This is a genomic window from Rhodococcus sp. DK176 (assembly GCF_038447315.2).
Classification (GTDB): Bacteria; Actinomycetota; Actinomycetes; order Mycobacteriales; family Mycobacteriaceae; genus Rhodococcus_F; species Rhodococcus_F jostii_A.
This window is the reverse complement of record NZ_CP118321.2, coordinates 7,325,962-7,786,173: the sequence shown is the minus strand read 5'-3', so window position 1 is coordinate 7,786,173 and position 460,212 is coordinate 7,325,962. Positions and strand designations below refer to the sequence as shown.

Below are 460,212 nucleotides of genomic sequence, written 5' to 3'. Positions count from 1 at the left end.
CGATGCCGTCCGCGACCATTCCCGCACCCCGTTCCGGGAGGACGTCTGGGAGCGACTGTCGGAGGGCCTGCGTTTCGTCAAGGGCAGCTTCGACGACCCGGCGGCCTTCCAGGAACTGGCCCACACTCTCGGGACACTGGAACGCGAACGCGGGACCGGCGGCAATCACGGGTTCTATCTCGCGATTCCGCCGGACGCGTTCCCGGTCGTCCTGAAGCAGCTGTCCGAGGCCGGTCTCGCGCAGTCGAACGACGACCAGTGGCGTCGGGTAGTCATCGAGAAGCCGTTCGGTCACGACCTCGAGAGTGCACGTGAGCTCAACGCGGTCGTGAACGAGGTCTTCCCTGAGGACACGGTCTTCCGGATCGACCACTACCTCGGCAAGGAAACCGTCCAGAACATCCTGGCGTTGCGCTTCGCGAACCAGTTGTTCGATCCGATCTGGAACGCCCACTACGTGGATCACGTCCAGATCACCATGGCCGAGGACATCGGTCTCGGTGGACGCGCCGGGTACTACGACGGCATCGGGGCGGCGCGCGACGTCATCCAGAATCACCTGCTGCAACTCCTCGCGTTCACCGCGATGGAGGAGCCGATCAGCTTCGAACCGTCCGAGTTGCAGGCGGAGAAGATCAAGGTGCTCTCCGCCACCAGGCTCGCCCAGCCGCTCGACGAGACCACCGCGCGCGGCCAGTACGCGGGCGGCTGGCAGGGCGGTACCCGGGTGGTCGGACTGCTGGAGGAGGAAGGGTTCTCGAAGGACTCCACCACGGAAACGTTCGCGGCCATCACCCTCGAGGTCGACACCCGCCGCTGGGCGGGGGTGCCGTTCTACCTCCGCACCGGGAAGCGGCTCGGCCGTCGGGTCACCGAGATCGCCGTGATCTTCAAGCGCGCACCGCATCTGCCGTTCGATCAGACCATGACCGAGGAACTGGGGCAGAACGCCCTCGTCATCCGGGTGCAGCCGGACGAGGGTGTGACCATGCGGTTCGGGTCCAAGGTCCCGGGGTCGAGCATGGAAGTCCGCGACGTCAACATGGACTTCAGCTACGGTCAGGCGTTCACGGAGTCGTCGCCCGAGGCGTACGAGCGCCTCATCCTCGACGTGCTCCTCGGTGAGCCCTCGCTGTTCCCCGTGAACGCCGAGGTGGAACTGTCCTGGGAAATCCTCGACCCCGTGCTCGAGCACTGGGCCGCGGACGGCAGGCCGGAACCGTACGAGGCCGGCACGTGGGGCCCGCCGTCGGCAGACGAAATGATGCACCGCACCGGTCGCGAATGGAGAAGGCCGTAGATGATCACCGACATTCCCGCGACCACCACCGGACAGGTCAACAAGAAACTGGTGGAGCTGCGCAAGACGGGCGGCGCGGTGACCCTGGGACGAGTACTCACGCTGGTGGTGTGCACCCGCGACAGTGAGTACTCGGAGGACATCATCGACGCCGCCAACGAGGCGAGCCGGGAGCATCCGTGCCGCGTCATCGTCGTCGCCTGGGGGTCCCGTGACGCGGAACCCCGCCTGGATGCGCAGATCCGCGTCGGCGGCGACGCCGGCGCGTCGGAGGTCGTCGTGCTGCGCCTCTTCGGCGAACTCGCCGACCACGAGAGCAGCGTGGTGGTGCCGTTCCTCCTCCCAGACACTCCCGTTGTCGTGTGGTGGCCGGAGACCGCCCCGGAGGTTCCCGCCGAGGATCCGGTGGGCAAGCTCGCGATCCGGCGGATCACCGACGCGACCGATCGCGCGGATCCGGCTGCGGAGATCAAGAGCCGCCTGACGTCGTACTCGTCCGGTGACTCGGACCTGGCCTGGAGCCGCATCACCTACTGGCGTGCGCTCCTGACCTCGGCCGTCGACCAGCCGCCACACTCGCCGATCACGTCGGCGGTGGTGTCCGGACTGGTGGACGAGCCCGCCGTCGACATGATCGCGGGGTGGTTGGCGAGCCGCGTCGACGTCCCGGTCACCCGGCGGGTCGGCCCGTTGTTCGTGGAGATCAACTTCGCCGACGGTGGTGCGTTGACCATCAGCCGCCCCCAGACGGGTACCACGGCGACGCTGTCCCGCACCGGCAAGCCCGATGCGCGGGTCGCGCTCCGCAGGCGGGAAACGAGCGAGTGCCTGGCCGAAGAACTACGCAGACTCGACCCCGACGAGGTCTACGAGACCGCACTCGCCGGGCTGACGAAGGTGACGTATGAGTGACATCCACGTAGAGGTCCACCCCGACACCGACACGCTGGTGACGAAGGCCGCGGCGCGGTTCGTCGACACCGTCGTCGCCGCCCAGAAGGACCGCGGCACGGCGTCGGTGGTCCTCACCGGCGGCGGCACCGGGATCGGCCTGCTCGAGAAGGTCCGGGAGAACCCGGGCGACATCGACTGGCGTGCGATCGACATCTTCTGGGGTGACGAGCGGTTCCTGCCGGCCGGCGACCCGGAACGCAACGACGTGCAGGCGCGGGCCGCGCTGCTCGACCACGTCGACGTCGATCCCGACCGGGTGCACACCATGCCCGTCGCGGACGGCATCTACGAGAACGATCCGGAGGCGGCCGCCGTCGCGTACGCGCAGGTACTCGGGGCGCACGCCGGAGGCAAGCAGGTCCCGGTGTTCGATGTCCACCTGCTCGGCATGGGCGGTGAGGGACACGTCAATTCGCTGTTCCCCGACACCGACGCGGTACGCGAGGAGCACCGGTTCGTGGTCGCGGTGACGGACTCCCCCAAGCCGCCGCCGGTGCGGGTCACGCTGACCCTGCCCGCCGTCCGGCACGCCGACGAGGTGTGGCTGGTCGTGTCGGGTGACGCGAAGGCCGAGGCCGTGGCCGCCGCCATCGCGGGCTCTCCCCCCGTCGAGATCCCGGCGTCCGGGGCCCGCGGGCTGTCGGCGACCCGGTGGCTGCTCGACACGTCGGCCGCGTCCCGGCTGCCGAACTGACGCTCTCATCCGACGGGGTCCTCGTCGTCGTCCGCCGGTAGCCCGGCGGGCGACCGAGGGTCCCGCTCGACCGGTGACCGGGTGACCCGGCATTCGGTGACGATCCGACCGGCACGACGAGGGCTTGCCGTGCTCGTCCCCCGCCGTCCGATTCCCCCGCGCCAATGGTCCGGGTTGCCCGTGCAGCGCCTCATCCGTCGCCCCAATTCGTCTCGGAAACGTTCGTGCTCTTTCCCGTTTTGACGCAGCGAAGGACGGTTCGGTTCCCCCGCCCCGCAAGAAAGTTCACGCACTTCTCGCGGAACGCGGGAACCGGTCCGGCTATCCGCTGTTGCGCAGCGCGGTCGCCAGCCCGTTCATCGTGAGCTGGATGCCACGGCGCGTCTGATCACTGTCGTCCCCGGCCCGGTAGCGGCGCAGCAGTTCCACCTGCAGGTGGTTGAGGGGCTCGAGGTACGGGAACCGATTGTGCACCGACCTCTCCAGACCGGGGTTGTCGGCGAACAGGGTGTCGTTCCCGGTGATCGCCTTGTACATCCGGATGGTCCGCTCGTGCTCCTCGGCGATCTTGCCGAACACCCGTCGGCGGAGTTCCTCGTCGGGAACCAGTTCCGCGTAGCGGGCGGCGAGACCCATGTCGGACTTCGACATCACCATCGCCAGGTTCGACAGCACCGTCCGGAAGAACGGCCACTTCTCGTACAGGCGGGACAGCGTGGCCACCCTCTGGGGGTCGCCCTGCGTCCATTCCTCGAACGCCGCACCCGTGCCGTACCACCCGGGCAGCATGACCCGGGACTGACTCCACGACAGCACCCACGGGATCGCCCGGAGGTCGGAGATGGACGTGGTCTGCTTCCGTGAGGCCGGGCGGCTGCCGATGTTGAGGGCCCCGATCTCCGCGACCGGAGTCGACATCTCGAAGTACTCCACGAATCCGGGTGTCTCGTGCACCAATTCGCCGTAGGCGCGGCGGGCCAGCGCGGCGAGCTCGTCGAGAATGCGGTATGCCGGTTCGGCGTCGTCGCCGAGTCCCTCGACGTCGAGCAGGGTGGCTTCGAGGGTCGCGGCGAGCAGCGTTTCCAGGTTGCGCTGCGCGAGGCGGGGTTCCGCGTACTTGGCGGCGATCACCTCGCCCTGTTCGGTGATCCGCAGCGACCCGGCCACCGCGCCGGGCGGTTGCGCGAGGATCGCCTCGTAGCTGGGTCCGCCGCCGCGACCCACGGTGCCGCCGCGACCGTGGAAGAGCCGCAACCGGATTCCCGTCTTGCGGGCGGCGTCCACCAGATCCAGCTCGGCGCGGTACAGCGCCCAGTTGGCCGCCAGGTAGCCGCCGTCCTTGTTGGAATCGGAGTACCCGAGCATCACTTCCTGCGAGTCGCCGCGCGACGTCACCAGGGCCCGGTAGATCGGCACCTCGAGGGTGGCCTCGAGGGTGGCGGCCCCCTGCTGCAGGTCCTCGATCGTCTCGAACAGCGGCACGATGCCCACCGGGCAGGACGGCGCCTCCCCCGATCCGGGGTCGAGCAGACCCACCTCCTTCAGCAGCACAGCGGCCTCGAGCATGTCGCTGACGGAGGTGCACATGCTGATGATGTAGTTGGGCACGGCGCCCGCACCGAGTGTCCGGACCGCCTCGGCGCCGGCCTGGAGGATGGCGAGCTCCTTCGCGGTCAGCTCGCTGAACTCCGCGTTCGCGGTGGTCAGTGGGCGCCGGGTGGACAGCTCCGCCGACAGCAACTCCACCCGCTCGTCCTCGGACAGCGACGGGTAGTCGGGGTGCACGCCCGCCCACGCCAGCAGCTCGGCGACGACGGTCTCGTGCACGTCCGAGTTCTGCCGCATGTCCAGTCCGGAGAGGTGGAAACCGAACACCTCCACCGAGTCCCGCAGGTTCGCCAGCCCGTCGTCGGCGATGGTGCCGTCACCTCCGCGCCGCAGGGAGTCGTCGACGACGTCGAGTTCGTCGAGCATCTGCCGCGGGGTGTCGTAGGGTGCGAGCCCGAGGTCGAGCCCGTGATCGGGTGCCTCACCCAGAATGCGGTGCGCGGTGGCCGTGAGACGCCCCCGGATACCCCGTATCGCGCGCCGGTACGGCTCGTCGGCGCGGAACGGGGAATCGTCCTGCGAGGCCGCGGCCAGGAGGTCGAGTGCGGGCGTGACGGTGACGAGGCGGGCCGACATGGACAGTTCGCGCTCGAGCGTCTCGAGTTCCCCGAGGTGATGCTCGAGGGCGGTGGCCGCGGCACGGGTGGTGGCCTGCCGGACCACCTCGTCGGTGACGTACGGGTTGCCGTCGCGGTCGCCGCCGATCCACGAGCCGGGGCGCAGAATCGGTTCCCGGCCCAGATCCGCGTCCGGCCACCGCGATCGCAGGGCGCCGCGCAGTTCGGCGTTGATCTTCGGGACGACCTCGAACAGTGCCGCGTCGTAGTACCGCAGCCCGACCTCGATCTCGTCCTGGATCCGCAACCGCGACAACCGGATCAGCGCGGTCTGCCACAGGGTGAGGATCTGCCGCCGCAGCCGGACGTCGACGTCGGCCGTCTCGCTCTCGGTCAGGGCGGTCCGCTCGCGGTAGCGCATCAGTTCGGTGATGCGGGACTGGGTTTCGAACACCGTCCGGCGGCGGGTCTCGGTGGGGTGGGCGGTGATGACCGGCGACACGAGCGCCCCGCGCAACGCGTCCGCGACGACGGCGCTGTCGAGGTGCGCAGCGTCGAGTTTGGCGAACGTGGCGGTCAGGGTGCTGTCGGGGGCGGGTTCACCGGCGGCGACGTGGACGGCACGCCGGCGTTCACGGTGGATGTCCTCGGCGAGATTGGCCAGCAGGGCGAAGTGGCTGAAGGCCCGGATGACGGGAATGGTGTCGCTCGTGGACACCTGGGTGAACATGTCCGCCAGATCTGCGCGGTCGATCTCGGAACGACGAACCCGGAACGATTCGACCCTGGCCTTCTCGACGAGGTCGAAGACGCTGTCCCCGGCCTGTTCCCGCACTATCTGACCGAGGATGCCGCCCAGGAGCCGAATGTCTTCGCGGAGTGGTTCAGTGGCCTCACGTGGGGTTTCGATCATTCATCCAGTATCGACCGGTGACGGCCCGTCCGCATGATGAAGCCGATCAGCCGAACTTGATCTCCAGGCCGATTCCGATGATCGCGATCAGCCAGATCAGGCCGGTGAAGACGGTAAGCCGGTCGAGGTTCTTCTCGACCACGGTGGAACCGGACAGACTCGACTGGACGCCGCCACCGAACAGGCTGGACAGACCGCCGCCCTTACCGCGGTGCAGCAGCACCAGCAGAATCAGCAGCAAGCTGGTGACCACCAGCAGGATATCCAGGAACAGTTCCATGTCTGTCTACGTCCACCCATCCAGTAGGAACAACAACGACCTCGTACACCCTACAGGCGCTGCCCGCCCGTGCGCCTTTCCGGTAGCTGTAGGTACCGGAAAGGCGCACGGGCGCCGAAGGCGCCTTACGGCAGAGGTCCGCCCGCAGCGATCGCCGACAGCGTCGCGAACTCGTCGGCCTTCAGTGAGGCGCCGCCCACGAGGGCGCCGTCCACATCCGTCTGACCGACGATCTCGCCGACGTTCTTGGCGTTGACGCTGCCGCCGTAGAGAACGCGGACACCGGACGCGACGTCCTGCGAGGCCAGCTCACCGAGCGTGGCGCGGATCGCGGCGCAGACTTCCTGCGCGTTCGCGGCACTGGCCACGCGACCGGTTCCGATGGCCCACACCGGCTCGTACGCGATGACGACCTTCGCGATGTCCTCGGCGGACAGTCCGGCGAGCGAGCCCCGCAACTGCTCGACGTTGTAGGACACGTGCTCGCCGGCCTCGCGGACGTCGAGGCCCTCACCGATGCAGACGATCGGGGTGATCCCGTTCTTCAGCGCGGCCTTGGTCTTGGCCAGCACGGTGTCGTTGTCCTCGCAGTGCAGGGTTCGGCGCTCCGAGTGCCCGACGACGACGAACGTGCAGCCCAGCTTGGCCAGCATGGAGCCGCTGATCTCGCCGGTGTACGCACCCGAATCGTGGGCCGAAACGTCCTGCGCACCGTAGGTGAGCAGGAGCTTGTCGCCCTCGACGAGGGTCTGCACGCTGCGGATGTCGGTGAACGGCGGGATCACCGTCACGTCGACCTTGTCGAAGTACTTCGCCGGGAGCGAGAAGGCGATCTTCTGAACCAGCGCGATGGCCTCGAGATGGTTCAGATTCATCTTCCAGTTGCCGGCGATCAGCGGCTTCCGTGCCATGCCTCAGCCCTCCAGAACTGCGATGCCGGGGAGTTCCTTGCCCTCGAGGTACTCGAGGGAGGCGCCGCCGCCGGTGGAGATGTGCGAGAACCCGTCCTCGGGCAGACCGAGCTGGCGGACCGCCGCGGCGGAGTCACCGCCACCGACGACGCTGTACGCGCCCTTCCCGGTGGCCTCGATGATCGCCTCGGCGACACCCTTGGTGCCCGCGGCGAACTTCTCGAACTCGAACACGCCCATCGGGCCGTTCCAGAAGACGGTCTTCGCGCTGGTCAGGATCGCCGCGAACCGGCGAACCGACTGCGGTCCGATGTCGAGGCCCATCCAGCCGTCCGGGATCTCGAGCACCGACACGATCTTCGACTCGGCGTCCGCCGAGAACGAGTCGGCGATGACCACGTCCTGCGGGATGTGGATCACGTCGGCGTACTGCTCGAGCAGCGCCTTGCACGTGTCGATCATCGACTCCTCGCACAGCGAGTTGCCGACCGACACGCCCTGCGCCGCCAGGAACGTGTAGTACATGCCGCCACCGATGACGAGGGTGTCGACCTTGGGGGCCAGCGCCTCGATCACCGCGAGCTTGTCGGACACCTTGGACCCACCCAGCACGACCGCGTACGGCCGCTCGGGCTCCTCGGTGAGCTTGCCGAGCACCTTGATCTCGGCTTCGACGAGCTTGCCCGCGTAATGCGGGAGCAGCTTGGCCACCTCGTACACCGACGCCTGCGCGCGGTGGACGACACCGAATCCGTCGGACACGAACGCGCCGTCGTCGCCGACGAGTTCGACCAGAGCCTTGGCGAGCTTCGTCCGCTCGGCCTCGTCCTTGCTGGTCTCCCGCGGATCGAAGCGGATGTTCTCCAGCAGGAGAACGTCGCCGTCCGTGAGCCCCTCGGCACGTGCGAGAGCGTCCTGCCCGACGACGTCGCCGGCGAGCTGGACGTTGCGTCCCAGCACCTCGGCGAGCTTCACCGCCACCGGTGCGAGGGAATACTGCGGGTCGGGCTCGCCCTCGGGGCGACCCAGATGGGCGGTGACGATGACCTTGGCGCCCGCCTCCGCCAACGCCTTCAGCGTCGGCGCGGAAGCGATGATGCGCCCCGGATCGGTGATCCGGTCACCGTCGAGCGGAACGTTGAGGTCGGAGCGCACCAGCACGGCGCGCCCCTCGACCCCAGCGTTCAGCAGATCGTCGAGAGTCTGAACTGCCACTGTTACCGGACCTTCGCTCAGAGAGACTTGGCGACGAGACCGATGAGGTCGGCCAGACGGTTGGAGTAACCCCACTCGTTGTCGTACCAGGACACGATCTTGGCCTGATCGTCGATGACCTTGGTGAGGCCGGAGTCGAAGATCGAGCTGTGCGGGTCGGTGACGATGTCCGACGACACGATCGGGGCGTCCGTGTACTTCAGGATGCCCTTGAGGGGCCCCTCGGCGGCAGCCTTCATCGCGGCGTTGATGTCCTCGACGCTGGCCGACTTCTTCAGGTTCGCGGTGAGGTCGGTGACCGAGCCCGTGGGGATCGGGACACGCAGCGCGTAGCCGTCCAGCTTGCCGAGTAGCTGCGGGAGGACCAGGCCGATGGCCTTGGCGGCACCGGTGCCGGTGGGGACCACGTTCAGGGCGGCGGCGCGGGCGCGACGCAGGTCGCTGTGCGGGCCGTCCTGCAGGTTCTGGTCCTGGGTGTAGGCGTGGACCGTGGTCATGAGGCCCTTGACGATGCCGAACTCGTCGTCGAGCACCTTGGCGATGGGACCGAGGCAGTTGGTGGTGCACGAGGCGTTGGAGATGATGTTCTGGCTGCCGTCGTACTTGTCGTCGTTGACGCCCATCACGATGGTGATGTCCTCGCCCTTGGCCGGGGCGGAGATGATGACCTTCTTGGCGCCGGCCTCGAGGTGGCCCTTCGCCTTGGCTGCGTCGGTGAAGATGCCGGTGGACTCGACGACGACGTCGACGCCCAGGTCACCCCAGGGAAGCGCTGCGGGGCCTTCCTTGATGGCGAGTGCCTTGATCTTCTGGTTTCCGACGACGATGGTGTCTTCACCCTCGAGCGAGACGTCGTGCGGGAGACGACCCAGGATCGAGTCGTACTTCAGGAGATGCGCCAGCGTAGCGTTGTCCGTGAGGTCGTTGACCGCCACAATCTCGATGTCGGTGGTTCCGAGCGCCTTCTGCGCATCCACCGCCCTGAAGAAGTTACGTCCGATACGGCCGAAACCGTTTACGCCTACCCGGACAGTCACAATCTGCTCCTTTGCGCATGATTCTGGTTGTGCAGCTCTGCTCCCGCGCCGCTACGACACCACCGACGGGTGGTCGGCGCGAGGTTTCATCGGTCGATGTGGCTCTTACCCTAGTGCGCGGGCCACGCTCGCGCGCAGTCACCTCCGGGCGCCCTTTCCGTGCCGCCCCGACCCGAACGAACGGGACGCTCGTCCGATCTGGCGCAACGAGCGTCCCGTTCGTCCGGGACCGGGGGTGGCGGGAGGCGACCGCCGACGACGGTCAGGCGTCGTCGAGAAGGTCTGCGGTGACGGCCGACTCGGTGTCGGGGATGCCGGTTTCCTTGGCCTTGCGGTCCGCCATGGACAGCAACCGCCGGATGCGGCCGGCCACGGCGTCCTTCGTCATCGGCGGGTCGGCGAGCTGGCCGAGTTCCTCGAGGGACGCCTGCCGGTGCTCCACCCGGAGGTGACCGGCCGCCGCCAGATGGTCGGGCACCTCGTCGCCCAGGATGTCGAGGGCCCGTTCGACGCGGGCCGCGGCCGCGACGGCCGCTCGCGCCGACCGGCGCAGGTTGGCGTCGTCGAAGTTGGCGAGCCGGTTGGCCGTGGCACGGACCTCCCGGCGCATGCGGCGTTCCTCCCACACGAGGCGGGTGTCCTGGGCGCCCATCCGGGTGAGTAGCGCGCCGATGGCCTCGCCGTCGCGGATCACCACCCGGTCGGTGCCGCGGACCTCACGCGCCTTCGCGGAGATGCCCAGCCTGCGCGCCGCCCCGACGAGCGCGAGCGCCGCCTCCGGGCCGGGGCAGCTGACCTCGAGCGCCGACGACCGGCCCGGCTCGGTCAGCGAACCGTGCGCCAGGAACGCGCCGCGCCACGCGGCTTCCGCGTCGGCGACGCTGCCACCGACCACCTGCGCGGGAAGCCCGCGCACGGGGCGTCCCCGCAGGTCCAGGAGACCGGTCTGGCGGGCGAGGGCCTCGCCCTCCTTCGCGACCCGCACGATGTACCGGGACGACTTGCGTAGCCCGCCGGCGCTGAGGACGTGGACGTCGGCGCTGTAGGTGAACAGGTCGAAGATCTCGCGGCGCAACCGGCGGGCCGTGGACCCCAGATCCACTTCCGCCTCGACCACGACCCGGCCGCCGACGATGTGCAATCCCCCGGCGAACCGCAGCAGCGACGAGACTTCGGCCTTCCGGCAACTCACATGAGTGACGACGAGACGACTGAGTTCGTCTTTGACCTCTGCTGTCATTGCCACGAAGCGCTCTCCCTTTCCTCTGGTGTCTCGGCCACTTCGCTCCCCCGAGACCCCGCATCGGGGTCGCTCCAGAGCTGTTCGAGAACGGACGCAAGTTTTCCTGCATGGTGCGTGTGGGTGCCGTGCTCCGACACGTCGGCGTACACGACGCGTGCCTGGAACTGTCCGGCGGCGCGGGCGAGGTGCTCGCGCTCGCGCCCCGGTGGAACCGAACCCGAATCGACCACGACGAAGTCGACGGCGAGTTCGGGTGCGTGTTGGGACAGTACGTGCAGATGACGCTCGGTGGAGAATCCTGCGGTCTCGCCCGGCTCCGGAGCCAGGTTGAGCACCAGCACCTTCCGCGCGGCGGTGGCGATCAGCGTGTCGAGGAGTTCCGGCACGAGGACGTGTGGGATGACGCTGGAGAACCACGACCCCGGGCCGAGGACGACCATGTCGGCGACCTCGATCGCCCGGACCGCGTCCGGGCAGGCGGGCGGATTCGCCGGCAGCAGTCGCACGCGGCGCACCTTGCCGGGGGTGGTCGCGACCGCGACCTGCCCGCGAATGCAGCGGCTGACCCGCGGGTCCGCCTCGAGGCCCTGCACGTCGGCCTCGATGTCCAGGGCGATCGGCGACATCGGCAAAACGCGCCCGTTGATCCGCAGCAACCGGGCGAGTTCGTCGAGCGCGGCGACGGGGTCGCCGAGCACTTCGGTGAGGCCGGCCAGGATGAGATTGCCCACCGAGTGGCCGGCGAGGGCGCCGATCCCGCCGAAGCGGTGCTGGATGGTGTCCGTCCAGTCCTGCACCTCGGGGTCGTCCGCGGCGAGTGCGGCGAGTGCCATCCGCAGATCCCCCGGCGGGATGACACCCAGTTCGGCGCGCAGCCGCCCCGAGGATCCGCCGTCGTCAGCGACGGTGACGACAGCCGTGACGTCACGGCTGAGCCGGCGCGCGGCGCTCAGGGTGGCGAACAGTCCGTGGCCCCCGCCGAGCGCGACGATCGCAGGCGGCTGGTTCACCGGCCTCATTCGCGCCCCAGATCACGATGGACGACGCGCACGTTCAGCCCGGAGTCCTTTCCGAGTCGGCTCGCCAAGGCCTCCGACATCGCGACACTCCGATGTTTCCCCCCGGTGCACCCCACCGCGATGGTCATGTAGCGCTTCCCCTCCCGACGATATCCCGCGATCGTCAGATCCAGCAGGTGGTGATACGTGGCCAGATAGTCCTCGGCACCGTCCTGCGACAACACGTAGTCCCGCACGTCCTCGCTCTGCCCGGTGTGCGGACGCAACTCGGGAATCCAGTGCGGGTTGGGCAGGAAGCGGACGTCGCAGACGAGATCGGCGTCCATCGGAAGACCGTACTTGAAACCGAACGACTGGACTGTTACCTGCATCGTCCGGTTCTCGGCGTCGCCGAACGCGTCCTCGATCTTCTGCCGCAACTGGTGCGCGGCCAGGGACGACGTGTCGATCACCAGATCCGCGGCGGCCTTCACCTTCGCGAGCTGATCGCGCTCGGCGGCGATGCCCTCCGACAGGGTGCCCTCGGCGCCTCCCCCCGACAGCGGGTGACTGCGGCGCACCTGTTCGAAACGTCGCACCAGGACCTCGTCCGACGCGTCGAGGTACAGCACCCGCGTGTGCACGGGTTTGCTCTCCAGTTCGGTGAGGACCCAGCCGAGATCGCCGGTGAACAACCGGCTGCGCACGTCGATGACGACGGCGAGCCGCTCGAGCCGCGAATCGGATTCCAGGCTCAGATCCACCATCCGGGAAATCAGTTCCGGGGGAAGGTTGTCCGCGACATACCAGCCGAGGTCCTCGAGGACCTTCGCCGCAGTCTGCAGACCCGCCCCGGAGAGCCCGGTGACGAGAAGGAAGTCCATCGGCCGAACCGTGGGTGGACGGTCACTCTGCGCGTGCTGCTCGTTCACTCGACACCTGTCCGTTGCGAAGCGCTCTGTGCTGCCGGGCCGTGCTGTTCTACCGGTTCGCGGGGAATGTCCGCGCCGTTCCGTTCTGCCGTGCCCGGCCCGTTCCGATCTGGTTCATCATCCCCCACTCCCACGACGTCCGCAGACGGTTCCTCCGCCCCGAGAGCGGTGAGTACCGCTTTCGCCGTGGCCGTTCCGATGCCCGGCACCGCGGTGATCTCCTCGACGGACGCCTGCTTGAGGCGGGCGACGGAACCGAAATGCGTCACCAGGGCCTTGCGCCGGGTCTCGCCGAGCCCGCGGACCGAGTCGAGTGCGGACGCCGTCATCCGACGGGACCGCTTGCTGCGGTGGAACGTGATCGCGAAGCGGTGTGCCTCGTCGCGCACCCGCTGCAACAGGTACAGCGACTCGCTCGTGCGCGGGAGGATGACCGGGTCCTCCTCCCCCGGCACCCACACCTCCTCGAGCCGTTTCGCCAGCCCGATCACGGCGACGTCGGTGATGCCCAGTTCGTCGAGGACCGCCGAGGCCGCGGCCACCTGCGGGGCTCCGCCGTCCACGACGAACAGGTTCGGTGGGTACGCGAACCGCCGCGGCCTGCCGGTCTGCGGATCGATCGCCGCCTCCGGGGCCAGGTCGCCGCCGTCCCCGCCCGACACCTGGTCGGCGTCCGCCCCGGCCGCTTCGGCACGTAGCACCCCGACGTCGCGGTTGTGCCGGAGGAACCGTCGCCGGGTGACCTCGGCAATGCTGGCGACGTCGTCGGAGCGACCGTCGCCCGCCGCCTCCTTGATCGCGTAGTGGCGGTAGTCGGACTTGCGGGGCAGGCCGTCCTCGAAGACGACGAGGGAGGCCACCACGTCGGTGCCCTGCACGTGGCTGATGTCGACACATTCGATGCGCAGAGGCGCCGAATCCAGGTCGAGGGCCTCCTGGATGCCCTGCAGTGCCGCCGACCGGGACGTGAAGTCGCCGGCGCGGCGCAGCTTGTGCTGTTGCAGCGCCTCCGTGGCGTTGCGCTGCACGGTCTCGGCGAGGGCCTTCTTGTCGCCGCGCTGGGGCACGCGGAGGCGGACCGCGGAGCCGCGGAGACCGCTGAGCCACTCCTGCACCTGTTCGGCGTCGGGCGGCAGCACGGGCACCAGGACCTCCCGCGGCACGCCGCTGGTGCCGGCCTCCTGGTCGGTCGCGCCCGACAGCGCCGCCTGCTCCCCGTAGAACTGGGTGAGGAACTGCTCGACGAGCAGCGGCAGGTCCGATCCCGCCTCGGAATCGACGCTGGCCCAGTCGATGACGTCACCGGCCTTCTCGACGACCCAGCCGCGCTGGCCGCGCACGCGGCCGCCCCGGACGTGGAAGACCTGGACCGCGGCCTCGAGTTCGTCGGTCGCGAAGGCGGCGACGTCGGCGTCGGTACCGTCGCCGAGCACGACGGCCTGCTTCTCGAGCGCCCGCCGCAACGCGCCCACGTCGTCTCGCAGCCGCGCCGCGGTCTCGAAGTCGAGTTCTTCGGACGCCTCCTGCATCCGGGCCTCCAGCTGCCGGACCAGCCGGTCGGTGCGTCCCGACAGGAAGTCGCAGAAGTCTTCGACGATCTTGCGGTGCTCGGCCGCGGACACCCGTCCGACGCACGGCGCGGAGCATTTGTCGATGTAGCCGAGCAGGCAGGGACGGCCGATCTGGTTGTGACGCTTGAACACCCCGGCCGAGCAGGTGCGGGCGGGAAAGACCCGCAGCAGTAGGTCGAGGGTTTCACGGATGGCCCACGCGTGCGAGTAGGGACCGAAGTAGCGGACACCCTTGCGTCTGGGCCCGCGGTAGACGAACAGCCGGGGGTACTCCTCGTTCAGGGTGACCGCGAGAACCGGGTACGTCTTGTCGTCGCGGTAGCGGACGTTGAACCGGGGATCGAATTCCTTGATCCAGTTGTACTCGAGCTGGAGAGCCTCGACCTCGGTGCTCACCACGGTCCACTCGACGCTGCCGGCCGTGGTCACCATCTGGCGGGTGCGCGGGTGCAGCGTCGAGACGTCGGCGAAATAGGAATTCAGCCGTGAACGAAGACTCTTCGCCTTCCCGACATAGATGACCCGGCCGTGCGGATCGCGGAACTTGTACACACCCGGGTCGACCGGAATCGTTCCGGTCGCGGGGCGATATGTCGAAGGATCGGGCACCCCTCCACGTTAGTCGGCGCCACCGACCAACCCCGCATCCGCGACGTCGCGGAGGGCCGACCCCCGGTTCAGGACGGTGCGTACTCCGACGCGAGTGCGCGGAAGCGGTCGACGGCGTCCACGGCGTATTCGCGATCGTTCGACTGGATGGCCATCACAGCCAGGTATTCGTCGTCGGGCAGCTCGATCCGGGCCCACGCCGCGCCGTCCGGGAACGACAACCCCTCGTACAGGTCCCAGTCGACGATGCGCTCCCCGAGGACGTTGCGGACGGCGATGCCGCGGGGCCCGACCCGCAACCGGGGCCGGGTCAGCAGCAGGACGGCTGCCGCGAGGAGGCAGCCGATTCCCGCGAACGCCAGCTGGTCGGCGAGCCGGAAGTACACGCCCGTGGAATCGCCGCGCAGCAGGATTGCGAACGTCACATGTACGACGACGAGAAGAATCGCGACACCGATGGCGTATCGACGCGACTTGCGTGGCGTCGCGACGAGTGTCCACTCGGATTCGGGAGTGGTCATGGATGGATCCGGATCATACGAAGGACTCCTCGGCGCGGCGCAGTCGCGCCAACGTGACTGCGGTGTCCAGCGCGGCCGCGCACGCCTGACCGCCCTTGTCCTCGACGGAGCCGGGCAGGCCACTGCGGTCGACGGCCTGCTGCTCGGTGTCCGTGGTGAGCACACCGTTCCCGACCGGGGTGCTCTCGTCCAGCGAGACCCGGGTCAGACCGGCCGTGACGGCGTCGCAGACGTATTCGAAGTGCGGCGTCCCGCCGCGGATCACGACACCGAGCGCGACGACGGCGTCGTGGGTGCGGGCCAGGGCCTGCGCCACCACCGGCAGTTCGATGGCACCGGCGACCCGGACCAGGGTGACGTTCTTCACGTTCGCCTCGGCCGCCACCCGCTGCGCGCCGGCGATCAGCGCCTCGGAGATCTCGGCGTGCCAGCTGCCGGCGACGATGGCGAGCCGGAGGTCGCCCGCCTCACCGAGTTGCAGCTCCGGCAGTCCCTCACCACTCACAGCATTTCTCCCGCTTCGAAGTCGTCGAGCCCGATCAGGTCGTGGCCCATGCGGTCGCGCTTCGTACGCAGGTACGTCAGATTCTCGGCGTTCGCCCGCAACGGCATCGACACCCGCTCGGTGATCTGCAGGCCGTAGCCGTCGAGACCGACCCGCTTGGCCGGGTTGTTGGTGAGCAGACGCATCGAGGAGATGCCCAGATCCACGAGGATCTGCGCGCCGATGCCGTAGTCGCGGGCGTCGGCGGGCAGCCCCAGCTCGAGGTTGGCGTCGACGGTGTCCGAACCCGCGTCCTGCAACTGGTAGGCCTGCAGCTTGTGCATGAGGCCGATGCCCCGGCCCTCGTGCCCGCGCATGTACAGGACCACACCGCGGCCCTCCTGCGCGACCATGTCCAGCGCGGCGTCGAGCTGGGGACCGCAGTCGCACCGCAGCGAACCGAACACGTCGCCGGTGAGGCATTCGGAGTGCACGCGCACGAGCACGTCGCTGCCGTCGCCGTCCGGGCCGGGCAGGTCGCCGCGGACCAGCGCCACGTGCTCGACGTCGTCGTAGATGCTGCGGTAGCCGACGGCCGTGAACTCGCCGTGCCGGGTGGGGATGCGCGCCGACGCGACCCGCTCCACGTGCTTCTCGTGCTTGCGGCGCCACGCGATCAGGTCGGCGATCGAGATCAGGGCAAGGTTGTGGTCGTCGGCAAAGACCCGCAGCTCGTCGGTCTGGGCCATGTGGCCCTCGTCCTTCTGGCTGACGATCTCGCAGATCACACCCGCAGGCCGGAGGTCGGCCATCCGGGCGAGGTCGACGGCGGCCTCGGTGTGGCCGGGACGGCGCAGCACGCCGCCCTCCTTGGCGCGCAGCGGCACGACGTGGCCGGGCCGGGTGAAGTCCTGGGCGCCGCTGGACGGGTCGGCCAGCAACCGCATGGTGGCGGCGCGGTCGGACGCGGAGATGCCGGTTCCGATGCCCTCCCGGGCGTCGACGGTCACGGTGTACGCCGTGCCGTGCTTGTCCTGGTTGGTGGCGTACATCGGCGGCAGGCCGAGGCGGTCGCAGTCGGCGCCGTCGAGCGGCACACAGAGATAGCCGGACGTGTATCGAACCATGAAGGCAACCAACTCGGGGGTGGCCTTCTCCGCGGCGAAGATGAGGTCTCCCTCGTTCTCGCGGTCCTCGTCGTCGACGACGACGACTGCCTTGCCTGCGGCGATGTCCGCAACGGCGCGCTCGATACTGTCGAACCTGGTCACGTGCTCGGTCTCCAAAGTCTTGACTTAGGCATCTTCGAATACAACGGATGCATCCGTGGGATGCTCCTCAACAGTACGACTCAGCGGCCGGCCGCTTGCAGCCGCTCCACATACTTCGCGATCACGTCGACCTCGAGGTTGACGGGCGTCCCGACGGACGCCGCTCCGAGCGTGGTCAGCTGCAGCGTGGTGGGGATGAGCGAGATCTCGAAGTACTCCTCGCCGCGTTCCCCGCCGAGCGCCGAGACCGTCAGCGACACACCGTCGACCGTGATCGAGCCCTTCTCCACGACGTACCGGGAGATGGCGTCGGGCAGCGCGATGCGCACGACCTCCCAGTTCTCGGACGGGCTGCGGCTGATGATGTGCCCGGTGCCGTCCACGTGGCCCTGGACGAGGTGGCCGCCGAGGCGGCTGTTCAGGGCGGCGGCACGCTCGAGGTTGACGCGGCTGCCCACGTCGATCTTCTGCAGGCTCGACCGGTTCAGCGTCTCCTGCATGACGTCGGCCGTGAAGGAGCCGTCGGCCAGCACCTCGACGACGGTCAGGCACACACCGTTCACCGCGATCGAATCCCCGTGTGACGCGTCGGAAGTCACGACCGGACCACGGACGGTGAACCGTGCGGCGTCGGCCAGTTCCTCCTTGGCGACGACCTCACCCAATTCTTCGACGATCCCGGTGAACACTGTGGCTTCTCCTACGTTCGGTGACTGTCAGGGTTTTCGGACACTGCTGGAACCAGACTCAACAACAGATCGGAGCCGATTGTTTCGACCGACTCGTGACGGAACCGCAGCGCGCCGTCGATCGTGTGCACTCCTGCCTCCGCGACCGCGGACGTGCCGGCGCCGAGGATCAGCGGGGCGAGGTACGCCTGGATGCGGTCGACCCGGCCCGCGGCGAGGAATGCGCCCGCCAGCCGGGGCCCGCCCTCGAGCAGCACATCGGTGTACTCGGCGAGTGCGGCGAGGACCTCGTCCACATCGTGCGTGCGCAGCAGCAGGGTGGGCGCGGAGTCGTCGAGGACCCGGGCGTCCGCCGGGATGTCGCCGAGTCCGACGACGACGCGCACCGGCTGGTGGGCCGCGAGCGATCCGTCGGGCATCCGGGCGGTCAGCCGCGGGTCGTCGGCGAGCACCGTCCCGGTGCCGACCACGATCGCGTCCAGTTTCGCCCGGTCGGCGTGGACGCGTTCCCGGGCCTCGGGACCGGTGATCCACTGGCTGGTGCCGTCGTCGGCGGCGCTGCGCCCGTCCAGGGTGGCCGCGTACTTCCAGGTCACGTGCGGCCGTCCGGTGCGCTGCCGGTGCAGCCAGGCCCGGAGCGGCCCGCGTTCGACGTCCTGGGCCCGCAGCCCGGACGTCACCTCGACACCCGCCGAGACGAGGGTTTCCGCGCCGCCCGCGGCCTCGGGGTTCGGATCACCCACCGCATAGTGCACCGCAACCACACCGGCATCGAGCAGCGCCTGCGAGCACGGCCCGGTCCGGCCGTGGTGGTTGCACGGTTCCAGCGTGACGACGGCGGTGCCGCCGCGTGCGGCGTCCCCCGCCCCCCGCAGTGCGACGACCTCCGCGTGGGGACCGCCGGGAGGCTGCGTCATCCCGACACCGGCGATGCGTCCCGCGGCGTCGAGGACCACCGCGCCGACCGCCGGATTGGGGCTGGTGAATCCGCGCGCCGACTCCGCGGCGCCGATGGCGATCTGCATCGCGGCGTCGAGGTCCGCCGCCGAATTCTCGTGCCGCACGTGGGAGTTCACGATGTGCCGAAGCGCCGTTACCGCGACAGGCTCAGGTGCGGTGACGCCTTGGCGGCGCTGGCGCGCAGGGCGCGCACGGCCTCCGCGGGATCGCTCGTCCCGTAGACGGCGGACCCGGCGACGAAGCAGTCGACGCCCGCCTCGGCAGCGGCCTCGACGGTGTCGGCGTTGATGCCACCGTCGATCTCGACGACCAGTCTCAGCTCACCCGAGTCGACGAGTCGGCGGACCGCCTTCGCCTTCGACAGCACCTCGGGGATGAACGACTGACCACCGAAGCCGGGCTCGACGCTCATGACGAGGAGCGTGTCGAAGTCCTTCAGGATCTCGAGGTACGGCTCGATCGGCGTGCCGGGCTTGACGCTGAGACCGGCCTTGGCGCCGGCGGCGCGGATGTCACGGGCCACGGACCGGGGGTCGTCGGTCGCCTCCGCATGGAAGGTGACGTTGTGCGCGCCCGCCTCCGCGTAGGGCGGCGCCCAGCGGCCGGGGTCGTCGATCATGAGATGGCAGTCGAGCGGGATGTCCGTCGCCGCGAGCAGGCTCTGCACGACGGGAAGGCCGAGCGTCAGGTTGGGCACGAAATGTGCGTCCATCACGTCGACGTGCAGCCAGTCGGCACCGGCGACGGCGTCCGCCTCCTCGGCGAGACGCGCGAAATCGGCAGACAGAATGGACGGTGCGATCATCGGGGTTGCCACGGGCCGCAGTTTAGTCGTACGCGTGCCGGGGCCGGGTCCCGCGGTCCATACTGGGCTCATGCCGACCTGGACGGACGTCGTGGCGATCGGTGTCGCCCTGCCGGACGTGCAGGAGAGCACGTCGTACCGCACCCCGGCTCTGAAGGTGGCGGGCAAGCTGCTCGCCCGGTTGCGGGCCGAGTCGGACGGGGGCCTGGTGGTGATGTGCGACCTCGACGAGAAGGCGGCCCTGCTGGCCCAGGGCGCACCGTTCTACACCACTCCGCACTACGGCGGTCACGGTTCGATCCTCGTCGACCTCGAGAACGTCGACGTTCCGCAGCTGACCGAGTTGCTGCAGGATGCCTGGCGGATCAAGGCACCGGCGAAGCTGCGCAAGCAGTTCGACCAGACCTGACGCGAACGGCGAGGGCCCGGACGGCGCCCGCACACCGGCCCGGACCCTCATCGGATCGGCGTCAGACGCCGAGCTTGAGGCCCGCCCCCGCATCGACCCGGAGTTGCTGACCGGTGACGAACCGGGACTCGTCGGACGACAGGAACACCACCGCGTGCGAGATGTCCTCGGGCTCGACCCACGGGGTGGGCATGGCCTGCATGAACGGGAACGTGACCTTCGCGTCCTCGGCGGTCGGGTTCTCCAGGTCGGGGCGGAACGTGCGGAACATCGGCGGACTCTGCAGCATGTCCGTGTTGCAGTTCGTGGGATGGATCGCGTTGACGCGGATGGACTTCGGGCCCAGGGTGAGCGCGAGCGAGTTGGTGTACGTCCACAGCATCTTCTTGGCGAGACCGTAGCCGTCGCCGCCCGGCCCCTGCAGGGCCTGCTGGCCGTTCAGACCGGTCTGCGGGACCAGCCCGGCCACCGATCCCGTCGCGATGATCGACGCGCCGGCGTCCAGGTGCGGAAGGGCGGAGTGAATCGTGTTGATCACTCCGACGAAGTCGACGTCGAACGCATCGACGAATCCCTCGACGGGCACGTCGTTCCCGAGAGGCGCGATCCCGGCATTGGCGACCACGACGTCCAGCCGGCCCAGCGTCGCGACGGCGGCGTCGAGTTCACGTTGCAGGGCCGCGCGGTCGCGCACGTCCACCTTGGCGGTCACGACCCGGCGCCCCGCCTTCTCGACGAGCCGTCCCGTCTCCGCGAGATCGGCCTCGGTCGCCAGCGGGTATTCGTTGGATGCGATGTCCTCGCAGAGGTCGAAGGCGATGATGTCGGCGCCCTCGTCGGCGAGATGCACTGCATGACTACGCCCCTGACCCCGCGCCGCTCCCGTGATCAGAACGACCTTCCCCGCTACCCGATTCATCTGAAGTCCTCCACTCGCTTCGTGACGTACGTCTCTGTCGCGAGAAGAATTAGAACACGTTTCACGTAAAAGTGGAACAGGTTCTACCAAGAGTCGGGCAGATGTCCAGGTAGCGGGGACGCCCCCCGCCCTACGGCTTGCGCAACGCAGCCATGAACATCGCGTCGGTGCCGTGCCGGTGCGGCCAGAGCTGGACTCCCGGACCGTCTCCCAGACCCGGCACACCGGGAACGAGCTCACGCGTGTCGAGTGCCGTGAGCCCGTAGCGGCGCACCGCGTCCGCGACCACGGCCACCGTCTCGGACAGGTGCGGCGAACACGTCGCGTAGAGGATCACGCCGCCCGGACGAACCAACTCGACGGCCGACGCCAGGAGTTCGCGCTGCAGTTTCGCGAGACCAGCCACGTCCGACGGCTGCCGGCGCCACCGCGCCTCCGGACGTCGGCGCAACGCACCCAGTCCGGTGCACGGCGCGTCGACCAGGATGCGGTCGTACCCGCCCGCCAGCCCGGGATCCCGCCCGTCGGCGACGTGCACGTCGACCGGGAGTTCCTTCGTCGTCTTGCGGATCAGGTCCGCGCGGTGTTCCACCGGCTCCACGGCGTCGAGGCGTCCGCCCTCGATTCCGGCGAGGGCGCCGAGCAGGGCCGCCTTGCCGCCCGGGCCCGCGCACAGGTCGAGCCAGCGGCCCGCGTCCGGACCGTCCAGCGGTGCCAGCGACAGCGCCCGGGCGACGAGCTGACTGCCCTCGTCCTGCACTCCTGCGAGCCCCTCACGGACGGCGTCGAGCAGCCCCGGGTCGCCGCCGTCCAGATAGACCGCGTACGGCGAGTAGCGCCCCACCTCGCCGCCGGTGGCGAGCGCGAGTTCCTCCGACGAGATCTCCCCCGGGCGGGCGACGAGATGCACCACCGGCCGGGCGTCGTCGGCGATGAGGACGTCCTCGAGTTCGCCGGCGTCGGCACCGAGCGCGTCGGCGAACACCTGCGCGATCCACGTGGGATGCGCGTGCTCGAACGCCAGCCGCCCCACCGGGTCGGCCGGGGCGAGGCGCTCCACCCATTCCGCTTCGGACCGCTCCGACACCCGGCGCAGCACGGCGTTGACGAAGCCGGCCTTCCCCGGGCCGGCCTCCGCGCGCACGAGATCGACGGAGGTGGCGACGGCGGCGTGCGGGGCGACGCGGGTGCGCAGCAGCTGGTAGGCGCCCAGCTGGAGGACGTCGAGGAGCGGTCCGTCGATCTCGGCGATCGGCCTGCCTGCGCAGTCGGCGATCACGGCGTCGAGGAGCCCGCGGGCGCGGGCGGCGCCGTAGGCCAATTCCGTGGCGAGGGCCGCGTCACGTCCGTCCAGGCGCCGCTCACGCAGCAGCCCGGGCAGCACGAGATTGGCGTAGGCGTCGCGTTCCCGGACGGCGCGCAGCACGTCCCTCGCGGCGAGCCGCGGCTGGTCGAGACCGGACTGCGACGCGTCGGGCCGGCGGGCCTGGCGGGGACGGTTGTTGCGGGCCCCGGAGCCGGACTGGCCGCGACGTGCAGGCCTTCTGGATTCGCTCACTGTGCCCGTACCTCCGCGTCGAGTCGTGCGCCTCGCGCCCAGTCCAGGGCGGCCATCTGTTTCTTGCCCTGCGGTTGGATGCGGTCGAGCCGCACCGCCACCGTGGACGTGCCGATCAGGAATCCGGCCTTGGTCACCGAGATCTCCCCCGCCTCCAGTCGCTCCTCCGTCGGAGTGACCGGCCCGACCTTGACGCGCAGATCGCCGATCATGGTCCAGGCGCCGGGCGCGGGGGTCACCGAGCGGACGTGCCGGTCCACCACGGCAGCTGTTCTGTCCCACCGGATCCGGGCCGCCTCGACGCTCACCTTGGGCGCGTGCGACACCCCGTCGGCCGACTGCGGGACCGCGGTGATCGCGCCGTCCTCGATCCCGTCGAGAACCGACTCCAGGAGGACCGCACCGCTGTCGGCCAGGCGCCCCAGCAGATCCCCGGCGGTATCGGAATCGCGGATCCTCTCGGTGACCACCCCGTAGACCGGCCCGGTGTCCATCCCCGCCTCGAGCCGGAACGCACTCGCGCCGGTCATGTCGTCGCCCGCACCGATCGCGGCCTGCACGGGGGCTGCCCCGCGCCACGCCGGCAACAGCGAGAAGTGCAGGTTCACCCAGCCGTGGGCCGGGATGTCGAGGACCTTCTGCGGCAGCAGCGCCCCGTAGGCGACGACGGGCGCGCAGTCGGGTGCGAGGTCGGCGAGACGCGCCAGGAAGTCCGGCTCCGAAGGCCGCTCGGGAGTCAGCACCTCGATGCCGTGGGAGTCGGCGAGTGCACCGATAGGTGAACGGACCACCTTGCGTCCGCGGCCTGCGACCGCGTCCGGGCGGGTGATGACCGCCACGACGTCGTGGCGCGGCGAACGGATCAGGCGTTCGAGCGAGGGAACAGCGGGCTCGGGGGTTCCGGCGAAGACTATGCGCACGTCGGCGACCCACACGACGGACGGTGGACCGCTGCGCGGGCCGAAACGATACTCACGAAGAAAGCTCCCCTTTGATCGACGATGTGCCGACCAGTCTAGGGAGTCGGCCCCGGGCCATAACACTCGGCGAACAGTCGGCGAATCGATTCCGCAGAACCGCACACAGCGACGGCGGACGGGTATTGACTGTTCCGAGGCCGGTGCCTCCCGTCGCCGCCCTGCAGGGCGTGAGCGATTCCGACGCCGAACACCTCGCGGCCGCGTTCGACATCGAGACCGTGAAGGACCTCGGCACCGACAAGTACTTCCTGTGGGCGCAGGCCGTCGCGAAACTGGCGGAGTAGCACACACACGAGGAAGCGGGGAGCCGTACAGCGCACGGCTCCCCGCCTCATTCGTGGGTCTATCTGTTGCTGTCGAGAATCACCTGCGGAATACCCGCACCGACCGGGACGAACTCGCAACGAGCCAGCGGAGTCGCGTCCGGGTCGAGCGCCGCCCGGACGAGGTCGAGCGCGAACGGATCGTAGGGCGCCTGGAAATGTCCGGTGCCGTCCTGGGGGCATCGATCCTGGATCAGGATGTTGTCGGCCCCGGCGCCGTGGAGCGCCATGTTCGTGTACGGCTGGATCATCTCGTCGTACCGAGACCCGATCGTCGTGTACGCGACACCGGGCACGGTGTCACCGCCCGCGTTGAGGGCGTTCATGAACGGCGAGCCCTGCATCTGCTGGCTGACGGCCACCGATGTCACCGTGCGGGCGAAGTCCGGTCCGCCGGGAAGCGCCTGGACGATCGGAACGAGGCCGTACATCACTCCCCCGTAGCTGGGCGACGCCAGTCCGACCCAGTGGTCGACGAACGGGGCGCCGCCGAGCTTGTTGACGTAGTACCGCGTGACGTTCGCACCTTGCGAGTATCCGACCGTGTCGACCTTGTCGGCGCCGGTCGCGTCGCGGACCCGGTCGACGAATCGGCCGAACTGCTCCGCGCTCGCGACGATGTCCTCGGTGCCGTACGTATCGGCACCCGGCGCTCCGCCGTAGTTGAGTGCGAACACGCAGTAGCCGTCCGCGGCGAGCATCGGCGACAGGGCGGCCCAGTCCGCGTAGGCGCTGGCGTCGGTGCCGTGTGCGAGCACCACCGGCTCGGGGTGGTCCGGGGAAGGTGTGCAGGAAAAGTCGTTCGATCCCGCGGGCGCGGTGCCCGGGTGCTCGTGCGCATATGCGGCGGCGGCACTACGTCCGGTCTGGGGAAGCCCGGCCGTGGCGGGCACGACGGGTTGGGGCGGTGAGGCGTCGTCCGCATGGGCGGTGGACACTGCGCCGGACATCAGCAGGACGACACCCGCGACGACCGCACCGGCACCCCGAAATCTCATGATCTCTCCCGACTTCGCCGTGACATCTCCGTGAACTTTCCCAGAATGTGCACACGCTGTCGCGTCGAGACGGCGGGCCCGCGGTGAGTCGCGACGCCCTACGAGTCGGTGTCATCCTTGCCGGCTTCGCTCTGATCGTCTTCCGCGAGAAGGCGATACATCGCGCGACGCGCCTCGGTGAGAATCTCGCCGGCACGCCGGACCTGTTCGTCGTCACCGACGGCGGCGACCTGCCCCGCGGCACCCATCAGCAGCCCGATCAGACCCCGCAGGTCCTCGGCTGGCCTGCCGACACTCTCCCGCACGTCGTCCCACGGGGTGCCGAGTTCGGTCTTGTTCGCTTCGACGAAGGCCTCGCCCTCGTCCGTCAGGCGTGCGGTCTTGCGGCCCGCCACCTTTTCGATCAGCACCAGACCCTCGTCCTCGAGCTGTGACAGCGCGGGGTAGATCGAGCCCGGGCTTGGCTTCCACACCCCGTCGCTGCGTTCGACGATCTGCTGAATCAGCTCGTAGCCGTGCATCGGCTCCTCGGTGAGCAACAGCAGGATCGCGGAGCGGACATCGCCGCGCCGCCCCCTGCCACCCCGTCCGCGTCCGCGGCCGAAGTGCATTCCCGGGCCGAACCCGGGATCGCCCTCGGGCCCGAAGCGGCCTCGCCGGTGTCCGTGACGGTGGGGCCCCTCGGGCCGCCCCGTCCGTTCGCGCGCGAATCGGTCCCGTCGGGGACCCCTGTGTTCGAAATGGAAGTTTTCCATCATCAGCCTCCTTCTGTATCGCTGATGCATCAACGATATATCGTCAATTGACACTCGGCAAGGTCCTTTTCTGTGACGGTGGTCAAGTCGCCTCCGGACTCGCGGGCGCTGCGCCTGCCGAGTCCGGAGGCGTTCGCGCTCAGTCGGCAGCGGCGCCGAACCACTCGCGGAGCCGGCCGACCAGATCCTGCTGGTCGTCACCGACCCACGCCACATGCCCGTCCGGTCGCAGCAACGCTGCGGGCACGTCCAGTTCCTCGCTGACGTCGACGACGTGGTCGACCCGGCCCGCCCAGCCCGTCACCGACAGCCGGCCGGTCTGGTCGAGCAGTAGTCCGCGGCCGTCGTGCATCAGCTCGTAGAGACGTCCCCGCTTCAGCCCCACGTCCCGTAGGCGCCGGCCGAGCAGTTCGTGCCCCTCGCCGAAGTCGTAGCGGACCCCGATCGCGATGATCTTCTCGGTCAGGTACCGGTTCACGTTCTCGAAATCCATCAGTTCCGACACCAGCCGGCGCACCGCCTGGGGCCCCGGCTCGAGGGACATCAGCTCCATCTGGGCGCGGGTGTTGGTCAGCACGTCGGCGGCTACCGGGTGCCGTTCGGTGTGGTAGCTGTCCAGCAGCCCCTCCGGGGCCCAGCCACCGACCTCGGCTGCCAGTTTCCAGCCGAGGTTGAACGCATCCTGGATACCGAGGTTGAGCCCCTGACCGCCGACCGGCGGGTGGATGTGCGCCGCGTCGCCGGCCAGCAGCACCCGGCCGACCCGGTAGCGCTCGGCCTGCCGGGTGGCGTCGCCGAAGCGGGACAGCCACCGCGGCGAGTGCACGCCGAAGTCGGTGCCCGCGGTTGCCCGCAGCTGTTGCTTCAACTCGTCCAGGGTCGGCGCGACCGTGCGGTCCTCGGCCACCCCTGCGGCGGGCACGCCGATGCGGTACACCCCGTCCTGGAGCGGCATGGCGCCGAACCGGAGCTGGGTCTTGCGGACCTCGGCCACCACGGCGTCCAGCGTCTCCTGCGGCGCGGTCAGCTCCACCTCGCCCAGCAGTGTGTCGACTCTGCTGGGCTCGCCGGGGAAATCGACGCCGAGCAGCTTCCGCACCGTGCTGCGGCCGCCGTCGCAGCCGACGAGGTAGCGCGAGCGCAGCTGGGTGCCGTCGGCCAGCAGGGCGGTCACCCCGTGTTCGTCCTGAGTCAGGCCGACCAGTTCGCAGCCGCGCCGGATCTCGACGCCGACTTCGGTGGCGTGCTCGGTCAACAGTCGCTCGGTGGTGGTCTGCGGGATGCCGAGAACGTACGGATGTGCGGTGTCCAGCCGCTCGGGAGCCGGCTTTCTGATGCCGGCGAAGAAGCCACCGACCGGGTACTGCGTACCGATCGCGAGGAACCGCTCCAGCAGACCGCGCTGGTCCATCATCTCGATGCTGCGCGCGTGCAGACCCAGCGAACGGACAACCCTGGTCGGCTCTGTGTCCTTCTCCACCACGAGCACCTGAACGCCGTGCAACCGCAACTCGCAGGCCAGCATCAACCCGGTCGGTCCGCTGCCCGCAACGATCACGTCGATCATGAAAACCCCCACACGTATGCCGCGAATACCGATTTCCGCTGGTCCTGGCTTCGGTGGGAGATTCTGCGGCACGACCCGGGTCTTGCCGCAAGGCCCCCGGTGCGTTATATGTTGAGAGTGGCAGGGAGTGGATAATTTCCTTGCCATTCCTTCTGGTCACCCCGGGGCCGAACTAGCCGATGCGAATGGGGTCGATCTGGACGCGGGCAGGCTGCGAGTCCTTGCGCGCACTGCGCACCGACTGCGCCTCTCCCAGCGCTTTGGCCAGAGGCTTCCCCTCGCCCCGCGGCACCCGGATCAGCATGCGCTCCACGTCCGCGGGCTCGGGCGCGTCGCCGGAGAACGGCAGCCGCTCCCCCGCAGGCAACTCGACCGGGCCGAGCAATTCCGCATTCGCCGGCAGGTCGGCGAGGTCCAGGAGATCGGCGATCGCCTTCGCACTGCCGTCGATCGCCGCGAGGTGGATGGCGGGCGGAAATCCGACTTCGGCCCGCTCCTCGTACTGCGCACGGGCATGACCGACCGGATCCCAGCGAACCAGCGCCTGCACGGTCGGAATCCCCGAATCGGCGACCACGACCACCTGACCGCCCTCGGCGAACGGCCGCACGAGCGACGACGCCGTCATCCACCGGCGCAGCGTCTCCTCCGCGGCGCGCAGGTCGGGACGGCCCAGCAGCGCCCAGCCGTCGAGCAGCAACGCCGCGCCGTAGCCGCCCGGCATCACCGGTTCGGCCCCGACCGTCGACACCACGAGGGTGGGACCCTGCTTCACCTCGTCCACGACGTCCGTGCCCCCCGACATCCGGACGGCAACCCCGGGAAACGCGCGACCCAGTTCCTCGGCGGTCCGTCCGGCACCGACCACGACGGCCCGCAGCGCCTTCGCTCCGCACGCGTGGCAGCGGTGTGCGGCGTCGGCGACGCCACACCATCGGCACGCGGGCGTCCCCGCCCCGTCCGGGCCGGCCGCGGACGGCAGCGCGAGAGGTCCGTTGCATCGTCGGCATCGCGCGGGCGCCCGGCATTTGCCGCACGCGAGGCTGGGCACGTAGCCGCGCCGGGGCACCTGGACCAGCACTCCCCGGCCGGCGCCGAGCGCCTCCCGGGCAGCCGCGAACGCGATCGCGGGCAACCGGGCCGCGCGCGCACCGGGATCGCGGGCCAGGGCGTGGTCACTGTCCGCGAGTGCGGTGATCTTCGGGGCGGCCGCCCGCACCGAGTCCCGGGAGGCCACGAGGTCGTGCGCCCACCCTGAGTCGACCAGGGCCTGCGCCTCCGCGGTGCGCGCGTGACCGGCCAGCACCACCGCGCAACCACTGGCGTACGCGCGGAGCAGCGCCACCTCTCGGGCGTGCGGATAGGGTGCGCGCGGCTCGGAATGGTTGTCGTCCCCGTCGTCCCAGACCACGATCAGCCCGGTGCGCGGCGTCGGCGCGAACACCGAACTCCGGGTCCCGACGACGACCTTGGCCGTCCCGCGCAGCGCCGCCAGCCAACGCCGGTACCGCAGGGCCGGACCGAGACCGGCGGCAAGTCCGACGACCGCGTCCTTGCCCAGGAGCTTTTCCACCGCCGCGACCACACGGTCGAGATCACGCTGATCGGGAACGACGACGACGGTGCTCGCCCCGGTGGCGGCGACGAGCCCCGACAGTTCCGCGAGACGCGCAGGCCAGTCCTCGCCGGGGAGCGCCTGCCAGACCGCGCGCGGGGCACGCTCCCCCGACAGTGCGGTCAGGAATGCGCCGCCGTGCACGTACCGGTCCCACGCCTCGGTCTCGATCGCGCTGTCCGGCACCTCGGGGGGTTCGGACGCCGCCTCGGACTCCGCCCGCGCGTGCCTCGGCGGGATCGCGAGCCGCAGGACGTCCGCGCGGGTTCCGGCGTATCGGCCGGCGACGAGGTCGACCACCCGGGTGATCTCCTCGGTCAGGACCCGCTCGGGCGAGATCACCCGTTCGAGCCAGCCGAAACGGCCCTGATGGTCGCTCGTCGCGTTCCGGGAGACGACGAACCCGTCGACCAGACGCCCGGCGAACCGGATGCGCACCCGGACCCCGGGCCGCGCCTGCTCGTCGAGGTCCTGCGGAACGAGGTAGTCGAATTCGCGGTCGAGGTGGGCAAGCGGAAGCAGCGGCAGCACCCGGGCAACCGGATCGACTTCTGCCGCAACCTTTTCCGCGCTCACGCGACGGCTCCTACCGGAGCGGCGCCCGGCGCGCCGTGACTACCGATCAGAGGCCTGCGGCTGCCCGCAGCTTCTCCGCCCGGTCGATGCTCTCCCACGGGAGGTCGATGTCGGTGCGACCGAAGTGGCCGTAGGCCGCGGTCTGCGCGTAGATCGGACGCAGCAGGTCGAGGTCGCGGATGATGGCGCCGGGCCGCAGGTCGAACGTTTCGGTGATGGCCTGCTGGATCCGCGCCGGATCCGTCTTCTCGGTACCGAACGTCTCGACGAACAGACCCACCGGCGCCGCCTTGCCGATCGCGTACGCCACCTGGACCTCGATCCGATCGGCGAGGCCTGCCGCGACCGCGTTCTTGGCCACCCAGCGCATGGCGTAGGCCGCCGACCGGTCGACCTTCGAGGGGTCCTTGCCGGAGAACGCGCCGCCGCCGTGGCGGGCCATTCCGCCGTAGGTGTCGACGATGATCTTGCGACCCGTCAGGCCGGCGTCACCCATCGGGCCGCCGAGCACGAACTTGCCGGTGGGGTTGACGAGCAGACGGATGTCCGAGACGTCGAGTTCGGGCATGTCGATCTCGGCGAGAACCGATCCGAGAACCTTCTCCCGCAGATCCGGGGTGAGCAGGTTGTCGAGGTCGATGTCGGCGGCGTGCTGCGTCGAGATGACCACGGTGTCGAGGCGAACCGCCTTGTCACCGTCGTATTCGATGGTGACCTGGGTCTTGCCGTCCGGGCGCAGGTACGGCAGGACACCGGACTTGCGGACCTCGGTGAGACGCCGCGACAGGCGGTGCGCCAGTGCGATCGGCAGCGGCATCAGTTCCGGGGTGTCGGTGGTGGCGAACCCGAACATCAGTCCCTGGTCGCCGGCGCCCTGACGGTCGATCTCGTCGTCGCTCAGTTCGCCGGTGCGGACCTCGTGCGAGTGGTCGACGCCCTGGGCGATCTCCGGGGACTGTGCACCGATCGCGACATTGACTCCGCAGGAGTTGCCGTCGAAGCCCTTGGCCGAGGAGTCGTACCCGATCTCGAGCACGGTGTCGCGCACGATCTTGGGGATGTCGGCGTATGCGGTGGTCGTGACCTCACCGGCGACGTGGACCTGTCCGGTGGTCACGAGGGTCTCGACGGCGACGCGGGCGCGCGGGTCGTCGGTGAGGAGCGCGTCGAGGATGGAGTCGCTGATCGCATCACAAATCTTGTCCGGGTGCCCCTCGGTCACAGACTCACTGGTGAATAGCCGACTACCGGACTGGCTCACAGAATTCCCTCTCGACAGTTGTCCTGAACAGCACGTGAAAACAGCTTAGCTGCGTAATACCGCGAACGACCCTAGCGCCACCCCGGCGGGAGTGACACCTTTCGAATCACCGAAACTCGGCCGGATTTTCCGTCAGAGTGTCCGGAACAGCTGGTCGACGGCGTCGAGTACCCGGCTGGCCATCAACGCCTTCGATCCGTGCTCGAGCGCGGACTCGGAACCGTCGGCTCCGAGCAGCCACCCGTCGTTGTGGTCGACCTCGAACGCCTTGCCCTCGCCGACCGCGTTGACGACGAGGAGGTCGCAGCCCTTTCGCGCGAGCTTGGCCCGCGCGTACGTGAGGACGTCGCCGTCGGCGTCGCCCGTCTCGGCCGCGAATCCGACGATCACGGTCTTCGACGGGATCTCGCCGTCCCTCCTCGACTGGACCAGGCCGGCGAGGATGTCCTCGTTCTTGGTGAGTGCAATCGAGTCGGGTTCGCCCGCACCCTTCTTGATCTTGCTCGCCACCGTCGTCGACGGCCGGAAGTCGGCCACCGCCGCGGCCATGATCACGGCGTCGAACCCGGGCGCGTGCTTGGCGACCGCGACCCGCATGTCTTCGGCCGTGCGGACGTGCACCACGTCGACAGCGGCCGGGTCGGCGAGTCCGGCGGTATAGCCGGAGACGAGGGTGACCTCGGCCCCGCGCTGCACGGCGAGCCGGGCGATGGCATAGCCCTGCTTGCCCGAACTGCGGTTACCGAGGAATCGCACCGGGTCGAGTGGTTCGCGGGTGCCGCCCGCGGACACGAGGACCCGCCGGCCCTCGAGATCACGAGGCAGCGCGTCGGGACGCTCGACCAGCAGCGACGCCAACCCGACGATCTCGTCGGGTTCGGGCAGCCGGCCTGCGCCGGTGTCCTTGCCGGTGAGGCGGCCGGACGCCGGTTCGATCACGGTCACGCCGCGAGCGCGCAGGGTGGCGACGTTGGCGACGGTGGCCGGGTGCTCCCACATCTCCGTGTGCATCGCGGGAGCGAACACCACGGGACATCGTGCGGTGAGCAGCGTCGCGGTCAGGAGGTCGTCCGCGCGTCCCGCCACGGCCCGCGCCATGAGGTCGGCGGTGGCGGGCGCGATGACGACGAGATCCGCTTCCTGCCCGAGACGAACATGCGGAACCTGTGGAACGTCGGTGAACACACCCGTGTGCACGGGGTTGCCCGACAGCGCCTCGAACGTCGCCTTGCCGACGAACTCGAGCGCGGACTCCGTCGGGATGACCCGCACGTGGTGACCGGCCTCCGTGAAGGCCCGGATAACGGCACAGCTCTTGTACGCGGCGATGCCGCCGCCGACACCGACGACGATCCGCTTGCGGGCTGCCCCCGAGAGAACCGGTTCCGGTGAATCCGTCGCGTGCCCGGAGCCCGGGCCCGCTGCCTGTTCAGGCACGGCAGATCCTCCGCTCACTCGCCTTCGGTGTGCTCGAGAAGATCGGAGTGGATCTCACGCAGCGCGATCGACAGCGGCTTCTCCTGCAGGCCCGGCTCGACGAGGGGGCCGACGTACTCGAGGATGCCGTCACCGAGCTGGTTGTAGTAATCGTTGATCTGACGCGCACGCTTGGCCGCGTAGATCACCAGCGCGTACTTCGACGACGTGCGGGCGAGAAGCTCGTCGATCGGAGGATTGGTGATGCCGAGCGGGGTGTCGTAAGCCGGCAGGGCGCCGTGGCTGGGAGTTGCGGACGCTGCTGCGGGGGTGCTGCTCACTCGGTATCTCCTGAAATAGTTCTGGCTAGTTGATGTGAGATCTAGTGGGTCGACTCGGACTGTTCCGGTCGTCCAACCAACAAGGATACCAACTCGTCGCACGATCGGCTGACATCCTCGTTCACGATGACCTCGTCGAACTCGTCCTGCGCCTCCAGCTCGACTCTCGCGGTCGCGAGACGCCGCTCCACGACCTCGGCGGATTCGGTGCCCCGGCCGGTCAATCTCTCGACCAGCACATCCCAGCTCGGAGGTGCCATGAAGACGAGCAGAGCCTCCGGCATCGCGGCGCGGACGGCCCGCGCACCGGCGAGATCGACCTCGACCAGCACCGGTTTGCCCTGCTCGATGGCCCGGCGGACGGGTGCGGCCGGGGTTCCCGACAGCTGGAGTCCGCCGTGGATCTCGGCCCATTCGAGCAGCTCACCGGATTCGATCATCCGCTGGAACTCGTCGCGAGAGGTGAACCGGTAGTCCTTGCCGTCCACCTCGCCCGGGCGTGGGTCGCGCGTCGTCGCGGACACGCTGAAGACGAGCTCCGGCATCCGTTCACGCAGGAGTCGCACCACGCTGGACTTACCGACGGCCGAGGGGCCGGCCAGTACTACCAGCCGACCCCTCCGCACTGCGGTCTTGCTCTCTGACACTTGTGCGTCAGCTACCACTGTCGTGCTCAGGCCTCGAAGTCGAACCTGGCGAGCAGGGCCTTCCGCTGCCGATCGCCGAGGCCACGGAGGCGACGGGTCGGAGCGATCTCCAGCTCGGTCATGATCTCCTGCGCCTTGACCTTGCCCACCTTGGGCAGCGCCTCGAGCAGTGCCGACACCTTCATCTTGCCCAGGATCTCGTCGTCCTCGGCGTCCTTGAGAACCTGCTTGAGGTCGGTGCCACCACGCTTCAGGCGCTCCTTGAGCTCAGCCCTGGCCTTGCGGGCAGCAGCTGCCTTCTCCAAAGCAGCAGCGCGCTGCTCATCAGTCAACTGGGGAAGGGCCACGGTTCCTCCGTCTCGTCGTTGGCAAATAGTCCAAACCACTGGATAACCAGCAGCGATAGCGACCGTACTCACGCCCGGCGCCGATTGCGAACCCACCCCCCGAGGTCAGAGCCGGATTCGGGTGGGCTATGAGAGCGCGGACTCGATCTCGTCGCGGACCTTCACTGCCGCCTCACGCAGTGCCGTCACCGACGGTCCGGCACCGAGAACACCACGAGAACTGTTCGGCAACAACAGTTTTCGAGAATCGGGAAAAATGTCGGCGAGGTCACCGGGAGTCGCGCCCTGGGCGCCGAGACCGGGCGCGAGAATCGGTCCGGAAAAATTCGACAAATCCAGGCCGTGTCCGCGTGTCGCGCCCACCACCAGACCCACCAGACCGGGTTGCGCGTCGTTGTACCGGACCGCCGCGTCCACCACGGACTGGGCCACGGACGCTCCCCCGGCGGTCTGCGCCGCCTGCAGGTCGCCGCCCTCGGGATTGGACGTCCGGGCCAGTACGAAGAGCCCGCGGCCCTGCTCCGCCGCCAGCGACAGCGCCGGGTCGAGCGCACCGAATCCCAGATACGGCGACACCGTCACCGCATCGGAGGACAGGGCCGACTCCGCACCCAGCCAGGACTGCGCGTACGCCGCCATAGTCGACCCGATGTCCCCGCGCTTGGCATCGGCGACGACGAGCGTCCCTGCCTCTCTGAGGACCGAAATGGTCCGTTCGAGCACCGCGTACCCGGCGGAGCCGTACGCTTCGAAGAACGCCACCTGAGGCTTCACGACGGCCACCTCACCGACGAAGGCCTCCACGCAGATCTCCGCGAACGTCTCCAGCCCCTCGGCGGAGACGGGCAGCCCCCACGCCTCGAGCAGGCCCGGATGCGGATCGATCCCGACGCACAACCGCCCCCGGTGCTCGACCGCCGATGTCAGCCGATGCACCCAGGAGTGGTGGTGATGGTGTCCGCTCACGACGAGGCGGACCCGGTCGCGGGAGCCACGACCACTGCGGGCGACCGCAGCCGTGCGTGCAGGGCCTGGAGCGACTGGACCCCGATGTCGCCGCGGATCGCGGCCTCGATGCCCTGCACCGCGGCGGACGCGCCCTGCACGGTGGTGACGCACGGGATGTTCATGGCGACGGCCGCGCTGCGGATCTCGTAGCCGTCGACGCGCGGTCCGGAGTTGCCGTACGGCGTGTTGATCACCATGTCCACCTCGCCGTCGCGGATCATCTCGACGATGGTGCGCTCACCCGCCTCCAGCTTCTCGCCGGAGTGCTTGTGCACCTCCTGGCAGGTGATCCCGTTCCGGCGGAGCACCGCCGCGGTGCCCTCGGTGGCCAGGATCCGGAACCCCAGGTCGGCGAGTCGCTTGACCGGGAAGATCAGCGACCGCTTGTCCTTGTTGGCGACGGAGACGAACACCGAGCCCGAGGTGGGCAGCGAGCCGTACGCGGCCGTCTGGCTCTTCGCGAACGCGGTGCCGAAGTCGGCGTCGATGCCCATGACCTCGCCGGTCGACTTCATCTCCGGGCTCAGCAGGGTGTCGACGCCGGTGCCGTCGGCACGCCGGAACCGGTTGAACGGCAGCACGGCCTCCTTGACGGCGACGGGTGCGTCCGCCGGGGTCGAGCCGCCGTCGCCGGTGGCCGGGAGCACGCCGCTCGCACGCAGATCGGCGATGGACTCGCCGAGCATGACACGGGCGCACGCCTTGGCGAGCTGCACCGCCGTCGCCTTCGACACGAACGGCACGGTGCGGCTGGCGCGGGGGTTCGCCTCCAGGACGTACAGGATGTCGTCCTTCAGGGCGTACTGGACGTTGAGCAGGCCCTTGACGCCGATGCCCTTGGCGAGCGCCTCCGTCGAGCGGCGGACGTTCTCGAGGTCGGCGCGGCCGAGGGTGATCGGCGGCAGCGCGCAGGCCGAGTCGCCCGAGTGGATGCCGGCCTCCTCGATGTGCTCCATCACACCGCCGAGGTACACCTCGGAGCCGTCGCAGAGCGCGTCGACGTCGATCTCGATGGCGTCTTCCAGGAACCGGTCGACCAGGACGGGCCGGTCGTCGGAGATCTCGGTGGCGCGGGAGATGTAGCTCTCCAGCGACGCCTCGTCGTAGACGATCTCCATGCCACGGCCACCGAGGACGTACGACGGCCGCACCAGCACCGGGTACCCGATGCCGGCCGCGATCTCGCGGGCCCCGGCGAACGTGGTGGCGGTGCCGAACTTGGGAGCGGGCAGACCGGCCTCGACCAGCACCTTGCCGAACTCGCCGCGATCCTCCGCGAGGTCGATCGCCTCCGGGCTGGTGCCGACGATCGGCACGCCCGCGGCCTTCAGCCGCTTCGCCAGACCCAGCGGGGTCTGACCGCCGAGCTGCACGATCACGCCGGCGACGGTGCCCGACAGCGACTCGGCCCGGTACACCTCGAGCACGTCCTCGAACGTGAGCGGCTCGAAGTACAGGCGGTCGGCGGTGTCGTAGTCGGTGGAGACGGTCTCCGGGTTGCAGTTGACCATCACCGTCTCGTAGCCGGCCTCCGACAGCGTCAGTGCGGCGTGGACGCAGGAGTAGTCGAACTCGATGCCCTGACCGATGCGGTTCGGTCCGGAACCGAGGATCAGGACCTTCGGACGCTCGGTCTGCGGGGTCACCTCGGACTCGGCCGCCGGGTCGAGTTCGTACGTCGAGTAGTGGTACGGCGTCTTCGCCTCGAACTCGGCGGCGCAGGTGTCGACCGTCTTGTAGACGGGGTGGACGTTCCACTGCTCACGCAGCGCCCGGACGGCGTCCTCGCCGCCGATCTCGGGGCGCAGGGCCGCGATCTGCCGATCCGACAGGCCGTGGTGCTTGGCGCGGCGCAGTACCCGCTCGGTCACCTCGGGCGCCTCGCGCAGCGCGTCGCCGAGCTCGTGGATCTGCAGGATCTGGTCGAGGAACCACGGGTCGATCTTCGTGGCGTCGAACAGCTGCTCGACGGTGGCGCCGAGAGCGAACGCCTTCTCGAGGCCGTACACGCGTCCGTCGCGGGGGATGCTCAGTTCCGTCAGGAGACTGTCCAGGTCGGCGGCCTCCACGTCGGGTCCGGTCCAGTACCCGGCCCGTTTGGTCTCCAGCGAGCGCAGCACCTTCCCGAACGCCTCGGTGAAGTTGCGGCCGATCGACATGGCCTCGCCGACCGACTTCATCGTGGTGGTGAGCGTGTCGTCGGCGCCGGGGAACTTCTCGAACGCGAACCTGGGCGCCTTCACGACGACGTAGTCGAGGGTCGGCTCGAAGCACGCCGGGGTTTCCTTGGTGATGTCGTTGACGATCTCGTCCAGGGTGTAGCCGATGGCGAGCTTCGCGGCGATCTTCGCGATCGGGAAGCCGGTCGCCTTGGACGCGAGCGCACTGGACCGCGACACGCGCGGGTTCATCTCGATGACGACGAGGCGCCCGTCGGTGGGATCCATCGCGAACTGGATGTTGCAGCCGCCGGTGTCGACGCCGACCTCGCGGAGGATGTCGATCGAGAGGTCGCGCATCGCCTGGTACTCGCGGTCCGTGAGCGTCATGGCGGGGGCGACGGTGATCGAGTCACCGGTGTGCACCCCGACCGGGTCGACGTTCTCGATCGAGCACACGATCACGACGTTGTCGCGGCCGTCGCGCATCAGCTCGAGCTCGTATTCCTTCCACCCGAGGATCGATTCCTCGATCAGCACGTTGGCGGTGGGTGACGCCGCCAGGCCGCCGCCGGCGATCCGCGTCAGGTCCTCGTCGTCGTAGGCCATGCCGGAGCCGAGCCCGCCCATCGTGAACGACGGCCGCACGACGACGGGGAAGCCCAGTTCGGCGACCGTGTCGCGGACCTCGTCCATCGTGTAGCAGACGCGGGAGCGTGCGGACTCGCCGCCGACCTTGGCGACGATGTCCTTGAACTTCTGCCGGTCCTCGCCGCGCTGGATGGCGTCGAAGTCGGCGCCGATCAGCTCGACGTCGTACTTCTCGAGGATGCCCTGCTCGTGCAGCGCCACCGCGGTGTTGAGGGCCGTCTGGCCGCCGAGCGTCGCGAGGACGGCATCGATCGGATGACCCTTCTCCGCCTCGAGGGCGATGACCTTCTCGACGAATTCGGCGGTGATCGGCTCCACATACGTGGCGTCCGCGAACTCGGGGTCGGTCATGATCGTGGCCGGATTGGAGTTGACGAGGCTGACCCGCAGGCCCTCCTCGCGCAGCACCCGGCAGGCCTGGGTTCCGGAGTAGTCGAACTCACAGGCCTGGCCGATGACGATCGGCCCGGAGCCGATCACCAGGATGTGGGAGAGATCTGTACGGCGTGGCATTAGTTCTTGACTCCCTCGAGCAGGCTGGTGAAGCGGTCGAACAGGTACGCGGCGTCGTGCGGGCCCGCCGCGGCCTCGGGGTGGTACTGCACCGAGAACGCGGATCCGTCGAGCAGGCGGACCCCCTCGACGGCACCGTCGTTGGCGCAGGTGTGGCTGATCACGGCCTTGCCGAACGGGGTATCGAACTCCTGCCCGGCCTCGCCCTCGAGCGCGAACCCGTGGTTCTGCGCGGTGATCGCGATGCGTCCCGTCTCGTGTTCGACGACCGGGATGTTGATGCCCCGGTGACCGAACTTCATCTTGTAGGTGCCGAGACCGAGAGCACGCCCGAGGATCTGGTTGCCGAAGCAGATGCCGAACAAGGGCAGGCCCTGCCCGATGACTTCCTTGGTGAGGTGCACGGCGCCGTCGGCGGTCGCCGGGTCGCCGGGACCGTTGGAGAGGAAGACGCCGTCGGCCTTCAGGTCGAGGATCTGCTCGAGCGTCGCGTTGGACGGGAGCACGTGCACCCGGATGCCGCGCTCGGCGAACATGCGGGGGGTGTTGGTCTTGATACCGAGGTCGATTGCCGCGACGGTGAAGCGCGCGTCTCCCCCGGTCGGTTCGACGACGTACCCGCTGGTGGTGCTGACCTCGCCGGCGAGATCCGCGCCGAGCATCGACGGCTGGCTCTTCACGCGGTCGAGCAGCACGTCGGTGTCGGCCAGTGCGTCACCGGAGAACACCCCGGCACGCATCGAGCCGCGGGTACGCAGGTGGCGGACCAGTGCGCGGGTGTCGATGCCGGCGATCCCGACGACGCCCTGCTTCACGAGCTCGTCCTGCAGGGAGCCGGTGGCGCGCCAGCTGGAGGTGCGGCGGGCGGGGTCGCGGACGACGTACCCGGCGACCCAGATCTTCGCCTCGGCGCTGCTGCCGGTGGGGCCGACGGATTCGTCGTCCTCGTCATTCCATCCCGTGTTGCCGATCTGCGGCGCGGTGGCCACGACGATCTGGCGGTGGTAACTGGGGTCGGTGAGGGTCTCCTGGTAGCCGGTCATGCCGGTGCTGAAGACGGCCTCACCGAGTGTCTGGCCGACGGCACCGAACGTGGTGCCCCGGAATGCCCGTCCGTCCTCGAGGACCAGTACTGCAGAGTCGGTGTCGTAGCCGCTCATGCGTTCTCTCCGTTCTGCTCGACCTCACCAGAGCTCGCCGCATTCGCTGAATCTTCACTGTCTGTCTTGCCGTCCGGCGCCGCTGCGCCGACCCAGGCGGGGTACACGGACTTGTCGTCGCTGCGGAAACCGGTGTCGATCTCGGTGCCGGTCGGCAGTTCCCATCGGATCACGAGCACGCCGTCCTTGCTCATGACCTTGCCCGCGAGACCGCGCTCGGTGCGGACGGCGCGGACCGCGTCCTGCGGAATCCAGATCGCCGACGCCCCGTCACGTTCGAGCAGGATCCCGGTCGCGTAGCGGGAGATCTCCCCCGTCGCCCGGAAACCGAGGTCGCCGACCGCGATCCGGTCCTGCCAGCTCGGGGCCAGGGTGCTGCCCACGTACAGTCCGGTGGCCGGGGCGATCGTCTGCTTGCCGAGGTGCGCGGGCACGGCGGGAAGCTGCCCGACCCGGTCGGCCTGACGGCGGGCACGACCGCGCCACCCGATGTACATGAGGAAGATGGCCAGCGCCCAGAACGCGACGAGGCCGACTATCCACAGAATTCTCTCCACCGTCATCCCCTGCCGTTCCGCGCCGGGACGCGGGCGTGGCCGTCGCTCGCGGTGACCCGGCCACGCAGGAACGTCGTGGTCACCCGCGCCGGCAGCGTCATCGACTCGTACGGCGTGTTGTGGGCGACGCTGGCCAGATCGGGGCCGTGGACCGTCCATTCGGCGTCCGGATCGATCAGCACCAGGTTGGCGGGCTCGCCGACCTCGATCGGGCGACCCTGGTCGTCGAGTCCGACGATCTCGGCGGGCCGCTCACTCATCACCCGCGCGACTCCGCGCCAGTCGAGCAGACCCGTGCGGACCATCGTCTGCGAAACGATCGACAGTGCGGTCTCCAGACCCAGCATTCCGGGGCGGGCGGCCGCGAACTCGCAGCACTTGTCCTGCTCGGCGTGCGGCGCATGATCGGTCGCGACGCAGTCGATGATCCCCTCGGCCAGTCCGGCCCGGAGCGCGGCGACGTCGCTCGCCTCCCGCAGCGGCGGATTCACCTTGTTCACGGCGTCGTACGTCTCGAGCCGGGAGTCGTCGAGCAGCAGGTGGTGCGGGGTGACCTCGGCGGTGATCGAAATGCCTTGGCCGCGTGCCCACTTCACCAGTTCGACGGTGCCCGCGGTGGAGGCGTGGCAGATGTGCACCCGCGCCCCGGCGTCGCGGGCGAGCAGCGCGTCGCGGGCGACGATCGACTCCTCGGCGGCGCGCGGCCAGCCCGCGAGCCCGAGCCGGGCGGCGGTGGGGCCCTCGTGTGCGACGGCGCCGACGGTGAGCCGCGGCTCCTCCGCGTGCTGCGCGATGAGCACCCCGAGCGAACTGGAGTACTCGAGCGCCCGGCGCATGATCAGCGGGTCGTAGACGCAGTGGCCGTCGTCCGAGAACATCCGCACCCGGCCTATCCCCGACGCCATCGTGGCCATCTCGGCGAGCTGCTTGCCCTCGAGCCCGACGGTGACGGCGCCGACGGGGTGTACGTCGACGAGCCCGACTTCCTGGCCGCGGCGCCACACGTGGTCGGTGACGACCACCGAATCGGCGACCGGGCTGGTGTTGGCCATCGCGAACACCGCGGTGTATCCACCGAGCGCGGCGGCGGCCGAACCGGAATCGATGGTCTCGGTGTCCTCGCGGCCGGGTTCACGCAGGTGGGTGTGCAGGTCGACGAAACCGGGGAGCAGGATCTGCCCCGCCGCGTCGATCACCTCGACGTCCGGCCCGCTGTCCTTGCCCGCGTCCGCACCGATCGCGGCGATGACGCCGTCCCCGAGCAGCACGTCGGTGGGTTCGCCCTCGCCATACAGCAACACGTTCTTGATGAGCACTGTCTCTCCTGTCACTGCACTGTCACTCATCCCGCAACTTCCTCCGCTCCGACCAGCAGCCGGAACAGCACCGCCATCCGCATGTGCACACCGTTGGTCACCTGCTGCAGCACGGCGGTCCTCGTCGAGTCGGCCACCGCCGACGCGATCTCCATGCCGCGCAGCATCGGGCCGGGGTGCAGCACCACCGCGTGGTCGGGAAGCAGCGCGAGCCGCTTCTCCGACAGGCCGTAATTGATCGAGTACTCCCGTTGGGACGGGAAGAATCCGCCGTTCATCCGTTCCGCCTGCACACGCAGCATGAGGACCGCGTCGAGGCCGGGAAGCTCCGCGTCCAGTGAATGCGCCACCGACACCGGCCAAGCGGACACCCCCACGGGGAGCAACGTGGGTGGCGCGACCAGGACCACCTCGGCACCGAGCATCGACAGCAGCAAGGCGTTCGACCGCGCCACCCGGCTGTGCAGGATGTCGCCGACGATGGCGATGCGCTTGCCCTCGATGTCACCGAGACGCTGACGCAGCGTGAGCGCGTCGAGCAGCGCCTGGGTGGGATGTTCGTGGGTACCGTCGCCGGCGTTGATGACCGCCGGCCCGCCGTCGTCCTGATGCCCGGTCCACTTCGCGATCTGGTGGGCCGCACCCGATGCGGGGTGGCGCACGATCAGGGCGTCGGCGCCGGCGGCGCGCAGCGTCATCGCCGTGTCCCGGAGGGATTCCCCCTTGGACACCGACGAACTCGAGGCGCTGACGTTGATGACGTCCGCGCTCATCCACTTCCCGGCGACCTCGAACGACACCCGGGTCCGGGTCGAGTTCTCGAAGAACACGGTCATGACCGTCCGGCCACGCAGCGTCGGGAGCTTCCGCACCTCACGTCCGAGGAGGGCTTGTTCGAAGCGTTCGGCCTCGTCGAGGAGTTCGACAGCCGATTCCCGTGTCAGGTCCGCGATCGACAACAGGTGCTTCACTTAGCTCTTCCCCCCGGAGATCATGACCGCGTCGCGGCCGTCGTGTTCGCTCAGGAGCACCTTGACGTCCTCGGTGCGGGCGGTGGGCACGTTCTTGCCCACGTAGTCGGCGCGCAGCGGCAGTTCCCGGTGGCCGCGGTCGACGAGGACGGCCAGCTGAACGGCGCGGGGCCGCCCGAGATCGCGGAGGGCGTCAAGAGCCGAGCGGACGGTGCGGCCGGAGAACAGCACGTCGTCGACGAGTACCACCAGGGTGTTGTCGACGCCGCCCTCGGGCACCGACGTGCGTTCGAGGGGACGGTGCGGTTTGGTGCGCAGGTCGTCGCGGTAGAGGGTGATGTCGAGGGAGCCGACCGATGGGCGCACCCCGGAGAATTCCTCGATCTTCCCGGCGAGGCGGGCCGCGAGCGTCGTGCCCCGAGTCGGGATGCCGATCAGGACGACCCGCGGCGCGTCACCGTCGGCGGCGTCCAGCGCGGTCTTCTCGATGATCTGGTGCGCGATTCGCGCAATGGTCCGTCCCACATCGGCTGCGGACAGCAGCTCGCGTGCGGGTTCGACGGACGGGGACGACTCTGGTGTTGAATCCGCCGGTTCCCCGGCGGGGCGAGACCCTTCGGGCACACGCATACAACGACCTCCTTCTCCGCCTCACTGGACGGATCGTTAAAGGATGCCTGACGCGGACAGCTTATCAGCGCGTCGACTGCGCCAGGCCCGGACCCCTGACCTGCGGGCCCGCGCAGTCACGGGCCCGCAGCGGGACACGAACTTACGAACCGGCGTCGTTCGACTCGCCGCCGGCGGTCTCGGTGCGCCGCGACGTGGCGGCCGCAGCCGACCGCACCTGCGGCGCCACCAGCACGACCTGACCGAGGATGCCGTTCACGAACCCCGGCGACTCGTCGGTGGACAGCTGTTTCGCCAGCTCCACCGCCTCGTCCACGGCCACGACCGGAGGCACGTCGGTGGCGTGGAACAGTTCCCACACGGCGATGCGCAGGATGGCGCGGTCGACGGCGGGCAGCCTCTCCAGCGTCCAGTCCTGCAGGTGGGATCTGATCACCTCGTCGAGGCGGTCCAGGTTCTCCGCCACCCCGGTCACCACGGTGACGGTGTACGGAGCAACCGGCGCCACGGAGTCGTCCTTGCCGGACAGCTCCGCGCGTTCGGTGGCGAGATCGACCGGATCGAGATCTCGCGCCTCGGCCTCGAAGAGGAAATCGACGGCGCGCTTGCGGGCCTTGTGCCGTGCGCCGAGTTTCTTATGCGTACCGGACACTCAGGAATTCACACGCCCGAGGTAGTTGCCGTCGCGGGAATCGACCTTCAGCTTGTCACCGGTATTGATGAACAGCGGCACGTTGATCTCGGCACCGGTCTCGAGGGTGGCGGGCTTGGTGCCACCGGTGGAGCGGTCGCCCTGCAGACCGGGATCGGTGTGCTGGACCACCAGTTCGACGGTGACGGGCAGTTCCACGAACAGCGGGACGTCCTCGTGCGTCGCAACCTGCACGGCCATGTTCTCGAGCATGAAGCGTGCACCGTCGCCGACGGTGGCCTCGCTGATCGAGATCTGGTCGTAGGTGTCGCCGTCCATGAAGATGTAGTCGGTGCCGTCGTGGTACAGGTACGTCATGTCGCGGCGGTCGACCGTGGCCGTCTCCACCTTGACGCCGGCGTTGAACGTCTTGTCGACGACCTTGCCCGAGAGCACATTCTTCAACTTGGTGCGCACGAACGCGGGACCCTTGCCGGGCTTCACATGCTGGAACTCGATGATCGTCCACAGCTGGCCCTCGATCTGCAGGACCAGGCCGTTCTTGAAATCACTAGTGGAAGCCACTTGCTTCGCGTCTCCTCGATAAGGTCGAAACCGTCTACACGACAGTCAGGTCTTTGGTGGTGAGTGTGAGCAGCTCCGGTCCCTGCTCACGAACCACGAGCGTGTCCTCGATCCGCACGCCTCCGCGCCCGGAGAAGTACACGCCCGGCTCGACGGTCACCGCCGCACCGTCCAGAAGTGTACCGGTGCCGAGCTTGCCGATTCCCGGAGCTTCGTGGATCTCCAGGCCGACGCCGTGTCCGAGCCCGTGCAGGAACAGTTCCCCGTAGCCCGCGTCCTCGATGACCCGGCGGGCGGCACCGTCCACGGCGGACACCTCGGCGCCCGGGCGCAGCGCGTCCCGCCCGGCCTCCTGCGACCGCGCGACCAGCGCATACACGTCCCGTTGCCAGTCGGCGGCCTGCCCCAGGACGTACGTTCTGGTCATGTCCGAGTGGTATCCGCCGACCTCGGCGCCGAAGTCCAGCTTCACGAAGTCGCCGCCGGCGAGGACTGCCTCGGTGGGGCGGTGATGCGGGATCGCCGAGTTGGCGCCGGCCGCGACGATGGTCTCGAACGAGATGCCGTCGGCGCCGTGCGCGAGCATCAGCGCCTCCAGTTCCCGGCCCACCTCCTTCTCGGTGCGTCCAGGGCGGAGGCCACCACGTTCGATCAGGTCGGCGAGCGCGGAGTCGGCGGCCGTGCACGCCGCCCGCAGCAATCCGACCTCGAAATCGTCCTTCACCATCCGCAGTTCCTCGACGAGACCCGGAACGGGATCGAGCCGCGCGTCCGGCGCGAGCACCGACCAGGCCGCGAACTCGTCCACCGTCACGACGTGGCTCTCGAACGCCAGCGAGGACGGGCTCCGCCGTCCCACCGATTCGATGAGGTGCGCGGCGCTGGCGCGGGCGATCTCGGCGCGCAGATCGGGAACCTGTTCCCCGACTTGCGTGAGGTAGCGGCCGTCGGTGCAGATGACGGTGCGCTCCTCGGCCCCCTCGGCGTCGGCGGCGTGCACGAGCAGGGCTGCGTTGGATCCGGTGAACCCGGTGAGATAGCGGATGTTCACCAGATTCGTCACCAGAAGTGCGTCGAGATCCCGGGCGGCGAGGGCCGCGCGCAGCGCCGCGCGCCGCGAACCATGATCAGCAGGCATGTCGTCAAACGTACCGGCAAATCGCCACCCGGAGGGCGCGGATCGACGGCACCCGTCCGGTGGCGAGAACGGGTTTCAGAGCGCGCCGTGTGGGTTAGACCACACGGGTGAAAACCCGCTCGTTACGCTGTGCCCATGAATGCGTGGGTGGTACGCGGCCTCGGCATGGCCCTGATACATGTTTTCGTTCGTGTGATCCTCGGTGTGTCGATCACACAGTGGCCCCTTCAGGGATCCGCTCTGAGATGGCTCGCACTGCTGGTCGTCGTGTTCGTGGCGCTGATCTGGGCCGGCATCGACGGCATCCGGGACCGTCGCCGGAACCCCGAGCCGGAGGACGGCGCCGACCTGACGATGCTGTGGCTGAAGGCGGCCCTGCTCGGCGGCATCGTGGCGGGTGTGGGGAGCTGGCTGGCCAACCTGATTCCGTCCCTCAACGTCACCCAGAACTCGTTCTTCTTCGAGATCACGTCCGGGGCCGCGTTCACGGTCCTGCTGATCTTCGTGCCTGCCATGCTCGCCGTGTTCCTCGGCCGGTTCTTCGTCAGCCGCGAGTCCAGGAAGACGGAGAAGGACCGCAGCGAGCGTCACCCGGCGGCGCGCGGCGCCGGAACGGCCGCAGGGGCCGCAGCGGGGGGAACCGCAGCAGCAGCCGTCGCCGACGACGAGGGCTATGGACAGAACTATCCCGGCCAGGCCTACGAGCAGACCGCGGACACCGGTTACGCCGGTTCCGACGCCGACACGGCCGTCTTCGAACCGGTGCACAACTACCGTGAGGACACGTCCGACCTCGATCAGCCGCAGGGTGCGGACACCGCGTGGCAGGACCCTGTGGACCTCGGGAAGCGCACCACCGACGACCCTCGCCGCGGCGAGTAACACCTCTCGGCTTCACCACACCGACAGACGACGCGGCGGTGTGAGCGCACTCGCTCACACCGCCGCGTCTCGCTTCGTGCCGCTACGTCACAGCAGGACGGCACCACCGGTGCCCGGCTTCTCCTCCCGCGCCACCGCGGAGTACGCGGCCACGAGCAGAGACGGGTCCGGGCCCTCGAGCCGCCCCGGCTTCGCGAGCCCGTCGAGCACGACGAACCGCAGAACGCCCGCCCGGTTCTTCTTGTCGGTCTGCATCCCCTCGACCAACTGGCCGAACGCGTCCGCGTCGTACGTGGTGGGCAGACCCACCAGTTCCAGGATGGTGCGGTGCCGGTCCGCCGTCACATCGTCCAGGCGCCCCGCCAGACGCCCCAGCTCCGCCGCGAACACGAGCCCGACGGCGACCGCCGCACCGTGGCGCCAGCGGTAACGCTCACGCCGCTCGATCGCGTGCCCGAGGGTGTGCCCGTAGTTCAGGATCTCCCGCAGATCGGACTCGCGCAGATCGGCGGCCACGACCTTGGCCTTGACCTCCACGGACCGCCGGATCAGTTCGGGCAGAACGGTTCCCGTCGGGTCCAGGGCGGCCTCGGGATCCTTCTCGATGAGGTCCAGGATCACCGGGTCGGCGATGAAGCCGGTCTTCACGACCTCCGCCATTCCGGCGACGATCTCGTTGCGGGGCACCGTCTCCAGCGTCGCCAGGTCGATCAGCACCGCCGACGGCTCGTGGAACGAGCCCACCAGGTTCTTGCCGGCCTCGGTGTTGATGCCGGTCTTGCCGCCGACCGCCGCATCCACCATCGCGAGCAACGTCGTGGGCACGTGGATCACGCGCACACCGCGCATCCACGTCGCCGCGACGAACCCGGCGAGGTCGGTGGCCGCGCCACCGCCCAGGCTGACCACGGCGTCGCTGCGGGTCAGCCCGATACGGCCGAGGACCTCCCAGCAGAATCCGGCCACGGCCAGATCCTTGCCGTCCTCCGCGTCCGGAATCTCGATGCGGTGCGCATCGATTCCCTTTTCGGCGAGCGCCGCGCGCACCGCCTCCGCCGTCTCGGCCAGCGGCGGCTGATGGAAGATCGCCACCGTCCTCGTGCCGGTGAGTTCGTCCACCAGCTCGCCGAGCAATCCGCGCCCGATGATGACCGGGTAGGGGTTCGCCGTCTGCACCTGTACGCGTACCGGTTCGGTCACTGTCTGCTGCTCCGCTCCGTCTTGTCCGAGATTCTCGGATGTCTCTGTTCCGCCGGGGCCGCCGATCACTCGGCGAGTTTCGCCACCAGCTGCTGCACCACGCGGGCGGGACTCCGCCCGTCCGTGCGTATCCGGATGGACGCCACCTGCCGGTACAGCGGTCGGCGCTTGCGCATCAACTCGGTGTACTTCTGGCGGGGGTCGCCACCGGCGAGAAGGGGGCGCGCGGTGTTGGTCCCCGTGCGCTTGAGCCCCTCGGCCACGCTGATCTCGAGATAGATCACGGTGTGGCCCTTCAACAATTCCCGGGTCCGCTCGGAGAGGATGGATCCACCGCCGAGCGACACGATCCCCTCGTGGCTCTCGATGGCCTTCCGGACGATCTCTTCCTCGAGGGCACGGAAGGCGGGTTCGCCCTCCTGGACGAAGATCTCGGCGATCGTGCGTCCCGCCTCTTCCTCGACCGCCACGTCGGTGTCGAACAACGGAAGGTCCAGGGCCTGCGCGAGGCGCCGCCCGATCGTGGACTTACCCGCGCCCGGGGGGCCGACGAGCACGGCTTTCGGTGCCATCATCCGTCACCGCCCCGATGCGACGGCAGACCGGGTGGTCATCGCGCGAGCCGGGCTGCGACGCCCGACGCGTAGCGCTCGTAGTTGGCGGTCGTCTCGGCAACCGAGTCGCCCCCGAACTTCTCGAGTGCCGCCTGGGCGACGACCAACGCCACCATCGCCTCGGCCACGACACCGGCCGCGGGCACCGCGCACACGTCGGACCGCTGGTGGATGGCCACGGCTTCCTCACCGGTCGACATGTCGACGGTGGCCAGCGCGCGCGGGACCGTCGAGATCGGCTTCATCGCCGCGCGCACGCGGAGCGCCTCCCCGTTGGTCATGCCGCCCTCGAGGCCGCCCGCGCGGTTGGTCGAACGCAGGATTCCGTCCGGGCCCGGACGCATCTCGTCGTGCGCCTGGCTGCCGCGACGGCGCGCGGTCTCGAAGCCGTCGCCGACCTCGACACCCTTGATGGCCTGAATGCCCATCAGGGCGGACGCGAGACGGGCGTCGAGGCGGTCCGCGCCGCTGATGAACGATCCGAGACCCACAGGGAGACCGTGGATGACGACCTCGACGACCCCGCCGAGGGTGTCGCCGTCACGCTTGGCCGCCTCGATCTCGGCGATCATCGATTCCTCGGCGGCCTTGTCGAAGGCGCGTACCGGGCTGGCGTCGATCGCCGCCAGATCCGACGCGGTGGGTTCGGGGCCGACGTACGGGTCGGACGCGCCGATGGAGATCACGTGGGACAACACCTCCACGCCGAACACCTGGCGGAGGAAACTGCGGGCGAAAGTCGCGGCCGCGACCCGTGCCGCGGTCTCGCGTGCGCTCGCGCGTTCGAGAACCGGGCGGGCGTCGTCGAATCCGTACTTGAGCATGCCCGAGTAGTCGGCGTGACCGGGGCGCGGGCGGGTCAGTGGCGCATTCCGCGCCTGGTCGGCGAGCAGTTCGGCGTCCACCGGGTCCGCGGACATGATGGTTTCCCACTTGGGCCACTCCGTGTTACCCACCTCGACGGCGATCGGTCCGCCGAGTGTCCGCCCGTGGCGCACACCACCGACGATGGTGACCTTGTCGGCCTCGAACTTCATCCGCGCGCCGCGGCCGTAGCCGAGACGGCGTCGCGCGAGTTGGGTCGAGATGTCCTCGGACGTCACTTCGACGCCCGCGACCATCCCCTCGAGCATCGCGACGAGGGCGGGACCATGGGATTCTCCGGCAGTTATCCAGCGCAGCACGCCCAATATCCTTCCATGTCGCCGCGCCCGGCAGTGACGGTGGTCCTCCCAACCGTGTGCCGGGCGCGGACTCGTTCAGGTGACGTGCGCGGCGAACAGCGCAACCAGTGTCGCGGCACACATGGCGGGGCCGTGAGGGAGCGGCGGCGGCGAACCCCGGGGGGCGAGAACGATGCAGCCCACCAGCGCTGTCAGCGCCGGCGCGAGCCCCGCCGCGAGCACCCAGGCTTCTCCCCCGGCGAGCCCGGCGGCTGCGCCCACCCCGAGGGCGAGTTTCACGTCACCCGCACCGACCGCCCCGGGGGCGCCGAGGTACAGGGCGAGATACGCCGACGCCAACAGGAACCCGCCGATCACGGCTGTGGCCGCGGATCCGGTCGCAGCGCCGACGCCGACGATCGCGAGGAAGCCGGGCAGGGTCAGCAGGTTCGGCAGCTTCCGCGCACACAGGTCGGTGGCGGCGAGACTCACACACCACCACCAGAACGCGAGCGCACACGGCAGCACCCCCGGTGTGGATGCGGTGGTACCGGCCCAGACCGTGGCGGGGACGCCGACAGCGCACACCGCCTCACACCAGCCCGCCCGCACCGTGCCCACGAACAGGCCGGCCGTCCGGCGGGCTGCCCATCCCGCACCCGCACCTGCCACCACACTCGCCACGATCAGCCACCACATACCGAGCAGCATGCGTGACCGGATCACCGTGTCGATCACCGTGACCTGGCACGACAATCGACCTGTGGATGGCGGTCCGGCCTGTGGACTACTAGCCCAGAGCGGCCGCCATCGCCTCGCGCGGCGCCGGGCGACCGGTAAACTGCTCGACCTGCCCGAACGCCTGGTGCAGGAGCATCGAGAGTCCGCCGACAACGGTGCCGCCCGCCGCCTCGACGGCCGCTGCCAGCGGGGTCGGCCACGGATCGTAGATCGCGTCGAGCACGAACGGCGCCCGCCCGAGAATGTCCGCGTACTCGGTGATCGCGGCGGAGGGAACGGTGCTGACGAGCGCGGCGGCCGACGCGCACCGAGCACCGAGTTCCGGGCTGTCGAAGCCGAGCAACCGGACGTCGAGTCCCACCGATTCCGCGCACCCCAGTGCACCTGCCGCGCGACCCGCGTCGCGTGCCACCACGGTCACCGATTTCACGCCCATGTCGGCGAGCGCCACGAGCGCGGGTCTGGCCGTTCCCCCGGCGCCGACGACGACCGCCTCGGTGCCCGCGATGGTTCCGACACCACCCGCGATGAGAGCACCGCTGACCCCGTCGACGTCGGTGCAGTCGGCACGCCAGCCACCCTCGATACGGACGAGGGTGTTCGCGGAGCCGATCACCACGGCCCGTTCGGTGCGCTCGGACGCGAATTCGAGTGCGGCGATCTTGCCCGGCATCGTGACGGACAGCCCGACCCATTCCGGGCCGAGCCCGGACACCAGGCCGGGCAGTCGCTCCCCGTCGCACTCGATCCGGTCGTACGTCCACCCGGTGAGACCGAGCGCCCGATACGCCGCGAGGTGCAATTGCGGCGAGCGCGAATGCGCGATCGGGCTGCCCAGCACCGCAGCTTTGCGTGCGGTCACCACTTCATCGTCCACTGTTGAGAATCCCGTTGTTCAGAGCCTGGTCGATATTGGCCAGGTGTTCGTCGTAGCTCTTCGTGAACAGGGTGGTGCCCTTCGAATCGACCGTCACGAAGTAGATCCAGTCGCCCGGTGCCGGTTGTTCGACGGCCTGCAACGCCCCGATGCTGGGCGAGGAGATCGGCGTCGCGGGTAGACCGGGGCTCGCGTACGTGTTCCAGGGTGTCACCTGTGCGCGGTCGGCGTCGGTGGTGGCCAGTTCGGTCGTGTCGAGCGCGTAGTTGACCGTCGAGTCGAACTGCAACGCCTGGTTGACGGCGAGCCGGTTGAGGATGACGCGAGCGACCTTGGAGAAGTCGTCCGGCATCGCCTCCCGTTCCACCAGGGACGCCGCGATCAGCATCTTGTACGGCGTGAGTCCGACCTGGTCGCCCGCGGTGAGGATCCCGGTCTTCTCGTAGCTCGCGGAACTCTCGGTGACCAGCCTCTGGAGAATGGCGGCGGGACCGGCGGTCGGATCGAAATCCCAGCTGCCCGCGGCGATGAGGCCCTCGAGCTGACGATCCCGGTCCGGAACACCGGCGACCGCGTCCTTCGCCCAGTCGGGAACCCCGAGCGCGGACAGGTCGCCTGCACCGGCGGCGTTGAGGTCGTCGTAACCGATGCACTGCTCCTGGCCGGCCTCACCGATACAACTGGCCTCGGAGATCAGGGTGTAGATCCCCTTCTTCTTGGCCCCGGTCTGCACATCGGTGGTGTCGTGGAGTTGCCTGCCCTCGGAGATGATCATCTGCCCGACGCGGGAGGTGGGGTCGATCAGTTCCTGCACGGCGTCATCCGCCGGAATCTGGGTCGGGAGGCTGTAGAAGCCGGGTTGCACCGAGTTCATCGCGTTGCTCTGGACCGCGGCGTTGAAGAAGGCCGATCCGCTGGCGACGACGTCCCGCTCGGCCAGAGTGGAGGCGATCTCCTCCGCGGTGTCGCCGGGATGAACCTGCACGACCACGTCGGGACCACCCGGGCCCGCGTAGTCCGCAGGGGCGTCGGGACCGCCGAAGAACATCCTGCCGCCGACGAACACGATGCCGATCAGCACTGTCAGGACCGTCGCGGCTGCGAGGGCGCCGAACAGCTTGCCTCGGCGTGTGCGTCCTGTGGCCTGTTTGCGCCGGCGGGCCTGCGTCCGGGCGTGGGCGCGAGTCGGCGGGATCTCCTCGGGGATCGCCGAGATTATCTGTGTCTCGGCCTCCGCGAACGCGACATCGGGCTGGTCGGGCGGTGTGTCGTAGCGGTCGTCGGGATGGGTGTGGGAACCGTACTGCTCGTCGACGTACGCGGGCTCTTCGACGTAGGCGGGCTCGTCGTACGCGTGGTCGTCGGCTGCCGGTTCCCGGTAGGCGCGGGCGTCGCCGTACGAACGGGGACCGTATCCGTCCTCGTAGACGGGCTCGGGGACGAACGGTTGCTCGTACACCGGGTCCTCGTACACCGGGTCCTCGTACACCGGGTCCTCGTACACCGGCTGCTCGAACACCGGCTCCGTGTAGTGGGCGGGGGGTTCGTCGACGTCACGGTCGTCGTACACCACCGCGTGGCGCCCCGTGGTGACGACGTCGTCGTCCTCGGGGGGCGGCGCGTAGTCGACCTGGTCGTCGTCCTCGTCGAGGTAGCGGTGCCGTCGGGGTTCGCGCGGGACGTACTGGAATTCGGGTCGCTCACCTGCGGGTCGCCGATGATTGCTCACTGGCCCCCCTCCGGTAGCTGCGCGTCCCCACCTGAATCCCCTGCATTCACCGACCTGCTCCGCTCGTCCAACCATCCCTGCAAGATCGCCACCGCCGCAGCCTGGTCGATCACAGGACGCTGGCCCCTCGCACTGACACCGCTCTCGCGAAGCGCCCGCGCGGCAGTGACGGTCGTCAGACGTTCGTCCGCCATCCGCACCGGTATCGGGTCGACCTTCCTTCGCAATCGCTTCGCGAACACAGTAGCGATCGAGGCGGCCTTCCCCCGTTCACCCCGCAAGGTCTGCGGCAGACCGACGATAACCTCCACGGCCTCGTATTCCTCGACAATGTCGGCAATGCGCCGGATATCCGGCGCGTCGGGTCCCCGTTCCTTGGACCGGGGCACCGTCTCCACGGGGGTGGCGAGGATCCCGTCGGGGTCGCTCGACGCGACCCCGATCCGGACGCTGCCCACATCGATGCCGATGCGCCGACCACGCCCAGGGTCGTCGACTCCCGGTCGATCCGGACCCTGTTCCGCGTGATCCACCGCTACTGGCTCCCCACCTTGTCCGCCACTTGTCCCCGGACTGCGTCGAGGGCAGCCGCAATTCCGCTGGTGTCCGAACCGGAGCCCTGTGCCATGTCGGCCTTTCCGCCTCCGCGGCCGCCGATCTTCGGACCGAATCCCTTCACGAGGTCGCCGGCCGCCAGGCCGAGTTCCTGTGCCGCCTTGTTCACGGCCACCACGAACGGAACCTTGCCGTCGACGTCGCCGAGCAGCGCGACCACGGCGGGCTGGGTGCCGAACCGGCCACGGATGTCGGTGACGAGCCCACGCAGGTCGTTGCCGCCGACACCGGCCGGGGCGGAATCCGCGACCAGCAGCACCGGCCCGACCCTCTGCGCCTTGTCGACGAACGTGCCCGCCGCGGCGAGAACCGCCTGCGCGCGGGTCTGCTCGAGTTCCTTCTCCGCCACCCGGAGTCGCTCCACCAGCGCCTCGACGCGGGCAGGCACTTCTTCCGAGGGCACCTTCAGCGACGACGACAGACCGGCGAGGAGCGCGCGTTCCTTGGCCAGGTAGCGGTACGAATCGAGCCCGACGTATGCCTCGACGCGGCGCACACCGGAACCGACGGACTGCTCACCGAGCAGGGTGACGTTGCCGATCTGCGAGGAGCTGCCCACGTGAGTTCCACCACACAGCTCCATCGAGAACGGTCCGCCGATCTCGACGACCCGCACCTCGTCGCCGTAGTTCTCGCCGAACAGCGCCATCGCGCCCATCGACTTCGCCTTGTCGAGATCGGTGACGAACGTGTTCACCGAGTAGTCGGCGGCCACCGCCTCGTTCGCGACGACCTCGATGTCCTGCTTCTGCGCTTCCGTCAGCGCGCCCTGCCAGGAGAAGTCGAAACGCAGGTAGCCCGGCTTGTTCAGCGAGCCGGCCTGAACCGCGTTGGGGCCGAGCACCTGTCGCAGCGCGGCGTGCACCATGTGGGTGCCGGAATGCCCCTGCGTGGCACCCTTGCGCCACGCGGCGTCGACCTGCGCGAGCACGACGTCACCCTCGGTGAGCTGACCCTCCTGCACGGTCACCTTGTGGACCCACAGCTTCTTGGCGATCTTCTGGACGTCGTTGACCTTCACCCGCAGGCCCGGGCCGGTGAGGGTACCGAGGTCGGCGATCTGGCCACCCGCCTCCGCGTACAGGGGGCTGCGGTCGAGGATGACCTCGACGTCCTGGCCCGCCGTCGCGACGGGGACCCGCTGCCCCTGCGAGATCAGCGCGAGAACATGTGCCTCGGAGACCAATTCGTGGAATCCGGTGAATTCGGTGGGTCCGCGGTCGAGGAGTTCCTTGTAGACGGTCAGGTCGGCGTGCGCGTGCTTACGGGCCTGGGCGTCGTCCTTCGCGCGCTGCCGCTGTTCCGCCATCAGCGTGCGGAAGCCCTCCTCGTCGACGGTCAGGCCGGCCTCGGCCGCCATCTCCAGGGTCAGATCGATCGGGAAGCCGTACGTGTCGTGGAGCGCGAACGCCTGGTCGCCGCCGATCGTCGACTTGCCGGACGCCTTCACCGACTCGGCGGCGCCTTCGAACAGCTTCGAGCCGGACGTGAGGGTTTTGAGGAACGCGGTCTCCTCCCCCACCGCGACCGTCTCGATGCGGCCGAAGTCGGTGTCGAGGACCGGGTAGGACGGCGCCATCGTGTCGCGGACGACGGTGATGAACTCACGCATGCTGGGCTTGTCGGCGCCGAGCAGCTTCGCGGACCGGACGATGCGCCGCAGCAGGCGGCGCAGGACGTAGCCGCGCCCGTCGTTGCCGGGGTTCACGCCGTCGGCGATGAGCATCGCCGCGGTGCGCGCGTGGTCGGCGATGACCCGAAAGCGCACGTCGTCGTCGTGGACGGCGCCGTACTTGCGGCCCGACAGTTCCTCGGCCTTCGCGATGACCGGGCGCACGAGGTCGGTCTCGTACACGTTGTCGACGCCCTGGAGCAGGAACGCGACGCGCTCGACACCCATGCCGGTGTCGATGTTCTGCTTCGGCAGCGGGCCGAGGATCTCGAAGTTGTCCTTGCTGATGCCGAGGCCACGCTCGTTCTGCATGAACACGAGATTCCAGATCTCGATGTAGCGGTCCTCGTCGGCCTCCGGGCCGCCTTCCTTGCCGTACTCGGGGCCGCGGTCGTAGTAGATCTCCGAGCACGGGCCGCAGGGGCCGGGAATGCCCATGGACCAGTAGTTGTCGGCCATGCCGCGGCGCTGGATCCGCGATTCGGGAACGCCGACCTCGTCGCGCCAGATGTCGCGGGCCTCGTCGTCGTCGAGGTAGACCGTCACCCAGATGCGCTCGGGATCGAAGCCGTAACCCCCGTCGTCGACGCTCGAGGTCAGCAGCGCCCACGCATGCTTGATCGCGTCGCGCTTGAAGTAGTCGCCGAACGAGAAGTTGCCGGCCATCTGGAAGAACGTGTTGTGCCGTGTGGTGATGCCCACATTCTCGATGTCGAGGGTGCGCACACACTTCTGGACACTGGTCGCCCTCGGGTACGGCGGCGTCTGCTGGCCGAGGAAGAACGGCACGAACTGCACCATCCCGGCGTTGACGAACAGCAGGTTCGGATCGTCGAGAATCAGCGAGGCGCTGGGTACCTCGGTGTGGCCTGCCTTGACGAAATGGTCGAGGAAGCGCCGGCGAATCTCGTGGGTCTGCACGTCAGTGATCCTTATTGTCTGTCTCGAGGGCAACGATGGGTCGAACAAGCTGAGCGAACCACGCGTCCACCGCGCAGTTCGGCAACATTCAGCTTAACCGGCCACCCTGACGGTTCGTGCCGCGGACGATGGCGCGCAATTTGTCCACACGCCCCGCGATGTCCCGCTCACCGCCGTGAGTGGTGGGCTGGTAGTAGTCGACACCGACCAGCTCGTCCGGCGGATACTGCTGCGCCAGTACCCCGTCGGGATGATCGTGGGGATAGCGGTACCCGACGGCGTTGCCGAGTTTCGCGGCCCCCGCGTAGTGGCCGTCGCGCAGGTGCGGCGGGACGAGCCCGGCGTTTCCGGCCGCGACATCCGCCATCGCGGCACCGAGCGCCGCGATGACGGCCCCCGACTTGGGTGCGGTCGCGAGGTGGATCGTGGCCTGGGCGAGGGCCAGGCGGGCCTCGGGCATCCCGATCAGCTGTACTGCCTGCGCGGCGGCGGTCGCGGTCTGCAATGCGGTGGGGTCGGCCATCCCGATGTCCTCGCTGGCATGGACCACCAGCCGCCGCGCGATGAAGCGGGGGTCCTCGCCCGCCGTGAGCATCCGGGCCAGGTAGTGCAGGGCGGCGTCGACGTCCGAACCGCGGATCGACTTGATGAAGGCGCTGATCACGTCGTAGTGCTGATCGCCGTCGCGGTCGTAGCGGACGGCCGCCTTGTCGACGCTCGCCTCCACGGTCGCGAGGTCCAGCAGCACCGGACGGTCCGCGTCACCGGCCTGGTCGAGCGCAGCGCCCGCCGCCGCCTCGAGCGCGGTGAGCGCCCGGCGGGCGTCGCCGGCCGCGAGGCGCACCAGATGGTCCATCGCGTCACCCGCGATCTCGATTTCCCCGCCGAGACCCCGCTCGTCGGTGCGGGCCCGCTCCAGGAGGTTCTCGATGTCGTCCGCCGTCAGCGACTGCAGTTGCAGGACGAGTGAGCGGGACAGCAGCGGGGACACCACGGAGAACGAGGGATTCTCGGTGGTGGCGGCCACGAGGAGCACGATCCGGTTCTCCACTGCCGCCAGCAGGGCGTCCTGCTGGGTCTTCGAGAAGCGGTGCACCTCGTCGATGAACAGCACCGTCTGCTCGCCCGCGAGCAGGCGGCGGCGGGCCAGTTCGATGACGCCGCGCACTTCCTTCACCCCGGCGGACAACGCGGACAGTGCCTCGAAGCGGCGGCCGGTGGCCCCCGAGATCAGCGACGCCAGCGTCGTCTTGCCGGTGCCGGGCGGACCGTACAGCAGGACGGACGCGGCCCCCGACCCCTCCACGAGGCGCCGCAGCGGCGCACCGGGGCCCAGGAGATGCTGCTGCCCGACCACCTCACCGAGCGTCCGGGGACGCATGCGCACGGCCAGCGGTGCGTGGTGGTCGACCGACACGGGACCGGGAACCGATCGCGGGGCCGATGCCGCCTCGTCGGGCTGCGCCGTCTCGAACAGGCCTGCCGACTCGTCCTCGCCGACATCCGAACCGAAAAGATCGCTCACAAGTTCGACGCTACTGGAACCGCACCGTCGGACCCAGTCCGGCCGGACCGCGGGTCAGCCGACGGACAGTCCCCGGATCTTGTCGGCGATGACGCGGGCGTGGTGGGCGACCACCGTGTTCCCGGCGTGATCGGCCGAGCGGGCCAGCTTGTCCCAGCGCTGGGTCAGCGCCTCGGACCGCGGCACGGACAGGTGGTGTTCGCGGACGGCCGCGATGCGCGTGTGGTTCTCCGGCAGGAACAGGTAGGTGCTGAGCCACACCCAGATCAGTTGCGCCTCGACCATGCGGGCGGCGAGCACGTTGTCGTCGGCGAGCGCAGGCCACATCCCCACGACCTCCGCACGCCAGGCCTCGATCATCGCCTGCGTCCGGTCCTCGGACAGTTCGATGCTGCACAGGCAGCCGGGGAACGAGACCAGCGCGTACGCGATGTCGAGCATGGCGTCGCGGAAACCGCCCCACTCGTAGTCGAGGAACCGCACGCCCTCGTCGTTGACGATGATGTTGTCCGGGCACAGGTCGGACGGGCTGAACGCCCGGAAGCGGCCGCTCTCGAACAGCTTCGCGGCACGCGCCACCTGATCGGTCAGGTCCGGGGAGACGTCGACGCGGAGGATCTCGGACAGCAGGCCGGGCACGGCGGGCACCGCACGCTCCACCTGCTCGGCCACGGTGTCGTCGCAGTGCGCCACCTCGGCGCGGCGCAGCAGGGCGGTGAAGTCTTCCTCGCGGCCCACGGTGGCCGCGTGCATGCGGCCGAGCGCCTGGGCCATCGCCATCAGGGTGTTGGTGACGGTGTCGGAGTCGGAGTGCTCGAGCAGGGCGCTGATCGGGGTGGCGTCCCCGAGGTCGCTGAGCACGAGGAGCCGGGCGTCGAGGTCGGATGCGAGCAGTTCGGCTCCGGGGCGGCTGTCCGTCGCCAGCGCCGTGGCGAACTGGTACGAGACGGCCTCCCGGAGGAAGGCGCTGCGGCTGTCGCCGGTGAGATCGTCGGGATCGACGGCCCGCGCGCCGGACACCCCGGACTCCTCGCGGACCTGCTTGATCACCAACGTCCGCGGAAGGGAGAACGGATTCTCCGCCACGCGCACACGGAGCACGATGGTGCGGCCACTACCGCCGAGATCCACGGGATCCACCAGTGTCACGGGTGCCCCTGTGCGACGGGTGAGCAGCTTCTCGGCTGCGGCAACTACCTCTGAAACGGGGTCTGCCAGTATTGCAGTCATCGCGGACCAACTTACCTGCTAGTGACACGGATCATCGAGTCCTCCACCGGAAGCCCGGATGAATTTCAGCATTTCGGCTGATCCGGCGCGAGCACTTCGATCGGCGCCACGTCAACCGACACCGCAATGGTGCTGTTTCGTGCCTCTGTGTATATGACACCGCGCAGGGGCGGCACGTCCGCGTAGTCCCGGCCCCACGCGACCACGGTGTACCGCTCGTCGACGAGCTGGTCGTTGGTGGGGTCGAAGGCGAGCCACCGGTCCCCCGGCATCCACACGGCCGCCCAGGCGTGGGTGGCGTCGACGCCGATCATCCGTTCCTTGCCGGGCGGCGGTTGCGTCGCCAGATAGCCGGACACGTACCGGGCCGCGAGTCCCCGCGAGCGCAGGCAGGCGATGGCGAGCCGAGCGAAGTCCTGGCACACCCCCGACCGCTTCTCGAGCACCTCCGCGACGCGCGTGGAGACCGACGTCGACCCCGACTTGTACTGGAAGTCGCGGTGGATGCGCGTGGTGAGATCGACCACCGCGTCGGCGAGGGGCCGTTCCGGTGGGAAACTCGGCGCCGCGTACTCGCGGACTGCGTCGCTGATCTCGGGGGGTTCGAGGTCGAGCACGAACTCCTGCGCCATCGCCCCCTCGGTTCCCACGGGGCGGGACAATTCCCACGGCGCGTTCGCGGGTGCGGCGGCGAGTCCGGTCTTGTCGGGTCCGTAGACCTCGATCTCGGATTCGGCCGCCACGACCAGTTCCTCGTGCGGCGTGCTCACCTGGAAGTACAGGTCCCGGTTGCCGTACACGTCGGACCCGGTGGAACGGTCCGCGGGCACCGGCGAGATGTCGACGACGGAACTCACGCATCGCTGTTCCTCGGTGTCGCGGGGCAGGAGATAACCCCGGCCGTACGACGAGGACACCGGCCCCGAGTACGTGTACGTGGTGCGGTGGGTGATCCTGTATCGGCGCAGCACCGGCCGTTCCGCTGCCTCGTCTGTGCGGGGCGACACGTCGGTCATGCGGGAACCCCGCCCTGCGCGGCGCTCCACGTGGTCCCGCTGCCCCACAGCGGCTGGGTGCCGCCCGGCAGCGACAGCTGACCTTTCAACATCACGTCGGACAGTTCGCTCAGCAGTGCGCGCATCGTGGCCGTCAGCTCACCCAGCTCCTTCCGGGACCCGGTCGCGTCGACCGATTCGAGTCGAGCAGGGTCGACGCGCCGCACGGTATTGACCATGTCCTCGACGAGCCGCTCCGCACGCGACGCACCCGAGGCGTCCGGCAGTGCGGTCAGATTCGCACGGAGCGCCTCGAGCTGGAACGCCAGCGACCGCGGGTTCTTCACGTCGAACAGCAGCAACTCGGCCACGGCGGCCGGGCGGATGCTCCGATTGCGGCGGCGATAGACGACGGAACTCTCGGTGGCGACGAGGAGCGATTCGATCACCGCCCGCTCGGTCGCCGGGTCCGTCTTCCGTCGCAGCGTGGACTCCACGAGCGCGGTCAGGGTGGCTGCCCGCTCGATTCGCTTCCCGATGTCCATGACGTGCCAGCCGGTGTCCCGGACCAGCGATTCCGCGGCGACTCCGGACAGAGCGAGCATCCCACCGAGTACTGCGGACTGCGCCTCGAACAGCACGGACCCGTCGTCGGCCGTGTCGGCGGCGACCTGTCCGAGTGCGCGTTCGACGGAACTGAGGACGGCCCAGATGTCGGTGGACAGTTGCCCGCGCACGGCCCGCGCGGCCTGCTCGACGCCACGGACCGCGTGCGCGAGCGACCCGTCCCGGCCGGGGTCGACCGTCAGCGAACGGAACTCCGAGCGCACCCGCAACTGGTCGGCGACCGGATCCGAGCCGGACTCGGCACAGCGACCGGGCTCCTCCGGGCGGTTCCCGGCGTCGGCGACCAACAGGACCGTGTCGAGCAGGATCGGGAGGCTTCCGCCGCCCGCGAGCCACGGTCGCAGGCGGTAGTCGCGGTACTTCTCGCCGACGGCGATCATCAGGCGTGCCGCACCCTCGGCGCGCTCGGCGAACCGGCCCATCCAGAACAGTTCGGTCAGTGCGCGCGGCGACGTCATCAGGTCGGACGTCGTCGCCGCATACCTGGGCAGGGCTTCCCCGTCGCGGTCGGCGGCGTCCCCCGGATCGGTGGACGCGGTGCGCTGGGCCAACCGGATCCAGACGTCCTTCGCGCCGACGTGACGCCGGTCGCCGCGCTCGGCCCCGGGAACGAGAGACGTGCCGAGACCTCCGGCCATGGGGGTGAATCCGACCTGCTGCGCCACGGTGAACAGCCGCACCCCGACCGGTGCGAGGAAGACGTCGCCGGATCCGTCGGCCGCGGGCGCATACGAGGGGTCCGGGACGATCTGCCCGACCCACCGCTCGGGTTCGGCCCGCACCCGGTCCAGCAGGGTGTCCCGGTCAGCGGCACCGAGCTCGGCTGGCACGATCGGCGACCCCCCGTGCACCGCGCGCAGCACCATCGACGAGGCGTTCGCGAGGATGTGCGACAGCTCCGACCGGTCGCCACCCCAGAAACTCGGAACCGACGGCAGGAGTAGGTCCTCGTCGAGGAGACGACGGCACAGGTCCGGGAGCAGCCTGGTGAGGGCCGGGTTCTCGAGGATTCCGCTGCCGAGGGGGTTGACGACGGTCACCGCTCCCCGTCGCAGCACCTCGACGAGCCCGACCACGCCCGACCGGGAGTCGGGGCGCAGGTCGAGGGGGTCGGCGAGGTCGGCGTCCACCCGCCGGACGATCACGTCGACGCGTTCCAGATTGCCGAGCGAGCGCATCCACACGTGGCCGTCGCGGACCACCAGGTCGGCGCTCTCCACCAGCGGGAAGCCGAGGACGGTCGCGAGATACGCCTGATCGAATGCCGCCTCGGACCGGGTGCGGGGGCTGAGGACGACGACCAGGGGGTCTTCGGTGCCCGCGGGGGCGGCGTCGATCGCCGCGAGCCGCATCGACTGGGCGAAGGAGGACAGCGGACGCGGGCCGACGGTCTCGTAGATGCCGGGCATCGCGCGGGCGACGACGCGGCGATCCGCCATCGCGTAACCGGCGCCTGCCGGGGACTGCGTGTGGTCGCGCAGCGCGTGGAACGTGCCGTCGGCCCCGCGGCCGACGTCGAGTCCGTGCAGGAACAGTTGATGGCGGCCCGGCACCGTGATGCCGTGCGCCGCACGGACGTACCCCGGGTGCCCGAACACCGTGCGGGCCGGCACGGCGCCGCTCCGGACGAGCGCCATCGGTCCGTACAGATCGGCGAGTACCGCGTCGAGGAGGCGGGAGCGCTGCACGAAGCCCGCTGCGAGCTGTTCCCATTCCTCGGCCGCGACGATCAGCGGGACCGCGTCGATCTCCCACCGCGGCGGCACGGTCGGGGCGTCCGATCCGTCGAGGGGGTTGTAGGTGATCCCGTGGTTGTCGACGAGAAGCCGGATGCGGGACTGCAGGCGGCGGACGGAGTCCGGCCCGCCGCCGGTGAAGTCCCGGGCCAGCTCCGCCCACGGTTCCCGGACGTCGCCGCCGTCGCCGAAGAGTTCGTCGTAGCCCGCGCCGTCGTGCGGTGACACGATCATCAGGCCCTCCGCCTCTGTGCCACGGACCGCTCTTTCCGCGCCTGCTCGAGTAGCCGGCGGGGATCGCCGCCGCTGCGCAATCGCAGTGCCAGAACGAGAACCCCTGCGATCACGATGCCCACCATGTTGACACCGAGCTGCAGCGCCGCCAGCGCCGCGACGCGCCATTCGCCCACGGTGACCGCGACGGCGGCGAATCCCGCCGCGGGAACGGTGGTGACCGAGATGAACACGCCGACGAGTGCCGCCGACTTCGCGGACACGAGCGCGAGCATGCCTGCCGCGCCGGCGAGGAGCGCGACGATCAGCGAGAGCGGTCCGACCCGGTAGATGAAATCGACCTGGTCGAGGGACTCGATGCTCTCGAACTCCATCCAGCCGACCCGCTCCATCAGCAGCGTCGCGACCAGCGTGGCCGCCATCGCGAACGGGAAACCGACGAGCAGGGCGATCAGCGACCGCCGGGCCAGACCGAGCTTGCGCCGCATCAGCGCGACGGCGAGTGCGGCGAGCGGGCCGAATTCCGGCCCCACCACCATGGCCCCGACGACGGTGATCGGCGAGTCGGTCACCACACCGACCGCGGCCAGCAGGCAGGCGATGGTGAGGAACGCGAGGAAGGTGCCGTTGAGTGTCGACTCCTCGCGCGTCCGGCTGACCAGTTCCTCCCACACGACGCTGTCCGCGGGATCGCCCGGAGCCGCCTTCTCCGCGTCGTGTGCGGACTTCGACAGCACCGTTTCGACGGGCACCACCGTGATCGCGCCGGTGCGATCGATTCCCAGGGCCTCGAGCGCGTCGATGACGTCGTTCGCGGATTCGCGGGCCACGTCGGTCTGGATCGCGTCGCCGGCGGGGTCGATTGCGGCGGCGCGCAGCACCACCACGTGGGTGGCGCCGGGTTCCGCGGCGAGCACACCGAGGACGTCCTCGGTGCGCTCGGCCGGACAGATCACTCGCAGGTGCAACATCGTGTCCCCCGGCTGTTCCGCGTCGTCCGGTCAATCGAGTTCCGCCGGCAGATACCGCCGGCGGACCCGCCTACTTGTCTGCGGGTGCGTCGGGCTTGGCCGACGCGGCGTCGCCCTTCGGCTCCGGCTTGGCGTCCACCCCGGACTCCTTGCGCTGCTGCGCGGTGATCGGAGCCGGAGCATTGGTCAGGGGATCGACGCCGCCGCCCGACTTCGGGAACGCGATGACCTCGCGGATCGAATCGACCCCGGCCAGCAGGGCGGTGATGCGGTCCCAGCCGAACGCGATGCCGCCGTGCGGCGGGGCGCCGAACGCGAACGCGTCGAGCAGGAAGCCGAACTTCTCCTCGGCCTCCTCGTGGGAGATGCCCATCACCTTGAACACTCGCTCCTGAATGTCCTTGCGGTGGATACGGATACTGCCGCCACCGATCTCGTTGCCGTTACAGACGATGTCGTAGGCGTACGCGAGCGCGGACCCCGGGTCGGTGTCGAACGTGTCGATCGACTCCGGCTTGGGCGAGGTGAACGCGTGGTGCACCGCCGTCCAGGCGCTGTAGCCGAGCGCGACGTCGCCGCTCGCGGTGGCGTCCGCGGTCGGCTCGAACAGCGGTGCGTCGACGACCCACACGAACGCCCACGCGTCCGGGTCGATGAGGTTCTGCTTGCGGGCGATCTCGCCACGCGCGGCACCGAGCAGCGCACGCGACGACTTGGTGGTGCCGGCGGCGAAGAAGATGCAGTCGCCCGGCTTCGCCCCGACGTGCGCGGCGAGGCCCTCGCGCTCGGTGTCGGTGAGGTTCTTGGCCACCGGTCCGCCGAGCGTGCCGTCCTCGCCGACGAGCACGTACGCCAGGCCCTTGGCCCCGCGCTGCTTCGCCCATTCCTGCCACGCGTCGAGCTGCTTACGCGGCTGGCTCGCACCGCCGGGCATGACCACCGCGCCGACGTATTCCTGCTGGAAGACCCGGAACGTGGTGTCCTTGAAGAACTCGGCGCACTCGACCAGTTCGACGCCGAAGCGCAGGTCCGGCTTGTCGGAGCCGTAGCGACGCATCGCCTCCGCGTACGTCATGCGCGCGATCGGCGTCTTGATCTCGTGCCCGACCAGCTTCCACAGCGACGACAGCACCTCCTCGGCGAGGAGGATGACGTCGTCCTGGTTGACGAAGCTCATCTCGATGTCGAGCTGAGTGAACTCGGGCTGGCGGTCCGCGCGGAAGTCCTCGTCGCGGTAGCAGCGCGCGATCTGGTAGTAGCGTTCGATGCCACCGACCATGAGCAGCTGCTTGAACAGCTGCGGGCTCTGCGGCAACGCGTAGAAGCTGCCCGGCTGCAGTCGCGCGGGAACCAGGAAGTCGCGGGCGCCCTCCGGCGTCGACCGCGTCAACGTGGGCGTCTCGACCTCGACGAACTCGTGGTGCGCGAGCACGGCTCGGGCCGCGGCGTTGACCTTGGACCGCAACCGGATGGCGTGACCGGGGCCCTCACGGCGCAGGTCCAGGTAGCGGTACTTCAGGCGCGCTTCCTCTCCGGCCTGGTCGTCCAGCTGGAACGGCAGCGGTGCGCTCTCGTTGAGGACCTCGAGGTCGGTGACGTTGACCTCGATGGCCCCGGTGGGGATCTCGAAGTTCTGGTTGCCCTCGGGACGTACCTCGACCACGCCGGTCACCTTGACGCAGTACTCCGCGCGCAGACGGTGAGCCTGCTCGGCGGCGGCGCCCTCCCGGAACACCACCTGGGAGACACCCGACGCGTCACGTAAATCGATGAAGATCACCCCGCCGTGATCACGACGCCTGGCAACCCAACCGGTGAGGGTTACGGTCTGCTGGGCCTGCTCGGCTCGCAATGAACCGGCGAGATGTGTGCGCAGCACGGGATTCCTTTCGAAACATGGGGCAAGCTACTTCGTTGGCTGAGATCCTACGGAGACACCGTGCGTGAGCGGAAACGCATACCCGCTTCACGTGCGAGGCTCGATCGGCACGCACCGGAAAACTGCAGAGAAAGCGACGACACATGACCTTCAACGAGGGCGCCCGAATGGACTCCGGCCGGGTGTCGGTCGGCGGCGGAGGCGGCGGCGGCCTCGGCGGCAAGTTCGCGATGGGCGGCGGCGCCGGCGGCCTGATCGTGCTGGTCCTCGCACTGCTCCTCGGCGGCGATCCCGGATCGCTGCTCGGCGGCCTCAGCGGCACCACCGATTCCGCCAACCAGGATTCCGGCGCCGGCCTCGCCGGCTGCGAGACCGGCGCGGACGCCAACCGCGACGTGAACTGCCGGGTGGTGTTCACCGCAGGCAGTCTCGACTCCGTGTGGGAGCAGGAGCTCGCGAAACAGACCGGCACCGCGTACGTGCCGCCGGAGGTCGTGCTGTTCTCCGGTTCGGTCAACACCGGCTGCGGTAACGCCACCAGCGAGGTCGGACCGTTCTACTGCCCGGCGGACTCGACGGCGTACTTCGACACCAGCTTCTTCCAGCTCCTCGTCGACCGTTTCGGTTCCAGCGGCGGACCGCTGGCGCAGGAGTACGTCGTGGCGCACGAGTTCGGCCACCACGTCCAGAATCAGCTCGGCGACATCGGGCGGGCGCAGGCCGACCCGCGGGGCGCCGACTCGGCCGCGGTGCGAACCGAGTTGCAGGCCGACTGCTACGCGGGCGTGTGGGCCCACTACGCCGACAGCCTCCCCGGCCCCGACGGCGGGCCGCCGTTCCTGAACACCCTCACCGACACCGACATCGACGACGCCCTCTCCGCCGCCTCGTCGGTCGGTGACGACCGGATCCAGCAGTCCGCGGGCGCTCGGGTGAATCCGGAGGGCTGGACGCACGGCTCCTCGGAGCAGCGCCAGAAGTGGTTCGCCACCGGGTACCGGACCGGTCAGGTCCAGGCCTGCGACACCTATTCGGCGCGCGATCTGAACAACCCGCCCGCGCTGCGCTGACCGATCACCGCACCGACAATTATTTTTGTCTTGACAGAATTTGCTGTCGGTGCGACAGTTGACGCATGTTGGACGTAGCAGTGATCGATCAGGCGGCCGCCGCGGAGATCTCCCTGGACCCGGTCCGGGCGCGGTTGCTCGCGGCGCTAGCCGAACCCGGTTCGGCGAGTTCCATCGCCGCGACGGTCGGATTGACGCGGCAGAAGGCCAACTACCACCTGCGGGCACTCGAGGAGCACGGCCTCGTCGAACTCGTCGAGGAACGCAAGAAGGGCAACGTCACCGAGCGGGTCTTCCAGGCCACCGCGGCGTCGTACGTCATCTCCCCCGCCGCGTTCGCCGCCCTCGCACCCGATCCCGACCGGTCACCGGACCAACTGTCGGCCCGTTGGCTGGTGGCACTGGCCGCGCGACTGGTGCGTGAGGTCGGCGAGTTGATCGCCGGCGCCACCGCGGCGCGTCAGCCGCTGGCCACCTACGCGATCGACAGCGAGATCCGGTTCGCGTCCGCAGCCGACCGGTCCGCCTTCGCCGACGAACTCGGCGAGTCCGTGAAGCACCTGGTGGCCCGGTACCACGACGAGAACGCCCCGAACGGACGCAGGCACCGGCTCGTCGTCGCACTGCACCCCAGCCTGAAAATACCTCCTGCACAAGCTAAGTCACCGGACAACCGTCACGAGGAGAGCTAGCCATGTCCCAGAACTTCGAGATTCGCCGCGAGGTCGTCCTGAACGCCGGCCCGGACGAGGTGTTCGCCGCCGTCACCACCGGCACCGGCGGCTGGATGTTCCCCTCCGAACTGGATCCCGGTGTGGGCAGCGAGGGACCGGACGACCCCACCGTCGTCGCGTGGGAGCCGCCGCAGAAGTTCGCCGTGCGGCAGGAAGGTCCGGGCGGCTGGTTCAACGCCCTCGAATACCTCATCGAGGCTCGCGACGGCGGCACCGCGGCGCTGCGCTACGTCCACAGCGGCATCTTCACCGACGACTGGGACGCGCAGTACGACGGCGCCGACAAGCACACCACGTTCTACCTCCACAGCCTCGGCCAGTATGTCCAGTACTTCGCCGGCCGCGCGGCCACCTACATCACGACCGCCGGCCCGGACACGTCCACCGGTCCTGGCGCGATGGCCACCCTCCGCGGCGCGCTAAGTCTGACCGACGCCTCCGCCGCAGGCGACGCCGTGTCCGTGGACGTCCCCGGTTTCGGCACCGTGGACGGTGTCGTCGACTACCTGACGCCGCACTTCATCGGCATCCGGACCGCCGATGCGCTGTACCGGTTCTACGGCCGCAACGCGTTCGGCGGAACGGTCGACGCGGCGCACCACCTGTTCGCTGCGGGCGCCGACCAGGAGAAGTCGCAGGACGCGTGGAAGTCCTGGCTGGCCAACGTGTTCGCCTGAACCCGCCGCACCTGCGCTCAGGACGCCGTGAACTCGCCCGTACCCGGAATGTTCGGGGTGCTCGTGGTGATCTCGATGCCGACCCGGCCCGCCCCCGGATCGAAGTACACGGCTGTCGGCGCGCCCGGACCGTCCCATCCGCTCAACGCCCACTGCTTCGTCCCGGAGGCACCGGTGTCGAGGTTGCGCCAATGCAGGGTTCCGTCGACCATGCAGACCCGGGAGGGGCCCACGAAGTACGTCGTCAACAGCACGTAGTTCGGCCCGTACGGCTCCGGGTAGCCGGATGACGCGTGGGCGTCGATGCGCCCACCGCACACGCTGAAGTCGCCGGGGTTCAGACCGTGTCCGATCGTGTAGGTGGGGGTCAGCGTCGCAGCATCCGCCCCGGCGGCGGCCGGTGCACCGAGTAGTGCGGCCACGGCGAGCGAACCCACCACCGCCGATCGGACAACCAGATCTCCCACAGGCATGGTGCTCCTCGGCCGGTCCGCGTCGGGCGAACCTCTCTCCCCCTTGTCTCCGGGAAGGCGGCGAGCGTTACTCATCCGCTTGGTTAGTGTCGACGCAGAGACATCGGTCGACATCGACGAGGAGATTTCCATGTCGTTCACGGACGAAGAGATCGCCTACCTGCGGTCGCAGCCGATCGCGCGCGTCGCCACCGTAGGCGCTGACGGGCAACCCGACGTCGTTCCACTCGCCTTCGAGTTCGACGGAACGGACTTCTGGGTGGGAGGCTCCGGACCGTCCGTCGCCGGTACCCGCAAGTTCCGGAACATCCGGGCCGGGAACGACAAGGTGTCGCTGGTCGTCGACGACCTGGTGTCGTTCGAACCTTTCGTCGCGCGGTCCATCCGGATCTACGGCACGGCCGATCAGCCGGTGGAACGGGACGGAATGGTCGGCCCCGGCCTCTATGTGCGCATCGCACCGACCATCTCGTGGAGCTGGAACATGGCGGGAGAACCTGCCGGCGCCGAATGGTACGAGCCGAGGCGGACCGTTCACGTCAGAAGAGAGTGAGCGCCGGTCCGGGACGACCGACCCCGACCAGTTCACCGCGATCGGACTCGACGGACTCGGGGTGCCCGGCCTCCCGATGGTTCGCCCCGCCGCCCAGACCGTACCGGTCGACGAGAGGGTCGACGCGCTGCTTCAGCCACGACTTGTATTCGGGCGGAACGTAGGCCGCCCGCCCGTACAACTGCCGGTACTGACGGACGAGCGCCGGATGCTCGGTCGACAGCCAGTTCATGAACCAGCCCTTGGTGCTGCCGCGCAGGTGCATCGGAAAGACGGTCACACCCGAGGCGCCGGCATCGGCGATGGATTCGAGTAGTCCGTCGAGATGACGCACCGAATCGGTCAGGAAGGGAATGACGGGGGCCACCATCACATTGCAGGGCAGGCCGGCGTCGGTGATCGCCCGGATCAGATCGAGGCGCGCCTTCGGGGTGGGCGTTCCCGGCTCGATCGACTTCTGGAGGTCGGGATCGTGGATCGCGAGCGACACGCCGATGCTGACCGGCACCTGCTGGGCGGCGAGCGTCAGCAGCGGGAGGTCGCGCCGCAGCAATGTCCCCTTGGTCAGAATCGAGAACGGGGTGGCGGATTCGGCCAGCGCGCGAATGATGCCGGGCATCAGACGGTACCGGCCCTCCGCTCGCTGATAGGGATCGGTGTTGGTGCCGAGCGCCACGTGCTCCCGCTTCCACGACCGACGCCCCAGCTCCTTGCGCAGCACCGCCGCGACGTTGGTCTTCACGACGATCTGACTGTCGAAATCACGGCCCGCGTCGAGGTCGAGGTACTCGTGGGTGGGCCGCGCGAAGCAGTAGCGACAGGAGTGCGAGCATCCGCGAAATGCATTGACGGTGAACCGGAAAGGCAGTTGTGACTCCTCGGGCATCTTGTTCAGCGCGCTCTTGCAGAGCACCTCGTGGAAGGTGATGCCGTCGAACTCGGGCGTCTGCACACTGCGCACGAGCCCGGCACGCTCCAGCCCCGGCAATGCACCGTCGTCGGCGTCGACCGCTTGCCCATCCCACCTCATGAGTACATGCGAACATTTGTTCTAACCGGTGTCAAGGCTTCGACCCGCGCGGAGACCGGATCGTGGGGAAAGACCGCCCTGGTGAGCGCCGGATCTGGGCTTGCGACAATGTTGCCCATGTCGAACAGAAACAATGTCTCGTCCGGTTCCGAATGGGAAGCCAAGATCGGCTACTCCCGCGCCGTGCGCATCGGCCAGCTCGTGTCCGTGTCGGGCACCACGGCGTCGGGTCCCGACGGCCCCGTCGGCGGAAACGATCTTGGTGAACAGACCCGGGAAGCACTGCGCCGGATCGACGCAGCACTCACGGAGGCCGGAGCGAGCACGACCGATGTGATCCGCACCCGCATGTACCTCACCGACATGAGCCGGTGGGAAGAGGCCGGCATCGCGCACGGCGAGGTCTTCGGCGAAATCCGACCCGCCACCACGATCCTCGAGGTCAGCGCGCTGATTGCCCCCGGCCTGCTCATCGAGATCGAGGCCGACGCCGTCGTCGGCGACTGACCGACGCGGAGAGGTGGCACCTCACCCACCCGTTCACGACGCACGCAACTGCGTGCTGAGCACCGCCTCGACTTCCGACCGGGTCGCCACCGTGGTGGGCGCCCGGTCGGAATCCGAGGTGGGTGGGTCCGCACCCGGTGCGGGCACACCTGAGCGCCACTCACTGCCCGACCGGCGATCTGCCTTCGGTCCTGATCTGCGGGATTCCGCCGATCGGTAGATGCGTCGCGTTTCTACGTTTTCAAAGATGAACCTGAGATACCCGGGCCGACGCTCTTGTCGAGCATCCAGCGGCAGTGTTCCTCGAATTCTGCGTCACCCATGTTGTGAGCCCACACCACAGTCGCTATCGCCTGATGCATCCACTCGAGGTCCAAGGTTTCGACGTCTGAGGCGGTGAGATCACGCCCGAGACCGGCAAGGAAGGCCTCCTCCAAATCGGGCCGGCCCCTGAACTGCTGAGACTGCAACCTCACCAGATCACTCGTCCAATGCCGCCAGTCCGCGCGGCCGAAGTCGATCACCCTCAACTCACTCTCATGCAGCAACCAGTTCCGCGGGTGGTAGTCGCCGTGGGTGAACGACAACCGCACCGGCCTTGCCGCGGTAGCCGCCAACCGCACGCGCAATGCCTCCAGCTGGTCAGCCGACACCAGATCCTCCGCCCGGTCGATGTACCCATGCGTGCGCTCGATCAGATTTGCGTAGTACACGGCAGACACGTCGCCCGGCAACAGCAGACCAGCGAGTGCCTGCCCCGCCTGCAGGTAGGTGGCCGGGTCCCAGTCCGCTGGCGACCCCTCGACCAGTTCTCCGGGGAGGTACTCGGTCACCAGCAGCTTCTCGCCCACGTCGGCATACACCAAGCGCGGCAACCCAACCCCGTGTTCCTCAGGAATACTTGGTGGGCTGCGATCTCCCTGCCGATGTGATGGCTCGACCGTGATGCCTTCACGATGAAGTCGTTGTCAGCTTTCCGCACTCTCAGTACGGTCGTGTCCTGCAATGGCCACGAATGATCCGCGAGAACCTGCCACTGCCCGAACCAACGGTCCAGTAGAGCCGATTGCGCGTCTGTCAGATCTGTATTCCGCCCCGGCACTTCCCCAGACCAGGCCGAGCCGATCGTGTGCGTGTGGTAGGCACTTGCGGAATCACCCACCATGCGACGATGCTGAGCTGTCTGCTTGTTATAGCGCTCTCGAGATCAGTTCCTTCATGACCTCGTTGGATCCGGCGTAGATGCGCTGGATGCGGGCGTCGGCGTACATCTGGGCGATGGGGTATTCGAGGATGTAACCGTATCCTCCGAACAGTTGGAGACAGCGGTCGATCACGGCGCACTGTTGGTCGGTCAACCAGTATTTCGCCATTGCGGCGGTGGTGACATCGAGTTCGCCGCGAAGGTGCTTGTCGATGCAGTCGTCGATGAAGGTGCGCGACACCCTCGCGAGTGCCGCGCATTCGGCAAGTTCGAAGCGGGTGTTCTGGAGTTCGAACAGGGTCTTTCCGAACATTGTCCGCGATTTGGTGTACTCGATCGTGAGTGCTACTGCGCGTTCGATCGCGGCGACGGCAGCGACGCCGCAGATCAACCTTTCCTGTGGTAGCTGCTGCATCAGCTGGACGAATCCGGCACCCTCACGTTCTCCGAGGAGGTTGTCCACCGGGACGCGAAGTCCGTCGAAGAACAGTTCGGTGGTGTCCTGCCCCTTCTGGCCCAGCTTGTCGAAGATCTGTCCGCGCGAGAATCCGGGAGTGTCGTCGTTCACCTCGGCGACAACGAGAGACACTCCCTTCGCCCCGAGCGTGGCATCGGTCTTGGCCGCGATGATCACGAGGTCGCAGTTGCGACCGTTAAAAATGAAGGTCTTGGCGCCGGTGATGACGTAGTCGCCGCCGTCACGCACGGCCTGGGTAGTGATATTTTGCAGATCCGAGCCGGCGCTAGGTTCGGTCATGGCGATGGCACCGACCCATTCACCGCTTGTGAGCTTGGGAAGCCATCGCGATTTCTGCTCGAGGCTTCCGTACGCGTTCAGGTAGTGCGGAACGATTCCCGAGTGCACACCGAGTTGTAACGAGTGGTCACCCGCCATCACCTGTTCGTGAAACAGCACGGCATCGTGGGCGAAAGTTCCTCCCCCTCCGCCGAACTCCGTAGGAATCGACATCCCCGACAAGCCCAGCTTGCCCAGGGTGCCGTAGATCTCCTTGTCCGGAAAGCCCTGTGCGGCGAACAGGCGTTGGTGGGGGGGTGACCTCCTTGGCGAAGAAGTTTCGGGCGAGTTCGGCAACTGCGCCGAGCTCGTCGTCCATCCATGAGGATGTGATGTCGGTGATGGCAGGGTGAGCAGTCACGGGTTCGTCTCCAGAATTTGTTGCGAACGAGTCATGAGGGGTCAGCTGTCTCAGCTCCCCACCGGGACCTCCGACGTCCGGGCGGCGGACTCATACACACCTCGGGCGAGTGGTTCGAGGTAGAGCAGCTCGATCTCGGATGCATACTTCTCGGCAATCGGTTTGCGGCGCAGTTTCATCGTCACGGTCAGTTCGTCACCGCCCGGCTCCCAGAAGGTGGGGAGGATCAGGGAAGCGCTTGATCTGCTCCACGCGAGAGAGGCCGGTGTTGGCCAGCGCGACGGCGGCGGCGATCATCGCGATCATGTCACGGTCTCCTGCCAGGGAAGCGGCGTCGACCCGGATGTCCTTCGTCGCAGCGAAATTGGCTGTGGCCTCGGGGTCGAGTGAGATCAAGGCCGTGTTGTACGGCCGCGCATCTCCGATGGTGGCCACGCCGCCGATGAACGAGGAGGTGGCCTTGATTGCGTTTTCGATGGTGGCGGGGGACATATTCTTCCCCGAGGAGTTGATGATCAGTTCCTTCTTCCGATCGATGACGGTGAGGTATCCGTCCGCGTCGATGGACACCACGTCACCGGTGGCCAGCCATCCGTCGGCGTCGACGGCGTCGGCAGTTTTGGCAGGCTCCCCCCGGTAGCCCTTCATGACGAGGGGGCCACGAACGAAAAGCTCACCGTCGTTCGCGACTCGCATGTCCATGCCGGGCACGATCTTGCCGACCGTTCCCAGTTTGGCGGGATCGGCCGGGGCCGCACTGGCGATGCAGGTCAGTTCCGAGATCCCCCAGATCTCGGAGATCTGCAGCCCGAGCGCTGAGAAGAACGCCAACGTGTCGGCTGGTATCGGTGCCGCCCCCGACACGGCCCATCTGAGCTTGTCGAATCCGAGTTCGGCGCGCATCGGCGCCAGCACCATTGATTCTGCCGTGACGAACTCGTGTTCCAGTTCTTCCGGTACCGGCAGCCCTGCCCGGAGCATCTCGATACGGCGTGCGCCGACATCGAGGCCCCACTGCAGCGCGTGCCGTCGTGCGTCGTCCGGTTCGTTCGCCACCGCCCGTTCGACCGCGATTTTCAGCTTCTCCCAGACACGCGGCACCGCGCCCCAGATGGTCGGCCGAGAGTCGGGAAGTGCGGCAGCAATCCGCTGTACGTCCGCGACGACGGTGACTTGCGTTCCGAACACCATCTGGAAGTACAGCGCCGTCATCCGATCGGCGATGTGTGCCGACGGCATGAAGGAGGTGATGCGGTCTCCGAACTCGATCGGGAGGATCCAGCACACCGCGCCGGCCTCGAACAGCAATGCGGCATGAGTCGACTCCACCCCTTTCGGGTTGCCGGTGGTGCCCGAGGTGTAGATCAGGGTTGCAACATCGTCGGGCCGCACCGATTGCCACGCGGCGTCGAAGTCGAAGTCCGGTGAGCCGAGTGCCTTCATCTGGTTCAAGGTGAGTGTCCCGGCCGGGGCAATTCCTCCCTCGGCGTCGATGACGACGATCTGCTCCACCTGTGCGCCGGATTCCCTGATTCGTTCCACGTATTGGGCCTCGCACACCACGACCTTGGCTTCGGCGTTCCCGAGAACGTAAGCGATAGCAGATGCGGGAAGCGTGTTGTAGATCGAGAACGACGTCGCCCCGACATGTTGAGCTCCGACATCGATGGGGTAGAACTCCACACGATTGGCCATCATCAAGGCGACGGTGTCGCCGCGGCGGACTCCGAGTGCGGCGAATCCGGCTGCCACGTCGCGGACCTGGCTCGAGTACTGCCGCCAGGTCAACGTCTGTGCATCGCCGACGGTTCGCAGTGCGATGGCGTCCGGGTCGATGGCGGCGGTGCGTTGAAATGCTGCGCACAGGGTGTGGGGCGCTTCCTCGATGGTCATGGCGTTCTCCTCGGTTCGGGACCGGCTGTTGTGGAGCCACTCGGGTGTGTGGTGACGGGACGTTCTTCGAGCTCGCGGATCAGTTGGTGACATTCGGCGTCGGCGGCGAGGTAGCCGTCGGCGAGCACGTTCACCAGTCCTCGTCCCAGGGCCCACGGTTGCCATGCCGCCGGAGCGAGGGTGCGTCCGGCGCGGCGGGCGATAGCATCTGCGATCACCGTCGCGGCATCCTCTGGGCTGATGCGGCGGCGCAGCGGACGAGGAAGACGCGCATCGAGCCTTCTGCCGATCTCGTCGTCGTCGAGGGTTGCCCGAGCCAGTTGGGTGTCGACCATCCCGAAGTACGCCACACCCGCGGAGGCGCCGTAGCCGGCGAGTTCGAGACGGAGTGCCCGGCCGAGTTGTTCGACGGCGGCCTTGCTGATCATGTAGGACGCGCCACCGAGACCGGGCGCGAAGGCCGCCGCAGACGACACCACCACGATGTGGCCGCGTCGCGCAATCACTTCGTCGATCGCAGGATGGACGGTGTTGAAGACACCCGTGAGGTTGATGTCGATCACGCGGTCGAAGCCCGCCGGATCGATCTGGCGGAGGGTGGACGGGGGCGGGGTCACTCCGGCGTTCGCGATCACCACATCGATCCGCCCGTACCGCTCGATCACCGCGTGCACGGCTGAATCCATGCCGGGACGGTCGCGGACATCGGCGACCAGGGTGAGGACCCGCCGTCGGCCGAGCGCGAATTCAGCTGCCGTCAGGGACGATTGATTGACATCGAGCAGTGCGACCGTTGCGCCGCGGGCGTGCAGGGCACGCGCCGATGCCAGTCCGATACCGTCACCTCCGCCGGTAATCAGGACCACCTTGCCGGCAACGTTGTACTCGGCGCCTCGACCGGGCAGTGGGAGGCCCAGGTCTCTCAGGGTGCGCGCAATGGTCGACCGGGTTCTGAACGTGGCCATCATCAATGCCTTCCGTGGAGCAGTCGGACGAGAACGCGGACCAGAGCGTCGATGCGTGGTGTGCGCCGAAACGTGGTGAGCGGAAGAATCGACGGGAATCGCTGCCTCGTCATCGCACGAGGGAAGGTGAATTCCCGCAACCCGTCAGCGCCGTGGACCCGGCCACTCCGAGGGGGAGATACTCGACGCCGGCCGCCTGGTTGACGGTGAGGAGGCTGGGGCGGACCGTGCGCCGACCCAGAACCCGGGCGGCGTTCTTCGCCGCCCACGCGAGGTGTTCCAAGGCCATCGCAATTTCGAGCATCGCGTCCGCTTGCGGCTTGCCCATCTCGATGTGGGTGAGTTCCGCGAGTTCCGGTGCCCGGCGGGCGATGATGCCCGCCACGCGTCGAGTCGCCGGGCCCGTGCCTCGAATCCCAGTGCCGCCCAACATCCGCCGACCTCGCGCGGCGTATCGCGTCCTCGACGTCGTCGGCCGACCCGCGCGGGTGGGTGCCGACCACCCGTCCGGTCGCCGGACTGATCACATCGAACGTGTCTGCCGCAGCCGAGGTGCTGATCATCGGGCGGTGCCCTTCGGTTCGTCGAGCGCCGTGGCGGCGAGCGCGTTCGCCCATCCCCGTGTCACCCGACGAAGGAGTGGAAGGGACAGCGCGAGGATGGGGGCGAACCCGGGCGCGGAGTCCACCGCAAAGGTCCAGGTGAGGCGGGTTCCGTCCGGCGTCGGCTCCAGGGAGATGTCCTCGGCGAACCGGCGGAATCCCGGTCTGCTTGCGGACTCGGCGGTGAAAGTCATCCATCTGCCCTCGTCCCAGCGGTAGAAGCGTTCCCTGAGCGCCGCGGCCCCGTGCCCGAGCGTCACGGTCCTGGTGGTACCGACGCCGAAGGGCCGCGACGATGTCCACTCGCTGGCCGTGATCGGCCGCGCCCACGACACCAGTGCGTCGTGCGCGGTCAACACACTCCACACGTGGCCGGTGTCCGTCGAGACGTTCACGACGTGCACAATCCGGAATCGGGCGGTCTGCAGGAAGTCGTCGTCGGTCGCGGCGAGTGGGTACCAGCGCGTCACAGGTCGACCACCAGCGACCCACCGGCCGAGCGGGACAGGCAGATCAGCATCGAATCCTCCTTCTCGTCGTGCGTCAGGATCCTGTCGCGGTGATCGACCTCACCGGCCAGGACACGCACGCGACAGGTGCCGCAAAAGCCCTGCTGACATGAGTAGGCCACGCCGGGGACCTCCCGGCGGATCGCGGCCAGCGCGGTCTCGTCCGGCCCGACGGACACAGTCGTCCCTCGGCGGGCAAGGTGTATCTCGAACTCGCGGCCATCGACCACCGGAAGTGGTGAGAAGCGCTCGGTGTGAAGCGATCCGGTCGGGTCGATCTCGCGCATCACCCGACGTGCGGTCGTCATCAACGGTGTCGGACCGCACATGTAGACGGCGGCACCCGGTGAAGCCGTGGCGACGACTCCGGCGACGTCGGGAGCGCCGAGTTCGTCGTCCGGCCGGATCTCGACCTGGCCACGGGAGTACCGGGCGAGTTCGTCGAGGAACGGCATGGTCGCTCGGGAGCGTCCGAGATACACCAGCCGCCAAGGCAGTTCACGGTCGTGGCATCTCTTCAGCATCGGCAGGATCGGGGTGATTCCGATTCCGCCCGCGACGAACAGATACGAGTCCGCGGCCACCAGTGGGAACGCGTTGCGCGGCCCCCGCACGGTGATCGGGGTCCCGGCCCGCAGGGAGTCGTGTACCTCGATCGAGCCACCCAGACCCGTGTCGATCCGGCGGACCGCGATGCGGTAGGACGACAGGTCGTCGGGGTCGCCGCACAGAGAGTACTGCCGTTGCTTTCCGGACGGGAGGATCAGGTCGAGGTGAGCGCCCGGGATCCAGGACGGAAGATCGCGTCCGTCCGGCGACACCACTTTCAGGCTGACCACATCAGCAGCCTCGGTTCGCACCTCCGCAACGATCAGTCCCCTATCGAACCCCCAGTTGCGCACAGGCTTCGGCCTCGACAGCCACGGAGCAGCACGACTGGCGGCGAACACGTGCCGATACGCGACCGTCGCCCGCGCGGCCAGCCGGAGAACCCTGGAGGGTTCGAAATCGGGTGTATCGGAGTCCGAACCTGCGGACCGGTCCGACCTCGTCATCGTCATAAGTGGCTTCCTCGGTGGGAACGGTTGGCAGCAGGCGATTGTGCGAGGTAGCGCATCGCCACATCCATGTCACCGATCTGCGAGGGATGGAAGCCGGGACGGAGGTACGGCGGGATCTCCGTGATCAGGAATTTGATGTTCGGCACGAGCCCCCGCCTGGTTGCCCGGATCAGCTGCAGGGGCCAGAAGCGACCCTTGTCCGTCGACGGGTCGGTGCGGAAGAGGTAGTTCATCGATGTCAGGAACAGCAGGCTGAGCGTGAGGCTGGCGATCAGCGCCGTTCGTACGCGCCGGGCATAGCTGCCGTCGACGTACATGTAGGCGTCGAAGGCGACGTTGCGGTGCTCGACCTCCTCGGCGCCGTGCCACCGGACCATGTCGAGCATCACCGGATGCATGCCCGCCTTCTCCAGCGCGGGGTCCGTCAGCAGCCACTCCCCCACCACGGCGGTGTAGTGCTCCATGGCGGCGAACAAGCCCAGCCGTTCGCACAGCCACGCCTGTTTCGCGCGGCCGGACAGCCCTCGGTCTCCCAGAATCCGGTCAACGAGCCAGTCCATCTTCTCCGCCATCGGTTCGATGTCCATGCCCAGTTCCGCGAGGTGCTCACGGGCACCCTTGTGCGAAGCGGCATGAGTTGCCTCCTGGCCGACGAACCCGACCACTTCCTCGTGGAGCCGCTCGTCCTCGATCAATGGCAGTGCCTCCGCCAACGTCGCGGACATCGCACGCTCACCTTCGGGAAGAACCAGATGCATGAAGTTGATGACATGCGTGGCCATCGGCTCGCCGGGAACATAGTGCAACGGCACTCCATCCCAGGAGAACTCGACGTCACGGGCGGCGATCGCGTGAGCTTCGTCCGTGTACCGCCGCGCACCGACGGGATCGACCACAGGGTTTCGGCCGATTCGGGGAAACGACATCATCCTGCTGTCCTCACTGTCGACTTTGCCGAGGCTCCGGCCCCGCTGATGATGTAGTGGTGGAGGTCCACCCGCCGGGTCCGCGCGCGGAAGCGGCGGTTGAACCCCGGGTAGAAGGTGAAGTTGCGGCCCTCGCCGCTGAGGTAGTAGCTGTTGCACCCGCCGGTGTTCCACACCGAGGTCTGCAGCCTTTCGTCGACCTCGTCGACGAACGCCTGCTGAATCTCGGGGCGGACGTCGATACTGGCCGCCCCCTGCGCGTTCATTTCCTGCAGGCAACTGAGGATGTACGCAATCTGCGCTTCGATGGTCACCACCTGCGAGGTGTAGACGACCGAATTGGGGCCGAGCAACATGAAGAAGTTGGGGAAACCACTGATGGTGGTGCCGAGATAGGCGCGGGCATTGCCGTTCCACGCCTCGGCCAGGGTACGACCGTCTCGACCTCGCACCACGTCGAACGCGGGATTGTCGGTCAGCCGGAATCCCGTTCCCATCACGATCGTGTCGACCTCGTGCAGAACGCCGTCTTCGGTGACGATCCCATTCGATCGCACTTCCCGGATTCCGTCGGTGATCACGTCCACGTTCGGTTGCGCGAGCGCCGGATAGAAAGAGTTGGAAAACGTCGGTCGTTTGCAACCGAACGCATAGGTGGGCGTAAGTTTTGTCCGCAGTTCGGGGTCGTGGACCTGGCGGCGCAGGTGGGCGCGCCCGAGTGCCGCCAGCCCTTTCAATAGCGCCGGCTTGTACACGAACCCGGGAACCATCGCCTCTTGGACCAGATCGAGACCGGACCGTGCCAGCCTCTGGGCAACAGGTACCCGCGCGAACAGTTTCCGGGGCCATCCGGTCATCGGCTGGTCGGGGTGCGGAAGTATCCACGTCGGGGTCCGCTGGAACACTGTCATCGAACCGACGATCGGCTGGATTCGGGGGATGATCTGGACCGCAGAGGCCCCGGTTCCGATCACTGCGACCCTTTCCCCCGCGAGATCGTGCTCGTGGTCCCAGGCCGCCGAGTGAAAGACAGCGCCCCGGAAGCTCTCCAGTGCCGGGAGGTTCGGTACCGCCGGTTCGCTGAACGGGCCCATCGCCCCGACCAGGATCCGCGCCTCCCAAGTTCCACGACTGGTGGTCACGTGCCACACCTGCGAGTCGTCGTCCCAGGCCGCGTCCTGCACGTCATGACCCATCCGCAGATGCGGGACGATGCCGAAGTTCTCAGCGCAGGAACGGAGATAGTCGTGGATCTCCTGCTGCAGCGGGTAAAGCCTGGTCCAGTTCGGGTTGGGTGCAAAAGAGAATGAATAGAGGATCGAGGGGATGTCGCACTGCGCTCCCGGGTAGGTGTTGACCCGCCACGTCCCGCCGATGTCCTCCGCGCGGTCGAGCACGACGAAGTCGTCGATGCCGGCTTGTTTCAGTCTGATCGCAGTTCCCAGCCCACCGAATCCCGCGCCGACCACGAGTACGTCGACCACTTCGGGTGGGTGATCGACGCTGTCGACCGGAAGTTCCACCGGTATTGCAGACCTGACCATTCGGGCGCCCTCCTCGTTGATGCCGCGCATGCCGGCAACACTAGAACTGACATCATGCGCTGTCAACAGCGGTCGATGTCAACATTTGAAGGAGGATCGCACCGGCGTCCGACCTGCACGTCGCAGTGCGAGGATGAGAACACGACCGGGACCGGGACCGGCCGCGCGACGATGCGGGGGACCTGCCGCCGAGCAGGCCCCCGAGCGGTACGTCTACGAGAGCTTCGCCGGCACGGATGCACTCCCCGTTGCCGTCCTGGATCGTGTCGTTCTCGCCGCACGCGATACGTTGATCACTCCTCGACTCGACAGCGAACTTCGGCGCTCTCGCGTTCCTGTACCAGCATTGGCTCACCGGCAACTCGAAAATTTCCACAAGCCGGGTCATAGACCATGTTTCGCTGGTCATCGAAGCCCAGGCCAACGTCAACAGCCCGCCGGATCGAGCCAGATGACACTCGACATGGCCAACCACCGCGATTCCCGCGCTCGCGCCGGCCCAATTCGCCGTCACCGCCTGCCTCGTGCCGCGAGGGCCGAGAACTCTACGGCGCAACCGGGTAGTGGCTGGTGATCGCGACCCGGTTCCAGGCGTTCATCACGGTCGCCAGCCAGCCGATCGCGGACACCTGCACGTCGGTGAGTGAGCCGTCGTCCCAGGCTCGCCGGTCCGGGACAGCGAGCGCGGTGACCTGTTCGGCGAGAGCGAGCGCCGCCCGCTCCTGGTCGCTGAAGTATTGCGACTCCCACCACGCCGCCACGACCGCAAGCCGATCCGCGCTCTCCCCCTTGGCCAGGGCCGCACGGGTGTGCAAGCGAAGACAGAACGCGCAGCCGTTCAGCTGGGAGACGCGAATCTTCACCAACTCCACCAGCAGCGGGTCCACTCCCGCGGTTTCCAGAGCCGCCTTCACGCCCGCGTCCAGCCTCATCAGGTTCTGGTAAACGGACGGGTGCTGCTCACCGAGATTCACGCTGGTCATCATGTTCCCTTCGAATAGTGTGCCGAATTGACGAATGGTCCTGCGATCCCGTCCCGGTCACGACGACCACGCCGACCCCATGATCCGATCGACCATGCTCGTGCTGCGGAAGCCGGGCACGAAGTGCTCGAGTACGTCGGCATTGACGGTGCCGTAGGTAGTGTCCGGCCGGTAGCTGAGCCCGTCGACGAAGGCCTGCAGAAACTCGTTCTTGAAATCACCCCGCGGATGGACAGCAGTGATCTCCTCCACCTGATCCGGGTCCAGACCTTCCAAACCCAACCCGACCACATCGGTGAGAACACCGAAGTTCGTGGCAGCGACCTCGTCCCCCATCCGGCCGGGAATCCCCGGCGTGGTGTGCAACGCGATCGCCGTCCAGACCACCTCAGCGGCGGCATCGGAGAAACCGCGATCGAGCAGGAACGTGCGAGCGTGATCGGCTCCATCGAGCTCGAACCGCTGCTCCACGCCCGAGAACGGCCTGAGCAGACCCGTGTCATGGAACAGCGCCGACAGATACAGCAGCTCAGGGTCCGGCCGCAGGTCGAGCTCGCGAGCCCGCAGCGTGCTGAAGAGGAACACGCGCCGCGAGTGATGGTAAATCAGCGGGTTCGTCGTCTCCCTGATCAGAACCGTGGCCTCAGCCGCCGCCTGCGTCTCGGGAATCTCCACTCCTGCGATGATCTCGGTCATGAGCCTGCACTTTCAGGTTTCGATGTTGTAGAACAGACGATGTGTCCGTCCCCCAACGGTGCCGCACATCCGGTCTCCGGCGCCGCCTCGGTCCGGCCATGAACCACTCGAATCCGGACAGGCGGTGAGCTTGCACACCAGCCCCCACCCCCACAGGGTCGCGATCCTCGTCTACGACGGGGTGAAGCTGCTGGACGTCGCCGGCCCCGCCGAAGTGTTCGCCGAGGCGAATCGATGCGGCGCCGACTACCAGATCGTGCTGCTGTCACCGACCGGGGCCAATGTGGCATCGTCCGTCGGCATCACGATCTCCGTGGACGGCAACGCAGGATCGGAACCGGCCCCCGACACCTTCCTCGTGGCCGGCGGCGACATCTATCCCCGAACCGCCATCGCCCGCGACCTCGTCGACGCCACGAACACCCTCGCCACCCGAGCTACCCGAGTCGGCTCCATCTGCACCGGGGCATTCATCCTCGCAGCGACCGGCCTCCTGGACGGCAAACGCGCGACCACGCACTGGAAAGTCGCACACGAACTCGCCACCCGACACCCGACGACCCACGTCGAACCCGACTCGATCTACGTTCGCGACGGCACCACCTACACCTCCGCAGGCGTCAGCGCCGGCATCGACCTCGCGCTAGCCCTCGTCGAAGACGACCACGGCCCCGATCTGACACGCGACGTCGCCCGACGCCTCGTGGTCTACCTGCAGCGCGCGGGCGGACAATCGCAATTCTCCGCCCCACTCCAAGGCCCACCGCCGCGCACACCGGCCCTCCGCCGAATCGTGGACCTGGTGACCGCAGACCCCGCCGGAAACCACTCGCTCCCCGAGCTCGCCACACACCTCAACATGAGCCCCCGACACCTCACCCGGCTCTTCCGCACCGAACTGTCCACCACACCAGCCCGATACGTCGAACTGATCCGATTCGACCTGGCAAAGGCCCTCCTCGATCAAGGACGCAACGCCACAGAAGCAGCATCACTCGCCGGATTCCCCAGCTACGAGAGCTTACGAAGAGTCTTCGCACGAGAGCTGTCGATGTCACCGACCGCCTACCGACACCGCTTCGGCACCGCGCACCGCGCCGACGCAGGATAACCGTGGCCACCGTGTGGCGTCGGCGACCGATGAATTCCGCCTCGCCCCGCAGTCTGTATCGATGAGTGTCCGCTTCCGCACCCGCGGGGGGTCGGAGATGAGGCAAACAAGGAGCGTGCATACCGTGCATCAAGACAACGTGAGCGCCACTCTGATTGTCACCGTGCCCGCCACCAGGGTGTTCGCGGTGCTGGCCGACCCGAAGGCCCATTCTGCGATCGACGGCACCGGCTGGGTTCAGGAAGCTACCGACCCGGCGCCGCTGACCGAGGTGGGGCAGATCTTCCGGATGGACATGTATCACCCCAACCATCCGAACGGTGAGTATCAGGTGGCCAACGAGGTCCAGGTCATCGACCCGCCGCGCGCCATCGGCTGGATGACGGGGCAGGAGAAGGACGACGGTCGCCTGGAGTTCGGCGGCTGGATCTGGCGTTACGACCTGGTGCCGCGCGGCCCGACTGAAACCGAGGTCACGCTCACCTACGACTGGTCTGCGGTGCCGCAGTTCATCCGCGAGTACATCCAGTTCCCGCCGTTCGGTCCTGAGCATCTCACCAACTCGCTGCACCACTTGGCCGAGCTTGCCGCATCGACCTCCCAGGCTTCGACAGTAGTCTTACGGTTGGGCGAGCCGCTCGAGGAGCCATGATTCGACGCCGCTCAGCGCAGTCCTGGCCATTGCCGTGGGGTGGCCCGTGAACCCGTGGGGCGCGTCGGGATAGATCCGGAGCTCGACGTCATTGCCGGCGGCGGAGAGCCGGCCTGCCATCGCGAGGTTGTCTTCCAGCAACACGTCTTTGCTTCCGACGACCAGCAACGCCGGGGGAAGGCCGTGGAGGTCGCCGTACAGAGGAGAGATGTCTGGAGCAGTGCGATCTTCCACGTGGCCGACGTAGGCCTGGATGAAGTATTCGTCAGCGATCCGGCGTCCGGCCGGAGTCTGCGCGCTCGAGTCGAAGGTGCCGAATTGGAGTGCGGCGCAGGTGAACCCGTCGACGGATCCCCTGTCCCGCAGCCGGAGCAGAGTTGCCAGCGCGAGTGTCGCTCCCGCCGATCGCCCGCCGATCGCCAGTCGAGATGATCCGAAGCGGGCATCGGCGTGTTCGACGAGCCAGAGCGCCGCCGCTTCGCAGTCACCGGGTGCGGCCGGCCACGGGTGCTCGGGTGCCAGCCGGTAGTCGACGCTGACGACGGCGATGCGGAGAGCGTCAGCGAGCTCACGGTTACGCACGTCGTCGCGCGCCGCGGAGTCCATGTAGAAGCCGCCACCGTGGATATCGAGGTAGACGCCCCGCGCTCGCCCGCCGGCGGGGGTGAAGATCCGCACCGGGACATGCGCTCCCGCGGCTTCGACCATTTCTTCGACCGCCGGTGGATCGGCGGGTGAAGGAGCGGACCGCTTCGCCCGTACTTCCCTCAGCTCCTCGGGAGTGCGGGGGCCGCGGCCGACTGCCCTCGAGGTGTAGAAGCCGCGAGCTTCCTCGACCTGCTCCGCCGGCACGTCGACCAACAAATCGTCCAGCGCGAACCGCACGCGCCCTCCTCACCGTCGGGGGTCTCATCACGACACTGTTTACCGCGCTGCGCTCGGCACGCACCGAACGCGAATTCAGTGCTTCTGAACGGTTTTCAGTGTTCGCGAGCCGACGGAGATTGTATCGGTACAGATTGTTGCAAGAGTTCGGCACGGGTGCCGGGCATGCCGCTGCTACCCCGTTCGGAGGATTTGACTGCCAGAACCTGGTTGATCCCGAGCCGATTCGCCGCAAAAGCCAACGCCGCGCCGGCCATGTACATCCGCCACACCCGGGCCCGCCCGGCGCTGCTGTAGGCCACCGCCTCGTCCCAGTTCGCCTCCAGGTTCCCCACCCAGGCCCGCAGGGTCAGCGCGTAGTGCTCGCGCAGCGACTCGACGTCGCGCACCTCGAAACCGGCCCCTTCGAGCGCCTCGATCATCGTCGCGAGTGGTTCGATTTCTCCGTCGGGGAACACATAGCGATCGATGAAGGACGTCTTGGAGAACGTGGCGGCGGGTTTTCGTGGCCGCCGCGAGATCGCGTGGTTGAGCAACCGCCCCTGCGGGCGTAGCAACGCGAACAGGTCCGCGGCGTAGGTCGCCAGCATCGCGGCGCCGACGTGCTCGGCCATGCCGATGCTCGAGATCGCGTCGTAGGGGCCGTCTGTGACGTCGCGGTAGTCCTGGACTCGGATCTGCACCAACTCCCCCACGCCCGCGTCGACCATCCGTTTGCCGGCGTAGTCCGCCTGCTCCTGGGACAGGGTGACACCGACGACGTGCACTCCGTAGTGACGTGCCGCGTGCAGCGCGAACGTCCCCCACCCGCAGCCGACGTCGAGGACCCGCATCCCCGCGGTCAGACCGAGCTTGCGGGCCACCAGATCGCATTTGGCATATTGGGCTGCGTCCAGATCCTCGCTCGGCTGCGCCCAGTACGCGCACGAGTAGGTCATCGACTCACCGAGCACGAGTCGATAGAAGTCGTTGCCGACGTCGTAGTGGTGGCTGATCGCGGCGGCGTCACGCTCCTTGTCGTGCCGGTGCCCGCGCGCCGGTTTCATCTCCTCGACCGGCGGTTTCGGCGGCAGGCCGATGATCCCCAGACGCAGCGCCGCTGCCGCCAGCGCCTTCTTCGTCTGCCGGTCTATCCGTACACCGGGGCCCCTGCTCGGGTCCGACACCTGCTCCAACACGTCCAGCCCGGCGAGCAGGTCTCCCTCGATGTCGATGTCGCCGGACACGTAGGCCCGCGCGAAACCGAGGTCGTTGGGCGCCCACAGCAACCGCCGCAGACCACGCCGATTGACGATGTGCACCTGCCACGGCGCGTCCGAAGGACCACTGCGACTACCGTCCCAACACCGGATCCCTACCGGGACCTGTGCCCCCACCACCGCGCGAACCAGCGGCGCCACCGTGTCAGCGACCGTCATACACACCTCCGTCGAAGTTTGGGGTCCCACAACCACTGCGCCTGCTCAATTCACCTCACTCGCCGGTCGACCATATCGATGGAACCCCCGTCGCCGCACACCTTCACACCAACTCCCGCTCGGGACAACCTGTCTCTCGAAACCCGCCTCGCCCTCATCGAATGGGCGGCCCGAACGGATCAGACGCCATCGGCTCCGGGCGTTACGATTGCGTCGAAGAGTTCGTCCGAGAGCCAGGGGTGCCCATGTCGGATCTGGATCAGGCGTTCGCCGATGCGCAGGAGAACGTCAAGAAGCTCACCTCACGGCCGGCCAACGATGAGCTGCTGCGGCTGTACGCGCTGTTCAAGCAGGGGTCGAAGGGCGATGTCGAAGGCAAGCGGCCCGGTCGGTTCGACATGGTCACCGCGCCAAGTACGACGCCTGGGCCAAGGTAGCGGGTACGAGCAGCGCCGATGCCAAGCAGGGCTACATCGACCTGGTGGCCCGGCTCACGCAGGGCTGAGTTCGGGCGTTTCGGTCCGGTGGTGCCCGATCGCGCGTGATCCAGCGGTCGTCCCGGCATAGACCTGGCACGATGGCGGTGTGTCTGATTCCAAGCGCGTCCTCGTCCTCGGCTCGGGATTCGCCGGCTTGTGGGCCGCGCTGGGGGCGGCGCGGCGGCTCGACGAACTCGACGCCGCGGACACCGTCGATGTCACGGTGATCAGTGCGCAGCCGTTCCACGACATCCGGGTCCGCAACTACGAGGCAGACCTGAGCGCTTGCCGCATTCCGCTGAGCGATGTGCTCGACCCGGTCGACGTCGGGCACATCGCCGCCGAGGTGAGGGCGATCGACACCGCGGCGCACAGCGTCACCGTCTCGGGTAATGGAGTTCAACCCACGCAGAGGTACGACCGCTTGGTCATGGCGCTGGGCAGTCGGGTGGTGAAGCCCGATATCCCGGGTTTGCGGGAATTCGGCTTCGACGTGGACACCTACGACGGTGCAATCAAGCTCCAGCTCCACCTGGCCACGCTGTCCGACGGCCGAGCGGACGGGGGCGCGGCGACCGCGGTGGTGGTCGGCGCAGGCCTTACGGGCATCGAAACGGCGTCCGAGTTGCCCGGAATGCTGGCGAAGGTATGCGCTGGGCGCAGCGTCGAACCGCGGGTAGTGCTGATCGATCACAACCCCTACGTCGGTTCCGACATGGGGGCATCGGCGCGACCGGTGATCGAAGCGGCCCTGTCCGACAACGGCGTCGAGACGATGACCGGTGTCGGTGTCGCCGCTGTCGACGAGCACGGCGTGACGCTTTCCTCCGGAGAGGTGCTGGCCGCGGGCACCGTCGTCTGGTGCGCGGGCATGCGGGCCAATCCGCTGACCGCACAACTCGGCGAGCGCGACCGGCTCGGGCGCCTGCCGGTCGACGACTATCTGCGAGTGATCGGCTCGCCCGGAGTATTCGCGGCCGGCGACGTCGCCGCGGCACAGGTGGACGACGACCACGTGTCGGTGATGTCGTGCCAGCACGGGCGCCCGATGGGCCGCTACGCGGGCTACAACGTCGTCAGCGATCTACTCGGAGAGCCGATGCTTCCGCTCCGGATCCCCTGGTATGCCACGATTCTCGACCTGGGACCGGCGGGCGCGGTATACACCGAGGGGTGGGATCGCCAGGTAGTGTCGCGCGGCGCCCGGGCCAAGGCCACCAAGGTCACCATCAACACCCAACGCATCTATCCCCCGTTGAACCGAGACCGCGACGCCCTGCTCGCCGCCGCCGCACCGGTGCTGCAGGCACGACCCGATCCCGGGCAATGATTCTTGCAGGAAAGTGACGACTCACCGCCCCAGGCGACATGCAAATCGGCGGTCGAGGTCGTCGACCACGACGTCCTTGTCGATCACGACGACACCGACGCCGCGCCGTTCGCCCGCTAGACCGAGACCGGCCATCGCCCACGTCGCAGCGAGTGCATAGATGCCACGAAAGGCGACCTGCGGTGTCGACCCCTCCGCGGATCAGCCTTCCCGAATCTGTTCAACACGAACGGCATCGGCATTTGCGCTGATCTGGATACACGAACCGTGATCAGGCGCTGCCTGCCGGCGGTCACCGACATTCAATGGTGACAGGAGTCACCCTTCTTGCTATCTTCTGCATGTTCACATACTGCATGAATGTTCACATCGCGAACAACGGAGGTTCCATGTCATCGGATTCCCAGGAGCGCCTCACGGTCCTACTCGTGCACGGCGCATGGCACGGCGCATGGTGCTGGCAGAACGTCAAGGAAGAATTGATCAGAAACGGATTGGAGGTCGAGACTGTCGACCTCCCCAGCGCCAATCCGCAAGGAGGACAACGAGGAGGACTCGATGATGACGCGCGAGTTGTGCGGACTGCTCTCGATTCGATAGAGGGGAACGTCATCGCGGTAGCACATTCCTACGGCGGCCTCCCACTGAGCGAGGGGGCAGCGGGCGCCCCCAATGTTGCGCACCTCATCTATCTGACGGCATTTCAGCTCGATATCGGCGAGTCTCTGTTGAGTGCCATTGGGGGACAACCAACATCATGGTTGCAAATAGGCGACGGTGTCACGATGCCGACAGATACGCGAGACATATTCTTTGCTGATATCGATGAAGCCGCCGCAGATGCCGCGGCAGCCCGACTTTCGCCACAGAGCCTCTCTTCTTTCGAAGAATCACAAACTGCCGCAGCGTGAATATCGACCCCAAGCACTTACATCATTTGCGAGAACGACAATGCGATTCCGGTTCCGGCGCAGGAAGCCATGTCCGCACGGGCAGGACAGACCATACGCGTCGCCTCCAGCCACTCGGCCTTCCTTTCCCGTCCCGTCGATATTGCGCAGATAATTGCAGACCACGCAAACTCGATGTCGGCAGGATTCACGCCTACTGCACCCTGAATTCTCCGTCACAACGATAAGAGGAGTTTCGCAAAGACAGCACGCTGCGTGTCGTATACCTTTACCCGCCTTCATGATTCGGCGATATCACGGTTCGAATGCCGTTCGTCGCGGTCCACGTGTCGCGGTTGCGAGCACGATGTCGAAGCGAACGCGTGACCAGGTCCGGGTGCTCCCGTCGCGACCGTCCGGGGTGGATGTGCCGGCTGGTTGCGCGACAGATTCCTTCACGAATGAGTCATTGACCCGAAGACGCTGTCACTGGAGAGGAAGTGGATTCCCACCTTCCACTCGCCCTCGGTGAGCCGGACCTCGCCGAGAAAGGCGTGCAGGTGCCCAACCGCCGCCCGCATGATCTGCTTCAGGCCGGTCTCCGAAGGAACGGATGAAGGCTTCGAGGAGTCGCCCGTCGCTGACTACGAAGTGGTCGCCGAGAATCCCAAGAGTCGAGTCGAGGTCGGCATCCGCACGACCCGCACCGATTGCGGTAGGTCCGCTTTTCCGGGTGGTCCGTCCGGGCAGTTATCCGTCCACCACGGGCCAACACTGCCGGCACCGATCCCCCGGAACCCGGACCGCGGGAATCAGCTCAGCGGGGACCCGAAGACACGGGCACTCCCCAGGCGCTCCCCTGCTCGCGATCGAGCACGGTGACCGCCTTGTTCTTCAGTCCGAAGATGTAGACCAGCAAGCTGACCCCGATCACTACCGTCACATAGAAGATGAACCAACCGACGTGACCGGCCGACTTTGACGCCTGGAAAAGCACTGGCGCCGTACCGCCGAAGATAGAGTTCGCGAGCGCATATCCCAGTCCCACACCCAAGGCACGGATGTCGGCGGGGAACAGCTCCGCCTTCACGATCGCGTTGATCGAGGTGTACCCGGTGAGGATGACGTAGCCGACGGCGACCAGCGCGAACGCCAGTAGCGGCGAGGTGGTCTGCGGAAGGAAGGTGAGCAGCACATAGGTGTAGAGCACACCACCGACACCGAAGAAGATCAGAAGCGGCTTGCGCCCGACGCGGTCGCTGACGAGGCCGCCGATCGGCTGCAGCAGCAACAGAAAGATCAGCCCCAGTAGGTTGATCCACGTTGCCGTCAGCGCATTGTCGGCCCCGAAGGTGGATTTCACAATCGCCGGCGCATTGACACTGTAGGTGTAGAACGCGACCGTGCCACCCGCGGTAATGAGGAACACCAGCAGCAGCGGACGCCAGTGTTTGGTGAACAACGCCGTCAAGGAACCCGCCGTCCGGTCCTCACCCGCACGGATGGCCTTCAGATGCGACTCGCTGAGCGACTCGTCCATCGAACGCCGAATCCACAACACGACCAGCGCGGCTATGCCGCCGATGAAGAAGCCGATCCGCCATCCCCAATCCTTCAACGCTTCGACATCGAGAACGCTGAGCGCGATCAGGAGCGTGAACTGCGCGAGCACGTGGCCGCCCACGAGGGTCACGTACTGGAAAGACGACAAGAAGCCGCGCCGATTCGCGGTCGCCGCTTCGGACATGTACGTCGCCGAGGTGCCGTACTCCCCACCCGTGGCGAATCCCTGAACAAGCCGAGCGAGGACCAAAACCACCGCCGCCCAATACCCGATGATTTCGCGCGTCGGCATGACCGCGACCACGAAGGAGCACGATGACATGATGGTGATGCTGAGCATCAGGGCGGCCTTGCGGCCACGACGGTCGGCGAACCGGCCGAAGAACCAGGACCCCACCGGTCGCATGACGAAGGTGACCGCGAAGATCGCGTAGATGTAGAGCGTGGAGTTGGCGTCGTTCTCGTCGAAGAACTGCGCCTCGAAGTACGTGGCGAAGACCGTGTAGATATACACGTCGTACCACTCGACGAGGTTTCCTGCCGAGCCCTTCATCGTGTTGAGCACCGCCCGCCGGGTGCTCGTCGGAGCGCGGGTCGGACCGGACGGAGTCGCGTCATCGCTCATCCGTAGACGATAGCGGATCGACCTCCCGCCCCTGGGCGAGTCGCCCAGGGGCGGCGTCAGTTCGGTCCCCGGTTCGCCACCGCACAAACAGGGCACCGGAAGGATCAGCGAGATGACCATCGCCGGGCGACCCATTGGGGGGCGGTCGCGAACAACACCCGGTGCCCACCCTGGCAGGCGGCGATCACGGTCGCCGGCATCGTCGGGAACACATTCAACAGCTCCCAGCTGCGGGTTCGACCACATCGACGATCGAACCGGGGCCGGCGCACTGGTACTTCGGTGGCCCGTCGGCGGCAAGATCCGCCCTTGACGTCGCCACCGGATCGCGGTCCCCGGGACCACCGCTGTGGGAAGGTGGATCGGTCCTGTTCAAACTCGGCTCTCCAGTAGCCCACCCCCGACACCAGTGGTGACCGGCAGCGGGGGCACCGTGTGAGTGTGGAGGTATTCGAACAGCTGCCGGATGCCGAAGGACCAGGCGGGGAGGGTCTCGATTGCGTCGACCTCGTTGACCAGTGCGCCGAGGTGCTTGCTCCGGATCGTGACCACGTCGCCCGGTTTGCGGGTGAATCAACGAGCGCTCATGCCGCACGAGTCGGTTCGAGGTCGATAGTGCGGTTGACGCGGGCGACTCACGAGGCCGAGCCCGGCCACGCCATGGCTACCGGCCGCGCAGTCCGATCGGGTTGCCGTCGGCGTCGGCGAGCACGCAAATCCGCGTTTCGGGTGCGACCTGACGCGGGGCGCTGCGCTCGGTCGCGCCAGCGGCAAGCAGAGTTTCGCGGGTCGCGTCGAGATCCTCGACGTCGGCGAAGGCAACCGGTCCGGCGGTCTCCTCCCCCGGATTCAAGGCCACTTCGAAGCCGTCCACGTTGTACCCGACGTAGTAGGACTCGTCGGTGTGCGGTGCGCCGAGCAGCGCGGTGTAGACCGCCTTGGCGGCGTCCAGGTCGGATACCGGGATCACCAGGCTGCGGATTGTGGGGCTCATGTTCGTCTCCTTCGGGATACGGCGGTCGTCGGCGACCGCTTCTTCGGCAATGCCCACCACGCTATGCGCGAATCGGTGATGCCGCTTCTCGAATCCTGACGAAGAACGACACCCTCGAGGGACGCCATCTCGGCCACATTCGAAGTGTGGCGCCGTCACGGCCGGGGTTTCCGGCAGCGGCTACGCGGACCCCCTCGTTATCGCGACCGAAACAGAGGATGGGTACACCATTGCCGGGCGGGCACCGTAAGTGCCGGCGTGTCAGAGTCAGCTCTTCTGCGTCCAGTATGTCCGGTGCGGCTCCAGGACTGCGTCTGCCACTTCCGGGATTGGGCCGATCATCTCGATCTTCTGGTGATGCCGTACACCAGGCGCAAAACATTGCCCCAGTCGATGGCACCTGCACACATCGAGCAGGGCTCGGCTGTTGTGTAAAGCGTGCAGGTGCTGGAGCAGGGGAACATCGAGGTCACCACGAGTGACTGCACCGGCCACGCGGAAACGGTCTTGATGCGCAGGTCCTCCCAGCAGTACGACAGGGAGTTCCTGGCAGGACACTGCCCTTGTCGTCCACCAGGATGGACCCGAACGGATGGTTGCCGTCGATCACCGCGTGCTTGGAAACCTCGACCGCGTGGAGCTGGTGCTTCATGTGGTCCGTCGTGCAACTCCTTGCTAGAGAGGATGGTTCGGCAGTGGGACGCACTTGCAGGTATGGAAGTCGAGCGCGGTCATTCAATGCAATAGCGCACAGCGAGCCGAGGACGAGCACGGCTAGCAGGGGGCATCCCGGCATTGCAGACCGCGATGCTCGGTATGGTCGTCGGCTACTTGATCAGCGACTACCGTCACGCATCCCCTTCCTCCCGACGAAGGCGAGGCGCAGAATCCGAGACATGGATCCACTGGTGGTGCGGGCCCGACCCACGATCCATTCTCGCAGTTCAGCTATCGCTATCGTGATCTCTCCGACGAGCCTTCTCGCGCGGCCATGTTTGGCCAACACCGACCATGGTGGCGCGTTCACGGGCCGATGAACGCCTTGCCCGCGGCGCCGTCGTCCAGCGCACGGTCCCGGGTACGGGAAGCGGCACCGTGCGTCCGCGCAGCCCTCGAGCTCTTCCGCAGCATCGTGATGAGATGCCCTGTCTGGCAAGAAGACTACTGTAGATGCGTGGACAGCAGAGACCGGTTGATTACGTTGGGGAAGAATCTACGACCTCAGTATGGTCGGCGATCTCGCTGGTTGCGCTCGACGGTGGCTCCCGGCAATTGCGCTCCATCGTTGCCAGGCTCAGCGACGGCACGGCGGTCGCGGGCCCGTGGCCCCACAGCCGGGTGGCCTTGCGGCGGTAGCCCCAGCCGAAGGTGTGGAGAAGTACGAAACGTGGAACGGCCGGGATCACGTGCAGGATCACCTCGCGCCCCTCCGGGTCGAGACCGTCGATGATCCAAGGCCCTTCGGCACCGAGTTCCCGGAAGCCCTTCGGTTTGACGAAGAACTCCTGTTCGATGGTGAGGTACTCGGCGGTGGTCATCGTGGCGGCGACGACCGGCATCATGTCGAGTTCCTCGCGCCGCAGGTGAGGGAGCAGAACCGCCTCGAGCGCGGCCAGCGCGTCGAGCAGCTGTGTCCGTGACGTTTCGTTCGCGCGGTACGCCCGGGCGGCATCCTCGAGGGCGCTGATCGCGGGAGCGATGCGTTTGTGGTCAGCATCCATCTGGTCGAGCAGCGTGCTCGCGGACGGGTTTCGTGCGCGGATGAACGGCCACAGTCCGGTGTCCTCGGCAATGTGATGCAGATGCAGCACATGCATCAGCCAGAGCACGTGCGCGGCGAGCTGTCGGCGACGTTTCCGGTCCGGATAGGGCGGTGCCTCGAGGGCGATGCGGGATCGCTGTGAACGATCCCCATGCTTCGGGTGTCGGCGGGCTCATGCAGGTTGGTCCCCATGGCCCTCTCCTTCCGTGGTTTCTTCGGGGTGAGGAGAAGGTGCTTTCCTGATCGCGCTAAATTAGGTTCAATCAGGTTGCACTCAAAAGTATGGGAGCGGTCATGGTCGAAATCAAGAGGCACTACGACGCCTCCGGCCGACGACAGCAGGCCCGCACACGCCGGCGAGCCGTGGTACTGGCCGCAAAGGAATTGTTCGAGCGAGACGGCTTCCGGGCCACCACCCTCGCGGCCGTCGCCGAGCGGGCAGATGTCTCGGTGAAAGGTCTCTACAAGAGCTTCGGCAGCAAGGCAGCGCTCGCGAAGGCGGTGTTCGATCTCGTGATCGCGGGTGACGACGAACCGGAGCGGGTCGTCGACCGTCCAGAGCAGCAGGCGATGTTCACCGAGCCGGACGTGCGCCGCAAGATCGAGATGTTCATTCACGGACTGGCGCAGCGACAGGAGCGCTCGGCGAAGGTGCAGATTCTCATCCGCGACGGCCGACACGTGGACGACTCGCTCGTCCCGGTCTGGCGACAACTGAGCGACGAAGGACTGACCGGGATGACGATCGTCGGGCGTCACTTCCTGGACACCGGCCAACTTCGGCCGGGCGTCGAACTCGACGAGGTGCGCGACGTGCTGTGGAACTACCTCGCGATCGATACCTACGAACGACTCGTACTCGAGCGGGAATGGACGCCCGACAGGTACGCGAGCTGGCTGACACGAACCGTCATCGCCGCCCTCTGCCCGTAGGTCGGGCGCACCCCACGGGCGTCCATAGAGCGGTGCGTGACGATCTCTCGTCACTCCCCTCACGTGTCACTGCTGATTCGCGCTTCTCACGACGGCAGTGCGTGGTCGTTGTGACTGCAACGACCGGACGAACGAAACGAGCTTGGGCCACTCATCAGACCTCAGCCTCGAGAGCTGGTCTGCTCCCAAGGCGAGTCGTATCCCGGAATGTCAAGTCTCGACCCGACGGGATACGGCTCGCACCATCCACGTTAAACCACGCCCAGACTGACCTCAATAGCCAGCTCGGGGGTGGTTTCTCGACGTTCGGTCTGGGGGATTCGCCGTGTTGGCGGCGGCGCTGGACGATCAACCCGCGGTCCTGACCGATCTGCTTCGCCGCGCTGGCGCCGAAGCCCGATGGGAGCCGATCTACGGTGACTGCGCCCACTCCCGCCGTCCCCGTCCCAGTCGACAGCGGACGGCTAACGGCTAACGGCTAACGGTGAACTCGGCACCCGCGACCAGCAGGCGGGTCCGGCGAGGCGGCTGCGGTCGACCCGAGGACCACAGCCGGAGCTCTACCTACAGAAGCGACGGTCCGATGGCAGGACAGGGACCACAGCGCGGCTCCAGTGCGCCGCGGATACCAGGCGCTCTTGACCGGGCCGCGACCACGCGGGCGTCATCGACTACCGCAGCCCGGCGGCCCAGGACACGATCGCCGACTCTCGCCGCCACACCCGAACCGACGCCGAGGTGGTGGAACGGGTCCGGTTCGGGGAACGCCGCCGACGGTGTGGCCGCCAGCAGCATCGACACGTTTCGAGAGCGGCAGCGCATGTCGATCCGTGGCGTTATCGGCCACGGCTTTCCCGAACAACTGCATGTAACTTGAATTCTCATGAAGAACTCCAAGACATTCACGATCAATCCAATGGATGCCGCAACCTGATCGCCGGGTCGGTGGCGAGGTACGCTGCTGCAAGTTCTGCGATTGCTGCCGTAACCGGCGCGAATGCCGGGCGCAACACAGTTGAGACAAAGTACGAGGGTGACTTTCTTGAGCTCGAGAAAATCACAATAGCCAACTAATCGATTCGAGATTCGATGGAATAGGACATAGGAGTAAAGGAAGGATGACGACTTCCGGAAGCGACGCGATATTCGAGACACTCTTGGAATCGGCCAAGCGCCTCTCATTCGATTCGCGGGACCCGCTGGTTTGCCAACCCGATTCAGACGGCGCCGAACTGCACGGGATGACACCCGAATGGTCGCCTCTCTTCGGCACCGCTACATGGGACTCCATGACAGAGCCCGATCGCGTCCGCCTCACCAGAAGCGAGGTCGCACAGTTCCTGGGCGTCGGAATCTGGCTGGAGGTGGGATTGCAGGTGGCATTGCTGCGGGCCTGCCACAGTGCTGACCCCGCCCGCCCGGACGTCAAGTTCCTGTTCAACGAATGCGCCGACGAGAACCTGCATTCGTTGATGTTCGTCAACGTCATCGACAGCATCGGATCGCACTTCTATAGACGCGACCGCTCACTGGACTTCTTCGGATGGCTTTTCAGGACCATCGCGTGGGAGGAGGTGACGTACGGAATCGTACTGGCGGGAGAAGAGATCTTCGACGTCATGCAACGCGACTGGATGGCGAGCGAAGACGTCGCCGCGCCCATCCGCAGGGCCTGCTATATCCACGTTGTCGAGGAAGCCCGGCACATGGCGTACGCGCGTCAACAAATCCGCACTCGGTTGACCAAGATTTCGCGCGTCCGACGGTTTATCAGCACCCTGATCATCGCGATGGGAACACATCTCATCGCGAAGAGCCTGATCAATCGTCGAATGTACGAGGACCTCGGCATGGATTGGAAGATTGTGGGACCGGAAATCGCCGCAAACGAACACCATCGGATAATGTTCCGCAGGGCCGCAGAACCGTTTATCGAATTCCTGAGTAAAGAAGGGCTGCTGAATTTCGGCGCGCGATGGATCTACCGAAAATCGAATCTTCTCTGAACAAGCAGGAGTCGTTGTGACCCACGTTGTCCTGGGGCATTGCTGTAAGGATGCCTCGTGCGTGCGAGTGTGCCCGCAGAACTGCATTCATCCCGCCCCCGGCGAAGCGGGTTTCGAGTCGGCCGAAACGTTGTTCATCGACCCGCGCTCGTGCATCGATTGCACCGCATGCGTCGAGGCCTGCCCCGCGTCTGCCATCAAACCCGAGTGGACGTTGACCATCACCGAACGGCCCTACGCGGCCCGCAACGCAGAATACTTCGAGCAGACTCCCGCCAAGTCCCGACCCCGTGCGCGGCGGATCCGCTTCGAGCAACCACTGGGCAGGCCCAGCGACAGGCTGAAGATCGCCGTCGTCGGATCCGGGCCGGCGGCGATGTACACCGTTCGCGAACTCCTTCGGCGATCGACCTCGGTACGCATCACCGTCATCGAGCAGCACGGCGAAATCGGGGGCCTGCTGCGCCGAGGCGTCTCCCGGGACCACGTCGGCGTTCGTGACATGATCCGGCTCTTCGACGTGCCCTTCAACGACGATCGCGTCACGATCATCCACAACACAGAAGTCGGTGTGGATGTCTCGGTCGACGACCTCCGGGCCAGATTCGACGCCATCGTGCTAGCGTGTGGCGCCTCACAACCGCGCAGACTCGGACCCCCGACTGCGGATCCCGGCGACGGTGTCTATGAGGCCATCGACATTCTGGTGGCCGAGAACTGTGGAGTATCCGGCTTTCGACCCCGCGGGCCGTTGGGACCGCGATCCCTCATGATCGGGGCGGGGAACGTCGCCTTCGATGTCATCCGATGGATGGCCAAGACACGCGACCGAGGTGCCGCGGCCCAACCGGTGACGGAGGTGGTCGTGTTGTCGCGATCGGCCCCCGAACGCGCGTCCTTCACGCCGTCGGCGTTATACGAGCTTCTGGACCTCGAGAACGCCGAGGTGCTGATCGACCGCTCCGGCCGCCCGCCGGGCGCCGGTGCAGACGCCCCGCTGCAACGTGCCATTTCCGCCCTGCCCACGGCCGATATCTGCGCGGCAGACGGACCGACCGCCACCGAAGCGGGCAGGCTACGCGTGGTGTTGTCTTTCGGACAAGAGGTGACCGATCTCGGGAAGACAGTGGCCGGCGGCGTCGCGGTCACCACGACGACCGGTCGGACGTTCCTCGCGGACTCCGCGATACGCGCCACCGGATTCACGACCAAGCAGATCGACGGCATCCCCGTGGACGAGCGGGGGGTCGTGCCCAACCGCCGAGGACGAGTGATCTCCATCGAGACAGGCGAACCGCTCGACGGACTGTATGTCGTCGGCTGGGCGAAACGAGGCGCCTCCGGCGGCGTCGGCGATAACCGCAGCTGCGCCACGGGAACCGTGACACAACTCGCCGCAGACCTGCACGCGCGGGTGTGACGCCCGCGCCACCACTCCAGTCAGTGTGCGACCGCGTCACCTTTCGGACGCGGTAGATCGCACCCCGTGGTTAGCCGCCGGCCGACCTACAGGACCAACTCCATGAACACCGCCGCTGACTCGAGCCCGGCGCTCCCCGCTTCCGACCCGGCGAACGGCGGCGTCTCCACAAATCCCTCGGACCGATACAACGCATGCGCCGCCGTCATGAAACGAAGCGACTCGAGACGAACCGTGACAAACCCCTCCTTGCGTGCATCATCGAGCAGCCGCCCCACCAGCGCCCGCGCCACACCGCCGCTTCGAACAACGGGACGAACATAGACCCGTTTGAGCTCGGCGGTGACATCATCGACCGGCTTGAGCATGGCGATTCCAACGATCGCATCTTGGCTTCGAACCACCAACAATCGGCCCCGGGGCGCGATGATCGTCGGTAGCTCCGCCATGAACGCACGGTGCATCCGATCTGCGGAATCCGCCCGCACAGGGCGACCGAGCATCCCGGCCAATCGCTCACCGGCCCAACCCCAGTACTCCTGAACCAACGACTCGACATCAACGGCGGCGCCGAGATCCGTTACGTACTCGAGCCGCCACTGCTCCGGTCCCTCGGAACCCGCAGCGCAGGAGGGACGCTCGTCCGGCGATGCACCTGTCATCGCGGTCACCTTTCCCGTCACCGAACCGAAGACGGCTCACACCCCATTCCACCACCACGTTGTTCCGAACCGGCACCGAATGCACGTCGAGGACCGAAAGGCTAAGCGCCCGCACTTTCCAGTTCATGTGAGACCACTCGCAGACCGTCGCAACGATCAACTTGCGGCCAGGGAACGTGTCCAGGAGATTGACCGCAAGACCAGTCGTCATCACACAGTGTCCGCGCTCGCCGATCGCGGAACCCTCGCCGGTTACGGATCGGTGAGAGATCGTTCAAACGAGGCTGGTATGGGCGCACGGAATCCGGCGGCCGTCACTCATGGCGACGACAACGGCCGGCTTGTCACGCCAAGGTGACCGCGGCACCGCGAGAACGAATCCGTCATCGGCGACATCCACAACACATCCACCGAGGGAACTGGCCACTGAAATGCTCCGCGCACCGCTGGCGGCGAAACCACTGACAGTGATCGATGATCAGTGACGCGCCCGCCCTCGTGTCGCCAGTAGATGCCCACGCACAGTCATGGGCGGCCCGGCCGACACACGATCAAGTCGACCTCAACGCTCGACTCCTGCGCCCACTGTCCCCGAACTGATCGCCGCGTTGGGCCGGGTACTTCACGTCTGCACCAACTGCGCGGATGGACTTCGTTCGCGAATTGGGCATTCGATCGACGAGGCGCGCACTGTGTCCGAAAGGCCAATGCCCCGCCCACACAGATCAGAACAGATCAGAACAGCCAGTCCGAGGAGAAGCTGCCAAAGAACTGTCTGCAGGCCCAGCGCAATATGCCGGCCGAAGCCGAGCAGGCCGCGATCGCCGGGTCACTGATCCGCGTCGACCACGACAACTGCGGAGAATTCGTATACGCATCAACCGAAGATCTTCCCGACGTTCGCAGTCCTCCGGCAAGCACACCCGATCCAGGCGGCTCGAACTCTGGCTCGGGCGCCAACCTTCAGCACGCGCCACCGTTCAGGTCCCCAGCGCGGGCGCATCCACCGATGCAGGGTGTGCGTGCTCTACCGGATCCGCCGGTTTGCGCACGAAGGCGCATGCGGCGATCAGCACGAATGAGAGGATCCCGGCGACAACGAAGACCATTCGCACCCCCTCGGCGATGGCGTCCGGTGAGTCGTGGGGGTGACCGGATCGTGAGGCTATGACCGTCATTACAGTGACGAACAGTGCCGTACCGGCGGCGCCGGCCACCTGCTGGAACGTGCCCACCACTGCGGAGCCGTGCGCATACAGGTGAGCGGCCACCGATCCCAATCCCGACGTCATCAGCGGTGTGAAGGTCGCCGCCAGGCCGAGGCACAGCGCCATGTTCGACAACAGCAACCACCACAATGAGGTGGACGTGTTCAACGTCGTCAACATCCACACTCCGATGCTGACGAGGATCGAGCCGGGGATGACCAGCACGAGAGGACCGCGCCGGTCGTAGACGCGGCCCACGATCGGACCCGCCAGACCCATCAGAAGGCCGCCGGGCAGTGTGATGAGACCGGTTTCGAACGGATCGAGGTGAATCACCGACTGCGCGAAGTAGGGAACGATGATGAAGGTGCCCATCATCGTTGCCATGCCGACCAGCATCGCCACGACCGAGATGCTGAACTGGCGGTATCCGAACACGCGCAGGTCCAGCAGGGCGCGGTCCTCGCGTTGCAGCCGGAACTGTCGGGCGAGGAACCCGGACATCGCGGCCGCACCGATGAGGAACGGCACCCACACGGGGATCGTCGGGGATTTCTGGGCCGATTCGCCGATGCTCACCAGGCCGTACACCAGGCCACCGAATCCGAGTACCGCCAGGGGGATCGACAGAATGTCGATGCCGGCCTTCGTCGTCTCGGATACCGAAACAACGAATCGTGCGCCGAGGACCAATGTGGCCAACGCGATGGGGGCAACGAATCCGAAGATCCAACGCCACCCGAAGTGGTCGAGAATGAAACCGGACAGGGTGGGGCCGAGAGCAGGCGCAACCGCGATGACAATGGAGATGTTGCCCATCATCGCACCGCGACGGGCGGGCGGCACCAGCGTCATGATCGTCGTCATCAGCAGCGGCAGCATCAGGGCTGTCCCGGAGGCCTGCACGATGCGGGCGAACAGCAGCACACCGAAGCCTGGTGCGGCGAACGCGATCAGCGTTCCCGCCGTGAACAGCGACATGGCGAGCACGAACAGGGTGCGCGTGGGGATGCGTTGGATGAGATAGCCGGTGAGCGGGATGATCACCGCCATCGTGAGCATGAATGCGGTCGTCAGCCACTGCCCCACGCTGGGATGTACGCCCAATTCGACCTGGAGGACCGGGATGGCGATGCTCATCACCGTCTCGTTGAGGATCACCACGAAGCTGGCCACCAACAGGACACCGATCACCTGGAGGTGTCGGCGTTCGATTCGGTCGTCGGCTCTCGCCTCGTCGTTCACGAGGCCAGTGGGTTCGGTCACGGTGGACCTTTCGGATGGTGGGAGCTGGGGACGTCCCGGCGAACGACGGAACAGAAGCTGGGCAGCCACTGAATCTACCGACCGCCGGTTCTGCCGCCAATTGTTTTTCCGGGCTCCCCCAACCACCGTCGAGACCCGCGCAAGTAACGGACAAAACAGACATCGCCGCGGGTCAAGTGAGAACCGTATGGGTGAAGAATGGAAGCTCTGCGACTACCTGAGTGCCCGACCGCCCTATATGTGGACGATAGTGGTCGCATTGCACGCCAGAGCGAATCGAGGTTCGACCGATGTTCACCGGACTGTCCGCCTTCCCCCTTACGCCCATGAGCGAGACGGAAATCGACGAGTCCGCGTTCTCCGGAATTGTCTCGCGCCTGGCTGACGCGGGGGTCGATTCCATCAGCGCCCTCGGGTCCACCGGCAGTTACGCCTACCTGACCAGAGAAGAGCGCAAGCGAGTCGCACAGCTCGCCGTGGCCGCAGCGGGCACCACACCAGTCATGATCGGTATCGGCTCGCTGCGCACCGCACACGTCCGCGCCCTCGCCGAAGACGCACAAGATGCCGGCGCCGACGCGGTGCTGCTGGCACCGGTGTCCTACCAACAACTGACCGCAGAGGAAGTGTTCGGCCTCTACGAAGCGGTGACGCGTGAACTGTCCGTGCCGCTGTGCATCTACGACAATCCCGGTACCACCCACTTCACGTTCACCGATGAACTGCACGGCCGCATCGCCGAACTTCCGAAGATCGGATCGATCAAGATTCCCGGTGTCCCCGTCGACCCCGCCGAGGCAGCCGGTCGAGTGAAATCCCTCCGATCTCAGATCCCGTCGACGGTCACGATCGGTGTCAGCGGAGACGCCTTCGCCGCGACCGGCCTCAACGCCGGCTGCGACGTTTGGTACAGCGTGCTTGCCGGGGTGCTGCCCAAGCCGTGCCTGGCACTTACCCGCGCATCTCAGAACGACGACCGGAATACTGCCACCGCGCTGTCGAATCGACTCGAACCCATCTGGGAATTGTTCCGCGCCCATGGAAGCCTCCGCGTGGTATCCGCCATCGCCGAACACCTCGGCCTCGTCGAATCACCCAATCTCCCCCAGCCGGTATGCGGTCTTGCCGAGGCCGCACGTTCAAGGGTCGCCACCGCGCTCGAGCAGGTCGACGATCTCCTGTGACCCCCGGCGAGGCATACATCGTCGCAACCGAACCTCGGATCCGACAACGCGGGCACCTGCCGAAAGTGTTGCTGACGACAGCGTCGACCTGTTCCGGTGTCGCAGTTCCATCCCTCGACGATCGCCAATGCCTCCTTGTAGAGCGCGAACTGCAGACGGTTGGCGACGAAGCCGGGGGCATCGGCGACCCGTCATGCCCCCTCGGTCAAGTCCATCCCAACATGTAGCGTACGCTATCTATTCGTGCACTACTTATATGCGAGTACCTACAGCCCTGCCGCTACTGCCGGTCATCGAAACAAGTCAAGCGTGCACAGACCGGACAAGACACCTACTCACAAGTGAGGACATGGTGAATGGGGCAGTCCAACAGCACCTTCTACGACGAGATTTGGCGCTCGAGGGCGGTCGAGCAATATTCTCGAGCGGTTACGGAGTTGCACTGCGGTGTTCAAAGTATTAGAGAACGAGCCCCGGCAGATGGGGGCCTTGGATCGTGCGTTGGCCTCGCTGGACTGGCCCGTTCAGGCTGCACAGCGTGAGTTGCTTGCGCCGGGTGAACGAGTCGCGCGGGTGCATGACTCTGCCGGGTTCTCCTACATTTCTGCAGGAACTGCAGCACTCCGAGTAGGCCAAGAACGAAGCGAACTTTCCGCCGGTGACCTAGTCATTTACCCCCGGGCGCACCGAGCTGAGATCCGCGCCAGGCGCGAGTGCAACGTTATCAACGCATGGTTTCTGCCGTCGGGTGGCTCAGCTCAGACTCTCGGCACTTTCCCCAACACTCTGTTGGTGAGGGAGTTCTCTGTACGTGAACCAAATATGGCGATGCTCATCGAGGGGATGCTCAGCGGACAAGCCAACGCTTCCGATTTCAATCGTGCAGGTGATGCGGTGGTGTGCAGCCTCATTTCCACCACCATCGTCTCGTCCGCAATCCGGCTTTGGGCGGAGCTCGGCTGCGCTCCCGAGCGGTGGCTGCACCAGGTGTCGGACCCGTTCATTGCTCGCGCGCTCGATGCGATCCACGAGAGTCCCGGGGATCCGTGGACCGTGCAGAACCTGGCGCAGGTGGCAACCATGTCTCGATCAGCCTTCGCGGTGCGCTTCACCACTCTGGTAGGTCAAACCCCGGCATCATATTTGACCGACGTTCGGATGGAGACCAGTAAAACGCTTTTGATCCGTGACGGGCTGAGCATCGCAGAAACCGCCCACCGCCTCGGGTACGAATCTGAGGCCGGTTTCCGGCGCGCGTTTCGACGGCACACCGGGTCCGCGCCCGCTGCCTGGCGCGGACAACAGCGGTCCCTCCTACTTCCTGCCGTCTAGGTCCGTCGATGCGTTCGAGCTTCCTGCTGTTGTCGTCCTGGCCATTCGGAATAGGGTTCCACCAACGAGAGAAGCAAGTGCGGCGGCAATCAATGTCATCTGGACTCCGGCGTTATCGGCAACCACGCCACCGAGTCCCGCTCCCAGAGTGATCGCAATCTGGAATCCGGTTACGATCAGCCCGCCTACGGATTCCATCCGATCCTGAGCGAGCCGCCCGATCCAGGTGCTGACCACCAGCAACCATGCCCCAAATCCAACATCCCATGCTGTCGCGCCTACCCCCACGGCCCAGAACTGTCCAGGGAAGAACGCCACTGTAGCGATGCCGAAGCCGATGAGTGCAGGCACCACCAGACGCATCAGGTTCAGGTGCTTGTCCACGAGCAGCCCGACGACGACGTTTCCGGCAAGGCCTCCAATACCGAACGCCGCCAACAACCCCGCGATTCCGCCCGCGCCGATGCCGGGCACCTGCTCGAATGCCAACCGAATATAGGTGAACGCGGCGAAGTGGCCAAGGACGGTGAGCACATGCCCTGTCAGACCCAGCGACAGGCCGGGCACCTTGAGGGTGTCTGCCAACTCACGGAATCCCGTGGTGGTGGCAGGGGCGATTGCCGGCAACACGGTGCGCAGCAAGATAGCGACCAGCACCGACACTACGGCTACACCGACAAATACCGCGCGCCAATCAAACACGGAGCCAAGGTAGACACCCAGCGGCACTCCGCCGACCGTGGCCACGGTGGTGCCACCGTTCACGAGCATGAGGCCACGGCCCAGGCGTTCCGGTGCCACCAGCTGGGAGACGATCGCCAGCGACATTGCCCAGAATCCGCTGATCGCGGCCCCAAGGATCAACCGGGCGACGAGCAACAGCACGAGATTGGGTGAGATGGCGACCAGAATATTGGACACCGCAGCGGTCAGAGCAACCCCAGTCAGAAGCGTTCGCCGGTCCAGCCGGGGAAACATCATGCCAACAACGGGGGCCACCAAAAACCCCATGAACGCCGTCGCGGTAACCGTCTGTCCCGCCTGACCCTCAGTGATGTCAAGTGAGGCTGCCATCTGGGTCAGCAGACTGGGCGGAAGAAATTCAGCGAGCACCAGCGTAAAACTGGTGGCCATGAGGATAAGCACCCCCGCCCACCCAGCGCGCTCGGAGCGGCGCGGGGAGAGGATTTCAGGCGCGATGTTTGTTGTCATCCTTTGATCGTTCCGAGAATGCGTTAGAAAAACGGGACCAATCGTCCACACAACAAAGCCAAACGTCCACACAATTTTCGCGACCACCGCCGCCCTCGCGCCCGCACCCCTCGCCGCCGTTGCGCTGGACTCCGGGCTCCAGGAACGACTCTCAGATGCATGCACGCTTCCAGCGGACGCCTACCTGTCCCCCGAGGTCCTCGATTGGGAGCGTATGCGGCTCATCGAATGTGAGGGGGTCTGAATCCACCGGTTTCCAGCAAGCTCCGGGCGATGTAGTTGGTGAGGTTGCGGAAGCCCAGGACGGAGGTGCTCGAGGCGCCCGTTGATCGCTTCGGCCGAGGTCTGTCAGATGTGCAGTGCAGGGATAACTTCCATCCTGGAAGACCTCCATACCTACTCGCCGACACCCCCGACTGCGACGAGCCGATGAACGTCGCCGATCAGTAACCTAGACGTACTGATTGAGGACGTTGATCGAAGGCGACGGACGGCTCTCAGTGGTGCCGTTGGGGTGCACCCACCGCGACAGATGTGTCGCAGGCGTGGGGCCCACTTGGATGTGCCGAGGTAACGATCACTTCGTTGATCCGACGTTTTTGCGCCGGTTGGCATTGAAGCGCGCCTTCTTCTGACGATTCCCGCACGTGTTCATGTCACACCATTTGCGGGAGCGACTTTGGCTGGTGTCGAAGAAGGCGGCTTGGCAGGTTGGCGATGCGCACAAGGCCAATTTCCCGTCTCGTTCGCCTGCGATGATGCTGATCGCGTCAGCGGCGATCACACTGAGGGCGTCTTCCACGCAGGACGCCGAGCTGAGCCGCCATTGACGATTGCCCTCGGGCGTCAGGATTGCCGCGGCCCGACCCTGAACGCTGCAGTCATTGATGACTTGGACAGCAGATCCGGGGAGAGCGTCCTGGATCGCGGCCGCTGTCGCGGCGGCGTGAATCGACTCCCTCAGTTCCCGAGCGAGTTCGAGCTGAGCGGTGGTGCAGGAGTCCACGGCGAGGCCGTTCACTGCCAGCCAGTCGACGAGTCGGTGCGGCGTGGGAATGCGCTCCACAGCGTCGCCACGACGCTCCGTCAGAGTCGCCGTGAAGCTGGTCGCTAGCACGTTACCGAGGCGAAAGTCAGGGAACTCGGCACGCATGGAACCACCTTAGCAGGTTGCGCACAGACATGAAGACATGTTAGAACCGTCTTAGACGGTTCTCGATAGGTTGTAGCCGGTTCCGCGATGGCCAGGAGGTCTCATGCCCCGTCCAACCAGCGACGTGCAAGCATTTGAAGCCCACGCACCTGACGCTGACCTCGACGATCTTCGCGCGCGATTAGCCGCGGCGCGGCTACCGGAGGCCGAGACGGTCTATCGCGCCGCGCCCGACCCGTGCCGATGGGATCAGGGCGTTCCTCTCGCCGACCTCGTCGATGTCGTGAACTACTGGCGCACCGGGTACGACTGGCGGTCGTTCGAAGAGCGCCTCAACCGTATCGGCCAGTTCCGCACGACAATTGATGATCTGGGAATCCACTTCCTGCACCACCGATCCGCGCGCGCAGATGCCACTCCTCTGATCGTGACGCACGGGTGGCCGGGCAGCATTGCTGAGTTCATCGATGTGGTAGACGAGCTGGCAGATCCGAAAAATGCAGACGCGCCGGCGTTCCACGTCGTGGTTCCATCGCTACCAGGCTTTGGATACAGCGACAAGCCGGCCACCACCGGGTGGGGAACCGAAAAGATCGCGGCCGCATGGGTGGAACTGATGGGAAGGCTCGGCTACAGCAAGTTCGCAGCCCACGGCGGCGACTGGGGAGGGAATATCACCACGGTTCTCGGCGGCAGGTTCCCGGCGCACGTTCTCGGCATCCACACAACATTCGCGGAGGGACCGCCCGGGTTGACAACGGACGGGCTGACGGCGGTCGAGCGCAAGTGGACCGAGGAAACCCACGATTTCTGGCGCCACCGCGCGGCGTACGCGAAGCAGCAGGCGACCCGACCGCAGACCATCGGCTACTCGCTCGTCGACTCACCGGTCGGGCTTCTTGCCTGGATTCTTGACAAGTTCGCCGAGTGGACAGATACCGAAGACAGCCCGTTCGAGACGCTGTCCAGAGACCGCGTTCTTGACGACGTCACCATGTACTGGCTGACGCGGACCGGCGCATCATCGGCCCGCATTTACTACGAAAGCCACAACTCGCTGGACCCCGAACTTCGGGTCGACGTCCCGTCGGCAATCACTATGTATCCCCGCGACATCGAGAAGTGTCCGCGCCCCTGGGCACAGGAGCGGTACCGACAGATCGTCCGATGGAGGTCACCCGAAACCGGGGGACATTTCCCGTCGCTGGAGGTTCCCGAGTATTTCGTCAAGGATCTACAAGAGGGCCTCGCGGCGGTGCTGGCCGCTAATCGGTGAACGCGGCTGGGTGCGGGCATTCGATGACCGCCTGATCCGGCTCGAGGCGTTGCCCGACCTCGACGCCTCCCGCCAACACCCTTAACTGCGAAGAACCGCGTAAGCGGCTAGTGGAGTCAGCTTGGGTCTGCGTGACCAGCGCGACGTCCGGGTCGGGACCCAAGGCATCCTGCTGACCCGCGACGGTGCCGGCACGCTCCACGCCTTCTACAAACGCGTGCCGACACCGGGGGCACGAGCTGTTGACAGTGGACTCGTGCACCAACAAGAGGGTGGAGCACTGCCCCAACCACGCGTGGGTCTGTGAACTCGACGGCGAGCTCCGCTCCACGAACCCGCGTGTCTCGATCTGGCGGATCAGGGGCTTCCGACGCAGCCGTCCGAGAGTGGTGGCCGCGAGATCGATAGAGTGCGAGTCGATCGAGGGCGGCAAAAGGCCGCCTGGCGGCGTCGGAGACGGTCTGGCTCGCGGATCTCCGAGACGCGGACATGGTTCTGCTCGACATCCCCTCGGTCCAGGCCACGTGCGGCACGCGTTCCTGCACGGGGTGCGCCCCGAGTCAGGCGTGGAGCTGGTCCGGATGGCAATCGATAATTCGGACCAGCCCACAGCTGTGCGGACTGATCACCACGCGGCTCGGTCACTGCGCGTCTACGACGCCTCCCCAGCGCTCCGCCCGTCACTTCGATATCGAGGTACAGGTCTGCTGTCAGCACGCGGTGATGCAATATTGCACATCCCCATTGCAGGTTAGGTGATTCCCCGGCCTCCCCTACCCGGGCACACTCGAGATCGTCCCCGCCAGAAGCTTCTGCGCGAAGCGAAGAGATTCCCGGGGTCTATCCCATGGGCTCGTCCGAGTCGACGCCACCTGCCGGCAACGGCTCGGACCGCGCGCGGAACGTCGGTTACCACACCCGCTAGGAGTACAGATGAGCAAGATCGCTTTCCTCGGCCTCGGAAACATGGGCTTGGGTATGGCCACGAATCTGGTGCGCAACGGCCACACGGTCGTCGGATTCGACCCCTCCCCGGCGGCGGTGGAGAAGGCGGAATCACGCGGAATAGGCTCTGCTGCATCTCTTGTGGATGCAGCAGAGAGTGCCGACGTGATCATCACCATGCTGCCCAGCGGTAAGCACGTACTCGACGTCTATGCCGACCTGGTCCCGGCCGCAGCGCAGGGAACCCTCTTTCTCGACTGCTCGACGATCGATGTCGCCGACGCGCGGGCAGCCGCTGAACTGGCCGTCGGCGCCGGGCATCGGGCGGTGGACGCCCCGGTGTCCGGGGGAACCGTGGCCGCCGACGGCGGGACCCTCACGTTCATGGTCGGTGGCCCGGCCGACGCGGTGGACCAGGCGAGCTCGCTCCTGGACGCCATGGGAGCCCGAATCGTCCGATGCGGCGACTCCGGAGCAGGTCAGGCTGCGAAAATCTGCAACAACATGATCCTGGGAATCTCCATGATCGCAGTCAGCGAGGCTTTCGCGCTGGGTGCGAAGCTGGGCCTGACCGACCAGGCACTGTTCGACGTCTCGTCGACCGCGTCCGGTCAGTGCTGGGCGTTGACCACGAACTGCCCGGTTCCCGGACCGGTTCCCACCAGCCCGGCCAACCGCGACTACGCCGGCGGATTCGCGAGCGCGTTGATGCTCAAGGACCTTCGACTCGCGCAGGCCGCCGCGGCGGACAACGGTGTCGAGACGGCGCTCGGACGGCGCGCCACCGAACTCTACGAACAGTTCGTCGCTCATGACGGCCCGGGTCGTGATTTCTCGGCGATCGTGACGGCGATCCGCGCCGGTGCATACGACGCACAGGCACATCAGTCGTAGCCCTCCCACGTAGACCTCGCCCCGTGCCGCGGCACCGGGTGTGAGGCTGCTCGATGTGAAAGGAATTCGTTATGCGCATCATCCTGACAGGGCCGCCGGGAGCCGGTAAAGGCACTCAGGCGCAGTTGCTTTCGTCGGCGCTGCAGCTCCCCCACATCTCGACTGGTGACCTGTTCCGCTCCCATATCGCGCAGGGCACGGAACTCGGGCAGACGGCGAAATCGTTCCTCGACGCCGGCGAACTGGTCCCGGACGAGGTCACCATCGGGATGGTGGCGGAGCGCCTCGCCGGCGCCGACACGGCCACGGGATTCATTCTGGACGGCTTCCCCCGCACCGTGGCTCAGGCGACCGCGCTCGATGAGCTCCTCGGCCGGCAACTGAGCCAGATCGATGCCGTCCTGGATTTCTCGATAGCGGACGATGCAGTCGTCGAACGGATGCTGGCCCGTGGCCGCGCCGACGACACCGAGGACGTCATTCGTCGACGTCTGCGGGTCTATCACGACGAGACCCGACCGCTGCTCGACTACTACTCGCCGTTTCTTCTGTCCGTCGATGCGGAAGGTGAGGTCGACGAGGTCTACGCCCACGCGAACGGCGCGCTGTCCGAGCGCGGAAGCGTCGCTCCGTCCACCTGAACGCTGTTCCCTGCACCCCAGCAGAGCCATCCGTATATCAAGGAGATTCCGACATGACCTCCACACAAACCTCACTCGCTGAGCTCCACATTCCCGAGGCCCGCGACTACCCCATGTTCGTCGACGGGGCCTGGGTGGACGCCAGTTCCGGTCAGTGGAGTGAGGTGACCACCCCGATTCTGCGTGAGCACGTGATCGGCCGTGTCCCTTCCTCGAGCACCGAGGACGTCGATCGCGCGGTGCGAGCGGCGCAGAAGGCCTTCCCTCGGTGGCGGTCTCAGCACTTCACGGCGCGAGGCCGGATCCTGAGCCAGATCGCCGATGCCATCGACGTGCGGGCCGAGGAACTCGCCCGTCTCACCGCCCTCGATACCGGCAACGCGCTGCGCACCCAGGCGCGTCCCGAGGTCGCCACCCTGGCGAACCTGTTCCGGTACTTCGCCGGTGTCGCCGGCGAGATCAAGGGCACGGTTCTGCCCGCCGGTGACGATCAGCTCCAGTACTCACGGCAGGAGCCGCTCGGCGTCATCGGATGCATCCTGCCTTGGAACTCCCCGCTGATGATCGCCGGATTCAAGATCCCTGCCGCCCTCGTCGCGGGAAACACCGTCGTGGTCAAGGCTGCCGAGGCGGCCCCGCTGAGCGTGTTGCTGCTTGCCGAGATCTGCGCCGAGTTCCTGCCCGCCGGTGTCCTCAACGTCATCACCGGATCCGGCAGGGTCGCCGGCGAAGCGCTGGTCCAGCACCCCGACGTCGACAAGATCTCCTTCACCGGCTCGACCGAGGTGGGGCGTCATGTTGCCCGCGAGGCCGGTGGCCGTCTCGCACATGTCTCCCTCGAACTCGGCGGCAAGAATCCCTCGATCGTTTTCCCCGACGTGGACATCGACGAAGACTTCATCAATCAACTGCTGCTGTCGACCCGGGTACACCGGCAGGGACAGAGCTGCACGGCCGGTTCCCGGTTGTTCCTGCACCAGGACATCTACGACGAGGTCCTCGACCGGCTGGTGAACACGTTGGCCGACCTGAAGGTCGGGAACCCGCTGGATGAGTCCACGGACATGGGCGCCATCATCAACGAGACGCAGTTCGCCTCCGTCTGCGGATTCCTCGACGACGGTCTGAGTTCGACCCAGGTTGCCACCGTCCTCGACGGCTCCCCCGCCAAGGTTCCGAACTCCGACGGCTACTACATGGGACCGACTGTATTCTCCGGTGCCGACAACTCCTGGCGCCTGTCCCGGGAGGAAATCTTCGGACCCGCGCTCGTCGCGATCCCGTGGAACGACCACTCCGACGTCATCGCGATGGCCAACGACTCGCACTACGGCCTGGCCGCCTACGTGTGGACACGTAACCTCGATCTGGCACTGTCCACCGCCCACGCCCTCGAAACCGGGTGGGTGCAGGTCAACCAGGGCGGAGGCCAGATGGTCGGCCAGTCCTACGGCGGATACAAGCAGAGTGGCCTCGGCCGCGAAGTGTCGCTCGAGGGCATGATCGCCGGTTTCACCCAGACCAAGCAGGTCAACGTGCGCCTGCGCACACTCTGAGAAGGGAGCACACCATGACTGTCGGACCCTTGGGCGACATCCTCGTGCTCGACCTCTCGCGGGCGCTGGCGGGGCCCATCGCCGCGATGATGCTCGGTGACCTCGGTGCCCGCGTGATCAAGGTCGAAGCCCCGGGCACCGGCGACGACTCCCGCACCTGGGGGCCGCCGTTCGTCGGGCCGGCCGACGACCCGCAGTCGTCGTACTTCATGTCGGCGAACCGGAACAAGGAATCGATCGTCCTCGACCTCAAATCCGAGCACGGCAAGGATGCGCTGCGTCGGCTGATCCGGCGGGCGGACGTGCTCATCGAGAACCTGCGGCCTGGCGCATTCGATCGGCTGGGCTTTCCCGCCGACGTGCTCGAGGAGCTCAACCCGCGGCTGATCACGTTGTCGATCACCGGCTTCGGGCATGACGGGCCGGAGGGATCCCGCGCCGGCTACGACCAGATCGCCCAGGGTGAGGCCGGGCTGATGTCGGTGACCGGAGACCCCGACGGGGAGCCGACGCGGATCGGGATCCCGATCGCCGACGTCCTCGCCGGCGTCCACGGAACCGCCGGGGTGTCGGCCGCACTGGCGTCGAGGGAGAAGACGGGCAAGGGCATGGTGGTGCGGACGTCCCTGTTGGCCGCGGCGATCAGCGCCCACACCTTCCAGGGCACCAAGTGGACGGTCGGTGGACAGGTCGCGCAGCGGTCCGGCAATCACCACCCGCAAATCGCACCGTACGGAAGCTTCCGCTGCGCCGACGGATACGTTCAGATCGCGGTCGGCAGCGAGGCGATCTGGGAAAAGTTCGCCCCGGTGGCCGGTCTGTCGGCTCAGGATCCGCGGTTCGCGGTCAACCGGGACCGGGTCGCGGCGCGGGAGGCGTTGATCGCCGCGATCGAGGCCGATTTCGCCGACCGCACGCGGGTCGATGTCCTCGCCGCGCTCGAGGCCGCGGGTGTTCCGGCGGGGTCGATCCGCACCATCGACGAGGTCTACGAGTGGGAGCAGACCCGCAGCCAGGGGCTGCTGGTGCAGGTCGAGCACCCAGTGGTGGGGCCGGTGCAGTTGCCGGGTCCGTCCTTGCGGATGGAAACGGCCGACGGTGCGTCGCTGGTGCGGTCCGCGCATGCTGCACCGCCGGTGCTCGGACAGCACACCGAACAGATTCTCGACTGGCTCGACTCGGTCGACGCCGCCGATCCGCTCGATGCGATGGTGCCTGCGCAGGCATGAAGTCGGTGCGAGTCCGACTGGCGCACCGGTCAGCGGCGTTGCAGGAGTCTGCGTCCTGCGGCGCCGCCCCGGGTGCGCCCGGCAACTACACGGTGGGGACCAGTTCGTCTCGCCGACTGCGTGCCTCTTCCTGAATCGCCTGCCGGACTGCCTGGACCGCCGGATTGGTGAGGCTTTCGCGGCGCGCGGCCAGGGAGAAGGCGAGCCGGACGTCGACGGCATCGGGCAAGATCCTGCGCAGGTCGGCGTGCTGGTCCGCCATGAACGCCGGCAGCAGTCCGATGCCGCCGCCGGATCGCGTGGCTGCGACATGAGCGAAGATGTTGGTGGACATGAACTTTGCCGCGACACCGGGCAGGTGCCGGTTCAAGTCGAGATCCCCGACCTGCAGCAAGGAGTCGACGAAGAAGACCAGCGGGTGCGCTGTCAGCTCGTCCAGACTGCCGGGTTCGCCGTGCGCGCGAAAGTACTCCTCGCTGCCGTACAACCCGAGCGAGTACTGGCACACACGTTCGGAGACCAGCCGACTGGTGATCGGTGTGCCCACCGCGACCGCGAGGTCGAACCCTGATTGGTAGAGATTCAATTGCCTTGTATCGGTGATCAACTCGACGACAAGGTGCGGGTGACTCATTCGCAGCTTGGCCAGTGCGGGAGCGACGAACAACGATCCGAATCCGTCCGGAGCGGTGATCCGGATGGTCCCCCGGAGTGGATTCTCACTGATACCGAGGACCACGTCAGCGGCTTCCTGAACGGCTTCCTCGATCTGTCGCGCCTTCTCCGCGATCGATCGGCCGACATCGGTCAGCTCCCATCCGTCGGCACTACGCTGCAGCAGACGGACACCCAGGGCCTTCTCGAGCGCACGCACACGCCGCGAGACAGTGGTGTGGTCGACGCCCAGGTCCAGCGCCGCGGATCGGCGGCGACCGGTTCGCGCCACGGCGAGCAAGTACCGAAGGTCATCCGAGCGGATGTTGCGGACGTCGATCACGGTGTGCCTCCCGGCAGGTCGGCCACCGCGGGGTGGTCTCCGCCCGGTGCGGCGGTCGATGCACGTCGGGTCGCGGAGAGGAGCTGGTGCAGATCGTCGTGGAGACGGCGCATTACCTGCGGGTCCACGAGGGCGAGGGCGTCGAGGGCCCGGGTCGCCGAGATAGCCACCTCGCGACCCTTGTCGGTGATCGTGACGAGGGTCGAGCGGCGATCGGCACGATTGATCGTCCGTACGGCCAACCCGGAACCTTCGAGTCCTTCGATCAGCGTTCCGATGGTGGTGGGATGCCTGTCCAGGGCGCGGACGATCCGCACCATGGGCAGCGGGGCGTTCGCGGCGACCATCATGGCCAAGACCTCGTACCGGGCGAAGGACAGCCCGAGTGGACGCAACGTGGAGTTGAGTTGATGGCCGATCAGCTTCTGGGTTTGCAGTACGGCGGCGATCAGCGATGCATACGGCGCCACGGAGTCGGCAGCCGGCGCCGAGTGGGGTGGTTGCGCAGTGGCCACCTGAAGCCTCCTAGTTGTCCGGAATGGGCATCGAATGAACGCCCCGAGTGGGTATTTCGCGAAACCCGTATTCGACACGGGACCGTGACGGCACTTCCCGTGTCGAAGGGTTTCTGATTTCGGAGTGGGTCACACCCACTGGCAATTTACCTGGATGTCCAACTATAGTACTTCCAACTTCCCCGATCTGAAAGGGTCGATTCATATGTTCACCTTGACTGATGACGAGCGGGCGATCAGCGACACTGCCCGCGACTTCGCGGCCGAGCATCTCGCGCCTCACGCCGTGGAATGGGATCAGGCCAAGCATTTCCCCGTGGATGTCCTGCGTAAGGCGGCGTCGTTGGGGATGGGTGGGATCTACATCCGCGAGGATGTGGGGGGATCCGAGCTCACTCGTGTCGACGCGGCCCGGATCTTCGAGCAGCTCGCGAAGGGGTGCCCGTCGATCGCCGCCTACATCTCGATCCACAACATGGTGACGTGGATGATCGACCGGTTCGGCACCGACGAGCAGCGCCGCGCGTGGGTGCCGGGGCTGTGTTCGATGGATCAGCTCGGCAGTTACTGCCTGACCGAGCCGGGTGCCGGTTCGGATGCGGCGGCGCTGAGCACCCGGGCGGTCCGCGACGGCGACGACTACGTCCTCAACGGGGTCAAGCAGTTCATCTCCGGTGCCGGCACCTCGGAGGTGTATGTGGTGATGGCCCGCACCGGGGAGGGCGGGCCCCGCGGGATTTCGGCGTTCATCGTCCCGAAGGGTTCGCCGGGTCTGTCCTTCGGGCCGAACGAGGTGAAGATGGGCTGGAACGCCCAGCCCACCCGTCAGGTGATCTTCGAGGACGTGCGGGTGCCGGCGGGCAACCTGCTCGGTTCCGAGGGCGGCGGGTTCCGGATCGCGATGGCGGGCCTGAACGGGGGCCGGCTCAACATCGCGGCGTGTTCGGTGGGCGGCGCGCAGACCGCGCTGGAGCGGGCCGTCGCCTACCTGGCGGACCGGAAGGCGTTCGGTGCGCCGTTGCTCGACTCGCAGGCCCTGCAGTTCCAGCTCGCCGACATGCGCACCGAACTGGAGGCGGCCCGCACCCTGCTGTGGCGGGCGGCGGCCGCGCTCGAGGACGGCGCTCCCGACGTCGTCGAGCTGTGTGCGATGGCGAAGCGCTTCGCCACCGACACCGGTTTCGAGGTGGCCAACCGGGCGCTGCAGCTGCACGGGGGTTACGGCTATCTTGCGGAGTACGGAATCGAGAAGATCGTCCGCGACCTGCGGGTCCACCAGATCCTCGAGGGCAGCAACGAGATCATGCGGGTGGTCATCGCCCGCAGCGTCATCGGAAACAGAGGAGCGGTATGACCGACGCGGTACCCACGGAACCGGAAGTTCTGATCACCACGAGCGGCGGGCTGGGCCGGATCGTGCTCAATCGGCCCCGGGCGATCAACGCCCTCAATCATGCGATGGTGCGGCAGATCGCGACGGCGTTGGCCGAGTGGTCCGGCGACGACGCGGTGCGGGCGGTGGTGATCACCGGTGCCGGTGAGCGTGGCCTGTGCGCCGGCGGCGACATCGTCTCGATCTACCACGACGCGAAGGACGGGGGCACCGGTTCGCGGGAGTTCTGGCGCGAGGAGTACCTCCTCAACGCGGCCATCGCGAACTACGGCAAGCCGTATGTGGCGATCATGGACGGCATCGTGATGGGCGGCGGCGTCGGGGTGTCGGCGCACGGCAGCGTGCGGATCGTCACCGAGCGGTCGATGATCGGCATGCCCGAGACCGGGATCGGTTTCGTCCCCGATGTCGGGGGCACCTACCTGCTCGCCCGCACCCCGGGTGAGCTGGGCACCCACATCGCCCTGACCACCGCCCGGCTCGGTGCCGGCGACGCGATCGCCTGCGGGTTCGCCGACCACTTCATCCCGTCCGGGAAGATCGAGCGGTTCCTCGACGCACTGTCGACCACGCCGGTTCAGGAGGCGCTCGCACAGTTCACCGAACCGGCTCCCGCCTCGGAACTGCTGGCGCAGCGGGGTTGGATCGACGCCGCGTACTCGGCGAACAGTGTCGCCGACATCGTCGCGCGGCTGCAGGCCAGCGGGGTCCCCGAGGCTCGGAAGGCGGCCGAGCAGGTGCGCGCGAAGTCGCCGACCGCGTGCGCGGTCACCCTGACATCGCTGCGCCGCGCCCGGCGGGCCGGCAGCCTCGAGGAAGTCCTCAACGACGAATTCCGGGTGTCCGTCGCCTGCCTGAGCTCACCCGACCTCGTCGAGGGCATCCGCGCGCAGGTCGTGGACAAGGACCGCAACCCGCAATGGTCGCCCGCCACCATCGAGGAGGTCGACGAAGCGCAGGTCGACGCGTTCTTCGCCCCACTCGGCGACCTCGAACTCGGGCTCACCCCACCCACCACAACCGGAGAAGACCAGTGACCGACTACGACACCATCCTCCTCGACCGCAAAGGTCGGGTCGGAATCATCACCCTCAACCGCCCGAAAGCGCTCAACGCGTTGAACACCCAGCTTCTACGCGAACTCGTCACCGCCGTCGAAGAACTCGACACCGACAGCGACATCGGGGCCATCCTCGTCACCGGCTCCGACCGCGCCTTCGCCGCCGGCGCCGACATCAAAGAAATGCAAACCAAGTCGTACATGGACGTCTACCTGGACGACTTCTTCTCCATCGGCGACCGCATCGCCGCCGCACGCAAACCCATCATCGCCGCAGTCGCGGGATACGCCCTCGGCGGCGGCTGCGAGCTGGCAATGATGTGCGACGTCCTTCTCGCCGCGGACACCGCCAAGTTCGGTCAGCCCGAGATCAAGCTCGGCGTCATCCCCGGCATCGGCGGCTCACAACGCCTCACCCGCGCCGTCGGTAAGGCGAAGGCGATGGAGCTGTGCCTGACCGGCCGCACGATGGACGCCGAGGAGGCCGAACGCGCCGGACTCGTGTCCCGGATCGTCCCCGCCGCCGACCTGTTCGACGAAGCACTGCAGACGGCAACCACTGTCGCCGAGATGTCACTGCCCGTCGCGATGATGGCGAAGGAAGCAGTCAACCGGGCATTCGAAACCACCCTCACCGAAGGGATCCGCTTCGAACGGCGGGTCTTCCACTCCACCTTCGCCACCGAGGACCAGAAGGAAGGCATGGCCGCGTTCGTGGAGAAGCGCACGCCTGCGTTCACACACCGCTAGGCGCCACAGTGGATAATCGCCCCGCACCGGACTCCGGTGCGGGGCGACCCATTCGTCACGAGCTCCGAGTCGGAGGACCACAATTGCCCCGCCTCGTGCCGCCCCTGCCGACAGACCTCGTGCTCGCGATCTCTGCACAGTTGCGAGGGGGTCCGCTTGCCCCTGCGCCGGTTTCGGTTGGCGCTGAGCTGGAGGCGGATCCGGACGAACGGGACGACGCGTGGTGACCACGCAACTGCCGACAGCTACCGTGACTCCCGACGGACAAATCCACAGTTTCAGCAGATGCACCTGAGTGACGACAGACTGGTTCGCCAACCAAGGTGATACCGGTAGCCGTGAAACGGCGCATATCCCAGGCTCCGGCCATCACTATCGGACGTTCTGCGGCGCAGCGGTTTCCGTGTGGGAGGCGGACTCGCGGCGGACGCCGCCGTAGGTTGCGGTTCGGATGCTGAACAGGGTCAGCAACCCGATGAGGCACGATCCGGCGAGAAAGTATGCCGGCGACAAGGCGCTGCCGGTCCGGTCGATCAGCCAGGTGGCGATATATGCGGCCGTTCCGCCGGTCGCGATCGTCGCCAGGTTGAAGCCCAGGGCGACGCCGGTGAGCCTGACGCGAGAGTTGAACAGCGATGGGAACAGTGGTGCGGTGGCGACCTGGATGAGCGGGGTGCCGAGCGCGAAGAGGAAGAATGCCACGCCCGCGACGACGAGCCCGTGGCCGCCCATCAGCGACATGGCCGGGTAAGCAAGGATGCCGGATCCGATCAGTCCGGCTGCCGCGACCGGGACGCTGCCGAATCTGTCGACGAGTAGACCGGCGATCGGCATCAGCAGCGCGATGAGGACGATGATGAGCGCGGTCGTCCAGGTGACCGCGGTCCGATCGAAGCCGCCCTGGCGGACCAGGTGGATGCCGATGTAGGTGAGCACCATGTAGCCCGTGGCATTCTGTGCCACGCCGAGCCCGAATACCTGCAGAACCTGCTTGGGGTGTGTGCGGATGAGTTCGGTGAACGGTGACTTCGCCAGGTCGTCCTTTGCCGCGGCGTTCTCGAACTGTGCGGTGTCCTCGATGCGGGTCCGGGTCCACAGGCAGAACAGCAGCAGCGGGACGCCGAGCAGGAACGGGATTCGCCAGCCCCAGCTGGTCATCTGTGGTTCGGTGGTGAGCGCTGAGACGGTCCCGACCGCAATTGCGGCGAGCGCGAAACCACCGTTGCTGCCGAGTGCGACGAACGAGGCGCCCAGACCCTTGCGTTTTTCCCCGACGGTCTCGTAGACGTAGGTCAATGCTCCGCCGAGTTCTCCGCCGGCGGAGAAACCCTGCACCAGTCGTGCGAGGACGAGCAGGATCGGCGCGACGATGCCCGCTGACGCGTACGTCGGCAGGCATGCCATGAGGAGGCTGCCGACCCCCATCAGCAGCACGGACACCAGCAGAGCGCGCTTGCGTCCGTGCCGGTCCCCGAGGCGGCCGAAGAAGATGCCGCCGATGGGGCGCATGAGGTAGGCCGACGCGAAGACGGCGAGACTGGCGAGCAGTGCGGCGGTGGGGTCGTTGCCGGGGAAGAACAGTGGGCTGACGACCACGGCCAGGTATGCGTAGACGGTGAGGTCGTAGTACTCGACGATGGTGCCGACAGCCGCGGCGAGAACGCCGCGGCGTCTGGTTTGCTCGAGGGTGCGCGATGTGGAATTCGTGTGGGTCGCCACGAACATCTCATTTCTGTGCGAAAGCGTGGACCGAAGGTGCGCCTACCGCAGGTGGGAGTGGGTCACCTCGTGCGAGCGCTTCCACACCATAACCGCGCATCCGCTAAATCTGTACATGTTTCCGAATATTAATGGAAGCAGTCCGCTAGAGCTGCCAGTGCACGGGCTCGGAGATGATGTGCGCAAGGCGCTTACGGTAGTACTTCGCGGTGTCGTGGACGAAGGCCTCCATCGCCTCCCCTGCGGCGGACGCATTTCGGGAGCGCATGGCATTGAGCACCAGTTGCTGCGCTTCGACGGCGGCGGTGCGGGTGATCTCAGGGTGCCGCGAGGGTTCCGCGTCCCGCACCAGGAGCAGCAGCGTTTCCATGAGGATGCGCAGCACCGGGTTTCCGGATGCGGTGTAGATGGTGGTGTGGAACAGCGCGTTCTTCTCGATGAAGTTGGCGTAGTCGTCGGGCCGCGTCCGCATGCTGTCGAGCGCTGCCTGCAATTCGTCCAGCTGGCCGTCCGTAATTCGAGGCGTGGCCTGTTGCGCGACCACCGGTTCCAGGGTCAGCCGGGTGTCGATGACGTCGCTGAGATTTGCACCCTCGAGCTGCAGGAACAGTTTCATGGTGTTGCCCAGTGATTCGAATTGAGGCCGGCACGCGACGGGGCCGCCGCCGACACCGGCCCGAATGGTGACCAGGCCTCGGCTCTCGAGCAGCCGGAGGGCTTCGCGCACAGTCGTGCGCGCCACGCCGTACTCGGCGACCATCTCCTTCTCGGTCGGCAGCCGGTCACCGGCCACGATGCCGCCCCCGAGGATCTCGTCCGCTATCTGGTTCGCGATGCGTTCGGACATTTTCGGGGCTCTGCCCGGTGCGCGATGGGCGTCGTCCGGCGTCAGTGCGTTCCCGGTGCGCTCGTCGACAGTTCGATGTGTAGCCGCCATGCGTACAAACCCTACCCAGCTCCGAGAGAGAATCGACAAACTCTGTACATATTTAGGGTAAGTGGCTAGCGTGACACCCGTCAACACGTGGCACCAGTCAACATCCGAACGTGATGCTCTCCCGGAGGTAAAGATGTGGCCGACGCGCCCACCGACGCCCGACCTTGGCCATTCCTACCGCGAGTCAGGGCACTGGCGTGATCAACCGATCGGGCACTACTTGACGCGCGCCGCCTCGCAGTTCCCCGATGCAGTGGCCGTGATCGACGGCGACACACGGTTGACCTTCGCCGACGTCGACCGCAACGCCACCACGCTCGCTGCTGCGCTGCATTCGGCCGGAATCGGCGCCGACGACGTGGTCTCGTTCCAGCTCGCCAATCGGGCCGAAGCGGTCATCGTCTACCAAGCGATCATGAAGCTAGGCGCCGTCGCCAACCCCATAGTCCCGATCTACCGAGGGCGCGAGCTGCGGTTCATCCTCGGGCAGGCGCGGGCGTCGGCCGTCTTCATTCCCGCGACCTACCGAGGATTCGATTACGCCGCGATGTATGACAAGCTGCTCGACGACTTGCCGCACCTGAAGAAGGTCGTCATCCTCGGCGACCGTGGCGAGCGCGGCACCGACGAGCGGATGACCACCTGGACGGAGCTGCTCGGCAGCGCCCCGGCAGAGGCCGCGAAGGTGGTTGCCGCACTGCCCCAGCCGGATCCAGATCAGGTCTGCCTGCTGTTGTACACCTCCGGGACGACCGCGGATCCGAAGGGCGCACTGCACAGCCACAACACGCTCGTATTCGAGAACCTCTCGATGATCGAGTTGTTCGGACTCAACGAGAACGACGTCATCTTCAACCCGTCGCCGGTCACGCACGTGACCGGGGTGAACTGTGCCTTGACACTGCCGTTCCTGCTCGGAGCGCCCGTCGTGCTGCACGATCAGTGGGATCCAGTCGCCGCGCTCGACAAGATATCCTGCCACGAAGCCAGCTTCATGATCTTCTCCACACCGTTCCTGCAAGGATTGCTCGACGCCGCCGTCGCGGCGGGTCGCCCCACTCCGTCGATCCGGTACATCGTGTGCGGCGGCGCTGACATGCCGGACGAACTGACCCGCCGGGCCACCGATCGGCTCGGCACCGTCGTCCGCATGTACGGCGCCACGGAGGGACCGTCAGTCACAGCCGGCAATCGCTGGGACACAACGCAATTACGCACCCGAACCGACGGTCGAGTCCTGGCGCCCACCGAGGTGATCATCGTCGACCCCGCCGGGCGCCCTGTCGCGCCCGGCGGGGTCGGCGAAGTACTGTGGCGGGGCCCCGACACCTTCCTCGGATACCTCGACTCGTCGCTCAACGCCGCGGCGTTCACCGACGACGGCTTCTTCCGGTCCGGTGACCTCGCGCGGTTCGACGACACCGGCGCAATCCACATCGAGGGCCGAATCAAGGACATCATCAACCGCTCCGGCGAGAAGATCAGCACTCACCAGGTGGAAAACCTGCTCAGTGAGCACCCCGCTGTCAGCGAGGTCGCCGTAGTCGCGGGGCCAGATGCGACGACCGGTGAACGGGGCTGCGCCTTCGTCGTCACCCACGACGCGCAGGACCTCACCCTCGAAGACGTCCACGAGTTCCTGACCGGACGCGAGGTCGCCAAACAGAAGATCCCCGAGAGCATCTTCGTGGTGGACGTACTACCCAAGACCGCGAGCGGCAAGATCCAGAAGTTCGCGCTCCGCGACTGGACCCGTAACCGCACCCACGTCCTGCCGCAGATGGTCGGCGTCAGCCTTCATGCGGCGCATGAGAAGTGAGGACGACATGACCGAGCACATTCGCATCTCCCAACCCGAACCAGGGATCGCCCTGGTCGAACTTGCCCGCGGCAAGGTCAATGCACTCGACCACCGAATGTACGGCGAACTCGCCGAGGCCTTCGACCGGCTGTCGGACGATCCGACAGTCAACGTCGCCGTGCTCACAGGACGCGGTCACGTGTTCTGCGCGGGCAACGACCTCAACGACTTCCGCACCATGGACACGACGAGCGGTGAACTGCAGATGCGCAATGTCCGCCGCGCGATGTTCAACCTCATCGACTGCTCGATCCCCGTCATTGCCGCTGTCAACGGGCCGGCACTCGGCAGCGGATTCGGCCTGACCGCATCGTGCGACCTGGTGGTGGCCTCGGAGAAGGCGACGTTCGGGTTGCCGGAAATGAACGTCGGGGTCCTCGGCGGCGGCCGTTTCACCGCCCGCATGCTGCCGCAGCAGGCAATGCGCCGGCTGTTTTTCACCGCAGAAGCCGTCGACGCACACACCCTCGAGCGGTGGGGCGCGCCGATCGAGGTAGTACCCCACGACGCACTCATGAACACCGCATTCACCCGCGCACGGTCCATTGCCTCGAAGAGCCGCTACGCACTGACCCTGGCGAAGCAATCGTTGAACGGCTGCGAGGGTATGGATCTCAAGCGCGGCTACGAGCTCGAACAGACCTTCACCGTCCGGTTGTCCGAGCATCCGGACTCCAAGACTGCGGTCGAGGCACACATGGCCGCACTGACGAACGGCAAGAACCCATGAGTACGGCAACGAGTGAACTGGCAACACCGGAGGACCTCGACGCGTTCGGCGAGCGGGCCACCGCGTGGCTGTCCCAGCGGCTGGACCGGCATCTGCCGGCCTCCGGAACCGACCTGTCCGGAGGCGATGCGGAGCCGTCCTACGCTATCTTCCACAACCGCACAGAGGCCGAAGAGCGCGAACTGCTCGTCCGAGGCAAGGCCTGGCAATCCGCACGCGTCGACGCCGGGTTCGGCGCCATCACCTGGGGCCCCGAATGGGGCGGACCGGGCCTGACCGCGTCCCACGAACGGATCTACGTCGAGCTCGAACGTCAGTTCCGCACCCCGGAGCGGCACGAAACCATCCTGGTGACCGTGGAGCTGATCGCACCGACCATCCACCTGCTCGGCACCGAGGAACACAAACAACGGTTCGTGCAACCGTTCCTGCGTGCCGACGAACTGTGCTGCCAGCTGTTCTCCGAACCCGGTGCCGGCTCCGACCTGGCCGCGCTCGCGACCCGCGCAGTTCGCACCGACACCGGCTGGAAGATCACCGGTCAGAAGGTGTGGAGTTCGGGCGCACAGTTCTCCGAGTGGGGACTACTCATCGCGCGCACCGACCCTGCCGCACCCAAGCACCACGGAATGACGGCGTTCCTCGTGCCGATGGACGCCCCAGGCGTCGAAACCCGGCCCATCCGCCAGATGTCCGGCGGTTCCACGTTCAACGAGGTGTTCCTCACCGACGTCGAATTGTCTGACTCGCTGCGTCTCGGCGAGGTCGGCGACGGGTGGAATGTCGCATTGACCACCCTCGGTTTCGAACGCAGCTCCAGCGGCGGAATCGTCTCCGCCGGCGGCAGCGCAGCCGACCTGATCCAGCTTGCCAAGCAACTCGGCATCACCGACGACCCGCAGGTGCGTCAGACACTCGCCAAAGTCGTCGTCTACGAACGCGCCACCGCTATGTTCAACGCCCGCTATGCCGAACGTGAACTCGCCGGACATGTTCCCGGAGTCGAGGGCTCGATCGCCAAGCTCGTGTGGACGCAAAATCTCAAGCGCATCGGGGATGCCGCGGCCCGATTCCTCGGACCCCGCATCCTCGCCGACACCGGCACTCCGAACACCTACGCCTGGACCGAGCATCTCCTGGGCGCCCCGGGCTACCGCATCGCCGGCGGCTCCGACGAGATCCAGCGAAACATCATCGGCGAACGCGGCCTCGGGCTGCCCAGAGAACCGCGCTAGGAGCAGACATGGCCCTCGAATTGACCCACGAACAAGAACAACTTCGGGACAGCGTCCGCGCCCTCCTCACGAAGACCGATGCGAAACACGGGCTGTGGGAAGGCCTCACCGGCCTGGGCCTGACGGAGATCCCCTTCCCCGAACGCTTCGGCGGAGCCGGTTACACCCTCACGGACACCTCCGTCGTGATGCACGAACTCGGCCGCACCATCTCCAACGCCGCCTACTTCTCGTCCGTGTGCCTCGCCGGACTCACCCTCTCGGAATGCGCCTCGGACGCGGGCCGCGCCACACATCTACCCGCCATCGCAACAGGCAAATGCACCGCTACCCTGGTCGCCGGATACCCGTACTCGGACACCCCGATTACCGCCACCCCGTCCGGTGACAGCCGGCTGATTCTTCGGGGCACACAAGAATTCGTGGTCAATGGCGACAGCGCACATCTCCTCGTCGTTGTCGCACGCGGAGAGAAGGGCCTCGAGCTAGCCGTCATCGACGGCGCCGCACCCGGCGTCGTGCGTACCCCGCTCGAGTCCCTGGACACCACCCGCCCACTGACCCGGATCGAGTTTGCCGAAGCCCATGCGCAGGGGGTCGGCGACGCGAACCTGGGGGCGACACTGCCCCGCGCGCAGGCGTCAGCCCTCGTGGCGCTGGCCTCCGAACAGGTGGGCGCCGCCGAGGCGTGCCTGGAAATGTCGGTCGAGTACGCCAAGACCCGGGAACAGTTCGGCCGACCGATAGGCTCGTTCCAATCGATCAAGCACCGACTCACCGACATGCTGGTGGCACTCGAACTGGCGCACGCCGCAGTACTGGACGCGGCCAACGCCGACGAAAGGCCAACAGACGAACTAGCCACTGCAGCGAGCATTGCGCACGTGCTGGCGTCCGAGGCCTTCACCTACGCCGCCGAAGAATCCATCCAAATCCACGGCGGCATCGGATTCACCTGGGAACACCCTCTACACAGGTACTTTCGGCGGGCTAAGAGCGACGCACTGTTATTCGGCAGCGCAGAGACGCACCACGAAGTCATAGCAGCTTCGGTGATATAGGTGTTCGGGGAGTTGGTTGCGTGCCACCGCAATCGTCGGCCGGAATGATTGCAGCCGACTTACAGGCAGGCGAGAACGTCGTCTGCACCCTTGCCTGCATTGCAACCTCGAGTTCGGATTGACCGTGAACCGACTCCACGGCCGAAACCCGGGTGCGAGCACGGGGCCGCAAGACCGACCGTCGACGAGAAGTCGCAAGTGGATCGGGGCCACAGCATTGCGCGGCCCCCTCCCCGATGCGTAGACCTCTACCGTGCGGTTCACGTCACTGGTCAGATACCGCGCCCGGTACCTGCCCCGGCGGGCGCAGTCCGCCCCGGCGGTACTCCCGGCCAAGCGACGCACTCGATCGGCACAACTGAGATCAGCGCCCAGTGTATGACGTTTGGCTGACAGGGCGGGGCGGGTCGGATACAGCTGAGAGGGCATCGACAGTGACGTGGGTGGCCCACCCCGCGACGCAGACCCGCCGACACCACACGACCGGTGACCGATGCATGCAGCGAAGGAGCAAACGTTCGTGCTCGAGAGCGAAGTCCACCCCCTCCGCATCCCGTCCCCGCCCGCCGATCCGCAGCCGCTCCGACAAGCGACGCGTCCGGACCGGTCACCGACCGTGGCCACTGGTCGGTGCGGGGGTGGTGTGCGGCGATCCTTGGCCGACGCCGATCCGGATCGAGAATCCGATGGTGAGGACCCGAGCACGTCCTCGCCCCTACCCGACGATCCGATCATCTGGACCGACCCCAGTCCGCTCGCCGACTGGTGGGACCGAGTACTCGGCCGGCCCTCGACCACCTGAGGACCCACGGACCTGCTCGCATGTGTGGAAGTCGTGCGGTCCAACGTCGTCGTGTCGGCGGAAAGTACAGTCATCGCGGGTGCGGTGTGTTCTGCTGAGCCACACAGAAGCCGGGGAGGTGCGGTGTCCGAGCTGGGGTCGGTGGACTGGCGCCGATGAGCCCAACCGAGGCAGCGGAATTGTTCGGCAAACGCCCTGTTCACCGGCTGCACGGGTATCCGTGGTGGCGGCTCGAGAAGCACGTCGATCTCGGATATCACGTGCGGCACACCGCCGTTCCCGGCGACGGCACCATGACCGAACTGCTGTCCCTGGTCTCGCAGATGCACTCGATGCCGCTCGATCCGCAGCACCCGATGTCGGAGACCCGGACCTCCGGGACTCCCCCGCGCCGTGGAGCCCGTCGGTGGCGGCCCCCACTCGGCATTCCTCCCTCGACCCACGCGGGGTGCTGCGGTCTGGCCTGGGCATCACGAGGGAGATGCTGGCAGCCGTCCCCACCCTGGTCCGTGCCGGCTACCACGGCCTGACCGAGGAGCGACTGACATTGCCGTTGCAGTCCCCGCCGACGATCTTCAACGCCCCGACCGGCCGGGCCCGCAAGGTCGCCGCCCGATCCTGGCCCCTGAAACAACTGCGCCGGCTCTCCGCCTGTACCGGTGCCCCGTTGGATGTGGTGGTGTTGACCCTGTGCGCGGGCGCGCTCCGCGCATATCTGCTCGAGCAGTACGCCCTCCCCGAGGTGCCGTTGACCGCGATGCTCCCGTCCCGCTCCTCGGCGAGGGCCCCACCATCAGGCCGGGCGGCAACCGAGGGATCGGGGCAATGGTGGTATCCCTGGCCACCGACGAGGACGACCCCCTCGCCCGCCTGGCGCTGATCGCCGACTCCGTAGCCCATACCAGCGGAATTGTCGCCGCGCTGAGCCGTACCCAATTTCAACTGGTCAGTGCCCTGACGTTGAGTCCGATCATGCTCGACCCGGTCCGCCAGGTCCTCGACGACATCCCGCCACCGTTCAACGTGATGATCTCCTACACCCCGGGGCCGACCCGCCCGCGGTACTGGAACGGCGCCCATCTCGACGCTGTCTACCCCATACCGACCCTTGCGCGCGGCCAGGCCTCGAGCATCACCCTCACCAGCCGATCCGGACAGCTGCACGTCGCGGTCGTCGGTGACCGGACCGCGGTCCCTCATCTGCATCGGATCATCGGCCACCTCGATACCACCCTGACCGACCTCGACACCGCGGCCCGCGCAACCCCTCGGTGACACTGGTGACGGCGCGCCGACACGCATTCGTTTGAGCATCCGGCCACCGCCCATTGCCTCCGGCGGATAGGGAGAGCAGTGTGAAACACAGAGAAATGACCGGCGACGCCGGGTCGGCGCCGCCCTGAGGAGAAGGGTGCCGATCGTGTTCGCACGCTCAACCACAATTCAAGCGCATCCGTCGTACATCGACGCCGGGATCAAGCACGTACGCGACACCGTGATGCCCGCGCTGGCGGACGTCGAGGGCTGCCTGGGAATGTCCTTGCTCATCGATCGCAGCTCGGGCCGGTGCATCGCGACCAGTTCGTGGCGGGACGAGGAATCGCTACGCGCCAGCGAGGGGCCGGTACTGAAGCTGCGTGACGTCGCAGCCGAGGTCTTCCACGGCACCACCGAGGTGTCGCGGTGGGATATCGCTGTCATGCATCGTGACCATCATTCGGATCGCGGGGCCTGTTGCCGCGTCACGTGGGTCAAGACCGAGCCTGCCCACATGGACCGCGCCGTCGACGTGTGGAAGATGGCCGCACTGCCCAAGATGGAGGAACTCGACGGCTTCTGCAGCGCCAGTCTGATGCTCGACCACGCCGCGGGTCGCGGGGTGTCGTCGCTGACATTCGACAGCTCCGAGGCAATGGAACGCAACAGAGAACGCATCGACCGCATCCGGGACGAAGGAGTTCGCGAGGCGAACGCCGAGGTACTCGATACTTGCGAGTTCGAGCTCGCCATCGCGCACCTGCACGTCCCCGAGATGGCGTGAACTGTCGAACTGTCCAGAAGGAATCCCACACTGCAACCAGGAGCTCTCACCCGAAGCTCGTCAGTGCGACAACCGAACTGATGCCGACGGGACCGCTGCCGAGCAGCGGGTGAAGCTGACGGGATCACGGCCACTCAGCACGTCCCCCACCCCGTCGGCACCTTCGTCGCGGTGACCCACATTCGCGTCATCCCGGCGCTCGACCCGACTCAGGGCGCGAACGTCGCTGATCGCGAATGCCTGCGCATCTAGCTCGTCCAACGCAGGGACCATCACCGGTCTCGGGTCGCTCAGCCAGTCGCCGTCAAACGTGTAGTGACCGAACTGATCGGGCTTGGCCGGGTTCCGAACCGTCACATCCAACGTCTCGACCGGCGCCACATCCACACAGCCTGTGGCACCCAGCACCACAGCCAGCACCATCAACAACCCCCATGACGAACGCAACCCTGAGGGTGCCGACTTCACCGCGTGAGAATATCCGACGTCGTCTGTCGGGTCAGTGCAGCGACCTCGCAGTCGATGCTGACCGGCAGAGACTTCATCGCACCTGCCGCCCGGCTCGCCCCACGGAGCTCCGCCACGGAGGCTTGTGGACGAGCCGTCGAATCCCCGTCAGAGTTCTCGCCGTCGATCCCCGCCCCGGCGGACCGGGGCGGGGATCGACGGGCACCTCGTGGGTGCCGGCGAAAACCCGGCGTCCGTCATCGTGCGCGAAGACCCCCGGTCTGCCGGCATCCACCGCGACATCAAAGTCTCCCGCCGCACCCGAAGTGCCACGCACACCACGCTCGGGCTTGCCCTGGGCCGGAACTCCAACCACTCCCGCGCGGGAGTCGTCAAGTCAGGTGCCGCCGGGATACCTCGGACCCCTTGCCGGCACCGCTGGCGCCGGACAACCGACCACCGCACGGCCCCGAAGGCCATGATTCCCACGGGCCATAATCTTCACCGCAGGATGACCCCGGAATCCATCAGGGCAATGTTGCAACTCACGCCACCGACATCGCCGCTTGAGCAACATGGAAGGCTCGCTCGAGCTCAGCCGAGATCCGGCCGCGCGAGGACACCTCGTGACCCGCCCCGATCGCCCACTCACGAATCTCCCTGGACGACTTCTTCGCCGGAGCCTTACTCACGGCCGTCCTCTTGACCGGCACCTTCGCCGCGACCACCTTCTTCACGACCTTTTTCTCCGCAGCCGCCTTTGTCGCGACTGGCTTCTTCACCACTGTCTTCGCCGCGACTGGCGTCGGCACGGCTGTCTTCTTCCCGGCCGTCTTCCTCCCGGCTGTCTTCGTCGCGGCCGTCTTCGTCACCGGAGCCGTGCTCGCCGCCGGCCGCTTCACCGGAGCCGTCGCCGCGGCCGTGTTTTTCACGGCTGTCTTCTTCGTGGCCGTCTTCTTCACCGGCGCCGTTCTTGCTTGAACCTTCTTCGCCTGAGCGTCATGGAAGGCTTGCTCGAGCTCAGCCGGAATCCGGCCGCGCGACGACACTTCGCGGCCCTCCCCGATCGCCCACTCACGAATCTCCCTGGACGACTTCTTCGCCGGAGCCCTACTCACCACTGCCCTCGTCACCGGCACCTTCGCCGCGACCACCTTCTTCACGACCTTTTTCTCCGCAGTCGCCTTCGTCGCGACTGTCTTCTTCGCAGCCGTTTTCTTCGCGACTGTCTTCTTCGCAGCCGTTTTCTTCGCGGCTGTCTTCTTCCCGGCCGTCTTCGTCGCGGCCGTCTTCTTTATGGGCGCCGCTGTTGTCTGAGCCTTCTTCGCCTGAGCGTCATGGAAGGCTTGCTCGAGCTCAGCCGGAATCCGGCCGCGCGAGGACACTTCGCGACCCTCCCCGATCGCCCACTCACGAATCTCCCTGGACGACTTCTTCGCCGGAGCCTTACTCACGGCCGTCCTCTTGACCGGCGCCGTTTTTGCCTTAGCCTTCTTTGCCTGAACCTTCTTCGCCTGAGCGTCATGGAAGGCTCGCTCCACCTCGGCCGAGATCCGGCCGCGCAGGGAGACCTCGCGGCCCTCCCCGATCGCCCACTCACGAATCTCCTTGCTTGTCTTTTTCGCCGAACCTTCAGAACCCCTCGGTGATACCGCCATGTGTCTCCTTCTTCGCCCGGGCAACCGTCGAACGCACACAGTAACGGCAGGCGGCTTCTCACGGTAATCAGGAAGTTCATCCGAACTGACATTTCACCGTCTTCAGCCCATCTCTGATCTGGGCAGGCCGACGCGATCCTCCTGAAGTTCCCAACTCACGCCGCACCGAGATTCAGGCAGAACGAGCGCGACTCACCTTGGCAGTCAGTAACCTTGGTGAGCCGCAGCGATGATAGGTAAGGTTGGGATTGCGCAGCGCGGCCTTGGACCGAGACGATCTCGAATGAGGCTTTATGGCCGGCGGTTGCCCATTGGACCGAGTCGCTCTGATCCGGGTCAGCAATGTCGAGCCGTATTTGTCAGGGAGGTTACCGGGCCTGGTTGAGTGCTCGTGTCCCCGCAACTGAACGATGGAGATGCGGCGTACTCCGACGAAACACGCCGGCATCCCTCTATCGACATCAACCCGACACGTAACGTCCGGACACCGATTCGCATCCAAAGGTATACAGAAAACTCCGTTCTCGTGACATCACGCGGGACACCGCGCCGCTCCCACCGACCCAGCATCGAGGAGTACGGACGGAAGGACATCCATGACTGGGAAAGGAAGTGCCGACAACCGTGAACGGGCGGGAACGATCGCGATAGGGCCGGCCATCGCGACTACCGCCCTCCTTACTGCCTGGAGTCTGACCTATTGACTGCTCGGGTCGGCCCCACGGTGAAGACACGGACCCACCACGCCCGGACTCAGCTCGTCAAGCTCCTTGCGCCCGTTTCCTGACCGGCGGCACACCACGAGGGCATCTCGCTGACGGGATCACCGCGTCGTCGAGTTTCGAGTCCGGCACGAGCCGGGGCGTGCGCCACTGCCCCAGCATGGTCAACCACCTGCCCACGGGATAAGTCAGGCAGACGACGAAGTAATTTGACGTACTCCACGACGCCGAAGACCCATACCGCCAGCGCGGCTATCGCCACGCCGAGGTGATCGGGCCACCACACGAGCACTCCGAGGAGCCCGACCACAAGCAGGCCGGAATCGACGAGCAGGAATACACGATAGGCGGCGGCGAGGGCGACCGGCATAGATGCTCGCTCAACCCAACTACGTGCGGACAGCCAATAGCTGCCCGCCTGCACGACGATCACGAGCAGTGGGAACAGCGCGGACACAGGGCCACGGAATCCTGCCTGATCTCCACTCGGGATATCACGAGGCTGACGGAAACGGCGGCGAAGACCGCCGCAGCGGCCACCTCCCCCGTGCCGAGGCTCAAATATCTACACCGCAACGTCTCTCGCCGCTCCTCGACCCCCCTGCCACCCTATCGAGAGCGCTACCAGCGCGGTAAGGCGACGATCGCCCGGGTCGTCGTGATCAACGTTCGGCGTCCGGGTCGGGCGGTCGAGGTACGGCGTTGCATCGGTCTACCTCCTGTGGGGACCCCCTGCACATTCTTTGACTGCGTATTCCTGGCGCGTTGGCCGTGCCGCACGAACGGGATCGGGCATTGCCAACCGATGACCGTCTGCTGAGGATCGCTCTATGCTGGCATGGTGTTCTTTCTATTCGGTTACGGCACCAAGCGGCAACACCTTGGCCCGGGGCAGACCCGAACGTGCCCGCACTGCCACAACACCACACAGTGGGCACGGATGCGGGAATTCAAGCAGTTCGCATTGTTCTTCGTTCCGGTCGCACGCTGGAAGCGCCGGCAGTTGGAGGAATGTGGCATCTGCGGCACCGCCGTCGAAGTCTGACACCTTCATTCCGGCGACGCGGCCGCTGAGGGAGCGTGCGTTAGTGTCGTTGCCCGGCCAAAATTTTCCATTGTGCAGCCCTGCTGTGCAATTGCGTGGGAATATACCCTCGTCCACCTCGACGATGCCCTCATCGGTCAGCTCACGCACTTCCACAACGAGCTCGGCGCTCGCTTTTCCTTTGTCGGACACAGTACAAGCACTCCGTCGGCAACTCCGACTTCTACCCCGAGATCCGGCCACGGGGAGGACACTACGCGACCCTCCCCCATCGCCCGCTCACGAATCTCATTGGACGCCTTCCTCGCCGAACCTTCAGACCCTCTCGGGAAACCGCCATGTTATCTCCTTCGAGGCGGCCGCCAGATCGGTCTGTGTCATCGACCTATGAGCCAGCGGGAGCATCCGTTCGACCGCCCGCAGGATCCGTGGCCGGCGCACACGACGGGCGCGCCGGTCCTCCGACCAGTTGTGCCCCAGTATCCGCAAGTGCGGCGTTGCATTCTTGGTGACGAGCAGAAACCGGTTGCACGTCCGCCCGCGACGGAGGTACTCGACGAGGCTCCCCAGCGACCTCAACAGACCGTGTTGTCGGCCTGTAGCGGTGTCAGGAGCCGTTGATCACCAGGTCCAGCAGCCAGACCAGCCACGGTATGCCACCCTCAATTGGCAACTCCCACATCGTTCCCTCCCCAGTGTGTCGGTGCGGTACGACCGCCATTTTGCCCGAGACGGAGTCGGTGCACCGGCGAACCGACCGACGACGCCACCATTGCCTCCGCGCCCCAAAGGCGTGAGGCCCGTCGACTACAACAACCGGTCCCGGTCGATCGAGATCAGTGAACTGGGATTGAGCATATTCACCACCCTGCCCGCACGCGACCCGACATGCACGAACACCATTCGCGCACGGTACGCTGCTGCAGCAGATGCGGCAGCGGAGTCACAGGTCGCCGGGCCTGCGATCGATAATCACGTGTGGAGACGCATCCGCTGCCGGTATCTCCCACTCGACCTCAGTCCCCGGCCCCAGGTCGCGAATGGCCGCGTGACCGCCGAGCCGCTCGGCGCGACTCCGAATGTTCGTCAGTCCGTGTCCTTGCGCAGCTCCCGCCGCGATTCCGGTGCCGTTGTCGCTCACGGTCATGACGAGGCCGTCGTCGTCGGCGGTGACCCGGACACTGCATACGCTCGCCTGTGCGTGGCGGGCCACGTTGCTCAGGGCCTCTCGCAGGGCCGCCTGCAGTTCCGGTCCGGCCTCGCCGCCGGAATATCGGTCGACCGGTCCTTCCACACAGACATCAGGGGTGAAACCGAGCGCTGCGGCGCTGTTTTCGACGATCTCGCTCACCGCGGCACTCAGGCTGCCCGCGTCCCCGGACCCCGCGGTCGCGGTGGACTGGGTGAGATCGAATATGACGGCACGTAATCCACGCACGATGCTGTCCGTCTCGTCGATCAGCGGGTCGAGTTCGGCCGACAAACGTGGTTGCCGGAAACCCAGGGAGGTCAGCGCGAGGCCCAGACCGAACACACGTTGGAGGGTCACATCGTGGAGATCGGCCGCCATCCGGCTCTGTTCGTCATCACGTGCGCTGGCCCGCTCCGCCGCCATGAGTTGTTCATTCTTGGCCAACAGGCTGGTCCGCATCGTGTCGACCGCGCCGGCGATGATCGCAACCTCCCGGGGCCCGTCGGTGTCGATCTCGCGCCCGTAGTCGCCGCCGGCCACGCGCCGATGTCGGCAAGAAGATGATCGATGGGCTGTGTCAGCAGCCGCCGCGTCAGATACACCGCGATCACGACCATGACCACGGCGAGAACGCACGCGAGAACGGTTGCGATGTTCGCCAGCGCCTGCGCCGAGTGGACTCGTTCGACCTGCTCGGTGACCAGGATGTCGGTGCGGGCACTCAATGCCGCGAGCCGTGCGCGCAGGTCGTCGAACAACTCCTTGCCCGTCGCGGTCGTCGACTGGATCCGATCCGGTTCGCTCGCGTTGTCGCGGCGCGCGGAGATCTCCGGCTCCGCCGCCCGTATCCGCCACATCTCGGCCGCCTCGACGGTACTCTGCAACGCTGCCTGGGCGGCCGTATCCTCGGCGAGCAGCGTGTCCAGGCGAGTGTGCAGTGTGGCCGCGTCACGCCGGCCCGCGTCGTAGGGTTCGAGGAATTGCGGATCACCGGTCAGGGCGTAGCCGCGTTGGCCGGTTTCCTGGTTCAGATACTCCGTGGTCAGCTCGGCCACCGCCCGCTGCGCGGGCAGCAGCTGCTCGGACAGGTCGTCGATGGCTGCCCGGACCGCCAACCTCCCGTATACGGAGAAGGCCGTGGACACCGCGAACAGTGCCACCAGGATGCCGATCGCCAGCCACAGCAGCGTCCGCAACGCCACCCGCGTGGTATTCGCGCTCGAATCCGTCATCGCGTGCCTCTCGCACTCGCAGAATCAGCCGAGCGCGGCGCCGGTATCCGCCGGCGCTCATCGTTTCCACCCCCGAGCTCACCCTAGGCACACAGCCCGTCGGCAGGGCGGGAACCGGCACCCGGGTCCAGCAGCGCTCCCTCGAGTCGATCCGCACCCGGTCACCGCAATCCCGGCATCGATTTCTGGGAACCGGCCAGATACTCCCGATCAACAACACCTAAAGGATCAGTGCTCGCGGCACGACACCCCGTCAGCGCTATGGGCGACCTCACCGACTAGCCGGGGCACGATAGTCCTAGAAGTCGATGCTCACTCCGGAGGGCACGAATAGTGTTCACCGGCCGGCGGCTCGGTGATCAGCTTCCCCAGGGTCGCCGCCGCGTGCTCTGCGTGCAGTGCTCTTCATGGGGATTGGATCGACACGATCGTGTAGGTCTGGTCGATCCGTGCCCGGATGCGGGGTTGGTGTCGCGCCACGGGAGGTGCCGGGCGAGGTCGTCGCCCGGCCTCTCGCGTCGCCAGATTCCTAGACGGTGGAGCGTGCGGTGCCGACGAACTCGCCGATCCACGGAACCACGGCGTCACGCACCTGAATCCGTCGCGCGAGCAATCCGTTCGACAGCAGCAGGTCGGCGGCGCGTTGCTGTTCGTCCAGGAATTCGTCGGTGACCGGGTTGATGCCGAACGGCCGTCCGCGCAGCGCCGCCTCCCACGCGTCGAGACTTGCTGTGCCACCTCGCCGCTCCACGTCGTCGACGAAGTACTGCGCGGCCGCGCGGGGATTCCGCTCGATCCAGTCGTCCGATTCCTGCAGCGCCTCGATGATCGCGCGCAGTTGCTCCGGGTTGTTCTCCGCGAAATCTCGGCGGGTGAACCACAGCGACGGATGACTGAAGAGCCCCTCGGTCTCGACGAGAGTGCGCAACTCGGTATCCGCTTCGATGTCCGTCAGTCCGGGGTAGGCGCCGACCCACGCATCGATGGCACCGCTGACGAGGTCGGCTCCGCCGCCGCGCACATCCGTGTCGACGGGCACGATGTCCGACCATGTCAGTCCCACCCGGTCGAGCGCGAACAGCAGCAGCGTGGTCTGCCAGGACCCATGGGCGATACCGACCCGTTTCCCCCGCAGATCCGCGACGGACTCGATGCCCGACTCCGCCTTCACGACGAGTCGACCGTTCTCCACGCGGGGACCGGAGATGCCGATGTAGACGAGGTCACGGCCGTGGGCCAGGCCGGTGATCGGCGGGGTGAAGCCGGTGCCGATGACGTCGTAGCCGCCGTCGTCGAACAGCCAGTCCGAATGCAGGGTCGGAAGGGCATTGACGGGATCGACGGACGGCTTCGACGGGAGTTCACGAAGGTCGACCCATTCGATGTCCGGGAGCCGGCGTTCGAGTATTCCGGTGTGCCGGAGCACGAAAAGCGAATTATTGTGCGGGAAGTATCCGACGCGCACTGTCATGATCTCTACCTGTTCTGTTTTGGTTGCCTGTGAGAGTGTGGGGACGATGGTGTTAGATGAGGCCGCGGCGGCGTGCCTCGTCGGCGAGACCCGAGCGCCCCCACTGCACCGCGAGATTCGACGGATCGAATTCGACGGACCCGCCGAGCGACTCCGCGATCGCCTGGAACTGGGCGCCTTCCTCGAGTAGTACGACGAACTTCGCGAGGTCGAGCAGTCCGCTCCGGCCGATCACGTTGACCCCGCCGTTCGCTTCGAAGATGGCCACCAGGTCCGGGTCGTGTTGCAGGCGTTCGAGAATGAATTCGCCCGCCGATCGGGACCGGTCGATGTGGGGCGGAATCTCGCGGGAGAGCGTCAGGCGCTGCGAGGCCGCGTACCGGATCGGCAGAGTGCGGTGGGTCTGCGCCCACCCGCCCAGCCACGGGGTGTGAATGTGTACGACGCTGGTGATCTCGGGGTGCTGCCGGAAGACGGCGGCGTAACCGGTGACGAATCCGGCGGAGCCGTTGCCCGAGAGCACCTCCCCGTCGAACGTCGCGACCACTGGTGACACAGTCGGATCGTCTGCCCACGGGCCGGGGTCGTTGAGCGCGACCGCGATCTCGGTGCCGGGGACGCGTTCGACGAAGTTGACCGTGCCGTTGGCCGACACGGTCCCGGTGCTCCGGAAGACGGCGAACGCCTTGTCGGCGTCGCGGCGCGCGGCGTCGACGAAGGTGGCGATCTGCGGGTCCAGTCGGTTCTCGGTGGTAGTCACAGCAGGTCCTGTCCGGAAGTGATGGGTGATGTGCGTTGCAGCAGGGGAAGTACTTCTTCGCCGACGCGGTACGCCTCCTCGAGGTGGGGATTTCCGGCGAGGATGAAGGCGTCGACGCCGAGTGCGCGTAGTTCGTCGAGACGTTCGGCGACCTGCTCGTAACTGCCGACCAGGCCGAATGCGGGGCCACCTCGGATCAGGCTGAAGCCGCACCAGACGTTGGGCTGGACTTCGAGGTCCCGGTAGCCGGTGATGTGTTCGGGTACCCAGCCCTTGATGCGGGCCGCCCCGACGGAATCGCCCTGCGCCGCCCGGTTTGCGGCATCCTTGTCGACGAAGGCCCAGCCCTTCTCGATCTCCGCCCAGGCCGCGTCTTCGGTGTGGCGGGCGACGATGTCGATCCGCACCGCGAACTTGGGGGTGCGCCCGAGTTTCGCGGACTGCTCTCGTACGCCGTCGAATTTTTTCCGCAGGTCTGCGTACGGCTCGAGCCAGGACAGGTAGTAGTCCGAGTGGGTGCCCGCGGCGGCGACGGCTGCCGCGGACGAGCCGGAGAAGTACACCTCGGGGAACGGTTGTCCGGCCAGACCGGGAGCCAGGGCGGCCCCGTCGGTGCGGAAGAACCGGCCGTCGAAGTCGAATGGCTCTCCGTCCCAGACCCCGCGGAGGACGTCGAGGAACTCGGACGTGCGGGCGTAGCGGTCGTCGTGATCGACTTTATCTCCCCACCACAGTTGAGGGGCACCGCCGCCGCCGCTGATGATGTTGTAGACCAGCCGGCCTCCGGTGGCGCGTTGCAGGCTCGCGGACATCCTGGCCGCCTGTACCGGGTGCAGGAACCCGGGCTGGAAGGCGACCATGAAACGGTACGTGGTGGTCTCGGCGGCCAGCGCGGCCGCGGTGGCCCAGGGGTCTTCCGTCATCGGGAAGGACGGCAGCAGACCGCCCAGGAACCCGGCCGACTCGGACGCCTTCGCCACCGCGGCCATGTGGTCGATGTATCCGTAGCCGTCGAGTTCCCCGCCCCGGATCGCCGGAGCGATGTTGCCGGGTCGGTGCCCCCCGGCGTCGCCGCGGTTGTAGCGCCGCGGCGTGCGCAACGACGCGTGATCACCTTCCATCCCGATGCGCCAGTAGAAGTCGATGCTCATCAGTGCGCCTCCTGGGTGGCGAGGGTGCGTCCGGTGGGATCGACCAGATGCAGAAGGTGCTCACCCGTGCGGTGGAGTTCCTCGATGTGCGGGCGTCCGACCAGGACGAAGCCGTCGGCGCCGCGCTCGCGCAGCGACGACAGTTGCCGTGCGACGTCCTCGTAGCTGCCGACGAGTCCGGTGCTGTGCGGGTGGCCGAGGCGGTCGAAGCCCGCCCACCGGGACTCGCCCCGGTCGAGGGCGCGGGGATCGTCGATGTCTGGGCCGGGGTGGACTTCCCGCCACAGGCGCTCGACGCGTGCCCACGCCTCGTCGGTTGTTTCCCGCGCGATGACCGGTACCCGCAGCAGCGTCCGCACCGATCGCCCGTGCTCACGTGCCAGGGCTGCCAGGGCCTTCGCGGGACCCTCGAAGCCGGATTCGGTCAGCGCGAACTGATGCACGTCAGCGTGGCGGGCCGACAACGCGAGGGCGTCCTCACAGTCCCCGGTGAGATGAACGACGGGGAACGGCAGTCCGGACAGGATCCCGCGGAAGCCGCCGTCGATCACGTCGTAGTAGTCGCCTGCGAACTCGTACCCGGTGCCTCCGAACCCACCAGGAAGGATCTCCTCGTCGTTCCACACCCCGCGGGCGACGGTGAGGAATTCGGCGGCGCGGGCGTAGCGGTCGCGGCCGGTGACCCGATCGCCGCGCGAGCGTGCGTCTGCGGGATCGGTCTCCACCGCGAGGCGCCACTCCAGTCGTCCACCCGAGAGCCGTTGCAAAGTGGCCGACATCTTCGACGCGTAGACCGGGGTTCCGAAGGCGGGGTGGAATTCCACGGCGACCCGTGCGTGACGTGTCTGCCGGAGTGCGGCCGCGGCCACGATCCAGGATTCCTCGCCCGACGGGTCGTATCCCGCGACCACACCGTCGACGCCCGACAGTTCCGCGGCGTGGATCACTTGGGCGAGTTCGTCGAAGGGGCCGAATCTGCCGGGACGCAGATCGGTGGCGACGCTGTGCGGGGTCCGCACCCCGAAACCACCGCGGGTGCCGAGTTCGGTGGCGACCCTGCGTCCGTCACCGCGAGTCGGTAGTTCCCAGTAGAAGTCGGTCACTGCGCTGCCGCCGTCTCGGCGTCGAGCTGGGCGCGCGCCTGCCGGAGCGGTTCGTGCGCGACCCACGAGGCGAGGTCGAAATCGTGGGCGAGGAAGCCGTGGGCGTAGAGGAACTGCTTCTGCACACCCAGCAGATCCACCCGCTCATCGGACAGGCTCAGGTGAAGGCCGGTGTGAAAGTTCTCGCCGTATGCGGCGACGACGCCTTCGGGTCCGGACTGGGTTTCGGTCTGGAACACCGCACGGACCTGTTCGACGTTCGCGGCCGCCCAGTCGGCGGCGCGCAGACTCTCGGCGAGAAACCCGATCACGATGTCCGGCCGCTGTTCGAGGAGGTCTTCGTGCACGGTGACCGGTCGCGGGGTTCCGTTGTTGACCCGGTCGCGAAGGGCGTCGGTGGAATCGAGGTCCACGGCCACCGCCAGTCCGTGCTCTCGTGCCACCTCCTGCGCCCGGGCGCCTTTGACGTAGATCGCGTCGATGTCACCGGCCAGCAACGGCTCGACGCCCCAGGTGGTGTTGCGATCGGGGTTGGCGGTGCGTACCTGCGGGGCCGGTGTCGTCGGGACCTCGACGAGGTGCACGTCGGCGAAGGTGAGACCGCCGAGTCGCAGAGCGGAGGTGAGGCCGTGCAGCGCCATGGCGCGCGGGAAGCTGCGTGCACGATCGGCGGCCCAGGCGGGGATCCCGATGCGGAGTCCTCGCAGTCCGGTGGCGTCGCGGACGTCCGATTCGCCGCGCACCAGGATGGCCTGGGCCTCGTCGATCCAGGTGAGACCGATCAGCCGGGTCGGGGATCCTTCCGCCCGCGCGGCCATGGCGGGGACGTTGCCGCCTTCACGGATCAGGCCCGGCAGCTGGTGATCGAAATGCTTTACTGCCAGTTCGGGGCCCGCGTCCTGCAGCACACCGAATTCGACCCCGGCCGTGCCCGCGGTGCGCCCCAGCCACCCGAGGTTGTTCGCGAGGCCGCTCGCGGTGGGCACCGGGCAGCGGGTGTACCAGAGCGTGTCGATGGCACTGCCGGTTGTCACCGTCATGAAATGTCCTGTCTGGTAGAGGATGGGCGACCTACGCCCAGCTGGGCGAGGAAGGTCGCTCGGTAGCGCAGCGCCTCGGGGTCGTTGCGGTCCCGCGGGCGCGGGAGGTCGATGTCGACATCCACCGCGAAGCCGCCGTTGTCGAGGATCAGGACGCGGTCGGCCAGCCGGACGGCTTCGTCCACGTCGTGGGTGACGAGCAGAACGGCGGGGCGGTGCCGGGCGACGAGGTCGCCGACGAGATCTTGCATCTGCAGCCGCGTGAGGGCGTCCAGCGCCGCGAACGGCTCGTCCAGCAGCAGCAGTTCCGGTTCGCGAACGAGGGCGCGGGCGAGCGCGACCCGCTGCGCTTCGCCACCGGAGAGGGTGGCGGGCCACGCACGTTCCTTGTCCGCGAGGTTCACCTCGGCCAGCGCGCGCCGCGCGTTGTCGCGGGTGAGCTGTGCACGCTTCTGCCCCACCGACACATTCGCCAGCACCCGCTTGGACGGGATCAGCCTCGGCTCCTGGTACACGACCGTGCGTTGCCTGGGGACCAGGACGTCGCCGCCGTCCGGCGGTTCGAGTCCCGAGAGCAGTCGCAGCAGGGTCGTCTTTCCGGTGCCGCTCGGGCCGAGCAGGACGACGAACTCGCCGCGAGTGATCTCGAGGTCGATCCCGGACAGTACGGTCTTGTCGCCGAACGACTTCCGCACTCCCGACAGCGACACCGCCAGGGGTGACCCGGTTCGTCGTTCCGCCGCGGTCGTCGCGGTGCGTTCGCGCGGCGCCAACGGTGGCAACGGTGCTTCTGCGGCGGTCATCGGGTCACCGACAGCTGCCGCCACGGCATCGCGAATTTCTCGATCACGCGCACCACCGCGTCGAAGACCAGGCCGAGGATCGCGTACATGACGATGCACAGGACCATGTAGTCGGTGCGGTTGTACTCCTGCGCGAGCGTCACGAGGTAGCCGATCCCTTCCCGGGTACCCACCTGCTCTGCCGCGATCAGGCCGGTGATGCTCAGCGACAGGCAGATACGCAGACCCATCAACACCCCCGGTAGTGCGGTCGGCAGGATTGCGCCGAAGACCAGTCGCCAGCCGGTGAGCCCGAACCCGCGGGCGGCCTCGACCATCTTGCGGTCGACTCCCCGCACTCCGAGGTAGGTGTACGCGTACATCGGGGCGAGGGTGGCAACGGAGATGAGGACAACCTTGAACGTTTCGTCGATACCGAACCAGGCGATGAACAGCGGAACGAGCGCCAGGAAGGGTACGGCGCGGTTGATCTGCATCGTCGAGTCGATCAACTCCTCCCCGAGTGCGGAGAGGCCGGACAACACGCCGAGGACGAGCCCGATCAGGACACCGCACCCCACACCCAGTGCGGCCCGCTGCAGCGAAGCGACGCCGAAGTCGAGCAACTGACCCGACTGATACAGCTCCACGAACGCCTGCCACACCGCAGGCGGCCCGGCGAGGATCTCCGGGCTCAACAGCCCCGACGACGACCCGATCGACCAGGCGCCGACGAGCAGGGCGGGTACGAGGAAGCGCAGGGGGATCGAGATCCACCGCGGCCGCTCACGGGTTCGGCGATAACGGGGCGTCTCCAGCTTCGGAGCCGCAGGCGCGTCGCCGCGCACCGAACTCGACAGGGTCACCACCGAAGTCACTTGCCCTCCGCCGAGGCGGACTCGAGCGCCGCCGGGAGATCGAAGATCACGTCACTGCCCTTCAGCGGCTGTTGAATCACACCGTTCTCGGCGAACAGCGCCGAGATGGATTCCAGGTCGAGGGCATCGGCTGCGGTCGGGTACCGGAAGTTCGTGATCTGGCCACCGAGCGCAATCGCGTCGTCAAGTCGCTGACCCGACAGGGCTCTGGGGCCGGTCTTGTCGAAGACGTTCTCGAATGCGGCCGGATCCTGCTGCTGCTTTTCCGTCAGCTGCTGCGTCACTTCGAGGAACTTCTCGACCACGTCGGGATGCTCCTCGAGGACCTTCGTCCGGCCGGCGATGATGGTGCTGTCCACCGAACCGATGCTCGCTTCGGTGGCGATCTCGACCGCGCCCTTCGCCTTCGCCTCCTGGTACGGGATCAGAAATGACGCCCAGGCGTCGACCTGGCCGGTGGAGAACGCCGAGGCAGCATCCGCCTGCTGCAGCGGCACACGCTCGACGGAGTCCACCGGAATTCCGGCCTGGGTCAAGGCCTTCAGGGTGATGTACTCCCCCTTGCCGGCCGGGTTGACCGCGATCCGCTTGCCGGGCAGATCCGCCACCGACGTGATCCCGGACTCGGGCCTGGCGATGATGCCCGCCTGATCCTTGTTGTAGGGGTCGGACGTGGCGAAGATGCGGACACCGACATCCTTGGAGAGGGCTCCGACCACGGGACTGTAGGCGCCGGTCTGGATGTCGAGTTCACCGGTGTTGAAGAGTTTCAGGTTGGAGCTGAAACCCGGTGTGGTCTTGACCCATTCGATCTTCGCTCCCAGAGGAGCCAACGCCTCGTCGTAGGTTCCGTCACGCTTTCCGACGGCGATCGCACCGGAGTTGCCCGGATCGAAGACCTTCAGCGTGAATTCGGCGCCGGAACTGGCACCTGCCGAGGAATCGGAGGATCCACACGCCACCGCCAACCCGGCGAGCGGGATCAGGGCGAGCGCTGCGGCGGCTCGTGGCAGTCGGCGAATGCGGGACATGTGGGTAGCTCCTTCAACGGATGAATCGTCAGGTGTGACGACCGTTGACGCTATGTTCTCCGCGTCCGAATTCCTCCGGTTTGTTTTCTACAGATCGGAAACCTTGACAACGCCCAGAAAGACACTACATCGCACTTTTCCCGACAATCCCTGTCGGACCGGACCTTCAGTTTCCAGTAGATGGAAAGTAAGGTCTCAAGCATCCAGGCGTGAGAACATCCCCACATCCGGCCGATCGGCCCCCACAGGAAGGATTGCTCGTGACCGACTCACGTGCCACGGGAGTGCAGACGGTGACACGTGCACTGACGATGCTCACCTGCTTCGGCGGAGGTGAGGAGCTGGGCGTATCGGAAATCGCCAAGCGTCAGGACCTGGCCGTGAGCACAACCCACCGCCTACTCCAATCGTTGGTCGATGCCGGCTTCCTCGACAAGGACAAGACGTCCAACCGCTACCGGCTCGGCAGCGCGCTGGCCGCCTACGGTCAGATCTCCTACCGCCAGCACCGCATCTACCTCTCCGAGCCCTACCTCGAGCAACTGGCCGCGACGACAGGTGCGTCCGCCTCACTCGCCATGCGACACGGCCACGACGTCGTCCTGCTCGGATTCAGCCGCTGGAGAGAGACAGACGGACACGTACTGCAAGGAGTGCGGCTACCGCTCCACGCCAGCGCACTCGGCAAGGTCTTCCTCGCGTGGTCCGACACCGACGACGAAGACATCGCATCACTACCCAGAACGGCGACCACCCCACGCGCCATCACCGACGTGGCCGGCATCCGGGAAGAACTCGTCCGCACCCGCGAACGCGGATACGGGTTCAACGACGAGGAATTGACCCCCGACTTCCGCACGATCGGACTGCCGATCCGCGACTCCGACGGAATCGTGCGTTTCGCGCTCGGCCTGCGCGGGCCCACCGAACTCATGATCGACGCGCGCATTCCATTCTTCGTCGACCTCGCCCGCGTCACCGCCGACGAGATCGCCGCAGTCCTGCTCTGAAGCGACCTCGCTCAGAGGTGGTCGCACACCAAGTCATCCCCCCGGCGCCCACGGAGGGCTGCCGAGAATGCAGCGAGGCACGCCGACAGCCCCTCGGATGTACCCGAATTCCTCCCAACACGGTGCACCCTGCATCCCGACCCCTGCGGTCGGAACGCGTCTGCGGTGGCGTCGTCTCCTCTCCCCCGATGGTGAACGCGGCAACGTCCGCGCCCGGCGTGAGCGCGCCGCAAAACAGATCTGCCGAAACTGTCCCGTGCCCACCGCCTGCCGGCGCCTACGGCTCACCGCCACCGAGTCTTATGGCATCTGGGGTGGCATGTCCGAAACCGAACGCGCCCGGCGCACCCACCTCCCGGCCCGACCCCGCGAGCATGTCGTGTCGACGGACCCTCTAACCTGGCGGATCCGAACACCCAGAGCGTGAAGGTAGAACAGCCATGGCCACCGACTACGACGCACCACGAGTCACCGAATCCGACGAGCCGGACACCTCCCTCGAACAGCTGACCGCCAGCCGCAAAGACACCCAGTCCCCCGCCGTCGACGTCGAAGACACCGACACCGCCGAATCGTTCGAACTGCCCGGCGCGGACCTGTCCGGTGAAGAACTCACCGTCCGCGTCATCCCCAAGCAGTCGGACGAATTCACCTGCACCAGTTGCTTCCTGGTCCACCACCGCAGCCGCCTCGCCGACACTACGCAACAACTCTGCCGCGACTGCACCTGAACACCTCGGACCCTCCGAGAAGCGCGGCCGCCCTCGGATTGGTCGGCCATCGCACACCCTCGATACCGACGCCACGATCTGGTTCGCCCTTCAAAAGGGGGCCTCCCTGCGGGCCCGAGGCAGCACGCGGGTGGGGCGGGCGGGGCTCGTATCCGCGACCATCCGATTATGAGTCCACGGCTCTCACCGACTGAGCTACCGCCCATCACCGCATTACCCCGCTCTCGCGGGACCTGGCGATGGTATCTCCAGATCACTGACCGTCCCGCTATGCCCGGGGGACGGTCTTCACGCGCGCCCGAAGAGCTGCCGCACCCCACCGTCCTCGTCGACCGCGTACAACGCCATCCCCAACAGATCCAGAATCCGCTGCGGTGCCCGCACCGCGGCGTCCACCGATCGCGGCTCGTCCCTCACGACCAGCGCAAACGACACCGACTGATCCGCCTCGCTCGGCATCCGCCGCACCAGCTGACCGATGGCGGTATCGACATCCAAATCCGGCGCGACGGTCGCAGCCTTGACCTCGACGTAGAGCAGGTGGCCGTCCTTCTCGGCGACGATGTCGACGACATCCTCATCGGTCCGGACTACCCAGCCCTGAGATGACAACCATTCCGCGAAGTCCCGGACCACGCGAGCCTCATCACCTGCCATACCGGACACGGTAAGCCAGAAAACCGTCAGTTCCGAACAACACCACAGCACAAAACACGTCCGGTGCGGCATGCGACGACCCAGGAATACCCCGGCAGATCGTGCGGTGAGATCGACGTAACCCTCAGGACCTCATTTGGTACGGGGCGACAGTTCTTGGCACCGACACTCACCCAGCAGGTGCCAGCGGAACTCCCATCGGCCCCTCGGTGCACACTGTCGACCAGCGCTCGTGAATGCGAACTCCCGTGCCAGTCGCACCGACCGTCCGCCCGCCTTTATGGCTGTGACACAGGCGCGCTCATCTCCGGTGAGTCTGGCTTCGAAGAGACAGGCAAGGGGGTCACGCTCAAGAGCGGACACCACTCAGTTCAGCCGCCCACAGCCGGCAACTTTGCCGCAGCGTCATGGAAGAATCGCACGATTGCGGCCGAAATCCGACCGCGCAAGGACACTTCACGGCCCTCCCCGATCGCCCACTCTCGAATCTCCTTGGCCGTCTTCTTCGCCGGAGCCGTGCCCGCCGCCGCTCCCTCCACCGGAGCCTCCTTCTCGACAACCTTCTCGACGGGTGTCTTCTTCGCCGGAGCCTTCTTCATGGCCGTCTTCTTCACCGGCGCCGCTTTTGCCTGAGCCTTCGTCGCCTGAGCGTCATGGAAAGCTTGCTCGATCTCGGCCGAAATCCGGCCGCGGGGAGACACTTCGCGACCCTCTCCGATCGCCCACTCTCGAATATCCTTGGTCGTCGTCGCCGGAGACTTGCTCACCGCCGGTACCTTCGTGGCGACAATCTTCTTCGCGGCCGTCTTCGTCGGAGCCGTACCCGCCGCCGCTCCCTCCACCGGAGCCTCCTTCTCGACGACCTTCTTCGCGGCTGTCTTCTTCGCAGCCGTCTTCGTCGGCTCTGTCGTCTTCGCCGGAGACTTCCTCGCGGCCGTTTTCTTCGCGGGAGCCTTCCCCGCGACTACCTTCTTCGCGGCCGCCTTCTTCGCCGGCACCGCTTTTGCCTCAACCTTCGTCGCCTGAGCGTCATGAAAAGCTTGCACGATCTCGGCCGAAATCCGACCGCGGGGAGACACTTCGCGACCCTCCCCGATCGCCCACTCTCGAATATCCTTGGTCGTCGTCTTCGCCGGAGCCGTGCTCACCGCCGGTACCTTCGTGGCGACAATCTTCTCCGCGGCCGTCGACTTCGCCCCTGCCGTCTTCGCCGGCGACTTCCTCGCAGACGCCTTCTTCGCAGCCGTCTTCTTCGGCCCGGTCGTCTTCGCCGGCGACTTCTCCGCGGCCGTCTTCTTCGCGGCCGCCTTCTTCGCGGCCGCCTTCTTCGCGGCCGCCTTCTTCGCGGCCGCCTTCTTCGCCGGAGCCGCTTTTGCCTGAACCTTCGTCACCTGAGCGTCATGGAAAGCTTGCACGATCTCGGCCGAAATCCGGCCGCGGGGAGACACTTCGCGGCCCTCGCCGATCGCCCACTCGCGGATCTCCTTAGTCGTCCCCTTCGCCGAACCTTCGGAAATCCTCGGTGATACCGCCATCGTGCTCTCCTTCTACGTCAGGGCAATCGTCGAACGCACACAGTAACGGCAGGCTCGTCCCGGAAATGAGGAGCTCACCGAACTAACAATTCAACGTCTTTAAGACATTGTCCATGTGGGCAGACCACACACGATCCTCTTCGAGCTCAAAATCACATCGCGCCGAGCTTCATGCAGGACGAGCACGACGCACCCCGACAGGGACTATTCTCCAACGAAATCCCGAAATTGTCTCGGCAGCTGCGGCATCCGAGTGGTTGACATTGACGAATTCGGTGTTCACGGTGCCGAGCAGGGTGGGCGCCTGACGGCCCACCACCTGCTCACCGAATCCTGTGCCGCAATTCCGGCGGTGCAGCGCCTCCCGGACTCGGGTCACAGCGGCTCCGAACCTTTACGTCGCGAAGGCCGCGCGCCGGCCACATCCCCGGCAGCCCGGAGAACACCGTCGTGGCCGTGCCACCGCATTCGGAGTGTGGTCACCCCCAGCCGGCATCATTCTCCTCCGCACCGCACTCACACAGGGTTCACCCGAAACCGACTGCGGCACCGTACACACGAGTGGAGACAACTCGACACACCACCGCGAGGAGCAACAGGCACCGGGACAGCCACCCCCTCGCGACAACAGTGGGGCGCGCGCCGACCGAGAAACCGCGGGGGCTCACTCCGATCAGCTGGCCAAGGGTGCGCTCATGCTCGTCTACGGCGTCTCCTCCGAACGAGCCTTCGGCATCCTCACCTCGCGCTCGCAGCAGATCACACCAAACTCCGCGTCCTCGCCGAACGCTTCGTCAACTCCCTTGCCGCCGAGGTGGCCCTGCCCGCGTCGTCTCGCGCCCGGTTCGACCACCTGCTCCTGACCGCACACGAGCACCCCGTCCCCCGGCCCGGGGCACAGGGCTGAACCGCAAGCGATGTGCGCCGGCCGGGGCTGTGCCCACGCGGCCAGGCCATGGTCGATTGCGTAAACCATTGGTGTAGAACGATTTACGCTCCGATTCGTGACATAGGTGATTACTCCGGGGATCGCGCAGCCTCGAGCACAGAAGTCCCTCGCCAGAGCGAGGGCCGCTCGGGGTGTGTGGTTGGGCGCGCAAGGCTGGAAACCGCTGGATGGGGCTGCCTACAGGGGTGCTTACGCCCCGGAGACCTCCTACACGAACCACTTCCCTCGGCTACTGCCTCGGGCACCCACCGCCGGTTGCGTCGCCACAACCGCGAATCCCGTGACCTGCCCGGAAAGCGCATGTCCACCTCACCTGCGGCTGTTCTGGCGCCGTCGTTCGAGGGGCTGCGTCCGTTCTCGTGCTCCTCCGTCTGATCTGGTACCCATCCCCACGGATCAAGGAGCCACCATGAGCAACGCCGACAAGTTCGAAAACCCGACGATGGATCGGACGGACGCAAACCCACGGACTGCGGCGCCGACGTGTTGCAGCACCGAACGACAAGCCAGCTGCTGCGACCTCAGCGAGAAGTCGACGTGCTGCGGTCCGGCGGCGACGGCCGGCCGCGAGGGATGCGGCTGCCAGTAGCCCTCAGGTGACAAGGGTGCGGTGCGAGCGAAGATGGCTCGCACCGCACCGCAGTCTTGTCAGCGTGACCTCGCCCGGTCGCCCCGCCGCCGTCACCAGAGGTGATTCGCCGGTCTACTCGTCGTCCGATGGCGTGGCTCCGCAGGCGCAGGGTCCGCTGCGGGGCTGGTAGTCGTGGACATGGCCGCTACGGTCCTGGCTGATCTGACAGCAGGTGTGCAATTGAGCCTGGAGGGCGGCGCGGCCGCGTTGGACCCGGGATTTCATCCCGGACACCGAGATTCCCGCCTCGTTGGCGGCGGCGGCGTTGGTTCGGTTGTCGAGGTCGACCATCTTCACCGCCGCGGCCTGCTCGGCGGGCAGCCCGGAGAGCATCGGCACCAGGCAGGAGGCGAGTTCCTTCTCCGCCGTCTCGTCGGCGTCAGGTTCGCCGTCGGGTGGGTTGTCGGGGACGGTGTCGACAGCCAGCTCGCGGCGGTGGGGCGCGGACCGGTAGTAGTCGGTGATCGCGTTGCGGGTGATGGCATACATCCACCCGAGGAGGCGGTCCTGCTCCCGCAGGTTGTCGAGGCTCTTGGCCATCCGCAGGAACACGATCGACAGAATGTCGTCGGCGTCCTCGGGACGCGAGACCCGGCGGGCGATGAACGCTCGCAGGTCGCTCGAGAAGCGGCGCCAGAGCTGGTCGGGATCAGCTGGTGCCTGCTGGGGTGTCGTCGCGGTGGTGGCCGTGTCCTCGTTCATGATCCGTGGTTCCTTTCCGTCTCCAGCATCCCCGTCAGGCGGCGCAGTGGCGACCCCTGGGGACGTCCGCTCCGGTACCGACGACGGTGACCCCGATCGGATGCACCCGCGTTCCCGGCGCAGTCTGCGTCCGAATCCGGTTTGCCTCGTCTGTATGGGTGCCGATGTCGATGACGGGTTCTCCGATTCGACGTACCAGTAGAAGCGCAGTGAGGAGGTGAGAGCAATGCTGACCACACATTTGTTTTCGGGCCTGACCAGCGAAGAGGTCGACCTGATCGTGGCGGAGGAACTGCATCTGCTCGACGCCGCCGCATGAGCGCCGTCGACGCCCGCACCGGGCGCATCCGCTGACCACAGCGCTCACCCAGCCTCTACCCCTCCATCGGGTAGGGGCCAGAACAGTGCCCGGCTCCGGACGGACATCGAACACGCAAAACCCCGCCCCGCCCCTCTCCTTTGTGAGATGGGGCAGGGCGGTTCGTCGTTCAGCGGCCGCGTGCCGACCGAATGAGGCGGGTCAGGATGGGAACGGCGGTCACCAGCGCCCACAACCCGATCGCCGCGGCCAGGGCGGCGGCGGTGTCACCGGCGGTGGCGGTGCCGAGCACGTGGCCGCGCAGGGCATCGGTGGCGTGCGCGACCGGATTCACCGTCGCCATCGCCTGCATCCAGCCGGGCATGGTCTCGATCGGCGCGAACGCACTCGAGACGAACATCAGCGGCATCATCACCATCATCCCGGCGAACTGGACCACGTCCGGCCGGCGGAGCCGATCCCCGATCAGCCCGAACAGGGCGCTCATCGCCCCGGCCAACACCACCAGCACCAGGACCGCGGCGACGGCATCCCCTGCGGTGCCGTGGAACTCGAAACCCAAAGCGACGGCGGCGATCCCGAGCAACGCAGCCCGGGCGAGGGTGAAGACGGCCTCGTTGATGGTGCGAGCCACCCCCGGCAGCGCCGCCCGCATCGGCAGGGCCGCGAAGCGGTCGTGCAGGCCGTTGGTGTGATCGATCGCGGCGGACACTCCGGCGTTGGTGCCGGCCATCACCGTGGAGACGGCGAGCATCGCCGGGGTGAGGAAGACGATGTAGCTGACCCCGGCAGGGAAACCCGGTCCTGCGGCGACGCTGCGGAACACCTGACTGAACAGCACCAGCATCGCCATCGGCATGGTCAGCGAGAACATCAACAGCTGCGGAACGCGGGCACTGGTGCGCAGGTTCCGGACGGTGAGGGCGGCGAGCTGGTCCATGACCGGGGAACGGCCGATCGAGGTGGCGGTGGTGGTCATCGGTGGGCTCCTGTGTGGGCAAGGTGGGTGAAGACGTCGTCGAGGCTCGGGGAGGTCACGTCCAGGTCGGTGACCTCGATGCCGCCGCGGTGCAGGTCCGCGACCAGGGCGGTCGCGGCGGGGGCGTCGCCGACGGTGACCGACACCCGCAGGCGGTCGCCGTCGACCCGCGGATCGGTGTCCGGGACGAAGGGCAGCGCGGCGAGCTGACCGGCGGGGATGGTCGCGGTCAGGACCTTGCCGCCGACAATCCGTTTGAGCTCGGCGGGGGTGCCGCGGGCGGCGACCCGCCCCCGGGCAAGGACCACGATGTGGTCGGCGAGCCGGTCGGCCTCCTCGAGGTACTGGGTGGTGAGCACGACCGTAGTGCCCGCGTCGGTGAGCTCGTCGACGACGTCCCACAATCCGGCGCGGGCGAGGGGATCGAGACCGGTGGTCGGCTCGTCGAGGAACAGCACCGACGGGGAGCCGACGAGGCTGGCGGCCAGATCGACCCGGCGGCGCGAGCCCCCGGAGAGTTCCCCCACCCGCCGGGACGCGTATTCCTGCAACCCGAGCCGGTCGATCAGCGCGTCGGCCCGCGCCCGGGCGGTGCGGCGCAGCCCGGTCAGTCGGCCGATCAGCTCCAGATTCTCCCGGGCGGTGAGAAATTCGTCGAGACCGGCGTATTGGCCGGTCACCCCGATCCGGCGACGCACCTCGGTGGCGTCGGCGACAACGTCGAGGCCCTCGATCTGCACGCGGCCGATGGTCGGGCGCACCAAGGTGGTCAATGTTCGGATCAGGGTGGTCTTGCCGGCACCGTTGTGGCCGAGCACACCGAGCGTGGTCCCGGCGGCAGCCTCCAGATCGACACCGTCGAGAGCCCACGTCTTGTTGTAGGCGACGTGCAGATCCTCGACCACGACGGTCGGCGCGTTCATCGCACACCCCCGCCGTGGCCGCCGGCCGCGTGGCCGGTTCCGGTTCCGGTGGGAGAGAACAGGTGGGTGGTCATCGGAGGATTCCTCTCGAAGAAGGTGTGCTCCCATCCGTTGGTGGGTGGGAGTCCGCTTCCTCAGACGAAGCAACCGAGAGTTGGATGCAGCAGCGCTCGGGACGCGGGTCTGCGGCGCCGATTGTGGCGGTGGTGAGTGAGAGACTGCTCCGCGTGTCGCCGCCGGCGACCTCACCTCCCTGCGTAAGCAGATGAACGCGCTCCGCCCGCCCGGGCACACCCGCATCCACATGACCAGCGTGGGGAAGAAGCTGGCACCGAAGATCCTCTTTGACGTCGCCCGGCTGGAGGCGACCAGCCGGATCTATGTGATGAGCTCGAAGAAGGCCAGCGAACGCCAAGCCCGCGTGGGTGGTGGACAGGCCCTTGCGGTGGCGGGGCCGGTTGCAGCATGGCGTTCCCGGTGCGCTGGGATCCGTTCTTCACCGAAACCATGACCCTCGAACAGGTCTACCGGTACCCGGGCAAGCATTTCGACTTCCACCGCGCCCAGCTCACCCTCGGCTGAGGCATTCAGCCGAGGGCCGCAGCGCAGTTGGCTTCCTGAGGCGGCCTCCGCCGACGACTCGGGCGAGCTTGTGGTGCCCCGGTTCGCGGCAACTAGTCGAGGCAGCAGTCGCACGTAGGCGACCATGCCGATCACCTCGCGTGCGTCCTTCCGAACCGGCCGTCGTCTATTGGTGTGCCAACATTTCGGCACCCGGCATCGAGGACGAGGACACGACATGACCACCATTCCCACCGATACAGACACCGACCGCGCGCTCAAGGCCAAACACCGGGCGTTGTGGGCCTCCGGCGACTACCCGACCGTCGCCGCCGAGCTGATTCCGACCCTCGGCGAGGTGCTCGTGGAGGCAGCCGACATCCGCGCCGGCCAGCGGGTGCTCGACGTGGCCGCCGGCAGCGGCAACGCCGCGATCCCGGCTGCCGCGCGCGGCGCCACCGTCGTCGCGTCGGACCTGACGCCGGAACTGTTCGTCGCCGGGCGGGCGATCGCCGCCCAGCGCGGCGTCGAGCTGGACTGGGTCGAGGCCGACGCGGAGGCGTTGGCGTTCGGCGACGACAGCTTCGACGCCGTCATCTCGGTCGTCGGGGCCATGTTCGCGCCGCACCATCGGCAGACCGCCGACGAGATGCTGCGAGTCTGCCGGCCCGGCGGCACCATCGCGATGATCAACTGGACACCGCAGGGCCTGATCGGCAACCTGTTCAAGACCATGGGCCCCTACGCCCCGCCCCCGCCGCGCGGTGCGACCCCGCCGCCGTTGTGGGGCGACGAGCAACACGTCCGCGACCTGTTCGGCGACCGGGTGACCGCGCTCGACGCGCACCGCCAGTCACTCGTGATCGACCGCTTTGCAGACCCGACCGAGTTCCGTGAGTTCTGGAAACGCAACTATGGCCCGACGATCGCCGTGTACCGTCACAATGCCGCGGACCCGGATCGGGTCGCGAACCTCGAGCGGGATTTCCTGCAGTTCCTCACCGCGTGGAATCGGGCCGATGCGCCCGGTCGGACACTCTACGAGGCCGAGTACCTGCTCGTCACCGCACGCAAGCGGTAGCCCGAGTGCTGCGGCGGTTTCGGCGGGAGGACATCCGGGCATCTGATGATCGGCTCTTTCTGCACACCAGCTAAGGCAGCCCGCGGGATAGGTTGAGCCATATCCGACTACACGGCACTCGACGCCCCGGTCGTCGAGTGCCGTGCCGTATCAACAGGTATCGAGGATCCATGCGCGCCTCCCGCTCCCGCTGCCTGACAACGCTTCTGGTCGTCCTGGCGCTGTGCACCGCCGTCCTGGCCGCGTGTGCACCCGCCTCGACACCGTCCACATCGACCACCAAGCAGCCTTCGGCCGGACCGCCGATCACCGTGGTCCCCGCCGACGGTGCGACTGCGGTCAATCCTCTCGATCCGGTGTCGGTCGGGACCGAGGGCGGCACGCTCGAATCGGTGACGATGACCAACGACGAGGGCAAGGTCATCGACGGCATCGTCACCCCGGACCGGCTCGCCTGGAAACCCGGGGCGCCGCTCGGCTACAACAGGACCTACACCCTCGTGGTCACCGCGGTGGGCGACGAGGGCGCCCGCAGCGAACGCACCAGCACGTTCTCCACCGTGCGGCCCGGCAACCAGACGAAAGCCACTTTCGTCACCTCCGGCGGTAACCTCCTCACCGATGGCGGCACCTTCGGGGTCGGCATCGTCGCCGTCACCCACTTCGATGAGCCGATCACCGACCGGGCCGCCGCTGAACGGGCGCTGAGCGTCGAGACCATCCCTCCGGTCACGGGGTCCTGGTACTGGGCGGACGATCAGAACGTGCACTGGCGTCCCCAGAACTACTACGCCCCCGGTACGAGGGTCACTGTCCACGCGAACGTGTACGGGGTTCCCTCGGCGAGGGCCTGTTCGGCCAGGAGGACGCGAGCGCCTCGTTCACCATCGGCGACGCCCACATCTCCGTCGCCGACGACAACACCAAGGAAGTAGCCGTGTTCGACAACGGGGAGCTCGTCCGCACGATGCCGACGTCGATGGGCCGGGGCGGCACCGAAGTCGTGGGTGGTCAGACCCTCTCGTTCTGGACCCAGCCGGGCATCTACACCGTCATCGACAAGGCCAACCCGGTCATCATGGATTCCTCCACGTACGGGTTGCCGGTCAATTCTCGGCTCGGGTACAAGGAGTCGATCAATTTCGCCACCCGCATCAGCAACGACGGCATTTACCTGCACGAACTCGCCGACACCATCTGGGCGCAGGGCAACACCAACGTCTCGCACGGCTGTCTGAACCTCAGCCCCGACAACGCCCGCTGGTTCTACGACTTCTCCGTCCCCGGCGACATCGTCGAAGTTCGGGGTACCGGCGGCGCACCGCTCGAGCTGTGGCAGAACGGGGACTGGAGCGTGCCGTGGGAGCAATGGCTGGCCGGCAGCGCCCTGGGATGATGCGCCTCCCGGACACGCCGTAGGTGGTTAGAGCAGGGTGGACCAGGACGACGAGAATCGGTACGCGACCAGTCCGGCCACCCCCAGCACCCACGCCGTGATCGGCAGAAGGTGGTTGCCCCTCGCGGTCACCACCGCCGCATCCACCGGGCGGGTGAAGACGCCGTGGTGCAGGTTACGCAGGGTGACGTACCAGAAGATCGGGATCGTCACCGCCCACACCACCATGCAGTACGGGCACAGCGCCCCGATCTCGTAGAGGCTCTGAACGATCAGCCAGTGCACGAATGCCACCGCGGCGGTGACCCCGACCTGCAAGCCCAGCCAAAACCACCGGGCGAATCTGGCACCGGCAAGAAGCCCGGCGCCGGTCGCGGCGACGACGGCGAACCCGGCGATGCCGAGCAATGAGTTGGGGAATCCGAACACCGACGCCTGCGCGGTGCCCATCACCGAGCCGCAGTTCACCACCGTGTTGATGCTGCACGAGGGGATGTAGGTGGCGTCGGCGGCGAGCGCGAACTTCTCGACGGTGAGCGCGAACGCGGCCACCAGACCGAGGAGCCCACCGACCAGCAGCAACCACGGCAGCGACCGGACGAACGGTGCGGCGTCGCCGGCCTCGCCGGCGAACGGTGCAGCCGGATCGGCAGGGTGGACGGAAGACGGCGGCGTCGAGAGCATCGGTCAGATCCTGATAACGGGTGAGGTTCGATCCGCTCCCCCGGTGACGAAGAACATCGGGGCACATGGCCCCGACTGCCTCGCCGTCGGGTGGCGCGACACGGACGCGGTCGAGGGTAGCGCGCGCACCACAGAGGGCGACCAGCCGCAGCATTCAGCAAAACGGACCAGGAGGGCTGGGGTCACGGGGTCGCGGCCACGGTTCCGGCTAGGTCCGCCGGAATCGAGGCCATCAGTCCGGCGCGGGGGCGGCCGGTGTGGCCCTCGGGACAGCGGCCCAGGGTGGAGCCGATGCGGCCGCGATGAACAGCAGCAGCAACGCCTGCACCACCACCACGCCGCGATGATTCGCGCGCCCCCACCAGGGCTGTTAGGTACGGCATGCCTTATAGACTCAGTCGGTGTCTAGCTCGTCCTTCCACGTAGAGCACCCCGGTGTGCGCTTCGCGCGCGCGTTGGGAGGATTCGGTGACGCCCCAGCACTGATCACATCGGCCGATTCGGTCACTTACCGCGACCTGGCGGATCGTGTCGAGCAGGTGGCCTCACAGCTCGGCGGGACCCGGCGTCTGGTCCTGGTCGGCGGCACCAACGAGGCCGATCTGATCGTCACCTACCTGGCTGCCCTGTTCGCCGGGCATCCGGTGCTGCTGGCACCGGGCGACAATCCCGACAGCCTCGACGGCCTGATCGCCGCGTATCGACCCGACGTGGTGGTGCGCAGCGCCAACGGGCACACGGGGGTCGAGGAGCAGCGTGAGGGCTCCGCGCACCTGCTGCACCCCGACCTCGCACTGCTGCTGAGCACCTCCGGATCGACGGGTTCACCGAAGCTCGTCCGTCTCTCGCACCGCAACGTGCAGACCAATACCGAGTCGATCGCGGAATACCTCGACATCCGCGACACCGACCGCGCTGTGACGACGCTGCCCATGCACTACTGCTACGGGTTGTCGGTCATCCACAGCCACCTCGCACGCGGCGCCGCCTTGGTCCTCACGAATCTCTCGGTCACCGACGCCGGCTTCTGGGACCTCGTCCGGACCCACCACGGCACCACGTTTGCGGGCGTGCCCTATACCTTCGATCTCCTCGACCGGATCGGGTTCGACGACATGAATCTGCCCGACCTGCGGTACATCACCCAGGCCGGCGGGCGGCTGGCACCGGACCGCGTCCGAGCCTATGCGGAACTGGGACAACGCCGGGGCTGGGATTTGTTCGTCATGTACGGGCAGACGGAGGCGACCGCCCGGATGGCGTACTTGCCACCGCAACTCGCCGCCACCCACCCGCACACGATCGGACGGCCGATCCCCGGCGGATCCTTCCGGCTCGAACCGGTCTCCGACGCCCCGGACGGCACCGGTGAACTGATCTACGCGGGACCGAACGTGATGCTCGGCTACGCGCACACCCCCGACGACCTGCGTCTCGGTGACGACCTCGGCGGCGAACTGCGGACCGGTGACCTCGCCCGGCAGACTAGCGCCGGGTACGAGGTGGTCGGCCGCCGCAGCCGATTCGTCAAGGTTTTCGGACTGCGGATCGACCTACAGCAAGTCGAGTCGGCACTGTCGCTGCACGGGCTGACGGTGTGCTGCGCGGGCGGTGCGGACGAGTTGATCGTGGCGATCCAGGACGGCGGCGACGTGGACGGGGTCCGGCGCGCGACCGCGCGGGCCTGCGGTCTTCCGCTGGGGGCGGTGCGTGTGTGCCTCGTCGACGAGATTCCGCGGACCTCCACCGGCAAACCCGACCTCCGCGCCGTGGCCGAGTTGGCCCACGGATACGAGCCCCCGCGTGTCGAGAGATCGCGGACAGGCCCCGACACCAACGCCGTACGGGCGCTGTATGCCGACATCCTCCGCTGCCCACACGTCACCGACGACAGCTCGTTCGTGAGCCTGGGCGGAGACTCCCTGTCCTATGTACGGATGTCCCTGCATCTCGAGAAGACGCTCGGCTACCTCCCCGAGAACTGGCATACGACCCCCATCGGGGATTTCGTGCCGGCTCCGCGGCTGCGCCGCCGGTGGCGGACAGTCGAAACCAATGTCCTGCTCCGCGCGGTCGCGATCGTTCTGATTGCAGGCTCGCACATTCACCTGTTCACGGTGCTCGGCGGAGCGCATGTGCTCCTCGGGATCGCCGGCTACAACTTCGCCCGATTCCACCTCGGTACGGCCGAACGGACCGAACGTGTCCGCCACACAATAGGGAGCGTCGCCCGGATCGCCGTTCCCAGCATGGTGTGGATCGGGTCGGTCATCGCCGTGACCGGGGACTACCGCATCACCAGTGCGTTCTTGCTCAACGGAATTCTCGGTCCGGACGGCTGGTCCGTCGAGTGGAGATACTGGTTCGTCGAGGCGATCGTGTACATCGTGCTCGTCGTCGCCGCCCTGCTGTACATCCCGCTCCTCGACCGCATCGAGCGCAGGCACTCGTTCTGGTTCGCGATGGGGTTCGTGGCCCTCGGCCTGCTCACCCGGTACGGACTGGTCGACGTCGACGACGGGCGCAATCGCATCCTGACCGCGTCGGTGGTCTTCTGGCTGTTCGCCCTCGGTTGGGCCGCCGCCAAGGCGACGACCGTGTGGCATCGCCTCTGCGTCACCTCGGTGATCGTGGCTACCATTCCCGGGTTCTTCTTCGGCGAGACTCGGCGGGAAATCATCGTCATCGGCGGGCTCTGCCTGCTGGTGTGGCTCAGATCTGTCCCCTGCCCCACCATGCTGAGCCGTGTCGCAGGGGTGTTGGCGAGCGCATCCCTGTACATCTACCTCACGCACTTCCAGGTGTATCTGCCGCTGCGCGCCGACCATCCCTGGTTGGCGCTGGCTCTGTCGATTTTGGTCGGCATTCTCTACTGGCAGGCGGTGACATTCGTCCTCGTCCTGTGTCGACGGCCCGGTGCCGTGGCTTCGGAAACTGATCGGATCCGGACCGTATCGCCCTTTGGTTCGGTCCCGCGTGTCGCGGTACCAGGCCGAGTGACTGCCAACCGACAGTCGCGTTGATCACAGGCAGGTCCGGACCGCGGGGTGGGGTGATACTCGCGGCGCACCGTCGACGGTGTCCGGGTATCGGTTTCGGGCGTTGATTGGCTGTCCCGGTGTGGGTGATCGCCTCCGATCTTCCCTACCCTCCTGACCCGGACACGCCCACACCACCTGTCACCACGGTCCACCAAAGTCCGGATGGTTAGGTTTGCCAATCCTGCAAGTAGCATCATTTTCCTGGAGACAGCAGGGACAGGTCCCGCTGCGGAAGAGGACGGACGAACGATGAGGAAGCGGATCGGACTGATGTCGGGGCTGGCACTGGCCACCGCCGCGGTGATGACGGTGTCGGGATGTTCGGACTCCGGTTCGGACAGCGGCACCGACTCCGGCGGAGCCAACCAGATCACCGTCTACAACGCCCAGCACGAGTCGCTCACCCAGGAATGGGCCGACGCCTTCACCGCGGAGACCGGCATCGGGGTGGAACTGCGCAACGGCAGCGACACCGAGCTCGGCAACCAACTCGTGGCCGAGGGGGACCAGTCGCCAGCCGATGTGTTCCTCACCGAGAACTCCCCCGCGATGACGCTGGTCGAGAACGCCGGGCTGTTCGCCGACGTGAACCAGGATGTCCTCGACCAGGTTCCGGGCCAGTACCGGCCGTCGAGCGGCAAGTGGACCGGCATCGCGGCCCGTTCCACCGTCTTCGCATACAACAAGGACACGTTGCCCCAGGACCAGCTGCCGAAGTCGCTGCTCGACCTGCAGGACCCCGCATGGAAGGACCGCTGGGCCGCCTCGCCCTCGGGGGCCGACTTCCAGGCCATCGTCAGCGCCCTGCTCGAGCTCAAGGGTGAGGACGCCACCCGGCAGTGGCTGGCCGGGATGAAGGACAACGTCCGCACCTACAAGGGCAACGGCACGGTGATGAAGGCTGTCAACGCCGGGGAGATCCCGGGCGGCGTCATCTACCACTACTACTGGTTCGGCGATCAGGCCAAGACCGGTGAGAACAGCAACAACGTCGCCCTGCACTACTTCAAGAACGAGGACCCCGGTGCGTTCGTCAGCGTCTCCGGTGGCGGCGTCCTGAAATCCAGCACGAACCAGGATGCGGCGCAGCAGTTCCTGAAGTTCGTCACCGGCCCGAAGGGGCAGGAGGTCCTGCAGACCGGGACGTCGTTCGAATACACGGTGGCCAGTGGCGTGCCGGCGAACCCGAAGCTCGTTCCCCTCGCCGAACTCCAGGCCCCGCAGGTCGACCCCGCGAAGCTCAACAGCCCGCAGGTCACCGAACTGATGACGGAAGCCGGTTTGCTCTGAATCTCGCACTGATCGGCCGCGTGCGGTCGGGGGACGCGGACACGACGCGTCGCCCGACCGCCCGGCCGGGCATGCCACTGCCCTTGGCCGTTGCCGCGGTGATCGTGGTCGCCGCATCGTTCATCCCGCTCGGGTACGTGATCGCCGCGAGCGTCGACACGGGCTGGGACACCGCGTCGGCACTGCTGTTCCGGCCCCGGGTCCGCGAATTGCTCACCAACACCGTGATGCTGGTCGTGGTCACGGTGCCGATCTGCGTCGTCGTCGGTGTCACGGCCGCCTGGCTCGTCGAGCGCACCCGGGTGTTCGGGGCGAAGGTGTGGGCGGTGCTTCTCGCGGCGCCCCTGGCCGTGCCGGCGTTCGTGAACAGTTATTCGTGGGTGACGGCGATTCCCTCGCTCGGCGGGCTGCACGGTGGTGTGCTCATCGCGACCCTGTCGTATTTCCCGCTCGTCTACATACCCGCGGCGGCGACGCTGCGCCGGCTGGACCCGGCCGTCGAGGAATCGGCGCGGGCCCTCGGCGTGGGCCCGTGGGCGGTGTTCTTCCGCGTCGTGGTGCCGCAGCTGCGCCTGGCCATCGCGGGTGGGGCGCTGTTGGTTTCGCTGCACCTTCTCGCCGAATACGGGGCCTTCGTGTTCGTCCGGTTCGACACGTTCACGACGGCGATCTTCGAGCAGTACCAGTCCACCTTCAACGGAGCCGCGGCGACCATGCTCGCCGGGGTCCTGGTGCTGCTGTGCCTGACCCTGCTGGTGATCGAATCGGTCGTCCGCGGCAGCGCCCGGTACGCCCGGATCGGGTCGGGTGCCGCCCGCCGCGCCGTCCCCGCCGAACTCGGCTGGCGTTATTCGCCGATCGTGCTGCTGTTTCTCGGGGTGCTGATCGCGGCGTCCGTCGGTGTCCCGGTGGTCAGTGTCCTGCGCTGGCTCGTCATCGGCGGGAGCACGGTCTGGGAGTTCGACGCCCTTGCCTCCGCGCTGGTCCAGACTCTCGGATTCGGCATCGCCGGTGCCGTCGTGACATGTATACTCGCGTTCCCGATCGCCTGGATCTCGATCCGCCATCGCGGACGATTCAGCCGGGTCCTCGAAGGCGGCACATACATCTCGAGTTCGCTGCCCGGCATCGTCGTGGCGCTGGCGTTGGTCACCGTCTCCATCCGCTATCTGCATCCGCTCTACCAGACGGTCACCGTCGTGATCGCGGCCTACGCGCTGCTCTTCCTGCCGCGCGCGCTGATCAATCTGCGGGCCGGGCTCGCGCAGGCGCCCGTCGGGCTGGAGGAGGCGGCGCAGTCGCTGGGTGTCTCGCCGCTGTCGGCCTTCTTCCGGGTGACGCTGCCACTGGCCGCCCCGGCGACGGCGGCGGGCGGGGCGTTGGTGTTCCTGGGGATCGTGAACGAACTGACCGCCACCCTCCTGCTGGCACCGACCGGTACCCGCACCCTGTCCATGCAGTTCTGGTCGCGCAGCAGCGAGATCGACTACGCCGGTGCCGCACCGTACGCGCTGATCATGATCGTGCTGTCGCTGCCGATGACGTACGTGCTCTTCTCCCAGTCGAAAAAGGTAGCGGGACTATGACATACGCACTCGAAGTGGACGGCGTCGACAAGTCGTTCGGCGGGGCGACGATCCTCCGCGGGGTCGCGTTCGCGGTCGAGCCGGGATCGACCACGGCAATCGTCGGACCGTCCGGCTGCGGCAAGACCACCCTGCTCCGCCTGGTCGCGGGTTTCGAGAAGCCGGACGCCGGCACCATCGCACTGGCCGGCCGGGTCGTCGCGGGCAGTGGATGGGCGCCCGCGCACCGGCGGTCGGTGGGGTACGTCGCCCAGGACGGTGCGCTGTTCCCGCACGCCACGGTCGGCGCGAACGTGGGGTTCGGGCTCCCCCGCCGGGCCCGCACCCCGGCGAGGATCGCCGAGCTACTCGAGATGGTCTCGCTCGACCCGTCGTACGCGGCGCGGCGACCCGACCAACTGTCGGGTGGGCAGCAGCAGCGGGTGGCACTTGCGCGGGCGCTGGCCCGGGAACCCGAACTCATGCTGCTCGACGAGCCGTTCTCCGCGCTGGACGCCGGCCTGCGGGCGAACACCCGCAGGATCGTCGCCGACGTCCTCGCGAAGGCCGCGATCACCACCATCCTCGTCACCCACGACCAGCCCGAGGCGTTGTCGTTCGCCGACCGGGTTGCGGTGATGAGTGCGGGCCGGCTCGCCCAGATCGGCACTCCGCGCGAAATCTATTCCACCCCTGTCGACGTCCCCACTGCGGAATTCATCGGCGACGCCGTCGTGCTGTCGGCGCGCGTCGAGGGCAGCAGGGCCCGCTGCGCCCTCGGCGACGTGACCGTGGCATCGAACGGCGTCCACGGGAACGCCCGAGTGATGTTGCGGCCGGAGCAGATCGAGGTGACCACGGATGGTGCCGGTGTATCCGGGACGGTCGTCGACGTCGAATATCTGGGGTCGGAGATGTTGCTCGGTATCCGCCTCGACACCGGGGACGGGGAGGTTCCCGAACGGGTCACCGTGCGCCGCTTCGGCGCCACCGCCCTGACCCCCGGCGACCGTGTCGGCATCCGCGTTCTCGGGAAGGCCGTGGCGTACGACCTGTGAAAGCTTGCCCCGCACGGGTGGCGGTCGACCGCGGTACTAGAGGAGGCGACGTGGGCCGAACATTCAGGTCCGGCAGCGGCCGCGAGAGTGTCGTGTTCTCGATCAGCACTCGTGGGGCGCGAACAGGTTTCCGGTGTAGACGGCGAAGCCGTCGGGGCGCTGGTGATGATCGCTGACACCTACCCCTCGAATGGCCGGCTGATCCTGGCGGCACTGGTGGTGCCATCGTGAATCCCTCTGCGCCGTCGATTCGAAGCCGAATCTGTTCCCCGCGGCAGGTCGCCACGGGCCGAAAGGACAGCCGAAAGCAACCGGGCAGATAGGACCTCGACGTGTGTGCACTGTCACATCAATTGACTTCGGGTGCCCAAACATTTTTACTTAGATCGCCAAGCAGGAAAGGGCAGCCTTAGCTACACCCTGTGAAGGGGCTGTGACAGTTCGGGAGGAGTGGTCGTGACCATGCACGTTCGCCCCTGGGCGGTATCCAATCGCGACACCCACATCACTGACCGGCCGAGGACGGACCCAACAGGCCTGCGAAGCACACACTTCGAGTGGTGGACCGTAGGCGTGCGGTAGCACCGCACACCACTCCCCACAGGGTCACGGCGTCCGGGGCAGCGCGCGCCACCCACCGCACCGAATCGGTGCGGATCTCCGTTCGCGCACTCTTCACCAGGACCGGACTCACCGATGCAGCACACTTCCCCCTCCCCCGCCGACTCGCCGGCCACCGACCCCGGGGCCTCGTCGCCCACCGCACCGACCCTCCGGTCACCGGTGACCCCCCTTCCGACGCGGCAGGCCCGGACTGCCACGATCATCTGGGGTGAGGACCGTGGCCACCCGTCCCCGCGCACTGTCGACCCGGGCCGCCGTCGGATCCTTGCGAGCGAGCCGGATCGACCACTAGCCCTGCATGATTCGTGGTGGGCGATCACAGTTGCCGGCGTCCTCGCATCGGTGACAGTGACCGCGGTGCTCTGGATCTCGGCACACGTCACCGTCGACCCGGTGCTGCATCGAGCGGCGCTGTTCGTGCATCTGGCGTCCCTCGTGCTCGGGTTCGGGGGCGTCCTGATCGCCGACTATCTGGTGCTGGTGTGGGTGTCCGGTAGATCCACACTCGCCGAAGCAATCGCGGGAGCACACCGCCTGCACCTGCCGATCTGGCTGGGCCTGGCCGGACTGGTCGCCAGCGGCGCCCTGCTCGAACCGAATCTCGCCTCAACCCTGACCCGGATCAAACTCGCCTGCGTGGTGATCCTGACCCTCAACGGACTCCAGGCTCTGATCCTGAGCCAGCGTATCGCCCGCGCCGCCACCGGTTCACTCGCACCCACCCTGACCATCTGGGGCGCGGCCACCGCATCGATCTCCCAGATCTGCTGGTGGATAGCGGTGTGGATCGGCTTCTGGAACGCCGAACACTGAGACTCCTCGACGACGTCGAAGGTATCTCTGCGCCTCTCGATTCCCCTCCCCTCCCTTCTCCTCTCCTCCCTTCTCCGGTCACGACGCGATCGCGTGTGGCACCGGCATCTCGAAAGGATCTGTCATGCAACGACGCACACCACGAGGTATCGCCGCGGCCTGCGCGGTGCCGCTCGCCGCACTGCTGCTCGGCGTCACCGGATGTAGCCCCGCCGCCCCGGCGACCGACACCGGGTCGCTGCCCGGCAACCGTTACACCAGTACGACGCTTGTTGCGAGCAACGACTCGTACGGCGCACCCGCCACGTTCCCCGAGATGGTGAACGCCTGGGGTGTCGCAATCCGGCCCCAGGGCGACGGCGGACACTTCTGGGTCGGCGCCGGCGGGACTTCATTCGAGTTCGTCGGCGACGTGAACGCCTCCCCCGACCCGGCGCTGCGTCCACTGCACCAAGACGGTCTCCACGAAGTCACCGTCCCCGGCGCCGACGCGGACACCACCGACGCCGGCGGCGGGAAGATCACCGGCGTGGCGTTCAACCCCGCACCCCTGGCCTCCGACAGTTTCGTCGTCACCGGACAACCCGTCGACGTCGACGGACACCCCGAGATGCTCAGCGGGTCCTCCCGTTTCCTTTTCGCCACCGACTCCGGTCGCATCGCCGGCTGGACCGAGCAGGGCGTGGACGGGCGGATCGTCCGCCACGACGGCCCCGCGCTGCAAATGTTCGACGGCGGCCCGGCGGGGATGAGTTTCTTCGGCCTCGCGCTCGCCCCGAGCCGTGACGACACCTTGTGGGCGGCCGACTTCGGGGCCAACCCGCAGATCCGGCAGTTCGACAAGTCCTGGCGACTGGTTCCGACTCAGGGTTTCGTCAACCCGTTCGCGACCGGTGACCCGATCGATCCCGCCAACCCGGGGTCGGGCAAACAGGCACGGCCGGGTGATCCGGCACCATTCAACCTCGTCACCGCCGGCGACCGCGTCTTCGTCACCTACGCCGTCACCAAGGCCGCGGAGGACTCCGCCGATGGCACCGAGTTCGATGCGGGCGAAGAAGACTCGCTGGACGCCGAGCAAGAGGCCGCAGCCGGCGACCGCCCGGACCGCGGCAAGATCGCCGAGTTCGATGCGGCCGGCAACCTCGTGCGGGTGCTCGACGACGAAGGCCGCCTCAACGCACCGTGGGGCGTGGCCGTCGCCCCCGCGGACTTCGGCGCGCTCAGCGGCAGCATCCTGGTCGGCAACTTCGGCGGCGCCGGACGCATCGCCGCGTTCGACGACACCACCGGCGCATTCATCGACTACGTGCGGGACGAATCCGGTGCGGTTCTCGGCGTGGAAGGGCTGTGGGGACTGCTGTTCGGCAACGGCGAAAGCCTCGGCGACAGCAACTCGCTCTACTTCACCGCTGGCCCCGCCGACGAGAAGGACGGCGTCTTCGGCCGCCTCCGCGCCGCAAACTGACCAGGGGCGACACCATGACACGAGGTCTCGGACTTCGCATCGGGGCCGTCCACGCGGTCGCCGCGGCCGCAGCCGACGAGCATGCCGGGTCGGCGCTCACACGCCGGGCAACACTGATATTCGGACCGGACTCGACCGTGCGCCTGGGTGATCCACCGGACAACACCGCCGTACTCTCCGAGTTCGCGCACCGTATCGGCGATGTGCTCGTCGCGGGCGACGGATACCGCTATACCGGGCAGGATCTGGTCGCCACGGCGGCGCACTGTCTGATCGCCGAGACCGATGCCGCGGACGACACTCCCGTCGTGCTCGCCCACCCGGCGGTGTACTCCGCCCACGGCGTCCGCGAACTGCGGGCCGCGCTCGACCGGGCCGGACTGGCCCGAGTCGGGCTGGTCCCCGAACCCGTCGCCGCGCTCGCCTGGTTCGAAGCCGAACACGGGTCCCACGCCGACGGATTCACGCTCGTCTGCAATCTCGATGACGGCGGCCTGGATCTGACGATCGTGGCGGGCGGCACGGACAGCGGGCCCGATCCCATCATCGGGCGGCCGCTGCGTTCGACGAAATTCGATAGCCGCCGGGGCCAACCGGCCCGCGAAGAATCGACGTCGACGCTCGAACTCGTCGCCGGCGCCTTGGCCGCCGCGGGTCTTCACGCCTCCGATCTGGACCTCGTCCTGCTCACCGGTACCGAGATGCCCCCCGGGCTGAGGGAGCAACTCGAGCACCTGGGCGCACCGGTGATCGGCGCGCCACATCCGGGGAGTGCTGCGGCCCGGGGCGCCGCACTGCTCGCGGCCACCTCACGGCTCCCGCTCGTCCCACCGGGGCACGCGGTTCGACAACGCCGGGGCAGTCACCTGCATATCGCCGCGGCGATAGTGCTCGCCGCGGCCGCACTCACGGTGCCCTGGTACGCCACGAACGCCGGATCCACCCCGCGCACCGACGACACCGTAGCGGCAGGCCAACCCCCGTCCCAGCACGGATTCCGGCTGGTCGAACACGCTGCGCCGGCACGCGTTCCCTCGGCGAGCGCCGCAACCGTCCCCGCAGCACCGGCGACGGTTGCCCTCCAACCAAATCCGGTTGCGCCGATTACCCGCATGGTGGCAATCACCGCCCCGCCCATCCCACCCACCCAGACCACATCGGCCCACCCAGTCATCGACTTCCCCGCCGACCTCGACACCACCATCGAACCCTCGACACGGAAGCCGATGTCCCCCTCCCCGATCCCTGCGTCCGAACCCGAACCGACACCGGCACCGGCACCGACGACGGACCCCGACGAATCGACACCGCCCACCGAACCACCGACCACCGAACCACCGCCGACCACCCCGCCCAACGAGACCGAAACACCACCAGCACCGACAGAACCATCGACGCCGCCGGACCCGGACGCACAGGTTCACACCCACCCCTGACCTCGCCCAGGTCTCGTTCCAAACGGAAGGGCAGGACCCAGCAGCACTCGCCCAAGGCATCGAACTTGCGGGCCCTGTTCGTCAGCCCCGCCGCCCGCTGGCCATCAGACCCCTGCTGCCGCTCGCCACGGCGCAGGCGCAGATCGACGATCACCCGCTACTGGAAGCCGCTGCGGCGGCCGCCGACCACGGCGACGACGAGACTGCCGCCTGGCGGTGGGCGCTCGCGGAGTTTGGCTCAATCCCGATCGCCGGCGCCCGGGCCTTTCCGAAGTGTCGATAATCGACGTTATGTCGACGGCGTGCCGCGGCCCGTACGGAAAAGCTTCTGTCCCACTTCCGTTTCCTTACATAATAAAACTTACCTTTACTCGGCCATGGTGTTGCAGAATCGGGTCGAACGAGGGAATTCGCAAAATTTTGGCAGCATGTTCAACTCGAATGCCCGGGGCCGGAAATTTCCCTTCGCTCCCGCATTGGAAATAATGTTGAGGACTCAGGCAATAACCCTCGGCCATATATGCCGAGCCACACTCGCCGCCAACCGAGCAGGCGTGGACCGCGCCCACCGGATCGCGCTGAAACCGCAGGTAGACAAATCACGCAATGGCCGGCGATGAGCGCCGTCGACCGAGGGCACCGACGCCTCTGCCTGCTCAAACCAATTTCAATCGATTTGCATCCCCGAGATCGAGCACCATTCCCACGAGGGCGCGATAGTCCCCGAATATGCGGGCCCGCGACGTCCGAGGTTGTAACGAGCGCGCGCCGGCCATCGATGAACCGGTCATGTGAAACCAAGAAGGGGACACACATCGAGACCGCGCACTGCGCGGCGCCGGTAATTCGCGATCCCGGTGGGCACAATAGGCCGCTGGTACAGGTTCGATTCCGGCCCAGGTCGAGACCAGAATTTGACAGTCCCACGAAATTGCCTTTAGGTTTTATATGTCAACTCGCAAAGGTTTTGTGCATCCAATCACGAAGGTTTTGTGACCCGACCGAAATCAAGGAGTTGAACGATGAAGACCATGACCATGGCGAAGACCGCCGCAGCAGGACTGTTCTTCGGGGGATCGCTGCTCGTCGCCGGCGCCGCCCCGGCCACCGCCGCCCCGACCACCGTGCAGGACGGACTGGTCAACGTGGACGTCGGCAACATCACCATCGCGAAGGACGTGAACGTCGGCGTCGCGGCCCAAGTCGCCGCCAACGTCTGCGGTGTCACCGTCGGCCCGCTGGACGTCCTCGCCAGCGAGGTGGACAACACGAGCACCCCGTCGACCGTCTGCACCACGCCCCAGGGGCCGGTGACGATCCTCCAGAACTAACCACCGAACTCGACCCGCAGGTGGGCGACCTCCCGACGGTCGCCCACCTCGTCGGTTCACCGCCTCGAGCATGTCCCATCCGGAGGCCGGAGGTGTTCCGGGCCGGGGATGACGAGCAACGTCGGGGCCGACATTCCCGGCGATGACCGGGCACACTCGGGCGGTGCCGGTGTCGGTCAGCGGTGCGAGCGCGTCGGCGGTTCTCCTCGCGGCCGAGAACCCGGTTCTCCCAGCGCTCGGACAGCTTTCCGACCGCCCGTTCGAATTCGTCCTGCGAGCCCACCCGCGACGATGCCGCCCGTTCATCCCCCACCGTCGGAGGCCTCATTGATGACCATCCTCATAGTTCTCACCCTCGTCGTCGCCCTGATCAGCGTCCTCGGCGCCTACCTCACCACCTCCGCGGGCGCCACGGTCGTCGACTACGCACGCCTCCCAGCGACACCGCAACCGACGCCCATCGCCCGCGTGCTCGTGAGCCTGGCCGCCGGACTGGTCCTTGGGCTGCTCGTAGCGGTGGGGTACGGGGTCCTCGACCGGCGGATCAGAGATCCCCGCACGCTGGCGATCGCGTCGGGCACCCGAGTGATGAGCACCGTGCCGGCGTCGACCATCGCGGTCAACTCCCAGACGCTGGCCGAGGACTACCGCGAGCTGTGCGTGCAGGTCCGCGAAACCGGGACGAAGGTGGTAGCCGTCGTCAGCGCCGATCCGCAGGATGGACGGACCACAGTGGCGGCCAACCTGGCGTTGGCGCTGTCCGAGGGTGAGCACACGGTCGTGCTCGTCGACGGTGACTTCCAGGCCCCAGCGCTGGCGGCGAAACTCCGCCTCGCGCCCACCCCGGACCTGACCACAGTGCTCCGTGACCCGGAGACGCTCTGGAGCTCCCTGCAGATATGGGTACTCGGAGTCGAGGTACTCGTCACCGATCCGGCAGCGCCAGAACTGCGCACACTATCGGCGTCCGACGGCCTCGACGATGTCGTGACCCAACTCCGCGACGCCCACGACTACATCGTCATCGACACCCCGCCGGTACTCCGGGGAAGCGCCGCGCTGCGCTTCGCCGCACTGAGCGACGGGGTGCTGCTGGTCGGTCGCAGTCGGCGTGGTCATCGAGACCATGTCGACGCCGCCGTTGCCGTCCGCGGGATAACCGCACGGCTGCTGGGCAGCGTCCTGACGGTGCGCACACACCGGAGCCGTCATGCCGGCCGCGCCTAACCCACCCACCCGGTCCCTCCTGCGCACCACCGTCGACGGTCACACCAATGATGGTCGCCGAGGTCACACCTCGAGGAGCGCAACGGTGACAAGGCACAGCAGCCGCCGGGCCCCCGCATCCTCACAATCGCGGCCGCGGTCGCCGCTGCGGTGGTCATAGCTGGGTGCGGAGTCGGGTCCGGACACTCCGACGACGCCGGTCGCACCTCGGAAACCACCGTGCCGATCCCGTCGGACGCCACCGGACCGGGGGCGGTGCTCCGCGCGGTCGAGATGCCCACCATCGACCGGCGAATCGCCAAACTGGCGGCACTGACCGCGCGGGTAACCTACCTCTCGACGAGCGGCGTCGACGGGTCCATTACCGAGGTCACGGGATCGGTGTTCGCTCCCCAAGGACACGCGCCGGACGGCGGATGGCCGGTGATCGCATTGGCGCACGGCACCACCGGGATCCAGCAGGAATGCGCCCCCTCGAAGGACAGCCAACTGCTGGGGTCGTCCTTGCTGGTCGGGGAGTTTCTCCGCCGAGGTTACGTCGTCGCCGTTCCCGACTACCAGGGATTGGGCGCACCTGGCTACCACCCATATCTCGACCCAACCACCGCGGGCTACAACGTCATCGACGCCGTTCGTGCCGCCCGGCAGATGATTCCCGACACATCCGATCGGTGGTTGGGGTTCGGGTACTCCCAGGGCGGCCAGGCCTCCTGGGCCGCAAACGAACTTGCCCGCGAGTACGGGCGGGGATTGAACCTGGTGGGGACCGTCGCGATGTCGCCCCTGGCGAACCTGCGCGCACTGGCCGACGCCGCGGCCACCGGCACCCTGACCAACGATCAGGTGTTGGTCCTGCAATGGGTGCTCGCCACGCTCGAGAAATCACACCCCGGTCTCGACCTCGACGAATATCGCCGCGGTGTGGTGGCTCAGAACTGGGATGTTCTGCTGTCCTGCTCCGGCCCCACCGCCGAGACACGAGCCCAGATCGCAGGCACCGTCACCGCCGACGACCTCAGACCCGCCACACCCGAAGCACTCGGACGGTTACGCGACCTCCTGGAGGCGATGTCATTGCCGAAAAGCGTTGCGACGGCACCATTGCTGATCGGCTACGGTGGCACGGATTCCTTCATGCGGCCAGAATGGACCGCCCGCGCGATCGCCGGAGCATGCGACCGCGGTGACACCGTCGCTGTGATCTTCGATCCTGCCAAGGGGCACGGCGAAATAGATATGGGCCCCGCCATTCCCTGGATCGAGGCACAGTTCGCCGGACAGCCGGCGCCGAACTCCTGTGAACAGCCGTGAGCCGGGGAGAATTTCTCGACATGTGCGGTCCACCGAGCGGTCGAGCCGGATCCGCCCGTCCTTTTCGTGTCGGTCAGTGAGCCAGGCGGTGACCGGAGGAATCAGTGTGGTGCCCGAACGGGTGCCGCCAATGCCGGCCGCCGGTGTCCGAGCTGTCGGCGTCCGCGGCGCCGTCCTGGGAACAGGGATCGGCGACATCCACCATCACACCAGGCGTGTCGACTTGGTCGAGGGCAAGGGAAGAGCATGACGGGTGGCGAGGTGGAAGCCGGCTCTCAATGCGTTTGCAATCACGTTCGAAGGCCGAATCACCCCGAGTAAGAACTAAACCGATGCGCCAGAGCTAGTGGTGTGTCTCGCAAATAATTCTTGATCGATTCGATAGAATCCGTACATGAGGAACCCGGTACCAGCTTTGGAGATTTCCGATGGGCAGCGCGTTGTACTCGAGTCGTTGGCGCGGTCGCAGTCGGGTGCACATCGGGAGGTGGTGCGGGCCAAGGCGTTGTTGATGGCGGCCGAGGGCATGGCTAACACTGCTATCGCGCAGGCGTTGTCGGTATCGCCGGGATCGGTGGCGAACTGGCGGGTGCGGTTCGCCGAGGACGGCATGGCGCGGTTGGGTGAGGTGCGCAAGGGTCGTGGTCGCAAGCCCTCGATCCCGCAGGAGAAGATCGAGGAGATCGTGGACCTGACGCAGAACTACCGCCCGAAAGGCGAGACTCATTGGAGTTGCCGGACGATGGCAGAGTATGTCGGGGTCTCCAAGGACACCGTCCAGCGCGTGTGGTCTGCTCGCGGACTCAAGCCGCACAGGGTCGAGACGTTCAAACTGTCGAATGATCCGCGATTCGAGGACAAGCTCGTCGACGTCGTCGGTCTGTATCTGAACCCGCCCGAGCGGGCGATCGTGTTGTGCGCGGACGAGAAGTCGTCGGTGCAAGCCCTCGACCGGACCCAGGCCTCGCTCCCGATGATCAAGGGCGCGGCGAGACGATGACCCACGACTACAAGCGTCACGGCACCACCACCTTGTTTGCCGCGCTCGACGTCCTTACCGGCAAGGTGATCGGCCAGTGCCTGCCGCGCCACCGTCACCAGGAGTTCTTGAGATTTCTGCGCACCATCGACCGCGAGGTGCCCAAGGACTTGGAGATCCATCTGATCCTGGACAACTACGCCACCCACAAGCACGAGAAGGTCCGGGCTTGGCTCGATAAGCATCCACGGTTCCACCTGCACTTCACTCCCACCTCCTCCTCGTGGCTTAATCTCGTCGAACGTTGGTTCCGAGAGCTGACTGATAAAGCTCTGCGGCGCGGGGTCTTTCACTCCGTACCGCACCTCATCGCCTCCATTGAGGAATACCTCGATGCCCACAATGAAAGCCCCCGACCGTACGAATGGACCGCGACCGCCGAATCCATCCTCGCCAAGGTTGCGCGCGGCCGCGTCGCACTGGAAAAGATCAGCTAAATCAGAGACACACCACTAGATCCACCGAAAACCTGACCCTCACGACCAGGCGACAGAAGAGGGGCCCTGCACCGGATCGGTGCAGGGCCCCTCTTCTGTGAATCGCGGGGGATTACTGCGGGAGCAGTCCCTTGTTCGCGTCGATGAGCTGCAGGATCTGGGGATCGATCGCGATGCCCTGAGCCTTGACGGCCTCGATCGCGTTGTCGACGACACCGGCGTACTGCGAGGTGCCGTTGGTGCTGGGGACGCCGCCCGTGAGGTCGGGGAGTGCCGGCGCCGCGGGGGCCTCGGGCACGGTTGCGGGGGCGGTGCGCTGGGTGGGTGCGCTGCTCAGGCCGAGGCTCGAGGAGCAGGACGGCCATGCGCCCCAGCCCTGGGAGTCGAGGACCTTCTCGGCGACGACGATCTGCTCTTCACGCGAGGCCTGGTTGGCGGTGGCCGCGTACTGGGTTCCACCGTGTGCGTTCCAGGTGCTCGGGGAGAACTGGAGTCCGCCCTGGAAGCCGTTTCCGGTGTTGATTCCCCAGTTTCCGCCGGACTCGCACTGCGCGAGGCGGTCCCAGTCGGAGTCGGGTGCCGCGTTCGCGGTGCCCGAGAAGGCTGCTCCGGCGACGCCCATGATGGCGCCGGTGACGGCGACCTTGGCGACGGTGCGGCCGGTGTTGGTGGGCTTGCGATGGCGTCCGCTCATAGTGGTCGAGATCCTCTCCACACGCGCCTGCGAGGTCAGCTGTCGGGTTCGGGCTGAGAGGTCGCCCGGCCTCGCCTCTCCTGGCTGGAGAGGGTCTGGCTTCACCCCAAGATCCGAGTGTGCGAAGCACATTCGGGCCGGTGTCCGTCTGAGAACTTGCGTTCCCTGGAGGACTTTGGGTCCCCCGTCCTCGTCCCTGGAATGCTTCGTCGGGACTCCGGTACCCGCGGGACGAGGTTTGGCGCGGCGGGCCGGATGTGGCCGATGTTTCCTCGGCCGGTGACGACGGTAACGGGCCGAGGCCGCAGTGTCACCATTTGATAACGCGGAGTGTCTTCGCCTGTTGCGGGGCCTCATTGGGCGCGCAGGGACTCTTCCCAGCTCGGGGCGACAAGACGTCCCCGTCGCCGAGCCGTTTCCCTTCCGTTATCGGACCGTGATGTGACGGAGCTCACATCACCGGTGCGTCGTCGATGTCCTCGCCCGGGCGCATGAGCGAGAGGGGATCATCTCGAGATTCGCGGCTGCGAGTGGGAGTCGCTGGCCGGAGCGCTGTGTCGCGACGAGGCCCTTGCCTCGATGGTTACCGACCTCGACACCAGAAGGGTGCGCCTCGGCCTTCTCCCCGGGGTCGGGCGGACGATGTCGCGTGGGCCTGTTACTCGTCCGGTGCCGGTGACTCGGTCGCCCCCTCGAGGCGCTGACCGGAGTCGAGGGGCGAATCGATGCATTCCGGGCCCGCTGGGGAGGATGACCGTCCATGAAGCCCGGCCGCGTAAACGCAGTAGTCTCCGTCGTCGATGTTGAGGCCGCCGTTGCCTGGTACACGACGTTTTTCGGCCGACCTGCCGACCGTCACCTGCCCGATCTCGCCGAATGGCAGCTCACCGGTAAGTCGGCCCTGCAACTGGCACTGGACCCGTACGGCGCCGGCAGCTCCATAGTGGCGTTCGAGGTAGACGGCATGGACGGTGTCCCCGCCGACCTCGAACACCGCGACATCATCCCGGGAAACGATCATCGACGGGACAGCGACGATCACCGACCCCGCAGGCAGCCGGATCAGAATAGCGGCGCGTCACCCGTAGTCATAGTCTACGCAGTGGCGCCGAATCCGCTGCAAGAAAATCTGTTTGAGGCACCGACACGGAACACACCGCCGCTCCGACCAGGAGCACCGATGCCGCGACCACCGCCGGGCGAGCACGACTTCCGTCCCACCCTCGGCGAGGAACTGGCACGGATAGATCTGACCGTCCGCGCGAAGCGCCTCGAGGACCTGCCCACCGACCGAGTCGCTGCCGTAGCGGAGCAGATAGCGCATCGCCGAACGTACCGCCCGCCGGTACTTCGATCACGGCACCGTGCGCACACGACACCCGATGGGTCCGATCGCTGTCTGAGACCTCGAACGGTGGGTACGCGGGGCGTGAGAGGACCCCACTTATGTTGATCAGAGTCGACCCCGCACCAGCCGCGCTCCGCGCACTCCACACCGTGCACGAGCGCGGACAGCGCCCGGACAGGCCGCGCGTGCGGCCATGATTGTTCATCTACACCAGCTAGCGTCGCCGATCGTGACAACCTTGCGCGGCCCGGCGCTAGCCCTTCTGCGGTTCAACTACCATCTGGCCCGCATACCGTTGCAGTGGGCGGAATGGGTCGTGCTGTCCCGGCTCGACGAGCAGGCCTCGACACGTCTGGCGTACGAGCAACTCCTCATCGACTGCGACCGGCTGGCGGCACGGCTACTCGACGACGAGGAGGCGGCCCGGCGAGCCGACGACCTGGATCGGCACGCCCTGCTCGTCCGGACCGTGATCGCCGGGACTCTCACCGGACCCAACGCCGAGGGGTCCTGCTCCTCGACGAACAGCGGGAGCGCTTCCAACACCGGCAGCGCGAACGCAAGTTCCCGAACGCGCCGCTATGAACGAGTTGCGCTCATCGGGCTCCACCCGGCCAGGCGATCTCGGCGGATACCTCCTCGAGGCGACGTGTGGCTCTTTCCAACCGGCCCTCGAGTTCGAGGATTTCCACCACCAGCTCGTCCCGCTCGGCGAGCCAGTCGGCAACCGTGCGCTGATAGGATTTCATCTTCATCAGTTCACGATACGCCCAGGTCAACGGCCGATGCCCACCCCAAGTGCCCCGGTCCATCGCTGACCCTTCTTGGTGCGCTGCGTGAGCTCCAAGGCATGGCAGCAACAACGTCAGTACGTGAAGACCGAAGCCGATCGGGGACGACAACGAGCAACCTTGCCACCTCGTGTGGGCATGCCCTCGACCTCTGCGCGGACCACTGTTGGATGCGGGCCCCTGCGTGTGAGAGGTGATGGGCGGGTAAGCGTCGAGTCATGAGCACAATCACCGAAGCAGTCGACGTCGCTGTCCCGATCCGCGTGGCGTATGACCAATGGACCCACTTCGAGTCGTTTCCTCAGTTCATGGAGGGGGTGACGGAGGTTCGGCAGATCGATTCCACCACCACCCATTGGGTGTTGGACATTGCCGGGCAGAGAAGGGAATTCAACGCCACGATCACCGAGCAGCACCCCGACGAGCGGGTGGCGTGGAGGTCCGACGTCGGCCCCGACCACGCCGGGGTGGTCACCTTTCACCGGCTCGACGACACCCACACCCGGGTCACCGCGCAGATGGATATCGATCCGGACGGAATGGTGGAGAGCGTCGCCGACAAGCTTGGTGTCCTGACCCACCGGGTGAAGTCCGACATGGCGAAGTTCAAGGAGTTCATCGAAGCGCGCGGCACCGAAACCGGCGCCTGGCGCGGGAACGTCGACCGCCCCGACGACACACTTCCCGACCAGTCCTGACCGCGCGCACCGCCGTCCAGGATTATCGGTGGATGCCGTGCCGCGAAGATGTGGTGGTGGGAAACGACCATCCGCTGGACGCGCATACTGCGTCCGGTTCGGGGTACCCCACCCGAACGCTGCCCGCGGCTCGACGGCTGTCCGCAGGCGGCGAGACCCTCGACCGCTGACCCCATCGGCCGAGGGCCGTCACCGCGCGTGGACCGAGGACGAACAATCGAACCCACCTCTCTTCGGGCCGCGCGGCCCCGGCGCGAGAGCATCCTCACCCCTGGCTTTTCCCGCCAACCTGCTGCGCTGTGGCACTCCGGCGTCGATCGCAGGGACAGGAACCCGCGACCGTCAGCGGGCTTTGCTGGTGAGGATCTGTACCAGGTCGTCGAGGGCGATCAGGGCGGCGTCGCTGTCCCGGTCGATCAGCCACCGCAGCACCACCCCGTTCATGCAGGTGAGCGCGAGCCGGGCGACCTGCTCGACCGGGGTGATCCAGGTGACGTCGGCCCGGGTCTCGCACACAGGGTGAGGAACGCTACCGTTTCGGCGTCCATGGTGCGGTACTGCCGCTGCGCGATCGCCCCGGTCGCCACGTTTCCGACGCTACGCCGGCGCAGCGCGTGGGCGGTCAGCTCGTAGGTCAGCAGCTGGCCGTCGGGGGTGGCCTGGATGATCGGCCACAGACCGCGGATCCCGGCGCGCAGCAGATCCTCGAGACCCGGGATTCCGGTCAGCCCGCCGGGTTCGGTGTACTTCCCCAATGCCAGCCGCATCCCCTCGTTGACCTGCAGAATCTGGGTCTCACCGAGTTGGGTGAGGAGGGTGTCCTTGTCGTGGAAGTGATAGTGCACGATTCCCGGGGACACCCCGGCGGTTGCGGCGAGGGGGCGCAGGGTCAGGGCGTCGACACCCCTGCTCGGCCGCAATCGTCAACGCTGCCTCCAGAAGTTGGGCGCGGCGCTGATCGGCGGGCAACTTCGTCGCCATCGATCGAGCGTAAGTGCCCCGCGGCCGGGGCCGCGGGCTTTATCCCACGATGATCAACAGCCCGACCGCCGAAACCGCGATCACGGAGGCGGCGATGCAGACCGTCCACGCCCGGTTCGCAACCCGGTGCCAGTCCCGGTCCCGGCGCACCGCGCGGGCGGTGAGCACCGGCGACGCCGAGGAGTCCCCCGCCACCTCGGCGCGATCCGGTTCGCGCACGGTATCGCGGGGGCGCCGCGATACCGCATCGGCGGTCACCGCCGCGGCCAACGACACACCAATCACGGCCAACGTCACCATCAGGACCTCGACCATCCAGAACACAGACATATCGGCAACTCGAACTTCCTTCTCTCGCGGCAAACCCGGCGGTTCTGCCTCCGCGTCGTGTATCGCCGGTAGGGCTGACTGTGTTGCGCGATCGGCATTTTGTTATTTTGAGCAGTCGTCCAATTCTCTTTTGACCACCTGTCCAATTGAAGGTGTACGCGGCGCGATTCTCCGGCAGACGCAGCAATGCCGGAGATATTGCCGGGGTGATATCCGCGGCGCTGCCGTGGATGACAACCGGTGTCGCGTCGTGAAATATTTCAAGGCGCTGCGCCGGTGTTTTCCCTGCGAATTCCCCGGCGACGTGCAGAGGAAAATAGGCGAAAGAGAGGTGCAACGACGGGCCCCGCCGCACCACCCTCTTGGCGCGGGCGGCGGACCAGTTCAATCGGCACGGGTATACCCATGCCGCGCTGCACGACATCACCGGAGTTCCGCACGCCACCAAGGGCGGCTTCTACTTCCATTTCCGATCCAACCGCGACCTCGCCCGACCACGGCTGTACCGATCGCGCGGCACGACAGGCGAGCGCACTCGAAGCGCTCATCAAACTGTCCTACGCGCTCGCCGACCACGGTCGGCGGCGACCCGATGATCTGCGCCGCGTCCCGCCTGGTCCTCGACCTCGGCGCCCACCCTTCTCTCACCTTTTGGCCGGGTGCACAACACGGGCACTCGCCCCAATGAGTGGGGTTCTGGTCAGGCCACGGGCACCGATCCGGTGAAGAAGAACGGCGCCGTACCGCCGAAGCAGAAGACGGTGGCATTGCCATTGGCGAACCCACTGAGCTTTCCGATCCCGGCGGGGAAGGCACCGGTCTTGATAGTGAAGGCCGAGTCGAATCCGAAACAGGTCCAACTCTCCCCCGGCGGGACGGTGACCGTAACCTCCCCCTTGGCACCGGTCGTCAGCGCCGGCACCGCTTTCGCGGTGGGTTGCCTCGTGAGCGTTGCTCGTGGTCCGCAGTCGGGGATTGTTGAATGAGGTGAGTAAGTCATGACGAGGAAGATGGCAGTGCGTGCGGCGTGGCGTCGGCCGTGATCGCCCCGGCGATGGTCTTCGCGGGCGGCGGTACAACGCGCTCTACAGGTGTCTGCGCATTTCCCCGAAATGCACCTACTCAAACCGAAATTACCCCATCGCTGCTCGTTCGGAGGTCCAGGCGAATTGGTCGAGTGTTCAAATAAAGCATTTTGGTCGACTGTTCAAAATAAACTTTCGAGAAATTGCCCAAAAGGTGAAACATTCGGCAGTACCCGCACCGATAGACCCAATAGGCGGGGGACGAAAAGGGAAACGACCACTTTCAACGGAAAGGTGACCCGCGATGGGTTCTGCAGGAATCGACTTCAGTTTGGCTTTCGACGCATTCCTCAAATTCCTGAGCGTCGCGCTCGGGATCGATCTGGGCGTCGGCTGACCACAACGTAGAACACCAAGAGTTTCGGGGCCTCGGATGATCACCGGGGCCCCGAAACATGCCCATGACCGAACCCCCACCCCCGGGGACCGTACGCCACGGGTCGGGTGAACGGCATCCGTGCGGGGTGTCAGGGTTGCGGGACCTCGACACTCGTGGGGAGCTGGTCGCGCATCTTGTCCACTTCCTGCTCGATCCGCTCCACCGCCGAATCGTTGTTCAGGACCGTGACCACGCCGGCGGCAAACGCAATCGAGACGACGATCGCCAACCCGCTCAGTACCAGACCAGCGATCGCCACACCCTTCCCAGTGATCCCCACCCGGCGGGCCGCCCGCAGACCGATCACCCCGAGGATCAACCCGATGATGCCCAGCACCAACCCGACCGGGGACAGGATCACGATCAGCACACACACGAACGCGGCAGTCCCGACGGCCAGTGCGAACGCCGCGGCCGCGCTGGTGCGCGCGGGCTTGGTCACCACCCGCTCCTCGACCCCAACCGGTCGGCCGTCCACGACACGGCGGTCGTCGACCCCGGGCTCGACCCGCCGCGGATCGTCCCCGCGTCCCGGGCTGGTCAATGGTCCACTCATCACTACCTCCACGTCATTCGCCGCAACCTCCGGCGGGTCATTCCTTACGATGTGCCACCACAAGGCATGCCCAGCTCGCTCATGTTCGAACCCGCACACCGCGGACACGCGGCCCTCGAGACCGCCGAACAGGGCAGTACGGGACTCCGACCGGGCGCCCCTCACTGTCGTGGATGTCGCTAGAGGTGGTGACGATCGCGTGCGTGCCACGCTCGGTGACCGCGGTGACAGTCAGGCCGGTGGTGAGCTCGACGCCGGCCACGATGTGCCGGTGATACCGCGCGCTCTGCGACCCGTGGACCACCGGGCCGGATCCAGCCCGGTGTCCAGGCTGCCAAGCAGCTGGCCGACCGCGGGTTCGACCACCACCGCGACGAACGTCGGCGGGGCGACCACGTCCGGGTGGCCGGCGGCGCGGGCGGCATCGACATCGATGTGGATGGCATTGGTCGTGGACACCGACTGCGCGAACTCGCGGACCTTTTCCCTGCCAACGAGATACGGACCCACAGGAGGGAAGACACGACCGGGCAGATCGGGTTCAACGGAATCGGGTGCACTCTACCGGCGTATGCGTCACGGGACGACCGATCGCGACCCCGGCAGGGGATTGGATTTCGGGTCCGTGGGGTACCGACCAGGTCTGGAAATAGTGTTGCGGTGCGAAACACAACAACGCCACAGTATTAAGAATGGGACACCCGACGGAATGGGACACCCGACGGCCTTGTCAGGGTAGGTAAGAATTAACACCATCGGTCGTCACGACGGTGGCATGCGAGAAGCGGGTACCTTGCCCGTTGGGTAGCGGGCGCGGTTGGTCGAGGTAGACCAGCGCCGGAATCGATCTGAACGTTCCTCGGGCGCAGTCCGGTTCGCACATGTTGATGTGTTCGGTACCGATCCCGATGGCGTGATCGGCGCTCCAGAGTCCCCAGGACATGTCCGTGAGCCGATTGTTGGCGTCCCCGCAGGTCAAGATCATGCGGCTGGGTTCGGTGACCAGTGGCCCGGTGCCGCACTGATCCATCAGGGCCGGCGGGACGCCGGGGGTGTCGGTGACGGCGGCCGCCGCCGGTACGGCGACGGCCGTGGCCGAGGCGCTGATTCCCACCGCGAGGATCGCGGCCGCGCGGGCGGCGCGGAGTCGGTGGTTCATTCGGGTGTCTCCTTCGCGTTTCCCACTGGGTGCCGGCTTTTCATCTGCACCGCAGTTGGTCGGCCGTGCACTATCATTCGGCTAGCGGCAGCACGGAATGGGGTGCAACACCAGTCGTGTCTGGGTGTCAGTGCTGCGGGACCTCCGCGTGGTCGGGAGTTTGTCGCGCATCTTGTCCACTTTCTGCTCGATCCGATCGACGGTCACCACCCGTTCCTCGACAGCGACGGGACTGCCATCGACGGCGGGGGCGACCCGGCGCGGGTCGTCCTCGGGTCCGTCACCGGTCAGTGGTCTCTGTTTATCGCTGCCTCCGTGTCCTCGGTCGTCGCAATTGGCTCGGGCAGGCATCGCGCTATTTTCTTGGTGCTCGATGCCTCTACCGAGGCATGCCCAGATCACGCGTGGTCCAACCCGGACGCGCTGCCCCGACCAGTTTTTGTTCTCGGTGGTGTGGGGTGCCGATTTCCCGTGCTGTCCCCGATAACAGGTTGTCGCGGCCGGAGGACTGGACAACCCACCATCCCCCTGCTCGGGTGCCGATTCTCGGGGGCATGTCGGCAAAGCCGCTCACACCGGCCCCGGTTCGGTTGTGAGGCACACTTATTGACACCGTGCGCACGAATCGCCGCTTACCATCGCATGTCATCGGAGTCGTCACCGCGACACAAGCACTCGGTCGCCTCCAGTGTCGACTCGCGCGTATCCCCTTCGACCTGTTCGACGACACCGTGATGCCGGTGCTTTTCGACAACAGGGCACCGGCCCGGCTGGCGTAGAACTGGGTGCTGATCGAGTGCGACAACGCCGCCGCGGTTCTGTTCGACGACGATTCCGCGCCATCCCATGCACACTGTTGCGGCAGCGCAGTGCCGCCGTGCGATACTGCCTCGCCCGCCGGCAACGGCGAAGCCTCCGCGACACGGACGCTGCCGCCCTGGAGCGGCACCGCGCTCTCTTCCGCGCGCGACACCAACAGCACACCAGAGCCACCGACTAGTGACCCTGTCGCGGGCGAGAAATCCGGTCACGGCCGTTTCATCGCCGGGTGACCGGCGGGACGGACACCGAACCAGGTTGGTGGCCTCCCCCGGCAGGTGAGCGGCTCCTGTGGCCACTACTGCGCCGGGGGTGCGGGTGCCTTGTGCATCATCACCGCGGCCACCGCCCGGGCCAGTTCCGGATCGGCCACCCCGCCGGTGCGGGCGATGAGTGTGGTGCGGGTGGTGGCCACCGGATCCTGATGCTGGCCGGTGATCAGGTTTTTGGTCGCAATGATATCGGTGCCGCCCATCTGCCGGAACGACTCCAGACAGATATCGCAGTCCAGCCGGTCCCCGACCCGCACCGGCCGATGCAGAACCAGCTGCTGATCGGTGTGCACCATCTGGCGCAGGTCGTAGCCGACCAGCACCCGCACGAACAGCTCCTCGATCGCAAGCGATCCGAGGATGCTCACGAACGTGACCGGTGCGATCAGCCCGTCGTATCCCAACTCGTGGGCGGCGTCTTCGCGGAAGTGGGCGGGATGCGAATCCTGCACGGCCCGGGCATATTCGCGGATCTTCTCCCGCCCGGCCTCGTAGCCGGTGACCCGGTGATGGCGGCCGATCAGCCCCGCCATCACCGCCGCGACCTCGGTTCCCCCCGTCACGGTCTCTCGCACCTCGGGTCGCGCTCCCCGGACTTCCGCAGCGACACCGAAAAGTTCTGCCTCGTGTTGCGTCGCGCAATACAACCTGGGCGTGTCGCCGAGAGGGGACTCCGCCCGCAACCCCCCACCCGGTCGCCGTAACAGGGACTTCGGCGCGTCCCCCGGCTCGGGGCTACCATGAGCCCTCCCCTTCGAGTGCCTTCGCGGCGATGATCTGGACCAGGTCGTCGAATGCGGTGCGGGCGGCGTCGCTGTCCCGGTCGACGAGCCAGCGCAGCACCGCCCCGTCGAGCACCGCCAGCGCGAAACGCGCCACCTGATCGACCGGGGTGCCCCAGGTGACACCGGCCCGGTGTGCACACAGATTCAGGAACGCGACCGCCTCGGTGTCCATGGTGCGGTACTGGCGGGCCGCGACCAACCCCGCCGAGTCGTTGCCGGCGCCGCGTTGCCGCAGGGCCTGCGCGGTGATCTCGTAGGTCAGCAACTGTTGATCGGGGGTGGCCTCGATGATCGGCCACAGGCCGCGGATTCCGGCGCACAGGAGTTCCCGCAGTCCCGGGACACCGCGCTTTTTCAGGGGTCCGACGAGTTGGCTGAACGCCATCCGCATCGCCTCACTGACCTCGAGGATCAGACTCTGCCCCATCTCGGTGAGCAACTCTTCCTTGTCCTCGAAGTGGTAGTGCACCACCCCGAGCGAGACCCCGGCCGCTTCGGCCACCCCGCGGATGGTCAGTGCGGCGACACCGTGTTGCGCGGTGATCTCCCGCGCCGCGTCGATGAGCTGTCCACGGCGCACATCAGCGGGAAGCCTCGGCATCCACGGATCGTATGCGCTCGCGCCCTACGAGGAGACGAACTGAGCATCGTGCGTCCCCGGTGTCGCGCTGCGGCTCGCCGAGATCGACTTCCTGAGCGACCGCACCCCACACTGCCGAGACACGGGCACGGGCCGCGGACCCGTCGATCGTGGTGAGGGCGAAGGATGCGGGCCGCCGCACAGACACCGCGCACATAGCTCGTACCAGGGGCACAGCCTGGTGGATCGGCTGGCGTCCCGGTTTCCCGTCACCGTTGACTATGCGAGCAATGTGAAGGGACGTGATCGAAATCGCGACGGCATCGGGTCACGCACCCGACGCGGTTTGGGGTCTTCCTGCGCACACCGGGCTGGCAGTTTCGATCCGCCCCCGGGAGACCTCGATCTGCAGTGCGACGCCGAGAACGCGAGCGGTCTCGGCGACGGCGATTGCGCAGGCACGATCTCGCGGTTCCGAAATTGGGGTCCCCGGTTCGGGAATCGGGGAAGGAGAACCCCTCCGCGACACCGATCGGGTTGCCACTGCCCAATACTCCCTCGTCAATGGCAGAGCGGGTTTCCGACCTCTCAGCAAAAAGGGCGAGACGCCCCCACCTCTGGCCAGGAAGCGTCCAGCGTTTCCGAGGCCACGCCTACCTCGCCGTACCACCACTGACCTGCGGTGACCCAGACGACCCCGGATTCATCCGATGGGAAGGCAAATCGAGCCCAGATTCAGTCCCGTCGCGACGGTGACGGTCAGCGCTCCGGACGTGGAGGCTCTGAAATCGTCCGCACCAACCCTTGCTCCGCTAAAAGTTGCCACCACCACATGCGCACCCGTCGTACTGAAGGTGTGCTGGACACTGGCGGTTCCGTTCGTCACCGCCGCAGCGGTGCCGAGCGTGACATTGCCCTCCTTGAAAAGGACCGTCCCACCGGTGAAAGCGGGTGACACCTGTGCGCTCAAGGTGACTGGACACGTTGTCGCAGCCATACCCTGGATCGAGACCGTCGTGGTGGTGTCGATGGTCGCAGCGGCGGCCGGTGGAGCCACCAGGATCATTGCCGCGGCGGTGACTCCCAGGGTCGACATTCCGGCCCTCAGCCGACGCGCAGGCCTCCGTCGACGAGGTGCACCAAGGTTTGCAGACTCCCGACCTGACAGATGGGACGCCACTGATGTAATCATGACCGCACTCCTTCGATTCGCGCTGTGGGGAACGCGAAGCGGACGACCACGCATAAAATGTTTCGCGGCCGCCCGGGCCGCTGAATTTGACGCTACCCGGGGCAGGAGCCACCGACAATGCCGAACCGACCGTTCGGCACAAAGTGGTCAGCCCCGGAACTTCGTTCCCGGCGATCGGGGCATATCACCAACTCGCCCCCCACCTCTGGACCCGCAAGGTCCAGGGTGCAGGTCGCCGCGCCTACGGTCCGGCACCGTGCCGGTCAGCGGAAGATCGTCCACACCGCGGCGGCGGCAAGCGCTACCACGACCACAACCATCACCACGGTGACGAGCAGTTCGTGATCGGCGAGAAGTTGCTGCATGACAAGAAGTCTCCCAGCCCCTCCCGTCAGAACAAGCTCGTGAGCTCGAACACCGACACGGGCACTGACCGCATGGGCGAACCGGCACCGACCGGGCGCCCCAAACAACGACAACGACAGAATACGAAGCCGAACCGGCGCCTCACCATCCCCGTCACCGCCCCGAAAAGGTTAACCACAGCACGCCAGACCCCGATGGCGTGGCGCGCCGCCGGACCGTTTTGGGTGGCAGTCCTAACCCCGAAGCACGAGGAAAAGATCAGTTATAGCGACCGACTTCACCGCCCGCCGGAAAGACACCCAGGCCTCGGTCGTGAACGTCGAAGGCAGAGACATCGCCGAGTCCTTCGACTGCCCGGCGCCGACCTGTCCGGTGAGGAACTTGCCGTCCGTGTCATCCCCAAGCAGATCGACGAATTTCCCTCACCAGTCGCTTCCTGGTCCGCCACCGCCACCGCAGCCGCTTCGCCGACGCCGAGCAACAAATGTGCCGCGACTGGGCCTGAACACGTCGGACCGACCAAGGACTCGGTCGTTGGTCCGCATCGCACACCCTCGATCGCGCCGCCACGATCCCGCTCACGCCAGGGGGATGGTCTTCACACGCGGCCGGAGAGCTGCCGCACCCCGCCGTCCTCATCGACCGCATACAGCGCCATCCCCAACAGATCGAGAATCCGTTGCGGTGCCCGCCCCGCGGCGTCCACCGATCGCGGCTCGTCCTGCACGACCAGCGCAAACGAGACCGACTGATCGGCCTCGCTCGGCATCCGCCGCACCAGCTGCCCGATGGCGGTATCGACGTCCAAATCCGGCGCGGCGCTCGCACCCTTGACCTCGGCGTAGAGCCGGCGGCCGTCCTTCTCGGCGACGATGTCCACGACATCCGTGTCGGCAAGCACCGTCCAGCCCTGAGACGACAACCATCCCGCGAAGTCCCGGGCCACCCGCGCCTCCTCACCTGCCGTACCGCCACGGTAAGGCAGAACGGTCAGTTCAGGCCGGTTTCCGCGCGACACGGACCCCACGGTCGCGCGATACGATGCTCATCTCCCGCGCCCGGTCCGGATCAGACCTGGAATCGCCTTGCTGCTAGCGACATTCGTCCACCGTCAGCTTTTCCGCGCCGGGGTCCGGTGGTTAGCACCGTGTCGGGGCGGGCTCCCCCCGGAACCGTGCCGCGATGAACTCGTACGCATCCGGGAAACCCACCACCGCGGTGGTCATGTGCTCGGAAATGTCGTACGGCACGAACGTCAGCTTCGCACCCGCCGCGCAGTACCGGTGCGCCACCTCCGCCACCGAATCGAACGGAGTGAGCCCATCGAGCGTGCCGTGCCACATGTACACCGGCGCCGTGGGCACCCCCTCGAAATAGCGGAGGCTGTTCTCCCGCAACACCTGACGCGCCGCCGAACTCGCCATCAGACTCGTCGACGCCGCCAACTGCCCGGCGTTGCGGAACGCACCGTGGAACAGCAGGAACCGCCGGCACTCGTTGCTCATCCAGTCCCGCAACCACAGACCGGTCTCATTGAGTTGCGAGGACACCGGCAACCGGTCCGGGTACTCCCGCTCGAGACCGATCGCCGCCGCGAAGGCCAGCCCGAACCCCGGATGCGGGTTGAACCCCAGCCCCTCGGCCATCTGCTCGAGATCCGCCGGCACCCCGCCCTGCACCACCGCCGCCAGCCTCAGCTCCGGCGCATAGGTCGGCGCGAGCGCCGCCGCCCACGCACTCGCCATCCCCCCACCCGAGTAACCCGCCAGCGCCACGGGACTGTTCGCCAGCCCCAATTCGGTCACCCGCTGCACCGCACGGACACTGTCCAGGGTGATCATGCCGCCGAGCTTGGCCGCACCGTACGCACCGGTCGGGCCGAGGTGATCGGGCACCGAGACCGCCCACCCCCGCTGCAGACCCAGCAACATTCCCGGCGATTCCTGCATCTCCAGGTTGAACAACGCCCGCGAGGGCGCGCACTTGGTTCCCAACGAGTTCACGATCGCCTGATACGACACCAACGGCGGATTCGCCACACCCCTAGGTAGGAGCACCGTGGTGACCGCCAGAATCGGGTTGCCGGCCGAGTTCGTCGACCGGAACGCGACCTGCCACCCATCGGAATTGGCGTACATCCAGGTGTCGATCCGCCGCGTCCGCACCACCTCGCCCGGCGCCGTGGCCCCGAGATCGGCGGGCGCGAGGTAGAACGGATCCGGGTCCGGCCACGGGTACAGCGGTTCCGCGCTCGCCGGCACCGGAACCATCATTGCGAGGAAGAGGACACCGAGCACCGCCGCCATCAAGACCCGCACACCGCGCCGCACCACGTCCCGCTCCCTCCGCGCCCCCTCGTCAGGACACGGTGACTGTATCCGCGCGGGCACACCCACCGTTACCCGGCTCGATCCCAGGCAACCTCAGCCACAGTCCCGTGCGGAATCCTCAGAACATTGGTTTTGGGCGAATCACGGGACAGTCTGCCCAGCGTGGCCAAAGAGTCCCTTTCCGTGGAAGTGCCCAGCGATGCCAGGGTCGGGATCGCCCCAGGACTGTGGTTCGTTCAGCGCCATTTCCGCTGTCAGAAGTTCTCGGTGAGGATCATCTCCAGTGCCCAGTGCCCAGTGCCCAGTGCCCCCGTGCCCGCGGTGCAGCGCGGTGTCGCCGCCTGTGCGGATCGAGCACGCACATCATCAGTTGCAGGGTGTACTCGTCGTGGGGCATTCGGCCGTGACCCCTCCGATACGGATCCACCGCGCTCCGAGAAGACTCAGTTCGCCCAGTGCGACCGCTGCGCTCGCCCACGGACTGACGCTCGATATTGCGGTAATCAGGGTGCCCGCCCAGAATCGAAGAGGCAGCAAATTCGCTTCAGCCCGCGGTTCCCGATTTGCCGGTCGAAGATCCGCCGCATCTGTGGGTGCCGCCCAAACGACGTGGGAGGACAACGATGTCCGGTCTCATCCGCAAGAGTCTCGATTCGCCCGAGGAAACCCGCCCCTTCGAGGACGACATGGGCAAGCTCGAACTCGTCAACGTCACGTCCGGCGCTGTGGGGAGGGCGACCTTCCAGCCCGGCTGGCAGTGGTCCAAACACGTCAAACCGATAGCCAAGACAGACAGCTGCCAGGCCGCTCACATGGGTTACGTCATCTCGGGTCGTATGAAGATCGTCATGGACGACGGGCAGGACATGGAGTTCGGCCCCGGCGATCTCATGATCTGCCCGCCCGGACACGACGCCTGGATTCTCGGCGATGAGCCCTGCGTGGTCATCGACTGGACCGGCGTCGCCGACTACGCCAAGCGGTAGACGATAGCGCCGTGTCCGCCCGCTCATCCCACGCGCCCGGGGAAAGCCGGTGGAGTGGACTCTTGCTCAACTCCCGCCCTGCTTGCTATTGCGTTGTGCGACACAACGTTGTGGACGCCCCAGGCCGCTTCGCAGAGTGAGCGGTCAGTCCGCGGGTGGCGACGCCCGTAAGGACGTAGCCGAGGGTCAGCGGGCTTTGGTGGTGAGGATCGCCGCGAGGTCGTCGAGGGCGATCAGGGCGGCGTCGCTGTCCCGGTCGACGAGCCAGCGCAGCACCAACCCGTTCACGCAGGTGAGCGCGAACCGGGCGACCTGATCGACCGGGGTGATCCAGGTGACGCCGGCTCGCCTCGCGCACAGGGTGAGGAACGCGACGGTCTCGGCGTCCATGGTGCGGTACTGCCGCTGGGCGATCGCCCCGGCCGCCAGGTTGCCGGCGCTGCGTCGGCGCAGCGCGTGGGCGGTCAGCTCGTAGGTCAGCAGCTGGTGGTGGGGGGTGGACTCGATGATCGGCCACAGACCACGGATCCCGGCGCGCAGCAGATCCTCGAGGGCCGGGATCCCCGACAGCCCGGCGGGTTCGGTGTACTGCCCGAACGCCAGCCGCATCCCCTCGTTGACCTGCAAGATCTGGGTTTCCCCCAGTTGTGTGAGGAGGGTGTCCTTGTTGTGGAAGTGGTAGTGCACAATCCCCACGGACGTCCCGGCGGCAGCGGCGAGCGGGCGCATGGTCAGCGCGTCGACGCCCCGCTCGGCCGCGATCGTCAACGCCGCCTCCAGAAGTTGGGCGCGGCGCTCATCGGCGGGCAGCTTCATCGCCATTCGCCGAGCGTAAGCGCTCGGCGGTCGGTACCGAGGCCTTTATCCCACGATGATCAGCAGACCGACGGCGGCGACCGCGATCACGGAGGCGAGGACACAGATCGCCCACGCCCGGATCGGGGCCCGGTGCCAGTCCCGGTCACGGCGCACCAGCAGGGCGGTGAGCACCCGAGCCTGCGAGGGTGATGCCGCCGTGTCGGCCCGGTTCGGCACCCCCTCGCGAGAGCGGCGAGACACCACATCCGCGGTTTGGACGGTGAGGCCATCGGGCTGAATGTCCTTCAACGAGCTCTTGATCGCTCTACCGATCGGCGAAAGTGCAGTGGCGGCGATGACAGCTTCAGGCAGGGTTGTTCCTCGAATCGGTGATTGCTGATGTGGAAGAAGGTGGGGCGAAGGTTCAGCCGGCGCAGCCGGAGATCCCACCGTCGAGCGGAATGATGCTGCCGGTCAGATAAGAGCCCGCACGTGAGGCTAGGAACCGGACCGTGCCGATCAGGTCGTCGGTTTGTCCGTAGCGGCCCAGCGGGACGCGCCCGAGGAGCTCTGCCTCGACCTCTGGATCCGCCGCGACGTGTCCGAGCATGTCCGTCAAGATCGGGCCGGGGGCGATCGCGTTGACCGTGATGCCGTCGGCCGCCAGTTGCTTGGCCAAATGGCGGGTGAGCATGTGCAGCCCGGCTTTACTCGCGCTGTAGGAGTAGTTCTCCCAGCTCGGTGTAGTCAAGGCATCCACGCTGCCGATGTTGATGACACGAGCGGGCCGGTCGGGGCGTGCTGCATTGCGCAGAAGCGGAAGCGTTCCGGTGATGAGGTAGAACGGAGCGACAAGGTTGGTGTTGAGCACCTTCGTCCAACCGATGAGGGGAAACTCTTCAAGTGGCGCACCCCAGGTGGCCCCGGCATTGTTCACCAGGACGTCGATGCTTGTCAGGTGCTCGCCGAGCCAGTCGACCAGACCGGTCACCCCTTCGGCCGACGACAGGTCACTGGCGACGGGGGTGCAGCGTCCTGCCGTTCCCGCAGCGTCTGCCTCGGAATGGATGGCTTCGGCCGTCGCGCGGCATTGCTCTTCCTTTCGGCTGGTGATGACGACGTGGGCACCGCCCTGTACCAGGCCACGGGCGATCATGGCGCCGATCCCTCGTGAGCCACCGGTTACGACGGCGGTCCTCCCGGCGACAGAGAAGAGGGTGTCGGGTGCCGGTCGCACTTCGGAGGTGGTTGCACTATTCATATTATCTACGCTAGGACCGCATTGACGTTATCTCTTGGGGGTCAGCGCACTTCGCTTGCGTCGTGCGCAGTAGACACAAGCGGAGCTGAGGGCAAGCCCGGTCGTCGAGCGGGCCCGCGGGTTCTGCTGATTCAGTCGTTTTCGGATGCCGCAGAACGTGTGTCGGACGGGCGCTCACCGAAGGCCCGCCGGTACGCATTACTGAAAGTGCTGAGGTCGCCGAATCCTGAGGAGTATGCCACCTGAGTCACGCTCTGGTGGCTCCAGCCACGGTCCTGAAGACGCAACCGGGCCAACGCCAGACGCTCCTCTCGGATGAGGTCCGACGGCGTTGTGCCAATCCGCTGCAACTGGGCCTGAACATGCCGGAGCGACCAGCCGAGACGCGTCGCGACCACGGCACCTGTGAGGTTCGGGTCGTGCGCATTCTCTCGAACAAAGCGTCGGATCGCGGTGACCAACCCTTCCTGAACATCGACGGAGGGGGCGGCCGTGTCTGCGTTGTAGGCGAGCGCCACGAGATCCACGATTCGGTCGGCGATCGCGTCGAACTGACTACCGGTGAGCTCGTGCCGCTCCCTGCGCAGACTACTGACCACGTCGACAACGATGCGCCCCAGTCCAGATGTCGCATCGAGGACGGTGCCGGCGGGCGGCAATGTCGGCACCCGCGCCTCGATCCGCTCACGTGGAATCACGAATGCAACGGAGGAGAAGCCATCACCATGGCGCAGTACAGTCGCGGTGTCCAGCGACGTGAGAGCCATGACCGCCGGTGTGATCGTGGCTTCACGACGATCCTGCTCGAGGATTACTTCACCCCGGACCGGTAGGAGCAGTTCGTAGGCGCCATGTGGATGTCGACGGATGTCCGCTGCCGTGCGGGAGAGGACCTCCGCTTCGCCCCACCAACGAACTAGCTGGTACGTGTCCGAGTATTGATGCTGAAGGGTTCCCCGGTAGCTGTCCGCAAGGGAGAAGGCCATCGGACAGTGGATCGACGAGACCTGATCGCGCCACCAATCACCGCGCTCACGCTGGTCGTGCTCGTTGCTGCGCAACGTATCGACGGAATACAAGGACGCAACACCTTCTCACACCGGTATGCCGAAACTGTGACTCGTGCCACAGTCGACGCTAGCGCGCGCCGGCGCCCACGCCAACGGCGTGATCATCGCAGAGCCCGCTTGAGGAGTTTTCCTGTCGCGTTCATCGGCAAGGTGTCCCTGAACTCCACCAGGCGCGGGTACTTGTAAGCCGCCAACCGTTCCCGTGACCAGCCGATCAGGTCTTCTTCTCTCAACTCCGATCCAGGCTCGCGGATGACGAAGGCTTTCACTTCCTCCCCGCTTCGCTCATCGGGGATTCCGACGACGGCCACGAGGCTGACCTCTGGATGGCCGATGATCACCTCCTCGAGCTCACGCGGATAGACGTTGAAGCCTCCCCGCACGATCAAGTCCTTGGCGCGATCGACGATGAAGTAGTAGCCGTCCTCGTCTCGCGTTGCGATATCGCCCGTGCGGAACCAGCCGTCGCGGATCACGTCCTTTGTCGCCTCGGGCCGCCCCAGGTATCCCTTCATCACGTTGTATCCACGTACGGCGAGTTCTCCTGGTTCACCGGCGGGGACCTCGTTCCAGTGATCGTCGATGAGCTTCACCTCTACTCCCCAGATCGGTTTGCCGATCGATCCCGACCGGTTCGGTTGGTCGAGGGGGTTGAACGTGACGGTCGGGCTGGTTTCGGAGAGTCCGTAGCCTTCCCGGATCCCGACACCGAAGACATCCCTGAACCGCTCCAGCACATCGACGGGCATGGCAGCTGCGCCGGACAGCGCGACCCGCAGGAGACCGGCGAGGTCAACGTCTATTCCGTCAGCGGCCTTGTTGAGCAGGGCCCAGTACATCGTCGGGACACCGGCGAAGACCGTTACCCGGTGCTGTGTCATCAACGCCAGGGCCTGAGCTGCGTCGAATCGTGGCAGCAGGACCAGGGTGGCACCCATTGCGAAACCGGCGTTCAGCTGTACGGTCTGTGCGAACGAGTGGAAGAGCGGAAGAGTGACCAGGTGTACGTCGTCGGCTCGGGCGTCGAGCAGTTGGTTATGCCCGATGGCGTTGAGGACGATGTTGGCGTGGGAGAGCTCCGCCCCCTTCGGCTTGCCGGTCGTCCCGCTCGTGTACAGGACCACCGCGGTGTCCGTTGCCTCGGTCACCTGCAGGACGTCTTCCGCTGGGTGTTCGGCCAATGCCTCAGCCAAGGTTGTTCCCACGCCCGGCTCATCGAGCAAAGCGGGGCCAACAGTGACCAGATGCTCGCAGGATTCGACGTCCTGGAAGCCGCGCCACGCCTCGTCGTCGAGCCCCGGCACGGTACAGAAGTAGGCCGTCGCGCCCGAGTCACGGAGGTGGTAGGCGACCTCCTCCCGCTTGAGCATCGTGTTGAGCGGCACGACGGCTCCACCGGCCTTGAGGATGCCGAAGTAGACGATCGGAAACTCGACAACATTCGCGATCGTCAGGGCGACACGGTCGCCTGGGCGCAACCCCAGGGAGAGAAGAAAATGGGCAACACTGTTCGCAGCCGCATCGATTTCACCGAAGGTGAGGGTTCGGTCACCTTCGATGACAGCGGTTCTGCTGGGAGTGCGTCGAGCGGTGTCGGCAAGCATGGTGGCCAGGTTGAGCATGATCCTGCTTTCAGATGTGACGGTGTGACGGTGTGAATCTGGATTTCCGACTCAGGACCAATCCCAGTCGTAGTCAGCTCCCACCCGCTTTGCCAACGGCTTGAACATGCGCTCTTCGTAGGTCGCCATCGTGTCGAGGCCGGGAATGGGCGCGAGGTTCAGGATCTCGGCCAGCCGCTCGAAGTCGAGTTCAGGTTTCGGCAAGCCCGCAGCAAGCGCGAATCTCTGTAGTTGGTTGGTGAAGCTCTCATTACACGGCGGCTTCCCGAAGTTCACCGGATGCTTCATCGCCTCATTGAGGGTGACAAACTCCACGCCACGCTCGAGGAATGCCTCGAGGATCGGAGCGAGGGTGTCACGAGAGATCGTGGTGCCGTGTACGAGCCAGATGAGGGGTGCGTCGGCACCGAACAGGGTGTGCGCGGTGTCCGCGTGCTTGTAGAGCATGTCAACCGCGGTCGACACGTGCAGGTCGCGTACCTGCTTCTGCACGTCCCTGTCGCCTAGGGTCATCGCGCGGAAGTACGGCATGATGAACGCGAAATCACTGAACCAACTGGTGATCGGGGCCGTGCGGTAGCCGAGATCTGCGAGGTAATTCTCGACTTCCCCTCGACGTCGTTCGGATCCTGATGACATGTCCATGGGGTACCGGAAGTACTTCGACGGTGCGGCGTCGATCAGATGACCGATATACTTCTCGGCAGTCTCAAAATCGCATCGGAATGCCGCGTCGGGCATCCAGCGCAGTGGAGCATGCTGGTGAGTGTGGTTACCCAGGTGATGGCCCGCTTCGGCCCACGCCTCGAAGGCCTCCATTTGCTCTGGCTCGTTCTCGAGCCGGTATGTGTGAGAGAAACCGTAGGTCCCCTTGAGTCCGTAGTCGTTCAGCGTTTTCGCCACAGAACGCGTGATGTCAGTGGGAGTCGTGTCGCCCGGCATGGGAACGCCGTCCCACAGGACGAAGTCATCGATGGTGACCGCAATCTCGAGAGGTCGGTCGGCGCGTGTGTCATTCATTGCGTTGACTCCGGATCTTTCAGGTGGGCTCTTCGGCACGAAGCCCATTTCCCACCGACCCTATGAAGTGATGGACATCACGTCTTGGCTGTTTGCGCGCACCTGCTTTCATCAGGCGCATCGCATTCGGCATTGAGATGCGCGCTGTGCGCGCTCGTCGAATCCCGTGCGCATAGGGCCAAGTTTCGCCTTGTCATGACTTCTACCGTCGGTGGTGACGAAGGAGCACACCGTGAATTCATCACAACAGATCGTCCTGGCGCAGCGCCCCCACGGGCACGTGAGCGTGGAGGACTTCCGCGTGGAGGACGTCGCCCTGCCCGAACTCGAGGCTGGCGACGTCGCACTCGAGACCCTCTTCATCTCGATCGATCCGGCCATCAGGGGCTGGCTCGACGACCGACCGAGTTATCTTCCCCCAGTTGCACTCGGAGAGCCAGTTCGCGCTTTCGGTCTGGCACGCGTGAGGGCCTCACGCAACAGCAACTTCACCGCCGGCGACATCGTTCGTGGCTTCGTCGGCTGGCAACGGCGCCAGATCGTCAGCTCGCCCGGTACCGACTGGGACCGGATCACATCACGCGAGGACGTTCCCTTGGAGCACTACCTTGGCGTCCTCGGGATGACGGGCCTGACCGCGTGGGCCGGAGTGTGCGACATCCTGCGCCCGGAACCAGGGCACACCGTCTTGATCTCCGGCGCCTCGGGCGCAGTCGGAAGCGTGGCTGTCCAGCTCGCAAAGCAGGCGGGTGCACAGGTTGTCGGCGTCGCAGGAGGCGCCGAGAAGTGCTCGATGGTGGCCCGACTGGGCGCCGACGCCGTCGTCGACCGCAAGGCCCCTGATTGGAAGGACCAACTCGAGGCGGCAACACCGGATGGCATCGACCGCCTCTTCGAAAACTCGGGGGGCCCGATGTTCGAGGCATCGATCACCCGGCTGAACAACCACGCACACATCGCGTTGTGCGGCCTGATCGACGGCTACAACTTGACCGAACGCCCCTCCGGTCCAGACAATTTCGGACAGCTTCTCACCAAGCGTATCCTCACACAAGGATTCGTCGCGCTCGACTACATGGACCGCGCAGCAGAGGTTGAAGTCACGCTCGGCGAACTCATCCGTTCCGGACAGTTGGAGGCCGTGCAATCGGTATTGCCCGGATTCGAGCAGCTGCCGGCCGCCTTCGTGGACTCGTTCTCCGACGGCCACCCAGGCAAGCTCATCATCGATCTGACTGCGTAGCCAGCCTCTAAACTAAAGCCGCCTCAGTTGGAGGTTCGTTCCCGTCACCGCGCGGCCAGGATGCAGCCTCCGACGCATGCAAGGGGTATCCGGCCGACTTTTGCCTGGGAGCTGGTGGAGTCCCAGGGAGCTGTATGCATTAACGGCAGTCGAGTTCGCCAGACCTTGTGTTTGAACGCGCTGCGGAGCGGCGACGGCATCGGAAGTGGCGTTCAGCTATTGCGCGTGTCCAACAAGTTGTGTGTCAACGAGCCAAATCACGACACCCCGGCTAGCGCGGGTCGCAATGTGGTGTTGTGTAGGCAGGCCACCCCGGAGCCAGCGGGACCGAATCGTCGACCAGGACCCGATCCTGTTCCACCGCCGCAACAACCACCGACACGAGTAGCGCCCGCACCCTGCCCAGCGGATGGCGGCCGTACACCGGATCGGGCGCCCGCGCCCCCCGCCGTCTCGATACCGATGCCGTCCTGGACGCGCGTCGCACCAGGACCAACCCACCGGCCGAGCACTCACTGCGCCACAGCACGCCACTCGTCTGTGCGCTCACGCGTTGCCTGCGCCAGTGCCTTCAACGTAGCTTCCCGATCAAAATCCTTGCCGTAGACTGGGGTTCCCGGCTGCTGACGCCAGGAGTCTTCGACTGTGCCCGCATCGACAGGGTCAAATCCGAGTTGATTGATCAGATCGAATACCACCTGCTTCTTCAGTGCGTCATCGCCGGCGACGGGGAGCGCGATCCGGCCGCTCGAGCCTTCCGGTAGGCCCTTCTCGAGAAGGTGCTTCCACCAGATTCCGTTGAATGCCTTGAACACCGGCACCCCGAGGCGTTCTTGCACCCATTCACTTTCTGCCTGACCGCCTTCGATGGCGGCGATCAATCCGTCTCGCTGCTGCGGGTAGTAGTTGTTTGTCTCGATCACCGGAGCACCAGCGGCAGCGCCTGCGAGGATGTCGGAGGGAAGGTCCACGACGTCCTTCTGCGGGATGCTCACGATCACCAGGTCTGCACCCTCGGCGGCTTCGGTGTTCAGTACCGCCTTTGCGCCGGTCTCCGCCTCGAGGTCTGCGAGGGTGTCGGGTGTCCGAGAGTTCGACACGCGCACATCGTGACCGAGCGCAGTCAGCCTGCGTGTAAGCGTGCCACCGATCTGACCAGCTCCGATGATTCCGATGCGCATATCTCTTGTACCCCTTCGTCGAGTGCCGCGATACTTCGCGACTGCTGCATACGTCAACAACGGACCCCGTCGGATAGTTCCGCGTGGGCGCATTCAGCTCGAACTGATTCAAATACTTGACAGTTCGACTAGAGGGCCGACGTCCCACTTCTCGGTCCTGTCGTGGGTGAGTGGATTACCCCGATTGCTGCACGGATCGTGCTGTGCATCGTGGGCTCTTGTAGTCAGGTTCGCTTATCGCGCATTTCACCGCGCGATACCCCGGAGACAGCGCGAAATAGCCACTGTGAACAGTAGAAACGACACGTCCCCGCTCCTGATCGGCGCCCCGACAGACATTGCCGCGGCCACTCGCACCCCGCGCTCCCGAAGCCCATCCATTCCCGAACGAGGCCAGTATCCGGCAGCCGGCGCAGCAGGTCCTCGGCGCGATGCAGGCGCGATCCCAGAGGCGAACGGTGGTCCGCCGGGTTCATCCCCGATCGTGAGAGACGTGCGAGTTCGTTGATGCCGGAGCCGAGACAGCACCTACACCACGCACCGGTCCTGCCCGCCACTCCGAGGCGGCCGACCTCGCTGTCAATGGACACGAAGAAGCCCGGGCGGGACGTTCGACACCCCAGACCCCTATCCCTGGCTCGGCAACCGACAGCTGAGCGCCCGCTCCCCCGGGTGGGGCGAACGCTCGGCAACACAGGTCCAGGCCCTTATGAGCATCGCGCACCGGTAAGTACATCACTCATTACCGGCCGCCGCCGCCTTCCTCACGGGTGCCTTCCCAGCGGCCTTTTTCACAGGCGCCTTCGCAGCGGCCTTCTTCGCGGGCACCTTCGCAGCGGCCTTCTTCGCGGTTCTTGCAGCGGTCTTCTTCGCCGGCGCCTCGGAGGCAGCCTTCTTCACAGGCGCCTTCGCGGCCGCAACCTTCCTCACGGGCGGCACCTCGGACGGCACCCGTTTGGCGATTGCCTTGGCACCTCGCTTGGCGCGGGTCGTCTCCGACCGGGCCGGATTGGCGGCCGCAGCCTTCCTCACGGGAACCTTCCCGGCCGCAGCCTTCTTCGCGGGCACCTCCGCGGCAGCCTTCTTCACTGGCACCTTCGCAGCAGCCTTCTTCGAAGGTGCCTTGGCGGCAGCCTTCTTTGCAGGTGCCTTCGCAGCAGCCTTCTTCGAAGGCGCCTTGGCGGCAGCCTTCTTCGCGGGCGCCTTCACAGAACCCTCCTTGGCGGGCGGCGTCTCGGACCGGGCGGCCGCAGTCTTCCTCAAGGGCGGCGTCTCGGACGGCACCCGTTCGGCGATTGCCTTGGCGCCTCGCTTGGTGGGCCGCGTCTCCGACCGGGTCGGATTGGCGGAAGCGACCTCCTTCGCAGGTGACTCGGCTACAGCCTTCTTCGCGGGCGGCACCTCGGACGGGGTCGGCTCCGACTCAGGCTTGATGGTGATCTGGGGTTCCACCTCGAGTCCGGCTCTGGCTTCCTCCGACGTCTGCGTCCGTTGCCGCCGCTTGCTGCTCGTAAAGGACCAGGCGCCCTCACCCGCGTTCCGAAGAACCGCGACTGCATTTCTGGCGGCACGCGCGGCACCGCTGATAACGTTCATGGCCAACTCCGCTAGCCTTCCGCAGTCATGGCCGCCGACGCACGCGCGGCCTCCTCGGACGTATCCATCACCGCACAGACTAATCGTGAATGTGAGTCAACGAGCGACCGGCAGAGTGTGCGGTGCATATCGGCAAGGAATACGGCTAACACAGAACGCCTCCTTGGCCCAAACTGCATGTACCCGTATATGATTCATTCTCACTCACCCTCCCCGCTTCACACCTGCCGCTCCCGATGCCCGCTCGGTCGAGTGTCTGTCAGACAATGTCGGAATGTCGTCACGCAACCAGACTTCCCGCACAATCTCGTCCCGAATCTCGCGTCGAGGCCGAAATCGGACCCGAGTCCGTGGCCTCGACACCAAGCAGCGCGCCCAGATCCGCAATTCGGTCACCGCCCTGCACCACTGACAATCATCCCCGAAAGTGTCAACGGACGCGAGGAAGTCCGGGCGGGCGGACATGAGATCTCCGGATCTGTGGACATCAAACTTCCGGATGTGTGGTCGTTGAAGACCGGTGGCGGCCCGTGCCGTTGGTCCGCGTCGTTAGTCGAGTGGGTGCACGCCCTTGCCGGCGAGGGCGTCGGCGAGGCGGTGTGAATCGCCCTTGGTCACGATGACGTGGGCGTGGTGCAGGAGCCGATCGACAGTAGCGGTGGCCAGGGTCTTCGGCATGATCGTGTCGAATCCAGACGGGTGAATGTTCGACGTCACGGCGACCGAGCGGCGTTCGTATGCGGCGTCGACGATGCGGTAGAACGCCTCGGCGGCGTCCTGCCCGGCGGGCAGCATGCCGATGTCATCGACCACCACGAGATCGCAGGAGCAGACCTTCGCCACCGTGCGGGCGACCGACCCGTCGGCCTTCGCCTTGTTCACCGTCTGGGTGAGGGTTTCGAGGGTGAACCACAGCACCCGCAGGTCGGCCTCGATCGCGGCGTGCGCGAGCGCTTCGACGAAATGACTCTTCCCCGTCCCGGACGCTCCGGACACGGCCAGGTTCTCCCGGCGGTGCACCCATTCGAGCGTGGTGAGCGCGTTCTGGGTGGCCTCGGGAATCGAGGACTCCTCCGGGCGCCACGACGAGAACGTCTTGCCGGTCGGGAATTTCGCGTTCTTGCGGCGCATCCGGCGGGTGGCGGCGTCCCGGCCGACGACTTCCTCTTGCAGCAGCACCCGCACCACCTCGGCCGGGTCCCAGCGTTGGGCCCGGGCGGTCGCGAGCACGTCGGGGGCGGCCTTGCGCAGATACGGCAGCCGCATGCGGGTGCAGATCTTGGCCAGCTCGTCGGGGAGGGGCGGCGCCGAATTGCTGTTCATGCGCCCACCCGGCCCCACCCGGCGGTGCCGGGCCCAAGTGGTGTGGGTTTCGTCGACCACAACCACAGGTCCGGGCTGTGCGGCGGCGGCAAGGTGGTCGAGGATCGAGGCGAGATCACGGTCGCCGAACCGGCCCGCCGCCGCGGCCACGGCCAATGCCTGATCGACCCGTCCGGCGCCCGGGGACGTGGGTGAATTCGACTGCCCTGGCCATCTTGTGGCGGATCCGGACGACCCCTCCGGCGGCGGCCTCGGTCAGCCAGCGGTGTGCGCCCTCGCCGAGGGCGAGGAAGTCGATCTCGGCCGCGGTGCGCGGGCGGGGTTTGGGCAGGCGCAGCACCGATCCGTCGTCGGGGTGATGCGGGTAATGCGCGGCGACGATTCTTGGGTTCCCTGGGGTGGACAGTCGGTGGCGGGCGATCTCCGCGACACCGCTTCCGGTGCGGGCGACGATCACCAATTCGTCGCCGGTGACCCGGCACCACACCTTCGTCCCTTGGTGCCCGTCCGGGGTCGAGTACCGCACGTTGCCCCAGCTGACGGTCTGGTCGAAGCCGACGAGGCGCTCCTCACCGAGGGCAAGCAGATGCGGATCCTCGGGCAGCACGTGCAGCCTGCCGAGTTCGGTTGCCAACCGCTCGGCCGGGGCGGCCCCGACGGCGCGATGCGGGCGGGCGTTGACCTTCTCGCACCACCGCTCACATGCGTCGACGAGCTCGGCGAAACTCGGGTATTCCTCGAGCAGGTTCGCCTCGGTCGGCACCAGATCGGCCTTCGCGATCTTGACCGTATGCTCGGCGCCGCCCTTCGATTCCGGATCGAACGGTTCACACGTGTGCACGACGCAGCCGTAATGCCTTCCTGCGGAAACGATGTCGGGGTGACGGACGGGGACACCGGCGATCCGGTCCATCGTGACGGTTCGGGGATTGTCGGTCAGCAGATACGTCGGCGCCCCACCGATCCGGCGCAGCGTGGTGTCCAGGCAGGCGATCAACGTCGGGAGCTGCTGGTCCCACGCCGGCACCACCACCGGCAAACCTCGACCACGACAACCACGCGCAGAACAGTTGGGTACGCCGGCCACCGACCCGCGGGCCCTCGCCCCAATCGAACTGCAGCCACATGCCCGGCTCCGGGATCCTCCCCCACTGCGTGGGAGGTGCCCCCAGGCCGATACTTCCGGCGGTGCCCGGCCCGGTAGCTCGCCTTGAGCTCGGCGACCGCGCGGCGGGTGGTGCGGTCGGTGCCGTCGAAGCCCATCGCGGTGAGCTTGTCGTGCACCACGTCCGCCCGGATCCGGCCCTGTGAGGCCTCCACCAGCTCCTCGATCTTCCCGAGGAACGGGTCGATCGAGCGTGCGCGGCGCTCACGCTCGGCCGGGTCGCGGCCGGCGTCGCGGAGCGCGACATACCTGGCCACCGTCTTCTCGTCACACCCGACCAGCTGCGCCGCCGAATGCGCACACTGGGTCAGGTCGTAGGCTTCCAAGATCTCCATCACTTCCCTGGCACACTTGGTCATGGGGTTCCTTCGGTCGGTTGGTTTGCGCGGCAAACCAAGCCAACTCGGGCGAAGGAACCCCGTCCGGGTATTTACGCCAGCGTGTCAATCAGCTGTTTCGTGGCCGACGACCCAGAATTCTCGTCTCCACTGATCCGGAGAAACCGTGTCCGCCCAACCGGAGGCGAACTGACCGCCTACAAGGAGTCTGACGTGTCCGTTGGCAGGACGACAAGTCGTCGTACATACTGCCGGGACGAGGGCGACGGGATGATCCTCACCACCCACAAATAACACCGTGCACGCGGAGGTAGAGCCGACACCGGGCGGGAACCTTTATGGTGAACCGGCCCGACCAGCCGTCCCTCGAACAGTCGCACGGTCGACGCCATCGCGGACACGGCGCGTCGACCGCACCCTGGGTGGCATCAGCCGGATGACTGTGCGCGGCGTACCCGAATGTGCCGGCCTGTGTGCGTCCTGCAGGACGTTCGTTGATCGCCGCGAGTCACCTAGTACCAGCCGGATTCGGAATCCAGGTCAGTACCGCCCAGATCACCGCCGTGTCGAGCGCGATGATCAGCAGTGCCCACGCCGGGTAATGGGGCAGCCACAGGAAGTTGACGACGATCGATAGTGCCGCGATGGTGACCGTCAACGTCCGCGCCCATATTCCACCGCGGAACAGGGCGGCACCGACCAGCGCGATCACCACCCCGAGCACGATGTGGATCCACCCCCACACGGTCAGATCGAATTCGTAGGTGTACTCGGCAATGACGACGAGGGCGTCATCATTGGCGACCGCGGCGATCCCCTGAAGGATATGCAGCACGCCGACGGTGACCAGCAAGACCGCGGCACCGATCACCGTGTCAGCTGCGATCTGCTGATTGACGCTCGATTTATCGGGCACGATGGTTCACCTCTGTGGACTCGGATGCTGTACGCGCGCTCCCAAGTGTGCGCCGCGCGACGGGTACGCCACCGCGACTTGCGCGCATTCCCGGCCAGTCGTTCGACGGACGCTGCCGGAATCGGGCTCGACGGGCATCCGGGCGTAGACGTCGGTTCAGGCGGGCGCGGGCCCGGGGCGCGATCGCGGCCGCCGAACCGAAGCACCGACGGGCAGTCGATACCGAGGACGGTCCATGCCCACGGCGGTCCCGGAATGACGAGCACACTACCCAGGCCGGCGTTTCGGCTGACGGTTGCGCCTCCGAGCGGTTCCCGCGCGAGCTGATCACCCAGCGGAATAGCCAGGAGTCGAAGATCCGGACGAGAAAAATACTCAGGGCTGCCTGGGCGGTCGGGTGTTGTCGTTTTCCGGCGCGTTCTGAGGCGTGGATGGGAAACTGTGCGTGCTGGTACGAGGCATTTCGCATGCCCGGAGGCGCAGATATTTCGCCTGATGTTGTATCGCTGCGGTCTTCAGAAGCGAGGTCAGCGCGGTGACCGACACCGATTTCGACGACGTCGGGCCCATCGACTACCTGGTCGTGGAGTTTCCCGCCGACCACCCGCCCGACGGCTCGGCTCTTCCCCTGCTGCTCGACCTGGTCGAGGCGAACATCATCCGGGTACTCGACCTGGTCTTCGTCCGCAAAGACGCCGACGGATCGCTCGCAGGGATTGCCGTCGAGGATCTGGGCTTCACCGGGACCGTCGACGTGACCCTGTTCGCCGAGGCATCGTCGGGCCTGATCGACCGCGGCGATCTCGAGCAGGCGGGAGCCGTCCTCGAACCGGGCTGTGTCGGCGCGATCCTCGTGTACGAGAACCGCTGGGCCGCACCGTTCGCCTCCGCGCTACGTCGTGAAGGAGCCCAACTCGTCGCGTCGGGACGGATACCCGTCCAAGGCACCTGGCGACGCTCGATTCTCTCGACGGCCCCACCCGATAGCAGGAGGAGCGCACGATGCCCGGACTTCTCCGCGGAATTACCCGCACCGCCGTGATCGCGGGAACCGCGACCACCGTGTCAGGCCGGGTCTCGCGGCGGCAAGGCCAGCGCTGGGCCGCCCAACAGCCGCCGTCGGCTGCGCCACAGCCGCCGTCCACCCCACCGGCATCGCCACCACCGACCGGCGGTACCGACCGTCTCACGGCGTTGAAGCAGCTCGGTGAACTGCGCGATCAGGAGGTGCTCACCGACGACGAGTTCAACGACCAGGAGGCCAGGACCCTGGCCTCCTGACCGGAATCACCAAGTGGACGGAGCACAACAATGGACAGTTTCTGGGAGTTCTTCTGGTTTATCGTCGTCTTCTTCCTGTTCGTGGCCTACCTGAGGGTGCTGTTTGCGATCATCACCGACCTGTTCCGGGACCACCAGATGTCCGGGTGGCTCAAGGCGCTGTGGCTGTTGTTCTTGTTCCTGATCCCGTTCCTGTCGGCGCTGATCTACCTGATCGTGCGCAACCAGGGCATGACCGAGCGGTCCGCGGCGGCCTTCCGTCAGGTCAAACAGGCCCAGGACCCCTACATCCGGGACGTCGCGGGCAAATCCCCGGCCCAGCAGATCACCGACGCCAAGGCGCTGCTCGATTCGGGGGCGATCACACCGCAGGAGTTCGAGACGATCAAAAGCAAAGCACTGACCTAGCACCGAACGCGACCGAGGCACCGCCCTTCCCAGGTCCCGGTGTCGGACACCGACGCGGGTGGCAGCGTCGCGGGCTGGACACCCCGACTCACCGTCACGGCCGCCAGTCGTCTGCGGGACCTCTCCAGCTCTGCACCAATGGGGTCCCGGACGAATGTTTCTGGGAAACAAACAATCCCGCCGCCTGATCCCGACCTCGGCGGGCGGCGAGAGGTGCGAAGACGAAGCATGCGCCGCCATCGTTGGCCGGCTATCGCGCCGCCTGCTGACCGGGGCCTTCGCGTGCACGCACCGATGCCGATCACGGCCGAGAAAGACCTGACCCTCGAACTGTCCGCGGTCACCGCATTCGCGTCCGGGCTGCTGCTGCAACTGGCGATGGATGTCACCGGGATCCGTGCCGACTTCGCCCGCTACGAAACCCGTCCCCTGACCGACCCCCACGACTGGTCGCCGCGGTGGTCTTACCTGTCCGTGCTCGTCCTCGTCGACGACCTCGACGGCCCCGCCGACTCGCTCCACCCCACCGAACCCCGCTCCGACGACTCCGGGCCGTACCGCACCACGCCGTCGTACTGGATCGGCACCTACCCGCGCACCGGGTCGCTGATCCTCACCACCAGCCGGACCGAGATCGGACTCCACCCCACCTCCCTCACCCTCGCACTCGGCCCCAGCCCCTTCCCCACCACCTCCGAATCCGACGCGGGACGGTAACAACCACATCGCCCCCGCACACAACTCAGCATCAACCGAACCAGACCCTCGCAGAAGCGCGGCTCGGCCCCGAACACCAACCAGCGCACGACAACGCCGTGTTCGACACCACATCCCATGCACGTCGACGCTCCAGCGAAGGGTCGGTTCGAGGGATGCCGCATCCGAGACTTCGTCCCCCTCCTGATCGAACGAGCCGCCACGCGCACACTCGATGCCACCAACAGCCGGCACCGGCGCAACCCGAACCGCTGCACACACCTGAACTTCCCACCACCCGCACACCGAGCCGGCGGTGCGCGCCACGATCAGCAGCCGGGGAGGGCGGCGTGTCTTCGCGCGGCACTCACCACGTCTGTCGTAAGCGGCGAGAGGAGATGGCCAGGCCCGGGAGAGGGACCGGTGTCGGCGGCCGCCCACCACACCCGGGCAGTGTGAGCCTAATCCTTCGACAAGACCGGGGAGGCTGACCACGAATGTGGAGGCGCATGCCGGACCACAATCATCATGCAGCAGCAGAGATCTGTCCCATTATTCCTCGCACCTGCTCAGGGCGGCCACTGCGCGGGCAAGCCGAACGAGCGTGACCCACGCTCGCGAAGGTTTCGAGGACGACCGGAACCCGACCACGCAGAGCAGCACCCCGAAGATCGTCACCGGCCTCGTTCCGCCGGAATCCACGTTCTCCGGCGAAGACAGCACGCTGCGGCGGACAATCGTCATACCGAGCGAAATTCGTAGCTGTGGGGAAAGGGGACAGCCGTGTCCGTGTCCGAGTATCCATCGACCAAACAAGGCTTCGCGGGCGGCACCTCGATGGCGGCGGCCGTCATCATGGTCACCGTCGGCATCATCCAGTTCTTTCAGGGCATCGCCGCCGTCGCCGAGAACGAAGTATTCGTGGTCGGGGTGGAATACGTCTACAAGTTCGACCTCACCACCTGGGGTTGGATCCACATCGTCCTCGGCGCCCTCGTCGCGATCGTCGGCCTCGCCCTGTTCACCGGAGCCACATGGGCCCGGGTGTCAGCGATCATCGTTGCCGCGATCTCGATTCTGGCGAACTTCCTGTGGCTGCCGTACTACCCGGTGTGGTCGCTGGTGATCATCGCACTCGACGTCGTCGTCATCTGGGCCGTATCGACCTGGAACCCGGAAAGGGTTGAAAGACGGGAACATTCGCAGTAGTGGCACGACCGGCTCGGCAGCTCACCGCCGGGATCGTGCCGGATACTGCGCCAGCGGTGGTAGCGGTGCCGATCGCCGGATGAACGGCACTGCCGTCAGACCCGCGCTTCCGTCAGACCCGGGCAGCTGTCGAGCCCACCTATCGGCGGAGTGCACGATGATGATGCGTATGCGGATGAAATTTCACGAACAACTCGACGCACTGACCGACCGGTTGGCGTCGATGTGTCACCTGGCCGGGGAGGCCGTGCAGGCGGCGACCGACGCACTTATGCTGGCCGATCTGCCGCTGGCCGAGCGAGTGTTCGACCTCACCGAGCAGATCGAGGCGTTACGCGGTCCGTGCGAGGAGCAGGCGATGGCGCTGCTGGCGCTGCAGGCCCCGGTGGCGCGTGATCTCCGTCAGGTCGTCACCGGTGTGCACCTTGTGACGGATCTGAGCCGGATGGGCGGGCTGGTGCAGCATGTGGCCGAAAGCGTCCGCCGCCGCCATCCCGAGCACGTCGCCTCCGGTGAGGCGGAGGAAGTGCTCGCCGGGATGGGGCGGGTGGCGTCCGAACTGGCCGGCCTCGCCGAACAGGTCCTGCGCACGCACGATCCCGAACTGGCCGCCGAGATCGGCAGACGCGACGACGAGCTCGACAACCTGCACCGACGATTGCTCACCCTGATCCAGGACCCGTCCTGGACCGGCAGCATCCCGGCCGCGGTAGACATCACCCTGCTCGGCCGCTTCTACGAACGCTTCGGCGACCACACTGTCGTGGTCGGGCGCCGGGTGATCTTCCTCGTCACCGGCGAACCGCTGAGCCCGTAGGCCGCAGACCCCGGGGGGGTAGTACTGCTGCTGAACCTCGGCTGAGGTCTGCTCCTCACGACGCCGGGATGCGGTCACCCAGTCACCGGCCACGCGGACACGAGCCGACCACCCGCGCTGAAGCACATCAACGTGCCCGACCTCGCGATGACCTGGCTCATAACCGATCCCGATCACCGAGGGGCTGTTTCGCCACCCGTTCCTGCAAGAGTCGAGGACTCTCAGAACGAGGTGAGCATCATGAAGAACAAGATCGCGGTACACACCGCCATCGCGTCGGCGGTCATCGCGCCCGCGATGGTCTTCGCGGCCGGTACCGCACCGCGGTACCAGCGCTGAGCGCCGGGGCGTCCGGTGAGGTGGTGGTGACGGTACCCGCTGGTGAGAGCTGGACCTGCGTCGGATTCGCCTCGGGCTTCAACGTCAAACCGGTGCCCAGGGACACGGTCTCTCGCTGGTTCTTCCACCGGCCAGGTCCGGTCTACCCGGTGGATCCTTCCGTGCTCGGGTCGGCGGTGAGGTCGTCGGTGTCGGCGAAGACCAGGCGCCCGTCGTCGAGGGCGACGGCCCACCGGTGCACCGGCGCCCAGGCGTGCCCGCGCTCCTCGGTGTCGGTCAGCTCGGCGTAGTCCTCGATGATCCGACCGGTCTGCGCCGGTTCGGACGGCCGGCGCACCAGTACCCGCGTGCCCGCGCCGAATGGACCGGGTTCGGGTCTCGGACTGTGATCCTTTTTCTCGGGCATCGTTCTTCGCCTTCCGCTCGGCTACGCGCCCGGATCATAAGCACCTCGCCGACGAAAACCACCCGCTCGACGCTGCCGGCCCCGGGCTTTCGGGCTCGTCCCGAATAGTTACCGGAGGAGGCCGCGTCCCGAGTATAGCTACAGGAGGCGCAGGCGCCGGCTGATCCCTCTGCAGAGATCTGCCGCTTACCGACCCGGGGTCGCCACAGAATCGATCTGGTTTCGACTGCGGTTCCGTTCGTTTCACTACGGTGGTGGCTTCCACGTAGACACCGCCCAGATCGCCGCGACGTCAAGTGCGATGATCACCATCGACCAGGAGGGGTAGTACGGCAGCCACAGGAAGTTGGCGAGGATCGAGATGGCCGCGAAGACGATCGCCGCCACCCGCGCCCAACGCGCCCCGGCGGCCAAAGCGAGACCGACCACGCAGAGCAGCACCCCGAAGGCGATATGAAACCAGCCCCAGGCGATGAGGTCGAACCGGTAGGTGTACTCCATCCCCACCGAGAACCCTTCGCTCTCGGCGACGCCGGCGATGCCCTGGGCGAACTGGAGGAGACCGACGGTCAGCACCAGAGTGGCCGCCCCGATCGACGTGGCGGTCGCCACGCGCTGTTCGGTCGACGACTCCTCGGTCATGACGTACCCCCTTCCGGCGGGGGCTGCCCGCACGCCGTATCTGCTCATTGTCCGCCTCAGCCCATCGGGTCCGCCGCGGAATGTGGGCTGGACTCTTGGGGACACCATCGCCTGCCGGTCCTTCGGTCGATGACGACGGATGCGCGGCCGGGGGTGCGGGGATCACCGTCGAGTATCTGGGGCCGGTCGGGTCTCCGGATGGGGGTGGTCCGGTGATCGGCGTGCCCGCCACGCGCCCGGAGACCGCCGCGAAGCCGAGCAGGACCACCGCGATCGCCGGCAGCGCCCACGTCATGGCGGCCACGCCTCACACCCGGTCGACGTCACCGCGGCGCGAGGTCGTGTCGACGGCCGCCTGCGCTCGGCGCGTGCTGGTCGCACTGTTCGTGGTCCAGTGCTCGCATGGCAGTTCATCTCGCAGGTGGAGAGGGCTGTGCGGCTCGGTCTGTGTCGGGGTGCCAGGTCGAGACGGCCCAGATCACCACGGCGTTGAGGGCGATGATCGTGATCGCCCACATCGGGTAGTAGGGCAACCAGAGGAAGTTGACGAGGATCGAGACTGCGCAGATCACCATGGCGCCCACTCGCGCCCAGGTGGCACCAGTGAACAGGGCGATTCCGGCGGCGGTGACGAGCGCGCCGAGAACCAGGTGGGTCCATCCCCATGCGGTGAGGTCGAATTGGTAGGTGTAGTCGATTCCGGTGACGATTACCTCGTCCTTGGCGATCGCGGACAGGCCCTGGAGTACTTCGAGGACACCGACAGTGACGAGCAGGACCGCCCCACCCCTCGCGGACCCCTGCGCCACACCGCGTTTGACCAGAGATTCCTCGGACATGACCGTTTCCCTTCCCGGGCAACGCGTGAAGTGTTCCGGAAGGTTCATCGTCCTCCGGTCGGGCCGATGATGGCGGCACTTCGCGGCAGGTGTGGGCCCGCGGAGTGGTCTCCAGGACCCCGATGCCCCGACGAGCCGGTGTCCGTCGTTCCTCGCGGCTCCGACGGTGCACTCCCCCGGCGCCTCAACCGCACGTCGCCGTCACCGACTGTAGAAGCGGCGAACCCCGTCGGGACGCCGTCGGCCCGATATATCCTGTGATGCCAGGCTGCGACAGCCCGACCGGTGGCGGCCGGTGGTGGATCGGCGCCGTGCGGGAGAGGTGTGGTCATGGCAGATGATGCGACGCGGTCGCCATTGGTGCCCCGCGCCCGGGCGCTGACACTGCGCGTCCTTGCCCGCGACCGCATGCGTGCAGATCACTGTGCAGGGGTTGCGGCCCGGGCGTTGGCGCTTGCACCCACGGTCCCGGCCGCGGACCGGGACACGTTGGTGGCCGCCGCGTGGCTGCACGACATCGGCTATGCCGCCGAGCTGCGCGAGACCGGGTTTCACCCGCTCGACGGCGCCCGCTATCTGCAAGCCCATGGTTGGCCGGAGCGGGTGTGCGACCTGGTCGCTCATCACTCCGGCGCCCGGTTCGTCGCCGCGGTCACCGGCCTGGGCGACGAACTGAGCCAGTTCGGCTTCGTCGAGGACGCGGTCTCGGACGCGCTGACCGTCGCCGATCAGACGACCGGTCCGCACGGCGAGGCGTTGAGTCTGGATCAGCGGCTGCGCGAGAAGATCGACCGGCACGGCCCGGACTCGCCCACCGTCCGCGCCCACCCGCAGCGGGACCCGTATCTCCGGGCCGCCGCAGACCGAGTCGAGCAGCGCCTTCCGCCCGACCCCCGAGCCCGTCTGATGCCGAAGCCGGGACGGCGAACTGTAAACGGACCGAGCACTCCCCACGCACGGACCGGATAGCAAGACACCGGTTCCGCGTCTCCCCTTCGATGCAGACCCACCGACCATGCATGCCGGCAACAGCAAACCCTCGATGAACGACACAAACCGGGCGCGCGAGAAGGAGAGAAGAAAGACTCGTTTCCGGAGGTCCGGCCGGGGATCGTGCCCTTCAGATACCTCGCCCCGTGCATGGGACACTCGGGTGCAGCGGAATGGACGGACGGTGGGCCTCCTATGACCGAAGAACCGACCAACGGTGATTCCGAGCGGGCAACGGGCCCTCGGCGGACACTCGCGATCCTGCTGGCAATGGCGATGTTCGTGCTCGTCGTCGACACGTCGCTGATGAACGTGTCGATCTCGTCGGTGGTTCGCGACCTCGACACCACCGTCAGCGGCGTCCAGGCCGCGATCGCACTCGAGGCGCTGGTTTCTGCCGCGTTCATCCTGATCGGCGGCAAGGTCGGCGACCTCATCGGACGCAAACGGGCGTACGTGCTGGGCCTGCTCGGCTACGCAGTCGGTGCGTCCGCGATGGCGCTCGCACAGAGCCTGACCGCGATCATCATCTTCTGGGCGATACTCGGTGGAATCGGCGCGTCACTCCTGTTGCCCGCCATGCAGTCCCTCATCCACGGCAACTTCGAAGGCGCCGCGCAGAAGAAGGTCTACGCCCTGGTCGGGGCGGCGGCCGCGATCGCCGCTGCCGTCGGACCGCTGCTCGGCGGTTTCATCACCACTTACCTCTCGTGGCGCATCGGGTTCGTGCTCGAGGTCGTCATCATCGCGGTCGTGCTGTCCGGCATCAAACTGGTCCAGGATGTGCCGTACACCGGGCCCCGGGTGATCGATCTGGTGGGCGCGGTCCTCTCCGTTCTGGGGATGGGCGGCATCGTGCTGGGAATCCTGGTGTGGCAGGAGGGTGGCGAATCCGTTGCCGCGCTCCTGGTGATCGGTGCGGTCGCACTGGCCGCGCTGGCCTACTGGCTCGTACGGCGCAAACGTCAAGGGAAGCCGGCCTTGCTGGACCCGGATCTGTTCCGCTCCAAAATCTTCCGACTGGGCATCTCGGGGCAGATGCTCCAGCAGATCGCCCTCGGCGGCACGATGATCGCGCTGCCGATCTACCTGCAGATGGTGCTCGAGTACAACGCGATGCAGGCGGGATTGTCCCTCGCACCCCTCTCCCTCAGCATGTTCGCGGTGGCGTTGCTCGCGGGCAAGAAGGCCGGCGACCGGCGCCCGAGCAGCATCATCCGGTGGGGATTCGTGCTGCTGACGATCGGGATCGCGGCGCTGATCCCGATCGTGCCGCGCGCCGAGTTCGGCTGGGGCCTGGTGATCCCGTTGGTGATCGCCGGATCCGGGCTGGGATTGCTGGTATCCCAGCTCAACAACTACACACTCGCCCCGATCGAGGAGGAACGGATCAGCGAGGCCGCCAGCGTCAATTCCGCAGCGGGATCGTTCGGGCTCTCGTTCGGGCTGGCGTTCGCCGGCGCCATCATGCTGGCAACACTGTCCCTCACCTTCACCTCGATGACGGAATCGAGCACCGTGCTCCCGCCGGCAGAGCAGCAACAGGTCGCGCAGGTGCTCGAGGACGACGCCGAAGTCATGAGCAACACCCAACTCGAACAACTACTCGTCGACCAACCCCCGGCGATTCAGGACGAGATCGTCCGCATCAACACCGGCACACGACCCCTCGCCCTTCAGGTCGCCCTGCTCATCCCCATCCTCGCCGGCCTCATCGGGGTGTTCAACTCGTTCCGCATGAGGCGGATCCCGGACCCGACACCACAGAACTCGGGCGAAGCGACAGATGAGATCTGATCCCCATATCCCATCAGTTGTCCTGCAGTACGAACGTAGTTCACGACACTGAGGCGCGAATCATTGCTCACGACGAGGTCGGCTCCAGCGGTGGAGTCCTGAGCGGTGGCTGTGCGGGCCGAGCGGATGAGCAGTTCGAGCGCGAGCAAAGCGCCGAGCCCGGGCGACCCCACCGGCCCTCTGATCGGGTGCCGATCCTCAGCGGGCACGTCGGCGACACCGCTCACAAGGACCTCGGTTCGACCGTGAGACACACTTATTGACTCCGTGCGCACGAAGTGCCGCTTACCATCGCATGTCATGGGAGTCGTCACCGCGGCACAAGCGCTCGGCCGCCTCCAGCACCGACTCGCGCCTATCCCCCTTGACCTGTTCGACGACACCGTGATGCCGGTGCTCTTCGACAAAGGGGCCCCAGCCCGGCTGGCGTACGACTGGGTGCTGATCGAGTGCGACAAACGCCGCCGCGGTTCTGTTCGACGACGATTCCGCAGCCGCCCATGCACATTGCGGCAGCGCAGTGCCGCCGTGCGATACGCCCTCGCTCGCCGGCAACGGCAGATCCTCCGCGATACCGACGCTGCCCTCGAGCGGCACCGCGCTCTTCTCCGCGCGCGGCATCGGCAGCACACCAAAGACACCGATTAGCGTCCCTGTCGCGGTCAAGGAATCGAGTACAAAGCTCCTTTTGTCGGGGAGTACAGGAGGACTTCGGCCTACCGCGCTCGGTTGAACCAGGGTGTTCGGTCGCTGTCCCACGCACCCGGCACCAAGCTTGGTGGGGTAGCCCAGTCATTCACCGGCCTCCGTCCCCCTCCAAGCCCCACGGGGGTCGGTCACCTTTGCTCGGCGAATCCCCTTCCGCACCGCGCTTCCCTCGTCATCACTCCCACCCACGGCACAATCGAAGGCGTGCGCAACCGAGTATTCCAATTTTCGGGCGTCGGAATCGCTCCACCAGCCCCATAGAGTGCTCGGCTGCTACACAATGCCGAGACAGGGTGTGCCGATGCCAGATCGGAAGTGACGACGACCAGGTTCTCGACCACCTCAAACCTCGAGAGAAGGAGAGAGGGTAATGGTGTATTCATACAAGGTCGTCGAGGTCCGCGAGAAGATGATCGGCGGCAAGATGTCCGGCGACAAGCTCGAAAGGCTACTGAACCAGCACGCCCAACAGGGCTGGCGCCTGAAAACCATCACCTCGACCGACGTCAAAGGCCGACTCGGCCCAAGCGGCGTCGAGGGATTGCTTATCACCTTCGAACGCGAGAACTGACGCAGCAACCGGCCGGTCGACGCCAGCGTAGGCGGGTAACTCGGCGGCCTCCGCGCACCCCATCCCGTCGGGAATCGGTAGAGCGGCGAGGACCAGTCCGGCGGGGCGTAGCCACTCCCGGTGGTACGCCGCGCCGTCGCGATCCCGGGTAACCGGCCGAGGCTTCCTGTCCAGGACATGGTTCGCGGCTCAGCGTGCGCGGTGGGGGTCGACGACGGCGGGGGCGGTCGTCGGTGCGGGCGGCTCCGAGTAGTGGTGGCAACGCCGCCGGATCGCCTTCTCCGCTTGGACGACAATCGGGATGATCAGTGACCGCCCGAGGCAGGCGAGCCACTGGCCGCCGGTCGGCGACGTGGTCATGAGGAAATTTTGCAGGAACCCCGACTCGACCGCGAACACCGTCACGATGATTGGGAGCATCATCCACAAACGGTTCGACAACGGGAGGGTCCGCGCTTACGTTCCGCTGCTCGTCGAGAAGGCCGCCCGCCGAGACCTCGACAACCGCCCCGCCCTCGAAAACTCCCCGGCTGCCCTGCACGTCGCCGCCCGCTCCGATACCCCGGTCCTGGCACCACTCAACGGGAAAGGACCTTGTCCCCTAGCCTCGCCGTCGCATGAGCCCGAACACTGACAGGGAGCGGGCCGACGATGACCGGCACGACCCGCGCGCCTCGACCACAGCGCGCGGCCCACACCTGTGCGACCGAGAGTAACCACATGACACGCCTGCACCCCTCCGCGAGCGCACCGCACCATGCGATTCCCACCCACCGGGTGTTGAGCACACCGGAGATCCTGCAACGGATCCAGGCGATGTACACCGACCGCGACGAGAACGGCGGGCCGGCCGGCACCCTCGTGGACCTACTGACGATCCAATCCAATGGCCCGACCCCAGTCCACTTGATCGGTGGTGGCGGCGAGTGATGTTCGGGCCTGTCGAAAGCACCAACGTATGAACAGTCATGTCACCCCCGCGACTTCGACAATGTGTCCCCAGCATGGCACAACCCGTCCGGGAGTGGTGGCCCGCGCAGGCCAGGCCCCCACCGGCTTCATGGTCATGCTCGGGATCACCGCGGACACCCGAATTCGTGACCTTTACGCCGGGCAGCGCGCCCAGATCCGCGATGCGGTCACCGCTTTGAACCGGCGAGGGTCATCTCCGACAGGGGACGGGTCATCTGAGCAGTTCAGGGTGCATTTTTCACTGTGTCAGGACTCGAACGGAACTAGGCGTTCGAGCGTGCAGTGGAACGGGTAAGTCCCTGGGGCGCCGAGAACCGACTCGATCAGAGCTTCGTCGCCGTCAATGCTCACGATCGTGAACACCGAGGTCCCCTCAGCATGAACCTTGACCTTGTCGCCGACATTCAAAAGCGTGTGAGTTCCGGGATTCTCGGTCATACACCGCGATGAACCCGTACGGATTCGGTGCGAAAGCCATCAAATTTGGCTGAATTGGCGAGCGCTTCACTTCAGCCTCTCAAGGTCCCGGCGGAGGCTGCCGATCCTCGCCTGACATCGCGTACCGGTGGCGTTTGGCGATCTCGTTGTCGGCGATCTGTCTGGCGTTGTTCAGCACGTCGTTTGCGGCGCGTGCTGCGACGACGGCGATCCCGTCGGCGTCGCCGATCACGATGTCGGATGCCTGGACGACGGTTCCGCCGATGGCTACGGGTTCACCGAGCCGGCCGGGTCCGTGTTTGTAGGGCCCGGCGGGAGTGGTGCTGCGGGCGAAGACGGGCATGCCCATTTGCTCGAGGGCGGCGACGTCACGGACCGCGCCGTCGATCACGAAGCCGCCCAGCCCGATGGCTCGTGCGCGGGTTCCGATGAGATCGCCGATGAGTGCGCGGGTTTCGTCGCCGCCGCCGTTGACGACGAGGATGTCTCCAGCGGCGGCGAGGTCGAGCGCCTTGTGAATGTAGAGGTTGTCTCCGGCTCGGGTGCAGACGGTGAACGCTCGCCCGGTGACGGTCGCTCCCGACCACATGGGTCGTATTCCGGTCGGGCAGCCGAAGCGGTCCTGGGCGTCACCAATGGTGGCGGTGGGGATACGGGCGAACGCTGCGACGAGCTTGTCGGGTTGCACCACGACACCTCCTTCGGATGGTTTTGCGGGCTCTGGGTCGTACCGAATCTCACTCGTCGACGAGGGGTGCGGTCCGTAGGGGTTTGAACACCCCGGTGGCGGTCGCGACCAGGGTGTCCTCCACGGTGAGGTCGGTTCGCATGAACAGCAGCGACCGGGTCCCGGGTGCGGTGTGGGGGCGGGCGCGCAGGACGTCGCCGACGTGGACGGGAGCGACGAAATGCACGTCGAGGTGCACCGTTGCCGTGGTGGGGGCGCCGCTGTGCGCGCGGGCCGCGATGCCGAGTGCGCGGTCGGCGAACGTCATCACCAGCCCGCCTTGCACGATCCCTCGCCGGTTGCGGTGCTTGTCCTGGCACACGACCGCGACCTCGATATGACCGCCGTCGGTGCGGGTGTAGAAGGGGCCGACCAGGGCGATGAAACCGTTGTCGATCACCTCGGTCCATCCGTCCTCGGTTGACAGCGCCGCGGCACGGTACTTGGCGGTCACTTGATGGCGGTGGCGTTGGCGGGTGAGCCGACGCCTCCGGTGAGGTTGAGGGGTTTGACGGTCAGCAGGCATTCGTAGCGGCGGTCGCGGTCGCAGTCCTCGCCGAGTTCGTCGAGCTTCCACAGCTCACCGATGGGCAGGCCGAGCAGGGCGATGAGTTCCTGGTGCATCATGCCGTGGTCGGTGTCGGATCCGAAGGGTGAATCAGCTACTGCGGGAAGGCGTTCGAGCGCGAAGGTGTCCGAGGCGGCGAGGGCGACCTGATGGTCGGCGAACCAGTCGATTGCGGCCTGCGACTGGGCGAGGCCGGTGCAGATTTTGCTGGTATGGATCTGCGCGCGCTGGTCGGCGGTGGCCTCGTCGAGGAACCACTGTGCCCAACCGGTGCGGATCAGCAGCAGATCACCGGTGCGTAGCTGTACGTCCTGGGCGGCCAAGGTGTCGTCGAGTTCGCTGATGTCGAGGGCTTCGCCGCCGGCATGATCGATGGGTTTCCCGAGGTGGGTGCGGTGGCGGCCGATGTCGATGAGGACTCCTCGGCCCACGATCGGGTGCTGGGACCAGTGGTTGATGCCGAGGGCCGGATTGCCGGCGGCGATAGCGGCGTCGGGGGTGCCGTTGTAGAAGCCGTGCTCGGCGTGGCGGCGGTGCCGCAACCCGTCGAGGTGGCTGGCGGCCTGCGGCCAGAATCCGTCCAGATAGTCGTCGCGGTGGTCGCGGTGCCGGGAGACCACGTGATGTTCGGGGGCGCTGCGCAGCGTCGCCAGGGATGGCACGAACGCGTCGAGGAGGTAGTCGAGGCCGAAGACGGCTCCCCGCTGGACCAGGGTGGCGGCGTCGCGAACGTGGTCGGGGCCGGCGTAGTTGGCCATTCCCCGGTCGGGCGTGGTTTCGAACTGTCCCCAGGTCGAGCGCGTCGGCGCGGTCGGTGTGCCGGTGGTGGGGTTATCGGTCGGCATGGGTGGTGTCCTCGACGGCGCGGGCGGGGTGGCCGGTGTAGGTGGGGAGCAGGGTGCGCGGGATCGGTCCCTTGTTGCGGCCGCCCTGCTGGGTCTGTTCCCAGCCGTGGGCAAGGATGCCGACCGAGCGGGACAGGACGAACAGTCCGCGGCCGAGGGGCGGCGGGAAGCCGAGTTCGGCATACACCACGGCGGTGGCGCCGTCGATGTTCATCGGGACCGGTCGGGTCCGTCCGGCGGCGAGGGACTGCTCGAGGGCGAGGGCGGCGTGCAGGTACTGGCCGGACACGGCGCCGTCGTCGCGGGCCGCGGCGACCAGCGAGAGCAGCGGGTCGCGGCGCGGATCGCGGGGGTGGAACCGGTGCCCGAACCCGGGCACATACCTTTTGGCGGAACGGTAGTCGGCCACGATGCGGTCGGCGACGGGGCGCAGATCGGTGGCGTCGGTGGCCTGCTCGACGATGTCGGCGAGCACGCTCATGCATTGCTCCCCTGCGCCGCCGTGGACGTCGCCGAGCATCCCGACGCCGGTGGCCATCACGTTGTTGAGTCCGACCCCGCAGGTGGCGGCCATGCGGGAGGCCGCGATCGACGGTGCCTGCGGGCCGTGGTCGACGGCAGCGACCAGGGCGGCGTCGAGGAGTCGTTCCTGCCAGGGGGTGGGGCGCTGCCCGCGGATCATCAGCCAGACCATGCCGGCGTAGGAGGTGGTCGGGATCAGGTCCTCGATGGCGTAGCCGCGGTAGCGGATGACGCCGGGTGAGATGTCGCTGATCTCGGTGCGCCACCAGCCGGTGACGTCGTCGATGGTGGTCTCGGTCGCGCCGGGGACCGGGCGGCGTTCGGTGGTGGTCATACCGCGCCTTCCGTGTGCAGTTCGGTGATCTCGTCGGCGGTGAAGCCGAGATCGGTGAGCAGTTCGTCGGTGTGTTCGCTCAGCGTCGGGGGCGCCGACCCCGGGGCGAGGGGGCGGCCGTTGACGTGGAAGCCGGTGCCGAGGACGCTGACCGTGCGGTCGGGCAGGTCGACCTGGTGGACCAGTTCACGCTCGGTGATCTGGTCGAGGTCGAGGGAGTCGGTGACGTCGAGGACCAGTCCCGCGGGCACCCCCGCCTCGTTGAGCAGGGGCTCCCACTCGCGGGCGGACTTGGCGGCGAGGGCGGCCTCGATCTCGACGCGCAGTTCCGGGCGACGGTTCTTGCGGTCGTCGCGCAGCGCGAACCGGGGGTCGTCGATGAGGTCTTCACGGCCGATCAGCTTGCACAGGATCTCGAATTGTTCCTGCTTGTTGGCCGCGATGTTGAGGGCACCCGATCCGGTCTGGAAGGTCGCCGACGGTGCGCCGGTGGGGTTTTCGTTGCCGTTCGCGCTGGGTTGCCGTCCGGCGATGAGGTAGTCCGAGACCACCCAGCCCAGTGCGGTCAGTGAACTGTCGAGCATCGACACATCAAGGTAGACGCCCTCGCCGGTCCGGGCGCGGGACGCGAGAGCGCCGTTGATGGCCATGGCGGCGGTCATCCCGCCGAGGGTGTCGCACACCGGGAATCCGACGCGCAACGGTGCGGTGTCGGGTGTGCCGGTGACCGCGCTCATCCCGGACAGCCCCTGGATGATCTGGTCGTACGCCGGGCGCTCCCGCATCGGCCCGGTCTGCCCGAAACCGGAGATCGCGCAGTACACCAGCCGCGGGTTCATCGCGTGCAACTCGTCCCAGGAGTAGCCGAGCCGGGCGAGTACTCCCGGGCGGAAGTTCTCGACGAGGACGTCGGCGCCGGCGATCAACCGGTCGAACACGTTCCGGCCGGTAGGGCTCTTGAGGTTGACCGTCATCGAGCGCTTACCGGCGTTCTGGGCCACGAACGAGGCGCCGAGCTTCTGGCTCGACAGCGCGGTGTCGGCACCGAGCTGTCGAGCCAGGTCGCCGCTGCCGGGTACTTCGACCTTGACGACGTCGGCACCCATCAGCGAGAGCTGGTAGCTCGCATACGGGCCGGCAAGGACGTTGGTGAGATCCAAGACTCGGATTCCGTCGAGCAGCTTCATCGGAAGATCCTTTCCGTGGGCGAATCCCACCAAGCAAGGGTGTCGTCGCGTGACGTGCCTAACCCTACCACAAAAACCATCTAGCGGTCTATATACACCGCCTGATGGTTTAGATCGCTCGTCGATTCGCCTGTTTCCGTAGAGATCGGTTTCTCCGAACCGTAGAGTGGTGCATCGGAAGAGTTGCTGAGCAGGGAGGACCAGAGGGTGACTGCAGTACCTACGGATTCAGCAGAGAAGCCGGCCGTCGCCGACGCGGGTGTCCGCAGCGTCACCCGGGTGATCGACCTGCTCGAACTGTTCGACGCAGCGCACCCCACCCGCAGCCTCAAAGAACTCGTCGAGGGGACGAAACTGCCGAAAACCACCGTCGTCCGCCTGGTGGCGACGATGTGTGCGCGCAGCGTCCTGACCAGCCGCGCGGACGGGTCCTACAGCCTCGGCCCGGAGATGCTGCGCTGGGTGCGCCTGGCGGGCAGGACCTGGGCGCCGCCGGAAGAGGTCGTCGACATCATGCGCCAGCTCAGCGCCGACACCGGCGAGACGGTGAACCTGTACATCCGGCAGGGCCTGTCCCGTGTGGTGGTCGCCCAGTGCGAGAGCACCGCGACCGTGCGAAGCGTCATCCCGCTCGGAGTGCCGTACCCGCTGTGGGCCGGCGCCGCCGGCAAGATTTTGCTGCTGGCCGCCCCCGAACTGATCGACGACGTGGCCGCGGACTCCCCGCACGGCCCCGAATTCGCCGACCAGTTGCGTGAGAAGGTCGAGGACGGGCGCGAACGCGGATATCAGCTCGTCCACGGCGAGCGTGAGCTCGGCTCGTCCGGGTTGTCCTTCCCGCTTGTCGACTCCCACGGCACGGTCGTGGCCGCGTTGACCCTGGGTGGTCCCACCGGCCGGTTCACCGAGGACCGGACACCCCACTACATCGAATGCACCCGGGCTGCGGCAGAGGAGATTTCGGCCATCGGCCTGCCCGGTCTGGACTGAACCCGTCCGGGCACGGCGCCCGGCCCCCGAGAGTCGCCAACGGCCAGCGCGCGAGCCTCGATGCGTCGCTTCTGCGCATCCGCGCCACGGCAGGTGATGCCGGAACTGCGCTCATCCCCCTTGGCTCCCCATAGAACAAATGCCGGTATCTCGACCGGGGTACGGGCGGTCGAGATACCGGCACTGATCGCGCTCTCCACCCGGAAAATATCGGCCGAGGGAAAGGGCTTCTCCTACCTCACGAGCGGGCGTCGATTCGGCGCGCCAGCTTCGACAGCCCGACGTTCATCAGCAGGTAGATGATCGCGATCAAGACATAGACCGGGATGGCGTACTGTCCGCCGAGGTATTCCACTGCGACCCGGCCGCTGCGCAGCAGTTCGGTGTAGCCGATGACGAAACCGAGGGAGGTTTCCTTCACGATCGTCACGACCTGGCTGATCAGGGCGGGCAGCATGATCCGGATGCCCTGCGGCAGCAGGATGATGCGGAAGATCTGGGTCTTGCGCATGCCGATCGCGGCCGCCGCTTCGGCCTGACCGCGGGGCAACGACGCGATGCCGGCGCGGAAGATCTCGCTCATCACGGCGCTGTTGTAGAGCGAGATGCCGAGGGCCAATGCCCAGAACGTCGGGACGATGATCCCGAATTGGGGTGCGCCGAGGAAGATGAAGAAGATCAGCACCAGCAGCGGCAGACCGCGGAAGATCTCCACCCATACCCGCACAACTCCCCGCAGGAGTCTGCTGTCGGACATCCGCATTGCCGCGAGAATCATGCCGAACACCACCGAGAGCACGATGGAGACGATCGCGCACTGAATCGTGGCGAGCAAACCCTTCAGGACGCTGCGCATCAGGTCCCGGTCGAGCAGCACCGACCACAGATCGGGACTGAGCTGACCGTGGGAGCCGAGCTGGTAGAGCCCCAGGGCCACGATGATCGCGACCACGGCGGCACCGACCCAGGTGGCGTTGCGGACTTTCCGTTGACCTTGCGGTCCGAGTACGTCGTACATGGCGATCGTGGGTTTGGTAGCTGCCGGTTTGGTTGCTGTCGTTGTCATCGCGCCACCGCGACTTTCTTCTCGACGAGGTTGGCGATGGTCCCCGCGGGGATGGTGATCACCAGGTACAGGAGGCTGGTGGCCGCGAGGATCCACAGCACCGCCTGGCTCTCCTCGGCGATCACGCCTTCGGCGCGGGTGAGCAGTTCCGCGACACCGAACGCGCTGGCGATCGCCGAACTCTTGGTCAGTGCGATGAACACGTTGATCAGCGGGGGCACGACACTGCGGAACGCCTGCGGGAGCACGATGTAGCGCAATGAGCCGCCGAAGGTGAGACCGATGGAGCGTCCGGCTTCGAACTGCCCGACCGGGATCGCGTTGATGCCCGAGCGGACGGCCTCGCAGAAGAAGGCGGAGTAGTAGATCGCCAGGGCGGCGACGGCCGCCCAGAAGAACGGGATCTTGATGCCGAGCTGCGGAAACGCGAACAGAGTCATGAAGTAGATGACGGCGGTGGGGACGTTACGGAACGTCTCGACGTACCCGGAGCCGATCGATTGCAGGAGTGGGATCGGGGAGACACGGAACGATGCGAGGATCGTTCCGCCGATCAGCGCCAGGACGGTGGAGACGCCGATCAGCGTGAGCGTGACCGCGAAACCCTCCATCAGGGCGCCGAAATGGTCGACTACGGTGTGCATGGGATGTCCTCGAAGTGAGACGAAAGATCTAGGTGCAGGGCTGCAGTTCCGGCATGACCGGCTGCTGCTTGGTGTAACGGCCGAGACTGTCGGCCCAGGCTTCCTCGGCGGAGCCGTCGCTGTAGTAATCGGTGATCGCGCTGTTGAGGAACTCGCAGAACGCGACATCGCCCTTGGCGATACCCACCCCCCACGACTCGACCGCGAAGGGCTTGTTGATCAGCTCGATGTCCTTCTGATCCTTACTGACGTACCCGGCGCCGATGGGCCCCTGGGTGGCGAGCGCGTCGACCGACCCGTTCTTGAGGGCATCGATGCACTTGGACGAGACGTCGAACTCGATCAGGTTCGTCTGCGGGAAGTTCTTGCGCAGCGACGCCGACACCGCCCCACCGAGGGTCGAGCACACCGTCACCCCGTTCGGAGTCTGGGGATCGGTGATGTTCTTCGGATTGCCCTTCACCGTCACCAGGTCGTTGTTGATGTCCAGGTAGGGGCCGCCGAAGCTGATCACCTGACGTCGCTTGTCGTTGATCGACAGCGTCGCGACGACGACGTCGACCTTGTCCTGCTGCAGTAGTTGCTCGCGGCTCGCGGAGTTGGCCTCGGTCCACTCGATCCGGTCGGCGGGGACACCGAGTTTGCCGGCGATGTACCGGACCAGATCGATCTCGTATCCCTCCTGCTCGCCGCGCAGGTTGCGCGCCGACAGCCCGGGATGATCGAACCGTGTACCCACCCGCAACACCCCCTCACGAGCGATCTTCTCCATCGTCGTGCCGGGTGCGAACTGCGGGGCCTGCGCAACCGCCGGGGTGATGCCCGTGGTCACGGTCGAGCGGGTACCGAACAGGGCGATACCGGCGATGGCGACCACGGCCACCAGCGGCACGATCGCCTTACGGGAAAACCTCATGATAGACAACCTTTTTCGTGTCGACGGTGCGGCGGTCAGTGCAGGACCTTCGACAGGAAGTCCTTGGCGCGCTCGGTCTGGGGATTGGCGAAGAACTCGTGCGGATCCGCCTCTTCGACGATGCGTCCGGCGTCCATGAAGATCACCCGGTTTGCTGCCGACTTCGCGAAGGCCATCTCGTGGGTGACCACGACCATCGTCATACCCGTCTCGGCGAGTTCCTTCATCACCTCGAGGACCTCGTTGACCATCTCCGGGTCCAGGGCGGACGTCGGCTCGTCGAAGAGCAGCACCTTCGGCTTCATCGCCAGGGCGCGCGCGATCGCCGCGCGCTGCTGCTGTCCGCCGGAGAGCTGGGCCGGCATCTTCTCCGCCTGATTACCCACCCCGACCCGGTCGAGGAGCCTGCGGGCGGTGGCCTCGGCCTCCTTCTTCGGAACGCCGAGAACCTTGGTCGGCCCGAGCATGACGTTCTGCAGGATTGTCATGTGCGAGAACAGGTTGAACGACTGGAACACCATTCCGACGTCGGCACGTAGCCGCGCGAGGTGCTTGCCTTCCTGGGGCAGTTCGACGCCGTCGAGCAGGATCCGGCCCGAGCTGATCGGCTCGAGGCGGTTGATGGTGCGACACAGGGTCGACTTTCCCGACCCGGACGGGCCGATCACCACCAGCACCTCGCCGGTCGTGATGTCGAGGTCGACGTCCGTCAGCACGTGGTGGGTGCCGAAGTACTTGTTCACGCCCTCCATGCGAACCAGAACCGGCGCCTCGAAGGACGACGACGAGAGCGACGATTGATCGATGGTCGAGTGCATGGTGCTCCTCCGTAAAAACAGCCCGACAGGCCATGTCTGTGACGGACCCCCACCAGCTGGGGTGGGGAGTGATCCAGGTCATGTTCCGATAACACGAAGCTAGCACATAAACCGTCAGGCGGTCTAGATAAATCATCTAGTGGATCGATCGGCGTTCATTCGTGACCGCCCCGTCGGCCGTCGCCAGCGCTCCGGCGGCCTGGGTGTCCGATGGGTTCTCGGTGCATTCCTGTCGAGAATCGTTCGATGTCTATAGCCCTCCCGATGCTGTCCTTCACGTAGTTCACGCGATGTTTTGGGATCCACGCCGCGTCATGGACGGGTTACCGTCGCTGCCGTCCATGACGACGACGGTGGGAGATTTGATGCAAGTGACGCGGGTGTTGGATCCGGCGAGTGATGCGGCGTCATTCACGCTGCTCGACGAAAACGGTGTCGTGGCGCCGGCCGAACGCTATTTGCGGTACCTGGCCGATGTCGAGCGGTCGCCGAACACGGGCGCACGCCCACGACCTCGAGGACTGGTTCATCTTCCTGAGCGAAGTCGAATGTGATTGGCAGACAGTACGAATAGAAGAACTCGGAGCGTTCATCCGCTGGCTGCGGCGACCCCCGAGTGTCCGGCAGCAGTCGGTATCCGTACTGCCCTCGGTGGGGCATCACTGCAGCGAGGCAACCGTGAACCGCAAGCTGTCCACGATCTCGGTGTTATCAGCACGCCACCCGTCATGGGCTCGACCTTGGTGAGCTGGTGACGTTCGGGGACCGTGGCGCGGCTCGCAGTGGGTGGAGGCCATTCCCGCATCGCATCAGCAAGAGCGCGCCGCATGCGAGGCGGGTTGTGAGGCTTCCAACGACGTCCAAGATTCCTCGGCTTCTGGCGCCGGACGAGGTCCAGACCATTCTTGATGCGTGCGGGCACTTGCGCGATCGCCTGCTGTTCGCTTGGTTGGTCCCCGGGGACACGGTCTCTCGCTGGTTCTTCCACCGGCCAGGTCCGGTCTACCCGGTGGATCCTTCCGTGCTCGGGTCGGCGGTGAGGTCGTCGGTGTCGGCGAAGACCAGACGCCCGTCGTCGAGGGCGACAGCCCACCGGTGCACCGGCGCCCAGGCGTGCCCGCGCTCCTCGGTGTCGGTCAGCTCGGCGTAGTCCTCGATGATCCGACCGGACTGCGCCGGTTCGGACGGCCGGCGCACCAGCACCCGCGCGCCCGCGCCGAATGGACCGGGTTCGGGTCTCGGACTGTGAGCCTTCCTCTCGGGCATCGTTCTTCGCCTTCCGCTCGGCTACGCGCCCGGATCATAAGCACCTCGCCGACGAAAACCACATGCCCGCGTCGGAATCATATTCGCCGACCCTGGGGGAACGTTGACCGGCGACAATCAGCAGGACCGACACTAAGTGGTGAACAGGCGATCATTACGCCGCCGGCGCACACGTCCTGCGCAAAACGGAAAGGGGGTGACGAGTTGTTTTCAGACTGGCCGGGGAACAATCCGGATGTACGGTTTGGGCTCCTCCCAGGTGCCGAAGATCTGCTTGGCCTCGCTGTTCGAGACCGCTCCCGCGATGATGACGTCGTCGCCCTGGCGCCAGTTGACGGGGGTGGCAACCTTGTGGTTGGCCGTCAACTGCAACGAGTCGATCACGCGGAGCACTTCGTCGAAGTTTCGGCCGGTGGTCATGGGATAGACGAGGATGAGCTTGATCTTGCGGTCCGGGCCGATGACGAAGACGTTGCGGACGGTCTGATTGTCGGCGGGCGTTCGGGTTGCCGGATCGCCGGTGGTGGACGCGGGGAGCATCCCGTACAGCTTTGATACAGCGAAGTCCGAATCGCCGATGACCGGATAGTTGGGCGCGACGCCTTGGGTCTGCTCGATGTCGGTGGCCCAGTCGCGATGTTTGTCGACGTGGTCGACTGACAGGCCGATGATTTTCACTGCGCGCCGGTCGAATTCGGGCTTGATCCTCGCGAGATATCCGAGCTCGGTCGTGCAGACGGGGGTGAAGTCTTTCGGGTGGGAGAACAGCACCGCCCACGAGCCGTCCAGCCAATCGTGGAAGCCGATGCGGCCCTCGGTGGTGTCTGCGTGGAAGTCGGGGGCGGTGTCGCCCAACTGTAGTGTCATGGTTGCCTTCGGGTGTCGTCGTGGATCGTGTGGCTGGTGAATGCTGTGGTGGCCGGCGTTATACGGTCGCGACGCGGTCGTAGTCGGCTCCGAGCATGTCGTCGCACAGCGCTCGGCACGCGCCGAGGCGTGCTCGAAACTCCGGTGCGGCGCGCCACGCAGCCCGTGATTGCTCGTCCGCCCATTCGGCGAACGACAGGTAATGGCCGGGTACACGGCGATCTCTGATGAGGGTCGCGGCCAGCATCGACGGATAGTCTTTGCGCGTCCACTGCAGAAACTCGATCCACCTCTCGACGAAGTCCTGCTCGCATCCCGGCCGGACATTCCAAGTACCCGACGCGTAGTGCTCGGCCATCACCGCCTCCTCGACCTCGTCTGAACTGGACGAAATAGACGGTAGTGGCGGGATGTTCCCCGACCGTTCCTCGATTACCGTGGCTGTGTGACGGTGTGCGAAATCGTATTGCTGGGCGGATTCGCCGTCCGCGTGGACGGCCGACCGGTTCCCGATCACCAATGGCGCCACACCAGGGCGGCGGAGCTGGTGAAGATGCTCGCCCTCGCCGACCGCCGCCGGATGAACCGCGAGCAGGTGATCGATCAGCTCTGGCCCGACCTCGACCCGGCCGCTGGGGCGGCCAACTTACGCAAGGCAATACACTTTGCTCGCCGCGCGCTCGGGTCACCGGATGCGATCGACAGCAGAAGCGAGATGATCGCGCTGTTTCCGAACGGCACGGTGATGGTCGACGCCGAGGTGTTCGAGACCGGCGCCCGGCGAGCGCTGGCGGCCCGGGCCGGATACGGCGTCGCCGACTCGTACGCGGGCGACCTGCTGCCCGAGGACCGATATGCATCCTGGGCCGAGGAACCCCGCGACCGCCTCCGGACCCTCCGGCTCGAGCTGCTCAAGTCCGCGGGGCTCTGGCACCGTGTGCTCGCGATCGACCCGGCCGACGAACAGGCCCACCGCGGTCTCATGCAGAGTGCGCTCGAGGCCGGGGATCGGGCAGCAGTGGTGAGGCAGTTCGAGCTCCTGCGCCGCCACCTGCGCGCTGATCTGGGCGTCGGGCCGGACCGTACGTCGATCGGGTTGTATGAGAAGGCCCTCGCGATGGGTGCTGCCACGACCGCGCCGACGGCTCGTGAGCTTACCCAGAGCCTGCTGGCCAGGGCACTCGTCCAGCTCAACTCGGGCGATCATGGCGAGTGCGAGCGGACCGCGCGACGGGCCCGGTCGCTGGCCATCGAGTCCGGATTGGGGCGCGAGATGGGGGAAGCGAGCGCGGTGCTCGGGATCCTGGCCAACATGCGAGGCGGCTGGCCCGAACTCTTCCGCGCCGAGTTCGCCGATTCGGTCAGGCGTGATCCGGAGCTGGCCGGCCACGTTCTCGATGCCCACCTTTGTCTCGCGGAATTCAGCCTGTACAGCGCCGCGGGCCACGAATGGATCGGCGACTACGCCGAGAGCCTTCGTTCGACCGCGCAGACGGCAGATTCGATCCAGGGCCGGGCGATGGCGGAACTGCTGCTCGGTGAGAGCGCACTGTTCTCGGCGCGATTGGGGGAGGCGCGGTCACGGCTGGCGGCGGCAGCGGCGCTGTACGAGCACGGCGGCACGATCGCGGGTCTTGTTCTCTCGAGATTGCGGCTCGCCGAGGCGATGCTCGCGTCAGGCGAGCGGTCCGCTGCCGTCGGCGAGCTGAAGGGCGTCCTTCCCCTGGCCGAGAAGGGATGGCTCGAACCACACCTGGTGGTGCGGACGTACGCGATTCTGGTCGAGGCGGCCGGCGCCGGCCCGTCGGCGGTCCGGCAGGTCGAACGGGCCGACCGCGCCCTCGTCGGAAGAAATGTCTGCCCACCCTGTTCGCTCGGATACCTCGTGGCGGCAGCGAAGACGTTCGCCGACACGGGCCATCGTGATCAGGCCAGGCGGCGACTGACCGACGCTGAGCGCCTAGCCGGAATGTGGCCAGGCGGCGCCTGGCAGGCGGCGGTATGGGAAGCGCGCGGTGCACTGCGCCGGGCCGCGGGCGACCTCGAGCGCGCACATTCCTTCTACTTGGAGGCGGCCGACCGTTTCGACGAGGTCGGCCGACCGCTCGATCGAGACCGCTGCCGCAGCCAGGCAGCATCCGTCACCATCGCGGGACGGCCCCGATGATGCCTTCCGGGGAACGCCTCGGGAACACGCCCCGCGCATAGTGGCGGAATGATATTCAAGCAGTACGTCCTGGGCTGTTTGTCCCAGCTGTCCTACCTGGTTGGTGACCAGACGACGGGCCGGGCGGTCGTGGTGGATCCCCACCGCGACGTGTCGGTCTATCTCGCCGATGCCGAACAGGCGGGTTTACGCATCGAGCGGGTCATCGAGACCCACTTTCACGCCGACTTCCTCTCCGGACACCTCGAGCTCGCTGCACTAGGAGCGACGATCTGCTACGGCGAGGGTGCGCAGGCCGACTTCGACATCGAGGTTCTGGCTGACGGCCAGCGACTCGACCTCGGTGAGGTCCAGCTCGAGATCCGGGCAACGCCCGGTCACACGCCCGAGTCGATTAGCGTCGTGATCCATGCCCACCCGGCCGACGCCGAGCCCTACGGGGTCCTCACAGGGGACGCGCTGTTCATCGGTGACGTCGGCAGACCCGACCTCCTCGGCTCGGTCGATTTGTCGGCGGACATGATGGCCCGGCAGCTGTATCGGTCGATCTCCGAGAAGTTCCTCACCCTTCCCGACCGAACCCGGGTGTTCCCGGCCCACGGGGCCGGGTCGGCGTGCGGCAAGAACCTGTCCACCAGCAATTCCTCGACGATCGGCGAGCAGCGGAGGACGAACTACGCGCTTGCCCCGATGACCGAGGACCAGTTCGTTGCCGTCGTCACGGAAGGCCAACCCGTCACGCCCCCGTACTTTTCCTTCGACGCCCGGCGCAATCGCGAGCTTCGGCCGCTGCTCGACGACCATCAGCTCCCGCCCGCACTGTCGCTGTCCACCGCGTTGTCTCTGCGCGAGCGTGGCGCGGTCGTGCTGGACACCCGTGAACCGGCCGACTTCGCCGCCGGCCACCTACGCGGCTCGGTGAACGTCGGGCTCGGCGGCCGATTCGCGGAGTGGGCAGGCGATGTGTTGCGGCCCGACACAGCCATCGTCCTGGTGTGTGAGCCAGGGCGCGAACTCGAGGCGAAGGTTCGGCTCGGCCGTATCGGTTTCGACAATGTCGCGGGGTATCTCGAGGAGCCGACGCGCGCCCTGGGCCACCCCCAGCTCGTCGAGCGCAGCTCTCGGCTCACGGCCGACGAGCTTGACGTGCGCCGCGCCGAGCTCGGCGACCTGGTCGTCGTCGACGTGCGCAGTCGCGGTGAGCTCGAGCGCGGCGTGATTGACGGATCTGTGCACATTCCCCTGGCTCGATTGCTTGATCGAGTGGGCGAATTCGCTTATGGCACACCAACTGTCGTGTACTGCGCGAGCGGTTACCGGTCGATGATCGCGGCGAGCCTGCTCTCCCTGGTCGGCCTCGCCGACGTGTCCGATCTACTCGGCGGATACGAGGCGTGGGCGGGCGCGACGAGGATCTGAGGGAACAGCAGCGCCGTCACCAACGTCCGTGGTCAGTACAGCTAGTCACGGAACCGGCTGGTCGCAATCCGCCGCCCGCGGTCGTCTGGATCAGGTGGGTGTTGAGCATCGAGTTGGTGGTCGGGGTTCTGGTCTGTGCTGGAGACAAGTGCGTGGGCGATCAGCATGCTCGACAACACCGCTGGTGACGTTTCTCGTCGGACACCCGCTATGAATGGGCAAGGCTTCCTTCTCCCTCGGAGTGCCGGTATGGGCTTCCGCTGGCGAGGTCGAACGATATTCTGGGGACATACCTGCGAGAGGCGTGCGGTAGATGAGTCGGTGTTGCCGGTGACAGAGGCGGATCCATTCGCGACGCAAGGGGACGTGTCCGGTTCGGTCACCGCGGAGCTGGCGGCGGCCGGGTTCGAGGACGCTCGGGAGATCGGCCGCGGCGGGTTCGGCGTCGTCTACCGGTGCCTGCAGATCTCGCTGGCTCGCACCGTGGCGGTCAAGGTTCTCATCGCCGACCTGGACGAGCTGAACCGGACGCGGTTCCTTCGGGAGCAGCGCGCGGCGGGCCAGTTGACCGGCCACCCCAACGTCGTCAATGTGCTGCAGGTGGGCGTCACCGACAACGGCCGGCCTTTCATCGTGACGCCCTATTTGGCCCAGGGCTCCCTCGATGCGCGGATCCACCGCGACGGAACGCTTCCATTGGAGGAGGTGCTGCGGTTCGGGGTCAAGTTGGCCGGGGCACTGGGGACCGCGCACCGCCAAGGGATCCTTCATCGCGATGTCAAGCCCGGCAACATCTTGCTCACCGACTATGGCGAGCCGGCGCTGACGGACTTCGGCATCGCCCACATCGCGGGCGGGTTCGAGACCACGACCGCCGTGGTGACGGGGTCGCCGGCGTTCACCGCCCCCGAGATTCTGGCCGGGGAGTCGGCGAGTGCGGCCGCGGACGTCTACGCACTGGGGGCGACGTTGTTCGCGGCGATCACTGGGCACGCCGCCTTCGAACGTCGCAGCGGCGAGCAGTTGGTGGCCCAGTTCCTCCGGATCAGCTCCGCGCCCGTGCCGGATCCCCGGGAGCACGGCGTCCTCGAGGACGTCAGCGCCATCATCGAACATGCAATGTCCGGCGACCCGGGACGCCGCCCCTCCGCCGCGGAACTGGGCGAACTACTGCAGGCATCTCAGCGTCGTCATGGGTTCCCGGTCGACGAGATGGCATTGACCCCCGATCCGGGCGTAGTACAGGAGAGCACGCGCTCGGCCCCCGCGGATTCTTCCTCGCCGGAACGCGAGCCGGGTGGACGCTGGCCGGCACCAACATCGGATTCGGTCCGGACCGGCGGCCTTCCCCTGGAGTTGACCAGTTTCGTCGGCCGCCGCACGGAGCTGGCCGAGGCGAAGAACTTGTTGTCGACCTCACGGCTGGGCACGTTGACCGGGATCGGCGGAGTCGGCAAGACTCGACTGGCGGTGCGGGTCGCGACCACGGCGCAACGGGATTTCCCCGACGGAGTGTTCCTGGTGGAGTTGGCCGAACTTCGTGACCAGTCGCGATCCGTGGCCGCCCCCGGATTCGTGCTCACCGACGACAACACGGTCACCGTTGCCCGCATCTGCCGGCGACTGGACGGGTTGCCGCTGCCGATCGAGTAGGCGGCAGCACGACTACGCGCGATGTCGCCCGAGCAGATCCTGGCGCGGCTGACGGACCGCTATGCATTGCTCACCCGCGGCAACCGGAGCGCACCGTCGCGGCAACAGACACTACGGATGTGCATCGACTGGAGCTACGACCTGTGCACGCCCATGGAACAAAAGGTGTGGGCACAGCTGTCGGTGTTCGCCGGGGGCTTCGAACTCGATGCCGCAGAAGAAGTCTGCGACGCGGATCCCGCAGCGGACGAACTCCTCGACACGGTGACGTTCCTGGTCGACAAGTCGATCCTGACCCGGGAAGCTGTCGGCGCGACAGTCCGCTTCCGCATGCTCGAGATCTTGCGGGACTACGGCCGGGAAAAGGCGCAGGAGGCCGGCGAGTATCCCGACCTTCGTCGCCGACACCGGGAATACTACGAGCGGTTGGCACTCGAGGCGGAAGCCGACTGGATCAGTTCCCGGCAACTCGAGTGGATCACCGGGCTCGGCAGGGGGCAGCCGAATCTGCGGGAGGCGCTGGAGTTCTGTTCGTCCGACAATCCCCACACCGGGCTTCGGATCACCGCCGCCCTCTTCCCGTTCTGGCTTTCCCGGGGTTTGCTCAGCGAGGGACGGCACTGGTTCGACCGCCTCCTCACCCACCTGACGGGCCCCCTTACTGTCGAGCGGGCAAAAGCGTTCTACGCCGACAGCATCCTGGCCGGACTACAGGGCGACCTTCAGGTGCCGACCGCCCTGGTACGGCAGGGTCGTCTGCTCGCCGACCAGCGGACCGACCCGATTTCGCGCGCACACCTCGACCTGGCCGAGGGATTCCTGGCACTGTTCGGGGGTCAGCTACCCGACGCACGGGCGCATCTCGACGAGGCCGTTCAGGTGTATGCCGCACGCGGCGACCTTCTCTGCCAGGTCGTCGCTCTCCTCGGCCTCGAATTGACGCACGACATGCTCGGCGAGGCTGAGCGGGCCATCGACTGCCACGAGCGGGTCCTGGCGATCACCGAGCCACGGGGGGAAGTGGTGTATCGGTCGTACACCCTTTGGGCACTTGCTGTCGCGGTGTGGCGGCACGGTGATCGCGCGCGAGCGATTCGGTTACTCGAGCAGTCGCTGCAACTCAATCGCGGGGTCAACGGTCGCCTGAACGCCAGCCTCTGCCTACAGGCACTGGCATGGATTGCCGCCGAGGAGCACAACTCCCGGCTCGCGGCCGTGTTGATGGGGGCCGCGGAGGAACTCGCCTGGTCGGTGGGGAGCCCGGTGGTGGTCTTCCCCGGTCTGCTCGAGTACCAACAGGAGTGCGAACGTCAGACTCGGCGGGCCCTGAGTGATCAGGCCTACGCCGCCGCCCACCGGGAGGGCGCTGCGCTCGGTTTCAGCGGAGCCGTCGCCTACGCGCTGGGCGAGCAACTCCCGCCCACGCCGACGTCCGCCGCCGATCCGACCAAACGCGAACGCCAGGTCGCCGAACTGGTCGCCGAGGGGCTGACCAACAAGGAGATCGCCGCCCGCCTGACGATCTCACCCCGCACCGCGCAGGGCCACGTCGAGCACCTTCTGACCAAGCTGGGATTCACCTCACGCGCTCAGATCGCGGCGTGGATCGTGGAATCGCAGAACAAGCCTTCCTGAGATCACGTCGGGTGGTGACGTCATGCGGAAGCCCGCACGGCGGAACCGGGTACGGTGGTGAGGTTGATCCGAGGTCACCTGGCCGGTGCGGAGGACTGGAACAGATCGATCAGATTGCCGACGGGGTCCGCGAGCAGAATCTGGCGACCACCCGGGCCGCTGACCACATCGCTGCGAAAGGCGACACCGGCGTCACGCAGTCGGGTGATCTCGGCGTCGAGGTCGCTGACGATGAGGTGGATACGGTTGCCGCCCGGGCCGGTGATGTCCGACGTGGTGGCGCGAGCACCCGAACTGGCCGGGCCGGACAACAACAATCGCAAGGGGTCACGGATCACGTCGGCGAACGCAGGGGCGAGATTGGTATGCAAGGTGAAGCCGAGGTGGCTGGTATAGAAGTCGTGGCTGCGGACACGTCATCGACGAGGTAACGGACGCCGGCGCATTCGTCCGGTGGGGTCATCGGACACTCCTTTTCACGGTTGGGTGGCGAGGGTGGGAAGCAGGTACAAAATGCGGGTGTCGATCTCGACGGCGGAAATGACGAGGCGGTCCCTCGGTGCTGACATCGTTCCCGACATCATCGGCTGTCCGCCCAACCGGAGCGGGGGTCGAATCCGCCCATTTCCTCTGCCCGAGCGTACGCCCGCAGCGCCTCAGCGGCTTCGTGGCCGAGATCGGACGGGACCGCGACCTCTACGGTGACCAGCAGATCGCCGACCGCGTCGCCGCGGCGGGGCACCCCGCGTCCGCGCAGCCGGAACGTTCTCCCCGACTGGGTTCCCGGCGGGATCTTCAGACTGACCCGACCATCGAAGTTTGGGACGGACAGCACGGTCCCCAAGGCCAATTCGGCGAACGACACGGGAACGGTGACGGTGAGATCATCGCCGCTGCGGGCGAACACCGGATCCGGTTCGACGCGCACGGTGACATACAGGTCCCCCGACGGCGCCCCACCGAGACCAGGTTCGCCCTGCGCCGGTAACCGGATGCGCTGCCCGTCGCTCACCCCGGGCGGAACACGGACGGAGATAGTGCGGGTGCGGTCCCCGATCCCGGCGCCCTGACAATCCGGGCAGGGGGTGTCGACGATCGATCCCGTGCCCCGGCAATCCTCGCAGGGTTCGCTGAACCCGAAGCCGCCCAGATTCCGGTTGCGCACCCCGACGCCGCGGCAGTGTGGGCACGTTCGTTGCCGGGTTCCCGGCCGTGTGCCGGAGCCGTGACAGCTGGTGCACACCATCGGCCCGGTCATCAACAGCGGCAACACCATCCCGGCAACCGCCTCCCGGAACGACAGTCTGGTCTCGGTCTCGACGTCACTGCCTCGCTTCGGCCGGGCCGATGCAGTTCGGGTTCCTGCGCGCCGGAACAGGTCTCCGAGCACATCGCCGACCCCGCCCAGAGGATCGCCTATGGTGAAGGGCGAACCGCTCCCGAACAGGTCCCCGAAGTCGAAGCCGCCCGAGCCGGTGCCAGGAGGAAAACCCGTCCCGGGGAACCCCCCTGATCGGAGCAGCCGGCGCACGCGGTCGTAATCCTTGCGTTTGGCGGGGTCCGAGAGCACCGCGTACGCCTCACTGACCTTCTTGAACCGCTCCTCCACCTCGGTGTTGTGCGGGTTTGCGTCCGGATGCAGCTCCCGAGCCAATGTGCGGTACGCCTTCTTGATCTCCTCGGCCGACGCCGTCGAAGGGACACCCAGGACGGCGTAGAAGTCGCGGTCGAGCCATTCCTGCTGCGACACTTGGCATCCTCCTTCCTTCTCCAGGCCGCGACGAGAGCGCAATGCGTTCCGAGATCGGCGTCGTCAGACTGGTGTGCGGTGTCTCAGGAGCCGTCGACCGGTGCGGTGCCCGTGACGTTCCCCGGCGACGCGGGCCCCTCGACCACGGTCACCGTCGCGGTCCGCAGCACCTTGCGGTCACCGAAGGTGTAGCCGCGTCGCAGCACCCTGCCCACGACGGGATCGCCCCCGGCACCTTCGTGCTGGATCGCTTCGTGCAAGGTGGGATCGAAGCGGTCACCCTCTTCACCGAATGCGGCCACTCCCAGGCCGGTCAGGATCGCATCGAGCCCGGCCGCGATCGCACGCAGGGGTTCGGTTTCGAGGTCGCCGTGCTCGCGGGCTCGATCGAGGTCGTCGAGGATCCCGAGAAACTTCGCCGCCACCGACGCCGTCGCGGCCTCGACTGCCGCGTGTCGGTCGCGTTCGATCCGGCGCCGGTAGTTGGTGTACTCGGCCTGCACCCGCTGCAGATCGGCGGTCAACTCCGCCACTCGATCAGGGTGTTCGCGCGCCGCCCGATCGGCCCGGTCACCGGGGTGCATCTCCGCGTCGGACGTGGTCGGCTGGGGTTCCCGTTGTGGTGTCGGGGTGACGGGCTCGCTCGGAGTGTGCTCGCGTACCCGGCCGGTATCCGGATCGAAGCGGCGTTTGTCGGTGATCGAGATCGGTTCCCGCGGCGGCTTGTCGCCGTCGCGGCGCTCGCTGCTGCTCATCGGTTGTCCTCCCGTCCGGGTTCGTCCACCACCTCAGCGTCGAAGACCTCCTCGGCCCCTCCCGAGGAACCGTTCCCACCGCCGGTGGCGGCCGAGTCCTTCGCCTGCGCGTCGTAGATCGCCTGGCCCAAAGCTTGCGAGTCGGTGGTCAGTTTCTCGATGGCCTCTTTGATGGCCGTGACGTCGCTGCCCTTCAACTTCTCCTGGGCATTCGTGATCGACGACTCGACCTTCTCCTTGACGTCGGCGGGCACCTTGTCCTCGTTGTCCTTGATGAACTTCTCGGTCTGGTACACCAGCGACTCGGCCTGGTTGCGCACCTCCGCTTCCTCCCTGCGTTGGGCGTCCTCGGCAGCGTGAGCCTCGGCGTCCTTGATCATCCGGTCGATCTCTTCCTTCGACAGACCGGAACCCTCCTGAATCTTGATCGTGTTCTCCTTGCCCGTGCCCTTGTCCTTGGCGGTCACGTGCACGATGCCGTTGGCGTCGATGTCGAAGGTGACCTCGATCTGCGGCACCCCCCGCGGTGCCGGCGGAATCCCAGCCAGCTCGAACGAGCCGAGCAGCTTGTTGTGCGAGGCGATTTCGCGCTCACCCTGGAACACCTGGATCTGCACCGAAGGCTGGTTGTCGTCAGCGGTGGTGAACGTCTCGGAACGCTTGGTCGGGATGGTGGTGTTGCGCTCGATGAGCTTGGTCATCACGCCACCCTTGGTCTCGATGCCGAGGGACAGCGGGGTGACGTCGAGGAGCAGCACATCCTTGACCTCGCCCTTGAGAACACCGGCCTGCAGGGCGGCGCCGACGGCGACGACCTCGTCCGGGTTGACACCCTTGTTCGGTTCCTTCCCGCCGGTCAGCTCGCGCACCAGATTCGTCACGGCCGGCATACGGGTGGAGCCACCGACGAGCACGACTTGGTCGATGTCCTTGACGGAGATCTTCGCGTCCTTGATCACCGATTGGAACGGGGCCCGGGTGCGGTCGAGAAGATCGGACGTGATCTTCTCGAACTCGCTGCGGGACAACTGCTCGTCGAGGAACAGCGGGTTCTTGTCCGCGTCGACGGTGATGTAGGGCAGGTTGATCGACGTGCTCTGCGACGAGGACAGTTCGATCTTGGCCTTCTCGGCAGCCTCGCGGAGACGCTGCAGAGCCATCTTGTCCTTGGTCAGATCGATACCGTTCTGAGCCTTGAACTTGTCGGCCAGCCACTTCACGATCCGGTCGTCCCAGTCGTCACCACCGAGGTGGTTGTCACCGGACGTGGCGCGAACCTCGACGACGCCCTCGCCGATTTCGAGCAGCGAGACGTCGAACGTGCCGCCACCGAGGTCGAAGACCAGGATGGTCTGTTCCTTGTCGCCCTTGTCCAGGCCGTAGGCCAGTGCGGCCGCGGTGGGCTCGTTGACGATGCGCAGGACGTTGAGACCGGCGATCTGGCCGGCTTCCTTCGTGGCCTGACGCTGGGCGTCCTCGAAGTACGCGGGGACGGTGATCACGGCGTCCGTGATGTCCTCACCCAGGTACGCCTCGGCGTCGCGCTTCAGCTTCATGAGCGTGCGCGCGCTGATCTCCTGAGCGCTGTACTTCTTGTCGTCGATCGCCACATGCCAGTCGGTGCCGATCTCCCGTTTCACCGATCGCACCGTCCGGTCCACGTTCGTCACCGCCTGGTTCTTGGCGGGCTGGCCGACCAGCACCTCACCGTTCTTCGCGAACGCCACCACCGACGGTGTCGTGCGCGAACCTTCCGAGTTGGCGACCACCACCGGGTCGCCGCCCTCGAGCACGCACACCACCGAGTTCGTGGTCCCCAAATCGATTCCCACCGCGCGAGCCATGACCGCCTCCAGCAGCACACCGGGTGGGCGTGATCCTTCGGTCGATCTGCGTCGTCACACCCACCGAACTTGAGTGTTATCGACTCAATTTTCCCTCCGGTCCAAACCGAGGTCAAGGCGAAGGATTGAGCGTGGAACGCTCAACCTTGCTGTGTTTGCCCGGTGGATTTCGTCTTGATCGGTCGCCGAGGCGCTTGGTAGGAGATAGCCCGCTCACCGTCGAATGGCAAGGAACACAAGCAGTCCGAGTGGTCCGGCGGTAGATCCGCGACCACCCCGAACGCCGGGCCGCGGATTACCCGCAGCCCGGACGACTGCGTTGATTCACCCCACCCTCCCACGCGATTCACTTGGCCGGGACCGGCCACGCCGACGTCTATCGGCGCGCAGCCCGATCGGGTTGCCGTCGGCGTCGGCAAGCACGCAGATCCGCATCTCGGGTGCGACATGACGTGGAGCGTTGCGCTCGGTTGCGCCGGAGGTCGGATACGGGGATCACCAGGCTTCGGATTGTGGGTCTCATGTTCGTCTCCTCGGGGCTATCTGATGATTCGTCATCTCGTATCGACGCAACCGGGTTCCAGATCGGGCCTCCGAGCGGTTCGTCATCTTCTACCAAGGGGCTCCTTCATCGTTTGCGGCAGTCGACGGGTGGCGGATCGTCCACCGGTTCAGCGCATTTGATGGTCTCTCCCCGGAACAGGTCGGGGAACGCGCTATCGGTGTTACCTTGAGCCCTGTGTGTGGCGGTCGGCAATCCTCGCGGCGGCGCACGGCGCTGCTTACCGTGCTAGGGGTGATCGCCGCCGAGCGCATGGCCGTGCAGTTCGGCCACACCAACGCTACGAGCGACGTGCACGAGACGCTCCCAGCTGACATCGGAGCCGACGCGCTCGCGCCGCGCCGCGCCCCGGAGCGCGGCGCCGTCAACTGGCCGGTATCGCTGCCGGCCCGCGCGCGGGCACCGTCACCGACCTCGGCCGTGTCACCATGCCCGTGCGGAACAGCCCCTGTGTGCTCCGGGTGTGACAGGCAGGCACCGGCTGCCGTCCCATCAGATCTGACGCCACTCCCCTATCGTGACCGCCACGGGCTTGTGCGCCACATCCCTTCCCGGACGTGCCGCGTGACCCGATAGTCGTTTCAGCACTGGCAGATTCGTTGCCGGTGCACCGTCGGAATGAGGTGCCGAAGTGCATTCCAAGATTGTTCTCAAGCTCACCGGCGCCACCGTGGCCGCGGGGATAATGCTGGCCGGGGTGATGTTTCCGGTCGCCGCCGGGCTCGGGTACGCATCCAACCGTGCCGCCGACAGCGTCGGTAATTCCTCGGCCGAACTGGCCGACGGGGTGGTGCCGGCGGTGACGACCATGACGGACATCACCGGGAAGCCTATTGCCTGGCTGTACGACCAGCGCCGATTCGAGGTCCCCAGCGACCAGATCTCCAACGAGATGAAACTGGCGATTCTCTCCATCGAGGACAGGCGGTTCGGCGAACATCAAGGGGTGGACTGGCAAGGCACGATGCGGGCCTTCTTCACCAACACCACCAGCGGTCAGATCGAACAGGGTGCCTCGACCATCAATCAGCAGTACGTGAAGAACTACCTGCTGCACGTGGTCGCCAAGACCGACGCCGAACGCCGTGCCGCGATCGAGACCACGCCGGTCCGCAAGATCCGGGAAATCCGGATGGCGATGACCCTCGACCAGGAACTTTCCAAAGAGGAAATTCTCACCCGGTATCTGAACCTGGTGCCGTTCGGCAACGGTTCTTTCGGGGTGCAGGACGCCGCCCGCACATACTTCGGCATCGACGCCAAGGACCTGAATCTGGCGCAGTCGGCGATGCTCGCGGGCATGGTGCAGTCCAGCTCCGCACTGAACCCCTACACCAACCCGGAGGGGGTGTTCGAGCGCCGCAATGTCGTCCTGGACACCCTGGTCGTGAATGTTCCGGACCGGGCCGCCGAGATCCGCGCCTTGAAGGAAACACCGCTCGGGGTGCTCCCGAAACCGAACAATCTGCCCCGGGGATGCATCGCCGCCGGCGACCGCGGGTTCTTCTGCGACTACGCGTTGCAGTACCTCCAGACCGCCGGGTTGTCCCGGGAGCAGCTCGAAAAGGGCGGCTACCTGATCCGCACCACCCTCGATCCGGCCGTGCAGGGATCGGTGAAGTCGGCGGTGTCCACTTACGCCGACCCGAAACTCCCGGACATCGCGAGCGTGATGAACGTCGTACAGCCCGGGCAGGACCAACACAGGGTCTTGGCGATGGCGGGCAGCCGCAACTACGGCCTGGACGCAGCCGCCGCGGAGACGGTGCAGGAGTTGCCCTATTCACTGTCCGGGCACGGCGCCGGATCGGTGTTCAAGGTCTTCACCACGGCAGCGGCCATGGAGAAGGGGCTGCGTCTGAACGCGATCCTCGACGTACCGGGCCGGTTCGATGCCTTCGGGATGGGCGACGGCGGCGCCCCAGGGTGCCCCGGCGGCGCCTACTGCGTGCAGAACGCCGCCCCGTATCCGCGGGCACTGTCGCTCACCGACGCCCTCGCCCAGTCGCCGAACACCGCGTTCGTGAAACTTCTCCAGGCCACCGGGGTCGATGCGACGGTGGACATGGCGGTACGCCTCGGCATGCGGTCCTACACCGAACCGGGCACGTCCGGGTACGGGGACCAAAGCCTGGCCGACATGCAGAAGGACCAGAATCTGGGGTCGTTCACCCTCGGCCCGGTGTGGATCAATCCGCTCGAGCTGTCGAATGTCGCCGCGACCCTGGCCTCACACGGCAAGTGGTGCCCGCCGAGCCCGATCGACTCCATCGTCGACCGGCAGGGCCGACCGGTCCCGCTCACCCAGCAGGCGTGCGAGCAGGTCATCGATCCCGGCCTGGCCGACACCCTGTCCAACGCGCTCAGCAAGGACGACCTGCCCGGTGGCACGGCGTCGGCCGCTGCCGCGGACGCCGGGTGGAAGCTGCCGATGTCCGGCAAGACCGGGACCACCGAATCGCACATGTCGTCGGCGTTCATCGGGTACACGAACAACCTGGCCGGCAGCGTCTACGTGTTCGGGGACTCGCCGACCCCCGGCCAGATCTGTACCAGCCCACTGCGCTCGTGCGGGGACGGCAACCTCTTCGGCGGCACCGAGCCGGCCCGCACCTGGTTCACGGCGATGATGCCGATCGCGAACAACTTCGGCCCCACCACCCTGCCTCCGATCGACCCGCGCTACGCCCGCTGACCGGACGACGAGCGGGGTGAACGCCTTCGACTGGACAGTAACTCTCGGGTTGCTGCGACTGTTCTGCTGACGATTGGTCGCGCCGGAATCGGCAGGCAGGGCGGCCCCGCGAGGCATGGGAAGGTCAACGATGAGCAGCTGGCCCTATTGGTTCGAAATTGCGGTGACATGCGGGATCACCGCCGTAGGCACCATCGTGTGGGGACACTGGGAGGAACACACCCCGAAATGGCGGCGCATCGGCAAGATTTTCGTGTTGTGCGGGCTGTCGGTCCTGGTTTGCGCCACGGCCGGGCGATTCTGGTTCTTCGTACTGCTCGGCGTCCTGGCCGCGATCGTGCTGCTGATCCACGCCTGGTGGCTTCCGCGGAAAGGCATCAACGGATGGACCGGCGAGCCCCGCGAGAAGTACTACGCCCTCCGCGGCTGGAGATGGCCGCCGGAAAGGCAATGAACTCAGTGGTGATGACCGGCGATTCCCGCACTCTGGACGTTCGGAGGAGAATCAAGGCATGAGCACACAGGACGATGCCGCGATCGCCGAGGCACGCAAGACCGGCGTCGACGTCAAGCGCGAGATCCGGCGCTGACGCCACATCAGATCGAGAATCAACGTCGGCCGGAGTCAAACGCACAGTGCAGAGGTGGTGATCGGGCGTGATCCATCAAGAGATCCGGGAGTGGGTCGCCGAGTTGATGCAACTCGACATTGCGACGGCCAGCCCCGGAGAGTTGGCCAAGCTCGACGCCATGACCGCGCTGGCCGAAGGGCAGTATGTGCAGCAGCTGTTGAACCTCCACGAATTCAGGCCGCTGGTGGGCTGAACCGGGCTGAGACGTGGTGCGCACCAGGCCAGCGAACTATGGGCAAAGCAGTCGCAGCCCTCCCCACCCCGCAGCTATCACCACGCGTGGAGTGAAAGGCCAGAGCGGCCGGCGTGCCCTGATGACGCGCGAAACTTCCCTACGCCCCACCTGGGCCCGTCGGCTCACCGGTCGATCGTGCTGACCGCCCACCACCATAACGACGAACAAGGCACACATCATGTCGGCAGACCCGAGTCCTGCTGACGGCGTTGATGAAACCGCTCGCGCTGCTCATCGAGCAAGATCACACCACGACGCTGGACGCGGTGATGTTCACGAGCAATCAGCAGTCGCACCGACGCCGTCCGCTGCTCCAGCTCGGCCGCGCGCCTGGCCGCGCCCTCATCGTTGAGCAGGTACGCCGCGGCACGGTCGCAGTCGATCAGGATCTGCTCGTAGGCGAGCCGTACCGGCTCCTGTTCGTCGAGCCGTGACACCGCCACATCTTCGAACAGTTGCAGCGGAAGCCGCGCCAGTCGGTAGTTCACACGTAGAAGGGCCAAGGACAGGGAGCCGAGTGTCACACGCGGCATCGTAAGCTCGGCGAAAGCACGTGCGGATAGGGTCTAAAGTCCCGTTGTCTCGCAATGTCGGCGACTCACGTCGTTGTTCGATTCCCGATCCGGATCACAGCACCCGGCGCGTTATCGCGAGTCGCACCGAGCGCTTTCGGGGGTTTCCCGCACATGGACGGTTGCCCAGTGGCGCTCCCAACCGGAATGCGGTACAAACGAGCCCTGCAACTCAATTGTGATCCAAATCACTCTTAATCGTTACCGGAGGAGACAGACAAACCACCCAGGCGGCCAAGCCGATCGGACCCGATATCGCCACCGCCTGCGTCTATCCCTTGCGAAAGGAGCATGGAATGCATCCCTCGCTACCCATGAAGCAGCGCATACCCGGCGGTGCAGAACGCCTCTCACAGCCAGTCATCGGTGCCGGTGCCGCACTATCCGTCGCCATGCCCGCCTGGATGGTCACCCACTCACCGTGCGCCACCGCGGCGATCGTCGCCGCGACATTCGCCGGCCTCATCGCGGCAGCGGTGATGCTCCGGCCTTCGCCATGACGCACGCCCACACCAACGTCGACCCCATCCCGTCGGCACCCCAGGAATCGTAAAGGCTCGGTGCACATATGCCCTGGACTGTTGTGGTCATCGCCGTCACGTTGATCGTGGTGGTCGCCTCTCTCGGCGCAGCGCTCGCTGCGGATGCGATGTCGCATCGTCACGGACATGAACCCGAACCGTCACGTGTCGGTGGAGGAGGCGCAGCCCCCGCGCCGACGACACGGATCCGCAATCCCCGCTGGAGCCGGACCGCTGTGCAGGCCTGGACAATCTGCGGTGCCGCCTCGGCACTCGCGATTGCAATCGTCGGATTGCTGACGTCAGCTGGGTGAAGGAATGCCCTCATCGATACCGACTGCCGAAGAGCCCGACTCCGGAGACCAAAGACGTACCTGATCCGGACGGCAACAAGCCTTTTCATCCGGTCTCTATGACGGAGGCGCCGGCCAGGGATGATCGGGGCTGACGATCTTCACGATCTCGGCGAAGAAGTTCCACACGCCCAGCGGGTCGACGTTCGTATTGACCAGCATTACCACCGTCTTCCCTTCAGGCGGAAGGTAATACGCGTAGGTCTGGTAGCCCGCGATATTTCCGTTGTGGCCGATCCAGCCGTTCTGGTTCTCGACTCCAAGCCCGTACAGCGAACCCGCACCTTCCGACGGCGCCGGCTGAAATTGCTCCCGCTCGCGTTGGGTTGCCGGCGAGAGCAACGTTCCGGTCGCCAAGTCGCGCACCCACCCACGCAGGTCGTCGAGCGTGGAAATCATGTTTCCCGCACCGAATCCCCACGACGGGTTCCAGTCGGTCGCGTCCACCGTCTCCCCGTCGGTTTTTTTCGTGTATCCGTGAGCGTGCGGTGACGGAAGGGCCGCATCGGTCGGGACGGAGGTGTGGCCGAGATTCTCGGGTCGCGTGATGAATTCGTCGATGAATGCGTTCAGCGGCTGGCCGGAGACCTTCTCGACCACGAGGCCCAGGAGCGCGGTATTGGTGTTGGAGTAGTCGAACTCGGTGCCCGGTGTGAACAGCGGTGGACGGCTGAAACTGATCTCGAGCAGTTCCTGGGGTGTCCATTGGCGCTGCGGCTGACTCGGGAGCGCCGGGATCACCACCTCCGAGTAGTCGGGAAGCCCACTGCGCATGGCCGCCAACTGGCGGATGGTGATCGTGTCCCCGTTGGGGACGTCGGGTACGTACCTGTCGATCGGATCGTCGAGGCCGACCTTTCCCTGGTCGACCAGTTGCAGCACGGCGGTGGTGGTGAAGGTCTTGGTTACGCTGCCGACGCGCATGAACAGGTCGGGCGCCATGGGTTCCCCGGTGGCCGTGTCGCCCACCCCGAACGCCTCGGCGTAGGGCGCGGCGCCGTCCTGCCAGACACCGACGATGGCCCCGGGAATCGAGGCGTGCTCCATCGCCGCCGGAATCGTGTCGTCGAGCTGTGCGTCGGGCACGGCTGGTGGAACTGCCGACTCACCGCATCCCACCAGTCCGGTCATCGAGATCGCCAAGACCGCGACGATTCGGCGTCCCGCGAATATCTGTGACACCCCGCTCCCCATCCCTGCCTCCACCATCGATCTGATTGAAGCTTGCCTCATAGGCTTCGACTTGGATCGGTTTTCGGCGCCCGATTTGAGGCAAACGCCCCATGCGACGACGTGAGCGGCCGGCCGATGATCAGGGCATGACAAAGCGAGTTCAGGAATCATCGGTCACGACCGGATCGACATTCGAATCACCGACCGTCGGGCGGGTCGATGCGGTCGACGTGAGCCGGCAGGTCGGGGCACGGCAGATCCTCCAGGAGCTGTCACTGTCGGTCGAGCCGGGCGAGTTGGTCGCCATCGCCGGCGGCAGTGGAGCAGGAAAGAGCACATTGCTGGAGATCCTCGCGGGACTGCAACCACCGTCTGCCGGTGAGGTTCGGCACGACGGCGTCGTTCGCGGTGCCCGAGTCAGCGCCGATTCGCGCATCGGCTACGTGCCCCAGGACGACATCATCCACCTCGAGATGCCCCTGCGCCGCACGCTGCGGTACGCGGCGCGGCTCCGGTTGCCCGCGGGCACATCGGCGGCCGAAGCGAACCGGATAGTCGAGGAGACCATGCAGGACCTCGACCTGGCCGATCGAGCCGAGGTGCCGGTCCGTGCGCTGTCCGGCGGCCAGCGCAAGCGGGCCAGTATCGCCGTGGAACTACTGACCCGGCCACACCTCTTCTTTCTCGACGAACCCACCTCCGGGCTCGATCCGTCGACCGCAGCCGACGTGATGCGCCTGCTGCGCCGACTCAGCCGGCGCGGGGTCACAGTCGTCCTCACGACGCATGAGCCGGCCGGCATCGACCGGTGCGACCGGGTGGTGTTCCTGGCTCGCGACGGCCACCTCGCCTTCACCGGCAGCCCGACCGAGGCTCGGCGCTACTTCGGTGTGGAGGACCTCGCGGACGTGTACGACCGGCTGGCTCGTGAGCACACTCCCCAGATCTGGGCGGAGCGATTCGCGGACAGCGGTGGGACCTCGGAATCCCGGACCGGCTCGGCGCTACCGCCCGTCCTGCCCGTCCCCGCCACCCGTTCAGACGTCGAACGCACCGGCATGGTGCGGCAATGGTGGCTACTCACAAAACGCAATGTCGATGTCCTCCTTCGCAACCGGCTGACCCTGGCGGTGCTGCTCGGCTCACCGGTGCTGGTCACGGCGATGATGGCGACGCTGTTCCAGCGCGGCGCGTTCGATCCGCATGGCGCGGCCGACCTCGGCCCCGCCCAGATCGTCTTCTGGATCGCATTCGCAGGCTTCTTCTTCGGCCTCACGTACGGCCTGCTCCAGATCGTCGGGGAGATGGCCGTCTTCCGGCAGGAGCGCCTGGCCGGGCTCAGTGTCGGCGCCTACGTGGCCTCCAAGGTGGCAGCGCTGCTTCCGGTGCTGGCTGGAGTGAGCGCGCTGCTGCTCGGTGTGCTGCGGGCGCTCGGTCGGCTCCCCGCCGTCGGGTGGGACGTGTCGGCCGTCCTGTTCGTGACGATCGTGATCGAGGCGACCTCGGCGCTGGCTCTCGGCTTGCTCGCCTCGGCCGCGGTCTCCAACGCCGCGCAGGCCGCCCTCGCCCTGCCGATGCTCTGCTTCCCTCAGGTTCTGTTCGGTGGAGCCATCGTCCCGGTTGACGAGATGGCCCTCCCGGGACGCCTGATGAGCCTCGGCCTGTCCAACCGCCACGCATTCGAAGCCTTGGGGCGCGACCTGGATCTCGACCGGTACAGCGCCACCCTGCCGGCCATGTCCGCCTACGGCGACACCTTCCGCGGAGGCACCGGCGCCAGTCTCATCGCGCTCGCCTCATTCGCCGTCGCTCTCATGCTGGCCACCGTGTGGGTACTGGACCGGCGGTCCCGGCCCAGCGCATCCCGTCGATGACGGCCCCACACGGCCGGTCCCGCCAGAAGGCGGATGCTTCACTTCCCCACGACCGCATTGACCGGGAAGCCCACCAGACCCCGGTCGATCGCGGCGAGACTGGCCTGCGTGCGGTTGTTCACCCCGAGCTTGGCGTAGACACGTTCGACGTGGTTGCGTGCCGTTTTCTCGGCGATGAACAGGTCAGCGGCGATTTCTCGGTTCGACCGGCCCTGCGCGACGAGTCGCAGGATCTCGACCTCGCGGTCGGTCAGCCCGGCCGGCCAGGGCGTCCGCCGCGACACCCGTTGCCCCGCCGCCGCCAGCACGGCCGCCACCGACTCGGCGTCGAGGCGTCCGGTGCGCGCCTCCTCTTTCAACCGATCGGCAGCGCCGCGAGGATCGAGCGCCAGCCGGTGCGGACGCGGCTCGAGCAGTCGCTGATAGGCATCCGCCGCGGCAAGCAGCCGATCTTTCGCGGTCAATTCCGCGCCCGCGATCCCCCGGGGAAAGCCGGACCCGTCGATCCGTTCCCGGTGCTTCATCGCGACGGACACCACCGACTCCAAGCCGTTGACCCGGCTCAGTATCCGGCCGGTCAGATCCGGATACATTCGCACCCGTTCCCATTCAGTCGTGGTGAGCGGCCCCTTCTTCTCCCAGATCTGGTTGGACACTCCCATTTTGCCGAGGCTGTGCACGAGGCCGGCACGGTAGAGATGCGTGATATCCGACGGCGACATGCCCAGGTGCCGGGCCGCCCCGGCCACCAGATTCGCGACGCCACGCGAATGCCCCAGGGTGAACGGAGACTTGAGATCGACGAAATCAGCCATGGCCCCGAGTAGCTCGTCACTCTCCTCGGCCGTCAGGGTTCGGTCGCGATCCGGAGCCCGAGCCAACGCTGCGACCCAGACGTCCATTTCGAGCAGCCCGTCCACGATCGCCGCCGCGTCACGTTCGAACACCTCCACCACTGCCGGGCTGAACTGACTGCCGCGCCGGGAACGGAGAACCTCCTTCGCGTGCCCCAGCCCACCCGTCCGCAGGTGCACCTCGACGACGTCTGCCACGTGCGAGATGTGGATCTCGATCGGGATACCCTCTCCGCGACAACCGTTGGGCAACCCCCGGCCGTCCCAACGCTCGAAGACGTACGCCAGCGCCTTTCCGACCTGCCCGTCCAAGCCCATCCGATCGGACAGAACCCCGGCGGAACTGCAATGTGAATGGATCAGCGTGGCGACCCGGCCGCGCGCTGCGACCAGAAAGACAGCGGCCCGGATGCCGCGCTCCCAGCCCGGCAGTCCGCGTCCCACGTGACTCGTCATCAGCCGCAGAAACGGCAGGCCGGTCATGTCCACCGCGTAGGTGTCGGCCCGGAAGGCGATGTCGTCACCGAAGAGCGCCGACAGTTCGTGGGAGTCGGCGTGACAGCCGATCCACCCGACCAGATTGGCGTAGTACACGGTCGCTTGCTGCTCGGGGTCGAGTCCCATCCGCTCCGCTATCCGTGTCGCGATCAAGGACGACCGAAGCATGTGTTCCATCGGTTGTCCCAGACCGAGATCGATCGCCAGCGATACCGCGGCCAGCAGTTCGGCTCTGCTCAGACCTTTTCCCGAGCCGGGCAGCGTCCCGTGCGGGTGCATCTTCCCATTGTCCACCTCAACGTGGCCGGGCCTGGAGCAACTCGAAAAGACAGGTACCCACATACGCCGAACGACCCATGCGAAAGCTCGCAGGTCAACCCCGCCCGTGCGAAGCACCCTCGCACCGGCGGGTCAGGGCATTGCCCCAATTCAGGCAGCGTCGACCTCGCACACTGGGTAGGGTCCGATTCCATGGCCGACCAGGGGAAGATTCGGACAGTGGTGTGGGGCACCGGGAATGCGGGGCGGGCCGCGATCCGCGCGATCGATGCACACCCCGGACTCGAGCTGACGGCGGTGATCGTGGCCAACCCGGAGAAGGTCGGACGCGATGCCGGCGACCTCGCCCGCCTGGGCCGCTCGCTGGGGGTGGCGGGAACCGACGACGCCGACGCTGTGCTCGCGACCTCACCGGGCGCTGTCGTCTACGCCGCGTCGGGCGACATTCGCCCGGACGATGCGGCGGCGGACATCACCCGCGCACTCTCCGCCGGGGCCGTCGTCGTGACCCCGTCGATCTATGCGCTCTACGACCAGCGCAACGCGCCGGCCGAGTTGCGCGACCCGATCGAGGCGGCCGCGAAGTCCGGCGGCGGCGCCCTGTTCGTGTCGGGCGTGGATCCGGGATGGGGCAACGACGTCCTGCCGATCCTGATGACGGGCCTGGCCGGCACGATCGATCAGATCCGTTGCCAGGAGATCTTCGACTACACCACGTACGACCAGCACGATTCCGTGCGATACCTCGTCGGCATGGGCCAACCGATGGACTACGAACCGCCGATGGTCGCGGCGACGGTGCCGACGATGGTGTGGGGCGGCCAGATTCGGCTCATCGCCCGGGCCCTCGGTGTGGAGCTCGACGAGATCCGGGAGACGCTGCTGCGCCGGCCGCTGGACGAGACGATCACCACCGATCTCATGGGCGAGTTCGAGTCAGGCACCCAGGGGGCGCTGCGTTTCGAAGTCCAGGGCATCGTGGGCGGCGAGCCCCTGATCGTCATCGAGCACGTCACACGGATCCACCCGTCGTGCGCACCGGACTGGCCCGTGCCGCCGGACGGCGGGGACGGCGCGCACAAGGTGATCATCGAGGGACGGCCGCGCATCGAGGTGAACGTGGAGGCCACCGACGAGGGCGGCAATCGAGCGGCCGGCGGCAACGCCACCGCGGTGGGGCGCCTGGTCAACGCGATCCCCTGGCTGCGGACGGCCGCGCCGGGGCTCTACGACGCCCTGGACGTCCCGCTCACGCCCGGTCGCGGCAAGCTCGGCTGACACCACCCACGTCAGTTAGCCCTTGCGCTAACTATTGCTGCGGTGAATACTTTGCCTTATGGCTCAGTATCCGGAGCAGCTGAACGGCATCTTCCAAGCGCTCGCCGACCCCACCCGGCGGGCCGTGCTGGGCCGCCTGAGCCGGGGCCCGGCGACGGTCAGCGAACTGGCGAAACCATTCGACATGGCCCTGCCCTCCTTCATGAAGCACATCCACTTCCTCGAGGACAGCGGATGGATCCGGACGCACAAGCAGGGGCGCGTACGGACGTGCGCGATCGAGAAGGAACCGTTCACGGCCGTCGAAGCGTGGCTCGCGGAGCAACAGGAACTGTGGGAAAGCCGCACCGACCGACTCGAACAATTCGTCACCGAACACACCGTCACGGCACACGCAAAGGACACACCGCAATGACCGACACCGCGAGACCCGATCTCGACCTCACGATTTCGCGCATCATCCGGGCACCACGTCCGGTCGTGTGGCGCGCCTGGACCGACCCCGCCAGCTTCGAGCAATGGTGGGTCCCCGCGCCGTCCCGGTGCCGGGTCGTCGACATGGAACTACGCCCGGGCGGGGCGTTCACGACCCGGATCAGTGAGGACGGGGGCGAATTCGTGCCACACATCAGTGGCTGTTTCCTCGCCGTCGACGAACTCGAGCGCATCGTGTTCACCAACTCGCTGGTCGGTGGCTGGCGTCCCGCCGAGCAGCCGTTCATGACCGCGATCATCACGTTGAACGACCATCCGACCGGCACGGAGTACGTCGCCCACGTGATGCACAAGAACAACGCCGACCGCAACACCCACGAAGAAATGGGTTTCTACGATGGCTGGGGCACCGTCACGAAGCAGCTCGCCGAACTGGCCGAGCGACAGGCGTAACGGAGGAGACCTTCCATGCGCAAGATCGTCCTGCAGATGATGACGACACTCAACGGTCGCCTCGACGACCCCGCCGCGTGGGTCCACGACCTCGTCGACGACCAGTACCGCGAGATCGATCGAATCTACTCGACCTTCGCCACGGTGCTGGTCGGGCGCACCACCTACGAGGAGATGGCCGCCTACTGGCCCCGCGCGCTGGCCGAACGCGCGGGGACCGAAACCAACCAGATCATGGCCGAACGGATGAACACCTACCGGAAGCTGGTCTTCTCGCGCTCCGGCGACCACCCGCTGACCGAATGGGCCGGCACCGAACAGGTCGTCGTGGCCACCGACGACGAGCTCGTGACCTACCTCGAGGATCTGAAGAGACAGCCGGGCAAGAACATTCACCTGTCCGGCGGATCCTCTTTCGCACGATCGGTCCTCGCGCTGGGGCTGGTGGACGAGTTCTATCTCTTCGTCTACCCGGTGGTGTCACCGGGCGCCTCCTGGTTCTCGGAGATCTCCGACCAACGTGGCCTCGAACTGGTGGGCACCGAGTCGTACGGCAACGGGGTCGTCGAAGTGCATTACGTGCCCCGGGAACGCGCGGACACACCCAGGCCGGACAGCTTCACCGACATGCTCGCGTAACGCGGTCAGCCCACCGTCGCGAACTCCCCTGCCGCGGACCAGCGTTGCCGCTCGGCGGCGAACGCGACGGCCTGCTCGGCCCGGAAGTCGCCGATCGATTCGGCGTTGGCGGTAAGGAACTGCTGGTGCTCGGCGAGCGAGAACGTGCCCTCCGTGATCTCGATGCCGCCGCCGCGACCGGCCGCGACGTCGGATCGCAGGTCCATCAGCTCGTCCGGTTCGACGGGGTACCAGGAGATCCGGTCGAAGAAGCGCAGCAGCCACGGGGTGCCGTCCTCGAACGGTCCCGACCTCTCGGGATGCCGATGGTTCCACACCTGGGTGGTTCGGCCGACGAACTGGTAGCCGCCCGGGCCCTCCATTCCGTAGATGCACAGGTATGCGCCGCCGATACCGACCGCGTTCTCCGGCGTCCACGTGCGGGCCGGGTTGTACTTCGTGGTGACCAGCCGATGCCGCGGGTCGAGTGGTGTCGCGACGGGTGCGCCGAGGTAGACGTCTCCGAGCCCGAGCACCATGTACTCCGCTCCGTAGACCGTGTCGAAGACGTCGTCGACGCTGCCGAGCCCGTTCATGCGGCGGATGAACTCGATGTTCCACGGGCACCACGGTGCGTCGGAACGGACACCGTGCATGTAGCGCTGGATCGCCTCACGCGTCGAGGGGTCGTCCCACGACAGCGGCATCCGCACGGACCGGCTCGGCACCACGAGTTCGTTCGCCGCGGGCAGCGCGTCCTCCGCCTCGCCGAGCAGCCCCATGAGCTTAGGGATCGGCAGCACGTCGGGGTCGACCCGGACCTGCAGCGAGCGGATGCCCGGTGTCAGGTCGAGGAGCCCGGCGGGCTTCTCGACCTCGAGTCGCTGGTGCAACGCGTGGGCGCGGGCCCGCAGTGCCAGGTCGAGGGTCATGTCGCCGTATTCGACCAGGACGTTGTCGTCGCCGGACCGCCGGTACGTCACGGCGGTCTCGCCGTCGCGCCGGGCGATCACGCCGTCGTCGCGGTCGCCGGTGGTGGAGAAGACCGTCGAGTGCGCCGCCCGCCGCGCGGGACCCAGTGCCCGCGTGGACGCGGCCCGGTCGGCCCTGATCGGCACGAAGCGCACGGCATCGCCGGGCGCCAGTTGTCCGAGCTTCCAGCGTTCCGCCGCGACGACGGTGACGGGGCACACGAACCCACCGAGGCTCGGTCCGTCCGGGCCCAGGAGGATCGGGGTGTCCCCCGTGAAGTCCAGGGCGCCGACCGAATACGCGTTGTCGTGAATGTTGGACGGATGCAGTCCGGCCTCGCCGCCGTCCGTGCGGGCCCAGTCGGGCTTGGGGCCGATCAACCGCACCCCGGTGCGGTCCGAGTTGAAGTGCACCTCGTAGTCGGTCCGGTACAGCGTGTCGATGTCGGCGCGGGTGAAGAACTCGGGTGCTCCGTGCGGGCCCTCGGTGACCGCGATCTCCCAGCGACGGCACAGGGCCGGAACGTATTCGGCGGGGACGGCGGCCGCGCGGGCGCCGGTGTGCTCGCCGACCGCGAGAACATCGCCCTGCCGCAGCGTGCGGCCCTGATGTCCGCCGAACTTGCCGAGCGTGAACGTCGAGGCGCTGCCGAGGAAGTCGTCGACGTCGAGCCCGCCCTGGACGAGTACGTAGATGCGGAGGCCGGGTCCTGCCACCTCGCCGATGTCCAGGACTGCGCCTGCCGGAACCCGTACCGGACGCCACTGCGCCTGCAGCACTCCGTCGACGGTGACCGGCGCGGGCGCGCCCGTCACACACACCACCGTGTCCTCGTCGAACTGCAGTGCGGGACCGGACATGGCGCATTCGATTCCGGCGGCGCCCTCGTCGTTGCCGAGCGCGGTGTTGCCGAGCCGGAACGACAGGTCGTCCATCGGCCCCGACGGCGGCACGCCGACGTGCCAGTACCCGGTCCGTCCGGGGAAGTCCTGCACCGTGGTGAGCATGCCGGGCCGGTGAACGGTGATCTTGGCGCTCATGCCTGCGCTCCCGTCGGCCGGGTCACGATCATCCGAACCGGGGTCGGGTCGAAACCGTTGCAGGGGTTGTTGATCTGCGGGCAATTGGACACCAGCACCAGCACGTCGCGCTCCGCGCGGAGCGCCAGGCGACGGCCGGGTGCGGACAGGCCGTCGACGATTCCGAGCGTGCCGTCGGCGTCGACGGGAACGTTCATGAAGAAGTTGATGTTCGACACCAGGTCCCGCTTGCCGATCCCCCACCGGGATCCTTCGGCGAGGAAGTTCTCGACGCAGGCGTGCTGATGCTTGGTGTGGTGGCCGTACCGCAGGGTGTTCGACTCCTGCGAGCAGGCGCCGCCCACCGTGTCGTGCGAGCCCACCTCGTCGGCGACGAGCGTCATCAGGGCGTCGTGATCGTCGGTGCGGAGGACACTTCCCGTGGTCAGGAACAGGTTTCGCTGCGCCGACACCGTCGCGGCGGCCGAGTAGCGTTGCCGGTGATCGTCGGCCGCGTAGATCAGGGTGTCCACGGCCTGGTTGCCGCACAGGTCGACGATGGTCAGGACGTCACCGGCCACGACGACGGCAGACCAGGGTCCGCGGGCGCCGACTTCCTCGTCCAGGATCACCGTTCCCGGTACCAGCGGTGCGGTCTCGATGGTGGTGGTCATGCCTGCTCCCGTCCCTGGCGCTGCGCTGCAGCCCAGACGTCTTCGGTGTTGAGAAAAGCTCGGTGGTACTCCGGGTCGGCGCCGACGGGCTCCGCCACGTCCACACCGGTCCAGGCGAGCATTTCGAGCGAGGTCGTGTCGTACGTCGGCGACGGATCGAGTGGGTGCGCCGTGTTGGCGATCAGGACGATCACCGGGAGGTGGATCACGAGGTCGACCGCGGTGTCCGCGCCGGCGGATCCGATGCTGCTCAGCGACCCGTCCTCCCCCACCCGCACCCCGTGGAAGAACGACAGTGACGGCGGCAGGTCGCGCCGCTCGAGTCCGTGCTTCGCCGCCGCCACGGTGAAGAGTTCACGACCCCCCGGGGATGCCGAATGCAGGCTGCCGTCACCGTATTTCGCGGTGTTCGAGGCGAGTGACGTGGTGCCGCAGAGGGCGTCGTGCCGCCCGGATCCGTCCGACACGAGCGTCGCGAGCACGCGCCCCTGATCGGAGAGCAGCGGATGTCCCGTGCCCAGGTACGCCTGCCACGGCACCTTCACGGTGTCGGCGACGTTGAGCCGCTCCCACGGCGCGTCGGCCCGGTACAGCAGCAGGTGGGCGCAGGCCCGGCCGGCGAGGTCACGCAGTCGCAGTCGTGTGCCGCGGCCCAGCACCTTCGTGGTGTACCGGCCACCGGGAACCGTCTCCGCCCACGTGAGCTGTGCCGGATCGATGTCGGACGGTGGGGTGGGCCAGGACGACGCCGGGACCACCGGCATCGAGTCGGTGACCACTCCTGACTGGGCACGCGCGTGTTCCTTCGCGGCACTGGTGGTCGAGGTGTCCACTGAGGTCATGTCAGGCTCCGATCGTGACGGGGTTGGGGGTCGTGCTGCCGCGCGGGAAGCACGCGAATCCGAGCGCGACCACGGCGGCGACGGTGACGGGGGCGGCCCACCGCAGGAGGGGGTAGTCGCCGCTGGGGTCGAAGATCTCGGCGCGCGGCCAGGACAGATTGACGACCATCAGCGCGCCGTAGCCGACGGCCAGGATGTTGACCGGAAGGCCGAACCGTCCGAGCGAGAACAGCTTCCGTCCGTCCGCGTCGACCTGCGGTCCTCCGTGCGGCCAGCCTTTCAGCCTGCGCAGCAGGAGCGGCACCGTGACCATCAGGTAGGCGAGGTAGATCAGGATGATGCAGACGCTCGAGAGGGTCGCGAAGATGGCGGAGTTCCCGACGTTGACAGCGAGAATCCCGATGCAGACCAGGCCGATCAGGACCGACGGCGCAATGGGTGTTCCGGTGCGGGTGTTCACCGTCGACAGAATCTGCGAGGCGGGCAGCCGTCCGTCGCGGGCCATCGAGAACACCAGCCTGGACGCCGCCGTCTGGATGGCCAGCGTGCAGACGAACACGGCGATCGCGACGTCGACGAGCAGGAGCGTGCCCCAGGGCGAGCTGAGAATCGACGAGAGCACGTACGGCAGGCCCTCGGCGGCGAGCCGGCCGTCGGTCAGGCTCGGTGCGGCCATCAGCGCGCCGATGATCATGAGCCCACCACCGAGCGCCGACACGGACAGCGCGAGGCGGATCGTGCGCGGAGCGACCCGGCGCGGGTTCCGTGTCTCCTCGGCGAGTTCGCCCGCGGAGCCGAATCCGACCATCACGTAGGCCGCCATCAGACCCGACACGATCCACGCCCACCCGTAGCCGGGTGACGCACCGGCCGTGCCCGTGTCGAACACGACCTCCGGCCCGCGCTGGGCGTGGGTGAGGAACATGCCGATCACCGCGATGACCCCGACGATCTCGCAGGTCACACCGATGTTGTTGATCCGGGACATCCAGTTGACGCCGATGCAGTTGATGAACGTGGTCAGCACGAGGAGGACCGAGCCGAGCAGCACCGCGTTGGCGGCGCCACTCGCGGACGTCAGCGTGCTGTCCTCACCGATGATCTGGAATCCGCTCCACACGTTGGGGAGCACGACCTGCAGGGCGATGGCCGCGGCGGACGCCGTCACCATCTGCGCGAGGATCATGAACCATCCGGCGAACCAGCCGACCACCTCGCCGCCCATCCGGCGTGACCACTGGTAGATCGCCCCCGAGATGGGGTACCGGGCGGCCAGTTCGGCGAAGTTGAGCGCCACCATGAACTGTCCGACGAACACCACCGGCCACGTCCAGAAGAAGGCGGGTCCGGCGAATCCGAATCCGAGCCCGAAGAGCTGGAAGATGGTGGTGAGGATGGAGACGAACGAGAAGCCGGCGGCGAACGACGCGAACTTACCCAGAGAACGGTGAAGTTGCTGCTCGTAGCCGAATTCGCCGAGGTCGCCCGTGTCGTCGACGCCGGTTCCGCCGGACGGGCGGGGAGGTGCGGCCGGCGCGGTCAGCACTTGCGCAGTCCTTGTGGGTGTACTCAAGGGCTTACTCCTTCGGCGAGAGCAATATCTGTCGCTCGATAGTTTTCTCGCGGAAGTGGCTCGGTGGGTGACGCCCGCGTATCCAGATCGCGGCCGGCCGTAACAGCATCGTTGCCTACGTTTCGGGAACATGACGAAACCCTCACTGCGGGTGGAGACCGTCGATTCCCGAGCGACCTGACATCATGGAGCGGTGACCACAGGGCCGGGACGACCCCGACTGACCAGTCAGCGCAGACCAGGGCAGACCACTCCCGAGGAGATACTCGACGCCGCCGGAGAGTTGTTCACCACCAAGGGTTTCGCGGCCACCTCGACCCGGCAGATCGCCGAGATGGTCGGTATCCGGCAGGCATCGCTCTACCACCATTTCCCCAACAAGGAGGAGATCCTGGCGGCGCTCCTCGAGGAGACGGTGTCACCCGCGCTCGCCGCCGCGGGGCGGCTCGCCGACGCCGCCGCGCCCGCCACGGTGCGCCTGCACGCGCTGGCCACCTACGACGTCACGCAACTCACCGCCACCAAATGGAATCTCGGTGCGCTGTATCTTCTTCCGGAACTGCTGACCGATCGATTCGAGCCGTTCCGCGCCCAGCGAACCCTGCTGCGCCGGCACTACCGGCAGCTGGCGGACCAGGCCCTCACGGAAATCACCGACGATTCGGGCGACACCTCCCCCGCCCTGACCGACCTGCCGTTCCGAATAGTCGAGAGCGCCATCGCAACCCGCGCCGACATCGAACGTGGACTACTTCCCGGGCCCGAGAACGAGGGTGCCGCCGGACTCCTCGCCGACGCCTGCCTACGCGCCCTCGGATGGACGAAGCCGATGGACGAAATCCGGGCGAAGTCGCGGGCACTGCTCGCCGAGACGGCGGGCGGAACACCCCTTCGCCTCTGACCGGAAAATGCTGAAGGTGAGTGGCAGGCATAGCATCCGGCGTAGCTTGCGGAGCCGGATCAGGTTGTGAAGGTATGGGTTTGGGTTAGGCGCGGGCGTGACGGTGACGCGGTAGCCGAGGGCGGCGAGCTGGGCGAGGTGGCTGCGAAGCTTGCGTTCGGTGTCGATGTAGCGGGTGTGGTAGTCGGCGCCGAGGTCGTGGAACCGGGCGTTTGCGTCGATCAGCAGATGCCAGACCACGACGAGGATGGAGCGGGCGACGGCGACGAGGGCTTTGAGCTTGCCTCGACGTTTGACTATTCGCCGGTAGCGTTCGCCGAGGAAGGTGTTTGTCTTGGCGGCTGCGGTGGCGGCCTCGCCGAGCACTCCCTTGAGGTAGGGGTTGCCCTTGCCGGTTCGGCCGCCGCGCTAGATCGGCCCGGACTGGATGGTGCGCGGGCACAGTTTCGCCCACGACACCAGGTGCGCGGGCGTGGGAATACTGTCATGTCCGGCCCGACCTCGGCGAGAATGATCTGCGCGGCGGCACGCCCGACGCCGGGAATTTCGTCGAGCCGCTCGATCGTGGTGAGCCCTGACTCGTCGCGCGCGGCGTCCTGGTCGTCGGACGGCACCGGGTCACTGCGCTCGTCGATGATGGTGACCAGCAGGTCGTCGATGCGGGTGGTGAGCCTGGCGATCTGTGCGTTGAGGGTGTCGATCTGGTCGAGCAGCATCCGGGCCAGCTCGGCGTGATGATCGTCGAACCGGCCGGTGAGCGCCTCGACCAGGGCGGCGTGCTTGGCTTTCATCGCGCCGCGGGCCAGACCGGCAAGCCGCCGCGGGTCACGTTCGCCCGCGATCCGTGCCTCCAGCATGTCGCGCACCGATAAGGTGTCCATACGAGAAGCCACCGACGGCACCTTTATCAGCGCGTCCTCGAGCAGTTTCTCGAGCCGTTGCCAATAGCGGGTGCGCTCGCGGGTCAGATCGATCCGCAGCCGGGTGTAGTCGCGCAGCTATCGGATCGGTTGCGGCGGGACGAAACTCGGACGCAGTAGACCTTTCTCGGTGAGTTTGGCTAGCCACACGGCGTCGAGCTTGTCCGTTTTCGGGCGCCCCGGCACGTTCTTCACATCGCGGGCGTTGACCAGCTGCACCGTCAACCCTGCCGATTCGAGCAGATAGAACCAGATCCGCCAGTAGTCCGACGTCGATTCAACGGTGATCTTCTCGATGCCCGCCGCCACCAGTTGCTCGCCGAGGTCCGTAATCGCGGCGGTTGTGGCCGGGGCGTCCCACACCGTGCTGGCCCGCCGGCCTGGTCGTCTCGGATCCGGTGTCCGGGTACATACCCTTCCCGAGGCCTTGGCCACGTCGATGGCACACACCCGCTCGACCACCAGTTCGTGCTCTGCATCGGGAATCTGTCGGCTGATCGGCACCTGCGCCGGGCACGGCCGCGCCGTCGGGATCTACGCCGAAAGACTGCTCGACGATCCGTTGCCCTGGATCTTCGATGCGGGCGGTCTACCGGCTGCTCGGGCTGGTCCGCCGCTACGGGCCCGGCCCGGTCGAGTCCGCATGTTCGACGGCGCTGGATCTGGATGTGGTGTCGGTGAGCAAGATCGCCTCGATGCTCGAACGCGCCACCGAGACCACCACGCCGCTGCTGCCGGCCGCCGGGTCGGCGGCACCGTCCCGGTTCACCCGCGACCCCGCCACCGACAGGACCACACCTGCTACCACCGGGACCAGCATCGCCACCACCGGGACCAGCGTCGCCACTACCGGGACCGGTGTTGCCACCGAAAGGACCACCGTCGCCACTGCCGGGACCGGCGTCGCCACCGAGAGGACCGGGCATCTGACGGTGATCTCCGGCGGCAACACCGACACGAAGGAGACACGATGACCACCCCACCCGCCCCCGCGGGGCCGGTCGATCCGATCGGCGCCGACCTGATCGCCCTCCTCAAAACACTCAAACTCGGCGCCCTCAAGGACACCCTGCCCGAGCGACTCGCCCTGGCCCGCCAGCACCAGCTCAGCCACGTCGCGTTCCTGGAACTGCTCCTCGCCGACGAGGTATCCCGGCGGGAATCACGCTCGGCCACTTTACGGTCGGCGAAGGCCGGTCTGGATCAGTCGATGCGAATCGACACCTGGAACGCCCTCGACGACCTCCGCTACGACCGATCCCTGCTGTCGGATCTGGTTTCGCTGCGGTTCGCCGAGGCCGGCCACTCGGTCCTGGTTCTGGGACCGGTTGGGGTGGGCAAGACGCACCTGGCGACCGCCCTCGGGCACGTCGCGATCCGGCGCCGGATGACGGTGCTCTGCGCCCGCGCCGACAAGCTGTTCGCCCGTCTGCGCGCCGCCCGGCTCGGCCACTCGGTCGAGGCGGAGATGCGGCGCATCGCCACCGTCGATCTCCTGGTCCTCGACGATTTTGCGCTTCGGCCCCTGGACGCCACCGAGACCAACGACTTCTACGAGTTGGTCATGGAGCGCCACCGCCGCAAGGCGACGATCGTCAGCTCGAACAGGGAGTCCTCCGAGTGGCTGTCGATGACCACCGATGCCCTGCTCGCGCAGTCGGCGATCGATCGGCTCACCTCCGCGGCACACACCCTCGTCATCGAGGGACCGTCCTACCGGCAACGCACCCGCCCCGGGCGTGGTGCCATTGACAGTTCAGAAGGCGAGGTCGATGCTCGATGACACCTTCGGGTGGTCCCATGCTCGTGGCAACGAGGTGGTCCCATCACCCTGGCAAGCGACACAAGTCCGCCCACAACCGTTCCAGATCGGCCGGCCGTGGCCAGAACGGCCACGCCATACCGTGGCACCATCACGGGCCAGCGTTGTCTGACGCTCGGCCCGGACAGCCACGTCGATCCCCAACGTCAATGCCATCGTCATTGCTCCTGTCGGTCCACATCCCTGTTCACCAGGTGACTCACCATCGCGGCCACGGCCCAGACATTCTCTAAGCAGGAGTCCACGCCTACCGGCCGGCTCCCAGTTCCCGAACAAGGACACCGCTCGACCAGACACCGAGCCCGCAGACGACCACTCAAAAAGCCAGGGATCACCAGGTGTCCCGGTCGGACGTTCGGCCCGCCTGCGGACTCCCCCCGAGGCTAAATGTCGGAGGTCGGCGTTACTGTCGAGGTCTTACGCACCCGGTTGCCACATGTACTGGTGGGAGGGTTGATGGATGACGTAACGGCGGTGCCGGCATCGTTGTCCGGCGTGGTTTCTGGGCGCTCTGGTCGCCACGGAATCAACGACGGGGTCTCCACGACGCCGCGGCAGTTCGCGTTCACCACCCGCGCCCACGTGGCGGTCGACGACGCGACCGGTGAGCGGATCGGCCTCGATGACGTCGACACCCGGGTGGGGTGGCTGCTCGATCTGATTGCAGGTGCTGGCGCCGAGTTGGTGTCGCGGCTGTGGCGGCCGGCGACGTTCGACGTGCTCGCCGCCGGCCGTGACCGCCAGGACCGCAGGCTGCCCGCACAGGGTCATGTCGCCGCGGCGCGGCTCGGCTGGGATCCGACCTATCCGGACGGGGTCTATGTGCCGTCGCGGGTGAGCCGGGTGGTGACCGCGCAGGTGCTGGCCACCCTGCGGACCCTGACCTACCGGGACACCGCGATCGCGGCACTGTCGACCCGATTCGACCCGGCCACCGGTCGTCTGACCGCACCCACCGAGCCGGGCGACTCTGTGCCCTCGGGTTTCGCTCGGGGTGTGCGGCGCCAGCTCGCCGCACGCGCCCGCTCCAGTGGCGGGGCACCGGCCGGCCGGTTGCGGATCACCGACCTGCAGGGACCACCGCAGATCGCGGCCATGGCCCGACTGTCGGCCACCGATCGGCAGCTCGCGCAGCTTGCCGTCACCGTCGCAGAGCATGAGCTGGTGTTGACGGTGAAGCTGCCGACCTGTCCCGCGCCGGTGGGGCGGGCGCAGTGGCGGCGGGTGCGGCTGACCGCGGCCATCCCCGCGCACCTGTGCGGCCGGCCTGTCATCGATTGGCCTCTGCCGATCCTGGTCCTCGACCACCGGGGTCTGTTGTGGCGGTGCGCCGCCACCGAACTCGTCCCGGCAGGCGACCTGGACTCGGCCGCGGTCGCGGTGGGGGTGGATTGGTCCCCGTCCACGCTCGGTGCCGCCGCCATCACCACCGACAGCCCGGAGGGGCTGGTGTCGGATTACCGGGGCTTCACCTACGACGACCGCGGCCTCGGAATCAAACTGGCGCGCCTGCAGGCCGAGGGGCAGCTGCTGCACGCCAAGGCCGCCCGGCTGACCCGGCTGGCCGCCACCGCCCCACCGGAGGTCCGCGCCCAGCTGGAGGCGAAGATCGCCGTCCTCGACGAACACCGCACCGCGGTGGGTGCCAAGCGGGGGAAGATCAACCGGGAACTCGCCTTCCACTTCGCCTGCCAGGTCACCGACTACGCCACCACCGCGGGAGCGCAGGTGATCGCGGTGGAAGATCTCAGCACCCTCGAGACCCGCGGACACGGGCGGGTCAACAACAACCGGGCCGCGCAGTCCGCCCGCCGCCAAGCGGTCGCCGCCCTCGCGCACACCGCCACCGGTGCCGGCATCACGGTGGTCTCGGTGCCCGCCCGAGGATCGTCCGCATGGTGTCCGGGCTGCGACGAACCACTTGCCCGTCCCGGCGGGTACCACACCGCGTGGTGCCCGGGCTGCCGGGTCGGCGGCAACCGCGACCACCTCGCGGGGGTGAACCTGGCCAAACGCGCGCTCCTCGGCAAGAACAACGTCACCCGCCGGCGGGGGCAGCTGCCCGCGGTCCGGGTCGCCGAGCACGCGCCGATACGCAGGTGCCGCGACAAAACCGGTCCGACCCCGAGCAGGCCCCGGCATCGCCGGGTCCGCCGCAGCCTGCCCACCGCACCACGGCGGTTGGGGGTGAATCCGAAACAGCATGTTCCTGCACCACAAGCGTCGGTGTGGGACACGGTCCAACCCACACCACCGCACGGTGATACGGGTAGCCGTGACACACGTCCATCTCAGGCGCCCGCCACACCAGTGGCAGACAGTCCGAGATCTACGTAGACGCTCAGTCGAGCGGCACGGAACGAGCGAACGCGGCACCGGAGATCTCGAGCACCCAGACGTCCGCCGCGTCCACGCCGCGGGGCAACGCGAACCTCATGACTACCTCGGAGTCGTTCGCAGCTACTGCGTTACCGCCGCGCCGATTGTGATGACTCCACCCGGGCAGGCAATGCTGCTCGCGTCCGCGGCCAAGCACCTCAAGGCGGCCATCGGTATCGTGACGCAGACGCGCACCGAACTGAACGAACAGACCCTCACGATGAACGGACTGGCTGCGCCCGGTCCGGTACCGCCGCCCCTGTGCCCGGAGCCGTATCGGGAGCCGCACCGACGTCACCGTTCGCCATCGCGTCCAGCGTGATCGAGGGTGTGGGCAACGATGATCTCCACCTTCACCGACTGCCTCGGCGACGTGGTGTCGGCGAGCACCCAGGCGGCGAGTGTCTCCTCGTCCGACCTGCCTGCCGACGCCCCGTCGGCGAAATCCGCCGTCGTTCCCGCACATGGGGCAGCGGGCGCAGTTCCGGGTGCGGTGGGCATCGCCGGCGGCGCGGGCATCGGCGTGTACGGTGGCGGCGTGGGCGGAAGCGTCTCCGCGGGTGGCGGTTCCGTACCTCGCGGAACGGTCACCGTGCCGGTTGTGCCCCGGTGATACCGGGACCACTCCGAAACAGTGCGCCGCTCCGGCCGCCACCTCGTCACCTGGCGGGCCCATGGGCGGCGCCGGGATGGCCGGCGCCGGGCGTGGGGGCGACGACCAGCTGAGCGGCCGGTCCACACCCAGCTACCTCGTCAACGCCGGCGAGAACAACGCGTGCGTCGGCGACCTCCCGATGGTCGTGCCCGCCGTGATCGGCGGCGAGGATCTCGACGACAGTCCGTTCGGCGACCGGAGCTGATCGCTCAGTCGAGGAGCGCTGCCACCTCGTGATCGGTGAGCGTGGTGGTGGGCACGCGGCCTTCCGAACGCACCAGTTCCACGGCCCGGAACAGGGGGCGTTCGGGAAGGGCCGCGCCGCGCGCTTCCGCGCGTAGTTGCTCGATGAGCACCGACGCGATCGCGGCTGCCGGCACCAGTTCGCTCGTCGTCAGGGCGTCGGCCAGCCTGCGGAGCCCGAGGATCTCGAGTTCACGGCCGCCGTCGGTCGTGTAGAGGGCGAGCGGTATCGCGAGGCTCCCGTCGGGGTCCGTGATCCGGACGCTCACCTCGCTGACGCGAGCCGAACGGACCACCAGTTCCGCTGCGACCGCCCTCGTGACGTCGACGTGCCTGCTGCGCAGCCCACCCGTGGACCGGATTCGCCCGGTCTGCAGTGTGATGCGTCGCCGCAACGTGAGGAGAGCGGACGCGGCGGTCGGGACCGCGATCACGGCCCCGACCGTCACACCGACCCACACGGGCCCGAAGAACCCGACGAGGACGCCGACCACCACACCGATCAGCATGGCGATCGCCGCGACCCGTTTGAGCCGTGGTGCGATCAACTCGATCGGAACGAGGTCGAGTGACACCGGCGCGGTGTCGTCACGCGCCAAGGATGGCTCCGACGCGTGCGACGACGTCCGCCGAGGAGACCGATTCCTGATCGCCGGTGGCGAGATTCTTGATTCCCACCGTCCCGTCGGCGATGTCGCGGTCGCCGAGCACGAGTGCCAGCGCGGCGCCGGATCTGTCGGCGGCCTTCATCGCGCCCTTCACCCCGCGGTTGCCGTACGCGAGGTCGACTCGAATCCCCTGGGCGCGCAACTGCTGAGCGATCACCACCAGCTTCGCCTTCGCCTCCTCGCCCAGGGGTACGCCGAAGACCTCACAGCGGGCGGTCGAGCCTGCGGTCTTGCCCTCGGCAGCGAGCGCGAGGACGGTCCGGTCGACGCCGAGCCCGAAACCGATGCCGGACAACGGCTGACCGCCGAGCTGCGCCATCAGGCCGTCGTACCGTCCGCCGCCGCCGATACCCGACTGCGCACCGAGACCGTCGTGGACGAATTCGAACGTCGTCTTCGTGTAGTAGTCGAGGCCGCGGACCATTCGCGGGTTCACCACGTACGGCACACTCAGCGCGTCGAGGTGTGCGAGGACCTCGTCGAAGTGCGCCTTCGCCGTGTCCGAGAGGTGGTCGAGCATGAGCGGTGCATCCGCCGTCATCTCGCGCACCTCCTTGCGCTTGTCGTCGAGAACCCGCAGCGGGTTGATCTCCGCCCGCCGACGCGTCTCCTCGTCGAGGGGAAGGGCGAACAGGAACTCCTGCAACCGTTCCCGGTACTGCGGCCGGCACGTGTCGTCACCGAGGGACGTGATCTCCAACCGGAACCCGTCGAGGCCGAGGCCCCGGAACCCCGCGTCGGCGATGGCGATGACCTCGGCGTCGAGGGCGGGGTCGTCGACGCCGATGGCCTCCACCCCGACCTGCTGCAGCTGGCGGTAACGACCGGCCTGCGGTCGCTCGTAGCGGAAGAACGGTCCGGCGTAGCTCAGCTTCACCGGCAACTGGCCGCGGTCCAGGCCGTGTTCGATCACGGCCCGCATGACGCCCGCCGTGCCCTCGGGCCGCAGGGTCACCGAACGATCACCGCGGTCGGCGAACGTGTACATCTCCTTGCTGACGACGTCGGTGGACTCGCCGACCCCGCGGGCGAACAGCCCGGTGTCCTCGAAGATGGGAAGTTCGATGTGGCCGTATCCGGCCAGTCGCGCAGCGCGCGTGAGTCCGTCACGGACCGCGACGAACTCGGACGACTGCGGCGGGACGTAATCGGGGACGCCCTTGGGGGCGGAGAAGGTGCTGGCTTTGCTCACTGTCGTTACTTTTCCTTATTTCGATCCCGAGAGTCCAACGAGGAACGGGTTCGACCCACGTTCGGCGCCGACGGTGCTCGACCCGCCGTGCCCGGGGAGAACCGCCGTGTCGTCGGCGAGGATCAGAAGCTTGTCGGCGATGGACTGCAGCAACTGTTCGTGGTTGCCGCCGGGCAGGTCGCTGCGACCGATCGACCCCTGGAACAGGGTGTCACCGGTGAGGGCGATCTCGACCGGACCGTTCTCGGTGGCGACCCGGGTCCGGAAGACCACGGACCCCTGTGTGTGCCCCGGGGTGTGGTCGACGGCGAACGACATCCCGGCCTGCTCGATCACGTCGCCGTCGGCGAGCGCGATCACCTCGCCGGGCTCGACGAACGTCATGCCCTCGATGAACGGCTTCATCGTCGGGCCGATGCCGCGGCCGGGATCCGACAGCATGTACCGGTCCTCGGGATGGATGTACGCGGGGATCCCGAACTTCTCGCAGACGTCGTAGGCGTTCCAGACGTGGTCGAGGTGACCGTGGGTCAGGAGCACCGCGGTCGGCGTGAGATTCGACTGTTCCAGAAACTCGAACAGCGGTTCGGCGGCGTCCTGTCCTGGGTCGACGACGACGCATTCCTGGGCATCGTCCTGCGCGAGGATGTAGCAGTTGGTCTGAAACATCCCGGCCGGGAATCCTGTGACGAGCACCTGTGAGGCTCCTGTTCGAGTGGACATTGCAGTCGCTACAGCCTAAGCCGCCGCCCCGCCAGGATGTTCTCAGGTTCGGATGGCAGACTCTGGAGGTCGTGTGCCGGGGGTAGTTTGCACCGACCAACTGCTATATCGACCGACTGCCAGACAGACCGATACGGGAGGACCACCGCAGTGCCGAGCAACGAGCAGCGCCGGGAAGCAGCCAAACGAAAGCTCGAGCGTCAGCTCGAACGCCGCGCCGACAGAGCACGCAAGCGTAAGCAGCTGACGATCGCCGGTTCGGTGCTCGGTGTCGTGCTCGTGGTGGCGGCGGGCGCCGTCGTCTTCGCCCTCACCAGCGGCGACGACGACGCGACGGAAGCGTCGGCGGCCGAGTCGGTGTCGGCGTCGCCGCAGTCGCCCGGTGTGATGCCGGCGGGCCGGTCCGAACCGCTACCCGAGAAGGTGTCCTGCACGTACACCCCCAGCACTCAGCCGCCGGCGAAGCAGGTGAACCCGCCGCGCACCGACGACATCGACACCACGCTGCAGGAAGTCAGCGTCAGCATGCAGACGACGCAGGGAAACATCGGCCTGATCCTGGACAACGCCGACTCCCCGTGCACCGTCAACAACTTCCTGAGCCTGGCGAGCCAGAACTACTTCGACAACACCCCGTGCCACCGGCTCGTCACGTCCGAGGGGTTGAAGGTCCTGCAGTGCGGTGATCCCACGGGCGCAGGCACCGGCGGCCCCGGTTACGGCTTCGCGAACGAATTCCCCACCGACCAGTACGAGGAGTCGGATCCGTCGCTGCAGGTGCCGGTGACGTACCCGCGCGGCACCATCGCGATGGCCAACAGCGGCCAGCCCGACAGCAACGGCAGCCAGTTCTTCCTCGTCTACGCCGATTCGCAGCTGCCCCCGCAGTACACCGCGTTCGGGAAGGTCGACGAGACGGGCCTGGCGACCATCGAGAAGGTGGCGGCGGCCGGTGACGACGGATCGATGCAGGCGGGCGGCGGCAAGCCCAACCTGCCCATCGACATCACGTCCGTCCGGATGGACTGAGGTCTCGTGTGAGGATGGACCGATGAAACGCACCTCGATCCTCGTCGCAGGCGTGAGCCTCGCGGTCCTCCTCGCCGGCTGTTCGGATTCGTCCGACTCCGGCGGCTCGTCGACCGGCACCTCATCGAAGGCGGCCACCACGAGCGCGGCGGAACAGTCGCTCGATCTGTCCAGGTTCGGCACGCTGCCGCCGGTCCCGGCACCGGCCGCGGCCACCGTGGACTGCGCCTATCCGGCAGGGCAGCCCGCTGCCAAGGACGTCACGCCGCCGCCCACGTCCGGGGTCTCCACCGAGGGCACCGTCCCGGTCGACCTCCAGACGAGCTCCGGACCGATCGGCCTGGTCCTCGACCGTGCCGAGGCCCCGTGCACGGTCAACAGCTTCACGAGCCTCGCCCAGCAGGGCTACTTCGACGACACACCCTGCCACCGGCTGACGACGGAGCTGGGACTGCAGGTCCTGCAGTGCGGTGATCCCAGCGGGAAGGGCACCGGCGGACCGGGCTACGGCTTCACCACCGAGTACCCGGAGACGGCGTTCGCGCCGAACGATCCGGCACTCGCGAATCCGGTGGTCTACCCCCGCGGCACGGTCGCGATGGCGAACAGCGGGACCCCCGGCAGTAACGGCAGCCAGTTCTTCCTCGTCTACGCCGACTCGGTGCTCCCGCCCAACTACACCGTGTTCGGGACGATCTCCGAGGAGGGCCTCGCGACGGTCGAGAAGATCGCGGCGGACGGCGACGACGGATCCATGTCCGCGGGCGGCGGCAAGCCCAACACCCCGGTGCAGATCGAGACCGCGAAGGTCGGCTGACGCCCTCCCCCGGCTACACGAACGGGACGGTCGTTCGAACTGATCGAACGACCGTCCTGTTCGGCGTTGCTACGCGGCGGACGTCACCCGGTACACGTCGTACACGCCCTCGACGTTGCGGACCACGTTCAGCACGTGCCCGAGATGCTTCGGGTCGCCCATCTCGAACGTGAACTTGCTGATCGCCACCCGGTCGCCGGACGTCGTCACGGACGCCGACAGGATGTTGACCTTCTCGTCGGCGAGCGCCTTCGTCACGTCCGACAGCAGCCGGTGCCGATCGAGCGCCTCGATCTGGATGGCCACCAGGAACACCGACGACGGCGACGGCGCCCACTTGACCGCGATGATGCGCTCGGACTGCTCCTGCAGGGAGCCCGCGTTGGTGCAGTCGGTGCGGTGCACGCTGACCGCGCCGCCCCGGGTCACGAAGCCCATGATCTCGTCGCCGGGAACGGGTGTGCAGCACTTGGCCAGCTTGGCGACCGTGCCCTCCGCGCCGGGAACCAGCACACCCGCGTCGCCGGTGCTCCGCGGCCGCATCGGCATCGTGGACGGAGTCGACCGCTCGGCCAGCTCCTCCTCGACGTCGCCGACGCCGCCCAGGTGGGCCACCAGACGCTGGACGACGTGCTGCGCCGACACGTGGCTCTCACCGACAGCCGTGTACAGCATCGACACGTCGGTGTAGTGCAGTTCGTGCGCGATGGACGCCATCGATTCGGCGTTCATCAGGCGCTGCAGCGGCAGCCCGACCCGCCGCACCTCCTTCGCGATGGCGTCCTTGCCCGCCTCGAGCGCCTCCTCACGGCGTTCCTTGGCGAACCATTGCCGGATCTTCGTCTTGGCGCGTGGGGAGACGACGAACGTCTGCCAGTCGCGGCTCGGGCCTGCGTTGACGGCCTTGGAGGTGAAGACCTCCACCACCTCGCCGTTCTCGAGCTTGCGTTCGAGCGCCACCAGCCTGCCGTTGACCCGGGCGCCGATACATCGGTGCCCGACCTCCGTGTGCACGGCGTACGCGAAGTCGACGGGTGTCGACCCGGCGGGCAGCGTCACCACGTCGCCCTTGGGTGTGAAGACGAAGATCTCCTTGACCGCGAGGTCGTAGCGGAGCGACTCGAGGAACTCCCCCGGGTCGGCGGCCTCACGCTGCCAGTCGAGGAGCTGACGCATCCACGCCATGTCGTCGACCTCGGCAACGTCACCGGAGTGCCTGCCCTTGCTCTCCTTGTACCGCCAGTGCGCGGCGATACCGAACTCGGCGGTCCGGTGCATGTCGTGGGTGCGGATCTGCACCTCGAGCGGTTTGCCCTCGGGTCCGACCACCGTGGTGTGCAGCGACTGGTACACGCCGTAACGCGGCTGTGCGATGTAGTCCTTGAACCGGCCCGCCATCGGCTGCCACAGCGAATGGACGACGCCGACGGCCGCGTAGCAGTCGCGGACCTCGTCGCACAGGATCCGCACACCGACCAGGTCGTGGATGTCGTCGAAGTCGCGGCCCTTGACGATCATCTTCTGGTAGATCGACCAGTAGTGCTTGGGCCTGCCCTCGACGACGGCGTTGATGCGCGACGCCGTCAGGGTCGCGTTGATCTCCGCACGCACCTTCGCGAGGTAGGTGTCGCGGGACGGCGCCCGATCGGCGACGAGCCGCACGATTTCGTCGTACTTCTTGGGATGCAGGATCGCGAAGGACAGGTCCTCGAGTTCCCACTTCACGGTCGCCATGCCCAGCCGGTGGGCCAGAGGTGCGATTACCTCGAGGGTTTCGCGGGCCTTGCGGGCCTGCTTCTCGGGCGGCAGGAACCGCATGGTCCGCATGTTGTGGAGCCGGTCGGCGACCTTGATCACCAGCACACGGGGGTCGCGGGCCATCGCGATGATCATCTTGCGGATGGTCTCGCCCTCGGCGGCGTTGCCGAGCACCACCTTGTCGAGTTTGGTGACGCCGTCGACGAGGTGGGCGACCTCTTCGCCGAACTCGTCGGTCAACTGCTCGAGGGAATACCCGGTGTCTTCGACGGTGTCGTGGAGCAGGGCCGCGACCAGCGTGGTCGTGTCCATTCCCAGTTCCGCGAGGATGCTGGCGACGGCGAGCGGATGCGTGATATACGGGTCGCCCGACTTGCGGCGCTGGCTCGCGTGCCGCTCCTCCGCGACGTCGTAGGCGCGCTGCAGCAGCGCCAGGTCCGCCTTGGGATAGAGCTCACGATGCAGGCTGACGAGAGGTTCGAGAACCGGCCGGATGGTCGTGTTCCGTTGACCCGTGATGCGCCGGGCGAGTCGCGCTCGTACCCGGCGCGATGCGGACGCCGGAACGGCGAATCCCTGTGCTCCACGGTTGTTACCGGAAGCCGGGTTCGCTGCAGGTGACTCGGCATCGGATTGCGCAGACGAGGTTGATCCCGTGTTCTGCGACCGATCAAGATTCGAAGTCATGCCGTCACCTCCTACCACTGAAATGGCTCGGGCCGTGCGGCCCTGGTTGGTCTCGGGCATGCGCCCCGGTGGCCGTGACGACCACCAGGCACAACTTTAGTACTCAGACCGTGACGAGGGACGTGAGCGGGTACTTTCCGAGCCGCTCCCGACCGCCCAGCGCGGCGATCTCCAGGACCACGGCGACACCGATCACCCGGGCACCTGCGGATTCCACCAGTCGCGCCGTGGCGTCGAGGGTTCCACCGGTGGCCAGCACGTCGTCGACGACGAGCACGGAGCGCCCGTCCAGACCGATCGAGCCGGCCGGAATCTCCAGCGTGGCCGTACCGTATTCGAGGGTGTACGACTGCGACAGCACCGGCGGCGGCAGTTTGCCCGACTTCCGCACGGCCACCACACCGGAGCCCAGTTCCCGGGCGACGCCGCCGCCGAGGAGGAACCCTCGGGCGTCGACGGCGGCAATCACATCCGCCTCCGGGGCGCAGGCGGCGAGCGCGTCGACGACGACACGGAAACCGTCCGCATCGGAAAAAACCGGCGTCAGGTCGGCGAACCGCACCCCGGGTTGCGGAAAGTCGTCGGCCCATCGGGTGAGCCGGGTGACGGCGTCACGGGCCGAAGAATGGTCGATCACCTGTGCAGAACCCACCTGTCCATGTTCCAGCCGGCGCCCGATCGCGTCGGATTGACTGCTCCCGCCTGCAAACCTGTTGCGAACGCGACGGTCCGCGGCTGATCGAACAGCGGCACCGTGGGCACGTCCGACCACAGGATGTTCTCCGCCTCCGTCGACAGCGACAGCTGGGTGGCGGTCAAGCTGTCGACCGAGAGTTGATCGACGATCTGATCGACACGGCCGTTGCTGTAGTCCCCGAAGTTCGATCGGATTCCGCTGCGGAGGGCGTACATCGCGGTGGTGGCCGCTGCCGTGCCCGCGGCGCCGGGAGCGGAGGCCGTGCCCGCGAGGACCACATCCACCTGCCCGTCGCGCAGCATGGACGGGGTGAACTCGGGCGACGCGACGTCCTGCACGGTGATACCGGCTGGGGCACACGCCGCCGCCACGGCCGCCACGATCTCGGCGCGGCGCGGGTTCGGACCGAGATATCCGACGCGGACCGTCGCCGACGTGTTGCCGGTGTCGGCCAGAGCGTCCGTCGCCGCTGCCGTGTCCGCCGTCTCGTACCGGCCGCCGACGGCACCGGCCACCGTCTGGTGAACGAGACTGTCGGGGGCGGTGACCCGCGTGTCGACCGGGCCCCCGGACGCTCCACCTGCCTCGTCCGACTCCGCGGCGATCCCGAACTTCGACGCCAGCTCCTCCCGGGGCAGGCACGCCGCGAACGCCCGCCGTCCGGCTGCGTTCTCGAACAGGCCCGAGGTGGACAGGACGAACTGCTCGACGCTGCGCGACGGCACCTCCGTCACGTCGAACCCGCCGAGGTCCAGATCGGGCGCCGATCCCGCGGCGACGTCGACGACCTCGACCGAACCGTCACCGATCCGCGCGCTCACGTCGGAAGACTTGGGCCACACCACGATCCGCGAGGTGGCCGGACGGTTCCCCCACCACCGGTCGTTGGCCACCAGCACGAGGCCCTCGTCCTCGGAGAACGATTCGACCTTGTAGGGGCCGGACGCGGGGAACTTGGCGAGGTCGAGGTCGCCAGGTGCCATCGTCCATCCGTTGTTCCAGAAGTCCGCGACGCGCGTCAACGCTTCCGCGTCCGAATTCTGTACGGCGGCCACGACGTCGGGCACGCCGGCGGCGCTGGCGACCACGTGCGCCGGCATCATCGACGTCGCGCCGAACAACGACTTCCAGTCGGTGAAATTCCGTCCCGCCTTGAACGTGACGACGGCATCCTTCGAGCCGGTCTGGCAGTCGATCCGGTCGATGTCCGAGTAGCCGGCCGTACTCGCCGCATCGAACATCGGGAAACGGCCACTGTTCGCCGCCCACGTCAGCACCAGATCGTCGCAGGACATCGGCACGCCGTCGGAGTAGACGGAGTTGGGATTGAGCTTGTACTGGATCGTCAGAGCATCCCCGGGCATCGCGTTGGCGGTACCGATGTCCGTGTCGGCCACCGGTCCGCCTTCCGGTCCCGTGTAGTTGAACCCGGGCAGCACCCGCGCGAACGCCTGACGCGCCCCCGACACCGCACCCGCGACGCTGTTGCCGTTGTACGTGGTGATCGTGTTGTCGATGGCGTACCCGATCGACGGGATCTGCTCGCCCTCCTCGGAACATCCGACGAGCGAGCCGGCGAGGAGCACGGTCGCGAGGAGGCCGGCACCCGACACGGCCGCAGTACGGCCGCGTCGGGTCTGCGCACCGCGCCGGGTGCTGTGCGATGCGGGCATGTCAGTGCCTCTTCTTGTTGCGCTTCCCGGTGGGACGTGAGCCCGGTGTGGGTGCGGTCGCCGCCGACCGGCGGCGCGGGACGGCGGTGTCCGCCGTGGACGCGGCGACCTCGGCGGCCGGGGTGCCGGCCTTCGGCGCACCGCCCTGTGCCAGGGTCGCGCGGCGAGCGAGGACCTTTCGCGTGTGCGCGGCGACCGGACCCCACCGCTCCTTCAACGTGACCAGCAGGGGTGTCGCGAAGAAGATCGACGAGTAGGCGCCGACGATGATGCCCACGAGCTGCACCAGCGCCAGGTCCTTCAGCGTTCCGACACCAAGCATCCAGACCGCGACCACCATCAGCGCGAGCACCGGCAAGACGCTGATCAGGGTGGTGTTGATGGACCGCATCAGCGTCTGGTTGATCGCCAGGTTCGCCTGCTCGGCGTAGGTGCGACGGGTCAGGTGCAGAATCCCGCGTGTGTTCTCCTCGACCTTGTCGAACACCACCACCGAGTCGTAGAGCGAGAAACCGAGAATCGTCAGCAGGCCGATGACGGTCGCCGGGGTCACCTCGAAGCCGACCAGCGAATACACGCCGGCGGTGACGGCGATGTCGAAGAACAGCGCGACGATCGCGGCGATCGCCATGTCCCGCTCGAACCGGACGGCGATGTACACGCTCACGATCACCAGGAACACAAGCAGCGCGATCAGCGCCTTCTGGGTGATCTGCCCGCCCCACGTCTCGCTGACGTCGGCGACGCTGATCACGTTCTTGCTGACGTTGCCGTCGCTGTCCTTCGGCTGGAACTCGTCGTACAACGCGTTTTGCAGCGTCACCACCTGCGCCGCGTCGAGTGCCTCGGAGCGGATCTGCACGGTCGCGCTCGAACCCGAGCCCACCGTCTGCACCGAGACGGGGTCCATGCCGAGCGCCTCGGAGTAGACCTCCTCCACCTGCGCGGTCTCCACCCCGCCGCCGGCGGGGAACTGGATCCGCGAACCACCCTCGAAATCGATACCGAGGGTGAACCCGCGGACGAGGATGCTCAGCAACGAGATCAGCACGATCGTGCCGGTCAGGATGTAGTAGAAGCGGCGACGCCCGACGACCTCGAAGGCGCCGGTTCCGGTGTACAGCCGCGACAGCAGGCTGTGCTGGGGCATCGACGACTGGTTGACGCCCGAATCGGACAGCGAAGACTCGGGGTCTGTCTGCGACGCAGACCGGGACGTGGTCGATTCGCTCATACTCGTGACTCCTTCGCCGACGCTGCGGCAGCCTTGCGTTCCTTGGCGATCTGCTGCACGGCACCCAGTCCGTTGACACCGGGCTTCGACCAGAACGGCGACTTCGAGGCCAGGTGGACCAGCGGCCACGTCACCAGGAACACCACGACGACATCGAGGATGGTGGTCAGGCCGAGGGTGAACGCGAAGCCGCGCACCTGCCCGACCGCGAGGATGTACAGCACCGCGGCGGCGATGAAGCTGACCGCGTTACCGGACAGGATGGTCCGGCGCGCACGGGCCCAGCCGCGCGGTACCGCGGACCGGAAACTGCGTCCCTCCCGCATCTCGTCCTTGATTCTCTCGAAGAACACCACGAACGAGTCGGCGGTCATACCGATACCGATGATCAGACCGGCGATGCCCGCGAGGTCGAGGGTGAAGTTGATGTACCGGCCGAGCAGCACCATGATCGCGTAGACCATCACACCGGACAGCACCAGCGACAACGCGGTGAGCACCCCGAGCATGCGGTAGTAGAGGAGGCAGTAGAGCAGCACCAGGACCAGACCCACCAGTCCGGCGATGAGACCGGCCTCCAGAGAGGCGAGCCCCAGCGTCGCCGACACGGTCTCCGCCTCGGACGCCGCGAACGACAGCGGTAGCGAGCCGTACTTGAGGGTGTTCGCGAGTTCCTTCGCGCTTTCCGCGGAGAACGAGCCGGTGATCGACGTCGAGCTACCTGCGGGTGTCGCGCCCTGGACGACCGGTGCGCTCACCACCTTGGAGTCGAGTGTGAACGCGGCCTGCTTGCCGATGTTCTGCGACGTGAACGTGGCCCAGGTGTTGCTGCCCTCGGACTTGAACGTCAGGCTCACCTCGTGCCGCGACTGCTGGGAGTTGTAGCCGGACGTCGCGTCGGCGATCTCCTGCCCGTCGATGATCGCCGGTTCGAGCAGGTACACGGCCTGGCCGTCGGTGGAGCACGCGACGAGCGGTAGGGCCGGGTCGTCGTTGCCGCGCAGCGGGTCGGGCACGCTGCAGTCGAGCGTCGCCATGGCCTGCTGCTGCACGGCCGGGTCGGTGCTCTGGCGCGTGGCCCGCGCGGCTGCGATCTCGTCGGCCGCCTCGGCAGTCTCGGTGCCGGACGCGTCGGCGGGCGCCGGCTCCGCCGTCGGAGTCGGCTCGGGAGAGGTGGACGGATCCTGAGCCGGGAACGGCCGGTTCTGGGGCGCGGGAGTCTCGGTTCCGGCGGGAGCCTGGGCCGGCGTCCCACCGGCGGCAGGTGCCTGCGTGCCGGCTGGGGCCGCGGCCTGGGACGTCTGGACGGGACGGACGTACAAGCGCGCCGTCTGGCCGAGCGAACGCGCCTGCGCGCTGTCGTCGCCGGGGACGGTGATGACGAGGTTGTCGCCGTCGATGACCACCTCGGAGCCGGACACGCCGAGTCCGTTCACACGGGTCTCGATGATCTCCTGGGCCTGCCGCAGGCTGTCCGGCGTCGGCTTGCTGCCGTCCGGGGTGCGTGCGGTGAGGGTGACTCGGGTCCCACCTTGCAGGTCGATGCCCAGCTTGGGTGTCGCGGACTTGTCGCCGGTGAAGAACACCAGGGCATACAGAACCGCCACGAGCACCGCGAAAACGGTGAGGTAGCGGACGGGATGCACCGATCCTGTGGAAGGTGCCACGATCTCTATGTCTCCTCAGTACGTGCAGTTCGGGTGGGAACGTTCACAGCGCACCGGACCGGCAGACGCAGGGCTGTGCCCCGGTTGCCGCGCCCGGGGCGCCTGCGACGCGACGGCTGCGCGGGTACGCCGCGGAAGCGTCGATCAATCCTTGTTCAGGCGCGGCGGGGTGTCGCCGCCGTTCTCACGATCCTCGCGGACGATGTCGGTGGCGGGGGCCTCGGCGTCGATCGACTCGTGGTCGATGGAACCGCTGCCCTGCAGCGGGGCGTCGACGATCTGCTCGCGGACGACGAGACGCGACCACGTGGTGACCACGCCGGGAGCGATCTCGAGGTCGATCGTCTCGTCGCCGAGTGCGACGACGGTGCCGTGCAGACCGGCAGTCGTGAGGATGCGGTCACCGACCGAGAGCGAGTCCTGCAGAGCGGTCACCTTGGCCGCCTCCTTCTTCTGTCGGCGGATCCCCAGGAACATGGGGACGAGCAGCGCCAGAATCAGGAGCGGGAAGAGAAAATCCATCTGTAAGTCAACCTCGAGGTATGTCGCACGGTCCGAAGCACTGGTCCCGGTTGGACCGATGCAATACACCAGTGTGCCATCACCGGCCCGGACACCGGTTCGCTCGGCACGAGGCGGGCGTTTCTCCGGGGGTCGATCAGGGGTCTTGCGGATCGAACAGGGATGCCTGCGGTTCGTTGACGCGGACCTCGATTCCGCCGGTCACAGCGTCCGGCGGCGGGGTCAGGCCCAGTTGCGTCCACGCGGCGGCCGTGGCGACACGGCCGCGGGGTGTCCGGGCGATCATTCCGGCGCGGACGAGGAAGGGCTCACACACCTCCTCGACGGTGGCGGGTTCCTCACCCACCGCGACGGCCAGGGTGGACACTCCGACCGGGCCGCCGCCGAAGCTGCGCACGAGGGCGCTGAGGACGGACCGGTCGAGGCGGTCGAGTCCCAGCTGGTCGACGTCGTAGACGGCGAGAGCGGCGTGGGCGATCTCGCGGGTGACGACGCCGTCCGCCCGGACCTCGGCGTAGTCGCGGACACGGCGGAGGAGGCGGTTCGCGATGCGGGGCGTGCCTCTGGACCTGTTTGCGATCTCGGCGCCGGCCTCCTCGCCGAGTTGCACGCCGAGAATGCCAGCCGATCGCATGAGGATCTGCTGCAGTTCCGCGGGTTCGTAGAAGTCCATGTGGGCGGTGAACCCGAATCGGTCGCGCAGCGGCCCGGTGAGCGCCCCCGAGCGAGTGGTGGCCCCTACCAGGGTGAACGGTGCGACCTCGAGGGGAATGGACGTGGCGCCGGGGCCCTTGCCGACCACGACGTCGACCCGGAAGTCTTCCATCGCGAGGTAGAGCATCTCTTCGGCCGGCCGGGCGATGCGGTGGATCTCGTCGATGAACAGCACGTCGCCCTCGACGAGATTGCTCAGCATCGCGGCCAGGTCGCCCGCCCGTTCCAGCGCCGGACCCGACGTCAGCCTCAGCGACGAGCCCAGTTCGGCGGCGATGATCATCGCCATGCTGGTCTTTCCCAGGCCGGGCGGGCCCGAGAGGAGGATGTGGTCGGGGGTGCCGCCGCGCATCTTGGCGCCGGTCAGGACGAGCTGCAACTGCTCCCTGACCCGCGGTTGCCCGATGAAGTCGTGGAGGTTCTTCGGGCGCAGGCTGGCCTCGATGTCGCCGTCGCCGGCGACGAGATCGGCCGAGACCGGGGACTCCTCGTCGTAGTCGCCCCCGGGTTCGGGATTCATCTGGTCTTCCCGAGCAGCGAGAGGGCGGAGCGCAGCGCCGTGGAGGTGGTCGACTCGGGCGCCTCTGCGAGGACGGAGTCGGCGGCCTGCTCGGCCTGCTTGGCCGGGAATCCGAGCCCGACGAGGGCTTCGACGATCTGGTCGCGGACCGACCCGCCGCCGCCCGCACCGAGCGGCACCGCCCCGGACGTGGACGCGACCGCGTCCACCTTGTCGCGCAGTTCGACGACCATCCGCTCCGCCCCGCGCTTGCCGATGCCCGGCACCCGCGTGAGTGCCGTGACGTTGCCCTCGGCCAGTGCCGCCCGCAGCGCGTCGGGTTCGAGGACGGCGAGGGTGGCCATCGCCAGGCGGGGGCCGACTCCCGACACCGTCTGGAGCAGCCCGAACAACTCCTTGGACTCCGAGTCGGGGAAGCCGTACAGCGTCATCGAGTCCTCGCGGACGATCATCGCCGTGACCAGCCGGGCCTCGGATCCCCGTTGCAGTCCGCCGAGGGTGGCCGGCGTCGCGTTCACGCGGTAGCCGACTCCGGCGGATTCGATCACCGCATGGTCGAGGGCGATCTCGAGCACCTCGCCGCGGACGGACGCGATCATCGTGTACCTGCCTTCTTCACTTCGGCCAGTCGGGCCTGGTAGCGACGTTTCTGTTCGGCGGCCGCGGCTTCGGCGCGGGCCATGCGTTCGATCATCGGCGCCCGCCAGCAATGGCAGATCGCCAGCGCCAGCGCGTCCGCCGCGTCGGCCGGTTTGGGTGCGGCCGCCAGTTTGAGGATGCGCGTCACCATCGCCGTCACCTGAGCTTTGTCTGCCGAGCCACTCCCCGTGACGGCAGCCTTGACCTCGCTGGGGGTATGGAAACACACGGGGATGCCGCGGCGCGCGGCGGCGAGGGCGACCACGCCACCCGCCTGCGCGGTGCCCATCGCGGTGCGCACGTTGTGCTGGGAGAATACCCGCTCGATCGCCACGACCTCGGGCCTGTGCAGATCGATCCACGATTCGGCCGCTTCGGAGATACGCAGCAGCCTGGAGGACAACTCGAGGTCTGCCGGGGTCCGGACCACGTCGACGGCGATCGGGGTGACGGTGCGGCCGCCGCCGCCGTCCACCACTCCGAATCCGCACCGGGTCAGACCGGGATCCACACCCAGCACACGCACGCAAAGCCACCTCTCCCACGCCGAACAGCTGTTCGATAGCTTAGCCGTGGGGTCGGACGAGTCGGCGCATCAACACGCAGGACGAGCCGGGGCGGACGAGCACCGCTCCCCCGACCCGTGCCGTGCGTCGTGCGATCAGTCGTCGAGCTCCGCCAGCACCTCGTCGGACAGGTCGACGTTGGTGTAGACGTTCTGCACGTCGTCGGACTCCTCGAGCGCGTCGACGAGCTTGAACACCTTGCGGGCTCCGTCGGCGTCGACCGGGACCTCGACGGACGCACGGAAGTCGGCCTCGGCGGAGTCGTAGTCGATTCCCGCCTCCTGCAGTGCGCTGCGGACGGCGACGAGGTCGGTGGGCTCGCTCACGATCTCGAACGTGTCGCCGAGGTCGGTGACCTCCTCGGCACCCGCATCGAGGACCGCCATCAGCACGTCGTCCTCGCTCTGGTCACCCTTCTCCAGGGTGACGACGCCCTTGCGCGTGAACAGGTAGGACACGGAACCCGGGTCGGCCATGTTGCCGCCGTTGCGGGTCATCGCGGTACGCACCTCGCCGGCCGCACGGTTGCGGTTGTCGGTCAGGCACTCGATGAGGACGGCGACACCGTTGGGTCCGTAGCCCTCGTACATGATGGTCTGCCAGTCGGCGCCGCCCGCTTCTTCACCGGCGCCGCGCTTGCGGGCGCGCTCGATGTTGTCGTTGGGGACCGACGTCTTCTTGGCCTTCTGGATGGCGTCGTACAGGGTGGGGTTTCCCGCAGGATCGCCACCGCCGGTACGGGCCGCCACCTCGATGTTCTTGATCAGCTTCGCGAAGGCTTTGCCACGCTTGGCATCGATCACAGCCTTCTTGTGCTTGGTGGTGGCCCATTTGGAGTGGCCGCTCATGCGATTCAAGCCCCTTTCCTGCTGCCTTTGGCACGCCGAATGCGCGGTTTCAGCTTTGACGATGTTACCCGCAGCCCGGCCGCCCCTGTGCGTTCCCGGGGTAACAACTCGCATAAGTCGCCATTATTTGCATAGAATGCAAACATGTTGATGCGGGTCGACCACAGCTCCACCACCCCACTGGGCGAACAGATCGCGGCCAATGTGCGCGGCGCGTTCCTGCGCGGGGAGATCGGCGCGGGCGATCGGCTCCCCTCCGCCCGGGCACTGGCCGAATCCATCGACGTCAACCTCCACACCGTGCTGCGCGCGTACGCCGCGCTGCGCGACGAGGGCCTGATCGACCTCCGCCGGGGCCGGGGCGCGGTCGTCCGCGCCGACACGGACCCGGTTCACACCGGATTGACCGAAGCCGCACGCACTTTCGTGTCCGAGGCACGACGCCTCGGACTCGACACCGAACAGATGCTCGACCTGATCAAGGAGACCACCAGACAATGACGACCTCCCGAACGCGCCGGCTCGCCGCGACCTCGGCTGTCCCCCTTCTCGCGCTGGTGATCGCGAGACTCGCGTGGAGCGGCGAACTGCCGCCGGTGGTGGCCAGCCACTGGTCCGGCACCGAACCCGACCGGTTCAGCGACACGACCACCTACTTCTGGATCGCTCTCGCCGTCTGCGCGGCCGCCGCCGTGATCGCGGGCGTCGTGGCGGCGCGGGTCCGCACCGACGCCGCGCTCTGGCTTCCCGCCACCGTTCTCGTCGGGTGGACGGTGGCCACGGCCTGGATCGTCAGCGTCGCTGCCACGATCGAGGCGGGCTCGCCCGAAGCGGCGACGCTGGGCTGGTGGATCGTCGTTCCCCTCTTGGGAATCGTGTGGGCCATCGCCGCTTTCGCCCTGCTCCCCCGGACGCCGCACTCCCCGGAGAACGGTGCGGCGCCGACGCTGCCCGTCCCCCTGGCGCCCGGCGAGCGCGCATCGTGGACCGGTTATGCCCGCGGGCGGTGGGCGGGCGTGCTCGCTCTCGCCATGACCCTGGCCGCCGTCGTCTCCGCGCTGGTGGGAGCGCTCTGGCTCGCCGTCCTGTTCGTCGTCCTGGCGGTCGCCGGCGGCGGCTTCGCCTCCGTGACCGTGCAGATCGACCGCACAGGACTGACCCTGTCGTCGTGGAACATCCGCTGGCGGAAGATCCCGCTCGACTCCATCGACGAGGCCCGGGTCACCGAGATCCGGCCCACGGAATGGGGCGGCTGGGGCTACCGCTTCACGCCGCGCGGGACCGTGGTCGTGATCCGCGCCGGCGAGGGCATCGTGCTGAACCGCACCGGCGGCCGCCCGTTCGCGGTCACCGTGGACGGCGCCGCGCAGGGTGCGGCGCTCCTCAACACACTCGCCGCGCCCCGTCCCTAGACCCCGCGGACGATGTCGACGAACAGCTCGTGCACCCGCCGGTCGCCGGTCACCTCCGGGTGGAACGACGTGGCCACCACGGCGCCCTGCCGGACGGCCACGATCCGTCCGGCGGCCGCGCCACCCGACTCGGGCACGCGGGCAAGGACCTGGACGTCGTCGCCGACGCGCTCCACCCACGGAGCCCGGATGAACACGGCCCGCATCGGGTCGCCGACGATGCCCTCGAATTCGAGGTCGGACTCGAAGGAGTCGACCTGACGACCGAAGGCGTTGCGGCGCACCGTCATGTCGATCGCACCGAGGTGCTGCGCGTCGGGTCTCGTGTCGAGGATCTCGCTCGCGAGGAGGATCATCCCGGCGCAGGACCCGTAGGCGGGCAACCCGTCGCGCAGGCGCGCCTTCAGCGGTTCGAGCAGTTCGAAGATCTGCAGCAGCTTGCTCATGGTCGTCGACTCGCCGCCCGGGATGACGAGGCCGTCGATCTTCTCGAGCTCCTCCGGGCGGCGGATGCCGACGGCATCCGCACCCGAATCATTCAGTGCGGCAAGGTGTTCACGGACGTCACCCTGCAGGGCGAGTACTCCGACGAGGGGACGGGTCATGCCATGTTTCCTGTCTCGATGTCGCGCTTGTCCTGATCGCGCTGGATACGGGTCAACCCCTCCTGGACGACGGCGGCGACCATGGTGCCGTTCCGGTCGAACATGCGGCCCTGGGTGAGGGCGCGGCCGAAGCCGGCGGAGGGTGAGGTCTGGTCGTAGAGCAGCCACTCGTCGGCGCGGAACGGGCGCATGAACCACATGGCGTGATCGAGCGACGCCGTCTGCGTGACCACTCCGGGGTGCGGGACCTTCGACGCACCGAGGAGCGTCATGTCACTGAGATAGGCGAGGGTGCAGATGTGGAAGACCTGATCGTCCGGCAGCTTGCTGCGGTACCGCATCCACACCCGTTGCTGCGCGGCGATTCCGGGAGTCTTCCCGGTGGAGCCGGCCGGAACGATACGGACGTCCCATTCCTTCCACTCCCGGTAGAGATCGGTGGCGGCGAACTCCTCGAGGGTCTGGGCGTCGACGAGCTCTTCGGGCGCGGGGACGGACGGCATCGTGTCCTGATGCTCGATGCCCTCGTCCTCGGTGTGGAACGACGCCGACATGGTGAAGATCGCCTTGCCGTCCTGGATTCCGGTGACGCGCCTCGTGCAGAAGGATCTGCCGTCCCGGATCCGGTCGACCAGGTAGACGGTGGGTTTCGCCGGATTTCCTGGGCGCAGGAAGTACCCGTGCAGGGAGTGGACTTTGAATGCCTCGTCAACGGTACGGACCGCGGACACCAGCGACTGACCCGCGACCTGCCCGCCGAACGTCCGCTTCAGAACAGACGGATGAACCGCGCCGCGGAAGATGTCCTTCTCCAGCGCTTCGAGTTCGAGAACGTCCTCGATGCTCGCCATGAGCCCTCCTTCTGTGCCTGGTCAAGGTTATCCGCCCGGTTCGGGCTCGAGGCACCATGGGTGCCATGACGATGTTCACACCGACGAGCCCGGACGGTCTCGTCGCCCTCGTCTCCGAACGCTGCCTCGCCGTTCACGGCACCGCCGTCGTCGCGATCGACGCTCCGGACGGCGCGCACCCCCTGCCCCTCGCGGACGCGGTGTGCGCGTCGCTGCGGGAGCGGGGCCGCCCGTGTGACGTCGTGTCGCTCCACGACTACGTCCGGCCCGCCTCCCTGCGGTTCGAGCACGGGCGCGACGACGAACTCAGCTACCGCACCCTCTGGTTCGACTACGACGCCCTGGACCGGGAGGTGGTGCGGTCGGTCCGCACCGACCGCCGGTGGTTGCCGCGCCTGTGGGACGAGGCCGAGGATCGCTCCGCCCGCTGCGCCCGCGTTCCCGCGGCCGACGGTCAGGTGCTTCTCGTCGTCGGCCCGATGCTGCTGGGCCGGGATCTCGACTTCGACGTCACCGTGCAACTTCATCTGGGTGAAGGCGCCCTGATGCGCCGAACCCCGGCCGATCAACGCTGGACCGTGCCCGCACTGCTCCGCCGTGCCGCCGACGTCACGGTCGAACCCGACCTGCTGGTGCGGTACGACCATCCGCCGAGGCCAGCCGTCCGGGCGGGTCGCTGAGGCCTCTCACGTCGTGCGCAGGAACCGGGTCAGCCCTTCCTGCACGACGGCAGCGACCAGGTTGCCCTTCCGGTCGAAGATCCGGCCCTGCGCGAGCGCCCGCCCGAATCCGGCGGACGGTGACGTCTGGTCGTACAGTAGCCACTCGTCGGCCCGGAACGGGCGCAGGAACCACAGTGCGTGATCGAGTGAGGCACCGTTGATCTCGACACCGGGGTGCGGGGTCATGGCGGAACCGATCAGCGTCATGTCGCTCATGTAGGCCAGCGCGCAGACGTGGAAGACGGGGTCGTCGGGCAGCGTCTTGCGGGACCGGAACCACGCCTGCTGCTGAGCGGCCGCACCGCGCCTGCGGTCGACCTCGCCGTGGCCGACCATCCGGATGTCCCAGTCTGACCACTCCTGGGCGAGCCAGGCGATCTCCGGGTCGGCCGAGTCACTGGCGAACGGCAGCGTATCGGGCGGCGGGACCACGGGCATCTCGTCCTGGTGCTCGATGCCCTCGTCCTCGACCTGGAATGACGCCGACATCGTGAAGATCGCCTGACCGTCCTGGACGGCGTTGACCCGCCGGGTGACGAACGACCGACCGTCCCGGATGCGGTCCACCAGGTACACGATCGGCATCGTGGGGTTTCCGGGACGGAGGAAGTAGCCGTGCAGCGAATGCACCATGAATCGGGGGTCGACGGTGCGGACCGCCGCCACCAGCGCCTGACCGGCCACCTGCCCACCGAACGTGCGGGAAAGCATGGTCTCGGTCGCTATGCCTCGGAAGATGTTCTCCTCGAGGCGTTCCACTTCCAGGATCTCTTCGATCGTCGCCATCCACGGCCCCTTCCGATGCTCGTCCGCTGACACTCTCACACGGGTCCCGGGCACCGGCGCACCGCACCGCACGAGGCCCGGGTCGGGGCCTCGTGCGGTGCGAACGGAAGTAGTGCGGCGCCAGGAGCGCCGCGATCGATCACAGATCGATCGCGGGGATCACCAGCCGCGTTCGGCGAGCCGGTGCGGGACGGGGATGTCGTCGACGTTGATCCCGACCATCGCCTCACCCAGCCCACGGGAAACCTTCGCCAGCACATCCGGGTCGTCGAAGAACGTGGTCGCCTTCACGATCGCCGCGGCCCGCTCCGCCGGGTTACCCGACTTGAAGATCCCCGACCCGACGAACACACCCTCCGCACCGAGCTGCATCATCATCGCCGCATCCGCCGGGGTGGCGATGCCACCGGCAGTGAACATCGTGACCGGCAACTTCCCGGCCTTGGCGACCTCGACGACCAGATCGTACGGCGCCTGCAACTCCTTCGCCGCCACATACAGCTCGTCCTCGCTGAGCGAGGTCAACCGGCGGATCTCCCCACCGATCGTCCGCATGTGCGTGGTCGCGTTCGACACGTCACCGGTACCGGCCTCCCCCTTGGACCGGATCATCGCCGCACCCTCGGTGATCCGCCGCAGCGCCTCACCGAGATTGGTGGCACCACACACGAACGGGACGGTGAACTGCCACTTGTCGATGTGATTGGCGTAGTCGGCCGGGGTCAGCACCTCCGACTCGTCGACGTAATCGACCCCGAGGGACTGCAGGATCTGCGCCTCCACGAAGTGCCCGATCCGGGCCTTGGCCATCACCGGGATCGACACCGCGGAGATGATGCCGTCGATCATGTCCGGATCACTCATCCGGGACACCCCACCCTGCGCCCGGATGTCCGCGGGCACCCGCTCGAGCGCCATCACCGCGACCGCACCGGCATCCTCGGCGATCTTCGCCTGATCGGGGGTGACGACGTCCATGATGACCCCGCCCTTCAACATCTCGGCCATGCCACGCTTGACGCGTGCCGTACCGGTGGTGGGGGTGGTGTCGGGGGTGCTCACAGCGAACTCCTGGGTTGTGGCGTGGATTGACTTCGATAACGGCATACGTGAGCGACGACGTTCACGCTGCAGTACCCGATTCTAGGACGAGGGGCCGTCCACTTCCGTAGCCAGTCGGCAATTGCTGGCTTTCTCCGGGCTCCCGGGACGGCTCAGGTGATCGCGCGCACCTCGGGTTCGTCCGCGGCCGAGGCCACCGCGCCTGCCTCGTCGAGGAGATCCGCGAGGTCGTGCGGGTACACGGCTTCCCCTGCTGCCGCCAGTTCACGAACCGTGTCCGCGGTGCACCACCGGTGACCGGTGATGGTGCGGTTCTCGAGTTCGGTGAAGCCCCCGTGGTGCGGCTCGAACCCGCCGGTGCGCAACGCGAAGAACAGTTCCTCGGAGCGGATCAGCTGCCCGTTCCAGGAGAAGATGGCAACCCGCCGCCACATGGGTCCGCGCAGCGATTCGGGCGACGCGGTGTGCCCCGTCTCCTCGGCGATCTCCCGGACCGCGGCGGCCCGCAGGTTCTCCCCCTTCTCGACGGCGCCACCGATCGTGAACCAGTAGTAGACGTCAGGGACGGTGGGGTCGTGACCCCGGAGCAGCAGGACCCGGCCCTCACGGTCGAGCAGCACCACCCGGGCTGATGTCCGGACGGAATCGAGGGACAGACCCTCGGTGAACGCCGCGGCGGACGAGCGTTCGGTGATCTCGAAGTACGTCGGCAGCGGGGCCGTGCCCCCGAGGTGCAGCCATCGGACCGGACGCCGGGTGCGGAGTGCGAGGGTGTCGCGGACGGCGTCGTTGTGGAAACGGCGGGCGATCAGCACCCGCGCCTCCGAATCGGCGAGTTCCGCCACCAACTGGGGACGCAGCGCCTCCGGATCGAGGGACGAGAGTGCACTCGACAACGCATTCTCGGCGATCTCCCGGTCGGCCCGGTCCGACCGTTCGGCCCGGGCCGCCAGCGCGGCCAGCGACCTGCCCTCGGGCGGGTCCATCGCCGCGGCCGCCGCCCGCACGACCACCGCCCGGCGGGCGAGGGCCGCGTCGAGAGCCTGCCAGGACAGGTCGGAGCGAACGTGCAGGCGGTCGAGGCGGTTGGCCGTTCCGTACGCCCACAGGCCGATCGCCAGGACGACGGCCGCGACCAGGGCGAGGACCAGGATCGTGAGGGCGGAGAACGTCACGAGCCGACCTCCCGGACGCCGTCGCGGCCGACGGTGACCGTCTCGTAGACACGCAGGATCTGTTCGGCCACCACCGGCCAGTCGTATTCGGTGACCACCGTCCGGCCGACATCGGTGAGCGCGGCGCTGCGCTCGGGGTCACCGAGCACCGAGTCGATCCCGGCGGCGAGCGCCGCCACATCCCCGACCGGCACCAGCACGCCTGCCTGCCCGTCCCGCAGGACCCGGCGGAACGCGTCCAGTTCGCTCGCCACGACGGCAGCTCCCGCGGCCATCGCCTCCACCAGCACGATGCCGAAGCTCTCACCCCCGAGGTTGGGGGCGCAGTACACGTCGGCGCTCCGCAGTGCCGACGCCTTCTCGGCATCGTCGACCTGGCCCAGCAGACGCAGGTGCCCGAAGACCGGGCCGGCCTCGCGGCGCAGCTTGTCCTCGTCGCCGCGTCCGACCACCAGCACCTCGAGGTCGGGATACTTCTCCACCAGAGCGGGCAGCGCCTTGAGGAGCACCGCCATGCCCTTGCGGGGCTCGTCGTAGCGGCCGAGGAAGAGGATGGTCTTTCCCGGACGCGGGTAGCCGGGCAGCGGCTCGGCGTTCGCGAACGCCTGGACGTCGACCCCGTTGGGGATCTCGACCGCATCGGAGCCCAGTGATTCCACCTGCCAGCGTCGGGCGAGTTCCGACACCGCGATGCGGCCGCTGATCCTTTCCAGGTAGGGCTGGAGAACACCCTGAAACGTGCTCAGCACCAACGACTTCGTGGTCGATGTGTGGAAAGTGGCCACGATGGGCCCCTCGGCCACGCGCATGGCGAGCATGGACAGGCTCGGCGCGTTCGGCTCGTGGATGTGCAGGACGTCGAAGTTGTTGTCCGAGATCCAGCGCCGCACGCGGGCGCTCGCGGCGGGGCCGAAACTCAGCCGGGCCACCGAACCGTTGTAGGGAATGGCGAGGGCGCGCCCCGCGGAGACGACGAAGTCGGGCAGGTCGACGTCGTCGGACGCCGGCGCGAGGACGCTCACCTTGTGCCCGCGCTCGATCAGAACCTCCGCGAGGTCGACGACGTGGGCCTGCACTCCGCCCGGGACGTCGAACGAGTACGGGCAGACCATTCCGATCTTCACGAGTTCTCCATGCGGGAGAGCCTCGACTGGGACAGGTCGGAGAGCCACAGCGGCTGAAGCATGTGCCAGTCCTCGGGATGTGCCGCGATGTTGGCCTCGAACCGATCCGCCAGGGCCTGAGTCGCCGCGGCAACCCCCGCGGTGGTGTCGATCGGCGGGTCGATGCGGAAACCCCACCCGCCGTCCGTGAACCAGCAGTGCACCGGCAGCAGCGGCGCGCCGGTGTCGATCGCCAGCTTCGCGGGGCCGGCGGGCATGCGCGTCGGTTCCCCGAAGAACGTCACCGGGACGCCCTTCTTCGCCAGGTCGCGTTCACCGAGGAGGCACACGATCCCGTTGTCCCGCAGTCGCGCCGACAGTTCCACGAACGGGGGGTTCTCTCCCCCGCTGAGCGGAAAGATCTCGAAACCGAGCCCTTCGCGGTAATCGACGAACCGCCGGTACAGCGACTCCGGCCTCAATCGCTCGGCGACCGTGGACAGCCCGCCCCAGTGCTGGGCGCACCACACACCGGCCATGTCCCAGTTGCCGCTGTGCGGCAGTGCCATGACCGCGCCCCGGCCGGCTTCTTTCGCGGCGTCGAGGTGCTTCTGCCCTTCGATCAGCTCGTCGAGGGCGGCGCCCGTCTTCACGAGGTCCATCGACGGCAGCCGGAAAGCCTCCCGCCAGTAGCGCGCGTAGGACCGCATCGACGCCCGCATCAGGGTGTCCGGCACCTCGTCCGCGGGTACACCGAGCACGCGGGCGAGATTGCGGCGCAACTGTTCCGGGCCGCCGTTCCGGACGGCGAAGTCGGCTCCCCTGTCGAACAGGGCGACCGCGGCCTTCTCGGGCAGCGCACGGACCAGCCGCCAGCCGGTCGCGTACCCCAGGTCGCTGATGCGTTCCGACAGACCGCTCACTGCACGCTCGCCTGTCCGTCTTCCGGCGTCGGGTCCGCAGGCGGGAGGGGCAGCACGTCCCGGGCGCCCGGCGACCGGCGGACGGCCAGTACCCGCTGGAACACGGTGATGACGCTGCCCGCCGACAGCAACCACATCGCGACATGAATGGCCCACGGAACTCCGAGCCCGGTCACGCCGGCACCGACCAGCACGATGACCAGCCGATCGGGTCGTTCGATGAGTCCACCGTCGGCGGACAGCCCACTGGCCTCGGCGCGCGCCTTGGCGTACGAGATCACCTGCGAGGTGACGAGGCACAGCAGAGTCGCGATCAGCAGCGGCTTGCTGTTCTCGTGATAGACCGCCCACCAGGCCAGACCGGCGAAGATCGCACCGTCGGCCACCCGGTCGCAGGTGGCGTCGAGAACGGCACCGTACCGGGTTCCGCCGCCGCGGGCGCGGGCCATGGCACCGTCGAGCATGTCGAACATGACGAACAGCCAGATGAACATCGCTCCCCAGAACAGATGTCCGCTGGGAAACAGCGTGACCGCGCCGGCCACGGTCGCTACGGTGCCGATGACGGTGACGGAATCGGGAGTGAGCCCGGTCTTGACCAGGGCCTTCCCCAATGGTGCCGTCACCTTGGACACGGATGCCCGTCCGAAGAAGCTCAGCACCTCTCCACCCCGTTCTTCACTTCCTGCCAGGAACCCCGCACGCGTGAGCCAGCGACTCCCGCGTCATTCATCTAACGCGTCATTCATTCCAGGCCTTCGCCAGCAGCCCCCGGGTCTCGCGCAGCAACTGCGGCATGACCTTGACCCCGGCGAGGACCGTGATGAAGTTCGCGTCCCCGCCCCAGCGCGGCACGATGTGCTGATGCAGGTGCTCGGCGAGCGAACCACCTGCCGCCGCACCGAGATTGAGACCGACGTTGAAACCGTCCGGCCGCGACACCCGCTTGATCACGCGCAGAGCCTGCTGCGTGAACGACATCAACTCGGCGCTTTCCTCCTCCGTCAGGTCTTCGAGCGCCGCGACCTTGCGGTAGGGAACGACCATCAGGTGCCCCGGGTTGTACGGGTACAGGTTGAGCACCGCATAGACGTGCTCACCCCGGGCGACGATCAACCCGTCCTCGTCGTCCATCTTCGGGATGTCGATGAACGGCTCGTTCGGGGTGTCCCGCGACTTCGGCGCCTCGGCGATGTACGACATGCGGTGCGGCGACCAGATCCGCTGGAGGTGATCGGGTTCGCCGGGGCCGCGGTCGACGAGGCGGCCGGGGCCGCCGAGCATCTCGTCGGCCGTCACGTCGTCACCTCCGGTCATGTGCGTCACCCTTCCTTACCGGGTTGCAGCAGTTCCGCCGTCGGCGAGGCATTCTCGCGGCGACCGATCCACTCGGTGACGATCCGCACGGCGTCGTCCACGGGCACGCCGTTGACCTGGGTGCCGTCCCGGAATCGGAAGCTGACGGCACCCGCCTCGACGTCGCGCGCACCCGCCAGCAACATGAAGGGCACCTTCTGCGCCGTGTTGTTGAAGATCTTCTTCTGCATGCGGTCGTCGCTCGCGTCGACCTCGGCGCGGACACCGGCCGCCTTCAGCCGCTTCACCACGTCGAAGAGGTGATCGGCGAACGTCTCGGCCACCGGGATGCCGACCACCTGGACGGGCGCCAGCCACGCCGGGAACGCACCCGCGTAGTGCTCGGTGAGCACGCCGAAGAACCGTTCGATGGAACCGAACAGGGCCCGGTGGATCATGACCGGACGCTGCTTGGTGCCGTCGTTGGCCGTGTACTCGAGGTCGAAACGCTCCGGCAGGTTGAAGTCGAGCTGAATGGTCGACATCTGCCAGGTGCGGCCCAGGGCGTCCTGCACCTGCACCGAGATCTTCGGTCCGTAGAACGCGGCGCCGCCCGGATCGGGAACCAGGTTCAGCCCCGACGACTCCGCGACCTCGGCGAGAGTCGCCGTCGCTTCCTCCCACACGGCGTCGTCGCCGACGAACTTGTCCGGGTTCTTGGTGGACAGCTCGAGGTAGAAGTCGTCGAGTCCGTAGTCCTTCAGCAGGCCGAGCACGAACTGCAGGGTGGTCGCCAGTTCGTCACGCATCTGCTCACGGGTGCAGTAGATGTGCGCGTCGTCCTGCGTCATGCCGCGCACGCGGGTGAGTCCGTGGACGACACCCGACTTCTCGTACCGGTACACGGAACCGAACTCGAAGAGCCGCAACGGCAGCTCGCGGTACGACCGGCCGCGGGAGCGGAAGATCAGGTTGTGCATCGGGCAGTTCATCGGCTTGAGGTAGTAGTCCTGGCCCAGCTTGCGCACGGTGCCGTCCTCGTTCAGCTCCTCGTCGATGTGCATCGCCGGGAACATGCCGTCGCGGTACCAGTCCAGGTGACCCGACACCTCGTAGAGGTGCCCCTTGGTGATGTGGGGGGTGTTGACGAACTCGTACCCCTCCTCGACGTGCCGCTTGCGGGAGTAGTCCTCCATCTCGGTGCGGATGATTCCGCCCCGCGGATGGAACACGGGCAGTCCGGAGCCGAGTTCGTCGGGGAAGCTGAACAGGTCGAGTTCGGACCCCAGCTTGCGGTGGTCGCGGCGTTCCGCCTCCGCGAGCAGCTCCAGGTGCTGGTCCTGCGCCTCCGCCGACTCCCACGCGGTGCCGTAGATGCGCTGGAGATCGGCGTTGTCCTGATTACCGCGCCAGTACGCCGCCGAGCTGCGGGTGAGCTTGAACGCCGGGATGTGCTTGGTGGTGGGGATGTGCGGGCCGCGGCACAGATCCCCCCACACCTTCTCGCCGGTCCGCGGGTCCAGGTTGTCGTAGATGGTGAGCTCGTTGCCGCCCACCTCCATGATCTCCGGATCGTCGATGCCCGACTTGTCGTCGATGAGTTCGAGCTTGAAGGGCTCCTTCGCCAGCTCGGCGCGCGCGTCCTCGAGCGACTCGACGACGCGGCGGGAGAACCGCTGCGACCCCTTGATGATCTTCTTCATCCGCTTCTCGAGGCTCGCGAGGTCCTCGGGGGTGAACGGGCGATCGACGGCGAAGTCGTAGTAGAAGCCGTCCTTGATCGGCGGGCCGATGCCCAGCTTCGCCTCGGGGAACTCCTGCTGGACGGCCTGCGCGAGCACGTGGGCGGCGGAGTGGCGGATGACGCTGCGGCCGTCGTCGGTGTTCGCCGCGACCGGCTCGACCTCGACGTCGGTGTCGGGCACCCAGGACAGGTCCTTGAGCTGGCCCTCGGCGTCACGGACCACGACGACGACGTCCGGACCCTTGCTCGGGTAGCCCGCCTCCCGAACCGCTGTACCGGCCGTAGTCCCCGCGGGCACCCGGACGAGGGCGGCTGGGGCGGCGGATGCGGGGGTGCTCACGGCGATGTTCTCCTAGGTGAGGTGTGCGGTGCAGACATGGTGAATGTGCCAGCCCATGTTATCGGCCCAGCAGTCACACCCAACCATGCGTCCGGCTAGAGCGGGCTCTCCAGCCACGGGTAGTCGAGGCCGATCCACGTTCCGACGAGACCGAACGTCCCGAGCAACCACAGCGTGGCGAGGACGATGACACACGTCAGCAGCGCGCCCGCCCCCTTGACCACCAGTGACTGCCGCGAGAACCAGTGCATGAACTTGTCGTAGCGCTGCCGCGCGTAGTGCAGCAGCCGGTGGGCCCAAGCGAACTCGGATGCGAGGATCCCGAGCCCCGCGAACACGATCAGCCAGCCGGGGCCCGGATAGGGAATCGCGACGATCCCGGCGGCCAGCACCAGGGCCCCGATGACCCCCACCGCGATGCGGTACGCCAGATTGAGGCTCGGCCGCGCCGCGATGTGCGCCCGCCACCGGTGCCACCGGCTCTCCGCTTCCTGGAACGGGGACAGATCCGAGTCGTCCACGTCCACGTTCTCGGGCGCGGGTCCCGGCCGAGCTTCTCCGCTAGTCACCGCTCCAGCCTACCGAGCGCGACCTGCGGCGGCGCGTCGTCGCACCGCCCGCAGGTCATCCCTTCACACAGACGACCTGCCGCAGGTGGGCCACGACCTCCACGAGGTCGGCCTGCGCTTCGATCACCTGCTCGATGTCCTTGTAGGCGCCGGGGATCTCGTCGATCACGCCCGCGTCCTTACGCGATTCGACTCCGGACGTCTGCCGCACGAGGTCGTCGACGGTGAAGCGCTTCTTCGCCTTCGTGCGGCTCATCGTCCGTCCCGCCCCGTGCGATGCCGAATGGAAGGACAACTCGGAGCCCAGGCCACGCACCACGTAGGAACCGGTGCCCATGGATCCGGGGATGAGTCCGAGATCACCCCGCCCGGCCCGGATCGCGCCCTTGCGGGTGACGAGCATCGGCTCGCCGTCGATGATCTCCTCCGACACATAGTTGTGGTGGCAGGAGATCGGCTCGTCGAATCGCACCGGCCTGCCGGGCAGAGCCTGCCGGAATGCCTGCATCACCAACGTGAGTATGACGGCACGGTTGCGGGCCGCGTATTCCTGCGCCCACGTCAGGTCGTGGCGGTACGCGTCCATCTCCTTGCTGCCTGCGAGGAACACCGCGAGATCGCGATCGACCAGCCGCTGGTTGTGCGGCAACGCCCGCGCCACCGCGATGTGCCGCTCCGCCAGCTCCTTGCCGATGTTGCGTGAACCGGAGTGGAGCATCAGCCAGACCTCGTCGGCGTCCGACAGGCACACCTCGATGAAGTGGTTGCCGCCGCCGAGCGTTCCGATCTGCTTCATCGCCCTGGATTCGCGGGACTGGACGCCGGAATGCAGGTCACCGAATTCCTGCCAGAAGCGGTGCCATCCCTTCTTCACTCCCCCGGCGTCCCTGACGTCCAGTGCGCCGACGTTCACCGAACGCTCGTGCATGGCGAACCCGACCGGCACCGCGTGCTCGATGCGCGAGCGCATCGAGCGCAGGCTGTCGGGCAGATCGTTCGCGGTCACATCCGTCCGGACCGCCGTCATCCCGCACCCGATGTCGACGCCGACCGCTGCCGGGGCGACCGCCTCCCGCATCGCGATGACGGAACCGACCGTCGCACCCTTGCCGACATGGACGTCGGGCATGACCCGCACACCGTGCACCCACGGCAGGTCGGCCATGTTCCGCAGCTGCTGCAACGCTGCCTGCTCGATGGTCCACTCTTCCGCCCACATCAAGGTGGGCGCGGTGGTGCCTTCCAGCCTCACGGGGAACATGGGACTCAGTCCTTCGATAGCGGATCACCCGGGAAATTTCGGCCGGCTGAGTTCATTGTCCGCCGCACCGGAGAGCCGGAACAACCGATTATTCGGGTGCGCACACGAAAAAGAAGAGGGCGTTTCCGATTTCGGAAACGCCCTCTTCTTTTCTGTGGTCCCGGCTGGGATCGAACCAGCGACCTCCCCGGTGTGAACGGGACGCTCTTCCACTGAGCCACGGGACCGAGGCGCGCCAAACACTCGCGCTCGAACGAGTTGGAACATTAACACGACCGAGCGGCCGAACGAAAATCACGTCGCTGGGATTCGTGTCGACCCCCGCCCGCGGCACGTCCGCGACCCGGCGTCGTTCATGCGTAGTTCACCGTCTGATGCCTTGACCTGCAGATTTGTAACTATCGCGGATGGTCGGCTAATGTTCTCAACCGCACCACGGAGAACATTCTCCGCGAGTTACAGGGTGCATGCGGACGTGGCGCAGCTGGTAGCGCACAACCTTGCCAAGGTTGGGGTCGCGGGTTCGAATCCCGTCGTCCGCTCGAGAGGTTGGACTCAACCTTCACGGTGGAGTGGCCGAGTGGTGAGGCAACGGCCTGCAAAGCCGTGCACACGGGTTCGATTCCCGTCTCCACCTCGCGCGATTAGCTCAGCGGGAGAGCGCTTCCCTGACACGGAAGAGGTCACTGGTTCAATCCCAGTATCGCGCACCGAGATAGATGATAGATGCACGACTGTTTTACTTGCTCGACCAGTGACGGCCCCCAGCCCGGGGGCTTTCACGAATGCGGACGTGGCGCAGCTGGTAGCGCACAACCTTGCCAAGGTTGGGGTCGCGGGTTCGAATCCCGTCGTCCGCTCTCTTTTCTCCATCCCGCGCGATTAGCTCAGCGGGAGAGCGCTTCCCTGACACGGAAGAGGTCACTGGTTCAATCCCAGTATCGCGCACCAGTTCACTGTCAACCGAACAGTTCACGACAGTTCAGCCCCGGTCCTCGACCGGGGCTGAACTGTTGTCCGGGTATCAGGCGGGCTGGAGCCGGTTGGCGCCGGAGATCATCGCACGCAGAGTCGATTCCGTGTGGGATTCACCGATTCCCATCGCCCAGAGCCTGATGCCGTCGCGCTCGCAGAGCAGGAATGTCGCGGTGCGGTGCCCGATCTCGTGCTGATGAAAAGACAGGATCTCCATCGCACACCCCGCGTCGTACAGCATCGAGGTCATGGCGGCCACCGGACCGGGCGCGCTCGCACCGGTCTTGCGGATCGATTCGCCGATACCGAGCGTCGCTTCGAAATCCCACATCCCGGGGCCGGTCTTCGTTTCCGACCAACTGCCCAGACGGAACGGTCCGGTGGACGGCGCGTAGGCGGCCTCGAACACGGACCACGCCATTCCGGCGGATTCGGTGCGGAGTTCCCGTGGCAGCGACCTGCCGTGGCGCGCGGCGAACGGGTCGGCGGCCGGTGTCGACGAGGGAAAGGATGAGGCGAAAGAAGTGTTGGTACTCATTCTCGTGGTCTTCCTGAAAGAAGGGAGGACCAACGCGTAGCTCAACGACCCGCAGCGAGGGGTCGGTCCGTATCAGACCCCGCTACGGCGGAGAACTACGAGAATGCGCTGCATGGATGACACTGTAAGCGACAACCGTCCGCAGAGACAACCCCGATTCACGGTGCCGCGCCGACCGCCGGTGACGGGCGGGTGACGAAATCGTTACCGCTGCATCTGGAACGTGAGGAATTCCTCATGTATCGTCGAACTTGCCATCCACCCCCCCGATGGCAATGAGCCCCAGCCATGACCCCCCATCCAAGGCTGGGGCTCAGTCTTGGTCCAGGCACCTCACACACCCCGCTTTCGGACATTTCGCCCGCCCCTTCGGAGAACGCTGCACATCCCCGCAAAGTATTGGACACTCGTCCAATCGATCGGATATCCTCTACCGAAGGCCGACTCCATGACGGATTCACCACGCGCAGACGTGTCCGCGGACCACCGCTCGGCACGGATCGCCGCTGCGGGCGCATTCGGCCTGCAGGGTTTTCTCCTCGCGGCCGTCCTCACCCAACTGCCGCAGTACCAGGACCGATTCGGGTTCGACGCCACGGTCATCGTGGTCGCGGTCGTGACGGTGTCTCTCATCGCCGGGGCGGGAAGCGTCCTCGCCGAGCACCTGGCCCGCCGATTCTCCAGCAGGTCGGCGCTGCAGCTCGGGCTCGCGACCATCGCGGTCGCCGGTGGCGCCCTCGGTTTCAGCCCGAACACCGCGGCGTTCTTCGTCTGCCTGTCCGTGTACGGCGCCGGGCTGGGCATCGTCGACGCCGCCGCCAACATGCAGGCGGTGTCGATCCAGCGCGCGTACGGCCGTTTCATCCTGTCGTCGTTCCACGCGGTGTGGAGCGTCGGCGCGATTGCGGGTGTGCACTCTTCGTCGCCGCCACCTCCGCCCTCGACGTCAGCGTGACCGGCGCGCAACTGGTGGCGGCGCTCGTCGTGGCCGTCGGCCTCGCCGTCTGCGGCCCCCGGCTCCTGGCCCGTCAGGAGCCGGCGGGCACCGCCCCGCCGTCGACCGGCCCTGTGCCCGTGCCGGTTCCGATCCGAGCGCTGCTCGCGCTCGGCACCGCGATGGCGTTGTTCTACGCCATCGATTTCGGTGTCGGCAACTGGTCCGCGCTGTACGTCCGGAACGTTCTGCTCGCGGACGCCGGCACGGCCGCCCTGGCACTGGCCGCATACCAGTGCGCGGCTGTGGTGTCGCGTCTGACCGGCGACTTCTGGGTGGCGAAGTACGGCGAGATCGCCGTCGTCCGTGCGGGTTCGGCGGTCGGTGTCGCCGGATTGACGGTCGTCGTGCTCGCCCCGTCCCCGGCCGTCGCGATCGCCGGATTCCTCGTCGTGGGCCTCGGCGTGCCGGTCGTCGCTCCCCTGTGTTTCAGCGCCGCCGGCCGGCTGGCACCCACCGGCCAGGTGGACGACGTCGTGGCGCGGATCAACCTGTTCAACTACGTGGGCACGCTCGTGGGCGGGGCGATCGTCGGCGGCGTGGCCGCCGCGACCAGCCTGCGGATCGGGTTCGTGGTCCCACTCCTGTTCGCGGTGGGGCTCGTCGTGCTCGCCCCCGCATTCGCCCCGGACCGGGACCGGGACCGGCAATCCGAGTGGACCCCGGATCGCGACTGACGGCAGATGTTCTACTTAGGATATGCCGACTCGGGGATCGTTCGTGACCGCCGTGGCGATCGTCTACGTCGCGGTGCCGGTCTCGTCACGGTCCGCTCGTGGCGGCTCGCACACCCCGGGACGATCGAGTCGATCAAGACCGTTGCGGCGATCACCCGGCTGCGGGACAGTACGGGAATGACACTTCGGGAAGCGAAGGACGCGGTGGATCAGCTGTGACTGTCGAGATAGACCCGGCGGGGATCTGGGATTCCGAGGCGATCGCCGACGTCGCCGCGGCAACGTTCCCTCTCGCGTGCCCACCCGGCGCGACACAGGACGACATTGCTGCCTTCATCGACGACGTGCTGTCGGCCGAACGGTTCTCGGAGTACCTCACCGACCCGAACCGCACCGTCCTGAAGGTCACCCACGGCGGGGCGATCGTCGGCTACGCGATGCTGATCGACGGTGAACCCGCCGACCCGGATGTCGGCAGGGCCGTGACGCTGCGGCCGACCACCGAGATCAGCAAGCTGTACGTGCTCCCCGGCAATCACGGGACCGGTGTCGCGTCCGCGCTGATGGACGCCATCGTCGAACGCGCCGTGGCCGCGGGGTCCGCCGGGCTGTGGCTCGGCGTCAACCAGGAGAATGTGCGCGCCCAGCGCTTCTACGCGAAGCACGGATTCACGCAGGTCGGAACGAAGACCTTCCTCGTCGGCACCCAGCTGCACCACGATTTCGTGATGCAGCGGGCGCTGTGACGAGCTGGGTCAGCTCGCGGCGACCTCGAAGCGCGACAGTGCGAGCAGGCGCGACGTGGCACGCAGGTACTTCTTCCGGTACCCACCGGCCAGCATCTCGGGAGTGAAGATCGCGTCGAGCTTGGCCCCGGCCACGGTGACCGGGATGCTCGCGTCGTACAGGCGGTCGGCGAGGACCACCAGGCGCAGCGCGACCGACTGGTCCTCGGCGGGGTGGACGCCATCCAGGAAGACGGCCGGGATGCCCTCGACCAGCTTGTTGTAGCGGGACGGGTGCAGCGTGCTGAGGTGCTTGCACAGCGCGTCGAAGTCGTCGAGGGTGGCGCCGGGGATGCTGTCGGCGCGCTCGGCGAGCTCCTCCGAGGAGATCGGGTCCGGGGCCGGTGGCAGGTCGCGGTGCCGGTAGTCGGGGCCGTCGACGCGGATCGTCTCGAAGATCGAGCCGAGCTTCTTGATCTCGCGCAGGAAGTCCTGCGCGGCGAATCGTCCTTCACCGAGCTGGCCCGGCAGGGTGTTCGACGTCGCCACGATGGACACGCCGCGCGCCGACAATTCCGACAGCAGGCGGGACACCAGCATGGTGTCGCCCGGGTCGTCGAGTTCGAATTCGTCGATGCAGAGAACGCTGTGGCCGGACAGCTGCTCGACGGCCTTGTTGAAACCGAGGGCACCGACGACGTGCGTCAGCTCCACGAACGTGCCGAACGCCTTGGGCGACGGGACGCTGTGGAAGATCGAGGCCAGAAGGTGGGTCTTGCCGACGCCGAAGCCGCCGTCGAGGTAGAGACCGGCACCGGTGGCCTGCGTCTTCTTCCCGAACAGGCCGCGTCGTCCGCCGCTGCGGATCTTCACGACCTTCTTCGCGAACTCCTCGGCCGTCTGGACCGCGGCGGCCTGGCTGGGTTCTGCTGGGTCGGGGATGTACGACGCGAAGCTCACCTCGTCGAACATGGCCGGGGGCACCATCTGAGCTACCAACTGATCAGCCGGTACCACGGGGCTGCGATCGACAAGACGTGCATGCATACAAGCAGCGTATCCACGTGTTGTGATCACCAACATGCACCGTGTACATATTGCGACATTTTTCACACCGGACAGTCCGCCTGCCCGCCCGGAGTCCAGCGAATCGACCGCGAACGCACTGCGCGACCTGTATGCGTACCCGGCGGAGACCCCGCGACCCTGGGTCCGCGTCAACTTCGTGAGCAGCATCGACGGTGCCGTCTCCGTGGACGGGGTCAGCGGGGCGCTCGGCACACCGGCGGACAGGCTGGTCTTCGAAACACTGCGGGAGTTGGCCGACGTCGTGCTGGTCGGGGCCGGAACCGTCCGGGTGGAGAACTACGGCGGGGCGCGCATTCACGCTGAAGGCAGACGACGTCGGGTGGCGTCGGGGATGCCGGAGGTCCCGCCGATCGCCGTCGTGTCGGCACGCGCCCACCTCGACCCGCAGTCACGCCTGTTCACCGACACGGAGGTGGCCCCGATCGTCGTCACGTGCACGGACGCGGACCCGGGGCGGGTCCGTGCTCTCGCCGACGCGGGTGCGCGGATCGTGACCGCCGGCGACGGGCAGATCACCGGCGACGGGCTGATCGCCGCCCTCGAGCATCTCGGATTGCGCCGTGTGCTCTGCGAGGGCGGCCCGAGCCTGTTCGGCCGGCTGACCGCGGACGACGTCGTCGACGAGGTCTGCCTGACCACGGCGCCCGTACTCGTCGGCGGAACCGCGGGTCGCGTCGCCACCGCGCCGGGTGCCCGGATCATCGCGATGACTCCCGCGCACATCCTCACCGACACCGACGGCACCGTCCTCACCAGATGGGTGCGGCTGCCCCGCCCGTAGGGGAACCTGGCAGGGTGGTCGCCATGCGCAGATCGGTGTTGCTCGCAATGGTTCTCGTGGTGTGCAGCGCGTGCGGAGCCGGACCGTCCAACCGGCCGCACGTGGCGGTCGAACGCGAGGGCGGCGGCAGCGAACCCACCGCGACCGAGACCGAGAACGCCGACGCTCCCCCGCCCGTGTTGCAGACCCCGAAGAACGATCTGGCGTGGACCGACTGCACGCAGAGCACCCTCGGCGCCCTTGGCCCGGGAACGACGCCGCCCACCGGGCTGATCTTCGAGTGCGGCTCGTACGAGTCGGCGGTCGACGAGAGCGGCACCCTGCCCGGCTCCTTCACTATGGGGGCCATGCGGGCACGCCTCGCCGACACCCCCGAGAACGCGGCCCCCCTGGTGCTCACGTCGGGATCGGACCGGTCGTCGACCGCGACGCTCGCCGCGCTGAGCACCGGCGGTCTGACGTCCCTGCTGTCGACGCGACCGGTGGTCGCGGTGGACCGCCGCGGCATCGCCTCCTCACAGGAGATCGAATGCCTCACTCCGGAGCTCCGCAGCAGCCTGGCGAATCTCGGGCAGTTCGACCCGGGGACGGGTGACCAGGTCGACAAGGTCACCGCGCTGGGCCGCGACGCCACCATCGTGTGCACCGACTACCTGCAGCCGCAGGAACTCGCGTTCGACAGCACCCACGCCGCCGACGACATCGAAGAGCTGCGCCGCACCTGGGACGTCGATGCGCTCGGGATCCTCGCCACCGGCAACGGCAGTGCCGTCGCGCTCAGCTACGCCGCCAAGTACCCCGATCGGATCGGCCGACTCGTCCTCGACTCCCCCGCCGTCACCACGGTGGATGCCGCGACCGCCACCGAACAGCAGGTCGCGGGTCAGGAGGCGGCATTCGACGCGTTCGCCCGCCAGTGCACCGCCCTGAACTGCTCCCTCGGCGCCGATCCCCGCGCGGCGACGACCGACGCCGTCACCCGCGCCGCGAACGGCCAGATCCCGCGGGTCTCCGCGAACGCCCTCCTCACCGCGGTGTCCGGGTCGCTCGCCGCGGCGGGCGGCGACCAACAGGGCCGCGTCCGAGCCCTGTCCGATGCGGTGTCCGCCGCCCTCGCCGGAAACACGGCGCCGATCCTCGCGGCGATCGCGCAGGCCGAGGCGGCCTACGAGACCGACGGCCAGTTCATCACCCGCTGCACGGACGGCCAGCAGTGGCCCGCACCCGACCGCGTTCGCGAACTGCAGAAGCTGTGGGGTGAGCGGTTCCCGCTGTTCGGCCCGAACGCCGCCGTCGGACTGCTCGCGTGCACCTCCTGGCCCGCGACCGCGCCGCCCGCCCTGCCCGGCGAGCTGACACTCCCGGTCCTGGTGCTGAGCGGCACCGCCGACCCGGTCGTCGGGAACGCCGGGGTGGGGACGGTGACCGGTGCCGTGTCGAGCGCAGGCGCCGCGACCGCGACCCTGACGTGGCACGGCAGCGGCCACCCCGCCACCCATTCGGACTGCGCGCAGAAGTCGATCGTCACCTACGTCGCGGACGGCGTGCTGCCCCCGGACGGCAGCGCCTGCCCCGCCTAGCCGACGTGTTCGGTCCGACACCCACAGGGGGTGCGTGACCGCACGTCAGAGCTTCTCGGTGTACCGTGCCGTGGTGTTCCTTCGACAACTCGAACCGCGCACCGGGCGGACTGCCAACGAGGTAATCAACTTCGCGCTGTGGCCGATCGCCGTCATGACAGTGCTGCATCGAGTGGTCGTCAAGGCGGTCAACGGGTACATCACCGACGACTTCCGACCGGTCTACAACGCTGCGCTGGCCTTCCTCAACGGCCGCCCCGTCTACACCGCCAACTTCAACTGGGTCGATCCGCATTACCTGTATCCGCCGTCCGGCACCCTGCTGATGGCTCCGATCGCGGTGATCGACCCCGAGAAGTCCCGGTGGTTGTTCATCATCGCCAACGCGATCGCCATCGTGATCGCGTTGTACCTGCTCCTGCGGCTGTTCGGCCTGGGATTGAACTCCATCGCGGCCCCGATCCTGCTGCTCGCCACGTTCTCCTCCGAGACCGTCACCAACACCCTCGTCTTCACCAACATCAACGGTCTGGTCCTGCTCGGCGAGATCGCGTTCCTCGTGTTGCTGATGAAGCGCAAGGACATGTGGTCCGGTGTCGCCATCGGGCTGACGTTCGCGGTCAAACCGATCCTCGCCCCACTCCTGCTGCTGCCTCTGGTGCGCGGACAGTGGAAGGTGTTCGTCACCGCGATCGGCATTCCCCTGATCCTCACCGCCGTGGCGTGGCCGCTGTCCGCGGATCCGATGGACTTCGTGCGCCACACGGTGCCGTACCTGATGGAATCGCGCGACTACTTCAACAGCGCGATCGTCGGCAACGGCAAGTACTACGGCCTCCCCACCGCCCTGATCTGGGCCCTGCGCGGCGTCTTCACCGCCATCGTGCTCAGTTCCCTGTGGCTGCTCTACCGCTACTACCGCCACGACGAGCTGTTCTTCGTCGTCACCACGTCGGGGGTTCTGCTGACGGCGTCGTGGCTGCTCGGCTCGCTCGGCCAGATGTACTACTCGATGATGCTCTTCCCGCTCCTGATGTCCGTGGTGCTGAAGAATTCGGTGATGCGGAACTGGCCGGCGTGGCTGGCCGTGTACGGGTTCATGAGTTACGACAGCTGGCTGTCGAGCCGGTTCATCGAGGCCGGCCGGACCGCCGAGTACATGAAGACCACGCTGGGGTGGAGCCTGATGCTCCTCGTGGTCTTCGGCGTGCTGACCGTCCGCTACGTCACGGCACGGCGCGAGGGGCGACTCGACCGGGGCATCGACCCGGCGTTCCTCCTCGAACCGGACGGGAAGGCTCACGGCACCCCGGCGCGGGAACCGGAACCGGACGTGCAGCCGCAGGTCGAGTCGGCCACCGCCAAGACGTAGGCCGCGTCGCACGCAGGGCGTCACGGCCGGAATCGGCGAAACGTATTAGCGTGGAGCCATGAGTTCGCAGCAGCAGGATCCCACGCAGTCCGCCCCGAAGGTTGCTCTCTCCGACAGCGAGTGGCGCGAGAAACTGACTCCCGAGGAGTACGCCGTGCTGCGCCAGGCCGGTACCGAGCGACCCTTCGTCGGCGAGTACACCGACACGAAGACGGAAGGCGTCTATCACTGCCGGGCCTGTGGCGCCGAGCTGTTCCGCAGCACCGAGAAGTTCGAATCGCACTGCGGGTGGCCGTCGTTCTTCGATCCGGCCGACTCGGACGCCGTCATCCTCCGCGAGGACACGTCGCTGGGCATGCGCCGCGTCGAGGTGGTGTGCGGGACCTGCCACAGCCACCTGGGCCACGTCTTCGAGGGCGAGGGCTACCCCACCCCCACCGATCAGCGGTACTGCATCAATTCGATCTCGCTGACCCTGGAACCGACCGGCGAATGATCGTCGGTGGATCGAACGCCCGGATAGGCGGAAGCTCACCCTCGTAGCGTTCGATCTCGACGAGCACGTGCTGGCCCGTGCAGCCGTGGGCGAGTGACGACGTGCCCACGTCCGGGGTCAGCACGTTGGGGTTCCCGTGCACGCAGAGGGAATCCGGGTCGGTCGCGTCGAGCGGGTCGTACCAGGCCCCCGTCGACAACTGGACCACACCGCGCCGGACGCCCTCGTCCACCACCACACCGGCGAGGCAGGCGCCGCGGTCGTTGAACACGCGGACGACGTCGCCGGCGGTGAGTCCGCGGGCGGCGGCGTCGTCCGGATGGATTCGGAGCGGTTCGCGGCCCCGGATCTTCGATTTCTGGCTGGTGCCGCCGTGGTCGAGTTGGCTGTGCAGGCGGGTCCGCGGCTGGTTGGCGATCAGGTGCAGCGGGAACTGCCGTGCCCGTCGGCCGCCCAGCCATTCCTCGGGCTCGTACCAGCGTGGGTGTCCGGCACAGTCGTCGTAGCCGAATCCGTCGATGTCGGCGGAGAAGATCTCGATCCGCCCGCTCGGGGTGGCGAGGGGGAAGTTCACCGGATCGGCCCGGAAGTCGCCGAACAGGATCAGGTCGTCCTCGGTCCGCATCCGCACGTGGCCCTGCGCCCAGAAGTCGTCGAAACTCGGGGCGGGACCGCCGTCCGCGCGGACGAAGTCACGCCACTGCCCGTACAGGTGCTCGAGCCACTGCTCGGACGAGCGGCCCTCGGTGAACTTCTCCCCGACACCCAGTTTCCGGGCGACGGCGGCGAACGTGTCGTAGTCGTCCTGCGCGTCGGCGTACGGCCCGACGGCGGCGTGCATGGCGACGAGCAGCGGGTCGTTGCGGGTGCAGCTGAGATCGGCCCGCTCGAGCGAAGTGGTAGATGGGACGACGATGTCCGCGTGCCGGGCCATCGGCGTCCAGTAGGGGTCGTGGACGACGATCGTGTCGGGACGGGCCAGCGCCCGGCGCAGACGGGGAATGTCCTGATGGTGGTGGAACGGGTTGCCGCCCGCCCAGTACAGCATCTTGATGTCCGGGTACGTCAGCCGCTGACCGTCGTAGTCGAACGGTGCGCCCGGGTTCAGGAGCATGTCCGAGATCGCGGCCACGGGGATGAAGTCGCGCACGGGGTTCAACCCCTGGGGAAGCGTGGGCAGCGGGTACGGGACGGGGGCGAGCCCGGGTTCGTTCATGGAACCGTAGCCGTGGCCGAAACCGCCGCCGGGTAGGCCGATCTGGCCCAGCATCGCGGCGAGGGTGACCCCCATCCACGGGGCCTGCTCACCGTGCCGCACCCTCTGCAGCGACCAGGTGACGGTCACCATCGTCCTGCCCGCCGCCATCCGCCGGGCGAGGGCGACGAGGTCCGCTGCGGCGATGCCCGAGATCTGCTCGGCCCACGCGGGCGATTTCGGTACGCCGTCGGAGCGCCCGAGGAGGTAGTCCTCGAAGCGGTCGTAGCCGACGCAGTGGCTGCCCAGGAATGCCGTGTCATGCAGGTCTTCCGTCGCGAGGACGAACGCCAGGGCGAGCATGATCGCGACATCGGTGCCGGGCACCGGGGCGTGCCGTTCGGCGGCGCCGTGCACGTCGTCGCGCAGCGGACTGAACGACACGACGGATCCGCCGCGGCGCCGGAGGGCGTCGAGTGCGTCGCGGGTGGGGTGGTCGCTGGTCCCGCCGTGATTGACGCCGGTGTTCTTGAGGGGGACGCCACCGAAGCACACCATGAGATCGGTGTGCTCGGCGATGATCTTCCAGGACGTGGAGCGAGCGAACATCTTCCAGTGCGTGCCCACCACCCGGGGCATGATGACGCCCGTCGCGCCGAGCGAGTAGCTGTGCACCGATCGGGTGTAGCCGCCGAGCGTGTTCAGGAACCGGTGGACCTGACTCTGGGCGTGATGGAACCGTCCCGCGCTGGCCCAGCCGTACGAACCGCCGTAGATCGCGCTGTTGCCGTGCGTGTCGACGACTCTGCGCAGTTCGTTCGCCAGCCGCTGGGTCAGCTCCTCCCAGTCGACCGACACGAACTCGTCGGACCCTCGGGAACTGCTGGGTCCCGGGCCGTTCTCGAGCCACCCGCGGCGCACCACCGGGCCGGTGATCCGTGCCTTGCTGCGGACCGATCCGGCGATGTTGCCCAGCACCGGTGACGGGTTCGCGTCACCGGTGTACGGGTGGGCGGCGACGACGTCGCCGTCGGCGACCTCGGCCTCGAACATGCCCCAGTGCGACATGTGCTGGTAGCGGGGCGCGGTGCGCGCCCCGTCGGCGTCATTCATCGGTGCTGTGTCAGATCACGGCAGAGCGGTGATCAGCTTCTCCACATCCACCCGCGGGCCGGTGAAGAAGGGCACCTCCTCGCGGACGTGCAGGCGGGCCTCGGTGGCACGCAGGTCGCGCATGAGGTCGACGATGCGGTACAGCTCGGGCGCCTCGAACGCGAGAATCCACTCGTAGTCGCCGAGCGCGAACGAGGGCACGGTGTTGGCGCGGACGTCCTTGTACGTGCGGGCCGCCATACCGTGGTCGGCGAGCATCTTGCGCCGCTCCTCGTCGGGCAGCAGGTACCACTCGTAGGAGCGGACGAACGGGTACACGCAGATGTAGTTGCCCGGGTCCTCACCGGCCAGGAACGCCGGAATGTGGCTCTTGTTGAATTCGGCGGGCCGGTGGCACGCCACGTTGCTCCACACGGGCTTGCTCGCGCGGCCCAGTGCGGTGGTGCGGCGGAAGTCGGCGTAGGTGGCCTGGAGGGCTTCGATGCTGGGCGAGTGCGTCCAGATCATGAAGTCGGCGTCGGCTCGCAGGCCGGCCACGTCGTAGAGCCCGCGCACCACGACACCCTTGTCGGCCTGACCTTCGAAGAAGATCCGCGCCTCCTTGATCACAGCTTCCCGGTCGTCCCCGAGTACACCGGGTTCCACCTGGAACACCGAGAACATGAGGTAGCGGATTTCAGAGTTCAATGCGTCGAAGTCGAGGCGTGCCATGGGTCTATCGTGCCACTCGCCCGGCGAGCCGTGCAGCCGCCGTCGTCGCAGCGGCCACACACGCGGGAACACCGACCCCGTGGAGGAGTGCCCCGGACACCTCGAGACCGTCCAGACCTGCGACTTCCTGCTCGATCACCGCCACCCGGTCGAGATGGCCGGGACCGTACTGCGGCAGGCCGCCGTGCCAGCGCTGGACGTGTACCGCGACGGGTTCCGCGGACACCCCGGTGACGGTCGCGAGGTCCCGCCGGGCGGCGGCGATCAGCTCGTCGTCGGGTGCGTCGACGACGGCGGCGTCGCCGAACCGGCCGAACGACGCCCGGACGAGGGTCACCTCCCGCTCGGCGAGGTGGGGCCACTTGCGGCTCGACAGGGTGAACGCTTTCGCGCCGAGCGTGGCGTCGGTGGCGACGAGGATCCCGGAGTTCTGCGGGAGGTCGACCCGGATCGGCAGCGCCAGCGCGACGACCGCCGAGGAGGCCAGTGGGATGTCCGCGGCGGCCGCCGACGCGCGGGGGGCGATGCCGGCGAGCAGGTCGGCGAGTTGCGGGGCGGGCACGGCGAGGACGACCCCGTCGACGCGGCCCACGAGGTCCGCCGACCAGCCGTCGCCGTCCCGGCCGAGTGTCCGGATCCGCTCGTGCACGATCTCCACCGACGCGGCCTCCGTCAGGGCGCGCAGCAGGACGCCGTAGCCGTCGCGCAGCGCCCCGAACACGGGCCCGGGGGTGGGGGCGGGGAGGGCGTCCGCCACGGCCGCGGACAGGCTCGTGGCGCCGCGGTCGAGCGCCGCCGCGAGAGTGGGCAGGGCGGCGCGCACGCCGATGGTGTCCGCGAGACCCGAATAGACCCCTCCGAGAAGCGGATCCACCGACCGCTGGACCACCTGCGCGCCGAACCGGTCGCCGACCAGTGCACCGACGGCGACGTCGGCGCCCGGTGTCCAGTCGAAAGGCACCGTCCGCTCCCCCGCCATGCGCGCGAGCGTCCGGTCGTCGACGAGACCGCGCAGGCTGTTTCCCTCCGCCGGTATCCCCATGAGGGTGTCGGCCGGCAGCGGGTGCAGCGCGTCCTCGGACCAGATGAGCGGCCGCAGTCCCGCCGGATACACCAGCTGGTCGGAGAGGCCGAGTTCGCCGAGCAGGGCCGGGAGTTCCGGCCGCCGCGCGATGAAGGCTTCCGCCCCGACGTCGACGGGTTCCCCCGCCAGGTCCACCGTGCGTAGCTTGCCGCCGAGCCGTTCCGCGCCGTCGGCGAGGATGATCCGGGCATCGGCGCCGAGCCGTTGCCGCAGCCGGTACGCGGCGACGAGCCCGGAGATGCCGCCGCCGACGACGAGAACGTTCGGCGACGACCCCGTCACAGCGAGTGCACCAGCTCGACCAGCGCGGTCAGCGCACCCGGGTCGGTGTCGGGCAGCACGCCGTGCCCGAGGTTGAAGATGTGTCCCGTGGCGCCGGCGGCGAGGGCGGCGTCGGCTTCCGCGGTGATGCGGCGGACCTGCTTCTCGACGGCCGCCGGCCCCGCGAACAGCACCGCGGGGTCGAGGTTGCCCTGGAGCGCCTTGCCCGGGCCGACCCGGCGCGCCGCCACATCCAGGGGGATGCGCCAGTCGACGCCCACCACGTCGGCGCCCGCTTCGCCCATCGCGCCGAGCAGTTCACCGGTTCCGACACCGAAGTGGATACGCGGCACCTTCGCGCTCTCCACCTCGGCGAACACCCGCTCGGAGTGGGGCAGCACGAATTCCCGGTACTCGGCGAGGGACAGCGCGCCGGCCCACGAGTCGAACAGCTGGATCGCGTCGACACCGGCGCGCAGCTGGGTCTGCAGGAAGGTGATGGTGGTGTCGGCGAGGGTGCCGAGCAGCGCGTGCCACGTGCGGGGGTCGGAGTGCATCAGCGCCTTCGTGCGCTCGTGATTGCGACTCGGACCGCCCTCCACCAGGTACGAGGCGAGGGTGAACGGGGCTCCGGCGAAGCCGATCAGCGGCGTCGACCCGAGTTCCGCGGTGAGCAGCTGCACGGCCTGCGCGACGGCGCCGACCTCTTCCGGCACGAGGCGCGGCAGGGCGGCGACGTCGGCGATCGACCGGACCGGGTTCGCGACGACGGGACCGGTGCCGGCGACGATGTCGAGATCGATCCCGGCGGCCTTGAGCGGCACCACGATGTCGGAGAACAGGATCGCGGCGTCGACGCCGTGCCTGCGCACCGGCTGCATGGTGATCTCGCAGACGAGTGCCGGATCGAAGCACGACTCGAGCATGCCGATCCCCGACCGGATCTCGCGGTATTCGGGAAGCGAGCGGCCTGCCTGCCGCATGAACCACACCGGGCGACGGCCGGGGGTACGGCCTTCCGCGGCCGCCAGGAGGGGTGCGTCGGGGAGCACCCGCCTCGCGGCGTACGTCGCCCGTTCGCTCATGCCTGCATTGGTGCTTTCCAACCCGCTCATCGGTCCTCGCGCTCTCTGCCTGCTCGAATTTCGGCAGCTCTCATGCTGCCATGCCGGGACTCCGCCGCCGATCGGCCCTGCTCGGCGCGCCTCCGACGAGATGTGTAGGTCCGGGTCTAACGTCCCGAGCTGTGACGACTTCGGGATCGCCCGCCGAACCGGCCGAGTTCCGCGCCGCGGTCGAAGCGATGAATTCCGCGCAGGTTCGCGCGGACATCGAGGTGGGCCCCATCCGGCCCCCGCAACGGCTCGCGCCGTACAGCTACGCCGTCGGCGCAGAGGTCGTGCACGAGGACACCGGGGTCGTCGCCGAACAGAGCGAGGGTGACGCGTTCGGCAGGTTGATCCTCCTGTTCGACCCCGAGGGTGACGAGGCCTGGAACGGCACGATGCGGCTGGTCGCCTACATTCAGGCCGATCTCGACGCCGCCGTGGCGTCCGACCCCCTGCTTCCCGAAGTGGCGTGGAGCTGGCTCGTCGACGCTCTCGAGTCGCGCCACGAACCGCTCAACGCGCTCGGCGGGACGGTGACGGCGACGACGTCGGTGCGCTACGGCGACATCGCCGGCCCCCCGCATGCGCATCAGCTGGAACTGCGTGCGTCGTGGACGGCGACGTCCGTCGAACTGGCCACGCACGTCGAGGCGTTCTGCGAGGTCCTGGCGTATGCGGCCGGCCTGCCGCCCGCCGGGGTGTCGCAGCTGCGGACGCTGGGCGGCAAGTAGTCAGGCCGATTCCGTGCCCGCCGCGGGCACGTCGGTGGTGGCGCTGCGCGACCATTCCAGGAAGCGCCCGACCGCCTGCGTGACGGAGATGCTGCGGATCGAGGGGAACACGTCGAACGCGTGCTGCGCGCCCTTCAATTCGGCGTAGACGACGGGGTTGTCGGACACCTGCCGGAGCTCGTCGACGAAGATCCGCGCCTCGGCGACGGGGATCAGCGAATCGCTCGTGCCGTGAATCACGAAGAACGGCGGTGCGTCCGCCCGCAGGTGCGCGAGCGGGGACGCGGCCCGGTAGTCGTCGGGGAACGTGGCGTGCTTGCCGAGCACCATCGGCATCAGTCCGGAGTGCACGCGCTGGAGGACCGCCTTGATTCCGGTGTCGCCGGCGATGTCGTAGACACCGTAGTACGGGACACACGCCTGAACGGACGTGTCGACGTCCTCGAACCCCGGCTGCAGGTGACTGTCGTTCGCGGTGAGTCCCACCATGGCGGCGAGGTGGCCACCCGCGGAACCACCTGTGACGGCGATGAAGTCGGGGTTGCCGCCGTACTCCTCGACGTGCTCCCGGAGCCAGGCCAGCGCCTGCTTGATTGCGATCAGGTGTTCGGGCCACTTCGCCTTCGGCGACAGCGGGTAGTTGACGGCCGCGCACACCCACCCCCGCGAGGCCATCTCGAGCATGAGCGGCAGACCCTGTTGATCCTTGTTCCCGATCACCCATCCGCCGCCGTGGATCTGCAGGAGGACCGGGCTCTTCGACGGCAGATCCTGCCGGTGGTAGATGTCGAGGCGGGCCCGGCGCCCGCCCGGCCCGTACGCGAGGTTGCGGACCCGGGTGACCGCTTTGTTCCGCATCCAGAACGGGTTGAGGAGTTGCCGCCACACGGGCCGCCCCGGGTGTTCGATGGCGCTGTCGCGGTCGGTGTAGTTCTCGCCGAGCGTCTCGACGAGCGCGGATTCGGCTTCCGCTCCGGCGCCACGACCGGTGGCGATCACGGCGGCGAGCCCGGCGGCGGATGCGGCGGCCAGCGCGAGGCCGACACGGTCGCTTCGGGTTCGCGTTCCGTGACGCGCGGCGTGCTGGGCGGCGTCGGCGGCGGTCACGGCGAGCAGGTGCGGTGCGAGTTCGGTGGTGAGCCACCCTGAGAAGAACGCGACCACCGACGTGGGCGCACCGGGCAGGGGACGCAGGGCGTTGGCGGCGAGTGCGGCGCCGACGGCCTGCCGGAGAACGAAGCCTCGGGTCATACCTCAACCGTAGAACATGTTCTAATCGATCGGTTGCCCACCCCGGCGGCGGACGCCGGATCGAGAACGAGACGGAGCCGCGTCTCGCGGGCCGGGCCACGGCGTCGACCTCGTTGATTCACGATTCGATGGACCACATTCTAGAACGTGTTCTAGTATCAGGACATGCAGCGACTCAGCGGTCTCGACGCATCCTTCCTCTACCTCGAAACGTCGACGCAACTCCTCCACGTCTGCGGAGTCATCGTTCTCGACGTGTCGACGGTTCCGGGCGGCTACACGTTCGCCCAGCTCAAGGCGGAACTCGGCGCGCGCACCGAGGCGATTCCCTCGTTCCGGCGCAAGCTGCAGGACTCGAAGTTCAACCTCGACCACCCCGTGTGGGTCGAGGACACCGACTTCGACATCGACCGGCACTGCCACCGCGTCGCGCTCCCCGCCCCCGGCGGCCGCGACGAGCTGGCCGAACTGTGTGGCGACATCGCAGGCATTCCCCTCGACCGCGCCCGGCCGCTGTGGGAGATGTGGGTGATCGAGGGCCTCGAGGACGGTTCCGTCGCCGTCATGTCGAAGATGCACCACGCCGGGGTCGACGGCATCACCGGCGCCAACATGATGGCCCAGCTGTGCGGCCTCGAACCGGACGCACCACGCCCCGGCCCCGACGACTCCGCCGAGAGCGCGGGGCAGGCCAGCACGCTCGACATCGCCGTCGGCGGGCTGCTCGCCGTCGCGTCCCGGCCCGCGAAACTGCTGAGGATCGTCCCGCAGAGCCTGACACTGCTGCCCCGCTGGATCGGCCGGGCCCGCCGCGGTGCGGCGATGCCCGCGCCGTTCACCGCGCCGCGCACGTCCCTGAACGGCACGTTGACCAGTCACCGCAATCTCGCGTTCACCCAGCTCGACCTCGAGAAGGTCAAGACGGTCAAGGACGCGTTCGACGTCAAGGTCAACGACGTGGTGCTCGCACTGTGCTCGGGCGCACTGCGCAAATACCTGCAGGACCGCCGGGAGCTGCCCGACAAGTCGCTGGTCGCCATCGTCCCGGTCTCGGTCCACGGAAAGTCGGACCGGCCGGGCACCAACCAGGTGTCCGGCATGTTCACCCAACTCGGCACCCAGATCGAGGATCCGGCCGAACGCCTGCTCGCGATCGGCGAGCACAACTCGACGTCGAAGGAACACAACGAAACCCTCGGCGCGAGCCTGCTGCAGGACTGGTCCCAGTTCGCCGGGCAGGCCGTGTTCGGCACCGCCATGCGCCTCTACTCGACCCTCGGCCTGGCGGAACGGCATCCGGTGGTCCACAACCTGGTGATCTCCAACGTGCCCGGGCCGTCGGTCCCGCTGTATTTCCTGGGTGCCCTGATCAGGGCGATGTATCCGCTGGGCCCGATCTTCCATGGCGCCGGGCTCAACGTGACGGTGATGTCGCTGAACGGTCAGCTCGACGTCGGCCTGATGAGCTGCCCGGAACTCGCACCCCACCTCTGGGACCTCGTCGACGCGTTTCCCGCGGCATTGGACGAGCTCGTCGAGGCAGCGGGGAACCGGTCGTGAACCCGCCGGTGCGCTGCGGGAATCCCGAAGCGACGTAGAGTCAGCTGTCATGTCCGAAGTCACCGACGACGCCTCGTCACCCGGCCCTGCCGAAGAGCCCGGCCGGCAGATCGTTCCCCTGCTCGCACCCCGGGACGGCGTGCCCGACGTCGTGACCACGGCGGAGGGTGTCGCGAAGGCCGCGGCCGCGCTGAGCGAGGGCACCGGCCCGCTGGCGGTCGACGCCGAGCGGGCGTCCGGCTTCCGCTATTCGGCGCGGGCGTATCTCGTGCAGTTGCGCCGGGAGGGTGCGGGGACGGTGCTCCTCGACCCGATCCCCACCGCCGTCGATCTCGCCCCGCTGGCGGAGGTGATCAACCCGCTGGAGTGGATCCTGCACTCCGCGGACCAGGATCTGCCGGGGCTCGCGGAGATCGGCCTGGCGCCGGCGACACTGTTCGACACCGAACTGGCGGGGCGCCTCGCCGGGTTCGAACGGGTCGGTCTCGCCGCGATCGTCGAGCGGACGCTGGGCCTCGAACTGCGGAAGGGCCACGGCGCCGCCGACTGGTCGAAGCGGCCGCTGCCCGATTCCTGGCTGAACTACGCGGCCCTCGACGTCGAGGTTCTCGTCGAGTTGCGGAACGTGATGGCCGCGGAACTCGACGAGCAGGGCAAGAGCGAGTGGGCTGCACAGGAATTCGAGCACATCCGGCTCGCGGGGCCCCCGAAGCCCAAGGCCGACCGCTGGCGGCGGACGTCGCACATCACGTCGCTGAAGACGCAGCGGCAACTCGCCGCCGCCCGTTCGCTGTGGCAGGCCCGCGAGGACCTCGCCCGCAAACGCGACGTCTCCCCCAGCCGGGTCCTGCCGGATGCGGCGATCATCGACGCCGCGACGAAGGACCCGCGGAGCATCGAGGCACTGCGGGCGCTGCCCGTGTTCGGCGGTCCCCGTCAGCGGCGGCACTCCCGGATCTGGCTACAGGCGCTCGAGGATGCCCGGGCACTGCCGGACACGGAACTGCCTCCGAAGACCCCGCCGTTCACGGGACCGCCGCCGGCGAGTCGGTGGGCGCGGCACGACCCCGACGCCGCCGAGCGGCTGACGGCGGCCCGCGCCGCGCTGGCCGCTCTCGGTACGGAGGTGTCGGTGCCGGTGGAGAACCTGGTGACCCCGGAACTCGTCCGCAGGTTGTGCTGGGACTGGTCGGCCCCCGAGGGCGGCGACGTCGAGTCGGCGATCGACCGGGTGCTCGACGCGGGCGGTGCCCGCCCATGGCAGCGGATGCTGACGGTGCCCGTACTGGCGAGCGCGCTGCTCTCCGCCGCCGAGCAGAAGGGTTCCGGCGACGACTGATCGACTGCACGCGCGGGGTGAGCGCGTGAATTCCCGATGAGGTACCCATTAAGTTACCCGTGAGTAACGGTAGGGGTACGCTGGTCTGGAGGCCGGACGCCTGGCCGTGATCCGGAACCAAACTGCTCCATCAGGAGGAATTCGCGTGGCTCCATCCACCACAACTCAACGCAACGTCGTGTTCGTCGACGGCATCCGCACTCCGTTCGGCAAGGCCGGCCCCAAGGGCATCTACGCGGAGACCCGTGCGGACGACCTCGTCGTCAAGACCATCCGCGAGCTGCTTCGCCGCAACCCGCAGCTCGACCCCGCGCGCATCGACGAGGTCGCCATCGCCGCGACCACGCAGACGGGCGATCAGGGTCTCACCATCGGCCGCACCTCCGCGATCCTGGCCGGGCTCCCCGAGACCGTCCCCGGTTTCGCGATCGACCGCATGTGCGCCGGCGCCATGACGTCCGTCACCACCACCGCGTCGGGCATCGGCTTCGGCCAGTACGACGTAGTGATCGCGGGCGGCGTCGAGCACATGGGCCGCCACCCGATGGGCGAGGGCGCAGACCCGAACCCCCGGTTCCTCGCCGACCGCCTCGTCGACCCCAGCGCCCTCGTCATGGGCAACACGGCCGAGAACCTGCACGACCGGTTCCCGACCATCACCAAGGACCGCACCGACGCGTACGCCGTCGCGAGCCAGAACAAGTACGAGGCCGCCCGCAAGGCCGGCTTCATCGCCGACACCCTCGTGCCCGTCGCCACCCGCTCCGCCGCGGGCTGGGGCCTGGCCACCGAGGACGAGCCGCCGCGACCGGGCACCACGCTCGAGGACCTCGCCAAGCTGAAGACGCCGTTCCGTCCCGCGGGCCGCATCACCGCGGGTAACGCGGCCGGTCTGAACGACGGCGCGACCGCGGCCCTCCTCGCCGGTGAGGACACCGCGCTCGAACTCGGACTGCCGATCGGCATGCGCATGGTCGGATTCGCGTTCCAGGGCGTCGACCCCGCCGTCATGGGCATCGGCCCGGTGCCGGCCACCGAGAAACTGCTGGGCCGTACCGGTCTGAAGATCGAGGACATCGGCCTGTTCGAGATCAACGAGGCCTTCGCCGTTCAGGTTCTCGCGTTCCTCGAGCACTACGGCATCGCCGACGACGATCCGCGAGTCAACCAGTGGGGCGGTGCCATCGCGTGCGGCCACCCCCTCGCGTCCTCCGGTGTCCGCCTGATGACCCAGCTGTCCCGCCAGTTCGCCCAGCGCCCCGACGTCCGCTACGGCCTGACCACGATGTGCATCGGTCTGGGCATGGGCGGAACCGTGATCTGGGAGAACCCGAACTTCGATGGAGCCAAGTAGATGACCGACATTGCAACGGCATTCGCCGACGAGGTCGTGACCAACGCGTACACCAAGATCGTCGCCGTACCCGGCATCGAGGGCCCGGTCGCGCTGATCACCCTCGACAACGGTTTCGACCACACCAAGCCGTCGTCGTTCGGCCCGGGCGGCCTGAAGGCCCTCGACGCCGCACTGGACGAGGCGTTCGCCGCCCATCCCGTCGCCATCGCGATCACCGGCAAGCCCTTCATCTTCGCCGCGGGCGCGGACCTCAAGGGTGTTCCGAGCATCACGAACCGTGACCAGGCGCTCGAACTCGGCCGGCTCGGGCACAAGGTGTTCCGCCGGCTGCGCGAATCGTCCGTGCCGACGTTCGCGTTCGTCAACGGCGTCGCACTCGGCGGCGGGCTCGAGGTCGCGTTGCACAGCCACTACCGCACCGCATCCGAGAGCGCGGGCGCACTGGGTCTGCCCGAGACGTTCCTCGGACTGGTTCCGGGCTGGGGCGGAACGCAGTTGCTGCCCAACCTCATCGGCCCCTCGAACGCCGTCACCGTCGTCCTCGAGAACGCGCTGAACCAGAACAAGACGCTCAACCCGAAGAAGGCCCTCGAACTCGGCGTCGTCGACGCGGTGTTCGGTTCGGCCGACTTCCTCGAGCAGTCGTTCGCCTGGGCCGCGCAGGTCCTGGCCGGCGAGATCACCCCGGCGCGACCCGAGATCGACCGGGGCAAGGGCTGGGACGACGCGATCGCCCGCGCGAAGGCGATCGTCGAGGGCAAGACCAAGAACAACGCCCCCGGACCGGTCAAGGCCGTCGAACTCCTCGAGCTGGCCCGGACCACCGATCTCACCGATCCCGCGTCGCTCGACAAAGGCTTCGCCGCCGAGGACGAGGCGCTCGCCGACCTGCTGCTCGCCGACGAGCTCCGCGCAGGCCTGTACGCGTTCGACCTGGTGAACAAGCGCGCCAAGCGTCCCGCAGGCGCACCGGACAAGTCCCTCGCGCGCAAGGTCACCGGCGTCGGCATCGTCGGTGCCGGTCTGATGGCCAGCCAGCTCGCGATGCTGTTCGTCCGCCAGCTCAAGGTGCCGGTCATCCTCACCGACATCGACCAGGAGCGCATCGACAAGGGCGTCGGCTACGTCCACGGCGAGATCGACAAGCTGCAGGGCAAGGGCCGGTTGTCCCCGGACGCGGCGAACCGTCTCAAGGGTCTCGTGTCCGGCTCGCTGGACAAGGCCGCGTTCGCGAAGACCGACTTCGTGATCGAGGCCGTGTTCGAGAACCTCGATCTGAAGAAGAAGATCTTCGCCGAACTCGAGGAGCACATCGCCCCGGAGACGATCCTGGCGACCAACACGTCCTCGCTGTCGATCACCAAGATGGCCGCGGACCTGAAGCACCCCGAGCGGGTGGTCGGCTTCCACTTCTTCAACCCGGTCGCCGTGCTGCCCCTGCTCGAGGTCATCAAGGGCGAGAAGACCGACGACGCCACGCTGGCAACGGCGTTCGCCACTGCCAAGGCGCTCAAGAAGTCGGCGGTCGGTTCCGCCGACCTGCCCGGGTTCGTCTTCAACCGGCTGCTGATCCGCACCCTCGGTGAGGTCATGAACGCGGTCGACGAGGGCACCCCGTTCGAGGTGGCCGACAACGCCATCGCCGAACTCGGCATGCCGATGACCCCGTTCACCCTGCTGGCCCTCGTCGGGCCTGCGGTCGCACTGCACACCGGCGAGACCCTCGCCGAGGCGTACCCCGAACGCTTCCACAACTCCCCCGGACTCGAGGCGCTGGTCGAGGCCAAGAAGTCGGCGGTGTGGAGTTACGGTGCCGACGGCAAGCAGGTCGTCGACCCCGAGGTCGCCGAACTGTGGAAGCAGGGCGACAAGGCGTCCACGTCCGAAGAGGTTCTGGAGCGCACGCGTCGCGCGTTCGCCGAGGAGATCCAGATCATGCTCGACGAGGGTGTCGTCGCCGCGGCCGAGGACATCGACCTCTGCCTGATCCTGGGCGGCGGGTTCGGCTTCTGGAACGGTGGCATCACGCCGTACCTGGACCGCACCGGCACGTCCGAGGCCGTCAACGGCAAGCGGTTCCTGGCACCGGGCGTCGCGAGCGTCTGACCCCACGTGAGTGGCGACGTGTGCCCCGGCACACGTCGCCACTCACCTGTTCAGGGGGCGGCGACGAGCGCCTGTCGGGCGTACGCCCGCACGTCGGCGTCCGTGTCCTCGAGGGCCGTGGTCAGCGCGCCGACGGCGGCGCGGTCGCCGGACCACCGGCCGAGCGCGAGGACGGCGGCCTTGCGCACGTCGAGGTGCGCATCCGTCAGGGCGTCCACCAGCGCGGGCACCGCGACTTCGGGGTCCGCTCCGGCGAGTGCCCGCGCGGCGCCCTGCCGGATCTGCCAGGCAGACTCCCGCAGCGCCGCCGTCGCGAGGGTCACGTCGTCGCCGTCGCAGCCCAGACTCGCGAACGCCGTGAGCGCGGCGGCGCGCACCAGCGGATCGCGGTCGCCGGCCAGCGAGCGCACGGTGTCGACACCGCCGAGCCCGATGGTGGCCAGGCCGTGCGCGACGGTGATCCGCACTTCCCGGTTCTCGTCGTGCGCGCCCGCCGCCACCGACTCCCACCGGTCCAGCGACACCAGCGCCCGCACCGCTTCGATCCGGACGTGGTGATCACCGTCGGACAGCGCCGTCAGGAACTGCTCCGCCGAACCGGCGTGCAGCGCGCGCAGGACGTCGACCACGGCGGCCCGGACCACGGCGTCACCCGACCCCAGGTGGTCGGCCAGCCCGTCGGCGGACGGCAGCACCTCGACGAGTTCGCGCAGGCCGTCGGCGGCGGCGCGGCGCACCGTCACCGCACCGTCGCCGAGGGCATCGACGAGGGCCGCCCCGAATCCGTCGGGGGTTCCTTCCGTCAGCACCGAGAGGGCCGTGACGCGGACCTGCGGGTCGGCGTCGGCCAGATATGGCGCGAGTTCGGCGACACTCGGCGCGTCGAGTCCGAGGACCGCGACGATGGCCGGTGACGACGGCTCCTGCCGGACCGGCGCCGCGATGCGCGAGCGCTCCTCGACCGGGGCGCGCCCCCCGACCAGCGGCGGCTGCGCGACGGGTACGACCGTCCGGTCCACCGGCGGAAGGGAATCGAGCCCGGGCACCGGCACGAAGTACGGCTCGACGGGGCGCTTGAGGAACTCCATGTCGCCGTTCTCGCCGCGCCGCAGATTCAGGTGGTACCCCCATTCGTCGTCCCGCTGCTCCGGGAGATCCGCACGTTCGTGGTAGAGCCCCCAGCGACTTTCGGTCCTGGTGAGGGAGCTGCGGGACGCCATTTCCGCGCAGTCCCGGATGAAGGTGACCTCCGCGCAGCGCATCAGCTCGTGCGGGGTGGTCGCACCCATCCCGGCGATCTCCCCCGCCATCCGGTCGAACGTCTCGACGGCGATCGACAGCTTCGTCGCCGTCTTCGGCGGCGCGACATAGTCGTTGACGAAGCGGCGCAGCTTGTACTCGACCTGCGGCTGCGGCGGCCCGTCCGGGTTGCGTAGCGGCCGGTAGATCAGCTCGTGCGCGGCGGCCAGCTGCTCCGCGGGCAGCGCGGTGGGGGCCTCGACGCCGGGCAGGGTGCCGGTGGCGTGCGCTCCGGCGAGGTCGCCGTACACGAACGCGCCGATCATGTAGTTGTGGGGGACGCACGCGAGGTCGCCTGCCGCGTACAGGCCGGGGACGGTGGTCGCGCCGTGCTCGTCCACCCACACCCCGGACGCGGAATGTCCGCTGCACAAGCCGATCTCGGAGATGTGCATCTCGATGTCGTGGCTGCGGTAGTCGTGGCCGCGGTTCGCGTGGAACGTGCCGCGGGTGGGGCGTTCGGTGGTGTGCAGGATCGATTCGAGCGTGTCGAGGGTTTCCTCCGGGAGGTGGCTGACCTTGAGATAGATGGGACCGCGGGCCGATTCGATCTCACTCTTGACCTCGCTCATCATCTGCCCCGACCAGTAGTCGGAGTCGACGAACCGCTCCCCCTCCGCGTTCACCTGGTAGCCGCCGAACGGGTTCGCGACGTACGCGCACGCCGGACCGTTGTAGTCCTTGATCAGCGGGTTGATCTGGAAGCATTCGATGCCGCTCAGTTCGGCTCCCGCGTGATAGGCCATCGAGTAGCCGTCACCGGCGTTGGTCGGGTTCTCGTACGTGCCGTAGAGGTACCCCGACGCCGGGAGCCCGAGCCGGCCACACGGACCGGTCGCGAGGATCACCGCTTTTGCCCCGACCGCGACGAACTCACCGGTGCGGGTGTTCAGCGCCGCGGCCCCGACGGCCCGGCCGTTCTCCGTCAGGACCCGGACGGGCATCAGGCGGTTCTCGATGCGGATCTTCTCCCGCATCTTCCGCTGCCGCAGCACCCGGTAGAGGGCCTTCTTCACGTCCTTGCCCTCGGGCATCGGCAGCACGTACGAGCCGGAGCGGTGCACCCGGCGGACCGCGTATTCGCCGTACTCGTCCTTCTCGAACTTCACGCCGTACTTCTCGAGGCGCTGCACCATCGCGAAACCGCGGGTCGCCGTCTGGTACACGGTGCGCTGGTTGACGATTCCGTCGTTGGCTCTGGTGATCTCGGCGACGTAGTCCTCGGGTTCGGCCTTGCCGGGGATGACGGCGTTGTTGACGCCGTCCATTCCCATTGCGAGCGCGCCGGAATGGCGCACGTGCGCCTTCTCGAGCAGGAGCACGTTCGCGCCGTTCTCGGCGGCGGTCAGTGCCGCCATCGTGCCGGCGGTGCCGCCACCGATCACGAGCACGTCGCAATCGAGACGGACGGTGTCGGCGAGGTCGGGGATGTCCATCAGGTCTCCGAAGTGTGGTTCAGTGCGGCGAGCACGTCGGCGCGCGCGGCACGGGTGTCGGGGAGGTCGAGGTGGTCGCGGTCCCGGGGGTGCGGGATGTCGACGAGCGCCCGCAGCGGCTCACCGGCCCGGCCGAGCACCGCGATGCGGTCGCCGAGCAGCACCGCCTCGTCCACGTCGTGGGTCACGAACACCACGGTCGTCGGGTGAGTGCTCCACGTGTCGACGAGCAGTCGCTGCATGACGCCGCGGGTCTGGGTGTCGAGGGCGCCGAACGGCTCGTCCATCATCACGGCCCGCGGCGCCCCGGCGAGGCCGCGCGCCAACTGCACTCGCTGGCGCATGCCGCCGGACAGGTTCTTGGGCAGGAAGTCGCAGAACCCGGTCAGCCCCACCTCCGCGATCCAGCGGTCGGCGGTCGCACGCCGCCCCTTGCGGGGTTCGCCGCGGAGTGCGAGGGCCAGTTCGATGTTCGAGCGCACCGTGCGCCACGGGAGGAGCGCGTTGTCCTGGAAGACGACGGCCCGGTCCCGGGACGTCGATTCCACTGCCGCGCCGTCGGCGACGACGCGGCCCGAATCGGGCGGCAGCAGGCCGGCCAGAGCGCGCAGCACGGTGGACTTGCCGCACCCCGAAGGTCCGGTGAGCACGAGGATCTCGCCGGGAACCACGGTCAGCGACAGCGAACGGATGACGGGGTTTCCCGTGTAGGACAGGGTGACGTCGTCGAGGACCAGCGACATGCCGGCGGCCACGGACGCTGCGGCTGTGGCGGTCATGCGCGCTCCCCTCGTGGCAGCCAGCGGGTGACGCGCCTGCCGAGCAGTTCGACTGCGCCGGACGTCGCGAATCCGAGGATGCCGATGGTGATCATGCCGACGAAGACGCCGGGATAGTCGACGATCGTGTACGCCTGCCAGGTGCGGTAGCCGACTCCGAGCCTGCCGGAGATCATCTCGGCGGAGATCACACAGATCCACGCCACCCCGATCCCGACGGACAATCCACCGAAGACGCCCGGCAGGATTCCGGGCAGCACGACTCGGGACAGCACGTCCCAGCGTCCGCCGCCGAGGGTGCGCACGGAGTCCTCCCACAGTGTCGGGAGGGCCCGGACGGCGTGCCGGGTGCTCACCATGATCGGGAAGAACGCGGCGACGAACGTGATGAACACGATGCCGGCCTCGTCGCTGGGGAACAGCAGGATCGCGACGGGCACCACCGCGATGGCGGGGATCGGACGTGCGAGTTCCGTCAGTGGACCGAGGACGTCGGCGAACAGTTCCGATCTGCCGAGGGCGATTCCGGTGGCCACACCCACCACCGTCGCGAGTCCGAATCCGCTGAGGATGCGGATCAGCGACTGCCCGAGGTCGAGGTAGAACAGGTCGCTCTGCAACTGGGTACCGAACGCGGACACGACGTCGGTGACGGTGGGAAGCGTGTCGAACCGCAGCCACACCCGCACGTCGTTGGCGGTCAACACCTGCCATGCGACGATCGCCGCGATCACGGACGTGATCCGCACGAGGCGTGAGCGCCACGGCGAGGTTCGTCGGCGCGTCGATGCCGGATCATGTTCTTCGGCAGCGACTTCGGTATCGACCAGGACCGTCGGCTGGTGCAGTGTGGTCACTGGCGCACCTCCTCGACCGCGCGGTCGTACGTGATCACGCCGCCCGTGGGGTGTGCGCGCAGGTACCGGTCTGCGGCGGCGCCGGTGGTGAAGGGCAGGAAGTTGTCGCCGTCGCGCACCCACACCGATTTGTCGGCGAACCATCGGGTGCCCAGTTCGGCGTCGGGCACGTACGCGGCGCGGACGGTGCGGCCCTCGGCCCGGGCCTGTTTCACCGCCCGGAGCAGGCACGTCGGGTTCGCGGCCGGCTGCGTCTCGGTGGCGCCGTCGAACCAGACCTCCCCGGCCAGCGACGGATCGCCCGGGGCGGTGGCGCACACGGGATCGGTGCCGGTGACCGACGTCGGGTTGGCGGTGGACGCGAGCGTGGCGTCGTAGTCCTGCCCGTCGGCCTCGAACGCGGACCGGAGCGGAGCGTCGTTCACGAAACCGTCGACGTCGAGGTCGGCGAAGTCGCCGATCGACTTCAGGTACGGCACATCGTTCTTCAGCGCACCGATCAGGCCGGGCTTGAGCGTGGTGTCGAACGACGTGCCGCCCGGGCCGTTGTACAGGTACACGACCTCCTGGGGCAGGCCGCTCGCGTCGGCCACGATCCGCGACGCCTCGAGCGGTTGCGTCTGGACGAACCGCGTGGCGTCGAGCTGCGCCCGGAGGAACGCGTCGAGAACCTCGGGGTGTTCGTCCGCGTAGGCCTCGCGGGCCACCACACCATGCAGGGTCGGGGTTCGGAGTTCGGCGCCGTCGAACAGCAGCTTGGCCTTGTCCTGGAAGACGAGAAGCCCGGGCCAGGCGACGAACTGCGACAGCGCCGCCACCTGACCGGATTCCAGGGCGGAGGATCCGACCTGCGGCTGCTGGTTGAGCACCTCGACGCCGGTGCCCGGGTCGATTCCGGCGCGGTCGAGGGCCTGCACGAGGGTGCCATGACCTGCGGAGCCGACGCTCGCGGACACTTTCTTGCCGGCCAGGTCGCCGAGGGCGGTGGCCGGTGAATTCGGCGGCACCACCACCATGTTCAGTGCGCCGTTCGGGTTGTAGCCGGTGACCGAGACGATCTCCGTCTTCGAGCGCGGATTCGCCTGGGTGCGGGAGCCGTTGATCAGCATCGGGTAGTCGCCCATCGATCCGATGTCGATCTTCTCGGCCACCATCTGGGCGGTGATCGGCGCACCGGTGTCGTAGTCCTGCCACTCGACGGAGTACTTCGTCCCGGTCTGCTCCGTCACGTCCTGCAGGCGCTGTTCGAGGTATCCCTGCGCGCGCAGCAGCGTTCCGGCGGTGACGGTGTTGATCGTCTTGGACTGGTACCCGATCACGAGCGTGACCGCGTCCCCGTTGTCGGCCGACGGTTCGAGGGAGCAACTCGTCGCCACGAGTGTCAGTGCCGCGGCGGCGATCGCGAAGGTGGAAGAGCGTCGCTTCATCTGGGTGGTCTTTCGCTCAGCGGAGGAGGTACGGCATGTTCACGGTGACCGCGCCGGTCGGGCAGCGAGCCGCGCAGGGACCGCAGTACCAGCATTCGTCGACGTGCATGAAGGCCTTGCCGTTCTCCGGGTTGATGGCCAGCGAATCGAGTGGGCAGATCTCGACGCACAGGGTGCAGCCCTCGATGCACAGCGACTCGTCGATGGTGACGGGTACGTCTGCTCGTTGATTGACCAAGGTCATGAGGTGAGCTCCCAGTTGGTGATGTCGGGTCGGCGGACGAGGCTGCTGCGCATGGTGATTCGGTCACCGCGCATGCGGATGTATTCGAGGTCGACGGGACGTCCGTCGACGAGCCGGGTGAGGCGTTCGAGCAACAGGAGCGACGCACCCTCGGGCGTCTGGAGGTTCGCGGCGGAATGGGCGTCGGCGTTCACGGATTCGATCGCCAGATCGGCGGAGCCGAGGGGCTGACCGCAGACTTCCTCGATCAGCGCGAACACGTCGTTGGTTTCGAGGTCGTGACCGAGGATTTCGGCTCCGATGTCGGGGACGAGGTAGGTGAGGTCCAGGCTGAGCGGCAGGTCGCCCAGGTACCGCACCCGTTCGATGTAGACAGCGGGTTCGCCCGGCTCCAGCTGCAGGCGGCGGGCGACGGCGGGCGGCGGGCTGATCTCCCGGGCGGCGCGGACGTCGTTGCGGACCTCCCCGTGCCCCTTCAGCGTCTCCTTCAGCCCGAGCAGGGCGTCGAGACCGTGGTCGTACTTGCGCTGCGCCACGTGGGTTCCCACCCGCGGGGCCCGGTCGATGAGCCCCTCCTGCTTGAGCAGTGCCAGTCCGTCGCGTACCGCATTGCGCGACACGCCGAACTCGGCGGCCAGCTCCGATTCCGACGGCAATCCGCGCTCGGCGAAGGAGTCAGCGTGGATCTGCTGACGGAGCAGGTCGGCGAATCTGCGCGCATGGTCTGCGCGGGAACTGCGCGACGCCGTCTGGAGGGGAGTCGGATTCACCACCATGGTTTCCTTCGTCGATAGTGCGTGTGAGCTGGACGAAGACAAACGCTAACGGCAGTCGGCGGGGCCCGGAGTCGCCGCGAACCGCCGCTCGGGGCGCCCCCGCGAATCGGCCGGGTCCGCGCCGGGCCCGAACCGCCTCACCAGCCAAAACCCGGCAACGACCCGGGAATGCGCCAGGCCAGGCCGGGCCGGGAAGTTTCAATCAGGGTGATTCGAAGTGGCGACGTCCACCCGGCGAGCACTCGAGTCTAGGTTAGGCTTACCTTCTATTTTCGTCCCGAAGGAGTCGTTGCCGTGTTCGCACCCACCGCCAGACGTCAGATCGCCGTCGCACTCGCCGTGGCCAGTTCGTCCCTCTTCCTCGCCGCGTGCTCGTCCGGCGACAGCGGAGGAACCACGGAAGCGTCCGGTGAGGGGTTTCCGGTCACCCTCGAGAACACGTTCGGATCGACCCCCCTCGACGCGGCGCCCGAACGTATCGTCACGCTCGGATGGAATGCCCAGGACGTCGTCTACGCGCTCGGCGAGACACCGGTCGGCATGCCGAAGTACACGTACGGCGCCGAGGCGAACGGTGTGATGCCCTGGCTGCAGGACCGATTCGATCCGTCCGAGACCACGTTGCTCGACACGTCCACGTCCACCCCCATCGAGGGCGTCGCCTCGCTGGCGCCGGACGTCGTGCTCGCCCCGTACGAGGGATTCGACCAGGCGACGTACGAGAAGCTGTCGGGAATCGCCCCCACGGTGGCGTACCCGGACAAGGCGTGGCAGACCACGTGGCAGGATCAGACCACGCTGGTCGGACAGGCACTCGGCAAGAGCGCCGAGGCGGAGCAGCTGGTGGCCGGTCTCGACGACACCCTCGCTCGGACCGCCGCCGCGCACCCCGAGTTCGCCGGCAAGACGATCTCGGTGATCAACTTCGACACCCATGCCGCGACGGTCAACGTCTACATGCCCTCCGATCCCCGCGTCCAGGTGCTGACCCAGCTCGGGTTCACCGTGTCTCCCGGCGTGCAGAAGCTGGCCGCTTCCAATGATCCGGACAAGTTCTTCGCCGACATCTCCGTGGAGAACATCTCCGATGTCGACGCCGACGTCGTGGTCGCGTTCGTCCCGGAGAACACCACCGTCGCCGCGAACCCGGCCTACGCGAACCTCGGTGCCATCGGGCGTGGAACCGCGGTCACGCTGTCGGACACGAAGATCATCTCGGGGCTCAGCCAGACCAGCGTTCTCGCGACTCCGTGGGTGCTGGACAAGCTGACACCTCAAGTGAGCGAGGCCGCCACGAAAGCGGGTGCCTGAACTCCCGCCTGACAGGCGGTGTCGGGCGTAGCGTGATTCGAGACACAATTTTCCGCTGTGCCCGCATCAGGAACGCTCGCCGAAAGCAGGTATGCGATGACGCAGATGTCCGAAAGACACACCGCGAAGGTCATCGGCGTCACCGTCGCCGCCGCGGTAGGTGGATTTCTCTTCGGTTTCGACAGCTCGGTCATCAACGGTGCCGTCGACTCCATTCAGGGCCACTTCGAGCTCGGGTCGTTCTTCACGGGCTTCGCCGTGGCGATCGCCCTGCTCGGATGTGCTGTGGGCGCATGGTTTGCGGGTCGTCTCGCGGACCGCTGGGGCCGCAAGAAAGTGATGCTGCTCGGTTCGGTGCTGTTCGTCGTGTCCTCGCTCGGAGCGGGTCTCGCGTTCAGCGTCCCCGACCTGATGCTGTGGCGCGTCCTCGGCGGCCTCGGCATCGGTATCGCGTCGGTCATTGCGCCCACGTACATCTCGGAGATCGCGCCGGCCCGCTACCGCGGCGCATTGGCGTCGCTGCAGCAGTTGGCCATTACTCTCGGCATCTTCGCCGCGCTGCTGTCGGACGCGGTGCTGCAGAACGCCGCGGGCGGCGCCTCCAACGAGTTGTGGCTGAACCTCGAAGCCTGGCGCTGGATGTTCATCGTCGGTGTGGTCCCCGCGGTCGTGTACGGCATTCTCGCCCTGCTCATTCCCGAGTCTCCGCGGTACCTCGTGGGCAAGCACCTCGATCAGGAGGCGGCCGACATCCTCGCGAACATCACCGGCGAACTCGACCCGCACGAGCGCGTCTCCGAGATCCGGCTGACCCTCCGCCACGAATCGACGGCGTCGTTCGACGATATTCGCGGCCCGAAGTTCGGGCTGCAGCCCATCGTCTGGGTCGGCATATTCATGGCCATCTTCCAGCAGTTCGTGGGCATCAACGCGATCTTCTACTACTCCACCACGCTCTGGAAGTCGGTGGGCTTCACCGAGAACGAGTCGTTCACCACGTCGGTGATCACCGCGATCATCAACGTGGGCATGACGTTCGTCGCCATCCTGTTCGTCGACCGGATCGGCAGGCGCATCCTGCTCATGGTCGGCTCGCTCGGCATGTTCGCGAGCCTGCTCATGGCCGCAATCGCCTTCTCCCAGGCGAGTGGCAGCGGCGACGACGTCGTGCTCCCCAGCCCGTGGGGGGCGGTCGCCCTGATCGGCGCCAACCTGTTCGTGATCTTCTTCGCCTCCACCTGGGGCCCGGTCATGTGGGTGATGCTGGGCGAGATGTTCCCCAACAACATGCGCGCCTACGCACTCGGCATCAGCACGGCGGCGAATTGGATCGCGAACTTCACGGTCACGCTGGCATTCCCGCCGCTCACCCGCTCGGTGGGGCTGTGGTTCCTGTACGGACTGTTCGCGTTCTTCGCGTTGCTCTCCTTCTTCTTCGTCCGGTCGAAGGTCCGGGAGACGAAGGGGATGGAGCTCGAGGAGATGCACACCTGACCCAGGCACATACGGATCCGGCCGAATCACACTGTGATTCGGCCGGATTTCTGTGCAACGACTCAGCCCTGCTGCTTCTCCGCGCGCTGCGCATCGAGGTCGGCGACGACGCCGTTCTGCTGCTCGGGGCGCAGGTTCCCGAGGCCGGCGAACCATCCGGTGATCTGCCGGGCGACGTCCTGCGCGGTGAGGCCCAGCTCGGCGTGGATCTGCGCGCGCGACGCGTGGTCGAGGAACTGTTGCGGAACACCGAGATCACGACAGGGGACGTCGACCCCCGCCGCCCGCAACGCGGCGGACACGGTGGAACCGACTCCGCCGTGCAGACCGCTGTCCTCGACGGTGACGACCATCGTGTAGTCCTCGGCGAGCTTCACCAGCGACTCCGGGACCGGCAGGACCCACCGCGGGTCGACGACGGTCGCCGAGATGCCCTGCTGTTCCAGGCGTTCCGCCGCGGCGAGCGCGAGACCGGCGAACGCGCCGACCGACACGATGAGCACGTCGTTCCGCCCGGAGGGGGCGCGAAGGATGTCGACGACGCCGTCGAGGCGGCTCACCGCGGGTACGTCGTCACCGACGGTGCCCTTCGGGAACCGGAGCGCGGTCGGGCCGTCGTCGACGGCCAGTGCCTCGTCCAGTTCCTCCCGCAGGGTGGCGGTATCGCGGGGAGCGGCGACCTTCATTCCGGGGACGATGCCCAGCAGCGACATGTCCCACATGCCGTTGTGGCTGGCACCGTCGTTGCCGGTGATACCCGCGCGGTCGAGAACGAGGGTGACGGGAAGCTTCAGCAGCGCCACGTCCATCAGCAGCTGATCGAACGCGCGGTTGAGGAACGTCGAGTAGACCGCGACCACCGGGTGCAGGCCGCCCAGGGCGAGGCCGGCCGCCGACGTGACGGCGTGCTGCTCGGCGATCCCGACGTCGAACATCCGGTCGGGGTATTTCTCGCCGAACGCGGCGAGACCGGTCGGGCCCGCCATCGCCGCGGTGATCGCCACGATGTCCTGCCGGTGACTCGCCTGATCGATCAGCTCGGCCGAGAACACCGACGTCCAGTCGGCGGACGCCGACCCGGTCCCCCTACCGGTGATCGGGTCGATCACGCCGGTCGAGTGCATCTGATCGGCGACGTGGTTCTCGGCGGGCGCGTAACCCATGCCCTTGCGGGTGACGGCGTGGACGATGACCGGGCCACCGAACGCCTTCGCGCGGCGCAGCGCGGATTCGAGCGCGGCCTCGTCGTGTCCGTCGACCGGTCCGAGGTACTTGATGCCCAGGTCCGTGAACATCACCTGCGGGGCCACGGCGTCCTTGAGGCCCGCCTTCATGCCGTGGAGGACCGAGTAGGCGGTGCGGCCCACCCAGGGAAGTTTCTTCACCATCCGGCGGCCACTGTCGAGGATGCGTTCGTATCCCGGCTGGAGACGGAGGGCGGCGAGGTGATCGGCGAGACCACCGATGGTCGGTGCGTACGAGCGGCCGTTGTCGTTGACGACGATGACCACCGAGCGGTCCTTGCCTGCCGCGATGTTGTTCAGGGCCTCCCAGCACATGCCGCCGGTCAGCGCACCGTCACCCACGACGGCGACGACGTGGCGGTCCTGACCGGTCAGTTCGAAGGCCTTCGCGAGGCCGTCCGCGTACGACAGCGACGCCGACGCGTGCGAGGACTCGACCCAGTCGTGATCGCTCTCCGCCCGGCACGGGTACCCGGACAGGCCGCCCTGCTTGCGGAGCGAGTCGAAATCGTCCTTGCGGCCGGTGAGGATCTTGTGGACGTACGCCTGATGGCCCGTGTCGAAGATGATCGGGTCGGCGGGCGAATCGAAGATGCGGTGCAACGCGAGGGTCAGCTCGACGACGCCCAGGTTGGGGCCGAGATGACCACCGGTCGCCGCGACCTTCTGCACGAGGAACTCGCGAATCTCCGCGGCGAGCTGCTTCATCTCCGCCGAATTCAGCTGACGAAGATCGTCAGGCGTCTGGATACGGGCAAGAACACCCAACGAGATCGCTCCCTCCGTGATGCACGCGGCCTTGCGTGCCTCTGCCGTGGCTTCGTGTCACGTCACAGTGGAACCAGTCTACGGAGCCGCCGGAGTGCGGGACACACGGTAGGGGCCGGTGCGGCCCGGTATCGCGGGCTCGTCCTCGGGCATCCCGGCCACGACCGTGACCGGCTTCACACAATTGTGCCGCCGGACGGGCCCCTCGGAACACCCGACAGCTGTCGTGAACAGCCTCTAGGGTCGACTCATGAGCACCGTCGTGGACGCGCTGATCGGGAAAGTCTTCGCCGCGACCCGGGAGAACCGCAGCGGCGAGCTCGCCGACTACATTCCCGAACTCGCCGCGGTCGCCCCCGACTCGTTCGGAATCTGCATCGCCACCGTGGACGGCTACGTGTACGAGGTGGGCGACACCCGCCTGCCCTTCACGATCCAGTCCATCTCGAAACCGTTCACGTACGCCCTGGCGCTCGCCGATCGCGGGTCCGACGCGGTCGCCGAGAAGATCGACGTCGAACCGTCCGGGGAACCATTCAACGAGATCAGCCTCGACCCGCGGACGGAGCGACCACGCAATCCGATGATCAACGCCGGGGCGATCACCGCCGCGTCGCTGGTGGCCGGGCCGGACGTGGACACAAGGTTCGAACGGATCCGGGCCGAGTACTCCCGGTACGCGGGACGGGACCTGACGTTCAACCGGTCGGTGTACGAGTCCGAGTCACGGACCGGGCACCGCAACCGGGCGATCGGCCACATGCTGCGTTCGTTCGGCATCATCACCGGCGACCCCGACGAGACGGTCGACCTCTACTTCCGCCAGTGCTCCATCGACGTGACGTGCCGGGACCTGAGCCTGATGGCCGCGACGATGGCGAACAACGGCGTCAACCCCGTCACCCGGGACACCGTTCTCGAACCGGCCCTCGTCGAGCGCGTTCTGAGCGTGATGTCGACGTGCGGCATGTACGACGCCGCGGGCAAGTGGGTGTACGAGGTGGGGTTGCCTGCCAAGAGCGGCGTCGGCGGCGGCATCGTCGCGGTCCTGCCCGGCCAGATCGGCATCGCCGTCTACTCGCCGCGCCTCGACGCGCACGGGAACAGCGTGCGCGGGGTGGAGGCGTGCCGGGCCCTGTCGAACGACCTGGAGCTGCATTTCCTGCACGTCACCCGCGCCGCCCGGTCGGCGATCCGTGCCACGTACTCCGTCGTCGACAGTCCGTCGCGGATGCGGCGCACTCCCGCCGAACGGGCCGCCCTCGACGACGTCGGCAAGCGCAGCCGGATCTACGAGCTGCACGGGGATCTGCTCTTCGCCGGCGCGGAGTCCGCGGTGCGCGAGATCGGCGGGGTCGAGAACGAGCTCGAGGTCGTGGTGATCGACGTGCGGCGGGTGGACGACGTCGGCGGCATCGCGCGCCGCATGCTCGAGAGTCTGCGCGACGAACTCACCCGTCGCGGCTGCGCGGTCGCCCTCGTCGATCCGGCGGCCCTGCTCGGCTACACGCATTCGGATCTCACCGGTGCGAGCGGCCGGGTGTTCGCCGACCTCGAAGCCGCCTTGCAGTGGTCCGAGGACACCCTCCTCGATCGGCACTGCGCCGCCCTTCGTCAGCCGGCAACCATCGACGTCGCGCACCATCCGGTGCTGGCCGGGCTGCGACCGGAGCAGTTGCGGCTACTCACCCGCGAACTCGATATCCGCACGTTTGCCCGCGACGAGCAGATCATCCAACGAGGCGACCGGGCGTGCGGGCTGTTCCTGATCCTGTCGGGCCGGGTCAGCATGCGAGTCACCGATTCCGGGGGCGCCGTGTACCGGATCATGACCCTGTCGACGGGCATGACCTTCGGCGAGATGACGATGCTGCTGGACCTACGCTTTCTCAATGACGTGTGCGCCGACTCCGAGGTCACCGTCGCCGTTCTCCCCGCGGATCGGTATGCCGACATGGCCGTCACGGAGCCCGGACTCAAACTCGCTCTCCTCGAACGACTGGCTGCCGGCGCCTATGAGCAACTCGACGTGATGCTGCGGTCGCTGCTTCGGCCCTGATCGAGGATCGCCCACAGGAAATCCGATTGCCCGAACCGGAAAAATCGGACAGGCTGGGGGCTCGGAATCGACGACGCTCGAATCGAAAGCAGGGTGCAATGCTCACAGCGACAAAGCTGGCCATCGAGACGACGGGACTCGTCAAGACGTTCGGATCCACCCACGCGGTCGACGGCCTGGATCTGGCCGTCCCCCTCGGCGGCGTGTACGGCGTCCTCGGACCGAACGGCGCGGGCAAGACCACCGCGATCCGGATGCTGGCCACACTCCTGCCCCTCGACGGTGGAACGGCCACCGTGCTGGGGCACGACGTCGCGAGCGAGCCGGACGCCGTGCGCAGCAAGGTCTCCCTCACCGGACAGTTCGCCTCGCTCGACGAGGATCTGACGGGCAGCGAGAACCTGCTGCTGCTCGGCCGGCTGTACGGGTACTCCCGCGCGGCGGCCCGCACCCGGTCCGAACAGTTGCTGACCGCGTTCGGGCTCGACGAAGCGGGCAATCGGCAGGTGAAGAACTACTCCGGCGGTATGCGGCGCAGGCTCGACATCGCGGCCAGCATCATCGTCACTCCGGAGATGATCTTCCTGGACGAGCCCACGACCGGTCTCGATCCGCGCAGCCGCAATCAGGTGTGGGAGATCGTCCGCGCGCTGGTGGCCGGCGGAACGACGGTGCTGCTGACCACGCAGTACCTCGACGAGGCCGATCAACTCGCCGATCGGGTGGCCGTCATCGACCACGGCAAGGTCATCGCCGAGGGCACCACCGGCGAACTGAAGGCCTCCGTCGGATCCGGGGCCCTGCACGTGCGGGTCACCGACATCGCCACCCGTTCCGCCGCGGCGGCGCTGCTGCGCGACGTGCTCGAGGTGCCGATCGTCGAAGAAGCGGACCCGGCCGCCCTCACCGCCCGTATCGACGACCCGGCCCGGGTCGCGCGGGCGCTGCCCGCACTCGACGACGCCGGAATCGCCGTCAGCACATTCGCATTGGGGCAACCGAGCCTCGACGAAGTCTTCCTCTCCCTCACCGGCCGACCCACCGAGGAGCATGCGTCATGACCTCCACCACCGACCGGACCACCGACACCGCCACTGCGGTCGCCGACGTCCTGAAGATGCCCGGCCCGAGGCCCGCGAGACCCACCGCGTGGTCCACCTCGCTCTCGTTCGGCTGGCGGGCTCTGCTCAAGATCAAGCACGTCCCCGAGCAACTGTTCGACGTGACGATGTTCCCGATCATGTTCACGTTGATGTTCACGTACCTCTTCGGGGGTGCGCTGGCCGGTTCGACCAGCGCCTACGTCCAGTTCCTGCTGCCGGGCATCCTGGTGCAGACGGTCGTCATGATCACCATGTACACCGGCCTGACGCTCAACAAGGACATCGAGAAGGGTGTGTTCGACCGGTTCCGGTCGCTCCCGATCTGGCGTCCGTCTCCCCTCGTGGGCGCGTTGCTCGGTGACGTCGTCCGCTACACGATCGCCTCGATCATCGTCCTGCTCCTGGGGCTCGTCCTGGGGTTCCGCCCGGACGGCGGCCTCGTCGGTGTGGTGGCGTCGATCGGCCTGCTGCTGCTGTTCTCGTTCAGCCTGTCCTGGATCTGGACGATGTTCGCGATGCTCATGCGCACCGAGCAGGCGGTCATGGGGGTGTCGATGTTCATCCTGTTCCCGCTGACATTCGCGAGCAACATCTTCGTCGACCCCGCAACGATGCCGGGCTGGCTGCAGGCGTTCGTCGGCGTCAACCCGATCAGCAAGCTGGTGACGTCCATTCGCGGGCTGATGGCCGGGACGGTGGAGATGGTGGATCTCGCCATCGTGTTCGGGTGGTGCGCCGGGTTCGTGGTGATCTTCGGACCGCTGACGATGCGCCTGTACAACCGTAAATCCTGACGGTGGCGACGACCGATCGCGCCGAGAGATCGGTGACGGTACGGGGATCCGGAATCGTGTCGGCGGTTCCGGATCTCGTGCGCGCCACCGTCACCGTGACCGCGACCCGTCCCGCGGTGGCCGATGCGTTCGAGGCCGTCGCCCGGTCCACTACGGCGGTCACGGACACCCTCCGCGGGTACGGCGTCTCGGGGCCCGACCTCGCGACCACCGGTCTCTCCGTGCACTCCGAGACCACGTGGACCGAGGGCCGGGGCAGCGAGGTGACCGGCTACACCGCCGCGACGACGCTGCAGATCACCGTCCGCGAGGCCGGGGCGTCCGCGTCGTCATCGGCGCAGGTGGTGGCCGCCTGCGTCGGCGCGGGTGGCGACGACATCCGGCTCGGCGGACTCGAATTCGACTTCTCCGACCCTGCTGCGCTGACGGCGACCGCTCGGGACCGTGCCTGGGCCGATGCCCTCGCCAAGGCGGAGCAGTATGCCTCGCTGTCGCGTCGTGCGCTGGGCGAGGTGCTCGACATCTCGGAAGTCGACATCGGTGACGTGTCGCCGCCGGTTGCGAAGGCGTTCGCGGCGGCCGACTCCCCGATCGCCGTCGAACGCGGCGAGAAGCCGACGCGGGTCGACGTCCGGGTGCGGTGGCGTCTCGTCTAGACCCGGGGGCCCCGCTGCTGGACCGACGCGGCGAACGTGTCGTTGAGCTGAGTCAGCGACGTCACCGCCGCGAGCGCCTGTTCCTGGGACCAGCCTTCGAGCATGCCGCGCAGCCGTTCTGCCCGGCGCTCGGTGGTCTCGCGCAGAATGTCCATCCCGTTCGGCGACACCCGAATGCGGGAGGCACGCTTGTCGTGGGGGTCGGCGGCGCGCGACACGTATCCCGCGTCGACCAGTTCGGAAATCTGCCTGCTCAGCGAGGACTGACTGACGCACAGGTCGGCGGCCAGTTCGTTCTGACGGCACTCCCCCCGGGCGGCGAGCACGAAGAGCACGCTCGTCAACGCGGGCGGGATCGGGGTCTCGCCGCTCGCGGAGACGACCGCCCGCAGCGATCGTCCGAGTGCGAACACCGCATCGACGAGCGCTTGCGCTGTATCTGCCTGTACCGACATCCAGTCCCCGTCCCACACACCCACTACTTGCGGGCCGACTATAACGTTTTGTTGCGTTTGGTAAACAACGATGCGCCGGTGTCAGCGCGTCAGCAGCGCAATGCACTCCACGTGGTGGGTGAGAGGGAACGCATCGAACGCGCGCAGCTCGTCGACATGATATCCCTGCGCGAGGTACAGCCCGATGTCGCGGGCGAACGACGCCGGGTCGCACCCCACGTGCACGACCCGTTCGGCGCCCGCCGCGGCGACCGCGTCGATCACGTCACGCCCCGCACCCGCACGCGGCGGATCGAGCACCACGACCCGTGGCGGGGAGGCGAGTCCGGCGATCGCGCGCTCGACCCGCTCGGCGTGGAAACGCACCTGCGGGAGGTCGGAGAGCGCAGCCTTCCCGTCCGACACGGCCTGGCGCGAGGACTCGACGGAGTCCACGTGCCCCGACGGCCCGGCATCACCGGCGAGGGCTGCGGCGAACACACCCACTCCCCCGTACAGGTCCCATGCGGTCTCGCCCGCGGACATCCCGGCCCATTCGGCGACGACTGCCGAATACGTTTCCGCGGCCCCGCGATGCGCCTGCCAGAACCCGGTGGCGGCCAGCGCCCATTCCCGGTCGCACACCCGCTCCACCGGGCGACCCGATCCGACGACCACCCGCTCGGCGCGTGGCGCACCGCTGGCGGCACGGCGAGCCATGGCACCGCGGCGCCCGGGACTCGTGCGGCCGGTCCGCGACACCTTCGGCGGAGCGATCTCGACCACGTGCCGCTCCCCCGCGCTGTCGAGGACGATCTGCACCTCGCTGCCGGGCTTCCAATCGTGCTCGCTCACACCGTCGTAGGCGGCCGACTCGATCTGCGGGCAGGCGAGGTCGGTGACGATCCCGGAACTGCGGTGCCGGTGATAGCCGGGGCGGCCGTCCGGGTCGACGGCGAGCCGCACCCGCGTGCGCCAGCCGGTGCCGTCTCCGGTGCCGGGCAGTTCCTCGACGTCCACGTCCCGCTGCAATCGCGCGAGCCGCGCCAACTGCTCGGACACGACCTGCGCCTTCATGTCCCGCTGCACGTGCAGGCTCGCGTGCGAGAAGTCGCAACACCCCGCGCCGCCCGGACCCGACACCGGGCACACCGGGGTGACCCGCTCCGGGGACGCGTCGAGGATCTCGATCGCGTCGGCCCGGCAGTAGGACCCGCCGCGGTCCTCGGTGACGAGGGCGATCACCCGCTCGCCGGGCAGCCCGTGCCGGACGAAGACGACGCGGCCTTCGTGCCGGGCGACGACGAAACCGCCGTGCCCGGGATTTCCCAGCCGCAGTTCGAGGCGGCGGTCCGACCAGTTCTCACTCAACGCTTGTCGCCCGTCACTTGTCGTCGGGTTCGTAGCCGCGGCGTGAGGCCCCGGCCGTGTATTCGATGGTCAGTGTCTTCGCCTTCTCGGACGAGTTCAGTTGCCACGGAACGCTGGTGACCATCACACCCGGCTGGAACAGCAGGCGGCTCTTGAGCCGCAGCGCACTCTGGTTGTGCAGGATCTGCTCCCACCAGTGCCCCACCACGTACTCGGGGATGAACACGGTGACGACGTCCCGCGGCGAGTCCTTCCGGACGCGCCGCACGTAGTCGAGCACGGGCTTGGTGATCTCGCGGTACGGCGACTCGATCACCTTGAGCGGCACCGCGATGTCGCTCTTCTCCCACCGGCGCACCAGTGCCCGGGTGTCGGGTTCGTCGACGTTGACCGTGATCGCCTCGAGGGTGTCCGGCCGTGTGGCCCGGGCATACGCGAGCGCACGCATGGTCGGCATGTGCAGCTTGGAGACGAGGACGATGGAGTGAGTCCGGCTGGGCAGCACCCCGTCCCATTCCTGTTCCTCGAGTTCCCGGGCGACGCTGTCGTAGTGCTTCCGGATCATCTTCATCACCACGAAGATCGCGACCATCGCCACGATCGCGATCCAGGCGCCTGCCGCGAACTTCGTGATGAGCACGATGATCAGGACGGCGCCGGTCATGGCCAGGCCGATGGAGTTGATCACCCGGGAGCGATGCATCCGCCGGCGCTGAGCCAGGTCGTTCTCGGTCTTCAGGTGCCGGGTCCAGTGCCGGATCATGCCCGTCTGGCTCAGCACGAACGAGACGAACACGCCGACGATGTACAGCTGGATCAGCTTGGTCACCTCGGCGCCGAACAGGACGACGAACGCGATCGCGGCCCCGGACAGGAACAGGATGCCGTTGCTGAACGCCAGTCGGTCGCCGCGGGTGTGCAGCTGACGGGGCAGGTAGCGATCCTGCGCGAGGATCGAGCCGAGCACGGGGAATCCGTTGAAGGCGGTGTTGGCGGCCAGCACGAGGATCAGGGCCGTCACGATGGCGATGAAATAGAAGCCGATAGGGAAACCGCCGAACACCGTCTCCGCGATCTGCGCGATCAGAGTCTTCTGGTGATACCCGGTGGGGGCGCCGATCAGCTGCTCGGCCGGGCTGTGCGCGTACACGATCCCGATCTTCTGGGCCAGGATGATGATGCCCATCAGCAGCACGATGGCAATCGATCCCAGCAGCAGCAGCGTGGTGGCCGCGTTGCGGGACTTGGGCTTCTGGAATGCGGGAACACCATTGCTGATCGCCTCGACACCGGTCAGTGCCGCACAGCCGGAGGAGAAGGCCCGCGCGATCAGGAACGCGAACGCGATCCCGTACAGGTGGGAGTCCTCGGCTTCGAGTTCGAATCCGGACGATTCGGCGCGCAGGTCGTCGCCGAGGACGAAGATCTGGAAGAACCCCCACAGCAGCATCAGTGCCATGCCGGCGATGAACGCGTACGTCGGGATCGCGAACGCGGCACCGGATTCACGGATGCCACGCAAATTGATGGCGGTCAGCAGCACGATGGCCGCGACCGCGAACAGCACCTTGTGCTGGGCCACGAACGGTACCGCCGAACCGATGTTGGACGCGGCCGACGAGATGGAGACAGCGACCGTGAGCACGTAGTCCACCAGCAGGGCGCTGCCCACGGTCAGACCCGCGTTGGGACCGAGGTTGACGGTCGCGACTTCGTAGTCGCCGCCGCCCGACGGGTAGGCGTGCACGTTCTGCCGGTAGCTGGCGACCACCACCGCCATCACCGCGGCGACGGCAAGCCCGATCCAGGGGGTGTAGGCGTAGGCGGAGATGCCCGCAACCGACAGCACGAGGAAGATTTCTTCCGGGGCATACGCCACCGACGACATGGCATCGGAGGCGAAGACCGGGAGGGCGATCCTCTTGGGAAGCAGCGTGTGCCCGAGCTTGTCGCTCCGGAAGGGTCTGCCTAGCAGTAGCCGCTTTGTGGCGGTCGAGAGCTTTGACACTGCCAAAGCGTAAGCCGTCCGCAGAAAACCTGGACCCTCACCCACCAATGTGTCCGGATTGCGATCTCTGTCTCGGTTGCTCTTCTGCCTGGGCACTGTACGGTTCGATTCGGTGCGCACGTACTCGAGACGTGACGTAAGAGCCCATGAACGGAGTACAAGGTGTATGTGGTCATCATGGGATGCGGCCGGGTCGGCTCATCCCTCGCTGGCTCGCTGACCCGGATCGGCCACGAGGTCGCGGTCATCGATCGCGACCCTGCCGCATTCCTACGTCTCGAACCCGACTTCCCCGGCCACACCGTCGTGGGGATGGGATTCGACCGTGACGTGCTGGTCAAGTCCGGTATCGAGCGCGCAGAGGCATTCGCCGCGGTGTCGTCCGGAGACAACTCCAACATCATTTCCGCGCGCGTGGCCCGGGAGACGTTCGGCGTGGAACGCGTCGTCGCCCGGATCTACGACGCCAAGCGCGCCGCCGTCTACGAGCGGCTCGGGATCCCCACCGTCGCCACCGTTCCGTGGTCGACGGACCGCTTCCTGCACACCCTCACGCGCGACAGCCAGACCGCCAAGTGGCGCGATCCGTCCGGAACCGTCGCGGTCACCGAGTTGTCCCTGCACGAGGATTGGATCGGCAGGCCGGTCGCCGAACTGGAGGCCGCGACGAATTCGCGTGTCGCGTTCATCATCCGCTTCGGCACCGGCGTCCTTCCCGATCGCAAGACCGTCCTCCAGGCCGACGACCAGGTGTACATCGCGGCCGTGTCGGGAACGGTTGCCGAGGCGGTCGCGCTCGCGGGCAATCCCCCGCCTTCGGACAACTGAGACGGCAGTGAGAATGTTCACGATCGACCACCCGAACGGAAGCAATCGATGAGAGTCGCAATCGCAGGAGCCGGCGCAGTCGGACGCTCGATCGCGCGCGAACTGGTCCGCAGCGAACACGACGTCATGCTGATCGAACGCAAGCTCGAGCACGTCGAACGGGAGTCGGTGCCCGAGGCGACCTGGGTCCACGCCGACGCGTGCGAACTGAGCAGCCTCGAGGCCGCATCCCTCGAAACCTACGAGGTGGTGATCGCGGCCACCGGTGACGACAAGGCCAACCTGGTCCTCAGCCTCCTCGCGAAGACCGAGTTCGGGGTCAGCCGCGTGGTCGCCCGCGTCAACGATCCCCGCAACGAGTGGTTGTTCGACGAGTCCTGGGGAGTCGACGTCGCCGTCTCCACTCCCCGGATGCTCGCCTCGCTGGTGGAGGAGGCGGTGTCGGTCGGCGATCTCGTGCGGCTGATGACATTCCGCCAGGGGCAGGCCAACCTCGTCGAGGTCACGCTGCCCGACAACACCCCGCTCGCCGGGAAGGCCGTCCGCAAGCTGCAATTGCCCCGCGATGCCGCGCTGGTCACCATCCTCCGCGGCGGACGGGTCATCGTGCCGCAGCAGGACGATCCGCTCGAGGGCGGCGACGAACTGCTGTTCGTCGCGTCCGTGGACGTCGAGGACGACCTGCGAGCGGCCGTCGGGCTCTCCTGACCCGGCGGGACCGATCGACACCCGGGAGGATCCGTTGGGTACCACCGCAACACCCGAGAGCATCGTCGTCACCGACAGCCCGCAGCAGAGCCGGTACGAGATCCACGCCGACGGTGAACTCGCGGGAATCGAGCAGTACGAAGTCGACGGGGACGTACACGTTTTCGTTCACACCGAGATCTATCCGCAACACGAGGGACTCGGACTTGCCCGGACGCTCGTGGGTGCGGCCCTGGACGATCTCCGCCGCCGTGGACTGCGGGTGCGCCCGGTGTGCCCGTACGTCGTGAAATTCGTGTCGAAGCATCCCGAGTACCAGGATCTCGTGGCCTGATCGGGTCGGCGACTTCGGCTCCGGCACAACCGGTCAGGGCCCACGCGGTCCTCGACGTGGGGCCGTGCTCAGGTGTGGCCGGGCTCGTCGCGGGGGCCGCCCGCTTCCGTATCGTCCGTCGGTTCGCCGGCGTCGTCCGACGGTGCCGGTTCGACGATCCGATCTGCCCGGCGCACAGCCCAGATCGTCACCAGGAGAGCCAATCCCGCCAACGGCCAGCCCATTGCGATGCGCGCGAACGCGAGCCAGCCCGTCTGGTCCGAATCGTAGAGTTGCGACTGCACGAGGTACCGGGCCGCGAACACCAGCGCCCAGGCTGCGGTGGCCACGTCGTAGGCGCGTACCGCGCCGCGATGGCGCCGCCAGAGGTTGCCGTGGCCGTTGAGGAATCCCCAGATCAGGCCGACGATCGGCCAGCGCACCAGAATCGAGATCAGGAACACCGCACCGTAGGCGAGGCTCGTGTAGATCCCGAAGAGGAAGTATCCCTTGGCATCGCCCGTGCGGTAGGCGATGAACGCGGAGATGCCGACGCCGACGAACCCGGACACCGCGGGCTGGATGGGGCTGCGGCGGACGAGGCGCCAGACGAGAATGGCGACGGCGACGCCGATGGCCGCCCAGATCGCCGGGCCCAGGCCCCACACACCGTTGACCGGAACGAAAACCAGGATGGGCAGGGTCGAATAGACCAGCCCGCTGAGCCCACCGAGCTGTTCGAGTATGGATTGCTGCTTCGTTTCGGTCACTCAACGAGAGTGCCACACGAGAGGGCCCCTACGATTCGCCGCGCAACTCGTAATACGGGTTGAAGATCACCTTCTGGCCGTCGCGTTCGCCGACACGTCCACGAACCAGCAGGGTCTTGCCCGGCTCGATGCCCGGAATTCTCCGCCGGCCGATCCACACCAGCTTGATCTGTTCCGTGCCGTCGAAGAATTCGGCTTCGATGCTGGCGTTCCCGGACTTCGGACAGGCTTCGACACTCCGGAGCCGCCCCAGCATGGTGACCTCTTCGCCGCGGCTGCAGTCGCAGGCACGTTGTGCGCCGGACGCCTGAGACGTCTCGGCCATTTCCTCGGCGTCCAGCTGCTCGAGGTCCTCGGTGAGCCTGCGAGTCAGCCGACGAAAATATCCTGCCGTGGCGGGTGCCATTGCGCGCTCCTGGAGCATGTGCGACGCGAGATCTTCGCGCCGCTCGTAGGGCTGTGTATTCGCCACTGTAGACCCATTGGTTCCCGGCAACCACACCACCGGAGAAGCGCTGTGACGGACGAGGCAGGATCATCACATGCCCTCTGATGATCGGCCGCCTCCGCCGCGGAGAACAGCGCCGCCACCTGTTCGTGTGGCCGTTGTGCTCCCGGGTACGGGATCCGACGCGGACTTCGTGACCCGTGCCTTCACCGAGCCTCTGACCTGCCGTGGAGTGCGCACGGCCGCAGTCGAACCCGATCCCCGGCGAGTCGTCGGAAGCTACGTCGACGCGCTCGACGCCGCGGCCGCGCAGCACGGACGCATCCTCGTCGGAGGGGTGTCCATCGGGGCCGCCGTGGCGCTGCAGTGGGCAGGATCACACCCGGATCGCATCGCCGGGGTCCTCGCGGCGCTGCCCGCGTGGACCGGGACCGCCGCGGACGCTCCCGCCGCCGCCAGCGCCCGGTTCACCGCGGCCCGGCTGCGGGCGGACGGCCTGGAACAGGTCACCGCCGAGATGATCGCGTCCAGTCCGCCGTGGCTGGGCCGGGAACTGGCGAAATCGTGGCGATCGCAGTGGCCGCACCTTCCCGCCGCGCTGGACGAGGCGTCCGAGTACCACGCCCCCGGTGCGGGCGACCTCGAGCGCATCACGGTGCCGGTGGGGATCGCTGCCGCCACCGACGACGCCGTGCATCCCCTCGAGGTCGCGCGCGAGTGGTCCGAACGACTACCGCACGCGGGCCTCGTCACGGTGACGCTGGACGAGATCGGCGCCGATCCTGCAATTCTCGGCTACGCCAGCCTCGACGCGCTCGATTCGGTCCTGCACACGACCTGAGTGTCGAATCTCCGGGACCGGAGTCAGCGACCGAGTTGCTGCATCGCCGAACCCGATTCGCCGCGACGTTGCTGCGGCTGCGCCGGGGCCTCCGCGGGGGGCGCCTGCTGCTCGCCCTGCGGACCCGCCGGAGCCGGCTGCTGCGGAGCGGCACCCTGCTGCTGCGCCAGCTGCTGCTGGTGAGCCGCAGCCAGCTGCTGGGCGAGCGCCGCGGGCAGGACCACCGGCAGCGGCGTCCGAACGGGGTGGGGTTCGTTTCCCCGCTTCACGACGGTGTCGCGCAGGATCGCCCTGGCGGTCGCGACGAGCTCCGAATCGGCCGTGTTGCCACCGCTCGGTCCCGCGACCACGCAGCGCACCATCCACCGGTAGCCGTCGACACCGATGAAGCGCAGGTCGGCGTTCGGGGTGACGGCGAAGACCTCGCGTCCCCACGGTCCGCTCTCGACGCTCACCGTGGCGTTGTCGTTGCGCAGCGATTCGGCGAGGTCGCCCGCGACTTCCCGCCACTGGCCCGGCGACTTCGGGGCGGCATACGCCGCCACGGTGATGCGCCCCTGCTGGGTGACGAGATGCACGGCCTGCGGCGAACCGTCGGGCGCCATCTCGACCTGCAACTGGGCGCCCTGCGGCATCGGGACCAGGACCGAACCGAGGTCGAGGCGGGTTCCCACCTCACCGACGGTGAGGTCGGCGCCCGATTCGAGGTCGTCGGCGTCGTACGGACCGCCGTCCACCTCGGTCACGGCGTCGTAGTCGTCCTCGTAATCCGCGTCGGCGTCGCCGGCCTCGGCGTCCTCGAAGAAACCGGGCCGGTCGTCCTCGGCTTCCTTCTTCTTACGACGTCCGAACATGATCAGGCTCCTTCACTGGCATTGCCGACGAGGCTCGCGTGGCCTCCGCTCGACCCGTGTCCGTCACTACCGCGGGTGGTGCCGTCGAGCGACGGGACCTCGACGAACGACACCAGTTCGACCCGCTGCACGAGCAGTTGGGCGATCCGGTCGCCCCGGCGGATCTCGATCGGGGTCTCGAGGTCGTGATTGATCAGGCACACCTTGATCTCGCCGCGGTACCCGGCATCGATGGTTCCGGGGGTGTTGACCACCGACAGACCCGACTTCGCGGCCAGCCCGGATCGGGGGTGGATCAGCCCGACCGTGCCCAGGGGCAGCGCGATCGCGATGCCGGTTCCGACGAGGACACGGCGCCCCGGCTCGATGGTCACGTCGACGGTGCTGCACAGGTCGACACCGGCGTCGCCGTCGTGCGCACGCTGCGGTACCGGAATGTCGGGGTCCAGCCGCTGGAGGGCGACGGGCGGAAGGGCGGGGGTCGCGGCGGGAGAAAGGCCGGGAGATAGGTCGCTCACGTGCACCGAGCCTACTCTCAGACACCGACTATCCTGGTCGGGTGTCACAAACGTCCCGGCCCGAAGTCGCGCCCACCGATAACACCTCGCCCGTGCTGTACTCCGAGCGCCTGTGGGTGCCCGTCTGGTGGTGGGCAGTGGGCTTGTTCGTCGCCGGTCTGCTCGCCGCGGAGGTGCACATGGGTGCGCCGGGCCTGCGCGCATGGCTGCCGTACGTCCTTCTACTGCCCCTGCCGGTGTGGGGACTCGTCTGGCTCAGCCGTCTCCGCGTCGAGGTCGTCGAGGAACCGAACGGTGTCCACCTACGGGTCGGACAGGCGCATCTGCCGTTGGACGTCATCTCGCGGGTCGCCGAGGTTCCCGGTTCGGCGAAGAGTGCGGCACTCGGTCGTCAGCTCGACCCCGCCGCCTTCGTGCAACACCGCGTATGGGTCAAGCCGATGGCACTGATCGTGCTCGACGACCCCGAGGACCCGACCCCCTACTGGTTGATCAGCACACGACGGCCGGCCGAGTTGCTGGCCGCCGTCAACCGTGCCCGCCCGCAGGCGGACGGAGACTGATCGGACGGTGGGCCTCCCACCGTCCGCCTCTCGTACTCGCCGCCGCTCAGGCCGCGCAGTCCCTGCACACCAGCACTCCGCCCGCGTCGCTGGCGAGCCGGCTGCGGTGGTGCACCAGGAAACAGCTCGAACACGTGAACTCGTCGGCCTGCTTCGGCACGACCCGCACCGAGAGCTCTTCACCGGACAGATCCGCGCCGGGCAGTTCGAACGATTCCGCGGTGTCGGACTCGTCGACGTCGACGACAGCCGACTGAGCCTCGTTGCGTCGCGCCTTCAGTTCCTCCAGCGAATCCTCCGAAACCTCGTCGGACTCTGTTCGCCGCGGTGCGTCGTAGTCAGTTGCCATGTCGCCTTCCCCTCATCCTCTTCGGTGTATCCCGGCCCGTGCGGTACGTCGAACCGATTGCCGGTCGACCGTCCACACGAAAACCGCCTCGGCGCAGATCACACCCTGCGGCTGCACAACGCTGCAGCGGATGGGTTCGTGCCCGGAACCAGGCTCCGGAAACATGATCTACGCCTCTTTTGTCATCTTCTGCCGACCCTCGTTCTGCACGCTTTGAACGACTGGGGCCGCCAGACAGTAGCCGAAGGAAGTACAAAAGTCGTAACCGAAGCGACCGATCGCGCAAATTGTCTGCTAATCGTCACCAACACCACAGCAAGCTGTGACATTCCACAACGGGGACGGGTTCGGGGTTATGACGTGCCTGGGATCTAAGGTAGGTGCCGAACCTGCGCCACGACGTGTGGCCGGGCCCTGTATCGGTGCGTTGTACGGGTGCAACGTACGAAGCGCAGTTTCGTAGGAGAGGTCGAGGCACACTGTGGTTTCACTGATCACCGAAGGCAGCCCGCTCGACGACAAGGGTCGTCCGTTCCGGCGGCGGCGGGCGATGCCGATCCTCGTGGTGTTCGCGGTCCTCGCCCTGCTCGGCGCCGTCGTGTGGGCCGGCGTCCTCGGCGACGACGAGGATCTGGCCACCACCGTCGACTGCAACCCTCCGCAGCCGGCCGCGCAACCCCTCGACCCCGCCGCCCCGCCGCAGCAGGCGCTGGGCGAGAAGGTCGACGGTTCGACCCTGCGGGACGTGGAGCCTGCCGCGCTGTCCGCCACGAAGGTGCGCGTGTTCAACGCCAACGGCGAGCACGGCCAGGCTGCGCAGGTCGCCGCACAGCTCAGCGACTACGGATTCGCGAGCGCACCCGACGTCCAGGCGGGCAACGACCCGGTCTACGTCGACCAGAACATGCAGTGCCAGGGGCAGCTGCGGTTCGGTCCCAACGGCACCGCCGCCGCCAGCGCGCTCTGGCTGGTGGCCCCGTGCGCCGAACTCATCCAGGACACCCGCACCGACGACACGGTCGACCTCGCCCTCGGCACCTACTTCCGCAAGATCTCGCCGAACACGGACGCCGAAGAGGTCCTGCGGTCCCTGAAGGATCCGCCGCCCGGAAGCCAGCCCGCCCCCCTCGACATCGACCTGCTGAAGGCGGCGCGCACCGCCCGCTGCTGACCGGCGGTCACCCTTCCGGGATCGGGGCGTCCACCCCGATCTCGGCGAACAGCGCGTCCAGCGCGTCGGCGATGCCGGGGGCCGCGGCCACCACCACATCGCCGTCCGCACTCGACGTCTGCGGGGAAGGGATTCGCACGCGGGCCCCCGCCTCGGTCGCGATCAGCGATCCCGCGGCCCAGTCCCACGGGCTCAGCCCGTGTTCGAAATGCGCGTCGACACGGCCGGCCGCGACCATGCACAGGTCGAGGGCCGCCGAGCCGATCCGGCGGATGTCCCGCACCCTCGGCAGGATGTCCGCGATGAGGGCGCCCTGCGCCTTGCGCCGCGCCGCGCCGTACCCGAAGCCGGTGGCGAGCAACGCCATCGACACGTCGGTGACCGGGTTGCACCGGAGGTCGCTCACCCGCCCGTCCGCGTCGGTGAGGGTGGCCCCGCCGCCGCGTGCCGCCGCGTAGGTCGATCGGGCCGCCACGTCGACCACGGCCCCGGCGACGGACACCCCGTCGATCTGGGCCGCCACGGAGACCGCGTACGCGGGGACGCCGTACAGAAAGTTCACGGTGCCGTCGATCGGATCCACGATCCACCTCACCTCGGCGACGGAATCCTCCTCTCCCCCACCTTCTTCGCCGAGGATCGCGTCGTCGGGGCGAAGCTCCGCGAGCCGGTCGCGGATGACCTGCTCGCTCTCGGTGTCGACCACCGTGACCGGGTCGGTCGGGGTGCTCTTCGATGCGACGGAATCGCCGGATCCCGCTAGCTTCCCGACGATTCCGAAGACCTCGGGCCGTCGCGCCCGGACGTGGGCGGCGGCTTCCTCGGCCACCGCCACGGCGACCTCGAGTAGTCGCCTGGGGTCGGTGCCGACGTGGCCTGGCGCGGACTCTGAACTCTGGGGTACGTGCACCCACCCATCGGAACACACTTTCGCTGCCTCACACCACCGCTGACGTTTCGCACAACTGGTGTCATCACCCACCGAACACACGTCGACACACTAGTGTGACGAGCAGCAGAAGAGCGCTGGAGAACACGTCGTCGTCGACACGAAGGAGCACACGCCATGACCAAAACGGGGTTCGGTGTCGACGTCGGAGGCAGTGGCGTCAAGGGTGGCGTCGTAGATCTCGAGACGGGCCAGCTGGTCGGGGACCGCATCAAACTCCTCACTCCCCAGCCGTCCACTCCGGAGGCGGTCGCAGAGACCGTCGCCGAGATCATCCGCCGAGCAGAATGGGACGGACCGGTCGGTATCACCCTGCCGAGCGTCGTCACCGGCGGTGTGGCACGATCCGCCGCCAACATCGACAAGAAGTGGATCGGGACGGACGCCCGCAAGCTGTTCTCCGACGCGCTCGGCGGCCGGCTCGTCACCGTCCTCAACGACGCGGATGCGGCGGGGATCGCCGAGGACGCGCTCGGCGCAGGCAAGGACGCGAAAGGGGTCGTCATCCTCCTCACGTTCGGCACCGGTATCGGCTCGGCGATCCTCCACGACGGCGTCCTGCTTCCCAACACCGAGTTCGGGCACATGGAGGTGGACGGCAAGGAAGCCGAGCACCGGGCGGCGTCCTCGGTCAAGGAGAAGAAGGACCTGTCGTACAAGGAATGGGCCGGCGAAGTGAGCCGTGTCCTCACCCGGTTCGAGAACCTCATGTGTCCGGACCTGTTCATCGCCGGCGGCGGAATCAGCCGGAAGAACGAGAAGTGGATCCCGCATCTGACCAACAGGACACCCGTCGTACCTGCTGCGCTGCTGAATACGGCGGGCATCGTCGGTGCTGCGCTCGCAGTGGAAACGGGCATCGCTCCGTAACTAATTCGGATGGGTCGTTACAATGGAAGAGCCCGGCTGCGCGCCGGCGAAACCAGTAGACCTCTCCGCCGGATGACCACTCTGGCGTGACGCCGCACGACACCGTCACGAAAGGGCGTACGTGGCAGCCACCGATACACGTCAGACTGCTGATTCGACTTCGGAGTCAGGACCGGAAGCACCAGTCGGGGCGGCAGCCACCGGCACCGCTCCGGCAGCCGAGGAAACTCCCGCGAAGAAGCCGGCGGCCAAGAAGGCTCCCGCCAAGAAGGCAGCAGCGAAGAAGGCCCCCGCCAAGAAGGCGGCGGCCAAGAAGGCGGGCGGCAAGAAGGCCACGGCCGGTAAGGGTGCGGACGGCGAAGACCTCGACGAAGACTCCGCCGACATGGAGGACATCGACATCACCGAGGGCGATCTCGCCGAGGTCGAGTCCGATGTCGTCGAGGTCGTCGCAGTCGGCGAGGACGAGGAGACCGAGGAGCCGTCCGAGAAGGACAAGGCCTCCGGCGACTTCGTGTGGGACGAGGAGGAGTCCGAAGCGCTCCGCCAGGCCCGCAAGGACGCCGAACTGACCGCGTCCGCCGACTCGGTCCGTGCCTACCTCAAGCAGATCGGCAAGGTCGCCCTCCTCAACGCCGAAGAGGAGGTCGAGCTCGCCAAGCGGATCGAGGCCGGGCTCTACGCGACCCAGATCATGCAGGAGCTGTCCGATTCCGGCGAGAAGCTCCCCGCCGCCCAGCGCCGGGACATGAGCTGGATCTGCCGCGACGGAAACCGCGCCAAGAACCACCTCCTCGAGGCGAACCTCCGCCTCGTCGTGTCGCTCGCCAAGCGCTACACCGGCCGCGGCATGGCGTTCCTCGACCTGATCCAGGAAGGCAACCTGGGCCTCATCCGTGCCGTCGAGAAGTTCGACTACACCAAGGGCTACAAGTTCTCGACCTACGCCACGTGGTGGATCCGTCAGGCCATCACCCGCGCGATGGCCGACCAGGCCCGCACCATCCGCATCCCGGTGCACATGGTGGAGGTCATCAACAAGCTCGGCCGCATCCAGCGTGAACTCCTGCAGGACCTGGGCCGTGAGCCCACTCCCGAAGAGCTCGCCAAGGAAATGGACATCACGCCCGAGAAGGTGCTGGAGATCCAGCAGTACGCTCGTGAGCCCATCTCCCTCGACCAGACGATCGGCGACGAGGGCGACAGCCAGCTCGGCGACTTCATCGAGGACTCCGAGGCCGTCGTCGCCGTCGACGCCGTGTCGTTCACCCTGCTGCAGGATCAGCTGCAGTCGGTGCTCGAGACGCTGTCCGAGCGTGAGGCGGGCGTCGTGCGCCTGCGCTTCGGCCTGACCGACGGACAGCCCCGCACCCTCGACGAGATCGGACAGGTCTACGGGGTCACGCGTGAGCGCATCCGTCAGATCGAGTCCAAGACCATGTCGAAGCTGCGCCACCCGTCCCGGTCGCAGGTGCTGCGCGACTACCTGGACTGACGTACACACCTCGATGCCCCCGGACTCCGAGCGAGTCCGGGGGCATCGTCGTCTGGGTCTCGCTACGCGCTGGTGCGCACCCGAATCCAGGCACCCGCCACCGGTTCGACCACCCGTGCCGCCACCGGGCCGATGACGGCCATCAGGAGGACGTACGCGGTGGCGAGTGCCACGAGTTCGCTCTCCACGGCTCCCGCCGACAACGCCAGGCCCGCGATGACGATCGAGAACTCGCCGCGTGCGATCAGCGCGACCCCGGCCCGGGCTCGGCCCAGGCGCGCGACGCCTTGTTGTTTCGCCGCCCACGCACCGGTGATCATCTTCGTCAGCGCGGTGACGACGGCGAGGAGGGCGGCCCAGCCGAGGACCGGCGGAATCGCCCGGGGATCGGTGTTGAGCCCGAACACCACGAAGAACATCGCGGCGAACAGATCGCGGAGCGGTTCGAGGACTCGGCTCGCGTTGTGGGCGGTCGTACCGGAGATCGCGATCCCCAGCAGGAACGCCCCGACGGCCGCCGACACCTGCATCGCCGAACTGATCCCCGCCACGAGAAGCGCGGCGCCGAGGAGTTTCAGGAGCAGGGTTTCGCTGTCCGGGCTGTCCAGCAGGGCGGACACGTAGCGGCCGTACCGCAGTGCGATCACGAGGACGACCGAGATCACGACGAGGGAGATGCCCACCGCCTCCAGTCCACCGGCGAAACTGACGCCGGCGAGCAGGGCCGTCAGAATGGGCAGATACACGGCCATCGCGAGGTCCTCGAACACGAGAATCGAGAGCACGACCGGCGTTTCACGGTTACCGAGCCGGCCCAGGTCGCTCAGCACCTTCGCGATGATGCCCGACGACGAGATGTAGGTGACGCCGGCCATCACGACCGCGCCGGTGGTCCCCCACCCCAGCATCAGGGCGACGACCGCTCCGGGCGCGGCATTGAGAACTGCGTCCACGACCCCGGCCATCCACGACCGTCGCAGCCCGGTGACGAGTTCCGACGCGGTGTATTCCAGCCCCAGCAACAGCAGGAGGAGGACCACCCCGATCTCGCTCGCCAAGTGACTGAACTCGCTGATGTCGCCCAGGTTGACGAATCCGCCGCTGCCGAAGCAGAGTCCGCCGAGGAGATAGAACGGGATCGGCGACATGCCGAACTGAGCTGCCAGGCGGCCCAGCAATCCGAGCGCGAAGAACACCGCGCCCAGTTCGATGAGCGCGAGCGTGGTGGTGTTCACGGGTCTGTCAGCCGTTGGCCAGGAGCTTGGCTGACGCGTCCAGTCCGTCTGTGGTTCCGACGGCGACCAGGAGGTCGCCCGAGGTGAGCAGGAAGTCAGGCTTCGGTGACGGGTACACCTGCCCGGCCCGCATGACCGCGACGATCGAGACCCCGGTGCGGGTGCGCATCGCCGTGTCGCCGAGCGGGCGGCCGTCGAACCGGGAGTCTTCCTTGATGTACAGCTGCTTGGTGCGGATTCCGGGCAGGTCCCGGTGCTCCTCCTCCAGCTGCGCCACCAGTTGCGGTGCCCCCAGCAGGTTGCTGAGGACTGCCGCCTCCTCGGTGGTGAGCGGCACCGACGCAGCGCACGCATCGGGATCGTCGGCCTTCGAGACGATCAGATCGGTGCGACCGTCGCGATGGGTGATGACACCGATGCGGCGGCCGGCGGCGAGTTCGAAGTCCTTACGCACCCCGATACCCGGTAGTGGCGTCACTTCAACGTTCATGCCTCCACGGTAGACCGATCGGTGTGACCAACCGCGGAAGGCTCGCATCAGCGCCGGGCCGGGAACGTTCCGTCGGCGTCGGGGCGATACTCCTCGACCCCGGTGACCGCCGCGACGGGCAGCGGCCCGTACAGGTGTGGGAACAGCATCGACGCCGGATCGGCCGGCACACCCGGCTCCCACTTCACCGGCGCACCGAGCGCAGTGGGGTCGAGTCTCAGCAGGACGAGGTCCGTACGGCCGGCGAACAACCTGTTGGCGGGCAGGTGCACCTGGGCCGGCGTCGAGAGGTGCACGAAACCGTCCGCCCTGAACGTCGCGGGCACTCGGCTGCCTTCACGTTCGGCGGTGCGCCATTCCTCGCGGCTGCAGATGTGGACCAGCTGGTCTTCGGATTTCACAAGGTGAGACTAGCGTCACGCCCGAAAACGAATCAGCTGTCAGCGAACTCGGACCGCGCGGTCTGTTCACATCTGCGCTCGTCACGTCCCTGACGGCGCGTTTCGGGCGGGTTTCGTGTGTGATGCAACACTGAGAAACGCCGACGGGAACAACGCGTAAACCCCAAACGTCTGACAGAGTAGATCCACCGCGCCACCCCCGACGCGGCGGACCAAGGCCCCAGGCACTCGGCATCAGTCGAAGCCAGTACGGAGGAGTCATGCCCGGAACACTGACCAGCCCCCCGTTGACCGCAGCCGACCGGTGCGACCGGTGCGGTGCGGGAGCCCGCGTTCGCGCGGTTCTTCCGACCGGAGGAGAGTTGCTCTTCTGCGGTCACCACGCCAACGAGCACGCAGACCGTCTTCGCGAGATGAACGCCACGATCGTGTCCGAAGCCGAAGCTGCAATCTGATACGTCAGCCCGGGTGACCCGTCCCAGGCTCACCTCTTCAACAAAGAGACCGGCGAGTGCGATGCACTCGCCGGTCTCTTTGTGTTCGAGTCACCGGATGACGCCGGTCACCACTGCCGCAGGGTGGAGATCCGCTCGGTGAGCTGCTCGACGGTGGCGATCGCCGTGGGCGGTCCCCCGCAGACACGACGCAATTCGCCGTGGATGGTGCCGTGCGGCTTGCCCGTCCTGTGGTGATGCATCGCGACGAGACTGTTCAGTTCCCGGCGCAGCTGCGCGAGCTGTCCGGCGGCAGCCACCCGGTCCGCGACCTGCGGCACGGGCGTGTGCACGGGCGCTTGCGCCGGTTCCGCCTTGTCCAGCTGCTCCGACTGACGCTGACGCAGCAGCGCGCGCATCTGATCGGCGTCGAGCAGCCCGGGCAGACCCAGGTAGTCGGCCTCCTCGTCGGAGCCCGAGAACGTGGCCGTCCCGAAGGACGAACCGTCGTAGATCACCTGATCGAGCTCGGCGTCCGCGCCGAGCGAGGTGAACGCCTTCTCCTCCTCGCCGAGCTCGTCCTTCTGCTTGTTCGCGTCGGCGAGAAGATCGTCATCGAAGCCGTCCTTCTCCCGATGCGGCTTGCCGAGCACGTGGTCGCGCTGCGCCTCGAGCTGGCTGGCCAGGTCGAGCAGCACCGGAACCGACGGGAGGAACACGCTCGCGGTCTCGCCCTTGCGGCGGGACCGCACGAAACGCCCGATCGCCTGCGCGAAATAGAGCGGGGTGGACGCGCTGGTGGCGTACACACCGACGGCCAGGCGGGGAACGTCGACGCCTTCCGACACCATGCGGACGGCGACCATCCACTTCTGGGTGCTCGCCCCGAACTCGGCGATCCGCTTGGACGCCGTCGGGTCGTCGGAGAGCACCACGACCGGGTCTTCCCCGGTGACCGCCTTCAGGGTCTGCGCGTACGCACGGGCCACGGTCTGGTCGGTGGCGATGACCAGACCGCTGGCGTCGGGCATGCCGCCCGTGCGCAGCTGGCCGAGCCGGGTGTCTGCGGCGTGCAAGACCGCGGGAATCCAGTCGCCCGACGGGTCCAGGGCCGTTCGCCACGCCCGGGCCGTCTGTTCGGCGCTGAGGGGCTCGCCGAGTCGCGCGGAGAACTCCTCGCCCGCGTTGTTCCGCCACCGTGCCTCGCCGGAGTACGCGAGGAACACGACGGGCCGGACGACGCCGTCCGCGAGGGCGTCCGAGTACCCGTAGGAGTGATCCGCCTTCGAGCGCATCAGACCCTCGCGATCGGGTTCGTACGTCACGAACGGGATCGCGCTGTCGTCGCTGCGGAACGGCGTACCGGTCAGCGCGAGCCGGCGGGTGGCGTCACCGAACGCCTCCCGGATGGCGTCACCCCAGCTCTTCGCGTCGCCACCGTGGTGGATCTCGTCGAGGATGACCAGCGTGCGCCGGCTCTCGGTCCGGACCCGGTGCTTGAACGGGTGCGAGGCGACTTGCGCGTACGTCACCACGACACCCTGGTAGTCGCTGGACGTCTGCCCGGTCGAGTTCGAGAAGTACGAGTCCAGCGCGATGCCGTTGCGCGCGGCGGACTCAGCCCACTGGTGCTTGAGGTGCTCGGTCGGTGCGACCACGGTCACCTGATCGACGGTGCGGTCGCGCAGCAACTCCGACGCGACCCGCAGCGCGAACGTGGTCTTACCGGCGCCCGGTGTCGCGACCGCGAGGAAGTCCTGCGGTCCGGTGGACAGATACTTCGTCAGCGCACGACGCTGCCAGGCGCGCAGTGATCCTGCGGGTCTGGCAGGTTCGGTTTGTGCGAGGTAGGCCTCGGTGCCCACGATCTGCGCTGCCTCGGTTTCCATTCTCGGCGCCGACTGGGAGCCCACTGTCTCAGCACTCACGGGCTGCCCTCCGCTGGCATGGCACTGTTTGCTCGCACTCCTCGGTATTCGATCGACATGTCCGGGTCCAGACCCGAAGGCGCTGTCCGTCAAGGAGCCTAGCGCCCGGATCCGACGCGAACCGCATTCGCGAGTTCCGATAGTGACAGATTTGTCGCGACACGAGGACAGCAGCGGTGGGCAACCGGGCGTGTCGTCAGGGATGCTGGAAACATCATGACCGAAACACCCCCGACAACGCCGCAGAGTGGCGGTGACCCACCCCGGCCCGGGTGGCATCCGCTACGTCGCGCACTGAGCGTGATCGGTCGCACAGCGAGCAAGGCCTGGGACGATTCGATCTTCGGAAAGGCGGCCACGGCAGCGTTCTGGCAGACACTGTCGCTGCCTCCGCTCCTGCTGGGGCTCCTCGGAATGCTCGGCTACGTCGGCGGATGGTTCGGACCCGACACCGTCGACATCATCCAGTCGAAGATCATCAACTTCAGCGGGACGGTGTTCAGCGACAGCGTCGTCGAACAGATCATCCGCCCGACGGTCGGCGACGTACTCGAACGTGGACGTCCCGAGATCGTGTCACTGAGCTTCCTGCTGTCCCTGTGGGCCGGCTCGTCCGCCATTTCCACGTTCGTGGACTCGATCGTCGAGGCCCATGGCCAGCAGGAGGCGCGGCACCCGGTGTGGCAGCGCGTGTTCGCGTTGCTGCTCTACGTGATGTTCCTGATCCTCGCGGTGTTCACCCTGCCGCTGGTCGCGCTGGGGCCGACGCTCGTCGGCAGGGTGCTCCCGGAGGCGTGGCGCACGATCGGGACGGAGATCGTCGACACGTTCTACTACCCCGGCGTGGGACTGCTGCTCATCGTGGGCCTGACCACGCTGTACAAGGTGGCGCTCCCCCGGTCGCTGCCCTGGCACCGGCTGCTCGGCGGCGCGCTCGTCGCGGGGGTGTTCTTCCTCGGCGCGAGCACCTGCCTGCGCCGCTACCTCTCCTGGGTGGCCGGAACCGGGTACACGTACGGGGCGCTGGCCACGCCGATCGCGTTCCTGCTGTTCACGTTCTTCCTGGGGTTCGCGGTGGTGCTCGGCGCCGAGTTCAACGCCACCGTCCAGGAATTCTGGCCCGCCCGTGCCACCCGCATCGACCAGATGCGGGATTGGATCGCCGCGCAGGCCGAGAGTTCGCCGTCCGCGGGTCCGGTGACCAGCCTCACGCGTCGCATCGCCACCGGTCCGATCAAGGTCGTCGGCGACCGGGCCCGCCCGGATGCGGCCGAGCCGGAGTCCGGGAACGACGACGAGCCCGACGGCCCGGTACGAGAATCCCCCGAGCCACCGGGTGTGCGACGAGCGCCGGCGAAGCCTCAGTCGCCTTTGCGCAATCCTTCGTAGATCTTCTTGCAGTCGGGGCAGACCGGCGATCCCGGCTTCGCCGATTTCGTCACCGGAAACACTTCGCCGCACAACGCGACGACGTGAGTGCCCATGACGGCGCTCTCCGCGATCTTGTTCTTCTTGACGTAGTGGAAGAATTTGGGAGTGTCGTCATCGGTCGACTCGTCGGTGGTGACGTCGGGCCGTTCCTTGGTTTGAGTGCTCACCCCTCAATAATGCCGCAACCGGCCGACTATCCCACCCCCTGTGTGCATTTGCCGCCCGACAGTGGAACAGTGGAGGCATGGCACGAAGTGCAGGGTTCGGCGGGTCCCACGACGCCGGCTCCCCGAGCAATCCGGTTCTCATCACCGAGGCAGCGCGATCCATCGAGGATCAGCATCGTGCCCGTGTCCGCAAGTACCTGCTCATCATGTCCTTCCGGTTCCCCGCCCTGATCTTCGCGGCGGTGGCGTACGGGATCTGGGAGAACCCGTGGATTTCGATGGCGATCATCGGCGTGTCGATCCCGCTGCCGTGGATCGCGGTCCTCATCGCCAACGACCGTCCGCCTCGCAGCAAGGACGAGCCCAGCCGGTACGACCACCGCGAGTCTCCGTCCACCGCCCTGCCCGCACCGCCGCACCACACGATCGAGGGCTGACGCAGTCGGGCGTGCTGCAACAATGCACGGGTGAACCGTGACGAACTGCTGTCGATCTGCCCCTCTCTGCGTGAGGCGCTCCGCCGCAACCGGTACGACACGGACACCCTCCTCGACGCGCTGGGCCCCGAGGTCCATGCGGCGTTGAGCCGCAACGAACCGGTCCCGGTGCGCCGGGCCAGCGCCGGCTGCGGCCAACTCGGCACCCTGATCCGCCTGTTCCTCCTCACCGACGACTGTCCCGTCGGCGAGGTGGCCGCGGCGCTGTCCCCGCTCCCGGTCGAGGACGCCGTGGCGGCAGGCCTGCTCGAATCCGACGGCGACGTCGTCCGGGCGGCCCTCGACCTCCGTCCGATGGACATCGGCGGGGGCAATCGCTGGGTGCTCTCCGACCTCGACGGCTCACTCCGCCCCCGCGAGACCCCCGTCGACCACGTCATCGGCGTCGGGCACGCGTCGCTGTCGCTGCTGCAGGCCACCCCGACCGCGCCGGTCGGGACGCTGCTCGACGTCGGGACCGGCTGCGGCATCCAGGCCCTGCACGGCGCGTCCTACGCCGACTCGGTCACGGCCACGGACCTGAATGTCCGTGCCGTCGATCTGGCGGCCGTCACGGCGGCGCTCAACGAGGAACGGGTGGAACTGCTCGCCGGGTCGTGGTTCGAGCCGGTCGAGGGCCGCACGTTCGATCAGGTGGTGGCCAATCCGCCGTTCGTCGTCAGTCGCGCCCGAGTGGGTCACACCTACCGCGACTCCGGACTCGACCTCGACGGCGCGAGTGAGCTGATGATCTCCCGCGTGGCGGACTACCTCGCGCCCGGCGGCACGGCGGCGCTGCTGGCGTCGTGGATCCACGTCGAGGGCGAGGACTGGCGGGCCCGGGTGGCCTCCTGGCTTCCCGCCCACGGGGTGGACGCGTGGGTGGTGCAGCGGGATGTCGCGGACCCGGCCCTGTACGTCGGCACCTGGATGCGGGACGGCGGACTCGACACCCGGGACCCCTCCACCGCGACGGTCGCCGAGGACTGGCTGGATCACCTCGCGAGCGCGAACGTCGAGGGGGTCGGCTTCGGGTTCGTCTACCTTCGCCGGACCGACGCTCCCACCGATCTGATGGCGGAGGATCTCACGCACGGCTTCAGCGACCCCTTGGGCGCGGAAGCGCTCGCGTACTTCGAGCGGGTGGCGTGGCTCCGCGAGCACGACGTGCTCACCGCGTGTTTCCGCGTGGAGGAGAGCACCGCCCTGGAGCGGGTGTTCCTGCCCGGCGACGAGGGATGGACCCAGGTGGTCGCCCGGTTGCACCGCGGGAACGGTCCGGCCTGGCAGCACGAGATCGACGATCTCGTCGCTTCGCTCGTTGCGGGCATGCGCGCCGACGGCCTCGTGCTGGGCGAACTGATCGAGCTTCTCGCAGCGGCACACGGCGTCGACGCCGAGGACCTCGCGCAGTCGGCCGTGCCGCTCGTGCACGCCCTCGTCCGGCACGGACTCGTGCTTCCCGCGTAGCCGCCGGGTTCCCGATCCGTCCCCCTTATACGTGTTCTCAGCAACTTCTCAGGACCGAATCGAGGAACCCGCAGGTCACGGGCTCTTCGCAAATTACCGGCCGGGAACTTTCCCAGGCCTTCGGTGCGTTGATGCATATGAGACACCACCGATGAGGAGGCAAGTCATGACAAGCCCCAGCACCACTACTCGCATTCGCCCCAGCGCTGCCGATCTGGACGCCCAGAGCCCCGCTGCCGACCTGGTCCGGGTCTACCTGAACGGCATCGGCCGCACGGCTCTGCTGACGGCAGCAGACGAGGTAGAACTGTCCAAGCGAATCGAGGCTGGGCTGTACGCCGCGCACATCCTGGAGACCGGGAAGCGACTCTCCCCCGCCAAGAAGCGCGACCTCGCGACGGTCGTCCGTGAAGGACAGTCCGCCCGCGCACACCTCCTCGAGGCCAACTTGCGGCTCGTCGTCTCGCTCGCGAAGCGGTACACCGGACGCGGCATGCCCCTGCTGGACCTCATCCAGGAGGGCAACCTGGGTCTGATCCGCGCGATGGAGAAGTTCGACTACGCGAAGGGGTTCAAGTTCTCGACGTATGCCACCTGGTGGATTCGTCAGGCGATCACCCGCGGCATGGCCGACCAGAGCCGGACGATCCGGCTCCCCGTGCACCTCGTCGAGCAGGTCAACAAGCTGGCCCGCATCAAGCGCGAGCTGCACCAGCAGCTCGGGCGTGAGGCGACCGACGACGAGCTGGCCGAGGAGTCGGGAATCCCGGCGCACAAGATCGCGGATCTCCTCGACCACAGCCGCGACCCGGTGAGCCTCGACATGCCGGTCGGCAACGACGAGGAAGCTCCCCTGGGCGACTTCATCGAGGATTCCGAGGCCACGTCGGCGGAGAACGCCGTGATCGCGGGTCTCCTGCACAGCGACGTGCGCAGCGTGCTGGCCACCCTCGACGAGCGTGAGCAGCAGGTCATCCGCCTCCGTTACGGTCTGGACGACGGTCAGCCGCGCACTCTCGACCAGATCGGCAAGCTCTTCGGACTCTCCCGCGAGCGTGTCCGTCAGATCGAGCGCGAAGTGATGGGCAAGCTGCGCCAGGGCGACCGCGCCGAGCGGCTCCGCTCCTACGCCAGCTGACGAGAGTCTCCCACCGGTATCAGCGCCGGTGCCGGTCGTACGCGACCGGCACCGGCGTTGCGCTGTCTGCGGGGCCGGGTGACCGGTCAGCGCAGGCGGCGGGGGCCGAGGTCGGCGACGCTGGGCTCCGGGCCTATCCGCACGCGCGAATCGGTGATCTGCGCGCCCTCCGCCGACGCGAGCACGGGTTCGCAGGCCAGTTCCCGCACCTCCGGGAGGTCGTCGGCGAGGGCGGAGATCCGCTGCACGAGGTCGACGAGAGCCGATTTGTTCACCGGTACCGCGCTCCGATAGCCGGACAGCAGCGGCGCTGCTTTCGGTGCGTCGATCAGTTCCGTTGCGGCGTCCTCGGTGAGGGGCAGCACCCGGTAGGCGCGGTCGCCGAGGAGGTCGGAGATCACGCCGGCGAGTCCGAACGAGATGAGCGAACCGAACGACGGGTCGTCCTGCACGCCCACCACACAGCCAATTCCCTTGGTGGCCATCCGCTGCACGTGAAGTAGTGGTTCACCGGACGCGGCGGCGAGGTCCCGGTAGGCCCAGCGCACCGAATCGGGCCCGACCAGATCGAGGCGGACGCCACCGAGATCCGGCCGGTGCCGCCACTGTTCCCCCGTCGCCTTCACCGCGACCGGGTACCCCAATTCCTCGGCGGCCTGCACAGCCTCGTCTTCGGTGGTGGCGGAACGGAATTCCACGACGTTCACGCCGTAGCACGCGAGGAGTTGCGATGCCTCGAAGTCCGACAGCCAGCGTCCGGACGACGCCCCGAGCCAGCCGTCGACCATCGCTTTCGCACGCTCCGGATCGATCCCGTTAGGGCGTACCACTTTCGACGACGGTTTGCTCTTCCACGCCGAGTACCGCCACGCGCGAGCCAGGGCCAGCGCCGCGCGTTCCGGACCGGGGTAGGAGGGAACCGAACCGCGTGTCGGGTGCCCGTCCTCACCCCGGACCGCCAGGACGTCGGGCACACCCTCCGCCGCGAGGAACGTCGTGAGGACGGGTTTGTCGGCTTCCCGCACCGCCTCCCGCAGCGCCTGGGCATAGGGTTCGACCGGAATGGCGACCGGCGGGACGAACACGGCGATCACCGAATCGACGTCGAAGGATGTGAGCGCCGTCCGCACGGCCGCCGCGAACTCCTCGGGACCGGCCTGCGGACCGAGGTCGACGGGGTCGCCGACCTGCAGACCCTCACTGCGCGCCGCATCCGCGGCGAGCACACCGAGCGCGGTGGAGTTTCCGACCACGGCGAGGCGGGGGCCCGCAGGCAGCGGCTGATACCCGAACAGCAGCGCACAGTCGAACAGCTGGGAGATCGACCCGACCTGCACCACACCGGCCTGTTCGAAGAGGGCGCGGACGATCGAATCGTCCATCTCGCCACCGCTGGCCGCCAGTGCGGGCGGGACGGCGTGCCTGCCGCTCTTGACCGCGACGATCGGCTTGTTCCGGGCCACCCGGCGCGCGATGCGCGAGAACTTGCGGGGATTGCCGAAGCTCTCCAGATACAGCAGCACCACCTCGGTGGCCGGATCCGAATCCCAGTACTGCAGGAGGTCGTTGCCGGAGACGTCGGCGCGGTTGCCCGCGGAGACGAAGGCGGACAATCCGATTCGGCTCCGTGCGGCCTCGTCGAGGATGGCGATGCCGAGTGCGCCGGACTGGCAGAAGAATCCGACGTTGCCGGGGCTCGGCAGCACCGGCGCGAGGGTGGCGTTCAACGAGACCTCGCTGTCGTTGTTGGCCACGCCGAGCGCGTTGGGCCCGATCAGCCGCATCCCGTGCGCGCGGGCGGCGTGGACGAGGCGACGTTCGGACTGCCGTCCGTCCATTCCGGTTTCACTGAATCCGGAAGACACGACGACGAGGGCCTTGACCCCCTTGACCAGGCAGTCGTCGAGGACGGCGTTGATCGATTCAGCGGGTACCGCGACGACGGCGAGATCCACCTCGTCGGGGATGTCGCGGACCGACGGGTACGCCCGCACACCGTGGACCGAACGGTGCTCGGCGTTGACCGGATACACCGGGCCGGTGAATCCCGCCCGCAGCAGGTTGGTCAGCACCGCGTTGCCGACCTTCGCGCGGTCGGTGGACGCACCGATCACCGCGACCGACCGCGGACTGAGCACGTTCCGCATGCTGCGCGCCTCGGCGGCCCGCTCGCGGGAATTGCGCACGGACACCATCGCTTCGGTGGGGTCGATCGCGAACTCGAGCTTGAGCACTCCACCCTCGAAGCTGCGGCTCACCTGATAGCCCGCCTCACGGAAGACCGTCACCATGTTCCGGTTCTCCGCGAGGACCTCGGCGACGAACATCGTCAGGCCGTTCTCCGCGGCCGCCGCGGCGAGATGCTCGAGCAGAATCGGCCCGAGTCCGCGGCCCTGATGCGCGTCGGCGACGACGAACGCCACCTCCGCGGACTTGCCGTCCCCCTCGCCGATGAGTCGCTCGTACCGGCCGACGGCGATGATCTCGTCCCCGAGCAGCACCACGAACGCCACCCGGTCGTGGTGATCGACCGTGGTGAAGTGAACGATGTCCCGTTTCGACATGGTCGGGTAGGGGCCGAAATACCGCAGATAGCGGGTGCGTTCGGACAGCTTCGAGTGGAACGCGACGAGTTTGTCCGCGTCCTCGGGGACGATCGGCCGCAACGCCACCGCCCCGCCGTCCGCCGCGAGCACGTCGGCGACCCAGTGCCGCGGGTAGTTGTGCGCGGCGTCGGGTTCCCCCTTCGCCACGGTCGTGACCGCCGCCCCGGTGCTACCCGACGTCTCGGCGCTGTCCGACGCCTCGGTGCCACCGGTGGTCTCGCTGCCGTCGGTCGGCTCAGTCACGGGGATCCTCCGGGTCGAGTCCGAGTAGGGGGAAGCAGGCGCGGCGAGTAGCGATGACGGCCGAGTCGATCCGCGTCAGGGCGCGGTCGACCGAGGGGATCCCGGTTTCGGGTGTGCCACCGGGACCGTCCCAGGGCCGGTAGTCGACCTCGCCGCCGTCGCCCATCGTGTCCGGCAGGTCCACGCTGGGTGCGAGCGCGTGCGCCCGTTCCTGCCAGGCCTCGGGTACGGCACGGCCCGTGTCGATCTCGCGGTCGAGCGCCGCGGCGATGAGGTGGGTCCACGCGCGCGGGACCACCCGGACGAGGCCGTACCCGCCGCCGCCGACGGCGAGCCAACGTCCTTCGGCGTAGCGGTCGGCGAGATCGCGCATCGCGAGGAACGCGGCCCGCTGGCCGTCGACCGTCAGCGCGAGGTCGGCCAGCGGATCCTCGCGGTGGCTGTCGACACCGCACTGGCTGATCACGATCTGGGGCCGGAACGACGCGAGGGCGCCCGGGACGACGGCGTGGAAACCGCGCAGCCACAACGCATCGACGGTGCCGGGCAGCACGGGGAGGTTGACGGCGGTGCCCTCCCCCGATCCCTCGCCGACCTCGCTCGACCACCCCGTGTTGGGCCAGAGCGTCGCCGGATGCTGGTGGAGCGAGATCGTGAGGACGCGGGGGTCGTGCGCGAACGCGTGCTGCACCCCGTCACCGTGGTGCGCGTCGACGTCGATGTAGGCGATCCGGTCGAACCCGTGGTCCAGCAGCCAGGAGATCGCAATGGCGACATCGTTGTACACACAGAAGCCGGAGGCCCAGTCGGGCATCGCGTGATGCATGCCGCCGCCGATGCTCACGGCACGGCGTGTGCGTCCCGCTGCGATCTCCTGCGCCGCGGCGAGGGAACCGCCCGCGAGGATCGCGCTCGCCTCGTGCATCTGGGGGAAGACGGGATTGTCCTCGGTGCCGAGCCCGTGCGGGGCGTCCGCACCGAGCACACCCGACGTCGCCGAGTGCCCGGCCTGTTTGACTGCTTCGACGTACGCGGGAGTGTGGATCCGCAACAGATCTGCGTCCGAGGCGGCGGCGGGCCGCAACAGTTCGACGCCCTCCAGAATCCCGAGGCTGCGGGCGAGCGACATGGTCAGCTCGAGCCGGGTGGGATTCATCGGGTGGTCCGCACTCCACCGATAACTGAGATAGTCCGGACTCCACACGACTGCACGGTGCGATACCAGTGCAGCCGAATCCTCCCCGGAACTGAACGACGCGGTCATGAACTCACGCTACTGGTCCCCCGCGGAGGGTGCGAGCAGACCCCGGCACGACCGGCACCGACGCGCTGCGGGGACGGACGGCGCCGGTGGCGGGCAATCACCGGTAGAATCAACCGAGACGAAGGGGTGTGAGTGTGAAGGATCTGGTCGACACCACGGAGATGTACCTCCGGACGATCTATGACTTGGAAGAAGAGGGCGTCGTCCCACTTCGAGCACGTATTGCCGAACGACTCGAGCAGAGCGGTCCGACCGTCAGCCAGACCGTCGCCCGGATGGAGCGTGACGGTCTCCTCCTGGTCGCCGGTGACCGCCACCTGGAACTGACGGAGAAGGGCCGCGAACTCGCGGTGTCGGTGATGCGGAAGCACCGCCTCGCCGAACGACTGCTGGTCGACGTCATCGGCCTCAAGTGGGAAGAGGTCCATGCGGAGGCGTGCCGGTGGGAGCACGTCATGAGCGAGGAGGTCGAGCGGCGCCTGGTGGAGGTGCTCAACAACCCCACTACTTCGCCGTACGGCAACCCGATTCCGGGGCTCGCGCTGCTCGGGCTGGACCGCCCGGTCGATGCGCCCGAGACGCTCATCCGGCTCACGGACGTGCCGCCCGGCAAGCCGACCGCTGTCGTCGTCCGGCGTCTCGCGGAGCACGTGCAGTCGGATCCGGACGTCATCGGGCAGCTGCGCGAGGCGGGTGTCGTCCCGGACGCGCGCGTGACCGTCGAGACCAAGCCCGGTTCGGTCACCATCACGGTGCCCGGCCACAGCGGGTTCGATCTGTCCGAGGAGATGGCACATGCCGTCCAGGTGAAGCAGGTTCAGGGATAGTCGATGAAACTTCTGGTCACCGGCGGCGCCGGCTATGTCGGCAGCGTCTGCAGCACGGTCCTGCTCGAACGTGGACACGAGGTCGTCATCATCGACGACCTGTCCACGGGTAACGCCGACGCGGTGCCGCTCGGTGCCGAGTTCGTCGAGGGCGACGTCGCGGAGGTGGTGTCGGACGTGCTCGGCACGAGCGGCACCCCCCGCTTCGACGGCGTCCTGCACTTCGCGGCGCAGTCGCTCGTCGGCGAGTCCGTCCAGTACCCGGAGAAGTACTGGCGCGGCAACGTCGTCACCACGCTCGAGCTCCTGGAGGCCATGCGGCATTCGGGGACGCGGAAACTCGTATTCTCGTCGACCGCCGCGACGTACGGCGAGCCCGAGCACTCGCCGATCACGGAGGCCGATCCGACCCGTCCGACCAATCCGTACGGGGCGACGAAACTCGCGATCGACCATGCCATCACGTCGTATTCGGTGGCTCATTCGCTCGCGGCGACCAGCCTGCGGTACTTCAACGTGGCGGGAGCGTACAAGTCGGCCGGCGAGAACCGGGTCGTCGAAACGCATTTGATTCCTCTCGTGCTCCAGGTGGCGCTCGGTCAGCGGGAGAAGATCTCGATCTTCGGAACCGACTGGCCGACTCCGGACGGCACGGCGATCCGCGACTACATCCATGTGCTCGACCTCGCCGAGGCGCACGTGCTGGCACTGGAGTCGTCGATCGAGGGCAGGCACCGCATCTACAATCTCGGCAGCGGTGCGGGTTTCAGTGTGCGCGAAGTCATCTCGGCGTGCGCGCGGGTCACCGGGCTCCCCATCGCGGTCGAGGACGCACCGCGCCGGGCAGGCGATCCCGCCGTGCTGGTGGCGTCGAGTGATCGGGCGATCGCGGAACTCGGATGGCGGCCGGAGCACACCGACCTCGACGAGATCGTCGCCGACGCCTGGGCCTACCTGCAGGAGCTGGGAGACCGGTCGCACGCGGCACGCCGGTGACGCCGGCCCGGTCCGGGCTCTAGCGGGGCAGCACGACACCGATCGCCTCGGCTCGCTCGTAACCGACGTCGGCCAAGCCCCGCACCTCGGTCGGCCGGAGTCCCGAGTGCAGTGCACCGTCGAGCAGGGTGGCCAGTACGTGCCCCGGCTCCGAGTCCAGTGCGGCGGCCAGCGCGATGCCGGCGAACGGACCGTCACCACGAAGATAGGCGCTGTATCCGAGCAGCGCCGCCGCGTTCGCGCGTTCCGGGTCCGGGAGGTTGCGGGCGAGGAGAATCCACAGTTGCTCCGCGTCGTCGGCGTACGGGCCGACGGCCAGAGCGAGCGCGCTGTCCCGGACGGTGACATTGTCCAGTGCGAGCGCGAGTTCCGCGTACTCCGGCGCGAGGAGCCGCTCCCCGGACGACACCCGCGCGACGTGCGTCAGCACCAGTTCGAGCTCGAGACGGTGACCGCGCTCCGGCGTGGCCGACCGGCCGGCCAATTCCCGTCGCAGAAGCGATGATTGACGACCACGTTCGATGAGAGCGGCGATCTGCATCCGTTCGAGCACCGGGCCCGCCTCGATCGTGGCTTCCAGCTCCTCGCGCGAAGAGCGGATGGCCCTGCCCTCGACGACCCGCGCGAGCGCGACCCGCGACGACGTCGGATCGGACTGGGCTCCGCACCCACCGCCGCCGAGGAGGCTGAACCATTCGCGGCCGGCCGCGATTTCCGCCGTGACGAACACGTCGAGAAGTTCGGCCGGCGTGAATTCGAGGAGCTCCTCGAATTCTTCGACGATCGCGGACAGCTCGTCCAGGGAGATCGCGGCCGGGTCGGTGAAGCGGTCGTCGACGAGCACCAGGAGCACCCCGGTGGCCTGCTCCCTCTCGCAGACGGTCGCGAACTGACCCAACGCCGCGTACATCGGCGGGGTCGGCACGTCGCCGCCGCTGAGGACCAGGTCGTGTCTCATGACGGCTCCGACCGACGGGTTGCGCTCCCCGGACAGGCACACCGCCACGATCGACCGGGCAGGCCGGAATCCGAGCAGTGCGGGCACCGAGGCGAGAAGGTCGCCCGGGGCGGACAACGTGACGGTGTGCTGGTGCGGGGGCGGTCCCCCGCCGGGATCGTCGGAGAATCCGGAACCGTGCGGGAATGCGGGTGTCGTCATGCATCAGACTCTGACGGGTCGACGCGCCTGCGCCCGGCGGGCGAACTGGCGAAACACAGAGGGCTGTGGATGGGCCGTCGGTTGTGGACAACCGGGTCGCCGCGCCGCGCGGACGCGCCGTGAGGCCGCGAAGTCGTCGGAACCCTGTGCTAGGGCCCGCTCAGCTGTTCTGCACCTTCTGCACCGCGGCGGTGAACAACTCGTCGAGCGCGACGGTATCGGCCTTCGCGTCGCCGAACGACATGAAGGTCGCGGACACCCGCACGTCGCCCACCTGCGCGATCAACGTGACCATCGACTGGGTGACCTTGTCGCTCCCGTTGCCGGACTTGACGGTCCGCCGGAGCGCGAGGGTGTCGTCGGCCCGGACCGGAGGGGCAGGCGTGACCTCGGTGGTGACGGTGGACTCGGCCCCACTGTCCGTCACGGTGACCTCGCCGCACTTCTTCGTCTGCGCCGCCAGTTCGTCGAGGGGCGTATCGGTTCTGGTGAGCTCGACCGAGATCGTCGAACGGCTCGCGTTGTCCGTGCCCACCGCCATGACGGTGCCGGTCGGTCCGTAGTCCTGCGCGGGCGGCGCACAGTCCGCGGGGTCGACCACCGCGCCCTGCGGTACTCCCGTCAGGTCGGGTGCCGCCATCGACACGGCCTGGGCGGGCAGCACGATCGCCTCGTACCGGGCCGGGAAGTCGGCCGGATCCACCAGAAGCTTCGACAGTCCCTTGCCCGACGGCGACCCCGCCGCGATGGTCGTGCTCGGCTGCGCGACACCGGAGACCGTCGAAGAACATCCGGAGAGAATCGTCACCGCGGCCAGCGAGACCACCGGGACAACCAGGGCCGTCCGTACCGCTGTGCGCCGAGACCTCACCGTCGACCTCCCGTGTCGGATGTGTGGTGCTCCCACCCCGGGGAGCCTTTTCCGCCACTCTGCCACGCCGGCGCGCCGACAGCGGGGAGGCTGCGGCTCAGCTGCCGCGGGCGATCCACTCCTCCAGGTGCGGGGATTCGGTCCCGATGGTGGTTCCGTCGCCGTGCCCGGTGCGGACCGTCGTCGACGGCGGCAACGCGAACAGACGGTCACGGATGGACCCGATGATCGTCGGGAAGTCCGAGTAGGAGCGCCCGGTGGCTCCCGGACCGCCCGAGAACAGGGTGTCACCACTGAACAACTCCCCCGCCTCCGGCAGGTACAGGCAGCAGGAGCCGGGCGAATGTCCGGGCGTGTGGAGCACGCGGACGTCGGTCCCGGCCACGGCGATCTCCTGCCCGTCCTCGATCGGCGTGTAGGCGACAGCGGGGTGGGTCTGCCGCCACAACACGTCGTCGGCCGCATGGAGGTAGATCGGGGCGTCCAGTGCCGTGGACAGCTCGGGCGCCACGGTGACGTGGTCGTTGTGGCCGTGTGTGCAGACGATGGCCCTCACGTGCCTGCCGCCGACTGCCTCGACGATCGGGGCGGCGGTGTGGGCGGCGTCGATCACCACCACCTCGGAGTCGTCGCCGACGATCCACACATTGTTGTCGACGTCCCAGGTGCCCCCGTCGAGACTGAAGGTGCCGGACGTGACCACCCGGTCGATGCGCACGCTCACGACGCGACCGCCGATCGTCGAACCCGGCCCGCACATCTTCCTACCCGTGCCGACATCGCGCACCTCCAGGATCTCGTCCGTCTGGGACCGTGCCGTTCCTCACATTGCCACAGACCGTGCGCGGGATCTCGCTGTGGGCGAACACCGGAACGCCGCGGACGGGAATTATCGGTTGCCCGCGCCGTGTTCCCCCAGAGCAGGACCTCCGAGAGCAAAGTCCGACGTATCGATGCCGGAGACGATAGGGGACACTGGAGGCCAGGCACGAAGGAGAAGAGGTCTGTAATGGACGAACAGTCGAAGATGTACGAGCTGGAGTTCCCGGCACCGCAGCTGTCTTCCGCGGATGGCCAGGGACCTGTACTGATCCACGGACTCGAGGGCTTCTCCGACGCAGGCCACGCCGTCAAACTCGCCACGACGCATCTCCGCGAGAGCCTGGAGAGTGAGCTGGTCGCCTCCTTCGCGGTCGACGAACTCGTCGATTACCGCTCACGTCGCCCCACCATGACGTTCAAGGCCGATCACTTCTCGGACTACGACCAGCCCGAGCTGAACCTGTATGCGCTGAAGGACACGGCGGGCACCCCGTTCCTGCTGCTGGCCGGCATGGAGCCCGACCTGCGCTGGGAGCGGTTCACCACGGCGGTGCGCCTGCTGGCCGAGCAGCTCGGTGTGCGCCGGACCGTGGGCATCAACGCCATTCCGATGGCCATCCCGCACACCCGTCCGCTCGGGGTGACCGCGCATTCCACCAACAAGGACCTGATCAAGGATCATCAGCGCTGGTCCGGCGAACTGCAGGTTCCCGGCAGCGCGTCCTCGCTGATCGAGTTGCGGATGGCGCAGCACGGGCACGAGTCCGTCGGGTTCTCGGTTCACGTCCCCCATTACCTGGCTCAGACGGACTACCCGGGTGCCGCCGAGACCCTCCTCGAGAATGTGAGTGACGTCACCGACCTGGACCTGCCGCTGGCGGCGCTCGGCGAGGCCGCCGCACGCGTCCGCGAACAGGTCGACGAGCACATCGCGGGTAACGAGGAGGTACAAACCGTCGTCCACGCCCTGGAACGCCAGTACGATGCCTACGTAACGGCTCAAGAACAGCAGTCCACGCTCCTGGCCAGCGAAGAAGACCTGCCGAGTGGTGACGAACTCGGTGCAGAATTCGAGCGTTTCCTCGCCGAACAGGCCCTGCAGGACGGCGAGGGCGGCGACTCCGACGACGAGGGGGGATCACCGGGCGGGGCGTGACCGAGGAGCGGTTGTGCGGTCGCCACTCGGACACTGTGCGACCGCACGGTCCAGTTGTTCGGCCGAGGGCGGTGCAATAGCGTCGAGATGAAGCGGATGATTGAGCTGTCAACATTCGGGAGTGCACCTAGTTCAGGAGGCGACATGAGCGACACTCGCATTCGTAAGCTCAGGCCCGTTCCGAACGCCGAAACCCGCATGATGTTCCGCACGATCCACGGCTACCGCCGCGCGTTCCGCATGGCAGGCGAGGGTCCCGCGCTTCTGCTGATCCACGGCATCGGCGACAACTCGTCCACCTGGACCGAGATCATCCCGCACCTCGCCAAGAACTACACCGTCATCGCCCCCGATCTGCTGGGCCACGGGCGCTCCGACAAGCCGCGGGCCGACTACTCGGTCGCCGCGTACGCCAACGGTATGCGCGACCTGCTCTCCACCCTGGGCATCGACAAGGTCACCGTTGTCGGTCACTCCCTCGGCGGCGGTGTCGCGATGCAGTTCTCCTACCAGTTCCCGCAGATGGTCGACCGGCTCGTCCTGGTCTCGGCCGGCGGCGTCACCAAGGACGTTCACCCGCTGCTGCGGCTCGCGTCGGTTCCGGTGGTCAACGAGGCACTGAAACTGCTGCGCATTCCCGGCGCCATGCCCACCGTGCGTCTGGTGGGCAACGTGTTGAGCCAACTGAACGGAACGCGGTTGCGTCCCGGTGCGATGCTGCACGACACACCCGACCTGGTACGGGTGCTCGCGGAGCTGTACGACCCCACCGCCTACGAGGCGTATCTGCGCACCCTGCGCGCGGTCGTCGACTGGCGCGGCCAGGTCGTCACCATGCTCGACCGATGTTATCTGACCGAGAACCTCCCGGTGCAGCTCATCTGGGGCGATCAGGACGCCGTCATCCCGGTGAGCCACGCCCACCTCGCACACGCGGCGATGCCCGGCTCACACCTCGAGATCTTCCGCGGCGCAGGCCATTTCCCGTTCCGCGACGACCCGATGCGGTTCTTGCGCACCATCGAGAAGTTCCTGTCCGTAACCCATCCCCTGCAGTTCGACGAAGCGAAGTGGCGGCAGATGCTCGTCACCGGCGTCGGTGAGAGCACCATCACCGGCAGCGCGTCCACCCGCATGGCGGTCCTGGACGCGATGGGATCGGACGAACGCAGCGCAACATAGGCCCGGCGGCGGCGCACCGCGTTCCGGCTAGCCTGTAGCAGTGCTTCTCTCCGACCTGCTCCCCGAGAACGCGGATTCCGATTCCGTTTTCGACGCCTTCACCTCCTGGACCGAAGAACGGGGTCTGACGCTCTACCCCGCCCAGGAAGAATCCGTGATGGAGCTGGTGTCCGGGGCCAACGTGATCCTGGCGACGCCCACCGGATCCGGCAAGTCGATGGTGGCGGTCGGCGCCCACTTCTACGCCATGGCCACCGGCAAGCGCACCTTCTACACGGCCCCGATCAAAGCCCTTGTCAGCGAGAAGTTCTTCGCCCTGTGCGAGGTGTTCGGCGCGGAGAACGTCGGCATGATGACCGGCGACGCCGCCGTCAACTCACGGGCGCCGATCATCTGCGCGACCGCCGAGATCGTCGCGAACCTCGCACTGCGCGAGGGCCCCGACTCCGACATCGGTCAGGTCGTGATGGACGAGTTCCACTTCTACTCCGAGCCCGACCGGGGCTGGGCGTGGCAGGTCCCTCTCGTCGAACTCCCCCACGCCCAGTTTCTTCTCATGTCGGCCACCCTCGGTGAGGTCGACTTCTTCTCGTCCGACCTCACCCGCCGGACCGGCCGGCCCACCACCGTGGTGGCGGGCACCGAGCGTCCCGTTCCCCTCATGTTCTCGTACGCCACGACACCCGTGAGCGAGACGATCGAGGAACTGGTGACCACCAATCAGGCCCCGGTCTACGTGGTCCACTTCACTCAGGCGGCCGCCCTGGAACGCGCGCAGGCCCTGACCAGCGTCAACTTTTGTTCGCGCGAGGAGAAGGACGCCATCGCCGAAGCGCTGGGTGGCTTCCGGTTCACCACCGGATTCGGCAAGACGCTCTCGCGCCTCGTCCGGCACGGCATCGGCGTCCACCATGCGGGCATGCTGCCGAAGTACCGCCGTCTCATCGAGAAGCTGGCGCAGGACGGTCTGCTGAAGGTCATCTGCGGCACCGACACCCTCGGTGTGGGGATCAACGTGCCCATCCGCACCGTGCTCCTCACCGGGCTGACCAAGTTCGACGGCACCCGCACGCGGCACCTCCGTGCCCGCGAGTTCCACCAGATCGCGGGACGCGCGGGACGCGCCGGCTACGACACGCTGGGCACCGTGGTCGTGCAGGCCCCCGAACACGAGGTCGAGAATCTGCGTGCACTCGCCAAGGCGGGCGACGACCCGAAGAAGCGCCGGAAGGTGCAGCGCAAGAAGGCGCCGGACGGCTTCGTGTCGTGGAGCGAGGCCACGTTCGATCGCCTCGTCGCCGCGTCACCCGAACCGCTCGTCTCCCGGTTCTCCGTGTCGAACTCCATGCTGCTCAACGTGATCGCGCGACCGGGCAACTGCTTCGCGTCCATGCGGCACCTCCTCGAGGACAACCACGAGTCGCGGCCCGCGCAGCGCAAGCACATCCTCAAGGCGTTGTCGTTGTACCGCGGGCTGATCGACGCCGGCGTGGTGCAGAGACTCGACGAACCCGACGCCGACGGCCGCATGGCCCGGCTGACGATGGAACTCCAGCGGGACTTCGCGCTCAATCAGCCACTGTCCCCGTTCGCCCTGGCCGCCCTCGAACTGCTCGACGTCGAATCCGATTCGTATGCACTGGATGTGGTGTCCGTGATCGAGTCGACCCTCGACGACCCGCGGCAGGTCCTCATGGCGCAGCAGCACTTCGCCCGCGGTGAGGCGGTCGCGCAGATGAAGGCCGACGGGATCGAGTACGAGGAACGCATGGAACTGCTCGAGGAGGTCACCTGGCCCAAGCCTCTCGCGGACCTGCTGTTCCCGGCGTTCGAGATGTATCGCGGTGGGCACCCGTGGATCACGGAGTTCGCGCTGTCGCCGAAGTCGGTCGTGCGCGACATGGTCGAGCGGGCCATGACGTTCGCCGAAATGGTCAGCCACTACGGTCTGGCCCGTTCGGAGGGGCTCGTACTGCGGTATCTCGCTGACGCGTATCGAGCCCTGCGCCAGACCGTTCCGACCGAGGCCCGGACGGAGGAGCTGGACGACCTCATCGAGTGGCTGGGCGAGCTGATCCGCCAGGTCGATTCCAGCCTTCTCGACGAATGGGAATCCCTCACCGACCCCGGCGCCGAGGGAGACGACCAGCAGGTCGCGTTCGGCGCCGATGTGCCGCGCCCGATCTCGGCGAACACGCGAGCATTCCGGGTGATGGTACGCAACGCCATGTTCCGGCGTATCGAACTCGCGTCGCGGCGGCGGTGGGCCGAACTGGAGGGACTCGACGACGGCATCGACGCCGACGAGTGGGAGGACCAGCTCCAGCCGTACTTCGACGAATACGACTCCCTCGGCACCGGCCCCTCGGCACGCGGCCCCCAGCTGTTCCAGGTGGAGACCGCGCCCGAGCTGTGGCGGGTGCGGCAGGTCCTCGAGGACCCGCAGGGCGATCACGGGTGGGCGTTGACGGCGGTCGTCGACCTTCCCGAGTCCGACGCGGCCGGCGAAGTGATCTTCGACGAACTCAGCATCGTCGAAGGGTAGCGGTCAGGAACGCGGCCGGCGGGGCTGATCACGCCGCGCCGCGTTCTTCTCCTTGATGCGGACCGTCTCCTTGCGGACCTCGGCCTGGGTGGCGCGTTCCTGCTGCAGCCATTCGGGACGATCCGCCATCAGCGCGTCGATCTGCTCGGTGGTGAGCGCATCGGTGACGCCGCCCCGGGCGAGACCCGCGATGGACACCCCCAGCTTCGCCGCGACCACCGGCCGCGGGTGCGGGCCGTTGCGGCGCAGCTCGAGCAGCCACTCCGGCGGATCGCTCTGCAGTGCACTCAGCTCGTCGCGGGAGACGAGACCCTCCTGGAACTCCGCGGGGGTGGCCTCGAGGTACACACCCAGCTTCTTCGCCGCGGTGGCGGGTTTCATAGTCTGAGGGCTCTTGTGCGACGTCATGGTGTCAAGAGTAACGAGCGCGTGCGGTGCCGTTGACCAAGGCCGGTAGCCTGACGGGGTGACAGACGCGGATGCATCCCCTTCGTTCCGGCTCGCGTATGTCCCGGGCGTGACCCCCACCAAGTGGGTGCGGATCTGGAACGAACGGCTGCCCGACGTCCCGCTCACCCTCGTCCCGGTGGCGGCCGCGGACGCACCCGACCAGTTGCGCGGCGGCAGGGCGGACGCGGGCCTGGTGCGGCTGCCGATCGACCGGACCGGTCTCAGCGCCATCCCCCTGTACACCGAGATCCCCGTGGTCGTGGCGCCGAAGGACCACGTGGTGGCGGCGGTGGACGAGGTGTCGATCGCGGATCTGGCCGACGAGATCGTGCTGCACCCGCTCGACGACATCCTCGTCTGGGACAGCGTGCCGGGACTGCCCGCCCAGGACCGCCCGGCCACGACGGCCGAGGCGATCGAACTGGTCGCCGCCGGGATCGGGCTGCTCGTCGTCCCGCAGTCGCTCGCCCGGCTCCACCACCGCAAGGACCTCGTGTACCGGACGGTGTCGGACGGCCCGGAGTCGCAGATCGCGCTGTCGTGGCCCGAGGCCGAGACCACCGAGCTGGTGGAGGAGTTCATCGGCATCGTCCGGGGCCGCACCGTCAACAGCTCCCGGGGTCGCACCCCGACGCCGGCTCAGCCGAAGAAGAAGCGTCCCGCCGCGGCGGCGGCACGCCAGAAACCGGCCGCGGGGGCCAGGACGTCCCGGTCGGGCTCCGGAACGAAGGGCAGCAAGAAGGGCAAACCGCGGCGGCGGTCGTAGCTCGGACCGTCAGGCGGGCGCGGCGACCGACGCCGTCTTCGTGAGCAGGGCGGCGAGTTGCCCGTAGCCGTCCGCACGGGCACTGGACGAGCGGAACACGAGGCCGATCGTGCGGCCGGGCGCGGGAGCCGCGAAGCGGGCGGTCGCGAGCGGTCCCCGTCCGGTCTCCACCTGAACGGCGGATTCCGGCACCAGGGTCACGCCGAGTCCGCCGGCGACGCACTGCACCACCGTGGACAGCGACGTGGCGCGGGTGTCGCCCGCGACCGGGTGCGCGTCGACCGATCGGCACAGATCGAGGGTCTGATCGCGTAGGCAGTGCCCCTCGTCGAGCAGCAGGAGAGGAAGCGCGTCCAGCATCTGCGGCGAGACGTCGGTGCGTCCCGCCAGTGCGTGTCCCTCCGGGACGACCATCACGAAATCTTCTGTGTACAAGGGACTGTCGACGAGACCGCTGACACCGCTCGGCAACGCCAGCACCGCGACGTCGAGCGCGCCCACTCGCAACGCCTCGAGCAGTCGTGCCGTCTGGTCCTCGATGACCTGCGGCTCCAGGGCGGGCATCTCCTCGCGCAGCGCCGGCAACAGGGCGGGCAGCACGTACGGGGCCACGGTGGGGATCAGTCCGATGCGCAGCGGTCCGGCCAACCGGTCGCCGACACCCGCGGCGGTCGCGACGAAACCGTCCGCGGCCTCGAGGATGACCTTGGCCTGACCGAGGAGTCGCTCCCCCGCCGCGGTGACGAGGACGCGACGGGTGCTGCGCTCGATGAGCTGCACACCGAGTCCGTTCTCCAGGGCGGCAAGCGACTGCGACAACGTGGGTTGGCTCACACTCAATCGTGCTGCCGCCGTGCCGAAATGGCGGTACTCCGCGACGGCTACGAACGCTCGCAGCTGCGACAGTGTGGGTTGATAACTCTGATCGGCCATACCTATCAGTCTAGCGCCATCCATCACCCCCGCCTTTCGACCCGAGGCCGGTGCCGACCCCTCCCACCGTCGAGGCACTGCGTCGAGGTCGACGAGCGATAAGGTGCATCAATGCCCATCCACGTAGATGTCGTCCGGGTGTTCACCGACGACAAAGGACGCCACGGCAACCCGCTCGGCATCGTCGACTCCTCGGCCGTCCCGTCCGAGGACCGGCAGTCCGTCGCCGCCGCACTCGGATACAGCGAGACTATCTTCGTCGACATGCCCGAACCCGGCGACGAGCACGCACGCGCCCAGATCTTCACCCCCGTCACCGAACTGCCCTTCGCCGGACATCCCACGGTCGGGCTGTCCTGGTGGCTGCACGAGCGCGGCGCCGCGGTCACCACACTCGACGTGCCCGCGGGCCCCGTCGCCACCCGCCGTTCCGGCGCCATCACCTGAGTGCGGGCCCGGCCGGAGTGGGCGCCCGAGTTCTCGCTGTACCCCATGAACAGTGTGCGCGAGGTTCAGTCTGCGGACCCGAAGAAGTTCGGAGCCGGACACCACTATCTGTGGGCCTGGACGGACAAGGTCGAGCACTCGATCCGGTCGCGAATGTTCGCCCCGGACATGGGCATCACCGAGGACGAGGCCACCGGAGCCGCGGCCGTCCGGATCACCGCACACCTCCGGCACGCTCTCCTGATCACGCAGGGCAAAGGATCCGAACTGCGCACCACCTACGATCCCGCCGGGTGGATCGAGGTCGGTGGACGAGTCCACCCCGAGAAGTCACGCACCCTCTGACGACGGCCGCCGGCCTCGCCCCGCGCTGAGGTCGGCTTCGCTCAGGGTCACCTCGATCTCCCGGCCGAGCGTCACCCCGGGAGCGAGGGGCAGCCTGTCGCCGCTCCAGAACTTGCCGGGGTCGTACCAGTTGGTGCGCCTGCGCGCGCTGATCAGCCCCATCTCCTCGTACGTCTGCGCGACCACCTCGGCACAATAGGCACTTTCGAGGCTGCCCGACTTATCCTGCCTGCGTCCCGTCCCGGGCAGGCGCCCGCCGAACCACCGTGACGCGAGTTTCGCGGTGGACGGGAACGGGGTTCCGTCGAGCCGTGCGATCGTCCGCAGCAACGCGTCCTCCTGCTGCGGCGTTGCGGGTTCGGCGAGCTGGCGCAGCCATCCCCGTTGCCCATAGCGCGCACCCCACACCTGGACCGCGGCGCGCAGGTCATGGAGTTGCACACCGCGCTGAAAGCGTCCCGTCCACATGTCCTGCAGCGAATGTCCGAGCTCGGCGTGCCACATCAGCGGCGGCAGGTCCTCGAGGACCACCGACATGCCGACGTGGTTGACCGGACTGTTCGTCAGCGTCTGAATGGCCCTGTCGGCCGGAGACTCTCCGCGGAAGATCCAGATGTCGCCGGTGCGCGTGACCTCGACAGCGCTGTCGAGGTCGATGGTGGAGCTGTGTCGTCGTGCGTCCGTGTGCCGTGGCGCGTCCATGGGCCCTAGCCTAGAAGGATGCGACCGCGTGGCAGGCAATGGTGGAAACTTCTCGGACTCGCCGGTGTGGTGGGTGTCGCCGCGACCGGGGTCGTCGCGGTACGCGCGGATCGGCACCGCAAGGCGTACACGCCCGACGAGGTCCGGGCGCGTCTGCACGAGCGCTACACCCGTGCGTACGCGGCCCACGACGGGCAGACGGAAATCGACCTCACCCCGCCCACCTGGCGGGACCGTGTCACCGGTGCCCTGCGCCGCTTTCGCAGGCGGGGCACCGGGACCGATCAGCCCAGTGCCCGGCGGATTCCGTCCGCGAGCTGAGCGACCTGCTCGTCCGTCATCACGAACGCCGGCGAGATCTGCATGGCACCCTGACCGGCCGCGCGCCCCGAGATCCCGTGTTCGCGCAACGTGTTCACGAACGGGAGCGCTTCCGCCGGATCGGCCAGCTGCACCGCCGCGACCGCACCGAGACCGCTGCGCACTTCCTCGACCCGCGGATGGTCGGCGAGAGGCGCGAGGTGCTCGTGCAGTGACGACTCGAGCCGCTTCGACTCCGCCAGCAGATTCTCGCGCTCGATGATGTCGAGGTTGGCGAGTGCCGCCGCGGCGGCACCCGCATGCCCACCGTAGGTGTAGCCGTGCCGCCACCAGACCCCGCCGGCGAAGAACGGCTCGGCCACGCGCGGGGCGATGAACACCGCACCCATCGGGACGTACCCGGAGGTGAGGCCCTTCGCCGTCGTCATCATGTCGGGCTGCAGGTCGAATCGCGTCGATGCGAACCACTCGCCGCCGATACGGCCGAATCCCGTGACCACTTCGTCGACGACGAACAGGATGTCGTGTTCGCGGCAGATGTCGCGGACCTCCGCGAGATAGCCCTCCGGCGGCAGGTAGACGCCGCCCGCACCGATGACGGGCTCGCAGAAGAACGCGGCGATCGTGTCGGCGCCGATCTTCTCGATCAGTTCGAGCAGGCTCTTGGCGTCGTTCCAGGCGACCGTGGCGGCGTCGGCCATCAACTCGCCGTAACCCTCGCGGTTGGCGGGGATGCCCGCCAGCGCGGTGCCCGCCACGTGCATCCCGTGATAGGCCTTCTGGCGGCCGACCACGATCGTCTTGGACGGCTTGCCCAACTCGTGCCAGTAGCGGCGGGCAAGCTTGGCCGCCGTGTCCACGGAATCCGAACCACCGGACGTGAAGAAGATCTTGCTGCCGGGCACCGGCGCAATGGTCGCGAGGCGATCGGCCAGGGCCGCCGTCGTCTCGGGGACGAAGTCACCGAAGTTCGAGAAATGGGCCACGGTCCGCAACTGCTGCGCGACAGCGTCCGCGATCTCCGCGCGGCCGTGCCCCACGTTGGTGAACCACAGACCTGCTGTCGCATCCAGGTAACGGTTGCCGCGATCGTCCCAGATGTAGGCGCCCTCGCCGCGGGACACCACGAAGGCGCCCTTCTGTTCCACCGCGCCCATGTCCGCGAATCCGTGCCACAGTGCCGACGCCATGCTCATCCCTTCGTGAATCCCCGCCCGAAGGCGACTATGCCACGACGCCCCGCAGAGGATCGTGCCGCGTCACTTCTCCGCCAGGGCGGTGGGGTGTGGCTCGGTGTCGACTCCCGGAATCCCGCGACCGCGGATGGACGCGCCAGCCGTCTCGGCCACGAAGTACAGCGCGACGAGGCCGATCGCGCACGCGGCCATCATGTAGAACGCCGGCATGAGTGAGTTGCCGGTCCATTCGATGAGCAGTTCGTTGACCGCAGGGGCCGTGCCACCGAACACAGACGTCGACACGTTGTAGGCGATGGCGAATCCCGCGAACCGCACGTGGGTCGGGAACATCGCCGGGAACGTCGCCGAAATCGTGGACAGCTGCAGGACGTACAGCAACCCGAGCACCGCGAACGCGAGGATCGCCCATCCGAACCCCTGACGCATCAGCAGGTACATCGGGACGGCGAGCACGATCAATCCCACGAGCGAGCCGTACCACAGCGGTTTGCGGCCGACCCGGTCCGACAACCCGCCGGCGAACGGAATGACCGCCATCATCACTAGCTGCCCGACGATGAACAGGGTCAGCGACGCGGTCGACGTCAGGCCGATCTGCGTCTCCAGGTATGTCGGCATGTAACTGAGCAGGGTGTAATTGGTGACGTTCAATGCGATGACGAGGCCGCCGAGCAGCAGCAACGGCTTCCAGTATTCGGTCACCAGGTCCTTGAACTCGTGGGTCGGCGTCGACTCGACCTCGCCCTCCGCATCCAGCTCCCGGAACACGGGTGTCTCCTCGAGCTTGGTGCGCAGGTAGAGGCCGATGAGACCCATCGGTCCGGCGATCAGGAACGGAATACGCCAGCCCCAGGTGGACATGAACGGGTCGGTGGAGAGCAACTCCACCACCAGGACCACGATCGCGCCGAGCGCGTATCCGCCGAGGGTGCCGAACTCGAGGAAGCTTCCGCAGAAACCGCGTTTGCGGTCCGGCGAGTACTCGGCCATGAACGTTGCCGCGCCGCCGTATTCGCCGCCGGTCGAAAAGCCCTGGATCATGCGCAGCAGCACCAGCAGCAGGGGCGCCCAGAAACCGATGACGTCGTATCCGGGCACGAGGCCCACGCAGAACGTCGCACCCGCCATCAGGATGATCGTCAGCGCCAGAACCTGGCGGCGTCCGAGCCGGTCACCCAGCGGACCCCACACGAGGCCGCCGAGCGGTCGCACGACGAACGACACCGCGAACACGAGCAGGGCGTAGAGGGTGGCCGAACCGGTGTCACCGGGAAAGAACGCTGCCGAGATGTACGACACGGTGAACGCGTAGACACCGTAGTCGAACCATTCGGTGGCGTTGCCCATTGCCGACGCCGCGATCGCGCGACGGAGAACACCTGGTGGGAGGGTTTCCTGCTCGGCTGAAGAACTCGCAAATGCCATGTGATCCCGCCTCCTCGGGTCGGTTTCGCGTTCACTCATTGTGGCCCGAGTGGCACGTGTTGTCGCGGCTTTGCCCTTTGCGGACGTGGCACGGAGGCCCACCGACACCGTCTCGGTGACGGTGGGCGGCCACCGTCACACGGGTACCCGCACCCCATGACCAGCCGAATCATCGCCATCGCCGTCGACTGCCGCGACGCGGAATCACTGGCACGATTCTGGTGCGCCGCACCGGACTACCCGTCGACCCGCCGATGGAAGGACGCGTACGGGCTCGAGTACGTCGAATCGAACGCGCCCGGGTCCCCGTCACTCGTGTTTCAGCCCGTCGACGACCCGAACGTTCCCTGGGCGGTCCTCGCAGACCCCGAGGGCACGAATTCTGCGTGCTACCGGAACGTGGAGCCGACGACGGGACGCCCACGTAGCCCGCGCCACCAGGCCGCGGGCCCGCCGTGGGCGACCCAGTGCCGTACGTGGTCCACGTAGTCCGCCGCCACCCGGACCCACTCGCTCCAGGCACTCGGCGTGGGAAGGGTTTCGACGGAACGGGTCAGGAGGCGATCGATCGCGTCCGAGACGAGCTCGGCGCGTTCCAACTGCACCATGTGCCCCGCACCCGGAACCTTCACCAGCTCCGCGTCCGGCAGATGCCCGGCGATCGCCTTCGAATACCGGAACGGGGTCAGGAGGTCGCGATCGCCGCAGACCACCAGCGTCTCGATGGGTGCGAGCAATGGCACCGCCGCCGTCTCGTCGTGATTCTTGAACGACGGCAGGAAGTCGACGAGGGTCTTGAGGGACGTGTCGTTGATCATCTGCTCGGAGTGCCACATGATCGCCGGACTGATCCTGCGGTCACCGAACGACGCCGACCTCAGGATCGGCGCCAGCACCCTCTTGCTCGCGCCGCGACCGGTCTGCACCACCCGCGGCAGATGCCGGGCCGCGGTGCTGAATCCGGCAACGACCGGCGTGTTGAGGGTCCGCGCGAGCCCCACGTCACCCAGCTTCTCCGCCGCGGTGGCGATCAGACCCACCCCGACGACGCGGGAGCCGATCAGATCGGGATGCTGTCCGACGTACGACAGGACCGCCATGCCGCCCATCGAGTGGCCGACCAGCACGATCGGACCCTCGGGGACGAGCGCACGGATCACGGCGTCGACGTCCCGCGCGAGATGCGGGATTGTGCAGGTGTCGCGACGCGGGACCCCGGAGTCGCCGTGCCCCCGCAGGTCGAAGAACACCATGCGGATCGTCGAGCCCCACGCCTCCTCGAGCTGAACCCGCTGGAAGTGCCACCCGGTCATCCGATTGCAGAAGCCGTGGACGAACACCACCGTCAAGGGCGCGAACGCCGGACCCACCTCGCGCACCGCGAGGGGCACACCGTCGTCGGCGGCGACGACACTGCCGCGGTCGCGGCCGAGCAGGTCGAAGTTCTCGCCTGCGAACTCGTCGAACATAGTCTCCCAGCCGTTGCCGAAGTCACGGATGATCGCGCGGACGCCTGTCGTGTGGAGGATAGCGCGGTGCGCGAATCGTCTGCGCGCAGCTTCGCCCTACCGGTCTTCGCCGTACCGCCGGCGCGCACCGAGACGTCCCACCGCGTTGACGGCGAGCGCCATCAACGCCATCGCCGGCAACAACACGACCGCCGTGACGGCCAGCTGGAGGTACCCCTGCTGTCGGGGGTCCAGGAACGGATACGGGTACCAGTCGACGATCGGACCCCGGATCAGGGAATAGGCGCCGTACACGGCCGGGAAGACCAGCCAGCTGAGGCTCTGTGCCTCGGAGATCCGCACCCGGGACGGGGCCACCACCCAGTCGACCAGCAGGACGAGCGGCAGCATACGGTGCAGGGCCGTGTTGATCCAGGCGTCCTGCAGCATGACGTCGATGTTCGCCAGCAGCACCGCGTACACGATTCCGGTGATGACCATGTACAGCGTGGTCGCGCCCCGGAACAGCTGCCAGCCCCGCGACTGCGGATCCCGGACCGCGCCGACGAGCAGGACGACGGCCGCGAGGATGTTGCTCTCGATGGTGAAGTAGCTGAGGTAGTTGGCCAGGGAGAAGTCGTCGCTGCCCGCGCTGCGGAGCGGAATCCACAGCACCGCGATCAGCCCGTAGACGGCGAAGACCGCCCGCAGAACCCGAACGATCCTCTGACCCCTCAGGTCCGTGACGACGGCAGCGTCCATCCGCCGATATTCGCACACGGGCGGGCGCGGCACAGGGCGATCCACCGGGTTGGCTAGGCTGGGGTGCAGCATGTCCACCACAGCACCCAGCCGGCGGGAACTGAAGAACAGCCTCGGCGAACTCACTCTGCGCGACGAACACCGGCTCCGCCGGCGACTCGACCGTGCGCGCACACCCGACGCACTCGCGTCCCTGTCCGACGAGATCGCCGCCGCCCGCGGACGCATCGCACGAAGACTCGACAGCGTCCCCGTCATCGACTACCCTGACTCGCTGCCCGTCAGCCAGCGCCGCGACGACATCGCGAAGGCGATCGCGGAGAACCAGGTCGTCATCGTCGCCGGCGAGACAGGCTCGGGCAAGACGACGCAGATCCCGAAGATCTGCCTCGAACTCGGCCGCGGCGTCCGCGGCCTCATCGGACACACCCAGCCCCGCCGTCTCGCGGCGCGGACGGTTGCCGAACGCATCGCCGAGGAACTCCGCAGCGAACTCGGTGAGACCGTCGGCTACACCGTGCGATTCACCGACCAGGTGTCGGACGGCACGCTGGTGAAACTGATGACCGACGGAATCCTGCTCGCCGAGATCCAGCGCGACCGGATGCTGCGCCGGTACGACACGCTCATCATCGACGAGGCCCACGAACGCAGCCTCAACATCGACTTCATCCTCGGATACCTGCGACAGCTACTCCCGCGCCGGCCCGATCTGAAAGTGATCATCACCTCGGCCACGATCGATCCGGAACGCTTCGCGCAGCACTTCGCGACCGACGACGGGGTGCCCGCGCCGATCGTCGAGGTGTCCGGACGCACCTTCCCCGTCGAGATGCGTTACCGCCCACTCACGGTGGACGTGGGCGACCAGACCTTCGACCGCGACCCCGTCGACGCGGTGTGCGAGGCGGTCGAGGAACTGTCCGGCGAGGGCGACGGCGACATCCTGGTCTTCCTCTCCGGCGAACGGGAGATCCGCGACACCGCCGACGCGCTCCGCGACCGCAGACTGCGCGGCACCGAGATCGTGCCCCTGTACGCCCGGCTGTCGGCGGCCGAACAGCACAAGGTGTTCACGCCCCACACCGGGCGGAGGGTCGTGCTGTCGACGAACGTCGCGGAAACCTCCCTCACCGTGCCCGGCATCCGGTACGTCGTGGACCCGGGAACCGCCCGCATCTCCCGCTACTCGGTGCGCACCAAGGTGCAGCGCCTGCCCATCGAACCGATCTCGCAGGCGTCCGCCCGCCAGCGTTCCGGGCGTTGCGGCCGTGTGGCCGAGGGCATCTGCATCCGCCTCTACTCGGAAGAGGACTTCGAGGCGCGGCCCGCGTTCACCGAACCGGAGATCCTGCGCACCAACCTCGCATCCGTCATCCTGCAGATGACGGCGCTCGGCCTCGGCGACATCGCCGCGTTCCCGTTCGTCCAGCCGCCCGACCCGCGGGCCGTCCGCGACGGCATCGGCCTGCTCGAGGAACTCGGGGCGATCGAACGGAAAGCCCAGAACGAGCAACCCGTCCTCACCGCTGTCGGACGCGAACTCGCGCAGATCCCCGTCGATCCGCGCATGGCCCGGATGCTCGTCGAGGCACACCGGAACGGCTGCCTGGCCGAGGTGCTGGTCATCGTCTCGGCCCTCTCGATCCAGGACGTGCGGGAACGTCCCGCCGAATTCCAGCAGGCAGCGGACGAGAAGCACGCCCGGTTCACCGTGGAGAACTCTGACTTCCTCGCCTTCCTCGAACTGTGGAAGTACCTGCGCGAGCAGCGGAACGAGTTGTCGTCCAACCAGTTCCGCAAGATGTGCCGAAACGAGTTCCTGCACTGGCTGCGCATCCGCGAATGGCAGGACCTGCACGGCCAGCTCCGGCAGATCACCCGCGGGCTCGGCTGGGACACCACCGATACCCCGGCCGGCGAGGCTGCGATCCACCAGTCCCTCCTCGCGGGACTGCTGTCGCACATCGGACTCCGAGAGGGTGACAAACGAGACTTCCTCGGGGCCCGCGGAAGCCGATTCGCGGTCTTCCCCGGCTCGAGCCTGTTCAAGAAGCCCCCGCGATGGGTCATGGCCGCCGAACTGGTCGAGACGTCCCGGCTGTGGGCGCGGATGTCGGCCAGGATCGAACCCGAGTGGGCGGAGAAGCTGGCGCCGCACCTCGTGAAACGCACCTACTCCGAGCCGCACTGGTCGTCGAAGCGCGGCGCCGCCATGGCCTACGAACGCGTGACGCTGTACGGGATCCCGCTCGTCGCCCGGCGTGCGGTCACCTACAGCACCATCGATCCCGAGACGTCCCGGGACCTGTTCATCCGCCACGCTCTGGTGCAGGGCGAATGGCAGACGCAGCACAAGTTCTTCCACGCCAACCGCGCCCTCCTCGAAGACGTCGAGGAACTCGAGCACCGCGCCCGCAGGCGCGACATCCTCGTGGACGACGACACCCTCTACGACTTCTACGACCAGCGCGTCGGCCCGGAAGCGGTCTCCGCCCGGCATTTCGACTCCTGGTGGAAGGTCGCCCGCCGCAAGAACCCCGACCTACTCACGTTCACCCAGGCAACGGTCGTCAACGCCGAGTCCGCCGCAGTACTCGGCGGCGAGTACCCCGACGCCTGGCGCCAGGGCGACATGCAGTTCCCCCTCACCTACCAGTTCGAGCCCGGCACCGAGGACGACGGCGTCACCGCCCGCATCCCGATCGCGCTGCTGGCGGGCCTGCGCCCGGTCGGCTTCGACTGGCTGGTCCCCGGCATGCGCGTCGAACTGGTCACCGCCCTGATCAAGACGCTCCCGAAGACCCTTCGCCGACAGGTGGTTCCGGCACCGGACTTCGCGGCCGCCGCACTGGCCGCCGTGAAACCCCGCTCCGAACCGCTCACCATGGCGATGGCCCGCGAATTGTCGCGACTCGGCGCCTGTCGCATCGATCCCAAGGACTTCGACGTCACCGCGCTCCCCGACCATCTGCGCATGACGTTCGCCGCCGTGGACGAGAAAGGTGCCGTCCTCGGCCGGGACAAGGACCTCGTGTCGCTGCGCAAGTCGCTCGCTCCCCGCGTCCAGGTAGAGGTGGCGAAGGCGGCCTCGAATTCGGAACGGCCGCCCGCACTCACGTGGACCCCCGCCACCCTCGGTTCACTCGAAGCCACCGTGACACGCGAACTCGGCGGCCAGAAGGTCACCGCCTACCCCGCCCTGGTCCCGGAGGGTGACGGTGTCGCCGTCCGCGTGCTCAGCACCGCGGCGGCGCAACGATCCGCTATGCGCGCCGGAACGCGGCGGCTGCTGCTCGCCGCCGTTCCCACCCAGGCGAAGACGGTCACGTCGGGGCTGAGCAACGCACAGCGACTGGCGCTCGGACAGAACCCCGACGGCAGCCTCGACGCACTGATCGACGACTGCCGCAACGCCGCCGCGAACCAGGTGATCGCCGCGCACGGCACGCCGGTGCGCACCCCGCAGGAGTTCGACGCCCTCGTAGCGACGGCGCGCGCCGAGATGGCCCGGAACGTGGCGGTGCTCCTGCGACTGGTGTCGCCGGTGCTCGAAGCGGACCACCGGCTCACCGTGGTGCTGGAACGCGCGACCGGTGAGGCCGCCGACGACGTGCGTGAACAGCGGCAGTCGCTGCTGTTTCCCGGATTCGTCGCCGACATCGGTGCCACTCGCCTCCGTGAACTGCCCCGCTACCTCGCCGCTGCGGCGGCCCGTCTCGACGCTCTTCCCGGGAGCGCACCGCGCGACCAGAAGGGAATGGACGTCCTCGACCGGGTGTACGCCGGATACGAACGCATGCTCGCGGGCCTGCCGGAAGAACGACAGCACACACCCGAGGTCGACGCCATCCACTGGATGATCGAGGAACTGCGGGTCAGCCTGTTCGCTCAAACACTCGGAACACCGATCCCCGTCTCGGAGAAGCGCGTGATCAGTGCAATAGAGAAGGTGCGCTGACGCGCAGGGCAATGGAGAAGGTGCGCTGACGCGCAGGGCAATGGAGAAGGTGCGCTGACGCGCAGGGCAATGGAGAAGGTGCGCTGACGCGCAGGGCAATGGAGAAGGTGCGCTGACGCGCAGGGCAATGGAGAAGGTGCGCTGACGCCTCGGCTCAGCCGTCGTCGCGGGATTCGCGGTGTTCGCGTAGCTCTTTGATCTCGCGAGCGAAGTCCTCGGCGGAGCTGAACGACCGGTACACGGACGCGAAACGCAGGTACGCCACCTCGTCGAGATCACGAAGCGGACCGAGAATGGCGAGGCCCACCTCGTTGCTCGGGATCTCCGCGGAACCCGACGCCCGGACCGCGTCCTCGACCTGCTGGGCAAGAAGATTCAGCGCGTCGTTGTCTACCTGCCGGCCCTGGCAGGCGCGGCGCACACCCCGCACCACCTTCTCCCGGCTGAACGGTTCGGTGACACCACTGCGCTTGACCACCGACAGCACAGCGGTCTCGACGGTGGTGAACCGGCGACCGCACTCGGGGCACGAACGGCGGCGACGGATGGCCTGTCCTTCGTCGGCTTCTCGCGAATCGACCACACGTGAATCGGGGTGCCGGCAGAACGGGCAGTGCATGGCGATTCCTTCGTCGTAGCCGTCGTGGCCGCAACTGTTCGCCTCCCCCGATGGCGAACCGACGAAAACGGATTCACGCAGCGGATGCACGATCTCGACGCGACCACACGAAGTGGTGGGACTGACAGCATCCGAGACTACTCGGCCGCCCGAGGGGACAGTCATGCAGAGCCACCCCCGTCACCGGTCAGAGGACGACGGGACGATCAGACTCTGGCCCGGGTGGAGCGCCGAATTGGACATGGCGTTCAGCTCCATGATTTGCTCGACCACCTGTGCCACCGGCAATTCCGGGGAGATCCGCGCCGCGAGCGCGGCCAGGCTCTCCCCCTGCTGCACCTGCACGACCTCCGTGGCCGCCGAGTTGCTCACACCGTCGGTGGTGGCCAGCTGAGCCACCCCGACGAGCCCGCACAACACACCCGCGGTGATCACGACACTCGCGAGCACCATCCGCCAGCCGACATCGTTCGACCCGCGCGAATGATCGGCGCGGGAGACCCCGGTGTGAGTGGGCCGGTACGCGACGGCGCCGGACGACGGCCGCCGCAGCTCACCGTCGGTGCGACGGCGGCGCGGCTCGGTCCGGTACGACCGTGCGGCCCCGGAACGGACCACACCTCGTTCGAGTGCCTGCCGGTTCAGCACTGCCTGCCGATGGAGAACTGCGTTGCTCATCGGTACCTCCGCTGCTCGTATCCGTTGTCGTCAGATCCGTTGTCGTCAGATCCGTTGTCGTATCCGCTGCCGACCCGGTCGGCGTCCGACCCCTCCGGGCGTTCGATCACGCGTTCGAAAGAACACATGTTCGATTTCTACCACGGCACCCCGACAATGTCTCTACTTCTCGCGACACGTGTCGAACAGATGTTTGAAACTCCGAGGAAAGCGGGATAGATTCGTGTCACGCGGCACAGCAGTCACATGCGACCCATACCGAGAAGATCCACATACAGACGGAGGCACCTCGCCATGAAGGACGACAGCTCGACCGACGGTTCGACTCCACGTGTGAGCGGTGGCTCCGCCGCCGGGTTGACCGACCGGCAGCGCCGTGTCCTCGAGGTGATTCGCACGTCCGTCAACGAGCGCGGTTATCCGCCGAGCATCCGCGAGATCGGCGACGCCGTGGGGCTCACCTCCACGTCCTCCGTCGCTCATCAGCTGCGCACGCTGGAGCGCAAGGGCTTCCTCCGCAGGGATCCCAATCGTCCGCGCGCGGTGGACGTACGCGGCCTCGACGAGGTGGCGGCGGGAGCCGCGGCGAACGCGAGCGCCGCCGTCGGACTGGCCGCGGTCAAGTCCGGTGCCGACGGCGCACCTCTGCCGGAACCCACGTTCGTCCCGGTCCTCGGCCGGATCGCCGCCGGTGGCCCGATCCTCGCCGAGGAAGCAGTCGAGGACGTCTTCCCGCTCCCCCGTGAACTGGTGGGCCAGGGCTCGCTGTTCCTGCTCAAGGTCGTCGGCGAATCGATGATCGATGCCGCGATCTGCGACGGCGACTGGGTGGTGGTCCGTCAGCAGAATGTGGCGGAGAACGGAGACATCGTGGCAGCGATGATCGACGGCGAAGCCACCGTCAAGACGTTCAAGCGCACCGAGAACGAGGTGTGGCTGATGCCGCACAACCCCCTGTTCGATCCGATCCCCGGCAACGATGCGGTCATTCTGGGCAAGGTCGTCACGGTCATGCGCAAGATCTAGTCACTGCCGCGTGGAGACACGAGGAGGCCCCACGGCGACTGCCGTGGGGCCTCCTCGCATCCACCCCGGATACGCAGGTCGCGCCTCGTCAGAGATTGAGGCCGCGACCGATGATTTCCTTCATGATCTCGGTGGTACCGCCGTAGATGGTCTGGACACGGGAATCCATGTACGCCTTGGCAATCGGGTACTCCTTCATGTATCCGTAGCCGCCGTGCAGCTGCAGGCACCGGTCGATCAGCCGGACCTGCGCCTCGGTGGTCCACCACTTGGCCATCGCCGCTTCCTGCACCGACAGCTTCTCGTCGTTGAGCAGTTCGATGAACTTGTCGACGAGCACTCGGACGGCCGTTGCCTCGGTGGCGAGTTCCGCGAGCACGAAGCGGGTGTTCTGGAAGCTGCCGATCGACTTGCCGAACGCCTTCCGGTCGCGGCAGTACTGGATCGTCATGTCGAGTGCCGATTCCATTGCGGCCGCGGCTACCACGGCGATCGACAGCCGCTCCTGGGGAAGGTTCTTCATCAGGTAGAGGAAGCCCATCCCCTCCTCACCGAGAAGGTTGGCGGCGGGAACGCGGACGTCGGTGAAGCTGAGCTCCGCGGTGTCCTGCGCCTTCATCCCGATCTTGTCGAGGTTGCGGCCGCGTTCGAAGCCCGGCATGTCCCGTTCGACGACCAGGAGGCTGAATCCCTGCGCCCCCTTGTCGGGATCGGTACACGCGACGACGATCACGAGGTCGGCGTTGATGCCGTTGGTGATGAAGGTCTTGGAACCGTTGAGGACCCAGTCGTCGCCGTCGCGCACGGCGCGCGTCTTGATGCCCTGCAGATCGCTGCCGGTGCCCGGTTCGGTCATCGCGATGGCCGTGATCAGCTCGCCCGACGCGAAGCCGGGCAGCCAGCGCTGCTTCTGCTCCTCGTTGCTCAGTTCGAGCAGGTACGGCGCGACGACGTCATTGTGCAGGGTGAAGCCGATCCCGCTGTACCCGCCGCGGGTGGTCTCCTCTGTGATTATCGCGTTGTACCGGAAGTCGCGCACACCGCCGCCGCCGAATTCCTCCGGGACGGCCATGCCGAGGAAGCCCTGCTTGCCGGCCTCGACCCACAGGCTGCGGTCGACGATGTTCTGCTCTTCCCACTTGGCGTGGTTCGGCTCGGCATGCTGTGCGAGAAACTTGCGGTACGACTCCCGGAACAGTTCGTGCTCCGGTTCGAACAGGGTGCGCTCCACGCCGACTCCTCGTATCAACTATCTGGGTCCGTCTCGTTCGACGGTAGAGGCGAGGAACTACGTGGTGAATGACCCAGGTGATCGGGATTCGTGACCCATTCGGTCACCGTGTCAGGGCTTGCGGAACCGCGCGAGCGAGCGCATCACCGGGTAGGCGACGAGGATGCCGACCGAACCCCACGCGATGCCACCGAGTTCCACGGACCCGATCGTCAGCGTCAGGTCGCCGATGCCGGCGACGAGCGCCGCAGCGACCACGGTGAGGTTCACGGGGTCGGTGAAGTCCACCTCGGCGTCCATCCAGATGCGCACACCGAGGACGCCGATCAGGCCGTACAGCACGAGGGTGGCGCCGCCGATGACACCGTTGGGCACGGTGAACACGAGGGCACCGAACTTCGGTGAGAACGCGAGAACCACGGCGGTGGCGGCCGCGACCCAGTAGGCGGCGGTGGAGTAGACCCGCGTCGCGGCCATGACTCCGATGTTCTCGGCGTACGTGGTGGTCCCGGAGCCGCCGCCGAATCCGGCAAGGGTGGTGGCCAATCCGTCCGCGACGAGGGCGTCGCCGGCGACGTCGTCGAGCGACCGACCGGTCATGGCCGACACCGCCTTGACGTGGCCGACGTTCTCGGCGACCAGGACGATGACCACGGGCAGGGTCAGCGCGATCACGGACCACTCGAACGTCGGTCCCCGCAATTCGGGCACGCCGAACCAGGCCGCCTCCCGCAGCGCCGTCACCCGCTCCTCGGCGAGTCCGCCGATCACGGCTGCGAACACCCAGCCGACGACGACCCCGACGAGGATGCCGAGACGGCCCAGCAGTCCCGGACCGAGCACGGTCACGAGCAGGATCGCCAGCAGGGTCACCCCGGCGATCAGCGGTTGCGATTCGAACGAATCCACCGCGGTGGGTGCGAGATTGAGCCCGATCAACGCGACCACGGCGCCCGTGACGACCGGCGGCATGACGGCGTCGATGACCCGCGATCCGGCCAGCTTCACCGCGATGCCCACCACGAGCAGCAACAGACCCGCAGCGGCGACACCGCCGAGTTGCGCGGCGGGACCCGAACTCTGCGACGCCGTCAGCGGCGCGATGAATGCGAACGACGATCCGAGATAGCTGGGGATGCGGCCGCGGGTGATGAGCAGGAACAGGGCCGTCCCGATACCCGAGAACAGCAGTGTCGTCGTGACCGGGAACCCGGTGATGGTCGGCACCAGGAGGGTGGCGCCGAACATCGCGATGACGTGCTGCATCCCAATTCCGACCGTGCGCGGCCAGGTGAGGCGCTCGCCGGGAGCGACCACCTCGCCCTCACCGATGCGCCTGCCGTCACCGTGCAGCGCCCACCCGAACGCCCGCGTGGGGGTGGACGGGCCTGCTGAGCCGCCGGCCGGACCGTCGGGGGCGTCGGTTTCTCTTTTCGTCACAGTTCGCCAATAGTAGGCACGATCTGGGAGTTTCGCGCCCTCGGGACCGGATCCCGCAGCACACCCGGGGCTACGCGCCCAGTACCCGGGCCGCCGCGGCGCGCGCCTCCGCGGGATCGCTCGTGGCGAGCACGTCCTCGGCGGCACGACGGCAGTCGTCCAGCGAGACCGATCCCACCTTCGCACCCACACCGGATACAGCGGCACCTGCGCAGGACAGCGACGTGACCCCGAGTCCGATCAGCACGCAGGCGAGCAGCGGGTCGGCGGCCGCCTCGCCGCAGACGCCGACCGGTTTGCCCGCCGCGATGCCCGCCTCGGCCGTGCGGGCGACGAGCGCGAGGACCGCCGGTTGCCAGGGGTCGGTGAGCGATGCCAGGTCGGAGGACATCCGGTCGGCGGCCATCGTGTACTGCGCGAGGTCGTTCGTGCCGATGGACAGGAAGTCGACGTGGCGCAGAAGACGGTCGGCCAGAAGCGCGGCGGCCGGTACCTCGACCATCACGCCGGGCACGAGTCCGCGAGCGCGGACCTCCGCCGCGAAGGATTCGGCCTCGGCGGGCGTCGAGATCATCGGTGCCATCACCCACGGCTGCGACTGCGTCTGCTTCGCCGCGGCGGCGACGGCGTCGAGTTGCCTGCTGAGGATGCCCGGATTCTGTTCGGCGATCCGGATTCCACGGACCCCGAGTGCCGGGTTCGCCTCTTCGGCGTGGTTGGCGAAGCGCAGCGGCTTGTCCGAACCCGCGTCGAGCGTCCGGATCACCACTTTCCGGCCGGCGAACGCGTCGAGCACCTCGCCGTAGATCTCGGCCTGCTCGTCGACACCCGGCTCGGAATCGCGGTCCAGGAAGCACAACTCGGTGCGGAACAGTCCGACGCCCTCGGCGGCGGTCGTGGCTGCCGACCGCGCACCGGCCCCGTCCTGAACATTGGCCAGAATCGACACGGAATGTCCGTCGCTCGTGCGGCCGGGCCCCTCCCACGACTGGATGCGGATCCGTTCGGCGCGGCCGTGTTCCACGGCGGCGCGGGCCTCCACGGGGTCCGGTTCGACGACGAGTTCGCCCGCCGAGCCGTCGAGGAGGACGGGGGTGCCCGCGACGACGGATTCGAGGTCACGCACCGCGACCACACACGGAATGCCCAGCTGCCGAGAGATGATCGCGGTGTGGCTGGTGGGGCCACCGAGGACGGTCACGAGTCCGACGATCAGCTCGGGATCGAGGCCGGCGGTGTCGGCGGGCGCGAGGTCCTGGGCGCACAGGATCGACGGCGTCGAGGGCACGGGGATACCTGGTTCGGACAGACCGAGGAGTTCGGACACCACGCGGTCACGGATGTCGCGCAGGTCGGTCACGCGTTCGGCCATCAGCCCGCCCATCTTGGTGAACAGGGTGGCGAACTGCTCGGTGGCCTCGGCTGCCGCCTCCTCCGCCGGGGTTCCACCGGCGATCAGCTTCTGCGCGGCACCGAGCCAGCCGCGGTCGGCCGCCATCGCCGCGTTCGCCTGCAGCACCTCCGCCGCGGCGCCGGAGACGCTCGCCGCGCGGTCGCGGAGTCGTTGCGACACCACGGCGGCCGCTTCCTCGAAGCGGACCTTCTCCGCGTCGCGCGACACCTCGTCGATCCGGGCCGATCCGGATGCGACCTCCGGCCGCGGAGCCGGCCAGATCACCGGCGCGTAGGCAATGCCCGGTACCACCGGCGTACCTCGCACGATTTCACGGTTTTCGGTCATCGGGTCCTCCTGGCCGGTTCGTTCTGTCTTCGCACAGTCGGAAATGCGAATCGACTATGTGACGGAGATTACTCTCAACTCTTGACATGTCAACACACTCGGGCGTAAAACAACATGACACAACATTTCGTGTGATGCAGACCATAACGGATCACATCACCGAACACTTCATCGACGAGAACAGGAACGAGGTCACGGTGTATCCGGAAGAACGCCAGCAAGCGGTCACCACGCTGATCTCGCAGCGGGGTCGCATGTCGGTCGCGGACCTCTCCGACACGTTCGGCGTCACCACCGAGACCGTGCGCCGTGACCTCGCTCTACTCGAGCGTCTCGGCCACATCCGCCGCGTGCACGGCGGCGCGGTACCTGCGGGGTCCCTCACCGTCACCGAGCCCGGCATGACGGAGCGCGACCACACCCGCGCCGAGCAGAAGGACCGGATCGCCAAGCGCGCCGCCACCTACCTGCCGCCGTCCGGTGGCAGCGTGCTGTTCGACGCGGGAACCACGACGGGGCGCATCATCCCGGAACTCCCGTCCGATCTGGACCTCACCGTGATCACCAACTCCGTGCCGATCGCCGCCCGGCTCGCGGGGCTCAATTCGGTGACGCTCCACATGCTGGGCGGCCGGGTGCGCGGCATCACGCAGGCCGCCGTCGGCGAGGAAGCGCTGCGGATCCTCGACGTCCTCCGCGTCGACGTCGCGTTCATCGGCACCAACGCGCTCAGCGTCGGCCACGGCCTGTCCACACCGGACACCGAGGAGGCTGCGGTCAAGCGCGCGATGGTCCGGTGCGCCAACCACGTCGTCGTGGTCGCCGACTCGTCGAAGGTCGGCCGCGAGCACCTCGTGAGCTTCGCCCCCATCCACAGCGTCGACATCCTCGTCACCGACGCCGACATCAGTTCCGCAGACCGAGCCCACTTCCACGACCAGGGAATCGAGGTGGTGATCGCATGATCGTCACGCTGACCGCCAATCCGAGCATCGACCGCACCGTCAACCTGGTGGGGCGCCTCGAACGAGGAACCGTCCTGCGCGCGGCCGCCACCCACAGCGACCCCGGCGGCAAGGGGGTCAACGTCGCCCGCGCGCTCACCTCGGCCGGTGTCGCCGCTGTCGCCGTACTCCCCGGCAACGAGGGCGATCCCCTGCTCACCGCCCTGTCCGAGCACGGGATCGAACACGTGACCGTGGCAACGTCCGGTCCGGCGCGCACCAACATCACCATCACCGAACCGGACGGCACCACCACCAAGGTCAACGAACCCGGCGTCGCGATGTCGGCCGAATCCCTCGCCGATCTGCAGTCGGAGATCATCGAGCGCGGGTCCAGGGCCGAATGGGTGGTGCTGTCCGGGTCGCTTCCCCCGGGCATTCCCACCGACTGGTACGCCACGCTCGTCGAGGCTTTGCGCTCGGCGCCGTGCAGGGTCGCCGTCGACACGTCGGACGCTCCACTGCTCGCGCTCGCGGACCGGTTCCCCGCGGCCGCTCCCGACCTCGTGAAACCGAACAGCGAGGAGCTCGCGCAGCTCACGGGCGCCGACGGGCAGTTGCTCGAGGAGTCCGCGCTGCGCGGGGACCCGACGGCCACCGCCCATGCCGGCAGGCAACTCGTGGACCGCGGGGTCGAAGCCGTCCTCGCGACGCTCGGCGCCGCGGGTGCGGTTCTCGTGACCGAGGCCGGCGCGTGGTGGGCCACGCCACCACCGATCGTCGCCCGCAGCACGGTCGGCGCCGGCGACTCGTCGCTGGCGGGCTACCTGGCAGCACACATGTCCGGTGCAACGCCCGCCGACTGCCTCCGATCCGCCGTCGCCTACGGCAGCGCGGCGGCAGCCCTCCCCGGCACCACCCTGCCGACCCCCGAACACGTCGACATCGACGCCGTCACTGTCACCGCTCTCAGCTCCCCCGCCCCCGATCCGGCCTGAACAAGAAGGAAACACCATGTCTCACTCGACACCCGACCGCGATTCGGGGCCGCAGATCATCAGCGAAGATCTGATCTCCCTGGACACCGACCTCGGAGCCTCCAAGGAGGACGTGATCTCCGCGCTCTCCCGGCGTCTGGCCGACGCCGGTCGCGCCACCGAGGCGGACGCTCTCCGCGACGCCGCTCTGGCGCGTGAATCACAATCGGCGACAGGACTTCCCGGTGGGATCGCGATCCCCCACTGCCGTTCGGAAGCCGTTGTGGCGGCGTCCCTCGGATTCGCCCGGCTCGCCCCGAAGGTCGACTTCGGCGCCCCCGACGGACCCGCAGATCTGGTGTTCCTCATCGCCGCACCCGAAGGTGCGGGCGCGGAGCACATGAAGCTGCTCTCCTCACTCGCGCGGGCACTGGTGCGCCCCGCCTTCGTCGGCGCGTTGCGTGATGCGAAGACCCCCGCCGAGATCGTCACCCTGGTGAACGACGTCCTGGCACCCGCACCCGCCGCCACACCGGCTGCCGCGGCCCCCGCCGCCGCGGCTGCGGCAGCCCCCGCGGCGGCCGCCGCGGTCCCGGCTCCGAAGCCCGAACCGGTCGCCCCGGAGAAGGAACCCGAGCCCGAAGTGGGACCGAAGCACATCGTCGCGGTCACGGCCTGCCCGACCGGCATCGCCCACACGTACATGGCGGCCGACTCCCTCGTCGCCGCCGGCGAACGCGCGGGGGTCGTCGTCCACGTGGAGACGCAGGGTTCGAGCGGAAGCACACCGCTGGCACCCGGTGTGATCGCTGGCGCATCCGCCGTCATCTTCGCCACCGATGTCGGGGTGAAGGGCAAGGAACGCTTCGCAGGCAAGCCGGTGGTGGCGTCGGGCGTCAAGCGTGCCATCAACGAGCCCGACACCATGATCACCGAGGCACTGCGCGCGGGCATGAACCCGTCCGCGGCCATCGTGGACGCGGGTAGTGCCGGCAGCGCGGCGGACGAGCCGGCCGGATCGATCGGCTGGGGCACCCACCTGCGTCAGGTGCTGCTCACCGGTGTCAGTTACATGATCCCGTTCGTCGCCGCCGGCGGTCTGCTGATCGCCCTCGGCTTCCTGCTCGGCGGGTACGAGATCTCCGGTCCCGCGGAGGACATCGTCCTCAGCAACTCCCTCGGCCAACTCCCCGAGGGTGGCCTGGCGACGTACCTGGGCGCGGTGCTGTTCCAACTGGGTTCGCTGGCGTTCAGCTTCCTCGTGCCCGCTCTGGCCGGCTATATCGCCTTCGCCATCGCCGACCGGCCCGGTCTGGCGCCGGGCTTCACCGCGGGTGCCGTGGCAGTCTTCGTCGGCGCCGGATTCATCGGAGGCCTCGTCGGTGGTCTGATCGCCGGTGTCGTCGCGCTGTGGATCAGCCGGATCCCGGTTCCCCAGTGGTTGCGCGGCCTGATGCCGGTGGTGATCATTCCGCTGTTCGCGACCCTGATTGTCGGCGCCCTCATGTTCCTGGTCCTGGGCCGTCCGCTCGCCTCGATCACGTCGGGCCTGACGAACTGGCTCAACGGTCTGTCCGGCAGCTCCGTCATCTTCCTCGGCATCATCCTCGGCCTGATGATGTGCTTCGACCTCGGTGGCCCGGTGAACAAGGCAGCGTACGCGTTCGCGGTGGCCGGTCTCAACGTCAACGATCCCGCCTCGCTGCGGATCATGGCGGCCGTGATGGCGGCGGGCATGGTCCCGCCGCTGGCGATGGCTCTCGCGTCGACCGTCCTGCGTCCCAGCCTGTTCAGCGAGGCGGAACGCGAGAACGGCAAGGCGGCCTGGTTGCTCGGCTCGGCGTTCATCTCCGAAGGTGCCATACCGTTCGCCGCCGCCGACCCGCTGCGCGTCATTCCCTCGATGATGGCCGGTGGCGCCGTCACCGGCGCCCTGATCATGGCGTTCGACGTCACCCTCAGCGCACCGCACGGCGGAATCTTCGTCTTCTTCGCCATCGGCAACCTGCTGTGGTTCCTGGTGGCGCTGGCCGCCGGTGTCGTCGTCGCCGCACTGTGTGTCGTCGGCGCCAAAGAATTCATCAAGCCCGGCGCGTCCGACGCCGAACTCGACCCCGACGTTGCGACAGTCGCAGCGTAAGAGAAACAGATCGACCCGCTCGACCCGCATCAACCCCACCGACAGAGGAGAGAGTCCATGCCCAGCACCACAGTCGCCGTCGGTTCGTCCATCGGCCTGCACGCCCGTCCTGCCGCCGTCATCGCCGAAGCGGTTGCCGCCGCCGGTGTGCCCGTCACGCTGGCCGTGGCGGACGGCGAACCCGTGGACGCCGGTTCCGCACTGCTCATCATGACGCTCGGCGCCACCAAGGGCACCGACGTCACGGTCACCAGCGACGACGCCGACGCCGTCGAGAAGGTGGCCCAGCTGGTGGCGGCCGACCTCGACGCCTGACCGGTTTCCGGCCGTCAGCCGGTGAGGCCCAGCTGACGGCCGGTCCAGTCCATCTCCCGTTCGAGCGCCGCACCCCAGGTGGCGCCCTCGTGGCCACCGGGGAGCTCGTAGTACCGCACGTTCAGACCGGCCGCCCGCGCGGCAGCGAACATCCGCTGCTGCTGCGGGCGGTATTCGTCGTCCGCCGCCCCGGCGACGAACACCCCGGTCAATTCCGGGAACTGCCGCGTCCTCAGCACGTCGACCGGATTGACCGCCGCGAACGCACGCTCGTCGCCGGCGAACGTCGCCGCGACCGTCCCCGCGTGATCGCCCAGCGAGGGCTCGTCCTGACCGAGGAAGTCGAGAAACGTCGGGTAGATCGCCGGATAGTTCACAGCCAGCTGGATCGAACAGGTTCCCCCGTAGGAGAATCCGCCGATCGCCCACTGCGCAGGATCATGCGACACCTGCAGAGAGTTCTCGATCCACGCGGGGACGTCACGGGCCACGTAGGTGGCGGCGTTGCCCAGCGCCGAATCCAGGCAGAGCGGATTCGCGTCCTGCGCCCCCAGTGCGTCGACCACCACGACGACCGGCGCGAGGCCGTCGTGCCGCGCGGCATACGCATCCACCGTGGACCCCAGTCGTCCGCTGCTGAACCAGTCCTGCGGGCGCCCGGGCTGTCCAGCGATCATGACCATGACGGGGAGCACGGCGCGGGGTGACGTCAGGTATGCCGGCGGCAGATACAGCACCGCCGGCCGGGCCGGGAATCCGGATACGGTGCCCGGGATCTCCACTTCCGTCACCACACCGGAGCCGGGTGTGCGCACCGGACGCGTCCACACCGAGTCCATCGGGGTCCCTGCCTGCACGGCGCTCTCGAACCCGGGGACGTCACCGAACGACACCGGCTCGACGACCGTCGGCGCGCGGTGTCCCACCAGCGAACCGACGGTCGGGAAGACGCCGACCTCCGCATTGACCTGCCCCACCGCCGCGGCCGCGACCACGGCACCTGCCGTCCCGACCGCCGCGGCGCACCGGACACCGGGTTTGCGGAGCAGGATGGTGGCTGCGAGTACGAGGGTGCCGACGGCGAGCCAGATCCACGCGTAGCCCGCCGGCGGTATCTGATTGGGAAGCGGCCGGTACCGCGCCCACACGGCTGCCCCGATCACCACGGTCACGGGCACCGCGACCGCGGCGGCGCGGAGGATGGGTGCCCGGGCGAAACGCGACGCCGCGAGCATCACGACGACGCCCGCCACCACGGCGACAGTCGATACGATCTGGGCGCGACCGTGCTCGAGCGACAGGTGGGCGATACGCGACAACAACTCGTGGGCGTGCACCCCGCCAGTATTCACAACGCGTCGGCCACCGAAAGAATCAGGCTCGCAACATTTCCCGCAAAACAGACCTATCGGGCACGGCGGCGGATCAGGAATCCGGCGACGACCACGAGCACGACCGCGCCGCCGGCGATGCCGAGTCCCCACACCGTTCCCGGCGACTGCGCCGACGCCTCGTCGGCGGCTGTCTGCGCGCGGGCCTGCTCCTGCACCCTCGACACCGCCCCGGGCAACGTCTGAATCGGCGGAACGGGCCCCTCCCGCGCCTCGGAGGCGATCAGCAGGTCGCCGTTCTCGGTGAACGCGATCGACTCCCCCTGCGGCTGCTGCGGCACGTGTGCGCGCCCCACGGGCCCCGCGGCGAACGCGGCGGCCAGGTCGCCGTCCGGGGCCGAGAACAGGAACACGTCGGAGTAGCTGCGGACGGCGGCCACGGTTCCGTCGGCGGACACGGCGCCGCCGGTGAACATCGTCGAGTGCAGGGCCGGGGCCGTGGTGCCGCTCCCGGTGGTGGCGTCGTCGGCGCCGTTCGTCTCCGCGACGTCCAGCGTCCCCACCTTCTCGAGCGGGGTCGGGCCGGGGCTCGCGAGGTCACCCACGACGGCACCCCCCGCAGGCCGGTACACGCCGCCCGCCCCGACCACTTCCTTCGTGACGATCAGCGGGGTGCCGTCGCGCTGGACGAGAACGGTCTCCGCGTCGTGCGGGCCGTCCGGATACGTCAGCCGATGCAGTTCTCCCGCACCGGTGTCGCGGTCCATCGCGATCAGTGCCACCGTGTCGCGGCGGCGTCCGTTGTCGCCGGTGTCAGCGAGCCACAGCCGGCCGTCGGGGCCGGACGCCATGTCCTCGACGTCGTACGGATCGACCGGCAGCGGAAGCCACCGCTGCACGGCGCAGTTCCCGTCCATCACCGCGACCGCGCGATCGGAACCGCTGTCACCGACCGCGTAGAGCAGTCCCCCCGCCGACACGAGCCCCGACAGCTCTTCCAGCGAGGCCTCGTCAGGGGTTCCGGCGGCCGAATCGTCGGGAGTGCAGAGCGGACCGAACTCCGACGCGTCGACTGCCGTCTGATCGCGGAAGAACGGCTCGGCCGATCCGGCGCCCGCCGCCGCGAGCGGTGTGCACGCAGCGAGGACTGTAACCGCGACACGGAGCGACCACCGTGAGCGGTCAGGCACTGCCGTTGTACTGAACCAGTGCCGACGCCAGCGCCTCGGGCACCCGCGCGTGGACGCGCGTGCCGTCCTCCTCGTGGGACGAGTCGAGGATCTGTCCGTCCGAGTGGATCCGCGCCATCAGATCTCCCCGGTTGTACGGGAGGAGCACGCTGACCTCGATCTCCGGGCGGATCAGGACGTCGCTGAGATGCGCGCGCAACTCGGCGATGCCTTCCCCGGTCCGGGCGGAGACGAATGACGCGCCGGGCAGCAGGCCGCGCAACTGGGTCAACGTGACCGGGTCGGCCGCGTCGATCTTGTTCACCACGATGAGCTCCGGCGGCGCTGCGGCGTCGTTCTCCCGGATAACCTCGGTGATCACCTCGTGGACGGCCCTGATCTGATCCGTGGGCAGCGGATCGGAGCCGTCGACGACGTGCAGCAGCAGATCCGCGTCCGTGACTTCCTCCAGCGTCGAGCGGAACGCCTCGATCAGCTGCGTCGGCAGGTGCCGCACGAACCCGACGGTGTCGGTGAGGACGTACTCGCGGCCGTCGTCCAGCGCCGCCCGCCGGGTGGTGGGATCCAAGGTGGCGAACAGCGCGTTCTGCACCAGCACCCCGGACCCGGTCAGCGCGTTGAGCAGGCTCGACTTGCCGGCGTTGGTGTAGCCGACGATCGCGATGGACGGGGTCTCGCTGCGCAGTCGCCTGGTGCGTTTGGTGTCGCGGGCGGCCTTCATGCCCTTGATCTCGCGGCGCAGCTTCGCCATCCGCTCCCGGATTCGCCGGCGGTCCGTCTCGATCTTGGTCTCACCGGGACCACGCAGACCCACGCCGCCGTTGCTGCCGGCGCGACCACCCGCCTGCCGGGACATCGATTCACCCCAGCCACGCAGTCGGGGCAGCATGTATTCCATCTGGGCCAGCGCCACCTGCGCCTTGCCCTCCCTGGACGTCGCATGCTGAGCGAAGATGTCGAGGATGAGGGCCGTCCGGTCGATGACCTTGACCTTGACGACCTTCTCCAGCGCGGTCAGCTGGGCGGGAGTCAGTTCACCGTCACAGATGACGGTGTCGGCGCCGGTCGAGAGGACGACCTCACGGAGTTCCTCGGCCTTACCGGAACCGATGTAGGTGGCAGCGTCGGGTTTGTCCCGCCGCTGGACGAGGCCCTCGAGGACCTCGGACCCGGCGGTCTCGGCCAGAGCCGCGAGCTCGGCCATGCTGGATTCGGCTTGTGCCGCGGTACCCTGCGTCCAGACACCGACGAGCACCACGCGTTCGAGGCGCAGCTGTCGGTATTCGACCTCGGTGACGTCTGTGAGCTCGGTGGAGAGCCCGGCAACTCGGCGCAGCGCGCTGCGGTCCTCGAGTTGCATCTCGCCGACCGAAGGGCGCCCGTCGTCGTAGGCGAACTCAGTGGAGTCGGAGATCGGCGATTCTTCTGTGCGATGTGTTTTCGTCATACACCCTCATGATCCCACGGAATGTCGAGGGAGCGCACGTGCATTTCGCGCAGGGCGATCAGGCGAGGCCGTTCCACCAGCCGTCGTCGAGGGTTCCGGACGCCACCAGGACGGACGGTCCGCGCAACGTCGCCCGGCCGCCGGACACCGCCACAGTGACCTGACCACCAGGAATACGGACGTTCACCTCACCGGAGTCGGCACCGTCGAAGCGCAGCGCGGCGGTGGCCGCGGCCACCGTGCCGGTGCCGCACGACCGGGTTTCGCCGACCCCGCGCTCGTGCACCCGCATGTCCACGGCACCGGAATCGATGCGGGTGAGGATCTCCACGTTGACGCCGTGCGGGAAGAAGCCGGGGTCGAACCCGGGTGCGGCCGTCAGGTCGAGGGCCGACAGGGACGCCGCCGTGAGGTGCGCATCGACACACGCCAGGTGCGGGTTGCCGACGTCGATGCCGATCCCGTTGAAGACCTTGCCGTCGATGGTCGCGGCACTGGTTCCCAGATCCCGCACCACACCCATGTCGACAGTGACCTCACCGAAGGCGCCGTCGGCCGAGTGCACGATTACCGGTTTGCCACCGGCCCGGCTGCCGACCACGAACTCGTCGCGGGACTCGAGCCCTGCCGCCCGGAGGTAGTGGGCGAAGACGCGGACGCCGTTGCCGCACATCTCCGCGATCGATCCGTCGGCGTTGCGGTAGTCCATGAACCAGTCGTCCTCCGACGTGCCGTCGGGGAGTTCGGCGAGCACACCGGCGCCGGCCAGCGCACCGGCCTTCGCGACGCGCAGGATTCCGTCGGCGCCGAGCCCACGCCTGCGATCGCACAGCGCCGCCACCCGCGGAGCGGACAGGTCGATGCGGACATCGGGATCCGGGAGGACCACGAAGTCGTTCTCGGTGCCGTGTCCCTTGCTGAAATCCATGCGCACCACTCTAACCAACGGTCGAGCGGGTGCTGTTCATCTTCACTGCCGCGGTGCGGTTCATCTATGCTGCCGCGGTGCGGTTCATCTACGCTGCCGGGCGATTTCGTAGAGGGCGACGGCGCCGGCGGAGGGGGCGCCGAGGGAACTCGCGGCACCCCCGATCGGGATGTTGACCACCGTGTCGCAGCCGTCGCGCCACGCGGCGCTCATCCCGCGGGTCTCGTTGCCGATCACGAGCACGGTGCCGCCGCCGAAGTCGTGGGCGTCGATGGTGACGGAGCCGGTCTCGTCGGTGCCGACGATGTGCAGGTCGGTTCCGGACGCACGCCGGGCGTCGCGGAAGGCGAGGATCTCGTCGACGGACGAGACCGTGACGACGGGCATCGCGAAGAGGGATCCGGTGGAGGCGCGGACACTACGGGGGTCGAACGGATCTGCGCCGTGGCCGACGACGACGACCGCGTCGGCGCCGAACGCGTTGGCGGAACGGACGAGGGTGCCCAGATTTCCGGGTGAGGCTGGCCGGTCGAACACGACGATCAGGGGGACGGACTGCAGTCGCAGGTCCTTCAGTCGCGGGGTTCGTGTCTTCGCAATGGCGATCAGTTCCGGCGCGGTGGTGGTGGTCTTCTCGCCCAGTTCGGCCATCAGTTCGGCACTGACACCGATCTGTTCGACGGACCGGGTCTCGAGCAGTTCCCGCGCCCAGTCGGACAGTGGCGGGCCGTCGATGCGGTGCAGCAGCGATTCGATCGGCCAGTCGTGTTCCAGCGCCAGGTTGAGGGGGCGGACGCCCTGGATCAGGAAGCGTCCCGCCTTCGTTCGCTTGGCGCGGTTGGTGAGGTAGGACTGCCACTGCTGAAAGCGGGCGTTGCGGGTGGTCACCAGCAGGGACGGGGCCGGACGGTTGCGTCCGGACGGTGCGCGGCTCATCGTTCTCCCATTCTTCGGGTCTCGCCGAGGGTGCGGATCGTGGTGTCCGCGAGGTCGGGGTCACTTCCGTCGACCCAGTGGATGCGGGTGTCGCGGCGGAACCACGACCGTTGCCTACGCACGTAGCGCCGGGTGCCGATGAACGTGCGTTCCTGCGCCTCGTCGAGGTCGTATTCGCCGTCGAGCCACGCGAGGACCTGCGCGTAGCCGATGGCCCGGGGGGCGGTGACGCCCTCGCGCAGTCCCACGTCGATGAGCCCGCGCACCTCGTCGACGAGCCCGCGTTCGAACATGAGTCGGGTGCGGAGCCGGATCCGGTCGTCGAGTTCGGCGGTGTCCCGGTCGACACCGACGATGTGTGTGCCCCAGCGCGGTTCGCCGATGCGAGGGGCCGACGCCGCGAACGGCTTCCCGGTGATCTCGACGACTTCGAGAGCACGGACCAGGCGTCTGCCGTCGGTGGGGAGGATCGACGCCGCGGCCTCGGGGTCCACCCGGCCGAGTTCGGCGTGGACGGCCGCGGCGCCCTTCTCGGCGAGGACGGCTTCCCAGCGCGCCCGCACCGACGCATCGGTGGCGGGGAAACTCCACTCGTCGAGCAGCGACTGCACGTACATCATCGATCCGCCGACGATGACCGGCACGGCGCCGCGCGCGGCGATCCCCTCCACATCGCGGACCGCCGCCTGCTGATAGTTCGCGACGGTGGCCGTCTCCGTCACGTCGAGCACGTCGAGCTGGTGGTGCGGGATTCCGCGGCGCTCGGCCGGGGCGAGTTTGGCGGTGCCGATGTCCATGCCCCGGTACAGCTGCATCGCGTCGATGTTGACGATTTCGCCGCCGAGACGTTCGGCCAGGTCCAGTGCGAGATCCGACTTTCCGGTGGCGGTCGGTCCGACGACGGCGATCGGCACGGGTGACGTCACGGACGCCACTCCCCCACGTGGTAGCCGACTCCGTAGGGTGCTGCGCTGTACAGCGTCCGGCAGGATGCGGGCGGCGCGTCGAACACGCCGGCGAGCACCTGCCACGGGACGCGCCCGCAGATGCCGAGGGACTCGCACTCCGTGGGTTCGAGGGCCAGCAGCGCGTCGCGGTCGCCGGTGTCGAGCGCCGCGTCGATCCTGGCCTGCACGCCTTCCGCGCGCGGGTCGAACGCGCCCGGCGCCTTCGCCGTGAGGGTGTTCGCCCCGTCCGCGACGATCACCAGCCCCCGCGGCTCCGGGTCCCGGTCGAGAAGCGTGCGCAGTTCCGCGCCGTAGGCGGCGCACTGCTCCGGGGACAGGTCGGCGGCGAGGATCCGCGCGTCGACGACGGCGTCCGGCGCGCATGTCCCCCGGATCCACCCGGCCGTCAGCGCCGCGAGCGGCAGGTCGGGGTCGGGATCGCCTGCCGGACCGGGCCGCAGCGCGATCCGCACGTCGACGCCGTAGCCGCGGTAAGTGCCCTGGGCGTCGGGCCGCACCTCCACCGCGGCGGGTGCCGCTCCGACCGCCACCCACTCGGTGGCGAGCGCGGACAACGCCTTCGCCGCTGTCTGGACCGCGTCCCGCAACGGCGCCGTCTCCGCAGCGGCCGCCCCGGTCAGTTCGGGTACCAGTAGCGGTGGGGACGGCACGAGGATTGCGGCGGTGAACACACAGTCACGCTAGTCGACCGTCCGAGCGGACCCGACATCCGATTCGGGTGCTGCCGTCAATCGGTATCAACGCGGACCGTCCGACCTGATTCAATAGTCCACAGGGCCCGTACCGGGTTGAATGGAGCCAGCACCCGTCCCGGGTCGTATGGAGCCAGTATTGCGTTCAGGCAGCCGTGACGCGCGGCAGAGATGAGGAACCGATGACCGACAGCAGCGACGCGAAGCCCGCCGTGGAGCCTGCCGCTCAGCAGCAGAACACACCGAAGTCCAGCGTCCCGAAGCCCGGTGCCGCCGCGAAACCGGGTGCACCCAAGCCCCACCCGACACCGACACACGCCCTCTCCGCCCCCGCCGTCGCCGCCCCCGCCCACAGCGACCCGAGCAAGTTCGGCCGCGTGGACGACGACGGCACCGCCTGGGTGAAGACCGCGGACGGCGAACGGCAGATCGGGTCGTGGCAGGCCGGAGACGCGGCGGAAGGTCTGGCGCACTTCGGTCGGCGCTTCGACGATCTGGCAACGGAAGTGGCACTCCTCGAGGCCCGGCTCAGCTCCGGCGCGGGCGACGCGAAGAAGACCAAGGCGGCAGCGCTCGCGCTCGCCGAATCCCTCCCGACCGCGGCGGTGATCGGTGACATCGATTCACTCGCGGCGCGGCTCGACGTCATCATCGCCGGATCCGACGAGGCTGCGGCCCACGCCAAGCACGAGAAGGAACTGTCGCGGCAGGCTCACACCGAACGCAAGGAAGCACTGGCCGCCGAGGCGGAACAGATCGGTGCCGAATCCACGCAGTGGAAGGCCGCCGGTGACCGGTTGCGCGAGATCCTGGACGAGTGGAAGACGATCCGCGGGATCGACAGGAAGGTCGACGACGCCCTGTGGAAGCGGTACTCGAAGGCGCGGGAGGCGTTCAACCGTCGCCGCGGCGCCCATTTCGCCGAACTCGATCGCGAGCGCGCCGCCGCCAAGACCAAGAAGGAAGAGCTCGTCACCCGGGCCGAGGCGCTGTCCGACTCCACCGACTGGGGCCCCACGGCCGGAGCTTTCCGTGACCTGCTCGCCGAGTGGAAGGCCGCCGGCCGCGCACCGCGGGAAGCCGACGACAACCTGTGGAAGCGCTTCAAGGGCGCTCAGGACGTGTTCTTCGCCGCCCGCAACGCCGCGTCCTCCGAACGCGACGCCGAGTTCGAGGAGAACGCGGTCGCCAAGGAAGAGTTGCTGAAGAACGCCGGCCACATCGATCCGGCCAAGGACATCGACGCGGCGAGGGCCGCACTCCGCGACCTGCAGGAGAAGTGGGACGCCATCGGGAAGGTGCCGCGTGAGCGGATGCACGACCTCGAGGGCAAGCTGCGGGCCATCGAGAAGCGTGTCCGCGACGCCGCCGACGAGGAATGGCGCCGCACCGACCCGGAGGCCCTCGCCCGGGCCGCGCAGTTCCGTGAGCGGGTCACGCAGTTCGAGGAGCAGGCCGCCAAGGCCACCGCGGCGGGCAAGACGAAGGACGCCGAGAGCGCCCTCGCTCAGGCCCAGCAGTGGCGCGAATGGGCCGAGGCGGCCGAGGGCGCCGTCAGCGGCCAGTAGGTCCGATCAGCCGACGTTCCAGTCGCCGCGTCGCTCCGCTTCGGCGGCAGCGGCGCGGCGTTCCTCTTCCGCGGCCAGTTGCAGGGCGGTCCGGCTCCAGACCACCTTCAACCAGTGGAACGTGAGCACGATGACGGTCAGCCAGCCGATGATCAGGCCGATCCCCGGTCCGGCCGCCTCGACCCCGGGCGCCGGTGTCTGCCGCGACCAGATGGCGAGCATGCCGAACACGATGGACACTGCGGTCCCGGCGAGGGCCACCCAGGCGAGGGCCCAGCGGCGGGTGACGAGCGCCAGCATCGACACGACGACCCCGAACACCACCTCGAACCACACGAACAGCCGTGACGGCAGCGCGATCGTCTCCGCGCGGGCGTCGTCCCCGTACACCAGCACCTCCCAGCCGTTGGCGATGCCGGAGTGCGGCAACGTCAGCGAGCCGAGGAGCACGACCACCGCGACCGCGACGACGAGCGCACGCGCGCCGGGATCGATCTCGCCGGCCACCTTCTTCTCGGCGGCGTCGAAATCCTTCAGGTAACTCTCGATCGGCTCGCTCTCGGCACCCGAACCGTTGTCACCGGACCGGTTTCCGTCGTGCCGCTTGTCGTCGAACGGGGAGGTCATGCGTTGCATCCCATCTGGACGGGTAGTGGTGCGGGCGCACCGATCTGCGGCAGTCCGAGTCCCACGCCGATCGGCGGGGTCTTCGGGGTCACGCCCTTCTCGAAGGAGTCTCCCGCGCGGGTGCGGCGGTGGGTCAGGACCGGGGTGTCGGCGACGAGGTGGTGCGGGGCGGCGGCACTGACGACGACGGTGACGACGTCGCCGGGCCGGACGGTCCCGTCGAGATTGCCCTCGGGCCGGAAGTGGACGAGCCTGCCGTCGCGGGCGCGCCCGCTCATCCGGGCGGTCTCCGCGTTCTTGCGGCCCTCCCCGGCGGCGACGAGCAGTTCCACCTCGGCGCCGACGAGCTTCTGGTTCTCCTCGAGCGTGATCTGTTCCTGCAACGCGATGAGACGTTCGTACCGTTCCTGCACGACGGCCTTGGGCAGTTGCTCGTCCATCTCCGCTGCCGGGGTGCCGGGACGCTTGGAGTACTGGAACGTGTAGGCGCTGGTGAAGCGCGCCTGCCGGACGACGTCGAGTGTGTCCTGGAAGTCTTCCTCGGTCTCGCCCGGGAAGCCCACGATGATGTCGGTGGTGATCGCCGCGTGCGGCATCGCGGTGCGCACCTTGTCGATGATCCCCAGGAACCGCGACTTCCGGTAGGAGCGGCGCATCGCCTTCAGCACGCGGTCCGAGCCGGATTGCAGCGGCATGTGCAGCTGGGGACACACGTTGGGGGTCTCGGCCATCGCCTCGATGACGTCGTCGGTGAATTCGGCCGGGTGCGGCGACGTGAAGCGCACCCGCTCGAGCCCGTCGATCTGTCCGCATGCTCGCAGCAGCGCGGCGAACGCGCCGCGGTCGCGGGGCTGGTCCGGATCCGCGAAGGAGACGCCGTACGCGTTGACGTTCTGCCCGAGCAGGGTGACCTCGACGACGCCCTCGTTCACCAGGGCCTGCACCTCGGCCAGGATGTCGCCGGGGCGCCGGTCGACCTCCTTGCCGCGCAGCGCGGGCACGATGCAGAACGTGCAGGTGTTGTTGCATCCCACCGAGATGGACACCCAGCCCGCGTACGCCGACTCCCGCTTGGCGGGCAGCGTCGACGGGAACGCCTCCAGCGCCTCGAGGATCTCGACCTCGGCCCGCTGGTTGTGGCGGGCCCGGTCCAGCAACGCGGGGAGCGAACCGATGTTGTGGGTGCCGAACACGACGTCCACCCACGGCGCCTTCTGCACGACGACGTCGCGGTCCTTCTGCGCCAGGCACCCGCCGACCGCGATCTGCATGTCGGGGTTCCGTTCCTTCGCCGGCGCGAGGTGGCTCAGGTTGCCGTACAACTTGTTGTCGGCGTTCTCCCGCACCGCGCAGGTGTTGAAGACGACGAGGTCGGGTGCCTGCCCCGCGGCCGCCTTCGTGTAGCCGGCGTCCTCGAGGAGCCCCGACAGCCGCTCGGAGTCGTGCACGTTCATCTGGCAGCCGTACGTGCGCACCTCGTAGCTGCGGTGAGGGGTCTGGTCGATCGTGTCCACGTATGCCAGGGTACGGCCCGCGCCAAATCGCCTCGTCGCGGCCGGTGTGCGCCCGGACACACGCCCGAAGCCGGACAGTAAAGTTTCCGTGACATCCCGAGGATTCTCGGAGCAAATGGCAGGTGCTCCCGCTCCCAACACATAGGGTCATCGACTATGACGCAAGCCGACGACGCGACGCCGACACCCTCCACGGGCGCGGCCCCGTCCATGATCTCGATGAAATCGGTGAACAAACACTTCGGCGCCCTCCACGTCCTCCAGGAGATCGACCTCGAAGTCCCTCGCGGACAGGTGGTGATCGTCCTCGGACCGTCCGGCTCGGGTAAGTCGACGCTGTGCCGCACCATCAATCGTCTCGAGCCCATCGACTCCGGTGAGATCGCGGTGGACGGCAAGGTACTGCCGGCCGAGGGCAAGGCTCTGGCGGCGCTGCGCGCCGACGTGGGCATGGTGTTCCAGTCGTTCAACCTGTTCGCCCACAAGACGATCCTCGACAACGTGATGCTCGCACCGGTCAAGGTGCGGAAGAAGAGCAGCGCCGACGCGAAGGCGAAGGCCTACGAGCTTCTCGAGCGGGTCGGCATCGCCAACCAGGCGGACAAGTACCCGGCGCAGTTGTCGGGCGGTCAGCAGCAGCGAGTCGCGATCGCACGCGCACTCGCCATGAACCCCAAGGTCATGCTGTTCGACGAGCCGACGTCCGCACTCGACCCGGAAATGGTCAACGAGGTCCTGGACGTCATGACCTCGCTCGCCAAGGAAGGCATGACCATGCTCGTGGTGACCCACGAGATGGGCTTCGCCCGCAAGGTCGGCCACCGGGTTCTCTTCATGGCCGACGGCCAGATCGTCGAGGACGCCGAGCCCGCCACGTTCTTCACCGCTCCCAAATCCGAGCGCGCGAAGGACTTTCTCGGCAAGATTCTCAGCCACTGACTCGAAGGGGCGCCGCTGCGGTGCTCTCTCGGTCGACCGTGCTCGACACGCAACACCCGTCATTTCAATTGGAGGAACTCGATGAGGATCAATCGCTCGATTCGCGTGGGAATCGGCGTCATGGCGCTCGCCGTCGTCGCATCTGCCTGCGGCGGAGGTGAAGAGAAGAGCGCCTCCCAGAGCGCGTCGGAGGGCAAGCTGACGGTCGGAATCAAGTACGACCAGCCCGGCCTCGGATTGCGCAACCCCGACGGGTCCTTCAGCGGCTTCGACGTCGAGGTGGCCGAATACGTGGCCGGCAAGCTGGGTGTCGCGCCCGAGAACGTCGAGTTCAAGGAGTCCCCGTCGGCTCAGCGCGAGACGCTGATCGAGAACGGTGAGGTCGACTACATCGTCGCCACCTACTCGATCACCGACGCCCGCAAGGAGAAGGTCGACTTCGCCGGGCCGTACTTCATCGCCGGACAGTCGCTCCTGGTGAAGTCCGACAACACCGACATCACCGGCCCCGATTCGCTCAACGGCGGAAAGAAGCTGTGCTCGGTCACCGGGTCGACCCCGGCGCAGAAGGTCAAGGACACGTACGCGCAGGACGTGCAGCTGCAGGAGTTCGACACGTACTCCGCCTGCGTCGAGGCGCTGCGTAACGGTGCGGTCGACGCCGTCACCACCGACGACATCATCCTCGCCGGCTATGCGGCGCAGTACCCGGGCGAGCTGAAGGTGGTCGGCGAGCCGTTCACCGAAGAGCGCTACGGCATCGGCCTGGCCAAGGGTGACGACGAGACCCGCGCCAAGATCAACGACGCCATCGACGCCATGATCGCGGATGGCTCATGGGCGCGCGCGTTCAACGAGACAGTCGGCGCGTCGGGTTACCCGATCCCCGCCCCGCCGACCGTCGATCGGTACTGAGCAACTCACTCATCCGGGTCGGACGACTTCCCATTCGTGGAGTCGTCCGGCCCGGTTCGACACCAACCACCGGTGACCTGGGGAGACGGTAAGTGGACCTACTGAGCAAATACAGCGATCAGCTGATCGACGCGTTCTGGACGACGGTGCAACTCACCGCGTTCTCGGCTGTCGGTGCTCTGATACTCGGCACCATCCTCGCGGCGATGCGGGTGTCACCGATCCCGGTCGCACGTGGCGTCGGCACGGCGTACGTGACGATCTTCCGCAACACTCCCCTGACGCTCATCATCATCTTCTGCTCCTTCGGGCTCTTCCAGACGATGGGTGTCAAGCTCGCCCCCGAGCAGTCGCCGACGTTCTTCGAGGAGAACAACTTCCGGCTCGCCGTGCTCGGCCTCAGCGTCTATACCGCGGCCTTCGTCTGCGAGTCGTTGCGGTCCGGTATCAACACTGTGCACGTCGGCCAGGCGGAGGCGGGCCGGTCGCTCGGCCTCACGTTCTCGCAGAATCTGCGGTTGATCGTGTTGCCGCAGGCATTCCGCGCGGTCACCGCCCCGCTCGGCAGTGTGCTGATCGCGTTGACCAAGAACACGACGATCGCCTCGGTGATCGGCGTGGCGGAGGCGTCGCTGCTGATGAAGGAAATGATCGAGAACGAGGCCGCCATCTTCGTCGTCGGTGGCATCTTCGCGCTCGGATTCGTGATCCTGACCCTGCCGATGGGGCTTCTCTTCGGATACCTGAGCAAGCGATACGAGGTTGCACGATGAGCAATTCCGCCACCGTCCTCTACGACGCACCGGGCCCGAAGGCGAAGAACATCTATCGCCTGATCTCGGTCGTGGTCGCTGTCGCACTACTGGGAATCGGCTACCTCGTCTACGCCGCGCTCGACGACAAAGGTCAGCTGACCGCGGCGAAATGGGATCCGTTCCTCGAATCGACGTCGTGGACGACGTATCTGATCCCCGGCATCCGCGGCACCCTCGTGGCGGCCGCCGTATCGATCCTGATGGCACTGATCCTCGGCGCGATCCTCGGCATCGGACGCCTCTCGGACCACCGGCCGGTGCGATGGGTGGCCGGCGGGATCGTCGAATTGTTCCGCGCCATCCCCGTGCTGATCCTGATGATCTTCTCGTACCAGCTGTTCGCCGAGTACGAGGTCTTCAAGTCGAAATACCTTGCGCTCGCCGCGGTCATCGTGGGCCTCACGCTGTACAACGGCTCGGTGATCGCCGAGATCGTCAGGGCAGGCATCAACTCGCTCCCCAAGGGGCAGAGCGAGGCCGCCATGGCGCTGGGTATGCGCAAGGGCCAGGTCATGCGGACCATCCTGCTTCCGCAGGCCGTCACGGCGATGCTGCCCGCGATCATCTCGCAGATGGTGGTGGCGTTGAAGGACTCCGCGCTCGGTTACCTCATCGGCTATGTCGAAGTGGTGCGGTCCGGCCAGCAGCTCGGTGCGTTCTACGGCAACTACCTGCCCGCCCTGATCGTGGTGGCGATCATCATGATCATCCTCAACTACACGCTCACCGTGGTGGCGACCAAGGTGGAGAAGCGGCTACGGGCCAGCAAGAAGGGCGGAGGCCCCGGGGGGGCCGTTCCCGAGCTTCCGGCGGTGTCGGTTCCGGGTATGGACATCACCGACAAACGGTTGTGATCTGACGCGGGTGTGACATGACACTGCGGTCGGACGGAAACTCTGTTCCGTCCGACCGCAGTGTCGCGTCTCGTCAGTGTTGTTGTCGTCTCGTGGTCAGGTCTCGTCGAACAGGCCGTCGGTTTCCGCACCGGCGCGATCGAGTTGTTCCTTGACCACCTCGAACGCCATGCCCTGGGGGAAGCCGCGGCGCGCGAGCATCGACACCAGCCGGCGGACCGCCCGGTCCCGATCGTCCGTGGACACCGTCCGCAGTTTCTTCGCGACCAGTTCGGTGGCTCGGGCTCGTTCGTCTTCGCTGTCGATCTGAGCGAGGGCTTCGGTGGCCTCCTCCTGACCGATGCCCTTGCGGCGCAGTTCCAGTGCGAGCGCACGTTTTCCCTTGCCGGAGTACGTGTGCCGCGAATGCACCCACTGCTGGGCGAAGTCGGCGTCGTTGACGAGTCCGACCTCGGTGAGGCGATCCAGCACACGCTCAGCGATCTCGGCCGAGTAGCCCTTCTTCGCCAGACGCTCGGACAACTCCGCTCGACTCCGGGCACGGTCAGTCAGAAGACGCAGGCACAAATCCTTGGCCTGCGTCTCCGTTCCACCTTCGCCCGTCGGACGCACGGCGGCGCCTTAGAATTCGACCGGGGCGGCGTCATCCGTAGCAGCAGTGACGTCGGCGCCGATTCCGAGCTTTTCCTTGATCTTCTTCTCGATCTCGTCCCGGATGTCGGTGTTCTCCAACAGGAACTTGCGGGCGTTCTCCTTGCCCTGTCCCAGCTGGTCGCCTTCGTAGGTGTACCAGGAGCCCGACTTGCGGATGAACCCGTGTTCGACACCCATGTCGATCAGCGAGCCTTCCTTGCTGATTCCCAGGCCGTAGAGGATGTCGAACTCGGCCTGCTTGAACGGCGGCGCGACCTTGTTCTTGACCACCTTGACGCGGGTACGGTTACCCACCGCGTCGGTGCCGTCCTTCAGGGTCTCGATCCGCCGCACGTCGAGGCGCACCGACGAGTAGAACTTCAATGCCTTACCACCGGTGGTGGTTTCGGGGGAACCGAACATGACGCCGATCTTTTCGCGCAGCTGGTTGATGAAGATCGCGGTGGTGCCGGAATTGCTGAGCGCACCGGTCATCTTACGGAGCGCCTGGCTCATCAGACGGGCCTGCAGACCGACGTGGCTGTCGCCCATCTCACCCTCGATCTCGGCGCGCGGGACCAGAGCGGCCACGGAGTCGACCACGAGGATGTCGAGGGCGCCGGAGCGGATCAGCATGTCTGCGATTTCCAGCGCCTGCTCACCGGTGTCGGGCTGCGACACCAGCAGCGCGTCGGTGTCGACGCCGAGCTTCTGGGCGTAGTCGGGGTCGAGCGCGTGCTCGGCGTCGATGAACGCGGCGATACCGCCTGCCGCCTGGGCGTTGGCGACAGCGTGCAGAGCCACGGTGGTCTTACCCGAGGACTCCGGGCCGTAGATCTCGACGACACGGCCGCGGGGCAGCCCGCCGATGCCGAGGGCGACGTCCAGCGCGATGGAGCCGGTCGGGATGACGGCGATGGGCTGACGGACACCTTCGCCCAGGCGCATCACCGAGCCCTTGCCGAAGTTCTTGTCGATCTGCGCCAGCGCGAGGTCGAGCGCCTTGTCTCGATCGTGTGCCTGTGGTGCCATCGTCGTCCCCATTCCTCGAGTCTCATCAGTGATCTGCGGTCAGGTTAGATCCGGGTACCGACAAGAACCGTGACCACCGAACATCTCCAGCATAGGGGAACATGTGTTCGATATGCGCGGTCGGTCCGTTCGACACGCCGGATTTCTACCGGCGCTGCGGCGGGACGTCGAACTCCACGCAGAGTTCGCGCCACACCTCGCGGGGCTCCCGGCCGTCCTCGATGGCTTCGGCGGCGGTCTTGCCCCCGAGACTGAGCAGCACGTGGTCGACGAGTAGTGCGTCGCCGCGCATCTGCCCGAACTCTTCGCGGACGAGTTGGTGAAATTCGGTCAGTCGCACACATCCACGCTAGCCGAACCTCGTGCCGGGCTCTCACCGCAGCGCGTCGCGGCACACCGCCACCGGATCGGCGACGTCCACGATGCTCCGCGCGGCCCGCTGCGCGGCGTCCGCATGGGCACCGTTCGAGAGCACCTGTTCGACCGCCGCGCGGAGTGCTTCCGCGCTCGGGGGACGCACCACGACGGCGCTCCCCTGCCGCGCGGCCCGGTTCGCGAGCTCCCACTGATCGCCGCCGCCGGGAACCACCACCACCGGGACCCCTGCGAGCAGAGCCTTCGCCAGCATCCCGTGTCCGCCGCCGCAGACGACGGCCGACGCCTCGCGCAGCATCGCGTCCTGACGGCCGAGACCTGCCCTCGCCCAGGGCGGAACCGGGGCCGGCGATCCGTCCAGTATCGACGCGATCACACGGACACCGGCCCCGTCGAGCCCCGCCAGCGTCGTCTCGAGCATGCCCTCCGCGCCGGTGAACGCGGTCGACGGAGCCACCATGATCAGAGGGTCCGTGCCGTCCGGCGCCGCGAGCACCTCGTTCGTCGGTTCCCACAGCAGCGGCCCGACCACGTGCGCCTCGGCGGGCCAGTCCGGCCTCGGCACCTCGAGCGCGGGGAGCGTCGCGATCAGCCGGCGCACCGGTCCCGGGTCCTTCGCAGGCAGTCCGACGCCGACCCGGGCCTCGGAGCGTTGCCGCTCACCCTGCCGGATCGACCGCGCCGTCGCGGCGCGCATGAGCGTGTCGCGGAACCTGCCCCGAATTCCCACGCCCGGAGCCAATCCGCTTCCGATGGGCGGCAACCCCTTGGACGCGGCGTACAGCGGATGCGGGGACAGCTCGACCCACGGGATCCCCAGCCGCTCCGCGGCCATGCCCCCGCCCGCGGTCAGGATGTCCGAGACCACGAGGTCGGGTCCCCACGCGCGCAGGTCGGGGAGCAACTCGGTGGAGATGTGCGCGGCGCGGGCGTGAATGCGCGCTCCCGCATCGAGGTCGTCGTCCGTCGGGCGGGGCGCAAGGCCTTTCAGCAACTCGGCAGGCACGCCGGCCGCCCGTGCAGGCTCGACCCACCGTGTGCCGGTGAACAGGACTGGATCGTCTCCGGCCTCGATGAAGGCGAGGCACAACGCAAGGGCGGGAAAGGCATGTCCGGGATCAGGCCCGGCGACCACGGCGACTCGCACGAACCACAGGGTGTCACACGGTCGGCGTCACCGTTTCTCGAACACTGCTTCGGCGGCACCGTGAGCCCGGGCACGGTCGGCGGGGACGAGTCCTATCCGGGTGCGCCGGTCGAGCAGGTCGTCGACGTCGAGCGCCCCCTCATGGGTCACCGCGAACTCGAACTCGGCGCGGCTCACGTCCACGCCCTCGGCGATCGGCGCCAGCAGTTCGGCGTCGGCGGCGGCGATCAGCGCCGCCTCCGTTCCGTAGCGGGCGAGCAGCGCCGGCGGGGCCGAGACCTTCCGCAGCGCCTCGGGTGTCGCGGCACCGACGAGCGGCAGGGCCCGCGTCCGGCACGGGCCCGCGTCCAGTCCTGCCACCTCGACCGCGGCGTCGACGGCGTCTTCGGCCATCTTGCGGTAGGTGGTCAGTTTGCCGCCGACCACACTGACGAGACCCGTGTCCGAGCGCAGGATGGCGTGGTTGCGCGAGAGGTCCGCGGTGGATCCGTCCCCGGTGTCGAGGAGAGGTCGCAGCCCGGCGAAGGTGCCGAGGACGTCCGAGCGCTGCAACGGAACCTCGAGCGCGGTGTTGACCGTGTCGAGAAGGAAGTCGATCTCCTGCTCCGACGCCACCGGAACGTCCGGAACGGGTCCCGGCGCGGCCTCGTCGGTCAAGCCGAGGTACACGCGGCCGAGCTGTGCGGGCAGCGCGAAGACGAAGCGATTGGTCTCACCGGGGATCGGAACCGTGAGCGCCGCGGTCGGGTTCCCGAGCCGCTCGGCCGGGAGCACCAGATGCGTGCCGCGACTGGGCCGCAACGTGATCCCGGGATCGATCTCACCCGACCACACGCCCGCCGCGTTGACCACGGCGCGCGCCCTGATCGGCAGTTCCGAGCCGGTCAGCTCGTCGCGCAGGGTCGCGGACGTCCCGGTGACGTCGTACGCGCCCGTCCGGGTGAGCACCTTCGCGCCGTGGAGCGCGGCAGTGCGTGCGAGGGACACCACGAGTCGGGCGTCGTCGATGAGCTGGCCGTCGAATGCCATCAGGCCGCCGCGCAGGCCTTCCCGCCGGACCGCGGGGGCGAGTTCGACCACCCGGTCGGCCCGGACCGTCCGTGACCGCGGCAGGACCGACGACGGTGTGCGAGCGCTTGCACGTAGCAGGTCGCCTGCCAGGAATCCCGTGCGGACGAGGGACTTGCCGAACAGCGTCATCGAATCGAGGACGGGCACGAGCTGTGGGAGAGCCCGGACGAGGTGGGGGGCGGTGCGGGTCATGAGGATTCCGCGTTCGACCGCGCTCTCGCGGGCGATGCCGACGTTGCCCGATGCCAGGTACCGCAGCCCGCCGTGGGCGAGTTTCGAACTCCACCGGCTGGTCCCGAACGCGAGATCCCGCTTCTCCACGAGCACGACGTCGAGGCCGCGTGACGCCGCGTCGAGTGCGACACCGACGCCGGTCACTCCGCCGCCGATCACCAGGACGTCGACGACGGCACCGTCCGACAGCTGGTCGAGTTCGCGCGCTCTTCGCGCCGCGTTCAGAGCCGACGAGCGGCTCACGGGCGGCGTGTTCGGGTGGTTCACCGGTCTCCTCGATCTGTCGGGTGGGTGACGGCGACGTCCGGCGCCAGATAGGCGCCGACAGCGTGCCGGAGTTGCTCCGTGAGGGCGTCGCCGGGAAGTTCCTCGGCCACCATCACGGCCGACTGGACCGCGGACTGTGCGATGAGCAGCACCATCGTAGCGATGTGACGGCTGTCCCCCGCGCGGATCGAGCCCTGGTCCTGACCCGTCGAGACCGCGAACGCGACCTGGTCGATGATCGCCCGCTGGCTCGTACCGAGCCGCTCGAGGATGTAGGTGGTGAACAGTTCCTGATCCGAACGCAGGATCTTCACGAACAGTGGATGGTCACGCACCTCGGTGGACACGTGGACGACGGCGTCGACCAGCTGGCGGTGGACCGATTCCTCGACGGAGAATTCGGGCATCACGGCTGCGATCTCACGGGTCATGAGATCGGCGACCACGGCCCTGGTGTCCGACCAGCGGCGGTAGACGGTCGGCCTGCTGACGCCGGCGCGCCGGGCGACCTCCGCCAGTGTGGTTCGGCGCAGTCCGAAATCGAGAATGCACGAGCGTGCGGCGTCGAGAATGGAGTCCTCGACGCTCGCTGAGGTGTCGTCACGCGACGCAGAATTACGGATAGACATTGTGTGTAACACCGTAACGCATGAATCCCCCGCCGGCACCGAACCGGCACTCGAATCACATCACCCGGGCCGCCACGGCCCGCCCGTCCCCGACGTCGGGGAATTGTGCGACGGAGGTACGACTGGACGGCGAGGCGACAGGAAGGGCCGACACGTCGGATGAACGTTGAGGTGACCCCTCGCTAATTCGGGTAACTTCGGTATTCCGTCCGAGTCCGATTCTATTCAGGTAGGCCGGAGGACCGGCACGATCGTGCTCGCTCGCGGCCTCAGCCGAAGTAATAGAGCTCGAATCCCACCGCGCGTTCGGCGTCGAATCCCGGTTGCGGTCCGGTCACCATCTCGACCTGCGCCCTCGCCTGCTGCCCCACCGGTACGTCGCTCAGCGCCTCGAGGTAGCGGACGTGCTCGGCCAGCGAGAGCACTGCCCGATCCACCGTGTGGGTGACATCCACCGCGTGAGTGGGTGTCATCGTGTTGACGGCGACCCAGCGGACACCGCGCCACGGCGGCAGCCCCGACTCCCCCAGCTCGGGAAAGATCCATTCGTTCGCGGCATCCGCGGTGGCGTCGAGAACGGAACGGCCGAGTGCGCGGTGGTCCGCACTGTTCAGCTGGCCGGGTCCCCACGTGTCCGCGAAGTTGGCCGTCACCACGAGATCCGGGCGATGACGACGGATCGCCGTCGCGAGGTCGCGGCGGAGTGCGAGACTCTCCACGAGAGTGCCGTCGGGGTACCCGAGGAACTCGACGTCGGTCACTCCCACCACGGCCGCGGAACGTCGCTCCTCCGCCTCCCGCAGCGGGCCCGACTCGGTAGGGTGCAGGCCCGCGATCCCCGCCTCCCCGCGCGTGGCGAGCACGTAGCGGATGTCCTTGCCCTGCTCGGTCCAGCGCGCTACGGCAGCCGCTGCGCCGTATTCGATGTCGTCGGGGTGCGCGACGACGACGAGCCCACGATGCCAGTCCTCGGGTACCGGTTCCATGGGTAGAGCATGCCTGTCAGCTCCGGGTGATGTCCGATTTCTCGCCGGATCCGGACATCGCCTTGATCAACAGGTACACGCCGAACACCACGGCGCTGACCACGAGAATCCAGAACAGACCCTTGACGAGGGCACCGACGACCGCCAATGCGATCCAGATCGCCGCGACCGCCAGAACAATCTTCCAGAACATGATTTCCTCCACTGACGTCTCCCCGATCGATTTCTGCGCCCGACATCTGGTCGACCCCACTTATCGGGTACGCACACCAGCGTGGCACGGCGGAGCGAGTAAATCACCAGGTCAGCGTAAAGATCAGGGAAAGATCAGGGTTCTCCCCCACACGATGTACCGGAAGTCGCCGGACGGTTCGGACGACATCAGCGGTAGCGGCGCACGATGTCGTCGATCTCGCCGAGAGCCACCGCGAGGCCGGTGAGCTTTTCCGTCGCCGACACCAGTTCAGCACGCTCGTACGCCAGTTCGCCGACGGCACTCGTCGTTCCGGGAACGGCGACCTCGGCGGCCGCGGCCACCAGTTCTTCGAACTGGTCGACGCCGTCGTCGAGCTGCGCGGCGGCGGAGGCGATCGCCCGGTGGAGCGATGCGGCCGCGGCCCGGCTCCCCCGGGCGGCGTCCTCCATGGACGTGATGTCGAGGGCGACCGCCTGGAGGGCTGCCCCCGCGGAGCGGGCAGTGGAATGGGTGTCCTCGATGTCCTCGCCGCTGATGCTCCCGGACCGGGACAGCACACCGAGGATGCCGTGCAGTGCCCGTTCGCTGTGCACGAGTCGCTCCATCGGCTCCCGGGCGGCCGAGGACGGCCCCGGAAGCACCCGACGGGCAGGCAGGCCCAGTGGCAACGTCACGGCGTCGAGCTTGCGGAACCGGCTGACCGCCAGCACCGCGGGGACCGCGAACACGACTGCGCCGCCACCGGCCATCAGCAGCGACCACTCCGGTGCGGCCATCAGGGCGAGACCCGCGGCGCCGGTGGCCGAGGATCCGGACACGATGCCGTAGCGCTTGGCGCGGCGCCGGGCGCGCCGCTTCTTCCGCAGCAGCCGTTCCCGGGGGTCACGCCACCGCTGCGCCGCGTCCGCGACGGACTCGCCGGCGTCGCGCAGCGCGCCCTGAATCCCCGCGAGCCCGGACACGACAGTGGCCGACCGGACTGCGCGTCCAGGTCGGCCACCTCGGGTGGAACTCATGCGAATACTGTTCGGCTACTGCGCGGCGCCGGTCTGGCCCGCGGCCGGCGGCTGCTTGTCGAGGTTCGGGCTGGCGGGGGTCGCCGGAGCGTTGACGGCACCGCCGGACGGCAGGGCGTCGCCCTTCATCGAGGCCCGGATCTGCTCGAGCCTGCTGTGCCCGGCCATCTGGATGCTCGCCTGCTGGACCTCCATCATGCGGCCCGACACCGAGTTCTGTGCCAGCTCCGCGGAACCGAGGGCGTCGGCGTAGCGGCGCTCGATCTTGTCGCGCACGGCGTCGAGACTGGGCGTGTTGCCGGGAGCCGAGAGGGTGCTGTCCATCGAGCGCAGCGACTCGCTGACGCGTTCCTGCATCTTGGCCTGCTCCAGCTGGCTGAGCAGCTTGGTGCGCTCCGCGACCTTGGCCTGCAGAGCCATCGCGTTCTGCTCCACGGCCTTCTTCGCCTGCGCGGCGGCCTGCAGGGACTGGTCGTGCAGCGCCTTCAGATCCTCGACCCCCTGCTCGGCGGTGACGAGCTGGGCGGCGAATGCCTCGGCGGCGTTGGTGTACTGGATGGCCTTCTCGGTGTCGCCCGCGGCCTGGGCCTGGTCGGCCAGGTTGACGGCCTGACGGGCGTTGGCGTTGAGCTTCTCCACCTCGTCGAGCTGGCGGCTGAGCTTCATCTCGAGCTGGCGCTGGTTGCCGATGACAGACGCGGCCTGCTGCGACAGGGCCTGGTGCTGGCGCTGCGCATCCTCGATCGCCTGCTGAATCTGAACCTTGGGGTCAGCCTTCTCATCGATCTTGGAATTGAAGAGCGCCATCAGGTACTTCCATCCCTTGACGAAAGGATTAGCCATGGGTTTGATCCTGCCTCCATCTGTTGCGCCGCGCGATGCGCGACCCGATACGCGACCGTCACGCACCGGAACAAGGGCTGCGCCCCGACTGCCTGTCTGACCAACCGCCCACGAGATCGGCGGTCAACTGAAATCTATCGGTTCGGCACGGGCGTTGCTACGCGGCGGCCAGCGCCTGCGCAGGTGCAGGGATGACCACCCGGGTGTCGCGGGCAATGGTCGTCGAACCCGGTCGTGCGCTCGCGGCGGGAGCCTCGGCGGGCGCGGATTCGACCGCATGCCGCTCGGTGCCCGCACGCTTGGCCGAAGAACCGTCGGACAGCGATTCGCTGACGTCGACGAGCACATCGGAGAGTGGGACCTCCAACGCGTCGCAGATCGCCGCCAGGAGCTCACTCGAAGCTTCCTTGCGCCCTCGTTCGACCTCGGACAAGTACCCGAGGCTCACACGAGCACTGTTGGAGACCTCACGCAGGGTCCGGCTCTGCGAAACGCGCGTACGCCGAAGACTGTCACCGATTGCCTCACGCAATAGCAGCGCCATCTCGCTCCTCCTTCATCCGTCACCTGTCTCGCCTATCTCAACGCGCGAACAGGACCGATTGGTTCCCGACCTTAGCCTGCGGATGTTTCCTGCACACGATCGAGGAGTCCCGACACGGCGGCGGAAACCGCAGATTTACGGATCTGCCACCGGTCACCGGTCAATCCGAGCTCGCGGACGGTCGTGCCGGACGCCCCGGAAATGCTCAGGAACACGGTGCCGACCGGGTGTCCGTCCTGCATGTCGGGGCCGGCGACACCGGTCAGGCCGACGCCCCAGTCGGCGCCGCAGCGGGCGCGGGCCCCCTCCGCGAGTGCGCGCGCCGTGGACGCGGCGACGGGCCCGTCCGCCGCCAGTCGCGTGGGATCGACCCCGGCGAGGGTGGCCTTCAGGTCGGTGGCGTAGACGACGAGCCCGCCGCGGAGCACGTTGCTGGCGCCGGGCACTCCGGCGATCGTCGCGGTGAGCAGTCCCGCGGTGAGCGATTCCGCGGTGGCCACCGTCTCGCCGCGGGCGGTGAGCACGGCGACGAGGTCACCGGCCCGCGTGCCGTCCACCAGCGGGTCGGTCACGCCCCGGTGCTCGCGTTCGCCTCGACCTTGTGCACCCCGGCCCGTAGCCGGACGGCCTGCACGACGTAGTCCAGCCCGGTCACCACCGTCAGCAGCACGGCGGCACCCATGAGAATCCAGCCGGCGACCTCGAACCCGTCGGGCAGCGGCAGCAGATAATAGCCGATCGCGATCGTCTGCACGAGAGTCTTGAGCTTGCCGCCCCTGCCTGCCGGGATGACGGCGTGGCGCAGGACCGCGAACCGGAGCAGCGTGATGCCCAGTTCCCGGACCGCGATCACCGCCGTCACCCACCAGGGCAGGTCTCCGAGAATCGACAGGCCCACGAGGGCCGCTCCGATCAGCGCCTTGTCCGCGATGGGATCGGCGAGCTTGCCGAAATCGGTGACGAGGCCGTACTTGCGGGCGAGTTGCCCGTCGATCCGGTCGGTGATGGCCGCGACCGCGAACACACCGGTGGCGATCAGGCGCCACATCGTCGAGTGTCCGTCGCCGACGAACAGCACGACCAGGAAGACCGGGACCAGCAGGATCCGGAGAATCGTCAGGATGTTCGCGATGTTCAGAAGTGGTACGGCCGTCTCACTCGCGGGTTCCACCGATGGATCCGGGGCCGCCGGTTGGTCGGCGGCCGTCCAATCCTCGCGCTGCGTGCTCATCGCAGCACCGCAGCGTCGAACTGCACCCCGGGACGCAGCGGGGAGTGGGGAGGATTCGTAGGTCGTACCGGCACGTGCCTAAGAATATCGGTACGGCCGTTGGCTAATGTTCACGACATGACTTCTCGGACGCCGGACACCGCCGACAATCAGCTGATCGTGCGGCGAGCACGAACCTCCGACGTACCCGAGATCAAGCGCCTGATCGACATCTACTCCGGCAAGATCCTGCTCGAGAAGAACCTCGTGACCCTGTACGAATCCGTCCAGGAGTTCTGGGTGGCCGAACGCGACGGCAACGTGATCGGTTGTGGCGCAATGCACGTGCTGTGGGCCGACCTCGGCGAGGTGCGCACGATCGCCGTCGATCCGTCGGCCAAGGGCCAGGGTGCGGGACACCACGTGGTGGCCAAGTTGATCGAGGTCGCGCGGGAACTCGAACTCGAGCGTCTCTTCGTTCTCACGTTCGAGGTCGACTTCTTCGGCAAGCACGGATTCGTCGAGATCGACGGCACACCGGTGACCGCCGAGGTCTACGCCGAGATGTGCCGCTCGTACGACACCGGTGTCGCCGAATTCCTCGATCTGAGCTACGTCAAGCCGAACACCCTCGGCAATACCCGAATGCTTCTCACCCTCTGAAGTCTCAGTGGGTGAGACAGAAGTGCCCTGATCCCATTTTTGTTCGACGAACCCGTCCCGAGAGAGCGAGAACATGTCCCTGTTCGTAGTGGAGTACACGTATTCGGCCGATACCGTCGCCGGACGCGACGAGCATCGCCCCGCCCACCGCGCGTGGCTCGGTGAGCTCGCCGAGCGGAAGACCGTTGTGTCATCGGGCCCCTTCGCCGACGGCAGCGGCGCATTCATCATCGTCGACGCCGCCGATGCGGAGACCGTGGAACTGCTCTTCACCCACGACCCGTTCGCCCGCAACGGACTCGTGGCCGCCTCGCGGATCGTCGAATGGGTTCCGGTGCTCGGCGAATTCAGTTCCTGACTCGCCGAGCACCGGACACCCCGAGCACGACGCCCGGCGGAACTACTGCGCCGGCGTCGTATTCCGCGTCTTGAGAAGGCTGGCGACGGTGGTCACTGCCAGCACACCGAGGATGACGGCGAGCGAGAACACCGTCGACACCTCCGGCACGGCCACGTGCTCGCCGCCGTTGACGAAGCCCAGCGTGTTCTCGTGCAGGGCGTGCAGCACGAGCTTGACGCCGATGAACGCGAGAATGATCGACAGGCCGTACGACAGGTACACCAGGCGGTCCAGCAGGCCGCCGATGAGGAAGTACAGCTGACGCAGACCCATCAGCGCGAACGCGTTGGCCGTGAAGACCAGGTACGGCTCCTGGGTGAGTCCGTAGATCGCGGGAATCGAGTCGAGTGCGAACAGCACGTCGGTGAATCCGATGGCGACCAGCGCGAGCAGCAGCGGCGTCACGACACGCTTGCCGTTGATCCGCGTGACGAGCTTGTCGCCGTCGTAGGTGTCCGTGGTGGGGAGAATCTTCTTCGCGACGGCGACGATCTTGCTGTCGCGTTCCTCCTCCACCTCTTTCTCGTGCCCGTGATCACGTACCAACGTGTACGCGGTGTAGATGAGGAACGCGCCGAACAGGTAGAACACCCAGCTGTAGGCGTTGATCGCCGCGGCCCCGACGCCGATGAAGATTCCGCGCATCACGAGCGCCATCACGATGCCGATCAGCAGTACCTTCTGCTGGTATTCCCGCGGCACCGCGAATGTTCCCATGATGATGACGAATACGAAGAGGTTGTCGACGGACAACGCCTTCTCGGTGACGTAACCGGCGAAATACTCGCCGCCGTACTGACTTCCCCACAACCACATCACGACCAGGCCGAACAGGATCGCGATACCGATGTAGACCGACGACCAGAACGCCGACTCACGGAACGTGGGGGCGTGCGGTGTGCGCACGTGCGCGAAGAAGTCGAAGACGAACAGTCCGAGAATCACCACACAGGTGATGACCCAGACCAGCGGTGACACATGCATGAACACAGACCTCCGGTAGACCTAGCGGGTACCGGAGGTCTCTCCCGCCGCGCCGGAACCCTGTGTCCGAGCGACCGACAGCCCCGGATCGGCAATGGTGCCGATCGTGTTGACGATGCTGTCACAGAGGTGGGGATACTCCCCTCCAATTCGGTGACCATTCAATCACACTGCGCGAGAATCGCCCATTTCGGACACGCGCACCGCGCCCTACTCCTGGTCGGGCGGCGCCTCGCTCGGGTCGCCGCCCCGGATCGACCACAGCAGACCGTCGAGTTCCTCGGGCTTGATGAGCACGTCGCGGGCTTTCGAGCCCTCACTGGGGCCCACCACTCCCCTGGTCTCCATCAGGTCCATCAGGCGGCCGGCCTTGGCGAAACCGACACGCAGCTTGCGCTGCAGCATCGACGTGGACCCGAACTGGCTGGAGACGACGAGTTCCACCGCCTGCAGCAGCACGTCCATGTCGTCGCCGATGTCGGGATCGACGTCCTTCTTCTCCCCGACCTTGGCGGCGGTGACGCCCTCGGTGTACTCCGGCTCCGCCTGATTCTTGCTGAAATCGACGACCGCGGAGATCTCTTCGTCGGTGATGAACGCGCCCTGCAGGCGGGTCGGCTTGCCTGCGCCCATCGGCAGGAACAGCCCGTCACCCATACCGATCAGCTTCTCGGCGCCGGGCTGGTCCAGGATGACCCGGGAGTCGGTCAGGGACGACGTCGCGAAGGCGAGCCGTGACGGCACATTGGTCTTGATCAGACCCGTCACGACATCCACCGACGGCCTCTGTGTGGCCAGCACCAGGTGGATACCGGCGGCGCGCGCCTTCTGGGTGATCCGCACGATCGCGTCCTCGACGTCGCGCGGCGCGGTCATCATGAGGTCCGCGAGCTCGTCGACGATGGCGAGGATGTACGGATACGGCCGGTAGACCCGTTCGCTGCCGAGCGGCGCGGTAATCTCACCCGACTTCACCTTGGAGTTGAAGTCGTCGATGTGACGCACCCGGTTGGCCTGCATGTCCTGATACCGCTGTTCCATCTCCTCCACCAGCCAGGCCAGCGCGGCCGCGGCCTTCTTCGGCTGGGTGATGATGGGCGTGATGAGGTGCGGAATGCCCTCGTAGGGCGTCAACTCCACCATCTTGGGGTCGATGAGGATCATCCGCACTTCGTCGGGTGTCGCACGGGACAGCAGCGACACCAGCATCGAGTTCACGAAGCTCGACTTGCCGGAACCGGTGGAACCGGCCACGAGCAGGTGCGGCATCTTCGCGAGGTTGGCGCTGACGAAGTCGCCCTCGATGTCCTTGCCGAGACCGATCACCAGCGGGTGGTGGTCCTTGCGGGTGCTCGGGGCGGTGAGCACGTCGGCGAGGCGCACCATCTCGCGGTCGGAGTTGGGGACCTCGATGCCGACCGCGGACTTGCCAGGGATCGGCGCGAGCAGGCGCACGTTGTCGGTGGCGACGGCGTAGGCGATGTTGCGGGCGAGCGCAGTGATCTTCTCGACCTTCACACCCGGTCCGAGCTCCACCTCGTAGCGGGTGACGGTCGGGCCGCGGGTGAATCCGGTGACGGCCGCATCGATCTTGAACTGCTCGAGGACCTCGGTGATGGCCTCGATCATCGCGTCGTTTGCGGAACTGCGCTTCTTCGGCGGATCGCCCTCGATGAGCAGCGACGTCGGGGGCAGCGTGTAATCACCCTCGACCACCCGGTCGGTCACGAACTTGTCGACGTCGGGCAGCGGTTCCGGTTCGGGCTCCGGCTTGGGGGCGACGACCGGCTTGGCCTTGGCACGCGCCGGTTTCGGCGCAGGCGCCGGCACGGGATCCGTCGCGGGCTCGGTCTCCCACAGCCCGAGCACCTCCGTCTTCGCGGTATCGCTGACGTCGTACTCGTCAGTGGGATAGTTGTCGGCCGGAACACCCCGGCCCCCGGTCGTGTAGTCGTCGACCGGGTAGCCGTCGGCGTCGAACAGCGTGGGGTCGTATTCGCCGTCCTCGTAGTACTCGCTGTCGTAGTCGGCGTAGTGGTCGCGGCCGAACGACGTCCCGAAGTACGACTGCAGCTTGCCGGGCACCTCCCGGACCGTGGTTCCGGTCAGCAACAGCACACCGAACAGTGCCGCCATAAGCAGCAGCGGCGCGGCGAGCCATACGGTCAGGCCGTCCGTCAGCGGACCTCCCGCCGCGTACCCGACGAATCCGGCGCCGCGGGTCCTGCCCTCGGCGTCGGTGGGCGAACCGGTCGCGATGTGCCAGAGCCCGAGAGCGGGCAGACCGACCAGCAGCGACCCCAGGACCAGCCTCGGCCGGATCTCGGGTTTCGGCTCGGTCCTTATCAGGATCACCGCGACGGCGACGCCGATCAGGGGCAGGACGCCGGACGCGCCACCGAACACGGCACGGACTCCGGTCTCAAGCCACTCGCCCACCGGACCGCCCGCGGAGAACCAGATTCCGCAGGCGACCACGACGCTGATCGCGATCAGCCCGAGCGCGATGCCGTCGCGTCGGTGGCCCTGTTCGATCTCGGCTGCCTTGCCCACGGTGCGGGTGGTGACCCCGACGCCCTTGGCCATCAGCGACCAGCCGGCACCGATTCCCCTGCCCACCGACTTGAGGGGGCCGGATGTAGACGATTTCTTTGAGGTGGACTTACGCGGAGTGCTGACCGTCCGGGTCGTACGGGACTTCGGCTTGGACGGGGTCGAGCCGCCTCGCACGCCCGTCCTCGCCGTGGACGTCGTCGTGCTCGAACCGCGGGCGCTCGCCTTACCTGCCATGGCTCTCAGATTAGTCGCTACGGCACCTTCCGGACCATCCGCAACACCCGTAACACGGGGAGACCTGCGGCGAAATGCCCTCAGAACCCTCGGTCGAGGGAGGTCACGGCCTCGATGTCGGCGGTCTCACCATCGGTCTCGATCCGTACCTGGTCCCGGCCGAACGCGTGCAGGGCGAGTTCCGACGGTTCACCACGCAGGATCACCCGGCCGGTGCCTGCCTTGCGCACGGTGGCCTGCTCTCCGGACGGCCGCTCGAGCACCACCGTCACCGGGGAGTGCCGGTAGCCGAGCTTTCCGACCTTGCGTGCGAGTCCCCACAGCGCATCCTGGCGTTTGCCGGGCAGGACCCGCGGTTCCCATCCGTCGTGGGCGCGGCGCACGTCCTCGTGATGGACGAACATCTCCCCCAGGTTCACCTGTGCGTCCACCCAGTACATCGGCGACCACATCGGCGGACCCGACCGGACCTCGTCCAGCAGGCGGCTCCACGGACGTTTCGCCGTCTCGTTCTGGACGTGTTCCGTGTAGCCGGCGAGCCGACCCACGACGATGCCGGGGGCAGCGTCGAGGCGTCGTTCGCGCACGATCAGGTGGGCGGCCAGGTCCCGGTTGGTCCACGTCCCGCAGAGGGTCGGGGCGTCGGGACCGAATTCGGCCATCGAGTCGACGAGGGCGAGGCGTTCATCTCGGGCGAAGGTCACCCGACCGAATCTACCTGCCGGAGAACTACTTGCCCTCGGCCGACGGCACCGCGATGACGGTCGGGACGATCATCGGCCGGCGACGGTACTTGTCCGCCACCCATTTGCCGACGACGCGCCGGATCGCCTGGGCGATGCGGTGAGCGTCGTTGATGCCCTCGGTGGCCAGTCGCAGGAGTTCCGCCTCGACCAGCTGAGCCGCATCCTTGAGGGCCGTGGGGTCGTCGGAGAATCCGCGTCCGGACACCTCGGGGGTGCTGACCGCACGACCGGTGTGGTCGTCGATGACGACGTTGATGGCGATGAACCCGCCCTCACCCAGGACCAGCCGGTCCGACAGCGTGGAGTCGCCGACATCGCCGACGGACAGTCCGTCGACGTAGACGTGCCCGACGGGAACCTGCCCGACGATCTCGGCGAGACCGTCGACCATGTCGACCACCACGCCGTCCTCGGCGAGCACGATCCGGTCCTCCGGCACGCCGGTGGCCTTCGCGAGAGCGGCGTTGGCACGCAGGTGACGCCATTCGCCGTGGACCGGCATGGCGTTGGTGGGCCGGACCGCGTTGTACAGGTACAGGAGCTCGCCCGCCGACGCGTGACCGGAGACGTGCACCTTCGCGCTCTGCTGGGTGACGACGGTGGCACCGCGCTTGGCGAGTCCGTTGACGACGGCGAACACGGAGTTCTCGTTGCCCGGGATCAGCGAGGACGCCAGCACGACGAGGTCGTTGGCCCGGATGTTGATCTGCCGGTGCTCACCGCGGGCCATCCGCGACAACGCCGACAGCGGTTCACCCTGCGACCCCGTGGAGATGAGGACGAGCCGGTCGTCGGGCAGGTTGGCCGCGGTGTCGATGTCGACCACCAGGCCGTCCGGCACGGTCAGGTATCCGAGATCCTGTGCGATCTGCATGTTGCGGACCATCGACCGGCCCACGAACGCGACCCGCCGGTTGTACCGGTGGGCGACGTCGACCACCTGCTGGATGCGGTGTACGTGGCTGGCGAAGGAGGCCACGATCACGCGCTGTTTGGCCTTGCCGATGACGTTGTCGAGCACTCCCCCGATCTCACGCTCGGGGGTGACGAATCCCGGCACCTCCGCATTGGTGGAGTCGACGAGGAACAGGTCGACGCCCTCGTCGCCGAGACGGGAGAAGCCGGCGAGGTCGGTGAGCCTGCCGTCGAGCGGGAGCTGGTCGAGCTTGATGTCACCGGTGTGCAGCACGACGCCGGCGTCGGTCCGGATCGCGACGGCGATGGCGTCGGGGATCGAGTGGTTGACGGCGAAGTACTCGCACTCGAACGGACCGTGATCGGTGCGCTGCCCCTCGACGACCTCGACGAGGTTGGGGCGCTGGCGGTGCTCACGGCACTTGGCAGCGACGAGCGCGAGCGTGAACCGCGAACCCACCACGGGCAGATCCGGCCGCAGGCGCAGCAGGAACGGGATGGCACCGATGTGGTCCTCGTGGCCGTGCGTGAGGACCACTGCCTCGACGTCGGCCATCCGGTCCTCGATGTGCCGGAAGTCCGGGAGGATCAGGTCGACACCCGGCTGCTGGTCTTCTGGGAACAGCACACCGCAGTCGACGATGAGCAGCTTGCCCTGGTGCTCGAAGACGGTCATGTTGCGACCGATCTCGCCGATGCCGCCGAGAGCCACCACCCGCAGACCCTTGAACGGAGCCTTCGGCGGGGCACCGAGCCGGGCTGTCGGATCGACCGACGCCGGCCGCGTGTCCTGACGCTTGTTGCCGCCTCCGCGCCTGCCGGAGCGGGACGACGACTTGTTGGCGGCGCCGCCCTTCGTGGAGGAGGTCTTCACGGGCGCAGACTTGGCCTGCTCCGACTTCGGAGCCGACGGCTGGTCGGCGACGACGGGCGCCGACTTCGGCGGCTCGGCGACGACGGGCGCCGACTTCGGCGGCTCGGCGACAACCGGCGGCACGATGGCCGGGGGCGCCGACTTCGGCGGCTCGCTTGCGGTGGGGGAAGGGGGACCGGCCTGACGGCTGGCACTGCGACGACGAGGCGGTCGGGTCACGCGAGCACCCCCGCAGCGTGCAGATCGGCGGCCAACAGGTCGAGCTGATCGTGGGTGGGTGCCACCTGCGGCAACCGGGGTTCGCCGACGTCCAGGCCGATCAGGCGCAGACCCGCCTTCGACGCGCTGACGCCGCCGAGACGCGCCACCGAGCGGATGACCGGGATCAGGCTGAGGTTGATCGCGCGGGCGCGGGCGATGTCTCCGGCCGCAAACGCCGTGTGCAGTTCGCGCAACCGGCCGGGCACGAGGTGCCCGATGACGCTGACGAATCCCGTTGCGCCCACCGACAACCACGGCAGGTTGAGTGGATCGTCACCCGAGTAGAACTGGAGGTCCGTCGTGCCGATCAACTCGGCGCCTGCGTTGAGGTCGCCCTTGGCGTCCTTGACCGCGACGATGCGCGGGTTCTCGGCGAGGCGCCGGATGGTCTCGGTCTCGATGGGGACCACGGAGCGGGGTGGAATGTCGTAGAGCATGACCGGAAGGTCGGTGGCGTTGGCGACGGCGGTGAAATGGGCGAACAATCCGGCCTGCGGCGGACGCGAGTAGTAGGGGGTGACGACGAGGAGGCCCTGCGCGCCCGCGCGGGCGGCGTCACGGGCGAGTTCGACACTGTGCGCGGTGTCGTTGCTGCCCGCGCCGGCGATGATCTTCGCGCGGTTGCCCACCGCGTCGATCACTGCCCGGAGCAGCTCGAGCTTCTCGTTCTCGGTGGTCGTCGGCGACTCACCGGTCGTACCGGCGAGGACGAGGGAGTCGCACCCGTTGTCGACGAGGTACGCCGCGAGGCGGACACCGGCGTCGACGTCCAGCTTTCCGTCCGAGGTGAACGGCGTCACCATCGCTGTGGACACGGTGCCGAACGGGCGCTCGACGGGAGAAGCGGAATCACCGTAGGTCATGGTCAGAAGGCTACCCGGTGACCCAGGTACTTTTGCACACCAGTCACGCGTCGGCGGAAAACGTGCTCCGCGCCACCTCCGTGCCGTCACCCCAGACCAGTACCTCGAAGTCGCCGAAGACATTCGGCGCTGCCGCCTGCAGCTGCCTCAGGCACTCGACCGCGACGCGGCGAATCTCCACGTCGGCGTGCTCGGTGGCGCGCATCGAGACGAAGTGCCGCCACGCCCGGTAATTGCCGGTGACCACCACGCGGGTCTCCGTGGCGTTGGGCAGGACGGCCCTCGCCGCCTGCCTCGCCTGCTTGTTGCGCAGCGGCACGCTGGAGGTGTCCGCCAGTTTCGTTTCGAGTGCCTCGAGGAGTTCGCCGTACGCCGCCCGGCTCGCGTCGGTGGCCTTCGCGAACAGCTCCTCGAGTTCCGGGTCGCCCGCGATCGCGGGGGGGACGACGACGTTGCCGTCGTTCTCGCGCACGAAGCGCTGCGACAGCTGCGAGTAGGAGAAGTGGCGGTGCCGGATCAACTCGTGGGTGCAGGACCGGGAGATGCCGGTGATGTAGAAGCTGACCGTGCCGTGTTCGAGGACCGACTCGTGCCCGACCTCGAGCAGATGGCGCAGATATCCGGCGTTCGTCGCGGTGCGGGGGTTGGGTTTGGACCAGCTCTGGTAGCACGCCCGGCCCGCGAACTCCGCCAGCGCTTCGCCGCCGTCGGCGTCGGTCTCCCACGGAATGTCCGCCGGCGGAAAGAACTCCGTCTTCGCGACGAGTTGCACCCTGAGCGGCACGGTCTGCGGCACTGCGCTGTTCCTCCTACCGAACTCCCTGGTGGGGAGTCCCTCCTGAATGCATCGACCCTAGTCGCAGCGGTGATCGGGGTCTCGGCGTGCCCCGTTCCGGCAACGGCCCGGTTCCCGTGCGTTCACCCGCGCGTGTCAGTCTCGACTCGCCCACACTTTCGGTGGCGCCGCAGATTCGCGAGGGAGACTTCCTGTGCAGTACCGGACCGGCCGCGCACGCCGTCGTGATCGCAGTTCTCGGGACAGCGGTTCTCGGGGCCGCTCCCCCGGCGTTCGCCGGACCGCCCGCGACGGGACCGTCGGTCGCCGGTAGTCCGGCACAGCCCGTGACGGCGCAGCGCTCACTCGGGCTCGAGGGTGCCCGAAACGCCCGTGACATCGGTGGATACCCGACGGCAGACGGTGCCGTCGTCCGCTCCGGTCTGGTGTTCCGCACGGACGCGCTGGACAGGCTGACCCCGCGCGACCTCGCGCAACTCGACGCGTCGAATGTGACGATCGTCGACGACCTCCGCACGACGTTCGAGCGGGCGCTCGCGCCGGACCGGCTTCCGGCCGGAGCAGCCGGGAACTGGTACGACGTGCTCGGGCAGTCACCGATCACCACTCTGGTCGACATGCCCGCCGCCTACCGCGCCTTCGTGACGGGACCGGGTGCGAACGAGGCGTTCTCGGCGGTTCTGCACGACATCGCGGCGGCCGACGGCGCCGTGATGTACCACTGCAGCGCAGGCAAGGACCGCGCCGGCTGGACAACGGCCGTGCTGCTCACCGTCCTCGGAGTTCCGCGGGACACGGTGAGAGCGGACTATCTGCTCAGCAACACCTACCGCGGCGCCGATCCGGAGCATCCCGGACTGGACGGCGTCGACCAGGCGTGGCTCGACATCGCGTTCGACACGGCCGTCGCCACCTACGGCAGCTTCGACGCCTACGTGTCGGAGGGGTTGAAGTTGTCCGAGGGAGACATCGCCCAGCTGAAGTCACGACTGCTTGACTGACGTCACTTATGACGCCATGCTGGCGTCATGGACCTCGGCAACTACGTCTCCCGGCTGCAAGACGACCTGAATGCGGCAGCCGCACTCGGCGACGAGCAGACGCGGGCGACCGCGTCGGCGCTCGCCGCCGCGGTCGAACCCGCCGCCCGGCTCCTCCTGCTCTCGGCGCTCACCGATTTCGCGGGTGAAGTGTCGTCCGAGCTGGGTAATCGCACCGTCGGTGTGCGTCTGAACGGCAGCGAGGTCGCGGTCGACGTGCATCGCACCCCCACCGCGCCCGGGCCGGACGGGGACGGAACGACCACAGCCGAGGACATCGGTGCCGCCTTCGATGACGTCACCGGTGACATCAGCCGCGTCACTCTGCGCCTGATGGATCAGATCAAGTCGAAGGCCGAGGAGGCCGCCTCGCAGAACGGGGTGTCGCTCAATTCCTGGGTGTCGCAGGCGGTCCAGGGCGCACTCAAGGACCAGATGCGCCGCAGCGGCAGAGACAATTTCTGAGCACCGGCGTACTCACTCCACACGCCCGTCGGCGGCGGTGATGTAATTACGTCGCATCAGCCACACGGTGAGAGTCGCCACGGGCTCGAAGGAGCGAAGAACATGGCCGTTTCCGGCGTCAAGGAATTCGAGATCAAGGCCGATCCGGCCACGGTGATGGCCGCGATCGCTGCGGTGGATCGCCTGCCCGAGTGGTCCTCGGCCCACAAGTCGGTCACCATCGAGAGCACACACGACGACGGCCGCCCCCATCGAGTCCGGATGAGCGTCTCCATCCTCGGGATCAGCGACGAGCAGGTCGTCGACTACACGTTCGAGGGCGACGACACCGTGTCGTGGCATCTCGTCGAGAGCGGCCAGCAGAACGCCCAGGACGGCTCGTACGTCCTCACCGAGTCCGGCGCAGGCACCAAGGTCACGTTCGAGTTGACGGTCGACCCGAAGATCCCGCTGCCCGGGTTCCTCGTGAAGAAGGCGCAGAAGACGGCGCTCGAGACCGCGAGCAAGGGCCTGACGAAGTTCGTCGAGAGCCTGTAGTTCCTCACTCTCCTCGCGGCCGCGCCGCCGCGGCCGCGAGGAGAGCACCGAGGTTGCCGCGATCGTCCACCCGGATGTCGTCCAGACCCAACCACGTTGCCATTCTTCGCAGTTCCGGGAGCAGCGCCTCCACCACACGCCCCGGATTCCGGTCGGGTTCCACGAACGCAGATCGCACCGCGAGCGTTCCCGACGCACGGTCGGCCTTGAGATCGACCCTCGCGACCAGTTCACCGTTCAGCAGGAACGGATAGACGTAGTACCCGTGGACACGTTTGTGCGCGGGGGTATAGATCTCGAGGCGGTACCGGAAGTCGAATATCCGCTCGGTCCGGGGACGGCAGAAGACCAGCGGATCGAACGGGCACAACAGCGCCGACCCCTCCACCTTCCGGGGAACCCGGACGTCGCGGTGAACGAATGCCGGCGCATCCCAGCCGCGGACTCCCACCCGTTCCAGCACCCCGTCCTCGACGAGTTCCCCGATGGCCGAGGCGGTCTGCGCCGGCGACAGTCGGTAGTAGTCACGGAGATCGGGTTCGGTGGCCACACCGAGGGCCCGCGCGGACCGCTGCACGAGGCCGCGGACGGCGTCCTCCTCCGAGACTTCCTCGGCGAGTATCGCTTTCGGCAGCACCCGTTCACTCAGGTCGTAGTGACGGGTGAAGGCGACCCGCTTGTCCACCGCCAGCGCACCGGACGCGAACAGTTGCTCGCACACCACTTTGGTGTCGCTGCGATCCCACCACGGCCCCTTGCGGTCCGGCCGGTCGACCTCGAGGTGTTTCTCCACGTCGCTCGCGCTGCACGCACCGACGGCGCCGATCACGTCGAGCACGTCGGCGGCGAGCGTGGGACTGCGGTCGAGTACGCGGGATTCACCGGACCAGCGACCGTGCCGGTACCGGTGCATCCGCCAGCGCATCAGCGGCCAGTCCTCGACGGGGATGAACGCCGCCTCATGGGCCCAGTACTCCGCCAGCATCCGGGGTGCGCGGGCGGAATGCGACCACGCCGCCGAATCGACCAGCCCGCGGTCGTAGACACCGAGACGGCTGAACAGCGGGACGTAGTGGGCGCGCACCGCCACCGACACCGAGTCGATCTGGAACAGCCGCACCCGGTCGAGGACCGAACGGACGTGCCTGCGCGTCGGCGCCCCGGCCGGTTTCCGGTCGGCGAACCCCTGCGCCCAGAGCGCCGATCTCCGGGCCGCGGCTGCGGTCATCTCACGCATGCCCGCAGCCTGCCATCAACCACCGACACAACTCCCGGCCGCGACCGTCAGGCGTCCTCGGCCAGCGTCACCGCGACCGTCGCACCGAGTTCGTAGCACCGCTCCCGTGCGCTCGCGTCGAGCGATCCGGTCAGTTCCAGGATCTCGGCCACCTGCGTGAGTGCCAACCCGGTCACGATCTTCTGCACCGATGTCACGGCCCCGGCGGTGTCGTTGTTGCCGTGCACCCAGAGCCCGTAGGGGCGGCCGGCGACCGCGTCGAGGCACGGGTAGTAGACGGTGTCGAAGAAATGCTTCAGCGCACCGGACATGTAGCCGAAGTTGGCGGACGTTCCGAACAGGAACCCGTCGGCTGCCAGGACGTCGGGCACGGTTGCGCCGAGAGCGGGGATCGACTTCACCTCGACGCCGTCGATGTCGGGATCGCGCGCGCCTTTCAGCACGGCTTCGAGGCACTCACGGGTCACCGGCGACGGCGTGTGGTGGACGACGAGTAGTGACTTCACAGTCGTCAGCGTACGACCGGGCCCGTTTCCTACCGGCCGGGCTCGCCTTCCCGTTCGACGCGTTCGAGTTCCACGGCCCGTTTCATCGTCTCCCGGGCCCTGCCGCGGTCGCCGGCGTAGTCGTAGGCGCGGGCGAGGCGGTAGGAGTTCCGCCAGTTGTCCGGGTCTGCTTCCCATTCGGATTTGACCTGATGGAACAGTGCGTCGGCGGCATCCCGGTCGATGCGGCCCGAGGGGCGCTTCGGCAGATCGCTGACATCCAGTTCGAGCCCCTCGTCGGCGATGCGGCGGGACAGATGCTGATGCTGGAATCCGGCACGCAGCGTGGCGTAGACGATCCAGGCGCCCAGGAACGGAAGGATCAGGACGCCGACACCCAGGCCGATCGCGGCTGCTCCGCCGTCCTGGATCAGCTCGATCCCGCGTTGGCCGAGAAGGACGAAGTAGAACGCCAGCGCCGCGACCAGCAGTCCGATCGTGACGACAGTCTTGGCCGAGCCGTCCTTCACAGGTCGAGAAGGGGGTCGATACCGACGGTCAGGCCGGGACGGGAGCCGATCTCCCGTACCCCGAGCAGGACGCCGGGGGCGAAGGAATTGCGATCGATCGAATCGTGCCGGATGGTCAGCGTCTCGCCCTGCGTGCCGAGGATGACCTCCTGATGGGCGACGAGACCTGCCAGCCGCACGGAATGCACCCGCACGCCGTCCACGTCGGCGCCGCGCGCACCCTCCAGTTCGGTGGTCGTGGCGTCGGGGCTCGGTCCCACGCCCGCCGAGCGGCGTGCCGCCGAGATGAGCGCGGCGGTGCGGTAGGCGGTGCCGGACGGCGCGTCCGCCTTATTGGGGTGGTGCAACTCGATGACCTCGACGGAATCGAAGAACCGTGCCGCCGCCTCGGCGAAGCGCATGGAGAGAACGGCACCGATCGCGAAGTTCGGGGCGATCAGGACACCCACCTCGGGCCGCTCCGACACCCACGACCGCACCGTGTCGAGCCGGGCGTCGTCGAATCCCGTCGTGCCCACGACAGCATGAATACCGTTGGACACGAGGAACTTCAGGTTGTCCATCACCACGTCGGGGTGGGTGAAGTCGACGACGACCTGCGTGCCGGCCTCGACGAACGTCTCCAGTCGGTCGCCGTGATCGACCTCCGCGACGAGTTCGAGGTCCGGTGCCTGCTCCACCGCCTCGCAGATCGCTCGGCCGACCTTGCCCTTGGCCCCGAGAACCCCGACCCTGATGGGTGCTGCTGCGCTCACTTCTCCACGCTCCGTCCAGTCACAACGATTCGCCCGAAAGCCTACGCAATCGCCGGGTGCCGACCGGTGCGCAGGGGCGGGGCGGGAGACCTGCGTCTCGCCGTCAGACGCGGCCGGCCTCGTACTCGGGGTGCCAGTGCGGTGATCGGCCGAGCAGCGACAGCACGGTGTCGAAATCGGCGGAGTCGGGGTCGGTCGGCAGGCCGGAAGCGAACGCGGCCCCCTCGCGCATCCGGTCCGCCCCGTCCGGGACGAGTCGTGCGATCGGGAGAACCGCGGCCACCATGCCGGATTCGGGCGCGAAGTCGAACCCGAGTGACCGGGCGACGTCCCACGAATGGACGATGTAGTCGAGGAAGTGGAACCCGACGGCCGTGGGTGCGGGAAACCGGAACTCGGTGCTGATCTCCGGCAACCAGAACTGCTGCTCCCCGATGCCGTCCCGGGCGAAGGCCTCGATGACGGTGTGGGCCGCCGAGCGGTACGCGGCAACGGGATCCGCCGCCACGTGCGGCCGCCACTTCGACAGGTCGGGACCGCCGCCCGCGGCCGCTGCGGCGAACCCCAGGTGCTGCACGGTCATGTGGGCGAGCAGTTCCCCGAGAGTCCACTGCGCACACGGGGTCGCGCGCTGCAGATCGTCGCGGGTCACCTGCGACACGAACTCCACACTCGATTGCACGGCGCGGACATCCCAGCGCCGGACCTCGTCCACATCCATCGTCGACACCTCGTCCTCGACTCGAATTTATATGCGTTCGCTTATCATCTACCTCTGCATATGATCGGTCAAGGTGTATTTTCTGCGATATGCCCAGCCTCGACCCGACCAACGGACAGCACGAACGCACTCGTCCCGACCTCGCGGCGATGACGACCGCTCTGAACCGTTCGCTGGTGGCGGCGGAACTCCCCGTGCTCGCGGAGCACGGACTCACCATGTGGGGATACGTCGTGCTCCTGGCACTCGACGAGCACCCGCTGCGAACCCAGGCCGCGCTCGCGGAAGCAATCGGAGCCGACAAGACCAGGATCATCGGCGTGCTCGACGACCTGCAGGACAGTGGCCTGATCGACCGTCAGCGCGATCCCGCGGACCGCCGGGCCCGCCTGCTGTCGCTGACCCCGGACGGGCACGACGTGCGCGCCTCGGCACAGGCGGCGATCCGGCGGGGCGAGGAGCGGCTCCTGGCCAGGTTGCCGGAGCGCGACCGCGAGAGATTCGTGTCCGCGCTGATCGCGCTGTCGGCACTGCCGGTCGACGACGTCACCGGGTGCCCGGGCGACTCCGCCTGACGGAATTGCTGCCGGTTGGCCTCAGCCCTGCAGCAGCGCGTCCACGGCCTTGCCGATCCGGCGTTGCCGGGTCTCGTCCGTCTTGGCACCCTCGATCGAGAGCACGTGCCGGCGCTGGTTGCTGTACGACAGTGCGTCGAACGCCCTTCTCGCGTCCGGTTGCCGGTCGAGCGCCTCGGCGAAGTCGGGCGGAACCGTGACGACCCTGGGTTCGGTGTCGAGTTCGACGGCGACGTCCACCTCGTCACCTGCCGCCACGCCCGCACCTGCCCTGTTCTCGGCGCTGAGCGGAATCATGAACGCGCCACCCATCAGCGCGACCGTGGTGCGGTAGGTGTGACCGCCGATCGTGACCCGGACCGCGGGGCGCTTACCCGACCCCAGTTCCGCGACGACGTCCTCGGGGATCCGGAAACCGGTCGCGGTCTTGCCGCCCAGCTCGATGGTGGTGCGAAACCTCATGGGCAGAATTCTGCCCGCGACCGGCCCGCCGGGTCAGTCGAACACGATGATCTGCCGGATCGCCTTGCCGTCGGCGAGTTCGTCCATGCCGCGGTTGATGTCGTCGAGCGTGATGCGGGAGGAGATGAGCTTCTCCACGGGGAGCTTCCCGGCGCGCCACAGGTCCTCGTAGATCGGGATGTCCCGCGACGGCACCGCCGACCCGAGGTAGCTGCCGATGATGGTGCGGGCCTCGGCCACCAGAGTGAGCGGGGAGATCGACGACCGCGCGTCGGGCGACGGCAAACCGACGGTGATCGTCTTGCCACCGGGAGCGGTCGCGCGAACAGCCGACTCGAATGCGCGCGCGTTGCCGGCCGCCTCGATGACGATGGGTGCCCGGACACCGGCTTCCTCGAGCTCCGCCGGGGTGTAGACGGCCGTTGCGCCGAGTTCGCGTGCGGTCTGCAGCTTCTCGGGAACGGCATCGACGCCGATGACCTCGCCGGCGCCCCTGGAGACCGCCGTCAGGATCGCGGCCATCCCCACTCCACCGAGCCCGACGACCATCACGGCCTGGCCGGGTTGCGGATCGCCCGCGTTGAGGACGGCACCGCCGCCGGTGAGGACGGCGCATCCGAGGACGGCCGCCACATCGGCGGGGACGTCGTCGCCGACGGGGACGACCGAGCGGCGGTTGACGACCGCGTGCGTCGCGAATCCGGACACCCCGAGGTGGTGGTGCACGGTGTCGCCGCCGCGGTGCAGTCGCACTCCCCCGTCGAGCAGGGTTCCGTCGTTGTTGGCACCGGTGCCGGGCACGCACGGCATCCGGCCGTCGGTGGCGCAGCCCTCACACTCCCCGCAGCGAGGGAGGAACGTCATCACGACGCGCTGTCCGACCGTGACGTCGTCGACTCCGGCTCCGAGTTGGGTGATCCGCCCCGCGGCCTCGTGCCCGAGCAGCATCGGGACCGGGCGCACCCGGTTGCCGTCGACGACGGACAGGTCGGAATGGCACAGGCCCGCCGCCTCGATCCGGACGAGGATCTCGCCCTCGCCGGGCTCGTCGAGGTCGAGTTCGGAGATCGAGATCGGCGCCGACTCGGCGAACGGGCGGGTTCTCCCGATCTCCTCGAGTACCGCTCCACGGATCTTCATCTCGGGCTTCTCCTCTGGTTTCGGCGAATCCTCGTTACCGGACGATGCCGCGCACCGAGGCCGGCAGGTCACGCTTGCGACGATACGGTCCGACGACGGCGGCGCCGAACGGGCGCTGCAGCAGCACTCGCGCGACGTCGCGCACCTCGTCGGTGGTGACCGCGTCGATCTTGCTCAGGGTTTCGGTGATGCTGCGGTGATTGCCGTAGTTGAGCTCACTGCGGCCGATGCGGTGCATCCGGGAGCCCGAATCCTCCAGTCCCAGAACCAGTCCGCCCCGCAGCGATCCCTTGGCGCGGGCGCACTCGGCGTCGGTGATGCCGTCGGCGGCCACGTTCGACAGCACCTCCCGGATCACTGTGGTGACCTCGCCGAGGTTCTCCGGCTGGCACCCGGCGTAGATCGAGAACGCACCCGTGTCGGAGAACGTGTCGATGCCCGAGTACACGGAATACGCCAGGCCGCGGATCTCGCGCACTTCCTGGAAGAGCCGGGAACTGAGTCCGCCACCGACCGCGGCGTTGAGCACCGACAGCGCCCAGCGGTGCGACTCGTGCCGCCCGAACGCGCGCACCCCGAGGGAGAGGTGGACCTGTTCGCTGTCCCTGTTGGTCAGGCTGAGGGTCGGCTCGGCCCGCAGGCGCAGGGTGCCTGCGCGTCGCGGGGCGGGTTCGGACGCCGAGTCGAGGTGCCCGGCGAAGGCGCGCCGGACCAGCTCGACCGTCGGTTCGTGCTCCACGTTGCCGGCGACGGCCACCACCATGCGCGGTGGCGTGTAGCGCCGCACGTGGAAGGAGTGGAGTTGGGTGCGGGTCATCGATTCGATGGATTCGACGCTGCCGATGACCGGCCTGCCGACGGGATGGTCGCCGTAGAGCGCGGTCAGGAACGCGTCGCCGAGGAGGTCTTCCGGGTCGTCGTCGCGCATCGAGATCTCTTCGAGGACCACCTGGCGTTCCACGTCGACGTCGGCGGACCGGCAGCGGCCCCGAAGGACGACGTCACTGACGAGGTCGATGGCGAGGGGCAGGTCGTCGTCGAGCACGTGCGCGTAGAAGCAGGTGTGTTCCTTGGACGTGAACGCGTTGAGCTCGCCGCCGACGCCGTCCATCACCTGCGCGATGTCGAGGGCGCTGCGCGACGGCGTGGCCTTGAACAGGAGGTGCTCGAGGAAGTGCGCGGCCCCGGCGACGGTGGGCTGCTCGTCACGGGATCCGACACCCACCCAGACGCCCACGGATGCGGATCGGACACCGGGAACGTATTCGGTGACCACCCGAAGCCCGCCGGGGAGCACGGTGCGCCGGACGCCGGCATCCGGCTCGTGGAGGGTCGGCGCTTGGGTCAGTGCGGCAGTGCGGCTGCGATCGATCTTGGCCATGTAGTGGTTCAGCAGTCCTCGAAAGCTGGGCGTCGTCGAACGGCAAACTTTACACGCGGCACGTGGCCGTCGGTCACCAGCGTCGGCGATGTGGTTGCGAGCCCGATCAGCTCGCTTTTCCTGAGGACGGCCACAGCGCGAACAACACGATCCTCTGCGTTGTGTCCCGGGTTGCGACGAACCACGTGAACCACTCACCTGTGCCGTGGCGAGAACAGTTGGACGCCGGAGTCAGAGCCCAGGTCAGCGTGGAGCCTCGCCGTACCGGAGGTCGGTCGCGGCCAGCACCGCGATGCGCTCGGTGCGCTGGCCCGGCCGGATCATCTCCCGCGCCTCCAGCATCCTCGTGCGGGACGAGAGGGCGGGACCGAACGGCACGTCCTCCGACGCGACTACGTCCACCCGCAGTCCCCGTTCCTCCAGCATCGCCCGGGTCTTGTCCACACCGTTGAGCGTCGACTGGACGAGGAGCAGGGTGCCGCCGGGGGCGAGAAGGTCCGGGGTCTCGCTGCAGATCCGGTCGAGCACGGCGCGCCCGTCGACGCCGGCATCCCATGCCCGCGCGAGTACACGGCCCGGTCTGCCGTCGTCCGTCGCCGGCGCGTAGGGCGGGTTGGCCACCACCACGTCGAAGCGCAGGGTCCGGACGGAGTCCACCAGGTCACCCCGCACGACGCGGATCGTCCGGCGGCGCAGTTTGGCGTTGAGCCAGGTACTGATCGCGGCCCGGCGCGACACGTCGACCGCCGTCACCCACCCCGCGCCCGCCGCGCACGCCTCGACGCTCAACACGCCTGTGCCACAGCAGAGATCGAGCACGCGGGTGCCCGGTCCGAGATCTCGGGCCGCCAGCACCTCGGCGAGCAGCCAGGTGTCACGCTGGGGGCGATACACCCCGGGCAGACGAACGAGCATGATCGGCTCCCTCCCTCGCCGTTCCCTCCAAGCGTGGCCAGTACCTCGAGTTACATGCAACTCGACACGGGCCAATTCACCCGGTGTTCACCTCCGACCACTCCGCGAGCCGCATCTGCGGTGTCTGCCGGGGTCGAAACCGGGTATTCCTCCCCCGTGCCGCATTCGTTCTCAGCTGATTCCGACGCCTCGGTGGACGTCGCGTGGGCGCTCGTCTCCCGGCCCTCGCGCTGGCCCGAGTGGGCGCCGCACGTCCGCGGAGCGTGGGGTCTCGGGTCCCCCGAGGTTCAGGCCGGCCGGCGTGGAGCGGCGCGACTGCTCTGGGTCGTGCCTGTTCCCGCGTCGATCTCGGCCAAGACACCGGGCCGTTCCTGGACCTGGCGCGTGGGACCGACGACGCTCGATCACGTCGTCGAACCCTACGGTGCCGGCTCGCGGATCACGATGACGATGTCCGCTCCCGGACCCCTCGACTCCGTACTCGCGGTCACCTACGGCCCGGTGGTGCGGACTCTCGTCCGTCGCCTCGCCCGCGTCGCGGGTGAACGCTAGCCGACCGCCACCGGCGGCGCTTCGGTCGGAGCGAGGTGTGCGCCGATCTTCCGGAACAGCCTGTCGGCCTCGTTCTTGTACGCCCCCGTGTCGTCGAAGGCGGCCGGCTCGTACGTGACGGCGATGGCGACGGCGATCTTCTGCGAGGGCAGATAGGCCTCGACCGCCGACGATCCGCTGAACAGCGGGTTCTGCATGAGCCAGGTCCCCACGATCGGTAGTCCGAGCCCGTAGGTGTAGTCCTCCGACTGCGGGAAGCAGGTGGTGCAGCCGGGCAGCGCGGTCGTCTTGCCACGCAGGTCCGTCGACACCATGGCCTCGTAGGACTCGGGCGACAGTAGTTCACCCGTGCCGATGGCGACGGCCGTGTCGTGGAGGTCGTAGATGTTCGTGATCTGGATGGCGCCGTGGGTGATGGTCCAGGACGGATTCCAATACGTGGATTCCTCGTAGAACGGTGCACCGGGCGGGATCTGCAGGGCCTCGCGCCGCTCGGACGAGAACGCGTGCAGGACGGGTTCGGGGATCGCCGCCGTCCCCGGATCCGTGGTGTCGTCGAGGCCGAGCGGACCCAGCACCTCGTCCTGCATGAGTTCCGTCATCGGCTGACCGGTGATCTTCTCGAGAACCAACCCGAGGATGACGTAGTTGGTGTGGGCGTAGTTCCAGTTCGTCCCAGGTTCGTAGAGCAGGGGCTCGGACGTGGCGAATGCCAGGAGTTCCTCAGGCGTCCAGTTGCGGAACGGTGCCGCGTAGAGGGCGCTGTCGAATTCGGTGTTGCCGATGACGTAGTCGACGTAGCCCGAAGTCATCTGGGCGAGCTGGCGGAGGGTCACGCGGTCGGCGTGCGGAATGTCGGGCAGCCACTTCGACACCGTATCGTCGAGACTCACCTTCTTCTCGTCGACGAGCTGGAGCAGCAGCGTGGACACGTAGGAGATGGCGACCGCGCCGTTGCGGAAGTGCATGTCGGTGGTGGCGGGCACTCCGGTCATCGACTCGCCGAGAGCCTGGGTGACGATCTCCTTGCCGTCGACGGTGACACGCACGATCACCGCCTTCAGGTGACTCTCCGCCATGGTGTCGCGCACGATCTTCATCACCGCGTCGGCCTGCGCCGGATCGGCCGACGAGACGGCAGAACCGCTGCTCGCGTCCGCGGAGGAAGAATCGGGGGACGAGGTGTTCGACGTGCACGCGGCCAGGAGAGCGAGGACGCACGTCAACAGGAGAATCCGCCGAGTCGGTGGCATACCCGAGCTTGGCAGATCCGTTCGGCCCAGGGAGTGAAACCCGTGGAGCCGGCCCGGATTCCGGTCAGGAAATCGGCCGGCGCAGATAGAGATCGCGCAACAGCGCCACCTCGGCGCCGTGATGGATGACCTCCCGGTTGATGTGCAACACCAACGCCGCCATGGGATAGTCCGCGAACGCTCCCTCGCCGGCGCCGCACGGCCGGGCGAACCCCTCGACCCCGAGGCTCCGGACACCTGCAGACCAGGCCGCATAGTTCTCGTCGAGTTGCGCGAGCGCCTCGGCCGCGGTGCCGGCGTACTCGAACGTCTGATAGTCGACGGGCGGCCCGCCGAAGTGACTGGTGATCCGCATCCCGAAGACGCCGACGACGAGATGCCCGAGCCGCCACGCGATGGTGGTGACCGGTGGCGGGTCCGGTTCGGGAAAGGCGAAGTCGATGGTGAACGCGCCACTTCCGGCCCGGACCGGCGCCTGCGACTGCCCGCGCGGGCGCACACTCCAGCCGTCCGGCGCGGGTTCCCAGAAATACTCCTCGTCGGTCAGCCCCTCCAGCCGGGGACGCAACTGCTGCTCCCAGTGCCAGCCGAGCTGATCGGCGAGTTCGTGCGGCCAGTCCATGTCGTGTCTCCCCTCTCCCTCTCCCTGTCTCCGATCGGGACACCGGTCTCGCGACGGCTACCGCACACCGTCCGGGGCCCGGACCCCCGGATGATTGGCCCGGAGGTTCATCGCCGCCAGCGTGACCGTCCGCTCGATCCGCCGCTGCCTCGTGTCCGGCTTCCTGGCTGACGCTATCCACTCCAGGATCAACCGTGTCGACGACGGCGGAAACCTGTCGAAGTTCGCGCGTGCGGCGTCGTGTCGCGCAAACGCTTCCTGCAGATCGCCAGGGATGGTCGCGCTGTCCCCGGTCGCCGTGTTCTCCCAGGTCCCCTTGGCCTTGGCCAGATCGATAGCGGCGTAACCGTGCTCGGTCATCAGTCCCTGCTCGATCATCTCCGCCGCGCGCTGCCGGTTCACCCGGCTCCAGGTGCTGCGCGGGGTGCGCGGCGTGAAACGCAGTCGAGAACTGTCGGCGTCACGTCTGCGGCGCAGGCCTCGATCCACCCGAAGCACAGGGCCTGCTCGATCGCCTCGTGGTAGCGCACGCTCGGCGTTCCGCTGTCCTTGTGGTGGATGATCAGCCAGACCTCCGTCTCGGACCGGCAGTTCTCCGAAAGCCAGGCACGCCACTGCGCGGGCGTGCGAGCGACGACGGTGTTCACGTCGTGGGTGTCCATCACGCGCCTGCCTTCGCAGCCAGAATGTCCAGGTAGTGCTGGTTGAACATCACGCCGAGGATGTTCCCGAACGGGTCGGCCACGGATGCGGTGACGAATCCGGGCCCGTGTTCGACCGGCTTGCCGTGCAGGGTGGCACCCAGCGACAGCAGCCGCTCGACGCTCGCGTCCAGATCGTCGACGTGCCAGTAGGTCATCGTGTTCTCGGCACCGCGTGACCGGTCGGGCGTTGCGAATCTGCTGTCGATGATGCCGAGTTCGTGCTGGTAGTCGCCGAGCCGGAACTCGATGTAGGCGGGTGCCCCCTCCAGCGCGCGCACGAAATACGGCTCGACTCCGAGCAGTTCGGTGTACCAGGCCTGGGCGGCCGTGAGGTCGTCGGCGTAGAAGTTGACGGTGGTGAGTCCTCGCAACATGGGTGATTCCCTTCCTCGGTCGGTGACAACATTCATCCTCCAACTCAAAGTGCTCACCAATTGAGCACTTTCTGCGGGAAGCTGAGGACATGCGCGCTGACCGACTCGTCGCCACCCTCCTGCTGATGCAGGCCCGGGGTCGAGTGACCGCCGCCGAGGTGGCGGACGAACTGGACGTGTCCGTCGCGACCGCTCGCCGCGACCTGGAGGCGTTGTCCGCTGCGGGGATCCCGGTGTACCCGCAGTCCGGGCGCGGCGGTGGGTGGTCGCTCGTGGGCGGCGCTCGCACTGACCTCAGCGGGTTGTCCGCGACCGAGGCGCAGGCACTGTTCCTGCTGGTCGGCCCCGCGGCCGCCGTCTCGGGCGAGGCCAAGGCCGCGCTGCGCAAACTCGTGCGGGCACTGCCGCAGACCTTCCGGGCCGACGCCGAGGCCGCCGCCACTGCCACCATGATCGATCCCACCCGGTGGGGCGAACGCGATCGCCGCAGGCCCGAGATGGTCGACCTGCTGCAGGCCGCCGTGATCCGGCGCCGGAAAGTCCGCCTGATCTACACGAACAGCGCCCGGCAACGGTCCGAGCGGCTCGTCGACCCGTGGGGTCTCGTCGACAAGGACGACATCTGGTATCTCCTGGCCGGGACCGAACGGGGGCAGCGGACCTTCCGGGTCGACCGGATCGTCCACGCCGAATCGACGGAGCAGCCCGGCGAGCGCCCCGACGACTTCACACTCGCCGCAGCGTGGGAAGAAGTGGTCGGCGAGGTGGAACAGCGGCGCTCGACGACCTGGGCGACCGTGCTCATCGACGCCAGGTTCGTGCCGATCCTGCGCGATCACTTCGGGCGGCACTGCCACCCCGAGGGTGAGGACGACGACGGTCGCGCGCGGGTCCGTCTCGCCGCACCGACCCCGTTGGACATCGCCCGGAACCTCGCCGGCTGGGGTTCGATGGTCGAGGTACTCGAACCGCGATCGGTCCGGGCCGAGCTGGCCCGGATCGGCACGGAACTCGCCCACCACTATGCCGGCGAACACGGTGAGGCCGGATGACCGAGCTCAGTCGGTCAGGTAGCGCTCGACCGTCTCGACCTTCGCTCGCAGCTGATCGCTTCGACCCGGCCGGATATCCGCTTTGAGAACCAGACTGACCCGCGGAAACTGTTCCAGCAGAACGTCCGTTGCACGCTTCACGACGGCCATCACCTCGTCCCACTCGCCCTCGACGGTGGTGAACATCGACGTGGTCTCGTTGGACAGTCCGGATTCGCGGACCACCCGCACGGCCGCTGCGACCGCGGCACCGACGCTGTCGGAGTCCCCGCCCATCGGGCTGACGCTGAATGCCACCAGCATGTGCTCTCCTTCTCCGGGAATCGACCACCATCGAATCACCTCGTCCAGGATTCCGCTGCATCCCGATCGCCCGCGCGAACAGGTCGTTCCACACACACGTCGGGCGGCGTCCCTGATGAGGGGGCGCCGCCCGCGAGCACGAACGTCGGGTTACCAAGCTGCATGGTTGCGCGGGGTGGAATGTGGCCTCGGCGTCAGACATCCCCCCGCCTGACGCAAGCCCACCGCGCTGAGCCCAGTTAGTGGGCTGTACTTGTGCGTGGGTGCCTACAACTCGTGCTGGGCGCCACGACCGAGAGGTGGAATCTTCTCTTCCGGTCCGACCTTGGTCTGCCGTGGATCCGTACCTCAGGTCTACCCCGCATATCCGGATAAGGCAACGAACGTGAGCCAGAGCCCGCCGGCAGACGCTTCCCACTCGCCCGATACCCGAGCTGCGCGGGTCACCGACCCGGTCCGCCGGGTACGACAGACCTCACTGCCGAGGCGTACAAAGGAAATACACCCGTGAGGCCGGGCAGTGGTGAGACAAGCCGCCATCCGCGCGATCTATGTGACAGGAAGAGCGATCTCCTCCGGCCACCCGCACAGAGAGGACATCGCATGGGAGTTCCGTGGGCATCACGGGCACGATCGGATGCGTACTGGGAGCAACAAGTCTCCGGCGAAGCGCGCAGCTGCGACAGCGGCGAAGCGAGAAAATCCGCATCCTCCGACACCCGCCCGACCCTGGCCGACCACAGCCTGACTCACCGCAACACTGACGCAACTGACACCCCACCTGCAGATCACAGCGAGTGAATTCGCCGGCCTCGGGAGACGACGACCCACACCCGACAGTCCCGCACAGCGGCAACATCATTCGGTTTCACGGGATGCCCGGTCCGTCAGGAGTCTGCCAGCCACGCCAGCACGCGGCCCCGCGACCAGCAGCGGCCGATAGCCTCGGCAGGCCGAGCCGACCGGTCGAACACGGCCAGGCCGATGAGGCTGTGCCCAGAGGCGTGGCGATCGCCGAGCGTGGGTATCGTCGGTGCGACTCCGACTCCCTCCACTGACACCCACGCCACCGGCCGGCCGGCTGCCGCTTCGTGTAGGCGGTCCAGGAAGCGCAGGCGACTCTCGACCGGGAAACGCGACAGCGCCCACGTCGTGGTGACGACAGGCAGGGCGTCCGCGGGCACCCGGGCGACGGCGTCGGGCATCACCTCGACGGCGTCGCCGTGCAGCAGCAGCGGAGGGGCCGACGCCGCCAACGCCATCTCCGCGTCGAGCCTCGCGATCCGCTCCGGCTGATCCGGCCACAGGCAGGCGCGCAACCATCGGGCCTCGTCCGCGTCGGTCACGTCGACCGGATCGAGGTCGACGCCGATCCGGGCGACGACCTCGGGCATCACCCGCGCCGGGACGGGCCGGTCTCCCACGATCGAAGCCGACAGCTGCACGGGAGAGGACAGGTCGCCAAGCGACTGTCCGTTGCCGTAAGTGATGCCCACACGGTCGACATTGAGGTTGAGCCCAGCCGAACAGCCCACGTCGATCAGCCCCACCGCATTCGCGCCGACCCGGCGCGCCGCCTCGGCAATGGCCGGATACAGCACGGTGCTGCGTCCGGTCTCGTCGGGCCGCGTCTTCCGGCGCACGGCGAGAGCCACGACCGAGTCGGTCATCCGCAGCAGCGTGTCGACCGCCGCGCCGGCGGCAGCGTCGCCGTCCGTATCGGCATAGGCCGAGGCAAGCGCGGGAGCGCGACCGGCGAGGGCGAGGTCGTGCAGCGCGGCGAGGATCACTTTCGGGTGTCGCTTGCGCGCGGGCGCCGCCTCGATGGCGCGCAGCGCCTCGTCGGACTCACTCAAGGCGACGGCGACGCGCCCGTACAGCGGCGACGTTTCGGCGTCGATCTCACCGAAGTGTCGGTACACCTGAGCGAGTGTGCGGGCCCTACCCACGAATGCAGCGCTTCCTGCGGTCACCTGACATCGACGCTGATTCTAATGGCGAGCGTTCCAACGTGACAGGGCATTACGCCGTTCGGGGCAGGGGCGGCCCTGTACGCGCACCGGCCTGCGCCTGCCGCCGCAGCGCCTCCAGATTCTGCCGCATCTGCGGCCGCATGTCCCGGTGCTGCGGCTGCAGGCGTGTGTAGAGCGAGAGCAGCGGGCGGTACGGCAAGACGTCGATCCGATACGAGTGCGTCACCCGGGTCCCGTCGCCGTCCGCTCGGAAGGTGTATGACCAGGTGGTCGAGTCGTGGTACAGCGGGTTGCGCCGATCCGACACCGTGTGGAATGCGAACGTCCTGCCCGGATCGGCGGCGGTCACCTCGCAGACCCGGGACCAGCGCATGTGATGTGCACGGTTGTGCCCCCGGAATCGGGCGCCCACGGTCCCCGGCGGCCGTCCCGGTAGCCACGCGCAGCCGCGGCACTCGGGGCTGCGTTCGCTGATTCGGGTGACGTCGGCGACCGCGTCGTACAGCTGCCGTGCCGGGACGTCGATCCACAGTTCTGCCGAGCCCTCGGTGCGGGGTGGCTGGTGGAGCCGGGGGCTCACGTCGAGGTCGGCACCCCACCGGGCGGCGCACGCCCGCCGATATGGTCGCTTGAACGCATGGATCAGCATGAACCGGGTGGCCGGATCGACCTTGCGGACGGTGACGTCGTAGTCTTCCCGGTCGACACCGTCGACGATCCAGTGAGCTTCGATCCCCAGCTCCCGCTTGGTCTTCGAGGCGATGAACACCTGCTGCTCCACGTCGTCCCACTGACGACGGGTCAGGGTGCGGGCGACGACCGGCATCATCTCGTCCTCTTCGCGCTGCAGATGCGGCAGCAGAACCTGTTCGAGAGCCGTGAGGGAACGCGAAAGGTCTTCTCGGGCAGCCGGATGCGCACGGTATTCGACCGCCGCGGCGGCGACCCGCTCCAACTCGGGGCCGATTCGCGCATGGTCGGCGTCCATCACGTCGAGCAGTGCTCCGGCGGCCGGGTTCAACTCGCGGACCAGCGGCCACAGCCCACGGTCCTCGCCGCTGTGGTGCAGGTGCAGGAAATGCATCATCCACACGACGTGATCGGCGAGTGCGACCCGCTGGGTCCGCGCGGGCGGAGGTGGTGTGCGCAGCACCTGAACGGCGCGGGCGATATCACGGCGCAGTGCGCTGTGGACGATGCGCATGATACGAGTGTCGGCGGGAGGCCGAGTGTCGGTTGTCATGACCTACTCCAGACAAAAGCGCCCGTATGTCACACCGGGCGGTCGAGGATTTCTTCGATGCGGTCGATCAACCATGACTCGTAACGGTCGCGACTCCAACCGCATTCGTCCACGAGCAGGGCGTAGACCTGGTCGCCGGTCTGGACCCACAGTTCGTCGACCTGACCGGCATCGGCGTGATGGCCCGTGATGAGGTGTGCGACGTCGGCGACCGAACGCCTGCGCTGGCCCTCCAGGTCGGCGGCCACCGCTGCGAGCGTGGCATCCGCCGTCGCACCCTGACGGATCGCCACGGCCAGGCGGTAGATGCGCTCGTTGATCCTGGCGATCATGCGCGCACCCGTCTCGATGCGGTCGCCGGTCGTGCGCCCCGTACCGATCGCCGTGTAGACGGGCCGGTCGGCCAATGGCACCTGTGCGTCGTCGCCGACGATGGCGACCTCCAGCGCCGCCTTCAACAGGTGGGCCTTGGATCCGAACGTCGTGTAGACGGTTTCGACGGAGACCGCCGAGGCCTGTGCGACATCCCTCATGCCGGTGCCGACCCAGCCGTGCTCGGCGAACAGCCGGGTGGCGGCCTCCAGCACGACCGCCCGCGTCTGAGCTGCCTGCATCCGACGCAGCGGAGAGCGGTAACGGCGGGTCCCGGATCCGCCCGGATCCGCCGAGTCGTAGTCGACCGTCGCCATACCCCAAGGGTAGAACGCGCAGGTTTTCAATACAACACTGTTCCAGCGATTTCCGGAACGACCCCATGTACTACATCCGCGCGTTCCGGACCCGACTCAGCTTCAGTCCGCCCCACCCGGGTGCCGCGACGGTTGGGGGTCCGACGGAAGCTCCGATCGGACATGATCAGATCGTGGCAACCTTCAACGACTACGACGCGTACGCGTCGGCGTATGACGCCGATACCGAGAACAACGTGTACAACGCGCTGTACGAGCGACCTGCGACGCTGGCGCTGGTCGGCGACGTCGCAGGCAGCAAAGTACTGGATGCGGGCTGCGGCAGCGGTGCGCTCTCACGCGCACTCGTCGCCGCCGGTGCTGCCGTCACCGGCGTCGATCTCAGCACGGGTCTGCTCGCGATCGCCCGGACGCGCCTCGGTCCCGATGTGCCGTTGATCCGGGCGGACCTCAACCAGCAGTTGCCCATCCGGTCATCGACCTTCGATGTCGTCGTCGCCTCGTTGGTCATGCACTACGTCCACGATTGGTCGAGACCGTTGACCGAGTTTCGCCGGGTACTCGTGCCCGGCGGGTGCGTCGTCATCTCGACCCATCACCCGTTCGTCGACTTCAGGCTTGCCGGGGAGGGCGACTATCTCGGAACGTACGAGTTCACCGAGGAATGGGTGAAGTCCGGCGAGACCTTCCACATGAAGTTCTGGCACAGGCCGTTGCACGCCATGTTCGACGCATTCAGCGCAGCAGGATTCACCGTCGAACGCGTTTCGGAGCCGCGACCGGGTGCGGCGGTGCGCGATCGCTCCCCCGAGCACTTCGATCGGCTCAGCCGTGAGGCACCGTTCATCTTCTTCACCCTGCGCGTCAGGGAAAGTGCATCAGCTTCCTGGCGAGGGTGAAGAGACGGCGGGCGAGCCTCACCACGGGCAGACCCAGAGGAAGCAGGATGACCGTCACGCAGAGCACCCCACCGACGATCCATACCACCGCCGCGACAATGCCCAGCACCGTGCCGAGTACGGCCGTGAGGATCCCCAGCACCACGTCGAGCAGGCCCCGTAGTAGTCGCATGACAACCTCCTGACCTCCTGGTTCCAGTCTGCGCGCCGACGGTCCGAAGCGCACCCCTGACAGCCGCCCGTCAGGGAGGGTGAACGAGTGCACGGTCAGACCTACAGTGCGTGGCGTGTGACGGCCTGTCGCACATCGGGATCGAACGGTTGCGCTAGACCACTCGCTCCAGCGCGCGCACGTCGGCATCGAGTTTCCGGTACAACCAATACACGGCGACGAATGCGAGCCCGGAGGCCGCGCACAACCCAAGGACCGAGTCGCGCACGAGAGGAAGCTCCGCGGGTTCGAGGGTGCTGAATCCGGCCAGCACCCCGACCAGTGGCACGGACGCCGTCACCGCCAGGTAGACCGTCGTTCTTCGGCGCAGCCCGCGAAGAACGACGGTGTCGTGCGCAGTCGTGAGGCCGTGGCGCAGATAGATGGGATAGACGCAGCGAACGACGTAGAACGTCGACAGAAAGAACGTGTACGCAACAGAGATGGTGCCCGCCACCAGAACAGTCGTCGCCGCATGGACCATCAGCCGGGCCGGAAGGTCCGTGAACCAGCGAAGGAACATCACCCCCGCCACGGATGCGCAGACCGCAAACACGAACGTGTTCAGGGCACACATATCGCCCCAGACCAGTGTTCGCGACCGCACCCGCGCGAGGACGGCCTCGTCGTAGCGTCTGCCCTTGCGTAAGCCGCGAGGAACCGCGAGCAGATCACGCGACATATAGGCGTAGACGAGAACCGCCAGCGGCCAGGCACAGAGGTTGAAAACGATCGTGCTCGTGTAGAGCTTCGCGTACGTGGCATCGGACAGGCGCTCGTTGAGCAGTTCCTGGAGGTGCACGGCGAGGTAGATGGTGGCCAGGCCGATGCCGACCAGCGAGGACGACCACAGAATGGGGGTGGGCGATCGGGACAGTCGCGCCCGCCAGCTGTTCGGGGGCGGATAGACCAGGTCGCGGGACCGCTCCTCGAGGCACAGGTCGAGCTGCTGGGCCAGTTCCGAACCGGACGGGTAGCGATCGTCGCGGTCGGGCGACAGGCACTTCAGAAGCACGCGGCGCAACGCCATCGGGCAATCCGGCGGAAGCTCCGACAGGAATTTCGCCTCGACGGGGCTGCGCCGCAGCTCGAGCATGCGGGCCAGCGACGTCTCCGACTCGCCGGCGGAGGTTTCGTCCGCGAAGGGACGGCGTCCCGTGAGCAACTCCCACAGCATGACAGCGAGCGCGAAGATGTCGCTTCGCGTGTCGAGGTCGGCGGCGGTCGCCGGCGAGCCCGGATGGCAGGCTTCGAGCTGTTCGGGCGACATGTACGCCAGCGACCCGCCGAAGTAGGCCAGCGGACTCGTGCCCTTGATGCGATTGCTGGCGCTGACGTTGAAATCGGCCAACTTCGGAATTCCCTCGGCGCTCAGCAGCACGTTCGCGGGTTTGATGTCTCGATGCAACACTCCCCGCTCGGATGCGTGCTGAAGCGCGTCCGCGAGTCGGCGGCCCAGCCAAGCCACAGTCTCCGGCCACGTCAGTGCGGCGGCCCGTGCGCGAACGGCGGATTCGCTGGGCCGAACCTCACCCTTGGCGGCAAGGACCCCGTCGACGGCATCGAGCAGTAGTTGACCACTGCGGTGTTCCGGAGGCGTCGAGCGCAGTAGGTGCACCACGTCGAGCAGCGTTCCCCCCGGTAGGTACTGCATGTAGAGCAGCTTCAGTTCGCCGTCGGCGATCAGTCGCTGGTCGAAGATCCGCACGATGTATTCGTGGTCCAGTTGGGCGAGTGTCTGCGGCTCGATGCCGTGGTTATGGGAAATCTTGACCGCGACCAGGCGTTGCATCGATTGTTGCCGAGCCAGATATACCTGGGCGAAGGCGCCGGACCCGATCCTCATCAGAAGGTCGAAATCGTCGACACGGTCGCCGACATCGATGTTGCCCAGAACAACTTGCGCCAATGGACGGGCAATCATCGTGCTGCAGTAGTCACTCGTGAGCTCGTCGAGGTCGGGGCCACCCGCCATGGTCGCCGCCTCGGCGGCCATGGTTGCCGTATCGACTCCGTGCGCACTTCGGCGCAGGGCGTGGAATTCCTCGTAGACCAGGTCGGCTGGAAGCGGACCCTCCTGCAACTCCGCGAACTCCGCACGGTATTCGGTCAGTCGTTTGGGGAAACAGTGACGAACCCAGCGGTATTCGAGGTCGATCTTGATCAGTTCGATCAGTATCGAACGCCGCTCCGCCGGTTCGCGGGGTAGGAACGCGGACAGGTCAGGCGGGGACCCGGACCCCCAAGCCTCGGAAAACCGTGCCACGACGGTGGCAAGCGCTGTGCGGGTTCGTTCGGCTGATTCGACCAGATCGGTCGGCTCGTACATCGGTAACTCGGAGTGCGGCCCCGTGCGATCACACGGCGACTACGCCCGGTGCGGCCTTGTGTCGTTGTCGACCCACATTGTGTCCTTCCGCCGAATCCCCCGATCAAGGGTATCGCTCCGCTACGAGCGCATGGGCGGCAAAAGCGGGGATCGGCCTCGGCGGTAGGGACTGCCCAGCCGAATCCGGGAATCGTCGAGTATTTGCCGGTACCTGCGCGATGCAGCACGAGACGCACCCTTCGCGAGGCACGATAGATCGGGGAGGTCGGCGCCGCTGACACGGTCTCAGCGGCAACCACCGGCGGTGATCGTGAGGGTGGTCGTATGAGCAACACGACATCTGTCGTGGGTCGACGGGTGCTGGGGCTGGTGTTCTTCCTCGTCCTCGCGTTGTACCTGGCACTCTCCGTCGGGATGTTCGACAAGCGGTTCACCAAGGTCGTCAAGGTCGACCTCGTCACCGATACCGCCGGAAATGCCCTGCCTCCAGATGCAGACGTGAAGGTCCGAGGCCTCATCGTCGGCGAGGTGCGCTCCGCGTCCTCCCAGGAGGACGAGGTCACCCTGGCTCTCGCGATCCAGCCGGACAAGGCGCCGCTGATTCCGTCCGACGCGACGGCGCGGTTGCTGCCCAAGACGCTGTTCGGTGAGCGTTATGTGTCGCTGATCGTTCCCGAGGGCGACACCGCTCCGCCGATCCAGGCCGGCGACACGCTGCGTCAGGACAAGAGTGGCAACGCCGTCGAGGTCGGTCAGGTTCTGGACGGTCTGCTGCCGCTGCTGCAGGCGATTCCGCCGCAGGACCTGGCGAACACGCTCGGCGCGCTGTCCCAGGGACTGAGCGGCCGCGGCGCCGAACTCGGCCTGACACTCGACCGTCTCGAGGAGATCTTGGGCGGGCTGAACACCGAACTTCCTGCCATCCAGGAGGATCTGCGCGGTCTGGCGGACTTCTCGCAGACGTATTCCGAGGCGGCACCCGACCTGGTCGACGCCCTCGACAACCTGCGTACCACCGGAAACACCGTGGTGGAGAAGCAGGGCGAGATCTCCACGTTGCTGGCGTCGCTGACCGGAACGAGTTCGTCCACCGCGGATCTCCTGCAGACCAACGCCGAATCGATCGTCAGTATTGCCGCCGATTCGCGTGAGGCGCTGCAGCTCCTCGGCCGCTACTCGCCGAGCTTCGGTTGCACTCTGGCGGACTTCGTGAAGGCCGAACCGATAGCCCGAGAACTGCTCGCCCTGGACGATCCCTATCCCGGCGGTCGTGGTTCTGTTCAGTTCATCAACCCGAAAGGTCGCTACCTGCCCAACCAGGACGAGCCGCGCCTGCTCGACGACCGCGGACCGGCTTGCTACGACAACGTCACCGCACCGGGCGGGAATTTCCCGCAGTACCCGGGCGGATCGTTCAACGACGGCTCGTACCAGGTTCCGTCGCGAAATCCAGGCCCGTCGACCATCGAATACTTCCCGGCGCCCGCCGGCGTCCCCGAACAGGTCCCGGGGTACGGATCCCAGATCATGCCCGCAAGTTACGCGGGTTCGAAGATGGAGCAGGACACGCTGGACGTCGTCTACGGCGAGGCCGGGGGCATGGCGCCGGAAAACGTGCCGAGCTGGACGACACTCGTGGGCGCCCCGACCATGAGGGGAACCGACGTGTCCTTCAGATGACGACTCGCGACCGTCGCCCGGGCCCCGGACCGCGGTTCGTCAGATCGCCGCCGCGAGGACCTCGACTCCCGGTCCGTCGAGGTCGTCCAGCGCCACCCTCCGACCGGAGACGGCCAGGAGAAGCGACAGGGCGGTGCCGCTCACCTCGGGGCCCTCTCCGATCGACACCTCGGTGTCCGCTGCGGTCAGCCGGACGCGGGCCACGAGTTCTCTGGCACCGCCGAAGGACGCCGGGGTGCGCGTCTGCAGGCGGAGCGATCTGTCGACGGCCTCCGCCGGGTAGGAGCGGGTGAGTTCCAAGGGCCGACGGATGTCCTCACCGTGGACGATCTCCTCGACGAGCCGGCTGTCGAGGGGGGCCGGAGGCGTCGACGTCCGCGACGCCACCCGACGAAGCCGAGCCAACGTCTCCTGCGGTGAGGCACCGCGCTCGCGTTCGACACCGCGGGCATTCTGGCGGTCGAAGTCGAACCGCGCCCGCGCGAGACCGACCATGAAACCGAGTCGCGTCGTCCGAGCCGTGTCGACCAGGTGGGCGACCACGTCGTGCACCGTCCACTCGCCGCAGAGCGACGGCTCGTCCCACCGCGCCGCGTCGAGACTCCCGAGGTCGTCGACCAGCGCCACACGCTCCGCGTGCACCATCGACCAGACATCTTCCACAGCTCGCTCCTTCGGTCGGCCACATCGTATGCACGGTAAGACTCGTCGCGACACGGAATCTCATCGCTGCTCGGGGAACGACCGAATGAGAGCCGACCCACATGGTCAGCCGTCGATGGTGAGCAGGTCTGCGAGGTTGTCCAGGCTCGCCCGCACCGTCCGTGAGTACGCCTTCGCGACTATCGGGTCAGCCAGCTTGCCGAAGATTCCTCCGAGGCCACTTTCGCTGTCGGTCCGATAGGTGAACAGGGTGCCGCCGTCGACTTCCTCGAGCCTCGTCGTCGCGGTGAAGCCGACCTTGCTCTCCACCGACTTGGACGTGGCCACCTTCAACGGCTCGTACTCGACGAATTCGGTCACCCAGTCGAGGCGCCTACCCAGAATGCGGGTTACCCCGCGCCACCGGGTGCCCACCCCGAGTTCCCCGTCGGTGAGCTGCTCGCATTCAACGGTGGACGCCTCCCACGACGGCCAGTTCTCCGCGACGGTGACAAAACTCCACACTTCCGACGCAGGACGGGCGATGACGACGGACTGCTCGACAACCGGCATGGTGATCATCCTTCTGGTGATGGCTGGATCGGAGTCGACCTGCCTCGTCACGCTCCTCGGGCGATGTAGGGCCAGAAGACTGGAGACCGGTCTGTTTGATTTTCCCCTCTGCGCGGGGTCGCTGTCACTGATGGTTAGCGCATCAAAACGCTGGTGGCGGAGTAGACAAGCCCACGAGACGCCGGCGAAACCGGTGCTGGATCGATCCGCCGAGGAGCAGAGATGATCGAACCATGACATCGGATCGCCGTACGCTTCGGAACACATTCGAGTTGGCCGCCGAGAAGTACCACCCCGCTCGGCCCAGCTATCCGTCGGCGCTCTATGACGAACTCGTCCTCACGGCCGGACTGCGCCCAGGTGACTCGCTACTGGAGATCGGAGGAGGCTCGGGCAAGGCCACCGTCGAACTCGCGCGGCGGGGCTTCACCATCACGTCGGTCGAACTCGGGCATGAATTGGCAGCGATCGCGCGTGTGAATGTGGCGCCGTTCCCCAACGCCGAGGTGGTCTGCGCCGATTTCGAGCACTGGGAGCCGGCGCCAGGCGTGACCTACGACCTCGTGTGCGCGGCAACCTCCTGGCACTGGATCGACCCCGCAACGCGATACATCAAGGCGGCCAGTCTCATTCGCCCCGGAGGGCATCTGGCGTTGTGGAGTGCACAACACGTGTTCCCGGAAGGTGGGGACCCGATCTTTCGAGAGATCCAGCCCGTCTACGAGGAGATCGGCGACGGTCTCCCGGATACCGCGACGTGGGCGCGCCCGGGTGAGCTGGCCGATCATCAGGCCGAAATCGAGCAGAACGGACTCTTCGACAGCGTCGTGGTGCGTCACTTCGACTGGGAAGTCAGCTACGACGTGGACGGCTACCTCGACCTTCTCGACACCTTCTCCGGTCACATCGCCATGGCGAGATGGCAACGGGAACGGCTGTACAGCGAGATTCGTCGTCGAGTTGCCGAGCGGCCCGAACGCCGCATCCGGCGGCACTTCGGTGCAGTCCTGCACGTTGCCCGCCGCCGCAACCGGGTGATTCCTCCGAATCCGCACCGCTCCGGCTCGATCCCGTAATCGCAGGTCGAGACCCGACCGACTCTCGATCAAGGCCGGGGAGCGTCGCGGGCTTCGGTGTCGCCGTCGAACGCGCACAGGCACCGTGGCTCCGCTCCCCCGAACAGTGCGACCGCCAACCCCAGAACCCCTGCACCGCCGGCCAACACCGCACCGAGCATGAAACATGTCAGTCACACACCGCAGCCATCCGCGTCCGAACGGCACGTCAAGGCGGACTCAGCATCGCGGACCGGGCGATTCTACAACTGCGGGAAACACACACCACCATCCGCGAGGGCCCTCACAACGCGGCCACCGGCGACGGAGACATCTACGACGCCCGCGCCCGCCAATTCGCCGTCACCGCGGGCAACTACATCGCCCCCGCCGCAGGAAGCCTATCCGTCCAACGCGGCGAACCCACCGAGAGAATGGTCCGGGAAGCCGCCTTCAGCATGGTCTGCACCACCATCCCGGAAATAAAGTCACGCATCCTGACCACCCGTCACCCCCAGTGAATCTGCGAGACCGAGGCGCGATGACACCCGAACCGAGTCAGACGTTCACGACAGTAGCGGCAAGCTGCTCACATATCCCCGGTCCCATCGCCGGCGTCCCGCTCCCGGCACACCGTCCACGACAGCGGGAATCCGCACTCGCACAGATCCGCCAGGCCTGTGCCAAGCCCGGCCAAAGCGACACGATCCTCGATTGATCGCAGCAGGACGTGCACCCACGGGCGGGAGTCCACCATGCGGGCACCCGAGCCCGCACAACGATCGTGTGCAAACAAGCCCAGCGTGATGCGCCGTGCATCACGTGCACCCCAAGTCGTGAGTGCAAACTCTGGACTGGCACGGCACCCGGCACCATGGGCGCGGCGCCGGATCGGCGGCAAGCAGGTCGCAGCCGACTCGAGTCAGCCGGACCCTTCGACGTACGACGCCAGGTTTGCCAGCGAGGAGGCGATCCCGGCCTCGTGTGCCGCTTGGTCTATGCCGGGTGGCACGTCCGTGGCGGTGACGGTCACCTCGGTTCCGTCACCGGCGGCGGCGAGGTGCCAGGTCATCGTCATGGTGCCCGCGTACGAGGGGTCGTCGGCTTCGAACACCGCCCGCTGCACCACGCGTTCCGGTGGCACCAGGTCGGCGAATCCGACATTGACGACATCCGTCGCATCTGACGTCTTTCCGGGGCCGTCGGCGGGGTCGAGGTAGGTCAGGACCATCCGGAACCCGCCACCAGGCCGGGGATCCCACCGCTCGACCCGTCCGCGCATGCCGTCCGGCGGCAACCACGCCTCGAGGGACTCCCGGTCGAGGAGAGCGCCGTACACAGTCGCCGGTGGTGCCGCGATCGTCCGGCTGGCGCGGTCGGTCCTGTCCATCGCCCGATTCTAACTAGCGCCGCCCCGTCCCAATCAATGCCGACGCGGATGGATGTGTTTCGGGGTACTGGTGGCGGGCTCATCGGCCAACCACCGGTAGACACAGGCGATTTCGACGAGTGTCCTCCTCTTGATGAGCGTCCCTGCCGTGTCGGACAGCCGTTGCGCATCGCGAGGTGCGCGTACCGCTAGTCGCCGCCGGTGCCTCTCTCCCGCTGTCCGCGCACTCCTCAAAGCGGCGTTTCGGCGGCGTGACAGCAGGATTCGGCAACCCGGTAACAATGCTGCGGGCGAGTCGGCGTCCCGCGGTGCGGGCGTTGATCCGCTGGATCCTCTTCGCGATCCTTGCGCGTCAGTGGGCGACAAATGCTTCCATCGCACGGTGTTGGGCCTGCCTACGGGCGCCCAATATCGTGCGCGCCGATGTAGTTCATTGGCAGAACATCAGCTTCCCCAGCTGAATACGCGGGTTCGATTCCCGCGTCGGCTCCCTCCCTCCCCAGCGCTCCAACAAGATCAACTTCGCGACCTCCGGATGCGCTGTTACCGCTGCCCGTCCGTTCGCACGCCCCCCGGGCGCCGTCACAGCCTCTTCCGTCCCCATCGGCACAAGACCGGCAACCGTGGGCCAGTCACCCAGCAACCGCCCGGGGTTTCCGGCGAGTCGACCCTCGCCGAGGAGGTCGTGGCCGTTCCATTACCGGACCACGCCACGAGTACTCATGCTCCCCAATGGTCACACACATCGCCACCGGAAAAGGATCCTTCGACCGTCGCACGAAAGCAGGGTGAGCGCGCCCGGTCGCCCGTATCCTGATGGACGCTCGGCAGACAGTCATTGCACACCTCGTCGATCATCCCGCCTCGTTCGACCGCCTCCGCGTCTCCTCGATGCGCTGGCGCTGCCGGACCCCGTACGCCGCCTCCTTGACGGCGGCGTCGTCCTCGAGACCCGACCCGAGCGCCCCACCGATGGTGGCGATGGACGCCAGCAGCCAGGTGAGCGTGAGGTAGTCGGAGAAGTTCACCCCGCGCCCGAGAATGCGGGACAGCAGTTCCGGGGGAAGAGCGAGACACGCGGTGAACAGGAGCAGGCAGAACAGGGCCACGTGGAGGACGATCACACCGATGACCAAGGTGGCGACGGTCGCGGTGTTGTACAACACAGATCGATCGCGCTCCTCCGGCGACTTCGGCCGCTCCCACAGTTCGTGATCGAGGATCAGCCAGAGAATAATCGCCACGATCGACAGGATCGTCGCCGCACTCATACGCCATGGGCCCATCGTGTCGGCGAACAACCAGATCGTGTCGGTGGCCAGTGCGATCGCACCCGTGGCGAACGCGCCGACGAGCACCTTCGACAGTCCGGTGACCAGCCGCCACGGCCGGTTCGCCCGCACCATCCCCGACAGCAGTCGCAGTCGCCGCAGTCCCGAGGGCGCGAAGTACCGGATGCCGTCCTCGATCTGCACACACGGGAACCGTCGCGCCGTGCCGGGGGGCATGAGTTCCGGTTCCCCGAGGATGTGGGCGATCGCGAGTTCGGTGACGGTGCGGATGCGGCGCTCGATGTGGACGCCGCCCACCGCGGCGACGGAGATGAGCGCGAAGAGGTGGTCGGCGCTGACGTCGGCCACCACCGGCAGGGTGTCTTCGCGGCGTGGTAGGTCGGTGAGGTACACGACGATGTCCTCGCCTTCGGAGGATGGATCGACCGCGTCGATCACGTCTGCGAAATCCGCTTGCTCGTCTGAGAGGTACGGCTTGCTGCGCACGCACGTCGTCCACCGGCGCTCGAGGCGGTCACGGCTTCGCATGCGTTGCGGCAGGTGCTCCGCGACGCGTTCGGCGAGAGCCGCAGGCGTGCCCGGATCCGCGATGAACAGCACCGAGACCTGCTCACCGTCCGCACCGGTTTGCCCTCCCCGCAGGTGCTCATTCGCCTCCACTGCCTTCGCGTACCCGCCCGGTCTGCCCCCAAACTCCCAGGCAGTGGGTGCGCATGCATCACAGCGCCGCCGCGGATCTCCGCTGCCTCTCCGGTAGACACCACGAGCGGCCGAGGATGCACCGTCGACCACTATCGGCGGGATCTGGTGCGGTCGGTGCACCTCGGCCGAACGGGTACATCATTGTCCGGGTCATCGATTCCATGACCGGACATCGTCGGGGAATCACGGCAGAGGGCCCTGGCCGCTCTCGATTCGCTGCTTCCGCAGCATGAACTCGGCCTCTCCGAAATCTCGGCTAACCCCGGCACCGTAGGGATCAACCATCGACGTCGAAGGTGGTCGGGCAGAACCTGACGGTGAATGTCCTGCCGCGGTTTCTCAATTTCGTGTCACGAGGACACGCTGACGGCGATGCTAGCCAACGCCCGCAACGTGCCGGGCCGCAACACAGATCCCGTCCGTACCCGCTTCGGTCGCGCTTGGAATCGTAATTCAGCTGGTGGGGCGGTCTGTCACGGTGACCGAGATCTGCTGGGTCTCCCTGCCGCGGAGCACGGTCAGTTCGACTCGATCGCCCGGGTCGACGGCACGGAGCGCCGCGATGAAGTCCTCTGCCGACTCGGTGTCGTGGCCGTTGACCGCGGTGATGACATCGCCGGGCCGGATACCCGCGGTCGCAGCCGGACCGAGCGGGACGACCTCGAGGACGACGACACCGTTGGTGCGGTCGACTGCCAGTTGTTCGGCGATCTGCGGGGTCAACGTGCCGGGTTGAATGCCGACGTACGCATGCTGGGCGGTTCCCGAGGCCAGCAGCTGGTCCGCGACATCGACGACATTCGCCGCGGGGATGGCGAAGCCCAGAGCCACCGCACCCTCCGACGGAGGAATGTAGGCCTGACTCATCCCCACGACCCGCCCTTGTCCGTCGATCAGCGCACCCCCGGAGTTACCCGGCGAGATCGCGGCGTCGGTCTGAATCAGGTCCACCAGCGGGGCCCCGGTGGAGGCCGACCCGGGGATCTGACGGTGCAATCCTGAGATGATGCCCGAGGTGACTGTGGCCTCGAACCCCAGTGGACTGCCCACGACTACGGCGAGCGCACCGACCTCCGGCAGCGCTGTCTCGAACGTCGCCGCAGTCAGATCCGTGCGGTCCGCTTGAAGGACCGCGACGTCGGTCACGCGATCGACGGCCCGCACGTTCGCGGACACCTGTTGCCCGTCCGCGAATGCCACACTCACCTCCCGGGCACCCTCGACCACGTGGGCGTTGGTGACGATGGTGCCGTCAGTCTTGTAGACGATGCCGCTGCCCACGCCGGACCCGGTGAGCACGGTCACGACCGAGGCCTCCACCTGCCGGACCAGTGCCGGCAGGTCTACGGCAGGCCCCGCTGAGGGCGTCGAGGTGGTGGGAGCCGAGGCGCCGCATCCCGCGAGGAGGAGGACCACGATCGCGACCAGCGGCGCCCAGACCGAGGAACGTACGGTCGACGGCACGCGCATCAGCGACCGCCCTCCGTGAGGAATCGGTCTCCTACATACACCTGCCGCGAGCGGGCCCACCCGATCAACATACCCCTGCCTGCTCCCGTGGTCGGCGACTCCCGACCCGCCTCACATACCCAATTGAAATCTACATCGACGATTACAGTGGCGTTTCTCAACTACTCCGGCGACGAGTCGTATATTGTTGTACTACTTTCACTTTCAAACCAGCTCCCCCGTTTAGGCCCGATTCGGTTGCCGTACAAAGAAATCAGAGTTCAGCGACTCCACCGAATGGGCTGATCCAACAGCTGAGAAGTGGATTTCGCCGCTGTTCGATTCTGCGCCAAGTAATTAGAGTCCACCGTCGGGGGCCTGATCCTCTACGTGAGGATGAAGCAGCTGTTATTCCCAGTGCTCCCGCGACTGTACTGTCAGGGTGGAATCGGCTTCCTGCTTTCGGCTTGCCGGGCCCTAGTCACTCACTTCCTTCGGCTGCGAAAATTTGCTATCGGGAGTTGTACTCATGGATTCCCGGAGTAGTGGCTGATGCCCGTAGTACCGGCCGCCTCGAGCGGGTTCCGGCGGAAATTTATGCCCTGGGTGGGGTGTGGACGCCACTGTCCCCCGTTGTGTGGACGCCCATGATGCGAATCTTGGTGACGCCCAGAGGCGGATGAGGAACTCTCAGGCGGTTGGGCCTCCGTGAGCTCAAACGATTGACTGATCGACCGAACGCCGAACTGGTACGCGCGGGCTCGGCGAATCCCGAGTCATTAACGCCTAGGGGGCGTGATGTCAGAGTCCAGTGGCGGGACCTCCGCGGTCCGTCCGAACCGACCTGCCCGCCAGGTGGTAGCAACGTTCGACAACTACGCCGACGCTGAAAGCGCCGTCGACTATCTCTCCGACCAGCATTTCACGGTAGACAAACTGACCATCGTCGGTCGCGATATCGAGCTGGTCGAGCAGATCGTCGGCCGCTTGAACTACGGCTGGGCCGCTCTGCGCGGCGCCGCCGCGGGCGCGCTGACGGGTGCGCTGTTCGGCTGGATCTTCGGGTTACTCGATTGGGTCCAGCCGCTGCTCACGGGCCTCGCGCTCGCCTTCTACGGGTTGGTGTTCGGTGCTGTTGTCGGCGCTCTGCTCGGCCTGCTCATGTATGCGCTGCAGGGCGGCCGGCGCGACTTCACCTCGATCCAGTCATTACAACCACGTCACTACGAAGTCCTCGCCGATGTCGAGGTTGCGGACGAAGCCGTCCGCTTGCTCACCGGCCGAACCGATCGAAAGGAATGAGTCATGGCGACCGCTGTAGGTATAGACCTAGGCACCACCAACTCGGTTATCGCAAGCTGGCAAGGCGGCGAGCCGGTGGTGATCTCCAATGTCGAGGGAGCGCGGACGACGCCGTCGGTGGTGGCGTTCACCGAGAGCGGTGAACGCCTGGTGGGTCAGCTTGCCCGACGGCAGGCGATCTTGAATCCGAAGGGCACGATCTACTCGGCGAAACGCTTCATCGGACGCCATTACGACGAGATCTCCGAGGAGGCCAAAGCGGTCAGCTTCGACGTCGTGCCGGGTGACAACGGTGAGGCCCGATTCGACGTGCGGGGAAAGAAGTACGCGCCGGAGGAGATCAGTGCCCTCGTGCTGCGCAAGCTCGTCGACGACGCGAGCAAGTTCCTCGGTGAGAAGGTCAAGGAAGCGGTCATCACCGTTCCGGCCTACTTCAACGACGCGCAGCGCAACGCCACCAAGGACGCCGGCCGGATCGCAGGCCTCGAGGTTTTGCGGATCATCAACGAGCCGACCGCTGCGGCACTGGCGTACGGCATGGACAAGCAGACCCACGAAACCGTACTGGTCTTCGACCTCGGTGGCGGCACCTTCGATGTGAGCCTGCTCGACGTCGGCGAGGGAGTGGTCGAGGTTCGTTCCACGGCCGGCGACTCCCACCTCGGCGGCGACGACTTCGACCGACGCCTGGTGGACTACCTCGCCGACGAATTCCAGCGTGCGGAGAATATCGATCTGCGCAAGGATGCGCAGGCGTTGCAGCGCCTCTTCGAGGCCGCGGAGAAAGCCAAGGTCGAGTTGTCCTCGGTGACACAGGCCCAGGTCAACTTGCCCTTCGTCACCGCTGACGCGAACGGTCCCAAGCACCTCACCACCACGATCATGCGGTCGAAGTTCGAGGATCTGACGGCGGATCTGGTGGAACGCTGCCTCGGCCCGGTGAAGCAGGCGATGAGTGACGCCAAGGTCACCGCCAACGACATCGACGAGGTGATCCTGGTCGGTGGTTCGACACGTATTCCGGCGGTGCAGGCGCTGGTTCGCCGGCTCACCGGCGGTAAGGACCCCCACATGGGCGTCAACCCGGATGAGGTCGTGGCGCTCGGTGCCGCCGTCCAGGCGGGCGTGCTCAAGGGCGAGGTTTCCGATGTGCTGTTGCTCGATGTCACCCCGCTGTCCCTCGGCGTCGAGACGCAGGGCGGGGTGATGACCAAGATCATCGAGCGCAACACGACGATCCCGGCCCGGCGCAGCGAAGTGTTCTCCACGGCGGAGGACAATCAGTCCGCCGTGGACGTCGTGGTGCTGCAGGGCGAACGCGAACGGGCCGCCGACAACCGGGTGCTCGGCCGGTTCCGGCTGGAAGACATCCGCCCCGCGCCACGCGGTGAGGCCCAAGTCGAAGTCACGTTCGATATCGACGCCAACGGCATCCTCAACGTCACCGCCCGCGACAAGGACACCGGCAAGGAGCAGAGCATCACGATCAGTGAGCAGGGCAACCTGGACACCAGTGAGGTCGAGCGCATGCTGGCAGAGGCCGAACGGAACCGGGGTGAGGACGAGGAGCTGCGCAAAGCGGTCGACGCACGCAACGCGCTCGATTCGGTTGCATATCAAGTGGAACGGCGACTCGCCGAACTCGGTGACAGTGCGCCACCGCACGACAAGGCGCGGGCCGAGATGCTGATCGCCGACGCCAGGAAGGCCGTGAAAGACGGTGCTTCACCCGCGGAGGTAGAGCCACTCACCTCGGAGCTGCAGCAGTTGCTCTACGGGCTAACGCCGGTCCAGGACGGCGGCGACGGACATCAGGCCGGCGGCGCAGAGGCTGCGTCGTCGGATGACGACGACGTGATCGACGCCGAATTCGATCGAAGCTGAGGCACACGATGGAAAGGTCTGCAGATCATTCGACGACCGAGCCGGCTACCGACGGTACCGACAGGGATCAGACCGAGACGGCGCCTGATCGCACCGACACGGGGGCCGAGTTGGCTCAACTCGAGGACCGCTGGCGCAGGGCCCTCGCAGATCTGGACAACCTGCGCAAGCGGTATGCCAAGGATCTGGACCGTGAACGCGCCGCGGAGGTGGCGAAGGTTTCCGCGGCATGGCTGCCGGTTCTGGACAATTTAGAGCTTGCGCTGGCGCATGCGGGCAGCGATCCTCAGACCGTCGTCGAGGGTGTGAAGGCGATCCGGGATCAGGCGGTGCAGGTGCTGTCGCGGTTCGGCTTCGAGCGTCACGACGAGGTCGGTGTGCCGTTCTCCCCGGAGCTCCACGAAGTGGTCAGTGTGGTGGCCCAACCCGACCTTCCCTCCGGGACCGTGATCGAGGTCTTGCGCCCGGGCTACGGGGAGGACGGGCGGCAGCTGCGTCCCGCCGCGGTGGTCGTCAGCCGCCCCGAGGGGTGAGCACCGATGGCGCGTGACTACTACGAAGCGCTCGGGGTCCCGCGGGGCGCCGCCGCCGACGAAATCCAGCAGGCCTACCGCAAGCTGGCCCGCAAGTACCACCCCGATGTGAACAAGGACCCCACTGCGGAGGACAAGTTCAAGGAGGCCAACGAGGCCTACCAGGTGTTGTCCGACCCGGACACCCGGAAACGCTACGACCGATTCGGTGCCGACTTCCGGCGTGTGCCCGAGGACTACGACGAACGGGTCCGGGCAAGCGCCGGTGGGTACGGTGGCGGCGGGTACGGCGGTGGGGGCGGGGGCAGAAGGGTGCACTTCGGTCACGGTGTCGGTGGCGAAGGCGGCGTCGACTTCGAGGACCTCTTCGGGCAGATGTTCGGCGGCGGTGGCGGGTACGGGCCGATTCCCGGCGCCGATCAGGAAGCGGAACTGGAACTGACCCTGGAAGAGGCGTACCGGGGCGGCAAACGCACTCTCAGACTGGACGGACGGCAGTACGACGTCGACATTCCGGCCGGTGTCCTGGACGGCCAGCGAATCCGGCTGGCCGGGCAAGGCGGCCGGGGCAACGGTGACGCGCCGCCCGGGGATCTGTACCTCGTGGTGCGGATCAAGCCGCATTCCCGGTTCCGGGTACAGGGCCGGGACATCTACGTCGACCTGCCAATATCGCCATGGGAGGCGGTCCTCGGGTCGACCGTCGTCGTTCCCACCCCGGGTGGCGAGGCGAAAGTCAAAGTGGCTCCAGGCTCGTCGACGGGAAGGAAGCTGCGCCTGCGGGGAGAGGGAATGCCCAATTCGCGGGGCGCCAACGGCAACCTCTACGCCGAGATCAAGGTGATGGTGCCGGCGAAACCGACAGCACGCGAACGCGAGCTGTTCGAGCAGTTGGCCACCGAATCGAACTTCGATCCGAGGAAAGAGACATGAGCACCCCGACCCCGGTCACCCAGTACGTCTTGGTTCGCCGTGCCGGATTGTCGCCAGATGCCTTCGCCGAACGTACCGGGCTGCACCCGGACCTGGCACGAAAGCTTGTGGCTCTCGGCCTGCTCGACGCCCGCCGCGACGCCGGCGGCGAGATGTCGTTCGAACCGTCCGAAGTGGCCCACGCCGCCCGCATCCAACGGCTGCGGACCGGTCTGGGCCTGAACTACTCGGCAATCGGGCTCGTGCTCGATCTGCTGGATCGAATCGAGAAACTCGAAGCAGCTTCCCGCAGAAGGAGGACACCCCCATGGACACCGGCAGCCTGACTGAGAAGTCACGAGAAGCCCTGCAGGAAGCCCAGAACGTAGCGACCAGAATGGGTCACACCGAGGTCGACGGAGAGCACCTGCTGCTCGCGTTGGTCGACCAGCAGGAAGGGTTGGTCCCCCGACTGCTCGAGCAGGCCGGCGCGAACGTCGATGCCCTGCGATCCGACCTGGAACGTGAACTGTCGCGCAGGCCGAAGGTCAGCGGCCCCGGCGCGACGCCCGGTCAGGTGATGATCACCCAGCGCCTGGCCAAGCTGCTCGACGCCGCGGAACGGGAGGCGAAGCGACTCAAGGATTCCTACGTGTCGGTGGAGCATCTCGTGATGGCCCTCTCCGAGGAGGGGTCGGCCAGTGCGGCGGGGCGGGTCCTCGCCAGTCATGGGGTCACACGAGAGGCATTCCTCACGGCGCTGACGAAAGTGCGCGGCAATCAACGCGTCACCTCGGCGACCCCGGAAGGGGCGTACGAGGCTCTGGAGAAGTACGGACGCGACCTCGTCTCCGAGGGGCGGGCAGGCAAACTCGATCCGGTCATCGGCCGAGATGCCGAGATCCGCAGGGTAACGCAGATCCTGAGCCGGAAGACGAAGAACAATCCGGTGCTGATCGGCGACCCCGGCGTCGGTAAGACCGCGATCGTCGAGGGCCTCGCCCAGCGGATCGTCCGCGGCGACGTGCCCGAGGGCCTGCGCGACAAGACGATCTTTTCGCTCGACATGGGTTCCCTGGTGGCCGGTGCGAAGTACCGCGGCGAGTTCGAGGAGCGACTGCAGGCGGTGCTGTCCGAGGTGAAGGCGGCCGAGGGGCGCATCCTGTTGTTCGTCGACGAGTTACATACAGTGGTCGGTGCGGGATCAGTCGGCGGCGAGGGGTCTCTCGACGCCGGCAACATGCTCAAGCCGATGCTCGCTCGCGGCGAACTGCACATGATCGGTGCCACCACTCTCGACGAGTATCGCAAGCACATCGAATCCGACGCGGCACTGGAGCGTCGCTTCCAGACCGTTCTCGTCGACGAGCCCAGCGCCGAGGATGCGATCTCGATTCTGCGCGGACTTCGAGAACGCCTCGAGGTGTTTCACGGCGTGAAGATTCAGGACGGCGCACTGGTGGCCGCCGTGACCCTCTCGCACCGGTACATCACCGACCGCTTCCTTCCGGACAAGGCGATCGATCTGGTGGACGAGGCGTGTGCCCGGCTACGCACCGAAATCGATTCGATGCCCGCCGAACTCGACGAGCTCACGCGGAAGGTGACCCGGCTGGAGATCGAAGAGGCCGCGCTGTCCAAGGAAACGGACGCGGCCAGCAAGGCGCGCCTCGAAGAGCTGCGTAAGGAGCTGGCCGACCTGCGGGCCGAGGCCGACGCCCGGCACGCTCAGTGGGAGGCGGAGCGGCAGGCGATCCGGCGGGTGCAGGAGCTGCGGGGAGAGCTGGAACGATTGCGCCACGAGGCCGAGGAGGCGGAGCGCAACTACGACCTCAATCGGGCCGCCGAGTTGCGATACGGCGAGATCACCGAGCTGGAACGCAGGCTCGAGGCGGCGGAGGAGCAACTGGCCACCAGGCAGGGCCGGAATCCGTTGCTGCGTGAAGTGGTCACCGAAGACGAGATCGCAGAGATCGTGGCCGCATGGACGGGTATCCCGGTCGCCCGGCTGCAGGAAGGCGAGCGGGAGAAGCTGTTGAA

General features: G+C 67.5%; 429 protein-coding genes, 7 tRNA genes, 21 pseudogenes and 1 riboswitch (2 of these 458 cut by a window edge). Of the genes and pseudogenes, 176 read left to right on the top strand and 281 right to left on the bottom strand.

Annotation, left to right across the window (positions count from 1 at the left end):
- The 3 genes in view from zwf to pgl are tightly spaced (each overlapping or abutting the next) and all read left to right on the top strand, a layout consistent with a single transcriptional unit that may run on beyond the window.
- Positions 1–1,300 carry the 3' portion of a glucose-6-phosphate dehydrogenase gene (zwf, locus tag PSR88_RS36330; RefSeq protein ID WP_016880334.1) on the top strand. Its footprint begins 245 nt before the window's first position, so 1,300 of the gene's 1,545 nt are visible here — the last part of the coding sequence; its start codon lies off the left edge, out of view; the stop codon is at positions 1,298–1,300.
- Positions 1,301–2,212, top strand: coding sequence for a glucose-6-phosphate dehydrogenase assembly protein OpcA (gene opcA, locus PSR88_RS36325; protein ID WP_016880333.1), 912 nt, complete (start codon positions 1,301–1,303; stop codon positions 2,210–2,212).
- Complete coding sequence (gene pgl / locus PSR88_RS36320) at positions 2,205–2,948, top strand: 6-phosphogluconolactonase (protein WP_016880332.1); 744 nt, start codon at positions 2,205–2,207, stop codon at positions 2,946–2,948. The genes opcA and pgl overlap by 8 nt, the downstream gene beginning before the upstream one ends.
- A 321-nt stretch (positions 2,949–3,269) precedes the next feature.
- Here pgl and ppc read toward each other — a convergent pair whose 3' ends face one another.
- The 15 genes from ppc to rpe all read right to left on the bottom strand — a co-directional run bounded on the left by ppc (position 3,270) and on the right by rpe (position 19,564).
- Entirely contained in the window at positions 3,270–6,026 is a 2,757-nt protein-coding gene (gene ppc, locus PSR88_RS36315) for a phosphoenolpyruvate carboxylase (RefSeq protein WP_011598878.1), read from the bottom strand.
- Positions 6,027–6,072: 46 nt separating this feature from the next.
- Positions 6,073–6,306 (bottom strand): preprotein translocase subunit SecG, encoded by a 234-nt coding sequence (gene secG, locus PSR88_RS36310; RefSeq protein ID WP_005241788.1) that lies wholly within the window; start codon positions 6,304–6,306, stop codon positions 6,073–6,075.
- A 125-nt stretch (positions 6,307–6,431) separates the two neighbouring features.
- Positions 6,432–7,217: a triose-phosphate isomerase gene (gene tpiA, locus PSR88_RS36305; protein ID WP_016880331.1), complete on the bottom strand. Its 786-nt coding sequence runs from the start codon at positions 7,215–7,217 to the stop codon at positions 6,432–6,434.
- Between the two features lie 3 nt (positions 7,218–7,220).
- Entirely contained in the window at positions 7,221–8,432 is a 1,212-nt protein-coding gene (locus PSR88_RS36300; RefSeq protein ID WP_016880330.1) for a phosphoglycerate kinase, read from the bottom strand.
- Between the two features lie 17 nt (positions 8,433–8,449).
- On the bottom strand, positions 8,450–9,469 hold the full coding sequence (gene gap / locus PSR88_RS36295; protein ID WP_005241784.1) for a type I glyceraldehyde-3-phosphate dehydrogenase: 1,020 nt from the start codon (positions 9,467–9,469) through the stop codon (positions 8,450–8,452).
- A gap of 262 nt (positions 9,470–9,731) precedes the next feature.
- Positions 9,732–10,715, bottom strand: a complete 984-nt coding sequence (gene whiA, locus PSR88_RS36290; RefSeq protein WP_005262275.1) for a DNA-binding protein WhiA — start codon at positions 10,713–10,715, stop codon at positions 9,732–9,734.
- Positions 10,706–11,731: a uridine diphosphate-N-acetylglucosamine-binding protein YvcK gene (locus PSR88_RS36285; protein WP_016880329.1), complete on the bottom strand. Its 1,026-nt coding sequence runs from the start codon at positions 11,729–11,731 to the stop codon at positions 10,706–10,708. Before PSR88_RS36285 ends, whiA begins: the two co-directional genes overlap by 10 nt.
- The gene (rapZ, locus tag PSR88_RS36280; RefSeq protein ID WP_050787545.1) at positions 11,728–12,594 is read right to left on the bottom strand and encodes an RNase adapter RapZ; all 867 of its coding nucleotides are present in this window, start codon (positions 12,592–12,594) and stop codon (positions 11,728–11,730) included. Before rapZ ends, PSR88_RS36285 begins: the two co-directional genes overlap by 4 nt.
- 44 nt (positions 12,595–12,638) lie before the next feature.
- Positions 12,639–14,822, bottom strand: coding sequence for an excinuclease ABC subunit UvrC (uvrC, locus tag PSR88_RS36275; protein WP_011598874.1), 2,184 nt, complete (start codon positions 14,820–14,822; stop codon positions 12,639–12,641).
- A gap of 68 nt (positions 14,823–14,890) precedes the next feature.
- The gene (locus PSR88_RS36270) at positions 14,891–15,343 is read right to left on the bottom strand and encodes a PH domain-containing protein (RefSeq protein WP_005241776.1); all 453 of its coding nucleotides are present in this window, start codon (positions 15,341–15,343) and stop codon (positions 14,891–14,893) included.
- A gap of 13 nt (positions 15,344–15,356) precedes the next feature.
- Complete coding sequence (gene ribH, locus PSR88_RS36265) at positions 15,357–15,848, bottom strand: 6,7-dimethyl-8-ribityllumazine synthase (protein WP_005241766.1); 492 nt, start codon at positions 15,846–15,848, stop codon at positions 15,357–15,359.
- Entirely contained in the window at positions 15,845–17,098 is a 1,254-nt protein-coding gene (locus PSR88_RS36260) for a bifunctional 3,4-dihydroxy-2-butanone-4-phosphate synthase/GTP cyclohydrolase II (RefSeq protein ID WP_009480441.1), read from the bottom strand. The genes ribH and PSR88_RS36260 overlap by 4 nt, the downstream gene beginning before the upstream one ends.
- A gap of 80 nt (positions 17,099–17,178) precedes the next feature.
- Complete coding sequence (locus PSR88_RS36255) at positions 17,179–17,787, bottom strand: riboflavin synthase (protein WP_005241761.1); 609 nt, start codon at positions 17,785–17,787, stop codon at positions 17,179–17,181.
- An 11-nt stretch (positions 17,788–17,798) separates the two neighbouring features.
- Positions 17,799–18,851 (bottom strand): bifunctional diaminohydroxyphosphoribosylaminopyrimidine deaminase/5-amino-6-(5-phosphoribosylamino)uracil reductase RibD, encoded by a 1,053-nt coding sequence (gene ribD / locus PSR88_RS36250; RefSeq protein WP_016880328.1) that lies wholly within the window; start codon positions 18,849–18,851, stop codon positions 17,799–17,801.
- Between the two features lie 29 nt (positions 18,852–18,880).
- Positions 18,881–19,564, bottom strand: a complete 684-nt coding sequence (gene rpe / locus PSR88_RS36245) for a ribulose-phosphate 3-epimerase (protein ID WP_005241758.1) — start codon at positions 19,562–19,564, stop codon at positions 18,881–18,883.
- A gap of 58 nt (positions 19,565–19,622) precedes the next feature.
- Here rpe and PSR88_RS36240 point away from each other — a divergent pair, with 58 nt between their 5' ends.
- On the top strand, positions 19,623–19,961 hold the full coding sequence (locus PSR88_RS36240) for an MmcQ/YjbR family DNA-binding protein (RefSeq protein ID WP_016880327.1): 339 nt from the start codon (positions 19,623–19,625) through the stop codon (positions 19,959–19,961).
- Between the two features lie 61 nt (positions 19,962–20,022).
- On the opposite strand, the gene PSR88_RS36235 is transcribed toward PSR88_RS36240, so the two are convergent.
- The 22 genes from PSR88_RS36235 to PSR88_RS36130 all read right to left on the bottom strand — a co-directional run bounded on the left by PSR88_RS36235 (position 20,023) and on the right by PSR88_RS36130 (position 44,583).
- A complete protein-coding gene (locus tag PSR88_RS36235) occupies positions 20,023–20,880 on the bottom strand; it encodes a mycofactocin-coupled SDR family oxidoreductase (RefSeq protein ID WP_016880326.1) in 858 nt (285 codons plus the stop codon).
- 130 nt (positions 20,881–21,010) lie between these two features.
- Positions 21,011–22,438, bottom strand: coding sequence for an RsmB/NOP family class I SAM-dependent RNA methyltransferase (locus tag PSR88_RS36230; protein WP_011598870.1), 1,428 nt, complete (start codon positions 22,436–22,438; stop codon positions 21,011–21,013).
- On the bottom strand, positions 22,435–23,358 hold the full coding sequence (fmt, locus tag PSR88_RS36225; RefSeq protein WP_029537759.1) for a methionyl-tRNA formyltransferase: 924 nt from the start codon (positions 23,356–23,358) through the stop codon (positions 22,435–22,437). The genes PSR88_RS36230 and fmt overlap by 4 nt, the downstream gene beginning before the upstream one ends.
- A gap of 403 nt (positions 23,359–23,761) precedes the next feature.
- Positions 23,762–24,739 (bottom strand): esterase/lipase family protein, encoded by a 978-nt coding sequence (locus tag PSR88_RS36220; protein WP_011598869.1) that lies wholly within the window; start codon positions 24,737–24,739, stop codon positions 23,762–23,764.
- A gap of 98 nt (positions 24,740–24,837) precedes the next feature.
- Entirely contained in the window at positions 24,838–25,494 is a 657-nt protein-coding gene (locus tag PSR88_RS36215; protein WP_011598868.1) for a PadR family transcriptional regulator, read from the bottom strand.
- 139 nt (positions 25,495–25,633) lie between these two features.
- The gene (gene rox / locus PSR88_RS36210; RefSeq protein WP_029537758.1) at positions 25,634–27,061 is read right to left on the bottom strand and encodes a rifampin monooxygenase; all 1,428 of its coding nucleotides are present in this window, start codon (positions 27,059–27,061) and stop codon (positions 25,634–25,636) included.
- A 172-nt stretch (positions 27,062–27,233) separates the two neighbouring features.
- Positions 27,234–29,252 carry a primosomal protein N' gene (locus PSR88_RS36205; RefSeq protein WP_016880321.1) on the bottom strand — a complete coding sequence of 673 codons (2,019 nt, stop codon included), beginning with the start codon at positions 29,250–29,252 and terminating at the stop codon, positions 27,234–27,236.
- Between the two features lie 46 nt (positions 29,253–29,298).
- The gene (gene metK, locus PSR88_RS36200; protein WP_005241739.1) at positions 29,299–30,513 is read right to left on the bottom strand and encodes a methionine adenosyltransferase; all 1,215 of its coding nucleotides are present in this window, start codon (positions 30,511–30,513) and stop codon (positions 29,299–29,301) included.
- Positions 30,514–30,645: 132 nt separating this feature from the next.
- On the bottom strand, positions 30,646–31,950 hold the full coding sequence (gene coaBC / locus PSR88_RS36195) for a bifunctional phosphopantothenoylcysteine decarboxylase/phosphopantothenate--cysteine ligase CoaBC (protein WP_009480428.1): 1,305 nt from the start codon (positions 31,948–31,950) through the stop codon (positions 30,646–30,648).
- A 14-nt stretch (positions 31,951–31,964) separates the two neighbouring features.
- Positions 31,965–32,270, bottom strand: coding sequence for a DNA-directed RNA polymerase subunit omega (gene rpoZ / locus PSR88_RS36190; RefSeq protein WP_009480427.1), 306 nt, complete (start codon positions 32,268–32,270; stop codon positions 31,965–31,967).
- A gap of 41 nt (positions 32,271–32,311) precedes the next feature.
- Positions 32,312–32,935, bottom strand: a complete 624-nt coding sequence (gene gmk, locus PSR88_RS36185) for a guanylate kinase (RefSeq protein ID WP_011598864.1) — start codon at positions 32,933–32,935, stop codon at positions 32,312–32,314.
- Positions 32,936–32,943: 8 nt separating this feature from the next.
- Positions 32,944–33,264, bottom strand: coding sequence for an integration host factor, actinobacterial type (gene mihF, locus PSR88_RS36180; protein ID WP_005262298.1), 321 nt, complete (start codon positions 33,262–33,264; stop codon positions 32,944–32,946).
- A gap of 126 nt (positions 33,265–33,390) precedes the next feature.
- Positions 33,391–34,230 carry an orotidine-5'-phosphate decarboxylase gene (gene pyrF, locus PSR88_RS36175; RefSeq protein WP_016880320.1) on the bottom strand — a complete coding sequence of 280 codons (840 nt, stop codon included), beginning with the start codon at positions 34,228–34,230 and terminating at the stop codon, positions 33,391–33,393.
- Positions 34,227–37,595 carry a carbamoyl-phosphate synthase large subunit gene (gene carB / locus PSR88_RS36170; RefSeq protein ID WP_016880319.1) on the bottom strand — a complete coding sequence of 1,123 codons (3,369 nt, stop codon included), beginning with the start codon at positions 37,593–37,595 and terminating at the stop codon, positions 34,227–34,229. Before carB ends, pyrF begins: the two co-directional genes overlap by 4 nt.
- On the bottom strand, positions 37,595–38,755 hold the full coding sequence (gene carA, locus PSR88_RS36165; RefSeq protein ID WP_009480423.1) for a glutamine-hydrolyzing carbamoyl-phosphate synthase small subunit: 1,161 nt from the start codon (positions 38,753–38,755) through the stop codon (positions 37,595–37,597). Before carA ends, carB begins: the two co-directional genes overlap by 1 nt.
- Positions 38,752–39,318: a hypothetical protein gene (locus tag PSR88_RS36160; protein ID WP_009480422.1), complete on the bottom strand. Its 567-nt coding sequence runs from the start codon at positions 39,316–39,318 to the stop codon at positions 38,752–38,754. Before PSR88_RS36160 ends, carA begins: the two co-directional genes overlap by 4 nt.
- Complete coding sequence (locus PSR88_RS36155; RefSeq protein ID WP_016880318.1) at positions 39,315–40,658, bottom strand: dihydroorotase; 1,344 nt, start codon at positions 40,656–40,658, stop codon at positions 39,315–39,317. Before PSR88_RS36155 ends, PSR88_RS36160 begins: the two co-directional genes overlap by 4 nt.
- Entirely contained in the window at positions 40,655–41,599 is a 945-nt protein-coding gene (locus tag PSR88_RS36150; RefSeq protein WP_009480420.1) for an aspartate carbamoyltransferase catalytic subunit, read from the bottom strand. The genes PSR88_RS36155 and PSR88_RS36150 overlap by 4 nt, the downstream gene beginning before the upstream one ends.
- Positions 41,600–42,229 (bottom strand): bifunctional pyr operon transcriptional regulator/uracil phosphoribosyltransferase PyrR, encoded by a 630-nt coding sequence (gene pyrR, locus PSR88_RS36145; protein WP_009480419.1) that lies wholly within the window; start codon positions 42,227–42,229, stop codon positions 41,600–41,602.
- A gap of 142 nt (positions 42,230–42,371) precedes the next feature.
- A complete protein-coding gene (nusB, locus tag PSR88_RS36140; protein WP_009480418.1) occupies positions 42,372–42,881 on the bottom strand; it encodes a transcription antitermination factor NusB in 510 nt (169 codons plus the stop codon).
- Positions 42,882–43,445, bottom strand: coding sequence for an elongation factor P (gene efp / locus PSR88_RS36135; RefSeq protein WP_009480417.1), 564 nt, complete (start codon positions 43,443–43,445; stop codon positions 42,882–42,884).
- Positions 43,446–43,479: 34 nt separating this feature from the next.
- The gene (locus PSR88_RS36130) at positions 43,480–44,583 is read right to left on the bottom strand and encodes an aminopeptidase P family protein (protein WP_009480416.1); all 1,104 of its coding nucleotides are present in this window, start codon (positions 44,581–44,583) and stop codon (positions 43,480–43,482) included.
- A gap of 135 nt (positions 44,584–44,718) precedes the next feature.
- On the opposite strand from PSR88_RS36130, the gene PSR88_RS36125 reads away from it, so the two are divergent.
- Positions 44,719–45,465 carry a B-4DMT family transporter gene (locus PSR88_RS36125; protein ID WP_016880317.1) on the top strand — a complete coding sequence of 249 codons (747 nt, stop codon included), beginning with the start codon at positions 44,719–44,721 and terminating at the stop codon, positions 45,463–45,465.
- 87 nt (positions 45,466–45,552) lie between these two features.
- Here the strand turns inward: PSR88_RS36125 and aroB are convergent, their stop codons facing one another.
- From aroB to aspS, 14 genes are all read right to left on the bottom strand, one after another.
- Entirely contained in the window at positions 45,553–46,665 is a 1,113-nt protein-coding gene (gene aroB / locus PSR88_RS36120; RefSeq protein WP_029537754.1) for a 3-dehydroquinate synthase, read from the bottom strand.
- Positions 46,666–46,730: 65 nt separating this feature from the next.
- The gene (locus PSR88_RS36115) at positions 46,731–47,237 is read right to left on the bottom strand and encodes a shikimate kinase (RefSeq protein ID WP_005241678.1); all 507 of its coding nucleotides are present in this window, start codon (positions 47,235–47,237) and stop codon (positions 46,731–46,733) included.
- Positions 47,238–47,275: 38 nt separating this feature from the next.
- Complete coding sequence (gene aroC / locus PSR88_RS36110; protein WP_009480413.1) at positions 47,276–48,463, bottom strand: chorismate synthase; 1,188 nt, start codon at positions 48,461–48,463, stop codon at positions 47,276–47,278.
- A gap of 75 nt (positions 48,464–48,538) precedes the next feature.
- Entirely contained in the window at positions 48,539–49,198 is a 660-nt protein-coding gene (locus PSR88_RS36105; RefSeq protein WP_011598858.1) for a prepilin peptidase, read from the bottom strand.
- 34 nt (positions 49,199–49,232) lie between these two features.
- The gene (locus tag PSR88_RS36100) at positions 49,233–50,060 is read right to left on the bottom strand and encodes a shikimate dehydrogenase (protein ID WP_011598857.1); all 828 of its coding nucleotides are present in this window, start codon (positions 50,058–50,060) and stop codon (positions 49,233–49,235) included.
- A complete protein-coding gene (locus tag PSR88_RS36095) occupies positions 50,050–51,789 on the bottom strand; it encodes an endolytic transglycosylase MltG (RefSeq protein ID WP_016880316.1) in 1,740 nt (579 codons plus the stop codon). The genes PSR88_RS36100 and PSR88_RS36095 overlap by 11 nt, the downstream gene beginning before the upstream one ends.
- Complete coding sequence (gene ruvX / locus PSR88_RS36090) at positions 51,786–52,322, bottom strand: Holliday junction resolvase RuvX (RefSeq protein ID WP_009480409.1); 537 nt, start codon at positions 52,320–52,322, stop codon at positions 51,786–51,788. The genes PSR88_RS36095 and ruvX overlap by 4 nt, the downstream gene beginning before the upstream one ends.
- 2 nt (positions 52,323–52,324) lie before the next feature.
- Entirely contained in the window at positions 52,325–54,997 is a 2,673-nt protein-coding gene (alaS, locus tag PSR88_RS36085) for an alanine--tRNA ligase (RefSeq protein ID WP_009480408.1), read from the bottom strand.
- Between the two features lie 88 nt (positions 54,998–55,085).
- Positions 55,086–56,522, bottom strand: coding sequence for a replication-associated recombination protein A (locus tag PSR88_RS36080; RefSeq protein WP_016880315.1), 1,437 nt, complete (start codon positions 56,520–56,522; stop codon positions 55,086–55,088).
- A 54-nt stretch (positions 56,523–56,576) separates the two neighbouring features.
- Complete coding sequence (locus PSR88_RS36075; RefSeq protein ID WP_009480406.1) at positions 56,577–57,752, bottom strand: phosphotransferase family protein; 1,176 nt, start codon at positions 57,750–57,752, stop codon at positions 56,577–56,579.
- 65 nt (positions 57,753–57,817) lie between these two features.
- Entirely contained in the window at positions 57,818–58,768 is a 951-nt protein-coding gene (locus tag PSR88_RS36070) for a transglutaminase N-terminal domain-containing protein (RefSeq protein WP_011598854.1), read from the bottom strand.
- Positions 58,765–61,344 (bottom strand): circularly permuted type 2 ATP-grasp protein, encoded by a 2,580-nt coding sequence (locus PSR88_RS36065; RefSeq protein WP_016880314.1) that lies wholly within the window; start codon positions 61,342–61,344, stop codon positions 58,765–58,767. Before PSR88_RS36065 ends, PSR88_RS36070 begins: the two co-directional genes overlap by 4 nt.
- The gene (locus tag PSR88_RS36060; protein ID WP_011598852.1) at positions 61,344–62,315 is read right to left on the bottom strand and encodes a DUF389 domain-containing protein; all 972 of its coding nucleotides are present in this window, start codon (positions 62,313–62,315) and stop codon (positions 61,344–61,346) included. Before PSR88_RS36060 ends, PSR88_RS36065 begins: the two co-directional genes overlap by 1 nt.
- Positions 62,316–62,385: 70 nt before the next feature.
- The gene (gene aspS, locus PSR88_RS36055) at positions 62,386–64,194 is read right to left on the bottom strand and encodes an aspartate--tRNA ligase (RefSeq protein WP_011598851.1); all 1,809 of its coding nucleotides are present in this window, start codon (positions 64,192–64,194) and stop codon (positions 62,386–62,388) included.
- Between the two features lie 143 nt (positions 64,195–64,337).
- On the opposite strand from aspS, the gene PSR88_RS36050 reads away from it, so the two are divergent.
- From PSR88_RS36050 to PSR88_RS36040, 3 genes are all read left to right on the top strand, one after another.
- On the top strand, positions 64,338–65,264 hold the full coding sequence (locus PSR88_RS36050) for a neutral zinc metallopeptidase (protein ID WP_016880313.1): 927 nt from the start codon (positions 64,338–64,340) through the stop codon (positions 65,262–65,264).
- 65 nt (positions 65,265–65,329) lie between these two features.
- Positions 65,330–65,956 carry an ArsR/SmtB family transcription factor gene (locus PSR88_RS36045; RefSeq protein WP_011598849.1) on the top strand — a complete coding sequence of 209 codons (627 nt, stop codon included), beginning with the start codon at positions 65,330–65,332 and terminating at the stop codon, positions 65,954–65,956.
- 2 nt (positions 65,957–65,958) lie between these two features.
- Positions 65,959–66,675, top strand: a complete 717-nt coding sequence (locus PSR88_RS36040) for an SRPBCC domain-containing protein (RefSeq protein ID WP_009480399.1) — start codon at positions 65,959–65,961, stop codon at positions 66,673–66,675.
- Between the two features lie 17 nt (positions 66,676–66,692).
- On the opposite strand, the gene PSR88_RS36035 is transcribed toward PSR88_RS36040, so the two are convergent.
- Positions 66,693–67,148 (bottom strand): hypothetical protein, encoded by a 456-nt coding sequence (locus PSR88_RS36035; RefSeq protein WP_011598848.1) that lies wholly within the window; start codon positions 67,146–67,148, stop codon positions 66,693–66,695.
- A gap of 130 nt (positions 67,149–67,278) precedes the next feature.
- On the opposite strand from PSR88_RS36035, the gene PSR88_RS36030 reads away from it, so the two are divergent.
- Positions 67,279–67,701 carry a PPOX class F420-dependent oxidoreductase gene (locus PSR88_RS36030; protein ID WP_029537744.1) on the top strand — a complete coding sequence of 141 codons (423 nt, stop codon included), beginning with the start codon at positions 67,279–67,281 and terminating at the stop codon, positions 67,699–67,701.
- Here the strand turns inward: PSR88_RS36030 and PSR88_RS36025 are convergent.
- The gene (locus PSR88_RS36025; protein ID WP_016880311.1) at positions 67,688–68,731 is read right to left on the bottom strand and encodes an Rv2578c family radical SAM protein; all 1,044 of its coding nucleotides are present in this window, start codon (positions 68,729–68,731) and stop codon (positions 67,688–67,690) included. The genes PSR88_RS36030 and PSR88_RS36025 overlap by 14 nt on opposite strands.
- A 117-nt stretch (positions 68,732–68,848) precedes the next feature.
- Between PSR88_RS36025 and PSR88_RS36020 the strand changes: the two genes are divergently transcribed.
- Positions 68,849–69,238, top strand: coding sequence for a RidA family protein (locus PSR88_RS36020; RefSeq protein ID WP_378589053.1), 390 nt, complete (start codon positions 68,849–68,851; stop codon positions 69,236–69,238).
- Between the two features lie 233 nt (positions 69,239–69,471).
- On the opposite strand, the gene PSR88_RS36015 is transcribed toward PSR88_RS36020, so the two are convergent.
- The 11 genes and pseudogenes from PSR88_RS36015 to PSR88_RS35965 all read right to left on the bottom strand — a co-directional run bounded on the left by PSR88_RS36015 (position 69,472) and on the right by PSR88_RS35965 (position 80,778).
- Positions 69,472–70,089, bottom strand: a complete 618-nt coding sequence (locus tag PSR88_RS36015; RefSeq protein WP_237723804.1) for an aminoglycoside phosphotransferase family protein — start codon at positions 70,087–70,089, stop codon at positions 69,472–69,474.
- Positions 70,090–70,428: 339 nt separating this feature from the next.
- A pseudogene (locus PSR88_RS36010) lies at positions 70,429–71,557 on the bottom strand (acyl-CoA dehydrogenase family protein).
- Between the two features lie 92 nt (positions 71,558–71,649).
- A pseudogene (gene fadD11 / locus PSR88_RS36005) lies at positions 71,650–73,492 on the bottom strand (fatty acid--CoA ligase FadD11).
- Complete coding sequence (locus PSR88_RS36000; protein ID WP_009480390.1) at positions 73,489–74,460, bottom strand: SDR family oxidoreductase; 972 nt, start codon at positions 74,458–74,460, stop codon at positions 73,489–73,491. Before PSR88_RS36000 ends, fadD11 begins: the two are co-directional and overlap by 4 nt.
- A gap of 106 nt (positions 74,461–74,566) precedes the next feature.
- Positions 74,567–74,842 (bottom strand): aldehyde dehydrogenase family protein, encoded by a 276-nt coding sequence (locus tag PSR88_RS35995; RefSeq protein WP_016880306.1) that lies wholly within the window; start codon positions 74,840–74,842, stop codon positions 74,567–74,569.
- Between the two features lie 174 nt (positions 74,843–75,016).
- Positions 75,017–75,529 carry an SRPBCC family protein gene (locus tag PSR88_RS35990; RefSeq protein WP_016880305.1) on the bottom strand — a complete coding sequence of 171 codons (513 nt, stop codon included), beginning with the start codon at positions 75,527–75,529 and terminating at the stop codon, positions 75,017–75,019.
- A complete protein-coding gene (locus PSR88_RS35985; protein ID WP_016880304.1) occupies positions 75,526–76,629 on the bottom strand; it encodes a PDR/VanB family oxidoreductase in 1,104 nt (367 codons plus the stop codon). Before PSR88_RS35985 ends, PSR88_RS35990 begins: the two co-directional genes overlap by 4 nt.
- Entirely contained in the window at positions 76,626–77,558 is a 933-nt protein-coding gene (locus PSR88_RS35980) for a metal-dependent hydrolase (RefSeq protein WP_011598838.1), read from the bottom strand. The genes PSR88_RS35985 and PSR88_RS35980 overlap by 4 nt, the downstream gene beginning before the upstream one ends.
- Positions 77,555–79,099, bottom strand: a complete 1,545-nt coding sequence (locus PSR88_RS35975) for a flavin-containing monooxygenase (RefSeq protein ID WP_037195733.1) — start codon at positions 79,097–79,099, stop codon at positions 77,555–77,557. Before PSR88_RS35975 ends, PSR88_RS35980 begins: the two co-directional genes overlap by 4 nt.
- A 545-nt stretch (positions 79,100–79,644) precedes the next feature.
- Complete coding sequence (locus PSR88_RS35970; RefSeq protein WP_029537737.1) at positions 79,645–80,082, bottom strand: carboxymuconolactone decarboxylase family protein; 438 nt, start codon at positions 80,080–80,082, stop codon at positions 79,645–79,647.
- Between the two features lie 57 nt (positions 80,083–80,139).
- Positions 80,140–80,778: an HD domain-containing protein gene (locus PSR88_RS35965; RefSeq protein WP_016880301.1), complete on the bottom strand. Its 639-nt coding sequence runs from the start codon at positions 80,776–80,778 to the stop codon at positions 80,140–80,142.
- A 58-nt stretch (positions 80,779–80,836) separates the two neighbouring features.
- Between PSR88_RS35965 and PSR88_RS35960 the strand changes: the two genes are divergently transcribed.
- Positions 80,837–81,889 carry a GlxA family transcriptional regulator gene (locus PSR88_RS35960; protein WP_016880300.1) on the top strand — a complete coding sequence of 351 codons (1,053 nt, stop codon included), beginning with the start codon at positions 80,837–80,839 and terminating at the stop codon, positions 81,887–81,889.
- A 124-nt stretch (positions 81,890–82,013) separates the two neighbouring features.
- Positions 82,014–82,541, top strand: a complete 528-nt coding sequence (locus tag PSR88_RS35955) for an activator of HSP90 ATPase (RefSeq protein ID WP_016880299.1) — start codon at positions 82,014–82,016, stop codon at positions 82,539–82,541.
- Here the strand turns inward: PSR88_RS35955 and PSR88_RS35950 are convergent.
- Entirely contained in the window at positions 82,509–83,426 is a 918-nt protein-coding gene (locus PSR88_RS35950) for an alpha/beta hydrolase (protein WP_016880298.1), read from the bottom strand. The two genes, PSR88_RS35955 and PSR88_RS35950, sit on opposite strands and share 33 nt — an antisense overlap.
- Positions 83,427–83,521: 95 nt before the next feature.
- Positions 83,522–84,844: an SAM-dependent methyltransferase gene (locus PSR88_RS35945; protein ID WP_011598830.1), complete on the bottom strand. Its 1,323-nt coding sequence runs from the start codon at positions 84,842–84,844 to the stop codon at positions 83,522–83,524.
- 161 nt (positions 84,845–85,005) lie between these two features.
- Between PSR88_RS35945 and PSR88_RS35940 the strand changes: the two are divergent.
- The 3 genes and pseudogenes from PSR88_RS35940 to PSR88_RS35930 all read left to right on the top strand — a co-directional run bounded on the left by PSR88_RS35940 (position 85,006) and on the right by PSR88_RS35930 (position 87,564).
- Positions 85,006–85,349, top strand: a pseudogene (locus tag PSR88_RS35940) (acyl-CoA-binding protein).
- Positions 85,350–85,429: 80 nt separating this feature from the next.
- Positions 85,430–86,653, top strand: a complete 1,224-nt coding sequence (locus tag PSR88_RS35935; RefSeq protein WP_016880297.1) for an NAD(P)/FAD-dependent oxidoreductase — start codon at positions 85,430–85,432, stop codon at positions 86,651–86,653.
- 356 nt (positions 86,654–87,009) lie between these two features.
- Complete coding sequence (locus PSR88_RS35930) at positions 87,010–87,564, top strand: esterase/lipase family protein (RefSeq protein WP_237723800.1); 555 nt, start codon at positions 87,010–87,012, stop codon at positions 87,562–87,564.
- Between the two features lie 434 nt (positions 87,565–87,998).
- Here the strand turns inward: PSR88_RS35930 and PSR88_RS35925 are convergent, their stop codons facing one another.
- From PSR88_RS35925 to PSR88_RS35900, 6 genes are all read right to left on the bottom strand, one after another.
- Positions 87,999–88,124 carry a dioxygenase gene (locus PSR88_RS35925; protein WP_009480373.1) on the bottom strand — a complete coding sequence of 42 codons (126 nt, stop codon included), beginning with the start codon at positions 88,122–88,124 and terminating at the stop codon, positions 87,999–88,001.
- 236 nt (positions 88,125–88,360) lie between these two features.
- Complete coding sequence (locus PSR88_RS35920) at positions 88,361–89,731, bottom strand: MFS transporter (protein WP_011598826.1); 1,371 nt, start codon at positions 89,729–89,731, stop codon at positions 88,361–88,363.
- A gap of 372 nt (positions 89,732–90,103) precedes the next feature.
- The gene (locus PSR88_RS35915; protein ID WP_011598825.1) at positions 90,104–90,283 is read right to left on the bottom strand and encodes a hypothetical protein; all 180 of its coding nucleotides are present in this window, start codon (positions 90,281–90,283) and stop codon (positions 90,104–90,106) included.
- A 112-nt stretch (positions 90,284–90,395) separates the two neighbouring features.
- The gene (locus PSR88_RS35910; RefSeq protein ID WP_011598824.1) at positions 90,396–90,725 is read right to left on the bottom strand and encodes a VOC family protein; all 330 of its coding nucleotides are present in this window, start codon (positions 90,723–90,725) and stop codon (positions 90,396–90,398) included.
- A gap of 338 nt (positions 90,726–91,063) precedes the next feature.
- The gene (locus tag PSR88_RS35905) at positions 91,064–91,135 is read right to left on the bottom strand and encodes a hypothetical protein (protein ID WP_378589100.1); all 72 of its coding nucleotides are present in this window, start codon (positions 91,133–91,135) and stop codon (positions 91,064–91,066) included.
- 786 nt (positions 91,136–91,921) lie between these two features.
- A complete protein-coding gene (locus PSR88_RS35900; RefSeq protein WP_237723798.1) occupies positions 91,922–92,542 on the bottom strand; it encodes a hemerythrin domain-containing protein in 621 nt (206 codons plus the stop codon).
- A 239-nt stretch (positions 92,543–92,781) separates the two neighbouring features.
- Here PSR88_RS35900 and PSR88_RS35895 point away from each other — a divergent pair, with 239 nt between their 5' ends.
- From PSR88_RS35895 to PSR88_RS35885, 3 genes are all read left to right on the top strand, one after another.
- A complete protein-coding gene (locus tag PSR88_RS35895; protein WP_011598820.1) occupies positions 92,782–93,420 on the top strand; it encodes a TetR/AcrR family transcriptional regulator in 639 nt (212 codons plus the stop codon).
- A gap of 1,118 nt (positions 93,421–94,538) precedes the next feature.
- Entirely contained in the window at positions 94,539–95,426 is an 888-nt protein-coding gene (locus tag PSR88_RS35890) for an AurF N-oxygenase family protein (protein ID WP_011598817.1), read from the top strand.
- Positions 95,427–95,442: 16 nt separating this feature from the next.
- On the top strand, positions 95,443–96,846 hold the full coding sequence (locus PSR88_RS35885; RefSeq protein ID WP_029537732.1) for an FAD-dependent oxidoreductase: 1,404 nt from the start codon (positions 95,443–95,445) through the stop codon (positions 96,844–96,846).
- Positions 96,847–96,932: 86 nt separating this feature from the next.
- On the opposite strand, the gene PSR88_RS35880 is transcribed toward PSR88_RS35885, so the two are convergent.
- Both PSR88_RS35880 and PSR88_RS35875 read right to left on the bottom strand, forming a co-directional pair.
- A complete protein-coding gene (locus PSR88_RS35880) occupies positions 96,933–97,508 on the bottom strand; it encodes a GNAT family N-acetyltransferase (RefSeq protein WP_011598815.1) in 576 nt (191 codons plus the stop codon).
- A gap of 980 nt (positions 97,509–98,488) precedes the next feature.
- On the bottom strand, positions 98,489–99,982 hold the full coding sequence (locus tag PSR88_RS35875; protein ID WP_011598813.1) for an MDR family MFS transporter: 1,494 nt from the start codon (positions 99,980–99,982) through the stop codon (positions 98,489–98,491).
- Positions 99,983–100,272: 290 nt separating this feature from the next.
- Here PSR88_RS35875 and PSR88_RS35870 point away from each other — a divergent pair, with 290 nt between their 5' ends.
- Both PSR88_RS35870 and PSR88_RS35865 read left to right on the top strand, forming a co-directional pair.
- Positions 100,273–101,166, top strand: a complete 894-nt coding sequence (locus PSR88_RS35870; protein ID WP_011598812.1) for a dihydrodipicolinate synthase family protein — start codon at positions 100,273–100,275, stop codon at positions 101,164–101,166.
- Between the two features lie 822 nt (positions 101,167–101,988).
- Complete coding sequence (locus PSR88_RS35865) at positions 101,989–102,498, top strand: helix-turn-helix transcriptional regulator (protein ID WP_009480352.1); 510 nt, start codon at positions 101,989–101,991, stop codon at positions 102,496–102,498.
- Here the strand turns inward: PSR88_RS35865 and PSR88_RS35860 are convergent.
- Positions 102,481–103,710 (bottom strand): MFS transporter, encoded by a 1,230-nt coding sequence (locus tag PSR88_RS35860; protein ID WP_016880290.1) that lies wholly within the window; start codon positions 103,708–103,710, stop codon positions 102,481–102,483. The two genes, PSR88_RS35865 and PSR88_RS35860, sit on opposite strands and share 18 nt — an antisense overlap.
- A 577-nt stretch (positions 103,711–104,287) precedes the next feature.
- Entirely contained in the window at positions 104,288–104,863 is a 576-nt protein-coding gene (locus PSR88_RS35855; RefSeq protein ID WP_011598808.1) for a CGNR zinc finger domain-containing protein, read from the bottom strand.
- A 103-nt stretch (positions 104,864–104,966) separates the two neighbouring features.
- On the opposite strand from PSR88_RS35855, the gene PSR88_RS35850 reads away from it, so the two are divergent.
- The 6 genes from PSR88_RS35850 to PSR88_RS35825 all read left to right on the top strand — a co-directional run bounded on the left by PSR88_RS35850 (position 104,967) and on the right by PSR88_RS35825 (position 111,404).
- Positions 104,967–106,139 (top strand): epoxide hydrolase family protein, encoded by a 1,173-nt coding sequence (locus PSR88_RS35850; RefSeq protein WP_016880289.1) that lies wholly within the window; start codon positions 104,967–104,969, stop codon positions 106,137–106,139.
- 185 nt (positions 106,140–106,324) lie between these two features.
- Positions 106,325–106,894: a Rieske 2Fe-2S domain-containing protein gene (locus tag PSR88_RS35845; RefSeq protein ID WP_157180059.1), complete on the top strand. Its 570-nt coding sequence runs from the start codon at positions 106,325–106,327 to the stop codon at positions 106,892–106,894.
- 37 nt (positions 106,895–106,931) lie between these two features.
- Positions 106,932–107,978 (top strand): 3-hydroxyisobutyrate dehydrogenase, encoded by a 1,047-nt coding sequence (gene mmsB / locus PSR88_RS35840; protein ID WP_337464390.1) that lies wholly within the window; start codon positions 106,932–106,934, stop codon positions 107,976–107,978.
- 71 nt (positions 107,979–108,049) lie between these two features.
- Positions 108,050–108,619, top strand: coding sequence for an adenylate kinase (locus tag PSR88_RS35835; RefSeq protein ID WP_009480346.1), 570 nt, complete (start codon positions 108,050–108,052; stop codon positions 108,617–108,619).
- Positions 108,620–108,672: 53 nt separating this feature from the next.
- The gene (locus tag PSR88_RS35830; protein ID WP_011598803.1) at positions 108,673–110,175 is read left to right on the top strand and encodes an aldehyde dehydrogenase family protein; all 1,503 of its coding nucleotides are present in this window, start codon (positions 108,673–108,675) and stop codon (positions 110,173–110,175) included.
- A 14-nt stretch (positions 110,176–110,189) separates the two neighbouring features.
- Positions 110,190–111,404 (top strand): CaiB/BaiF CoA transferase family protein, encoded by a 1,215-nt coding sequence (locus tag PSR88_RS35825; RefSeq protein ID WP_011598802.1) that lies wholly within the window; start codon positions 110,190–110,192, stop codon positions 111,402–111,404.
- Between the two features lie 85 nt (positions 111,405–111,489).
- On the opposite strand, the gene PSR88_RS35820 is transcribed toward PSR88_RS35825, so the two are convergent.
- Both PSR88_RS35820 and PSR88_RS35815 read right to left on the bottom strand, forming a co-directional pair.
- A complete protein-coding gene (locus tag PSR88_RS35820; RefSeq protein ID WP_009480343.1) occupies positions 111,490–112,401 on the bottom strand; it encodes a LysR family transcriptional regulator in 912 nt (303 codons plus the stop codon).
- Positions 112,398–112,916 carry a MarR family winged helix-turn-helix transcriptional regulator gene (locus PSR88_RS35815; protein ID WP_009480342.1) on the bottom strand — a complete coding sequence of 173 codons (519 nt, stop codon included), beginning with the start codon at positions 112,914–112,916 and terminating at the stop codon, positions 112,398–112,400. Before PSR88_RS35815 ends, PSR88_RS35820 begins: the two co-directional genes overlap by 4 nt.
- Positions 112,917–113,121: 205 nt before the next feature.
- Between PSR88_RS35815 and PSR88_RS35810 the strand changes: the two genes are divergently transcribed.
- From PSR88_RS35810 to PSR88_RS35800, 3 genes are read left to right on the top strand one after another with little or no spacing between them, the layout of a single operon-like run.
- Positions 113,122–114,270 carry an isobutyryl-CoA dehydrogenase gene (locus tag PSR88_RS35810; protein ID WP_016880287.1) on the top strand — a complete coding sequence of 383 codons (1,149 nt, stop codon included), beginning with the start codon at positions 113,122–113,124 and terminating at the stop codon, positions 114,268–114,270.
- A complete protein-coding gene (locus PSR88_RS35805; protein ID WP_342338868.1) occupies positions 114,267–115,346 on the top strand; it encodes an enoyl-CoA hydratase/isomerase family protein in 1,080 nt (359 codons plus the stop codon). Before PSR88_RS35810 ends, PSR88_RS35805 begins: the two co-directional genes overlap by 4 nt.
- Positions 115,343–116,119: an enoyl-CoA hydratase gene (locus PSR88_RS35800; RefSeq protein WP_016880262.1), complete on the top strand. Its 777-nt coding sequence runs from the start codon at positions 115,343–115,345 to the stop codon at positions 116,117–116,119. Before PSR88_RS35805 ends, PSR88_RS35800 begins: the two co-directional genes overlap by 4 nt.
- Before the next feature lie 372 nt (positions 116,120–116,491).
- On the opposite strand, the gene PSR88_RS35795 is transcribed toward PSR88_RS35800, so the two are convergent.
- Entirely contained in the window at positions 116,492–117,844 is a 1,353-nt protein-coding gene (locus PSR88_RS35795; RefSeq protein ID WP_016880261.1) for an MFS transporter, read from the bottom strand.
- A 139-nt stretch (positions 117,845–117,983) separates the two neighbouring features.
- The gene (locus PSR88_RS35790) at positions 117,984–118,775 is read right to left on the bottom strand and encodes a FadR/GntR family transcriptional regulator (RefSeq protein WP_009480292.1); all 792 of its coding nucleotides are present in this window, start codon (positions 118,773–118,775) and stop codon (positions 117,984–117,986) included.
- A gap of 220 nt (positions 118,776–118,995) precedes the next feature.
- Here PSR88_RS35790 and PSR88_RS35785 point away from each other — a divergent pair, with 220 nt between their 5' ends.
- From PSR88_RS35785 to PSR88_RS35745, 9 genes and pseudogenes are all read left to right on the top strand, one after another.
- The gene (locus tag PSR88_RS35785; protein WP_016880259.1) at positions 118,996–120,594 is read left to right on the top strand and encodes an AMP-binding protein; all 1,599 of its coding nucleotides are present in this window, start codon (positions 118,996–118,998) and stop codon (positions 120,592–120,594) included.
- 7 nt (positions 120,595–120,601) lie between these two features.
- Positions 120,602–121,366, top strand: coding sequence for an enoyl-CoA hydratase-related protein (locus tag PSR88_RS35780; RefSeq protein WP_011598797.1), 765 nt, complete (start codon positions 120,602–120,604; stop codon positions 121,364–121,366).
- Positions 121,363–122,601: an acyl-CoA dehydrogenase family protein gene (locus tag PSR88_RS35775; RefSeq protein WP_011598796.1), complete on the top strand. Its 1,239-nt coding sequence runs from the start codon at positions 121,363–121,365 to the stop codon at positions 122,599–122,601. Before PSR88_RS35780 ends, PSR88_RS35775 begins: the two co-directional genes overlap by 4 nt.
- 8 nt (positions 122,602–122,609) lie before the next feature.
- The gene (locus tag PSR88_RS35770; protein ID WP_011598795.1) at positions 122,610–123,662 is read left to right on the top strand and encodes an acyl-CoA dehydrogenase family protein; all 1,053 of its coding nucleotides are present in this window, start codon (positions 122,610–122,612) and stop codon (positions 123,660–123,662) included.
- A gap of 493 nt (positions 123,663–124,155) precedes the next feature.
- Positions 124,156–124,464 carry a hypothetical protein gene (locus PSR88_RS35765; protein WP_011598794.1) on the top strand — a complete coding sequence of 103 codons (309 nt, stop codon included), beginning with the start codon at positions 124,156–124,158 and terminating at the stop codon, positions 124,462–124,464.
- 155 nt (positions 124,465–124,619) lie between these two features.
- A pseudogene (locus PSR88_RS35760) lies at positions 124,620–124,766 on the top strand (wax ester/triacylglycerol synthase domain-containing protein); the annotation flags it as partial.
- Positions 124,767–124,870: 104 nt separating this feature from the next.
- The gene (locus PSR88_RS35755; RefSeq protein WP_272942770.1) at positions 124,871–125,344 is read left to right on the top strand and encodes a wax ester/triacylglycerol synthase domain-containing protein; all 474 of its coding nucleotides are present in this window, start codon (positions 124,871–124,873) and stop codon (positions 125,342–125,344) included.
- Entirely contained in the window at positions 125,290–125,739 is a 450-nt protein-coding gene (locus PSR88_RS35750) for a WS/DGAT domain-containing protein (RefSeq protein ID WP_029537690.1), read from the top strand. The genes PSR88_RS35755 and PSR88_RS35750 overlap by 55 nt, the downstream gene beginning before the upstream one ends.
- 136 nt (positions 125,740–125,875) lie before the next feature.
- Entirely contained in the window at positions 125,876–126,505 is a 630-nt protein-coding gene (locus PSR88_RS35745; RefSeq protein WP_009480283.1) for an antibiotic biosynthesis monooxygenase, read from the top strand.
- A gap of 60 nt (positions 126,506–126,565) precedes the next feature.
- Here the strand turns inward: PSR88_RS35745 and PSR88_RS35740 are convergent, their stop codons facing one another.
- The 3 genes from PSR88_RS35740 to PSR88_RS35730 form a co-directional block, all read right to left on the bottom strand.
- Positions 126,566–126,973, bottom strand: coding sequence for a hypothetical protein (locus PSR88_RS35740; RefSeq protein ID WP_157180058.1), 408 nt, complete (start codon positions 126,971–126,973; stop codon positions 126,566–126,568).
- 524 nt (positions 126,974–127,497) lie between these two features.
- A complete protein-coding gene (locus tag PSR88_RS35735; RefSeq protein WP_016880257.1) occupies positions 127,498–128,610 on the bottom strand; it encodes a histone-like nucleoid-structuring protein Lsr2 in 1,113 nt (370 codons plus the stop codon).
- Between the two features lie 753 nt (positions 128,611–129,363).
- The gene (locus PSR88_RS35730; protein WP_011598791.1) at positions 129,364–129,789 is read right to left on the bottom strand and encodes a hypothetical protein; all 426 of its coding nucleotides are present in this window, start codon (positions 129,787–129,789) and stop codon (positions 129,364–129,366) included.
- Positions 129,790–130,170: 381 nt separating this feature from the next.
- Here PSR88_RS35730 and PSR88_RS35725 point away from each other — a divergent pair, with 381 nt between their 5' ends.
- Complete coding sequence (locus tag PSR88_RS35725; protein ID WP_016880256.1) at positions 130,171–130,377, top strand: zinc-ribbon domain-containing protein; 207 nt, start codon at positions 130,171–130,173, stop codon at positions 130,375–130,377.
- Between the two features lie 943 nt (positions 130,378–131,320).
- On the opposite strand, the gene PSR88_RS35720 is transcribed toward PSR88_RS35725, so the two are convergent.
- From PSR88_RS35720 to PSR88_RS35675, 10 genes are all read right to left on the bottom strand, one after another.
- Positions 131,321–131,926: a sensor histidine kinase gene (locus PSR88_RS35720; RefSeq protein WP_237726990.1), complete on the bottom strand. Its 606-nt coding sequence runs from the start codon at positions 131,924–131,926 to the stop codon at positions 131,321–131,323.
- Positions 131,923–132,801 carry a CHASE3 domain-containing protein gene (locus tag PSR88_RS35715; RefSeq protein WP_237723792.1) on the bottom strand — a complete coding sequence of 293 codons (879 nt, stop codon included), beginning with the start codon at positions 132,799–132,801 and terminating at the stop codon, positions 131,923–131,925. Before PSR88_RS35715 ends, PSR88_RS35720 begins: the two co-directional genes overlap by 4 nt.
- 529 nt (positions 132,802–133,330) lie before the next feature.
- Positions 133,331–134,272, bottom strand: coding sequence for an ABC transporter substrate-binding protein (locus PSR88_RS35710; RefSeq protein WP_011598786.1), 942 nt, complete (start codon positions 134,270–134,272; stop codon positions 133,331–133,333).
- 52 nt (positions 134,273–134,324) lie between these two features.
- Complete coding sequence (locus PSR88_RS35705) at positions 134,325–135,032, bottom strand: class II aldolase/adducin family protein (protein WP_011598785.1); 708 nt, start codon at positions 135,030–135,032, stop codon at positions 134,325–134,327.
- Complete coding sequence (locus PSR88_RS35700; RefSeq protein ID WP_011598784.1) at positions 135,029–136,183, bottom strand: LLM class flavin-dependent oxidoreductase; 1,155 nt, start codon at positions 136,181–136,183, stop codon at positions 135,029–135,031. The genes PSR88_RS35705 and PSR88_RS35700 overlap by 4 nt, the downstream gene beginning before the upstream one ends.
- Positions 136,183–137,286, bottom strand: a complete 1,104-nt coding sequence (locus PSR88_RS35695; RefSeq protein WP_011598783.1) for an LLM class flavin-dependent oxidoreductase — start codon at positions 137,284–137,286, stop codon at positions 136,183–136,185. Before PSR88_RS35695 ends, PSR88_RS35700 begins: the two co-directional genes overlap by 1 nt.
- The gene (locus tag PSR88_RS35690) at positions 137,283–138,326 is read right to left on the bottom strand and encodes an ABC transporter substrate-binding protein (RefSeq protein WP_011598782.1); all 1,044 of its coding nucleotides are present in this window, start codon (positions 138,324–138,326) and stop codon (positions 137,283–137,285) included. The genes PSR88_RS35695 and PSR88_RS35690 overlap by 4 nt, the downstream gene beginning before the upstream one ends.
- Positions 138,323–139,129 (bottom strand): ABC transporter ATP-binding protein, encoded by an 807-nt coding sequence (locus PSR88_RS35685; RefSeq protein ID WP_011598781.1) that lies wholly within the window; start codon positions 139,127–139,129, stop codon positions 138,323–138,325. Before PSR88_RS35685 ends, PSR88_RS35690 begins: the two co-directional genes overlap by 4 nt.
- Entirely contained in the window at positions 139,126–139,986 is an 861-nt protein-coding gene (locus PSR88_RS35680) for an ABC transporter permease (protein ID WP_011598780.1), read from the bottom strand. Before PSR88_RS35680 ends, PSR88_RS35685 begins: the two co-directional genes overlap by 4 nt.
- Positions 139,983–141,017 carry an NrtA/SsuA/CpmA family ABC transporter substrate-binding protein gene (locus tag PSR88_RS35675; protein WP_011598779.1) on the bottom strand — a complete coding sequence of 345 codons (1,035 nt, stop codon included), beginning with the start codon at positions 141,015–141,017 and terminating at the stop codon, positions 139,983–139,985. Before PSR88_RS35675 ends, PSR88_RS35680 begins: the two co-directional genes overlap by 4 nt.
- Positions 141,018–141,277: 260 nt before the next feature.
- Between PSR88_RS35675 and PSR88_RS35670 the strand changes: the two genes are divergently transcribed.
- The 3 genes from PSR88_RS35670 (at position 141,278) to PSR88_RS35660 (ending at position 142,758) form a co-directional block, all read left to right on the top strand.
- Positions 141,278–142,027: an IclR family transcriptional regulator gene (locus PSR88_RS35670; RefSeq protein WP_011598778.1), complete on the top strand. Its 750-nt coding sequence runs from the start codon at positions 141,278–141,280 to the stop codon at positions 142,025–142,027.
- A 97-nt stretch (positions 142,028–142,124) separates the two neighbouring features.
- A complete protein-coding gene (locus PSR88_RS35665) occupies positions 142,125–142,454 on the top strand; it encodes a WhiB family transcriptional regulator (RefSeq protein ID WP_016880253.1) in 330 nt (109 codons plus the stop codon).
- Positions 142,455–142,467: 13 nt separating this feature from the next.
- Positions 142,468–142,758: a DUF4193 domain-containing protein gene (locus PSR88_RS35660; RefSeq protein WP_011598777.1), complete on the top strand. Its 291-nt coding sequence runs from the start codon at positions 142,468–142,470 to the stop codon at positions 142,756–142,758.
- A 288-nt stretch (positions 142,759–143,046) separates the two neighbouring features.
- Here the strand turns inward: PSR88_RS35660 and PSR88_RS35655 are convergent, their stop codons facing one another.
- Both PSR88_RS35655 and PSR88_RS35650 read right to left on the bottom strand, forming a co-directional pair.
- The gene (locus tag PSR88_RS35655; RefSeq protein WP_016880252.1) at positions 143,047–143,394 is read right to left on the bottom strand and encodes a hypothetical protein; all 348 of its coding nucleotides are present in this window, start codon (positions 143,392–143,394) and stop codon (positions 143,047–143,049) included.
- A 392-nt stretch (positions 143,395–143,786) separates the two neighbouring features.
- Entirely contained in the window at positions 143,787–144,014 is a 228-nt protein-coding gene (locus PSR88_RS35650) for a histone-like nucleoid-structuring protein Lsr2 (protein WP_411755683.1), read from the bottom strand.
- 133 nt (positions 144,015–144,147) lie between these two features.
- Between PSR88_RS35650 and PSR88_RS35645 the strand changes: the two genes are divergently transcribed.
- Positions 144,148–144,441, top strand: a complete 294-nt coding sequence (locus PSR88_RS35645) for a hypothetical protein (protein ID WP_411755682.1) — start codon at positions 144,148–144,150, stop codon at positions 144,439–144,441.
- 90 nt (positions 144,442–144,531) lie between these two features.
- Positions 144,532–144,795 (top strand): hypothetical protein, encoded by a 264-nt coding sequence (locus PSR88_RS35640; RefSeq protein WP_029537680.1) that lies wholly within the window; start codon positions 144,532–144,534, stop codon positions 144,793–144,795.
- A gap of 26 nt (positions 144,796–144,821) precedes the next feature.
- Here the strand turns inward: PSR88_RS35640 and PSR88_RS35635 are convergent.
- Positions 144,822–144,950: pseudogene (locus tag PSR88_RS35635) on the bottom strand (histone-like nucleoid-structuring protein Lsr2); the annotation flags it as partial.
- A gap of 680 nt (positions 144,951–145,630) precedes the next feature.
- On the opposite strand from PSR88_RS35635, the pseudogene PSR88_RS35630 reads away from it, so the two are divergent.
- Positions 145,631–145,857: pseudogene (locus tag PSR88_RS35630) on the top strand (ANTAR domain-containing protein); the annotation flags it as partial.
- Between the two features lie 745 nt (positions 145,858–146,602).
- On the opposite strand, the gene PSR88_RS35625 reads toward PSR88_RS35630, so the two are convergent.
- The 3 genes from PSR88_RS35625 to PSR88_RS35615 form a co-directional block, all read right to left on the bottom strand.
- Entirely contained in the window at positions 146,603–147,232 is a 630-nt protein-coding gene (locus PSR88_RS35625) for a sigma-70 family RNA polymerase sigma factor (RefSeq protein WP_016880250.1), read from the bottom strand.
- A gap of 488 nt (positions 147,233–147,720) precedes the next feature.
- Positions 147,721–148,530, bottom strand: coding sequence for an ABC transporter permease (locus tag PSR88_RS35620; RefSeq protein ID WP_342338851.1), 810 nt, complete (start codon positions 148,528–148,530; stop codon positions 147,721–147,723).
- Complete coding sequence (locus tag PSR88_RS35615; protein ID WP_342338849.1) at positions 148,527–149,453, bottom strand: ATP-binding cassette domain-containing protein; 927 nt, start codon at positions 149,451–149,453, stop codon at positions 148,527–148,529. Before PSR88_RS35615 ends, PSR88_RS35620 begins: the two co-directional genes overlap by 4 nt.
- Before the next feature lie 462 nt (positions 149,454–149,915).
- On the opposite strand from PSR88_RS35615, the pseudogene PSR88_RS35610 reads away from it, so the two are divergent.
- The 3 genes and pseudogenes from PSR88_RS35610 to PSR88_RS35600 all read left to right on the top strand — a co-directional run.
- A pseudogene (locus tag PSR88_RS35610) lies at positions 149,916–150,035 on the top strand (DinB family protein); the annotation flags it as partial.
- A gap of 217 nt (positions 150,036–150,252) precedes the next feature.
- Complete coding sequence (locus tag PSR88_RS35605) at positions 150,253–151,095, top strand: class I SAM-dependent methyltransferase (RefSeq protein ID WP_011598768.1); 843 nt, start codon at positions 150,253–150,255, stop codon at positions 151,093–151,095.
- Between the two features lie 170 nt (positions 151,096–151,265).
- Positions 151,266–152,491, top strand: a pseudogene (locus tag PSR88_RS35600) (L,D-transpeptidase).
- 27 nt (positions 152,492–152,518) lie between these two features.
- Here the strand turns inward: PSR88_RS35600 and PSR88_RS35595 are convergent.
- Positions 152,519–153,175, bottom strand: coding sequence for a vitamin K epoxide reductase family protein (locus PSR88_RS35595; RefSeq protein ID WP_011598765.1), 657 nt, complete (start codon positions 153,173–153,175; stop codon positions 152,519–152,521).
- A 401-nt stretch (positions 153,176–153,576) separates the two neighbouring features.
- Here PSR88_RS35595 and PSR88_RS35590 point away from each other — a divergent pair, with 401 nt between their 5' ends.
- The 12 genes and pseudogenes from PSR88_RS35590 (at position 153,577) to PSR88_RS35535 (ending at position 169,815) form a co-directional block, all read left to right on the top strand.
- The gene (locus PSR88_RS35590; protein ID WP_011598764.1) at positions 153,577–156,198 is read left to right on the top strand and encodes an AMP-binding protein; all 2,622 of its coding nucleotides are present in this window, start codon (positions 153,577–153,579) and stop codon (positions 156,196–156,198) included.
- 267 nt (positions 156,199–156,465) lie between these two features.
- Positions 156,466–157,506 carry an iron ABC transporter substrate-binding protein gene (locus tag PSR88_RS35585; protein ID WP_016880245.1) on the top strand — a complete coding sequence of 347 codons (1,041 nt, stop codon included), beginning with the start codon at positions 156,466–156,468 and terminating at the stop codon, positions 157,504–157,506.
- A 71-nt stretch (positions 157,507–157,577) separates the two neighbouring features.
- Positions 157,578–159,092, top strand: a complete 1,515-nt coding sequence (locus PSR88_RS35580) for an ABC transporter permease (RefSeq protein WP_016880244.1) — start codon at positions 157,578–157,580, stop codon at positions 159,090–159,092.
- Positions 159,089–160,129, top strand: a complete 1,041-nt coding sequence (locus tag PSR88_RS35575) for an ABC transporter ATP-binding protein (RefSeq protein ID WP_011598761.1) — start codon at positions 159,089–159,091, stop codon at positions 160,127–160,129. Before PSR88_RS35580 ends, PSR88_RS35575 begins: the two co-directional genes overlap by 4 nt.
- Before the next feature lie 560 nt (positions 160,130–160,689).
- Positions 160,690–160,965: a hypothetical protein gene (locus PSR88_RS35570; protein ID WP_237723788.1), complete on the top strand. Its 276-nt coding sequence runs from the start codon at positions 160,690–160,692 to the stop codon at positions 160,963–160,965.
- Positions 160,966–161,095: 130 nt separating this feature from the next.
- The gene (locus PSR88_RS35565) at positions 161,096–161,566 is read left to right on the top strand and encodes a hypothetical protein (protein ID WP_342338847.1); all 471 of its coding nucleotides are present in this window, start codon (positions 161,096–161,098) and stop codon (positions 161,564–161,566) included.
- A 124-nt stretch (positions 161,567–161,690) separates the two neighbouring features.
- Positions 161,691–163,034: a TIGR03118 family protein gene (locus PSR88_RS35560; protein WP_011598758.1), complete on the top strand. Its 1,344-nt coding sequence runs from the start codon at positions 161,691–161,693 to the stop codon at positions 163,032–163,034.
- Between the two features lie 14 nt (positions 163,035–163,048).
- Positions 163,049–164,470, top strand: coding sequence for a hypothetical protein (locus tag PSR88_RS35555; protein WP_011598757.1), 1,422 nt, complete (start codon positions 163,049–163,051; stop codon positions 164,468–164,470).
- 1,022 nt (positions 164,471–165,492) lie between these two features.
- The gene (locus tag PSR88_RS35550) at positions 165,493–165,801 is read left to right on the top strand and encodes a hypothetical protein (protein WP_011598755.1); all 309 of its coding nucleotides are present in this window, start codon (positions 165,493–165,495) and stop codon (positions 165,799–165,801) included.
- Between the two features lie 330 nt (positions 165,802–166,131).
- Positions 166,132–167,028 (top strand): CpsD/CapB family tyrosine-protein kinase, encoded by an 897-nt coding sequence (locus PSR88_RS35545; protein ID WP_011598754.1) that lies wholly within the window; start codon positions 166,132–166,134, stop codon positions 167,026–167,028.
- 219 nt (positions 167,029–167,247) lie between these two features.
- Positions 167,248–168,339, top strand: a complete 1,092-nt coding sequence (locus tag PSR88_RS35540; protein WP_016880241.1) for a lipase — start codon at positions 167,248–167,250, stop codon at positions 168,337–168,339.
- Between the two features lie 394 nt (positions 168,340–168,733).
- A pseudogene (locus tag PSR88_RS35535) lies at positions 168,734–169,815 on the top strand (IS630 family transposase).
- A 112-nt stretch (positions 169,816–169,927) separates the two neighbouring features.
- Here PSR88_RS35535 and PSR88_RS35530 read toward each other — a convergent pair.
- Together PSR88_RS35530 and PSR88_RS35525 are read right to left on the bottom strand one after the other, a co-directional pair.
- Positions 169,928–170,509, bottom strand: a complete 582-nt coding sequence (locus tag PSR88_RS35530) for a transglycosylase family protein (protein WP_011598749.1) — start codon at positions 170,507–170,509, stop codon at positions 169,928–169,930.
- Between the two features lie 8 nt (positions 170,510–170,517).
- A riboswitch (cyclic di-AMP (ydaO/yuaA leader) is annotated at positions 170,518–170,731 on the bottom strand.
- A 436-nt stretch (positions 170,732–171,167) separates the two neighbouring features.
- Positions 171,168–171,530 (bottom strand): hypothetical protein, encoded by a 363-nt coding sequence (locus PSR88_RS35525; RefSeq protein WP_157180057.1) that lies wholly within the window; start codon positions 171,528–171,530, stop codon positions 171,168–171,170.
- 520 nt (positions 171,531–172,050) lie between these two features.
- Between PSR88_RS35525 and PSR88_RS35520 the strand changes: the two are divergent.
- Positions 172,051–172,442: pseudogene (locus tag PSR88_RS35520) on the top strand (hypothetical protein).
- 11 nt (positions 172,443–172,453) lie between these two features.
- Here PSR88_RS35520 and PSR88_RS35515 read toward each other — a convergent pair.
- Positions 172,454–172,612 (bottom strand): hypothetical protein, encoded by a 159-nt coding sequence (locus PSR88_RS35515; RefSeq protein WP_157180056.1) that lies wholly within the window; start codon positions 172,610–172,612, stop codon positions 172,454–172,456.
- 254 nt (positions 172,613–172,866) lie between these two features.
- Here PSR88_RS35515 and PSR88_RS35510 point away from each other — a divergent pair, with 254 nt between their 5' ends.
- Both PSR88_RS35510 and PSR88_RS35505 read left to right on the top strand, forming a co-directional pair.
- Positions 172,867–173,346, top strand: a complete 480-nt coding sequence (locus tag PSR88_RS35510) for an SRPBCC family protein (RefSeq protein WP_011598746.1) — start codon at positions 172,867–172,869, stop codon at positions 173,344–173,346.
- A 32-nt stretch (positions 173,347–173,378) separates the two neighbouring features.
- Positions 173,379–173,516: a hypothetical protein gene (locus PSR88_RS35505; protein ID WP_157180055.1), complete on the top strand. Its 138-nt coding sequence runs from the start codon at positions 173,379–173,381 to the stop codon at positions 173,514–173,516.
- A gap of 172 nt (positions 173,517–173,688) precedes the next feature.
- On the opposite strand, the pseudogene PSR88_RS35500 reads toward PSR88_RS35505, so the two are convergent.
- The 10 genes and pseudogenes from PSR88_RS35500 to PSR88_RS35455 form a co-directional block, all read right to left on the bottom strand.
- Positions 173,689–174,327: pseudogene (locus PSR88_RS35500) on the bottom strand (TetR/AcrR family transcriptional regulator).
- Positions 174,328–174,366: 39 nt separating this feature from the next.
- On the bottom strand, positions 174,367–174,657 hold the full coding sequence (locus PSR88_RS35495) for a hypothetical protein (protein WP_016880234.1): 291 nt from the start codon (positions 174,655–174,657) through the stop codon (positions 174,367–174,369).
- A gap of 700 nt (positions 174,658–175,357) precedes the next feature.
- Positions 175,358–175,657, bottom strand: a complete 300-nt coding sequence (locus PSR88_RS35490) for a hypothetical protein (RefSeq protein WP_011598741.1) — start codon at positions 175,655–175,657, stop codon at positions 175,358–175,360.
- 552 nt (positions 175,658–176,209) lie between these two features.
- Complete coding sequence (locus tag PSR88_RS35485) at positions 176,210–176,677, bottom strand: DUF4190 domain-containing protein (protein ID WP_011598739.1); 468 nt, start codon at positions 176,675–176,677, stop codon at positions 176,210–176,212.
- 79 nt (positions 176,678–176,756) lie between these two features.
- A complete protein-coding gene (locus tag PSR88_RS35480; RefSeq protein WP_272942768.1) occupies positions 176,757–176,939 on the bottom strand; it encodes a hypothetical protein in 183 nt (60 codons plus the stop codon).
- On the bottom strand, positions 176,909–177,187 hold the full coding sequence (locus tag PSR88_RS35475) for a MaoC family dehydratase N-terminal domain-containing protein (protein ID WP_011598738.1): 279 nt from the start codon (positions 177,185–177,187) through the stop codon (positions 176,909–176,911). The genes PSR88_RS35480 and PSR88_RS35475 overlap by 31 nt, the downstream gene beginning before the upstream one ends.
- Positions 177,188–177,407: 220 nt before the next feature.
- A complete protein-coding gene (locus PSR88_RS35470) occupies positions 177,408–177,836 on the bottom strand; it encodes a hypothetical protein (RefSeq protein WP_011598737.1) in 429 nt (142 codons plus the stop codon).
- Between the two features lie 1,117 nt (positions 177,837–178,953).
- The gene (gene hadA / locus PSR88_RS35465) at positions 178,954–179,460 is read right to left on the bottom strand and encodes a (3R)-hydroxyacyl-ACP dehydratase subunit HadA (RefSeq protein ID WP_050787542.1); all 507 of its coding nucleotides are present in this window, start codon (positions 179,458–179,460) and stop codon (positions 178,954–178,956) included.
- Positions 179,461–179,662: 202 nt separating this feature from the next.
- A complete protein-coding gene (locus PSR88_RS35460) occupies positions 179,663–180,313 on the bottom strand; it encodes a TetR/AcrR family transcriptional regulator (RefSeq protein WP_037195660.1) in 651 nt (216 codons plus the stop codon).
- 682 nt (positions 180,314–180,995) lie between these two features.
- Positions 180,996–181,388, bottom strand: a complete 393-nt coding sequence (locus tag PSR88_RS35455) for an Ig-like domain-containing protein (protein WP_016880229.1) — start codon at positions 181,386–181,388, stop codon at positions 180,996–180,998.
- 533 nt (positions 181,389–181,921) lie between these two features.
- On the opposite strand from PSR88_RS35455, the pseudogene PSR88_RS35450 reads away from it, so the two are divergent.
- Positions 181,922–182,230: pseudogene (locus tag PSR88_RS35450) on the top strand (hypothetical protein); the annotation flags it as partial.
- Between the two features lie 218 nt (positions 182,231–182,448).
- On the opposite strand, the gene PSR88_RS35445 reads toward PSR88_RS35450, so the two are convergent.
- Both PSR88_RS35445 and PSR88_RS35440 read right to left on the bottom strand, forming a co-directional pair.
- Entirely contained in the window at positions 182,449–182,796 is a 348-nt protein-coding gene (locus PSR88_RS35445) for a hypothetical protein (RefSeq protein WP_016880227.1), read from the bottom strand.
- A 193-nt stretch (positions 182,797–182,989) separates the two neighbouring features.
- Positions 182,990–184,156: a lipase family protein gene (locus tag PSR88_RS35440; protein ID WP_029537654.1), complete on the bottom strand. Its 1,167-nt coding sequence runs from the start codon at positions 184,154–184,156 to the stop codon at positions 182,990–182,992.
- A gap of 647 nt (positions 184,157–184,803) precedes the next feature.
- On the opposite strand from PSR88_RS35440, the gene PSR88_RS35435 reads away from it, so the two are divergent.
- Positions 184,804–185,166 (top strand): cupin domain-containing protein, encoded by a 363-nt coding sequence (locus PSR88_RS35435; RefSeq protein ID WP_011598728.1) that lies wholly within the window; start codon positions 184,804–184,806, stop codon positions 185,164–185,166.
- A gap of 186 nt (positions 185,167–185,352) precedes the next feature.
- Here PSR88_RS35435 and PSR88_RS35430 read toward each other — a convergent pair whose 3' ends face one another.
- From PSR88_RS35430 to PSR88_RS35405, 6 genes are all read right to left on the bottom strand, one after another.
- On the bottom strand, positions 185,353–185,988 hold the full coding sequence (locus PSR88_RS35430; protein ID WP_011598727.1) for a TetR/AcrR family transcriptional regulator: 636 nt from the start codon (positions 185,986–185,988) through the stop codon (positions 185,353–185,355).
- 39 nt (positions 185,989–186,027) lie between these two features.
- Positions 186,028–186,273: a hypothetical protein gene (locus PSR88_RS35425; RefSeq protein WP_011598726.1), complete on the bottom strand. Its 246-nt coding sequence runs from the start codon at positions 186,271–186,273 to the stop codon at positions 186,028–186,030.
- 115 nt (positions 186,274–186,388) lie between these two features.
- A complete protein-coding gene (locus PSR88_RS35420; RefSeq protein WP_011598725.1) occupies positions 186,389–187,225 on the bottom strand; it encodes an SDR family oxidoreductase in 837 nt (278 codons plus the stop codon).
- A 131-nt stretch (positions 187,226–187,356) separates the two neighbouring features.
- Positions 187,357–188,304, bottom strand: a complete 948-nt coding sequence (locus PSR88_RS35415) for a helix-turn-helix transcriptional regulator (RefSeq protein WP_011598724.1) — start codon at positions 188,302–188,304, stop codon at positions 187,357–187,359.
- A gap of 92 nt (positions 188,305–188,396) precedes the next feature.
- Complete coding sequence (locus PSR88_RS35410) at positions 188,397–189,917, bottom strand: long-chain-fatty-acid--CoA ligase (RefSeq protein ID WP_011598723.1); 1,521 nt, start codon at positions 189,915–189,917, stop codon at positions 188,397–188,399.
- Between the two features lie 51 nt (positions 189,918–189,968).
- Positions 189,969–190,937 carry a polysaccharide deacetylase family protein gene (locus PSR88_RS35405; protein ID WP_016880222.1) on the bottom strand — a complete coding sequence of 323 codons (969 nt, stop codon included), beginning with the start codon at positions 190,935–190,937 and terminating at the stop codon, positions 189,969–189,971.
- Positions 190,938–191,169: 232 nt separating this feature from the next.
- Between PSR88_RS35405 and PSR88_RS35400 the strand changes: the two genes are divergently transcribed.
- A complete protein-coding gene (locus tag PSR88_RS35400) occupies positions 191,170–192,180 on the top strand; it encodes an NADP-dependent oxidoreductase (protein WP_011598721.1) in 1,011 nt (336 codons plus the stop codon).
- 512 nt (positions 192,181–192,692) lie between these two features.
- Here PSR88_RS35400 and PSR88_RS35395 read toward each other — a convergent pair.
- The 5 genes and pseudogenes from PSR88_RS35395 to PSR88_RS35375 all read right to left on the bottom strand — a co-directional run bounded on the left by PSR88_RS35395 (position 192,693) and on the right by PSR88_RS35375 (position 198,699).
- Entirely contained in the window at positions 192,693–193,454 is a 762-nt protein-coding gene (locus PSR88_RS35395; protein ID WP_081437500.1) for an NAD(P)-binding domain-containing protein, read from the bottom strand.
- A gap of 642 nt (positions 193,455–194,096) precedes the next feature.
- The gene (locus PSR88_RS35390; protein WP_011598718.1) at positions 194,097–194,957 is read right to left on the bottom strand and encodes a hypothetical protein; all 861 of its coding nucleotides are present in this window, start codon (positions 194,955–194,957) and stop codon (positions 194,097–194,099) included.
- Between the two features lie 549 nt (positions 194,958–195,506).
- Positions 195,507–196,280: an IS21-like element helper ATPase IstB gene (gene istB / locus PSR88_RS35385; protein WP_029537648.1), complete on the bottom strand. Its 774-nt coding sequence runs from the start codon at positions 196,278–196,280 to the stop codon at positions 195,507–195,509.
- Positions 196,277–197,804 (bottom strand): annotated as a pseudogene (istA, locus tag PSR88_RS35380) (IS21 family transposase). Before istA ends, istB begins: the two are co-directional and overlap by 4 nt.
- Positions 197,805–198,291: 487 nt before the next feature.
- A complete protein-coding gene (locus PSR88_RS35375) occupies positions 198,292–198,699 on the bottom strand; it encodes a hypothetical protein (protein WP_011598709.1) in 408 nt (135 codons plus the stop codon).
- Between the two features lie 535 nt (positions 198,700–199,234).
- Here PSR88_RS35375 and PSR88_RS35370 point away from each other — a divergent pair.
- From PSR88_RS35370 to phoU, 7 genes and pseudogenes are all read left to right on the top strand, one after another.
- Positions 199,235–199,686 (top strand): annotated as a pseudogene (locus PSR88_RS35370) (DUF6325 family protein).
- Between the two features lie 15 nt (positions 199,687–199,701).
- Entirely contained in the window at positions 199,702–199,980 is a 279-nt protein-coding gene (locus PSR88_RS35365) for a hypothetical protein (RefSeq protein ID WP_016880218.1), read from the top strand.
- Positions 199,981–200,010: 30 nt separating this feature from the next.
- Positions 200,011–200,388, top strand: a complete 378-nt coding sequence (locus PSR88_RS35360; RefSeq protein WP_011598706.1) for an SHOCT domain-containing protein — start codon at positions 200,011–200,013, stop codon at positions 200,386–200,388.
- Positions 200,389–200,616: 228 nt separating this feature from the next.
- Positions 200,617–201,105 carry a hypothetical protein gene (locus tag PSR88_RS35355; RefSeq protein ID WP_011598705.1) on the top strand — a complete coding sequence of 163 codons (489 nt, stop codon included), beginning with the start codon at positions 200,617–200,619 and terminating at the stop codon, positions 201,103–201,105.
- A gap of 117 nt (positions 201,106–201,222) precedes the next feature.
- Entirely contained in the window at positions 201,223–201,543 is a 321-nt protein-coding gene (locus PSR88_RS35350; RefSeq protein ID WP_085990423.1) for a three-helix bundle dimerization domain-containing protein, read from the top strand.
- A 330-nt stretch (positions 201,544–201,873) separates the two neighbouring features.
- Positions 201,874–202,293: a hypothetical protein gene (locus PSR88_RS35345; protein ID WP_029537647.1), complete on the top strand. Its 420-nt coding sequence runs from the start codon at positions 201,874–201,876 to the stop codon at positions 202,291–202,293.
- A gap of 169 nt (positions 202,294–202,462) precedes the next feature.
- Positions 202,463–203,110, top strand: a complete 648-nt coding sequence (gene phoU, locus PSR88_RS35340) for a phosphate signaling complex protein PhoU (RefSeq protein WP_011598704.1) — start codon at positions 202,463–202,465, stop codon at positions 203,108–203,110.
- Positions 203,111–203,591: 481 nt separating this feature from the next.
- On the opposite strand, the gene PSR88_RS35335 is transcribed toward phoU, so the two are convergent.
- The 3 genes from PSR88_RS35335 to PSR88_RS35325 all read right to left on the bottom strand — a co-directional run bounded on the left by PSR88_RS35335 (position 203,592) and on the right by PSR88_RS35325 (position 205,336).
- The gene (locus tag PSR88_RS35335) at positions 203,592–203,855 is read right to left on the bottom strand and encodes a hypothetical protein (protein WP_016880215.1); all 264 of its coding nucleotides are present in this window, start codon (positions 203,853–203,855) and stop codon (positions 203,592–203,594) included.
- A gap of 246 nt (positions 203,856–204,101) precedes the next feature.
- Entirely contained in the window at positions 204,102–204,497 is a 396-nt protein-coding gene (locus tag PSR88_RS35330) for a membrane protein (RefSeq protein WP_016880214.1), read from the bottom strand.
- 410 nt (positions 204,498–204,907) lie between these two features.
- Positions 204,908–205,336: a hypothetical protein gene (locus tag PSR88_RS35325; RefSeq protein WP_009480185.1), complete on the bottom strand. Its 429-nt coding sequence runs from the start codon at positions 205,334–205,336 to the stop codon at positions 204,908–204,910.
- 330 nt (positions 205,337–205,666) lie between these two features.
- On the opposite strand from PSR88_RS35325, the gene PSR88_RS35320 reads away from it, so the two are divergent.
- Together PSR88_RS35320 and PSR88_RS35315 are read left to right on the top strand one after the other, a co-directional pair.
- Entirely contained in the window at positions 205,667–206,305 is a 639-nt protein-coding gene (locus tag PSR88_RS35320) for an HD domain-containing protein (RefSeq protein WP_011598700.1), read from the top strand.
- Positions 206,306–206,521: 216 nt separating this feature from the next.
- Positions 206,522–208,123: an MFS transporter gene (locus PSR88_RS35315; RefSeq protein ID WP_342338834.1), complete on the top strand. Its 1,602-nt coding sequence runs from the start codon at positions 206,522–206,524 to the stop codon at positions 208,121–208,123.
- Between the two features lie 285 nt (positions 208,124–208,408).
- Here PSR88_RS35315 and PSR88_RS35310 read toward each other — a convergent pair whose 3' ends face one another.
- The gene (locus tag PSR88_RS35310; protein WP_157180054.1) at positions 208,409–208,789 is read right to left on the bottom strand and encodes a hypothetical protein; all 381 of its coding nucleotides are present in this window, start codon (positions 208,787–208,789) and stop codon (positions 208,409–208,411) included.
- A 415-nt stretch (positions 208,790–209,204) separates the two neighbouring features.
- Between PSR88_RS35310 and PSR88_RS35305 the strand changes: the two genes are divergently transcribed.
- The gene (locus PSR88_RS35305; RefSeq protein WP_029537637.1) at positions 209,205–209,402 is read left to right on the top strand and encodes a DUF4177 domain-containing protein; all 198 of its coding nucleotides are present in this window, start codon (positions 209,205–209,207) and stop codon (positions 209,400–209,402) included.
- Positions 209,403–209,591: 189 nt separating this feature from the next.
- Here PSR88_RS35305 and PSR88_RS35300 read toward each other — a convergent pair.
- Positions 209,592–209,825: pseudogene (locus PSR88_RS35300) on the bottom strand (hypothetical protein); the annotation flags it as partial.
- Here PSR88_RS35300 and PSR88_RS35295 point away from each other — a divergent pair.
- Both PSR88_RS35295 and PSR88_RS35290 read left to right on the top strand, forming a co-directional pair.
- On the top strand, positions 209,761–210,036 hold the full coding sequence (locus PSR88_RS35295; protein ID WP_378590006.1) for a three-helix bundle dimerization domain-containing protein: 276 nt from the start codon (positions 209,761–209,763) through the stop codon (positions 210,034–210,036). The pseudogene PSR88_RS35300 and the gene PSR88_RS35295 sit on opposite strands and share 65 nt — an antisense overlap.
- A gap of 86 nt (positions 210,037–210,122) precedes the next feature.
- A complete protein-coding gene (locus PSR88_RS35290; RefSeq protein WP_016880209.1) occupies positions 210,123–210,332 on the top strand; it encodes a hypothetical protein in 210 nt (69 codons plus the stop codon).
- 288 nt (positions 210,333–210,620) lie between these two features.
- Here PSR88_RS35290 and PSR88_RS35285 read toward each other — a convergent pair whose 3' ends face one another.
- The 6 genes from PSR88_RS35285 to PSR88_RS35260 all read right to left on the bottom strand — a co-directional run bounded on the left by PSR88_RS35285 (position 210,621) and on the right by PSR88_RS35260 (position 214,995).
- Positions 210,621–210,812 (bottom strand): hypothetical protein, encoded by a 192-nt coding sequence (locus tag PSR88_RS35285; RefSeq protein WP_016880208.1) that lies wholly within the window; start codon positions 210,810–210,812, stop codon positions 210,621–210,623.
- A 79-nt stretch (positions 210,813–210,891) separates the two neighbouring features.
- On the bottom strand, positions 210,892–211,503 hold the full coding sequence (locus PSR88_RS35280; protein WP_016880207.1) for an RraA family protein: 612 nt from the start codon (positions 211,501–211,503) through the stop codon (positions 210,892–210,894).
- Between the two features lie 46 nt (positions 211,504–211,549).
- The gene (locus PSR88_RS35275; protein WP_011598693.1) at positions 211,550–211,993 is read right to left on the bottom strand and encodes a PaaI family thioesterase; all 444 of its coding nucleotides are present in this window, start codon (positions 211,991–211,993) and stop codon (positions 211,550–211,552) included.
- Positions 211,990–212,952: a cyclase family protein gene (locus PSR88_RS35270; protein ID WP_011598692.1), complete on the bottom strand. Its 963-nt coding sequence runs from the start codon at positions 212,950–212,952 to the stop codon at positions 211,990–211,992. Before PSR88_RS35270 ends, PSR88_RS35275 begins: the two co-directional genes overlap by 4 nt.
- Entirely contained in the window at positions 212,939–213,808 is an 870-nt protein-coding gene (locus PSR88_RS35265; protein WP_011598691.1) for a citryl-CoA lyase, read from the bottom strand. The genes PSR88_RS35270 and PSR88_RS35265 overlap by 14 nt, the downstream gene beginning before the upstream one ends.
- Positions 213,805–214,995, bottom strand: coding sequence for a CaiB/BaiF CoA transferase family protein (locus tag PSR88_RS35260; protein ID WP_011598690.1), 1,191 nt, complete (start codon positions 214,993–214,995; stop codon positions 213,805–213,807). Before PSR88_RS35260 ends, PSR88_RS35265 begins: the two co-directional genes overlap by 4 nt.
- 207 nt (positions 214,996–215,202) lie before the next feature.
- Here PSR88_RS35260 and PSR88_RS35255 point away from each other — a divergent pair, with 207 nt between their 5' ends.
- The gene (locus PSR88_RS35255; RefSeq protein WP_011598689.1) at positions 215,203–215,985 is read left to right on the top strand and encodes an IclR family transcriptional regulator; all 783 of its coding nucleotides are present in this window, start codon (positions 215,203–215,205) and stop codon (positions 215,983–215,985) included.
- Between the two features lie 238 nt (positions 215,986–216,223).
- Here the strand turns inward: PSR88_RS35255 and PSR88_RS35250 are convergent, their stop codons facing one another.
- From PSR88_RS35250 to PSR88_RS35220, 7 genes are all read right to left on the bottom strand, one after another.
- Positions 216,224–217,051 carry an amino acid ABC transporter permease gene (locus tag PSR88_RS35250; RefSeq protein WP_011598688.1) on the bottom strand — a complete coding sequence of 276 codons (828 nt, stop codon included), beginning with the start codon at positions 217,049–217,051 and terminating at the stop codon, positions 216,224–216,226.
- Positions 217,048–217,695, bottom strand: a complete 648-nt coding sequence (locus PSR88_RS35245; RefSeq protein WP_011598687.1) for an amino acid ABC transporter permease — start codon at positions 217,693–217,695, stop codon at positions 217,048–217,050. Before PSR88_RS35245 ends, PSR88_RS35250 begins: the two co-directional genes overlap by 4 nt.
- 28 nt (positions 217,696–217,723) lie before the next feature.
- The gene (locus tag PSR88_RS35240; RefSeq protein WP_011598686.1) at positions 217,724–218,611 is read right to left on the bottom strand and encodes a glutamate ABC transporter substrate-binding protein; all 888 of its coding nucleotides are present in this window, start codon (positions 218,609–218,611) and stop codon (positions 217,724–217,726) included.
- Between the two features lie 35 nt (positions 218,612–218,646).
- Positions 218,647–219,363 (bottom strand): amino acid ABC transporter ATP-binding protein, encoded by a 717-nt coding sequence (locus PSR88_RS35235; RefSeq protein ID WP_011598685.1) that lies wholly within the window; start codon positions 219,361–219,363, stop codon positions 218,647–218,649.
- A gap of 1,068 nt (positions 219,364–220,431) precedes the next feature.
- Positions 220,432–220,695 (bottom strand): hypothetical protein, encoded by a 264-nt coding sequence (locus PSR88_RS35230; protein ID WP_011598683.1) that lies wholly within the window; start codon positions 220,693–220,695, stop codon positions 220,432–220,434.
- Positions 220,696–220,905: 210 nt separating this feature from the next.
- Positions 220,906–221,562, bottom strand: a complete 657-nt coding sequence (locus PSR88_RS35225; protein WP_016880203.1) for a peroxiredoxin — start codon at positions 221,560–221,562, stop codon at positions 220,906–220,908.
- Positions 221,563–221,620: 58 nt separating this feature from the next.
- Positions 221,621–221,920, bottom strand: a complete 300-nt coding sequence (locus PSR88_RS35220) for an antibiotic biosynthesis monooxygenase family protein (RefSeq protein ID WP_016880202.1) — start codon at positions 221,918–221,920, stop codon at positions 221,621–221,623.
- 87 nt (positions 221,921–222,007) lie between these two features.
- On the opposite strand from PSR88_RS35220, the gene PSR88_RS35215 reads away from it, so the two are divergent.
- The 3 genes and pseudogenes from PSR88_RS35215 (at position 222,008) to PSR88_RS35205 (ending at position 228,436) form a co-directional block, all read left to right on the top strand.
- Positions 222,008–223,729: a BTAD domain-containing putative transcriptional regulator gene (locus PSR88_RS35215; RefSeq protein WP_016880201.1), complete on the top strand. Its 1,722-nt coding sequence runs from the start codon at positions 222,008–222,010 to the stop codon at positions 223,727–223,729.
- 48 nt (positions 223,730–223,777) lie between these two features.
- Positions 223,778–225,148, top strand: coding sequence for an MBL fold metallo-hydrolase (locus tag PSR88_RS35210; protein WP_011598680.1), 1,371 nt, complete (start codon positions 223,778–223,780; stop codon positions 225,146–225,148).
- A gap of 330 nt (positions 225,149–225,478) precedes the next feature.
- A pseudogene (locus PSR88_RS35205) lies at positions 225,479–228,436 on the top strand (protein kinase domain-containing protein).
- A gap of 74 nt (positions 228,437–228,510) precedes the next feature.
- On the opposite strand, the pseudogene PSR88_RS35200 reads toward PSR88_RS35205, so the two are convergent.
- The 4 genes and pseudogenes from PSR88_RS35200 to dnaK (PSR88_RS35185) all read right to left on the bottom strand — a co-directional run bounded on the left by PSR88_RS35200 (position 228,511) and on the right by dnaK (PSR88_RS35185) (position 232,785).
- Positions 228,511–228,899, bottom strand: a pseudogene (locus PSR88_RS35200) (VOC family protein).
- 117 nt (positions 228,900–229,016) lie between these two features.
- Positions 229,017–230,186, bottom strand: a complete 1,170-nt coding sequence (gene dnaJ, locus PSR88_RS35195; protein ID WP_011598675.1) for a molecular chaperone DnaJ — start codon at positions 230,184–230,186, stop codon at positions 229,017–229,019.
- An 83-nt stretch (positions 230,187–230,269) separates the two neighbouring features.
- Complete coding sequence (gene grpE, locus PSR88_RS35190; RefSeq protein ID WP_011598674.1) at positions 230,270–230,941, bottom strand: nucleotide exchange factor GrpE; 672 nt, start codon at positions 230,939–230,941, stop codon at positions 230,270–230,272.
- Positions 230,938–232,785, bottom strand: a complete 1,848-nt coding sequence (dnaK, locus tag PSR88_RS35185) for a molecular chaperone DnaK (RefSeq protein ID WP_011598673.1) — start codon at positions 232,783–232,785, stop codon at positions 230,938–230,940. The genes grpE and dnaK (PSR88_RS35185) overlap by 4 nt, the downstream gene beginning before the upstream one ends.
- A 1,193-nt stretch (positions 232,786–233,978) precedes the next feature.
- On the opposite strand from dnaK (PSR88_RS35185), the gene PSR88_RS35180 reads away from it, so the two are divergent.
- From PSR88_RS35180 to PSR88_RS35170, 3 genes are all read left to right on the top strand, one after another.
- Complete coding sequence (locus PSR88_RS35180) at positions 233,979–236,042, top strand: transglycosylase domain-containing protein (RefSeq protein WP_016880198.1); 2,064 nt, start codon at positions 233,979–233,981, stop codon at positions 236,040–236,042.
- A gap of 130 nt (positions 236,043–236,172) precedes the next feature.
- Positions 236,173–236,496 carry a hypothetical protein gene (locus tag PSR88_RS35175; RefSeq protein WP_011598671.1) on the top strand — a complete coding sequence of 108 codons (324 nt, stop codon included), beginning with the start codon at positions 236,173–236,175 and terminating at the stop codon, positions 236,494–236,496.
- Positions 236,497–236,699: 203 nt separating this feature from the next.
- The gene (locus tag PSR88_RS35170) at positions 236,700–236,867 is read left to right on the top strand and encodes a hypothetical protein (RefSeq protein WP_009480173.1); all 168 of its coding nucleotides are present in this window, start codon (positions 236,700–236,702) and stop codon (positions 236,865–236,867) included.
- Between the two features lie 218 nt (positions 236,868–237,085).
- Here PSR88_RS35170 and PSR88_RS35165 read toward each other — a convergent pair whose 3' ends face one another.
- Positions 237,086–237,433 (bottom strand): hypothetical protein, encoded by a 348-nt coding sequence (locus tag PSR88_RS35165; RefSeq protein WP_016880195.1) that lies wholly within the window; start codon positions 237,431–237,433, stop codon positions 237,086–237,088.
- Between the two features lie 344 nt (positions 237,434–237,777).
- On the opposite strand from PSR88_RS35165, the gene PSR88_RS35160 reads away from it, so the two are divergent.
- Entirely contained in the window at positions 237,778–237,981 is a 204-nt protein-coding gene (locus PSR88_RS35160; RefSeq protein WP_037195621.1) for a hypothetical protein, read from the top strand.
- Between the two features lie 431 nt (positions 237,982–238,412).
- Here the strand turns inward: PSR88_RS35160 and PSR88_RS35155 are convergent, their stop codons facing one another.
- Positions 238,413–239,549: a serine hydrolase domain-containing protein gene (locus PSR88_RS35155; RefSeq protein ID WP_011598666.1), complete on the bottom strand. Its 1,137-nt coding sequence runs from the start codon at positions 239,547–239,549 to the stop codon at positions 238,413–238,415.
- Between the two features lie 125 nt (positions 239,550–239,674).
- On the opposite strand from PSR88_RS35155, the gene PSR88_RS35150 reads away from it, so the two are divergent.
- A complete protein-coding gene (locus PSR88_RS35150; RefSeq protein ID WP_050787440.1) occupies positions 239,675–241,402 on the top strand; it encodes an ATP-binding cassette domain-containing protein in 1,728 nt (575 codons plus the stop codon).
- Between the two features lie 38 nt (positions 241,403–241,440).
- On the opposite strand, the gene PSR88_RS35145 is transcribed toward PSR88_RS35150, so the two are convergent.
- Positions 241,441–243,033, bottom strand: coding sequence for an HD domain-containing phosphohydrolase (locus PSR88_RS35145; RefSeq protein ID WP_011598664.1), 1,593 nt, complete (start codon positions 243,031–243,033; stop codon positions 241,441–241,443).
- 192 nt (positions 243,034–243,225) lie between these two features.
- On the opposite strand from PSR88_RS35145, the gene PSR88_RS35140 reads away from it, so the two are divergent.
- From PSR88_RS35140 to PSR88_RS35125, 4 genes are read left to right on the top strand one after another with little or no spacing between them, the layout of a single operon-like run.
- On the top strand, positions 243,226–244,311 hold the full coding sequence (locus PSR88_RS35140) for a dihydrodipicolinate reductase (RefSeq protein ID WP_011598663.1): 1,086 nt from the start codon (positions 243,226–243,228) through the stop codon (positions 244,309–244,311).
- 58 nt (positions 244,312–244,369) lie between these two features.
- Entirely contained in the window at positions 244,370–244,726 is a 357-nt protein-coding gene (locus PSR88_RS35135) for an ArsR/SmtB family transcription factor (protein WP_016880192.1), read from the top strand.
- Positions 244,723–245,199 carry an SRPBCC family protein gene (locus PSR88_RS35130; RefSeq protein WP_011598661.1) on the top strand — a complete coding sequence of 159 codons (477 nt, stop codon included), beginning with the start codon at positions 244,723–244,725 and terminating at the stop codon, positions 245,197–245,199. Before PSR88_RS35135 ends, PSR88_RS35130 begins: the two co-directional genes overlap by 4 nt.
- A gap of 15 nt (positions 245,200–245,214) precedes the next feature.
- Complete coding sequence (locus PSR88_RS35125) at positions 245,215–245,838, top strand: dihydrofolate reductase family protein (RefSeq protein ID WP_016880191.1); 624 nt, start codon at positions 245,215–245,217, stop codon at positions 245,836–245,838.
- A gap of 5 nt (positions 245,839–245,843) precedes the next feature.
- Here PSR88_RS35125 and PSR88_RS35120 read toward each other — a convergent pair whose 3' ends face one another.
- The 4 genes from PSR88_RS35120 to PSR88_RS35105 are packed head-to-tail and all read right to left on the bottom strand — an operon-like array spanning position 245,844 to position 250,870.
- Positions 245,844–247,829, bottom strand: coding sequence for a 5-oxoprolinase/urea amidolyase family protein (locus PSR88_RS35120; protein WP_011598659.1), 1,986 nt, complete (start codon positions 247,827–247,829; stop codon positions 245,844–245,846).
- Positions 247,826–248,482: an urea amidolyase associated protein UAAP2 gene (locus tag PSR88_RS35115; protein ID WP_011598658.1), complete on the bottom strand. Its 657-nt coding sequence runs from the start codon at positions 248,480–248,482 to the stop codon at positions 247,826–247,828. Before PSR88_RS35115 ends, PSR88_RS35120 begins: the two co-directional genes overlap by 4 nt.
- Positions 248,479–249,324 carry an urea amidolyase associated protein UAAP1 gene (locus PSR88_RS35110; RefSeq protein ID WP_011598657.1) on the bottom strand — a complete coding sequence of 282 codons (846 nt, stop codon included), beginning with the start codon at positions 249,322–249,324 and terminating at the stop codon, positions 248,479–248,481. The genes PSR88_RS35115 and PSR88_RS35110 overlap by 4 nt, the downstream gene beginning before the upstream one ends.
- Position 249,325: 1 nt before the next feature.
- Positions 249,326–250,870 (bottom strand): amino acid permease, encoded by a 1,545-nt coding sequence (locus tag PSR88_RS35105; protein ID WP_016880190.1) that lies wholly within the window; start codon positions 250,868–250,870, stop codon positions 249,326–249,328.
- Positions 250,871–251,090: 220 nt separating this feature from the next.
- Between PSR88_RS35105 and PSR88_RS35100 the strand changes: the two genes are divergently transcribed.
- Entirely contained in the window at positions 251,091–251,798 is a 708-nt protein-coding gene (locus PSR88_RS35100) for a TetR/AcrR family transcriptional regulator (protein ID WP_009480158.1), read from the top strand.
- Between the two features lie 117 nt (positions 251,799–251,915).
- Here PSR88_RS35100 and PSR88_RS35095 read toward each other — a convergent pair.
- Positions 251,916–253,222, bottom strand: a pseudogene (locus PSR88_RS35095) (IS110 family transposase); the annotation flags it as partial.
- Positions 253,223–253,296: 74 nt separating this feature from the next.
- Here PSR88_RS35095 and PSR88_RS35090 point away from each other — a divergent pair.
- The 5 genes from PSR88_RS35090 to PSR88_RS35070 all read left to right on the top strand — a co-directional run bounded on the left by PSR88_RS35090 (position 253,297) and on the right by PSR88_RS35070 (position 257,779).
- Complete coding sequence (locus tag PSR88_RS35090) at positions 253,297–253,692, top strand: hypothetical protein (protein WP_016880189.1); 396 nt, start codon at positions 253,297–253,299, stop codon at positions 253,690–253,692.
- Complete coding sequence (locus PSR88_RS35085) at positions 253,689–254,501, top strand: ATP-binding protein (RefSeq protein WP_016880188.1); 813 nt, start codon at positions 253,689–253,691, stop codon at positions 254,499–254,501. The genes PSR88_RS35090 and PSR88_RS35085 overlap by 4 nt, the downstream gene beginning before the upstream one ends.
- A 495-nt stretch (positions 254,502–254,996) precedes the next feature.
- Positions 254,997–256,877: a zinc ribbon domain-containing protein gene (locus PSR88_RS35080; RefSeq protein ID WP_342338811.1), complete on the top strand. Its 1,881-nt coding sequence runs from the start codon at positions 254,997–254,999 to the stop codon at positions 256,875–256,877.
- A gap of 382 nt (positions 256,878–257,259) precedes the next feature.
- A complete protein-coding gene (locus PSR88_RS35075) occupies positions 257,260–257,532 on the top strand; it encodes a hypothetical protein (RefSeq protein WP_016880155.1) in 273 nt (90 codons plus the stop codon).
- A gap of 61 nt (positions 257,533–257,593) precedes the next feature.
- Positions 257,594–257,779: a hypothetical protein gene (locus PSR88_RS35070; RefSeq protein WP_016880154.1), complete on the top strand. Its 186-nt coding sequence runs from the start codon at positions 257,594–257,596 to the stop codon at positions 257,777–257,779.
- Positions 257,780–257,783: 4 nt separating this feature from the next.
- Here PSR88_RS35070 and PSR88_RS35065 read toward each other — a convergent pair whose 3' ends face one another.
- From PSR88_RS35065 to PSR88_RS35055, 3 genes are read right to left on the bottom strand one after another with little or no spacing between them, the layout of a single operon-like run.
- A complete protein-coding gene (locus tag PSR88_RS35065; protein ID WP_009480147.1) occupies positions 257,784–258,416 on the bottom strand; it encodes a hypothetical protein in 633 nt (210 codons plus the stop codon).
- Positions 258,406–259,677, bottom strand: a complete 1,272-nt coding sequence (gene hisS, locus PSR88_RS35060; protein ID WP_011598646.1) for a histidine--tRNA ligase — start codon at positions 259,675–259,677, stop codon at positions 258,406–258,408. Before hisS ends, PSR88_RS35065 begins: the two co-directional genes overlap by 11 nt.
- Before the next feature lie 15 nt (positions 259,678–259,692).
- The gene (locus PSR88_RS35055; protein WP_029537560.1) at positions 259,693–260,373 is read right to left on the bottom strand and encodes an MBL fold metallo-hydrolase; all 681 of its coding nucleotides are present in this window, start codon (positions 260,371–260,373) and stop codon (positions 259,693–259,695) included.
- Positions 260,374–260,550: 177 nt separating this feature from the next.
- Here PSR88_RS35055 and PSR88_RS35050 point away from each other — a divergent pair, with 177 nt between their 5' ends.
- The gene (locus PSR88_RS35050; RefSeq protein ID WP_011598644.1) at positions 260,551–261,429 is read left to right on the top strand and encodes a peptidylprolyl isomerase; all 879 of its coding nucleotides are present in this window, start codon (positions 260,551–260,553) and stop codon (positions 261,427–261,429) included.
- 22 nt (positions 261,430–261,451) lie between these two features.
- On the top strand, positions 261,452–262,246 hold the full coding sequence (locus tag PSR88_RS35045; RefSeq protein WP_011598643.1) for a peptidylprolyl isomerase: 795 nt from the start codon (positions 261,452–261,454) through the stop codon (positions 262,244–262,246).
- Between the two features lie 69 nt (positions 262,247–262,315).
- Here the strand turns inward: PSR88_RS35045 and PSR88_RS35040 are convergent, their stop codons facing one another.
- The 10 genes from PSR88_RS35040 to PSR88_RS34995 form a co-directional block, all read right to left on the bottom strand.
- Positions 262,316–264,691 (bottom strand): RelA/SpoT family protein, encoded by a 2,376-nt coding sequence (locus tag PSR88_RS35040; protein WP_011598642.1) that lies wholly within the window; start codon positions 264,689–264,691, stop codon positions 262,316–262,318.
- A 103-nt stretch (positions 264,692–264,794) separates the two neighbouring features.
- On the bottom strand, positions 264,795–265,328 hold the full coding sequence (locus PSR88_RS35035) for an adenine phosphoribosyltransferase (protein WP_011598641.1): 534 nt from the start codon (positions 265,326–265,328) through the stop codon (positions 264,795–264,797).
- The gene (locus PSR88_RS35030; RefSeq protein WP_011598640.1) at positions 265,325–267,061 is read right to left on the bottom strand and encodes an ABC transporter substrate-binding protein; all 1,737 of its coding nucleotides are present in this window, start codon (positions 267,059–267,061) and stop codon (positions 265,325–265,327) included. Before PSR88_RS35030 ends, PSR88_RS35035 begins: the two co-directional genes overlap by 4 nt.
- Position 267,062: 1 nt before the next feature.
- On the bottom strand, positions 267,063–268,295 hold the full coding sequence (gene secF, locus PSR88_RS35025) for a protein translocase subunit SecF (RefSeq protein ID WP_011598639.1): 1,233 nt from the start codon (positions 268,293–268,295) through the stop codon (positions 267,063–267,065).
- The gene (secD, locus tag PSR88_RS35020; protein WP_011598638.1) at positions 268,292–269,962 is read right to left on the bottom strand and encodes a protein translocase subunit SecD; all 1,671 of its coding nucleotides are present in this window, start codon (positions 269,960–269,962) and stop codon (positions 268,292–268,294) included. The genes secF and secD overlap by 4 nt, the downstream gene beginning before the upstream one ends.
- Positions 269,963–270,106: 144 nt before the next feature.
- Positions 270,107–270,484: a preprotein translocase subunit YajC gene (gene yajC, locus PSR88_RS35015; protein WP_009480138.1), complete on the bottom strand. Its 378-nt coding sequence runs from the start codon at positions 270,482–270,484 to the stop codon at positions 270,107–270,109.
- Positions 270,485–270,620: 136 nt separating this feature from the next.
- On the bottom strand, positions 270,621–271,718 hold the full coding sequence (gene ruvB, locus PSR88_RS35010; RefSeq protein ID WP_009480137.1) for a Holliday junction branch migration DNA helicase RuvB: 1,098 nt from the start codon (positions 271,716–271,718) through the stop codon (positions 270,621–270,623).
- Positions 271,715–272,317, bottom strand: coding sequence for a Holliday junction branch migration protein RuvA (gene ruvA, locus PSR88_RS35005; protein WP_009480136.1), 603 nt, complete (start codon positions 272,315–272,317; stop codon positions 271,715–271,717). Before ruvA ends, ruvB begins: the two co-directional genes overlap by 4 nt.
- Entirely contained in the window at positions 272,314–272,883 is a 570-nt protein-coding gene (ruvC, locus tag PSR88_RS35000; protein ID WP_011598636.1) for a crossover junction endodeoxyribonuclease RuvC, read from the bottom strand. The genes ruvA and ruvC overlap by 4 nt, the downstream gene beginning before the upstream one ends.
- 135 nt (positions 272,884–273,018) lie before the next feature.
- Positions 273,019–273,771, bottom strand: a complete 753-nt coding sequence (locus PSR88_RS34995) for a YebC/PmpR family DNA-binding transcriptional regulator (RefSeq protein ID WP_011598635.1) — start codon at positions 273,769–273,771, stop codon at positions 273,019–273,021.
- Positions 273,772–273,915: 144 nt separating this feature from the next.
- Here PSR88_RS34995 and PSR88_RS34990 point away from each other — a divergent pair, with 144 nt between their 5' ends.
- Positions 273,916–274,272, top strand: coding sequence for a GntR family transcriptional regulator (locus PSR88_RS34990; protein WP_009480133.1), 357 nt, complete (start codon positions 273,916–273,918; stop codon positions 274,270–274,272).
- Positions 274,269–275,183 carry a hypothetical protein gene (locus PSR88_RS34985; RefSeq protein WP_011598634.1) on the top strand — a complete coding sequence of 305 codons (915 nt, stop codon included), beginning with the start codon at positions 274,269–274,271 and terminating at the stop codon, positions 275,181–275,183. Before PSR88_RS34990 ends, PSR88_RS34985 begins: the two co-directional genes overlap by 4 nt.
- Here the strand turns inward: PSR88_RS34985 and pdxT are convergent.
- Together pdxT and PSR88_RS34975 are read right to left on the bottom strand one after the other, a co-directional pair.
- Entirely contained in the window at positions 275,180–275,788 is a 609-nt protein-coding gene (pdxT, locus tag PSR88_RS34980) for a pyridoxal 5'-phosphate synthase glutaminase subunit PdxT (RefSeq protein ID WP_009480131.1), read from the bottom strand. The genes PSR88_RS34985 and pdxT overlap by 4 nt on opposite strands.
- On the bottom strand, positions 275,785–276,639 hold the full coding sequence (locus tag PSR88_RS34975; protein ID WP_009480130.1) for an acyl-CoA thioesterase: 855 nt from the start codon (positions 276,637–276,639) through the stop codon (positions 275,785–275,787). Before PSR88_RS34975 ends, pdxT begins: the two co-directional genes overlap by 4 nt.
- A 56-nt stretch (positions 276,640–276,695) precedes the next feature.
- Here PSR88_RS34975 and PSR88_RS34970 point away from each other — a divergent pair, with 56 nt between their 5' ends.
- Positions 276,696–277,319: a hypothetical protein gene (locus PSR88_RS34970; RefSeq protein ID WP_011598633.1), complete on the top strand. Its 624-nt coding sequence runs from the start codon at positions 276,696–276,698 to the stop codon at positions 277,317–277,319.
- Between the two features lie 6 nt (positions 277,320–277,325).
- On the opposite strand, the gene PSR88_RS34965 is transcribed toward PSR88_RS34970, so the two are convergent.
- The 11 genes from PSR88_RS34965 to PSR88_RS34915 form a co-directional block, all read right to left on the bottom strand.
- Positions 277,326–278,147 (bottom strand): acyl-CoA thioesterase, encoded by an 822-nt coding sequence (locus PSR88_RS34965; RefSeq protein WP_011598632.1) that lies wholly within the window; start codon positions 278,145–278,147, stop codon positions 277,326–277,328.
- A gap of 159 nt (positions 278,148–278,306) precedes the next feature.
- Positions 278,307–279,209: a pyridoxal 5'-phosphate synthase lyase subunit PdxS gene (gene pdxS, locus PSR88_RS34960; RefSeq protein ID WP_011598631.1), complete on the bottom strand. Its 903-nt coding sequence runs from the start codon at positions 279,207–279,209 to the stop codon at positions 278,307–278,309.
- A 152-nt stretch (positions 279,210–279,361) separates the two neighbouring features.
- Entirely contained in the window at positions 279,362–280,384 is a 1,023-nt protein-coding gene (locus tag PSR88_RS34955) for an NUDIX hydrolase (RefSeq protein ID WP_011598630.1), read from the bottom strand.
- Positions 280,381–281,508 (bottom strand): glycosyltransferase family 4 protein, encoded by a 1,128-nt coding sequence (locus PSR88_RS34950; protein WP_009480125.1) that lies wholly within the window; start codon positions 281,506–281,508, stop codon positions 280,381–280,383. Before PSR88_RS34950 ends, PSR88_RS34955 begins: the two co-directional genes overlap by 4 nt.
- Positions 281,505–282,410: a phosphatidylinositol mannoside acyltransferase gene (locus PSR88_RS34945; protein WP_011598629.1), complete on the bottom strand. Its 906-nt coding sequence runs from the start codon at positions 282,408–282,410 to the stop codon at positions 281,505–281,507. The genes PSR88_RS34950 and PSR88_RS34945 overlap by 4 nt, the downstream gene beginning before the upstream one ends.
- Complete coding sequence (pgsA, locus tag PSR88_RS34940; protein WP_011598628.1) at positions 282,407–283,072, bottom strand: phosphatidylinositol phosphate synthase; 666 nt, start codon at positions 283,070–283,072, stop codon at positions 282,407–282,409. The genes PSR88_RS34945 and pgsA (PSR88_RS34940) overlap by 4 nt, the downstream gene beginning before the upstream one ends.
- Positions 283,073–283,151: 79 nt before the next feature.
- A complete protein-coding gene (locus PSR88_RS34935; RefSeq protein ID WP_005240964.1) occupies positions 283,152–283,727 on the bottom strand; it encodes an HIT family protein in 576 nt (191 codons plus the stop codon).
- 5 nt (positions 283,728–283,732) lie between these two features.
- Positions 283,733–285,790, bottom strand: coding sequence for a threonine--tRNA ligase (gene thrS / locus PSR88_RS34930; protein ID WP_016880152.1), 2,058 nt, complete (start codon positions 285,788–285,790; stop codon positions 283,733–283,735).
- Positions 285,791–285,885: 95 nt separating this feature from the next.
- Positions 285,886–286,311: a TIGR02611 family protein gene (locus PSR88_RS34925; protein WP_029537556.1), complete on the bottom strand. Its 426-nt coding sequence runs from the start codon at positions 286,309–286,311 to the stop codon at positions 285,886–285,888.
- Between the two features lie 103 nt (positions 286,312–286,414).
- On the bottom strand, positions 286,415–287,620 hold the full coding sequence (locus PSR88_RS34920) for an RtcB family protein (protein ID WP_011598626.1): 1,206 nt from the start codon (positions 287,618–287,620) through the stop codon (positions 286,415–286,417).
- A gap of 155 nt (positions 287,621–287,775) precedes the next feature.
- A tRNA-Val gene (locus tag PSR88_RS34915) sits at positions 287,776–287,847 on the bottom strand.
- A gap of 242 nt (positions 287,848–288,089) precedes the next feature.
- Between PSR88_RS34915 and PSR88_RS34910 the strand changes: the two genes are divergently transcribed.
- From PSR88_RS34910 to PSR88_RS34890, 5 genes are all read left to right on the top strand, one after another.
- Positions 288,090–288,162: transfer RNA gene (locus PSR88_RS34910), tRNA-Gly, on the top strand.
- A gap of 24 nt (positions 288,163–288,186) precedes the next feature.
- A tRNA-Cys gene (locus PSR88_RS34905) sits at positions 288,187–288,257 on the top strand.
- A gap of 1 nt (position 288,258) precedes the next feature.
- Positions 288,259–288,330: transfer RNA gene (locus tag PSR88_RS34900), tRNA-Val, on the top strand.
- A 77-nt stretch (positions 288,331–288,407) separates the two neighbouring features.
- A tRNA-Gly gene (locus PSR88_RS34895) sits at positions 288,408–288,480 on the top strand.
- Positions 288,481–288,496: 16 nt separating this feature from the next.
- Positions 288,497–288,571 (top strand) — tRNA-Val (locus tag PSR88_RS34890).
- A gap of 73 nt (positions 288,572–288,644) precedes the next feature.
- On the opposite strand, the gene PSR88_RS34885 is transcribed toward PSR88_RS34890, so the two are convergent.
- Positions 288,645–289,133, bottom strand: coding sequence for an alpha-isopropylmalate synthase regulatory domain-containing protein (locus PSR88_RS34885; RefSeq protein ID WP_011598625.1), 489 nt, complete (start codon positions 289,131–289,133; stop codon positions 288,645–288,647).
- Positions 289,134–289,581: 448 nt separating this feature from the next.
- Here PSR88_RS34885 and PSR88_RS34880 point away from each other — a divergent pair.
- The 3 genes and pseudogenes from PSR88_RS34880 (at position 289,582) to PSR88_RS34870 (ending at position 291,550) form a co-directional block, all read left to right on the top strand.
- A pseudogene (locus PSR88_RS34880) lies at positions 289,582–290,804 on the top strand (MFS transporter).
- A gap of 6 nt (positions 290,805–290,810) precedes the next feature.
- On the top strand, positions 290,811–291,023 hold the full coding sequence (locus tag PSR88_RS34875; RefSeq protein ID WP_009480117.1) for a hypothetical protein: 213 nt from the start codon (positions 290,811–290,813) through the stop codon (positions 291,021–291,023).
- Positions 291,020–291,550, top strand: coding sequence for a GNAT family N-acetyltransferase (locus tag PSR88_RS34870; protein ID WP_011598623.1), 531 nt, complete (start codon positions 291,020–291,022; stop codon positions 291,548–291,550). Before PSR88_RS34875 ends, PSR88_RS34870 begins: the two co-directional genes overlap by 4 nt.
- A gap of 9 nt (positions 291,551–291,559) precedes the next feature.
- Here the strand turns inward: PSR88_RS34870 and zapE are convergent, their stop codons facing one another.
- Entirely contained in the window at positions 291,560–292,576 is a 1,017-nt protein-coding gene (gene zapE / locus PSR88_RS34865) for a cell division protein ZapE (protein ID WP_025432416.1), read from the bottom strand.
- A gap of 34 nt (positions 292,577–292,610) precedes the next feature.
- On the opposite strand from zapE, the gene PSR88_RS34860 reads away from it, so the two are divergent.
- The 4 genes from PSR88_RS34860 to msrB are packed head-to-tail and all read left to right on the top strand — an operon-like array spanning position 292,611 to position 296,847.
- Entirely contained in the window at positions 292,611–293,399 is a 789-nt protein-coding gene (locus PSR88_RS34860; RefSeq protein WP_016880151.1) for a pyrimidine reductase family protein, read from the top strand.
- 14 nt (positions 293,400–293,413) lie between these two features.
- On the top strand, positions 293,414–294,979 hold the full coding sequence (locus PSR88_RS34855) for an alpha/beta fold hydrolase (RefSeq protein WP_016880150.1): 1,566 nt from the start codon (positions 293,414–293,416) through the stop codon (positions 294,977–294,979).
- 34 nt (positions 294,980–295,013) lie between these two features.
- Entirely contained in the window at positions 295,014–296,351 is a 1,338-nt protein-coding gene (locus PSR88_RS34850) for a glycosyltransferase family 87 protein (RefSeq protein ID WP_009480112.1), read from the top strand.
- A gap of 58 nt (positions 296,352–296,409) precedes the next feature.
- Positions 296,410–296,847 carry a peptide-methionine (R)-S-oxide reductase MsrB gene (gene msrB / locus PSR88_RS34845; RefSeq protein WP_009480111.1) on the top strand — a complete coding sequence of 146 codons (438 nt, stop codon included), beginning with the start codon at positions 296,410–296,412 and terminating at the stop codon, positions 296,845–296,847.
- On the opposite strand, the gene PSR88_RS34840 is transcribed toward msrB, so the two are convergent.
- From PSR88_RS34840 to hemE, 4 genes are read right to left on the bottom strand one after another with little or no spacing between them, the layout of a single operon-like run.
- A complete protein-coding gene (locus tag PSR88_RS34840) occupies positions 296,807–299,155 on the bottom strand; it encodes a molybdopterin guanine dinucleotide-containing S/N-oxide reductase (protein WP_011598619.1) in 2,349 nt (782 codons plus the stop codon). The genes msrB and PSR88_RS34840 overlap by 41 nt on opposite strands.
- A 15-nt stretch (positions 299,156–299,170) precedes the next feature.
- On the bottom strand, positions 299,171–299,866 hold the full coding sequence (gene hemQ / locus PSR88_RS34835; protein WP_009480109.1) for a hydrogen peroxide-dependent heme synthase: 696 nt from the start codon (positions 299,864–299,866) through the stop codon (positions 299,171–299,173).
- Positions 299,867–299,870: 4 nt separating this feature from the next.
- Entirely contained in the window at positions 299,871–301,232 is a 1,362-nt protein-coding gene (locus PSR88_RS34830; protein WP_011598618.1) for a protoporphyrinogen oxidase, read from the bottom strand.
- Positions 301,229–302,296 carry a uroporphyrinogen decarboxylase gene (gene hemE / locus PSR88_RS34825; RefSeq protein ID WP_005263993.1) on the bottom strand — a complete coding sequence of 356 codons (1,068 nt, stop codon included), beginning with the start codon at positions 302,294–302,296 and terminating at the stop codon, positions 301,229–301,231. The genes PSR88_RS34830 and hemE overlap by 4 nt, the downstream gene beginning before the upstream one ends.
- Before the next feature lie 161 nt (positions 302,297–302,457).
- Here hemE and PSR88_RS34820 point away from each other — a divergent pair, with 161 nt between their 5' ends.
- Positions 302,458–303,051: a DUF3000 domain-containing protein gene (locus PSR88_RS34820; protein ID WP_009480106.1), complete on the top strand. Its 594-nt coding sequence runs from the start codon at positions 302,458–302,460 to the stop codon at positions 303,049–303,051.
- Here the strand turns inward: PSR88_RS34820 and PSR88_RS34815 are convergent, their stop codons facing one another.
- Entirely contained in the window at positions 303,052–304,302 is a 1,251-nt protein-coding gene (locus PSR88_RS34815; RefSeq protein WP_011598617.1) for an alpha/beta hydrolase, read from the bottom strand.
- Between the two features lie 165 nt (positions 304,303–304,467).
- Here PSR88_RS34815 and PSR88_RS34810 point away from each other — a divergent pair, with 165 nt between their 5' ends.
- The 4 genes from PSR88_RS34810 (at position 304,468) to PSR88_RS34795 (ending at position 310,664) form a co-directional block, all read left to right on the top strand.
- Positions 304,468–305,862, top strand: coding sequence for a WS/DGAT/MGAT family O-acyltransferase (locus tag PSR88_RS34810; protein WP_009480104.1), 1,395 nt, complete (start codon positions 304,468–304,470; stop codon positions 305,860–305,862).
- Positions 305,863–305,911: 49 nt separating this feature from the next.
- Positions 305,912–307,201 (top strand): ribonuclease D, encoded by a 1,290-nt coding sequence (locus PSR88_RS34805; protein WP_016880148.1) that lies wholly within the window; start codon positions 305,912–305,914, stop codon positions 307,199–307,201.
- Between the two features lie 145 nt (positions 307,202–307,346).
- Positions 307,347–308,555 carry a thiolase family protein gene (locus PSR88_RS34800; RefSeq protein ID WP_011598615.1) on the top strand — a complete coding sequence of 403 codons (1,209 nt, stop codon included), beginning with the start codon at positions 307,347–307,349 and terminating at the stop codon, positions 308,553–308,555.
- Complete coding sequence (locus PSR88_RS34795; protein ID WP_011598614.1) at positions 308,556–310,664, top strand: 3-hydroxyacyl-CoA dehydrogenase NAD-binding domain-containing protein; 2,109 nt, start codon at positions 308,556–308,558, stop codon at positions 310,662–310,664. It begins immediately after the preceding gene.
- A gap of 50 nt (positions 310,665–310,714) precedes the next feature.
- Here the strand turns inward: PSR88_RS34795 and PSR88_RS34790 are convergent, their stop codons facing one another.
- From PSR88_RS34790 to PSR88_RS34765, 6 genes are read right to left on the bottom strand one after another with little or no spacing between them, the layout of a single operon-like run.
- Positions 310,715–313,399, bottom strand: coding sequence for a fumarate reductase/succinate dehydrogenase flavoprotein subunit (locus PSR88_RS34790; protein WP_016880147.1), 2,685 nt, complete (start codon positions 313,397–313,399; stop codon positions 310,715–310,717).
- Complete coding sequence (locus PSR88_RS34785; RefSeq protein ID WP_011598612.1) at positions 313,399–314,178, bottom strand: ABC transporter ATP-binding protein; 780 nt, start codon at positions 314,176–314,178, stop codon at positions 313,399–313,401. Before PSR88_RS34785 ends, PSR88_RS34790 begins: the two co-directional genes overlap by 1 nt.
- Positions 314,175–315,035 carry an ABC transporter permease gene (locus tag PSR88_RS34780; protein WP_011598611.1) on the bottom strand — a complete coding sequence of 287 codons (861 nt, stop codon included), beginning with the start codon at positions 315,033–315,035 and terminating at the stop codon, positions 314,175–314,177. The genes PSR88_RS34785 and PSR88_RS34780 overlap by 4 nt, the downstream gene beginning before the upstream one ends.
- Positions 315,032–316,462, bottom strand: a complete 1,431-nt coding sequence (locus PSR88_RS34775) for an ABC transporter substrate-binding protein (protein ID WP_011598610.1) — start codon at positions 316,460–316,462, stop codon at positions 315,032–315,034. Before PSR88_RS34775 ends, PSR88_RS34780 begins: the two co-directional genes overlap by 4 nt.
- Before the next feature lie 16 nt (positions 316,463–316,478).
- Positions 316,479–316,706 (bottom strand): ferredoxin family protein, encoded by a 228-nt coding sequence (locus PSR88_RS34770; protein WP_005240903.1) that lies wholly within the window; start codon positions 316,704–316,706, stop codon positions 316,479–316,481.
- Entirely contained in the window at positions 316,703–317,482 is a 780-nt protein-coding gene (locus PSR88_RS34765) for a GntR family transcriptional regulator (protein ID WP_016880146.1), read from the bottom strand. The genes PSR88_RS34770 and PSR88_RS34765 overlap by 4 nt, the downstream gene beginning before the upstream one ends.
- Positions 317,483–317,776: 294 nt before the next feature.
- On the opposite strand from PSR88_RS34765, the gene PSR88_RS34760 reads away from it, so the two are divergent.
- Positions 317,777–318,793, top strand: a complete 1,017-nt coding sequence (locus PSR88_RS34760) for an iron-siderophore ABC transporter substrate-binding protein (protein WP_016880145.1) — start codon at positions 317,777–317,779, stop codon at positions 318,791–318,793.
- 96 nt (positions 318,794–318,889) lie between these two features.
- The gene (locus tag PSR88_RS34755; protein WP_009480094.1) at positions 318,890–320,287 is read left to right on the top strand and encodes a sugar porter family MFS transporter; all 1,398 of its coding nucleotides are present in this window, start codon (positions 318,890–318,892) and stop codon (positions 320,285–320,287) included.
- Between the two features lie 62 nt (positions 320,288–320,349).
- On the opposite strand, the gene dxs is transcribed toward PSR88_RS34755, so the two are convergent.
- Positions 320,350–322,299, bottom strand: coding sequence for a 1-deoxy-D-xylulose-5-phosphate synthase (gene dxs / locus PSR88_RS34750; protein WP_009480093.1), 1,950 nt, complete (start codon positions 322,297–322,299; stop codon positions 320,350–320,352).
- Between the two features lie 250 nt (positions 322,300–322,549).
- Here dxs and glsA point away from each other — a divergent pair, with 250 nt between their 5' ends.
- The 4 genes from glsA (at position 322,550) to PSR88_RS34730 (ending at position 326,911) form a co-directional block, all read left to right on the top strand.
- Positions 322,550–324,358 carry a glutaminase A gene (gene glsA / locus PSR88_RS34745; protein ID WP_011598607.1) on the top strand — a complete coding sequence of 603 codons (1,809 nt, stop codon included), beginning with the start codon at positions 322,550–322,552 and terminating at the stop codon, positions 324,356–324,358.
- A gap of 98 nt (positions 324,359–324,456) precedes the next feature.
- Positions 324,457–325,419: a daunorubicin resistance protein DrrA family ABC transporter ATP-binding protein gene (locus PSR88_RS34740; protein ID WP_009480091.1), complete on the top strand. Its 963-nt coding sequence runs from the start codon at positions 324,457–324,459 to the stop codon at positions 325,417–325,419.
- Positions 325,416–326,255, top strand: coding sequence for an ABC transporter permease (locus PSR88_RS34735; RefSeq protein WP_009480090.1), 840 nt, complete (start codon positions 325,416–325,418; stop codon positions 326,253–326,255). The genes PSR88_RS34740 and PSR88_RS34735 overlap by 4 nt, the downstream gene beginning before the upstream one ends.
- Positions 326,252–326,911 carry an SIMPL domain-containing protein gene (locus PSR88_RS34730; protein WP_029537543.1) on the top strand — a complete coding sequence of 220 codons (660 nt, stop codon included), beginning with the start codon at positions 326,252–326,254 and terminating at the stop codon, positions 326,909–326,911. The genes PSR88_RS34735 and PSR88_RS34730 overlap by 4 nt, the downstream gene beginning before the upstream one ends.
- On the opposite strand, the gene PSR88_RS34725 is transcribed toward PSR88_RS34730, so the two are convergent.
- From PSR88_RS34725 to PSR88_RS34715, 3 genes are all read right to left on the bottom strand, one after another.
- Entirely contained in the window at positions 326,908–327,366 is a 459-nt protein-coding gene (locus PSR88_RS34725; RefSeq protein WP_005240874.1) for a MarR family winged helix-turn-helix transcriptional regulator, read from the bottom strand. The genes PSR88_RS34730 and PSR88_RS34725 overlap by 4 nt on opposite strands.
- Positions 327,367–327,447: 81 nt before the next feature.
- Positions 327,448–328,716, bottom strand: coding sequence for a class I SAM-dependent RNA methyltransferase (locus PSR88_RS34720; RefSeq protein WP_011598605.1), 1,269 nt, complete (start codon positions 328,714–328,716; stop codon positions 327,448–327,450).
- Between the two features lie 13 nt (positions 328,717–328,729).
- Entirely contained in the window at positions 328,730–330,724 is a 1,995-nt protein-coding gene (locus PSR88_RS34715; protein WP_029537538.1) for an APC family permease, read from the bottom strand.
- Between the two features lie 162 nt (positions 330,725–330,886).
- On the opposite strand from PSR88_RS34715, the gene PSR88_RS34710 reads away from it, so the two are divergent.
- The 3 genes from PSR88_RS34710 to PSR88_RS34700 are packed head-to-tail and all read left to right on the top strand — an operon-like array spanning position 330,887 to position 332,594.
- Positions 330,887–331,552, top strand: a complete 666-nt coding sequence (locus PSR88_RS34710; RefSeq protein WP_009480086.1) for a potassium channel family protein — start codon at positions 330,887–330,889, stop codon at positions 331,550–331,552.
- A gap of 48 nt (positions 331,553–331,600) precedes the next feature.
- Complete coding sequence (locus PSR88_RS34705) at positions 331,601–332,260, top strand: potassium channel family protein (RefSeq protein ID WP_011598603.1); 660 nt, start codon at positions 331,601–331,603, stop codon at positions 332,258–332,260.
- A 34-nt stretch (positions 332,261–332,294) separates the two neighbouring features.
- A complete protein-coding gene (locus tag PSR88_RS34700; protein WP_016880142.1) occupies positions 332,295–332,594 on the top strand; it encodes a GNAT family N-acetyltransferase in 300 nt (99 codons plus the stop codon).
- A gap of 68 nt (positions 332,595–332,662) precedes the next feature.
- Here the strand turns inward: PSR88_RS34700 and PSR88_RS34695 are convergent, their stop codons facing one another.
- Positions 332,663–333,343: a DUF3159 domain-containing protein gene (locus tag PSR88_RS34695; protein ID WP_011598602.1), complete on the bottom strand. Its 681-nt coding sequence runs from the start codon at positions 333,341–333,343 to the stop codon at positions 332,663–332,665.
- 28 nt (positions 333,344–333,371) lie between these two features.
- On the bottom strand, positions 333,372–333,749 hold the full coding sequence (locus PSR88_RS34690) for an OB-fold nucleic acid binding domain-containing protein (protein ID WP_005240856.1): 378 nt from the start codon (positions 333,747–333,749) through the stop codon (positions 333,372–333,374).
- Positions 333,750–333,885: 136 nt separating this feature from the next.
- Here PSR88_RS34690 and PSR88_RS34685 point away from each other — a divergent pair, with 136 nt between their 5' ends.
- Positions 333,886–334,632, top strand: coding sequence for an alpha/beta fold hydrolase (locus PSR88_RS34685; RefSeq protein WP_011598601.1), 747 nt, complete (start codon positions 333,886–333,888; stop codon positions 334,630–334,632).
- A gap of 23 nt (positions 334,633–334,655) precedes the next feature.
- Here PSR88_RS34685 and PSR88_RS34680 read toward each other — a convergent pair whose 3' ends face one another.
- Positions 334,656–335,486: a DUF3710 domain-containing protein gene (locus PSR88_RS34680; RefSeq protein WP_009480081.1), complete on the bottom strand. Its 831-nt coding sequence runs from the start codon at positions 335,484–335,486 to the stop codon at positions 334,656–334,658.
- Between the two features lie 2 nt (positions 335,487–335,488).
- Positions 335,489–336,010 (bottom strand): dUTP diphosphatase, encoded by a 522-nt coding sequence (dut, locus tag PSR88_RS34675; protein WP_009480080.1) that lies wholly within the window; start codon positions 336,008–336,010, stop codon positions 335,489–335,491.
- Positions 336,011–336,096: 86 nt separating this feature from the next.
- On the opposite strand from dut, the gene PSR88_RS34670 reads away from it, so the two are divergent.
- Entirely contained in the window at positions 336,097–336,567 is a 471-nt protein-coding gene (locus PSR88_RS34670; RefSeq protein ID WP_016880141.1) for a DUF3093 domain-containing protein, read from the top strand.
- Between the two features lie 46 nt (positions 336,568–336,613).
- On the opposite strand, the gene PSR88_RS34665 is transcribed toward PSR88_RS34670, so the two are convergent.
- Positions 336,614–336,916, bottom strand: coding sequence for a DUF4193 domain-containing protein (locus PSR88_RS34665; RefSeq protein ID WP_005240850.1), 303 nt, complete (start codon positions 336,914–336,916; stop codon positions 336,614–336,616).
- 481 nt (positions 336,917–337,397) lie between these two features.
- On the opposite strand from PSR88_RS34665, the gene cei reads away from it, so the two are divergent.
- Positions 337,398–338,087: an envelope integrity protein Cei gene (cei, locus tag PSR88_RS34660; RefSeq protein WP_009480078.1), complete on the top strand. Its 690-nt coding sequence runs from the start codon at positions 337,398–337,400 to the stop codon at positions 338,085–338,087.
- Positions 338,088–338,094: 7 nt separating this feature from the next.
- Here cei and PSR88_RS34655 read toward each other — a convergent pair whose 3' ends face one another.
- Positions 338,095–338,997: an inositol monophosphatase family protein gene (locus PSR88_RS34655; RefSeq protein WP_050787437.1), complete on the bottom strand. Its 903-nt coding sequence runs from the start codon at positions 338,995–338,997 to the stop codon at positions 338,095–338,097.
- A gap of 156 nt (positions 338,998–339,153) precedes the next feature.
- Between PSR88_RS34655 and ppgK the strand changes: the two genes are divergently transcribed.
- Together ppgK and PSR88_RS34645 are read left to right on the top strand one after the other, a co-directional pair.
- Positions 339,154–339,906, top strand: coding sequence for a polyphosphate--glucose phosphotransferase (gene ppgK, locus PSR88_RS34650; protein ID WP_011598598.1), 753 nt, complete (start codon positions 339,154–339,156; stop codon positions 339,904–339,906).
- A 121-nt stretch (positions 339,907–340,027) separates the two neighbouring features.
- Positions 340,028–341,401, top strand: a complete 1,374-nt coding sequence (locus tag PSR88_RS34645; RefSeq protein WP_009480075.1) for an RNA polymerase sigma factor — start codon at positions 340,028–340,030, stop codon at positions 341,399–341,401.
- 62 nt (positions 341,402–341,463) lie between these two features.
- On the opposite strand, the gene PSR88_RS34640 is transcribed toward PSR88_RS34645, so the two are convergent.
- Genes PSR88_RS34640 through PSR88_RS34630 form a run of 3 tightly spaced genes read right to left on the bottom strand, consistent with a single transcriptional unit; the run spans position 341,464 to position 343,527 of the window.
- Entirely contained in the window at positions 341,464–342,636 is a 1,173-nt protein-coding gene (locus tag PSR88_RS34640) for a cation:proton antiporter (RefSeq protein ID WP_009480074.1), read from the bottom strand.
- Between the two features lie 7 nt (positions 342,637–342,643).
- The gene (locus PSR88_RS34635) at positions 342,644–343,126 is read right to left on the bottom strand and encodes a cation:proton antiporter regulatory subunit (protein ID WP_005240833.1); all 483 of its coding nucleotides are present in this window, start codon (positions 343,124–343,126) and stop codon (positions 342,644–342,646) included.
- A gap of 47 nt (positions 343,127–343,173) precedes the next feature.
- A complete protein-coding gene (locus PSR88_RS34630; RefSeq protein ID WP_011598597.1) occupies positions 343,174–343,527 on the bottom strand; it encodes a DUF952 domain-containing protein in 354 nt (117 codons plus the stop codon).
- A gap of 260 nt (positions 343,528–343,787) precedes the next feature.
- Between PSR88_RS34630 and PSR88_RS34625 the strand changes: the two genes are divergently transcribed.
- Positions 343,788–343,982 carry a hypothetical protein gene (locus PSR88_RS34625; RefSeq protein ID WP_005240831.1) on the top strand — a complete coding sequence of 65 codons (195 nt, stop codon included), beginning with the start codon at positions 343,788–343,790 and terminating at the stop codon, positions 343,980–343,982.
- 107 nt (positions 343,983–344,089) lie between these two features.
- Here PSR88_RS34625 and PSR88_RS34620 read toward each other — a convergent pair whose 3' ends face one another.
- A complete protein-coding gene (locus tag PSR88_RS34620) occupies positions 344,090–345,850 on the bottom strand; it encodes a DEAD/DEAH box helicase (RefSeq protein ID WP_051004099.1) in 1,761 nt (586 codons plus the stop codon).
- 255 nt (positions 345,851–346,105) lie between these two features.
- Here PSR88_RS34620 and PSR88_RS34615 point away from each other — a divergent pair, with 255 nt between their 5' ends.
- Positions 346,106–347,278: a YihY/virulence factor BrkB family protein gene (locus PSR88_RS34615; RefSeq protein ID WP_011598595.1), complete on the top strand. Its 1,173-nt coding sequence runs from the start codon at positions 346,106–346,108 to the stop codon at positions 347,276–347,278.
- On the opposite strand, the gene PSR88_RS34610 is transcribed toward PSR88_RS34615, so the two are convergent.
- Positions 347,251–347,487, bottom strand: a complete 237-nt coding sequence (locus PSR88_RS34610) for a DUF3039 domain-containing protein (RefSeq protein ID WP_005240826.1) — start codon at positions 347,485–347,487, stop codon at positions 347,251–347,253. The two genes, PSR88_RS34615 and PSR88_RS34610, sit on opposite strands and share 28 nt — an antisense overlap.
- Before the next feature lie 77 nt (positions 347,488–347,564).
- Between PSR88_RS34610 and PSR88_RS34605 the strand changes: the two genes are divergently transcribed.
- The 3 genes from PSR88_RS34605 (at position 347,565) to PSR88_RS34595 (ending at position 350,571) form a co-directional block, all read left to right on the top strand.
- Positions 347,565–347,924 (top strand): DUF3099 domain-containing protein, encoded by a 360-nt coding sequence (locus tag PSR88_RS34605; RefSeq protein ID WP_009480070.1) that lies wholly within the window; start codon positions 347,565–347,567, stop codon positions 347,922–347,924.
- A 30-nt stretch (positions 347,925–347,954) separates the two neighbouring features.
- Positions 347,955–349,433, top strand: coding sequence for a N5-glutamine methyltransferase family protein (locus tag PSR88_RS34600; protein WP_011598594.1), 1,479 nt, complete (start codon positions 347,955–347,957; stop codon positions 349,431–349,433).
- Between the two features lie 166 nt (positions 349,434–349,599).
- The gene (locus PSR88_RS34595) at positions 349,600–350,571 is read left to right on the top strand and encodes a sigma-70 family RNA polymerase sigma factor (protein ID WP_005261102.1); all 972 of its coding nucleotides are present in this window, start codon (positions 349,600–349,602) and stop codon (positions 350,569–350,571) included.
- A gap of 86 nt (positions 350,572–350,657) precedes the next feature.
- Here PSR88_RS34595 and PSR88_RS34590 read toward each other — a convergent pair whose 3' ends face one another.
- Together PSR88_RS34590 and PSR88_RS34585 are read right to left on the bottom strand one after the other, a co-directional pair.
- Positions 350,658–353,420: a bifunctional GNAT family N-acetyltransferase/acetate--CoA ligase family protein gene (locus PSR88_RS34590; RefSeq protein ID WP_011598593.1), complete on the bottom strand. Its 2,763-nt coding sequence runs from the start codon at positions 353,418–353,420 to the stop codon at positions 350,658–350,660.
- Entirely contained in the window at positions 353,413–354,684 is a 1,272-nt protein-coding gene (locus PSR88_RS34585) for an acetoin utilization protein AcuC (RefSeq protein ID WP_009480066.1), read from the bottom strand. Before PSR88_RS34585 ends, PSR88_RS34590 begins: the two co-directional genes overlap by 8 nt.
- Before the next feature lie 134 nt (positions 354,685–354,818).
- Here PSR88_RS34585 and PSR88_RS34580 point away from each other — a divergent pair, with 134 nt between their 5' ends.
- Positions 354,819–355,511, top strand: a complete 693-nt coding sequence (locus PSR88_RS34580; protein WP_005240804.1) for a metal-dependent transcriptional regulator — start codon at positions 354,819–354,821, stop codon at positions 355,509–355,511.
- A 3-nt stretch (positions 355,512–355,514) separates the two neighbouring features.
- A complete protein-coding gene (gene galE / locus PSR88_RS34575; protein WP_005261105.1) occupies positions 355,515–356,507 on the top strand; it encodes a UDP-glucose 4-epimerase GalE in 993 nt (330 codons plus the stop codon).
- A gap of 19 nt (positions 356,508–356,526) precedes the next feature.
- Here galE and PSR88_RS34570 read toward each other — a convergent pair whose 3' ends face one another.
- From PSR88_RS34570 to PSR88_RS34560, 3 genes are all read right to left on the bottom strand, one after another.
- Positions 356,527–357,666 carry a DUF4192 domain-containing protein gene (locus tag PSR88_RS34570; RefSeq protein ID WP_009480064.1) on the bottom strand — a complete coding sequence of 380 codons (1,140 nt, stop codon included), beginning with the start codon at positions 357,664–357,666 and terminating at the stop codon, positions 356,527–356,529.
- Between the two features lie 160 nt (positions 357,667–357,826).
- On the bottom strand, positions 357,827–358,492 hold the full coding sequence (locus PSR88_RS34565) for a DUF5642 family protein (RefSeq protein ID WP_009480061.1): 666 nt from the start codon (positions 358,490–358,492) through the stop codon (positions 357,827–357,829).
- 142 nt (positions 358,493–358,634) lie between these two features.
- The gene (locus tag PSR88_RS34560; RefSeq protein WP_029537522.1) at positions 358,635–359,261 is read right to left on the bottom strand and encodes an MBL fold metallo-hydrolase; all 627 of its coding nucleotides are present in this window, start codon (positions 359,259–359,261) and stop codon (positions 358,635–358,637) included.
- 285 nt (positions 359,262–359,546) lie between these two features.
- Here PSR88_RS34560 and PSR88_RS34555 point away from each other — a divergent pair, with 285 nt between their 5' ends.
- The 3 genes from PSR88_RS34555 (at position 359,547) to PSR88_RS34545 (ending at position 364,242) form a co-directional block, all read left to right on the top strand.
- Positions 359,547–360,515: a proteasome assembly chaperone family protein gene (locus PSR88_RS34555; protein WP_009480059.1), complete on the top strand. Its 969-nt coding sequence runs from the start codon at positions 359,547–359,549 to the stop codon at positions 360,513–360,515.
- A 144-nt stretch (positions 360,516–360,659) separates the two neighbouring features.
- Positions 360,660–361,697, top strand: coding sequence for an alpha/beta fold hydrolase (locus PSR88_RS34550; protein ID WP_005240793.1), 1,038 nt, complete (start codon positions 360,660–360,662; stop codon positions 361,695–361,697).
- 40 nt (positions 361,698–361,737) lie between these two features.
- Positions 361,738–364,242, top strand: coding sequence for a DEAD/DEAH box helicase (locus PSR88_RS34545; RefSeq protein WP_009480058.1), 2,505 nt, complete (start codon positions 361,738–361,740; stop codon positions 364,240–364,242).
- A gap of 3 nt (positions 364,243–364,245) precedes the next feature.
- Here PSR88_RS34545 and PSR88_RS34540 read toward each other — a convergent pair whose 3' ends face one another.
- The gene (locus tag PSR88_RS34540) at positions 364,246–364,650 is read right to left on the bottom strand and encodes a DUF5997 family protein (RefSeq protein ID WP_011598590.1); all 405 of its coding nucleotides are present in this window, start codon (positions 364,648–364,650) and stop codon (positions 364,246–364,248) included.
- Positions 364,651–364,708: 58 nt separating this feature from the next.
- On the opposite strand from PSR88_RS34540, the gene PSR88_RS34535 reads away from it, so the two are divergent.
- Positions 364,709–365,458, top strand: coding sequence for a LysR family substrate-binding domain-containing protein (locus tag PSR88_RS34535; protein WP_016880138.1), 750 nt, complete (start codon positions 364,709–364,711; stop codon positions 365,456–365,458).
- A gap of 9 nt (positions 365,459–365,467) precedes the next feature.
- Here the strand turns inward: PSR88_RS34535 and PSR88_RS34530 are convergent, their stop codons facing one another.
- The gene (locus PSR88_RS34530) at positions 365,468–366,391 is read right to left on the bottom strand and encodes a hydrogen peroxide-inducible genes activator (protein ID WP_016880137.1); all 924 of its coding nucleotides are present in this window, start codon (positions 366,389–366,391) and stop codon (positions 365,468–365,470) included.
- 111 nt (positions 366,392–366,502) lie between these two features.
- On the opposite strand from PSR88_RS34530, the pseudogene PSR88_RS34525 reads away from it, so the two are divergent.
- Positions 366,503–367,183 (top strand): annotated as a pseudogene (locus PSR88_RS34525) (PhzF family phenazine biosynthesis protein).
- Here PSR88_RS34525 and PSR88_RS34520 read toward each other — a convergent pair.
- Positions 367,169–367,885 (bottom strand): hypothetical protein, encoded by a 717-nt coding sequence (locus PSR88_RS34520; RefSeq protein ID WP_016880136.1) that lies wholly within the window; start codon positions 367,883–367,885, stop codon positions 367,169–367,171. The pseudogene PSR88_RS34525 and the gene PSR88_RS34520 sit on opposite strands and share 15 nt — an antisense overlap.
- Before the next feature lie 18 nt (positions 367,886–367,903).
- Between PSR88_RS34520 and PSR88_RS34515 the strand changes: the two genes are divergently transcribed.
- Positions 367,904–368,206, top strand: coding sequence for a hypothetical protein (locus tag PSR88_RS34515; RefSeq protein WP_009480052.1), 303 nt, complete (start codon positions 367,904–367,906; stop codon positions 368,204–368,206).
- Here PSR88_RS34515 and PSR88_RS34510 read toward each other — a convergent pair.
- Both PSR88_RS34510 and PSR88_RS34505 read right to left on the bottom strand, forming a co-directional pair.
- Positions 368,170–369,402: an aspartate aminotransferase family protein gene (locus PSR88_RS34510; protein WP_011598585.1), complete on the bottom strand. Its 1,233-nt coding sequence runs from the start codon at positions 369,400–369,402 to the stop codon at positions 368,170–368,172. The genes PSR88_RS34515 and PSR88_RS34510 overlap by 37 nt on opposite strands.
- 63 nt (positions 369,403–369,465) lie before the next feature.
- Positions 369,466–370,830, bottom strand: coding sequence for an MFS transporter (locus PSR88_RS34505; protein ID WP_009480050.1), 1,365 nt, complete (start codon positions 370,828–370,830; stop codon positions 369,466–369,468).
- A gap of 156 nt (positions 370,831–370,986) precedes the next feature.
- Here PSR88_RS34505 and PSR88_RS34500 point away from each other — a divergent pair, with 156 nt between their 5' ends.
- On the top strand, positions 370,987–371,319 hold the full coding sequence (locus tag PSR88_RS34500) for a VOC family protein (protein ID WP_237723765.1): 333 nt from the start codon (positions 370,987–370,989) through the stop codon (positions 371,317–371,319).
- On the opposite strand, the gene PSR88_RS34495 is transcribed toward PSR88_RS34500, so the two are convergent.
- Positions 371,220–372,299: an alpha/beta fold hydrolase gene (locus PSR88_RS34495; RefSeq protein WP_011598583.1), complete on the bottom strand. Its 1,080-nt coding sequence runs from the start codon at positions 372,297–372,299 to the stop codon at positions 371,220–371,222. The two genes, PSR88_RS34500 and PSR88_RS34495, sit on opposite strands and share 100 nt — an antisense overlap.
- Positions 372,300–372,395: 96 nt before the next feature.
- Positions 372,396–373,040: a Pr6Pr family membrane protein gene (locus PSR88_RS34490; protein ID WP_009480048.1), complete on the bottom strand. Its 645-nt coding sequence runs from the start codon at positions 373,038–373,040 to the stop codon at positions 372,396–372,398.
- 70 nt (positions 373,041–373,110) lie between these two features.
- Between PSR88_RS34490 and hrpA the strand changes: the two genes are divergently transcribed.
- Positions 373,111–377,001 carry an ATP-dependent RNA helicase HrpA gene (gene hrpA / locus PSR88_RS34485; RefSeq protein ID WP_016880134.1) on the top strand — a complete coding sequence of 1,297 codons (3,891 nt, stop codon included), beginning with the start codon at positions 373,111–373,113 and terminating at the stop codon, positions 376,999–377,001.
- A gap of 154 nt (positions 377,002–377,155) precedes the next feature.
- Here hrpA and nrdR read toward each other — a convergent pair whose 3' ends face one another.
- From nrdR to PSR88_RS34470, 3 genes are all read right to left on the bottom strand, one after another.
- On the bottom strand, positions 377,156–377,620 hold the full coding sequence (gene nrdR, locus PSR88_RS34480; RefSeq protein ID WP_029537517.1) for a transcriptional regulator NrdR: 465 nt from the start codon (positions 377,618–377,620) through the stop codon (positions 377,156–377,158).
- A gap of 180 nt (positions 377,621–377,800) precedes the next feature.
- Complete coding sequence (locus PSR88_RS34475) at positions 377,801–378,298, bottom strand: LysM peptidoglycan-binding domain-containing protein (protein WP_011598579.1); 498 nt, start codon at positions 378,296–378,298, stop codon at positions 377,801–377,803.
- Positions 378,295–378,426: a hypothetical protein gene (locus tag PSR88_RS34470; protein ID WP_272943383.1), complete on the bottom strand. Its 132-nt coding sequence runs from the start codon at positions 378,424–378,426 to the stop codon at positions 378,295–378,297. Before PSR88_RS34470 ends, PSR88_RS34475 begins: the two co-directional genes overlap by 4 nt.
- Positions 378,427–378,592: 166 nt before the next feature.
- On the opposite strand from PSR88_RS34470, the gene lexA reads away from it, so the two are divergent.
- Positions 378,593–379,324 (top strand): transcriptional repressor LexA, encoded by a 732-nt coding sequence (gene lexA / locus PSR88_RS34465; RefSeq protein ID WP_009480043.1) that lies wholly within the window; start codon positions 378,593–378,595, stop codon positions 379,322–379,324.
- Positions 379,325–379,412: 88 nt separating this feature from the next.
- On the opposite strand, the gene PSR88_RS34460 is transcribed toward lexA, so the two are convergent.
- The 3 genes from PSR88_RS34460 to ptsP all read right to left on the bottom strand — a co-directional run bounded on the left by PSR88_RS34460 (position 379,413) and on the right by ptsP (position 383,736).
- Complete coding sequence (locus tag PSR88_RS34460) at positions 379,413–380,555, bottom strand: acyl-CoA dehydrogenase family protein (protein ID WP_011598578.1); 1,143 nt, start codon at positions 380,553–380,555, stop codon at positions 379,413–379,415.
- A 111-nt stretch (positions 380,556–380,666) separates the two neighbouring features.
- Positions 380,667–381,995, bottom strand: a complete 1,329-nt coding sequence (locus PSR88_RS34455) for a uracil-xanthine permease family protein (protein ID WP_009480041.1) — start codon at positions 381,993–381,995, stop codon at positions 380,667–380,669.
- A gap of 70 nt (positions 381,996–382,065) precedes the next feature.
- Entirely contained in the window at positions 382,066–383,736 is a 1,671-nt protein-coding gene (gene ptsP / locus PSR88_RS34450) for a phosphoenolpyruvate--protein phosphotransferase (protein ID WP_016880130.1), read from the bottom strand.
- A 197-nt stretch (positions 383,737–383,933) separates the two neighbouring features.
- Here ptsP and PSR88_RS34445 point away from each other — a divergent pair, with 197 nt between their 5' ends.
- From PSR88_RS34445 to PSR88_RS34430, 4 genes are read left to right on the top strand one after another with little or no spacing between them, the layout of a single operon-like run.
- Positions 383,934–384,701 (top strand): DeoR/GlpR family DNA-binding transcription regulator, encoded by a 768-nt coding sequence (locus tag PSR88_RS34445; protein WP_029537508.1) that lies wholly within the window; start codon positions 383,934–383,936, stop codon positions 384,699–384,701.
- Positions 384,698–385,678 (top strand): 1-phosphofructokinase, encoded by a 981-nt coding sequence (gene pfkB, locus PSR88_RS34440; RefSeq protein ID WP_011598574.1) that lies wholly within the window; start codon positions 384,698–384,700, stop codon positions 385,676–385,678. Before PSR88_RS34445 ends, pfkB begins: the two co-directional genes overlap by 4 nt.
- Positions 385,679–385,694: 16 nt before the next feature.
- Positions 385,695–387,797: a fructose-specific PTS transporter subunit EIIC gene (locus tag PSR88_RS34435; RefSeq protein WP_011598573.1), complete on the top strand. Its 2,103-nt coding sequence runs from the start codon at positions 385,695–385,697 to the stop codon at positions 387,795–387,797.
- A gap of 57 nt (positions 387,798–387,854) precedes the next feature.
- Complete coding sequence (locus tag PSR88_RS34430) at positions 387,855–388,112, top strand: HPr family phosphocarrier protein (protein ID WP_005261132.1); 258 nt, start codon at positions 387,855–387,857, stop codon at positions 388,110–388,112.
- 14 nt (positions 388,113–388,126) lie between these two features.
- Here PSR88_RS34430 and PSR88_RS34425 read toward each other — a convergent pair whose 3' ends face one another.
- From PSR88_RS34425 to PSR88_RS34395, 7 genes are all read right to left on the bottom strand, one after another.
- Entirely contained in the window at positions 388,127–389,449 is a 1,323-nt protein-coding gene (locus tag PSR88_RS34425) for an alpha/beta hydrolase (RefSeq protein WP_016880125.1), read from the bottom strand.
- 68 nt (positions 389,450–389,517) lie between these two features.
- A complete protein-coding gene (locus tag PSR88_RS34420; protein ID WP_016880124.1) occupies positions 389,518–390,633 on the bottom strand; it encodes a hypothetical protein in 1,116 nt (371 codons plus the stop codon).
- Positions 390,626–392,080, bottom strand: coding sequence for a GTPase HflX (gene hflX / locus PSR88_RS34415; RefSeq protein WP_011598570.1), 1,455 nt, complete (start codon positions 392,078–392,080; stop codon positions 390,626–390,628). Before hflX ends, PSR88_RS34420 begins: the two co-directional genes overlap by 8 nt.
- A 58-nt stretch (positions 392,081–392,138) precedes the next feature.
- Positions 392,139–393,008 (bottom strand): diaminopimelate epimerase, encoded by an 870-nt coding sequence (dapF, locus tag PSR88_RS34410; protein WP_009480032.1) that lies wholly within the window; start codon positions 393,006–393,008, stop codon positions 392,139–392,141.
- A gap of 84 nt (positions 393,009–393,092) precedes the next feature.
- A complete protein-coding gene (locus PSR88_RS34405; RefSeq protein ID WP_009480031.1) occupies positions 393,093–393,944 on the bottom strand; it encodes a TrmH family RNA methyltransferase in 852 nt (283 codons plus the stop codon).
- Positions 393,941–394,870, bottom strand: coding sequence for a tRNA (adenosine(37)-N6)-dimethylallyltransferase MiaA (miaA, locus tag PSR88_RS34400; RefSeq protein WP_192815033.1), 930 nt, complete (start codon positions 394,868–394,870; stop codon positions 393,941–393,943). The genes PSR88_RS34405 and miaA overlap by 4 nt, the downstream gene beginning before the upstream one ends.
- Entirely contained in the window at positions 394,867–395,583 is a 717-nt protein-coding gene (locus tag PSR88_RS34395) for a class III extradiol dioxygenase subunit B-like domain-containing protein (protein ID WP_009480029.1), read from the bottom strand. The genes miaA and PSR88_RS34395 overlap by 4 nt, the downstream gene beginning before the upstream one ends.
- 203 nt (positions 395,584–395,786) lie before the next feature.
- On the opposite strand from PSR88_RS34395, the gene PSR88_RS34390 reads away from it, so the two are divergent.
- A complete protein-coding gene (locus tag PSR88_RS34390) occupies positions 395,787–397,172 on the top strand; it encodes a DUF349 domain-containing protein (protein WP_016880122.1) in 1,386 nt (461 codons plus the stop codon).
- 6 nt (positions 397,173–397,178) lie between these two features.
- Here PSR88_RS34390 and PSR88_RS34385 read toward each other — a convergent pair whose 3' ends face one another.
- Positions 397,179–397,799 carry a hypothetical protein gene (locus PSR88_RS34385; protein WP_009480027.1) on the bottom strand — a complete coding sequence of 207 codons (621 nt, stop codon included), beginning with the start codon at positions 397,797–397,799 and terminating at the stop codon, positions 397,179–397,181.
- Complete coding sequence (gene miaB / locus PSR88_RS34380) at positions 397,796–399,313, bottom strand: tRNA (N6-isopentenyl adenosine(37)-C2)-methylthiotransferase MiaB (protein WP_029537487.1); 1,518 nt, start codon at positions 399,311–399,313, stop codon at positions 397,796–397,798. The genes PSR88_RS34385 and miaB overlap by 4 nt, the downstream gene beginning before the upstream one ends.
- Positions 399,314–399,523: 210 nt before the next feature.
- On the opposite strand from miaB, the gene PSR88_RS34375 reads away from it, so the two are divergent.
- The 4 genes from PSR88_RS34375 to PSR88_RS34360 all read left to right on the top strand — a co-directional run bounded on the left by PSR88_RS34375 (position 399,524) and on the right by PSR88_RS34360 (position 402,836).
- Positions 399,524–400,252 carry an amino acid ABC transporter ATP-binding protein gene (locus PSR88_RS34375; protein WP_011598564.1) on the top strand — a complete coding sequence of 243 codons (729 nt, stop codon included), beginning with the start codon at positions 399,524–399,526 and terminating at the stop codon, positions 400,250–400,252.
- 81 nt (positions 400,253–400,333) lie between these two features.
- A complete protein-coding gene (locus tag PSR88_RS34370) occupies positions 400,334–401,167 on the top strand; it encodes a glutamate ABC transporter substrate-binding protein (protein ID WP_011598563.1) in 834 nt (277 codons plus the stop codon).
- Positions 401,168–401,259: 92 nt separating this feature from the next.
- Entirely contained in the window at positions 401,260–401,940 is a 681-nt protein-coding gene (locus PSR88_RS34365) for an amino acid ABC transporter permease (RefSeq protein ID WP_009480023.1), read from the top strand.
- Positions 401,937–402,836 (top strand): amino acid ABC transporter permease, encoded by a 900-nt coding sequence (locus PSR88_RS34360; RefSeq protein WP_016880120.1) that lies wholly within the window; start codon positions 401,937–401,939, stop codon positions 402,834–402,836. Before PSR88_RS34365 ends, PSR88_RS34360 begins: the two co-directional genes overlap by 4 nt.
- Positions 402,837–402,932: 96 nt before the next feature.
- Here the strand turns inward: PSR88_RS34360 and recX are convergent, their stop codons facing one another.
- From recX to pgsA (PSR88_RS34295), 13 genes are all read right to left on the bottom strand, one after another.
- Positions 402,933–403,448 carry a recombination regulator RecX gene (recX, locus tag PSR88_RS34355; RefSeq protein ID WP_009480021.1) on the bottom strand — a complete coding sequence of 172 codons (516 nt, stop codon included), beginning with the start codon at positions 403,446–403,448 and terminating at the stop codon, positions 402,933–402,935.
- 9 nt (positions 403,449–403,457) lie between these two features.
- Positions 403,458–404,501, bottom strand: a complete 1,044-nt coding sequence (recA, locus tag PSR88_RS34350; RefSeq protein ID WP_005240749.1) for a recombinase RecA — start codon at positions 404,499–404,501, stop codon at positions 403,458–403,460.
- Positions 404,502–404,646: 145 nt separating this feature from the next.
- On the bottom strand, positions 404,647–404,841 hold the full coding sequence (locus PSR88_RS34345) for a DUF3046 domain-containing protein (RefSeq protein ID WP_005240748.1): 195 nt from the start codon (positions 404,839–404,841) through the stop codon (positions 404,647–404,649).
- A gap of 33 nt (positions 404,842–404,874) precedes the next feature.
- A complete protein-coding gene (locus PSR88_RS34340) occupies positions 404,875–406,023 on the bottom strand; it encodes a glycosyltransferase (RefSeq protein WP_011598562.1) in 1,149 nt (382 codons plus the stop codon).
- Between the two features lie 27 nt (positions 406,024–406,050).
- Positions 406,051–407,595, bottom strand: a complete 1,545-nt coding sequence (locus PSR88_RS34335) for a glycerol-3-phosphate dehydrogenase/oxidase (protein ID WP_016880119.1) — start codon at positions 407,593–407,595, stop codon at positions 406,051–406,053.
- Positions 407,592–408,224 (bottom strand): TetR/AcrR family transcriptional regulator, encoded by a 633-nt coding sequence (locus PSR88_RS34330; protein ID WP_011598560.1) that lies wholly within the window; start codon positions 408,222–408,224, stop codon positions 407,592–407,594. Before PSR88_RS34330 ends, PSR88_RS34335 begins: the two co-directional genes overlap by 4 nt.
- A gap of 269 nt (positions 408,225–408,493) precedes the next feature.
- Complete coding sequence (locus tag PSR88_RS34325) at positions 408,494–409,210, bottom strand: PIG-L deacetylase family protein (RefSeq protein WP_009480016.1); 717 nt, start codon at positions 409,208–409,210, stop codon at positions 408,494–408,496.
- Positions 409,211–409,226: 16 nt separating this feature from the next.
- A complete protein-coding gene (locus PSR88_RS34320) occupies positions 409,227–409,403 on the bottom strand; it encodes a hypothetical protein (protein ID WP_007296377.1) in 177 nt (58 codons plus the stop codon).
- Positions 409,404–409,591: 188 nt separating this feature from the next.
- A complete protein-coding gene (gene pspM / locus PSR88_RS34315; protein WP_011598559.1) occupies positions 409,592–410,422 on the bottom strand; it encodes a phage shock envelope stress response protein PspM in 831 nt (276 codons plus the stop codon).
- A gap of 15 nt (positions 410,423–410,437) precedes the next feature.
- Positions 410,438–411,265, bottom strand: a complete 828-nt coding sequence (locus PSR88_RS34310; RefSeq protein WP_011598558.1) for a PspA/IM30 family protein — start codon at positions 411,263–411,265, stop codon at positions 410,438–410,440.
- Positions 411,266–411,422: 157 nt separating this feature from the next.
- The gene (locus tag PSR88_RS34305) at positions 411,423–411,809 is read right to left on the bottom strand and encodes a helix-turn-helix domain-containing protein (protein ID WP_009480013.1); all 387 of its coding nucleotides are present in this window, start codon (positions 411,807–411,809) and stop codon (positions 411,423–411,425) included.
- A gap of 71 nt (positions 411,810–411,880) precedes the next feature.
- The gene (locus PSR88_RS34300; protein ID WP_011598557.1) at positions 411,881–412,381 is read right to left on the bottom strand and encodes a CinA family protein; all 501 of its coding nucleotides are present in this window, start codon (positions 412,379–412,381) and stop codon (positions 411,881–411,883) included.
- On the bottom strand, positions 412,378–413,040 hold the full coding sequence (pgsA, locus tag PSR88_RS34295; protein ID WP_016880118.1) for a CDP-diacylglycerol--glycerol-3-phosphate 3-phosphatidyltransferase: 663 nt from the start codon (positions 413,038–413,040) through the stop codon (positions 412,378–412,380). Before pgsA (PSR88_RS34295) ends, PSR88_RS34300 begins: the two co-directional genes overlap by 4 nt.
- 117 nt (positions 413,041–413,157) lie before the next feature.
- Between pgsA (PSR88_RS34295) and PSR88_RS34290 the strand changes: the two genes are divergently transcribed.
- Together PSR88_RS34290 and PSR88_RS34285 are read left to right on the top strand one after the other, a co-directional pair.
- Positions 413,158–413,682 carry an amino-acid N-acetyltransferase gene (locus PSR88_RS34290; protein ID WP_005240737.1) on the top strand — a complete coding sequence of 175 codons (525 nt, stop codon included), beginning with the start codon at positions 413,158–413,160 and terminating at the stop codon, positions 413,680–413,682.
- A gap of 73 nt (positions 413,683–413,755) precedes the next feature.
- Positions 413,756–414,040: a YciI family protein gene (locus tag PSR88_RS34285; protein ID WP_009480009.1), complete on the top strand. Its 285-nt coding sequence runs from the start codon at positions 413,756–413,758 to the stop codon at positions 414,038–414,040.
- A gap of 42 nt (positions 414,041–414,082) precedes the next feature.
- Here the strand turns inward: PSR88_RS34285 and PSR88_RS34280 are convergent, their stop codons facing one another.
- The 6 genes from PSR88_RS34280 to thyX form a co-directional block, all read right to left on the bottom strand.
- Positions 414,083–415,066: a TerC family protein gene (locus tag PSR88_RS34280; protein ID WP_009480008.1), complete on the bottom strand. Its 984-nt coding sequence runs from the start codon at positions 415,064–415,066 to the stop codon at positions 414,083–414,085.
- Between the two features lie 210 nt (positions 415,067–415,276).
- Entirely contained in the window at positions 415,277–417,856 is a 2,580-nt protein-coding gene (locus tag PSR88_RS34275) for a DNA translocase FtsK (protein WP_011598556.1), read from the bottom strand.
- An 80-nt stretch (positions 417,857–417,936) separates the two neighbouring features.
- Positions 417,937–418,560, bottom strand: coding sequence for a TIGR03085 family metal-binding protein (locus PSR88_RS34270; protein WP_011598555.1), 624 nt, complete (start codon positions 418,558–418,560; stop codon positions 417,937–417,939).
- A 25-nt stretch (positions 418,561–418,585) separates the two neighbouring features.
- Positions 418,586–420,610 carry a ribonuclease J gene (locus tag PSR88_RS34265; RefSeq protein ID WP_016880116.1) on the bottom strand — a complete coding sequence of 675 codons (2,025 nt, stop codon included), beginning with the start codon at positions 420,608–420,610 and terminating at the stop codon, positions 418,586–418,588.
- A complete protein-coding gene (dapA, locus tag PSR88_RS34260; RefSeq protein ID WP_005261164.1) occupies positions 420,607–421,515 on the bottom strand; it encodes a 4-hydroxy-tetrahydrodipicolinate synthase in 909 nt (302 codons plus the stop codon). Before dapA ends, PSR88_RS34265 begins: the two co-directional genes overlap by 4 nt.
- Positions 421,516–421,558: 43 nt before the next feature.
- Positions 421,559–422,311, bottom strand: coding sequence for an FAD-dependent thymidylate synthase (gene thyX, locus PSR88_RS34255; protein ID WP_009480003.1), 753 nt, complete (start codon positions 422,309–422,311; stop codon positions 421,559–421,561).
- A gap of 86 nt (positions 422,312–422,397) precedes the next feature.
- Here thyX and PSR88_RS34250 point away from each other — a divergent pair, with 86 nt between their 5' ends.
- From PSR88_RS34250 to PSR88_RS34240, 3 genes are all read left to right on the top strand, one after another.
- Positions 422,398–423,312, top strand: coding sequence for a tyrosine-protein phosphatase (locus tag PSR88_RS34250; protein WP_016880115.1), 915 nt, complete (start codon positions 422,398–422,400; stop codon positions 423,310–423,312).
- 27 nt (positions 423,313–423,339) lie between these two features.
- Positions 423,340–423,816, top strand: a complete 477-nt coding sequence (locus tag PSR88_RS34245; protein ID WP_011598552.1) for a toxin-antitoxin system HicB family antitoxin — start codon at positions 423,340–423,342, stop codon at positions 423,814–423,816.
- A gap of 102 nt (positions 423,817–423,918) precedes the next feature.
- Entirely contained in the window at positions 423,919–424,353 is a 435-nt protein-coding gene (locus PSR88_RS34240; protein WP_005240727.1) for an SRPBCC family protein, read from the top strand.
- Between the two features lie 4 nt (positions 424,354–424,357).
- On the opposite strand, the gene PSR88_RS34235 is transcribed toward PSR88_RS34240, so the two are convergent.
- The 5 genes from PSR88_RS34235 to PSR88_RS34215 all read right to left on the bottom strand — a co-directional run bounded on the left by PSR88_RS34235 (position 424,358) and on the right by PSR88_RS34215 (position 428,081).
- Complete coding sequence (locus PSR88_RS34235) at positions 424,358–425,590, bottom strand: winged helix-turn-helix domain-containing protein (protein ID WP_011598551.1); 1,233 nt, start codon at positions 425,588–425,590, stop codon at positions 424,358–424,360.
- 47 nt (positions 425,591–425,637) lie between these two features.
- Entirely contained in the window at positions 425,638–426,096 is a 459-nt protein-coding gene (locus PSR88_RS34230) for a flavodoxin family protein (protein WP_009479998.1), read from the bottom strand.
- A gap of 29 nt (positions 426,097–426,125) precedes the next feature.
- The gene (locus PSR88_RS34225; protein WP_011598550.1) at positions 426,126–426,605 is read right to left on the bottom strand and encodes a hypothetical protein; all 480 of its coding nucleotides are present in this window, start codon (positions 426,603–426,605) and stop codon (positions 426,126–426,128) included.
- Positions 426,602–427,360, bottom strand: a complete 759-nt coding sequence (gene dapB, locus PSR88_RS34220) for a 4-hydroxy-tetrahydrodipicolinate reductase (RefSeq protein ID WP_016880114.1) — start codon at positions 427,358–427,360, stop codon at positions 426,602–426,604. The genes PSR88_RS34225 and dapB overlap by 4 nt, the downstream gene beginning before the upstream one ends.
- A gap of 103 nt (positions 427,361–427,463) precedes the next feature.
- Positions 427,464–428,081, bottom strand: coding sequence for a TIGR03086 family metal-binding protein (locus PSR88_RS34215; RefSeq protein ID WP_011598549.1), 618 nt, complete (start codon positions 428,079–428,081; stop codon positions 427,464–427,466).
- Positions 428,082–428,170: 89 nt separating this feature from the next.
- On the opposite strand from PSR88_RS34215, the gene PSR88_RS34210 reads away from it, so the two are divergent.
- On the top strand, positions 428,171–428,656 hold the full coding sequence (locus PSR88_RS34210; protein ID WP_016880112.1) for a MarR family winged helix-turn-helix transcriptional regulator: 486 nt from the start codon (positions 428,171–428,173) through the stop codon (positions 428,654–428,656).
- Between the two features lie 21 nt (positions 428,657–428,677).
- Here the strand turns inward: PSR88_RS34210 and PSR88_RS34205 are convergent, their stop codons facing one another.
- From PSR88_RS34205 to PSR88_RS34190, 4 genes are all read right to left on the bottom strand, one after another.
- A complete protein-coding gene (locus tag PSR88_RS34205) occupies positions 428,678–429,118 on the bottom strand; it encodes a YdeI/OmpD-associated family protein (protein WP_011598548.1) in 441 nt (146 codons plus the stop codon).
- Positions 429,119–429,151: 33 nt separating this feature from the next.
- Positions 429,152–430,258: a zinc-binding dehydrogenase gene (locus PSR88_RS34200; RefSeq protein WP_009479992.1), complete on the bottom strand. Its 1,107-nt coding sequence runs from the start codon at positions 430,256–430,258 to the stop codon at positions 429,152–429,154.
- Between the two features lie 34 nt (positions 430,259–430,292).
- Positions 430,293–431,639: a M16 family metallopeptidase gene (locus PSR88_RS34195; protein WP_029537472.1), complete on the bottom strand. Its 1,347-nt coding sequence runs from the start codon at positions 431,637–431,639 to the stop codon at positions 430,293–430,295.
- A gap of 243 nt (positions 431,640–431,882) precedes the next feature.
- Positions 431,883–432,554 carry a HemK2/MTQ2 family protein methyltransferase gene (locus PSR88_RS34190; RefSeq protein ID WP_016880111.1) on the bottom strand — a complete coding sequence of 224 codons (672 nt, stop codon included), beginning with the start codon at positions 432,552–432,554 and terminating at the stop codon, positions 431,883–431,885.
- A gap of 156 nt (positions 432,555–432,710) precedes the next feature.
- Here PSR88_RS34190 and PSR88_RS34185 point away from each other — a divergent pair, with 156 nt between their 5' ends.
- A complete protein-coding gene (locus PSR88_RS34185; RefSeq protein WP_011598545.1) occupies positions 432,711–433,106 on the top strand; it encodes an SRPBCC family protein in 396 nt (131 codons plus the stop codon).
- Here PSR88_RS34185 and PSR88_RS34180 read toward each other — a convergent pair.
- The 5 genes from PSR88_RS34180 to PSR88_RS34160 form a co-directional block, all read right to left on the bottom strand.
- A complete protein-coding gene (locus tag PSR88_RS34180) occupies positions 433,103–434,359 on the bottom strand; it encodes a serine hydrolase domain-containing protein (RefSeq protein ID WP_011598544.1) in 1,257 nt (418 codons plus the stop codon). The genes PSR88_RS34185 and PSR88_RS34180 overlap by 4 nt on opposite strands.
- A 64-nt stretch (positions 434,360–434,423) precedes the next feature.
- Positions 434,424–434,981, bottom strand: a complete 558-nt coding sequence (locus tag PSR88_RS34175; RefSeq protein ID WP_016880110.1) for a DinB family protein — start codon at positions 434,979–434,981, stop codon at positions 434,424–434,426.
- Positions 434,982–435,038: 57 nt separating this feature from the next.
- Positions 435,039–435,383 carry a YdeI/OmpD-associated family protein gene (locus PSR88_RS34170; protein WP_237723760.1) on the bottom strand — a complete coding sequence of 115 codons (345 nt, stop codon included), beginning with the start codon at positions 435,381–435,383 and terminating at the stop codon, positions 435,039–435,041.
- Positions 435,380–435,646 (bottom strand): YdeI/OmpD-associated family protein, encoded by a 267-nt coding sequence (locus tag PSR88_RS34165; RefSeq protein ID WP_237723755.1) that lies wholly within the window; start codon positions 435,644–435,646, stop codon positions 435,380–435,382. The genes PSR88_RS34170 and PSR88_RS34165 overlap by 4 nt, the downstream gene beginning before the upstream one ends.
- Positions 435,643–436,059, bottom strand: a complete 417-nt coding sequence (locus tag PSR88_RS34160; RefSeq protein WP_009479984.1) for a VOC family protein — start codon at positions 436,057–436,059, stop codon at positions 435,643–435,645. The genes PSR88_RS34165 and PSR88_RS34160 overlap by 4 nt, the downstream gene beginning before the upstream one ends.
- Positions 436,060–436,148: 89 nt before the next feature.
- Between PSR88_RS34160 and PSR88_RS34155 the strand changes: the two genes are divergently transcribed.
- Positions 436,149–437,111, top strand: a complete 963-nt coding sequence (locus PSR88_RS34155; protein ID WP_011598541.1) for a helix-turn-helix transcriptional regulator — start codon at positions 436,149–436,151, stop codon at positions 437,109–437,111.
- 6 nt (positions 437,112–437,117) lie between these two features.
- On the opposite strand, the gene PSR88_RS34150 is transcribed toward PSR88_RS34155, so the two are convergent.
- The 4 genes from PSR88_RS34150 to PSR88_RS34135 form a co-directional block, all read right to left on the bottom strand.
- A complete protein-coding gene (locus tag PSR88_RS34150; RefSeq protein ID WP_009479982.1) occupies positions 437,118–437,414 on the bottom strand; it encodes an MTH1187 family thiamine-binding protein in 297 nt (98 codons plus the stop codon).
- An 887-nt stretch (positions 437,415–438,301) separates the two neighbouring features.
- The gene (locus PSR88_RS34145; RefSeq protein WP_237723753.1) at positions 438,302–439,336 is read right to left on the bottom strand and encodes a DUF2332 domain-containing protein; all 1,035 of its coding nucleotides are present in this window, start codon (positions 439,334–439,336) and stop codon (positions 438,302–438,304) included.
- A 100-nt stretch (positions 439,337–439,436) separates the two neighbouring features.
- Positions 439,437–440,630, bottom strand: coding sequence for a hemerythrin domain-containing protein (locus PSR88_RS34140; protein ID WP_016880108.1), 1,194 nt, complete (start codon positions 440,628–440,630; stop codon positions 439,437–439,439).
- A gap of 29 nt (positions 440,631–440,659) precedes the next feature.
- Complete coding sequence (locus tag PSR88_RS34135) at positions 440,660–441,319, bottom strand: TetR/AcrR family transcriptional regulator (protein WP_009479978.1); 660 nt, start codon at positions 441,317–441,319, stop codon at positions 440,660–440,662.
- A gap of 173 nt (positions 441,320–441,492) precedes the next feature.
- Here PSR88_RS34135 and PSR88_RS34130 point away from each other — a divergent pair, with 173 nt between their 5' ends.
- Complete coding sequence (locus PSR88_RS34130; protein ID WP_029537456.1) at positions 441,493–442,218, top strand: class I SAM-dependent methyltransferase; 726 nt, start codon at positions 441,493–441,495, stop codon at positions 442,216–442,218.
- Here PSR88_RS34130 and PSR88_RS34125 read toward each other — a convergent pair.
- Together PSR88_RS34125 and PSR88_RS34120 are read right to left on the bottom strand one after the other, a co-directional pair.
- The gene (locus PSR88_RS34125; protein WP_029537453.1) at positions 442,184–442,390 is read right to left on the bottom strand and encodes a hypothetical protein; all 207 of its coding nucleotides are present in this window, start codon (positions 442,388–442,390) and stop codon (positions 442,184–442,186) included. The genes PSR88_RS34130 and PSR88_RS34125 overlap by 35 nt on opposite strands.
- Positions 442,391–442,544: 154 nt before the next feature.
- Positions 442,545–444,758 carry a serine/threonine-protein kinase gene (locus PSR88_RS34120; protein WP_016880107.1) on the bottom strand — a complete coding sequence of 738 codons (2,214 nt, stop codon included), beginning with the start codon at positions 444,756–444,758 and terminating at the stop codon, positions 442,545–442,547.
- Positions 444,759–445,082: 324 nt separating this feature from the next.
- Here PSR88_RS34120 and PSR88_RS34115 point away from each other — a divergent pair, with 324 nt between their 5' ends.
- Complete coding sequence (locus PSR88_RS34115) at positions 445,083–446,438, top strand: MCE family protein (RefSeq protein WP_342338765.1); 1,356 nt, start codon at positions 445,083–445,085, stop codon at positions 446,436–446,438.
- A gap of 39 nt (positions 446,439–446,477) precedes the next feature.
- On the opposite strand, the gene PSR88_RS34110 is transcribed toward PSR88_RS34115, so the two are convergent.
- Positions 446,478–447,101, bottom strand: a complete 624-nt coding sequence (locus PSR88_RS34110; protein ID WP_342338743.1) for a maleylpyruvate isomerase family mycothiol-dependent enzyme — start codon at positions 447,099–447,101, stop codon at positions 446,478–446,480.
- Between the two features lie 105 nt (positions 447,102–447,206).
- Positions 447,207–447,662, bottom strand: a complete 456-nt coding sequence (locus PSR88_RS34105; RefSeq protein WP_016880105.1) for an SRPBCC family protein — start codon at positions 447,660–447,662, stop codon at positions 447,207–447,209.
- A 224-nt stretch (positions 447,663–447,886) separates the two neighbouring features.
- Here PSR88_RS34105 and PSR88_RS34100 point away from each other — a divergent pair, with 224 nt between their 5' ends.
- A complete protein-coding gene (locus tag PSR88_RS34100) occupies positions 447,887–448,729 on the top strand; it encodes a class I SAM-dependent methyltransferase (protein ID WP_342338764.1) in 843 nt (280 codons plus the stop codon).
- A gap of 901 nt (positions 448,730–449,630) precedes the next feature.
- Here the strand turns inward: PSR88_RS34100 and PSR88_RS34095 are convergent.
- The gene (locus PSR88_RS34095; RefSeq protein ID WP_342338763.1) at positions 449,631–450,098 is read right to left on the bottom strand and encodes an SRPBCC family protein; all 468 of its coding nucleotides are present in this window, start codon (positions 450,096–450,098) and stop codon (positions 449,631–449,633) included.
- A 419-nt stretch (positions 450,099–450,517) separates the two neighbouring features.
- Here PSR88_RS34095 and PSR88_RS34090 point away from each other — a divergent pair.
- Positions 450,518–450,587, top strand: a tRNA-Gly gene (locus PSR88_RS34090).
- Positions 450,588–450,952: 365 nt separating this feature from the next.
- Here the strand turns inward: PSR88_RS34090 and PSR88_RS34085 are convergent.
- Together PSR88_RS34085 and PSR88_RS34080 are read right to left on the bottom strand one after the other, a co-directional pair.
- Complete coding sequence (locus PSR88_RS34085) at positions 450,953–452,050, bottom strand: hypothetical protein (protein WP_342338762.1); 1,098 nt, start codon at positions 452,048–452,050, stop codon at positions 450,953–450,955.
- Between the two features lie 495 nt (positions 452,051–452,545).
- Positions 452,546–453,562 (bottom strand): S1C family serine protease, encoded by a 1,017-nt coding sequence (locus tag PSR88_RS34080; RefSeq protein ID WP_009479964.1) that lies wholly within the window; start codon positions 453,560–453,562, stop codon positions 452,546–452,548.
- Positions 453,563–454,339: 777 nt separating this feature from the next.
- On the opposite strand from PSR88_RS34080, the gene PSR88_RS34075 reads away from it, so the two are divergent.
- The 6 genes and pseudogenes from PSR88_RS34075 to PSR88_RS34050 form a co-directional block, all read left to right on the top strand.
- The gene (locus PSR88_RS34075; protein WP_342338954.1) at positions 454,340–454,843 is read left to right on the top strand and encodes a general stress protein; all 504 of its coding nucleotides are present in this window, start codon (positions 454,340–454,342) and stop codon (positions 454,841–454,843) included.
- Positions 454,844–454,846: 3 nt separating this feature from the next.
- On the top strand, positions 454,847–456,727 hold the full coding sequence (dnaK, locus tag PSR88_RS34070; protein WP_342338761.1) for a molecular chaperone DnaK: 1,881 nt from the start codon (positions 454,847–454,849) through the stop codon (positions 456,725–456,727).
- An 8-nt stretch (positions 456,728–456,735) separates the two neighbouring features.
- Positions 456,736–457,260, top strand: coding sequence for a nucleotide exchange factor GrpE (locus PSR88_RS34065; protein WP_005571964.1), 525 nt, complete (start codon positions 456,736–456,738; stop codon positions 457,258–457,260).
- Positions 457,261–457,266: 6 nt separating this feature from the next.
- Complete coding sequence (locus PSR88_RS34060) at positions 457,267–458,193, top strand: J domain-containing protein (RefSeq protein WP_342338759.1); 927 nt, start codon at positions 457,267–457,269, stop codon at positions 458,191–458,193.
- Positions 458,190–458,519 (top strand): chaperone modulator CbpM, encoded by a 330-nt coding sequence (locus PSR88_RS34055; protein WP_016885045.1) that lies wholly within the window; start codon positions 458,190–458,192, stop codon positions 458,517–458,519. Before PSR88_RS34060 ends, PSR88_RS34055 begins: the two co-directional genes overlap by 4 nt.
- A pseudogene (locus PSR88_RS34050) lies at positions 458,501–460,212 on the top strand (ATP-dependent Clp protease ATP-binding subunit) (its annotated part continues 622 nt past the right edge of the window); the annotation flags it as partial. The gene PSR88_RS34055 and the pseudogene PSR88_RS34050, both read left to right, overlap by 19 nt.

Excerpts from the sequence above, each read along its gene's own strand:
- opcA (WP_016880333.1), top strand. The coding sequence starts at position 1,301 with ATGATCACCGACATTCCCGCGACCACCACCGGACAGGTCAACAAGAAA.
- pgl (WP_016880332.1), top strand. The coding sequence starts at position 2,205 with ATGAGTGACATCCACGTAGAGGTCCACCCCGACACCGACACGCTGGTG.
- ppc (WP_011598878.1), bottom strand. The coding sequence starts at position 6,026 with ATGATCGAAACCCCACGTGAGGCCACTGAACCACTCCGCGAAGACATT.
- secG (WP_005241788.1), bottom strand. The coding sequence starts at position 6,306 with ATGGAACTGTTCCTGGATATCCTGCTGGTGGTCACCAGCTTGCTGCTG.
- tpiA (WP_016880331.1), bottom strand. The coding sequence starts at position 7,217 with ATGGCACGGAAGCCGCTGATCGCCGGCAACTGGAAGATGAATCTGAAC.
- PSR88_RS36285 (WP_016880329.1), bottom strand. The coding sequence starts at position 11,731 with ATGAGGCCGGTGAACCAGCCGCCTGCGATCGTCGCGCTCGGCGGGGGC.
- rapZ (WP_050787545.1), bottom strand. The coding sequence starts at position 12,594 with ATGGACTTCCTTCTCGTCACCGGGCTCTCCGGGGCGGGTCTGCAGACT.
- PSR88_RS36270 (WP_005241776.1), bottom strand. The coding sequence starts at position 15,343 with ATGACCACTCCCGAATCCGAGTGGACACTCGTCGCGACGCCACGCAAG.
- PSR88_RS36240 (WP_016880327.1), top strand. The coding sequence starts at position 19,623 with ATGCCGACCTGGACGGACGTCGTGGCGATCGGTGTCGCCCTGCCGGAC.
- PSR88_RS36235 (WP_016880326.1), bottom strand. The coding sequence starts at position 20,880 with ATGAATCGGGTAGCGGGGAAGGTCGTTCTGATCACGGGAGCGGCGCGG.
- PSR88_RS36220 (WP_011598869.1), bottom strand. The coding sequence starts at position 24,739 with ATGAGATTTCGGGGTGCCGGTGCGGTCGTCGCGGGTGTCGTCCTGCTG.
- PSR88_RS36215 (WP_011598868.1), bottom strand. The coding sequence starts at position 25,494 with ATGGAAAACTTCCATTTCGAACACAGGGGTCCCCGACGGGACCGATTC.
- rox (WP_029537758.1), bottom strand. The coding sequence starts at position 27,061 with ATGATCGACGTGATCGTTGCGGGCAGCGGACCGACCGGGTTGATGCTG.
- carB (WP_016880319.1), bottom strand. The coding sequence starts at position 37,595 with ATGCCACGCCGTACAGATCTCTCCCACATCCTGGTGATCGGCTCCGGG.
- carA (WP_009480423.1), bottom strand. The coding sequence starts at position 38,755 with ATGAGCGGCTACGACACCGACTCTGCAGTACTGGTCCTCGAGGACGGA.
- PSR88_RS36160 (WP_009480422.1), bottom strand. The coding sequence starts at position 39,318 with ATGACGGTGGAGAGAATTCTGTGGATAGTCGGCCTCGTCGCGTTCTGG.
- PSR88_RS36155 (WP_016880318.1), bottom strand. The coding sequence starts at position 40,658 with ATGAGTGACAGTGCAGTGACAGGAGAGACAGTGCTCATCAAGAACGTG.
- pyrR (WP_009480419.1), bottom strand. The coding sequence starts at position 42,229 with ATGCGTGTGCCCGAAGGGTCTCGCCCCGCCGGGGAACCGGCGGATTCA.
- PSR88_RS36130 (WP_009480416.1), bottom strand. The coding sequence starts at position 44,583 with ATGCCTGCTGATCATGGTTCGCGGCGCGCGGCGCTGCGCGCGGCCCTC.
- PSR88_RS36125 (WP_016880317.1), top strand. The coding sequence starts at position 44,719 with ATGAATGCGTGGGTGGTACGCGGCCTCGGCATGGCCCTGATACATGTT.
- PSR88_RS36115 (WP_005241678.1), bottom strand. The coding sequence starts at position 47,237 with ATGGCACCGAAAGCCGTGCTCGTCGGCCCCCCGGGCGCGGGTAAGTCC.
- PSR88_RS36075 (WP_009480406.1), bottom strand. The coding sequence starts at position 57,752 with ATGACTGCAATACTGGCAGACCCCGTTTCAGAGGTAGTTGCCGCAGCC.
- PSR88_RS36070 (WP_011598854.1), bottom strand. The coding sequence starts at position 58,768 with ATGACCGACGTGTCGCCCCGCACAGACGAGGCAGCGGAACGGCCGGTG.
- PSR88_RS36065 (WP_016880314.1), bottom strand. The coding sequence starts at position 61,344 with ATGATCGTGTCACCGCACGACGGCGCGGGCTACGACGAACTCTTCGGC.
- PSR88_RS36060 (WP_011598852.1), bottom strand. The coding sequence starts at position 62,315 with ATGTTGCACCTGCGAGTGATCTGTCCGGCCGAGCGCACCGAGGACGTC.
- PSR88_RS36050 (WP_016880313.1), top strand. The coding sequence starts at position 64,338 with ATGACCTTCAACGAGGGCGCCCGAATGGACTCCGGCCGGGTGTCGGTC.
- PSR88_RS36045 (WP_011598849.1), top strand. The coding sequence starts at position 65,330 with ATGTTGGACGTAGCAGTGATCGATCAGGCGGCCGCCGCGGAGATCTCC.
- PSR88_RS36040 (WP_009480399.1), top strand. The coding sequence starts at position 65,959 with ATGTCCCAGAACTTCGAGATTCGCCGCGAGGTCGTCCTGAACGCCGGC.
- PSR88_RS36035 (WP_011598848.1), bottom strand. The coding sequence starts at position 67,148 with ATGCCTGTGGGAGATCTGGTTGTCCGATCGGCGGTGGTGGGTTCGCTC.
- PSR88_RS36030 (WP_029537744.1), top strand. The coding sequence starts at position 67,279 with ATGTCGTTCACGGACGAAGAGATCGCCTACCTGCGGTCGCAGCCGATC.
- PSR88_RS36025 (WP_016880311.1), bottom strand. The coding sequence starts at position 68,731 with ATGAGGTGGGATGGGCAAGCGGTCGACGCCGACGACGGTGCATTGCCG.
- PSR88_RS36020 (WP_378589053.1), top strand. The coding sequence starts at position 68,849 with ATGTCGAACAGAAACAATGTCTCGTCCGGTTCCGAATGGGAAGCCAAG.
- PSR88_RS36000 (WP_009480390.1), bottom strand. The coding sequence starts at position 74,460 with ATGATGGCCACGTTCAGAACCCGGTCGACCATTGCGCGCACCCTGAGA.
- PSR88_RS35985 (WP_016880304.1), bottom strand. The coding sequence starts at position 76,629 with ATGACGATGACGAGGTCGGACCGGTCCGCAGGTTCGGACTCCGATACA.
- PSR88_RS35980 (WP_011598838.1), bottom strand. The coding sequence starts at position 77,558 with ATGATGTCGTTTCCCCGAATCGGCCGAAACCCTGTGGTCGATCCCGTC.
- PSR88_RS35975 (WP_037195733.1), bottom strand. The coding sequence starts at position 79,099 with ATGGTCAGGTCTGCAATACCGGTGGAACTTCCGGTCGACAGCGTCGAT.
- PSR88_RS35970 (WP_029537737.1), bottom strand. The coding sequence starts at position 80,082 with ATGACCAGCGTGAATCTCGGTGAGCAGCACCCGTCCGTTTACCAGAAC.
- PSR88_RS35965 (WP_016880301.1), bottom strand. The coding sequence starts at position 80,778 with ATGACCGAGATCATCGCAGGAGTGGAGATTCCCGAGACGCAGGCGGCG.
- PSR88_RS35945 (WP_011598830.1), bottom strand. The coding sequence starts at position 84,844 with ATGACGGTCGCTGACACGGTGGCGCCGCTGGTTCGCGCGGTGGTGGGG.
- PSR88_RS35930 (WP_237723800.1), top strand. The coding sequence starts at position 87,010 with ATGAATGTTCACATCGCGAACAACGGAGGTTCCATGTCATCGGATTCC.
- PSR88_RS35925 (WP_009480373.1), bottom strand. The coding sequence starts at position 88,124 with ATGCGGGCGGCGGTTGGGCACCTGCACGCCTTTCTCGGCGAGGTCCGG.
- PSR88_RS35920 (WP_011598826.1), bottom strand. The coding sequence starts at position 89,731 with ATGAGCGATGACGCGACTCCGTCCGGTCCGACCCGCGCTCCGACGAGC.
- PSR88_RS35910 (WP_011598824.1), bottom strand. The coding sequence starts at position 90,725 with ATGAGCCCCACAATCCGCAGCCTGGTGATCCCGGTATCCGACCTGGAC.
- PSR88_RS35900 (WP_237723798.1), bottom strand. The coding sequence starts at position 92,542 with ATGCATGTGCTGCATCTGCATCACATTGCCGAGGACACCGGACTGTGG.
- PSR88_RS35895 (WP_011598820.1), top strand. The coding sequence starts at position 92,782 with ATGGTCGAAATCAAGAGGCACTACGACGCCTCCGGCCGACGACAGCAG.
- PSR88_RS35890 (WP_011598817.1), top strand. The coding sequence starts at position 94,539 with ATGACGACTTCCGGAAGCGACGCGATATTCGAGACACTCTTGGAATCG.
- PSR88_RS35880 (WP_011598815.1), bottom strand. The coding sequence starts at position 97,508 with ATGACAGGTGCATCGCCGGACGAGCGTCCCTCCTGCGCTGCGGGTTCC.
- PSR88_RS35870 (WP_011598812.1), top strand. The coding sequence starts at position 100,273 with ATGTTCACCGGACTGTCCGCCTTCCCCCTTACGCCCATGAGCGAGACG.
- PSR88_RS35865 (WP_009480352.1), top strand. The coding sequence starts at position 101,989 with ATGGCGATGCTCATCGAGGGGATGCTCAGCGGACAAGCCAACGCTTCC.
- PSR88_RS35860 (WP_016880290.1), bottom strand. The coding sequence starts at position 103,710 with ATGACAACAAACATCGCGCCTGAAATCCTCTCCCCGCGCCGCTCCGAG.
- PSR88_RS35855 (WP_011598808.1), bottom strand. The coding sequence starts at position 104,863 with ATGCGTGCCGAGTTCCCTGACTTTCGCCTCGGTAACGTGCTAGCGACC.
- PSR88_RS35850 (WP_016880289.1), top strand. The coding sequence starts at position 104,967 with ATGCCCCGTCCAACCAGCGACGTGCAAGCATTTGAAGCCCACGCACCT.
- PSR88_RS35835 (WP_009480346.1), top strand. The coding sequence starts at position 108,050 with ATGCGCATCATCCTGACAGGGCCGCCGGGAGCCGGTAAAGGCACTCAG.
- PSR88_RS35830 (WP_011598803.1), top strand. The coding sequence starts at position 108,673 with ATGACCTCCACACAAACCTCACTCGCTGAGCTCCACATTCCCGAGGCC.
- PSR88_RS35825 (WP_011598802.1), top strand. The coding sequence starts at position 110,190 with ATGACTGTCGGACCCTTGGGCGACATCCTCGTGCTCGACCTCTCGCGG.
- PSR88_RS35810 (WP_016880287.1), top strand. The coding sequence starts at position 113,122 with ATGTTCACCTTGACTGATGACGAGCGGGCGATCAGCGACACTGCCCGC.
- PSR88_RS35805 (WP_342338868.1), top strand. The coding sequence starts at position 114,267 with ATGACCGACGCGGTACCCACGGAACCGGAAGTTCTGATCACCACGAGC.
- PSR88_RS35795 (WP_016880261.1), bottom strand. The coding sequence starts at position 117,844 with ATGTTCGTGGCGACCCACACGAATTCCACATCGCGCACCCTCGAGCAA.
- PSR88_RS35790 (WP_009480292.1), bottom strand. The coding sequence starts at position 118,775 with ATGGCGGCTACACATCGAACTGTCGACGAGCGCACCGGGAACGCACTG.
- PSR88_RS35780 (WP_011598797.1), top strand. The coding sequence starts at position 120,602 with ATGACCGAGCACATTCGCATCTCCCAACCCGAACCAGGGATCGCCCTG.
- PSR88_RS35775 (WP_011598796.1), top strand. The coding sequence starts at position 121,363 with ATGAGTACGGCAACGAGTGAACTGGCAACACCGGAGGACCTCGACGCG.
- PSR88_RS35770 (WP_011598795.1), top strand. The coding sequence starts at position 122,610 with ATGGCCCTCGAATTGACCCACGAACAAGAACAACTTCGGGACAGCGTC.
- PSR88_RS35765 (WP_011598794.1), top strand. The coding sequence starts at position 124,156 with ATGCATGCAGCGAAGGAGCAAACGTTCGTGCTCGAGAGCGAAGTCCAC.
- PSR88_RS35750 (WP_029537690.1), top strand. The coding sequence starts at position 125,290 with ATGGTGGTATCCCTGGCCACCGACGAGGACGACCCCCTCGCCCGCCTG.
- PSR88_RS35735 (WP_016880257.1), bottom strand. The coding sequence starts at position 128,610 with ATGGCGGTATCACCGAGGGGTTCTGAAGGTTCGGCGAAAAAGACAAGC.
- PSR88_RS35725 (WP_016880256.1), top strand. The coding sequence starts at position 130,171 with ATGGTGTTCTTTCTATTCGGTTACGGCACCAAGCGGCAACACCTTGGC.
- PSR88_RS35715 (WP_237723792.1), bottom strand. The coding sequence starts at position 132,801 with ATGACGGATTCGAGCGCGAATACCACGCGGGTGGCGTTGCGGACGCTG.
- PSR88_RS35710 (WP_011598786.1), bottom strand. The coding sequence starts at position 134,272 with ATGACAGTGCGCGTCGGATACTTCCCGCACAATAATTCGCTTTTCGTG.
- PSR88_RS35700 (WP_011598784.1), bottom strand. The coding sequence starts at position 136,183 with ATGAGCATCGACTTCTACTGGCGCATCGGGATGGAAGGTGATCACGCG.
- PSR88_RS35690 (WP_011598782.1), bottom strand. The coding sequence starts at position 138,326 with ATGACGGTGACAACCGGCAGTGCCATCGACACGCTCTGGTACACCCGC.
- PSR88_RS35685 (WP_011598781.1), bottom strand. The coding sequence starts at position 139,129 with ATGACCGCCGCAGAAGCACCGTTGCCACCGTTGGCGCCGCGCGAACGC.
- PSR88_RS35675 (WP_011598779.1), bottom strand. The coding sequence starts at position 141,017 with ATGTCCCGCATTCGCCGACTGCCACGAGCCGCCGCAGCGCTCGCCCTG.
- PSR88_RS35665 (WP_016880253.1), top strand. The coding sequence starts at position 142,125 with ATGTACCCGAATTCCTCCCAACACGGTGCACCCTGCATCCCGACCCCT.
- PSR88_RS35660 (WP_011598777.1), top strand. The coding sequence starts at position 142,468 with ATGGCCACCGACTACGACGCACCACGAGTCACCGAATCCGACGAGCCG.
- PSR88_RS35650 (WP_411755683.1), bottom strand. The coding sequence starts at position 144,014 with ATGAAGAAGGCTCCGGCGAAGAAGACACCCGTCGAGAAGGTTGTCGAG.
- PSR88_RS35625 (WP_016880250.1), bottom strand. The coding sequence starts at position 147,232 with ATGAACGAGGACACGGCCACCACCGCGACGACACCCCAGCAGGCACCA.
- PSR88_RS35620 (WP_342338851.1), bottom strand. The coding sequence starts at position 148,530 with ATGACCACCACCGCCACCTCGATCGGCCGTTCCCCGGTCATGGACCAG.
- PSR88_RS35615 (WP_342338849.1), bottom strand. The coding sequence starts at position 149,453 with ATGAACGCGCCGACCGTCGTGGTCGAGGATCTGCACGTCGCCTACAAC.
- PSR88_RS35605 (WP_011598768.1), top strand. The coding sequence starts at position 150,253 with ATGACCACCATTCCCACCGATACAGACACCGACCGCGCGCTCAAGGCC.
- PSR88_RS35595 (WP_011598765.1), bottom strand. The coding sequence starts at position 153,175 with ATGCTCTCGACGCCGCCGTCTTCCGTCCACCCTGCCGATCCGGCTGCA.
- PSR88_RS35585 (WP_016880245.1), top strand. The coding sequence starts at position 156,466 with ATGAGGAAGCGGATCGGACTGATGTCGGGGCTGGCACTGGCCACCGCC.
- PSR88_RS35580 (WP_016880244.1), top strand. The coding sequence starts at position 157,578 with ATGCCACTGCCCTTGGCCGTTGCCGCGGTGATCGTGGTCGCCGCATCG.
- PSR88_RS35575 (WP_011598761.1), top strand. The coding sequence starts at position 159,089 with ATGACATACGCACTCGAAGTGGACGGCGTCGACAAGTCGTTCGGCGGG.
- PSR88_RS35560 (WP_011598758.1), top strand. The coding sequence starts at position 161,691 with ATGCAACGACGCACACCACGAGGTATCGCCGCGGCCTGCGCGGTGCCG.
- PSR88_RS35555 (WP_011598757.1), top strand. The coding sequence starts at position 163,049 with ATGACACGAGGTCTCGGACTTCGCATCGGGGCCGTCCACGCGGTCGCC.
- PSR88_RS35550 (WP_011598755.1), top strand. The coding sequence starts at position 165,493 with ATGAAGACCATGACCATGGCGAAGACCGCCGCAGCAGGACTGTTCTTC.
- PSR88_RS35545 (WP_011598754.1), top strand. The coding sequence starts at position 166,132 with ATGACCATCCTCATAGTTCTCACCCTCGTCGTCGCCCTGATCAGCGTC.
- PSR88_RS35530 (WP_011598749.1), bottom strand. The coding sequence starts at position 170,509 with ATGAGCGGACGCCATCGCAAGCCCACCAACACCGGCCGCACCGTCGCC.
- PSR88_RS35525 (WP_157180057.1), bottom strand. The coding sequence starts at position 171,530 with ATGATCGTTTCCCGGGATGATGTCGCGGTGTTCGAGGTCGGCGGGGAC.
- PSR88_RS35515 (WP_157180056.1), bottom strand. The coding sequence starts at position 172,612 with ATGAAGATGAAATCCTATCAGCGCACGGTTGCCGACTGGCTCGCCGAG.
- PSR88_RS35510 (WP_011598746.1), top strand. The coding sequence starts at position 172,867 with ATGAGCACAATCACCGAAGCAGTCGACGTCGCTGTCCCGATCCGCGTG.
- PSR88_RS35505 (WP_157180055.1), top strand. The coding sequence starts at position 173,379 with ATGCCGTGCCGCGAAGATGTGGTGGTGGGAAACGACCATCCGCTGGAC.
- PSR88_RS35495 (WP_016880234.1), bottom strand. The coding sequence starts at position 174,657 with ATGTCTGTGTTCTGGATGGTCGAGGTCCTGATGGTGACGTTGGCCGTG.
- PSR88_RS35490 (WP_011598741.1), bottom strand. The coding sequence starts at position 175,657 with ATGACTTACTCACCTCATTCAACAATCCCCGACTGCGGACCACGAGCA.
- PSR88_RS35485 (WP_011598739.1), bottom strand. The coding sequence starts at position 176,677 with ATGAGTGGACCATTGACCAGCCCGGGACGCGGGGACGATCCGCGGCGG.
- PSR88_RS35470 (WP_011598737.1), bottom strand. The coding sequence starts at position 177,836 with ATGAACCACCGACTCCGCGCCGCCCGCGCGGCCGCGATCCTCGCGGTG.
- hadA (WP_050787542.1), bottom strand. The coding sequence starts at position 179,460 with ATGGCGGGGCTGATCGGCCGCCATCACCGGGTCACCGGCTACGAGGCC.
- PSR88_RS35460 (WP_037195660.1), bottom strand. The coding sequence starts at position 180,313 with ATGCCGAGGCTTCCCGCTGATGTGCGCCGTGGACAGCTCATCGACGCG.
- PSR88_RS35455 (WP_016880229.1), bottom strand. The coding sequence starts at position 181,388 with ATGTCGACCCTGGGAGTCACCGCCGCGGCAATGATCCTGGTGGCTCCA.
- PSR88_RS35440 (WP_029537654.1), bottom strand. The coding sequence starts at position 184,156 with ATGGCGGCGGTGCTCGGTGTCCTCTTCCTCGCAATGATGGTTCCGGTG.
- PSR88_RS35435 (WP_011598728.1), top strand. The coding sequence starts at position 184,804 with ATGTCCGGTCTCATCCGCAAGAGTCTCGATTCGCCCGAGGAAACCCGC.
- PSR88_RS35430 (WP_011598727.1), bottom strand. The coding sequence starts at position 185,988 with ATGGCGATGAAGCTGCCCGCCGATGAGCGCCGCGCCCAACTTCTGGAG.
- PSR88_RS35420 (WP_011598725.1), bottom strand. The coding sequence starts at position 187,225 with ATGAATAGTGCAACCACCTCCGAAGTGCGACCGGCACCCGACACCCTC.
- PSR88_RS35410 (WP_011598723.1), bottom strand. The coding sequence starts at position 189,917 with ATGCTCAACCTGGCCACCATGCTTGCCGACACCGCTCGACGCACTCCC.
- PSR88_RS35405 (WP_016880222.1), bottom strand. The coding sequence starts at position 190,937 with ATGAATGACACACGCGCCGACCGACCTCTCGAGATTGCGGTCACCATC.
- PSR88_RS35395 (WP_081437500.1), bottom strand. The coding sequence starts at position 193,454 with ATGCGCCCACGCGGAACTATCCGACGGGGTCCGTTGTTGACGTATGCA.
- PSR88_RS35390 (WP_011598718.1), bottom strand. The coding sequence starts at position 194,957 with ATGAACGTTATCAGCGGTGCCGCGCGTGCCGCCAGAAATGCAGTCGCG.
- istB (WP_029537648.1), bottom strand. The coding sequence starts at position 196,280 with ATGAACAGCAATTCGGCGCCGCCCCTCCCCGACGAGCTGGCCAAGATC.
- PSR88_RS35365 (WP_016880218.1), top strand. The coding sequence starts at position 199,702 with ATGCCCGGACTTCTCCGCGGAATTACCCGCACCGCCGTGATCGCGGGA.
- PSR88_RS35360 (WP_011598706.1), top strand. The coding sequence starts at position 200,011 with ATGGACAGTTTCTGGGAGTTCTTCTGGTTTATCGTCGTCTTCTTCCTG.
- PSR88_RS35355 (WP_011598705.1), top strand. The coding sequence starts at position 200,617 with ATGCGCCGCCATCGTTGGCCGGCTATCGCGCCGCCTGCTGACCGGGGC.
- PSR88_RS35350 (WP_085990423.1), top strand. The coding sequence starts at position 201,223 with ATGCACGTCGACGCTCCAGCGAAGGGTCGGTTCGAGGGATGCCGCATC.
- phoU (WP_011598704.1), top strand. The coding sequence starts at position 202,463 with ATGCGGATGAAATTTCACGAACAACTCGACGCACTGACCGACCGGTTG.
- PSR88_RS35335 (WP_016880215.1), bottom strand. The coding sequence starts at position 203,855 with ATGCCCGAGAAAAAGGATCACAGTCCGAGACCCGAACCCGGTCCATTC.
- PSR88_RS35330 (WP_016880214.1), bottom strand. The coding sequence starts at position 204,497 with ATGACCGAGGAGTCGTCGACCGAACAGCGCGTGGCGACCGCCACGTCG.
- PSR88_RS35325 (WP_009480185.1), bottom strand. The coding sequence starts at position 205,336 with ATGTCCGAGGAATCTCTGGTCAAACGCGGTGTGGCGCAGGGGTCCGCG.
- PSR88_RS35320 (WP_011598700.1), top strand. The coding sequence starts at position 205,667 with ATGGCAGATGATGCGACGCGGTCGCCATTGGTGCCCCGCGCCCGGGCG.
- PSR88_RS35315 (WP_342338834.1), top strand. The coding sequence starts at position 206,522 with ATGACCGAAGAACCGACCAACGGTGATTCCGAGCGGGCAACGGGCCCT.
- PSR88_RS35295 (WP_378590006.1), top strand. The coding sequence starts at position 209,761 with ATGAGGAAATTTTGCAGGAACCCCGACTCGACCGCGAACACCGTCACG.
- PSR88_RS35290 (WP_016880209.1), top strand. The coding sequence starts at position 210,123 with ATGACACGCCTGCACCCCTCCGCGAGCGCACCGCACCATGCGATTCCC.
- PSR88_RS35285 (WP_016880208.1), bottom strand. The coding sequence starts at position 210,812 with ATGACCGAGAATCCCGGAACTCACACGCTTTTGAATGTCGGCGACAAG.
- PSR88_RS35270 (WP_011598692.1), bottom strand. The coding sequence starts at position 212,952 with ATGCCGACCGATAACCCCACCACCGGCACACCGACCGCGCCGACGCGC.
- PSR88_RS35265 (WP_011598691.1), bottom strand. The coding sequence starts at position 213,808 with ATGACCACCACCGAACGCCGCCCGGTCCCCGGCGCGACCGAGACCACC.
- PSR88_RS35260 (WP_011598690.1), bottom strand. The coding sequence starts at position 214,995 with ATGAAGCTGCTCGACGGAATCCGAGTCTTGGATCTCACCAACGTCCTT.
- PSR88_RS35250 (WP_011598688.1), bottom strand. The coding sequence starts at position 217,051 with ATGACAACGACAGCAACCAAACCGGCAGCTACCAAACCCACGATCGCC.
- PSR88_RS35245 (WP_011598687.1), bottom strand. The coding sequence starts at position 217,695 with ATGCACACCGTAGTCGACCATTTCGGCGCCCTGATGGAGGGTTTCGCG.
- PSR88_RS35240 (WP_011598686.1), bottom strand. The coding sequence starts at position 218,611 with ATGAGGTTTTCCCGTAAGGCGATCGTGCCGCTGGTGGCCGTGGTCGCC.
- PSR88_RS35235 (WP_011598685.1), bottom strand. The coding sequence starts at position 219,363 with ATGGAGGGCGTGAACAAGTACTTCGGCACCCACCACGTGCTGACGGAC.
- PSR88_RS35230 (WP_011598683.1), bottom strand. The coding sequence starts at position 220,695 with ATGCCCGAGAGGAAGGCTCACAGTCCGAGACCCGAACCCGGTCCATTC.
- PSR88_RS35225 (WP_016880203.1), bottom strand. The coding sequence starts at position 221,562 with ATGACACTACAGTTGGGCGACACCGCCCCCGACTTCCACGCAGACACC.
- PSR88_RS35220 (WP_016880202.1), bottom strand. The coding sequence starts at position 221,920 with ATGGCCGAGCACTACGCGTCGGGTACTTGGAATGTCCGGCCGGGATGC.
- PSR88_RS35210 (WP_011598680.1), top strand. The coding sequence starts at position 223,778 with ATGATATTCAAGCAGTACGTCCTGGGCTGTTTGTCCCAGCTGTCCTAC.
- grpE (WP_011598674.1), bottom strand. The coding sequence starts at position 230,941 with ATGAGCAGCAGCGAGCGCCGCGACGGCGACAAGCCGCCGCGGGAACCG.
- dnaK (WP_011598673.1), bottom strand. The coding sequence starts at position 232,785 with ATGGCTCGCGCGGTGGGAATCGATTTGGGGACCACGAACTCGGTGGTG.
- PSR88_RS35175 (WP_011598671.1), top strand. The coding sequence starts at position 236,173 with ATGAGCAGCTGGCCCTATTGGTTCGAAATTGCGGTGACATGCGGGATC.
- PSR88_RS35160 (WP_037195621.1), top strand. The coding sequence starts at position 237,778 with ATGCATCCCTCGCTACCCATGAAGCAGCGCATACCCGGCGGTGCAGAA.
- PSR88_RS35155 (WP_011598666.1), bottom strand. The coding sequence starts at position 239,549 with ATGGGGAGCGGGGTGTCACAGATATTCGCGGGACGCCGAATCGTCGCG.
- PSR88_RS35150 (WP_050787440.1), top strand. The coding sequence starts at position 239,675 with ATGACAAAGCGAGTTCAGGAATCATCGGTCACGACCGGATCGACATTC.
- PSR88_RS35145 (WP_011598664.1), bottom strand. The coding sequence starts at position 243,033 with ATGCACCCGCACGGGACGCTGCCCGGCTCGGGAAAAGGTCTGAGCAGA.
- PSR88_RS35140 (WP_011598663.1), top strand. The coding sequence starts at position 243,226 with ATGGCCGACCAGGGGAAGATTCGGACAGTGGTGTGGGGCACCGGGAAT.
- PSR88_RS35135 (WP_016880192.1), top strand. The coding sequence starts at position 244,370 with ATGGCTCAGTATCCGGAGCAGCTGAACGGCATCTTCCAAGCGCTCGCC.
- PSR88_RS35130 (WP_011598661.1), top strand. The coding sequence starts at position 244,723 with ATGACCGACACCGCGAGACCCGATCTCGACCTCACGATTTCGCGCATC.
- PSR88_RS35125 (WP_016880191.1), top strand. The coding sequence starts at position 245,215 with ATGCGCAAGATCGTCCTGCAGATGATGACGACACTCAACGGTCGCCTC.
- PSR88_RS35120 (WP_011598659.1), bottom strand. The coding sequence starts at position 247,829 with ATGAGCGCCAAGATCACCGTTCACCGGCCCGGCATGCTCACCACGGTG.
- PSR88_RS35115 (WP_011598658.1), bottom strand. The coding sequence starts at position 248,482 with ATGACCACCACCATCGAGACCGCACCGCTGGTACCGGGAACGGTGATC.
- PSR88_RS35110 (WP_011598657.1), bottom strand. The coding sequence starts at position 249,324 with ATGACCTCAGTGGACACCTCGACCACCAGTGCCGCGAAGGAACACGCG.
- PSR88_RS35090 (WP_016880189.1), top strand. The coding sequence starts at position 253,297 with ATGCGGGCGGTCTACCGGCTGCTCGGGCTGGTCCGCCGCTACGGGCCC.
- PSR88_RS35085 (WP_016880188.1), top strand. The coding sequence starts at position 253,689 with ATGACCACCCCACCCGCCCCCGCGGGGCCGGTCGATCCGATCGGCGCC.
- PSR88_RS35080 (WP_342338811.1), top strand. The coding sequence starts at position 254,997 with ATGGATGACGTAACGGCGGTGCCGGCATCGTTGTCCGGCGTGGTTTCT.
- PSR88_RS35075 (WP_016880155.1), top strand. The coding sequence starts at position 257,260 with ATGATCTCCACCTTCACCGACTGCCTCGGCGACGTGGTGTCGGCGAGC.
- PSR88_RS35070 (WP_016880154.1), top strand. The coding sequence starts at position 257,594 with ATGGGCGGCGCCGGGATGGCCGGCGCCGGGCGTGGGGGCGACGACCAG.
- PSR88_RS35045 (WP_011598643.1), top strand. The coding sequence starts at position 261,452 with ATGAAACGCACCTCGATCCTCGTCGCAGGCGTGAGCCTCGCGGTCCTC.
- PSR88_RS35040 (WP_011598642.1), bottom strand. The coding sequence starts at position 264,691 with ATGACTTCGAATCTTGATCGGTCGCAGAACACGGGATCAACCTCGTCT.
- PSR88_RS35030 (WP_011598640.1), bottom strand. The coding sequence starts at position 267,061 with ATGCCCGCATCGCACAGCACCCGGCGCGGTGCGCAGACCCGACGCGGC.
- secF (WP_011598639.1), bottom strand. The coding sequence starts at position 268,295 with ATGAGCGAATCGACCACGTCCCGGTCTGCGTCGCAGACAGACCCCGAG.
- yajC (WP_009480138.1), bottom strand. The coding sequence starts at position 270,484 with ATGGATTTTCTCTTCCCGCTCCTGATTCTGGCGCTGCTCGTCCCCATG.
- ruvB (WP_009480137.1), bottom strand. The coding sequence starts at position 271,718 with ATGAATCCCGAACCCGGGGGCGACTACGACGAGGAGTCCCCGGTCTCG.
- ruvA (WP_009480136.1), bottom strand. The coding sequence starts at position 272,317 with ATGATCGCGTCCGTCCGCGGCGAGGTGCTCGAGATCGCCCTCGACCAT.
- PSR88_RS34995 (WP_011598635.1), bottom strand. The coding sequence starts at position 273,771 with ATGAGCGGCCACTCCAAATGGGCCACCACCAAGCACAAGAAGGCTGTG.
- PSR88_RS34990 (WP_009480133.1), top strand. The coding sequence starts at position 273,916 with ATGTTGATGCGGGTCGACCACAGCTCCACCACCCCACTGGGCGAACAG.
- PSR88_RS34985 (WP_011598634.1), top strand. The coding sequence starts at position 274,269 with ATGACGACCTCCCGAACGCGCCGGCTCGCCGCGACCTCGGCTGTCCCC.
- pdxT (WP_009480131.1), bottom strand. The coding sequence starts at position 275,788 with ATGACCCGTCCCCTCGTCGGAGTACTCGCCCTGCAGGGTGACGTCCGT.
- PSR88_RS34975 (WP_009480130.1), bottom strand. The coding sequence starts at position 276,639 with ATGGCGAGCATCGAGGACGTTCTCGAACTCGAAGCGCTGGAGAAGGAC.
- PSR88_RS34970 (WP_011598633.1), top strand. The coding sequence starts at position 276,696 with ATGGGTGCCATGACGATGTTCACACCGACGAGCCCGGACGGTCTCGTC.
- PSR88_RS34965 (WP_011598632.1), bottom strand. The coding sequence starts at position 278,147 with ATGGCGACGATCGAAGAGATCCTGGAAGTGGAACGCCTCGAGGAGAAC.
- PSR88_RS34935 (WP_005240964.1), bottom strand. The coding sequence starts at position 283,727 with ATGACCGGAGGTGACGACGTGACGGCCGACGAGATGCTCGGCGGCCCC.
- PSR88_RS34920 (WP_011598626.1), bottom strand. The coding sequence starts at position 287,620 with ATGTTCCCCGTGAGGCTGGAAGGCACCACCGCGCCCACCTTGATGTGG.
- PSR88_RS34885 (WP_011598625.1), bottom strand. The coding sequence starts at position 289,133 with ATGAGTACCAACACTTCTTTCGCCTCATCCTTTCCCTCGTCGACACCG.
- PSR88_RS34875 (WP_009480117.1), top strand. The coding sequence starts at position 290,811 with ATGTTCTACTTAGGATATGCCGACTCGGGGATCGTTCGTGACCGCCGT.
- zapE (WP_025432416.1), bottom strand. The coding sequence starts at position 292,576 with ATGCATGCACGTCTTGTCGATCGCAGCCCCGTGGTACCGGCTGATCAG.
- PSR88_RS34860 (WP_016880151.1), top strand. The coding sequence starts at position 292,611 with ATGCACCGTGTACATATTGCGACATTTTTCACACCGGACAGTCCGCCT.
- msrB (WP_009480111.1), top strand. The coding sequence starts at position 296,410 with ATGAGTTCGCAGCAGCAGGATCCCACGCAGTCCGCCCCGAAGGTTGCT.
- PSR88_RS34840 (WP_011598619.1), bottom strand. The coding sequence starts at position 299,155 with ATGAATGACGCCGACGGGGCGCGCACCGCGCCCCGCTACCAGCACATG.
- hemQ (WP_009480109.1), bottom strand. The coding sequence starts at position 299,866 with ATGGCACGCCTCGACTTCGACGCATTGAACTCTGAAATCCGCTACCTC.
- hemE (WP_005263993.1), bottom strand. The coding sequence starts at position 302,296 with ATGAGCGAACGGGCGACGTACGCCGCGAGGCGGGTGCTCCCCGACGCA.
- PSR88_RS34815 (WP_011598617.1), bottom strand. The coding sequence starts at position 304,302 with ATGACCCGAGGCTTCGTTCTCCGGCAGGCCGTCGGCGCCGCACTCGCC.
- PSR88_RS34810 (WP_009480104.1), top strand. The coding sequence starts at position 304,468 with ATGCAGCGACTCAGCGGTCTCGACGCATCCTTCCTCTACCTCGAAACG.
- PSR88_RS34805 (WP_016880148.1), top strand. The coding sequence starts at position 305,912 with ATGTCCGAAGTCACCGACGACGCCTCGTCACCCGGCCCTGCCGAAGAG.
- PSR88_RS34795 (WP_011598614.1), top strand. The coding sequence starts at position 308,556 with ATGACCGACATTGCAACGGCATTCGCCGACGAGGTCGTGACCAACGCG.
- PSR88_RS34790 (WP_016880147.1), bottom strand. The coding sequence starts at position 313,399 with ATGGACATCCCCGACCTCGCCGACACCGTCCGTCTCGATTGCGACGTG.
- PSR88_RS34785 (WP_011598612.1), bottom strand. The coding sequence starts at position 314,178 with ATGACCGCCACAGCCGCAGCGTCCGTGGCCGCCGGCATGTCGCTGGTC.
- PSR88_RS34775 (WP_011598610.1), bottom strand. The coding sequence starts at position 316,462 with ATGAAGCGACGCTCTTCCACCTTCGCGATCGCCGCCGCGGCACTGACA.
- PSR88_RS34770 (WP_005240903.1), bottom strand. The coding sequence starts at position 316,706 with ATGACCTTGGTCAATCAACGAGCAGACGTACCCGTCACCATCGACGAG.
- PSR88_RS34765 (WP_016880146.1), bottom strand. The coding sequence starts at position 317,482 with ATGGTGGTGAATCCGACTCCCCTCCAGACGGCGTCGCGCAGTTCCCGC.
- PSR88_RS34755 (WP_009480094.1), top strand. The coding sequence starts at position 318,890 with ATGACGCAGATGTCCGAAAGACACACCGCGAAGGTCATCGGCGTCACC.
- glsA (WP_011598607.1), top strand. The coding sequence starts at position 322,550 with ATGAGCACCGTCGTGGACGCGCTGATCGGGAAAGTCTTCGCCGCGACC.
- PSR88_RS34740 (WP_009480091.1), top strand. The coding sequence starts at position 324,457 with ATGCTCACAGCGACAAAGCTGGCCATCGAGACGACGGGACTCGTCAAG.
- PSR88_RS34735 (WP_009480090.1), top strand. The coding sequence starts at position 325,416 with ATGACCTCCACCACCGACCGGACCACCGACACCGCCACTGCGGTCGCC.
- PSR88_RS34725 (WP_005240874.1), bottom strand. The coding sequence starts at position 327,366 with ATGTCGGTACAGGCAGATACAGCGCAAGCGCTCGTCGATGCGGTGTTC.
- PSR88_RS34705 (WP_011598603.1), top strand. The coding sequence starts at position 331,601 with ATGAGAGTCGCAATCGCAGGAGCCGGCGCAGTCGGACGCTCGATCGCG.
- PSR88_RS34690 (WP_005240856.1), bottom strand. The coding sequence starts at position 333,749 with ATGGCACCCGCCACGGCAGGATATTTTCGTCGGCTGACTCGCAGGCTC.
- PSR88_RS34685 (WP_011598601.1), top strand. The coding sequence starts at position 333,886 with ATGCCCTCTGATGATCGGCCGCCTCCGCCGCGGAGAACAGCGCCGCCA.
- PSR88_RS34680 (WP_009480081.1), bottom strand. The coding sequence starts at position 335,486 with ATGTTCGGACGTCGTAAGAAGAAGGAAGCCGAGGACGACCGGCCCGGT.
- PSR88_RS34665 (WP_005240850.1), bottom strand. The coding sequence starts at position 336,916 with ATGGCAACTGACTACGACGCACCGCGGCGAACAGAGTCCGACGAGGTT.
- ppgK (WP_011598598.1), top strand. The coding sequence starts at position 339,154 with ATGACCAAAACGGGGTTCGGTGTCGACGTCGGAGGCAGTGGCGTCAAG.
- PSR88_RS34635 (WP_005240833.1), bottom strand. The coding sequence starts at position 343,126 with ATGAACGTTGAAGTGACGCCACTACCGGGTATCGGGGTGCGTAAGGAC.
- PSR88_RS34625 (WP_005240831.1), top strand. The coding sequence starts at position 343,788 with ATGCCCGGAACACTGACCAGCCCCCCGTTGACCGCAGCCGACCGGTGC.
- PSR88_RS34620 (WP_051004099.1), bottom strand. The coding sequence starts at position 345,850 with ATGGAAACCGAGGCAGCGCAGATCGTGGGCACCGAGGCCTACCTCGCA.
- PSR88_RS34615 (WP_011598595.1), top strand. The coding sequence starts at position 346,106 with ATGACCGAAACACCCCCGACAACGCCGCAGAGTGGCGGTGACCCACCC.
- PSR88_RS34605 (WP_009480070.1), top strand. The coding sequence starts at position 347,565 with ATGGCACGAAGTGCAGGGTTCGGCGGGTCCCACGACGCCGGCTCCCCG.
- PSR88_RS34595 (WP_005261102.1), top strand. The coding sequence starts at position 349,600 with ATGACAAGCCCCAGCACCACTACTCGCATTCGCCCCAGCGCTGCCGAT.
- PSR88_RS34585 (WP_009480066.1), bottom strand. The coding sequence starts at position 354,684 with ATGACCGCGTCGTTCAGTTCCGGGGAGGATTCGGCTGCACTGGTATCG.
- galE (WP_005261105.1), top strand. The coding sequence starts at position 355,515 with ATGAAACTTCTGGTCACCGGCGGCGCCGGCTATGTCGGCAGCGTCTGC.
- PSR88_RS34570 (WP_009480064.1), bottom strand. The coding sequence starts at position 357,666 with ATGACGACACCCGCATTCCCGCACGGTTCCGGATTCTCCGACGATCCC.
- PSR88_RS34555 (WP_009480059.1), top strand. The coding sequence starts at position 359,547 with ATGGACGAACAGTCGAAGATGTACGAGCTGGAGTTCCCGGCACCGCAG.
- PSR88_RS34550 (WP_005240793.1), top strand. The coding sequence starts at position 360,660 with ATGAGCGACACTCGCATTCGTAAGCTCAGGCCCGTTCCGAACGCCGAA.
- PSR88_RS34540 (WP_011598590.1), bottom strand. The coding sequence starts at position 364,650 with ATGACGTCGCACAAGAGCCCTCAGACTATGAAACCCGCCACCGCGGCG.
- PSR88_RS34530 (WP_016880137.1), bottom strand. The coding sequence starts at position 366,391 with ATGGCCGATCAGAGTTATCAACCCACACTGTCGCAGCTGCGAGCGTTC.
- PSR88_RS34520 (WP_016880136.1), bottom strand. The coding sequence starts at position 367,885 with ATGGACGCGCCACGGCACACGGACGCACGACGACACAGCTCCACCATC.
- PSR88_RS34515 (WP_009480052.1), top strand. The coding sequence starts at position 367,904 with ATGCGACCGCGTGGCAGGCAATGGTGGAAACTTCTCGGACTCGCCGGT.
- PSR88_RS34510 (WP_011598585.1), bottom strand. The coding sequence starts at position 369,402 with ATGAGCATGGCGTCGGCACTGTGGCACGGATTCGCGGACATGGGCGCG.
- PSR88_RS34505 (WP_009480050.1), bottom strand. The coding sequence starts at position 370,830 with ATGGCATTTGCGAGTTCTTCAGCCGAGCAGGAAACCCTCCCACCAGGT.
- PSR88_RS34500 (WP_237723765.1), top strand. The coding sequence starts at position 370,987 with ATGACCAGCCGAATCATCGCCATCGCCGTCGACTGCCGCGACGCGGAA.
- PSR88_RS34495 (WP_011598583.1), bottom strand. The coding sequence starts at position 372,299 with ATGTTCGACGAGTTCGCAGGCGAGAACTTCGACCTGCTCGGCCGCGAC.
- PSR88_RS34490 (WP_009480048.1), bottom strand. The coding sequence starts at position 373,040 with ATGGACGCTGCCGTCGTCACGGACCTGAGGGGTCAGAGGATCGTTCGG.
- hrpA (WP_016880134.1), top strand. The coding sequence starts at position 373,111 with ATGTCCACCACAGCACCCAGCCGGCGGGAACTGAAGAACAGCCTCGGC.
- nrdR (WP_029537517.1), bottom strand. The coding sequence starts at position 377,620 with ATGCACTGCCCGTTCTGCCGGCACCCCGATTCACGTGTGGTCGATTCG.
- PSR88_RS34475 (WP_011598579.1), bottom strand. The coding sequence starts at position 378,298 with ATGAGCAACGCAGTTCTCCATCGGCAGGCAGTGCTGAACCGGCAGGCA.
- PSR88_RS34470 (WP_272943383.1), bottom strand. The coding sequence starts at position 378,426 with ATGTGTTCTTTCGAACGCGTGATCGAACGCCCGGAGGGGTCGGACGCC.
- lexA (WP_009480043.1), top strand. The coding sequence starts at position 378,593 with ATGAAGGACGACAGCTCGACCGACGGTTCGACTCCACGTGTGAGCGGT.
- ptsP (WP_016880130.1), bottom strand. The coding sequence starts at position 383,736 with ATGACCGAAAACCGTGAAATCGTGCGAGGTACGCCGGTGGTACCGGGC.
- pfkB (WP_011598574.1), top strand. The coding sequence starts at position 384,698 with ATGATCGTCACGCTGACCGCCAATCCGAGCATCGACCGCACCGTCAAC.
- PSR88_RS34435 (WP_011598573.1), top strand. The coding sequence starts at position 385,695 with ATGTCTCACTCGACACCCGACCGCGATTCGGGGCCGCAGATCATCAGC.
- PSR88_RS34430 (WP_005261132.1), top strand. The coding sequence starts at position 387,855 with ATGCCCAGCACCACAGTCGCCGTCGGTTCGTCCATCGGCCTGCACGCC.
- hflX (WP_011598570.1), bottom strand. The coding sequence starts at position 392,080 with ATGACGAAAACACATCGCACAGAAGAATCGCCGATCTCCGACTCCACT.
- dapF (WP_009480032.1), bottom strand. The coding sequence starts at position 393,008 with ATGGATTTCAGCAAGGGACACGGCACCGAGAACGACTTCGTGGTCCTC.
- PSR88_RS34405 (WP_009480031.1), bottom strand. The coding sequence starts at position 393,944 with ATGAGCCGCGCACCGTCCGGACGCAACCGTCCGGCCCCGTCCCTGCTG.
- PSR88_RS34390 (WP_016880122.1), top strand. The coding sequence starts at position 395,787 with ATGACCGACAGCAGCGACGCGAAGCCCGCCGTGGAGCCTGCCGCTCAG.
- PSR88_RS34385 (WP_009480027.1), bottom strand. The coding sequence starts at position 397,799 with ATGACCTCCCCGTTCGACGACAAGCGGCACGACGGAAACCGGTCCGGT.
- PSR88_RS34375 (WP_011598564.1), top strand. The coding sequence starts at position 399,524 with ATGATCTCGATGAAATCGGTGAACAAACACTTCGGCGCCCTCCACGTC.
- PSR88_RS34370 (WP_011598563.1), top strand. The coding sequence starts at position 400,334 with ATGAGGATCAATCGCTCGATTCGCGTGGGAATCGGCGTCATGGCGCTC.
- PSR88_RS34360 (WP_016880120.1), top strand. The coding sequence starts at position 401,937 with ATGAGCAATTCCGCCACCGTCCTCTACGACGCACCGGGCCCGAAGGCG.
- recA (WP_005240749.1), bottom strand. The coding sequence starts at position 404,501 with ATGGCACCACAGGCACACGATCGAGACAAGGCGCTCGACCTCGCGCTG.
- PSR88_RS34330 (WP_011598560.1), bottom strand. The coding sequence starts at position 408,224 with ATGTCTATCCGTAATTCTGCGTCGCGTGACGACACCTCAGCGAGCGTC.
- PSR88_RS34325 (WP_009480016.1), bottom strand. The coding sequence starts at position 409,210 with ATGGAACCGGTACCCGAGGACTGGCATCGTGGGCTCGTCGTCGTCGCG.
- PSR88_RS34320 (WP_007296377.1), bottom strand. The coding sequence starts at position 409,403 with ATGTTCTGGAAGATTGTTCTGGCGGTCGCGGCGATCTGGATCGCATTG.
- pspM (WP_011598559.1), bottom strand. The coding sequence starts at position 410,422 with ATGAGTTCCACCCGAGGTGGCCGACCTGGACGCGCAGTCCGGTCGGCC.
- PSR88_RS34310 (WP_011598558.1), bottom strand. The coding sequence starts at position 411,265 with ATGGCTAATCCTTTCGTCAAGGGATGGAAGTACCTGATGGCGCTCTTC.
- PSR88_RS34305 (WP_009480013.1), bottom strand. The coding sequence starts at position 411,809 with ATGGCGCTGCTATTGCGTGAGGCAATCGGTGACAGTCTTCGGCGTACG.
- pgsA (WP_016880118.1), bottom strand. The coding sequence starts at position 413,040 with ATGAGCACGCAGCGCGAGGATTGGACGGCCGCCGACCAACCGGCGGCC.
- PSR88_RS34290 (WP_005240737.1), top strand. The coding sequence starts at position 413,158 with ATGACTTCTCGGACGCCGGACACCGCCGACAATCAGCTGATCGTGCGG.
- PSR88_RS34285 (WP_009480009.1), top strand. The coding sequence starts at position 413,756 with ATGTCCCTGTTCGTAGTGGAGTACACGTATTCGGCCGATACCGTCGCC.
- PSR88_RS34280 (WP_009480008.1), bottom strand. The coding sequence starts at position 415,066 with ATGCATGTGTCACCGCTGGTCTGGGTCATCACCTGTGTGGTGATTCTC.
- PSR88_RS34275 (WP_011598556.1), bottom strand. The coding sequence starts at position 417,856 with ATGGCAGGTAAGGCGAGCGCCCGCGGTTCGAGCACGACGACGTCCACG.
- dapA (WP_005261164.1), bottom strand. The coding sequence starts at position 421,515 with ATGACCTACGGTGATTCCGCTTCTCCCGTCGAGCGCCCGTTCGGCACC.
- PSR88_RS34245 (WP_011598552.1), top strand. The coding sequence starts at position 423,340 with ATGGACCTCGGCAACTACGTCTCCCGGCTGCAAGACGACCTGAATGCG.
- PSR88_RS34240 (WP_005240727.1), top strand. The coding sequence starts at position 423,919 with ATGGCCGTTTCCGGCGTCAAGGAATTCGAGATCAAGGCCGATCCGGCC.
- PSR88_RS34235 (WP_011598551.1), bottom strand. The coding sequence starts at position 425,590 with ATGCGTGAGATGACCGCAGCCGCGGCCCGGAGATCGGCGCTCTGGGCG.
- PSR88_RS34215 (WP_011598549.1), bottom strand. The coding sequence starts at position 428,081 with ATGGATGTGGACGAGGTCCGGCGCTGGGATGTCCGCGCCGTGCAATCG.
- PSR88_RS34210 (WP_016880112.1), top strand. The coding sequence starts at position 428,171 with ATGCCCAGCCTCGACCCGACCAACGGACAGCACGAACGCACTCGTCCC.
- PSR88_RS34205 (WP_011598548.1), bottom strand. The coding sequence starts at position 429,118 with ATGAGGTTTCGCACCACCATCGAGCTGGGCGGCAAGACCGCGACCGGT.
- PSR88_RS34200 (WP_009479992.1), bottom strand. The coding sequence starts at position 430,258 with ATGAAGATCCGTGGAGCGGTACTCGAGGAGATCGGGAGAACCCGCCCG.
- PSR88_RS34195 (WP_029537472.1), bottom strand. The coding sequence starts at position 431,639 with ATGGCCAAGATCGATCGCAGCCGCACTGCCGCACTGACCCAAGCGCCG.
- PSR88_RS34190 (WP_016880111.1), bottom strand. The coding sequence starts at position 432,554 with ATGCTCGTTCGTCTGCCCGGGGTGTATCGCCCCCAGCGTGACACCTGG.
- PSR88_RS34180 (WP_011598544.1), bottom strand. The coding sequence starts at position 434,359 with ATGCCACCGACTCGGCGGATTCTCCTGTTGACGTGCGTCCTCGCTCTC.
- PSR88_RS34175 (WP_016880110.1), bottom strand. The coding sequence starts at position 434,981 with ATGGACTGGCCGCACGAACTCGCCGATCAGCTCGGCTGGCACTGGGAG.
- PSR88_RS34160 (WP_009479984.1), bottom strand. The coding sequence starts at position 436,059 with ATGTTGCGAGGACTCACCACCGTCAACTTCTACGCCGACGACCTCACG.
- PSR88_RS34155 (WP_011598541.1), top strand. The coding sequence starts at position 436,149 with ATGCGCGCTGACCGACTCGTCGCCACCCTCCTGCTGATGCAGGCCCGG.
- PSR88_RS34150 (WP_009479982.1), bottom strand. The coding sequence starts at position 437,414 with ATGCTGGTGGCATTCAGCGTCAGCCCGATGGGCGGGGACTCCGACAGC.
- PSR88_RS34140 (WP_016880108.1), bottom strand. The coding sequence starts at position 440,630 with ATGACAACCGACACTCGGCCTCCCGCCGACACTCGTATCATGCGCATC.
- PSR88_RS34135 (WP_009479978.1), bottom strand. The coding sequence starts at position 441,319 with ATGGCGACGGTCGACTACGACTCGGCGGATCCGGGCGGATCCGGGACC.
- PSR88_RS34125 (WP_029537453.1), bottom strand. The coding sequence starts at position 442,390 with ATGCGACTACTACGGGGCCTGCTCGACGTGGTGCTGGGGATCCTCACG.
- PSR88_RS34120 (WP_016880107.1), bottom strand. The coding sequence starts at position 444,758 with ATGTACGAGCCGACCGATCTGGTCGAATCAGCCGAACGAACCCGCACA.
- PSR88_RS34115 (WP_342338765.1), top strand. The coding sequence starts at position 445,083 with ATGAGCAACACGACATCTGTCGTGGGTCGACGGGTGCTGGGGCTGGTG.
- PSR88_RS34105 (WP_016880105.1), bottom strand. The coding sequence starts at position 447,662 with ATGATCACCATGCCGGTTGTCGAGCAGTCCGTCGTCATCGCCCGTCCT.
- PSR88_RS34100 (WP_342338764.1), top strand. The coding sequence starts at position 447,887 with ATGACATCGGATCGCCGTACGCTTCGGAACACATTCGAGTTGGCCGCC.
- PSR88_RS34095 (WP_342338763.1), bottom strand. The coding sequence starts at position 450,098 with ATGGACAGGACCGACCGCGCCAGCCGGACGATCGCGGCACCACCGGCG.
- PSR88_RS34080 (WP_009479964.1), bottom strand. The coding sequence starts at position 453,562 with ATGCGCGTGCCGTCGACCGTACGTTCCTCGGTCTGGGCGCCGCTGGTC.
- PSR88_RS34075 (WP_342338954.1), top strand. The coding sequence starts at position 454,340 with ATGTCAGAGTCCAGTGGCGGGACCTCCGCGGTCCGTCCGAACCGACCT.
- dnaK (WP_342338761.1), top strand. The coding sequence starts at position 454,847 with ATGGCGACCGCTGTAGGTATAGACCTAGGCACCACCAACTCGGTTATC.
- PSR88_RS34065 (WP_005571964.1), top strand. The coding sequence starts at position 456,736 with ATGGAAAGGTCTGCAGATCATTCGACGACCGAGCCGGCTACCGACGGT.
- PSR88_RS34060 (WP_342338759.1), top strand. The coding sequence starts at position 457,267 with ATGGCGCGTGACTACTACGAAGCGCTCGGGGTCCCGCGGGGCGCCGCC.
- PSR88_RS34055 (WP_016885045.1), top strand. The coding sequence starts at position 458,190 with ATGAGCACCCCGACCCCGGTCACCCAGTACGTCTTGGTTCGCCGTGCC.